General features: G+C 33.3%; 318 protein-coding genes, 1 other RNA gene and 2 pseudogenes (1 of these 321 only partly in view). 162 read left to right on the top strand and 159 right to left on the bottom strand.

Features of this window, described 5'->3' with window-relative positions; translation table 11 throughout:
• The 4 genes from VOI54_RS12680 to VOI54_RS12695 form a co-directional block, all read left to right on the top strand.
• On the top strand, nucleotides 1-2,043 hold the 3' portion of the coding sequence (locus VOI54_RS12680; RefSeq protein ID WP_326283204.1) for a VCBS repeat-containing protein. It extends 1,326 nt beyond the left edge of the window; only the last 2,043 of its 3,369 coding nucleotides appear in the window; its start codon lies beyond the left edge, outside the window; its stop codon occupies nucleotides 2,041-2,043.
• Nucleotides 2,044-2,188: 145 nt separating this feature from the next.
• The gene (locus VOI54_RS12685; protein ID WP_326283205.1) at nucleotides 2,189-4,684 is read left to right on the top strand and encodes a glycoside hydrolase family 95 protein; all 2,496 of its coding nucleotides are present in this window, start codon (nucleotides 2,189-2,191) and stop codon (nucleotides 4,682-4,684) included.
• A gap of 140 nt (nucleotides 4,685-4,824) precedes the next feature.
• Nucleotides 4,825-6,906: an alpha-L-fucosidase gene (locus tag VOI54_RS12690; RefSeq protein ID WP_326283206.1), complete on the top strand. Its 2,082-nt coding sequence runs from the start codon at nucleotides 4,825-4,827 to the stop codon at nucleotides 6,904-6,906.
• Between the two features lie 285 nt (nucleotides 6,907-7,191).
• On the top strand, nucleotides 7,192-8,661 hold the full coding sequence (locus VOI54_RS12695) for a sialate O-acetylesterase (RefSeq protein WP_326283207.1): 1,470 nt from the start codon (nucleotides 7,192-7,194) through the stop codon (nucleotides 8,659-8,661).
• A gap of 182 nt (nucleotides 8,662-8,843) precedes the next feature.
• Here VOI54_RS12695 and VOI54_RS12700 read toward each other — a convergent pair whose 3' ends face one another.
• The 6 genes from VOI54_RS12700 to VOI54_RS12725 are packed head-to-tail and all read right to left on the bottom strand — an operon-like array spanning nucleotide 8,844 to nucleotide 16,245.
• Nucleotides 8,844-9,710, bottom strand: coding sequence for an AraC family transcriptional regulator (locus VOI54_RS12700; protein WP_326283208.1), 867 nt, complete (start codon nucleotides 9,708-9,710; stop codon nucleotides 8,844-8,846).
• Nucleotides 9,711-9,747: 37 nt separating this feature from the next.
• Nucleotides 9,748-10,614, bottom strand: a complete 867-nt coding sequence (locus VOI54_RS12705) for an SMP-30/gluconolactonase/LRE family protein (protein ID WP_326283209.1) — start codon at nucleotides 10,612-10,614, stop codon at nucleotides 9,748-9,750.
• Between the two features lie 27 nt (nucleotides 10,615-10,641).
• Nucleotides 10,642-11,427 carry an SDR family NAD(P)-dependent oxidoreductase gene (locus VOI54_RS12710; RefSeq protein WP_326283210.1) on the bottom strand — a complete coding sequence of 262 codons (786 nt, stop codon included), beginning with the start codon at nucleotides 11,425-11,427 and terminating at the stop codon, nucleotides 10,642-10,644.
• A gap of 16 nt (nucleotides 11,428-11,443) precedes the next feature.
• Nucleotides 11,444-12,604 (bottom strand): mandelate racemase/muconate lactonizing enzyme family protein, encoded by a 1,161-nt coding sequence (locus VOI54_RS12715; protein WP_326283211.1) that lies wholly within the window; start codon nucleotides 12,602-12,604, stop codon nucleotides 11,444-11,446.
• Nucleotides 12,605-12,619: 15 nt separating this feature from the next.
• A complete protein-coding gene (locus tag VOI54_RS12720) occupies nucleotides 12,620-15,538 on the bottom strand; it encodes a glycoside hydrolase family 2 protein (RefSeq protein ID WP_326283212.1) in 2,919 nt (972 codons plus the stop codon).
• Between the two features lie 11 nt (nucleotides 15,539-15,549).
• On the bottom strand, nucleotides 15,550-16,245 hold the full coding sequence (locus tag VOI54_RS12725; protein ID WP_326283213.1) for an RraA family protein: 696 nt from the start codon (nucleotides 16,243-16,245) through the stop codon (nucleotides 15,550-15,552).
• 859 nt (nucleotides 16,246-17,104) lie between these two features.
• On the opposite strand from VOI54_RS12725, the gene VOI54_RS12730 reads away from it, so the two are divergent.
• From VOI54_RS12730 to VOI54_RS12755, 6 genes are all read left to right on the top strand, one after another.
• A complete protein-coding gene (locus VOI54_RS12730; RefSeq protein WP_326283214.1) occupies nucleotides 17,105-21,061 on the top strand; it encodes a DUF1592 domain-containing protein in 3,957 nt (1,318 codons plus the stop codon).
• 19 nt (nucleotides 21,062-21,080) lie between these two features.
• The gene (locus VOI54_RS12735; RefSeq protein WP_326283215.1) at nucleotides 21,081-22,427 is read left to right on the top strand and encodes a DUF1552 domain-containing protein; all 1,347 of its coding nucleotides are present in this window, start codon (nucleotides 21,081-21,083) and stop codon (nucleotides 22,425-22,427) included.
• 34 nt (nucleotides 22,428-22,461) lie between these two features.
• A complete protein-coding gene (fucP, locus tag VOI54_RS12740; RefSeq protein ID WP_326283216.1) occupies nucleotides 22,462-23,781 on the top strand; it encodes an L-fucose:H+ symporter permease in 1,320 nt (439 codons plus the stop codon).
• Between the two features lie 10 nt (nucleotides 23,782-23,791).
• Nucleotides 23,792-24,790, top strand: coding sequence for a cytochrome-c peroxidase (locus tag VOI54_RS12745; protein ID WP_326283217.1), 999 nt, complete (start codon nucleotides 23,792-23,794; stop codon nucleotides 24,788-24,790).
• Between the two features lie 5 nt (nucleotides 24,791-24,795).
• Nucleotides 24,796-26,700: an outer membrane protein assembly factor BamB family protein gene (locus VOI54_RS12750; protein ID WP_326283218.1), complete on the top strand. Its 1,905-nt coding sequence runs from the start codon at nucleotides 24,796-24,798 to the stop codon at nucleotides 26,698-26,700.
• A 252-nt stretch (nucleotides 26,701-26,952) separates the two neighbouring features.
• The gene (locus tag VOI54_RS12755) at nucleotides 26,953-28,065 is read left to right on the top strand and encodes a hypothetical protein (RefSeq protein WP_326283219.1); all 1,113 of its coding nucleotides are present in this window, start codon (nucleotides 26,953-26,955) and stop codon (nucleotides 28,063-28,065) included.
• Between the two features lie 80 nt (nucleotides 28,066-28,145).
• Here the strand turns inward: VOI54_RS12755 and VOI54_RS12760 are convergent, their stop codons facing one another.
• The 7 genes from VOI54_RS12760 to tsaD all read right to left on the bottom strand — a co-directional run bounded on the left by VOI54_RS12760 (nucleotide 28,146) and on the right by tsaD (nucleotide 33,663).
• Entirely contained in the window at nucleotides 28,146-29,324 is a 1,179-nt protein-coding gene (locus VOI54_RS12760) for a THUMP-like domain-containing protein (protein WP_326283220.1), read from the bottom strand.
• A 7-nt stretch (nucleotides 29,325-29,331) separates the two neighbouring features.
• Nucleotides 29,332-30,420, bottom strand: coding sequence for an AI-2E family transporter (locus VOI54_RS12765; protein WP_326283221.1), 1,089 nt, complete (start codon nucleotides 30,418-30,420; stop codon nucleotides 29,332-29,334).
• A gap of 82 nt (nucleotides 30,421-30,502) precedes the next feature.
• Entirely contained in the window at nucleotides 30,503-31,003 is a 501-nt protein-coding gene (locus VOI54_RS12770; RefSeq protein ID WP_326283222.1) for a TrmH family RNA methyltransferase, read from the bottom strand.
• Nucleotides 31,004-31,032: 29 nt separating this feature from the next.
• Nucleotides 31,033-31,224, bottom strand: a complete 192-nt coding sequence (locus VOI54_RS12775) for a hypothetical protein (RefSeq protein WP_326283223.1) — start codon at nucleotides 31,222-31,224, stop codon at nucleotides 31,033-31,035.
• Between the two features lie 35 nt (nucleotides 31,225-31,259).
• Entirely contained in the window at nucleotides 31,260-31,904 is a 645-nt protein-coding gene (locus tag VOI54_RS12780) for a DUF4159 domain-containing protein (protein ID WP_326283224.1), read from the bottom strand.
• Between the two features lie 6 nt (nucleotides 31,905-31,910).
• A complete protein-coding gene (locus VOI54_RS12785; RefSeq protein ID WP_326283225.1) occupies nucleotides 31,911-32,618 on the bottom strand; it encodes a 16S rRNA (uracil(1498)-N(3))-methyltransferase in 708 nt (235 codons plus the stop codon).
• Nucleotides 32,619-32,640: 22 nt separating this feature from the next.
• Nucleotides 32,641-33,663, bottom strand: a complete 1,023-nt coding sequence (gene tsaD, locus VOI54_RS12790) for a tRNA (adenosine(37)-N6)-threonylcarbamoyltransferase complex transferase subunit TsaD (RefSeq protein WP_326283226.1) — start codon at nucleotides 33,661-33,663, stop codon at nucleotides 32,641-32,643.
• A gap of 337 nt (nucleotides 33,664-34,000) precedes the next feature.
• Between tsaD and VOI54_RS12795 the strand changes: the two genes are divergently transcribed.
• The 5 genes from VOI54_RS12795 (at nucleotide 34,001) to VOI54_RS12815 (ending at nucleotide 42,665) form a co-directional block, all read left to right on the top strand.
• Nucleotides 34,001-38,320, top strand: a complete 4,320-nt coding sequence (locus tag VOI54_RS12795; RefSeq protein WP_326283227.1) for a translocation/assembly module TamB domain-containing protein — start codon at nucleotides 34,001-34,003, stop codon at nucleotides 38,318-38,320.
• A 146-nt stretch (nucleotides 38,321-38,466) separates the two neighbouring features.
• Nucleotides 38,467-39,453: a 6-phosphofructokinase gene (pfkA, locus tag VOI54_RS12800; RefSeq protein ID WP_326283228.1), complete on the top strand. Its 987-nt coding sequence runs from the start codon at nucleotides 38,467-38,469 to the stop codon at nucleotides 39,451-39,453.
• 17 nt (nucleotides 39,454-39,470) lie between these two features.
• The gene (gap, locus tag VOI54_RS12805; protein WP_326283229.1) at nucleotides 39,471-40,472 is read left to right on the top strand and encodes a type I glyceraldehyde-3-phosphate dehydrogenase; all 1,002 of its coding nucleotides are present in this window, start codon (nucleotides 39,471-39,473) and stop codon (nucleotides 40,470-40,472) included.
• 87 nt (nucleotides 40,473-40,559) lie between these two features.
• Nucleotides 40,560-41,420 (top strand): N-acetylglucosamine kinase, encoded by an 861-nt coding sequence (locus VOI54_RS12810; RefSeq protein ID WP_326283230.1) that lies wholly within the window; start codon nucleotides 40,560-40,562, stop codon nucleotides 41,418-41,420.
• Nucleotides 41,421-41,648: 228 nt separating this feature from the next.
• On the top strand, nucleotides 41,649-42,665 hold the full coding sequence (locus tag VOI54_RS12815) for an ATP-binding cassette domain-containing protein (protein WP_326283231.1): 1,017 nt from the start codon (nucleotides 41,649-41,651) through the stop codon (nucleotides 42,663-42,665).
• 9 nt (nucleotides 42,666-42,674) lie between these two features.
• Here VOI54_RS12815 and VOI54_RS12820 read toward each other — a convergent pair whose 3' ends face one another.
• A complete protein-coding gene (locus tag VOI54_RS12820; protein ID WP_326283232.1) occupies nucleotides 42,675-43,715 on the bottom strand; it encodes a GMP reductase in 1,041 nt (346 codons plus the stop codon).
• A gap of 162 nt (nucleotides 43,716-43,877) precedes the next feature.
• Here VOI54_RS12820 and VOI54_RS12825 point away from each other — a divergent pair, with 162 nt between their 5' ends.
• Nucleotides 43,878-45,254 carry a response regulator gene (locus tag VOI54_RS12825; RefSeq protein ID WP_326283233.1) on the top strand — a complete coding sequence of 459 codons (1,377 nt, stop codon included), beginning with the start codon at nucleotides 43,878-43,880 and terminating at the stop codon, nucleotides 45,252-45,254.
• Between the two features lie 10 nt (nucleotides 45,255-45,264).
• Here the strand turns inward: VOI54_RS12825 and VOI54_RS12830 are convergent, their stop codons facing one another.
• Nucleotides 45,265-45,645, bottom strand: a complete 381-nt coding sequence (locus VOI54_RS12830) for a RidA family protein (RefSeq protein ID WP_326283234.1) — start codon at nucleotides 45,643-45,645, stop codon at nucleotides 45,265-45,267.
• Nucleotides 45,646-45,693: 48 nt separating this feature from the next.
• Nucleotides 45,694-48,471 carry a putative LPS assembly protein LptD gene (locus tag VOI54_RS12835; RefSeq protein WP_326283235.1) on the bottom strand — a complete coding sequence of 926 codons (2,778 nt, stop codon included), beginning with the start codon at nucleotides 48,469-48,471 and terminating at the stop codon, nucleotides 45,694-45,696.
• Between the two features lie 164 nt (nucleotides 48,472-48,635).
• Between VOI54_RS12835 and VOI54_RS12840 the strand changes: the two genes are divergently transcribed.
• The 9 genes from VOI54_RS12840 to VOI54_RS12880 all read left to right on the top strand — a co-directional run bounded on the left by VOI54_RS12840 (nucleotide 48,636) and on the right by VOI54_RS12880 (nucleotide 59,960).
• Nucleotides 48,636-49,745, top strand: a complete 1,110-nt coding sequence (locus tag VOI54_RS12840; protein ID WP_326283236.1) for an N-acetylmuramoyl-L-alanine amidase family protein — start codon at nucleotides 48,636-48,638, stop codon at nucleotides 49,743-49,745.
• Between the two features lie 50 nt (nucleotides 49,746-49,795).
• A complete protein-coding gene (locus VOI54_RS12845) occupies nucleotides 49,796-50,737 on the top strand; it encodes an MlaD family protein (RefSeq protein ID WP_326283237.1) in 942 nt (313 codons plus the stop codon).
• A gap of 2 nt (nucleotides 50,738-50,739) precedes the next feature.
• Nucleotides 50,740-52,077 (top strand): 4Fe-4S dicluster domain-containing protein, encoded by a 1,338-nt coding sequence (locus VOI54_RS12850; protein WP_326283238.1) that lies wholly within the window; start codon nucleotides 50,740-50,742, stop codon nucleotides 52,075-52,077.
• Nucleotides 52,078-52,087: 10 nt separating this feature from the next.
• Nucleotides 52,088-52,879 carry a (Fe-S)-binding protein gene (locus tag VOI54_RS12855; protein ID WP_326283239.1) on the top strand — a complete coding sequence of 264 codons (792 nt, stop codon included), beginning with the start codon at nucleotides 52,088-52,090 and terminating at the stop codon, nucleotides 52,877-52,879.
• Nucleotides 52,879-53,385 (top strand): hypothetical protein, encoded by a 507-nt coding sequence (locus VOI54_RS12860; protein ID WP_326283240.1) that lies wholly within the window; start codon nucleotides 52,879-52,881, stop codon nucleotides 53,383-53,385. The genes VOI54_RS12855 and VOI54_RS12860 overlap by 1 nt, the downstream gene beginning before the upstream one ends.
• Before the next feature lie 2 nt (nucleotides 53,386-53,387).
• The gene (locus VOI54_RS12865) at nucleotides 53,388-53,873 is read left to right on the top strand and encodes an ABC transporter ATPase (protein WP_326283241.1); all 486 of its coding nucleotides are present in this window, start codon (nucleotides 53,388-53,390) and stop codon (nucleotides 53,871-53,873) included.
• A 126-nt stretch (nucleotides 53,874-53,999) separates the two neighbouring features.
• Entirely contained in the window at nucleotides 54,000-56,921 is a 2,922-nt protein-coding gene (locus VOI54_RS12870) for a serine hydrolase domain-containing protein (RefSeq protein ID WP_326283242.1), read from the top strand.
• A 2-nt stretch (nucleotides 56,922-56,923) separates the two neighbouring features.
• Nucleotides 56,924-58,063 (top strand): N-acetyl-alpha-D-glucosaminyl L-malate synthase BshA, encoded by a 1,140-nt coding sequence (bshA, locus tag VOI54_RS12875; RefSeq protein WP_326283243.1) that lies wholly within the window; start codon nucleotides 56,924-56,926, stop codon nucleotides 58,061-58,063.
• A gap of 184 nt (nucleotides 58,064-58,247) precedes the next feature.
• Entirely contained in the window at nucleotides 58,248-59,960 is a 1,713-nt protein-coding gene (locus tag VOI54_RS12880) for an amidohydrolase (RefSeq protein WP_326283244.1), read from the top strand.
• Nucleotides 59,961-60,017: 57 nt separating this feature from the next.
• On the opposite strand, the gene VOI54_RS12885 is transcribed toward VOI54_RS12880, so the two are convergent.
• From VOI54_RS12885 to VOI54_RS12895, 3 genes are all read right to left on the bottom strand, one after another.
• Nucleotides 60,018-60,389: a VOC family protein gene (locus tag VOI54_RS12885; protein ID WP_326283245.1), complete on the bottom strand. Its 372-nt coding sequence runs from the start codon at nucleotides 60,387-60,389 to the stop codon at nucleotides 60,018-60,020.
• Nucleotides 60,390-60,499: 110 nt separating this feature from the next.
• Nucleotides 60,500-60,991, bottom strand: a complete 492-nt coding sequence (locus tag VOI54_RS12890; RefSeq protein WP_326283246.1) for a hypothetical protein — start codon at nucleotides 60,989-60,991, stop codon at nucleotides 60,500-60,502.
• A 252-nt stretch (nucleotides 60,992-61,243) separates the two neighbouring features.
• A complete protein-coding gene (locus tag VOI54_RS12895) occupies nucleotides 61,244-61,666 on the bottom strand; it encodes a hypothetical protein (protein ID WP_326283247.1) in 423 nt (140 codons plus the stop codon).
• Nucleotides 61,667-61,797: 131 nt separating this feature from the next.
• Between VOI54_RS12895 and VOI54_RS12900 the strand changes: the two genes are divergently transcribed.
• Nucleotides 61,798-64,707 (top strand): FAD-binding and (Fe-S)-binding domain-containing protein, encoded by a 2,910-nt coding sequence (locus VOI54_RS12900; protein WP_326283248.1) that lies wholly within the window; start codon nucleotides 61,798-61,800, stop codon nucleotides 64,705-64,707.
• Here VOI54_RS12900 and VOI54_RS12905 read toward each other — a convergent pair.
• Complete coding sequence (locus VOI54_RS12905; protein WP_326283249.1) at nucleotides 64,704-65,570, bottom strand: UDP-2,3-diacylglucosamine diphosphatase; 867 nt, start codon at nucleotides 65,568-65,570, stop codon at nucleotides 64,704-64,706. The two genes, VOI54_RS12900 and VOI54_RS12905, sit on opposite strands and share 4 nt — an antisense overlap.
• A 187-nt stretch (nucleotides 65,571-65,757) precedes the next feature.
• Here VOI54_RS12905 and aroC point away from each other — a divergent pair, with 187 nt between their 5' ends.
• From aroC to VOI54_RS12940, 7 genes are all read left to right on the top strand, one after another.
• The gene (gene aroC / locus VOI54_RS12910) at nucleotides 65,758-66,819 is read left to right on the top strand and encodes a chorismate synthase (RefSeq protein WP_326283250.1); all 1,062 of its coding nucleotides are present in this window, start codon (nucleotides 65,758-65,760) and stop codon (nucleotides 66,817-66,819) included.
• Nucleotides 66,820-67,030: 211 nt separating this feature from the next.
• Nucleotides 67,031-67,501 (top strand): acyl-CoA thioesterase, encoded by a 471-nt coding sequence (locus VOI54_RS12915; RefSeq protein ID WP_326283552.1) that lies wholly within the window; start codon nucleotides 67,031-67,033, stop codon nucleotides 67,499-67,501.
• Between the two features lie 220 nt (nucleotides 67,502-67,721).
• Nucleotides 67,722-69,047: a dicarboxylate/amino acid:cation symporter gene (locus VOI54_RS12920; protein WP_326283251.1), complete on the top strand. Its 1,326-nt coding sequence runs from the start codon at nucleotides 67,722-67,724 to the stop codon at nucleotides 69,045-69,047.
• A gap of 47 nt (nucleotides 69,048-69,094) precedes the next feature.
• The gene (gshB, locus tag VOI54_RS12925) at nucleotides 69,095-70,132 is read left to right on the top strand and encodes a glutathione synthase (RefSeq protein WP_326283252.1); all 1,038 of its coding nucleotides are present in this window, start codon (nucleotides 69,095-69,097) and stop codon (nucleotides 70,130-70,132) included.
• A 54-nt stretch (nucleotides 70,133-70,186) separates the two neighbouring features.
• Nucleotides 70,187-71,341, top strand: coding sequence for a sulfurtransferase (locus tag VOI54_RS12930; RefSeq protein WP_326283253.1), 1,155 nt, complete (start codon nucleotides 70,187-70,189; stop codon nucleotides 71,339-71,341).
• A complete protein-coding gene (locus VOI54_RS12935) occupies nucleotides 71,334-72,173 on the top strand; it encodes an N-formylglutamate amidohydrolase (protein ID WP_326283254.1) in 840 nt (279 codons plus the stop codon). Before VOI54_RS12930 ends, VOI54_RS12935 begins: the two co-directional genes overlap by 8 nt.
• The gene (locus VOI54_RS12940) at nucleotides 72,170-73,330 is read left to right on the top strand and encodes a peptidase MATCAP family protein (RefSeq protein ID WP_326283255.1); all 1,161 of its coding nucleotides are present in this window, start codon (nucleotides 72,170-72,172) and stop codon (nucleotides 73,328-73,330) included. The genes VOI54_RS12935 and VOI54_RS12940 overlap by 4 nt, the downstream gene beginning before the upstream one ends.
• A 165-nt stretch (nucleotides 73,331-73,495) precedes the next feature.
• Here the strand turns inward: VOI54_RS12940 and VOI54_RS12945 are convergent, their stop codons facing one another.
• From VOI54_RS12945 to VOI54_RS12955, 3 genes are all read right to left on the bottom strand, one after another.
• Nucleotides 73,496-73,972: a hypothetical protein gene (locus VOI54_RS12945; protein ID WP_326283256.1), complete on the bottom strand. Its 477-nt coding sequence runs from the start codon at nucleotides 73,970-73,972 to the stop codon at nucleotides 73,496-73,498.
• A 149-nt stretch (nucleotides 73,973-74,121) separates the two neighbouring features.
• A complete protein-coding gene (locus tag VOI54_RS12950) occupies nucleotides 74,122-74,541 on the bottom strand; it encodes a thiol-disulfide oxidoreductase DCC family protein (RefSeq protein WP_326283257.1) in 420 nt (139 codons plus the stop codon).
• 241 nt (nucleotides 74,542-74,782) lie between these two features.
• Nucleotides 74,783-76,954 carry an endonuclease MutS2 gene (locus VOI54_RS12955; protein WP_326283258.1) on the bottom strand — a complete coding sequence of 724 codons (2,172 nt, stop codon included), beginning with the start codon at nucleotides 76,952-76,954 and terminating at the stop codon, nucleotides 74,783-74,785.
• Between the two features lie 188 nt (nucleotides 76,955-77,142).
• Here VOI54_RS12955 and VOI54_RS12960 point away from each other — a divergent pair, with 188 nt between their 5' ends.
• Nucleotides 77,143-78,243 carry a DUF2911 domain-containing protein gene (locus tag VOI54_RS12960; protein WP_326283259.1) on the top strand — a complete coding sequence of 367 codons (1,101 nt, stop codon included), beginning with the start codon at nucleotides 77,143-77,145 and terminating at the stop codon, nucleotides 78,241-78,243.
• 63 nt (nucleotides 78,244-78,306) lie between these two features.
• Here VOI54_RS12960 and recG read toward each other — a convergent pair whose 3' ends face one another.
• A complete protein-coding gene (gene recG, locus VOI54_RS12965; RefSeq protein WP_326283260.1) occupies nucleotides 78,307-80,409 on the bottom strand; it encodes an ATP-dependent DNA helicase RecG in 2,103 nt (700 codons plus the stop codon).
• A 195-nt stretch (nucleotides 80,410-80,604) separates the two neighbouring features.
• Between recG and VOI54_RS12970 the strand changes: the two genes are divergently transcribed.
• Nucleotides 80,605-82,293: a histidinol-phosphatase HisJ family protein gene (locus VOI54_RS12970; protein ID WP_326283261.1), complete on the top strand. Its 1,689-nt coding sequence runs from the start codon at nucleotides 80,605-80,607 to the stop codon at nucleotides 82,291-82,293.
• A 111-nt stretch (nucleotides 82,294-82,404) separates the two neighbouring features.
• Complete coding sequence (locus VOI54_RS12975) at nucleotides 82,405-84,363, top strand: M1 family aminopeptidase (RefSeq protein ID WP_326283262.1); 1,959 nt, start codon at nucleotides 82,405-82,407, stop codon at nucleotides 84,361-84,363.
• 62 nt (nucleotides 84,364-84,425) lie between these two features.
• Here VOI54_RS12975 and VOI54_RS12980 read toward each other — a convergent pair whose 3' ends face one another.
• Both VOI54_RS12980 and VOI54_RS12985 read right to left on the bottom strand, forming a co-directional pair.
• Nucleotides 84,426-85,424: a PorP/SprF family type IX secretion system membrane protein gene (locus VOI54_RS12980; RefSeq protein WP_326283263.1), complete on the bottom strand. Its 999-nt coding sequence runs from the start codon at nucleotides 85,422-85,424 to the stop codon at nucleotides 84,426-84,428.
• A gap of 9 nt (nucleotides 85,425-85,433) precedes the next feature.
• On the bottom strand, nucleotides 85,434-89,810 hold the full coding sequence (locus VOI54_RS12985; protein ID WP_326283264.1) for a PKD domain-containing protein: 4,377 nt from the start codon (nucleotides 89,808-89,810) through the stop codon (nucleotides 85,434-85,436).
• A 208-nt stretch (nucleotides 89,811-90,018) separates the two neighbouring features.
• Between VOI54_RS12985 and VOI54_RS12990 the strand changes: the two genes are divergently transcribed.
• Complete coding sequence (locus tag VOI54_RS12990; RefSeq protein ID WP_326283265.1) at nucleotides 90,019-90,945, top strand: patatin-like phospholipase family protein; 927 nt, start codon at nucleotides 90,019-90,021, stop codon at nucleotides 90,943-90,945.
• Here the strand turns inward: VOI54_RS12990 and VOI54_RS12995 are convergent.
• The 3 genes from VOI54_RS12995 to VOI54_RS13005 are packed head-to-tail and all read right to left on the bottom strand — an operon-like array spanning nucleotide 90,931 to nucleotide 94,309.
• Complete coding sequence (locus VOI54_RS12995; protein WP_326283266.1) at nucleotides 90,931-91,452, bottom strand: DUF7935 family protein; 522 nt, start codon at nucleotides 91,450-91,452, stop codon at nucleotides 90,931-90,933. The two genes, VOI54_RS12990 and VOI54_RS12995, sit on opposite strands and share 15 nt — an antisense overlap.
• 6 nt (nucleotides 91,453-91,458) lie before the next feature.
• Nucleotides 91,459-93,036 carry an FMN-binding glutamate synthase family protein gene (locus VOI54_RS13000; protein ID WP_326283267.1) on the bottom strand — a complete coding sequence of 526 codons (1,578 nt, stop codon included), beginning with the start codon at nucleotides 93,034-93,036 and terminating at the stop codon, nucleotides 91,459-91,461.
• Nucleotide 93,037: 1 nt separating this feature from the next.
• On the bottom strand, nucleotides 93,038-94,309 hold the full coding sequence (locus VOI54_RS13005; RefSeq protein WP_326283268.1) for an amidohydrolase: 1,272 nt from the start codon (nucleotides 94,307-94,309) through the stop codon (nucleotides 93,038-93,040).
• Between the two features lie 144 nt (nucleotides 94,310-94,453).
• Here VOI54_RS13005 and VOI54_RS13010 point away from each other — a divergent pair, with 144 nt between their 5' ends.
• Nucleotides 94,454-96,787, top strand: coding sequence for an ATP-dependent helicase (locus tag VOI54_RS13010; RefSeq protein ID WP_326283269.1), 2,334 nt, complete (start codon nucleotides 94,454-94,456; stop codon nucleotides 96,785-96,787).
• A gap of 4 nt (nucleotides 96,788-96,791) precedes the next feature.
• Here the strand turns inward: VOI54_RS13010 and VOI54_RS13015 are convergent, their stop codons facing one another.
• Genes VOI54_RS13015 through VOI54_RS13025 form a run of 3 tightly spaced genes read right to left on the bottom strand, consistent with a single transcriptional unit; the run spans nucleotide 96,792 to nucleotide 99,633 of the window.
• Nucleotides 96,792-97,760, bottom strand: coding sequence for an early set domain-containing protein (locus VOI54_RS13015; RefSeq protein ID WP_326283270.1), 969 nt, complete (start codon nucleotides 97,758-97,760; stop codon nucleotides 96,792-96,794).
• Nucleotides 97,757-98,722: a pepsin/retropepsin-like aspartic protease family protein gene (locus VOI54_RS13020; RefSeq protein WP_326283271.1), complete on the bottom strand. Its 966-nt coding sequence runs from the start codon at nucleotides 98,720-98,722 to the stop codon at nucleotides 97,757-97,759. Before VOI54_RS13020 ends, VOI54_RS13015 begins: the two co-directional genes overlap by 4 nt.
• A 47-nt stretch (nucleotides 98,723-98,769) precedes the next feature.
• Nucleotides 98,770-99,633, bottom strand: coding sequence for an alpha/beta hydrolase fold domain-containing protein (locus tag VOI54_RS13025; protein WP_326283272.1), 864 nt, complete (start codon nucleotides 99,631-99,633; stop codon nucleotides 98,770-98,772).
• Between the two features lie 47 nt (nucleotides 99,634-99,680).
• Here VOI54_RS13025 and VOI54_RS13030 point away from each other — a divergent pair, with 47 nt between their 5' ends.
• Entirely contained in the window at nucleotides 99,681-100,301 is a 621-nt protein-coding gene (locus VOI54_RS13030) for an L-threonylcarbamoyladenylate synthase (protein ID WP_326283273.1), read from the top strand.
• Between the two features lie 152 nt (nucleotides 100,302-100,453).
• Here VOI54_RS13030 and VOI54_RS13035 read toward each other — a convergent pair whose 3' ends face one another.
• The 3 genes from VOI54_RS13035 to VOI54_RS13045 all read right to left on the bottom strand — a co-directional run bounded on the left by VOI54_RS13035 (nucleotide 100,454) and on the right by VOI54_RS13045 (nucleotide 102,817).
• The gene (locus tag VOI54_RS13035) at nucleotides 100,454-101,290 is read right to left on the bottom strand and encodes an OmpA/MotB family protein (protein WP_326283274.1); all 837 of its coding nucleotides are present in this window, start codon (nucleotides 101,288-101,290) and stop codon (nucleotides 100,454-100,456) included.
• A 94-nt stretch (nucleotides 101,291-101,384) separates the two neighbouring features.
• Nucleotides 101,385-102,374, bottom strand: coding sequence for a glycosyltransferase family 2 protein (locus VOI54_RS13040; protein ID WP_326283275.1), 990 nt, complete (start codon nucleotides 102,372-102,374; stop codon nucleotides 101,385-101,387).
• Nucleotides 102,371-102,817, bottom strand: coding sequence for a type I restriction enzyme HsdR N-terminal domain-containing protein (locus VOI54_RS13045; protein ID WP_326283276.1), 447 nt, complete (start codon nucleotides 102,815-102,817; stop codon nucleotides 102,371-102,373). The genes VOI54_RS13040 and VOI54_RS13045 overlap by 4 nt, the downstream gene beginning before the upstream one ends.
• Before the next feature lie 102 nt (nucleotides 102,818-102,919).
• Between VOI54_RS13045 and holA the strand changes: the two genes are divergently transcribed.
• Nucleotides 102,920-103,924, top strand: a complete 1,005-nt coding sequence (holA, locus tag VOI54_RS13050) for a DNA polymerase III subunit delta (RefSeq protein WP_326283277.1) — start codon at nucleotides 102,920-102,922, stop codon at nucleotides 103,922-103,924.
• A 7-nt stretch (nucleotides 103,925-103,931) separates the two neighbouring features.
• On the top strand, nucleotides 103,932-104,597 hold the full coding sequence (locus VOI54_RS13055; RefSeq protein ID WP_326283278.1) for a uracil-DNA glycosylase: 666 nt from the start codon (nucleotides 103,932-103,934) through the stop codon (nucleotides 104,595-104,597).
• A gap of 74 nt (nucleotides 104,598-104,671) precedes the next feature.
• Here VOI54_RS13055 and VOI54_RS13060 read toward each other — a convergent pair whose 3' ends face one another.
• A complete protein-coding gene (locus VOI54_RS13060; RefSeq protein ID WP_326283279.1) occupies nucleotides 104,672-104,848 on the bottom strand; it encodes a hypothetical protein in 177 nt (58 codons plus the stop codon).
• Between the two features lie 179 nt (nucleotides 104,849-105,027).
• The gene (locus VOI54_RS13065) at nucleotides 105,028-106,149 is read right to left on the bottom strand and encodes a C1 family peptidase (protein WP_326283280.1); all 1,122 of its coding nucleotides are present in this window, start codon (nucleotides 106,147-106,149) and stop codon (nucleotides 105,028-105,030) included.
• Between the two features lie 55 nt (nucleotides 106,150-106,204).
• On the opposite strand from VOI54_RS13065, the gene VOI54_RS13070 reads away from it, so the two are divergent.
• Genes VOI54_RS13070 through sppA form a run of 7 tightly spaced genes read left to right on the top strand, consistent with a single transcriptional unit; the run spans nucleotide 106,205 to nucleotide 113,545 of the window.
• Nucleotides 106,205-107,044, top strand: coding sequence for a 1,4-dihydroxy-2-naphthoyl-CoA synthase (locus VOI54_RS13070; protein WP_326283281.1), 840 nt, complete (start codon nucleotides 106,205-106,207; stop codon nucleotides 107,042-107,044).
• Complete coding sequence (gene menA, locus VOI54_RS13075; RefSeq protein ID WP_326283282.1) at nucleotides 107,032-107,946, top strand: 1,4-dihydroxy-2-naphthoate octaprenyltransferase; 915 nt, start codon at nucleotides 107,032-107,034, stop codon at nucleotides 107,944-107,946. Before VOI54_RS13070 ends, menA begins: the two co-directional genes overlap by 13 nt.
• Nucleotides 107,947-107,980: 34 nt before the next feature.
• Entirely contained in the window at nucleotides 107,981-108,658 is a 678-nt protein-coding gene (locus VOI54_RS13080) for a metal-dependent hydrolase (protein WP_326283283.1), read from the top strand.
• Complete coding sequence (locus VOI54_RS13085; RefSeq protein ID WP_326283284.1) at nucleotides 108,659-109,696, top strand: o-succinylbenzoate synthase; 1,038 nt, start codon at nucleotides 108,659-108,661, stop codon at nucleotides 109,694-109,696.
• Between the two features lie 2 nt (nucleotides 109,697-109,698).
• The gene (locus VOI54_RS13090) at nucleotides 109,699-110,661 is read left to right on the top strand and encodes a CPBP family intramembrane glutamic endopeptidase (protein WP_326283285.1); all 963 of its coding nucleotides are present in this window, start codon (nucleotides 109,699-109,701) and stop codon (nucleotides 110,659-110,661) included.
• A 3-nt stretch (nucleotides 110,662-110,664) separates the two neighbouring features.
• Nucleotides 110,665-111,735 (top strand): AMP-binding protein, encoded by a 1,071-nt coding sequence (locus VOI54_RS13095; RefSeq protein ID WP_326283286.1) that lies wholly within the window; start codon nucleotides 110,665-110,667, stop codon nucleotides 111,733-111,735.
• A 46-nt stretch (nucleotides 111,736-111,781) separates the two neighbouring features.
• Nucleotides 111,782-113,545, top strand: coding sequence for a signal peptide peptidase SppA (gene sppA / locus VOI54_RS13100; protein WP_326283287.1), 1,764 nt, complete (start codon nucleotides 111,782-111,784; stop codon nucleotides 113,543-113,545).
• Nucleotides 113,546-113,698: 153 nt separating this feature from the next.
• On the opposite strand, the gene VOI54_RS13105 is transcribed toward sppA, so the two are convergent.
• Together VOI54_RS13105 and VOI54_RS13110 are read right to left on the bottom strand one after the other, a co-directional pair.
• On the bottom strand, nucleotides 113,699-114,121 hold the full coding sequence (locus VOI54_RS13105; protein ID WP_326283288.1) for a DoxX family protein: 423 nt from the start codon (nucleotides 114,119-114,121) through the stop codon (nucleotides 113,699-113,701).
• A gap of 57 nt (nucleotides 114,122-114,178) precedes the next feature.
• Entirely contained in the window at nucleotides 114,179-115,807 is a 1,629-nt protein-coding gene (locus VOI54_RS13110; RefSeq protein ID WP_326283289.1) for an acyl-CoA carboxylase subunit beta, read from the bottom strand.
• A gap of 153 nt (nucleotides 115,808-115,960) precedes the next feature.
• Between VOI54_RS13110 and VOI54_RS13115 the strand changes: the two genes are divergently transcribed.
• From VOI54_RS13115 to ettA, 7 genes are all read left to right on the top strand, one after another.
• Nucleotides 115,961-116,317 (top strand): DoxX family protein, encoded by a 357-nt coding sequence (locus VOI54_RS13115; RefSeq protein WP_326283290.1) that lies wholly within the window; start codon nucleotides 115,961-115,963, stop codon nucleotides 116,315-116,317.
• Entirely contained in the window at nucleotides 116,317-116,847 is a 531-nt protein-coding gene (locus VOI54_RS13120) for an NADPH-dependent FMN reductase (protein WP_326283291.1), read from the top strand. Before VOI54_RS13115 ends, VOI54_RS13120 begins: the two co-directional genes overlap by 1 nt.
• Before the next feature lie 16 nt (nucleotides 116,848-116,863).
• Entirely contained in the window at nucleotides 116,864-117,301 is a 438-nt protein-coding gene (locus tag VOI54_RS13125; RefSeq protein ID WP_326283292.1) for a MarR family winged helix-turn-helix transcriptional regulator, read from the top strand.
• A gap of 51 nt (nucleotides 117,302-117,352) precedes the next feature.
• On the top strand, nucleotides 117,353-118,228 hold the full coding sequence (locus VOI54_RS13130; RefSeq protein WP_326283293.1) for a pirin family protein: 876 nt from the start codon (nucleotides 117,353-117,355) through the stop codon (nucleotides 118,226-118,228).
• A gap of 12 nt (nucleotides 118,229-118,240) precedes the next feature.
• Nucleotides 118,241-118,957: a pirin family protein gene (locus VOI54_RS13135; RefSeq protein WP_326283294.1), complete on the top strand. Its 717-nt coding sequence runs from the start codon at nucleotides 118,241-118,243 to the stop codon at nucleotides 118,955-118,957.
• A 107-nt stretch (nucleotides 118,958-119,064) separates the two neighbouring features.
• Entirely contained in the window at nucleotides 119,065-119,247 is a 183-nt protein-coding gene (locus tag VOI54_RS13140; protein WP_099566061.1) for a CAL67264 family membrane protein, read from the top strand.
• A gap of 28 nt (nucleotides 119,248-119,275) precedes the next feature.
• On the top strand, nucleotides 119,276-120,967 hold the full coding sequence (gene ettA, locus VOI54_RS13145) for an energy-dependent translational throttle protein EttA (RefSeq protein ID WP_326283295.1): 1,692 nt from the start codon (nucleotides 119,276-119,278) through the stop codon (nucleotides 120,965-120,967).
• A 49-nt stretch (nucleotides 120,968-121,016) separates the two neighbouring features.
• Here the strand turns inward: ettA and VOI54_RS13150 are convergent, their stop codons facing one another.
• On the bottom strand, nucleotides 121,017-121,223 hold the full coding sequence (locus VOI54_RS13150; protein WP_326283296.1) for a hypothetical protein: 207 nt from the start codon (nucleotides 121,221-121,223) through the stop codon (nucleotides 121,017-121,019).
• Nucleotides 121,224-121,497: 274 nt separating this feature from the next.
• Between VOI54_RS13150 and nudK the strand changes: the two genes are divergently transcribed.
• On the top strand, nucleotides 121,498-122,085 hold the full coding sequence (gene nudK / locus VOI54_RS13155; RefSeq protein ID WP_326283297.1) for a GDP-mannose pyrophosphatase NudK: 588 nt from the start codon (nucleotides 121,498-121,500) through the stop codon (nucleotides 122,083-122,085).
• On the opposite strand, the gene VOI54_RS13160 is transcribed toward nudK, so the two are convergent.
• Both VOI54_RS13160 and VOI54_RS13165 read right to left on the bottom strand, forming a co-directional pair.
• Nucleotides 122,074-123,024, bottom strand: a complete 951-nt coding sequence (locus VOI54_RS13160; protein ID WP_326283298.1) for a bifunctional helix-turn-helix transcriptional regulator/GNAT family N-acetyltransferase — start codon at nucleotides 123,022-123,024, stop codon at nucleotides 122,074-122,076. The two genes, nudK and VOI54_RS13160, sit on opposite strands and share 12 nt — an antisense overlap.
• A gap of 64 nt (nucleotides 123,025-123,088) precedes the next feature.
• Entirely contained in the window at nucleotides 123,089-124,099 is a 1,011-nt protein-coding gene (locus tag VOI54_RS13165) for a formimidoylglutamase (protein ID WP_326283299.1), read from the bottom strand.
• Between the two features lie 123 nt (nucleotides 124,100-124,222).
• On the opposite strand from VOI54_RS13165, the gene VOI54_RS13170 reads away from it, so the two are divergent.
• Entirely contained in the window at nucleotides 124,223-125,107 is an 885-nt protein-coding gene (locus VOI54_RS13170) for a DUF8428 domain-containing protein (protein WP_326283300.1), read from the top strand.
• 184 nt (nucleotides 125,108-125,291) lie between these two features.
• Nucleotides 125,292-125,870: a Crp/Fnr family transcriptional regulator gene (locus tag VOI54_RS13175; protein ID WP_326283301.1), complete on the top strand. Its 579-nt coding sequence runs from the start codon at nucleotides 125,292-125,294 to the stop codon at nucleotides 125,868-125,870.
• A gap of 216 nt (nucleotides 125,871-126,086) precedes the next feature.
• On the opposite strand, the gene fumC is transcribed toward VOI54_RS13175, so the two are convergent.
• Nucleotides 126,087-127,484, bottom strand: coding sequence for a class II fumarate hydratase (gene fumC, locus VOI54_RS13180; protein WP_326283302.1), 1,398 nt, complete (start codon nucleotides 127,482-127,484; stop codon nucleotides 126,087-126,089).
• A 187-nt stretch (nucleotides 127,485-127,671) separates the two neighbouring features.
• Here fumC and VOI54_RS13185 point away from each other — a divergent pair, with 187 nt between their 5' ends.
• Nucleotides 127,672-128,313 (top strand): peroxiredoxin, encoded by a 642-nt coding sequence (locus VOI54_RS13185; RefSeq protein WP_326283303.1) that lies wholly within the window; start codon nucleotides 127,672-127,674, stop codon nucleotides 128,311-128,313.
• A gap of 94 nt (nucleotides 128,314-128,407) precedes the next feature.
• On the top strand, nucleotides 128,408-128,581 hold the full coding sequence (locus VOI54_RS13190; protein ID WP_326283304.1) for a hypothetical protein: 174 nt from the start codon (nucleotides 128,408-128,410) through the stop codon (nucleotides 128,579-128,581).
• Nucleotides 128,582-128,671: 90 nt separating this feature from the next.
• Here VOI54_RS13190 and arsC read toward each other — a convergent pair whose 3' ends face one another.
• The 3 genes from arsC to prfB all read right to left on the bottom strand — a co-directional run bounded on the left by arsC (nucleotide 128,672) and on the right by prfB (nucleotide 130,737).
• Nucleotides 128,672-129,013 (bottom strand): arsenate reductase (glutaredoxin), encoded by a 342-nt coding sequence (gene arsC, locus VOI54_RS13195; protein ID WP_326283305.1) that lies wholly within the window; start codon nucleotides 129,011-129,013, stop codon nucleotides 128,672-128,674.
• A complete protein-coding gene (locus VOI54_RS13200) occupies nucleotides 129,013-129,630 on the bottom strand; it encodes an HAD family hydrolase (RefSeq protein ID WP_326283306.1) in 618 nt (205 codons plus the stop codon). The genes arsC and VOI54_RS13200 overlap by 1 nt, the downstream gene beginning before the upstream one ends.
• Nucleotides 129,627-130,737, bottom strand: a protein-coding gene (prfB, locus tag VOI54_RS13205) for a peptide chain release factor 2 (RefSeq protein WP_326283307.1) whose coding sequence is annotated in 2 segments (ribosomal slippage) — nucleotides 129,627-130,673 and nucleotides 130,675-130,737 — 1,110 coding nt in all. Because the reading frame shifts where the segments join, the coding sequence is not laid out codon by codon here. Before prfB ends, VOI54_RS13200 begins: the two co-directional genes overlap by 4 nt.
• Nucleotides 130,738-131,184: 447 nt before the next feature.
• Here prfB and VOI54_RS13210 point away from each other — a divergent pair.
• A complete protein-coding gene (locus VOI54_RS13210; RefSeq protein ID WP_326283308.1) occupies nucleotides 131,185-132,231 on the top strand; it encodes a sugar-transfer associated ATP-grasp domain-containing protein in 1,047 nt (348 codons plus the stop codon).
• A 317-nt stretch (nucleotides 132,232-132,548) separates the two neighbouring features.
• Here VOI54_RS13210 and VOI54_RS18030 read toward each other — a convergent pair whose 3' ends face one another.
• Nucleotides 132,549-132,872 (bottom strand): DUF8692 domain-containing protein, encoded by a 324-nt coding sequence (locus VOI54_RS18030; protein ID WP_503619838.1) that lies wholly within the window; start codon nucleotides 132,870-132,872, stop codon nucleotides 132,549-132,551.
• 3 nt (nucleotides 132,873-132,875) lie between these two features.
• Nucleotides 132,876-134,186, bottom strand: a complete 1,311-nt coding sequence (locus tag VOI54_RS13220) for a CoF synthetase (RefSeq protein ID WP_326283310.1) — start codon at nucleotides 134,184-134,186, stop codon at nucleotides 132,876-132,878.
• 105 nt (nucleotides 134,187-134,291) lie between these two features.
• On the opposite strand from VOI54_RS13220, the gene VOI54_RS13225 reads away from it, so the two are divergent.
• On the top strand, nucleotides 134,292-135,323 hold the full coding sequence (locus VOI54_RS13225; RefSeq protein ID WP_326283311.1) for a threonine aldolase family protein: 1,032 nt from the start codon (nucleotides 134,292-134,294) through the stop codon (nucleotides 135,321-135,323).
• Between the two features lie 52 nt (nucleotides 135,324-135,375).
• On the opposite strand, the gene VOI54_RS13230 is transcribed toward VOI54_RS13225, so the two are convergent.
• On the bottom strand, nucleotides 135,376-135,699 hold the full coding sequence (locus VOI54_RS13230) for a YbaB/EbfC family nucleoid-associated protein (RefSeq protein WP_326283312.1): 324 nt from the start codon (nucleotides 135,697-135,699) through the stop codon (nucleotides 135,376-135,378).
• Between the two features lie 139 nt (nucleotides 135,700-135,838).
• On the opposite strand from VOI54_RS13230, the gene VOI54_RS13235 reads away from it, so the two are divergent.
• The 3 genes from VOI54_RS13235 (at nucleotide 135,839) to capB (ending at nucleotide 140,533) form a co-directional block, all read left to right on the top strand.
• Complete coding sequence (locus tag VOI54_RS13235; RefSeq protein ID WP_326283313.1) at nucleotides 135,839-137,908, top strand: S9 family peptidase; 2,070 nt, start codon at nucleotides 135,839-135,841, stop codon at nucleotides 137,906-137,908.
• Between the two features lie 81 nt (nucleotides 137,909-137,989).
• Complete coding sequence (capA, locus tag VOI54_RS13240; protein ID WP_326283314.1) at nucleotides 137,990-139,030, top strand: cysteate synthase; 1,041 nt, start codon at nucleotides 137,990-137,992, stop codon at nucleotides 139,028-139,030.
• A gap of 243 nt (nucleotides 139,031-139,273) precedes the next feature.
• Nucleotides 139,274-140,533, top strand: a complete 1,260-nt coding sequence (capB, locus tag VOI54_RS13245; protein ID WP_326283315.1) for a cysteate-C-fatty acyltransferase — start codon at nucleotides 139,274-139,276, stop codon at nucleotides 140,531-140,533.
• 57 nt (nucleotides 140,534-140,590) lie between these two features.
• Here the strand turns inward: capB and VOI54_RS13250 are convergent, their stop codons facing one another.
• A complete protein-coding gene (locus tag VOI54_RS13250) occupies nucleotides 140,591-141,712 on the bottom strand; it encodes a GTP cyclohydrolase (protein WP_326283316.1) in 1,122 nt (373 codons plus the stop codon).
• Nucleotides 141,713-141,736: 24 nt separating this feature from the next.
• Nucleotides 141,737-142,762, bottom strand: a complete 1,026-nt coding sequence (locus tag VOI54_RS13255) for a transporter (RefSeq protein ID WP_326283317.1) — start codon at nucleotides 142,760-142,762, stop codon at nucleotides 141,737-141,739.
• A gap of 136 nt (nucleotides 142,763-142,898) precedes the next feature.
• On the opposite strand from VOI54_RS13255, the gene VOI54_RS13260 reads away from it, so the two are divergent.
• From VOI54_RS13260 to VOI54_RS13275, 4 genes are read left to right on the top strand one after another with little or no spacing between them, the layout of a single operon-like run.
• On the top strand, nucleotides 142,899-143,183 hold the full coding sequence (locus VOI54_RS13260; RefSeq protein WP_326283318.1) for a DUF4834 family protein: 285 nt from the start codon (nucleotides 142,899-142,901) through the stop codon (nucleotides 143,181-143,183).
• Nucleotides 143,184-143,211: 28 nt separating this feature from the next.
• Nucleotides 143,212-145,650 carry a YfhO family protein gene (locus tag VOI54_RS13265; protein WP_326283319.1) on the top strand — a complete coding sequence of 813 codons (2,439 nt, stop codon included), beginning with the start codon at nucleotides 143,212-143,214 and terminating at the stop codon, nucleotides 145,648-145,650.
• A 52-nt stretch (nucleotides 145,651-145,702) separates the two neighbouring features.
• The gene (locus VOI54_RS13270; RefSeq protein WP_326283320.1) at nucleotides 145,703-146,980 is read left to right on the top strand and encodes a glycosyltransferase; all 1,278 of its coding nucleotides are present in this window, start codon (nucleotides 145,703-145,705) and stop codon (nucleotides 146,978-146,980) included.
• The gene (locus VOI54_RS13275; protein ID WP_326283321.1) at nucleotides 146,981-148,444 is read left to right on the top strand and encodes a lipopolysaccharide biosynthesis protein; all 1,464 of its coding nucleotides are present in this window, start codon (nucleotides 146,981-146,983) and stop codon (nucleotides 148,442-148,444) included.
• 104 nt (nucleotides 148,445-148,548) lie between these two features.
• Here VOI54_RS13275 and VOI54_RS13280 read toward each other — a convergent pair whose 3' ends face one another.
• The 4 genes from VOI54_RS13280 to VOI54_RS13295 form a co-directional block, all read right to left on the bottom strand.
• Nucleotides 148,549-149,103, bottom strand: a complete 555-nt coding sequence (locus VOI54_RS13280) for a hypothetical protein (RefSeq protein WP_326283322.1) — start codon at nucleotides 149,101-149,103, stop codon at nucleotides 148,549-148,551.
• Between the two features lie 139 nt (nucleotides 149,104-149,242).
• Nucleotides 149,243-149,947, bottom strand: a complete 705-nt coding sequence (locus tag VOI54_RS13285) for a hypothetical protein (protein ID WP_326283323.1) — start codon at nucleotides 149,945-149,947, stop codon at nucleotides 149,243-149,245.
• An 11-nt stretch (nucleotides 149,948-149,958) separates the two neighbouring features.
• Complete coding sequence (locus tag VOI54_RS13290) at nucleotides 149,959-150,810, bottom strand: phage tail-like protein (protein ID WP_326283324.1); 852 nt, start codon at nucleotides 150,808-150,810, stop codon at nucleotides 149,959-149,961.
• Between the two features lie 287 nt (nucleotides 150,811-151,097).
• Nucleotides 151,098-152,351, bottom strand: coding sequence for a hypothetical protein (locus VOI54_RS13295; protein WP_326283325.1), 1,254 nt, complete (start codon nucleotides 152,349-152,351; stop codon nucleotides 151,098-151,100).
• Nucleotides 152,352-152,585: 234 nt separating this feature from the next.
• Here VOI54_RS13295 and VOI54_RS13300 point away from each other — a divergent pair, with 234 nt between their 5' ends.
• Together VOI54_RS13300 and VOI54_RS13305 are read left to right on the top strand one after the other, a co-directional pair.
• Nucleotides 152,586-153,686 (top strand): DUF3667 domain-containing protein, encoded by a 1,101-nt coding sequence (locus VOI54_RS13300; protein ID WP_326283326.1) that lies wholly within the window; start codon nucleotides 152,586-152,588, stop codon nucleotides 153,684-153,686.
• 120 nt (nucleotides 153,687-153,806) lie between these two features.
• Complete coding sequence (locus VOI54_RS13305) at nucleotides 153,807-154,382, top strand: outer membrane beta-barrel protein (RefSeq protein WP_326283327.1); 576 nt, start codon at nucleotides 153,807-153,809, stop codon at nucleotides 154,380-154,382.
• 62 nt (nucleotides 154,383-154,444) lie between these two features.
• On the opposite strand, the gene uvrA is transcribed toward VOI54_RS13305, so the two are convergent.
• Nucleotides 154,445-157,231, bottom strand: coding sequence for an excinuclease ABC subunit UvrA (gene uvrA, locus VOI54_RS13310; protein WP_326283328.1), 2,787 nt, complete (start codon nucleotides 157,229-157,231; stop codon nucleotides 154,445-154,447).
• Nucleotides 157,232-157,471: 240 nt separating this feature from the next.
• Between uvrA and VOI54_RS13315 the strand changes: the two genes are divergently transcribed.
• Nucleotides 157,472-158,056: an RNA polymerase sigma factor gene (locus VOI54_RS13315; protein ID WP_326283329.1), complete on the top strand. Its 585-nt coding sequence runs from the start codon at nucleotides 157,472-157,474 to the stop codon at nucleotides 158,054-158,056.
• A 229-nt stretch (nucleotides 158,057-158,285) separates the two neighbouring features.
• On the opposite strand, the gene VOI54_RS13320 is transcribed toward VOI54_RS13315, so the two are convergent.
• Nucleotides 158,286-158,945 carry an endonuclease III domain-containing protein gene (locus VOI54_RS13320; RefSeq protein ID WP_326283330.1) on the bottom strand — a complete coding sequence of 220 codons (660 nt, stop codon included), beginning with the start codon at nucleotides 158,943-158,945 and terminating at the stop codon, nucleotides 158,286-158,288.
• Between the two features lie 121 nt (nucleotides 158,946-159,066).
• Between VOI54_RS13320 and bcp the strand changes: the two genes are divergently transcribed.
• Complete coding sequence (gene bcp / locus VOI54_RS13325) at nucleotides 159,067-159,519, top strand: thioredoxin-dependent thiol peroxidase (protein WP_326283331.1); 453 nt, start codon at nucleotides 159,067-159,069, stop codon at nucleotides 159,517-159,519.
• Nucleotides 159,520-159,570: 51 nt separating this feature from the next.
• On the opposite strand, the gene VOI54_RS13330 is transcribed toward bcp, so the two are convergent.
• A complete protein-coding gene (locus VOI54_RS13330; protein ID WP_326283332.1) occupies nucleotides 159,571-161,037 on the bottom strand; it encodes a TonB-dependent receptor in 1,467 nt (488 codons plus the stop codon).
• A 94-nt stretch (nucleotides 161,038-161,131) separates the two neighbouring features.
• On the opposite strand from VOI54_RS13330, the gene VOI54_RS13335 reads away from it, so the two are divergent.
• Together VOI54_RS13335 and VOI54_RS13340 are read left to right on the top strand one after the other, a co-directional pair.
• On the top strand, nucleotides 161,132-161,893 hold the full coding sequence (locus VOI54_RS13335; protein ID WP_326283333.1) for an MBL fold metallo-hydrolase: 762 nt from the start codon (nucleotides 161,132-161,134) through the stop codon (nucleotides 161,891-161,893).
• 11 nt (nucleotides 161,894-161,904) lie between these two features.
• The gene (locus VOI54_RS13340) at nucleotides 161,905-162,405 is read left to right on the top strand and encodes a hydrolase (protein ID WP_326283334.1); all 501 of its coding nucleotides are present in this window, start codon (nucleotides 161,905-161,907) and stop codon (nucleotides 162,403-162,405) included.
• Between the two features lies 1 nt (nucleotide 162,406).
• Here the strand turns inward: VOI54_RS13340 and VOI54_RS13345 are convergent, their stop codons facing one another.
• Together VOI54_RS13345 and VOI54_RS13350 are read right to left on the bottom strand one after the other, a co-directional pair.
• A complete protein-coding gene (locus VOI54_RS13345; protein ID WP_326283335.1) occupies nucleotides 162,407-162,775 on the bottom strand; it encodes a DNA topoisomerase IV in 369 nt (122 codons plus the stop codon).
• A 38-nt stretch (nucleotides 162,776-162,813) separates the two neighbouring features.
• Nucleotides 162,814-163,197: a helix-turn-helix domain-containing protein gene (locus tag VOI54_RS13350; protein WP_326283336.1), complete on the bottom strand. Its 384-nt coding sequence runs from the start codon at nucleotides 163,195-163,197 to the stop codon at nucleotides 162,814-162,816.
• 291 nt (nucleotides 163,198-163,488) lie between these two features.
• Here VOI54_RS13350 and VOI54_RS13355 point away from each other — a divergent pair, with 291 nt between their 5' ends.
• Complete coding sequence (locus VOI54_RS13355; protein ID WP_326283337.1) at nucleotides 163,489-164,625, top strand: M14 family zinc carboxypeptidase; 1,137 nt, start codon at nucleotides 163,489-163,491, stop codon at nucleotides 164,623-164,625.
• A gap of 79 nt (nucleotides 164,626-164,704) precedes the next feature.
• A complete protein-coding gene (locus tag VOI54_RS13360) occupies nucleotides 164,705-165,184 on the top strand; it encodes an Lrp/AsnC family transcriptional regulator (RefSeq protein ID WP_139694853.1) in 480 nt (159 codons plus the stop codon).
• 68 nt (nucleotides 165,185-165,252) lie between these two features.
• Here the strand turns inward: VOI54_RS13360 and VOI54_RS13365 are convergent, their stop codons facing one another.
• Nucleotides 165,253-166,095 (bottom strand): cupin-like domain-containing protein, encoded by an 843-nt coding sequence (locus VOI54_RS13365; protein WP_326283338.1) that lies wholly within the window; start codon nucleotides 166,093-166,095, stop codon nucleotides 165,253-165,255.
• Nucleotides 166,096-166,375: 280 nt separating this feature from the next.
• On the opposite strand from VOI54_RS13365, the gene VOI54_RS13370 reads away from it, so the two are divergent.
• A complete protein-coding gene (locus VOI54_RS13370) occupies nucleotides 166,376-167,827 on the top strand; it encodes an MBOAT family O-acyltransferase (RefSeq protein WP_326283339.1) in 1,452 nt (483 codons plus the stop codon).
• Nucleotides 167,828-167,832: 5 nt separating this feature from the next.
• Nucleotides 167,833-168,783 carry a hypothetical protein gene (locus VOI54_RS13375; protein WP_326283340.1) on the top strand — a complete coding sequence of 317 codons (951 nt, stop codon included), beginning with the start codon at nucleotides 167,833-167,835 and terminating at the stop codon, nucleotides 168,781-168,783.
• A gap of 11 nt (nucleotides 168,784-168,794) precedes the next feature.
• Here VOI54_RS13375 and VOI54_RS13380 read toward each other — a convergent pair whose 3' ends face one another.
• The 4 genes from VOI54_RS13380 to VOI54_RS13395 all read right to left on the bottom strand — a co-directional run bounded on the left by VOI54_RS13380 (nucleotide 168,795) and on the right by VOI54_RS13395 (nucleotide 173,986).
• The gene (locus VOI54_RS13380; RefSeq protein WP_326283341.1) at nucleotides 168,795-171,587 is read right to left on the bottom strand and encodes a NeuD/PglB/VioB family sugar acetyltransferase; all 2,793 of its coding nucleotides are present in this window, start codon (nucleotides 171,585-171,587) and stop codon (nucleotides 168,795-168,797) included.
• The gene (locus VOI54_RS13385; RefSeq protein ID WP_326283342.1) at nucleotides 171,580-172,179 is read right to left on the bottom strand and encodes a sugar transferase; all 600 of its coding nucleotides are present in this window, start codon (nucleotides 172,177-172,179) and stop codon (nucleotides 171,580-171,582) included. Before VOI54_RS13385 ends, VOI54_RS13380 begins: the two co-directional genes overlap by 8 nt.
• Nucleotides 172,172-172,795 carry a sugar transferase gene (locus tag VOI54_RS13390; protein ID WP_326283343.1) on the bottom strand — a complete coding sequence of 208 codons (624 nt, stop codon included), beginning with the start codon at nucleotides 172,793-172,795 and terminating at the stop codon, nucleotides 172,172-172,174. Before VOI54_RS13390 ends, VOI54_RS13385 begins: the two co-directional genes overlap by 8 nt.
• A gap of 123 nt (nucleotides 172,796-172,918) precedes the next feature.
• The gene (locus tag VOI54_RS13395) at nucleotides 172,919-173,986 is read right to left on the bottom strand and encodes a hypothetical protein (protein WP_326283344.1); all 1,068 of its coding nucleotides are present in this window, start codon (nucleotides 173,984-173,986) and stop codon (nucleotides 172,919-172,921) included.
• A gap of 237 nt (nucleotides 173,987-174,223) precedes the next feature.
• On the opposite strand from VOI54_RS13395, the gene VOI54_RS13400 reads away from it, so the two are divergent.
• A complete protein-coding gene (locus VOI54_RS13400) occupies nucleotides 174,224-174,913 on the top strand; it encodes a formyltransferase family protein (RefSeq protein WP_326283345.1) in 690 nt (229 codons plus the stop codon).
• A 3-nt stretch (nucleotides 174,914-174,916) separates the two neighbouring features.
• Here the strand turns inward: VOI54_RS13400 and VOI54_RS13405 are convergent, their stop codons facing one another.
• The 13 genes from VOI54_RS13405 to VOI54_RS13465 form a co-directional block, all read right to left on the bottom strand.
• Nucleotides 174,917-175,156 (bottom strand): acyl carrier protein, encoded by a 240-nt coding sequence (locus tag VOI54_RS13405; protein ID WP_326283346.1) that lies wholly within the window; start codon nucleotides 175,154-175,156, stop codon nucleotides 174,917-174,919.
• Between the two features lie 4 nt (nucleotides 175,157-175,160).
• The gene (locus VOI54_RS13410; protein WP_326283347.1) at nucleotides 175,161-176,675 is read right to left on the bottom strand and encodes an AMP-binding protein; all 1,515 of its coding nucleotides are present in this window, start codon (nucleotides 176,673-176,675) and stop codon (nucleotides 175,161-175,163) included.
• 10 nt (nucleotides 176,676-176,685) lie between these two features.
• Entirely contained in the window at nucleotides 176,686-177,768 is a 1,083-nt protein-coding gene (locus VOI54_RS13415) for a hypothetical protein (RefSeq protein WP_326283348.1), read from the bottom strand.
• A gap of 390 nt (nucleotides 177,769-178,158) precedes the next feature.
• Nucleotides 178,159-179,403 (bottom strand): GNAT family N-acetyltransferase, encoded by a 1,245-nt coding sequence (locus VOI54_RS13420; protein ID WP_326283349.1) that lies wholly within the window; start codon nucleotides 179,401-179,403, stop codon nucleotides 178,159-178,161.
• Nucleotides 179,404-179,442: 39 nt separating this feature from the next.
• Complete coding sequence (locus VOI54_RS13425; RefSeq protein ID WP_326283350.1) at nucleotides 179,443-180,591, bottom strand: glycosyltransferase family 4 protein; 1,149 nt, start codon at nucleotides 180,589-180,591, stop codon at nucleotides 179,443-179,445.
• Between the two features lie 156 nt (nucleotides 180,592-180,747).
• Nucleotides 180,748-181,893, bottom strand: a complete 1,146-nt coding sequence (locus VOI54_RS13430) for a GNAT family N-acetyltransferase (RefSeq protein WP_326283351.1) — start codon at nucleotides 181,891-181,893, stop codon at nucleotides 180,748-180,750.
• An 11-nt stretch (nucleotides 181,894-181,904) separates the two neighbouring features.
• Nucleotides 181,905-183,107 (bottom strand): GNAT family N-acetyltransferase, encoded by a 1,203-nt coding sequence (locus VOI54_RS13435; protein WP_326283352.1) that lies wholly within the window; start codon nucleotides 183,105-183,107, stop codon nucleotides 181,905-181,907.
• Nucleotides 183,107-184,303, bottom strand: a complete 1,197-nt coding sequence (locus VOI54_RS13440; RefSeq protein WP_326283353.1) for a GNAT family N-acetyltransferase — start codon at nucleotides 184,301-184,303, stop codon at nucleotides 183,107-183,109. Before VOI54_RS13440 ends, VOI54_RS13435 begins: the two co-directional genes overlap by 1 nt.
• Nucleotides 184,304-184,306: 3 nt before the next feature.
• A complete protein-coding gene (locus tag VOI54_RS13445) occupies nucleotides 184,307-185,497 on the bottom strand; it encodes a GNAT family N-acetyltransferase (protein WP_326283354.1) in 1,191 nt (396 codons plus the stop codon).
• Nucleotides 185,491-186,369: a GNAT family N-acetyltransferase gene (locus tag VOI54_RS13450; RefSeq protein WP_326283355.1), complete on the bottom strand. Its 879-nt coding sequence runs from the start codon at nucleotides 186,367-186,369 to the stop codon at nucleotides 185,491-185,493. The genes VOI54_RS13445 and VOI54_RS13450 overlap by 7 nt, the downstream gene beginning before the upstream one ends.
• A 98-nt stretch (nucleotides 186,370-186,467) precedes the next feature.
• Nucleotides 186,468-187,475, bottom strand: a complete 1,008-nt coding sequence (locus VOI54_RS13455) for a GNAT family N-acetyltransferase (RefSeq protein WP_326283356.1) — start codon at nucleotides 187,473-187,475, stop codon at nucleotides 186,468-186,470.
• A gap of 1 nt (nucleotide 187,476) precedes the next feature.
• Complete coding sequence (locus VOI54_RS13460; RefSeq protein ID WP_326283357.1) at nucleotides 187,477-188,427, bottom strand: hypothetical protein; 951 nt, start codon at nucleotides 188,425-188,427, stop codon at nucleotides 187,477-187,479.
• A 4-nt stretch (nucleotides 188,428-188,431) separates the two neighbouring features.
• Nucleotides 188,432-189,880 (bottom strand): MBOAT family O-acyltransferase, encoded by a 1,449-nt coding sequence (locus VOI54_RS13465; protein ID WP_326283358.1) that lies wholly within the window; start codon nucleotides 189,878-189,880, stop codon nucleotides 188,432-188,434.
• 608 nt (nucleotides 189,881-190,488) lie between these two features.
• Between VOI54_RS13465 and VOI54_RS13470 the strand changes: the two genes are divergently transcribed.
• The gene (locus tag VOI54_RS13470) at nucleotides 190,489-192,324 is read left to right on the top strand and encodes a NosD domain-containing protein (protein WP_326283359.1); all 1,836 of its coding nucleotides are present in this window, start codon (nucleotides 190,489-190,491) and stop codon (nucleotides 192,322-192,324) included.
• Nucleotides 192,325-192,723: 399 nt separating this feature from the next.
• Complete coding sequence (locus VOI54_RS13475) at nucleotides 192,724-194,541, top strand: right-handed parallel beta-helix repeat-containing protein (protein ID WP_326283360.1); 1,818 nt, start codon at nucleotides 192,724-192,726, stop codon at nucleotides 194,539-194,541.
• A gap of 66 nt (nucleotides 194,542-194,607) precedes the next feature.
• Here VOI54_RS13475 and VOI54_RS13480 read toward each other — a convergent pair whose 3' ends face one another.
• The 12 genes from VOI54_RS13480 to VOI54_RS13535 form a co-directional block, all read right to left on the bottom strand.
• Nucleotides 194,608-196,056, bottom strand: a complete 1,449-nt coding sequence (locus tag VOI54_RS13480; RefSeq protein ID WP_326283361.1) for a hypothetical protein — start codon at nucleotides 196,054-196,056, stop codon at nucleotides 194,608-194,610.
• Between the two features lie 80 nt (nucleotides 196,057-196,136).
• Nucleotides 196,137-197,093 carry a glycosyltransferase family 2 protein gene (locus tag VOI54_RS13485; RefSeq protein ID WP_326283362.1) on the bottom strand — a complete coding sequence of 319 codons (957 nt, stop codon included), beginning with the start codon at nucleotides 197,091-197,093 and terminating at the stop codon, nucleotides 196,137-196,139.
• Between the two features lie 57 nt (nucleotides 197,094-197,150).
• The gene (locus VOI54_RS13490; protein ID WP_326283363.1) at nucleotides 197,151-198,215 is read right to left on the bottom strand and encodes a glycosyltransferase; all 1,065 of its coding nucleotides are present in this window, start codon (nucleotides 198,213-198,215) and stop codon (nucleotides 197,151-197,153) included.
• A gap of 12 nt (nucleotides 198,216-198,227) precedes the next feature.
• Nucleotides 198,228-199,754, bottom strand: coding sequence for a lipopolysaccharide biosynthesis protein (locus tag VOI54_RS13495; RefSeq protein ID WP_326283364.1), 1,527 nt, complete (start codon nucleotides 199,752-199,754; stop codon nucleotides 198,228-198,230).
• A 67-nt stretch (nucleotides 199,755-199,821) separates the two neighbouring features.
• Nucleotides 199,822-200,937, bottom strand: coding sequence for an EpsG family protein (locus VOI54_RS13500; RefSeq protein WP_326283365.1), 1,116 nt, complete (start codon nucleotides 200,935-200,937; stop codon nucleotides 199,822-199,824).
• Between the two features lie 25 nt (nucleotides 200,938-200,962).
• The gene (locus tag VOI54_RS13505; RefSeq protein WP_326283366.1) at nucleotides 200,963-201,838 is read right to left on the bottom strand and encodes a glycosyltransferase family 2 protein; all 876 of its coding nucleotides are present in this window, start codon (nucleotides 201,836-201,838) and stop codon (nucleotides 200,963-200,965) included.
• Nucleotides 201,831-202,928 carry a glycosyltransferase gene (locus VOI54_RS13510; protein ID WP_326283367.1) on the bottom strand — a complete coding sequence of 366 codons (1,098 nt, stop codon included), beginning with the start codon at nucleotides 202,926-202,928 and terminating at the stop codon, nucleotides 201,831-201,833. Before VOI54_RS13510 ends, VOI54_RS13505 begins: the two co-directional genes overlap by 8 nt.
• A gap of 129 nt (nucleotides 202,929-203,057) precedes the next feature.
• Nucleotides 203,058-204,059: a glycosyltransferase family 8 protein gene (locus VOI54_RS13515; RefSeq protein WP_326283368.1), complete on the bottom strand. Its 1,002-nt coding sequence runs from the start codon at nucleotides 204,057-204,059 to the stop codon at nucleotides 203,058-203,060.
• A 56-nt stretch (nucleotides 204,060-204,115) separates the two neighbouring features.
• Entirely contained in the window at nucleotides 204,116-205,396 is a 1,281-nt protein-coding gene (locus tag VOI54_RS13520) for a nucleotide sugar dehydrogenase (protein ID WP_326283369.1), read from the bottom strand.
• 7 nt (nucleotides 205,397-205,403) lie between these two features.
• Nucleotides 205,404-206,786, bottom strand: a complete 1,383-nt coding sequence (locus VOI54_RS13525; protein WP_326283370.1) for a nucleotide sugar dehydrogenase — start codon at nucleotides 206,784-206,786, stop codon at nucleotides 205,404-205,406.
• Between the two features lie 4 nt (nucleotides 206,787-206,790).
• Nucleotides 206,791-207,777 (bottom strand): SDR family oxidoreductase, encoded by a 987-nt coding sequence (locus tag VOI54_RS13530; protein WP_326283371.1) that lies wholly within the window; start codon nucleotides 207,775-207,777, stop codon nucleotides 206,791-206,793.
• Between the two features lie 146 nt (nucleotides 207,778-207,923).
• Nucleotides 207,924-208,946, bottom strand: coding sequence for an NAD-dependent epimerase (locus VOI54_RS13535; protein ID WP_326283372.1), 1,023 nt, complete (start codon nucleotides 208,944-208,946; stop codon nucleotides 207,924-207,926).
• Nucleotides 208,947-209,445: 499 nt separating this feature from the next.
• Between VOI54_RS13535 and VOI54_RS13540 the strand changes: the two genes are divergently transcribed.
• From VOI54_RS13540 to VOI54_RS13555, 4 genes are read left to right on the top strand one after another with little or no spacing between them, the layout of a single operon-like run.
• Nucleotides 209,446-210,576, top strand: coding sequence for a DegT/DnrJ/EryC1/StrS family aminotransferase (locus tag VOI54_RS13540; protein ID WP_326283373.1), 1,131 nt, complete (start codon nucleotides 209,446-209,448; stop codon nucleotides 210,574-210,576).
• Entirely contained in the window at nucleotides 210,573-212,525 is a 1,953-nt protein-coding gene (locus VOI54_RS13545) for a polysaccharide biosynthesis protein (protein ID WP_326283374.1), read from the top strand. The genes VOI54_RS13540 and VOI54_RS13545 overlap by 4 nt, the downstream gene beginning before the upstream one ends.
• A 48-nt stretch (nucleotides 212,526-212,573) precedes the next feature.
• Entirely contained in the window at nucleotides 212,574-213,347 is a 774-nt protein-coding gene (locus tag VOI54_RS13550) for a polysaccharide biosynthesis/export family protein (protein WP_326283375.1), read from the top strand.
• A gap of 10 nt (nucleotides 213,348-213,357) precedes the next feature.
• The gene (locus tag VOI54_RS13555) at nucleotides 213,358-215,748 is read left to right on the top strand and encodes a GumC family protein (protein ID WP_326283376.1); all 2,391 of its coding nucleotides are present in this window, start codon (nucleotides 213,358-213,360) and stop codon (nucleotides 215,746-215,748) included.
• Here the strand turns inward: VOI54_RS13555 and VOI54_RS13560 are convergent.
• Complete coding sequence (locus VOI54_RS13560) at nucleotides 215,745-216,491, bottom strand: tyrosine-protein phosphatase (RefSeq protein ID WP_326283377.1); 747 nt, start codon at nucleotides 216,489-216,491, stop codon at nucleotides 215,745-215,747. The two genes, VOI54_RS13555 and VOI54_RS13560, sit on opposite strands and share 4 nt — an antisense overlap.
• A gap of 33 nt (nucleotides 216,492-216,524) precedes the next feature.
• Complete coding sequence (gene aroB, locus VOI54_RS13565) at nucleotides 216,525-217,592, bottom strand: 3-dehydroquinate synthase (protein WP_326283378.1); 1,068 nt, start codon at nucleotides 217,590-217,592, stop codon at nucleotides 216,525-216,527.
• 96 nt (nucleotides 217,593-217,688) lie between these two features.
• On the opposite strand from aroB, the gene VOI54_RS13570 reads away from it, so the two are divergent.
• Complete coding sequence (locus tag VOI54_RS13570) at nucleotides 217,689-218,867, top strand: proline dehydrogenase family protein (protein WP_326283379.1); 1,179 nt, start codon at nucleotides 217,689-217,691, stop codon at nucleotides 218,865-218,867.
• Nucleotides 218,868-218,869: 2 nt separating this feature from the next.
• Here VOI54_RS13570 and VOI54_RS13575 read toward each other — a convergent pair whose 3' ends face one another.
• From VOI54_RS13575 to VOI54_RS13590, 4 genes are all read right to left on the bottom strand, one after another.
• Nucleotides 218,870-219,940, bottom strand: coding sequence for a polysaccharide biosynthesis protein (locus tag VOI54_RS13575; RefSeq protein ID WP_326283381.1), 1,071 nt, complete (start codon nucleotides 219,938-219,940; stop codon nucleotides 218,870-218,872).
• Between the two features lie 86 nt (nucleotides 219,941-220,026).
• On the bottom strand, nucleotides 220,027-220,620 hold the full coding sequence (locus tag VOI54_RS13580; RefSeq protein ID WP_326283383.1) for a sugar transferase: 594 nt from the start codon (nucleotides 220,618-220,620) through the stop codon (nucleotides 220,027-220,029).
• Nucleotides 220,621-220,623: 3 nt separating this feature from the next.
• A complete protein-coding gene (locus VOI54_RS13585; protein ID WP_326283384.1) occupies nucleotides 220,624-220,995 on the bottom strand; it encodes a hypothetical protein in 372 nt (123 codons plus the stop codon).
• 37 nt (nucleotides 220,996-221,032) lie between these two features.
• Nucleotides 221,033-222,232, bottom strand: coding sequence for an alanine dehydrogenase (locus VOI54_RS13590; RefSeq protein ID WP_326283385.1), 1,200 nt, complete (start codon nucleotides 222,230-222,232; stop codon nucleotides 221,033-221,035).
• Nucleotides 222,233-222,419: 187 nt separating this feature from the next.
• Between VOI54_RS13590 and VOI54_RS13595 the strand changes: the two genes are divergently transcribed.
• Nucleotides 222,420-224,846 (top strand): outer membrane beta-barrel protein, encoded by a 2,427-nt coding sequence (locus tag VOI54_RS13595; protein ID WP_326283386.1) that lies wholly within the window; start codon nucleotides 222,420-222,422, stop codon nucleotides 224,844-224,846.
• A 4-nt stretch (nucleotides 224,847-224,850) separates the two neighbouring features.
• Here VOI54_RS13595 and VOI54_RS13600 read toward each other — a convergent pair whose 3' ends face one another.
• From VOI54_RS13600 to porX, 4 genes are all read right to left on the bottom strand, one after another.
• Nucleotides 224,851-225,339: a hypothetical protein gene (locus VOI54_RS13600; RefSeq protein ID WP_326283387.1), complete on the bottom strand. Its 489-nt coding sequence runs from the start codon at nucleotides 225,337-225,339 to the stop codon at nucleotides 224,851-224,853.
• Nucleotides 225,340-225,349: 10 nt separating this feature from the next.
• A complete protein-coding gene (locus tag VOI54_RS13605) occupies nucleotides 225,350-225,565 on the bottom strand; it encodes a hypothetical protein (RefSeq protein WP_326283388.1) in 216 nt (71 codons plus the stop codon).
• 196 nt (nucleotides 225,566-225,761) lie between these two features.
• On the bottom strand, nucleotides 225,762-226,166 hold the full coding sequence (gene tsaE, locus VOI54_RS13610; RefSeq protein WP_326283389.1) for a tRNA (adenosine(37)-N6)-threonylcarbamoyltransferase complex ATPase subunit type 1 TsaE: 405 nt from the start codon (nucleotides 226,164-226,166) through the stop codon (nucleotides 225,762-225,764).
• A gap of 92 nt (nucleotides 226,167-226,258) precedes the next feature.
• Entirely contained in the window at nucleotides 226,259-227,812 is a 1,554-nt protein-coding gene (porX, locus tag VOI54_RS13615) for a T9SS response regulator signal transducer PorX (protein WP_326283390.1), read from the bottom strand.
• A gap of 39 nt (nucleotides 227,813-227,851) precedes the next feature.
• Between porX and VOI54_RS13620 the strand changes: the two genes are divergently transcribed.
• From VOI54_RS13620 to hisIE, 21 genes are all read left to right on the top strand, one after another.
• Nucleotides 227,852-229,072: an HD domain-containing protein gene (locus VOI54_RS13620; protein ID WP_326283391.1), complete on the top strand. Its 1,221-nt coding sequence runs from the start codon at nucleotides 227,852-227,854 to the stop codon at nucleotides 229,070-229,072.
• A 50-nt stretch (nucleotides 229,073-229,122) separates the two neighbouring features.
• On the top strand, nucleotides 229,123-230,145 hold the full coding sequence (lpxD, locus tag VOI54_RS13625; protein ID WP_326283392.1) for a UDP-3-O-(3-hydroxymyristoyl)glucosamine N-acyltransferase: 1,023 nt from the start codon (nucleotides 229,123-229,125) through the stop codon (nucleotides 230,143-230,145).
• Nucleotides 230,136-231,542 carry a bifunctional UDP-3-O-[3-hydroxymyristoyl] N-acetylglucosamine deacetylase/3-hydroxyacyl-ACP dehydratase gene (locus tag VOI54_RS13630; RefSeq protein WP_326283393.1) on the top strand — a complete coding sequence of 469 codons (1,407 nt, stop codon included), beginning with the start codon at nucleotides 230,136-230,138 and terminating at the stop codon, nucleotides 231,540-231,542. Before lpxD (VOI54_RS13625) ends, VOI54_RS13630 begins: the two co-directional genes overlap by 10 nt.
• Before the next feature lies 1 nt (nucleotide 231,543).
• Nucleotides 231,544-232,329 carry an acyl-ACP--UDP-N-acetylglucosamine O-acyltransferase gene (gene lpxA / locus VOI54_RS13635; protein WP_326283394.1) on the top strand — a complete coding sequence of 262 codons (786 nt, stop codon included), beginning with the start codon at nucleotides 231,544-231,546 and terminating at the stop codon, nucleotides 232,327-232,329.
• 4 nt (nucleotides 232,330-232,333) lie between these two features.
• Complete coding sequence (gene efp, locus VOI54_RS13640; protein WP_326283395.1) at nucleotides 232,334-232,900, top strand: elongation factor P; 567 nt, start codon at nucleotides 232,334-232,336, stop codon at nucleotides 232,898-232,900.
• Nucleotides 232,901-232,906: 6 nt separating this feature from the next.
• Complete coding sequence (gene lpxD, locus VOI54_RS13645; RefSeq protein WP_326283396.1) at nucleotides 232,907-233,851, top strand: UDP-3-O-(3-hydroxymyristoyl)glucosamine N-acyltransferase; 945 nt, start codon at nucleotides 232,907-232,909, stop codon at nucleotides 233,849-233,851.
• A 100-nt stretch (nucleotides 233,852-233,951) separates the two neighbouring features.
• Nucleotides 233,952-234,824: a succinate--CoA ligase subunit alpha gene (gene sucD / locus VOI54_RS13650; protein WP_326283397.1), complete on the top strand. Its 873-nt coding sequence runs from the start codon at nucleotides 233,952-233,954 to the stop codon at nucleotides 234,822-234,824.
• 136 nt (nucleotides 234,825-234,960) lie between these two features.
• Nucleotides 234,961-235,527: a DUF4082 domain-containing protein gene (locus VOI54_RS13655; RefSeq protein WP_326283398.1), complete on the top strand. Its 567-nt coding sequence runs from the start codon at nucleotides 234,961-234,963 to the stop codon at nucleotides 235,525-235,527.
• 122 nt (nucleotides 235,528-235,649) lie between these two features.
• Nucleotides 235,650-236,396: a 3-oxoacyl-[acyl-carrier-protein] reductase gene (fabG, locus tag VOI54_RS13660; protein WP_326283399.1), complete on the top strand. Its 747-nt coding sequence runs from the start codon at nucleotides 235,650-235,652 to the stop codon at nucleotides 236,394-236,396.
• 153 nt (nucleotides 236,397-236,549) lie between these two features.
• A complete protein-coding gene (locus VOI54_RS13665) occupies nucleotides 236,550-238,493 on the top strand; it encodes a vWA domain-containing protein (protein WP_326283400.1) in 1,944 nt (647 codons plus the stop codon).
• An 11-nt stretch (nucleotides 238,494-238,504) separates the two neighbouring features.
• Nucleotides 238,505-239,320: a prohibitin family protein gene (locus VOI54_RS13670; RefSeq protein ID WP_326283401.1), complete on the top strand. Its 816-nt coding sequence runs from the start codon at nucleotides 238,505-238,507 to the stop codon at nucleotides 239,318-239,320.
• A gap of 29 nt (nucleotides 239,321-239,349) precedes the next feature.
• Nucleotides 239,350-240,165: a LytR/AlgR family response regulator transcription factor gene (locus VOI54_RS13675; protein WP_326283402.1), complete on the top strand. Its 816-nt coding sequence runs from the start codon at nucleotides 239,350-239,352 to the stop codon at nucleotides 240,163-240,165.
• Between the two features lie 115 nt (nucleotides 240,166-240,280).
• Complete coding sequence (locus VOI54_RS13680; RefSeq protein ID WP_326283403.1) at nucleotides 240,281-240,652, top strand: hypothetical protein; 372 nt, start codon at nucleotides 240,281-240,283, stop codon at nucleotides 240,650-240,652.
• A gap of 320 nt (nucleotides 240,653-240,972) precedes the next feature.
• A complete protein-coding gene (gene hisG, locus VOI54_RS13685; RefSeq protein WP_326283404.1) occupies nucleotides 240,973-241,830 on the top strand; it encodes an ATP phosphoribosyltransferase in 858 nt (285 codons plus the stop codon).
• Nucleotides 241,831-241,870: 40 nt separating this feature from the next.
• Entirely contained in the window at nucleotides 241,871-243,154 is a 1,284-nt protein-coding gene (hisD, locus tag VOI54_RS13690; RefSeq protein WP_326283405.1) for a histidinol dehydrogenase, read from the top strand.
• 61 nt (nucleotides 243,155-243,215) lie between these two features.
• The gene (hisC, locus tag VOI54_RS13695; RefSeq protein WP_326283406.1) at nucleotides 243,216-244,250 is read left to right on the top strand and encodes a histidinol-phosphate transaminase; all 1,035 of its coding nucleotides are present in this window, start codon (nucleotides 243,216-243,218) and stop codon (nucleotides 244,248-244,250) included.
• Nucleotides 244,251-244,313: 63 nt separating this feature from the next.
• On the top strand, nucleotides 244,314-245,450 hold the full coding sequence (hisB, locus tag VOI54_RS13700; RefSeq protein WP_326283407.1) for a bifunctional histidinol-phosphatase/imidazoleglycerol-phosphate dehydratase HisB: 1,137 nt from the start codon (nucleotides 244,314-244,316) through the stop codon (nucleotides 245,448-245,450).
• Nucleotides 245,451-245,486: 36 nt separating this feature from the next.
• A complete protein-coding gene (gene hisH, locus VOI54_RS13705) occupies nucleotides 245,487-246,068 on the top strand; it encodes an imidazole glycerol phosphate synthase subunit HisH (RefSeq protein ID WP_326283408.1) in 582 nt (193 codons plus the stop codon).
• 75 nt (nucleotides 246,069-246,143) lie between these two features.
• Complete coding sequence (gene hisA / locus VOI54_RS13710) at nucleotides 246,144-246,872, top strand: 1-(5-phosphoribosyl)-5-[(5-phosphoribosylamino)methylideneamino]imidazole-4-carboxamide isomerase (protein ID WP_326283409.1); 729 nt, start codon at nucleotides 246,144-246,146, stop codon at nucleotides 246,870-246,872.
• Nucleotides 246,873-246,955: 83 nt separating this feature from the next.
• Nucleotides 246,956-247,711, top strand: a complete 756-nt coding sequence (gene hisF / locus VOI54_RS13715; protein WP_326283410.1) for an imidazole glycerol phosphate synthase subunit HisF — start codon at nucleotides 246,956-246,958, stop codon at nucleotides 247,709-247,711.
• 49 nt (nucleotides 247,712-247,760) lie between these two features.
• Nucleotides 247,761-248,354 carry a bifunctional phosphoribosyl-AMP cyclohydrolase/phosphoribosyl-ATP diphosphatase HisIE gene (hisIE, locus tag VOI54_RS13720; RefSeq protein ID WP_326283411.1) on the top strand — a complete coding sequence of 198 codons (594 nt, stop codon included), beginning with the start codon at nucleotides 247,761-247,763 and terminating at the stop codon, nucleotides 248,352-248,354.
• 56 nt (nucleotides 248,355-248,410) lie between these two features.
• Here the strand turns inward: hisIE and VOI54_RS13725 are convergent, their stop codons facing one another.
• A complete protein-coding gene (locus tag VOI54_RS13725) occupies nucleotides 248,411-248,830 on the bottom strand; it encodes a hypothetical protein (RefSeq protein ID WP_326283412.1) in 420 nt (139 codons plus the stop codon).
• 97 nt (nucleotides 248,831-248,927) lie between these two features.
• On the opposite strand from VOI54_RS13725, the gene VOI54_RS13730 reads away from it, so the two are divergent.
• Entirely contained in the window at nucleotides 248,928-249,704 is a 777-nt protein-coding gene (locus VOI54_RS13730; protein ID WP_326283413.1) for a tRNA pseudouridine synthase A, read from the top strand.
• A gap of 70 nt (nucleotides 249,705-249,774) precedes the next feature.
• Entirely contained in the window at nucleotides 249,775-250,458 is a 684-nt protein-coding gene (locus VOI54_RS13735; RefSeq protein WP_326283414.1) for a DUF2461 domain-containing protein, read from the top strand.
• 83 nt (nucleotides 250,459-250,541) lie between these two features.
• On the opposite strand, the gene VOI54_RS13740 is transcribed toward VOI54_RS13735, so the two are convergent.
• From VOI54_RS13740 to VOI54_RS13750, 3 genes are all read right to left on the bottom strand, one after another.
• Nucleotides 250,542-250,958 carry a glyoxalase gene (locus VOI54_RS13740; protein ID WP_326283415.1) on the bottom strand — a complete coding sequence of 139 codons (417 nt, stop codon included), beginning with the start codon at nucleotides 250,956-250,958 and terminating at the stop codon, nucleotides 250,542-250,544.
• 129 nt (nucleotides 250,959-251,087) lie between these two features.
• Entirely contained in the window at nucleotides 251,088-251,837 is a 750-nt protein-coding gene (locus tag VOI54_RS13745) for an SDR family NAD(P)-dependent oxidoreductase (protein WP_326283416.1), read from the bottom strand.
• A 51-nt stretch (nucleotides 251,838-251,888) separates the two neighbouring features.
• On the bottom strand, nucleotides 251,889-252,494 hold the full coding sequence (locus VOI54_RS13750) for a TetR/AcrR family transcriptional regulator (RefSeq protein WP_326283417.1): 606 nt from the start codon (nucleotides 252,492-252,494) through the stop codon (nucleotides 251,889-251,891).
• A 64-nt stretch (nucleotides 252,495-252,558) separates the two neighbouring features.
• Here VOI54_RS13750 and VOI54_RS13755 point away from each other — a divergent pair, with 64 nt between their 5' ends.
• From VOI54_RS13755 to leuD, 3 genes are all read left to right on the top strand, one after another.
• Complete coding sequence (locus tag VOI54_RS13755; protein ID WP_326283418.1) at nucleotides 252,559-253,446, top strand: DUF72 domain-containing protein; 888 nt, start codon at nucleotides 252,559-252,561, stop codon at nucleotides 253,444-253,446.
• Between the two features lie 202 nt (nucleotides 253,447-253,648).
• Nucleotides 253,649-255,043: a 3-isopropylmalate dehydratase large subunit gene (gene leuC, locus VOI54_RS13760; protein WP_326283420.1), complete on the top strand. Its 1,395-nt coding sequence runs from the start codon at nucleotides 253,649-253,651 to the stop codon at nucleotides 255,041-255,043.
• A 76-nt stretch (nucleotides 255,044-255,119) separates the two neighbouring features.
• Entirely contained in the window at nucleotides 255,120-255,716 is a 597-nt protein-coding gene (gene leuD, locus VOI54_RS13765) for a 3-isopropylmalate dehydratase small subunit (RefSeq protein WP_326283421.1), read from the top strand.
• Nucleotides 255,717-255,787: 71 nt separating this feature from the next.
• Here leuD and VOI54_RS13770 read toward each other — a convergent pair whose 3' ends face one another.
• The gene (locus VOI54_RS13770) at nucleotides 255,788-256,603 is read right to left on the bottom strand and encodes a hypothetical protein (RefSeq protein WP_326283422.1); all 816 of its coding nucleotides are present in this window, start codon (nucleotides 256,601-256,603) and stop codon (nucleotides 255,788-255,790) included.
• A gap of 141 nt (nucleotides 256,604-256,744) precedes the next feature.
• Between VOI54_RS13770 and VOI54_RS13775 the strand changes: the two genes are divergently transcribed.
• Nucleotides 256,745-258,265 carry a hydroxymethylglutaryl-CoA lyase-like TIM-barrel protein gene (locus VOI54_RS13775; RefSeq protein ID WP_326283424.1) on the top strand — a complete coding sequence of 507 codons (1,521 nt, stop codon included), beginning with the start codon at nucleotides 256,745-256,747 and terminating at the stop codon, nucleotides 258,263-258,265.
• Between the two features lie 96 nt (nucleotides 258,266-258,361).
• A complete protein-coding gene (gene leuB / locus VOI54_RS13780) occupies nucleotides 258,362-259,420 on the top strand; it encodes a 3-isopropylmalate dehydrogenase (RefSeq protein ID WP_326283425.1) in 1,059 nt (352 codons plus the stop codon).
• Nucleotides 259,421-259,604: 184 nt separating this feature from the next.
• Here leuB and VOI54_RS13785 read toward each other — a convergent pair whose 3' ends face one another.
• The 6 genes from VOI54_RS13785 to VOI54_RS13810 form a co-directional block, all read right to left on the bottom strand.
• On the bottom strand, nucleotides 259,605-260,840 hold the full coding sequence (locus VOI54_RS13785; protein ID WP_326283426.1) for a mechanosensitive ion channel family protein: 1,236 nt from the start codon (nucleotides 260,838-260,840) through the stop codon (nucleotides 259,605-259,607).
• Nucleotides 260,833-261,132 (bottom strand): DUF3817 domain-containing protein, encoded by a 300-nt coding sequence (locus VOI54_RS13790; RefSeq protein WP_326283427.1) that lies wholly within the window; start codon nucleotides 261,130-261,132, stop codon nucleotides 260,833-260,835. The genes VOI54_RS13785 and VOI54_RS13790 overlap by 8 nt, the downstream gene beginning before the upstream one ends.
• A 64-nt stretch (nucleotides 261,133-261,196) precedes the next feature.
• Nucleotides 261,197-261,814, bottom strand: coding sequence for a YqaA family protein (locus VOI54_RS13795; protein ID WP_326283428.1), 618 nt, complete (start codon nucleotides 261,812-261,814; stop codon nucleotides 261,197-261,199).
• Nucleotides 261,815-262,536: 722 nt separating this feature from the next.
• Complete coding sequence (locus VOI54_RS13800) at nucleotides 262,537-262,878, bottom strand: hypothetical protein (protein ID WP_326283429.1); 342 nt, start codon at nucleotides 262,876-262,878, stop codon at nucleotides 262,537-262,539.
• Nucleotides 262,879-264,936, bottom strand: a complete 2,058-nt coding sequence (locus VOI54_RS13805) for a UvrD-helicase domain-containing protein (RefSeq protein WP_326283430.1) — start codon at nucleotides 264,934-264,936, stop codon at nucleotides 262,879-262,881.
• Nucleotides 264,921-267,047 (bottom strand): ATP-dependent nuclease, encoded by a 2,127-nt coding sequence (locus VOI54_RS13810; protein ID WP_326283431.1) that lies wholly within the window; start codon nucleotides 267,045-267,047, stop codon nucleotides 264,921-264,923. Before VOI54_RS13810 ends, VOI54_RS13805 begins: the two co-directional genes overlap by 16 nt.
• 485 nt (nucleotides 267,048-267,532) lie before the next feature.
• On the opposite strand from VOI54_RS13810, the pseudogene VOI54_RS13815 reads away from it, so the two are divergent.
• From VOI54_RS13815 to VOI54_RS13830, 4 genes and pseudogenes are all read left to right on the top strand, one after another.
• A pseudogene (locus VOI54_RS13815) lies at nucleotides 267,533-267,748 on the top strand (acyl-CoA dehydrogenase family protein); the annotation flags it as partial.
• Nucleotides 267,749-267,877: 129 nt separating this feature from the next.
• Nucleotides 267,878-270,829, top strand: a complete 2,952-nt coding sequence (locus VOI54_RS13820) for a tetratricopeptide repeat protein (protein ID WP_326283432.1) — start codon at nucleotides 267,878-267,880, stop codon at nucleotides 270,827-270,829.
• Nucleotides 270,830-270,956: 127 nt separating this feature from the next.
• A complete protein-coding gene (locus VOI54_RS13825; protein WP_326283433.1) occupies nucleotides 270,957-272,654 on the top strand; it encodes a hypothetical protein in 1,698 nt (565 codons plus the stop codon).
• 83 nt (nucleotides 272,655-272,737) lie between these two features.
• A pseudogene (locus tag VOI54_RS13830) lies at nucleotides 272,738-272,853 on the top strand (acyl-CoA dehydrogenase family protein); the annotation flags it as partial.
• A gap of 381 nt (nucleotides 272,854-273,234) precedes the next feature.
• Here VOI54_RS13830 and VOI54_RS13835 read toward each other — a convergent pair.
• The 6 genes from VOI54_RS13835 to VOI54_RS13860 form a co-directional block, all read right to left on the bottom strand.
• A complete protein-coding gene (locus tag VOI54_RS13835; RefSeq protein ID WP_326283434.1) occupies nucleotides 273,235-274,176 on the bottom strand; it encodes a TolB-like translocation protein in 942 nt (313 codons plus the stop codon).
• Between the two features lie 448 nt (nucleotides 274,177-274,624).
• Nucleotides 274,625-274,828: a type II toxin-antitoxin system RelE/ParE family toxin gene (locus VOI54_RS13840; RefSeq protein WP_326283435.1), complete on the bottom strand. Its 204-nt coding sequence runs from the start codon at nucleotides 274,826-274,828 to the stop codon at nucleotides 274,625-274,627.
• Nucleotides 274,815-275,072, bottom strand: coding sequence for a type II toxin-antitoxin system ParD family antitoxin (locus tag VOI54_RS13845; RefSeq protein WP_326283437.1), 258 nt, complete (start codon nucleotides 275,070-275,072; stop codon nucleotides 274,815-274,817). The genes VOI54_RS13840 and VOI54_RS13845 overlap by 14 nt, the downstream gene beginning before the upstream one ends.
• Before the next feature lie 421 nt (nucleotides 275,073-275,493).
• Nucleotides 275,494-275,913 carry a hypothetical protein gene (locus tag VOI54_RS13850; protein WP_326283438.1) on the bottom strand — a complete coding sequence of 140 codons (420 nt, stop codon included), beginning with the start codon at nucleotides 275,911-275,913 and terminating at the stop codon, nucleotides 275,494-275,496.
• A gap of 86 nt (nucleotides 275,914-275,999) precedes the next feature.
• Complete coding sequence (locus VOI54_RS13855; RefSeq protein ID WP_326283439.1) at nucleotides 276,000-276,917, bottom strand: phospholipase A; 918 nt, start codon at nucleotides 276,915-276,917, stop codon at nucleotides 276,000-276,002.
• Between the two features lie 309 nt (nucleotides 276,918-277,226).
• Nucleotides 277,227-277,793: a hypothetical protein gene (locus tag VOI54_RS13860; protein ID WP_326283441.1), complete on the bottom strand. Its 567-nt coding sequence runs from the start codon at nucleotides 277,791-277,793 to the stop codon at nucleotides 277,227-277,229.
• A 298-nt stretch (nucleotides 277,794-278,091) separates the two neighbouring features.
• On the opposite strand from VOI54_RS13860, the gene VOI54_RS13865 reads away from it, so the two are divergent.
• A complete protein-coding gene (locus VOI54_RS13865; RefSeq protein ID WP_326283443.1) occupies nucleotides 278,092-279,021 on the top strand; it encodes a DNRLRE domain-containing protein in 930 nt (309 codons plus the stop codon).
• Nucleotides 279,022-279,151: 130 nt separating this feature from the next.
• Here the strand turns inward: VOI54_RS13865 and VOI54_RS13870 are convergent, their stop codons facing one another.
• The 6 genes from VOI54_RS13870 to VOI54_RS13895 all read right to left on the bottom strand — a co-directional run bounded on the left by VOI54_RS13870 (nucleotide 279,152) and on the right by VOI54_RS13895 (nucleotide 284,921).
• Nucleotides 279,152-280,060 (bottom strand): helix-turn-helix domain-containing protein, encoded by a 909-nt coding sequence (locus tag VOI54_RS13870; protein WP_326283445.1) that lies wholly within the window; start codon nucleotides 280,058-280,060, stop codon nucleotides 279,152-279,154.
• 4 nt (nucleotides 280,061-280,064) lie between these two features.
• On the bottom strand, nucleotides 280,065-280,562 hold the full coding sequence (locus tag VOI54_RS13875; RefSeq protein WP_326283446.1) for a hypothetical protein: 498 nt from the start codon (nucleotides 280,560-280,562) through the stop codon (nucleotides 280,065-280,067).
• Nucleotides 280,563-280,579: 17 nt separating this feature from the next.
• The gene (locus tag VOI54_RS13880) at nucleotides 280,580-282,013 is read right to left on the bottom strand and encodes an aldehyde dehydrogenase family protein (protein ID WP_326283447.1); all 1,434 of its coding nucleotides are present in this window, start codon (nucleotides 282,011-282,013) and stop codon (nucleotides 280,580-280,582) included.
• A gap of 17 nt (nucleotides 282,014-282,030) precedes the next feature.
• Nucleotides 282,031-282,486 (bottom strand): DUF2147 domain-containing protein, encoded by a 456-nt coding sequence (locus VOI54_RS13885; protein WP_326283449.1) that lies wholly within the window; start codon nucleotides 282,484-282,486, stop codon nucleotides 282,031-282,033.
• Nucleotides 282,487-282,673: 187 nt separating this feature from the next.
• Nucleotides 282,674-283,723 carry a helix-turn-helix domain-containing protein gene (locus tag VOI54_RS13890; protein WP_326283451.1) on the bottom strand — a complete coding sequence of 350 codons (1,050 nt, stop codon included), beginning with the start codon at nucleotides 283,721-283,723 and terminating at the stop codon, nucleotides 282,674-282,676.
• A gap of 103 nt (nucleotides 283,724-283,826) precedes the next feature.
• Complete coding sequence (locus VOI54_RS13895; RefSeq protein ID WP_326283452.1) at nucleotides 283,827-284,921, bottom strand: type 1 glutamine amidotransferase domain-containing protein; 1,095 nt, start codon at nucleotides 284,919-284,921, stop codon at nucleotides 283,827-283,829.
• Between the two features lie 231 nt (nucleotides 284,922-285,152).
• On the opposite strand from VOI54_RS13895, the gene VOI54_RS13900 reads away from it, so the two are divergent.
• The 5 genes from VOI54_RS13900 (at nucleotide 285,153) to VOI54_RS13920 (ending at nucleotide 289,203) form a co-directional block, all read left to right on the top strand.
• Entirely contained in the window at nucleotides 285,153-286,202 is a 1,050-nt protein-coding gene (locus VOI54_RS13900; RefSeq protein ID WP_326283454.1) for a helix-turn-helix domain-containing protein, read from the top strand.
• 128 nt (nucleotides 286,203-286,330) lie between these two features.
• Nucleotides 286,331-287,119: an SDR family NAD(P)-dependent oxidoreductase gene (locus VOI54_RS13905; protein WP_326283455.1), complete on the top strand. Its 789-nt coding sequence runs from the start codon at nucleotides 286,331-286,333 to the stop codon at nucleotides 287,117-287,119.
• Nucleotides 287,116-288,078: an NAD-dependent epimerase/dehydratase family protein gene (locus VOI54_RS13910; protein WP_326283456.1), complete on the top strand. Its 963-nt coding sequence runs from the start codon at nucleotides 287,116-287,118 to the stop codon at nucleotides 288,076-288,078. The genes VOI54_RS13905 and VOI54_RS13910 overlap by 4 nt, the downstream gene beginning before the upstream one ends.
• Before the next feature lie 11 nt (nucleotides 288,079-288,089).
• Nucleotides 288,090-288,752, top strand: a complete 663-nt coding sequence (locus VOI54_RS13915) for an SRPBCC family protein (RefSeq protein ID WP_326283458.1) — start codon at nucleotides 288,090-288,092, stop codon at nucleotides 288,750-288,752.
• 1 nt (nucleotide 288,753) lies between these two features.
• Entirely contained in the window at nucleotides 288,754-289,203 is a 450-nt protein-coding gene (locus VOI54_RS13920; protein ID WP_326283459.1) for a DUF2062 domain-containing protein, read from the top strand.
• Between the two features lie 49 nt (nucleotides 289,204-289,252).
• Here VOI54_RS13920 and VOI54_RS13925 read toward each other — a convergent pair whose 3' ends face one another.
• The 17 genes from VOI54_RS13925 to VOI54_RS14005 form a co-directional block, all read right to left on the bottom strand.
• Nucleotides 289,253-290,050 carry a cation efflux transmembrane domain-containing protein gene (locus VOI54_RS13925; RefSeq protein ID WP_326283460.1) on the bottom strand — a complete coding sequence of 266 codons (798 nt, stop codon included), beginning with the start codon at nucleotides 290,048-290,050 and terminating at the stop codon, nucleotides 289,253-289,255.
• A gap of 115 nt (nucleotides 290,051-290,165) precedes the next feature.
• On the bottom strand, nucleotides 290,166-291,647 hold the full coding sequence (locus VOI54_RS13930) for a T9SS type A sorting domain-containing protein (RefSeq protein ID WP_326283461.1): 1,482 nt from the start codon (nucleotides 291,645-291,647) through the stop codon (nucleotides 290,166-290,168).
• Nucleotides 291,648-291,653: 6 nt separating this feature from the next.
• Nucleotides 291,654-293,831 (bottom strand): LamG-like jellyroll fold domain-containing protein, encoded by a 2,178-nt coding sequence (locus VOI54_RS13935; RefSeq protein WP_326283462.1) that lies wholly within the window; start codon nucleotides 293,829-293,831, stop codon nucleotides 291,654-291,656.
• A gap of 89 nt (nucleotides 293,832-293,920) precedes the next feature.
• Nucleotides 293,921-294,442 (bottom strand): hypothetical protein, encoded by a 522-nt coding sequence (locus VOI54_RS13940; protein WP_326283463.1) that lies wholly within the window; start codon nucleotides 294,440-294,442, stop codon nucleotides 293,921-293,923.
• Nucleotides 294,443-294,550: 108 nt separating this feature from the next.
• Complete coding sequence (locus VOI54_RS13945; protein WP_326283464.1) at nucleotides 294,551-295,327, bottom strand: response regulator transcription factor; 777 nt, start codon at nucleotides 295,325-295,327, stop codon at nucleotides 294,551-294,553.
• A 255-nt stretch (nucleotides 295,328-295,582) separates the two neighbouring features.
• On the bottom strand, nucleotides 295,583-295,930 hold the full coding sequence (locus VOI54_RS13950) for an alpha/beta hydrolase family protein (RefSeq protein ID WP_326283465.1): 348 nt from the start codon (nucleotides 295,928-295,930) through the stop codon (nucleotides 295,583-295,585).
• 402 nt (nucleotides 295,931-296,332) lie between these two features.
• Entirely contained in the window at nucleotides 296,333-296,605 is a 273-nt protein-coding gene (locus VOI54_RS13955; RefSeq protein WP_326283466.1) for a hypothetical protein, read from the bottom strand.
• A 74-nt stretch (nucleotides 296,606-296,679) separates the two neighbouring features.
• Entirely contained in the window at nucleotides 296,680-297,786 is a 1,107-nt protein-coding gene (locus VOI54_RS13960) for an MBL fold metallo-hydrolase (RefSeq protein ID WP_326283468.1), read from the bottom strand.
• Nucleotides 297,787-297,826: 40 nt separating this feature from the next.
• The gene (locus VOI54_RS13965) at nucleotides 297,827-298,441 is read right to left on the bottom strand and encodes a Rossmann-fold NAD(P)-binding domain-containing protein (protein WP_326283469.1); all 615 of its coding nucleotides are present in this window, start codon (nucleotides 298,439-298,441) and stop codon (nucleotides 297,827-297,829) included.
• 66 nt (nucleotides 298,442-298,507) lie between these two features.
• On the bottom strand, nucleotides 298,508-299,416 hold the full coding sequence (locus tag VOI54_RS13970) for a helix-turn-helix domain-containing protein (RefSeq protein ID WP_326283470.1): 909 nt from the start codon (nucleotides 299,414-299,416) through the stop codon (nucleotides 298,508-298,510).
• Between the two features lie 78 nt (nucleotides 299,417-299,494).
• Complete coding sequence (locus VOI54_RS13975; RefSeq protein ID WP_326283471.1) at nucleotides 299,495-300,316, bottom strand: oxidoreductase; 822 nt, start codon at nucleotides 300,314-300,316, stop codon at nucleotides 299,495-299,497.
• Between the two features lie 355 nt (nucleotides 300,317-300,671).
• Nucleotides 300,672-301,283 carry a hypothetical protein gene (locus VOI54_RS13980; protein ID WP_326283472.1) on the bottom strand — a complete coding sequence of 204 codons (612 nt, stop codon included), beginning with the start codon at nucleotides 301,281-301,283 and terminating at the stop codon, nucleotides 300,672-300,674.
• A 172-nt stretch (nucleotides 301,284-301,455) separates the two neighbouring features.
• Nucleotides 301,456-302,004 (bottom strand): DUF4251 domain-containing protein, encoded by a 549-nt coding sequence (locus tag VOI54_RS13985; RefSeq protein WP_326283473.1) that lies wholly within the window; start codon nucleotides 302,002-302,004, stop codon nucleotides 301,456-301,458.
• 90 nt (nucleotides 302,005-302,094) lie between these two features.
• Nucleotides 302,095-303,144 (bottom strand): glycosyltransferase family 9 protein, encoded by a 1,050-nt coding sequence (locus VOI54_RS13990; RefSeq protein WP_326283474.1) that lies wholly within the window; start codon nucleotides 303,142-303,144, stop codon nucleotides 302,095-302,097.
• A 90-nt stretch (nucleotides 303,145-303,234) separates the two neighbouring features.
• Nucleotides 303,235-304,614: an NAD(P)(+) transhydrogenase (Re/Si-specific) subunit beta gene (locus VOI54_RS13995; protein ID WP_326283475.1), complete on the bottom strand. Its 1,380-nt coding sequence runs from the start codon at nucleotides 304,612-304,614 to the stop codon at nucleotides 303,235-303,237.
• Nucleotides 304,614-304,922 carry an NAD(P) transhydrogenase subunit alpha part 2 gene (locus VOI54_RS14000; protein ID WP_326283477.1) on the bottom strand — a complete coding sequence of 103 codons (309 nt, stop codon included), beginning with the start codon at nucleotides 304,920-304,922 and terminating at the stop codon, nucleotides 304,614-304,616. The genes VOI54_RS13995 and VOI54_RS14000 overlap by 1 nt, the downstream gene beginning before the upstream one ends.
• A 10-nt stretch (nucleotides 304,923-304,932) precedes the next feature.
• Nucleotides 304,933-306,033, bottom strand: coding sequence for a Re/Si-specific NAD(P)(+) transhydrogenase subunit alpha (locus tag VOI54_RS14005; protein ID WP_326283479.1), 1,101 nt, complete (start codon nucleotides 306,031-306,033; stop codon nucleotides 304,933-304,935).
• Between the two features lie 460 nt (nucleotides 306,034-306,493).
• Between VOI54_RS14005 and VOI54_RS14010 the strand changes: the two genes are divergently transcribed.
• From VOI54_RS14010 to VOI54_RS14030, 5 genes are all read left to right on the top strand, one after another.
• The gene (locus tag VOI54_RS14010; protein WP_326283480.1) at nucleotides 306,494-307,036 is read left to right on the top strand and encodes an RNA polymerase sigma factor; all 543 of its coding nucleotides are present in this window, start codon (nucleotides 306,494-306,496) and stop codon (nucleotides 307,034-307,036) included.
• Nucleotides 307,033-307,581 (top strand): hypothetical protein, encoded by a 549-nt coding sequence (locus tag VOI54_RS14015; protein ID WP_326283481.1) that lies wholly within the window; start codon nucleotides 307,033-307,035, stop codon nucleotides 307,579-307,581. The genes VOI54_RS14010 and VOI54_RS14015 overlap by 4 nt, the downstream gene beginning before the upstream one ends.
• Nucleotides 307,565-308,647, top strand: coding sequence for a hypothetical protein (locus VOI54_RS14020; RefSeq protein ID WP_326283482.1), 1,083 nt, complete (start codon nucleotides 307,565-307,567; stop codon nucleotides 308,645-308,647). Before VOI54_RS14015 ends, VOI54_RS14020 begins: the two co-directional genes overlap by 17 nt.
• A 142-nt stretch (nucleotides 308,648-308,789) precedes the next feature.
• Complete coding sequence (locus VOI54_RS14025; protein ID WP_326283483.1) at nucleotides 308,790-309,449, top strand: hypothetical protein; 660 nt, start codon at nucleotides 308,790-308,792, stop codon at nucleotides 309,447-309,449.
• Nucleotides 309,430-309,588 (top strand): hypothetical protein, encoded by a 159-nt coding sequence (locus tag VOI54_RS14030; protein ID WP_326283485.1) that lies wholly within the window; start codon nucleotides 309,430-309,432, stop codon nucleotides 309,586-309,588. The genes VOI54_RS14025 and VOI54_RS14030 overlap by 20 nt, the downstream gene beginning before the upstream one ends.
• A 46-nt stretch (nucleotides 309,589-309,634) precedes the next feature.
• Here the strand turns inward: VOI54_RS14030 and VOI54_RS14035 are convergent, their stop codons facing one another.
• Both VOI54_RS14035 and VOI54_RS14040 read right to left on the bottom strand, forming a co-directional pair.
• Nucleotides 309,635-310,549 (bottom strand): EamA family transporter, encoded by a 915-nt coding sequence (locus tag VOI54_RS14035; RefSeq protein ID WP_326283486.1) that lies wholly within the window; start codon nucleotides 310,547-310,549, stop codon nucleotides 309,635-309,637.
• A 122-nt stretch (nucleotides 310,550-310,671) separates the two neighbouring features.
• Nucleotides 310,672-312,231 carry a DEAD/DEAH box helicase gene (locus tag VOI54_RS14040; protein ID WP_326283488.1) on the bottom strand — a complete coding sequence of 520 codons (1,560 nt, stop codon included), beginning with the start codon at nucleotides 312,229-312,231 and terminating at the stop codon, nucleotides 310,672-310,674.
• A gap of 169 nt (nucleotides 312,232-312,400) precedes the next feature.
• On the opposite strand from VOI54_RS14040, the gene VOI54_RS14045 reads away from it, so the two are divergent.
• Both VOI54_RS14045 and mgrA read left to right on the top strand, forming a co-directional pair.
• Nucleotides 312,401-313,711: a sulfatase-like hydrolase/transferase gene (locus VOI54_RS14045; protein ID WP_326283490.1), complete on the top strand. Its 1,311-nt coding sequence runs from the start codon at nucleotides 312,401-312,403 to the stop codon at nucleotides 313,709-313,711.
• Between the two features lie 75 nt (nucleotides 313,712-313,786).
• Entirely contained in the window at nucleotides 313,787-314,800 is a 1,014-nt protein-coding gene (gene mgrA, locus VOI54_RS14050; protein WP_326283491.1) for an L-glyceraldehyde 3-phosphate reductase, read from the top strand.
• A 7-nt stretch (nucleotides 314,801-314,807) separates the two neighbouring features.
• Here mgrA and VOI54_RS14055 read toward each other — a convergent pair whose 3' ends face one another.
• On the bottom strand, nucleotides 314,808-315,476 hold the full coding sequence (locus tag VOI54_RS14055) for a hypothetical protein (protein ID WP_326283492.1): 669 nt from the start codon (nucleotides 315,474-315,476) through the stop codon (nucleotides 314,808-314,810).
• A 933-nt stretch (nucleotides 315,477-316,409) separates the two neighbouring features.
• On the opposite strand from VOI54_RS14055, the gene VOI54_RS14060 reads away from it, so the two are divergent.
• Nucleotides 316,410-316,967, top strand: coding sequence for an ExbD/TolR family protein (locus tag VOI54_RS14060; protein WP_326283493.1), 558 nt, complete (start codon nucleotides 316,410-316,412; stop codon nucleotides 316,965-316,967).
• 1 nt (nucleotide 316,968) lies between these two features.
• Here VOI54_RS14060 and VOI54_RS14065 read toward each other — a convergent pair whose 3' ends face one another.
• On the bottom strand, nucleotides 316,969-317,373 hold the full coding sequence (locus VOI54_RS14065) for a 3D domain-containing protein (protein WP_326283494.1): 405 nt from the start codon (nucleotides 317,371-317,373) through the stop codon (nucleotides 316,969-316,971).
• 31 nt (nucleotides 317,374-317,404) lie between these two features.
• On the bottom strand, nucleotides 317,405-319,381 hold the full coding sequence (locus tag VOI54_RS14070) for an alpha-ketoacid dehydrogenase subunit alpha/beta (RefSeq protein WP_326283496.1): 1,977 nt from the start codon (nucleotides 319,379-319,381) through the stop codon (nucleotides 317,405-317,407).
• A 160-nt stretch (nucleotides 319,382-319,541) separates the two neighbouring features.
• Between VOI54_RS14070 and VOI54_RS14075 the strand changes: the two genes are divergently transcribed.
• From VOI54_RS14075 to VOI54_RS14100, 6 genes are all read left to right on the top strand, one after another.
• Nucleotides 319,542-320,492, top strand: coding sequence for an isopenicillin N synthase family dioxygenase (locus VOI54_RS14075; protein WP_326283498.1), 951 nt, complete (start codon nucleotides 319,542-319,544; stop codon nucleotides 320,490-320,492).
• A gap of 7 nt (nucleotides 320,493-320,499) precedes the next feature.
• On the top strand, nucleotides 320,500-320,826 hold the full coding sequence (locus VOI54_RS14080; RefSeq protein ID WP_326283499.1) for a translation initiation factor: 327 nt from the start codon (nucleotides 320,500-320,502) through the stop codon (nucleotides 320,824-320,826).
• A 3-nt stretch (nucleotides 320,827-320,829) separates the two neighbouring features.
• Nucleotides 320,830-321,774: a DUF1835 domain-containing protein gene (locus tag VOI54_RS14085; RefSeq protein WP_326283500.1), complete on the top strand. Its 945-nt coding sequence runs from the start codon at nucleotides 320,830-320,832 to the stop codon at nucleotides 321,772-321,774.
• Nucleotides 321,764-322,633 (top strand): nucleoside phosphorylase, encoded by an 870-nt coding sequence (locus tag VOI54_RS14090; protein ID WP_326283502.1) that lies wholly within the window; start codon nucleotides 321,764-321,766, stop codon nucleotides 322,631-322,633. The genes VOI54_RS14085 and VOI54_RS14090 overlap by 11 nt, the downstream gene beginning before the upstream one ends.
• Nucleotides 322,634-322,643: 10 nt before the next feature.
• Nucleotides 322,644-323,498: a substrate-binding domain-containing protein gene (locus tag VOI54_RS14095; protein ID WP_326283504.1), complete on the top strand. Its 855-nt coding sequence runs from the start codon at nucleotides 322,644-322,646 to the stop codon at nucleotides 323,496-323,498.
• A gap of 96 nt (nucleotides 323,499-323,594) precedes the next feature.
• Nucleotides 323,595-324,968, top strand: a complete 1,374-nt coding sequence (locus VOI54_RS14100; protein WP_326283505.1) for a TlpA family protein disulfide reductase — start codon at nucleotides 323,595-323,597, stop codon at nucleotides 324,966-324,968.
• 44 nt (nucleotides 324,969-325,012) lie between these two features.
• Here VOI54_RS14100 and VOI54_RS14105 read toward each other — a convergent pair whose 3' ends face one another.
• Entirely contained in the window at nucleotides 325,013-326,572 is a 1,560-nt protein-coding gene (locus VOI54_RS14105) for an NAD(P)H-hydrate dehydratase (protein WP_326283506.1), read from the bottom strand.
• 342 nt (nucleotides 326,573-326,914) lie between these two features.
• On the opposite strand from VOI54_RS14105, the gene thrA reads away from it, so the two are divergent.
• From thrA to VOI54_RS14165, 12 genes are all read left to right on the top strand, one after another.
• Nucleotides 326,915-329,359 carry a bifunctional aspartate kinase/homoserine dehydrogenase I gene (thrA, locus tag VOI54_RS14110; RefSeq protein ID WP_326283507.1) on the top strand — a complete coding sequence of 815 codons (2,445 nt, stop codon included), beginning with the start codon at nucleotides 326,915-326,917 and terminating at the stop codon, nucleotides 329,357-329,359.
• 87 nt (nucleotides 329,360-329,446) lie between these two features.
• Nucleotides 329,447-330,370 (top strand): homoserine kinase, encoded by a 924-nt coding sequence (locus tag VOI54_RS14115; RefSeq protein ID WP_326283554.1) that lies wholly within the window; start codon nucleotides 329,447-329,449, stop codon nucleotides 330,368-330,370.
• A gap of 109 nt (nucleotides 330,371-330,479) precedes the next feature.
• Nucleotides 330,480-331,778, top strand: coding sequence for a threonine synthase (gene thrC / locus VOI54_RS14120; protein ID WP_326283556.1), 1,299 nt, complete (start codon nucleotides 330,480-330,482; stop codon nucleotides 331,776-331,778).
• A 507-nt stretch (nucleotides 331,779-332,285) separates the two neighbouring features.
• A complete protein-coding gene (locus tag VOI54_RS14125; RefSeq protein ID WP_326283509.1) occupies nucleotides 332,286-333,431 on the top strand; it encodes a putative porin in 1,146 nt (381 codons plus the stop codon).
• A 355-nt stretch (nucleotides 333,432-333,786) separates the two neighbouring features.
• Complete coding sequence (gcvT, locus tag VOI54_RS14130) at nucleotides 333,787-334,869, top strand: glycine cleavage system aminomethyltransferase GcvT (RefSeq protein ID WP_326283511.1); 1,083 nt, start codon at nucleotides 333,787-333,789, stop codon at nucleotides 334,867-334,869.
• 22 nt (nucleotides 334,870-334,891) lie between these two features.
• The gene (locus VOI54_RS14135; protein ID WP_326283512.1) at nucleotides 334,892-335,731 is read left to right on the top strand and encodes a sugar nucleotide-binding protein; all 840 of its coding nucleotides are present in this window, start codon (nucleotides 334,892-334,894) and stop codon (nucleotides 335,729-335,731) included.
• A gap of 55 nt (nucleotides 335,732-335,786) precedes the next feature.
• Nucleotides 335,787-336,077 carry a 4a-hydroxytetrahydrobiopterin dehydratase gene (locus VOI54_RS14140; protein ID WP_326283513.1) on the top strand — a complete coding sequence of 97 codons (291 nt, stop codon included), beginning with the start codon at nucleotides 335,787-335,789 and terminating at the stop codon, nucleotides 336,075-336,077.
• A 118-nt stretch (nucleotides 336,078-336,195) separates the two neighbouring features.
• Nucleotides 336,196-336,915 carry a YebC/PmpR family DNA-binding transcriptional regulator gene (locus tag VOI54_RS14145; RefSeq protein ID WP_326283514.1) on the top strand — a complete coding sequence of 240 codons (720 nt, stop codon included), beginning with the start codon at nucleotides 336,196-336,198 and terminating at the stop codon, nucleotides 336,913-336,915.
• A 47-nt stretch (nucleotides 336,916-336,962) separates the two neighbouring features.
• Nucleotides 336,963-337,736 carry a hypothetical protein gene (locus VOI54_RS14150; protein WP_326283516.1) on the top strand — a complete coding sequence of 258 codons (774 nt, stop codon included), beginning with the start codon at nucleotides 336,963-336,965 and terminating at the stop codon, nucleotides 337,734-337,736.
• A gap of 68 nt (nucleotides 337,737-337,804) precedes the next feature.
• Nucleotides 337,805-338,809, top strand: a complete 1,005-nt coding sequence (locus VOI54_RS14155) for a DUF3500 domain-containing protein (protein ID WP_326283518.1) — start codon at nucleotides 337,805-337,807, stop codon at nucleotides 338,807-338,809.
• A gap of 8 nt (nucleotides 338,810-338,817) precedes the next feature.
• The gene (locus VOI54_RS14160; RefSeq protein ID WP_326283519.1) at nucleotides 338,818-339,804 is read left to right on the top strand and encodes a Gfo/Idh/MocA family protein; all 987 of its coding nucleotides are present in this window, start codon (nucleotides 338,818-338,820) and stop codon (nucleotides 339,802-339,804) included.
• 158 nt (nucleotides 339,805-339,962) lie between these two features.
• The gene (locus tag VOI54_RS14165) at nucleotides 339,963-340,934 is read left to right on the top strand and encodes a ThuA domain-containing protein (RefSeq protein WP_326283521.1); all 972 of its coding nucleotides are present in this window, start codon (nucleotides 339,963-339,965) and stop codon (nucleotides 340,932-340,934) included.
• A 5-nt stretch (nucleotides 340,935-340,939) separates the two neighbouring features.
• On the opposite strand, the gene VOI54_RS14170 is transcribed toward VOI54_RS14165, so the two are convergent.
• The 8 genes from VOI54_RS14170 to VOI54_RS14205 form a co-directional block, all read right to left on the bottom strand.
• A complete protein-coding gene (locus VOI54_RS14170; protein ID WP_326283522.1) occupies nucleotides 340,940-341,668 on the bottom strand; it encodes an NYN domain-containing protein in 729 nt (242 codons plus the stop codon).
• 248 nt (nucleotides 341,669-341,916) lie between these two features.
• The gene (locus VOI54_RS14175; protein WP_326283523.1) at nucleotides 341,917-342,465 is read right to left on the bottom strand and encodes a 1-acyl-sn-glycerol-3-phosphate acyltransferase; all 549 of its coding nucleotides are present in this window, start codon (nucleotides 342,463-342,465) and stop codon (nucleotides 341,917-341,919) included.
• Between the two features lies 1 nt (nucleotide 342,466).
• Nucleotides 342,467-343,549 carry an iron-containing alcohol dehydrogenase family protein gene (locus VOI54_RS14180; protein ID WP_326283525.1) on the bottom strand — a complete coding sequence of 361 codons (1,083 nt, stop codon included), beginning with the start codon at nucleotides 343,547-343,549 and terminating at the stop codon, nucleotides 342,467-342,469.
• Nucleotides 343,550-343,599: 50 nt separating this feature from the next.
• A complete protein-coding gene (locus VOI54_RS14185; RefSeq protein WP_326283526.1) occupies nucleotides 343,600-344,217 on the bottom strand; it encodes a CatA-like O-acetyltransferase in 618 nt (205 codons plus the stop codon).
• Between the two features lies 1 nt (nucleotide 344,218).
• Nucleotides 344,219-344,923, bottom strand: coding sequence for an HAD family hydrolase (locus VOI54_RS14190; RefSeq protein WP_326283528.1), 705 nt, complete (start codon nucleotides 344,921-344,923; stop codon nucleotides 344,219-344,221).
• Entirely contained in the window at nucleotides 344,914-345,627 is a 714-nt protein-coding gene (gene kdsB / locus VOI54_RS14195; protein WP_326283557.1) for a 3-deoxy-manno-octulosonate cytidylyltransferase, read from the bottom strand. The genes VOI54_RS14190 and kdsB overlap by 10 nt, the downstream gene beginning before the upstream one ends.
• Nucleotides 345,628-345,696: 69 nt before the next feature.
• A complete protein-coding gene (locus tag VOI54_RS14200; protein WP_326283530.1) occupies nucleotides 345,697-346,263 on the bottom strand; it encodes a DUF4126 domain-containing protein in 567 nt (188 codons plus the stop codon).
• A 20-nt stretch (nucleotides 346,264-346,283) separates the two neighbouring features.
• Complete coding sequence (locus VOI54_RS14205; protein ID WP_326283531.1) at nucleotides 346,284-347,708, bottom strand: ATP-dependent DNA helicase; 1,425 nt, start codon at nucleotides 347,706-347,708, stop codon at nucleotides 346,284-346,286.
• A gap of 127 nt (nucleotides 347,709-347,835) precedes the next feature.
• On the opposite strand from VOI54_RS14205, the gene VOI54_RS14210 reads away from it, so the two are divergent.
• From VOI54_RS14210 to VOI54_RS14230, 5 genes are all read left to right on the top strand, one after another.
• Nucleotides 347,836-348,573 carry a hypothetical protein gene (locus tag VOI54_RS14210; protein WP_326283533.1) on the top strand — a complete coding sequence of 246 codons (738 nt, stop codon included), beginning with the start codon at nucleotides 347,836-347,838 and terminating at the stop codon, nucleotides 348,571-348,573.
• On the top strand, nucleotides 348,521-349,381 hold the full coding sequence (locus VOI54_RS14215; protein ID WP_326283534.1) for a DUF3822 family protein: 861 nt from the start codon (nucleotides 348,521-348,523) through the stop codon (nucleotides 349,379-349,381). Before VOI54_RS14210 ends, VOI54_RS14215 begins: the two co-directional genes overlap by 53 nt.
• Entirely contained in the window at nucleotides 349,381-349,920 is a 540-nt protein-coding gene (locus VOI54_RS14220; RefSeq protein WP_326283536.1) for an RsmD family RNA methyltransferase, read from the top strand. Before VOI54_RS14215 ends, VOI54_RS14220 begins: the two co-directional genes overlap by 1 nt.
• 159 nt (nucleotides 349,921-350,079) lie before the next feature.
• Nucleotides 350,080-350,592 carry a nuclear transport factor 2 family protein gene (locus VOI54_RS14225; RefSeq protein WP_326283537.1) on the top strand — a complete coding sequence of 171 codons (513 nt, stop codon included), beginning with the start codon at nucleotides 350,080-350,082 and terminating at the stop codon, nucleotides 350,590-350,592.
• 147 nt (nucleotides 350,593-350,739) lie between these two features.
• Nucleotides 350,740-351,375, top strand: coding sequence for a hypothetical protein (locus tag VOI54_RS14230; protein ID WP_326283539.1), 636 nt, complete (start codon nucleotides 350,740-350,742; stop codon nucleotides 351,373-351,375).
• 66 nt (nucleotides 351,376-351,441) lie between these two features.
• Here VOI54_RS14230 and rnpB read toward each other — a convergent pair.
• Nucleotides 351,442-351,782, bottom strand: an RNA gene (gene rnpB / locus VOI54_RS14235) — RNase P RNA component class A.
• 132 nt (nucleotides 351,783-351,914) lie between these two features.
• Here rnpB and dnaX point away from each other — a divergent pair.
• The 3 genes from dnaX to VOI54_RS14250 are packed head-to-tail and all read left to right on the top strand — an operon-like array spanning nucleotide 351,915 to nucleotide 354,804.
• Nucleotides 351,915-353,642, top strand: coding sequence for a DNA polymerase III subunit gamma/tau (dnaX, locus tag VOI54_RS14240; RefSeq protein ID WP_326283540.1), 1,728 nt, complete (start codon nucleotides 351,915-351,917; stop codon nucleotides 353,640-353,642).
• A gap of 16 nt (nucleotides 353,643-353,658) precedes the next feature.
• Nucleotides 353,659-354,219: a hypothetical protein gene (locus VOI54_RS14245; RefSeq protein WP_326283541.1), complete on the top strand. Its 561-nt coding sequence runs from the start codon at nucleotides 353,659-353,661 to the stop codon at nucleotides 354,217-354,219.
• A 3-nt stretch (nucleotides 354,220-354,222) separates the two neighbouring features.
• Nucleotides 354,223-354,804 carry a MiaE family protein gene (locus tag VOI54_RS14250; protein ID WP_326283543.1) on the top strand — a complete coding sequence of 194 codons (582 nt, stop codon included), beginning with the start codon at nucleotides 354,223-354,225 and terminating at the stop codon, nucleotides 354,802-354,804.
• Here VOI54_RS14250 and VOI54_RS14255 read toward each other — a convergent pair.
• The 4 genes from VOI54_RS14255 to VOI54_RS14270 form a co-directional block, all read right to left on the bottom strand.
• Complete coding sequence (locus VOI54_RS14255; protein ID WP_326283545.1) at nucleotides 354,801-355,391, bottom strand: porin family protein; 591 nt, start codon at nucleotides 355,389-355,391, stop codon at nucleotides 354,801-354,803. The two genes, VOI54_RS14250 and VOI54_RS14255, sit on opposite strands and share 4 nt — an antisense overlap.
• Before the next feature lie 169 nt (nucleotides 355,392-355,560).
• Entirely contained in the window at nucleotides 355,561-356,466 is a 906-nt protein-coding gene (locus VOI54_RS14260) for a Ppx/GppA phosphatase family protein (protein ID WP_326283546.1), read from the bottom strand.
• Between the two features lie 3 nt (nucleotides 356,467-356,469).
• A complete protein-coding gene (ppk1, locus tag VOI54_RS14265) occupies nucleotides 356,470-358,542 on the bottom strand; it encodes a polyphosphate kinase 1 (protein ID WP_326283547.1) in 2,073 nt (690 codons plus the stop codon).
• Between the two features lie 195 nt (nucleotides 358,543-358,737).
• Nucleotides 358,738-359,223 carry a SixA phosphatase family protein gene (locus VOI54_RS14270; protein ID WP_326283548.1) on the bottom strand — a complete coding sequence of 162 codons (486 nt, stop codon included), beginning with the start codon at nucleotides 359,221-359,223 and terminating at the stop codon, nucleotides 358,738-358,740.
• Between the two features lie 574 nt (nucleotides 359,224-359,797).
• Between VOI54_RS14270 and VOI54_RS14275 the strand changes: the two genes are divergently transcribed.
• Together VOI54_RS14275 and VOI54_RS14280 are read left to right on the top strand one after the other, a co-directional pair.
• Entirely contained in the window at nucleotides 359,798-360,232 is a 435-nt protein-coding gene (locus VOI54_RS14275; RefSeq protein WP_326283550.1) for a hypothetical protein, read from the top strand.
• Nucleotides 360,233-360,279: 47 nt separating this feature from the next.
• Nucleotides 360,280-362,285, top strand: a 2,006-nt coding sequence (locus tag VOI54_RS14280; protein WP_503619839.1) for a COG1361 family protein, incomplete at its 3' end; no start/stop codon positions are given.

The following is a 362,285-nucleotide window of genomic DNA, read 5'->3' on the forward strand; positions in this document are numbered from 1 at the left end:
GCTAGAAAAGCTGGCGTGCTAAATAAAGATAAGTACATAGCCGATCTTTTAGAAAAATCACCTACAAGACGAAAAAATAATTATTTCTTTTTAAACCAAGGTGATTTGACCTTTTCTCCGTTAGACCTAGAACAACCTATGACCTTTTCAAACGGGGCGGCCTATGCTGATTTTGATAATGATGGTGATCTGGATGTGGTGGTGAATAATTCAGATGATCCTTCATTTATCTATAGGAATAACTCCAATGCTCATCATGGATATCTTAAGGTTAAGCTTATAGGTCAATCAGAAAATAAAGATGCGCTGGGAGCCAAAGTAGAGCTGATAACAGCCACATCAAAACAGACCAGAGAAAACTATTTTACTCGGGGCTTTCAATCTTCAATGGCAAATAATTTACATTTTGGGTTGGGGCAAAAGAACATTGTAGATACCCTTCGTATTCACTGGCCGGATGGAAAGATTGAAGAAAAATATAAAGTTTCCTCAAACCAGGTTTTAACCGTTAGATATGGCCAGGGTTTAGGAATTGAAAAAGTGTCACAAAAAGAAAACTATATTTTCAAGGATCGTAGCGCTCAGCTAAGGATACCATTCACACATCAGGAAAATGACTATGATGACTTTAAAGAAGAAGCCCTAATGCCTCATAAAATGTCAGAATCCGGTCCGGCATTGGCAAAAGCAGATGTCAATAATGATGGGCTGGAAGATTTCTATGTTGGAGGAGCCCAAGGACAGTCAGGAGTTCTGTATGTTCAATCTGAAACAGGCATTTTTTATGAGCAAAATATTGAGGCATTCCTTAGAGATAGGAAACATGAGGATACCGGAGCATTATTTTTGGATGCAGATAAGGATGGAGATATGGACTTATATGTAGTGAGTGGAGGAAATGAGATGGATCCAAATTCAGATTATTATACCGATAGGTTTTATGAAAACAATGGCATTGGGAATTTCACCAGAAATTTAAAGGCCATTCCAACAATTACCCAAAGCGGTCAAAGTATAGCCTCGGGTGACTTTGATAATGACGGTGATTTAGACCTATTTGTTGGTACCAGAGTGATGCCTAAAAACTATGGGAAACCCGTTAAGAGTTTTTTACTGGAAAACAAAAGTGATAAAGGCAAAATTCAATTTATAGATGTCACAGATACTGCCATACCGGATTTAAACAGCTTTTCAATGATTACCAATGTGTATTGGCAAGATATGGATGGTGATAACAAACAGGATCTATTGATTACCAGCGAATGGGGGGCAATAAGTCTGTTTAAAAATATGGGACATGAATTTAGGAATATTTCCTCTTCAGTTGGCTTAACCGACTATGTAGGTTGGTGGTATTGCTTAAAAGTAATGGATGTTGATGGTGATGGAGACCAAGACTTGATTGCCGGTAATTTAGGCCTGAATTACAAGTATAAAGCAAGCCCCAAGGAACCATTTTATATGTTCATCAATGATTTTGATGATAATCATAGTACAGATATTGTTTTGGGGTATCACGAAGGCGAGACCGTTTACCCGCTTCGTGGCAGGGAATGTTCATCTAACCAAATGCCTTTTATCAAGGAAAAATTTGAATCTTACCATGCTTTTGGAAAGGCAAACCTTCACCAGGTTTACGGCAACAAGCTGAAAAGTTCCTTAAAATATACAGCAACCACATTTGCCTCAGGGGTATTTGAGAATAGAGGGAGTAAAGGGTTTCATTTCAAACCTTTTCCAAATGAGGCGCAAATATCTTCAATTAACAAAATTTTGAGCAATGATTTTGATAAGGACGGTTCTATGGATTTACTCCTGTTGGGAAATCTATATGGTTCAGAGGTAGAAACACCAAGAAATGATGCCAGCTATGGCCATGTATTAAAAAAAGATGCATATGGCAATTTTTTTGAGATACCATCAACCCGTTCAGGATTATATATAAAAGGAGAAGTGAAAAATGCTGTGGAGATAGCCACATTAAATGGCAATTTAATAATTATTGCAAAAAACAATGAACCCTTGACTGTTTTAGAGTACTAAGAAAGTGATTATGTCCAATCAAAAACTAAAATAATCTATAGTGAACACGCTATGAGCTCAAAAGTCAAAGTATCAGATATAAAGTAACCCAACAATAAATGAGTTATTATGCAGACATTTAAAAAAAAAAATAACTATTGTGCATATGTTGTTTAGTTTACTATGCTTCAAATTAAATGCGATTGCAGGTAATTGTTTTCAAAACATAATACTTGGGATTGGGTTTCTAATGGTGGCTTCCTGTTCCAACAATAAAACGCATAGCTCTATTCCCCTTAAGATTTGGTTTGATACGCCAACAACAGAATGGAATGAGGGCTTACCATTAGGGAATGGTAGAATTGGCGCTATGGTTCTGGGACATCCAAATAAGGAAAGAATAGCCCTTAATGAAGAAACACTTTGGAGTGGTTTTCCCAAGGATGGTAATAATCCCAAAGCTAAAGATTTAATTCCTGAAATAAGAGAAGCATTGGCTAAAGGAGATTTTGGTCTGGCCAATACGTTAACCATCCAAACCCAAGGGCCATATACCCAATCCTATGCTCCTATGGGTGATCTTTATTTGGATTTTGAGGACAAGAGTGACGTTACCAACTATTATCGAGACCTTGATCTATCCAATGCCATTACAACCTCAACCTATAAACGAAATGGAGTGAACTTTCGCCATGAATTGTTTGTTAGTGCACCCGATCAGGTCATGGTAATGCGGATCTCATCAAACAAGAAGGCAAAAGTGTCCTTTACAGCATCACTAAGTAGTAAACTCCAATTTAATACTGTTTTAGAGGATAACAATACATTGGTTATGAAAGGTAAGGCTCCAATGCATGCAGATCCAAATTATTTGGGCGATCTGGGCAAAGTGAGATATACAAACGATGAGGGCATGACTTTTGAATGTAGGCTGCTCCTTAAAAACCAAGGAGGAGAAGTGATTGCTGAAGATAATAAACTTAAAGTTGTTGATGCAGATAAAGTTCTATTATTAGTATCTCCTTCAACAAGTTTTAATGGGTATAACAAGTCGCCGGGAAACGCCGGTAAAAACCCGGAACTGGAATCTAAACACAATTTGGTTGAAGCGTATAAAAAAAGTTATATGGAGTTAAAGGAAAATCATGTTCGTGATTATACTTCGTTTTTTAATAGGGTGCAATTTGCTGTTTCTAATATTGAGAAAGATACTATCCCAACATACAGACGCTTAAAAGCATATGACAAGACAAATCCTGATTTGCATTTGGATGAATTAATATTCCATTATGGACGGTACTTACTTATATCAAGTTCAAGACCGGGAGGTATTCCCGCAAACTTGCAAGGCATTTGGAATCAAGATGTGAGGCCGCCATGGAGTTCAAATTTTACAGCCAATATAAATGTACAGATGAACTATTGGATTGCTGAGCCCCTCAACTTGCCAGAAATGCATAAACCATTATTGGATTTTGTATCAAATCTATCTGTTAATGGGGCAAAAACAGCTAAGATAAATTACGGGATGCGGGGCTGGTGTTCCCATCATAATACTGATATTTGGGCATCCACCAATCCAGTAGGAAATATATCTACATCAGATAAAAGAAGCCCTAGTTGGGCCAATTTCCCTATGTCTGGTGCCTGGTTCAGTAAACATGTATATGAACATTATACTTATAATAGAGATACCACCTATTTAAGAAATCATGCCTATCCCATAATGAAGGGCGCAGCAAGGTTTGTCTTAGATTGGCTTTGGGAAGGTCCTGATGGGTATTTAGTAACAGGGCCATCGGTTTCACCGGAAAATTTCTTTATGACCAACATGGATGTGTACGGATGTGTAGATATTGCCTCAACATCAGATATTGGACTGATAAGGGACTTGTTTACCAATACCATAGCAGCAACAAATATTTTGAAAACGGATGTATATTTTAAAAAAGAGATTGAAATGGCATTGAAACAATTGCCGCCATTCAAAATTGGACAGTATGGACAATTGCAGGAATGGTACAACGATTGGGATAATCCCGAGGATACGCATCGCCATATTGCTCATCTTTTTGCGCTACATCCGGGGAATCAAATATCTCCACATACAACTCCTGAACTTGCCGAAGCTTGTAAAAGAACACTTAATATGCGGGGAGATGCCGGTACAGGATGGAGTTTGGCATGGAAAATTAATTTTTGGGCTAGACTATTTGATGGGGATAAAGCTCATAATTTGTTAACCCAATTGTACAACCCGGTAGCACCTACCAATTATACTATGGGAAACCTTGGTGGCGGTTGTTATCCTAATTTATTAGATGCTTGTCCACCCTTTCAGATAGACGGAAATTTTGGGGCACCTGCCGGTATATTGGAAATGTTAATGCAAAGTCACTTAGGAGAAATACACCTCTTGCCAGCACTTCCGTCAGTTTGGAAATCTGGTTATATTAAGGGAATAAAGGCAAATGGCGCATACCAATTGGATATTGAATGGAATGAAGGCAAATTGAAAAGTTTACATATAAGATCAAAAGCTACAGATACCCTTAGGTTGAGGTATTTAGATTTAACCAGAGAAATTGTAATAAAGGCCGGTGAGGAGCTTCAATTTGATAAGTATTTAAATAAGATAAAAAGCAGTAAAAGCTCGGTTTAATATAAAGTGTATTTTTTAATAATCAGAAGGATAGGGGATGGTGTTAAGTGAAGCATACAATAGGAGTTAAAAGTTAAATAAGATACAAGTAAAGTAATATGGATAAAGGTGTGAAAAGTATATTGAAAAGTGTAAAAAGCTTGGCATATCTATGTTTATTGAGTATTACCCTGTCAGGGTGCAAAAATGATATAGTACCTCCAGAACCATTTGGTCCATTGCCTAATACACAACAAATGCAGTGGCATGATACCGAATTCTATGCATTCATTCACTTTACGATCAATACTTTTACTGATAAAGAATGGGGATTTGGAGATGAGTCGCCCAAGTGGTTTGATCCTACTGCATTTAATGCTGAGCAGATCGTATTGGCATGCAAAAATGCAGGGATGAAGGGATTGGTGTTGACTACCAAGCATCATGACGGATTCTGCCTATGGCCAACAAAAACCACAGAGCATAATATTTCTAAATCACCATATAAAAATGGTAATGGGGATATTGTTGGAGAAATTGTAAAGGCTTGCCGAAAGCATGGATTGAAAGTTGGGATGTATCTGTCGCCTTGGGACCGTAACCATAAAGGTTATGGAAGCCCTGAGTACATAAAGGTTTTTAGAGAGCAATTAAAAGAATTGCTAAGCAACTACGGAGAGATTTTTGAGGTATGGTTTGATGGTGCAAATGGAGGAACGGGCTATTACGGAGGTGCTAATGAGAACCGTACGATAGACCGGGCTACATATTATGATTGGGACGGCACCTTTAAAATGATTAGGGCATTGCAACCTACGGCAGCCATATTCTCTGATATTGGCTTAGATGTTAGGTGGATTGGAACCGAGGAGGGGTTTTCCGGTGATCCGTGTTGGCACAGGTACACCCCAAAGGGAAGGGAAGAAGGTCAACCACCGGCAAACGGACAAACAAGATATTGGGAGGCAATTAACGGTCACAGGGAAGGAAAGTTTTGGATGCCGGCAGAAACCAATACCTCAATTAGGCCGGGCTGGTTCTATCATGAAAGCGAAGACAGTCGCGTCAAATCTCCGGAGACATTGGTGAAATTGTATTATGAAAGTTTAGGACATGGAACAACATTAATTTTAAACCTACCTCCTGACAGAAGAGGACTTATTCATGAAAATGACATGGCATCCCTAACCAAGTTCAAAGAAATTATTGATGCAACATTTGCCAAAGACCTGTCTAAAGAAGCCATTTTTAAAGCTTCTAATACCAGAGGGAATAGTAAAGTCTATGGTGTGTCTAATTTGCGTGATGACAATCAGCAAACCTATTGGGCTTCGGATGACAAAGAATTAACACCAGAAATTGTAGTGGAGTTCCCGGTTCAGACGGAGTTTAACGTGGTGAATATTAGAGAGTTCATTCCATTAGGGCAACGTATTTGGGGGTGGGCACTTGATAAATGGACCGGTAATGAGTGGGAAGAGTTTGCAAAAGCCGAATCTATAGGACACAGACGCTTATGGAAGGGTAGTCTTCAAACAACAAATAAGATTAGGTTGAGGATAACTAAGGCTGTTGCTTGCCCTGTTATTACCCAACTTTCGGTGCATTTACAACCCATTAGCTTGGAGTCTCCACTAATTTCAAGAGACAAATCCGGGTATGTTACAATTGCAGGTTCAGGTGAAATCCATTATACCATTGATGGGACTGAGCCAAATCCAAAATCACCTATTTATAGAAAGCCTTTAGAACTAAAACAGGGAGGCATTGTAAAATCTAAAATTTTCTATCATCATGAGAGTAGTCCTACTACAACTGTGATTTATAATCAAACAAAAAAGAAATGGGAAGTGCTTTATGCCAGTTCCCAAGAAGGACACAATGTTTCATGGAAAGTAATAGACGAAAATAATACCACAGATTGGCATACCTTAGAAGACGATAGGGATAGAGAAATTATTGTTAATCTGGGTGAAGAACTTGACGTAGAAGGCTTTGTAATGACTCCCCGCCAGGATGGAATTAAAGATGGCATTGTAACGCATTACGAGTTTTATACAAGTCTTGATGGAAAGGTCTGGGATTTAAAGGGGAATGGGGAATTCTCAAATATTTATAACAACCCTATTGAGCAACAGGTATCTATAGAGCCAACAAAGGCCAAATACATCATGTTTAAAGCAGTAGAGGTTGTAGGAAAGAAATATGCGGCGCTGACAGAACTAGGTGTAATAACCAAATAAAGAAAAGGAACTCATGATTAAATGCTCACTTTTTAGCATAACAGAAGTTGGTTTTTGCATTTTGATGTGCTTAATCTCTACCTGTACTTCCCATGTTGTAATGTCAGGTTATTTTAATCAACTCGGGCACTATAGCGGATTTTACACTAAGGATGAGATTTAATTGATTATGATAGGCGTGAAAGAGGAAGCAATAATTTTAAAAGAGATGCTAACATTGACATGGGAGAACAGCATCCAATGCTCAACCCATTGACTATAAAAGAATTATTAAAATAGATACAAATGAAATTTACGAAACAAATTTTTAGAATCAAGAAAATAAAACACATGCTTTTAGGGGGTATCATCATGTTTTGCGCACCTATGGCTCTTTCAGCTAAGATTATGCTACCATCTGTAATTTCTGATAATATGGTACTTCAACAGGAATCTGAAGTAGAAATTTGGGGGTGGAGCACGAAGTCAGCTGAACAGATTTTAGTTTGGGGCAGTTGGGGTTCAGACACTTTATCAACTAAGGTTTATCAGGGAAGATGGTCGTTAAAGTTACCAACTCCCAAATCAGGAGGACCATATACCTTACATATTATGGGCCATGAAACTATAAAAATCAAAAATGTATTGGTTGGTGAGGTGTGGATGTGTTCAGGTCAGTCCAATATGGAAATGCCTATGGATTCACTTTCTCCTGGTTTTGCCGGTGTCATTGACTATAAAAGGAAAATTAAGGAAGCTCATTATCCATCCGTTCGTTTTTTTCAGGTTTCCCGCAGAACATCAAATCATCCTCAAGACAGTTGTGAGGGGAGATGGATTGTATGTACTCCAGAAGAGGCCAAAGGTTTTTCAGCAGTAGCCTACAATTTTGGAAAAACAATACATGAAGACCTAAAAGTACCCGTTGGACTTTTGCATGCCAGTTGGGGTGGGACAAATATAGAGCCATGGATTCCCGAAGAACTGATAAATGAAAATCCGATATATAAAGAAGAGTTAGACAGCTTGGAAGCTTATGCATGGTGGCCAAAGGATGCCGGTTTAACCTATAATGCGATGATAAATCCGATAACACGATTTACTATTGCCGGTGTTATTTGGTATCAAGGGGAAAGCAATAGGTTTTTCCCTAAAACATACGCCAGTCTTATGCCACTAATGATTGATGCCTGGAGAAAAAAATGGGATATTGATTTCCCTTTTTACTATGTGCAGATTGCGCCTTTTGATTATAATAATGAACATATGGCTCCATTGGTTAGGGAATCCCAGTCGCGTTCTGTTACGCACCATAAAACAGGTATGATAGTTATTCATGATCTGGTTGACGATATAAAGAACATCCATCCAAGACAAAAGACAGAAGTGGGAAAAAGATTAGCGGCAATGGCACTTGTAAAGACTTATAATAAAACCGGATACAATATAGATTATCCCTCTTTTTCTTCTATGACATTAGTGGGGAATAAGGCTGAAATCAGGTTTAATCATGCATATAATGGGCTAATGTCGAAAGGAGAAATAACAGAATTTCAAATTGCCGGAGCAGACCGGATATTTTACCCTGCTAAGGCCAAAATAAATAAAGACGGTGTGGTTGTTTGGTCTAAAAAAGTTAAGCGGCCAATTGCCGTAAGATATGGGTTTTCTAATACTTCCATACCTAAACTTTACGGAAAAAACGGGTTGCCAGTAGATATTTTTAGAACAGACGATTGGGAAGTCCCTATGCATAAGATTAAACGAGTAGAGTGATCATAGAAGCAGGGTTGATCAAAATTCTGTAAGCCATGTCTTTTAATATTTTAAACACTTTTAACTATATGGGGTCACCTGATTGTATACCAAATCCATAAAGAACTATTTATAGTTACACGCTTTTGTTATATCCCTGTTTATTGGCTATACAAAAAACGAATTTTTATAAAACAGCAATTTTAATTTGTAAGGTTTGATTGATATTCCGTTGGAGAAATTCCTTTTATCAATTTAAAATTTTTATAAAAATAAGAAGGACTGCTATAGCCGCTTCCGTAGAGTGCTTCAACAATGGTTAAATTGTCTTCTCTAATTAATTTACAGGCATACCCAATTCTTATTTCATTTAAAAAATTAGAAAAAGTCTTTTTTGTTTTGTTTTTAAAAAATCTACAAAAAGCTGTTTTATTCATCCCCGCATTAGCTGCTACATCAGATAACTTTAGCTCTTCTTTAAAATGCTCCATAATATATTCAAAAGCTTTGTTTATTTTTAAATCGTTGCTATATATGGTATTTATAAAATGTGGACTTGCCAACAAATCGTATTTTTCAAACAATGCTAAAGTGTAAAGCATTTCAAGAAACTTAATCAGCCGTTCCATGCCCTTATACGTTAACAAAGCCGTTATTTGTTTGGTCAATATTTTTTTTCCATTTCCTTTAAAAGCAATACCTCTTTCTGCTCGTTTTATCAGTTGTTTTATCTCGATAGATTCTGACAACTCCGAAAAATGATTTCCGAAAAAATCTATGGGAAATTGAATGACTATTGCTACGGCTCGTTTTTTGGGGTGATTAGCTTTATTCTTAGCTATGTTACTTCTCCAAACATGAGGTAATTTACTACCGACTAAAATAATATCCCCTTTTTTAAAAGCCTCTATGGAGTCTCCTATATATCGTTCTCCCTTACCTTGCTCTATATAAACTAGCTCGAGCATATCATGATAGTGCCATGCATCATCAAAAACTTCTCTGGTATCTTTTCTAATATGAAAAGCATCTTCAATAGGTCTTTTTAGTTTTCTGAAATTTGCTTTCATTGGAATAATTATAGAGTAAAAGCAAATATAGAGATTGTCATTTTAAAAAATATCCCTTGACGCCTTTTTCCTTTAGCTTGATATAAAAAAGACTTCCACTTAAAGGATATGCTTCTAAATCTTTTTCGGAAAGCCCTTCCCTTGCTGTAGTTATGAAAAGTGTATCCATATCTTTCCCTCCAAAAACGCATGAGGTTACATGAGGCGCCTCCACTTCAATTTTATAGAGTATTTGTCCTGATTTAGGATTCCAACAAATAACAGCTGAACCTCCCCACATCGCAACCCATAAATTGCCTTTATTATCAATAGTCATTCCATCCGGTGCGCCTATATTTTTTGGAACATTAATGGCAATCCGTTGGTTTGAAATCTCACTTTTATCATTGAAATCAAAAGCATAAACTACATTTTCAAATGTATCTATGTAATACATGGTTTTTCCATCTAATGCCCATGCTAATCCATTTGATATGCTAACACCTTGTAATACTTCTGAGACATTCTTTTTTGAATCGATTCGATATAGGCTTCCCTTATTTGGAGTTGCATCCATATCCATAGTGCCAATCCAAATAGTTCCATTCGGATCTATTTTTCCATCATTGAAACGAACATTGGAGTCTTTAAAATCAATTTCCAAATAAAGGCTATATGCGCTGGTCTTCTTATTATACTTTATAAGTTTATTAGTATCAGCTATTAAATACACATTTTTAGAAAGGGGTAAAACACAAGCTGTTTTATCTCCATGATAAACTATGGCATCTTGATTGCTTTTTAATTTAAGGTTGTGTACTTTTCCCTTGTTAATATCAACCCACATTAATTCATTTGCATAAGGCAACCATAATGGCCCTTCTCCTAAACTAGCGTTGGATTTTAATAGTACCTCTGCTTTCATGTTTTTAAAACCCCATTGACTTTAATATTAATCTTGCATCAATGCCGAACGGCCACCGTCTATTAGATACGTGGTTCCTGAGATAAACGCTGCTGCATCAGAGGCTAAAAAAGCACATAAAGCGCCTATCTCTTCTGAGGTTCCTATCCGTTTAACGGGATGTGCATCTATAGTGCGTTGACGTTCTTTTGCTGCATCGGGAAAACTATCAAACCATTTTTGATTGCCTTTGGTATCTATAAACCCAGGGGCAATACCTATTGCTCTAATTTTGGGTCCCCATTCTATGGCCAATGATTGCACCAAACCTTTTATAGCTGTTTTAGCTACATTGTACGGAAAACAGCCTGGTATTGTATAATTTGAGTGGTTTGAAGTCATTATTAATATAACGCCTTTTCCACTTTTTTCTAAGTAGGGCTTGCAAAGTTTGCTCAATTGCCAGTGTGATTTTAAATTCAATTCCATGTTAAATTGCCACTGTTCTTCGGAACACTTTTCTGCGCCTTCAAATACGTTAACTCCGGCATTGGATACCAAAATATCAATACTGCCGAATGTTGCTATGGTTTTTTGGATGAGTTTTTCTTGGGCTTTTATGGATGTTATATCATGAGCTGTATATATTGCCTGAGTGCCTTCTTTTTCTATATTATCGATAAAAGCTTTTGCTCCTTCAGAATTTTCAGCAGAACGCCCGCAACCAGATATATTACAACCTGCCTTTGCCAGTATTTTGGCAACGCCTTGTCCTACGCCATTACTAACTCCTGTTACCAGGGCGGTTTTTCCTTTTAAATCAATAGTTAACATGTACTTGTTTTAATTGTTAGATATAAAATCCGTCTCTGTGTTCTCTAATTCCTGGATACTTTTCCATTTCTTCTTCAACTAAATCTACCCCCAAACCAGGTCTTTTACTGAGTATCAATTGTCCATTTTGAATATCTAAAGGATAATTGATTACAGTGTCCCTCCAAGGTACGTCTTTAAAAATAAATTCTTGTCTAAAAAAGTTTGGAATGGATGCACAAACATGTGCTGATGCTAAGGTTGATAGGGGGCCATTAGGGTTGTGCGGTGCTACCATAACATTATAAGCTTCTGCCATGGTTGCCATACGTTTCATTTCGGAGGGACCTCCACAACGGGTAATATCAGGCATAATGACATCGCAAATGTGTTTTTCTAATATGGGACGGATGCCGTGTCTTGTATAATGCCGTTCTCCTACACAAATAGAAACTTCAGGGGCTATACGCTCTCTAAAAGCTCTTAACGTATCTGCGCTTTCTGGGCCTGCTGGTTCTTCATACCAAGTAATATCTAGGGCTGCCAAACGTTTTGCCATGGCAATTGCTACTTTAAAATTAAGCATGGCATGGGTTTCTATCATAATATCCATGTCCTCTCCAACAGCTTCTCTTACAGCTTTACTCACTTCAAAAGCTCTATTTTGTTGCGATTTAGACAGGGATAAATTGGTATCTAAATCCTCTCCATAAAAATAATTGGTATGGGCAAAAGGGTCAAACTTCAAACCTGTAAAACCTGCTGCTTTTACTTCTTTGGCTTGTTTTGCATAATCGACTTCGTTATGTTCGCCTCCTGTAAACCAATAATTGGCATATAACTGTATTTTGGTTCTAAACGAGCCTCCTAACAAATCATATACTGGTACTCCCAATGTTTTTCCTTTGAGGTCTAACAATGCCATATCTATTCCTGAAATGGCACACATACTGGCTCCATAGGGGCCTACCCAATTTAAATCTCTGTACAATTTGGTCCAGATAAAATCTATTTGCATAGGGTCCAGACCAATTATTCTTTTTCCTAATTCTTTGGCTGCTGCTTCTACTATCTGGCTCCCTGGCCAGTTGGTAGCTTCACCAATACCTGTTACACCTTTATTGGTGTAAATTTTTAAAAATGTCCAGTTATACTTAACGCCTTCAACTAACCATACTTTTACATCTGTTATTTTCATTTATGGTATTGTTTTTCATTCAATGCTTAAAATTAATGTTCCTTTTAGGACCTTATCTTTTGTTGTAATTCTTCCATTACTATGGGGCGTGTCATAAAATGGTTCTGACCCATTATTTGAATAGTCAGAAATAAGCCAATTGATGTGTTCTTCTTGTAACCAAGTTCTGGAACCTTGTTTTGTGTTTGAAAGAACTGTTATTTTTGTTCCATTATCAGCAGTTAACGAAGCTTGATAAATATTTCTTTTGGTCGATTTAAAGTCATTACTTCCCAACTCATTGGCATCATCCTTCCAAGCATGATTGGGTTGTTCTCTCCACGGTTCAACTCCAGTTGTTACTTTTGCATTTAATTTAGCCGTTCCTTGATTTCTACCAATATGGTCTTGAGGATAACTACTGAAATCTCCCTTTCTTTTCCATGAAAGATTCTCAAATGTTTTAGGTAGTTGTAACATTAAGCCGTATTGATAGGGAGAATCTTCTCCTGTGGTCTGTTCAATTTCATATTTGGTTACAAATTGCCCGTTAGGTTTAAAAATGTACCACAGTTTTCCTTTGCCTTTTTTAAAGGTTAGTTCTATAGTCATTTGGATATCATCTGCTGTTTTTTCTATAGTTATATTTGATGCATATTTCACAGGCCAGGGAAAACTTTGAATGGGTTCTATGTGTCTTTGGTAAGTTTCTCCAGCAATACTGCCTTTACCTCCATCTTCACTGTTCATAGCTACTACCGTGAATCTTGGCCCTTGGGTTAATACAGATTTGTTCTCCTTTTTAACGGAAACTATGGTACCATTAATTTTACTAACTCGGTAAGTAACATTCCCTTGTTTGATAAGATAAGATGCTTTGTTCTCTGAATAGGACAATTGTTTATTGTTTTCCAATCCCGGAACAACTTTTTCGGTAAAATCAAAACATTCTTGTTCTACAATTAAACCATTTGCATTATAAAAAGTTAGTTTTAAATGATCTACTTTCTTCTTACTGGGTATTGTAATGTACCCTTCTTGTCTCGGTAGAATCTTACTGTGTATTTTTCGTATTTCCCCATTTATTTCAGCTTTAATTTTTATAGCTGATAAAGCTGTGAAATCATAACGGTTTTCTACTTTTATTCTTAATTTTCCTTTAAGTTGCTTAGCTTCTTTTATTTTTATAGGGGAGAATGCTTTTTTCATACCAAAATATTCTGGTTTTGGTCTTCTCCAGCCATCAATAGGCCCCCAAGGTCCATAGCCAGCTATTTTACCATTGGGTAAATGAAAGGTATCATCAATACCACTCCAAATAGCCCCGCCTAAATTGTTGGGGTGTTTATAAATAGAATCGTAAAAGGCTACTAATGGTGCATTATAGGCATCTCGAATACCTGGGTCTGTGAGCAATTCTCTTCTGTTATAAGTTGATAAATGTGCAAATTCTCCAAACAGAACAGGCTTATTTATAGTATCTGTTCTAGCAGGTCCATTTATATCTGGATAATGAAAATTGGCTATATCTGAGGTGCTACCGTTATTATTAAACTCACCCCAAATTTGGTCGTGAAATGCTAAAGGTCTTGTTGTATCAATATGTTTCACTACAGACTTTACTTTATTCCAAAGTGGACTCCATAAAGATTCGTTACCTAAAGACCAAATAATTACCGATGGATGGTTTTTATTGGCTTCTATATTTTCAATATTGGCTTTGAGCATATAGGGTAATAAACGTTCGTTTTTATAATCCCATTTTCCCCAAATGGCTGCTGCTGGATGTCCAATCCATGCCAAAGCTGCTTCACTTTCTATAAATAGCCCTAAGGAATCGGCTGCTTTTAAAAATTCTTCGGATGGCGGATAGTGTGAGGTTCTTATGAAATTACAGTTGGCTTTTTTAAATAATTCGGCATCCAATCGTTCTAATGTCGGACTTAAAGAACGCCCGGTTAATGGGTGAATACTATGGCGATTTACTCCACGCAGCTTAATTGCTTTTCCGTTTACATACACTTGGCTACCTTTTATTGCGACCTGCCTAAAGCCTATTTTTTGCTTATTTGTTTGGATGGCCTTGCCGTTTTTTATCAATTCGGTACTCAACTCATACAAATAAGGGCTTTCTGGATTCCACTGATAAGGTTTTTTAACTGCAATGGATACTTTTGATAAACTGGAGTTTACAGAAACTGTTTTTTGTTGTAGTTGTTTTTTTCCTGAAAACAATGAATATCTCAATTGTATTCCTTGAGAATCATTGTTAGAAGATTCAATTTTTGTTTCTATATTTAAATTTGCATTCCTGAACTTTTTATCAAATACGGTGTTAATGGTAATATCAGAAATATTTGTTTTAGGTAAAACAAAAAGTGTGACTTTACGTAAAATTCCTGCTACTGTATGGGCTGCATATTGTGAAGTAGAGGCAAGGATATCACTTATTGTATTTGCTTGCACGTCAACTTGGAGTTGATTGTCATTTTGTTTCAAAGCTTCTGTGATTTCGGTTTCAAAAGGAACGAAACTACCTTCATGTTCCACAACTGTACTATTATTTACTTTTACCAAAGCATGAGAACTCACCGCATCAAATCGAATAAATATGCGTTTATTTGTCCAATCTTTTGGAATCTCAACTTTTGTTTTATAATGGGCCGTTTCTCCTATGTTTAAATCAAACCCTTGCATAACCAGTTCTCCTGGTACTTGAATCGACTTTTCTACGCCTTGGCCAATAGCAACTTTCCAAGTTCCATTAAGAGATATTACGGGATTTTTTATACCCTCTACTTCTTGTGGAATTGGTGAAATCCTAGGTGTTTCGACCTTAGTCTCAGTTAGAACCGTATTTAAACTCAGTTGAGCTTGTATACAATTACATCCTAAAAATAATAGGTAAAAAGGGATGAGATTTTTAACAAGTGTCTTCATTTTATCTTGATTCATTTCTATATTTTTTACATGATTTGGTATTTGTTCCATGCATCTACGGCACTCATGCCATTTTGAATGGCTTTTAATACGGTTTTTTCGCCTCTGGCTTTTTCAAATGCTCTTAAAAACACTTCTTCTTCATGTTCTTGTGGTACAATACAAACACCGTCTATATCACCTACAACAATATCACCTGGATTAATTCGTACACCATCCATTTCAATGGGTACCCTAAAATCGATTACTTTTCCACGAGGGCCTTGGTCTTGTGCATAATTTCCATATGAAAAAACTGGAAGCCCCAATTCCAACATACCAAAGGTATCTCTTGAATATCCGTTTACTACGGCTCCCGCAGCTCCTAAAATTTTTGCTCTTGTCATCATTAACTCGCCCACCAACGCATAGCTTGGAGAGGCTCCTGAACAGATATAAACTTCGTTCTTTTTTAAATCGTCCAAAGCTTCCAGCATTAAACCAAAGGGCTTTGCCATTAATGGGTTTTGGCTTCCAACACTTAGTTCTTCGAAAGTATCAGCTTCCAATACAGGCATGGCCCTGCCTATTAAAAACATATCGCTTTTTAAGGGGTGTATTTTTTGTGGCAAAAACTGATGTAGTAAGTTCATTTTGTCCATGGCATCGCCTACTACTGCAGTAAACAATTCTTTTTTTGCTGCTACAAATAGTGCTTCGTCATTTTTCCAAAACTTGTGCATTTTATTGTGTGTTTTACTTCTTTGTAATTTTATATGTTTGCTATTTTCACCAAAATATATAGTATAACACACCTAAAAAGGTACTTATCAATATATTTGCTACATTGAACAGCGTACTTGTTTTATACTTGCCTTCCTCTATTTTAATGAGGTTACTTTCTTTTTCTCCTTTTTAAAAATTGAAATCAGTACCAAAACAGCAGAGCGTGTTAAAAGGCAATTCCCATTCTATCTAAAAAAAGGCTCCAAACCCAACTATTAATATAAAACAAAATAGGATATAAAAACAATGGTATCGGCTGTAGATAATGTCATGTTATTAAAATGAGTTTATATAACACAAAATTAGTCTTGAACAGAGGTGTCAATATATTCTTGATTTGCAAACTTATCCTTTATGTTTGCTGAAAAATACAATTAAATTGATTTAGCGTTAATATTAAGAACTTAATTAAATGTTTTTTAATAAGCATTGAGTTTTTCCAGTAGAAAATCACTAATTACAAGTACTTATTATTACAAAAAGCCTCTATGTAAATGACATTGCACATCTAAGGGAAAAGCAAGAGTAATACGCTGTGAGATGTTAGATTTCTTATTTGAAGAAGTAGATAAAGAAGAACCTGTATGCATTGAAAGAACTCTTGAGTAACATATTAATTGAAAGGTATCAGAGTATAAATATTGAAGATTTTCATGTATTGATTATTTCTTATATATTTAACACTTATTTTAAATTAAAATCATTTGTTATGTTTATTCATTGATATGTAATAAATATTGAATCATTAAATATTAGATTTGTACAAACCTGCAAAACATACACTAAACATACCAAGATTTATAGCGCAATACTTTTATGAAATTAACTTTGGCCGTAGCATCAGTTATAACACTAATCCTGTTTGGATTAATTCTTATACCTATAAATATTGATGAAGGCAATGAAGTAGTCTTATATTTTGGAAATTTTCACCCGTTATTACTTCATATTCCAATAGGGGCTTTATTAGGTGTTTTGGTTATGGAGGTTGTAAACCTGATTAAGCCAAAGCTTAAACTTGAAAACTCCGGTAAAGTTCTATTATGGTTTACTGTACTAAGTATAATTCCCACAGTTTTATTCGGCTTTTTTCTGGCTTCCAGCGGTGGTTATAAAGAGGAGGTGTTATCATTTCATAAATGGTTGGGGTGGGCAACAGCTTTATTAAGTGTTTGGCTATTGGTATATCGTACATGGGCATATACTACATCAAAACGCTATGTTAGGATATATCAATTACTATTATTGATAAATGTGGGACTGCTAACATTTGCAGGGCATTACGGAGGTTCCTTAACCCACGGATCAAATTATCTAACCAAGGATATGCCAGATAGTTTAAAAGAGCTTTTTGGTGTAGAAAAAACAAAAGCAGAATCTATATTATCTTCCATTAAGGAATTGGCAGAAGATAAAGACTCAAACCAAGACGTAAACAGGGCATTTACTTTTGCAGATACTATTCACCCTATTTTAGATAATAATTGTTTCAAGTGTCATAATGAGAATAAACAAAAAGGGGATTTGCGACTTGATACTGTAGGTTGGGAAATGCTAAATGCAGAAGACGTTTTAACATGGAAAACAGTCTATAAAGAGATAAGTGAGGGCAATATGCCTCCAGAAGAAGAAGAGCCACTAACTGAAGTTGAACGTAATAATCTTTTAAGTTGGATTACACAATCATTAGAAGATGTGTCGCCTGAAATGAAACAGGAAGTAGCACTTGAAGAAAAGATTAAAGAAGAGGCAAAAGCTAAGAAGGAGCAGGAAGAATTGTCACTTTTCCTAAGTCAGGAACAGAATAACTTATCAAAAGAAGGACTGGAATATACTAACGCAGTTAAGCCGGTTTTTGCAAAGTATTGTTATAGCTGTCATGGAGCAGATAAGCAAAAGGGAGGTGTACGATTGGATCGATTGAATTGGGATATGGTTAATGGGCCGGATGCCGAAAGTTGGCATTCAGCTTTAGATATGATTAATTCTGGGGAAATGCCTCCAAAGAAAAAACCTCAATTAAAGCCTGACGAATTACAGTTGGTTGTAGATTGGATGACCTCATCATTGGCCAAAGCAGCAATTTCCAAGCAAAATGCCAGTAAAGGGGTGATGCGCAGATTAACTAAAGAGCAATATACTAACACGCTTAAGGAGCTGTTAGATATACCATTAAACTTTGGGGCTGTTTTACCTGATGATGGAAAATCAAAAATGGGCTTTAGCAATAATGGTGAGGTCTTGCAGATTTCACCATTGCATATAGATTATTACCAAAAAATAGCCCGAGAAGCGCTAGACGAAGCTATTGTATTTGGAGATAAGCCTGAAACTATAAAGTATAAGGTAGACATATCAAGAGGTATAACAAAGGATAAGCACGGTGCTGAATTTAGAGGTTTTCAGACAATTGCTATTAGCTCCAATAATTTTTCAATTGATGTCTATAAAAAAGATGCTAGTCCGGACTTACTAAATAAGATCAAGGGTAGTATAGGTTTGGGGATGCGTGGTTCAGCAAATGACCGTTTTAGCGTGGTTAAAGAAGGTATGCTACTTAATTCTGCGCTACCACATCAGGAATTACCACCACGGTCTTGGCAAGGGCCTTCTCCCAATTTAAAAATGATTATTAAGGATTATTTCCCACGAAAGGGAGATTTTGTTCTTAGGGTCGAAGCATCAAAAGGGTATGTTTATAAAGGAGGTGAGCGCCTTATCGGGTTACGGGAAAAGGTACCAGCTCCTAAATCATCAGAAGCCATACTAATCAAGCCTGAAGATTTTAAGGATCTTAAGAACCTCAAAATAATAGACAATAAGTGGTTGGTATCAACTAACGTCACAGATGATGTTAATGCCAGCTTTAAATATAACGTACCAAAAGAAGGATATTATCAGATAGATTTGGTACATCCTTACGTTGCAGATGACGCTATGCCTTCAATCAGATTAGGCCTATTAAAAAAGGGAGTGATCCAGGAAAGGTTTCATATGGAAAAGGAACAAGAAGGGCTTGATAGTATTGTAACACCTTTAAGACTTATTTACTTAAATAAAGGCATACACACAGGAACATTGGATAGGAAATTTTTTGTTGGGCTCAGTTCTATAATAATGACACCAGTTTCAGAAGATAGTCCTTACTTAAATGAACTAGAGGAAGAGGTTACTAGAAATGAAGCTAAGTATCAATTTGATAAACCATCTGTTAGGGTTTTTGCAGGATCAAGAACAGATGACGGGATGGATTATAAGAATTTTGATCATACAAAACAAGTCACGGCTAGTTTTGGAGATTCCCAAATATTAGAGTTTAAAGGACGTTTAGAGAATTTACCAGTTCCTGCTGCCGGTTCAAATGTAAGTGGAGATCTTGCTAATATGATGGTTTTGGGGCTATGGAACGATTTTTTAGTTAAAAATGTTGAGGATACCGGTCCACCGCTTTTAGTTAAGTCCATTGAATTTGAAGCACCATATTATCCAACCTGGCCACCAAAAAGTCATCATAATATTTTATTTGATTCACCCAATAAATCAAATAAGGATTTATATACCGAAGAGGTTATTACCCGATTTATGGAACGTGCCTTTAGAAGACCTGTTACAGAATCAGAGGTTAATAGGTATATGAATTTCTGGCAAAGTATAAAAGAAGATTATACGCGTTATGAAGACGGTGTTAAAGAGGTTTTAATTGCGATTTTATGTTCGCCAAGCTTCTTATATATCTTTGAACCCGAAAACCCGGAAATTAAAGTTAAAGAGCAGGAATTTTACCTGGCTTCTAACTTGTCATATTTTTTATGGAATTCTCCTCCGGATACAGAGTTGATGAATTTGGCTTCAGACCATAAATTAAGAAATGAGCTTCAGGGGCAAATTAAGCGTATGGTTGACGATTCTAAAATATGGAGAATGATTCGCTCCTTTACTTATGAGTGGTTACGTATTGACAGGCATAAGAGTATGAATACTAATATGAAGATGTACAAGGATTATAGCCGTTTTGTTAAGGAAGATATGAGTGAAGAGACCTACCAGTTTATGCACCATGTATTGAAAGAAAACATGAGTATAATGAATTTGATAGATTCCGATTTTGCTATGTTAAACCAAAATTTAGCTGAATTTTATGGCATTAATGGTATTTCCGGAAATGAATTTAGACCGGTAGAGCTTGATAAAAGCTTTAATAGAGGCGGATTATTATCTCAAGGCGCATTTTTAAATGGTCACTCAGACGGAGAACAGGCACATCCTATAAAACGTGCGGTTTGGTTAAAAGAAAAAATATTAGGAGATCCAGCACCACCACCGCCACCTAATGTTCCCGAAATTGATCCTGACACGCCCGGTTTTGAAAAATTAACGCTTAAAGAGCAGTTAGAGTTACATAGAAATAAGGCATCTTGCATTAGTTGCCATTTAAAAATAGATCCATATGGTGTTGTTTTTGAGAATTATGATGCTGTTGGCAGGTTTAAGAGAATGGCTAAAGGAAAGCCTATTGATGTGACTTCAGTATTACCGGATGGTACAGAAGTAGAAGGTATTAAGGGTATAAAAGAATATATTTTATATCAAAAAACTGAAGAATTCACAAAATCACTGGTAGAGCATTTGTTTACTTATGCATTAGGGAGAACAATTACGTTTGCAGATGAAGCAGAGATAAGTGATATTGTAAAAAAGGTAAAAACAAAAAATTTTAAGTTTCAATCTGTAATTGAGGAAATTGTATTGAGTCCTTCATTTTCAAAAGGGTAGAGAATAAATACGTATTATTATGGCAAAAAAATCTTGGCATTTAGACAGACGAACATTTATAAAAGGGCTGGGAGTAGCCTGTATGATTCCGTATATGGAAAGTATGGGGATGAACTCCTTATCTTCATTTGCAGAGAAAAGAGACATTCCAAAACGCTTATGTTATTTGTATTTTCCTAATGGAGTGGCCATGCCGCCAAAGGAGAGCCCGGAGCATAGCAAGTGGAATTGGTTTCCCTTAAAGGATGGAACCGATTATGAATTAACTCAGTCCCTGTCATCACTAGCGCCGTTTAGAAAGGACATGTCAATTTTAGGAGGGTTAAGCCATCCGTTTAGCAGGAGTGTTTTAGGACATATAGCAGGAGATACCTGGTTGACCGCAGGCGATTTGAGAGGAGAATATAAAAACAGTATCTCGGTAGATCAGGTGGCAGCAAAATATACGGCAGAGAAAACACGGTTCCCTTCGCTATCGCTATCTACTGATGGAGGAGTAGGTTATAAATCCAGAGCTTCTACATTATCCTTTGACTCTGTAGGAAGAGCAATTCCTTCAGAACACAGGCAACGTGAAATCTTTGAACGCTATTTTTCACCTAACGGAGGAGCTTCAAGTATGCAAAGACGAAAATCCTTAAATCAGGGAAAGAAAATAGTGGATCTGGTTTTAGAGGATAGCAAAAATTTACAGCGTAAACTAGGTAAGAATGATAAGGTTAAAATGGACGAATATTTGGCCTCATTAAACCGTGTAGAAGAACAGGTGAAACGTAATGAAAAATGGCTGGATATTCCCTTAAAAGATTTTGATGCAAGCTTGTTAAACCTGGATGTAAGCCCCAGTGACCCTGAAGCCTATCTGCGTTCAACGTTAGATTTAATGATCTTAGGTTTTGAAACTGATGCTACCAGGGTAATTACATATATGATGGCAAGAGAGGACGGTATGGGATTTGGTGATAGCTTTCCTAAAATAGCTTTAGGAACCAAAGGACATCATAGTATATCACATGATAAGACCAAAGGGCATTGGGTAGAATGGGGGGAGTATGACCAGTGGTTAGCCAAGCAATTTGCTTACTTTTTGGACAGAATGAAGAATACCAGCGATGAACATGGCTCCCTATTGGATAACACAATAATCTTATATGGAAGTGCTTGTAGCTCTACACATAACGCGAATAATTGTCCTCTGGTTCTGGCAGGTGGTTCTAAATTAGGTCTTAAGCACGGCAGTTATACTAAATTTGATGCAAAACATGTGCACCTTTCTAACCTTTTTGTAAGTATGTTGAATGCCATAGGTATACCTACTGAGACATTTGCAGATAGTACAGGGCCATTACCGGCTATTTTTTCATAACCAAACTTAAAATTTACAAACCAAATAAACACTAATGAATAGAAAACAAAGAGTACCCGTAGTAAATAAAGAATTATTAATCCCATTTATTGTAATAACTTCATTATTTGCGCTTTGGGGCTTTGCTAATGATGTCACTAATCCTATGGTTACGGCCTTTAAAAAAGTCATGCCGGAGTTAAGTTATTTTCAGGCCTATTTAGTACAATTTGCTTTTTATTTTGGCTATGGTTTTATGGCTATACCGGCAGCGTTATTTATCAGAAAGTATAGTTATAAATCAGGTATTTTATTCGGTCTGGTGTTGTTTGCTATAGGGGCATTTTTATTTTATCCGGCCTCGGCATTAGAAAATTATACTTTTTTCCTGTTCTCGTTGTATGTTATAACATGTGGCCTATCATTATTGGAAACCACTGCCAATCCGTTAATATTATCTTTAGGACATAAAGAAACTGCCACGCAAAGATTGAATTTAGCTCAGGCATTTAATCCCATAGGCTCTTTAACCGGAATGTTGGTTGCTCAGTTTGTAGTTTTAAGCCAAATTCAATCAAAAAACTATGATGAAGAAACTTATGCTGCTTTAGATAAGGCTACTCAAAGTGCTATTAGAACATCCGATTTAGAAACCATCTCATTGCCTTATTTGGGAATAGGAGTAGTGGTTTTAATTGTTCTGGTTATTGTAAGTCTTACAAAAATACCTAAAGTACAGGAAGAAATAGCTATGACCTTTAGAGAAGCTCTGTCTAAAGTTTTTGCCAAAAAAGCCTTTCTGCCGGGAGTTCTTACCCAAATGACTTATGTAGGGGCACAAATAATGTGCTGGACTGCCATTTTTCAATATGTAGAGTTTTTAAATCAATCCAGACCGGTAGATGATCAATTGAATGCGACCTATTGGAATATGTTTGCAATGTCAATTTTCTTAGCTGGCCGATTTATAGCCACAGGTCTGATGAGTAAGTTCAAACCAGCAAAACTATTGTTCATATACGGTTTTATGTCCGTTTTATGCTGTATGGGAGCTATATTGATTCCTGGGGTGCCTGGGTTGATTTGTCTGGTTTTTATCTCACTGTTTATGTCTATTAATTTCCCAACTATTTACGGTATTGCCCTAAAAGATATGGGAGCCGAAGCAAAAGTAGGATCAGCTTTTCTGGTAATGGCTATTGTAGGAGGTGCCATTTTTCCTCCAATTCAAGGCCTTATTATTGATATAGGTGGATCTGGTTTAGCCGATACTTCTATTATGGGAATTCCAGAAGTAAAGTTTTCTTTTATTATGCCAATGATTTGTTTAATACCTGTTATATACTATGGGTATAGAAATTCCAGATCGGTTTAATATACACGTTGTGAATTTTTTTAAAACAATTTGGGTAATCTTTATTTTATTAGGTCAATCATTACAAGTGTTTAGCCAATCTAATTTAAAAGAAGATACCCATAAGTTAAGGGAAATTCTGAAACCCTATTTTGTGCCTATAGAAAAGGATGATGAGTTTTTAAGTATAGAAAAGGAGAAGATAGATTTGGGAAGACGTTTGTTCTATGATAAAACCCTTTCAGCACAAGCAAATATATCTTGTAACAGTTGCCATGATTTAAAAAAATATGGAACCAATGGGCAATATTATCAGGAATTGAAGAAGAAAACATTCTATCGAGATGTACCGTCAATCTATAATGTAGCAACGCTCCCAATGTATAATGCAGATGGAGGAATGACTACCTTGAAAGAAAAACTTGGTCATTCAGTTTTAAGCCCATATGAAATGGGAATGCCAGGCAAATCTGAAATGGTTGACAGGCTTAAGAAAAAAATAGATTACCAAATATTATTTGAAAAAGCCTTCCCCAATGAATCTGATCCTATCTCGTTTAATAATATGATTAATGCGTTATACTTTTTTATTCAAGGACTTGTTACACCAGCACCGGTAGATAAATTCATTAAGGGAGACGACAATGCATTTACTAAAGAACAAATTGAGGGTGGATTAGTATTTAATTCCAAAAGCTGTTATACATGCCATACAGGTTCTAATATTGGAGGGCAAATGCTTCAAAAGCTTGGAATCACGGAAGAATGGCATAATCAAAAAGATTTGGGGTACTATGATGTAGCAAAACAATCTGTATATAAAATGTTTTTTAGGGTGGCACCATTAAGAAATGTAGAATATACGGCTCCATATTTTCATGATGCCTCATCAGGGAAGCTGAATACAGCCATAAAAACTATGGGGAGATATGAATTAGGTACAACACTTAGTGAACAGGAAACTTTAAAGATCGAACAATTTCTGATTGCCTTATCTGGCGACATACCATATGATTATATTAAAAATTAGTTTTTATGAAAATTCAATTTAAAATAGTGTTCCATAGTTTATTGGTTTTAATGATGTTAGTGTCATGTAATACGATACAGGAAACCAGGACATTTATACCGGGAAGTAAAAACCAATGGCCTATGTCTGGTGGCCCGGACGGGAGTTGGAAAGTGAAAACGGATTTACAGGTTCCAACAGAATGGTCAGTCAGAACAGGAAAAAATATTAAATGGAAAAAAACCTTACCGGAAGGCGGACAAAGTGGTATTGCTATTTGGAAAGATAAACTGTTTATAACCATAAACCCGCCTAATGATAACCCAAAGCATGCTGAAATCTTAAATCGATTTAAAATTACCAAAGCGAAGTATGATACACTTTTTGATATTGAGGTTAAAAGGTTACAAAATGATAACAAGTTAAGAAAACTTAAAAAAGCTCTAGAGGCTCCAGAACAGGAATGGAACAATTTTTTGGCTAAGCATAAACATTATCAGAGTGCTACTAGCCTGGAGAGAGTTGGGATAGAGGAAAACCTTATGAGAAGGAATGATATTGGTAAGGCTTATGAAAAAGTATTAAAAGATTATAAAGCTTATGTTCATGGGAAATCTGATGCATTAAATAATGCCTATGATGAGTTGAACAGGCTAAAAAAGGCCAGAAAGGGAGGGGCAAAAAGTAAGAATATAGTGTTGCTATGTATAAATTCAGAAACCGGAGAAACACTTTGGGAGAGAACGGTAAAAGGTACAATTGAGAGTCAGTACAATTATGGTTTTAGTGATGCTACTACACCTTGCCCAATTACCGATGGTAAAAATGTATGGGCTATAAATGCCAGTGGAGGCATGGCATGCTATACTTTAGAAGGGCAACTGATCTGGGAGCGTACTTGGGTTCCAAGTACAGGAGGAAAACCATTCAATAAACAATTTGATTCCATTTTGTTTGAAGATTTGATATTAAATGCAGAACCCCCTGAAGATAATGATGCCACCAGAAATAAGAGCTGGAATTATTTACACGCATTTAATAAGGATACAGGAGAACGTGTTTGGGTCACAGAAGAGGCTTTAACCCATTATAATACTCCGGTTTTAGGAGAAACCAGTGATGGAAATGTAGCAGTGCTAATAGGTCGTGGAGGCCCCCATGAAGTACCGGAGCGACCGGTAGGTCTAAGTTTAATAAGCTTAGATAAGAGTAGTCAGGGGCAAGCTTTATGGCATTGGGAGCCTGAAGAAGAAAATGCGGTTTCCGGTTGGGGCGCACTAAGCACCCAACATTGGGATACCGATAAGGCTTCCTGGTTCTTTAAAGGCGATAGTCACTTAACCATAGACACAAAAACAGGTAAACTAATTGCTAAAAAAAGATTGAATGTCGTAGATCAGTACCATTTTGATATTAAAAAAGGGAATTACATCATTAAAAAAGATGTTGCGTTGGAACATCATCAAAACCAACGCCACTGTAATATGTCTTCTGATGATTATTTGTTTTATATGGTTAGGTATCAACCTTATATTGCTAGGCATAATGTTAAAAGCGGAAAGAATGAGCATTTGGAAGTTCCAACGGAAGTTGATGAAAACGGAGACTTACTTTGGGGGTCTAAAGAAAAAAATGACGGCTTGAATTCCAAAGGTCAATTAAATGCATTCGATGCCAGAACCAGAGGAGATGGTTTTCAGAAGTGCTTTCTAGGATCGCCCACTATGATAAATAACTTCATCTATTTTACCAATGCATTAGGAGTGGTTTATGTTATTGATGCCAATGCCGAAACGTTTGATCAATCTGCTTTGGTAGCTGTTAATGACTTAGGCCCTCGAGGCAAAACCTGGTCAGTAAATTCATTAAGTTTTGCAAATGGGAAAATTTATCACAGAACTATGAAAGAACTAATTTGCATTGGTAAATAGCTTAGTACTGTAAAGGGTAGTATGGAGAATTAGATTCCTAATTATAAGACATAAGCAATGGGGAAAAATTCCTTTTTAAAACAGTATTTATTCGTGTGAAAAAAACATATGAAATAAAATTCAAAATCGACAAAATGCAAAAAAAGACATGTGAAATGCTTTTATTGTTGATGTTTAGTCGATTTTTTGAACAACAGTTTCATAAGTTGTTGTTTTAAATGTTAATTTGCTTAACCCCAAAAATCTATAAAGATGAAACTTAAAAGCGTATTAGCACTTTCTTTAATCTCTCTATTTTTTTTAATTACGAATTGTAGCAACGAGGAGTCCCTTGAAGATTTAAATGATAAAGAAACTATTGATGATAACGATAATAACAATGATGATTCAGATATAGAACCGTTTACCATAACAATGCATGAGAGTAAAAATAGCATTCATATGGTTTTACCGGATAATTTGAGTGTTGATGATCCCAATGAATTTGATGATGATGCAAGGTTTGATATTACCGAAAAACTCTATGAAACCTTTAAAGATGAATTTGATTGGGTAATTCTGGTTACTAATACAGAAGAGAATCCGGGTTTTAGTTACTCAGGAATAAGTACTAATGGGTATTTTGGCTTTGCATCTAAATTGAACGGAATCATACATTTAACGCACAAAAGATCGGTTAAGCATGGACCAACAATGCATGAATTAGGACATAGATGGACGCCGCATAAAGGGCTTTATTTATACTCTAGTGCCGCTAATGCTCCCGGATTACATCCCGATTCGGATGGACGAGACCCTTTAGGTGGGGGTAATGGAGAAAAATTAAAAGAAGTTACCGTAGAGGCCTATGATTCTGAAACATCTACAACAGTGGCTACAACCTTAGGGGATGGCGGAATTTTTGAAACAGATAAATTTGGCAGAGTAGCCAACGGCGGAAATACCATTCCTTATAATGGGCAATCCATGTTTGAAATGGGGTTTATTTCATGGGACCAGGCTGGTTATGTGTGGATGCCAACTAATGCGGAGCATTTGTATTCTGAATATACGCCATCAACAGGGGAAGGGTTTACTCGTTTTTCAGCCGATAAAATTGAAAAAATGTCTATTAAAGATTTTGAAATAAATGTTAGAGGTATTACCGAAGATAACCCGGTTAATAATACACAATCATTTAAAATTTTAGTGGTATTATTGGATAATAAAAAACCGGTTAAAGCTGATTTTGATTTGTTTAATGAGCATGTAGAGTGGCTTACATTGGCTGGAGATGATGGAGATGATGAATTTTTTAATTTCTGGGAAGCTACTAATCAACTGGGAACTTTAATTAGTGGACCTTTAGATGCTGCTTTAAAATAAGAAGGAAAGATATATAGAATATTAAAAGCACTATTTATAAGAATTTAAATAGAGCTTTTTTATACCCCTGGAATTATACTTTATACTTTAGTTGTACATATAACAACTCTATTATTTTCCATATCGGTTGTGAAGAATAAATAATCTTCGCCACCATCCTTAATTTTATGCTTCTTTCTGATTTGCTGCACCGTTTCAGGGAAATTTCTTGTAGTAATGTTAGCTTTTGTAATAGCCAATTTCTTTAAGTCTTTTTTATTGTAAGGACATATACCTTCAATTTTAAAGCGTCTGCCCGGGAATTCAACTAAAGCCTTATGTGTGTATAAGTGAGAGTGTTTATGAAGTTTATAAACGTTTAGTTTTTTTGAAATTGAGTTAAAAGCTCCGGCTTTTAACACCGCTGAGTTTGGCTCATACAGATAAGAGAGTGGTTTGTGATATTCAGAATCAGAGGCTTTTTCGTAGCTTATAGACGTGGTAAAGTGCTCTGCTTTTTCATTTTTAATATTAACCGTTTTAATAGTGATGTCATCTTCAAATTTGTTTTCTAGAATCCAAAGTAGCTCTTTTACTTCATTATTAATGGCCACTACATAAATAGTTTTTACATGGGTTAGTTCCTTAACTCCATTAGATATATCCAGTAATGGCGAAGTTTTAACCATGATGTTTTTTGACCGTTTAAATAGCAGGTCAAGATGCTTGGGTATATTAGGCTGACAATCGTTTAGTAAAAAAACCTTTCCTTTAGTGTCATGCCGCCTGGAAGGATCTATATAAATCCAATCATAATGTTTATTCGAAGTTTTAAGGTTCTCAATACCATTCAATGAAGTGGTTTCTACATGGTTAATTTTAAATTGTTTAAAATTATGTTTTGCAATGTCTGAAAGCTTTTTATTTATCTCACAATGTTCAACTATTTTAAATCGTCTTGAAAAATAATAGCAATCTACCCCAAATCCTCCTGTTAAATCTATTATTGAATCGCCGGTTATTAATTCGGATTTAAATTTTGCGGTGAGTTCAGAAGAAGTTTGCTCAATGTTTAATTTGTTTGGATAATAGATGTTTTTACAATTAAACCATGAAGGTAATTTCTTCTCACTACGCTTTTTAGCTTCTATTTGCTCTATAATTTCTTTTGTTTCTACTCCAGAAAATGAAATGCCCTTTAATAATAAAGATGAAATATCTGACTTTAAATGTTCATTTATAAATTCCTGAATTTTAGTATTTAAAATAACTGAATTCAAAATAAAATCAGAGGTCTTTAGTCAGTTTTTTGACGATCTTATTTTCAGATAAAAAGGCTTTTAGAATGACCTTAATAGATGTATAAGCGGGCACAGCAATAATCAATCCTATGACACCAAATAGAATTCCGGTGATTAATATGACCAAAAATATTTCTAAAGGATGTGATTTTACACTTTTAGAAAATATAATAGGCTGACTCCCAAAATTATCAACCAACTGACCAATTATAAACACAATAAGTACCCAAAATGTTTTTGGTAAAATAACCTGGCTAAATGAAGTGCCTAAATTACTGGTCATGGTAAGTGTGAGCATTAAAAAAGCACCAATTAAAGGGCCTACGTATGGAATTAGGTTAAGTAATGCACATAAAAAGGCTATTACTATTGGGTTTTCAACACCAATAATTAACAGGCCTATCGTATAAATTATGAATAGTATGAGAATTTGAAAAATTAATCCGACAAAATATCTTGATAGCAAATCTTTGATCTTTTCAAAAGAACTCTTCCATCGGGATTCTTTGTTATCAGGAATAAATGTTAAAAGTCCGTTTTCAAATAATCTACTGTCCTTTAAAAAGAAAAAAGATATAAAAAGAACAGAAAATAGTCCAATACTAAAACTCCCTAAGCCACTAATTATTGAATTTAAAAAATTTGGAATAAGAGAAAAATCGATTTTTGAAAACCAATTAGAGGTATTTAAAGATTCCTCAACATTAATATGGCGCAAATCAAAATAGTTTATAATTTCCCTATATAAATTTTCAATGTTTACCTGTAATTCATTGATGTTTAACAATGATAAGTTTTTTCCCTGCTTTATAATCAATGGAATAAATAAACCAACCAATCCAATAAAAATTCCCAATAAGAGAAGCATGGTTACAATAACTGCCAAGGTATTTTTAAATTTTAACTTATGTTCTAAGAATAATACTATTGGTCTTCCTATCAGGGAAATAACTGCAGCAATGGCAATATAGCCAATAACAGACTGAATCTGATTTAAAAAATATAATAGTAAAGCTATACCTAATATAATAGCTACAGCTCTTAAAATACCGTTAGAAATGGTGTTGGAATTCAATTTTTTAACTTTTATGAAGTAAATCTAGTCATTTAGATTTAAAGAGCGAAATAAGAAAAAAAGAATATAGGTTTACAATTAGTCAGAGCAATTGTTTAGTCATTTCATAAAGTGCAATATTAGTAGCTTGAACCACATTCATACTACTGTTTTGACCAAACATATCAACATGAATTACATCATCCGAAAGTGATAATATATGCTCTGAAACACCAAAATTCTCATCACCAATAACTAATGCAATCGGTCTTTTATTTAAAAATTTAAAGTTGTGAATGGGTTTACTATTACTGGTAATCTCAAGTGAAATGATTTGATAATTGAGTTTTTTTAGATCCTCTGCCACTGCTGCTGCAGACTCACTAATCTGATAATCCACAACTTTTTCGGTTGCACGTGATGTTTTTGCCATTTTTCTACCTAGGCAAATATCGCTTCCGCAAAGTATGAGTTTTTCAACTCCAAACGCATCAGAAACCCTAAATAAGCTTCCAATATTAGGTGCGTTGGTTACGTTATCGCAAACCAAAATGATTGGAAAAGTTCTTTTTTTAAAGCTAGTATTATAGTGATTGAGCTGCATTTATTTGGTTTAAAATAAAAATGAAATAGTTAATAGCAACCTGTTATACTACACTTTACGGCTAAATGTGAAGGGTAACTTCCAAAACAACCATATTTATAATGATAACTGTCAATACCAACTTTATAAGTATGTGAATTGATGGATTCCATTTTTATAAAGAGAAATGCCATGGTTAATACTAGCGCAGTAATTTTAAAGCTAAGTGGGAATTTTTTCATGATGCTTATAAAGCTTGATTTTTTGTTTCTATTTCTTAACTCTCAAAGGCATATTTAATAATATTGGCACCCATTCTTAGAGCTTTTTCTCTAATATCTTCAGGGTCATTATGTACTTCCGGATCTTCCCAACCATCTCCCAGGTCACTTTCATAGGTTAACAACAGGATTAATCGGTCTTCATAAAAAATACCCAGTGCTTGTGGGCGTTTACCATCATGTTCATGAATTTTTGGCAAGCCATTAGGAAACTTATAAACACTATTAAAAATCTGATGTTGACTTGAGATTTCAACTAAGTCTATATTTGGAAATACTTTTTTAAGTTCTTTTGTAATATATGGATACATCCCATAGTTATCATCAATATGTAAAAACCCGCCGGATATCAGGTAATTACGTAAATTTTCAGCATCATGATCACTAAAAAAAACATTTCCGTGACCTGTCATATGCAGTAGCGGAAATTGAAAAATATCAGGACTGCCAACTTCAACGGTTTGAGGCTTAGTATTTATTTTAGTATCTATATGATCATTACAAAACTTAATAAGGTTAGGTAAGGCCGTAGGGTTGCTATACCAGTCACCTCCGCCTTTGTATTTTAGAACAGCTAATTCTTGTGCAGATAAAGCTAAAAGTAGAAAGTTAAAAGTTAAAAGCAGGATTACTTTTTTCATAATTCTTTAAGATTCATTTATAAAAACTACTGAGTGACAGGCCACAATAGCTGCTGTTTCTGTTCTTAATCTGGTTTCTCCCAAAGTTACAGGAATAAATTTTTTTTGAAGTGCTAAATCAATTTCTTTTGTGCTAAAGTCGCCTTCGGGGCCAATCAGGATGGTGATGTCTGTGTTGGGGTTTAATAACTCTTTTAAAGATTTTCTGTTTGTATCTTCACAATGTGCAATAAACAGGTCACCAGAAAAATCCTTAGCTATAAAATCCTTAAAACTAATTGCCGAATTAAGTTTAGGAAGGTAGCAACTTAATGATTGTTTCATAGCAGACTGCAATATGCGTTCAAAACGTTCTGGTTTGATCACTTTACGTTCGCTATGGTCACAAATAATAGGAGTGATGCTATCAACTCCAATTTCCGTAGCCTTTTCTATAAACCATTCGTAACGATCATTCATTTTAGTAGGAGCAACAGCCAGATGTAAATAATTTTTAGGCTTAGGTTTTAGTTGTTTAGAAACCACAACCGCTATACATTTATTTATAGCAGGTATGGTAATTTCTGCGGTAAATAACCAGCCTTTTCCATTTGTGATATGAAGTTGGTCACCGGATGTTTTACGCAGAACTTTTACAATATGCCTGCTTTCATCTTTTTGAAAGGAAAACTGAGTACTGGTTTCGGTTAGGTCCGGGTTATAAAAAAGTTGCATAGGGCTAAAATAGGAACATTTTTTAAATCTTTAATCGTGCGGAAGCTATAACATCTTGTTTGGCAAAATCACTTTCTAGATATTTTAAATATCCCACAATAGCAATCATGGCTGCGTTATCTGTTGTGAATTCAAATTTTGGAATGTAAGTAGTCCATCCAAATTTTTGTTCCCCATCCTTTAAAGCCTGACGTATACCAGAGTTTGCCGAAACTCCGCCACCAATAGCAATATGCTTTATACCTGTTTCTTTAGATGCTATTTTTAATTTGTCTATTAAAATCCCAATTATGGTATGTTGAATGGAAGCACAAATATCATTTAAGTTGTCTTCAATAAATTTAGGATTAGCTTTTACTTCTCTTTGTATAAAGTATAGAATGGCCGTTTTTAAACCGGAAAAACTAAAATTCAAACCGTCTACTTTGGGCTTGGTAAATTTAAATGCCTTAGGATTTCCCAGTTTAGCACGTTTATCAATTTCCGGACCTGCAGGATAACCTAAGCCCAGTATTTTTCCACTTTTATCAAAAGCTTCACCAACGGCATCATCTATGGTTTCACCAATAACGGTCATCTTAAAATAGTGGTCAACCCTTACAATTTGGGTATGCCCTCCGGAAATGGTCATCGCTAAAAACGGAAAAGGCGGCTTATCAAACCCATCTTCATCAATAAAATGAGCTAAAATATGCCCTTGCATATGATTGACATCTATTAAAGGGATATTCAACCCAAAAGCCAATGATTTTGCAAATGAGGTTCCTACCAATAAACTCCCCATTAGGCCTGGTCCCCTGGTAAATGCTATGGCATGAAGTTGGTCTTTAGTAATGTTTGCTTTTTTCAGTGCTTGAGATACCACAGGAACAATGTTTTGCTGGTGTGCTCTTGAAGCTAATTCCGGCACCACACCACCATATTCTTCGTGTATTTTTTGGTTGGCTACAACATTACTTAAAATCCGTCCGTTATGTATTACAGATGCGGCGGTATCATCACAAGATGATTCAATTCCTAGGATATAAATATTTTCTGAAAACATTAATAAAAATTAGGCATAATAATTGTTAATTTTGAAAACGAATAAACCCTTCAAATATTGGTTTTAAACGTCAATGCAAAACTACTCATTTATTTTTTTAATGAGAATTATAGAGGCTAGGATAATAAGGATTACTAAGACTCTGACCTGCAATTGATATTAACTAAAGAAGTGTAGTTTATTCTTATTTAAAATTATAATTTTAACAACTATCAAGAAATTTCTAAAAATACTATCAAAAGTAGCAGGTATTCTTCTACTGTTATTCATCATATTAGTGTTGGTGTTGTCTATTCCTTTTGTGCAAACAAGATTGGGTAATTATGTTACTAAAAGGTTGAATGACGATTTTAAAACAAATATCAACATCAATAGAGTTAGTTTACAGTTTAATGGAGATATTGAGTTAAAGGAAATTTTTATTGAGGATTATAGAAAAGACACGCTAATAGCCATAGAAGAGCTTAACACCTCAATATTAAACTTTAAAAATCTATCAAGCGGTGATTTAGTTTTTGGAGATATTGATATTGAAGGTCTGGTTTTTAATATAAAGACGTATAAGGGTGAAAATGATACTAACCTTGATGTTTTTGTAAATAGGTTTGAGACTGATAATCCTAAACAAGAAAAAAGCGACTTTTTATTATCGTCAAGTGATGTATCCATTTATAATGGGGTTTTTAGTTTGTCCAATGAAAATAGAGAAACTGTAAAACAGCTTCATTTTAAAAATTTAAATATAAATGCCACTAATTTTTTAATACATGGCAGTGATGTTAGTGCAAGAATAAACACATTGAATTTTGAAGAATGGAGGGGCCTGCAAATGAAAAATCTTATGACGGACTTTGCATATACTTTAAAGGACATGACATTTGCAAATCTCCAAATAAAAACACCAAATTCAGTTTTAAAAGGCGATTTGAAGTTCTCCTATAACAGGGAAGATCTACAGTATTTCACTGATAAGGTTTTAGTGTCAGCAAGTTTCAAGGAGTCTGATGTTTTATTGGATGAACTCAATACGTTTTATAATGAGTTTGGAACTAATCAAAAAGTTAGATTTAGTGTTGATCTTTCAGGGACTTTAAACGATTTGAAGGCTACCGATTTCAGGCTAAATACGAGTACTAACACCAGAGGCTATGGTAACGTAAGTTTCAAGAATTTATTCAACTCAGAACCTAATAATTTTTATATGAAAGGAGACTTTAAAAGCTTATCTTCAACATATAGGGATTTAAAAGGGCTGTTACCAAATGTTTTAGGGAAATCTATTCCCACATCCTTTGAAACTCTCGGGAAATTTACTATTACTGGAAACACACAAATTACCGCATCAAAAGTAATTGCCAATATAAAAATAAAAACCGAGTTGGGGTTAGTTGACTCAAATCTAGAAGTAGATAAGATCAATGATATTGATAATAGCGCCTATAAAGGAAATGTGATTTTTGAGGAATTTGATTTTGGTACATTTTTAAATGCACCTAAAGTAGGATTTGGGTCATTGAATTTTGATGTTAATGGTCAAGGATTTACTGCAGAAAATATAGATACCAAAGTTAAGGGTGATATTTTTCAAATGGAATATAATGATTACAGTTATTCAGGAATAAAGGTTGCCGGAAATGTTATGAATAAAATATTTGATGGTAATCTTATAGTAAATGACAGAAATTTGAAAATGATATTTAACGGATTAGTAGATTTTTCTGAATATACCAAAAAGTATGATTTTGAAGCTGTTGTAGATTATGCAAATTTAAATACCCTGAACTTTGTTAAAAAGGATAGTATATCGGTCTTTTCAAGTAGGGTCCAAATGAACATGAATGCCGGTAGTTTTGATGATGCTTATGGAAGAATATCTTTTAAAAACACAGTTTATAGAAATGTGAACGATACGTATAGGTTTGATAAGTTTGATATAACCTCAAGATTTGAAGATAAAATACGTTACGTCTCGTTTAATTCTCCGGATATCATTCAGGGTGACTTGAGAGGACGGTTCTTTTTAAAGGATTTGAAAAAGTTATTTGAGAATTCAATTGGCTATGTATATTCAAACTATATTCCTCATGAAGTAGAAATAGACCAGGGCATAGATTTTAATTTTAAGGTTTATAACAAAATAGTTGAAGTTATTTATCCGGAAGTAGAACTTGGAAAAAATACCTTTATTAGAGGTAGAGTAGAAAGTGATGAAAGACAGTTTAAATTAACATTTAAATCGCCAAAGATTAAACTATTTGATTATTTAGCCAACAATATAGAATTACAGGTAGATAATAGTAACCCGGTATTTGACACTTATGTAGAGATTGATAGGTTAAATACCAAGTACTATAACGTGTCAGATTTTAATCTGATAAATATTACGGTAAATGACACTTTATTTATGCGTTCAGAGTTTAAGGGAGGGAAACGCAATAATGACAGGTTTAATTTAAGTTTTTACCATACAATAAATGAAGACAGTGAGTCTGTTGTAGGATTTAAAAAATCAGATTTTACCATAAAAAACAATAAATGGTTAATAAATGAAAATGATGATGAACACCATAAGGTTTCATTTGATAAAAAACTAAGTAAGTTTGATATTGATAAGTTTAAGGTAAATCATAACAACGAAGAAATACATCTTTCGGGCTTTATTAAAGATTCCACGCAAAAAGATATCAATCTGGATTTTACAAATGTAGATCTGGCCAAAATTACTCCTGATATTGATAGTTTGAGTTTAGCCGGTAATGTAAATGGTAAATTGGATATACTTCAGCAAAATGGGAGCTATCTTCCTAATTCAAGCATAGTTATTGATGGCTTTAAGGTTAATGATTTTTTGTTAGGCTCATTTGACGCTAATATTTCAGGAAATGAAACATTGTCTAATTATGGAGTAAATGCCACTATAAAAGATGATACCTCAAAGTCCTTTAGTGCAAAAGGAAAGATTAATGTGTTAGAAAACCGCTCTGAAATTGATGTAGATCTTGATTTTAATGCGTTTAAATTGTACCCGCTAAATCCACTTTTGGCCGGTATTTTATCAAATATCAGAGGAGAGGTTACAGGCAAGGTTAAAGTTGATGGTAATTTAAAACGTCCGGATTTTAATGGCGATTTAGTATTAACCAATGCAGGTTTAGCAATTCCTTATTTAAATGTAGACTATGACTTTAACAATAAGGCGTCGCTTACTCTAAAGAATCAAACCTTCGAGTTTAATAATATAGGCCTTACCGATGTGAAATATAAGTCAAAAGGGAGACTTAACGGTACTATAAGCCATGTTAATTTTTCAAAATGGGGCTTAGGTTTAGATATCAGCACATCTCGGTTACTTATTTTAGATACTCAGGAAACCGAGGAAGCATTGTATTATGGAACCGGGTTTATAGGCGGAAGAGCAAGCATTTATGGGCCTACAGAACAATTAGTGATTGATGTTACAGGAACAACAGAAGCAGGAACAGTATTTAAAATACCGTTAAGTGATGCGGCATCCTTTGGAGATAACACCTATATCCATTTTATAACTAAAGAAGAAAAAAGAGCTCAAAAAGAAGGTATGGATCTGGTTTTTAATGAGATAGATGGGCTGGAGTTAGATTTTGATTTAGATGTCACTGAAGATGCTGAGGTAGAGTTAATCATAGATAAAAGCACAGGACATTCATTAAAAGGCCGGGGAAGAGGTGGGCTTTTAGTATCTATAAATACGAATGGTAAATTTGATATGTGGGGAGATTTTGCAGTATTTGAAGGGGTATACAATTTTGCTTATGGCGGTTTGGTTCAAAAACAATTTGAAGTACAACCCGGAGGAACCATTGCATGGAATGGAAACCCTTTGAGGAATACAACTATAGATATGTTAGCCGTTTATAAAACCCGAGCAAACCCTTCGCCACTATTAGATACACCTATTAACAGAACCATACCGGTTGAACTTCAAATAACACTGGTTGGTGAACTGGAACAGCCTGAGCCGGAATTTGATTTTGACTTTCCAAATGTAAATTCTACGGTAAAGTCAGAGTTGAATTACAGATTACAGTCCAAAGAAGATAAGCAAAATCAGGCTTTGTATTTATTATCTACAGCGTCTTTTTCCAGTGGATTAAACGATCTTAGCTTTTCAGGAACCATTGCAGAGAGGCTCAACGGTATAGTAAATGGTATTTTCTCAGGAGGTGATAGTAAGTTTAATATAGGCTTAAATTATGAAGCAGGGCAAAACAGGCCGGATTATCAGACGGATGATAGAGTTGGGGTTACACTACAAACACAAATAAGCGATCGTGTTTCAATTAATGGCAAGGTTGGAGTACCGGTTGGAGGGGGAGGAGCGTCTCAAACTGTAGTAGCCGGAGATGTGGAAATTTCGTTTTTATTGAATGATGAAGGCTCATTAACTGCCAACGTATTTAATAGAGAGAACAGTATTAGAAATTTTGGTGAAGATATTGGTTATACTCAAGGCGTTGGAATTGCTTATAATGTAGATTTTGATACCTTTAAAGAACTCCTTCAAAAGCTTTTTAAAAAATCTGAAAAAGAGGAAGAAATTGTTAATGAGAATTCTGAAAATGAAGAAGAGAATGTGCTTCCAAATTATATTTCAGTTAAGCCATCTTCAGAGAAATAGAGCCTGTTTTCGCGGTCATTTTTAGTTAATTATGTTTTTTTTATCAACTAAAACGTTGTAGTTTTTAAACTCTTCTTAAAATATGATATATGTTATAGAAAAGTGGTTTTTGTTTAGTAGTTTTACACAACAAAAATTAAAAATTAATGCCAGAAACAATAAAAAAATTAGCAGTTTTAACATCGGGAGGTGACTCTCCGGGTATGAATGCTGCTGTTCGTTCAGTTGTTAGAACTTGTGCTTATCATGGAGTTGAATGTTATGGTGTTTATAAAGGATATGAAGGCTTAATAGAAGGTGATTTTAACCTGTTGGGAGCACGAAGTGTAAAAGGAATTATAAATAAAGGTGGAACCATACTTAAATCAGCACGTTCAAAAGAATTTAGAACTAAGGAAGGAAGGCAAAAGGCTTTTCAAAACCTAAAAAGTGAAGGAGTTGATGGTTTGGTAGTCATAGGAGGTGACGGATCATTTACCGGAGCACTTATTTTTAACCAGGAATTTGGTTTTCCGGTAATGGGTATTCCGGGAACAATTGACAATGATATTTTTGGTACCACACATACCTTAGGCTTTGATACAGCACTTAACACCGTAGTTGATGCTATAGATAAGATAAGAGATACTGCAAGTTCACATAACAGGTTATTCTTTATAGAAGTTATGGGGCGCGACGTTGGTCATATTGCTTTAAATGCGGGGATTGCCGGAGGAGCTGAAGAGATTTTAATTCCCGAAGAAGACTTAGGTCTAGACAGACTGGTAGAATCCCTAAACAAGAGTAGAAAATCTGGAAAAACCTCAAGTATTGTTATTGTAGCTGAGGGGGATAAAATAGGAAAAAATATTTTTGAACTTAAAGACTATGTAGATGAGAATATGGAAGGTTATGATGTAAGGGTATCAGTACTAGGTCATATGCAACGTGGTGGAGCTCCATCATGCTTTGATAGGGTTTTAGCCAGTAGAATGGGGGTAAAAGCGGTTGAATCTATTTTAGATGGGGAAAGTAATTACATGGTAGGTTTGCAAAACGGTAAAATGGAATTAACCCCTTTAGATAATGCCATTAAAGGAAAAACAAAAATAAATTTAGAATTATTGCGTGTCTCAGATATCATGAGCACTTAACATTTATAAACACGATTATGTCAAAATTAAAAATTGGAATTAACGGATTTGGTAGAATAGGTAGAATTGCATTTAGAGTTGCAGTTTCAAGACCTGATATTGAAGTAGTAGGAATCAACGATTTATTAGATGTTGATCACTTAGCTTATTTATTAAAATACGATTCTGTACACGGAAGATTTAACGGTACAGTTGATATAAACAATGGTAACTTAGTAGTAAACGGTAACGAAATCAGAATTACAGCTGAGCGTAACCCGGAAGATTTAAAATGGGATGCAGTAGGAGCAGAGGTTGTTTTAGACTGTACAGGTATCTTTACAACTTTAGATAAGGCCCAAGCACACATTACAGCTGGAGCTAAAAAAGTTGCAATTTCAGCACCATCTGCAGATGCCCCAATGTTTGTTATGGGAGTAAATCATGACAAAATTACTGCTAATGATACTATTGTATCTAATGCATCATGTACAACTAACTGTTTAGCACCGTTAGCTAAAGTTATTGATGATAACTTTGGAATTGTAGAAGGGTTAATGACTACTGTTCATGCTACAACAGCTACTCAAATGACTGTTGATGGTCCTTCTAGAAAAGATTGGAGAGGAGGAAGAAGTGCTTTAGCTAATATCATTCCTTCATCAACCGGTGCTGCAAAAGCGGTAGGGAAAGTTATTCCAGAATTAAACGGAAAGTTAACAGGTATGGCATTTAGAGTACCAACTCAAGATGTATCTGTTGTTGATTTAACAGTAAGAACTGAGAAATCTGCCTCATGGGATGAAGTAAAAGCGGCTTTAAAATCAGCTTCAGAAGGTGCGCTAGATGGTGTTTTAGGATATACTGAAGAGTTAGTAGTATCTCAGGATTTTGTATCAGAAGCTCAAACTAGTGTATTTGATGCCGGTGCAAGTATTGCTTTAAACGATAATTTCTTTAAATTAGTATCTTGGTATGACAATGAGTTTGGTTACTCAACTAAATTAGTTGATTTAGCTCAACATATTGCATCTGTATAGTATATTAATTAATAAATAATAATAACTCCATAGAGTTATTGTGTTAATAACACAGTATTCTGTGGAGTTTTTTTATATCTAAATATTATGATTTTAATTGTTGATAGTGGTTCTACCAAATCAGACTGGATTGCAGTAGATAATAAAGGAAACAAGTTGATGGAAAAGGTTCGGACTAAAGGACTTAATCCTGCTATTTTACCTGAAAAAAAGCTGAAAAAAATAATTAAGAAAAGCAATGAGCTAAAGAGTAACAGACAAAAAGTTACTCATGTGTTTTTTTATGGAGCTGGTTGTGGTACTGAAAAGCCAAGTGAGTTATTAAAAGGCGTGTTAGAAGGTATTTTTGTAAATGCACATGTTGAGGTGAATGAAGATACTTTGGCTGCAGTTTATTCAACTATAAACCATCCCAAAGAAGCTGCTGTTGTTTGTATAATGGGTACAGGGTCTAATTGTAGCTATTATGATGGAGAGGTATTACACCAACGTGTAAAATCATTAGGTTATACACTTATGGATGATGCTGCTGGTAACTACTATGGCAAGCAGTTAATTAGAGATTATTATTATAATCATATGCCTGAAAATGTGAAAGTAGCGTTTGGGGCGAAGTTTAATTTAGATTCTGATTATATTAAATACAATTTGTATAAACAGCCAAACCCCAATGCATATTTGGCTAATTTCGCAGAGTTTATGTTTTTACACAAAGATTCAGAATACACAATTAATCTTATTAAAGATGGTATTAGGCTATTTGCAAAAAATATGATTATGCAATATAAGGAGGAATTAAAAACTGCTCCTGTGCACTTTGCAGGTTCTATTGCATATTTTTCTCAAAAGGAAATAAAAGAAGTTGCAGAAGAAATGGGCTTTAAAGTTGGTAATTTTGAAAGACGCCCCATTGACGGGTTGATTCCATTTCATACAAAAGATTTATAAATTATTTCAAAGAGCGATACATCCATATTAATTAAACATATAGCGCTTTATATTTCAAACAAAGAAGATAAAAAAGCACTTATTAAGCGTATTATATCTGGAGATGTTCTTGAAGGTTTTTCCAACTTAAAAGGCGCACTTTTTTCTGAAATAACTTTAAATAAATTAATTCGGGAAGAAATTCTGCACGATGATTTTAGTATTCAGACCAGCGTAAAAAATAGCTTATTGCATTCTTCCCAAGGTGAAAGAAAGCGAGCACTCATAAATCATATAATTTTACAAAACCCGGAATATATTATAGTTGATAATGTATTTGATAGTTTAGACATTGACTTTCAGGAAGAGGTAAAAAAGATATTAACCGATCTGGGTAAACGTATACCCATAATTCAAATAGCAACCAGAAGAAAGGATATTTTAACCTTTGTGAAGGAGATATACCAATTTAGCGACGAACAACTTATAGAAGTAGATCAAAATGTTGATAACCTTCCAGGTAAAAAATTTATTGAAGCATTACCAAAGCCTGAAAAAATAAATGATAGCTTAAAAAACCCCTTAGTAAAGTTCGCAAATGTCACAGTCTCATATGGAGAAAGAGCCATTCTAAAGAACATAAACTGGGAGATTAAAACAGGTGATTTTTGGCAATTGATAGGACCTAATGGATCAGGAAAAAGTACTATATTATCTTTAATTACCGGCGATAACCCTAAAGCTTATGGACAGGATATAGAACTGTTCGGAATGAAAAAAGGAACAGGGGAGAGCGTATGGGATATTAAAAATAATATTGGCTATTATACCTCCGAAGTTTTAAGGGGATTTAGACGATTGGATTCTATTGAAAAAATGATGCTGTCCGGATTTTATGATTCTATCGGGCTTTACAAGTATCCAACAGAACGCCAAATATTTATTGTGCATGATTGGCTGCGTTTGTTAGGGCTTTATAAATTGAAAGATAAAGACTTTTTATCGTTATCTATTGGACATCAACGTTTGGTTTTGATTGCCAGAGCTATGGTTAAACATCCGCCTTTGCTTATTCTGGATGAGCCTACCAACGGACTTGATGATTCTGATGCGATAATATTTTCAGAATTGGTTAATAAGATTGCTTTGGAAAGTAATACAGCTATATTATACGTATCCCATAGGAAAGAACCGGGATTAAATCCGGTAAGTGTTTATGAGTTAGTACCCCAAAAGGAAGGCTCTATTGGTAAAATAATCTTATAAATAATTTACCTATTCATCGTAAACTCTATTTTCCTGCTCATTAACTCTAATGAAAGTAGTTCGTTTAGTCAATTCTTTTAATCGGGCGGCACCAACATAAGTGCAGGTGCTTCTCAATCCACCTAAAATATCCTGAACTGTAGTTTCAACCTGGCCTTTATACGGAACTTCAACAGACTTACCTTCACTAGCCCTGTATTCAGCTACACCACCTATATGCTTTTCCATAGCTATTGATGAACTCATTCCGTAAAATCTCCTATATGGTAAACCATTCTTTTCTATAATATCTCCGCCGCTTTCATCATGACCGGCAAATATACCGCCAAGCATTACAAAATCTGCACCAGCACCAAAGGCTTTAGCTATATCACCGGGAGTAGCACAACCACCATCGCTAACTATTTGTCCGCCAAGCCCATGAGCAGCATCTGCACATTCAATAATAGCAGAAAGCTGCGGGTAACCTACGCCGGTTTTAACCCTTGTTGTACAAACGGAACCAGGGCCAATACCAACTTTAACAATGTCAGCTCCGGAAAGTAACAGTTCTTCAACCATTTCTCCGGTAACTACATTTCCGGCAATAATTACTTTATCAGGATATTGTTCTCTGGTACGTTTAACAAAATCTGCAAAATACTCTGAGTAACCATTGGCCACGTCAATACAAATAAATTTTAAGTTGGGGTTGCTCCTGAAAATATGCAAAAGTTTTTCAGAATCACTCTCACTGATTCCTGTGCTAACAGCAATATTATTTTCAAAGCCTTTGGGTGAATTGGAAGAAAATGTATTCCAATCGTTGATGGAGTAATGTTTATGAATTGCTGTAAATAACCCCTTTTCAGATAAGGCTTTAGCCATCTCAAATGTGCCTACGGTATCCATATTTGCTGCCATAATTGGAATCCCGGTCCAGATATAAGAGCTATGCATGAATTTAAAACTACGCTCTAAACTTACTTCAGACCTACTTCTTAAGGTTGAACGTTTAGGACGTATCATTACATCTTTAAACCCTAACTTGATATCGTATTCAATTCTCATATGATAATCAATGAAATTTTTATTTTTAAAATTAGTAAAAATTAAAACATGTTTCAGGCTTATTGGTTATAATAGTTTTGTTTATTAGTTTATTATAAATAAGTTTGTTGAAAGCAGTTAAAATACATGAATTTAATTCCAAAATTTATTAAATCCATAAAAATGAAAAAGAAGCTGTCCTTTTTTATTTTTACTTCTATTGCTGCTATTCTGATTATAGGATATTCTTTTCTTGAAAAAGAGATATATACCGAAACAGCTGCAGTTTTTCTTTTTATACTGGCGGTAATTCAGGTCTTTGGATTACAATATTTTTTAAAAAATCAACTAAAGAATGAAGTCATAATAACCAACTCAAAGTTAAGAATAAAAGAGTTGTTGCAAAGTTTGAATGAAGTAGAGCAACTGACTGATCAAAAGTCCATTTACTTAACAAACATGAGTTATGAGATTAGAACGCCCTTAAGCACCGTTTTGGGGATGTTAAATATGTTAAAGCAAACAGACCTGGATATTGACCAAAAGGCACAGTTAGAAATAGCTGAATATTCTTCAAGGCATTTATTGCAATTGGTGAAAATGATAACTGATAATGCAGAAGTTGAAAATGACAATTTAGAGCTAAATCTAGTAACCACAGATTTAAAATCTGATTTATCAAAACTTTTTAAAGTATTTGAGTATCAGGCTTTTGAAAAAGGACTAAAATTTGAATATACATTTTTATCGGAGGAGAAAGATAAATTTTTGGTTTTAGCTGACTCAACTAGGATTCAACAGGTCTTAATTAATTTGATTAATAATGCTATTAAATTTACAAACTCCGGGAAGATTTCAATCATAGTCGATCAGTCTATAGGTATTGATAATGAGCAGATAGTAACGTTTTATATTAAAGATACAGGTGTAGGTATGCGCCCGGATGAAGTGAAACGGGTTTTTAGTAATTCTATATATAGTACTGATATATTGAGAGATTATAGAGGAAGTGGTATGGGAGTATATATATCATATAAATTAATAGAGTTAATGGGAGGCGAATTGAAATTAGAAAGTAAAGAAAATGAAGGTTCAACATTTTATTTCAGTTTGCAATTAAAGAAAACACTTAATTTAAGAGTAAATGAAATAGAAAATAAACCTATTTTGCCGGATAAGTTTAATGTGTTGATTGCAGAGGATAATAGGATGAATCAAAAAGTAATTAAATTTTTGCTTGAGCGCCAGGGAGCAGATTGCACATTTGTAAAAAATGGATTGGAAGCCTTGGAGCTGTATAAAATATTAGATTTTGATATGATTTTTATGGATATATATATGCCGGACATGGATGGCTATGAAGCTACAAAATTTATTAAAGAAACCAAGAAATATAAAACTAAGCATACCCCTATAGTTGCGGTATCTGCCAGTGCTTTTGAAGATGATATTCACAATGCAAAACTTGCCGGAATAGACGACTTTTTAGCAAAACCCATTGAAGTTACTAAATTGAAAGCACTTATTAAAAAGTATTCTAAAACTAATAACACAGCATAGAGCAGTGAAATTATTTCACAGCAATTATACTAATCTCTACATTAACATCTTTAGGTAACCTTGCTACTTGTACCGTTTCTCGGGCTGGAGCGTTTTCATTATCAAAAAAGCTACCATAAACCTCATTGATTATGGCAAAATCATCCATATTACTTATAAAAATCGATGACTTTATCACATTTTCAAAAGTCATATTAGCAGCTTCCAAAACAGCAGCAATATTTTGCATAACTTGTAATGTTTCAGCCTTTATATCATCCAAAACAAGCTCACCTGTTTTTGGGTTAATGGCAATTTGACCGGAAGAATAAAGAGTATTTCCCGTTAATACAGCCTGACTATATGGGCCAATAGGTGCCGGGGCATGCTTAGTAGTTATAATTGTTTTCATATGTTTTGGATTTAGAGGTATAAAATAATAAAGAAATTTTAAGCTTGCTTATAGCTGAATATCTTGTTGCCTACGTTTTTCGTATTTAAGATCTTGTAAGATACTGGATCTAATTCCTATAAAGAAATTCCAGGATTTATAAGGGCCAAATGGTGTCCAGCTAAAATTCATGCGCCAACTTAAAAGATCACGCTCAAAACGAAGTTGTGTAGATGTAAAACCTAAATTTTTAAAATCATATCCAGAAGACGCTCCAATTGACCATTTATCTGTTAATTCTATATCGCCGGAAAACATAAGTGAATGTGAAGATATTTCATTTTGCCTTCGGGCATTTGAATAATTTACAGCATAAGCTAATCTTAAGCTCCATGGAATTTTATGTTTATAAAATTCACTGGGTTCTTTTTCTTCCTCATCTTCTTCTTCACCTCTTCTTTGCTGCATTGCAAAATCTTCAGATACACCAAATAGGTCATCTGCACGTCCACCACCACGAAGGTTTTCCTCAACATTCTTATCCTTATTATCGTCTTTTTTATTTTTGTTGGAAAGTGACCAACCGGCATTAATATTTGCTGCAGTTAGCCTAAAAAGACTACCTCCATTATCAATATTAAATTTGTCAATTTTTCTGTTATTATTATCTAAGGCATAAGGGTCTAAAGTAGCACTAAAATTGATACTTAAATTATTATCAAAAAGCTGTGTGCCTCCTGTCATTCTTAAAGGACTCCACTGCAAAGAATCTCCAGCAATGTTATAAGCTGTTGAAAAGTTAAGGTTGTTTAATAGAATAATCTTCTTAGCTTCAGTTGCCGTACTATCTTTATCCCTAACTTTTGCCTCAAAATTATTAGAAAGTGATAAACCTACTGAACTTGAAAACGTTTTATTGGGTTGACCAAAAATACTTTCTTCAAATCTGGTATATTCAACCAGTTCTCGTGTAGTGGTTCCATCAGCATCAACAATATCATCGCCTTCATAAGTGTCATAATACTTACTAAAGGACGGGTTTATATTATAACTTATAGAGGGCCTCATAACGTGCCTTATAGCTTTAAATTTGACATCCTTGCCTTCCTTTTCAAAATTGAACATACCATATAGCGTAGTTCCTAAGCTGGTACTAAAATTATACGTTCTAAATGAATCAAAACCATTTACTGTTTCTGTAACTTCTTTCTCTTCATCACGATCAAAATATTTATTTACCGTTTTAAAGGTCCAAACCTCATTAAAATTCGAGCTGGCACTTAAACTAAAATGTTTAAAGACTTTAAAATTTGTAGTTAAGGGAATGGTGTGTTGAAAACCAGCTTTGGCATCATCAAACATTTCTTTTTTAAAGAATAAAGAATCAGTAGTTTGAATTCTATTCTCTCCCCTTATATTATATTGTAAATTTACATTTTGAATAATTCCTTTTTTAGAACCAGATTTAGATGCAAAAGGATACATTCTACTTATGCTTCCTTGAAATGTTGGAAGCGTCATGTTTATGATTTGTGTTTGTGTGTTTTGAGAATGTGTTGCTGTGATACTGTAATTTACCTGAGGTTCTCCGGAAAAAGTTTTAGAGTATGATATAGATGAAGATAGTGTGTTATTCAACCTGTTTCCCACATTTATCTGATTGTTAGAGAGCTGGTAATATCTACTACTACCTAAATTTACAGAGGCAGAAAACCTTGAGCTAGGGTTTGCTTTAGAATCTTGACTGTGTGACCACCGTAAATTATAAACCGTACTATTAGCGTAATCAGGAAACCCCCGCTCGCTCACTATCAAATTTTCATATCTAAAACTAAAATTCCCTCTAAATTTATAGCGTTTAGTATAAGTACTTTCTAAACGTAAACCATAGCTTCCATTGGTATAATAATCACCCAATGCCGTTAAATCAATATAATCACTAATCGCAAAATAATACCCTCCGTTTTGCAAGGAGTAACCCCGATCATTTTGCTCGGCAAAAGTAGGTAGAATAACTCCGGATGTTTGTTTTTCACTTTGAGGAAAAAAACCAAAAGGAAGCCCTACCGGAGTGGGGACATCATAAATAAAAATATTAGCTAAACCAGTTACAATTTTTTTACCGGGTACAACTTTAGCTTTTCGTAATTTTATATAATAATCAGGATCCTCTAAGTCTTTAGCCGTAGTGTATTTAGCATTTTTTATAAAGTATACAGAATCATTTTCCTTTTTGGTTATCGTAGCTATTACGGTACCTTCACCTTGTTCTGTTTTAGAATTGAAAATAAGCGCTTTTTTTGTATCAGTATTAAAAACTATAGAGTCAGGTTCAACAACATTACTGCCCTGTGTAAAAACAGGTTTTTGGGTGTAGCCTTCAGTAGAATCGATAATTCCTTTGGCATATACCGTATTTTTATTATAATCTATAGTAATACTACCAGCAGTAATATTCATATCACCATAGTCAATCTTTGCCATATTGTATAAATACAACTTATGCTGCTTATGATTAAATTTGCTATAGTCTTGGGCTTGATAAGTCACTATATGTTCCAGAAAATCCTTATTGGGTTTAATAGAGTCGGTAAGTGTAGAGTCCTGAACTATTTCGGAAGTTTCATCTTTAGCAATACTATCCATGATAACTGTTGCAGCATCTTGTTCAGTACGATCGATTACGGCACGATCAATTTTTTTTTCCTTTTTAGGAATGTCCTGAGCAAAGCTTAACGTGTTAATAAACACTGTAAAACTTAGAGCAAAAAGTATTTTAAAGTTGTTTGTATGCAACGCTTTTAAATGTATTTTTGTAAAAGTATGGCTCGGTTTTTGAAAAGCCAAAATTACATATATTTTTCTGGGATTGATTTAATATTCAATTAAAAATTTAAAAATATAATTAAGCTCAATTAGATTGAGCAATTAACCGAGTTGTTGTTAAATTCATATAGTGTTGTTTTTAAAGGTAATTTGGGTTTAACAATTGAAATAATAGTATTTACCACATGAAAACGTATAAAACATCCTTTTTCGTATTAATAATAGTATTAACTTTTTCTTTTAAGAGCCTTGTTTATGGGCAATCACCTTCAAAGGAGTTTGTTGTTATGATTGACCCTGGTCATGGAGGAAAAGATTCCGGAACACCTGGAACCGGAAGATATAAGGCTACAGAGAAGGATATTGCTTTAGATGTATCGTTGGCTTTAGGCAAAATGATAGAGCAAAAATTGTCTAATGTTAAGGTGGTTTATACCAGAAAAAATGATATCTATCCAACTTTAAACGGAAGAACGGTAACAGCTAATAAAAAAGATGTGGATCTGTTTATTTCTATTCATTGTAATGCACAACCGGGTAAGAAGGGAACAGCATATGGGTCAGAAACTTACGTGTTGGGGACTACAAGAAATAAACAGAATTTAGAGGTTGCAAAACGAGAGAATAGTGTGATTGCCTTGGAAGATGATATTGAAGTTTATAAAGATTTTAACCCGGGTTCTCCCGAAGCTATTTTAGGCCTTATGATGGCACAGGAAGAATATTTAGATCATAGTATTAAGCTTGCCAGATATATAGAAGACGAATTTCAAACTACCGCAAAACGTAAAAGTAGGGGAGTAAAGCAAAACATTTTTTACGTTTTGGCATACACGTATATGCCCAGTGTTTTGGTAGAACTTGGTTTTTTAACTCATAAAAAAGAGGAAGATTTTTTAAACTCTAAACGCGGAAAGGGTTTAATGACTAAATCTTTGTTTAATGCCGTCAATAAATATCTTGATTACTTAAGTGTTAATGCAGACAGTCCAACCTTTGTGGAAGAGGTGAAAACTAAACAATCAGCAGAAAATATCACGTTTAAAGTACAAATTGAAGCAAGTAAGAAATCCCTGGAAACTAAACCCTATAATTTTAAAGGCTTAAAAGGGATCTCTAAATTAAAGCAAGGTGATTTATATAAGTATTTCTACGGAAATACCTCGAATTACAATACGATTAAAGATTTAGAGCATGATGCTAAACAAAAGGGCTATACATCTTGTTTTATTGTTGCTTTTAAAGAAGGAAAAAAAATAGCTTTAACAGATGCGCTAAAATCAATTGCTAATTAAACAGTGTTCTTTTTAAATTTATATTAAATTTGTTTTCAAATTGATTTACTTTGAAAATATCTAGAGAAGTTAAAACAGGCGTACTCGCCATATTAGGAATTACCCTTTTTATTTTTGGATTTAATTATTTAAAGGGTAAAAATTTACTCGATTCCTCACGTACTTTTTATACGGAATTTGAAAATGTTGAAGGTTTAGTGCCATCTACACCGGTGACCATTAGTGGTTTATCGGTAGGGAAAGTGGTTGATATTAGTTTTAAACCTGACGGTTCAAGTAAACTGGTGGTAAAACTTTTAGTAGACAGTAGCTTTGATTTTTCAAAAAACAGTAAAGCAGAGTTGTATGAAACCGGACTTATAGGAGGCAAGGCCATAGCTATAGTTCCGGCTTTTGATGGTGCTGAAAAAGCCCAAAGCGGTTCTTACCTGGAAAGCGGTAAAAAGGCAGGGTTAACAGATTTGGTTAACCAAAGATTAACGCCCTTACAGGAAAAGATTGAAAAAATGATGGTAAGCGCAGATGTTTTATTGAATAACCTCAATGACGTTTTTGATGAAAAAACAAAAGCAAATCTTAAAAAAAGTATGTCTGAGTTAAGTACTACTATAGCATCTTTTAAGAGTACTTCTGTGTCTTTAAATCAGGTAATAAAAAACAACCAAAGTCATATTGATAGTGTCTTAACAAATGCTAATAAATTGTCCGGGAATTTAGCAAATATAACTAAGAAGATTTCTGATTCTAATTTAGGTGATGCCATAAATAAATTAGAATCTACACTTAAGAATTTCGACAGTATTTTAGCGGGAATGGAGAAAGGGGAAGGTTCAATGGGAAAATTGCTAAAGGATGATTCGCTTTATAATAACCTAAAAGGCGCAACAGGAGAGTTGGAAGACCTTTTAAGAGATATTAAACTTCACCCCAAGCGCTATTTCAGAATATTATCAAAAAAAGAAATTCCTTATCAGGAAGAAGAAACTAAATAACCATGCAATATTTGCCTAACATTCTATTTGCTATACTATTTTCTTTAGGGATTGGCTATTTTATTAAAAATATAAAAAAGCTAAAACGTAATATAAAACTTGGTAAAGCTGTTGGTGTTAGTGATAATAAATCACAACGATTAAGAAACATGGTAATGATTGCCTTTGGGCAAAGTAAAATGGTACGCCGCCCAATTGCCGGGGTATTACATGCTATTGTTTATGTTGGATTTATAGTTATTAATATTGAAGTTTTAGAAATTATTATTGATGGACTGTTTGGTACACATAGAGTGTTTGCCTTTTTAGGTCCATTTTACGACATTTTAATAGGTGCTTTTGAGGTTTCAGCACTTTTGGTGTTAATAACAGTTATTGTATTTTGGATTCGTAGAAATATTACTAAACTGAAACGTTTTTGGAAAAAGGAAATGACTAGCTGGCCTAAAAATGATGCCAACTATATTTTGTATTTCGAAATGATTTTAATGTGTTTGTTCTTAATAATGAATGCGGTCGATCAAACGATTCAAATGATGCCCGGAGCCCCGGATAATCATTATGTAGAAGCTGGAAGTTATCCTGTTAGTCAGTTTTTAGTTCCCTTATTTCAAGGTTTTAATTATGGAAGTGCAGTCATTGTAGAACGTAGTGCATGGTGGTTACATATCATAGGGATTTTAATCTTTCTAAATTACCTCTATTATTCAAAGCATTTACATATTTTATTGGCGTTCCCAAACACCTATTACGGAAATTTAAAGCCCAAAGGACAAATGAATAACCTGGCTGCCGTAACCAATGAGGTAAAAATGATGATGGATCCTAATGTGGATCCGTTTGCGGCACCGGAAGAAGGTACAGAAGAAGAAGTTCCTGAAAAATTTGGAGCCAGTGATGTACTGGATTTAAATTGGGTGCAATTGCTTAATGCCTATACTTGTACAGAATGTGGACGTTGTACCAGTGAATGCCCTGCTAATCAAACGGGCAAAGAACTATCCCCCCGTAAAATTATGATGGATACCAGAGATCGTTTGGAAGAAGTCGGTAAAAATATCGATGCCAATCAGGGTACATTTAAAGAAGATGGGAAACAGCTTCTTGATGATTATATTTCAAGAGAAGAGCTTTGGGCGTGTACATCATGCAATGCCTGTACGGAAGCATGCCCGGTGAGTATAGATCCATTGTCCATTATATTGGAAATGCGTCGTTATTTAGTTATGGAACAATCTGCCGCACCAACGGAACTAAATACTATGATGACCAATATTGAAAACAACGGCGCACCCTGGCCATACAACCAGATGGATAGATTAAACTGGAAAAACGAATAAACGCAATATCATGAGTGAATTACTCAAAGTACCAACAATGGCAGAAATGATGGCACAAGGAAAACAACCGGAAGTCTTGTTTTGGGTAGGTTGTGCAGGAAGTTTTGATGACAGAGCCAAAAAAATTACAAAAGCTTTTGTAAAGCTTTTGAATAAGGCCAATGTTGAATTTGCTGTTTTAGGTACTGAAGAAAGTTGTACCGGTGATCCGGCCAAACGTGCAGGAAATGAGTTTTTATTTCAAATGCAGGCAGTAACAAATATAGAAGTGCTTAATGCCTACGAGATAAAAAAGATAGTAACTGCATGTCCACATTGTTTTAATACTATAAAAAATGAATATCCGGAGTTAGGAGGTGCTTATGAGGTGATGCACCACACCCAGTTTTTAAAAACTTTATTGGATGAAGGACGACTAACTATTGAAGGTGGTAAGTTTAAAGGTAAACGCATTACGTTTCATGACCCTTGTTATTTAGGACGAGCCAATAGTATTTATGAAGCACCACGGGATTTAATTCAAAAGCTGGAAGCAGAGTTGGTTGAAATGAAAAACTGCAGACGTAACGGATTATGCTGTGGAGCAGGAGGAGCACAAATGTTTAAGGACGCAGAAAAAGGTGATAAAGAAGTTAATGTGGAAAGAACAGAACAGGCATTAGATGCTAAACCAGAAATTATTGCAGCAGGATGTCCGTTTTGTAATACCATGATGACCGATGGCGTGAAAGCTAAAGAAAAAGAAAATGATGTAGATGTTATGGATGTGGCAGAGTTAATTGCAAATGCCGAAGAATTGTAATGGGTGATAAAATTTGTCCTGCATGTAAAAATGAAAGTAACTCTATTACAAATACTTGTGAGAAATGCAAATTTCCATTTGAAGGTTCTGAGAAAGATAAATCAATTCATATAGGAAGGTTTATTAGCGATAAAGGAATAATTGCAGATTCCGAAGATTATATAAACAAGAGCCAAAAGTTTGTTGGTTTTGCAGCAGCAATATATTTATTAAGAGCCATTATTGGTTTTTCTACTTTACTTAGTAGCCCAATAGATTTTTTTATTAATATTTTTGTAATTACAATACTAATTATAAGTGCCGTATTTATAAAAAAGTTACCATTTGTCTTTTTATTAATCCCAACGCTGACTTTAACCACTATTTATGTGATAGAGTATTTAGTTGATTTTGATATTTTCATAAATGGAATAATTTTTAAACTATTAATTTTTGGGTGTTTAATTTATAGTATTTACATCAATTTAGAATCTAATAAGTTTAAGAAAAAGTTTAATATTAAATAAAAATGCTAGTAGATTTCAATATATTACCGGAAGAATCAAGGGTTTGGATATACCAGGCTAACCGCTCATTTACCGAACAGGAACTCAAAGACATTCAATCAAAACTAGAAACGTTTATTGAAAACTGGACTGCTCATGGCAGTGATTTACAAGCAGGGTATACTATTAAATATAAGCGATTCATTATCATTGGATTAAATCAGAATTCGAATGCCGCAACGGGATGCTCAATTGATGCCTCAGTACACTTTATTCAACAGTTGGAAAAAGACTATAGTGTGGATTTAATGGATAAAATGAATGTGTCATATAAACAGGGAGAATATGTGGCCTATAAGGCACTTTCAGACTTCAGAAAAATGGCTAAAGATAAGGCTGTTTCAAAAAACACCATTGTTTTTAACAACTTGGTGGCTAATATAGGTGAGTTTAAAGAGAACTGGGAAGTTCCAGCCAGTGAGAGTTGGCATAGTAGGTTTTTAAAGTAATTATTTGGTTAACTTTTTCTTTATAAATCTATCTTAAAGTCTTTTTAACTTCTTTCTAAAAGTATTATTTTGGCATGGTTATTAGTATTCTAATACTATTTCTATCCCAATAATTAAATACTTTCTATGCTACGAGTCTATATATTAAGTTTCTTTTTTACTATATCACTGTTGGGTTTTAGCCAAAACACATCAAGTCCATTATTGTCTAAAGACAAAGTATCTCAGCAAAAATGGGTGGATAGTGTATACAATACTATGACTTTGGCAGAAAAGGTGGGGCAATTATACATGATTCAAATTATGTCTAATCAGGATGAAGCGACAAAAAACAAAGTAATTAAAATTATAAAAGACCATCATGTTGGAGGTGTAATATATTCTAAAGGAGGGCCATACAGACAAGCCAGATTAAATAATGAATTACAGACACTGGCAAAGGTGCCGTTGTTAATTGGAATGGATGCAGAATGGGGCCTAAACATGCGTTTGGATTCAACTTATGCATTTCCGTGGAATATGACTTTGGGAGCTATTAAGGATAATAAATTAGTTGAGCAAACTGGGAAGCAAATAGGAGAACACTGTAAACGATTAGGTGTGCATTTTAATTTTGCACCTGTGGCTGATATAAACACTAACCCTCAAAACCCCATTATAGGCAATCGTTCATTTGGGGAAGACAGAGATAAGGTAACAGCAAAAGCATTAGCATTTATGAAGGGAATGCAAAGTGCTGGTGTTTTGGCAAATGCAAAACATTTCCCCGGACATGGCGATACGGACCAGGATTCTCATGAAACCTTACCAACAATACGGTTTAGTGAAAAGCGAATTGATACCGTGGAGATGTATCCATATAAAAAACTCATTAAAGAAGGGCTTTCCAGTGTTATGGTAGCCCATTTAAATGTACCTGGTTTAGAATCTAGAGAAGGTTACCCTTCATCCTTATCAAAACATATAATTACTGATATTTTAAAAGATTCGTTAGGTTTTAAAGGTCTTATTTTTACAGATGCCTTAACCATGAAAGGAGCAGCTGACTTTAGTGAAACGGGAGCTATTGACCTGGCGGCCTTTAAAGCTGGAAATGATGTGATGTTAATGTCTGAAGATGTGGGAGTTGGAGTTTCAAAAATTATAGAAGCTTATAATAACGGCGATATAAGTGAATCGCGTTTAGAACATTCTGTCAAAAAAATTCTGCAGGCAAAATATAAAGTAGGTTTACATGATTACAGACCCGTAGCACTATCTCATTTAAATAAAGACCTAAATAGGTTGGAAGATGATATACTCTATGAAGAACTTTTTGAAAATGCCATTACCGTTTTAAAAAATAATGATGATTTATTACCGCTTAGAGACCTTGAAACTAAAAGTATAGCTTATGTAACATTGGGAGACGATTCCGGATCTGTCTTCTTCAGAGAATTAAAAAAATATGCTAAAGTTCATGCTATAACAGCTACTAAACTAAGTGACTTAGAAGGGAAGTTACAACCCTATAATACCGTAATTATTGGGTTTCACCGTTCAAATGACAGCCCATGGAAAGCCTATGAATTTTCAGAAGAGGAGATAGAATGGTTAGAACAAATATCAGCTAAATATACTGTTATTCTTGGTGCTTTTGTAAAACCTTATGCATTATCTGCTTTGAAGAGCATTGAAAATATTGAAAGCATCGTATTAAGTTATCAAAACAGTAAAATAGCACAACAAAAATCTGCCCAGGTAATTTTTGGTGCTATACCATCCAAAGGGAGTTTACCGGTTTCAATAGGTAACTATTTTAAAGTAGATACAGGCATTCAAAATAATGCTATAAAAAGATTGGGGTATACCATTCCTGAGCGGGTAGGTATGAGCTCAGAGAAGCTTAAAAAATTAGATTCCGTAGCAAAATATGCGATAAAGCATAAAATGACTCCAGGCATCCAAATATTGGTAGCCAGAAAAGGTAAGGTGATTTATAATAAGAATTTTGGAAAGCATACCTATAAAGGGAAAGAAAAAGTTCAGTTTGATAATATGTACGATGTGGCATCACTCACAAAGATATTATCTACCTTACCATTGCTTATGGAGCTGGAAGAACAGGGTATTGTAGCATTAGATACTAAATTATCAGAAATATTACCGGAATATAAAGGGTCAAATAAAGAAAATATTACTTTAAAAAAGATGCTGTCTCATTATGCCCGGTTAAGACCTTGGGAGCCTTTTTATTACCACACTTTAGATTCCATAACAAAGCGTCCAAGTAAAAAATATTATAGATCCGAGCGTAGTGACGCATTTAATGTTGAAGTCTCTAAAAACTTATTTTTACGTTCTGATTATCAGGATTCTATTCCGGAGATTATAAAGAACTCTGAATTGTTGGATCGACTAAAATACCGTTATAGCGACTTCCCTTTTTATATATTAAAGAAATTTATTGAATATCATTACGACAGAACATTAGATCAGTTGACACAGTCGCATTTTTATGAGCCATTAGGTGCTAATTATACTATGTATAACCCATATTATAAAATAAGCAGTAAGAAAATTGTACCTACCGAAATTGACGATTATTACAGGTATCAAAAAGTGCATGGTTATGTTCATGATATGGGAGCAGCAATGCAGAACGGAATTGGAGGACACGCAGGACTTTTTAGTAATGCCAATGATGTAGCTAAAATTATGCAGATGTATTTGCAAAAAGGATATTATGGAGGGAAACGTTATTTAAAACCAGAAACTATAGACAAATTTAATACCTGTTATTATTGTGATAATGATAATAGAAGGGGGGTAGGCTTTGATAAACCGCAATTGGGAGAAGAAGGCCCTACCTGTGGTTGTTTGTCAATGACAAGTTTTGGGCATTCTGGTTTTACAGGAACTTACACATGGGCAGATCCGGAAGAAGACATTGTTTATGTGTTTATGGGGAACAGGACATACCCGAATGCCGGTAATAATTTATTATTAAAAGAAAGTATTAGAACAGAGATTCAACGCTTAATTTACGAAGCGATAGAAGATAAATAGATATGAGAATTGGAATTGTATGCTACCCAACGTTTGGAGGTAGCGGTGTTGTTGCAACAGAACTGGGTTTGGAGTTATCTAAACGAGGTCATGAAATACATTTTATTACCTATAATCAACCAGTACGTTTAGAACTGATAAGTCATAATGTGCATTATCATGAAGTAAATGTACCTGAATACCCCTTGTTTCACTATCAACCCTATGAACTGGCTTTGTCCAGTAAATTGGTTGATATGGTAAAATTGCATAAGATAGAAATCTTACATGTACATTACGCCATACCACATGCATATGCGGCATATATGGCCAAAAAGATGTTGCAGGAGGAAGGTGTTTATGTGCCTATTGTAACCACTTTACATGGTACAGATATAACTTTAGTAGGTAGCCATCCATTCTATAAACCAGCAGTAACCTTTAGTATCAATAAGTCAGATGCTGTAACTGCAGTGTCTCAAAGCTTAAAGGATGACACTCTACGTTTATTTAATATTAAGAATGATATTCATGTAGTACCCAATTTTATAGATCTAGAAAAGCATAACCTTCAAGGCTTTACGGATTGCCAAAGAGGTATGATGGCTAAAGATGATGAAAAAATAATTACCCATATCAGTAATTTACGCCCGGTAAAACGAGTTCAGGATGTTATTAGTGTTTTTTATAACATACAAAAAGAAATGCCGGCCAGGTTGATGTTTATAGGTGAAGGCCCTGAAAAAGAAAAAGTAGAGTTACGCTGCCAAGAATTAGGGATTTTAGACCAGGTGGTATTTTTTGGAAGAAGCAATGAAATTGATAAGATTTTATGTTTCAGTGACCTGTTTTTATTGCCTTCAAAAACCGAAAGTTTCGGTTTGGCGGCCTTAGAAGCCATGGCATCGGGAGTACCAGTTATTTCAAGCAATACAGGAGGAATTCCGGAAGTAAATGTTCACGGTAAATCAGGTTTTTTAAGTAATGTGGGAGATGTTGAGGATATGACAAGAAACGCATTGTATATCTTAAGCGATGAAGCACGTTTAAAAACGTTTAAGGATAATGCCAGAGAGCAATCTTTACAATTTGACCTACACGCTATTGTTCCACAGTACGAAGCTATTTATGAAGATACTTTAACTAAATGCTTGGTGCTGTAAAATAAAATACTTTTTTAAAAATAGCTATTTGAGAGTAACGCCTTTATGATATTTGGGGATTTTGACCTTTATTTCAAAATCAAAATATTGTATCTTAGATACCCGATAAACATGGGTGTATCAAAGTGTACGATGTATTATTGGCGGTAACAATAGAATTAAAATATTATAAATCAATCAAAATATGAAAACAGCTAAAATTTTCAACAGGTTAGGAATATGTGTAATGATAACATTATTGTTTGCATGCAATACACAAAATAAAGCCGAACCAACAAGTACCCTCTATCATAATGGGGATATAATTACCATGAATGGTGACCAACCATCATACGTAGAAGCCGTGGTAGAAGAAGCTGGTGAGATTATTTTTGCTGGAGCTCTGGATGAAGCCAAAACAAAATTCAAGAATAGTAAAACTAAGGACCTTAACGGAAAAACCATGCTTCCCGGGTTTATTGATTCACATAGCCATTTTAGTATTGCTTTGGGATTGGTCAATCAGGTGAACCTTACCAGTCCCCCTATGGGCAACATTAGAAATTTTAATGATATCCTTGATGCATTATTGGATTTTAAAAATAAAAACAATATTGCCGAAGGTGAATGGGTAATTGGATGGGGGTATGACCCAAACCAGTTGGAAGAGAAAAAAGATATAACTAAGGTAGAACTGGATTCTATACTGTCAGAGCATAAGGTCATGTTGGTACATATTTCCAATCATGGAGCTGTTCTTAATTCTAAGGCTTTGGAATGGGCAGGGATAACGGCCGAAACCGAACAGCCCGCTGGAGGAATCATAGCCAGAATGGAAGGGAGCAAAGAGCCAGCCGGAATGATATTCGAGACAGCATGGCTCCCAGTCAAGTCTAATAAACCTACGGCAACTGAAGAAGAAATGATGAAGAACATTGAAAAGGTAGTGGAACTCTATGCAGCAAACGGTTATACCCATGCACAAGATGGAGCATCCTTTACCAAAGAAGCCTTGTTTTTGAAAAAGGCCGCTTCACAGGGAAAACTTAAAATTGATGTGGCAGCATTAATGATTTTTGCTGAAATTGATCAATGGATGGATCATCCCGAGATTTCTTTTGACGGAAAATATACTGATGGCTTAAAGATTCAGGGAGTGAAAATTATACAAGATGGATCCCCTCAAGGTAAAACGTCCTATATGAGCAAAGAATACCTTACGGGTGGTCCGGCAGGGGAAACCAATTGGTTTGGAGAACCTACACTTACGCGGGAACAATTTACCCAGTTATTTCAAAAAACCTGGAATGCGGGGCTTCAACCATTTACCCATGTTAATGGAGATGCCGCAATTGATGATCTGATCTATGCTCTGGAATCTGTGGGAGCTACTGCTGATCAGGATCGTAGAACAGTAACCATTCATACCCAATTTCAAAGACCGGATCAGATAGAAAAGTTTGTCCAGTACGGGATAAGCCCCAGTTACTTTACAAACCATTGTTTTTACTGGGGAGATGAGCACTTAGCTAACCAGGGACAAGAGCGAGGAGGCTTTATTAGTCCTATGAAATCTGCAGTAAATGCCGGACTGGTTGTATCCAATCACTCAGATTATAATGTAAACCCTTTAGATCCTTTTTTCATTCTTTGGACTTCAATGACCAGGGTAACCAGGGGAGGAGTTAAATTAGACCAAAATGAGGTTTTAACGGCCTATGAAGGACTTCAATCACTGACTGTAGGAGGAGCGTACCAGATGTTTGAAGAGAATCGAAAAGGAATGATAAAAGAAGGGTTGTTGGCTGATTTTGTCATTTTAGACAAAAACCCGTTAAAGGTCAACACTGATGCTATCAAGAATATCAATGTCATGGAAACTATTAAAGAAGGCGTAACAGTTTATAAGAAGGACTAAGCCCTGCAATTAGAAAAAATAAAAAGCATTCCCTAAAGTTTGGGGAATGCTTTTTATTTAAACATGCTGGTCAATTAAAATAGTGTTCCCGTCTGGGTCTAGAACCACCATACTAGCCGGACCGGAAGTATCAGTGTCAGCTTCACTTTCCAGTTTTATACCTTTACTTTTCAAATGATTTTGAATGCTTCTAACATCGTCAAAATCCTCAAGAGTATTGGCGCTTTCATCCCAACCGGGATTAAAGGTTAAGATATTATTTTCAAACATGCCCTGAAATAGACCAATAAGCGCATTGCCATTTTTCATAATAAGATAATTTTTTTCCAAGTCACCGGCAAACACCGAAAACCCTAAGCTTTCATAAAATGATTTGGAAACCTTAATATCTTTTACACTAAGACTAATTGAAAATGCACCTAATTTCATAATGATACTGTTTAGATTATAATATAAATATAGCTATAATATAGTAAGCTTGGTTTACACCATAAAAAAAGCGCCTATTTAGGCGCTTTAAGTTTATGATTTTAAATGAATTAAAACTGATAGCGAATACCAAGAGCAATATCAAAGTCTAAATCATTATTATCGTAAGTACTGTTTCCAAAACCAATTTCAGGTCTAAAGTCTAATGATATTAATAAAGGAATTTCAAAATTATATTCTATACCAATATCACCAGCAGCAAAAAGAAAGGTATCAGAAATATCATTACCGTTAGGATTCTCAAAATTAAAGGATCCTAAGCCTCCACCTGCACCGGCATACCAGTTAAAGTTTCCATCCAGTTTCCATACCCATTGGTATAATCCGGCAAGTTTAAACCCGTTGTAGTCTTTGCCGTCTCTCCAACCTAAATCAACTTCAAGTCTGTTATTACTACCCAGCGCATGCTGATATGAGATTTCAGCACCTAAACCATCACTGTCTCCCAATCGAAGACCAATGGCATTTTCAGATATTTCTTGGGCAACAGATGCCAATGAGAAACCAAATAGGGCTAATGATAAAATAAATAATTTCTTCATGTTTTTAACGTTTTTATTAGTTTAACCATATACGATCTTAGTAAAGAAAAAGACCATGAATGCTTAGCAAAAGTAACATCTTAATTCTATTTTTATTTTATTAATTCTAATTTTTATTTAGACTAGCAAATAAAAACAGCAAACAAAAATTTATACCGGTTGATTGTCAAATTGTTGGGTCGAAATAATTGTATAAATAAAAAAACACCTGAAGAAGGTGCTTTTTTCATAATATATAAAACGCATTAGTTTTTAAAACCTAAACCTGACATTTAGCCCAAAACCACCCCATTCAAAATCTGTATCCTCAATGATCCAAAATGTTGGACGATAGTCAATACCTATAACAATAGGAACATCATTAAACACATATTCTGCTCCAATTTCACCACTACCGCCAAGAAGAAATTTATCATCAATATGAGCCGAAGGCCCTACACCGGCATACCAATGAAATCCATCATCACCAATAGGCTCATAAACAAAATCCCAAAGTGCATCCAGTCCAACGCTGTCTCCAAAAGATACATTGGCGTGAATTCTACTGCCATTAAGGTCAAAAACACCATCAACAGCAACATCATTACCAGAGACCTGGCCAAAGCGTATACCAATTTCTTGAGCATTCAAAGCTACAGATAACATTGTAAAAATGCCTAGAAGTAAATTTTTCATAAGATAAATGATTTTAGTGTTAGTTATTAAATATACATTTTTTTTAAAGTATATTTCGGGATTAATTATCGCTATTAAAAATAATATAAATTTCACATATACATTAACACAGTTTATATAATCTTTAGGAAATGTCATTAAATGTTTTAAAGTCTGAGCTCTCCGGAGAATTTTTTTATGATGATTTAATAAAATCCATATATGCTACTGATGCATCCGTGTATAGAAAATTACCGTTGGCCGTGGCTTATCCAAAAGATGCCCAAGATATTAAACGCCTGATCCGTTATGCAAAAGATAATAATACATCACTAATACCAAGGACAGCAGGGACCTCACTGGCTGGTCAATGTGTTGGCGACGGGATTATTGTTGATGTCTCAAAATATTTTACCAAAATCATTGAGCTTAATGAAAAAGAGCAAACGGTAACCTTACAGCCAGGGGTAGTACGCGATGCTTTAAATAATTATTTAAAGCCTTATGGATTGTTTTTTGGACCCAATACCTCTACATCAAATAGGTGTATGTTAGGCGGTATGGTGGGGAATAATTCTTCAGGAACCACCTCTATACAATACGGTGTAACCCGGGATAAGGTTTTAGAAATGCATACTGTTTTAAGTGATGAGAGTGAAGTGGTTTTTAAAGCCTTATCTTCAAAAGAATTTAAAACAAAAACAACTTTAAAAACACAGGAAGGCACCATTTATAAAACGGTTTATGAAGCTTTAAAACCTGAAACTGTTCAGAAACAAATTATTAAAGACTTTCCAAAGCCTGAGATTCACAGGAGAAATACAGGTTATGCTATTGATGAGCTTATAAAGTCAGAAGTGTTTTCTGATTCAGAGCGTCCTTTTAATATGTGTAAGTTATTATCGGGTAGTGAAGGCACTCTGGCGTTTACCACTCAAATGACTTTGAAGTTGGATAAGTTACCGCCACAGGAAAGTATTATGGTAGCAGCGCATTTTGATAGTATAGAGAAGTGTTTACAAGCCGTTGAGCCTGCTATGAAGTATAATTTGTACACCTGTGAAATGATGGATAAAACCATTTTAGATTGCACAAAACATAACAAAACACAGCAGGCTAATCGATATTTTATTGAAGGGGATCCTATGGCTATTTTAATGTGTGAAGTAAAAGCAGATACTTTAAGCGAAGCTGAAGCCTTGGCAGAGAGACTTTTAGAAGAGATAAAAGCATCAGGACTAAGTTATGCTTATCCGGTTCTGAAAGGAAAAGATATAAATAAGGCTTTGGATTTGCGCAGTGCAGGTTTAGGACTTTTGGGGAATATAGTTGGTGATAAAAAGGGAGTTGCCTGCATTGAAGATACTGCAGTAGCATTACCGGATTTAGCGCCATTTATAGCTGAATTTACAGCATTGATGGCAAAATATAAGCAAGATGCTGTTTACTATGCACATGCCGGAGCAGGAGAGATACACTTAAGGCCAATTCTAGATTTAAAGCAGAGTACAGATGTAGGTTTATTCAGGAAGATAACTACTGATGTAGCGCATTTAGTTAAGAAGTATAAGGGTTCTATGAGTGGAGAACACGGAGATGGTATAGTGCGGGCTGAATTTATTCCATTGATGATTGGAGAAGCTAACTACAGTATTTTAAAGGAAATTAAACAGGCGTTTGATGCTAATAATATTTTCAATCCGGGAAAGATAGTAGATGCCTGGCCTATGGATAAATCTTTGCGCTATATACCAGATAGAGTAGAGCCGCAAATAGAAACGGTATTGGATTTTTCGAAATCCCAGGGCATACTACGGGAAGCAGAAAAGTGCAATGGCTCTGGTGATTGTAGAAAATTAACGGAGTTTGGAGGCACTATGTGTCCTAGTTATAGGGCCACCAGAAATGAAAAAGATACGACCAGAGCCAGAGCAAATGCGCTCCGTGAGTTTTTAACACATTCAGATCAGTCAAATAGATTCAACCATAAAGCATTAAAAGATGTTTTTGATTTATGCTTAAGTTGCAAAGCATGTTCAAGTGAATGCCCCAGTAGTGTAAATGTAGCAGCATTAAAAGCAGAATTCCAATACCAATATCAGAAGGCAAATGGCGTGTCTTTAAGAACCAAACTTTTTGCCTATAATAACAAATTGAACCGTTTAGGAAGCATAGTACCAAGTTTATCTAATTTTATTTTTTCTAATGATTTAACAGCATCATTACTAAAAAAAACCTTTGGAGTAGCTAAAAAGCGATCATTGCCATTATTGTCAATGAAAAGTTTAAATAAATCGTTTAAATTAATTGATAACCAACATATTGAAAAAAAATCAATTAAATCTGTTTATTTATTTAATGATGAATTTACCAACTATTTGGATACTCCAACAGGCATAGACGCCATTCATCTTTTACAAGGATTAAATTATGAGGTCAAGCTTATAAAACATGAAGAATCGGGCAGGGCCTTTTTATCAAAAGGCTTATTGGAACAAGCCAAACGCTGTGCTAATAAAAATGTCTCAGTTTTTAAAGATAAGATTTCTACAGAGGCTCCTTTAATTGGTATAGAGCCCTCAGCGATTTTAACCTTTAAAGATGAATATTTAAAATTGGCAGATGATAAAATTTCGGCGGAAGCCATATCCCGAAATACCTTTTTAATAGAAGAGTTTATACAACAGGAAATAGAATTAGGACACATAACATCGAAACAGTTCACTTTAAAACCTAAAACCATTAAATTTCACGGACATTGTCACCAAAAAGCTATGTGTGATCAACTATCAAGTTTTGCAATATTGAATTTACCCAAGAACTACAAAGTTACTATCATTCCAAGTGGTTGTTGTGGTATGGCAGGTAGCTTTGGCTATGAAAAAGAACATTATGAGGTAAGTATGCAAATAGGGGAACAAACCTTATTTCCAGCCGTTAGAAAAGCATCAAAAGAGGTTATAATATCAGCAAACGGAACCAGTTGCAGGCACCAAATAAAGGATGGTACGCAGCGTAAAGCAAAACACCCGGTTACCATACTAAGAGAAGCTTTGCTTTAGCTTTTTTTCTCCACTTCTTTTTTTTCCGGTTCAACTATAGTTATTGCGGCAATTAGGTCTTTAGCTTCAACAATGTCAATATCATCAACGTCTTCGTCAATAACAAAAGGCGTTAGTTTGTCTTTATTAAAATTGTAAATTTTCCAACGTTTAAATTGATATTCCAAGGCTGTAAAGTTTTCCACCCAATCGCCGGAATTAAGATATACTGTTTTCCCGTGCTTATTTTTAAAATACTCTTTTTTAGGTTGATGTATGTGTCCACAGACAACAAAATCATAACCTTTTTCAATCGCAATTTCAGAAATTACTCTTTCAAAGTCGTTTATATACTTTATAGCGCCTTTAACACCGTTCTTAACTTTTTTAGATAAAGAATAACGCTCTTTACCACGCTTTTCCAGATACCAGTTTACCAACCTATTCAATAGGGTTAATAAATCATATCCATAACCGCCCAGTTTGGCTAGCCATTTTGCATTCTGTATAGAAATATCAAAAACATCACCGTGAAAAAACCATGCTTTTTTACCATCTAGTTCTAAAACAGCCTTATCAACTATAGAGATATTGCCAATAATGGTACCACTAAACCGTCTCAATACCTCATCATGGTTTCCTGTAATATAGATTATTTCGACACCATTGGAAGCCATGGTCATTATTTTCTTAATAACTTTTAAATGCGATTTTGGAAAGTAACGTTTGTTAAATTGCCAAATATCAATAATATCACCGTTTAGTATCAATTTTTTAGGTTCAATACTATTTAAATAGGTGAGCAAATGTTTTGCATGGCAACCGTAAGTCCCTAAATGAACATCACTTATTACGGCTATCTCTAGTTTTCTTTTAATTTTCAATTTAGACAGGCTTTAATAATACAAATTACATGGTTTAGTATTAATTAATTATTATGACATAATTATATATATATCAGGGCATTGTTAATAAAATGTTATGCGATCTTACAGGTAGAATTGAGGAGCAAGGTGTAATTTCATTTCCTATTTTCTCGGAATAGCGCTATTTTAGCCGAAAATTCAGATTATGGCCGGAAATTCCTTTGGAAAACAATTTAGCTTAACAACATATGGAGAATCTCATGGACCTGCTTTAGGAGGCATTATAGATGGGTGCCCTTCAGGAATTACATTGGATTTGGAAGCCATTCAGAATGAACTTAACCGACGTAAACCTGGGCAATCAGCTATTGTTACACAACGTAAAGAACCGGACACCGTTAAGTTTCATTCCGGAATTTTTGAAGGCGTTACCACAGGAACCTCTATAGGGTTTGTTATTGAGAACACCAATCAAAAGTCACATGACTATTCACATATAAAAGATAGTTACAGGCCAAGTCACGCTGATTATACTTATGATAAAAAGTATGGTATTAGGGATTACCGCGGAGGCGGACGCAGCTCGGCACGTGAAACAGCATGTAGGGTTGTAGCAGGAGCTGTAGCAAAACAAATATTAAAAGGCATTGAAATTCAGGCTTATGTTTCTGGAGTAGGAACTATGAAGCTGGATAAACCGTATACGGATCTGGACCTTAGTAAAATAGAATCCAATATAGTGCGTTGCCCGGATCAGGAGATGGCAGCAAACATGGAAGCATACATCAAAGAAGTACGTAGTAAAGGGGATACCGTAGGTGGGGTTGTAAGTTGTGTGATCAAGAATGTACCTGTTGGATTGGGGGAACCGGTATTTGATAAATTACATGCCGAATTGGGTAAAGCCATGCTGTCCATAAATGCAGTAAAGGGCTTTGAGTATGGTAGCGGGTTTCATGGTAGCACCATGTATGGTTCAGATCATAATGATGCCTTCAATAATGATGGCACTACAAAAACTAATTACTCCGGTGGTATTCAGGGAGGGATAAGCAATGGTATGGACATTTATTTTAATGTGGCCTTCAAGCCGGTAGCAACCCTTATTCAGAAATATGAAACTATAGATAAGCACGGTAATACTGTTGAGATGCAGGGTAAAGGACGTCATGATCCATGTGTGGTGCCGCGCGCCGTACCTATCGTAGAAGCTATGGCAGCTTTAGTTTTAGCTGATTTTTATTTAATAAATAAGCTCTATAGTTAATTTTATTAGGAGCTGTTTCCCGCTTTCCGCTATATCTTTTTTATAATATAAAAAAGGATGCCGCATCAATCGGGGCTACCATATACAAATAGGTTAGATCATTTTATTTTTTTATCTTGGTTAAATCCAAGTAATATGTTATACACCAGTGATTTACTATTGGCTACATCTCATTTATATTTTTATTGGTTCCAGATTTTTTTGGAAACGGGTGCCCTTGGAAGCCAATTTAACAAGAACACGGAGAGTCAGTATTTTAGACTGTGAGGCTTTTAGGTTTATGGCCAACTCAAAGTATTTTTATTATATGGATCTTATTCGGTTTGAAATTCTGTTTCGGTCAGATTTATATAAAAATTCCATAAAAAAGGGCATGTTTCCGGTTTTGGGGTCTCAAAAGATCATTTATAAAAAACCATTAAAGCGCTGGACAAAGTTTAGTGTGACTCTTATATTGGAAGGTTGGGAAGATAATTGGGTGTACCACAAACAGGTGTTTAGACAAAATAACCAGATATATGCCATAGGGATCACTAAAGTAGGTTTTTGGAAAAATCGTAAAACACAAAGTATAAGACAAATACTTGCCAATAGTGGCGTTACAACTAAAGAAAAGCCTGTGCCTAAAGAAACTCTGGAGCTTTTTAAAGCAGATTATGATATTATAAAATCTTCAGAATAGTTGTGTCGTTAATTTTATTGCTAATAATTTAAACATATTCTTTCATTAATCATCTTACAGATAATCGAGTAATTTCAATATTATATTGAAGATTTTATTGAAATAAATTCGGTTTGCTAGTTTATACTTAAAATAGCTATCTTGTGCGGAGTAAAAAACGTTCCTAAAAAGGTTTAAAAGAATCGGAAATTTAGGGTACCAAAAGGCATATAAATAGCATATGAAAAAACTTGCATTACATTGGAAGATTATAATAGGAATGATTCTTGGAATCATTTTTGGTTTTATTATGAATACCGTTGATGGTGGTAAAGGGTTTGTGTCAGATTGGATAGCCCCTTTTGGGGCCATTTTTATCAACCTGCTTAAACTTATAGCCGTACCTTTAATTTTAGCATCGCTAATAAAAGGAATTTCAGATTTAAAAGATATTTCAAAAATAAAGTCTATGGGATTACGTACTATAGGCATTTATATCAGCACCACTTTAGTCGCTATAGTTATTGGTTTAAGTATTGTAAATACTTTAAATCCGGGAAAAGGCATGCCTCAGGAGACTATAGAAAAGATCAAGTTAAAGTATGAAAATGATGCCGGTGTTGTTGATAAGTTAGAAAAGGCCTCAGCTCAAAAAGATGCCGGCCCGTTACAGGCCCTGGTTGATATTTTTCCTAGTAATATTTTTAAATCGTTTGTAGAGGCATCCATGCTTCAGGTTATTTTCTTTGCTTTATTTGTGGGTATTTGTTTATTGTTGATAGGAGAGAAGAAGGCTAAACCTCTTATAGATTTCTTTGACTCACTAAATGAGGTGGTCATGAAAATGGTTGATCTCATCATGCTTTTTGCTCCATACGCCGTGTTTGCTTTATTGGCAAACGTTATAATAGCCTTTGATGATACGGAAATCTTAGTTAAATTACTGTGGTATGCATTATGTGTTGTAGGAGGTCTTATATTAATGATAGGATTCTATTTGTTATTGGTAAGTATATATACCAAAAAATCACCTATGTGGTTCTTACAACAAATTAGCCCGGCGCAGTTACTGGCCTTTTCAACCAGTAGTAGTGCAGCAACCTTACCGGTTACAATGGAGCGTGTGGAAGAGCATTTGGGGGTAGATAAAGAAGTTTCCGGTTTTGTATTACCAGTTGGAGCAACGGTTAATATGGATGGTACGAGTTTATATCAGGGCATAGCTGCTGTGTTTATCATGCAGGTTATATGGCCGGAAGGTCTGACCTTTACCAACCAGCTGGTCATTGTGCTTACGGCCTTATTAGCGTCTATAGGTAGTGCAGCCGTTCCAAGTGCAGGTATGGTAATGCTGGTTATTGTATTAGAATCCATAGGTTTTCCCGCAGAATTGTTACCCATTGGCTTAGCCCTTATTTTTGCTGTAGACCGGCCCTTAGATATGTGCAGAACCGTTGTTAATGTTACCGGTGATGCAACCGTATCTATGATGGTGGCTAAATCATTAGATAAATTACATGAGCCACAACCTAAAGAATGGGACGATCATTATGATGAAGTGAAATAAAATTTATAAATTTAAATTCATAAAACTATCTAATAAAACCAGTAAACATGAATGTTTGTTTTATTATGTATCCCTGGGATGAAATTGACCCGGATAATGATACTTCTTTAGCCTTAATTAAAGAATGTGTTAAAAGAAAGCACGGTGTAGCTATGTGTACACCTGCCAATTTAACTATAAGAAATAGTGTGACTACCGCTAATTGTATAGTAATAGGTAGGATGGATAAGACACCAAGTTCATTAAAATCGTTTTATAAAAAAGCAGTGTTGCGTGAAGAAATGCTGCCTCTGGCGGGATTTGATGTTATTTTCTTTAGAGCTAATCCACCTTTAGACCCTATTATGCTTAACTTTTTGGATTCTGTGAAAGACGATGTGTTTATAATGAATTCCCTGGAAGGAATGCGAGAAGCCAATAATAAACTCTATACTGCAGCATTTGGCGATGCGCATAGTAACATTATTCCGGCTACTCATGTGTCTAAAAGTAAAAACTATTTAATCAGGCAGATCAAAGAGTCTTCAGCAGATAAAATGATATTAAAACCCTTGAATGGATTTGGAGGATCGGGGGTAATTTTAATTGAAAAATCAGCGATGAGTAATATTAATTCATTGCTTGATTTTTATATCACTAACCGCGATGGGTCTTTAAATTATGTGATCCTTCAGGATTATATTGAAGGAGCAGATAAAGGGGATGTCCGTATTCTAATTTTAAACGGTGAACCTGTTGGTGCTATGAAACGAGTTCCGGGAAATGAAGACCATCGGTCTAATGTGTCGGCAGGAGGGAGTGTGCAACGACATAGCCTGACAAAAGAGGAAAAAGCACTTTGCAAACAAATAGGGCCTAAATTGGTAAATGATGGCCTTTATTTTGTAGGGATTGACGTTATTGGGGGTAAGTTGGTTGAAGTGAATGTCATGTCTCCGGGGGGGATTACTTATATCAATAAAGTGTATAAACTAAAAACTAAAATAGAAGAAAAAGTAATAGACTTTTTAGAGATGAAGGTTTTAGATAAACTTCAGGCATTTGACAGACGAACCCGGTTGAGAAAGACCGTACAAGACGCGTGATTATAACAGAAGTGTTATTATTCGGTTGAATCAAGACTTTTAATTAATTTTATTGTGAATATTTCAATAGCAACTCCAGTCGTATCAATAGCATGGCTTTATGAGCATTTAAATGCTGAAAATTTGGTTGTTCTGGATGGTACCATTAATAAAGTATTTGATGTATCACAAAACCAAATACTCCATACCAGGTTTTTTGATATTAAAAAGAAATTTAGTGATGCGTCCAATCCATTTCCAAATGCGTTTCCATCTAAAGAACAGTTTGAAAAAGAAGCCAGGGCTTTAGGTATTAGCGGTAGTCATGCTATAGTGGTTTATGATGATAAGGGTATGTATTCCAGTGCACGTGTTTGGTGGCTTTTTAAAGCTTTTGGATATGATAATATAGCTGTATTGAATGGCGGATTCCCAGCCTGGGAAGAAGCATCTTACCCCATAGAGTCCATGCGTGAATACCAAGGGCCGGAAGGAGATTTTAGGGCAAGTCTTCAGTCAGAACACATGATGTTCTTTGAAGATGTTAAATCGGCTTCAAAAAGCAACACCCATACCATTATTGACGCGCGCTCAGCAGATCGGTTCAATTGTGAAACTCCGGAGCCCAGGGCAGGATTGCGGATGGGAACCATTCCCGGTTCTTTAAATTTGCCTTTTACAGATTTGTTGGAAGGGGGACTGCTCAAACCAAAAACAGAATTAGAGAAAGCTTTTCAGGAATTATCTACAAAAGAAGATGCTGTTATATTTTCATGCGGATCAGGTATTACAGCTTGTATTTTGGCATTGGGAGCTGAGATTTCAGGATATAAAAACATTTCGGTGTATGATGGCTCCTGGACAGAATATGGCTCATTGACAACAGGCGATATGGAAAATCCCAAAACCTGGACCAAGGATGAATTATTGGCTTACATTTTAATATATGTTTCAAACTTAGACCTAAACGAATCCGGAAAAGAGACTGCATATATTTTAAGTCGTGTAGATAAGGAGGTTTATGAACGGGTAAGACGTCAATTTAAAAAAGACAGTGATTATCAAAATATTCAAAAGATTATTCAGGCAGTAAAGGCTCATAACTATTATAGAAATGATTTAGCCGATCTATTTGCTGATATAAAATTGATAGCTTTTGCGGACGGTGATTATGATCTGATGGAGCGGATGCTTTATAGGCATCTAAAAAAGATCCTTAAAGATGGATAAGCTAAGTGTTTCTCAAATTGTATCTAAGATAGAGGCTGGAGAAACGTTTGAAGCAGTATCTCCAGATTATGCTTTTACTATAAAGATTGAGGAGTATGTGCCTTATGCCTGTGCAGCTATACATGACGGGCATCAATTCAGGAAAGAACTTTGGGATAATTGTATTCATACCGAATACGAGCGTTGGTATGAGGAAGACCCGGAAACCAAAACCATGATAAAAACACATCCTATAGTTATTGCCGGTTGTGATTCGCGTTTTGAATATGATTTAAACAGAGCTCCTGAGGAGGCTGTTTTTGAAACCGCATGGGGAAAACAATTATGGTACAAGCCTCTTTCTGAAACCATGAAAACAAAAAGCCTGCAAAAGCATACCAATTTTTATAGAGTGATGCATGCCTTAATTGAGGTATTAGAAACTAAGTTTGGTTTTTGTACGGTCTATGATATGCATAGTTATAACTGGAAACGTTGGGACAGGGAAGTGCCTACCTGGAATTTAGGGACTGTAAATGTTGATAATAAACGTTTTGGAGGTGCTATTGAAGCCTGGAGACAAAGTCTATCAGAGATAGAGCTTCCTAATGCTATTGCATCTACTTCAAAAATCAATGATACCTTTCAGGGTAATGGTTATTTTTTAAAATATATTACCAGGAACTTTAAAAATACCTTAGTTTTGGCTACCGAAATAGCTAAAGTATACTGTGATGAATATGAGCAGATTATATTCCCTGAAGTAGTTGCTACAGTAGAGAAGGCATTAATTGAACGTATTCCGAAGCATGCGCTAAAAGTTTATAATGCGTTTAAAAGTCAGGTATTATGAAGATTGAAAACAATGTTGCTACCAAAGCACTTTTAGATATAGATAAAAATATAGACGAACTGGTTAAACAAATTGAATTGCTTAGCTATGTAAATCCGGTCAATATTGAAGAACAAAAAGAGCGTTTCTTTTCATCAAAATATTTAAAAGCTCCCGTTTTTAGATATCCCGATATCAATTTTGATAAGTTCAAACTTCACAGAAAGTTGTTTACTCAGTCCATTGAGCTTATTGAAGATAGGGAGATAAAGAATTTATATGAAGATATTATTTATGCCTATTCTGGTTTAATACAATGTATAGAGACTATAGGGGACGGAAAAAAATTCTATTACAATTGTTTGCATTGCTTTGGTACACCTACGGAAAAAGATGTTGAAAATGCTAAATTCATTTTACATTTTGAAGACGAAAATAAAGATATACCGGCATTCCAACCCAAATACTCAGCTACAGCATCTGAAGCTCTTTTTAAAGCGTTTTCTAAAAAGTATGATTTTAGTTATAGTATAAAACAATCTGATAAAATATCGGCTATAGCTATGGTATTGAATAATATTAAAACCCTGGTTTTAAATTCAAATCATACATTTTCTGAAAATGAAATTGCGGTTTTAACCAACCATGAAATAGGGGTGCATATGGTCACTACTATGAATGGGATGTTACATCCTTTAAAAATATTTTCCCATGGTTTTCCTAATAATGAAGAAACTCAGGAAGGACTGGCGGTATTTTCAGAATATATGAGTAATAATTTAACCGTTACCCGTTTAAAAGAATTGGCATACCGTGTAATGGCGGTAGATAGTTTAGCTAAAGGCTATTCTTTTTCAAGAACATTCAGGATGCTGAATAATCAGTATGAACTGGATAGGGAAGCGGCGTTTTATATTACGGTAAGAGCTCATAGGGGTGGTGGGTTTACTAAAGATTACCTGTATTTAACCGGGCTTAAAAAAGTGTATGATTATTACCATGCCGGTAAAGATTTAAGCTTATTGTTAACGGGCAAAGTAACCCTGGAGTATGCTAATGAAATTGAGTCGCTTATCAATAAAGGCCTGGCGGTTCCTGCAAAGCATATTACCGATGCCTATATTGAAAATAATAACACCAATACAACCGTAGATTTTATTTTAAGGAGTTTAAAATAGGAGGTACAGAAAATGGATTGTGCGCTTATCGGTTACGTATATGAAATGTTGCTTATTTGTGTGCGAGGATTTTCCGAAGGAAAATCAGAAGCTAGCAAACAAAGCAACTCCCATTGGTTAAGCATAAAATAGCAATTTTTTATATACAATGTTGTAAGTAGTTTTTTAATCATAATCTTTATTAGATTCAGTCGTAAGAATATAAATCAAAACATAATTTAAATAGTTTTTATATTCATCTTTAATTGAAAGGTCATAGTTCAATTCAGAGCTTATTTTTTTATTATTCAATATTCCAATTTCTATATCATTATGAAATATTCTAAGATAAGGATTAGTAATTAAAGAAGTTCTACTTTTTTTAAATTCAAAAACTTCACCATTGGTTAATTCAATCGTTCTTTTTTTAAGAGTCTGAATAATATTTTTAATGTCAGATGTTTGGTCAATTATTTTGAATTCAGTTTTGAAAATCTGACTAATGTGTTTAATTGAAATTATTAAATATTTTTGTCCGTCATAAATATTAATCAAGTCAGGTTTAAACCATTTTTTATTTACATCCGAAAATAATATTATGTTGTTTTCAGAATAGACTTTTAGTCCATCGTTAAATCCACCATTAATTTTTAATTGTATCAAATTCTGTGTTGGTTTTAAATTACTTACAACGTTTAGGATATAAATCCGTTTCAATGATTTATATCTACTGATAAGCGAAGTTAAATTTTAAAAATTTAAAAGTCAATAATTACAACTTGATCTGAAAGGAAAGTTGTTAACAAAAAGAGTTATTCCAAAAACTTGCTCTTTAATTCTGGTGTAGGAATCATGCAAGCTTCTTTTTTACCATACCATTTGTAACGATTTTTGGCAATAAAATCATAGACCCAATTGCGAATAACTGCAGGTACAATTAAAAAGACAGACAGCAGGTTGGTTGGAAACCCTAGTTTTGAAGCTATTTTTAATGCGGCAGTCGATTTATAATAAATACCCTTTTCAGGGTTGTAAAGTATAATAGAATCGATTTGATTCGTGTCTATACCAAATTTTCTAATGATTTGCTTTCCAGTATCACTTTGCAGTGGTGCAAACAAATATACGTTCGCTTTATCGCGTTTTATAACGTATAAAACCGAATGGTTACACAGATTACAAACCCCGTCAAAAAGAATGAGGTTTTTCCCTTTTCCAATAGCAATAGACATAGGACAAAGATACTACTTTAAAAGCTGTTAAGGAACTGGTTTAAATCAATCTCTTTATTCAAATTTAATTTCTTTTTAAGCTTGTATTTGGCGTATCAGTCCAAATCAGGGTTTCAAATAAATAAACCGACATCCCTAAATAGTTTTTATAATGCAGTCGGCTCCAAAAGTTGTAGATTCAACAACTTGGTGTTGGCTGTTTTGTAGTGATATAGATAGAAATTTAGGTTAGAGATACATTTTAATGCTTAACCGCTTCTACCAATTCTAATTGTTCCAGGCTAACATTGGTTGTAAATATACCGTAATTTACAACCGCTTTATTTTTTTCAATTTTATCAATACTACCAATGGCCCGGCCATCTTCCATTCTAACACGATCACCTACCTTTAGAGCAGGTTTTGGTTTAGAAGGCGCTTCGGCAGCCTTTTTCTTTTCGGCTTTTTTCTTTTTTCGTATAAGGTCTACTTTCTTTTCAGCGTCTTGCTTTACCTTGTTTTCTTTTGCTTTTATGGCTTTCTTTTGTTTGGCCGATACCTTTTTTCGTTTAGAATTTTCTATTTGAACAAGCTTAAAGAGGTCTGCCATCAATTGACGTTTTTGCTTGTTTTCAAAATATTTCTCCGAAATATCATTGACTTTTTGCCCCAGATAAATCAACCGTTGATTGCTGTCATATAACTCCTGGTAATCCTCAAGCTTCTTTTGGATTTTCACGTTTATTTCTTCAAGTTTATCGGCTTCTTCTATCTTCTTTTTTTCATTGAGCTTTAATGATTGTCCGGTTTTTTCTAAGCGAGAGCGTTCTTTTTGAAGTTTGGCAATAGTAGCATCAAACCGTACTTTACTACGTTCAATTTTCTTTTTAGCTCGATTTATTAAGCTATAGGGGATTCCATTTTTTTGAGCAACTTCAAACGTAAAACTGCTTCCGGCCTGACCCACTACCAATTTAAACAGGGGCTCCAAAGTACGTTCGTTAAACAACATATTGGCATTAAGCATATGTGGTAACTCATTGGCTAAAATCTTTAAATTGGAGTAGTGTGTAGTTATAATACCAAATGCTTCACGATGATAGAACTCCTCTAAAAACGTTTCTGCCAGTGCACCACCTAATTCGGGATCTGAACCTGTACCAAATTCATCAATTAAAAAGAGTGTGTTTTTATTGCACTTCTTTAAGAAATAATTCATTTGTTTTAATCTGTAGCTATATGTGCTTAAATGGTTTTCAATAGATTGGTTGTCGCCAATATCGCTTAAAATCCTATCAAATAAACAGGCCTTACTGCGCTCATGTACCGGAATCAACATACCACTTTGTAACATAACCTGAAGTAAGCCAATGGTTTTTAACATAATACTTTTTCCGCCGGCATTGGGACCTGAAATAACAATAATTCTACTGTTTTGTTTAAGTTCAATAGTCTGTGGAAAGGTTTTTTTGTTTATTTCCAGGTTGGTTAAATATAATAAAGGGTGATAGGCATCACGTAAAAACATGCTTTTGTCCTCTGAAAATTCAGGAAGAATAGCATTCATGGATTTGGCATATTTCGCTTTGGCAGAAATAACATCCATATTAATTAAAAACGTTTGATAGTTTGTCAGTAAGGGGGAAAACGGGCGAATATAATCAGTAACCTCTTTTAAAATACGAATAATTTCTTCATGTTCTTCATATTCTAAATTATTGAGTTCTCTGGTGTGTTGTAATGTGGTTTCCGGTTCAATATAAACAATACTACCGGTTTTGCTACCTCCCATTATTGCGCCCTTAACTTTTCGCCTATACATAGCTTTTACAGCCAGTACACGCTTATTATCCACCACAGATTCCCTGATGTCATCTAGGTAATCCAGATTGTGGTACATGTTAAGTGCAGTACTAAAACTGGCATTGATTTTGCCTTTTATCTTGTTAATGGACTGTCTTAAGTCGAAAAGGAGAGGAGAAGCATTGTCTTTAATATCTCCAAACCGGTCAACTATAGCATCAACTTTTTCAATTAAAACTTTTGTAACCTCAATATGTGATGCAAACTGGTTTAAGTTGGGATAGTATTCCTCAAACTTTTTTAAAAAAACAACTATAGTATTAACGGTAAGAGACATGGCAACTATTTTTTTTAGCCCATGAACTTCTAAAAAAGTGTTTTCTATATTTAAAAGCTTGATTTCCTTAGTAATAGTGTCAAAACTATGGTTTGGAATTCTATTATCATTATCAAAGGAAGAGCTATATTCATTAGTGAGGTCTAATGAAAAAAGTAGTTCCTCTTTAACTTTAAAAGGAACTATCTTTAGTGTCTCAGCATGACCTAATGGGGTAATGCAAAGCTCACTTACCTGCTGCAACACGGTTTGAAATTCTAAATCTTGTAATGTTTTTTTATGAATATTAATCATGCTCTACTATCACTGCTTGGATTCAAGAAGCGCAAAGTTAATCAATAAGATTGAGATGATTTGCTATGTTAAAATCTTCTTAAGAATTAGTTAATTAACAGTTTATGGGATTTGTTTAACAAAATCATAACACCAGCGGGATTGATTTCTCTATAACTTGAAAACATAATCAACAAACCACTATTAATATGAAAACTAACGTGATCTCCTTTTTTATGTGTTTAATGCTTTTACTTAGTTTAAACACAAATGCACAATTAAAAACCCCTCAAGGCAGTCAGAAAGCAAAAGTATCTCAAGTAGTAGGTATTTCGCATGTTACCATTAAGTATTCCAGACCTAGTGTTAATGACCGGGAAATCTGGGGTAAATTAGTGCCTTATGGTATGAATAACCTGGGGTTTGGTACAGCTAAAGAATCGCCCTGGAGGGCAGGAGCAAATGAAAACACAACTATTGAGTTTTCAGACAATGCCAAAGTTGAAGGGCAGCCTATAAAAGCCGGTAAGTATGGATTTCATATAGTTGTTAATGAAGATGACTCGGCTACTTTAATTTTTTCAAAGAATAATTCAGCCTGGGGGAGCTATTTTTATGATCCGGCTGAAGATGCTTTGCGTGTTGATATTAAAACCAGGCAAATTGCCCATACAGAGTTGTTAACTTTTGATTTTATTAAGGTGGATGCAAACTCGGCAGTTGCTGCTTTGAATTGGGAAAAAAAACAGTTTCCTTTTAAAGTAGAATTTGCGGTTTCTGATATTGTGTTGGCAAGTTTTAGAGAACAGTTTACAGGACAAGCTGGTTTTACAAGGCAAAATTGGGAACAGGCGGCCAATTACTCACTTAATAATGGTGGGGATTTAAAAGAAGCTCTTGGTTGGATAGACGGAGCTATAGCCGGTCAGTTTTTCAGTCAGAAAACATTTAATAACCTTCAGGTAAAATCGCAAATATTAGAAAAACTAAATAAAAGTGCTGAAGCCGAAAAAATCATGGAAGAGGCTTTAGGGTATGCTACTATTTTTCAAGTTCATCAATATGGGAGAGCTTTGATTAATAAAGGGAAAAAAGATAAAGCTTTAGGTGTTTTTAAAATGAATGCCAAAAACAACAAAAACACCTGGCCTGTTCACTATGGTTTAGCTAGAGGATATTCTGCTTTAGGCGATTATAAAAAGGCGTTATCTCATCTAAAATTAGCCTTAAACAATGCCCCAAATGATGCTTCCAAAGGACGGGTACAAACCAATATTGAAAAACTGGAAAATAATCAGGATATAAATTAAAAATCACATCAATCAATCTACAATCAGTTTTTAAAGCTCAGCCTCAGTATCAGGCTGAGCTTTTTAACTTATATAATTCCAGATATTTCTGTATTTGCTAAGTTGTTTGTACGTGTTTAAGATGATCTTATGCTCTGAAAGGCTGAGAGTAGGGTCTATCTTTAAAATATTTTTGGCATGATACCTGGCGTGTTGTAGGATGTCATTATCCTTGATAATATCTGCAATCTTCAAATTTAATACCCCGCTTTGTTGAGTCCCCATAATATCTCCCGGTCCACGTAAGCGAAGGTCAACTTCAGCAATCTCAAAGCCATCATTGGTTTTTACCATGGTTTCTAGACGTGTTTTACTGTCGTTGCTAAGTTTATGTCCGGTCATTAAAATACAATAGCTCTGTTCTGCTCCTCTGCCCACACGTCCGCGTAACTGATGTAATTGTGATAAACCAAAACGCTCTGCACTTTCAATAATCATTACAGAGGCATTTGGAACATTTACGCCAACTTCAATGACTGTGGTGGCGACCATAATTTGTGTTTCTCCTTTTATAAATCGCTGCATTTCATAATCCTTGTCCTCCGGTTTCATTTTACCGTGAACAATAGAAATTTGATAATCAGGCATGGGGAAATCTCTGGAAATACTTTCATAACCATCCATCAAATCTTTATAATCCATTTTTTCGCTTTCCTGGATTAATGGGTAAACCACATAAATTTGTCTGCCCTTTGAAATTTCATCTCTTATAAAACGAAATACATTTAACCTGTTTTTATCGTAACGATGTACTGTTTTTATAGACTTCCTTCCCGGAGGTAACTCGTCAATAATAGAAATATCAAGATCGCCATAAACAGACATCGCTAAGGTTCTTGGAATAGGAGTGGCGGTCATTACTAATATATGAGGTGGAGATGTATTTTTATGCCACAATTTACTTCTTTGTGCTACTCCAAATCGGTGCTGTTCATCAATAATGGCTAACCCTAAATTTTTAAATTTTACTTTATCTTCCAGTAATGCATGAGTACCAATTAACACCTGTAGCTCGCCATTTTCTAAAGATTCGTGGATTTTTTTTCTATTTGAAGTTTTAGTTGATCCAGTGAGTATTTTAATACTGATATTCAATGTTTTACACCATTCTGTTAAACCGTTATAATGTTGAACTGACAAAATTTCAGTCGGAGCCATTAAACAGGCTTGAAAACCGTTGTCAAGTGCCATGAGTATTGACATGAAGGCTACTATGGTCTTTCCGGAACCTACATCACCTTGCAATAACCGATTCATTTGAGCATGGCTTCCTAAATCTGCCCTGATTTCTTTTAAAACCCGTTTTTGAGCATGGGTTAAATTAAAGGGTAAATGGTCTTTGAAAAAGGTGTTAAAATACATGCCAACATGTTCAAAAGGAAAACCTTTAATTTTAGATTTATGCATCAAATTTTTGATAACCAGTTGAAGTTGTATATAAAATAATTCTTCAAACTTTAACCTGAACTGTGCTCTGGAAAGTAATTCAGGGCTTTTAGGAAAATGTATATTAAACAGAGCCGATTGTTTACTTATTAACTTTAACTCTGAACGTAAATTATCGGATAGGGTTTCTGTAAATTTTCCACCAGACTCCATAAACAGCTGTTGCATGATCTTGCTTATGGTACGATTGGTAATTCCTTTATTTGTCAATTTCTCTGTAGAAGGATATACAGGTTGCATGGCAGATCGTAAATTCTTTTCATGCTCTTCAAGTAATTCCAGTTCAGGGTGGGCTATATTATATTTACCGTTAAACCAATTGGCTTTACCAAAGGCTACGTAGGTTTTATTCAATTTAAGACTGTCGCGAATCCATTTTTGACCTCTAAACCAAACTAGCTCCATAGTTCCGGTTTCATCCTGAAAAGTACCAACCAGGCGTTTGCCCCGTTTTTGAGCAACTTCTTTAAAACCGATTATTTTGCCAATAACCTGTACATCAGCATTATTCCGCTGTAACTGGGTGATTTTATAATAGCGTGTTCTGTCAATATATCGGTTTGGAAATAAATTAATCAAATCTTGATAGGTGTGAATACCCAGTTCCTTACGAAGTAAATCCGCTCTATTAGGTCCAACGCCTTTTAAATAATCTATTGGTGTTTGTAGGTTAACAGACATAAAAGCGAATTTAAACAAATCTGTTAAAAGTCTAAGGGCTTATTTTATTCTTAATATTTAGTACGATTACAAATATTATTATTGGTTTTTTAGTTTTCTTTTTAGAAAATATTTAAATCCATTAAAAATTAGCAAATAATTCTATTTCAATAGTTAAATTTGACATTCTTAAAAGATCATAAAGCAAATTTATTGATGAGAAAACTTAACGAATTTATTTGGGAAACACATGGTATTCATGCAGGAACAGAACAAGATCATGTTAAGCATGGTATTGACAAGTTGGAAGATATTATAGATAAAGCCATTGAAGCCGGTAACCCAAGTATTACGTTTATTATTCATTCGCCACGTTTAACAAACTTTAGGTATACTGCTGAAAGGGAGACCAATGTGAAGTTTATTCGCGGAAACAAGTCTTATCTTAACTACCCTAAGCGTATTGCCAATCTTCGCAAAAAGTATACAGGCCAGATAAATATAAAATATGGTGTGGAATTGGAATGGATGGGCCCCGGTTTAGGGTTACAGTGGAGTAGATCTAAGATTTTTCAGGCTGAAGATGCTGATTATGTTATTGGGTCTGTGCATTTTGCTCCTGAAGGATTACCTTATGATGGATCAAAAGAAGAAGCCGAAGCCTTATTGAAATTAAGAGGAAGTCTAGAGGCTTATTGGGATGGGTACTTCAATGAAATGATCCAGATGATTGAATGTTTTGGAGATATGATTCAAATTATTGGTCATATTGATCTACCAAAACTTAATGTTGATATGCCTGAAGCCTTGACAAACTTTGAGACAAGTTCCCATCCTTTGGCCAATAAATTCAGAACCCTTCTGGAATTGATTGCTGATCGTAATCTGTCTCTGGATGTTAATATGGCCGGAAAATTTAAAGGTGTAGGCGTGTATCCTGTGCAAAGTATTTTAAGACGAGCTAATGAACTTCAAATACCGGTATGTGTGGGTACAGATACCCATCATGTGCGTTATTACGGATTAAATTACAGAGAAAGCTTAGAATATATTCAGGAGGCTGGTTATGAGAGTTATGTAAGCTATTCTAAGCTGATTCCTGAGAACCGTACCATTTATGATGATCATGAACTAAAAGTAAAATATACCGTATTAAATAAAGGTATAGAGTTGTTGAATCAACGATTGAATGAATCAGAAAGACGAATTATACCGGATTTTTCGTTTGGAGGATCATTCTTAGAGTTTGTTGATTTGTATAAGAACTCAACAGGAATGGGAGATTATGACGCCATAAGAATCCGTAAATGGGGTAAATCTATAACCGTAACCAATGAAGTTCCAAAGATATCTAAGAATATTGTTAACGGACTATTTTCAGAGCATTTGGATAAACCCGGAGTGATATCTTCACTTTTCAACACTTTGGCATCAGAAGGCATTAATGTAGAAACAGCGCGTTTAAAATCTAATAAAGATGGGACGGCAACTGCGTTTTTGTCAATTGATAGGGATAATGGGAATGTTAAAAATGCCATCGATTTTATTAATGGAACAGATGCCGGTCTTTTTACTAATTTGATCTATAAAGAAAATGCCGTTTTGCCTAACTATAATAGGGAAGGCGTTTATTTATTGGAAATGGACGGTGTGCGTTTAAACTTGGCATTAAGCGAAAAAGTAATTTTGACCAAACATCATAATGCGCCTGGGGTGCTCTTGATCTTGTTATCTGCGTTGGCATCTAAAAATATCAATATTATTGACCTGAGATTAGGGAAACTCAATGATATAGGGTATTCTGCAATTGCAATACATGGAGATTCCAATATTATTAAAAACCTGTTAACTAAGTTAGGAGATCAGTATTATGAAGCTAACCTGATAGAGTTTCACAGTTTTTAATTACTCCAATTCCTAAAAAATATAACGCGCTTTTTTATTTATAAGACGGTATTTTTTCTTTTGTGATAAAGAATTTCTTTATTTTGGATTGATCTTTGAAGCTAACAAGGCATGAACTATTTATTTTTTTCTATTTTCCTTCTTTTTATACAATATGCTTCATCACAACAGCTTGAATATGTCGATTTTATATCTGCTAAAGCAAAGGTTGCTTTTGGAAATGAAAAACATAAAGAAGTGTCTGGAGAGGTGATTTATAACCTTGAAATTTTAAAAGATACAGATTCAATATTTATTGACGCTAAGAATTTTAATAACATTCAATCTGTCCTGAATAAAGGAAGCATTGATGAAATTTATAATGGCAAACAGCTTATTATTAAATATCCTTTTAAAGCAAATACATCACATGTTTTAGAAATTTCCTGGGAAACCAACCCCTCAAAAGCCATGTATTTCATTGACTGGGAATTTGAAGAAGGGAATAAACAAATATGGACACAAGGTCAGGGAAAATATACCAGTAATTGGTTGCCTAGTATTGATGATATGAATGAAAAAATTGAGTTTGATTTGTCTGTAACCTTCAATAAGGACTATAAAGTTATTGCCAACGGAAAATTAGTTGATAAACAGCTCAATCAATCTACAGTAACCTGGCATTACAACATGGAAAAACCCATGTCCAGTTATTTAGTTGCTTTGGCTATAGGCAAATATCATAAAAAAGTAGCGTATTCAAAAAGAGGAATCCCTCTTGAAATGTACTATTACCCTGAAGATTCACTAAAAGTTGAGCCTACATACCGTTATACCAAACACATGTTTGATTTTTTAGAAGAAGAAATTGGGGTTCCTTATCCATGGCAGAATTATAAACAAGCCCCGGTTAAGGACTTTTTATATGCCGGTATGGAAAATACTAGCCTTACTATTTTTTCGGATGCTTTTGTAGTGGATTCTATCGATTTTACTGATAAAAACTATGTGAATGTCAATGCACATGAATTGGCGCATCAATGGTTTGGTAATTTAGTGACCGAAACATCAGGAGTACACCATTGGTTACAAGAAGGTTTTGCTACCTACTATGCCTTATTGGCCGAACGAGATATTTTTGGTGAAGATTATTACTACTGGAGATTATATGAATATGCTCAGGAATTAATAGATCAGGATAAAGCTGGAGGAAGCACATCATTACTAGATCCAAAATCCAGTAGTGTAACGTTTTACAAAAAAGGGGCTTGGGCATTGCATATGCTTAGAGAAAAGGTAGGAGGAGAGGCTTTTAAAGAAGCTGTGAAGAATTACTTAAAAGCACATCGGTTTAAAAATGTGGAAACCCAATATTTTATAAAAGAAGTAGAGAAAATAAGTAAGCAAAGTTTAAGTGATTTTGTGAAGGTTTGGTTGGAAGATGATAAATTTAACTATGATATAGCCTTAAGGTCCTTAAAAAAGTCAGTGTTTATTCAAGAGTATCTTATGGTGGATTGTGAGGTCTATACCTCAAAATGTTCGGGATTTTTAGAATCATCAATTTCTGATGAGGCAAAATCAAAGGTCATTTCTCAAATACCTGATCAAATAAAAAAAGAGAACTTTAAAAGTAGCATAAAAATACGCCAGGCCATAGCAAAGGCCCTGGCCAAAATACCACCAAAACTAAAGCCTGAATATGAAACCCTTTTAAAAGACGCTTCATATCTAACAATTGAGGCTGCTTTGTTTAACTTATGGAGAAACTTCCCTGAAGACCGGTATCAATACCTAGATCAAACTAAAACAGTTCAAGGGTTTAATGATAAAAATGTTCGTATGCTTTGGTTAACCCTTGCCCTTATAACTGAAGATTATGATCTCGAAAATAAAAGGCAATACTTTAGAGAGTTAGTAGATTATACAAATCCCAAATACGGATTTGAAATACGGCAAAACGCATTTCAATATTTAAATCAAATACAGGCCTGTAATGATGAATGCAAAGCGAATTTAAAACAGGCAGCAGAGCATCATAATTGGCGATTTAAAAAGTTTTCAGAAGAGCTATTGGAGCTTATGAAATAGAACTTTTGTTATTCTAAGCACAGTAAACTGAAGCATGAGATCTTTGAACTTACCGTATTAAGTTACTTTCTGCGTTCTAATTTTGCGGGGTCTCTACAAATTAAACAGCCTGTTAAGTATGTAATGGATAACTCGTAAACACCATCTGTTCTTCCTATTTTTGAAGTGTTAAAGTCATAAGATAAACCAAACCTTAATTTTTCTAATTCTAACCCAATAAAGCTATTTATAGAGGTTAATAAGTGATTATTTATACCGTTTTTAGCAGGATTGGTTACAGCTGTAAGGCCTAAGAGTAATTTATTTATTTGTACTGTAGAACTTAGATCTAATCTGTTGTATTCACCTTGTTGCATATAATTGGCAGACAGAAGCATTTTGTAATAATCAAAATAAGGAAATCTATAACCGGCATGTACAGAATAAAAAATATCTAATGGAAGATTATTGCCCTCAAATAATGAAATATTTGGTCTGTTAAGATGTTTTATAACCGTACCTATCCACATATCTGTATCATTTCTAGTATTTCTTTTGTCAAAAACGAAACCAGCAGAGAAATCTAAAAAGTTCATACCTCTGTTTCCATTTATTGCAAATGGATCTCCAGAAAATGGATTTATGCTTTCAGAATTAATATTTATCTGATCTGCTAAAACCAGGTTTTTAAAGTTAAAGGATTTTCTGCCAAAACCAGCTTCAATGGCAGGTCTAAAAAACCAATCATTTGAAAGCCTTACTACATATGCAAAATTTCCATTGAACTGAAAATGATTATAGTTGGTAATATTTTCACGTTGATTAATAAAACTAAAACCAATACCGCTATTCATGGTCTCAATCCATGTATTAACATAAGCGTATTCTGTATCAACTTTTAAATTTAAATTGGGCCATTGGGTTCTATGCATAATACCCATATAGGTAGCTTCTTCAAATCCGGAAAACCCAGGGTTGATAGTTTCTGGCACTAAAAAATACTGAGAAAATATAGGGTCTTGAGCCTTAACTTTTGAGTAAAAACAAATAATAATAAGTACAGTTGCTATTTTAAGTTTCATCAATGGTGTTTATTTTATTAATACTAAGGCGCCTTCTGCTGTAACTGTATCTCCGTAAAATGTTTGCGCAGAAAATTTATAATAGTAATTGCCATTTTCTGCCTCAGAGCCATTTATTTTTCCATTCCAACCTTCAATATCATCTCCTAATTCGGTATAAATAACATTTCCCCAAGTGTTGTAAATATTAAGCTCCATATTGCTTAGTCCTATAAATTCTGGCGCAAAGAAACTATTCCAGGTATCTTGATTTGGGGTAAATGCATTGGGCATTATTAAGCTATAGCCTTTTTCTATTACTAGCGTGATAGTTTTTGTATAAACACAGCCTAACTCATAGGTTACTGTTTGTGTAATTGTATAGGGGCCAGGTGTTATGTAACTATGTGACGGATTTTCTTCCCCAGAGAAATTACCATCTCCAAAGTCCCACATAACACTTTCAATACTTCCAGTAGCTTCATTAGTAAATAGAATAGGATCTTTTATGGAGTAAATACCATATGTTGTATTGCCAAATGAGCTTGTTGAAAAACGGGCATCATCTAAAACAGGCTTATCAACTTGAATGGAGAATTCTTTTTCACAGCCTAGCCCATCAACAACGGTTAAAATAACCAAACCATCTTCATTTGTTCTCATAATTTCATCATTCACACCACTAATGGTTACAAAAGGCGATGCTGCATTAGACCATGATAGACTATAAGGAGGTACTCCTCCTTCAACTTTAGATATGAAAGTTTGATCTACTTCTCTGGTATCACAATTAAAATTAGTAATAACTTCAAAAGGGGCTTCTAATGGCTCAAAGCGCTTAACTTCAAAAGCTTCTTCTATAGTACAGCCATTGGCATCTGTAATGGTTGCTACATAGAGATCTGGAGGAATATTATTTAAATCTTCTGAACGTGAACCGTTATTCCAATTAATTGAAATAGGAGGTGTACCTCCTTGAATTTCTAAGTCTATAGCTCCACTATTTATATTATCACAATCTAGGGCATCTGTTACAATACCAACTAAATTTAATTCAAGAGGCTCTCTAATTGTAAATGAATCTTGGATGATACACCCTTTATTGTCTGTAATAGTTACGCCATAAGTACCTGGCCCAATATTGTTTCTTTCGTCTCCGGCAGAGGCGCCATCATCCCATGCAATAGTAACCGGAGATTCACCACCATTTAAATTAAGTTTGATATAACCATCACTATCACCATAGCAGGATACATCGTTTACATCTGGATTAACCTCGAAAACAGGGGCATTATTAACTGTAATTGGAATTATACGAGAACACCCAATGGCATCTGTAACCGTAATATAATAGGTTCTTGCAGATAGATTATCTTGAAACATACCAGTGCCTAGATTGCTCCATACTAATGGTTCATAAGGAGGGATACCGCCAGTTATATTGTTTATAGTAATGGCCCCGCTATCATCATTGTAGCAGATTAGGTGCTTTACGCTATAATCAAGATTGAGCTGGGGATTCTGGTCAACAAAAACACTTAAGCTAGCAGCACAGCCAGAATTATCGGTAACGGTTAAATTATAGGTTCCTGATTCTATTCCCGTTAAATTTTGTTGAAAACTTCTAAAACCATTAGGGCCATTCCATGACCACCTATAATCTGTTCCTCCAATTGGTCTACCTCCCTGAGCCATTACTTCTATTTCGCCAGTAAAATCACCATAACATAATATAATATCTGGAGTTCTTACTAAATCCACTTCTAGTAGTGTCGGTTCTTCAATAGTAAATGAATCTGTTAAGGGATTTGGATCACAATTATTGGCATCGGTAACAGTTACTGCATAATCTCCAGGTTCAAGATTTCTGGGATCTTCTCCTGTAAATGCAAAAGGGGTTCCATCTTTTGTCCATGTATATGTATAGGGCTGATTTCCTCCTGAAATATTAAGATTTATTAGTCCATCATTTGCACCAAAACATGTGATGTCTCTAGAGGTGTTTCCGGTAAACCTAAACGCTCCAGGTTCCCTAACAAAATAGTTGTTTGTGTATGGGCAAAAACCATTGTCGTCACCTATTATTTTTAAAGAGTAAGTTCCAGGCTCTAAATTGGATATATCTTCGTTTGAACTTGTAAACCCGTTTGGTCCTGTCCATGTTATGGAATAGGGGACTCCGGAAGGAAAAGGAATACCTCCTGAAATTGTAATATCTATAGAGCCGTCATCTGTTTCAAAACAGGTACTATTATTAATGGTTGAAGTTACATTTATTGTAGGATATACAGTAATAGTTACTGTGAAATCTGGTCCGGGGCATGAACCAGCTATAGGAGTCACGGTGTAGGTGGCTGTTGCAGCTGCTCCTGTAGTGTTGGTTAACCTTTGACTAATATTAGTTCTTGGTGAAGACTGAGCTGTTGCGCCTCCAATGGCTCCGGCAGGGGAAATTACAGGAGTGCTCCAAGTGTATGTTGTGCCTCTAGGTACATTATCGGTTGCATTTGTAAATGGTCTTATATTAAATGTGTCTCCACTGCAAATCTCTTGTGTTTTTGGTTCAATAATAGGAGATAGTACTAAATCTACTGTAAAGTTTCTTGTGACCGTGGTGGTACCGCAACTATTTGTGACACTAAAGGTTGCGGAATAATTCCCGCTAGTAGAATAATCAATAGAGCCTGGATTTAATGACGTTGAAGATGATGGTGTTCCGCCAGGAAAGCTCCATTCATATGTGATTTCTGAAGCAGGGGAACAAGTTTCTAAAACCCTTCCTACAGGGTTAATAGTGGCAGACTCACAAAAGTCAGAGATGGCATCTAATTCTATTCTTGGTTTTTCCTTTACATCAATTCTCTTGGTAATATTTCTGTAAATACCACAGGAATTTCTAGTGGTTAACCTTAAATAATAAATGCCAGGAGTGCTAAAATTTATAACAGGGTCTTTGGAATAGCTTCTGGTACCATTGGTGAAATTCCATCTTTCCGGCTCTTCACCACAATATGCTTCTGAGTAGGAAATCATTTCCCATGAATAGGTTTCGGTGCCACAGCTTTGGCTAACATTAGTTGTGTTGGTTATCTGTAGCGGCGTGTTAATACAGGCATTGTCAAAGGTGAAGTTTGGTTGTAAAACGGGTTCTACACAAATTGTTTTTGTAAAAGTACTACCAATACCGCAGGGTGTTTCAGCGTCTAAAGTTATAGTATAAGTTCCTGGAGCTGAATAAGAATGCCTGGGGCTTACTTGCCTTGAAACTGGTGAGCCATCACCAAAATCCCAGGTATACACATTAAAGGTACTACAATCATTGGTGTATCCGGCAATAGTGGTATTACTAAATGAAACTGATGAATTAACACAGGCAATACTGGGCGCATTAAAACTTATGGTAGGAGCATCTAAAATAATGATGGGACCTGCCGTTAAAAGGGTGCTTCCGCAAGATGTTGTAATGGTCAAGCTTACAGTATTTCCTCCAGGGCAATTAAACCTGGAAAACGTGTGAGGAATTGGAAAATCTTCAGATGCAGGAGGGTTAGTGGTATTGTAGTATATAGAATTCTCTAATTGAGTTTGTGAGTAGGTCAAAACGGTACCATCGCCATAATTAACTTTGTAATTAGTGTCTGAAGGGTTCAGAGCCCAGTCTCCAATTGCAAAATACATAGGATCTACGGGAACACATAAGTTGGTCGTATTTCCAGGAGCAATTAAGGAGCCTATAGGGTTGTTTGAATTTTTAACTACATAGGTTATGTTATTGTTACAACCGTTAGCGCCTATACCAGTTATGGTCATATTAAAAGACCCTAGTTGTGTGTAAGTATGTGTTAAAGGGAATGTTACATTGGTTTCTGTATGGCTATCTCCCCAATCAATATTGTATGATGTAATACAAGCTGTAGATGTTGAATTGTTGCCTACATTAATAGTGTATTCAGTATCAGTGTTATTATCACCACATTTTTCAAAAGGATCAACCGAGTTATTTAAATCTATAAATGAGAGGGCTGGTTTTTCCTGTACGGAAACAGATTTTGTTATGCTGTTTGAAATATTTCCATTATCAGTAACGGTAAGTTTTGCATTAAAGGTTTTAAAGCCGCATCCAAGGGCTGTATATATATGTGTTGGATTGGGATTGTTTGAGGTGTTTCCGTCTCCAAAATCCCAGGCATAGGTAAAAGGGCCATTTCCAGATACTATAGGAGAAAAAGTAATTGTTGTACCAGAGCATGTAGCATCATTATTAAAAGTAAAGTTGACAGTAGGAGTTGTAACCTGTATTTTGTGATTATCTTTGGTGTAACTTGTTTTTTTTATGGTATTTAGCCCAAAAATTGAAAGACTAACTATTATACTAAATAGAAGTACAAGAAATGGATTCTTTGTCATAAATAGGGTTTAAGTAATAAGGTTGGGTTTTGAGCAGCTAAAAATAATTTTTTTTACAAAACAGCAGTGTTAAAATAAAGGGTTTATTCTTTTTTTTCGTTCACGTGCATAATATTTGGTTTAAAAAACGTATAATTTGTTGTAATTATACATTTAAAGTATTTATTTACATTTTTTTAAGGTACTGTATTAATAATAAGGTCTTTTAATGAGAGCATTAGTCATTTCTGGTGGAGGTAGTAAAGGTGCATATGCAGGAGGTGTGGCACAATATTTAATTGAAGAAGAAGAGCGGAATTATGATATGTATTTGGGTACCTCAACCGGTAGTTTGTTAATTCCACATTTGGCAGCAGGTAAAATTGATAAGATTCATAAAGTGTTTACTAATGTTAATCAAGGTAATATATTTAGTGTGAATCCCTTTGTTGCCCGCAAAAAAGGTAATAGAGAATTTGTATCAATTGACTTTTTAAATTCCCTTTGGCAATTTATTAAAATGAAACGGACTTTTGGCGAAAGCAAGGCTTTAAGGCGGTACTTAAAGAAACATTTCACTTATGAAGAATATAAATTGATAAAGGAGACCAAAGAAGATGTTGTTGTTACTGTTTCCAATTTATCTAAAAATATGGTAGAGTATAAATCTATTAAAGATTTTAGCTATGATGAATTTTGTGATTGGATCTGGATTTCTTGTAATTACATACCATTTATGTCTTTAGTTAAGAAGAATGGTTTTGAGTATGCCGACGGGGCTTTTGGTTGTGTGGTTCCCATAAGAGAAGCTATATTAAGAGGAGCCACAGAAGTTGATGCTATAATATTAGAATCAGAAAACATGCAGTACAACAAAATATTGGGGAAAAACCCTTTTTCTTTGATGATAAACTTATTTGGGCATTTATTGGATCAGGTTGAAAGAAGTGATGTTACTATTGGTAAACTGGCAGCAAAAAATAATGATGTACAACTCAATTTATATTATACGCCTTCCAAGCTTACTGAAAACTCGTTAATATTCAGTAAAAAACTAATGACCTCATGGTGGCAGCAAGGTTATTTTTATGCTAAGGAAAAGTGCCAGGAGGCCCGTTCTAATGAGTTGCGTATAGATGATTTACCACAATTCTGAAACTTCCTCTTTTATAAAAGATAAAGCCGCGTCACTGGGAGAACGACGTTCCATCATTTCGGTTAAAACCACCTCTCTTAATTTATCGGCAGTATCAGTTTTTTCCAACATATTTGCTTTTCTAATCAGTTGAATTGTTGCATTTTTAGCAGTAGTCACTATGCTCCAACATTTATCACTGATATAAATTTGTTGGGATAAATTATGCTCAAATTCCTGTTCTATATTTTGTATAAGTAAGGATTCGTAATCGTTTTTATCTGAGGTGTTAGGTGTAATTCTAATTAATAATTTAGAAGGCGAGATACGCTCTAAAAAAAGAGCCATACGCTCATAAGCTTGAAGACGCAAGGGCATAGCATTAACCTGCATATCTTTTTTAAGTAAAAAACGCCGCCTGCCATCTTCGTTTTTAGTATGCTCCTTGAAAAAGTAATAGGCTACAAATCCGGTTATAAGTGAAGGAATAGTAAATAAAAAGATGTCAATAATTCTTGAGATTTCCATACGGGGCTAGTTGTTAAGTTTGGTTTTGGCCGGCTGGCCGCCCAAATATAAACAATCTTTTAAATCTTGCATACTATTAAAAGGTACAACCGTTTTATTATACATATAAGTTCTGTTCAGTTCTTTTGATAAATTATGATCATCTACATTCATTTCTATATCGTTCATAGTAAACTGGCAGGGGTGCTCATATCCTGCTGCATGTGTAATCTCAATCAGTTCTTTTTTAAAGGTTTTAAAGTATTGTGCTAACCGTTCAGATTTTAATGTGGGATCTATACCATTTTGGAGCCACTTACTTTGTGTTGCTACTCCACTTGGACACCGGTTTGTATGACATACTTGAGCTTGGATACAACCTATGCTCATCATAGCTTCTCTGGCCACGTTTATACAATCAACACCCATGGCAAAGGCCATAGCTGCTTTTGCAGGAAAGCCTAGTTTACCACTTCCTATAAAAACAATACGTTCGGTAAGCTCTTTTTCTTTAAAGAGTTTGTATAAGTCACTAAAACCGTAAACCCATGGTAATGATACGTGATCAGCAAAACTTGGCGGAGCTGCACCAGTACCACCTTCACCGCCATCTACGGTAATGAAATCAGGGCCTTTCCCTGTTCTAAGCATTATATCTGCAAGTTCTTCCCACTGTTCCAATTTCCCAATAGCCGCTTTAATACCGACCGGTAATCCGGTGGCGTTGGCAATCTCTTCTATAAAATCCACCATTTCAGGAACATTTGAAAAAGCTTTGTGATTAGGAGGGGAAAGCACGTCTTTTCCTATTTCAACACCTCTTATCTTGGCAATTTCTTTGGTGATTTTAGCACCGGGGAGAACTCCACCTTTTCCGGGTTTAGCGCCTTGTGATAGTTTAACCTCAATAGCTTTAATAAAAGGGTTGCTTTCAACAAGCTCGATCATCTTTTCCATTGAAAATCCACCATCTTCAGATCTTACTCCAAAATAACCGGTTCCAAAATGAAAAATAACATCACCACCATAGCTGTGATATGGAGATAAGCCACCTTCTCCGGTATTGTGATAAGCATCGGCAATTTTAACACCTTTATTTAATGATTCCACAGCTTTTGCAGAAAGGGAACCATAACTCATTGCAGATACGTTTATAACAGAAGCGGGCCTGTAAGGTCTTTTTCTTTTGTGAAATTCACCAATAACCTTAGCACAAGGTAAAAAGGTTTTATCAGTTTTATTAGGGTGACTTTCTGATAGTTTATAAGGCATCATGGCATTATTGATAAAAATGTGCTGGTGCTCATAAATATTTCTATCGGTTCCAAAACCTTCGTAATTGTTCTCTTTTTTTGCCGAAGCATAAATCCAGCCCCGTTCAATTCTGTTAAATGGTAATTCTTCTCTGTTATTAGCTACAAAATATTGACGCATTTCAGGGCCAATGCTTTCCAGCCAATACCTCAAATGCCCTACTATAGGGTAGTTATGACTTATAGTATGTGCTTTTTGAAAAAAAACATCACGAATAGCAACCAGGGCTAGGCCAATTAAAACCCATAACCACCATGGTATGTTAGATAAAAAATCAAGTATAGAATTCATTTTAATTATTTAAAAAATCAAAAGTTATTTGAGTTAATGCTTTTATGCCAAGAAGTAATCCACTTTCATCAATCATAAAATCAGGGGTATGGTGTAAAGGCGACTTTAGTGCATTTTTAGGTTTTCCCCCTAAATAAAAATAAAAGCCAGGTACTTTTTCCTGATAGTATGAAAAATCTTCACCAATGGTTTCTGCTTTAATTTGGGTAACGTTTTGCGCACCAGCCACAAGTTTTAATGAAGGCAACATTTTAGAAACCAATTCATGATCGTTATAGGTTACAGCTGTAAAATTCTCGAATTTTATACTGGCCTCACCACCATAGGCCTTAGCTATAGTTTGGGTCATAGCTTTCATACGCTCAATGATATGAATTTTCATATCAGGATCCAAAGTTCTTACCGTACCAATTAATTCGGCACTTTCAGGAATAATATTAAACCTAACGCCACTGGTTATTTTTCCAACGCTAATTACCGCAGCTTCATTAATAAGTTCAGATTCACGACTAATAATAGTTTGTAACCCATCAATAATTTTTGCCGAAATAAGAATAGGGTCTATGCCTAACCAAGGTTCAGAGCCGTGCGTTTGTTTTCCTTTTACATTGATGGTAAAACGTTCTACAGCGGCCATGGCACCTCCCGGTTTATAATGAATATGACCTATATCCACTCCCGATCTAATATGCAGGCCAAAAATAGCATCAACTTTTGGGTGTTCTAAAACCCCTTCTTTGATCATCAATTTTGAACCACCCTCTTCACCTGGAGGAGGACCTTCTTCAGCGGGTTGAAAAATGAATTTTACAGTACCATTAACTTTATCTCTGTTTTTTGATAAGATTTCCGCAACCCCCATTAATATTGCTGTATGAGCATCATGTCCACAAGCATGGGCAACACCGGTTTTTGTACCTAAAAATTCGGTTTGAACGGTTGATTTATATGGGAGTTCATTACGTTCGGTAACCGGAAGCGCATCAATATCTGCACGTAGTGCAATAACTTTGCCTTTAGAATGTCCATTTAAAATAGCAACAACTCCTGTGTGAGCTACATTTGTTTTAACCTCTAACCCCAGTGATTTTAAATGTTTGGCTATTTTTTCTGCAGTTTTAAATTCCCGGTTTGATAATTCAGGGTTTTTGTGAAAATGCCGTCGCCATTCAATAACTTTTGGTTCTATATTGATAAATTGGGCTTTTAAATCGGTTTGCCCGTAGAAATTAAAGGTAATCATTAAAACGAGTAAAACTATAAGTTGCTTCATGCAGTAAATATGATAATTATAAGCTTAAAGATATCTAAAATTTACTAAATAAGTTTAGGAGTTAGATTGTTTATAATTATTAATAATTACATTCAAATATAAGTCAGACAATAGTTAATTTCACGTCATTAAATTGATGATGATTTGGAAAAGTATTTAAGCCAGTTAAATGAGGCCCAATTAGAACCTACCATACAAATTGAGGGGCCAATGATTGTAATAGCAGGTGCTGGTTCAGGAAAAACAAGAGTACTCACTTATCGTATTGCTTATATGATGAGCAAGGGGATTGACCCTTTTAATATTTTATCACTGACATTTACTAATAAGGCGGCGCGCGAAATGAAAGAGCGTATTGCTACTATAGTAGGGGCTAGTGAAGCAAAGAACTTGTGGATGGGAACTTTCCATTCCGTATTTGCAAAAATTTTACGTATTGAAGCTGACAAATTAGGGTACCCCAGCAATTTTACCATATATGATACTCAAGATTCGGATAGATTGATTGCCTCTATTATAAAGGAAATGCAGCTTGATAAAGATATTTATAAGTATAAACAGGTGCGCTCCAGAATTTCATCATATAAAAATAGTTTGATTACGGTTAGAGCGTATTTTCAAAACCCTGAGCTTAAAGAAGCTGATGCTATGGCAAGGCGGCCACGAATGGGGGATATCTATAAAGAATATGTAGACCGTTGTTTTAAGGCAGGCGCAATGGATTTTGATGATTTATTGTTAAAAACCAATGAGTTGTTAACGCGTTTTCCGGAAGTGCTGGCTAAATACCAAAATAGATTTAAATACATTTTGGTTGATGAGTATCAGGATACTAACCATTCTCAATATTTGATTGTAAGGGCATTGTCTGATAAATTTCAAAATATTTGCGTAGTTGGAGATGACGCGCAAAGTATATATGCGTTTCGCGGCGCCAATATCAATAACATTTTGAATTTCCAGAAAGATTATGATGATGTGAAAGTGTTTAGGCTGGAACAAAATTACCGTTCTACGAAGAATATTGTAAATGCAGCAAACTCTGTAATTGATAAAAACCAAACCAAGTTGGATAAGGTGGTTTGGACTGCTAATGATGAAGGTGGTAAGATCAAGGTGCATCGTTCTTTAACTGATGGAGATGAAGGACGCTATGTGTCAAGTTCAATTTTTGAAAATAAAATGAACCACCAGTTAAACAATAGTGATTTTGCTATTTTATATAGAACAAACTCACAGTCCAGAGCTATGGAACAAGCTTTGCGCGATAAAGATATACCTTATCGTATTTATGGTGGATTGTCATTTTATCAGAGGAAAGAGATCAAAGATGTATTGTCTTATTTACGATTAATTATAAACCCTGCCGATGAAGAGGCCTTAAAACGAGTTATTAATTTCCCTCCTCGTGGTATAGGTCAAACTACAATGGATAAGTTGATTGTCTCAGCTAATGGTTATAAACGCACCATTTTTGAGGTAATGAAGAATATTGATAAAGCAGATGGTAAAATTAATTCTGGTACCAAAACGAAACTTCAAAATTTTGTCACATTAATTGAAAGTTATCAGGTGATGAATCAAACGGCAGATGCTTTTGAATTGGCAGAATACGTTACCAGAACCAGTGGATTGATAAAAGAATTTAATAAAGATGGAACTCCTGAAGGTGTTACCAGAATGGAGAATATAGAAGAGCTCTTGAATGGTATAAAGGACTTTGTGGAAAATCAAAAAGAAATTGCTGATACTACAGGTTCTCTTGCAGAATTTTTAGAGGATGCCGCTTTAGATACAGACTTGGATGCTGATAAAGGAGATCCTAATCATGTGGCATTAATGACCATACACTTGGCTAAAGGCTTAGAGTTTCCTTATGTATACATTGTAGGTCTGGAAGAGGATTTGTTTCCTAGTGCTATGAGTATGAATACACGAAGTGAGCTGGAGGAGGAGCGTCGTTTGTTTTATGTGGCTTTGACCCGTGCTGAAAAGCAAGCGTATTTGACCTATGCACTGTCACGTTATCGTTGGGGAAAATTAGTGGATTCTGAACCCAGCCGTTTTATTGAAGAAATTGATGAGCAGTATCTGGAGGTGTTAACCCCAATGGAAGAGCGACGAATTAACCCTATGCTGTCTGCTGATATTTTTGGAGATGTAGAACCCAATAAAATAAGATATAAACCGGCAAAACAACCAAGCTTCAAAAAAGGTAAGACAGTTAAAAAAGAACCGGAAAAATATCAGGCTCCTACACCTAAAAACTTAAAACCGGTATCAAAAACTAACGGAAATACTAATTTATTTGATAATAAGTTAGTTGTAGGTAATACTGTTAAGCATATAAGGTTTGGGACTGGAGAGGTACTGAAAATAGAAGGGGCAGGGGCTGATGTAAAGGCTGAAATTAAGTTTCAACACGGCGGTATAAAAAAATTATTGCTTCGTTTTGCAAAGTTGGAAATTATAGGGTAGCGCATTATTTGATCATACGGACTGAATTGATATATCCGTTGTTATCATATTCTTTTACACTATTACCAGGGTCGACAATCCATTTGCCATCAACAATAAACTTATAGTGATGCTTACCTCCAGATAATGGAATAACATATTTCCAGCCATAATCCATTTTTCGCATGACCAGTTCATGTTCATTCCAATCATTGAATGAACCGGCAAGAATTACTTTTTTAGCATTCATGTGACCTTTTAGTTTGAAAGCTGTATAGACCTTGATATCAATAACCGAATTATATTCTCCAAATTCGTTTTCAGTTTTATGGATATTATCAGGGTCTTCCATCCAATGGCCATCAACAATAAATCTATACTGGTAAACATCGGGTTTCATTTTTAGATTTAACTCCCAGCCATACGAGGTTCTATTCATTTTAAACAGATTTTCATCCCATTTATTAAAAGAACCGGCAAGAATTACTTTTTTGGCATTTTTGTATCCCTTTAATTTAAAACTTACATTTCCGTTTTCATCAGGATAGGCTGTATACATTTTTAAATTGTATATACCACGTAATTTATATCCGTTTTTGATAGCTTTAGAAATGTTAGGTGTCTTTTTTGAGGGTTCAGCCCAATATGAATTATTTACGATAAATTTGAATTCCCATGAAAATTCATCAGTGAAATCAGAGAGACTCTTTTTTAGCTCATAAGTATATTCATCTACCCGGTTCATTTTCCAATGGTCTCTGGACCAAAGGTTAAATTCACCTGAAACCACAACATTCTCTATATCAAAATCATCAAAATCTAAGGTTTGTCCCGTATGTTCTTTGGTGTATTTAGAATAGTCTCTTGCATCAAAAGTAAATACTACGGAGTCGTTTTCAATTTTATAGCCTTTATTTTTTTGCTTTTGTGCAAATATATTCGGACTCGTAAAAGTGAAGATAATAAGTGTAATATGTAGAATTATGTCTTTCAAAATTGTTTTAAAGGATAATCTATAAAATACAATTTTTCCTTTTGATAATTAATTATTGTTCTTTTTTGAGCAAAAAATTCATAGCCTAATATACCATCTAAATCTGTTCCAAAGGCCTCATTCATTTTATTCAAATTGGTTAAAACGGTTAGCATTGGTCCAAAGTATGTAGACGCACTCAATTTTACGCGATGCAATTTCCCTGCCAAAACTTCTATTTTTTTATTGCTAACTCCAGTTAAGCGCAACCGTTTCTTAGGAATAAAATATTTTAATGCTTTTTTATTTATACGTTTATTTATTTGATTAAATTCTGCTGCAGAATCAATTCCTAATTTTACTTCCTGATTGTTTATGGTGCCATTTACTACTATGGTGTGCCTTTTTAATTTAAAACGGATACTATCAACTATTTTTTCTAAATATACATGTTTATCTAACTTATTGCCATGATTGTCAACCTTTGTTAATGTAATTTGATTTAAATGCATATCAATAAAAAGCTCATAATCCTTTAAAATACTATAGCCAATAACGCCAAGAAGCTTTATTTTTTTACTCTTTTCTATATGAGATAAATCTATAACATCTGAATGTGTATTCTCTAATTTAAAATTTTGAAGCTTAAATTGTTTAATATGTTTTTCATATGAATTTTCTATATTCTGTAATATTCCGGAAGACCTATTAGAAGATCTTTGATGTGAATAGTTATTAGGGAAATGCACTTTATTGAGTATCATGGTTTCTGAACCGGTGTCAATTATAAAATTGCCTTCAATATTTAAAATTTGCGCTTTTACAACAATAAGATGGTCAATTAATTTAAAGGGAATTCTAGTAGTATATTGATTTAAAATTTCGGCCTGAGAAAATTGAATAGACGGATTAATAATATCTTTTGCCAGGGCAAAAGGGATATTAATTAAAAAAATGAATATAAAAAAAAGAGGTCTTAGCATATACTAGATAAGACTTCTGTTTTTTTATAATGTTACAGCTAAATATGTTAAAGCTGATTACTGATAAACGTTTTAAGCTTGTTCCAGGCGTCAATAATTTCTAAGACACCTAAACTATGTCCTACATTAGGGTATAATGTGAATTCATGAATAATGTCTAAATCTGATAATTTGTCTCTCATATCAGTGCCTTGGGTGGTTGGAATCAATTCGTCCTGACCGGCATAAAATAATATGGTTGGAGGCGAAGAAGTTGTAACCTGATGGTACGGACTTATTTCCTCAAGAAAATCAAGGTTAGGGTTAAGACCATACAGATTTAGTAAGTTTTGTAATTCTGGATTTGCATTCTCTAAATATGCGGGATCAGTAAAATTAGTTGGTCCTACTATACTGCATACCATATTGACATTATTGTTTGTGTCAAATGCATAACTCCATAGTAAAGACAAGTGGGCTCCTGCACTGGTACCAATAAATCCCAGTTTTTCAGAAACATTATAATTTGTTTTGTTAGCCTTTAAAAAATCAACAACCGAGGTAATATCATTTATTTGCATGGGGTATGGAGAGTTATTGCTATCGGCTAACCTGTAGTTAATATTGGCAATAGCCACATCAGGAAAATCTTGACGGATCAAATCCCTTATGGCATTCATGCTACTTTTATCACCAGAGGTCCAGCCACCTCCATGTACTAAGATTAAGATTTTTGTATTAGCATTTCTATTGGCTGGTAGGAATAAATCAAATACTTGATTATTGTCATTACCATAAGAAATATTTAATTCCTCATAATATTTTGAAGGTTCCAAAGGGCTGCCGGTTTCAGTATCGGCAGTTTCATTAGAGCACCCAAAAACTACAAAAGCTATAATTATTTTTAAGAAAAAAAAATTAACAGACTGCATAATAAAAATAATATTTACTTTGGTAACTGAAATGCAATATAATTATTATGGCTGAATTTATTAGAATCTATAAAGAGAATCCTAATCCTAGAGAAGTTGATAAGGTTGTAGAGGTTTTAAAACGGGGTGGTCTAATTATTTACCCAACAGATACTGTTTATGGTTTAGGCTGTGATATTAATAATATAAAAGCGTTAGAACGTGTTGCCAGGATTAAAGGCGTTAAGCTTGAAAAATCCAACTTTTCATTTGTGTGTCATGATCTCAGTAATTTGAGTGATTATGTTAAACAAATTGAAACTTCGGTTTTTAAGATTTTAAAGCGTGCTCTTCCTGGTCCTTATACATTTATTCTTTCAGGCTCTAAGTCGTTACCAAATCCATTTAAAAAGCGAAAAACAGTCGGTATTAGGGTTCCAGATAATACTATTGCGCTAGATATTGTAAGGCAACTAGGAAACCCTATTATTTCAACATCTATACGTGATGATGATGAGGTTTTGGAATATACTACTGACCCGGAACTTATTTTTGAAAAGTGGAATAATTTGGTTGATTTGGTTATTGATGGAGGCTATGGTAGTAACGAAGCCTCAACGGTCATTGATTTGTCTGGTGATGAACCGGTTATTGTTAGAGAAGGCAAGGGGAGTTTGGAAATTTTTTAGCTTGTTAGTTTTACGTTACGGATTGAATGACTTTCTTGAGCGTTCCCAATTATTGGAAAGCGAATGGTGAAAACTATGTCTTGGGACAGCCATAATTAAAAAAGCCCAACCGGAAAGGTTGTGCTTTTTTAATATATTTCAAAATCTATCTATTAGTTTCCTTCAGCTAGATTTTTCATTTCTTTTTCAATCATATCATAAAACTGATCAATTTTTGGAAGTACTACAATACGTGTACGTCTGTTTTTTGCTCTGTTTTCAGCGGTGTCATTATCTACAAGTGGCACATGTGAACTACGTCCTGCAGCAATTAACTGACTTGAGTTAACATCTAAACTTTCTAATACTCTAATGATAGATGTTGAACGCTTAACACTTAAATCCCAGTTGTCTAATAAAGGTTCTTTTCTGTAAGGTACATTATCTGTATGTCCTTCAACCATACACTCAAAATCAGGCTTGCTGTTAACCACTTTAGCAACTTTGGCCAATACTTCTTTAGCTCTTGAGGTTACGTTGTAGCTACCACTTTTAAATAATAACTTATCAGCAATTGAAATAAATACAACTCCTTTTTCAACATTTACTTCAATGTCCGGGTCATTTATTCCAACTTCACGCTTTAAGCTTGTTACTAAGGCTAATGTTACACTGTCCTTTTGAGTAAGGGCATCTTGTAAGCGTGTAATTTTAAGTTCTTTCTCTTTAATGCTTTCCAATGTTTTTTCAACATTACTGGCTCCTTTTGCTGAAAGAATTGTTAAATTTTCATTACTCTTACGCAAACTTTCTACCTGATCTTCTAAAGTATTAGCTCTTGCCGTTGCAGAAGCTTTGTCCTCTAAACACGAGTTTAATTTCACGGTTGCAGAGTTAAGCAAATCTTGAGTTTCTTTTTGTTTTGCTTGGAGATCTGTAAATTGTTTTTTTGATACACATGAACTTAATAATACCATGACAGATACACTAAGTAATAAAATTTTCTTCATAATTATTTAAGGATTTATTTTTTGAAAAAACGTTTCACAAAAATAGATAAAAATCAATGGTTTTTAACATTTTAACAAAACTTTTACTAACTGCTCATAAACTTTTGTAATTCTTTTTTTTATTTACGAAATATTCAAGTACTATGGACGTTTTTTCATAATACTTTATTTTATTTTTTGTTGATTTTCTTTGTTTTAATAATCTGCCTATGTGATAGTAATAATTAAAATGTGCTTTTAAGACCGCTAAAGTATGCATTGGTTTAAATTCAAAAAGAAATTTTAAGCCGGCAAGCCCATCAAGAAGTAAACGAAGAAATAAGGTAACCAATAAAAAGCCATTAGCATTTTTGGTTAAGGTAAATAAGCTGTTTCTAAAGTTTAAAAAGGTTTTTTTGGGGTTTATATTGCTTAATGTAGCACCACCAACATGGTAGACTTTAGAGTGCCCAACATATTTTATAGTATATCCCAGATTTTTTGCACGCCAACATAAGTCTATTTCCTCCATATGGGCAAAGAAGTGTTCATCAAACCCATTTAGCTTATTAAATACAAGGCTTCTGATGAATAAGCATGCTCCGGATGCCCAGAAAATTTCCGAAATATCATCATATTGTCCCTCATCCTTTTCAAGCGTATCAAATATACGGCCTCTACAGTATGGATAACCGTATTTATCAATAAAGCCGCCTGCGGCACCAGCATACTCAAAGTAGTCTCGTTTTTTGAAATCCAATAATTTTGGTTGAATAATAGCGGTATTTGGTTCAGACTCAAAGGTTGTAATGATTGGTGTTAACCAATTTTTTGTGACCTCTACATCGCTGTTTAAAAGGCAGAATAGGTCTGCATCCAGATTACTTAAAGCATCATTGTATCCTTTCGCGTATCCATCATTTTCTTTATTTTGAATAATTTCAACAGAAGGAAAATGTTGTTTTATAAATGAAATAGAATGATCTGTAGAAGCATTATCTGCAACGTAAACTTTAGCTTCTTTAGAATATTTTATTACTGATGGTAAAAACTGTTCTAAAAGTTTTTGTCCATTCCAATTGAGTATGACGATAGCAAATTTCATGGATTGTAATGAGGAATATCTTTTAAAAAATTGTAACGTTCATTTTTAAAATCCATTTGACAGTAATAATGGTTGACCCCATTAGTGACCATTAAATAGGTGGCTTTTAACTCTAAATTGTAACGCGCAATCTGATCGAATGTGTTTTGATTTATAGTAATTTTTGGAGCCTTGCATTCTACAATTAAATGAATACTTCTGTCAGAATTAAAAATCACAATATCATAGCGTTTTCTTAATGAATTTATAATCAGCTCTTTTTCAATGTTTATTAAGGATTTTGGATAGCCTTTTTCTTCTATTAAGAATTTAATACAATGTTGACGCACCCATTCTTCTGGTTGTAAGATCACAAATTTTTTGCGAATAGGATCAAAAATAGAAACTTTATTTTCGCTATTTTTGAATCGAAAAGTATATTTTGGAAAATGGAGAACCTGCAAGTGTACTGTATTTATTTTTCAAAGTTAAACTACAATTATCAATTAGCAAATATCCAATGTAAAATGTTGGATATTAGTTTTTAATTTCTAAATATTTTTGAGTTGGAAGACGTCAAGCAGTTGGTTACAGATATAAAAAATGGCAAGTTAAAACCTATATATTTTTTAATGGGAGAAGAGCCGTACTATATTGATAAGATTTCTGACTTTATTGAATCTACTGTTTTAACCGAAGCAGAAAAAGGTTTTAATCAGATGCTGCTTTATGGACGTGATATTACCGTTGAAGATATTGTAAGTAATGCAAAGCGTTATCCTATGATGGCAGAACACCAAGTGGTTATTGTTAAGGAGGCTCAAGACTTATCACGTACCATTGAAAAACTTGCAAAATATGCAGAAAACCCTCAGCCTACTACAGTTTTGGTAATAAATTATAAGTATAAAAAGATTGATAAAAGAAAGGCTTTATATAAAACCATTAAAAAAAATGGTGTGGTCTATGAAAGTAAAAAACTTTATGAAAACCAGGTTGCAGATTGGATTCGTAGAGTGCTTTCACCAAAACAATATAGTATAACTCCAAAGGCCGCTCAAATGCTTGTTGAGTTTTTAGGTACCGACTTAAGTAAAATTAATAACGAATTAGAAAAGTTACAAATTATCTTACCTCAGGGCACTCAAATATCTCCGGAGCATATAGAGGAAAACATTGGTATAAGTAAGGATTATAATAATTTTGAGCTTAGGAAAGCCATAGGAGAACGCAATACTGTAAAAGCACATAAAATAGTTAACTATTTTGCAGAGAACCCTAAAGATAATCCTATGGTGGTTACAGTATCTTTATTGTTTAATTTTTTTTCACAATTGCTGCATTTTCATGGTTTAAAAGATAAATCGCCCAGAAGTGTTGCGTCAGCACTAAAAGTAAACCCTTATTTTGTTAATGAATATATTGTTGCAGCAAAAAACTTTCCAATGCGAAAAGTAAGCCTAATCGTTTCAGCATTAAGAGAGTTTGATGTTAAGAGTAAAGGGGTAGGAGCAAATGCTGTGCCTCAAGGTGATTTATTGAAAGAATTACTTATTAGAATTTTAAACTGATTAAAGGATGGATGTTGATATTCATGAAAGCTGGAAAACGCATTTAAAGATAGAATTTGAAAAGCCTTATTTTAAAGATTTGGTTGATTTTGTGAAAACAGAATATAGTAATCATAGCTGTTTTCCTCCAGGTAAACAAGTTTTTAACGCATTCAATTGCTGTCCTTTTGAGGATGTAAAGGTGGTAATAATTGGCCAGGATCCTTATCATGGCTATGGACAGGCCAATGGTTTATGTTTTTCTGTTAATGATGGAATTAACCACCCGCCTTCATTGATAAATATCTTTAAAGAGATTGAAATGGAATTGGGGGTACCGTATCCTAAAAGTGGAAACTTAATGCGTTGGGCAAATCAAGGGGTGTTACTTTTAAATGCGACACTTACAGTGAGAGCACATCAAGCCGGAAGTCACCAAAATAAAGGTTGGGAGCAGTTTACAGACGCTGTAATACAAATTTTGAGCCAACAAAAAAAGAATATAGTATTTCTACTTTGGGGTGGTTATGCTAAAAAGAAGGTAAAATTGATAGATGGCCAAAAGCATAAAATACTTATGTCCGGACACCCATCGCCTTTAAGTGCTAATAGGGGATACTGGTTTGGAAACGATAATTTTAAGAACACCAATCTTTGGTTGAATAATAATAATAAAACACCAATTAATTGGTAAACAACTAACGGTGAGCATCTCCTAAACAATGAATATTATCATATAAATATTCATTAATCAAAGCTATGATTTAATTAACTTCCTGTAGCAGCTAGTACCTTTGGTAAAGTCTTAACAGGAATTTCCGGTTTTAAAACTACAGGTTTTTCATTTTGCTTTTCAGTTCTATTAATTTTGTTAGAACTGAACTTCAAAAGCAATAAGTTAATAATAACCAGCGATGAAATAATTAAAGTAATTGTTAATAGCATAATTTGGGTATTTTCGACAAAATACGTATTTATTCGTTAAAATACAAATTTAAAGTAGGAATTATAACGTGTAAACACTTATTCAGTAAGACAAAATTAATAAATAAAATACTACATGCAATATATAACTTCGTCTATTTTGCTAATTTTTATGTATACATAACTTTTTATGTGAATCATTAATTAATACTCAAAAAATTAACTAATTTTTTAGGGATTGCATCTTTGTGAATAGTAATAGAAATAGCTTTTAATTTAAAATATGCTTCGCTCATGTAAATATACCCTCCGTATTTAACTCTGTTGGAATCAGAGCCCCACGAATTTTTCATCTTAAAATAGGGCGCTTTATTTTGATCTTGAACAATTCCGATGATATGCATTAAATGATCATCAGTGGTGTTTTGATTTTCAAACTCTTTTTGCCTGAACTCTTGTGATATCGATTTTTCCGGAACAATAGATTTTAGTGATTCTTGATATTCCTCTGTTTTTTCAGGAACTACAGCAATACCGTGTTTTGAAGAAAATGTTTTTTCACTCACATCACAATCTAGTTCAACTGTAAATCCTTTTTTTAATGCATGATTTACAATAGCAAACAGTTCATCAACAGGAAGATTATAGAAACTGCCATTAGAAAAATTATCAGGGATGTTTAAAATGAAATTAGAATAGAACGGCTGATGATTAAAGGAAGTGAAACTTATATAGTTTTCAGGAATGATTTTGGTATATTCCAGAAAAGACTTAGGTGTATAGCTCGTACCTTCGTATACAAAAGAATCTATTTTTTCCCCTAAATAAATATCTAGTATATGCGCTGTTACCTGTTTCCATTTTGGTGATACTATTTTATCAGGTTTACTTATATAAGTATCTAAAGTGCTTTTTAAGATTGAAATTAGCTCTGCATGGTTATGGCCAACAGCTTGATTATTCAATCCGGTATACGCTTCATTAGGTACTAGACCATATTTTTTAACACTGTTTAAAACGTCATGGGCTAAGCCCCCTTCACTAAATTGTGTTTTACCTTGCCTCATAATGTAATTCCATGCTTTGTCATAATAAGTATTTCTTACGGTATACATCTCAGATAGATCAATACGCTTACCTGTTAATCTAATAATCTCACTTTCCAGGAAAGATGTGGTTGAAAAGCTCCAACATGTTCCGGTACGACCTTGACTTTTCACATTGTTGGCCTCAATGTCAATAGTCGTAGTAAATTGATACGATTGAGAAATGACAATATTTGAGGTGATAAACAGAATACATAAGAAAATGATTTTTTTCATAACTGAATGAAGTGATTTAATGAAATAAAATTTATTTTTGGCTAAAATTAATAAAATGGAAGAACCTAATTGGGTTATAGCCAAAGAATATCAGGATATCACTTATAAAAAGTGTAATGGTGTGGCTAGAATAGCATTTAACAGACCAAATGTTAGAAATGCATTTAGACCTAAAACAACCAGTGAATTATATGATGCTTTTTATGATGCCAATGAAGATGTAAATATTGGGGTTGTTTTATTGTCAGCAGAAGGACCATCTACTAAAGATGGGGTATATTCTTTTTGTAGTGGAGGGGACCAGAAGGCCAGAGGACACCAGGGATATGTAGGAGAAGATGGTTATCACAGACTTAATATTTTAGAAGTTCAGCGTTTAATACGTTTTATGCCAAAAGCAGTAATAGCAGTTGTTCCCGGTTGGGCCGTTGGTGGAGGTCATAGCTTACATGTGGTTTGTGATTTAACATTAGCAAGTAAGGAACATGCTATTTTTAAACAAACTGATGCGGATGTAACCAGTTTTGACGGTGGCTATGGCTCTGCATATTTGGCTAAAATGGTTGGGCAGAAAAAAGCACGTGAAATTTTCTTTTTGGGAAGAGACTATTCTGCTCAGGAAGCTTATGAGATGGGAATGGTAAATGCTGTTATACCTCATGATGAACTTGAAACAACAGCATACGAATGGGCTCAGGAAATTTTGGCTAAGTCTCCAACCTCAATAAAGATGTTGAAATTTGCTATGAATTTAACAGACGACGGTATGGTGGGGCAGCAAGTATTTGCTGGTGAAGCTACACGTTTGGCTTACATGACCGATGAAGCAAAAGAAGGGCGTAACGCATTTTTAGAAAAGCGTAAGCCTAATTTTGATAAAAAATGGATCCCGTAATGCAAAACATTTCTATCTGGATTTCAGCAATGCGCCTGAGAACATTGCCATTATCTATTTCCGGAATAATTTTAGCCTCTTGTTTAGCACATTACAATGGTGTTTTTCAATGGGATATTTTTGTTTTAGCCATATTTACAACCTTAAGTTTTCAAATACTATCCAATTTGGCAAATGATTATGGAGATGGGGTAAAAGGAACTGATAATGATGAGAGAGTTGGCCCTGAACGCGCTATCCAGTCTGGTAAGATCTCTCCTGAAGAGTTATTTAATGCTATAAAAATTAATGTTTTAATTTCAATAGGGTTAGCATGTTTGTTAATTTTTAAAGCCTTTGGAGTTAAATATTTCTTTTTGACATTAATTTTTTTCGGTTTGGGTATCATATCCATAGTTGCCGCAATTAGATATACAGTAGGAGGAAAAGCATATGGCTATAAAGGCTTGGGAGATATATTTGTTTTTATATTTTTTGGTTTAGTTAGTGTTATAGGTTGTTATGTCCTCTATGCAAAAACAATTGATCATGTTACGCTTCTACCGGCTATTACCATTGGCTTATTGAGTACGGCAGTGTTGAATTTAAACAATATGCGCGACCGGATACCTGATGAAAAATCAAATAAAATAACATTGGCCGTAAAGCTGGGAGAAAAAAAAGGGATTATCTATCATAATGCATTAGTTATAATAGCTATAGTTTTATCTGGTCTGTTTGGCATTTTATACTATACATCACCCTTTAATTTAATTTTTGTTCTGGCTTATATTCCTTTAATAATTCATTTAAGAAAAGTGAATACTGTTAAAGACCCTAAGTTATTGGACCCGGAATTAAAAAAGTTGGCCTTAACAACAGTACTATTAGCTGTTTTAATGGGAGTAGGACATTTGTTATAGTTTTTTTGTATTTTAATCTTTTAAATGTTTTAGGATGAAAATTACGTTTTACGGCCATGCCAGCTTAGGCATTCAAATTAATAACATTAACCTTCTTGTAGATCCGTTTATTTCGGCAAATCCAAAAGCAGAAGCTGTTAATGTCAATGAATTAAAGGCTGACTACATTTTGGTAACACATGCACATCAAGATCATATTGTTGATGTAGAAACTATTGCAAAACGAACAGGAGCAGTCGTGATTTCAAACTTTGAAATTGTATCTCATTATGAAAAATTGGGAGTAGAAGGACACCCTATGAACCTTGGAGGTAAATGGGGTTTTGAATTTGGCACAGTAAAATATGTGAATGCCATTCATACATCGTCATTTCCAGATGGCAGCTATGGAGGGCAGCCAGGAGGGTTCATTATTGAAGGAGAACATAAAAATATATATATAGCCGGAGATACCGCTTTAACTTATGATATGAAGCTCATTCCACTCCAAACAAAATTAGATCTGGCTATTTTGCCTATAGGAGACAATTTTACCATGGGTATTGATGATGCTATAATTGCCAGTGATTTTGTAGAGTGTGATAAGGTCTTAGGATATCATTATGATACTTTTGGCTATATTGAAATTGATCATGAATTGGCAAAACGAAAATTTTTTGAAAAGGATAAAGACTTAATGCTACTTGAAATAGGAGCTTTTATTGAATTATAGATGCTAAAAGCTTATTATAAAAAGTACATCTTAAATTTCAAACAGGCCAGTGGTACATCACGAGGCATATTAAAAACTAAAGAAACTTGGTTTTTAATTTTAAACTCCAATAATAAGCAGGGAATAGGTGAGTGTGGATTGTTTAAAGGACTATCTGCAGATGACAGAAATGACTATGAAGAAAAGCTTAATTGGGTTTGTAATAACATTGATCAGGGGGTAGATATTTTATTACCTCAGTTAATAGATTTTCCCAGTATTCAATTTGGCTTAGAAACAGCTTTCAAGTCTTTAGAGAGTTCGGATCCATTTGAATTATTTCCTTCAAAATTCACTAGAAATGAAGCGTCTATTTCAATAAATGGTTTGGTATGGATGGGGAATGAAAATTTTATGAAACAACAGGTTAAAGATAAAATTGAGGCTGGTTTCACCTGTATCAAGATGAAAATTGGAGCCTTGGATTTTGAAACAGAAATTAATCTTATAAAGTCCATACGAAAAGAGTTCTCGTCAAAAGACATAGAATTACGAGTTGATGCTAATGGAGCATTTCAACCATCAAATGCTTTAGAAAAATTGAAAGTGTTATCAGATTTTGATTTACATTCCATTGAACAACCAATAAAACAAGGCCAATTAACGGAAATGGCTGAATTATGTAAACAAACTCCATTAGCAATTGCATTAGATGAAGAATTAATAGGCGTGTTTTCTGTAACAAAAAAGCAGGAGTTAATACAAACTATAAATCCACAATATATTATTTTAAAACCCAGTCTAGTAGGAGGGTTTAATGGTTGTGATGAATGGATTGCTATAGCAGAACATGAAAAAATAGGTTGGTGGATTACCAGTGCTTTAGAAAGTAATATAGGATTAAATGCCATAGCACAGTATACCTATGTTAAGGATAACAATATGCCTCAAGGGCTTGGAACAGGTGGTTTATTTAGTAACAATTTTGATAGTCCGTTAAGTGTAAAAAGCGGACATTTGTTTTATGATAAAAATGAATACTGGAATTTTAATTTGTAATTATGTATATAGCACAAGCTTTTAAAGGATTATATGATTCATGGCGCTACCTGGTGGGGACAGTAATTATATTTTTGGCATGGCAGCTTATAGGAGCCATACCTTTAGGAATAGCCATTATTGCTAAAATAGCTATTGGAGGGGTAGAAAATATGCCAACAGATATTCCTCAAATGATAGAACTATTAGGAAGTAACTTATTTTTGTTTTTAATGTTATTATCTTTTGTGTTTGGTTTGCTGGGGGTTTTATTGACATCCAAAGTTCTACACAAACAATCTTTTATCAGTTTAACTACAGTGAGAAAGAAAATAGACTGGAAGCGCTTTTGGTTTATATTTATTTTATGGGGTATAATATCCAGTAGTTTTGTTCTTATTGATTATTTCTTTTTTACCCCTGAAGATTATGTGATTAATTTTAATTTGAAACCATTTTTGATACTTTGTGTCATAGCCATTCTACTTATTCCGTTGCAAACCAGTTTTGAGGAATATTTTTTTAGAGGGTATTTAATGCAAGGGCTTGGTGTGCTATTTAAGAATAAATGGGCGCCGCTTTTAATCACTTCTATTGGTTTTGGGCTGATGCATATTTTTAACCCTGAAGTTGATAAATTGGGCTATATGATTATGGTGTACTATATTGGTACGGGGCTATTCTTAGGGATACTGACTTTAATGGATGATGGATTGGAATTAGCCTTGGGGTTTCATGCAGCAAATAACCTGTTTACAGCGCTTTTAGTAACTGCAGATTGGACGGCTTTTCAAACACATTCCATTTTAAAGGACCTATCAGATCCTTCAGAAATAGGAATAATGGAAATATTTGTACCCGTATTTGTGATATTTCCAATATTACTTTTTATTCTTGCCAAAAAGTATAGATGGACCAATTGGAAAGATCGGCTTTTTGGACAGGTAGTTGAACCTATAAAAACAGATAATAAAATATCAGAGTAGCATATGACACCAAATTATACCAACGTACACTTAAAATTTAAATTGGACAGTATAAATTATAAGCATCAGGATCTTATGGAGGTTGCTTATAGTTATGTAAAAGAAGGGTTGCCATATCAGCAAGAATTGGGTAACTTTTTATTGGATTGGCTGGACGAGAAGGATTATGTAATAGTTAAAACATCTGGTTCAACAGGTAAACCCAAAAAAATAAGAATAAAAAAACAAGCTATGGTTAATTCAGCCATAACTACCGGAGATTTTTTTAATCTAGAACCTGGAGATAAAGTATTACACTGTTTACCATCTAATTTCATTGCAGGTAAAATGATGATAGTGAGAGCTATTGTTTTAGGTTTAGAAGTAGATATGGTGGAGCCCTCAGCCATACCATTTATTGATTATGAAAAGGATTATAGCTTTTGTGCGTTTACACCAATGCAGCTTAAAAACTTTGCCAAGTACCTAAAGAATATTAAAACCGTTATAGTAGGAGGCGGACGTGTTTCTAAAACTATTGTAGAGTCCATTAAAGATAAGAAACCACACGTATATGAAACGTATGGTATGACTGAAACCGTATCTCATGTTGCGGTGAAAAAGCTAAATAATTTTAATGAGGCCAATACTAATAGGCACTTTAAGACATTACCGGGCATTACAATTTCAAAAGATGACAGAGGTTGTTTGATAATTGATGCCCCTCATCTAACCGAAAATAAAGTGGTAACCAATGATTTGGTGGAAGTATATTCAGATACCAGTTTTGAATGGTTGGGTAGAATAGATAATGTTATAAACTCAGGTGGAATAAAATTATATCCTGAAGACATAGAAATGAAGCTTCAGGATAAAATAGAAAGCAGGTTTTTTGTAACAGCAGTACCGGATGATACTTTAGGAGAAAAACTGGTTTTAGTTGTTGAAGGCAATAATGATACCATTGATAAATCTGTTTTTGATGGCTTGGATAAATATGAAAAGCCAAAATCAGTGTTCTCACTTGGTACTTTTATTGAAACTACTTCGGGAAAAATTCACAGGAAAAAAACATTAGAAAAGATAAAGTTTTAATTGTAACATTACGAGCTTTTTTACTATCAAATAGAAAATTAAAATTATGAGTTTTTTTAAACGTGTATTGTCAACTGTTACAGGGATTATTGTATTCTGTGTACTTAGTTTTTTTGGATTAGTTTTTTTAATAGCTGTATTGGGTTCCGGTTCAGAAGACATGGCACAGGTAAAACCTAATTCAGTATTGGAATTGAAATTAGATTTCCCAATTAAAGACTATGCCGGAAAAACAGTGTTTAAGCAATATGCGTTTTTGAATGAGGATAAAAAAAACGGACTTTTCAATATTATAGACGCTATAAATTATGCAGCTATTGATGATAAAATTAAAGGAATTTCAATAGACAATAATTTTATTAGAGCAGGAATTTCTCAAATTAAAGAATTAAGAAGAGCGCTTTCAAAATTTAAAGAATCAGGGAAGTTTGTTGTGGCTTATGCCGATATATTTACTCAAAAAGACTATTATTTAAGCTCTGTTGCAGATACTATTTACCTGAACCCTGCCGGTATGATGGAATTTAAAGGGTTGTATTCTGAGCGTTTATATTTCAAAGATTTTCAGGAAAAAACCGGACTTAAAATGGAAGTCGTCAGGTTGGGAAAATATAAAAGTGCTGTAGAGCCATTTTTAACCAATGAAATGAGTGATAATAATCGTGAGCAAATTTCAGTGTATTTAAATGCTTTATGGACAGAAATGAAAAAAGATATTTCTGATAGCAGGAATATTTCTTCTGAAAGATTGAATATGATTGCAGATAGTCTGTTGGGCAGAACCCCTGATTTAGCCAAAGGATCAAAACTTATTGATAGGGTAGCGTACCATGATGAATATATTGATGCTTTAAAACAAGCTGTTGGAGTTGATACAAATAAAGATTTAAAATCTATTACCATTGAAGAGTATTCAAAATATGCAGCAAGTAGAGTTGCTAATTATACCAGTAAGGATAAAATAGCAGTAATATATGCCGAAGGCGAAATAATTTATGGTGAAGGTGATCAAAATAAAGTGGGGCAGGGGGCAATGAATAAATCATTGCGAAAAGTCAGAAAAGATAAGAATGTTAAGGCGGTTGTACTGCGAATTAATTCACCTGGGGGAAGTGCTCTGGCCAGCGAACTGATTTGGAGAGAAATAGAACTGACTAAAAAAGAGAAACCAGTAATAGTTTCTATGGGTAATTTAGCAGCTTCAGGAGGGTATTATATTGCAAGTAATGCTGACAAAATAATAGCAGAACCAACCACAATAACCGGAAGTATAGGGGTCTTTGGAATGTTACCAAATGGAAAAGGCCTGTCTGAGCGTATGGGAATAAATGCAGAGCAGGTTGTTACCAATAAAAATGCAGTCACTTATAGTTTTTTTGAACCATTGAGTGATGAACAACGTGCGTTTATAAAAGAGGGGATTTTAGACATCTATGATTTGTTTACTTCTAGGGTTGCTCAAGGAAGAAACCTAACAAGGGAACAGGTTGAAGACATTGCTCAAGGCAGGGTGTGGACAGGTACTGATGCTTTAAAAAATGGTTTGGTAGATGAACTGGGAGGCTTAGACTTAGCATTAGAGCGTGCCGCTGAGGTGGCTGAAATTAAAGATTATAAAATTAGAGAATTCCCTGTTTTTGAAAAGGATCTGGATAAAATGCTGCGCGAATTTGGTTTGATAAAAGCTAAAGAAACCATTTTAAAAGAAGAACTAGGAGAGGAAAGCTATAATATGCTTAAAGAAATAAAGTCGCTTTCAGAGAAAAAAGGCACACAATTATTGTTTCCGTTTAGTACAGAGATTAAATAGGATTATAAACAGAGTGTTTAGAAAGTGTCATTCTGAATGAAATGAAGAATCTCTTTTAAAATCACTATATATTAGTCTTTATCTGTCTAAGATTCCTCGATTTGCTCTGAATGACAAAACAAATAACTTTTTTAAACACCCTGTTTTTTTAGGTTATTGCTGCATTTTAAAGTAATAATCAGCCGAATGTTTTCCAGAACCATAAAGCAGAAAGAAAGCACAAACAAAAAGAGTGATTAGTGCTAAGATCAGGTTGTTTGAGTTCATTTCGCCTGCAAAATTAATGGCAATTGCCCCTATAAGTATTGGAAATTGAGCTATAATTGCCCAACGCGTCAATAAACCAAAGGCTATTAATAGACCTCCGATAAAATGAGCAGGAGCCACATAATGCACCACTATCATTCCTCCGGCCATGTTTTGTATGGGTTCAAAAAGTTGCATGAGCATTTCTGTATTGGCCATAAAATTTATACCCTTAATAAACAGAAAAACACCTAACGCTACCCGTAACAAATCAAGAGGTATGTACGTATGTGCATTGGCCCATTTGTTCAATGTTTTTATAGTATCCATGATTAAAGTTGTTGGTTTTCAACTAATAAGATACAAAAAACTGGTAAACTATAAAAATTAAACCTGCAGTACGCCTAAGTTAAATGGTTTTTCTACAGGAGCATGATTGGCAGCTTCAATACCCATAGAGATCCAGGTTCTGGTGTCAAGTGGATTGATAATGGCATCTGTCCAAATTCTTGCTGCAGCGTAGTATGGAGACACCTGGTTATCGTAACGCGCCTTTATTTTATCATAAAGTTCGGCTTCCTTTTCTTTGGTTATTTTTTCTCCTTGCTTTTCAAGAGAGGCTTTTTCTATTTGCAATAAAACTTTAGCTGCTGAGTTACCACTCATTACTGCAAGCTCTGCGCTTGGCCAGGCTACAATTAACCTTGGGTCATAGGCTTTTCCACACATAGCATAATTTCCGGCACCATAGCTGTTTCCAATAACTACAGTGAATTTTGGCACAACGGAATTACTAACGGCATTTACCATTTTTGCACCGTCTTTTATAATGCCACTGTGTTCGCTTTTACTTCCAACCATAAACCCGGTAACATCTTGCAAAAAGACCAAAGGTATTTTCTTTTGGTTACAATTGGCAATAAAACGAGTGGCTTTATCAGCACTGTCGTTATAAATAACCCCACCAAATTGCATTTCACCTTTTTTAGTCTTGACAAGTTTTCGTTGGTTAGCAACAATACCTACAGCCCAACCGTCAATTCTGGCATAACAGGTTATTAAGGTTTGACCATAACCTGCTTTGTATTCATCAAACTCAGAGTGGTCTACTAAGCGTTTAATAATCTCATACATATCGTATTGATCAGCTCTTGATTTTGGTATAATGCCATAAATATCTTTAGGATTTTCTTTGGGTTTTTTAGAATCGATTCTATTAAACCCAGCTTTGTCATAATCTCCAATCTTATCAACAATATTCTTAATGGTATCTAAAGCATCTTTGTCGTCTTTAGCTTTATAATCAGTAACCCCCGAAATTTCGCAGTGCGTAGTAGCACCGCCTAGAGTCTCATTATCAATAGTCTCACCAATAGCAGCTTTAACAAGATAGCTGCCGGCTAAAAAAATACTTCCGGTTTTGTCAACAATAAGGGCTTCATCGCTCATAATAGGTAGATAGGCACCACCGGCAACACAACTTCCCATAACTGCAGCTATTTGTGTAATTCCCATACTACTCATTATGGCATTGTTTCTAAAAATACGCCCAAAATGTTCTTTATCAGGGAAAATTTCATCTTGCATTGGTAAATAAACACCAGCTGAATCTACCAGATAAATGATGGGTAATTTATTTTCAATGGCAATTTCCTGTGCTCTAAGGTTCTTTTTGCCCGTTATAGGGAACCAGGCTCCGGCTTTTACAGTGGCATCATTAGCAACAACAATACATTGTTTCTTTTGGATATACCCGATTTTAATAACTACACCTCCAGAAGGGCAACCTCCATGCTCTTTATACATATCCTCACCAGCAAACGCTGCAACCTCAATAGATTTTGAGTTTTTGTCCAGCAAATAATCAATGCGTTCTCTGGCAGTCATTTTGCCTTTAGAATGTAATTTTTCAATTCGGTTTTTGCCACCTCCTAAACTAACTTTTGCGAGTCGTTTGTTAAGGTCTGAAAGTAAGAGTTTATTATGATCTTCGTTTTTGTTGAAGTTGATATCCATCAAATGTTTAGTTTTATGCTAAAGTACAAAAGTTTAAAAATTTTTAATTTAATTTTTTAATGAAACTATAAAATAAATTACATGGAAATATATTCCTTGGAAAATAAATATTTTAGTTATATATTTGCATCATATTTTAAAAAAACAATTTACATGAAAACACAAAAAATAGTTTATTATATCGCTACCGGTATACTAACGGTTATGGTCTTATTCTCAGCAAGCATGTACTTTTTTAAGCATGATGATATAGCTGGTGCATTTACTGGTTTTGGATATCCAACCTATATAATATATCCTTATGCTATTGCAAAACTATTAGGTTTGGTAGGTGTATGGAACCCAAAATTTAAAATCATTAAGGAATGGGCATATGCGGGATATTTTTATGCTTTTATATTGGCCTTTTTTGCACACTATATGATTGGTGATGGGCAACAGGGAGGAGCTGTACTGGCGTTGGTAGCATTAATAGTTTCTTATATTTTTAATAAAAAAATTAATAACTAATGAAGAACATTATAGTTTTTGCAGGCAGTAATAGCAAAGCATCAATTAACAAGCAATTGGCTGTTTATGCATCAGGTTTAATTGAAAACGTTAGTATTGAAGTTTTAGATTTGAACGATTTTGAACTTCCCGTTTATGGTATTGATTTTGAAACCCAGTATGGTATACCTGACAATGCCCATAAATTTTTAGATCGTATAAAGGAAACAGATGGTATTGTATTGTCTTTAGCTGAACATAATGGTGCCTATGCAACGGTATTTAAAAATATTTTTGATTGGATGTCCCGGATAGATGGAAAATTATGGAGCAATAAACCCATGTTGCTTATGGCAACGTCTCCGGGAGGTAGAGGAGGCGCATCAGTTCTTGAAATAGCTAAAAACAGGTTCCCTTATATGGGAGGTAATATAGTTTCAGAGTTTAGCTTACCTGCGTTTGGTACTAACTTTTCAGAAGAGAAAATAATAGATGAGGCGCTAAATTCAGAATTAATTAAAAGTGTAAAGACATTTCAAATGGCACTTTAATAAATAGACAAAAGGCATGGGAGATATTTCAAAAGATATAAATTCAAAATTTGACAATAATAAAGTAAAAGCCATAATCAATATTATTTATACGGCTAACTGGATTAATAGTATTCAAAACGAATTTTTTAAACCCTATGGAATATCTCCTCAACAGTTTAATATTTTAAGAATTCTTAGAGGCGCCGGAAAAGCCATTAAAGTTCAAACTATTAAAGAACGTATGATTGAACGGGCGCCAAATGCTACAAGGCTTATGGATAAGCTTTGTGATAAGACTTTAATAAACAGATTGTCTTGCCCGGATGATAGGCGTGTTGTACATATAGAGATTACTCAAAAAGGACTGGATTTATTAAATGAAATTGATAAAGAATTTAAAGATGATTTATTGGAAAATTTAACGGATGCTGAAGCCAGCCAATTAAGTAATCTCTTAGATAAAATCAGATAAAAAATTTATTAAATTATTTTCCATGGAAAATAAATAAAACGGATTTGTATTATGAAATTAAATTCAATAAAAACATTAGGAAGAAGTGATTATGTTAATATGGGGCCAATTAGATTACGTCAACCCATACCAACACAATCAATAGATAGAGTAGACCCATTTATATTATTGCATCACTATGGGCCTTATGAGGTTTCAGAACAAAATAACCCGTTTGACCTAGGTCCACATCCACATCGGGGGTTTGAACCAGTAACATTTTTAATACAGGGCGAGCAATTGCATAGGGATTCATTAGGCAATGAAAGTATTATTAAAGCTGGAGATGTTCAATGGACTACTGCAGGACGTGGCATTATTCATGCAGAAGCACCCACAAAGGAATTTGTAAAAAAAGGTGGGGTTTTAGAAGGCATTCAATTGTGGCTAAATTTACCGGCAGAGAAAAAAATGATTCCGGCAAATTATCAACACGGAAAAAATGAAGATTTCAGATTGGTTTCTTCTGATGATAACAAAGTAAACATTCAAATTATTGCAGGAGAACTAAATGGAGTTTACGGAAGAATTAAAACCCAAACTTCAGTAAACGCGTTTATGATTGATATTGAAGCTTCGGGGAACTATAACATCCCGATTCCTAAAAATCATCAATCCATGATTTATTTATTAAAAGGAGAGGTTACTGTTAATGCGTCTAAAAACTTAAGGCTTGACGACAACCAAATAATTGAGTTTAATCAGGATGGAGAAGGAATTTCTATAAGCGGCAATCAGCAACCTGCCAAACTACTTTTTCTTTCGGGAAAACCATTTAATGAAAGTGTAGTTACTTACGGGCCGTACGTAATGAATACACAAACTGAAATCATGGAAGCCATGCGGGATTATCAAATGGGTAAAATGGGGTTTCTTCCTGCAAACTAAAAACTTATAAGAATGAAAACAATAGTTCATAAAGCAGATTCCAGAGGTTATGCTGATCATGGCTGGCTAAAGTCTTATCATACTTTTAGTTTTGCTGGTTACCAAAACCCGGAACGGATGAATTTTGGGGTGCTTCGGGTACTTAATGATGATATTGTACAACCTAAAATGGGATTTGGAACACACCCTCATCAAAATATGGAGATCATCTCAATTCCACTAAAAGGCGCGCTCTCCCATAAAGATAGTATGGGGAATAAGCAGGCTATAGAGGTAGGCGAGGTACAGGTTATGAGTGCCGGAACAGGTTTAACGCATTCTGAATTTAACGATAGTAAGACCGATGAGGTTAATTTTTTACAATTGTGGATTTTTCCTGAAAGAGCTGGAGTGATTCCAAACTATGAGCAAAGAAAATTTGATTCAAAGTATCAAAAAAATAAATTGCTAACTATAGTAGCTCCAAAAGATAAACAAGTAAATGATGCATTACCAATAAATCAACAGGCTTACATACATCGATCTGATATAGATTCTGGAAAATCTGTATTTCAACAGGTCAAAAATGCCGGTAATGGCTTCTATATTTTTGTCATTGACGGTTGTATTGAAGTAGATGGTAATATTTTAGATAATAGAGATGCTGTAGGAGTTTGGGAAACTGAAAACCTTAAAATACATGCAATCAAAGATTCAAAGGTGATAGTTATTGAAGTTCCTATGGATTAAATACCTTAGATTTGATTAATAGTGAAAAGCATCCAAAGATGGATGCTTTTTTGTTTAAAAATGCGATATTTGCGTTTAGACTAACCATCAAAAATAAGATAAAGATTATGGCAATGAATAAGAATACGGTATTAGCGTGGGCTACTACCATAATGATAATTGTAGGACTTGCACTTATAGCGCTAGGCGCATTTAGATATGACGACGTTGCAGGCTGGGGCTTTGCAGCTGTGGGAATAGGCTTTTTTGCAAATGCTTGGGTGTTTAATGCACTTAAAGGACGTGTGTAATTAATTAACAAATACAAAAAGAACATTAATGAGTGACGATAAGAAAATAATATTTTCAATGTCTGGTGTAACCAAGACATTTCAAAGTGCAAATACGCCGGTTTTAAAAAATATTTATTTAAGTTTTTTTTATGGTGCTAAAATTGGAATATTAGGGCTTAACGGTTCAGGAAAATCAACATTGTTAAAAATTATTGCAGGAGTTGACAAAAACTATCAGGGTGATGTGGTATTTTCTCAGGACTATTCTGTTGGATATTTGGAGCAGGAGCCAAAGCTGGATGATGAAAAGACAGTAATGGAGGTGGTCAGAGAGGGAGCAGCCGAAACTGTTGCTATTCTTGACGAATACAATAAGATCAATGACATGTTTGGTTTGGAAGAAGTGTATTCTGATCCGGATAAGATGGAAAAATTGATGAATCGCCAGGCAGAGCTACAAGATCAAATTGATGCGGCTAATGCCTGGGAATTGGATACGAAACTAGAAATAGCAATGGATGCTTTACGAACGCCTGATGGTGATAAGAAAATTGGTGTTCTATCGGGTGGAGAGCGTCGTCGGGTTGCACTTTGCAGGTTACTTTTGCAAGAACCGGATGTCCTGTTATTGGATGAGCCTACCAACCATTTAGATGCAGAATCTGTACATTGGTTGGAGCATCATTTAGCACAGTATAAGGGAACAGTAATAGCAGTGACCCATGATAGATATTTTCTTGATAATGTTGCAGGTTGGATTTTAGAACTGGATAGAGGAGAAGGTATCCCTTGGAAAGGAAACTATTCTTCCTGGTTAGATCAAAAATCCAAACGTATGGCTCAGGAAGGGAAAGCGGCTTCAAAACGTCAAAAAACTTTAGAACGAGAGTTAGAATGGGTACGCCAGGGTGCTAAAGGGCGTCAAACCAAGCAAAAAGCACGTTTGAAAAATTATGACAAGTTAATGAGTCAGGATCAAAAACAACTTGATGAAAAGCTTGAGATATATATTCCCAATGGCCCTAGACTGGGGACAAATGTTATTGAGGCTAAAAGTGTTGCTAAAGGTTATGATGATAAATTATTATATGATGATTTAAATTTTAATTTACCGCAAGCTGGAATAGTAGGTATTATTGGTCCCAACGGAGCCGGTAAAACTACTATTTTTAGAATGATCATGGGGGATGAAACTCCTGATAAAGGCGCATTTTCAGTAGGTGATACAGCTAAAATTGCTTATGTAGACCAAAGCCATTCTAATATAGATCCGGAAAAAACCATTTGGCAAAACTTTAGTGATGAACAGGAGTTAGTGCTAATGGGAGGTAAACAGGTAAATTCAAGAGCTTATTTGAGCCGTTTTAATTTTTCGGGAAGTGAGCAAAATAAAAAAGTAAAATTACTATCCGGTGGTGAGCGCAACCGCTTACATTTGGCTATGACATTGAAAGAGGAAGGGAATGTATTATTATTGGACGAGCCAACAAACGACTTGGATGTTAACACTTTAAGAGCTTTAGAAGAAGGTTTGGAAAACTTTGCTGGGTGTGCCGTAGTCATATCTCATGATAGATGGTTTTTAGATAGAATATGTACACATATTTTAGCCTTTGAAGGAGATTCTCAAGTTTATTTCTTTGAAGGAGGTTTTTCCGACTACGAAGATAACAAGAAGAAACGATTGGGAGGAGATTTAATGCCTAAACGAATCAAATACAAGAAGTTAATCAGATAAAGAATAAAAAAATATAAAAGGAACGCTCTCTTTAATTAAGTGAGCGTTTTTAGTTATCACCATACATGTGGCCTTCAGTAAAATCCTTGTACTCTTCCTCATCAGGCATTTTGGTATTCATACTGTTCAAACGCTCATTTTCCTTCTTTAATTTGTAAGATTTTCTTATCCCCAAAATCAATAGGATAGCAAAGAAAACAACAACTATAATCAGTACATTAACAATGACAGATTGGTTTATTAAAGGTACAGTCAAAAATTGAGAAAGTAGTTGGTCTTGGAACATGTAACATGCACATTTGGGTTAATAGCTAATCAAATATAGTATATTTATTCATTAGATGGTGAAATACAGAGATATAGTTGTTAACATTACATGCCATAATTGTATAAATTATCTGATAAAATTACATGAAAATATCGATGAAAGAAGTAGTTTTAGCTTTTAAAGCAATGTTTAAAACTTATATGCTTAATAATAACAAGAAACGTTCTTTGTATTGTTCTAATAAGAGCATAAATGATTAAAAATGAAAAATAACAGGATAAAAAACATAAAAAGCACCTTACTTTCTGATAATTATTATACCCTCAGAAAGTTAAATTTTGATTATCTAATGAAGCGCGGTAATTGGGTTAATCAAATGAGAGAGGTTTATGATAGAGGAGATGGTGCAGGGATATTATTATACAACAAAAAAAAGAAGACTGTTGTTTTAACAAAGCAATTCAGGATGCCAACTTATATGAATGATAATGAAGATGGGTTTTTGGTTGAAATCTGTGCAGGAATGTTAGATAAAGATAATCCAGAAGCTTGTATTATTAGAGAAACAGAAGAAGAAGTAGGCTATAGACTCAAAGAGGTTAAAAAGGTTTATGAGGCGTATTCATCACCGGGAGTTATGACTGAAAAAATGTATTTTTTTGTTGGTGAATATACTGATGATATGAAAGTTAATGATGGTGGGGGATTAGATAGTGAACATGAGGATATTGAAGTTTTAGAACTCCCTTTTATCCAAGCAATTAAGATGCTGGAGAATGGAGAAATTCATGATACCAGAACTATTGTACTTCTTCAATATGCACAGATTCATAACCTGTTAGAAAACTAATTCCATTTTAATATCACTTCTTGCATAAGGACTGTTTTGCTCATTAGAGATTTCAATAAAACCATATTTTCTATAAATATATATGGCATTTTCTAGTTTTGTATTGGAGTAAAGTATCAATTTGGGGAACCTCATGTCTTTAGCAAAATTTATACAATATTGTAAAAGATACTGACCTATTTTGCGCCCTCTTTTATTAGGAGAGACTGCCATTTTAGTGAGCTCAAAAACACCTTCATTTCCTAATGGCATTAGCGCTACGGTACCAACCACTTCCTGATTAATAAGAGCAAAAAAAATGTATCCCCCTTTGTTAATTATGTATTGCTCTGGATTGCTTAAAACGTCTTCATCAAAAGGCTCAACATAAAAATGTGTTTTTAACCATTCTACATTTAGATCGTAAAAATGTTTAGCATATTCATTTTTATATGTAGCAATCTCTACATTATGAGTTGCTTCAATTTTAATATCATCAATTATAGTTTGACTGAAGCTTTTTGCGTTTAGTTTATTTTCCAAAATATTTAAGTGTTCTATTAATGACGATGAGCTTTCAAGCGTAAACTCTTTAATGATTTTTTCAATGCTTGTCCAGATCGGTTTTAAAGTTTCCAAAGTTTTTTTCCCTTTTTCGGAAAGCTTTACTATTTTTTTTCGTTTATCTAATTCGTCAGGAACTATAGCAATTAGCTCCTTTTTTAAAAGTTTGTTAAGGGCTTGAGTAATGGCAGGTTGTGTAAATTTAAGTGCATATTGAATTTCAGAATTAGTGACTCCGTTTTTATTAACTATGATCTTAAATATAGGAAAAAGATAAGGGTCAAAATCTACATTATAATAGTCATAAACAGCTTGTGTTTCTTTCATTACATATTCGCTAATGCGTTTTAATCTGGATCCCAGTCCTAATTCACCATAACCTCTTAAAGCATCCATAACATTTATATTTATATAAGCACTTATGTAAATATATAAAATTATTCTTTAAATTGAAAAATAACTAGGCTTTTATAAAATCAGTAATCAAATAGGAGATAAGCTTTCCTACTTGTTGAGGGCTTTTTTTAGAAGGAATGGCTTCACAAATATGTAAATACAGCGTATTATTATGCTTTGCAAAAAAACTCAAAAAACTTCTGGCTTTGGTTGCACTAAAGCCACTTGGAGACATAGCACTACTGGATACTCCTTCTATAGCATCACAATCAATCTCAATGCCAAATTTGCTTTTCGATACAAATTCTAAAGCTAAGTTTAATTCTTTTTTAAATTTCAATTCATTGCGAATCTCCAATGCTTCAAAAGTGTTGTATTTGATACATTCCAGTTTGTCTAAGGCTTTAAAGATTTTATCAGACGTATAATTTTCATGTAAACCAAAAATGAAATAATCTTGTAAAAAGCCTTCAGTTAAAGCATAACTAAATCCATTGCCACTATGACGTCCTTCTTCAGTCCTAAAATCAGAATGTGCATCCAGATTTATAACATTAATAGGGGTGCCTGTAGCCAGACTTGACCCTTTTATGTTTCCGTAGCTGTTATTGTGTCCACCACCAATTATAATTGGTTTTTTACCAGCTAAAACTATTTGATAAATAATGTGTGTAACATATTTATCAATGCTATCAACTATAGTTCTGGATTTAACGATATCCTTTTTTCTTTCTGGATTTAATTTTTTTATCGCTATTAATTCATCAGAAAAATCAAGATGCCCTAATATTAAAACACTTTCTGCCTTTGTAAATTTGTTACTTTGTATATTTAACAAAACTTTGAGTGTTGCCTCCCAGGCCTTTGATGTTCCTGTTTTTCCATAATTGGCAAAAACGCCAATGTCTTCTGGCAAACCTAAAATAACATAGGTGACATCCAAATTTTTGAGTTGTTCGTATATATTGGAAATGCTGGTTAATATTTTAACGTGTTGACCAAATTTGGACTCGCCAGAGCGCTTATTTAATAGTTTATTTCGAGTAGCATTGTTAAATAATACTAGTTTGTCCATAAGAATAAACGAATTTTGGAATCTAAAAATACATCATTATTTGTTTATAGCATTAAAAAACTAAACAATTAAAATTGGTACACATTTAAATTACCTTTAACAAAATTTAAAATCAAATTAATTATGGAAAACAGTAAAAGTAATACAGGTCTTAAAGTTGCACTAGGAATTGCTATAGTTCTTTTTTTAGGAACAGGTTTTTATACTATGAATTTATACAGTAATAGTAAGAAAACAGAAAATGATTTAACAGAACAAAAGCAATTAGTCATGAATGATTTAAATGCTATGGCTAAACAATATGATGAGGCCATCAGCGAAAATGAGGTTGCAAATAACGACTTAATTGAAGCCAGAGGCCGCATTCAAGGGTTAATTGATTCATTAAAAATGTCTGAAACAAATGTGAAAAGCTTGTGGAGGTATAAGCAAAAATATGCATCCTTACAAAAAGAAATGGATGCTTTATTAGCACAAAATGACTCATTGAGAGTTGAGAATTCTTACTTGGCAACATCGTTGGATAGCACGCGTGTTCGTTTAGAAGAGCGAACTATTTTTACTGATTCATTGTTGGTACAAAATAGTGCATTAGCAGAGGTCGTGGAAAATGCTTCAATTTTAAATACTGTTGACTTAAAAGGTTCTGGTGTAATTGAAAGAACTTCAGGTAAAGTTATACCAACAGAAAGAGCCAGAAGAGCAGATAAAATAAGAGTTTGTTTTACAGTTTCCAAAAATGCTTTAGTACAGGCCGGAGATCAGGAGTTGTACGTTCAGGTTATAGATCCGAAAAATAATACATTGGGGTTAAACGAACAAGTATCCTTTGAAGATAAAACACTGAACTATAGTATAATTAGTAAATTTAACTATGAAAATGCAAATTTGAACGTATGCGAATTTATTGCTCAAAATGGAGATAATGATTTTGAAAAAGGACGCTACATTGTAAATGTTTTTAATGAAAAAGATTTAGTTTCTACCTCAGAGTTTACTTTAAAGTAAAATAAAAAATAACACTTAAGTAAAAGCCTCAAGCATACATGTTTGAGGTTTTTTTTATTAAAAAAATTAATTTTACACTTAAACAAGTTTATATGTAAATTATAGATTTGTTACTACCTGATAAGTTAGAAACAGTAACTTTGAATGTGTAGGAGGTAGGAGGCTTTAACCAAACATAATAATTATGAATCCTAATCTAAATTTCTTAAATTCATTTTTTGATGTTTCTGAAGAAACCTTTTCAAAACTATCCCGGATAGCAATTTTTAAAAAATTTGACACCGGTACACAAATAGCCAAAACCGGTGAAGTGCCAAGTAAAATATATATGTTGATATCTGGTATGATGCGGGCTTATTTGGAAGATGAAAGTGGTAGAGAATTTAATAAAAGTTTTTTTATGCCGTTTAGTTTTGTGGGGTCTTTTACGGGGTTAATTAAAAAGCAACCTTCAAAACTTGTTTATGAATCATTAACAGCGTGTAAAGTTTATGAAATAAACTTTGAGGAATTTATGAAGCTATGTAAAGAAGATATAAATGTTAGCAATTTATATAATAAGGTTTTAGAGCATATATTCATTAAATACGAGGAAAGGCAGTTAGAGTTGATTTCAATGGATGCTACTCAGAGATATCTAGAATTATGTAAAAAAATGCCAGATATAGAACATTTGGTTCCCCAATACCATATAGCCTCTTATTTAAGCATAACACCTGTTCAGCTAAGTAGAATAAGGAAGAAATTAAAAGAAGAAGATTAAAGTGTTAATAGTCATTGAGTTATAAGTCGTAAAGCCTGTGAGTTTAAATTTTTTAGTTTAGGTATTAACATTTGTTAATATTTAAAAGATTTCTTAGTTATATATTTGGGTATATCCTGGGTATTGTAAAATTAAAGGATTAATAGCTAACCAACCAAAAAAAAACAGGTAAACTCATTACCTGTTTTTTTAATTTATTATGTGTTTTAAAAGATGTTATTTTAAACTTCCCACCATATCTTCCGGTTTAACCCAAGCATCGTAATCTTCTTCTGAAACATAGCCCAATCTAATGGCCTCTTCTTTTAAAGTAGTACCATTTTCATGAGCTGTATTAGCAATTTCGGCAGCTTTGTAATACCCTATTTTAGTGTTTAAAGCTGTAACGAGCATTAGCGAATTGTTCAATAACTTGGTAATAACCTCATGATTTGGTTTAATACCCATAGCACAATTAATATCAAAACTAACACAGGCATCACCAATTAATTCGGCAGACTGAAGTACATTAGCGGCCATAATAGGTTTAAATACATTTAATTCATAGTGCCCTTGTAATCCCCCAACGGAAACTGCAACGTCATTGCCAATTACTTGAGCGCAAACCATGGTTAAAGCTTCACATTGTGTAGGGTTTACTTTTCCAGGCATAATAGAACTACCTGGCTCATTTGCAGGAATAATAATTTCACCAATGCCTGAGCGTGGCCCTGAAGCCATCATTCTAATATCATTAGCAATTTTATTCAAAGAAACAGCCAGTTGTTTTAGTGCTCCATGAGTTTCAACCAGTGCGTCATGAGCCGCTAAGGCTTCAAATTTGTTTGGAGCTGTGATAAATGGTAAGCCTGTAAATTCAGCAATATATTCAGCTACTTTATTGCTATAACCCTTAGGCGTATTTAAGCCCGTTCCTACAGCTGTACCACCCAAAGCTAATTCACTTAAATGGGATAAAGTATACTCTAATGCTTTTAAGCCATGATCTAATTGTGCTACATATCCTGAAAGTTCCTGACCTAAAGTTAACGGTGTGGCGTCCATTAGGTGTGTGCGTCCAATTTTTACAACATCATTAAAAGCTTTTGCTTTTTTATCTAAAGTATTTCTAAGCTGTGTTACGCCAGGAATAGTAGTTTCTACTATTTTCTTATAAGCAGCAATATGCATACCCGTAGGAAAGGTGTCATTTGAAGACTGAGACTTATTAACATCATCATTGGGCTGAATGGTTTTATCACCTTCACCAATAACTTTTCCGGCCAGCTGATGTGCTCTGTTGGCTATGACTTCATTAACATTCATATTACTTTGAGTACCTGAACCGGTTTGCCAAATCACTAAAGGAAACTGGTTGTCATGCTTTCCTTCCAAGATCTCATCACATACTTTAGAAATTAAATCACGTTTTTCTTTCGGTAAAACCCCTAATTCACAATTTGTATATGCAGCTGCTTTTTTTAAGTAAGCAAAACCATAAACAATTTCCAAGGGCATGGATGCTGAAGGACCAATTTTAAAGTTGTTTCTGGACCGTTCGGTTTGGGCTCCCCAAAGTTTATCAGCAGGAACCTTAACCTCTCCCATAGTATCTTTTTCTATTCTGTAACTCATCTTTATAAAGATTAAATTTTAAGTCGCTAAGTTAAGGTTTTTGATAGGTTTTTAATCATGATTTTTGTTAGTTTTAAGAACTTCTTTTTAACATTTATATAACTATTATTATACCCCGATAACTTTAAAATCTATTAATTTAGTAGAATTAGTTTTTATTCCATTTAATAATTAAAAAATATAAGATATGGCAGCTATTAGATTAGGAGATGAAGCCCCAAACTTTACAGCAGATTCTACTGAAGGAAAAATAAATTTTCACGATTGGTTAGGGGGTAGTTGGGGAGTTTTGTTCTCACACCCGGCAGATTATACTCCGGTATGTACTACCGAGTTAGGTACTGTTGCAAAATATAAAGCAGAGTTTGATAAGCGTAATGTTAAAGTTGTAGCATTGAGTGTTGATGGCTTAGAGTCCCACAACGGATGGATTAATGATATTAATGAAACACAAAATACAACAGTAAATTTTCCAATTATTGCAGATGAAGACCGAAAAGTGTCTGAACTTTATGATATGATTCACCCTAATGCAGATAGCAACCTAACGGTGCGTTCTGTATTTGTGATTGGCTCAGATAAAAAGGTTAAATTAATGATTACTTATCCGGCATCAACCGGTAGGAATTTTGATGAATTATTACGTGTTATAGATTCGTTGCAATTAACAGCTTATCATAAAGTGGCCACACCGGCCAACTGGAACAACGGAGAAGATTGCGTGGTTGTTCCGGCTGTGGCAACAGAAGATATTCCGGCTATATTTCCAAAAGGCTATAAGGAGATAAAACCGTATCTAAGAATGACACCACAACCTAATTTGAACTAGTTTATAACTCTGTTGATAATTTTCAATTTGATATTGTATAAGCCACTCCTTTGCATTATCTTTGCGAAAGATTTTTAAAAGACACTTATAAATTATGTTTGATTTTGATCAGTATTTAGGATTTTTAGCATTCTTAACCATTTTAACAATTGGGTTTTGGTTAATGATTTTTTTATTAACCTTTGTAATTCCTTACTGGATAGGAGGTTCTTTAATTGAAAGGTTAAAAGAGATCAGAGAAGAAAAGAAAGCTAAGCGTCAAGCTTAAATATAATTACATAATATAAAAAAGGGAGTCTAAAAGACTCCCTTTTTGTTTGCTATAAAGTTTGGGATTGGAATGATGATAGACCTGAGCCTATAGTATTTCTGAAATAGCTTCAGGAGGTCTGCCAATAACGGCTTTATCTCCATGAATTATAATAGGGCGTTCTATAAGTTTAGGGTTTTCAACCATAGCCTTAATAATCTGAGAGTCTGTTAAATCCTTATTTTTAAATTCACTTTTCCAGACCGCCTCATTTTTTCTCACCAAATCAATGGGTTTAATACCTAATAAACCAATGATCTCCTTTAATTCCTGGTGAGAAGGTACATTTTCAAGGTATTTAATGATTTGAAATTCTTTTCCCGATTCTTCTAAAATTTGTAATCCGCAACGAGACTTACTACATCTATTATTGTGATATATTTTAATCATTATAATTGAATATTAAATGTTTTTAATACTTCTGCCAACTGTTCAGGGGATTTAAAATGAATACCATGAATTCCCAAATTATTAGCCGCTTCAATATTTCTTAGGTTGTCATCAATAAAAATAGCATTTTCGGCTTTAATATTAAACCGGTTTAAAGTTAGGTTGTATATCTCATCAAAAGGTTTCCTGGTATGTTCTTCTCCTGAAACTATAATACCTTCAAACCAATGTAAAAAATCAAACTTCTCTAAGGCTATAGGAAATGTTTCGGCACTCCAATTGGTAAGGGCAACTACCTTATAGTCTTTAGAATGTATCAGTTTTTTGAGAATAGCAACGGTACCGTTAATAGCATCACCCAGCATCTCAACCCATCTGCCATAAAACATTCTTATCTCTTTTTCATATTCAGGAAAGAGTGCAATGCGCTCTTCTGTGGCTTTTGCCATAGGATAACCGGCATCCTGATTTTCATTCCAGTCTTGTGTGCATATATTATCAAAAAACCATTGCATCTTTTCACGGTCTCCATTGAAAACCTCTAAAAAGACATATTCCGGGTTCCAGTCTATTAAAACCCCTCCAAGGTCAAATATTACACTATCTATTTTGTTCATAATTGATTATTATCTTCCGTTTGCTGTCCCATCATCATTAAATATGATTTAAGAAACTCATTAATATTACCATCCATAACAGCATCAACATTCCCTGTTTCATGAGCCGTTCTAACATCTTTAACTAATTTATAGGGATGCATGACATAGTTACGGATTTGACTTCCCCATTCTATTTTCATTTTTCCGGCTTCAATATCATCACGTTGTGCTAATTGTTTTTGAAGTTCAATTTCATACAATTGAGATTTTAACATTTGCATAGCCCTGGCTCTATTATCATGCTGAGAGCGTGTTTCTGAACATGAAATTTGAATACCAGTAGGTTTATGTGTTAGCTGGACTTTGGTTTCAACTTTATTCACATTTTGTCCTCCGGCACCACTGGAACGTGCTGTAGTAATTTCAATATCTGCCGGATTAATTTCAATTTCTATGGTATCATCTACTAAGGGATATACATATACAGAAGCAAAACTGGTATGTCGCTTGGCATTGCTATCAAAAGGAGAAATTCTTACCAAGCGGTGTACGCCGTTTTCTCCTTTTAACCAACCAAAAGCAAAATCGCCTTCAATTTCTAAGGTTACTGTTTTAATACCAGCCACATCGCCTTCCTGAAAGTTGAGTTCTTTAACTTTAAAACCACTTTTCTCAGCATACATTAAATACATACGCATAAGCATACTGGCCCAATCACAACTCTCTGTACCTCCGGCACCTGCTGTAATTTGGAGCACAGCGCTTAAGTTATCACCTTCATCTGAAAGCATGTTTTTAAATTCAATATCTTCTAACAAATTAGAAGATTTATCAAATTGTTCCTGGACTTCTTCAGCCGAATATTCACCTTCTTTATGGAACTCATATAGAATATCAAGTTCTTCAATAAATGTCTTTGCTGTCCTGTAATCTTCAACCCATTTTTTTTTCGCACGTAACGATTTCATAATTGATTCTGCAGATTTTGGGTCATTCCAGAAATTGGGATCAAAGGTTTGCTCTTCTTCGTTTTGAATTTCTATAAGTTTGACGTCTATGTCAAAGATAGTGCCTAAGTTTATCTAGGCGGGTATTAAGATCTTTTATTTGATCAGAGGTTATCATGGTATAATTATTTTAAACAAAAATATACTTTCTAGTCTAAGTTTAAAATATTTGTATGGATAATTTAATCATATAATGAACAAAATATTCATGATAGTTCATTAGGTTTTTACCTTTATAAGGTTTGTGCTTTTTGTTTGTGTCAACATTATTTTTAAAACATCTTTAGAAAAATACAGTTTACTTTAAGTTTTCATTTTATTACCGTTTTGATGTATGTAAGCCTAATAATGAAGGATTTTATCGAAATTTTACATTTTGTATAAACTTACTCTCAAAATTTGAATAAATTACGCGTTAATCATTTCGTTGAGTTCAGATATTTTAAGGATTGTTTTATTTAGAGAACATATAGATTCTCTCATTTTATAGTAGTAATCAATGGGTATATATCATTTTTTTAAAAAAAAATTATTGCATTCTATAATTAAGCTGAAGAAAAAGCTTATGAGGTTTAATCTTGTTATGAATTACAGGAGGAAAATTTTAATAAAAACTAAAAGATTTAAGCCTCCAAGGCTTAGTAAAAATGAAAAAAAAGCGATAAAGGAATATTATAGAAAAAAAGGATACAAAAATATAAAAACGCAGTGGCATCAATATTTTAGTGGATTTAATAAGCACTTCTCTGTCAAATACATTCCTGAGGATATATTTCATCCTATAATAGCTCCAATACTTAATAATCACCTACAATGGCCTGCTTTACTAGATAAAAACTTATTATATAGGTTATTCAATGATGTTAAGCAACCCTCTTGTATAATATCTAACATAAATGGGTTCTATTATAATCAGAAAGAATTGATAAGTTTATCAGAGGCGGTTGAGTTATGTTCAACTAACAATTTTCTTGTAATTAAACCCTCTATTGAATCTGGGGGTGGTAATGGAGTAATTGGGTTTTCGGTTAACAAAGGAAGAACCAGTTATAAATCTTTAAGTATTAAAGAGTTATTTTTAACGTATTCTAAAGATTTTATTGTTCAGGAAGTAGTAAAGCAACACCCAGATATGAAGAAGCTTAACCCTTCATCTTTAAACACAATAAGGGTTTTAAGTTATTTAAAAAATGACAGTGTGTATTTATTGTCTTCAATTGTAAGAATAGGCAAGCTTAATTCATTTACGGATAATAGTTCTTCTGGTGGAATTTCATGTGGTATAAATCCTGATGGAAGTTTGAAACAATATGGTTTTAATCAGGCCGGAGAGCAACGTTTTGAGTCTGACTCAGGAATAAGGCTTGCAACTTTTAAAGTACCTGAATACAAAAAGGTTAAAGAATTAGTGAAAAAAGTGCATATACAAGTTCCATATTTTAAATTAATAGCATGGGATATTGCTATAGATTATGAAGAGGCCCCAGTTTTAATTGAATATAATACTTATAAAATGGGTATAAGCAGTTTACAATTGGCTAATGGGCCTTTATTTGGAGAGTTTACTGATGAACTTTTGGAAATAGGTGAAAATTATAAACCTTTAACTTAAGATATTTATAAAATTATGAAAACAACAGGGTATTATTGGGAGTTGCCTTTTTGGTTATTCAGGTTATATCTATTATTTATTCCTTGTTTATTCGTGAGCGTTTTTTTGTTGGACTCCTTATGATCAACATACTTATATTAAAGTAAATGTGGAAACAAATAACAAACAACTAACCAAAAGAGAGGTAGAATAAAGATACCGTTATAAATCAAAAGGTTGGGGAATCCAGAAGTATAGATAATGTTTTTAATATCATTACACAGTATGAGAATACTTATGGAAAAAGGATCATACTTCTGTTCAGGAAAAGTTCTTAACTAATGGAAATAAAGAACGCATATGGAGCTTAAAACAATAAAGGATAAAACTCCAGAACTTATTAAAAAAACAGCTTTCTTACGTTTTTTAAGTTTGAATAAAACAATACCTGAAAACAAACATATTGCAGATGTTGTACACCATGCCAATACTCCAATATTTGATATTATACCGGTAAACGGGTGTACATTTGAGGTTAATACCGGGTCTCCAACAATTTGTATGAAAGGTATATCAAATTTAATACCTGTTAAGTAAGCTATAGTTAGCAGGAATATACAAATAGCAAATGAGATAGTAGCAAAAGGGTATCTTTTTAGCATAAGTTAAGTGTTGTTGTAGTTATTGACAACTTTCTTTCGCTTCCCTGAAGATAAAAGCGGAATTTCGTCCACAAATGAAATGGTAACTTTAGCGTCATTACCAAAATCTTTTTTAATACTATCAATTAGAGCTTGTTCGTGTGGGAAGGTATCAATAATATTAAGTACAATTTCATATTCCTTCTCTCCTTGTTGAATAAATTGGTATTGTTTTAATAAGTTGTAATAGTTATAGAATTTAGTATATACTACAAAAGAAGATACGATATTACCTTTTGTGTCATAAATTAAATCCATTTTCCGGCCTTCAATTTTTTCAAATTTTGTTTGACCATTTTCTAATTGAAGGAGTTTAGCAATGTCACCCGTATCATATCTAATTAGCGGCATGCTATAATTAAATAAGTCGGTAACAACAATTCTACCAAATTCTCCTGGTTTTACAGGTTTATCATCATTCAAATCTAATAATTCAACATAATAGCTGGCATGATTAATAATAAAATGCTCTGTAGAATGATTTGTCTGTTGTGCTATAACTCCAACTTCTTCGCTAGAATATCTTGATAAGACCGGCGTATTAAAATGTTTGCCTAATGTAGTTTTTGTGTAATAGTTCAGGTATTCAGAGTTAGCAATCACAGAATTTAAATTCAAATCCTTTAAATCCACATAGTTCCTGTCTAAATATTGACTTATTTGCTCTAGTGAGGATGCGAAACCAAGAATATTTTTCTCTCCTTTGTAGTTTCTAAGGATGCTTATAAATTCTGAAATTCTTGAATCGGTTAGTCTCGAAACATCAAATTGTGTAATATTTTGCATCCAAGAGGCTAGTCTACCTTTTTTATTATGAGATCTCCAAACTTCTAATTCGAATAGTCTGTTCCCAAGCTTGAAATTAGATTGACCTGAAAAATATAAGACGTCGGCCCTGTTTCTGTTTCTTTTGTTTGTGTCCTGAAAAAGGAAAAAAGGAATACCTGTGGATCCGCTAGTGGATACTTTATAGTTTTGTTTTTTAATATAAGGCGCTGATTGAAAACTTTTAAAATCTCCCTGAACGACCGTTTTTCTAATAACGGGAAATTCATTTATGTTTTTAGTTCCTTTATAATCAAAATAAAACGGTGTTGTTTCCGAAGCATGTTTTAATAAGTTTTCTAAGTGCTGCTGTCTTATTTTTAGGGATTCAGTGCTTTGAGGGTTATTGAGAACAAAGGAAATTTCATCTAAGTGGGTTTTAACATTTCCTCCTTTCAGGGTATCTATTAGCCAAAAGGATGTATTTCTCATATAATTTAATAAATTCATAAAGTAATCTTAGGAATATTGTCTGGTTTTTGAGTGGGTCAAATATAATATTCCGAATTTTTAATTATAAATTTATAGGTTATAAAACCAATTTTGTATGATATTATGACAATAGACCTTAGAAGTGACACCGTTACAAAACCAACTCAAGCCATGTTGGATGCCATGATGCAGGCACAAGTTGGAGATGATGTTTTTAGAGAAGATGATACTGTAAACAGGTTAGAAACACGTATTGCGGAAATGTTTGGCAAAGAGAATGCTTTGTTTTTCCCAAGTGGTACTATGGCTAATCAAACAGCTATTAAGCTTCATACACAACCCGGAGAACAGGTGATTTGTGATAAATATGCTCATATTTATAATTATGAATCGGGCGGGGCTTCATTCAATAGTGGTGTGTCATGCAGATTGATAGATGGAGATAGAGGTATGTTTAATGCTAAACAAGTTTTGCATGCTATTAATCCCAATGATTATTATTACAGTAGAACAAGTTTAGTAGCCATTGAGAATACTACAAATAAAGGAGGAGGGGCGTGTTGGGATTTTAATGAGATATTAGAGATCAGAAAAGTATGTAATGCTAATAAGCTGGGTTTTCATCTTGATGGTGCCCGTTTGTGGCATGCTTTGGTTGCCAAAAGCGAAACTACACGGCAATATGGGGAGGTTTTTGATACCATATCAATTTGTTTGAGTAAGGGTTTGGGATGCCCAGTTGGTTCAGTTTTGGTTGGAGATTCTAAAATTATGCAAGATGCTATTAGAATCAGAAAATTGTTTGGAGGTAATATGAGACAAGCTGGATACCTGGCAGCAGCAGGGCTATATGCTTTAGATAATCATATTGATAGATTAAGTGATGACCATAAAAAAGCAAAAGACATTGGAGCGACACTTTCTGGTTTATCTATGGTTAAAACGGTTGAACCCGTTGAGACAAATATTGTTATTTTTGAAATGAATGATGATATAAACACAGTGGCTTTTATTGAAAAGCTTTATCAAAACGATATCAAAATTATTTCAATGGGAGGAGGCAAACTAAGAATAGTCACTCATTTAGACTATACAAATGACATGCATAAATTTGTTTTACAACAACTAAAAAAACTTAATATTACTAACAGCTAACAGCTAACAGCTAACAGCTAACAGCTAACAGCTAACAGCTAACAGCTAACAGCTATTTAAACATATCCATCCCCGGAATATTGGGCATGCCTTCTTTGGCTACTGCAGCTAATTCCGTTTCATTAACCTGTGTTGCTTTTTCTATAGCTTTGTTTAATGTAAGGATTAAATAATCCTCTAGCTGTTCTTTGTCTTGTAATAGCTCGTTATCAATTTCAATAGATTTTATAGTTCTATTGGCGGTTAAAGTAACTTTGAGCTTATTGTCATTACTGGTTTCATCAATCAATACTGTATCTAAACGCTTTTTAGTATCCTCAACTTTTTGTTGGGTTTCTTTAAGTTTACCCATCATGTTCATCATATCTCCAAACATAATCTATTAAATTTTATTGGTGCAAAAATATCAATTATTAAAATAAAAATAGTTCCGGTGGTTTATTAAAAATTCAAAAACACTGAATTATTATTTCTTTAAACATTATTTTTGCGCACCCCTTTCTAAGAAAAAAAGAATGCAAAAACAATCGATTACATATCCTGCTGTAAAAGCAAAGAAAATTCCTGAAAAACTTGCTATACATAATGATACCAGAATAGATAATTATTATTGGCTTAATGACAGGGACAACCCTGAAGTTCTTGATTATTTAAATTCTGAAAATGCATTTACCAAACAAATAATGAAACATACAGAAAAGTTTCAAGATCATTTGTTTGAAGAAATGAAAGGAAGGATCAAGGAAGATGATACCACCGTTCCTTACAAGTTGAACGGCTATTGGTATATAACTAAATATGTAACCGGCATGGATTACCCAATTTATGTTAGAAAGAAAGAGACACTTGATGCACAGGAAGAGATTTTGTTTGATTGCAATGAAATGGCAAAAGGGCATGCGTATTTCAATCTTGGCGGGATATCAATAAGTCCAGATAATAAACTGGCAGCATTTTCAATAGATATTGTAAGTAGAAGACAGTATACCATACAAATTAAAAACTTAGAAACAGGAAAAGTTTACCCCGATAAAATAATAAATACTACAGGGAGTATTACCTGGGCTAATGATAACATGACCCTATTTTATGCTATGAAAGATGAGATTACTTTGAGATCTCATAAAATATTTAAGCATAAACTGCATACAAAAAGTGATACAGATATTGAGGTTTTTCATGAGGAAGACGAGACGTTCAATGCATTTGTTTACAAAACAAAATCAAAAAAGTATATTGTAATAGGTTCTTCAAGCACATTGTCTTCAGAATATCGTATACTGAATGCGGATACACCAGATAATGTATTTAGAATTTTTCAGGAACGGACTAAAGATTTAGAGTATAATATTGCACACTACAATGATAGTTTTTATATCATATCTAACATTGGTAGTGCTACAAATTTTAAAGTTTCAAAGACTAACGAAAATACTACAGAGAAAGAACATTGGCAAGATATTATTCCTCATAGAAAATCAGTTTTAATTGAAGATATAGAAATCTTTAAAGAGTATTTGGTGGTTAATGAACGGGAAAATGGTCTTAATAATTTACGAATTATAAGCTGGAATGGTAAAGAAGATTATTATTTACCATTTAATTCAGAAACGTACACCGTATATATTGGCAATAATCCTGATTTTAACAGTGACAATTTAAGATATGGGTTTAATGCCTTAACGTCTCCAAGTTCAGTAAGAGATTATAATTTTAAGACAAAAAAGAACGAAATAAAAAAGGAACAGGAAGTTCTGGGAGGGCAGTTCAAAAAAGAAAATTACGAATCAAAGCGGATATGGGCAACTGCAAGAGATGGCGTAAAAGTTCCCATTTCATTAGTATATAAAAAAGGAATTAAAATGAATGGGGCTAATCCATTATTGCAATATGCTTATGGATCTTACGGCTCTACTATTGATCCTTCATTTTCTATCATTCGATTGAGTTTATTGGATAGAGGGTTTGTTTATGCTATTACTCATGTACGAGGTGGTGAGTATTTAGGTAGGAATTGGTACGAAAAAGGAAAATTATTAAGCAAAAGAAATACGTTTACAGATTTTATTGATTGTTCCAAATATTTAATAGAGCAAAAGTATACCTCAAGCAATCATTTGTATGCTTATGGCGGGTCAGCAGGAGGCTTATTAATGGGAGTGGTAATCAACATGAACCCTGAATTGTACAATGGAGTACTTGCAGCTGTTCCCTTTGTTGATGTAGTAACTACAATGTTGGATGATACCATTCCATTAACAACAGGCGAATATGATGAATGGGGAAATCCAAATGATAAGGCGTATTATGATTATATGAAATCATATTCACCGTATGATAATGTAGAAGCGAAAGCATACCCTAACATGCTTGTAACTACAGGGTTGCATGATTCTCAGGTGCAATATTGGGAGCCTGCTAAATGGGTGGCAAAATTAAGGGAATTAAAAACAGATACTAACAAATTGTTATTACATATCGATATGGATTCTGGTCATGGTGGTGCATCCGGGCGTTTTGAGAGCTTAAAAGAAGTAGCTTTAGAATATGCCTTTTTATTAGATTTAGAGGGAATTCATGGTTAATAAAAAAAAATGTTCTATTTTTGTCAGGTTTTAAACTATCATTATGTTTTATATGTAAATAATGGTTTTTAAAAAGCTTATATGACACACAGAAATCAAGTATTTGATAATGTATTAGATTTGATAGGCAAGACTCCGCTTGTTAAACTTAATAAAATAGCATCTAAGTTCAAAGGTAACTTTTACGCTAAAGTCGAATCCTTCAACCCAGGACACTCGTCAAAAGACAGAATAGCATTATACATTATAGAAGAAGCTGAGAAAAAAGGTATACTTACTCCCGGTGATACTATTATAGAAACAACATCAGGAAATACTGGTTTTAGTTTAGCAATGGTAAGTATTGTTAAAGGCTATGATTGTGTGCTGGCAGTTAGCTCAAAATCATCCCCCGATAAGATAGATATGCTTAAAACTATGGGGGCAAAGGTTTATGTTTGCCCTGCACATGTTAGTGCAGATGATCCAAGGTCTTATTATGAAGTAGCAAAGCGTTTACATAGTGAAATTAAGGGCTCTGTTTATATCAATCAATATTTCAACCAATTAAATATTGATGCACATTATAAATCTACAGGTCCTGAAATATGGGAGCAAACAGAAGGTAAAATTACACACCTTGTTGCATGCAGTGGAACAGGAGGGACTATCTCGGGTACAGCTAAGTATTTAAAAGAACAAAATCCTGATATTAATATTATTGGTGTTGACGCTTTTGGTTCTGTAATTAAGAAATATCATGAAACCAGAGAGTTTGATGAAAAGGAAATTTATCCATATAGAATTGAAGGTTTAGGAAAAAACCTAATTCCATCAGCAACTGATTTTGACACTATAGATGAATTTATAAAAGTAACAGACGAAGATAGCGCACATACAGCAAGAGAAATTGCTAAGACTGAAGGGATGTTTGTAGGATACACTTCGGGAGCTGTAACTCAAGCGTTATTACAATTAGGTAAGGAAGGGCGCTTTAAAGAGGGTGACTATGTTGTGGTTATATATCCGGATCACGGAGCACGATATATGAGTAAAGTATATAGTGATACCTGGATGGAAGAGCAAGGTTTCTTTGATAGTATCAATGAAGCTGCTGCTGAAAGTATTCAGTATATAAAGTAATTTATAAACGAACTATAAATAAAGAACTATACTTTTTGCTTTAAAGGCAGAATATTAGTTCTTTTTTTATGTAATTGATAATTGAGCATTAAAAATTATGCTCAATTCAGATAAATATTTAATTTTGCACGAGCTAACTAAAAGCGAATGCTTCTTGAAAACCCTAATTAATTTGTGTTTCTTAAAAAGCACTTGTACAGTTTAGTTTGTCTAAACTTTAAATAGCAATAAGATATTATATAAATGAAGGATTTATTTGATAAAATTTATAAGGACAAAGGGCCGTTAGGAAAATGGGCGTCTCAGGCAGAAGGGTACTTTGTGTTTCCTAAATTAGAAGGAGAAATTTCAAATAGGATGAAATTTCAGGGAAAAGATGTAATTACCTGGAGTATTAATGACTATTTAGGGCTGGCAAATCACCCGGAGGTGCGTAAGGTAGATGCTGAAGCAGCAGCTCAATACGGATCTGCTTACCCAATGGGAGCAAGAATGATGTCTGGTCATACTGATCTTCATGAAAAACTTCAAGATGAATTGGCATCATTTGTTAAAAAGGAAGCAGCTTATCTTTTAAATTTTGGTTATCAGGGTATGGTGTCAACCATTGACGCACTGGTGGCTAAAGATGATATTATAGTTTATGATGTAGATGCTCATGCCTGTATAATTGATGGTGTGCGCTTACACATGGGTAAACGTTTTACATATAAACATAATGATGTTGAAAGTTTAGAGAAAAACTTAGAGCGTGCTACAAAAATGGCAGAACAAACCGGAGGTGGCATTTTAGTTATATCTGAAGGAGTGTTTGGAATGCGCGGAGAGCAAGGACGTTTAAAGGAAATAGTTGAACTTAAAAAGAAATTTAAATTTAGGCTATTTGTTGATGATGCTCACGGTTTTGGTACTTTGGGTGCTACCGGAGCTGGTGCAGGAGAGGAGCAAGGTGTTCAGGGTGATATAGATGTGTATTTTGCAACATTTGCTAAATCTTTAGCAAGTACGGGAGCATTTATTGCAGGTGATCAGGAAATTATTGATTACTTAAAGTATAATTTACGTTCTCAAATGTTTGCAAAATCATTGCAAATGCAATTGGTTGTTGGTGCACTTAAGCGTTTGGAAATGCTTAAAACTATGCCTGAATTAAAGAACAAATTATGGGAGAATGTTAATGCTTTACAGTCAGGCCTAAAAGATCGTGGGTTTGATATTGGGACTACACAAAGTTGTGTGACACCAGTATACTTGAAAGGTAGTATTCCAGAAGCTATGGCACTGGTAAAGGATTTACGGGAAAATTATGGAATCTTCTGTTCTATAGTTGTTTATCCGGTTATACCTAAAGGATTAATTTTATTAAGATTAATACCTACGGCAACACATACTTTAGAAGATGTTAAAGCTACATTAGATGCATTTGATGCCATTAGAGATAGATTACGAAACGGAACTTACAAACGTCTGTCTGCAGCTGTTATGGCAGCCATGGGTGAGTAGTGATTGTTGAAAAATATATACTATAAAAAAATCCGATTCAAAATGAATCGGATTTTTTTATACAATACTTTTCCTAAATGTTTTCCTCCGTTTGTATACTACAGGATTAAAATGTCTCCATATTTTATGAATGGCTTCATTGTCTTCTAATTCAGGTGTCCTATAACAATACTCTATATCTTTTTCATTAAATACTTTATAATATTCATTGAAAATAACAGCGTTTACACCTTTATTTTGGTATTCAGGGTGAATACCAATTAAATAGAAAACTACATCTTTACTATGTTTTTTGGCATGCAAAATATGTTTAAATCCTAAAGGAAATAATTTACCTTTTGCTTTGTGAAGTGCTTTTGCAAAAGCAGGCATAACAATAGCAAAGGCAACTAAGGCGTCATTTTCATCAACAACAAATTTTATATACTCAGGGTTTATAAAACTGATAAATTTCTTTTTAAAATAAGCTTTTTGTATATCATTTATAGCCACAAATGAAGAAAGCGAAGCATAACTGTCATTAAACAAATCAAACATTTTATCAGCATAGGGCATAACTTCTTCTGTTTTTGTAAAACACAATGCCTTTAACTTATAACGTTTTTTAATGAGTTCATTTGCTTTTGTAAAGAGTTCTGGTTTAACATTACTGAACGGAAACTTACTCTCAGAATATGATTTTTCAATATTATAATTGGCTGCTTCATAATGCTTAGCATAGTACGAATGATTATACCAGGTAACCATTGGAGCAATAGAGTCAAACCCTTCTGTCATTACTCCAACTTTATCTAAATTTGAAAACCCAACAGGTCCTTCTGTATATTCTAAATTATACTCTTTTCCTATTTCTTCAACCTTGTCTAAAAGAGTTTTAGATACTTTTTGATCATCAACAAAGTCAAACCATCCAAACCGCATCTTCTTTTGATTTTGCTCTTTTATTTCTAGCCAGTTTACTATGGCTGCAACACGACCAACAATTTCATTGTTTTTATAAGCTAAAAACAATCTGGCCTCTGCATCATTAAAAACGGGATTTTCCTTTTTGTTAAAAGTTTTGATTTCCTGACTAATTATTGGTGGTGTCCAATATTTTGAATCTTTGTAAAGTTTAAAAGGGAATTTTACAAATGATTTTAGGTCTTTTTTAGTTTTTACTTCTTTTAATGTTACCATATGTTATGATATCTTTTTGATAAGCTAATTGTCATCAAAATCTATATTGTCTTTTTTTCTTTTCTTAATTATGCTTTCAGGATCTTCACCTTTTTTCCGTTTCTTTTTTCTGTTTCTACCCTTTCGGTTGGATTGTCTTTCAGCTTCATCTAAGGCAGATGTACCATTATCAACTTCTTTATCTTTATGAAAATCTAATCGATATGAAGCTCCAAAATTTACACTAAACACTGAAGGTGTATCTTTTGTGTTAAAGGTAATAGCTGTATCTAGCTGAAAATCTTTACCCCATAAATAAGCACCTCCAAATCTAAAAAGATTATCAGCATAAAAATCGCTCTTTATACCCTGAGTTTCGCCAAAAATAACCCATTTTGGACTGAAAGCATGTGTAAGTGTTAAAATATATTGAAAATCTGATTGATCAGTACCAACTCTATCTTTAATCAAATTCATAACAAAAACCCATCCGCCTGAAAAATTGTTTTGCGTAGCAATCATAACTTTGGGGCTAAAACCTTCAATACCCGGTGCTGTATATGGGTTGGTTTTAGTGTCGTAATTAGCTCCTAAATATATTGAAATAGCTGGTATTAGACTTTTCCATTTAAACTGCCTGTTTGCTTTCCAGCTATATAGATTTGGTTTATCCTCTTCAGCATTTTTGTAAGGGTCAAAAACAAGATATTTGGCGCCAACAGCTAAAAACTTAAAATTAGCCCTGTCTTCTTCAGCAGAAATATTAGACGTAAATGTTTTTGTGTCATTTTGATAGCTACCTTCTATGTTTAACTCTAATTCTTCCCATAATAAACCATAGCGCACAGCAAAATCAATTCCGAAACCTGAAACCTCATAAGAGGCAGCTGGTGTTCGTTCTTCTTTTAATAGATAAGGACCTATTTCAAGCTGGGCAACATTGGTTCCAACGGAAAAGGCACTTCTTGAAACTCCAGGGCGGTTAGAATTGATCACATCGGTATATTGACAAAATCCTTGAATACCTATTAAGCAAAATAAGAAACATAAGGCAGATTTGTATGGGGTCATAGTAATATCATTTAATTATTTCTGTAATAGTATTTTTATTATAGGCTCTTCAAATATAGATATTTTATAGTTTTTTTATCATTCTTGAACGTTTTTTAAGGATATAGAATTGTATTTTTGTTCTAAAATCACAGTTATGTTACAATATGCATCTGCAACAGGTCTTGTTAAGATGATACTTATTATTCTTTTGGTTTATTTTGGAATCAAAATTCTGGCACGTTTATTCACACCTTTTCTTGTAAAATACATTACAAAAAAAACAGAGCAAAAATTCGGGCAACAGTTTAAAGGGTTTCAAGGTAGAACCAGACAAGACCCTATTAGAAAAGAAGGAGAAGTGACTATTGATAAAATTCCCAAAACCAAAACTTCAAATAAAAATGTAGGAGATTATGTGGATTACGAAGAAATTGATTAATTTCCGAATTCATTTTTAAAACCAATTCATGCAATTTTCTATAAAAAAACTATTACCTCATATACTAGTTTTACTAGGTTTTATAATAATTTCTCTAGCCTATTTTAGTCCCGTTTTAAAAGGAAAGGTCATATATCAAAACGATATTGTACAATATATAGGTATGAGCAAGCAGCAAAAAGATTTTAAGGCTGATACCGGGGAGGAGACCTATTGGACCAATAGTGCTTTTGGAGGTATGCCTACGTATCAGTTAGGAGCAAGATATCCACATAATTATATTAAGAAATTAGATTTAACACTTAGGTTTTTGCCTCGGCCGGCAGATTATTTGTTTTTGTATTTATTAAGCTTTTATGTATTGTTGCTGGTATTAAAGGTTGACTTTAAATTGGCGGCTCTTGGTGCTTTGGCTTTTGGGTTTTCAACCTATTTGATTATTATTCTTGGTGTTGGCCATAATAGTAAAGCACATGCTATTGCATATATGCCCTTGGTTTTAAGTGGAATTATTCTTGTATTCAGGAAAAAATATATAGCAGGTTTTTTGCTTACAGTCATAGCAATGGGGCTGGAGTTGGTAGCTAATCATTTTCAAATGACCTATTATTTAATGCTATTGGTTATTGTTTTAGGGGTTGCTTATTTAATAGATGCTTACAAAAAACAAAAGCTTTCTCATTATTTTAAATCAATTGGAGTTTTAGTAGCAGCCGTAATACTATCAATTGCATTGAATGCCACTAATATCTTAGCTACTAATGAGTATGTAAAAGAAAGTAAAAGGGGAAAGAGCGAACTTACCATAAACCCTGACGGAACTCCAAAGAAAGTTACTTCTGGTTTAGATAGGGATTATATTACGCAATTTAGTTATGGTATTGTAGAAACATTCAACTTATTTATTCCTCGTTTTATGGGAGGCGGTAATAGTGAAAATGTAGGTAAGGACTCAGCAGTATATATGGCATACAGGAATTTAGGAGCTACTCCGGCACAGGCGCTCGAAGCTTCAAAGCAAGCGCCAATGTACTGGGGGAAGCAACCTATTGTAGAAGCTCCGGCTTATGTAGGGGCGGTTATATTGTTTTTGTTTGTATTTGCTTTGTTTTTAGTTAAAGGGAGACTTAAATGGTGGCTTATTGGCGGAACTTTATTGTCTTTATTGCTGTCTTATGGGAAAAATCTAGGCTTTTTGACTAATTTTTTTATTGATTATGTACCGCTATATAACAAATTTAGAGCGGTTAGTTCAATTCAAGTTATTTTAGAATTATGTATCCCGGTATTAGGAATATTTGGATTAACCCGACTTTTTAACGATTTTGAAAGTAGAGAAGAAAAATTAAAGGCTCTTAAATACAGTACTATCATTACTGGAGGTATAGCACTCCTTTTTTTAGTATTCAAGTCAAGTTTATTTGATTTTGTTGGTAATAATGATGGTATTTATAGACAGAATTACGGTCCTGATTTTGTTGGAGCATTAAAAACCGACAGAAAGGACCTTTTTACCCAGGATACTTTTAGAACACTGGTTTTAGTAATATTATCGGCAGTAACTATCTTGATGTTTTTGAAAGAGAAGCTAAAAGAAAAATGGGTAATTGTTCTGTTTGGAGCACTGATACTTTTTGATTTGGTTGGGGTTGGCAAGCGCTATGTGAACACTGATGATTTTGTTTCTGGTATTAAAATGAGTAAGCCTTATCAAGCCAATGAAGCAGATAAATTTATATTAAACGACACAACACACTATAGAGTTTATGATCTGGTTTCAGGGCCTTCAAAACCTTCGTATTTTCATAATTCATTAAACGGATATAATGCAGCTGAACTAAGACGTTATAGAGATGTTTTTGACTTTCATATTGCAAAGAATAATATTAATGTGCTTAGTATGTTAAATACCAAATACATAGTAGGCCAAAATGAAGAAGGCGGTGTTTTTCCTTATGTAAATGATAAAGCTAACGGGAATGCTTGGTTTATAAAATCTTTAAAACAAGTTAATTCAGCTAATGAAGAAATAATGCTATTAGATAGCTTAGATGTTAAGAATATAGCAATTTATTCGCCACATAAGGCTTTAAAAGGTGTGAGTAATCTTGAATCGAGTTATGAGACGGATTCTTTAGCTGTAATAAGTTTGGATAAGGTGGAGCCAAATTATTTAAAGTATATATCAAAAAATTCAAATAATGGTTTTGCCGTTTTTTCTGAAATATACTACGGTAACGGTTGGAAAACATTTATAGATGGAGAGGAAGTAAATCACATACGTGTGAACTATATTTTACGAGGTATGTCAATTCCATCTGGAAACCATACTATTGAGTTTAAATTTGATCCGAATGTAGTAAAAACAGGAAGCAAGATTACTTTAGCAAGTTCAATACTGTTTTTATTCTTATTAATATCAGGTCTTTTTCAAGAGTTTAAAAGGAATAAAAAAACTAAAATATAATCTTTAAGTAGCAGTTAGGTCTTGGTATTTCCTATTTATAAGGAATGATAAAATGAAAAAAAAAGTACTGATCATCACTTATTATTGGCCACCGGCGGGAGGCCCGGGTGTTCAGCGTTGGTTAAAATTTGTAAAGTATTTGCCAGAGTTTAATATTGAGCCAGTAGTATATATTCCGGAAAACCCTAACTACCCTTTAGTTGACCAAAGTTTAGCCTCTGACATACCAAGCAATATTACTATTTTAAAGCAATCAATAAGTGAGCCTTATAAATGGGCTGGGGTATTGTCAAAATCTTCATCAAAGACTATTAGTAAAGGAATTATTCCGGAAGCTAAAAAACAATCCATTGCTGAAAAACTAATGCTTTTTGTACGTGGAAATTTTTTCATTCCTGACGCCAGAGTAGCCTGGGTTAAACCATCAGTAAAATATCTTTTAAATATTTTAGAGGAAGAAGATATACATACTATTATAACTACCGGGCCTCCACATAGTTTGCATCTTATTGGTTTAAGGTTAAAAGAATGTTTAGGAGTAAGGTGGTTAGCAGACTTTAGAGACCCATGGACAACTATAGGTTATCATAAACAATTAAAACTTACTAGAGCATCAAAAGCAAAGCATAAGGCTTTAGAAGCACAAATTTTAAACTCAACAGACCAAATTATTGTAACAAGTTTTAAAACCAAAGAAGAATTTCAACTCATTACTCAGAAACCAATTGAGGTTATTACAAACGGTTATGATAAACAACAAGATGTGGATGTTGAACTAGATAAAAAGTTTACATTATCTCATATAGGATCTTTATTATCAGAACGTAACCCGGAAGTGTTATGGCGTGTTTTAAATGATTTGGTGAATGAAAATGACAGTTTTAAAAATGATTTTCAACTCTGTTTTGTTGGTGCAGTTAGCGAAAACGTATTGGGATCTTTAAGAAAAAACGATTTAATTGATTACATTAATAATGTTGGGTATGTTTCACATAAAGAGGCTATTAAACATCAAAAAAGCACGCAGGTTTTATTGTTGATTGAAATAGACTCTGATGATACTAAGTGTATTATTCCGGGGAAACTTTTTGAATATATGGTTTCCGGTAGGCCCATTATTTCGATAGGACCAGAGGGGTCTGATGTTGAGAAAATCATTAAAGAAACTAATACCGGTAACTATTTTAATTATGATAGTTACGACTCATTAAAAAGCATTATTTTAAAACATTATAATGCATTTCAAAATAACACATTGCAATCCCATCCTATTGGTTTACAAAAATACCACAGAAGGGCATTGACACAATCTTTATCTAAAATATTGTAAATGGGAATAGTTGCTACTCAATCATTTAAAAATATAATCTCAACTTATTTGGGGTTTTTAGTAGGGGCTATTAACACGTTGTTTTTGTATACTGAATTTCTTAGCGATGAGTATTATGGAATGGTTGGCTTTATGTTGTCTGCAGCTTATGTAATGATGCCGTTAATGGCATTTGGAGTGCACAATACGCTAGTGAAGTTTTATTCATCATTTAAAACAAGGGTATCAATAAACAGTTTTTTAACCTTGATGTTGCTTTTGCCTTTAGCTATAATTATTCCATTGAGTATTATTGGATACATTGGTTATGAAACTATAGGAGGCTTTCTATCTTCAAAAAATGCCATTATAAAAGATTATTTATGGCATACTATAATTATAGCTATTGCTTTGGCTTATTTTGAAGTATTCTTTGCCTGGGCAAAAGTGCAAATGAAAACCGTTTTTGGGAACTTTATGAAAGAGGTCTTTCATAGGGTAGCGACTATGATTTTATTGTTTTTACTTTATTTTGATACAATTGATGTAGAGCAATTTATGGTTGGATTAGTGGTGATTTATCTGTTGAGAATGTTGGTTATGAAATTATACGCCCTTAGCGTAAAACTTCCGGTAATAACTTTTAAACGCGTGAGCGGTTTAACGTCTATTTTGAAATACAGTTCTTTGATTGTTATTGCAGGCCTTGTTGCTACTAATTTATTAGATATAGACAAGGTAATGTTGGGTAAATTGCTCCAAAACACAAATAATATAGCCTATTATAACGTAGCTATTTTTATTACTGCTGTAATAGCGGTTCCGCAAAGATCTATGCATCAAATTTTACTGCCACTATCTGCTAAATATTTAAATGAAAGCGATTTTGATGCTTTAGGGGATTTATACAAAAAAAGTTCTCTTAACTTGTTTATTGTTGGCGGTTTAATCTTTTTATTAATCATTTTGAACATTAATCAGATGTATCGCCTAATTGATGGAGCTTATAGTGTTGGTCTGTATGTAGTGCTGTTAATTAGTGTTGCCAAATTGTATGATTCCATATTAGGGAGTAATAATGCTATTTTGTTTAATAGCGATTATTATAGGTTTGTACTAATTTCAGGAATAGTAATAGTGGTTTTAATGATAATTTTAAATATTATTTTCATACCCATTTATGGAATAAACGGAGCTGCATTAGCTACTTTTATTGCTATTTTTTTCTATAATACTGTTAAGTTATATTTTGTTTACAAGTATTTTAAGATGCTTCCTTTTACCATAAATAGCTTAAAAACGGGTATCTTAATTTTTTTAGGGGGACTAGTATTCTATTTTTGGGATTTTTCGTTTCACCCTATAGTAAATGTAGTACTTAAATCGATTCTCATTAGCATTAGCTATGTCTTTATTGTTTATAAATTTAATCTCTCAAATGATATTACTGACATTATAAATAAAACTGTTAAAAAGATACTATAATTAAAGGAGAAACCCCCGTGGTATTGCACTTAGGCAAATACTAGGGGCTTTCCATCCAATCAATCAAATTTTTATGACACTTTATATTTGATTTGGCTGAACATTTAATAATCTATAACCGTAAACATAAATTCAAAATCTCTTGGCCTTCTATTACTAACACCGTTATCATTATCACCAACTTTAACCATAAAACTATTTACAGTTTGAGAATGGTAGCTAATGTCATAATCATCATTCCCCGCTCCATTTGTGTCCCTTAGGGTTAGTTGAATTACGTAATTTGCATCAGGCCTTGGTGTGCTAAAAGTTATAAGGTATTGACCACGCGAAGCTCTCGTACTAGTAGCATTAAAAAGTGTTTTTGCTGCAGTTCCATCTGCATTTATTTTTCCTGCTGCTACAATGATAGTAGTTGCTGTATTTATTTCAAACCATGTTGTTCCATCATATATTTTGCTAACAATAGGAGCTCCGCTATTATCCCTCCATACATCTCCCTCAACTGCATTAGAAGGCGCTGTTGGAGAGGTAGTAACCATATTTCTTGTAACATTATTCTTTGTTCCTTTTTGGTCTATAACTGTAACTTCCTGAGCGTTTGCCAATGAGATGTAAAACAGCAATAATAACAAATAATATTTTTTTTTCTTTTCCAATTCATTAAATAATAACGTACTGATGCTATTGTATACTACAATTATTACCTTTTAAAATGATGGTGAATGAACTCAATTCAAAAACTCTAAAGAAAATTGTTAATTTGTTTAGTCAAGAATTAAATTATATTCCCCTGTTTTATTTCACCCAATGAACTTCATATACATCACCAGTAAATGACACCCAGTTTGCGTTGCCACTACCAGGGTTTACATTAATTGTAACGGTATCTGCTGCTGCTGTGTAATCTGTTCCTGAAATAAGTTTTGCACCATTTCTATATACCCAAACTCTGGATGCATCTGCTGGCATACCTGCTGTTGTAATTGTAAAGCTTCCTGTTAGTGTATCAGAAGCAGCAGTATCAGTTGTATGACCACTTTGCAATAAATCAGTAGCTAGCATTTTTCTTGTTTTTCCTGTGGCTTCATCTCTTACCAAAAGAGTCCAACCTGTAGCACCCGAGCCAGCAGCTGTTTGATCAGCCGCATCTGTAGAAGCCACTCCCGTTTCTAACTCTATACCATCAATAACAAATGCATTGCCATCAACATCTATAATAGTGTCATCTGTAAGAGTTCCACCTAATTGCCAGGTAGTAGTAGTAATATCGTTTGTTGTATTTGTGAGTAATGTTAACCCGTTTTTAACCTGTAGAAACTTAATTGTTCCCTTATTGTCTATTACACGAATAGAACCATCAAGCGAAGTAACACCAGGTTCAATATTTGCTTTCTTAGCAACATCTCCTGTTGTTTGCTGAGCACTTAAAATCCCAGCTGTTAGCATAATAGATATGCCTAATACAAATTTAATTTTTGTTGTTAATAATTTAGTTTTCATAAATATTTGATTTAATAATATTGAACAATTCTTATTTCATCATCTTTAAAGCAAACCACTCCCGTTTCTAACTCTATAGTATTAGCACTAAGTGGCACAAAACTTATTTTTATCCCATTCCTATAAATGTCTATTTTTTTAGAGTCCGAAATTGGTAGTGGCGTTATAAATTGTGTTTGCATGTTATTTGCCACAATTAGTATATCTTCCCTTTTAAGAAGTGATGAGACATTTGTTTTTTTTAAAACCCCCGTATTTTTGTCAATAGCCATTATATTCAGAGGGTTATTATCTTCTTCAAGACCAGTGATTGCCAGTGTATTGCTATTGTTTGTTTGTATTACAGTAGGCGAGACTAAAGTGCCTCCTAATTGAGCACCATTGGTATTAGTATAAGTAAGCCCATTACTTGCCTTTGTAATATTTACCCATAGGGAGCCGTTAAATATGAAAATATTTCCTGTGTCTTTGTCAATATATATATTCCCTGTATTTGAATTTATCAGGCCGTTTTCAATAGGGGTCCCAGTGTTGGTGATAACGTTTGATTGAGATTGAGTTAAAGAGTCGTCATCTTCGGTTAATAGTTTTGTCCATTTACTACCATTCCAATAATAATATCCAGGAGTTACATCATTTATATTAGTTGTATTGTATATAAGTAAGCTTACTACATTCCCATTGATAATAGTGGTTGCATCTGTACTACTTTGTAAATTTATACGGGGTATTAAAAGGCCTTTGTCATTTGCAACTATATCTAGTTGAGCTGAATTATCAGGCAATGGTGTTCCAATCCCTACCTGTGCATATAGCCCTCCGTATATACATGTAAATAATATGTAAAATATTGGTTTTATCAAGACACTGATTGAGATTTCATAGCGCTGCAAATTTATGCTTCATAATAAAATTATAATTTACCATATGGTAAGTAATGATGAAACACTATGAATATTCAATAAAAGGTTTTTAAAGGCTACGTGTTTATAGATATAAAGTAATTATGAATAAGATATAGAATAATGATTAGATTAAATAAACTATAAGAATCATGGATAGCTGAAAATAAACATAAAATAGGAAAACCCCACGATGTTGCTTTGAGGCAAACATATCGCAGGGCTTTCCAGCTAACCAACTAAAATTTTTATGATCGTCTTCTATTTGTTGATCTTATATTTTTGCCAGATGTACTTCGACTTTGTCTAACTTTTGACTTGTTATTTTCGTTAGACCTTGAAACATTACGCTGTGGAGTGGTTCTTTGAGAGCTCACTGTCCGTTTCGGTATCTGAGTACTTCGGGTTGTATTATTCTTTTTATTATATGTACGTGGTTTTGATGTGTTTGGTTTTTGAGTGCTTTTAGTATTTGCATTGTTATTTCTTCTTGTAATATCTTGTGCTTTTTTGGTACTATAAGATTGAGAACTACTCCTGGAAGGTGTTTTTCTGTAGTTACTTTCTCGTTTTATCACAGTTCTATTTCTAGTAGGAGAGGTGGATCTTGAATTTCTGTGGATAGAAGAACCAGTTTCCCTTTTGTTTATAGCTGATGTACCGGATCGTGAACTTCTATTTATATTGGCAGGAGTTCTTGCTATTTGATTTTTTGATTTTGAAGTTCTACCAATAGTATTGTAACCCCGTCTATAATCATTATTTTGGGCAATACTTCTTCTGGAGGTTACATTTCTATTAACGGAAGTTATATTTCGTTTACTTCTATTAACAGTAGCGTAGCTTTTATTTCTATATACATTATATCCACGTCTGTTGGCAACCGAGGTTCTGGGCCTATAGTTATTATAAAAAGGCCTTCTATAAGTATATCGAACCGGGTAATAATGCGCTCTGTATGGTCTGTTATAAACGACACAATATTGGTAAGCTGGCAGACAGTATGAACGATGCCATGGTCTGTAAATATAACTACGATTGTATATATTTATATATCCAGTATAGTGAGAAAAACGATTATAGCTATTATAATGAACATACAGGCTTCCAACTCGAGAAACATAACCGAAATTATTATAATAAACATTTACATTTCCTGCCTGAATGATTCTACCGAAATTATCATAATAGATAGGAATATTCTCAATTTGAATAATAGCACCAAACTCATCATATTGTACATAGTTATTGTAGTTATAACCAGAATTAAAGCTAATGCTTACTCCAGGGGAATATACAGATACATTAAAATTTGAATTATTTCTTAAAACATTAAAATCAAATTGACCATCAGGAAATACTGAAAACTCAATACCATTCTCAACGAAAATAAAAGAGTTTCCATAACCTTTATAATAGTTTAAAGTTTTATTTGCAGCAGCTGATCTACTACTAAATCCTATTAAAATAAGACTTGCCAGGAAGAATGCTAATTTTTTCATAATTGTAGATGTTTTGGTGACGTTTTGATAATTACAAACAACGTGCCAAAACTGTAAGTGTTTGTGTTTTAGTGATTTAACTGTTTGTCTATGAAAAGGGAAGTGAAGAGATAATGATGTTAAGATGATTATTTAAATGCCCAAAGTGTCATTTTAGGAACTTTACAGCTGGTTACTTGTAAATATATTTATTTGAATCTCATAAAAATATTTATTTTTATATAAACCAATTTGATGAAAACTAAAAAGTCGACTTGCAAAAACTGCGAAAAACAGTTTAAAGAAAGTTTCAAATTTTGCCCGTATTGCGGACAACAGGCCAAAGATGAACTGACGGTCAAGGTATTATTTTATAATACAATAAGTAATTATTTTTCGTTTGATGCACGTTTTTTTAAAAGCTTTTTTCCTTTAGTGTTAAAACCTGGGTATTTAGCAAGTAAATTTATTCAGGGGAAACGATTATTATATTTGCACCCGGCACAGATGTACCTGTTTATAGCTGTGGTTTTTTTCTTTATGTTTTCATTTATTCAAAGAGACCAGGTGCAGACTTTAGATAATCAATTAGCAAAAACCTTAGGACCACAAGAAGTTTCAGATATTATTTATGACAAGAAGAGGAATGATTCTATTGCTTCTGTAAAATCAAACAAACAAAAAGTAGAGGATTCAATTGAACGTGCTAACTTGAAAAAAGCTTTAAAAACATACCAGGTTATAGAAGGGGTTTCTGAAAAAGAAATAGATTCATTGTTAGGGCCTGAAAATATAAAAAATAAAAGTATTTGGGGCATTGGTAAAGGAACAAAAGCTTTAGACTCTTTAATTAAAGCGGAAGCTCCACCTGAAATTATTTACAAGCATATGGGAATGAGTAAGGATGCAGGGGCTCTAGAAAGACGCTTATACAGACAAGCTTTTAAGTTTTACAAATCCAGAAAAGGCGGAAGTATGCTTCAAACATTTTATGATGCAATTCCTATTGCAATGTTTTTCTTATTACCAATTTTTGCCTTGATATTAAAGATATTATACTTTAACAGAGGTTTGTATGCACACCATTTGGTATTTAGCTTTTATTATTTTTCGTTTCTCTTTACTGTTTTTAGTATTATACTTGGAATTAATTTTATTTGGGATATGCCGGATTGGATAGATTTGTTGGTTGTGTTGTCTACCTTTTTCTATTTGCTTATGGCAATGAAGCGTTTTTACCAGCAAGGTTGGTTCAGAAGTTTTATAAAAACTTCTGTAACCGCATTTTTGTTTTTGTTATTTGTAGCGCCTTTAACCGTTACAATTCTAGGGATATTTGCATTTTTGTTTTATTGAATCACTAAGAAATATAAGGGTGTTAAGCTTAAATAAAAATATATTGAGAAGTGTTTTTTTTGTTTATAACAGTTTGATATTTAGTGTATTAGATATTTATTAATCCAGAAACATTCAATTATGAAGACTTTTACCAATCTAATTACTTTCTGTTTGATTGTAATCCTTTTAGGGTCATGTGCAGCCAGAGCTGCTTACATTTCTCGATCAGAAAGGTTCTCTGTATCATCGTCTCCTTTTGGAGAATCGTTAACACCTAGCACTTCTAAGCTCTTAAACTCTAGTAAAGAGTCTGCGGTTAATTCAATTTCTAATACAACAACAAAATCGGGCTTTTTGCTTGGTATATATTTTACAGATATTGAGTTAGGCGATAAGTTTGAAATTCAACCGGAAGTTGATTTTCTATTAGTTAAAGATTTAAATGAAATTCAGGCTCCTATCTTGGTAAAATATGATATAGTCGAAAAACTTAGTGTTTTGGCAGGACCAAACTTGGGTTACCTTTTAGACGCTCCTGATGGTTTTAAATCATTTAATTTTGGCATTGATCTTGGAGCTGCTTATGATATTACAGACAAAATCAATGTTAATACCAGGTACGGTTTTGGTTTAACAAACTTACTGGAAAATACAAGTGGTGATGCCTCATCAAAGCTAAGTGGGTTTCAAATAGGCCTGGGGTATAAATTCTAAGAAAAAGATAGAAAACTAACCTAGAAAATATCATACTATATTTTAGGTTAGTTTTTTGATGTTTAAAGGAGTTTATCCTTTAAAAACTTTCCGATTTCTGAAGTTTTTTCATTTAATATCTCTTCAGGAGTTCCGGTAGCAACAAGATTACCTCCGGTTTCTCCACCATAAGGCCCTAAATCAATAATATAATCAGCACACTTAATTAGTTCTAAATTGTGTTCAACAACAATTATAGAGTGCCCTTTGCCTATTAATGCGTTAAAGGATTTTAAAAGTTTTTGAATATCATGAAAATGAAGACCGGTAGTGGGTTCATCAAATATAAATAAAGCCTTTTCTTTAGTATTCCCTTTACCAAGAAATGAAGCCAGTTTTATACGCTGAGCTTCACCACCGGAAAGGGTAGAGGAACTTTGCCCTAATGTTACATAGCCTAAACCAACATCTTGTAAGGGCTGGAGTTTGTTTTTTATTTTGGTTTGATTGTTCGCCTCAAAAAAAGCAACAGCATCATCAATAGTTAAATTTAATATATCATCAATATTCTTATTCTCAAAAGTAACCTCTAAAATCTCTTTTTTAAAGCGTTTTCCTTTACAGGTTTCACATTCTAAATGGACATCTGCCATAAATTGCATTTCAATGGTTACTTGGCCTTCTCCTTTACAGGTTTCACAGCGTCCGCCATCAACATTAAATGAAAAATGTTTGGCTTGATAATTTCTGATGTTACTTATTTTTTGTTTGGAGTATAACGCACGAATATCATCATATGCCTTAATATAGGTTACAGGGTTAGAACGTGAGGATCTGCCTATTGGGTTTTGATCAACAAATTCAATGTGGTTAATATTGCTAAAATTACCATCCAGAGCTGTAAACTGCCCGGGTTTGTCCCCAAAATCCGTGAGCTTTTTTTGGAGTGCAGGGTATAAAATCTTTTTAACCAAAGTACTTTTTCCGCTGCCTGAAACTCCGGTGACCACTGTTAGCATTCCTAAAGGAAAACTAACATTTATATTTTTTAAATTGTTTTCTCGGGCACCAATAACATCTACATGGTATTTTGATGTTCTTCTGGTTTTCGGAACCTCAATTTTTAAGTCTTCATTTAAATATTTTGCCGTTAACGATTCTGATAGTAAAATATCATTATAAGTACCGTTAGCAACCACATGACCTCCAAAAGTCCCTGCCTCAGGGCCTATATCAATAATACAATCTGCAGCTTTCATAATATCTTCATCATGTTCAACAACAATAACGGTATTACCCAGATCTCTTAATGATTTTAAGACAGAGATCAAGCGCTCGGTATCCTTAGGGTGTAGACCAATACTGGGTTCATCCAAAATATACATAGATCCAACCAGGCTACTGCCTAATGATGTTGCTAAATTAATGCGCTGGCTTTCACCGCCTGATAGTGTGTTTGATTTTCTGTTTAGCGTTAAGTAATCTAGCCCTACATTAGAAAGAAATGATAACCTATTGTTAATTTCTTTTAAAAGCCTGTTTGCAATTTGAGTGTCGTAATCATTCAATTCTAATTGTTTGAAAAAGTTAGAAAGCTTATCTAAGGGCATTTCAACTAAATCTGTGATGGTAGCTCCATTAATTTTAACATAACCAGCTTCACTTCTTAAGCGCTTACCTTTACAGGTCTTGCATTTAGTTTTTCCGCGGTAACGGGATAGCATAACACGGTTTTGAATTTTATAGGCTTTAGACTCAAGCTCTTCAAAAAAAGAAGTTATGCCTTCAAAATATTCATTTCCAGTCCAGACAAGTTGTTTTTGGGCTTTGGTGAGTTCAAAGTATGGTTTATGGATAGGAAAATCAAACTTATGTGAATTATTAACCAGTTGATTTTTATACCAGCTCATGCTTTCTCCACGCCAGGGGAAGATAGCGCTTTCATAAATGGATAATCCTGTATTTGGAATGACTAAATCTTCATCTATTCCAATAACATCACCATAACCTTCACATTCAGGACATGCTCCATAAGGATTATTAAAACTAAACAGGTGTACATTAGGCTCAAGAAAACTAATGCCATCCAACTCAAATTTATTACTAAAGTTTTGTTGTTTATCAGTACTTAAAGTTTCAATGATACATTCACCTTTCCCTTCAAAAAAAGCAGTTTGAATGGCATCTGCTAATCTATTATAGAAATCCTCTTCGTTTTTGGTTATAATTCTATCTACAACTAATGATATCGTTTCTTTTTCGGAAATATTTTCTATTTCATCTATCCTTAAAACATTGTTGTTTACTTTAATTCTTGCATACCCTTGCTGATGCAATGCTTTAAGTTTATCTTTCATAGAGCGTCCTTCTTCCAGATAAATTGGAGCTAGAAGTAATAGTTTTTCTCCTTGAGTAAACTCTTTTATATGGTTTATAACATCTGTAACGGTGTCTTTTTTAACCTCTAATCCGGAAACCGGCGAATATGTTTTACCAATTCTTGCATATAGCAATTTTAGGTAATCATAAATTTCGGTTGTGGTACCTACAGTTGAACGCGGATTGGTTGAGTTTACTTTTTGCTCAATGGCAATTGCCGGAGCTATGCCTTTTATATAATCTACTTTTGGTTTATTTAATCTGCCTAAAAATTGACGTGCATAGCTTGATAAGCTTTCAACATAGCGCCTTTGCCCTTCAGCATAAAGCGTATCAAATGCTAAACTGGATTTACCGGATCCTGATAACCCGGTGATAACCACTAACTTGTTTCTTGGTATAATAACATCAATATTTTTAAGGTTGTGTAATTTAGCTCCCTTAATAATGATGTTTTCTTTTGGATTTACTTTGGAAATAGTAGTATTCATAAGCGTTTAAAAGGCATAATTTTGCAAAGATACTATAAGTATTTGAGCCTGAAAAACACAATGTAATTGAATGAAATAATAAAAAAAACGTCAACTTTTTTTCTTTTTAGGAATGATTGTTACTATATTTGAAATAATAATTAGCAATTAAATCAACTATACGCCTATAGCATAACATTACTTTTAAACATGTAACCCCAAGCAAAGAAGCCCTCTCTTCTTGCGCTAAAAGTAATTATTATGCAACACGAAACTATTTCAGACGCTATTTTAGTTAGCAACTACATTAAAGGAGATGAAGACGCCTTAGAAACACTTATTATTAGGCACAAACAAAAAATTTATAGTTTTATTTATTCTAAAGTATATGATAGAGATGTTGCGGAAGACATTTTTCAAGATGCTTTTATAAAAGTAATCAGAACGTTGAAACGAGGAGCGTATAATGAGGAAGGTAAGTTTTTACCCTGGGTGATGCGTATTTCACATAATTTGGTTATTGATTACTTTAGAAAGAATAGTAGAATGCCAAAGTTTGACAACACAGGAGAGTTTAGCATCTTTTCGGTTTTAAGCGATACAAATTTAAATGCAGAAAAAGCTATAATAAAAGAACAGGTTGAAAATGATGTTAGGCGTTTGGTAGATGAGCTTCCTGAAGACCAGAAAGAAGTTTTGTTAATGCGTATTTATAATGATATGAGTTTTAAAGAAATATCAGATAGAACAGGTGTAAGTATTAATACTGCATTAGGCAGAATGCGGTATGCGTTAATTAATCTACGTAAGATTATTGATAAACATAATATAGTTTTAACAAATTGATGCAATAATTTAAATTTTGCTACGTTATTCTATTTAAGTAACCCTTAAATAAAAACAATGGCAAAAATTTACTCTGAAGATTCTGTTGAAAAAATAGATGATCTTGTACCGAAAGAAGAAACGGTTAAATTTCTTCTCAATTACTCTAAGGCTTTAAGTGTTATAAATTGTAATAAATTGAAGTTTGAAGCACTTCTTAACTAGATTTAAAAGTCCTGATATAGATGTATCAGGACTTTTTTAATTTTTTATATGCATTAATTACAGACTGCCTTCCCACGGTTTTTGTAATAATATCTTTATCTAAATCCCAGCCTCTGGCAGGAGAATACTCTCTTCCGTACCATATAATCTGTAAATGTAAATCATTCCAGAGTTCTTTTGGGAACAACCTTTTAGCGTCTTTTTCAGTTTGAACTACATTTTTACCATTACTCAGATTCCATCTATACATTAGACGATGAATATGAGTATCTACGGGAAATGCAGGAACGCCAAAAGCCTGAGACATAACTACACTGGCCGTTTTATGACCAACAGCAGGTAGCGCTTCTAAATCTTCAAAATTTTGGGGTACCTGCCCATTATGCTTTTTAATTAAGATTTCTGATAACCCATGAATGCCTTTACTTTTCATTGGAGATAACCCAACCGGTTTTATGATTTCTCTTATTTCTTCTATGGTAAGTTTCACCATATCATACGGGTTATCTGCTTCTTCAAACAATAAAGGAGTAATTTGATTAACCCTAACATCCGTACTTTGAGCAGACATTAATACAGCAATTAATAATGTATAAGAATCTTTGTGGTCTAAAGGAATTGGTATTTCAGGGTATAGTTTATTTAAAGTATTAATAATAAACTCAATCTTCTCTTTTTTTGTCATAAGTTGTACTTTTGTCGGGAAATCAAAGTTAAGATTATGATATGAACATATCTAATATTCTTTGGATATAAATTTTTTATGAGTATTGTATTTTAAACTTAAAAGAATAAATAATATATATATGAAAACATTAAAAAAAGGAGACATTGTACCTGAGTTTACATCAAAAGATGAAAAAGGCAATATAGTTTCTTTAAGTGATTATAAAGGAAAAAAACTAGTCGTATTTTTTTATCCTAAAGCCAATACTCCAGGATGTACTGTTGAAGCGTGTAATTTAAGAGATAATTATAAAGAACTTCAGTCTAAAAGTTATGAATTGTTAGGAGTTAGTGCAGATTCACAAAGACGGCAGTCAAATTTTAAAAATAAATTTAAATTCCCATTTCCTTTATTAGCAGATGAGGATAAAGTTGTCATTAACACTTTTGGAGTTTGGGGACCTAAGAAGTTTATGGGTAGAGAATATGATGGTATTCATCGTATGACTTTTTTAATTGATGAAAATGGTATTGTTGAACGGGTCATAGAAAAAGTTAAAACAAAAGATCACGCTGCTCAAATATTAGCATAAAAAAAGGCGGTTATTATATAGTAACCGCCTTTTAAGTTATATAACTTCTTGCTATTTGTTTTTTCTTCCTAATAAGGTGAGTGGTTTTCTGGAATAACCAAATAGCCTGTAATCCTTTATTAATTCTGCTGTACCATCAGGAATCATATCTTCCCAGCCACTTTCTCCGTCAGCAATCATTTTTAATATTTGTCGTGAGAAAATATTCATGATCTTTTCGTCATAATCTTGAATATCAACTACTTTGCCGTTGTATTTAAAGAATTTATACAACTCTTTCATTCTAGGGTATACTTTTAAATTTTCACTGGTGATCAATTCCCCGGTTTCCAGATCAAGCATTGGGTAGAGGTATACCTTTAGATCTTTAAAGAACAATTTACCAAAGGCTTCAAGAATACCACCACTAATATGCCTGTAATACTTTTCGTCAAAAATATCAACAAGGTTACTAACTCCCATAGCTAATCCCATTCTGGCTTTGGTGTAGTTAGAAAAATATTCAACAACTCTAAAATATTCCTGGAAATTAGAGATCATTACAGATTGACCCAAAGAGCACAATAAATCTGCTCTGTCAATAAAGTCTTGCTCATCTATTTCTCCTTCAGCTCTTAAGTTAGATAAAGTAATTTCAAATACCACTACGGTTTTGTTTACATCAACTTTATTTTCTTTTATGAACATGTCATACGATTTCTCATACATAGCCATGTTTACCTTGGTTACAGGTCTAAAACTACCACGTAAAGCTAGAATATTTTTTTTATAGAATACTTTAGCCGGCAGTACATTGGTGCCGTCCGGGCCAAACATTACAGCATCGGTCATTCCGTTTTTAACTAGCTGTAAACTCATCAAACGGTTGTCAACATTTTTAAATACAGGTCCTGAAAAATTGATAGTATCTATTTCTAATCTGTCTTTGTCCAAATGGTCATATAAATACCGCAATAACTTTTTAGGTTCATTATACTTGTAAAAGGCACCGTAGATTAAATTTGTACCTAAAACACCTAAGGTTTCCTGTTGCAGACGAGCATCAGTTTCTTTAAAACGCAAGTGTAAGATAATTTCATTATAATCACCGTCAGCTTCAACCTGGTATTTAATACCAACCCATCCATGTCCTTTAAATTGTTTTGCAAAATCAATAGTGGCGACAGTATTGGCGTATGTAAAGAAAATTTTGTTAGGGTTTTTTTCACGTGTTAACCTATTTTCCATAAGACTCATCTCATGTGCTAACATTTTTCTTAACCTAGCCTCAGTAACATAACGCCCATCATCTTCAGCTCCATAAATGGCGTCACTAAAATCTTTATCATAAGCAGACATAGCTTTGGCAATAGTTCCTGATGCTCCACCTGCTCTAAAGAAGTGACGGCAAGTTTCTTGCCCCGCACCAATTTCCGCAAATGACCCATAAATATTTTCGTTTAGGTTTATACGTAGTGCTTTTGACTTTAATGAAGGAATATCGTCAAACTCTTTATCGCCTTTAATGGTAATTTCCATATAAATAATTAGGTTATATCTTGTGTATACAAAGGTATCAAATATGTATAGCATACAAAAAAATAAACCTATTTTTGTGTAAAACTTAACGTCTTTGAAAATTACATTTTTAGGAACAGGTACATCACAGGGAATCCCAATAATTGGGAGTGATCACCCTGTTTGTAAGAGTAAAAATCCTAAAGATAAACGTTTACGTGTATCTGTTTTGGTTGAGTGGGACGGTAACACCTATGTTGTAGATTGCGGCCCCGATTTTAGATACCAAATGCTAAGAGCTGGTTGTACTAATATTGATGGTATTATATATACTCATGAACACGCAGACCATGTTATGGGGTTAGATGATATTCGTCCATTTTACTTTAAACAAGGGAATATTTCTATTTATGCACATAAAAGAGTATTAAAATCGCTAAAAAAGCGTTTTGATTATATCCTTAAAGTTAAAAATAAATATCCGGGAGCACCATCAGTAAATATTAATAGAATTAAAAACAAACCTTTTAAATTAAGTGATTTAGAGGTCATTCCAATTAATGGATTACATGATAAACTTCAGGTGTTCGGGTTTAGGTTTAAGAATTTTGCTTACCTAACCGATATGAAAACCATCAAAGAAGAAGAGATTGATAAAATAAAAAACGTAGAGGTTTTGGTTGTAAATGCCTTAAGAATTGAGCCTCATCGATCTCATTTTAATTTAAAGGAAGCGTTACAATTTATTGATAAGGTTAAACCCAAAAAAGCCTATTTGACTCATATAAGTCATTTGTTAGGATTTCATGATGATGTTGAAAAAATGTTACCTGAACAAGTTTTCTTAGCTTATGATGAGTTACAAATAACCATTTAAAAGAATAAATAATGAAGCAAAGAATTTTTATGTACCTGTTTGTCTTTTCAATACTGCTTGTTTTATTTCAGTATGTAAACTCCAAACGCGTTTTTGAAGATATGGATAACAAGTTAACCGGGTATAAATCTCAATTAAAAAAGTATAAAGATTCTGTTTCTGTGTTGCAAAATGATATTTTAGAAGTATCACATTTCAATTTAGATAGAAATGAAGATGCTATTAGTTATTTTGAAGATGCCGGATATAACATAGAGGAGCTTATTCCTTTTATTAAAGATGAGCTTTATAAATTAAATGAAGTAAAAGGAGAACATCCAATTGTACCATATGCAGCTAGCGAAGGAAGGAAAATGTTAATAAACACTGTGAAAATGCTAAATCATAAATGGATAATAGCTGATTTTTCAGATGGCGAATATTGGGGTGAAATATTTTTAACTTATGAAATTACAGAAAACAAAGCATTGAAGTTTAATTTAGTTGAATACTTTCTGTATCCGTTTGATTAAGTTAATCCATCTTATAAGCAATACCCTTTTGTTTTTTGGTTTCTCCAACATAAGAGTATTCATAGGTATATGAAGAATCTGTTGTTGTTAGAATTTTTAAGTGAATATCTTTTTGCTCTGCCATATTTTTAGGGTTTATAGTCTTAAATATAACTTCACAATTGTTTATCCACCTTAATTGAGATGAATCAACTTTGTTATTATAATTCTCAATTTGTAAATGGCTGCTTCTTATAAATGTAGATTTAAATAGTTTGTCGCCAATAACAACTTCACTATAAAATTGTCCGGTTTTGTAATCGTTACAGTTCCTGCTTGGTTCATAGCAGCTGCTAAGACATAGTAAAAGTAAAATAAGAAAACATCTCATATTTAGATATTAGACTGCAAACATACTAAAGAATACTATTAATTCTGAAAGTTTTTGAATGTTCCATCTGAATAAAATATAACAATACGTTCAATGGTCTTGTCTTGATTTGATTTTTCTGATATAACGCTTTCTAATTGTTGAGTTGAAGAAGGAGGTAGGTCTTGGCTTGTTTGAGTATTTTCATTTTTAAGTTTAGAAGGGAATTCTCCTTTACCATTAAATAACCAATACAAATCAACTTCAGGAAAGGAGGAAAGTAATTTTAAAATAAAATCTAAGCTGGGTTTATTTCTACCCGATAAAATGTGTGAGATGCTCGAGCGCTGAACACCTATTTTTTCAGCAAATGAAGAGGCAGATTCACCATAATAATCAATTACTTTTTGAAGCCTTTTAATAAAATCTTCGGTGTTTACCATTGTAAATGTTTTGCTGACTTAAATAATGTTACAAATGTAACATTTTAATTTTAAATCAACTATTCTTCTTTGATATTGCACGATTTTATTTAACTTAAAACTTTATATTATTGATTGTAATTTATTGAATTACAAATATATAATAATGAAATATATTTCAAAAGACCTCTTCTCTTAAATTAAAGCTTCTGACAAGGCTAGAAGTGTATACAAATGTATACATTCTTTTGAATTTACTTGTTTACATTTGTGAAATGATAATTGTTTACATTTGTGACATAATTAAATACTATGCAATTAAAGGATATTAAAGACTTATTTTTAAAGTACAAGGAAGATGGTTTATTTAACCGCTACATTACCAATTTACATATAGAACCTATTTTAGGAAATTTTGATGACCAAGTAGTTGTAGAGATTATTGGAAACTCAGTTTTAAACAACCCGATTTATGGACTTAAAATTGGTAATGGAGGAAAAAAAATACTGATGTGGTCACAGATGCACGGTAATGAATCAACAACAACCAAGGCTTTATTTGACCTTTTAAATACTTTTATAGGTAATGAATCTACAACAAATGAGATTTTAGAAGCCTGTTCATTATATATTATTCCTATTTTAAATCCTGATGGAGCTTTAGCTTATACCCGGGTTAATGCAAACAAAGTTGATCTGAATAGGGATGCTCAAAATCTAACCCAGCCTGAGAGTAGGGTTTTAAGACAGGTTTTTGAATCGTTTAAACCCGATTTTTGTTATAATTTGCATGGACAGCGTACCATTTTTAGTGCAGGGAATATTTCCAGATCAGCAACGGTATCTTTTTTAGCTCCGGCTCAGGATGAAGCTTGTACAATTACACCAAATAGAAAGGTGGCTATGGAGGTTATCGGGATTATGAATAAGGCTTTACAAGAGGCTATTCCTAATCAGGTTGGGGTGTATGATGATGCGTTTAATCTAAATTGTGTAGGGGATACGTTTCAAAGTGAAGATGTTCCTACTATATTATTTGAAGCCGGACATTTCCACAATGACTATGAGCGCGAAAAAACACGAGAACTTATATACATAGCTTATATAAAATCATTAGAGTATATATCTAAAGTTGAAGTTTCAGGTGATAACTATGAGCCCTATTTAAGTATCCCGGAGAATGAGAAGTGTTTTTTAGATATTATTATTAGAAACACCAAAACAGAGAAAGGCATTGTTGATATTGGAATCCAATATGTGGAAAAGCTAAGCGACAATATTATTGAGTTTATACCAGAAGTTGTGAAAATTGAAAAGCTTGATAATTTTTTTGGACATAGAGAGATTGAGGCTCAAGGGTATGAGGTGTATAATGGAGAAGGAGGGGTGTTGGTAGAAGGCAGCGAAAACGTTTTCGTAATGTTGAATAATGAAAAAATCTTATTATAATCGAAATAAAACATATCAATTATAAGTTATTTTTAATAAAAATGTATTAAATTCGCGTTTTATTTAAGAATAGTTAATTATGGGGAAAATTAAATTAGACGAAATCGATCATCAAATTCTTGATATGTTAATTGATAACACAAGGATTCCTTTTACTGATATAGCGAAGAAATTATTGATATCTGCGGGAACGGTACATGTACGTGTAAAAAAAATGGAAGAGTCAGGAATTATAAAAGGATCTTCCTTGATGTTGGATTATAAGAAGTTGGGGTATTCATTTATTGCGTATGTTGGTGTATATTTAAATAATACATCTCAAACTAAATTTGTTTTAGAGCGTATAAATGAGATTGCTTATGTAACAGTAGCGCATATAACTACCGGTAAGTTTAATATTTTCTGCAAGATTAGAGCAAGAAGCACAGAGCATGCAAAAGAAGTCATCTTTTTATTAGACGATATAGAAGGTGTTTACAGAACTGAAACCATGATTTCATTAGAGGAGAGTATTAACGATAAAAAACGTTTGATGCACTCTATATTTAACGATATGTAAATTTTAAACTGATTCAGATCGGATTAGTATATAGTATAAAAAAAGCCTTTTTAAAGGCTTTTTTTATACTAATGTTTTTCGCAACAGAAACAGTTTTTGGCTTTATAATACCCTCTTTTATGTAGAGATTGAATGATTCTTTCTTTTAATTTTAAACTATAAACTTCAAATTTAGTATAACCAAAATTACTAATGCTTATTGAAGGATCAAGAGACTGTACATAATGCCACCAATTTTGAGGAACAAATAATACATCTCCAGGTTCCAGAATAACACTCACAAAGGTGTTATTCATAAATTCTGGAAATTTTTCTTTATCTAAATTATTGATATTCACTTTACTGGCTACAGCACCATAGATATGTTTGCTACTTGGATACATGGTTTTATTAAATTTGGTTGAGCAAAGTATAAACATTTTTCGTCCCTTTATTTGTGCATATACATTATTGGCTGTGTCTGCATGAAAGCCTGATATAGTATTTGCAGGCCCTATCCAGGCTGTTATATCATTAACTTTTGTGTGTGCTTCAAAAAAAGAAAAATCAATATCATTTTTAAGTTCAGGGTAGTATTCAAAAATATCCAGTGTTGTCAAATAATCCTTAAAGGCTTTATTGTTATCTTCAGAGTCTTTTAATTGTTTTATATAATTTTTAAAAGAGGCTTTTTTGTACCTGTTATCATTCTGAATAAAATTATCAGATAGCAGGTAAATATCTTTATCTTCTTTTAGATTTAGAAAAAAATCTAAGTTCCATCGTTTCGCCGCTTCCCATTCTTTTGCCAAGCCCTTAATGATGACAGGACGTTTCTTGTTAAAATATTTTCGCTTAAAAGATATGGCGTCTATAGATAATATTTCTTCTATCGGCTGGCTTTGATCTAGGATTTTAGATACTATATTCATTGTTATAGAATTTTATGATTCAAGAATAGCACATTTTTGTGCCAGATAAAAGTATCAATCATATTTGATGTTATACGGTTTACTTGGATATTATTAGATTAATGGATTGATTATTTCGATATATCTGCCTTAATGATATCATATTTATTGGTAAAGTGTATGTTAACTTTTGCTATTAGCATAGTAATCGTGTAATTCAAAGAATAATTTTGACATTCCAGTTGGGTTATAAGATATTTACCTAATATTTAAACAGTAGATATATTATAATTGACTAGCCATGGTATTTAATTCCTTAGAGTTTTTTCTTTTTCTTTTTATAGTTTTTATACTCTATTGGTTTCCTTTTAGAAAGAACGTAAAAATTCAGAACATATTTTTGCTTATTGCCAGCTATATGTTTTATGGTTGGTGGGATTATAGGTTTCTATCGCTTATATTAGTAAGCACTACGGTTGATTATTTTGTTGGAATTAAAATTGATACTAGAACCAATGCGTTACAGAGAAAGTTATGGCTATGGGTCAGTGTTATATTTAATGTAGGACTTTTAGGTTTTTTTAAGTACTATAACTTCTTTGTTGATTCTTGGGTAGATATGGTTTCTTTGTTAGGTTATGATATTAAGAGCACCTGGACTTTAAAGGTTATTCTCCCGGTTGGAATTTCGTTTTATACCTTTCAAACCATGTCATATTCTTTTGACATTTACTATAAAAAACTTAAACCCACCAAGGACTACCTATCATTTGCGGCTTTTGTGAGCTTCTTTCCTCAACTAGTTGCAGGGCCAATTGAACGGGCTTCCAATTTGCTTTCACAAATAATTAATAAAAGAGAGTTTAGCTATAAACAATCTGTTGGTGGTTTGAAGCTTATATTATGGGGGTTGTTTAAAAAAGTAGTGATAGCAGATGCTCTGGCTCCAATTGTTGATGATATTTTTGCTAATTATACCACATACCCGGCTTCAACTCTTGTTTTAGGGGTTACCTTATTTAGTTTTCAGGTATATGGTGATTTTAGTGGTTATTCTGATATTGCCATTGGTACCGCCAAATTATTTGGGATTGAACTAAAGTCTAATTTTAAATTCCCTAGCTTTTCCAGAAATGTTGCTGAATACTGGCAGCGTTGGCATGTTTCGTTATCTACTTGGTTTAGGCACTATGTTTATATACCGCTTGGAGGCTCTAGGGTAAGCAAGCTTAAATCTGTTAGGAACATCATTATAATTTTTTTGATAAGTGGCTTTTGGCACGGGGCCAATTGGACTTTTATATTTTGGGGTGCTTTTCATGCTTTGGCTTATATTCCGGTTTTTTTGATGGGACGAAATACTATCTATAAAAACAGTGTGGTAGGGGAGAACTCATTGTTCCCTTCTCTCATTGAAATTGGGCAGGTGTTACTCACTTTCTCTATTATTACTTTTTCCAGAATATTTTTTAGATCAGAGTCCATTACAGATGCATTTGCGTTTATAAAACGAATATGTTTTCATTTTACCTATGAAACATACAATCACCCTATGGGGTACAGGATGATTGATTATTATATACTTATTACTCTGTTTGTTTTGTATGAGTATCGGATCAGAAAAGATGAGCGTTCACCGTTTAAATTTAAATCTAAAATAATCAGATTTATTGCTTATACTATAGTTGTTTTGGGAATGCTATTGTTTTATGATAGCAATGTTGACAGATCATTTATTTACTTTCAATTTTAGCCGGTATGAAAAGATTATTTTTAAAAACCTCTTTATACGTTATTTTAATCTTAATCTCATTAGAGGTTATTGTTCGTATTTTACATTTGGCCAAAGATAGTCCAACTCGGTATATAGATGAACATAAGGTGGAAAAATGGGTTCCTAATCAGGAAGGGTATTCAGTGACCGGAAATCGGCGCCAAAACTTCTCTAAGTTTTACATAAATAACTCAGGATATAATTCATACAGAGAGTTTACGCCTTTAAAAGAAAAGGTAGAAATTGCGTTGGTTGGTGATTCTTTTATAGAAGGGTTTCATCAAAATTATTATAACTCTATTGGTAAAAAGATAGAAAACAGATTAGAAGGGGTCGAAGTTTACGAGTACGGCTACGCAGGGTATGATTTGGCAGATCAGCTACATTTAATATATGCTTATAAAAATCAATTTGACTTGATAGACCATGTGATTCTAGGATTTAAATTTGAAAATGACTTGACTAGAGGGGAATATCATGTCATGCAAGATAGAATGCATCTGGAATCACCTTTATATAGGAACGCCCGCAAGATTAAGTTATTAGTTTATATACAAAATATTGGGGTTTTAGATCCGGTTAGGCAGTTAGTATCACAATTAATGTCTTTTGGTAAACCCAAAACAATAATCTCTGAAGAAATTGTTATCAAAGAAAGTATTAAAGCAAAACATCTTAGCTATATTGAAAACTTTAAAAGCTTGATAGAAATTTATGGGTTTGACAAAAAGCGGTTTGTATTTTTATTGGATACAAATACCACTCCTCAGATTTTCTTGAACTATTTAGAGAATAACGATTTTAAGTATATAGATACTTTTAGGGTGTTAAGTAAGTCAAGCAAACCAACCACATTGATTTATGACAGGCATTGGAATAATCATGGGAGGAGTATTATAGCCACACTCATAGTAGATTATTTAACATCACTGTAAAAGCGTTAAATTTATTCTTGATATCTGTAAAGGGGAAAGAAATCCACTTCCTCTTGCTTAACATTGATGGATAACTCATTGTAAACATCATAATTAGTAATGTATTTCCACACTTTAAATGATTTAAAATCTTTAGAAAAAGAAGATTTGAACCTAAAAAGTTCATCTTCTTCATTGCCTAAACCACCACCTAAGTTAAAGAATGTATATTCTTCTTTTGTAGCTCTGATGCGCATTTCATCTATTAATAAGCGTATTGGAGAAATTGCTAAAAAATCATTTCTTGTGCCTGATATATGATATTGTATTATATTATTGGTTTTAACCATCATGGCTGCAGAAACAATAGCGTTTGTTTCTAAATTAATTGCAAAAAGCACATCCACTTTAAAGTCATTACTGTTAATGAATTTTTTAAAATATTCTTCAGAGAAATAGTAATTGCTTTTTGCATTTACCCGATCCATGTTCTCATAATATAATTTAATAAATGCTTTAATGTCACGTTCTTTATGAGAGCAAATAACTTTTAAGGACCTTCTTCCTTTGTTTAAATAACGCTTTGTTGTTTTAGAGAATATAGTGCGCTGCTCATCAAGGGGTAGTGTGAGGTCTATATTAACCACGTTACCTAACTCTACAACATGCCCCATGTTTTTAAGGATTTCTGACTGCCTTTTAATAAAAGGGTTTAATCTTGAAAAAACAGAAATAATATTCTCATCTTTAAAATATTGATTTAGAGCTTTAACTAATCCGCTATTATCAAATGATTGAGGCACATTCTTTTGAAGCGGTCCAGAATACCCATAAACCGATGTGGCATCAAAATAACCCGTACCACCAATTTTTCTTATGATCAACGGAAGCCCTATTAAGATATCTCCTTCAGTGTATTTAATTAGAACCGCTTTTTCGTCTTTTTCTTTTGATAACTCATGGTAATCAAAGGTGTGATAAAAATCATAATTATTGACCTGATTAAGTATATTTTGCCATGCGCTTTTGGAGGTTATAACATTTAGACCATTTTCTTTAACTTTTTGGTTACTTATTTGCTTGTAAATTGGAAAATAGGTATTTGAATTACTTACTAATGCATGGGCGTCTGTATAGCTTACTTTTATTTCTTTGATTAACCTGTTATATATTTTTTCATTAATTACTTTTCTTCCTGTATAAAAAACAACATCGTTATCTTTTGGAAAAAATGATTTTTTATATTGGTACAATCCATCAAAATCTTTTCTACCTCCACCGAGAATGTAATATTTTTTATCATTTTCTATGGCCCATTTTGTAACTTCAATTTTTAAGAAATCGTTAGGCCTGGTGTCAAAATATTCTGCAAGCGTCCCTCCTAAATATGAGTATAAGGTGTCTCCATCAATGATAATTAATTCTGTAGAAATTGGTGTGCTTTCTTTGTGTACAACAGCTATTAAAATTTTGCCTTGATTGTTCTCTATTAGATCCTTAAAATAACTTAGAGGATAAAAATAGTTTTTAGCAGCAGCATTTCTTTGCATGGTTTTAATGTAAATAGAGTAAAATGTATTTATAACTTCTGTTGTAATATCTTCTGAATAGATTTTTGTTTTTAAATTGTTTTTTTCTGCTCTTCTATAGTTATTTCTTACTTTTTGTTTGAAATTATTCCAAATACTTTCAAAGGAATGGATTTTCCCTTTTACATTGTTTAAGCTCGGAATTAGGTGACCAGAATAATATATATGGTTGTTATTTAAATTAAACCGGATAAATTCTGTAACAACATTATTCTTTTTGTACCATTTATCAACTTTTTTCCAAAACGCTTTTATATCATCATTACTAGCCCCATTAAGCAGAGGTCCACTATACCCATAGGGTGATGTGGAGTCAAAAAATTGGATATCAGTTACTCCTTCATTTTTTAACACATTTAAATATACCGGCATTAAAACCTTTGCTCTACTAGTTTTTCTTAAGACAAAATAACTTAATTTGCTGTCACCCCTATAGTTACAATATTGTAAAGAGTAAAATGTGCTAAAAGTTTCAAATTCCTTTAAAACAGTATAATACTCTTTTATATCAGCTTCCTTAGAAATGGTATGAAATTCAAGTTTATAAGTGGATGCTTTTGTGGTACTAAGCACTCCTAAATATTTATCATCTTTCTTTCGGTCTTTAATATTTTTGACAGGAACTCCATATGCTGTTTTAAAGTCTTCAATATTTTTATTGACTAAAGCACCTGCTCCAATAACCGTGTGCTTTCCAATTTTAATACACTCTATAATGTTAGACCCCAGTGAAATAGCTGTGCATTTGTTTATTTTTACTTCACCACCAATCGTAACGCCAGGTGCGATACTACAAAAATCTTTTAGTATTACATCGTGTCCAATTGAACTTTTGGTGTTGATAATACACTGTTTTCCTATTGTTACACTGCTATTAATAACTACCCCGGCCATTATAGCTGTACCATGACCAATTACTATATTTTCTGCAATAACCGCATCAGGATGAATTACTGTAATAAATCTGAAGTTTTCAGATGAGGAAACTATCTCTTTATATAATTTTTTTCTTGTCCAATTATCGCCTATAGCAATAATACCCCCATAAATATCGTTAGTTGCAATAATTTCCGGTAATTCCTTTTCAGTTCCTAAAACCTCATAATCGCTAATTCTGGTACCTTTAGATTTGTAAGAATCTATTAAGCCAAAGATTTCATATTTAGCTTGTTTTCTTATTATATCAATTATGACCTTGGCATGCCCTGAAGAGCCAATAATTAAAACTTTATTCATTTTTTGTTCCTGTAAATTCCGGCATATTCATTCTTTCGCTACTGTTTATGCCTTCCGGTTTAATTATGCGTTTAATTGTTAAGAGTATTATTTTTAGGTCTAAGAGAAAGGATTGATGCTCAACATACCAGACATCTAAATCAAATTTCTTTTCCCATGATATGGAATTCCTTCCTTTTACTTGTGCCCAACCGGTAATTCCAGGCCTAACATAATGCCTTTGCTTTTGAAAATCGTTATATAAAGGTAAATAGTGCACAAGCAGAGGCCTGGGGCCTACAATAGCCATATCGCCTTTAATAACATTGATCAACTGCGGAATTTCGTCTAAAGAATATTTTCTAATAAAATGTCCTATTTTGGTAACTCTGTTAAGATTATGCACATCTTTTTTTGCATAAGCATCCAAATCTCTCATGGTCTTAAACTTGACTATTTTGAATAATTCCCCATATCTACCTGGTCGTTCTTGAAAAAAGAAAGGTTTTCCTTTATTAACAAAAAGTAAGCATAGCAAAATAATAAAGAAAATAGGAGATAGAATTAAAAGTGCAATTATTGCAGATATTAAATCAAAAAGTCTTTTATACATTTTGTTGTTTTATATTTCTATAAATATCTAAATCAATTATATTCTCACTTAAATTTGCGTCAGACCCATTAATGACTTTTAATACAGTCTTAAGAATAATCTTAATATCAAGATATAAGCTCATTTTTTTTACATATATAACATCAAGGGCTAGTTTATCATCCCAGTTTAAAGAGTTTCTACCAGAAATTTGGGCTAATCCGGTAATTCCTGGCTTAACCAAATGTCTTGTTCTTTCTGTCTCGGTGTAAAATGATAAATATCTCACTCTTAAAGGCCTTGGACCAACTAAACTCATATCGCCAATTAATACATTAATGAGTTGTGGTATTTCATCTAAAGAGTATTTTCTAATAAAGTTGCCAAACAAAGTGATTCTTTGATCGTCTGGAAGTAACTTATTATTGATGTCCCTTTCGTCAGACATAGACTTAAACTTTATTATCTTAAATATTTTTTCATTTTTACCAGGGCGATTTTGAAAAAAAAACGGGCTGCTGCCTTTATTGGTAAATAAGAGGATTAAAGCAACTAAAAAAAATAGGGGAGACAATATTAATAAACCTACAAAGGCTAAAAGTACATCAATTATTCTTTTAAACAGATTTTTGTACATGTTTCTTAATTAATTTCAAAAGTATAATATTTATTGTACATCAATAAAGAAAATACGTTGATAACACTATTTTATCGATAATTCGTTTTTTGAAAAATTGAAGTTGAAATAAAACCTGTTTTATTATAAATTTATATAGCTATTGATTATACTGGATATATACTGAATGTCTTCGCTTATGTATCTATAATCTATGTGAATATTGATAAAATAACCATAATTTGATTTATTTCCGGGCCATAATAAAGAAGGATATACATCCTTTGAAATTAAATAACTTTTAAAATGATTTAATTTATCTATATTTTTAAAATGTAATGTTAATCCAAAAGGGATTGAATCAGAACCAACTAATGCAAAATCATCAGTATCCTCTAGTAAATTTATTATAGTTTTATAGTTGATTTCTTTAAAATGGAGGTAATTATTCTTTAAATATAATTTTATTAGCGCTTCATGATTTGTGTTTATTTTAACTAAATCATAATTATAGTGCATCATATTTTCAGCATTATACACCAGCTCTAAAAAAGCGTTTTTTCCATTTTCGTCAATTGAAACATTTTCTTCAAACTCTAATTTTTTTTCCATTCCCAGGAGAATATTATCCCAAATTTCATTAAAAGAAATAGCTTCTTCAAGCTTTATGTCTGCTAATTTTTCACCATTTGGTTTCCAGGCAATTCCGGCAAGAGGCACTGGTACAGATTTTCTTAATGATGCAAAACAAAAATCTGCATTACTTTCTATGCAAGGCTTACTGAGCCAGCCATGAGAATGATCTTCAATAATAAAAATGTTCTTTTTACTAGTCTCTAAAGAACAGTGCGAAATACCCCAAAAATTATTAACTAAAACAATAACCTTGCCCTCTTCAGTAACAAAACTATCAGCTTTTACTATGTGTAATTTATCTAAGGGGTTTACTTGATAGGTTTTTATATTTTTATAATTTTCTTTTAACCAAGATGTGACATGTTGACAATAATATTCCGGAACCCAAATCGTATTTATTGTGTTGTTTGATTTAATGGTTTCTATAATGTATTTAATTGCATGTCTTCCCGAATAAAATATTTTTCCATTAATGGGATTAAAACTATTCTTAGAATTTCTAAAAATATTTGAATTATAACTTATATGAGAAAAAAAGGAACCATACCCTTTCTTCTTTAACAATTTATTATGCATGACACTTAGTTTATTCAAAAATCAATATAATTGAATAGCTTTGCAAGTATTAATATTTAAATTTTTGTTTAACAAATGATAAATAATAAGAAGATTGTATTTTTAGGCTCCAGAATTCATGTCATTGATGAGTTATTAAAAGATACTATAAGTGATAATATTACTATTTACGCGCTTGAAAATAGTTTTTTAGTTAATTATTTGAATGAGCGAAAAATAGTTTATAACACTTTTTCGATGGAAAATAAAGAAAAGTGCTTAGATGAATTACTGACAATAAGTTTTGATATTTTAATCTCTAACGGATGCCCCATTATTTTCCCTGTTAAAAAATTTAAAACCCACCAAATATTAATAAATATCCACCCTACTTATTTACCTCATTTACAAGGCAAAACTCCAATGAATGGTGTGTTTTATCTTAAGTATAGTTTTTATGGAGCTACAATGCATTATATTGATAAAGGTATAGATACCGGAGATATTATTCATCAAAAGAAGGTAAAACTAACTAACGATGTTGATTTGGGGTTGTTGTATCATTTAGCAATGAAATTAGAAGGTTCTGTATTTAAAAAAGGATGGAGAAAATTAAAAAAGGCAAATTTTAAACATATTGGGGTTAAGCAGTGCATAGAATCGACTTATTTTAATAGAAACTATGAAATGCAACATTTAAGCTTTAAGGATAACACAAATACTTTATTATTAAAAATTAAAAGTTTTGGAATAAAAAGTCAAGGGTGCATAGCCATAATAAATGACACAAAATATATAATATTTGAGGCTGAAAGTATTATCCATAAACCTTTACTCAAAAGCTATAAAAAATCTAAGCCAGGTGAAATTGTTTTATCGTATGACGAAAAGTTTTTAATTAAAACAATTGATGGCATAATAAAAGTAAAGAAGTATGAAATATTATAAGTTTCATAGTGCTTTATGAATAGATTCTATCAAGTCGCCTACATTATTCATATTCATTAAATCCATTAACTTAAATTTAATATTAAATATCTGTTCAATATCTGTTATAATCATCATATGTGTTACAGATTCCCAACCGTCTACATCATTAGCTGTAGTTTCATTATTTAGTTGAAAGTTGTTGTGTCCGAGTATTTTAATGAATGATTCTTTTGCTTTTTCAAGAATAGCTTCTTTAGTCATATATCTAATTTTTTGTAATTAATTTTCTTAGCTGGTTTCTATCTAGTTTTCCATTATTATTATATGGGAGTTGATCTAAAAAATGAGTTTGTGTAGGTACCATATAATTTGGCAGTTTAGTCTGTAAATAATTAAAGAGAGTCGAAGTAGTAGAGGCGTCAAGTTTATTTCCTTCAATAACTAAGGCTATCTCATTATTCCCACTAGTATTATTAATATCTATGACTACTAAGTTGTTTTTAGTAATCATAGATTTTATGTGATATTCAATTTCTCCTAGTTCTACTCTATAGCCCCTTACTTTAACTTGAAAATCTTTTCTTTCAACGTACATTAAATATCCATCGTTGTCCATAAAGCAGATGTCTCCGGTTTTATAAAAACGTTTAACTTCACCATTATCTAACTGTACATTAAAAAATAGCGTGCTATTGAGTTTTTCATTTTTCCAATAGCCTTTTGTCAATTGTTTACCGGAAAGGCATAACTCTCCTTCTTCTTTGTTTTTTAGTATTTGTTTATCATTGTTAATAATGATATAATCAATACCTGCTAAAGGCTTTCCTATAGATAAAATTCCGTTATGAGATTTATCCCTGTGGCTAGGACTATAGCTATAATAAGAACTACAAACTGTACATTCTGTAGGGCCGTAATGATTATAAATCTTACTATTGGGAACACAGGTGGCCCATTCATCTACAACATCCTTAAATAATTTTCCTCCCCCAAATATGCAATACCGTACATTTGGCCTGTTTATTTCTGAAAAATATGGCCTTAGATAATATATTATTGAAGGTACCATTTTAAGTACTGTAAGATCATACTTTTGCATTAGCTTAAAAATGTAAAAATACTTTATGCTATCGGACGGTACCGTATAGCTACAAGCCCCTGCTAAAAACGTCGGCATGAATGCGGTAAGAGAAGCGTCAAAAGTAAGATCATACATTTGCAGGCACTTGTCTGTACTATTCAGTGTATATTCAGAATCATTGTCAAATGTTGATAGCAATGCATTCAGGTTCTCAAAACTTATTGGAATACCTTTTGGTTTGCCTGTGCTTCCACTGGTAAATAAAATATAAGCCATATTATATTTTACATAGGGTGTATGGCTTAAAATATGGTCTTTAGATGTTTTATAATGCGAGGGGGTGCTAAATACTTTAAAATCACCAGAATACAAAGAATTCATTGTAGAATCAAAAACACAGGTACTTTCTGTGAGCTTAAAAATTTCAGAATTTCTTTCTTTAGGGGCTAAGGGGTTAATAGGAACGTACGCTTTACCTTCTAGCCAAAGTGCAAAAATAGTGGCATAGGTTTCTAAATCATTGTTTGCAACCAAACCGATAAGCTTTTCATAGGAGTTTATATGAGTTTGAATTATTTTCCTAATTTTTAAAACGCAGTTTGACAGGTCTTTGTAAGTAAAAAAGGTATCATTAATGCATAATGCATTTTTTGTTGCATTGATACTAAATGACTCCTGAAGTGTGTTTAAAAAATTCATAACTCTGTTTTTAAGCAAAATGTCCGTCTTGTTGATATACTTTCTTATTGCTAAAGTCAATGTCTATATCATGATGAGCCAAAGAAACCAGTTTCCGTTTATTTTTATAAATACTGAAAAACGTTTTGTCAATGTGACTTCCTAACACTTCGTCTTCGGTTAAAAGAAATGTGCATTTGCTTGTTGTAAAATGCTCCATAAGAGCATCTAAGCAGTATTTATAATATTCATTATCACATAAAAAATATCTGGTAACAAACTCATTTTCTCTAATCAGTACAGAAATAAAACCTACTGTTTCTCCATCTAGTTTTATAAAAAAACTAGTATTGTATATTGCATTAGAAATACTGCTTATCAGACACTTATGCTTTATGTTATTTGTTTTTAAAGTGTATTGACTGTTATCTATTTGCCAATTAATATAGTCTTTAGACTTAAGAACCAGATCATTTGCCACGTGCTTTTCAATAAAGAGCCATGTAGTTTCATTTATACTGGATACATAATCATAACTAAGGCTTGCTGTTTGAAACTTAATTTTGTTTAGAAGAGCAATTAAATAATGAGAAAAGTTTGAAACGCCTTTTATTAAAGGGGAGGCAACTTTAAAGAAAGGGAATTTATTAATAAATAAGTGATGGTCTAAATTAAATACAAATATATACCTGTTTCTTTTGGAAAACGCTGTATAAGGCTGTTTTTTATAATAATCAAGTGTATCTGTTCCTAGGTGTTTTATAATTACCTGATTTTTTGTTTCTTCTAAAGAGACTCTTTTTGTATATACTGAGAGGATACTCTCTTTATATTTTTCAGCAACCCACCACCGACTGCTCCAATAAATTTTTAATGGCCCCTTTTCTGTTTCTATCAAATCTGGAATTAAATAAATAAAAGAAACCAGAGCATTGTTTTCCATACCCAAAATGGCGCAAATATCATCATCTGCAATGCGATTATTTTTTAACAACCATAGAGCCTTGCTTTTACTAAACGGGACAAATTCAGTTCCGTTTTGCCAATACAAATCTTGCTCTAGGGCATTTTTAAGCTTGCTGCGGGTTAATGATACTATTTGAAGGTCTTTCATTTACTCTTAATGATTTATTTACGGTAGCTTTTTCTTTTTCCAGAGGATAATAAGGGAATCTCATCAACATAGCTTATCTTAATCGGGCATCGAAAACTAAAAAGCCTCTAAACTGTTCTATAATTTCACCTTCTTCATTAAATTCATGGGTTGTATTTAACTTTAAAACATATACCTTTTCCTTCTCCTGAATGAGTTGCCCTTGAGAACCCCTTTATATTCCACTACGTTGGTAATAATAAACGAAGAGCCTTTAACAGACCAATTACCAATGTACCTTAAGCTTTGCAATAAAATTAAAAGAGGTCTCATAATTAATTCTTTATTTATTCAACCGTACGTACCTTAAAGTAAATCAGTTTTATTGATATTTGAGTGATTTACAAAATGTTATAATTGCTTATTTCTCTGGATAATTTTTTGAATATGTTTTTTCCCTTCGATTAAATATGATTGTTTTTCATTATTTATTTTATAGATATTTATGGAATCAAGTGATTCGGAATGTTTAAACAAAAAATCAAGAACATTTCTTTTTAAAAATGAATATTGCTCATCATAAAACTCAATTTTAGTTAAATCGTATTCATTTCCCATACTTTTTATATAAGGAGTTTCAAAACCATCATTTGTTTTAAGGTTTTTTTGTTTAAAAAAGAACAAAAATTTATGAAAGAGAATATTGTATTCTTTTTCTCTGAAATACTGTTTTATATAAAAATAAAGAATGATTAATTTAGCTAATATTACAGATCTAAGAGATTTTGAATCGTAAAGGACGTGATACTCAAATTTATATTCTTTGTTTGCAAGTCTCTTTTTATATTTGTAATCCCCTTTTGAAAAATCGAAAATATCTTTATTATTTTCAAAGCACCATTCTACATGTTTTAAGTTATCTACATACCCTACATTAAATTTAGAGTAATCATTATCAAAAACAGGGAAGGCTGAAAATAAGACGTTATCTGAAATGTAATTTAAATAAATAGAGATGGGGATATTATCATTGTAAATAACAAATAATGCTGCTTTTTTTTCCAATATTAGAGGATAAACAAGGTCATATAAGTAATTCCATTTTTTAGTAGATAAATTATGATTATTTACTTTTTTTTCGGCTTCTCTTTTTTTTAAAAGCTTATTAAAATAATCAAAGACCATATCATATTGTTGTTTAGAAGTATCCGGTCCATATAAAACATCATATTTGATATTTAGACAAGATTCCAACCTTTTCTTAGCTCTTTTAATTTTCCATCTGCTCTTTGAACTAAATTTTTTTTTAAAATAATCTTCGGTATCTAGGTATTCCTTGATGTTTAATAAATAGCCATTATATTGTTTAATGCTCTTTATTTTCAGAAAAGAGCTAGGTTGTTTTTGTATTTTAAAATACTCAGGAATATCATACAGAAAAAAAACCTTCTTTTTATAATCAGTTTCATCATTTTCTAGTTTGTAAAAAATGCCATTTGTTAAATTTTTTCCAACATTAACATAAAGTGGTAAATATTTGCTTTTTATAAAACTAACATTGTTTATAAAACGGAATTTTATAGGAAGTTTAGAATTATTAAAATGGGCTGACCAAGTTTCAATAAATTTTGGATTAGAAAAAGGACTGTTTATCATATTTTTAAATGTTATATAGAGCCTAAAAGTTAAATTTTATTATAATTTGTTATATTCTTCCAATAAACAATTCCATACATGAGATTGCTGATACCTGGAAGTAATGAGACATCTACACTTGTCATTACTATATTTTGACTTATTTGTTAAAAACTCAACCATTTTTTTATATAGAACTATATCATTTTTAACAGGTATAATAGTTCCGTTTTCTCCTTCAATTATGATTTCATTACATCCATTTATATCAGTTACAATAGCAGGTAATCCCATGGCTCCAGCCTGCATAACTATATTTGGGAACCCCTCACGGTAACTAGGGAATACTAAAGCATTTGAAATTTTAAGATAAGGACGTATATCGTTAACCCAACCTGTATGTATAATATTTGAATTCGTATTAATCTCTTCGACTGTTTTAGGAAGTAAAGGGTCTAATTCATTTTCATAAAACCCAAGCATTAGTAATTTAGTATTTGGAAATTTGTCATTTATTTTTTTGAATGCACTGACCAATTCATTAATACCTTTATCTTTTACTAATCGGCCTGCGAAAACAAAAACAAAGTCTGTGTTTGTAATATTTAGCTCTTTTTTGAGTATTTCTATCTTGTATTTGTCCTCAAAAAGAGCAGGATCAAAATAGCTGATATCAATGCCGTTTGAACTTCCATTAGCTATAACCTTTATCTTTCTTTGAGAAGTAAATTTGCTTTCCAAGATGAAATCAGCTAAGCTATAAGAATTAGGGTAAATTTTTGTAGCACACCAATATGTTATTTTTTCAACTAGATTCAATACCATCCGTTTAAAACCTTTGGCTTCGACCAGGGGTAAGCCGGCAATGGTATGTAGCCGATTAGGAACTTTAGCTAATTTAGCAGCCAACATAGATAAAGTGCCTGCTTTAGGCGTATGAGAATGCACAATAAACGGTTTTTCTTTTTTGAACAATTTATATAATTTCCATACAGCAATGATATCTTTTATTGGAGTAATTTTCCTAGTCATTTCTATGGGAAAAACTGAAATACCTTCATCTTTTGATAAATTTTCAATTTCATTATTTTCCCCTCTCGATCCCACACCTAAAATATCGTAATAATTAGACATAAAACGTAATTGACCACGTAACAAACCACGCATTGATACTGAAAGGGTGGTTACTCTAATTATTTTCTTTTTCATAATAATGTAATGGTAAAAACTCAATAAAAATGATCGACGACAAATATATAAAAGTAATTCATTGGGAATTTATTTACTCTTTCTAATACTCAGTTTTGCGGTGAACTGTCATTTTTAAATTAAACGTTATGAATCATTATTAAAATGTGATTCTTATTAATACAACACGATGCTTTGATATTTCTCTTTACCTTTAATCACATATTCTTTATCACTAATTTTATAGACTTTTATGGTCTTATTATGGTATACGGTAGCATATAAAAAATTGAATACATGCTTTCTTAGAAACCTGTTGGGTTTATCATTAAAATCAATTACCTTGGCATTAGACATTTTAGAATTTAAGTTTGTATCTGTATTTGTTGTCTCTTTATGTGTAATTAACACCTCTGGTATCTTTCTATGTCTTTTTTTGATATTGCTTAGTTTTTGGCTAATTTTTTCAGGTGTTTTGGATTTTAGATACTCCTTTAAAGAATATTTTAGTGTGTTGTAAGTACCACTCAGTATAGCTTTGTTGGAATACACAATATAGTGGTAATATCTATAGATATGATTACTCCATCTGCGCTTGTAATCTGTTCCGCCAACTCCCATCTCAAATAGTATGTAATCATTTTTCAAGCACCATTCTATTTGCTTAAAAATTTCAACATGACCCAAACCAAACTTTGAATAATCTATATTGTAGGATGATACATAACTGAAAAGAATTTTATGGTAATGATAGTTTAAAGAAATCTCAATAGGTTCTTCTCTATTATAAATAACAAATAATGATGCTGTTTTATTTATAATTTTATCATAAGTACTACTTAGTAAGAAATCCCACTCTCTTAAATTTTTATGTGTGTCATTTAGCTCTTTAAATCGAACAGCAATCATATTTTTAAGTGACTCCATAATAGAGTGGTAGTCTGCTTTGGATAGATCACCATAATACAGTTTATAATGTATGTCAAAGCAGGATTCAAGACGGTTTATATAGCGTTTTACGATACTTCTTTTCTTACTGTTGAATTGTAATTGTAAATAATGATCCACAGACCGGGCTTTATTTAAAAGGATGGCATACCCCCAATTATGTTGCGGAATTTTTTTTGTTTTATACTCTGAGTTTCTTTGGTTTAATTTGAAGTATTCCGGAATCAATTTAAACGAATAGAAGTCTTCATACGCTGTGTTTAAGCCTTCATTAATTATTTCTTCATTAAAATATTCAAATGAGCTATATAGTTTTTTTACTCTTTCTTCCAGAAAAAGTTTAGGAAATACCGTTATATTTTTGTGTAATGCCATATTTATGAAAACTATATACTTAAGTCTAATTTTATCATTTTCCTTTTACCAACAAGATATAAGGTTTTGTCATATGAATTATCTTGATAGACTTTTATATTGTTCACAGGTTCTTTATGGTTATAAAGGAAGTCATTTAAAGGTTGTATTAAAGCTGGGGCAATTTCATCTATATCTACAGCTTTTAAATGTATTGAATCGGGTAGATTGCTTATAACGGTTTCAACCACAATATCCTTTTGCGTTTTTTTGGTGTTTTTGTAATTTCTGATTTGATATTTGACTTTAGCATATCTGCTGTATAATACCTGAGCATTTATTTTTTTTAGAATCTTAATAAGTGTAAACCTTAATTTAAGAACAAGAACTCTATAGTGTGCAAATAATGTAATTACAGTGCTTTTTGAATGGTAAGTAATATGTTCCTGATAGATATAACTATCTGTAATATATTTTCTTTTATGCAAAAAGTCGCCTCTTCCCATATCAAAAATTTTAATACCATGGTCAAAGCACCATTGAAGATGGTTGACCATATTAATATGTCCCAGATTAAACATGTAATAGTCTATATCAAAACAGCTGTTCCAATGCAATAATAGCTGACCTTCAATAAAGTTTAAGCTTATGTTTACTGGTTTTTGCTTATCATAAATAACAAAAATACAGGCCTTCTTTTGATGAATTAACGGAAACATCATTTCGTGGTATTTATCCAGGTATGATAATTCGAAGTTTGTTTCTTCTTTTTGCTCGAATCTTCTAATTGTAATATTTTTAAGGCTATCGAATATATAATCATATTCGTTTTTCTGGATACCTCCAAAATAGACTTTATAAATGGGGGTCAGGCATAGATCAAGCCGTTTTCGGTACCGCTTAAGTTGCGATTTTCTTGCTCTCCCTAACTTATTGTTCATATAATCATTTAAATCACAATACTTTCCTAAATCTATGTAGAACCCATTATAGAGGGGGGCTCTAAGGGTTCTCAATTTGCTAAGTTCTTCAGAGGTTTCTAATGAGAAATAATCCGGTATATCAGAAATAGAATATACCTTTTTGGAAGTGTTTTTTTTGAACACAGTTTCATTATTGAGTAAAACACCATCTGAAATTTTACTGAAAACTTTATTGTAAAAGCCAGGAAATGACTTCTCTTTAAATAAGAAATCTATAAAAAAACTTAGTTTTATATGTCTTATTCCAAACATTATCCTGGTGTGGTATCTATAATTAATAGCTGATTATTGAGCTTTCCCTGTATTACAAAATGACTGGGTTGACTTACAATACTATATACACTTATACTATCAAGGTTTTCCTTGTTTAAAAAAAGAAAATTGTATACATGTCTTTTTAGAAATTGATAGTTGTTGTCTTTTTGAAAGTTTATTTCAGTACCTCTGTTTTCTATAGGTACATTGTTTTTTATAGCAACCTTAGCTTCTGTAATTGGTTCAATTGTATTTGTATACCTGTAAATAAACTTTTTTAACTTTTTATAAGTATTCTGAAAGTTTTTGGGCACTATCTTTTCTAGAAAACGATATTTTGCACTTTCTTTTAATATCAAAGTGACTGCTTTAAAATGGTTATAAATTGAACTGGAATCATAAACTATATGTAAGTAGTTAAGATACGTGTCTGTAGTCCATTTTTTTTTATAATAATCATAGCCCTTTAAAAGATCATATATTTTAAAGCTGTTATTGAAACACCACTCAATATTCTTATACATATCAATCGCACCTATATGAAACTTACTGTAATCAATGTCATAACCGCTTATTATATAATAGGCCAGATGGTTTGTAAACATATTTATGCGTATACTTATGGGGGTGTCATTGTTATATATTACAAATAGATTTGCTTTTTTATGCATGATCATGTTGTAACACAAAGTATGAAATTCCGGTAAATATTGTAATTCGTAGTTCTTTTCTTTTTTTTCGTGAAATCTCCGTTCTAAAAATTTCCTTAAAAAAGAAAATAGGCGGTCATATTCACTTTTATCCATTTCCCCATAATAAGAAACATATTTAATATTAAAGCAGGTCTCTAACCTGTTTTTATATCGATTAAGATTTGATCTCCGTTTCGTACTCACTTTTCTAGTTAAGTATTCTGTGAAATTTTTAAATGATTCTAGATTGATCATATGCCCATTTAAATTTTTCACAGTGTTTAACTTGACGGTTTTAATGTTGTTTGAGGGAGAGATACTTAATTTAAAATAATCAGGTATGTCCTTTATGGTTAATAGTTTGACAGAACAATCTCCATACTCTGATGTTGTGTTTTTATATAACTCAATATTATTATAGGTAATAGTTTTGTAAATGGGAGGGAAGGCTCTATCTGTTAAAAGTGCTTTTAAAAATGTTATGTTATGTGCTGTTCCCATATACTATTTATGAAATTGAAAACTTATTTTTTGTATATGCTCAATGCCTTTTATATAGAAAGTGTCTATTTCAGTTGTTGATTTGAATATTTCAACCTTGTCTATTGGTTTTGAGTGTTTATATAAAAGATTATAAATAGGTCTTTTCAGGAAAGCATATTGTTCATCGTTTAACCTCACCTTAACACCTATAGATTCAAAATTATGAATATTAGCTATAGTCAATGTATGATTTATTGGGGAGGGTTTAGAATTATCTCGATATCTGTAATTTAAAAAGGCATGATATAATTTATCAACATGATATTTTTTTAGGACATTGACTAATTTATAGAATACTTTTATTCTTAAACTCATTAGTTGTCCACAAACTATGGACATAAAATTACCTGTATTATATATAACATGTTTTTGAAAATAATAGGATCCATCTGCTAACTGTGCTTTATAGGGATAGTTTCCTTTTAATAGATCAAAAACATATATATTGTTTTTATAACACCAGTGTAATTGTTTGATAAAATCAATAAATCCCAGGTGAAATTTTGAGTAATCTATATCGTAGGCTCTTATATAACCATAAATAACCTGGCCTCTTATTAGGTTAAGACAAACACTTATAGGCTGATTATTATGGTAAATCACAAATAAGGCTGCTTCTTTTTTTTGTATTAAAGGGTAGGCTATTTTGTAGTAAACATCCCAGCGTGTCAGATCATAATTTTTAACCCCCTTTTCAGCAAAGCGGCTTTCAATTAGAGAGCGAAAGACCTTAAAAAGTGATTTGTATTCTTCAAGTTCAATATGCCCATAATAGGTTTTATATGTTATATTAAAGACTGATTCCAATCTTTTTTGATAGGTTCTAAATTTTGATCTTCTTTTAGAGCTAAAATTGCATTTCAAATAATCCTCAACTCCGCTGTAGTTTTTTAAAAGGATCATAGAGCCTTTAAAGCTATTAATCGTATTTACCTTCCACTTGGGGTCTTTAACGGCTCCTTGCAAATAATCTGGAAAATCATATACACAGGCCACTTCTAAATTACTATTGTTTAATTGTCTATCTTCATTTTTATAAATCGCTTTGTCTGATATAGTATTAAATAGTGTATTATAGAACGGTAAGGCATTTCTGTTTTCCAAAAAAATGCTCAGCATATCCAGTTTCTTTGTCTTTAGATGTTTTAGCATTTTTTGATTTTATAAAGTAATTTGTCGAAATTAACCATATTCCCCACAATATTCTTCTCTCTTAGAAACTTTAATATTTTAAATTCAAAATAAATGGTTTTAGCTATAAATTTTGAAACCAGTGATTTATTGTTGTAATGAATCTGATAAGAGAAGTCATACTCATAATTGCACCACTTATCTTTATAATCTGATTTCCCTATAGCTAAATCAAAAATGAGAATATTATTGGCAAAGCACCACTTTAAGTGATTTAACATACTAATATCTCCCATATTGTAAACCGAGTAATCTGTGTCGTATGCCTGAATATGACTTAAAACACTATTGGGCTGATGAAAATTAAGGGTGATGGTAATGGGCTTATGATCATCATAAATTACATGCAAAGAAGCTTTTTGTTCTAGGATCTTTTTATAAGAAAGGGACTTTATAGCTTCCCAGTCAGCTAGGTGCCTGTTATATATTCTCTTCTCTTGAAATCGCTTTTGCAGCAAACTATAGAATGTGTCAAATATGGAATCAAAAAGCAGTTTGTCAATACTTCCAAAATATACTTTATTGCTTATTTTATGGTTCTGCTCCAATTTCCTTTGTTTTGAAAACAGGTTTTTACGGTTTCTTTTGCTGAGCTTTTCTTTAATATAATCTTCGGTAGAATTATAATTAATTAAATTAATTAAATACCCTTTGTATTGGTTAATTGTTGTTGTTTGCAACAATGAAGTGTTCATATTTAGCTGAATATTTAAATAAGAAGGAATGTCTTTTACAATATATACGTACTTTAATGGTAAAACTTTAAAATGATTAATATTGTTTACAATAGTGCCAGTTAAAGTATTGGTAATATTTGAGGTGTATAATTGCACAGTTTTGCTCTCCAAAAATAAATTGAACACAAATTGACTAGACCTAAAAAACTTATTTATAAACATGCACCAATATCTTTAGAACACTTTTCAGGGTATTATATCTTCTTCTTATTTTTTATGAATGACAGCTTGTGAGCAAAATTTATTAAATCATGCCGTCTTAAAAAAAGCTTGAGGTCGTAAAATTTACTATAAATCAAGGCCAGAGTACAAGAAAGAAAGGATTTTTTATCATAATAAATATGGTACTCAAGCCAATAAATTTGATTTGCCCATCTTTTTTTATATTCAAAATACCCCTTGGCAAAATCCAAAGCCCTTAATTTGTGTTCTATGCACCATTCCAACTGTTTCATGATCCCGATGGTTCCAGGCCTGTACCTAGCGTAATCAATGTCAAATACCCTTATAACATCATACATAATGTTTTCAGAGAAATTTGTTAAAGTAATAGCAATAGGCTTTCCTTTGTCATACATAACAAAAAGAGCCGCTTCTTTCTTTCTGATCATCGGCAAGGTAACCTCCTTATAAAACTCCCATTCTTTAAAAGTTAGATTGTTATTTACAGTCTTTTTTTTAAAAAAACGCTTTTTTAGAAGGGTTTTAAAATAAGAAAAAATAAACTTGTAATCTTCATTGCTAATTTCACCAAAATAAACTTTATAACGTGCCCCGAAAGCATTTTCTATTTTTTTTCTGTATGATCTGAATTTATATCTGCTTTTTCTACTAAGGGCGTCAGACATATATGCGTCAAGGGAATTATATTTGTTAAGCATACAGCGGAATCCGGGATACTGTACAATTTTACGAGACTTGAGATTAGCTTGATTGGATATTGTATTCATTTTGGTGTGATTAGCAACATCATAAATGATAAATACTCTTCCTTTACAATCCTTGTCATCCACAGCTTCTGACAGATCATAGCTTATGCCTTTGGTATTGGTTTTGCCTATATTATAAAAAACAGGTAAGTATTTATTTTTTACAAACTCCAGTTTAGGAATTATGCCAAAAATAAAATACGCCTTATTACAATTGAAATGATTCAACCAAATTGTTTTAAAAGTTTCTGATAAGAATGGATTTCCTTTCATTTTATTTAGAGTGACTTCCTTTTAAATATACCTTAATATCTTTTGATAATTGCTTTGTAAATCTTTTAGCGCTTTTCGATTCTAAATGTGATCCATCGTATGTTTTATAAGAATTAAATTGTTTTGAGTAATTAAAATATGGGATATGGTATCTGTTTGCGATACTATCTATCTCAAAATCAAAATTTCCCCAATACGTGTTTTCAAAATTCAGAAAGTCTTTGTCTGAGGGCATCCTGGTCAATATCACTTCTCCTTTGGTTTTTAGGTACTTAATAGTTTTAACAAAATAATTATATCTGTAGGTAGATAGTTGCTCTGTTTTAATCTTAAGATTATAGAATTTGAAAGTCAATGATTTCCAATATTCTATATCCTTATCTGTTATTATGTTACGTCCGTTTTTTAACCTAACTTCATTCCAGCCATTCTGATGAGAAATTCGATGTTGCCATTGATCTAAATCATGTAAACTGTTATATAATGGTGCTCCATATGTATTAATAATATAGTTATAATTAGGAGAACTGGTAAAATCATCTATTTTACCCAAGGTTAAACTTTCATCATATTTCAGTATTTTTTCGTCATCCAGCCCTAAAGGAGCAGTAAAATTTCCGGGGCTAACGGATAGAATAAAAAGACCAGGCTTTCCAATAATCTTTTCTTTAATGGCATCATAATACACCTTTCCAAAGTGCGCTTCATTTAGAGCAAAGTTTACCAGTGGTTTACCAAAAAAGTCATAGTCTTTTAGTTCTTCTTCAATAACATATGGAGAGATTCCCTCATTTGCCCGAGATAATCCTAAAACCAAACTTCCGGCTTCTTGGGTGAATTTATTATAATTAGTATCTACAAAGCCTTTTGCAAGCTTATCTACAAAGAACAGATAACTCAAAATAAAAAGTATTGTTATGGTACATAATTTTATTACAAAACGTTTTAGCATGGTTTTAAAACTGAAAATAGATAAAAGAATTTTGTCTATTAATGGCAAATAAGACTATGGTTAATATATAGACCAGACACATACTGTATTTAACCAATTTAGGGCGCTCTGTAAACAGCTCATAAACATGGCTATTGCCCTTATAATAGTATATGGTTTGTACTATTAAAATGAGAATAAAACTCAAGAACAGTTCAAAATAATTATCCAAAATATTGATGTGCAAGCTATTTTTAAAAGTAAACATATTTTTTAAGTATAGTGTGGCATGTGACAGGTTTGGAGATCTAAAAAAAACAAGCGTCATTGTTATTAGACTTAGGCCGGTACACCATCCTAATAATTCTCTAACCCGTTTAGGAAGTCTTAATATGTTAAAAATTGAATAACGAACAGATTTTGTTGAGATTTCAAGAACTAACAAAAAGGCGTTCAATAAACTCCATACCACAAAAGTCCAATTAGCACCATGCCATAAGCCATTAATAAAGAATACAATAAATACGGCAAAAAGCCTAGAGATTCTCCCGTTTTTAACCAATGGCTTGTATATAAAATCTTTAAGCCACTGTGTAAAGGAAATATGCCATCGTTTCCAAAACTCAGTAAAAGAGGTAGCAAAAATAGGCTGATTAAAGTTTTGAATTAATTCATACCCCATGGTTTTAGCAGCGCCAATAGCAATAGATGTATATGCCGAAAAATCATAATAGATTTGAAAGCAAAAGAAAAAGCTTCCTAAAATCAAGGATAAATTATGTGGTGAATCTGGGGTTCTAAAGGCTTCGTCAACATAAATACCCAGCCGATCTGCTACTACAAGTTTCAAGAAAAACCCCCAGGCCATCATAATAATGCCTTGTTTTAGATTATTGACTTCAATTTTAATGTCGGATTTTAGTTGGGGAAGGAGTCTAGAGGCTCTTTCTACAGGACCCGCCACCAATTGAGGGAAAAATGACACGTATAGTGCAAACTTTCCAATATGCCGTTCCGGTTTAATTAAGCCTCTATAAATTTCTATAGAATAGCTCATGGTCTGGAATGTGTAAAAACTGATACCAATAGGTAATAGGATATTATTAAAATTATATGAATTAACATCCTGTTCTTTAATTAATTCAACTCCAAAGAAGTCAAAAAACCATTGAATATTTGTTGAGAAGAAAAACAAATATTTGAATACAATTAAAAGCCCCACATTGGTTACTATGCTTAAAATTAAGTATCCTTTTTTTGCAGATTTCCTTTTTGCTTCATACATCCTGATACCACAATAATAGTCAACCAAGGTGGATATTATTAAAAGTATTATTAATTCAGGTTCATGAGCCATATAGAAGTAATAACTTCCAAGTAAGAGCCATAGCCATCGGTATTTGTAGTTTAGAATATAAAACCCAATAACCATAATTGGGAAAAAAAGAAGAAATTCAAATGAATTGAACAGCATAAATAGGGTTTTATATCGTAAGCAATACTTTATTGTAATAAGGTCAGTAGGTGTCTTATGAAAAAATCTTTAAATGTTTTAAAACATAAGCTATTCCATTACTTAAAAGATAAATGAATTATTCTACAAAGCATTAATATAAATAGTGAAAAGCATAAAGCTAACTTAAGATAATATAAATTTAAAATGATCTTTATTCTACCAAGTAATTAAAATTTTCGTTCAAAATTCGCCGTTTTATTATGTTGTTTACATTTTTTTATATAATTAAGTTTTTTTTTATAAGAAAAATAAGTTACTAATAATACAGAAATCACTTGTTAATCTGCTTAAAATGAAATTATTACAAGTTATCAACATTGTGTTGGTAGTTTAGACAAGGATATTACATTTGCATTTCTGAAATTAATACGTGATCTAAATTGTAAAGTTGATCGTATATGTTTTCAATTAATAAAATAGTGAAATAACATTTTGTCGTTTAAATATGTTTTTTATCGATAATAATTTATTTACATAGACTTTTCATCGAAAAAATTAAATGTTTTGACGATTTATTTTTACTATTGATAGAATTATTTTAATAGCACCCCAAATTTTAAAGTATTATGAAGAAGATTTTTAAGACTATGATGTTAAGCCTATTGTTTATGATATCAATGATATCTTGTAATAATGAAGAACTTTTTGTAGAACCTGTAGAAGAGGTTGTAGACGAGGTACCTACAGACCCGGAAGATGAAAATAATGAAGGAGGTGAAGTTGATGCCACTTTGCCATGTGACTTTACATTAGATAATGTGGAACCAAATTCAACAATTATTATAAATTGTATCTTGGATTTAGGAGGAGGTACAGTTAGTTTACCTGAAAATGTTACTATTGTATATGAAGGTGGTGACATTATTAATGGTACACTTAATTTTGAAAAAGGAAGTGTGATAGCAGGAGAGCTTTTGAACACTACATTAACTATTAATGGGGCTATTCCGCAATTAAAAGACCCAACGTTTCATTTTGATGCAAAGAGGTGGGGGATTGTTGAAGGTGTTGTTTCTGATGAAATAGCCGCCGCAAACAGAGATATTATTAATGAAATCATTAATTTAGTAATAGATTTAGGAGGCTCAACTGTTAATCTTGATAATATAGACGCTTATTTTAATGTAAGCGGTGAAGATATTGATGATGTTTCAATTATTATCCCATCAAATTTTCATTTTAAAATGGGAGATAATTGTAACTTAAGAGTGCAACCAAATGGTTATAATGGATCAGCTTTAATACGAAGCAGGTCAACTGATAATGTGATGATTTCTGGCGGTAAGTTATGGGGTGATCGTTATACTCATGATTATAACGCAACTTCTGGTACTCATGAATGGGGGCATGTAATGTCGTTAAAAGGTGTTCAGAATAGTGTAGTTGATGGTGTAGAAATGCATGAAGGAGCTGGTGATGGGCTTAAAATTGCGGGAGATCAGCACAGATATAATGATGGATCCATAAAACCAAATGGAAGAGAGTCTAGAAATCTTACTATTAAAAATTGTTTAATAAACGATAATCGCAGAAATAATATAAGTCTAACTGATGGTACAGAAATTTATATTGAATATAATACCATTACAAACTCTGGCAGCGGAGATGATAGCCCTGGAACAAGTTCTAATGGTACATCCCCAAGAGCTGGTATAGATGTTGAGGCGTTCAAAAATAATGCTCCAGATGATAATTCGGTTTATGACTGGGAGAAAACGGAAGATATACATATTAGAAATAATATTTTTGAAGACAATTATGCAGTTGATATAGCACTATATAATGGTGAAAAAACCTATGTTTATGAAAATACATTTAGAAGCCAAAGAGGTGTGGGTACTTCATACGGTTTCAATAATAAAATTTATAATAATACTTTTGAAAGACCAGAAGGATTAATGTCTGGCTCCAGTGCGATAACCTTAGAACCAAAATATTGGGCAAATGGGAATCATAGAATTATTGATTTTCAGATATATGACAATTATTTTAAGGGATATCAATTTGCTATTGTCGCAGGAGGACAAGGACATACATTTAAAAATAATACAATGACGAATTGTCAAAGAGGAATCATATTAATAACTTCTGAAGACCTTGAGTTTGATAATAATATAATTTCAAGTAGCATTGAAGATTCATATGGTTATTACACCTTTTCCGGAGAAAATTCAGTTAAAAACTGCTTGATCAAAAATGGAGAAATCAGCGTGCAAAAAAGAGATCTGTTTTTTGCCAATGTTAACAATGATAGCGCCGGAGGCATTACAATTGACAACATAGACTTTAATGCTGGAGGGGTATTTTTAAATTCTGCACAATATATAACAATTAGTAACAGTACATTTACCGATTTAAAGATTGTAGACTGTAACCCAACACTTGTTAACAATAACAATTAAAGCTTATTATTTTTGTGATATCTTAGCAAAATTAATAAATTTAAGGTTTAAGGTAGTGATTTTAGTTAGGTTGCTACCTTTTTTCTTTTTAGTTTATTTTATTTTATGCATGCGATTAATTGTTAGCAATATAATTGAAAAATACTGTCTAAAATTATTGTAAGCTTCAATAGCACTTTTAACTATTTTTTCTTTACAGTATTTTATATACCATTCTATACAATTTCCTTAAAGTTATTAACAGTTTTCGGCAGTTATTAACAATTGTATTAGCCTGTTAATCAGATATATTACTTTTGCATTTCAAAAAAATATTCGTTAAACGTATAAAAAATACTTTTCATCGTATATAAAATTTGGATTAAAATTTTAGACAGTAAAAATAAAAAATTGTATAAAATGGAGAAAGCAATTAATTGCTGCCTTATGGTAGCACTCTTATTATATCTGTTTCAATCTTGTAGAAATGAAGAATTATTTATTAATGAACAAGAAACTTTAACTCAGCATTTTAATGAAGATAAAGATGAAACCTCTGTTGATCTTACTCAACCTTGTGATTTTACTTTAAGTAATTTAAAGCCTAATACCACAGTGGTTATTAATTGTGTTTTAGACTTACAAAGAGAAGTAGTTAATTTGCCTCCTGATGTTTCATTAGTTTATGAAGGTGGAAAAATTGTTAATGGAATTTTAAATTTCTCAGGTAGAGGAGTGATTGATGGCGACTTATTAAATTCTACACTGATACTTACAGGAAGTACTCCCCAACTAAAAGACCCTATATTTAATTTTAATCCTAAACGATGGGGAATTATTGAAGGTAAGGTTTCTGACAAAGTAGCTAAAAATAATACGATGATTCTAAATACGATGATTCTAAAAATTAAGGAATTAGGGATTACTATGTTCGAAATTAATGAAATGGATGCCTATTTTGATGTGAGTGATGGAGATATAGATGAAGTTTCAATAATTATTCCGTCAAATTTTCATTTTAAAATGGGAGATAATTGTAATATAAGAGTTCAACCAAATAGTGATAACGGATTTGCATTAATACGCAGTAGATCAACTGTTAATGTTGTTATTTCTGGGGGTAAGTTATGGGGTGATCGCTATTCCCATGATTATAATACAATGAGTAGTTCTCATGAATGGGGGCATGTCATGTCGTTAAAAGGTGTTCATAATTGTATCATAGATGGTGTTGAAATGTATAACGGAACAGGTGATGGGATTAACATAGATGCTGACCAACATAGATACAATGATGGTACTATAAAACCAAACGGGAGAGAACCAAAAAATGTCATCATAAAGAATTGTTTAATAAATGATAACCGTAGAAACAATATAAGTGTCACCGATGGTACCGATATATATATCGAATATAATATCATAAAAAATGCAGGAAGTGGAGATCACAGCTCAGGAATAAGTGCAAATGGTACATCACCACGCGTTGGAGTTCAGATTGAATCACATAAGCAAAATGCTCCGGACAACAATTCTGTCTACGATTGGGAAAAAACGGAGAATGTACATATTAGGAATAATGTTTTTGAAGATAATTTTGCAGTAGATGTCGGGTTGTATAATGGAGAAGCCGCTTTTGTCTATGAAAATACCTTTAGAAGTCAAAGAGCCGTTGGTGCCGCTTACAGTTACAATAGTAAAATTTACAATAATATTTTTGAAAGGCCAGAAGGATTTATGTCTGGTTCTTCTGGTATTACATTAGAACCTCGATATTGGGCAAATGGAAATCATCGTATTACAGATTATGAAATATATGATAATAAGTTTATTGGATACCAATTCGCTATTGTAGCAGGAGGTCAAGGACATAAATTCAGAAACAATACGATTACTGATTGTCAAAGAGGTATTATCTTATTAGATTCAAAAAATCTTATATTTGAGAATAACAACATAACGAGTAACGCGAGCAGGTCATATGGTTTTTATACATTTTCAGGAGAAACTTCTGTGAAAAATTGTCTAATTAGAAATGGAGAAATCGATGTGCAAACTCGGGATTTGTTTTTTTCCGATGTCAACAATGTTGAAGTCGGAGACATCATAGTTGATAATTTAAATTTTAATGGAGGAGGTGTTTTTCTTAATACTGCTCAAAATATCACTATAAAGAACAGTACTTTTGAGAATATCAAACTTATAGATTCCAGTCCAATACTAATTAATAATAATTAATCCTAATTATGTATCAGGACCTTATTCAGGTTTTATTTTGATATTAATATGCTAAAAATTGCTGAATTATCGCTTTTCAACTTTGTAAAGGAAATAAGAGTTGTTGTTAAATTCTAGCTTTAAAAACTCTGTTTTAAATGACCTCTTGCTTAAAACATAATCTATTTTGTAGTCATCCAGAGCATCAGTCAATAAATTGATATTTTTGGCTATGTCGTTACGTATTTTTACTCTTTTATACCATTCATGAATTTTGTTTAAATCAGCTGGAACAAATTTGTAAACAACGAACATGTCGCGTTCCATTTTTCGTGTTAGTGATAACTTCAAATCATTATCAAAACCGGCGGCAGGATTTGCTAAACCTAGAATATTTGATTCTTTATCGGTTTTTGACTTAATGAATTCACAAACCTCATTAAGTGAAGTGTCAGAATAAGTGATATTTTTATATTGACGAAATGAAACAGTAGCTAATTGTATTAAACCAAGCATTGCTACTCCTGCATAAACTATAGTCTTATATTCTTCTTTTGTGATTTTATAAAGCCAGTTTGTAAGAGTTAGTGTGAAAATAAAAGTTGAAAAAGCATTAATCCGAAATAGATAAAACTTTAAAAATGTTCCATTTTTGTCTATAAATATAAGAGGGACTAACAAAAGAGTACCTGCATATGTAACAATTCCAATTAGGTATAAAACTTTCATTTTACTATCATTGTTTTCTTTTCTATACATATATATCAGAAATAACATAGCCATAACAGAATAAAGAATACCCTTCAATTGAGTACTAAATTCGGCATTAATAAGCGTCGTATGGTGTGGATTCCTAAAGTAGGTATAAATCCAGTCTGAACTTGGCTTCAAATTCGCTGTTACATTTGTATTTATATTGCTATATAATACAAAAACAAATGGCAGAATAGCTAAAACATAAACAAATAATTTTAAGATTAATTTATAATTACTTCGAAAATCCCATTTTTCAATAATTAATATTGATATTGCCATGTAGCCAAAAGCATAAAAACCTACTAGTATATGGAAATATGTTGCTACAATAAGAAACAAAACTGTTAAATTATACTTTTTTTGAATAATGAAATTTAAAGCTAAGAAGACGAATAAATATGCAAATGTTTTTGCCTCTACACTAATGAAAATCCTTGAACCAGCAAAGTAAGATTGATTGTCTAGGTAAATCAAAAATAGGTGCGCAAAAACTATTATATTATTTATTTTCAAAGATTTATAAATTTTATGGAGGACTAATGAAAAAGCGATAATGAACAGCCCTCTGAAAATAAAAACAACTAGCTCAAATGAAAACAGATTTAGAAAAAAACCAATTATGTATTGATATAGTAAACGTGTCCCCGCTGATTCTGTAAGAACAAAAGAATTCACAATCCAATCAGGCTCATAAAATGCCTTTGCTAGTTGTAAATAATTTTCTTCATTATCGTTGAGGGTAAAATGAAGGTAATACATTGACAATATTAATAATAACATTAACAACGTATTAAAATTTTCGAAGCTTCTAACAATGTTGAATTGTATTCGTTTTATCATTTTTAACACTTTTAGTAATTTTAATTATCTCTAGTTTCCTCAATTATGTATCTAGGTCTTTTTTTTGTTTCTTTATATAATTTACCAATGTATTCACCTAATATCCCCATGCACAATAATTGAACTCCACTAATAAAATATATTGGGAGTGTAATCGAAGTCCAACCAGGTACAGTTTCTAAAAACAAATAAGAATATAAAGAATATAGCGCAAGAATTATGCTAATTATAAAAGTCAGTAATCCCAGTTGAGTGACAACTCTAAGAGGCTTAATACTAAATGACGTTATGCCTTCAAGAGCAAAGGCTATCATTTTATTTAAAGGGTATTTCGTTTCTCCAGCAGTTCTTTCTAATCTATTATAATAAACACTTTTTTGCTTAAACCCTATTAAAGGGAAAATACCTCTTAAAAAAAGATTCACTTCCTCAAATCGAAACAAATGTTTTATAACCTCACTACTAGCTAGTCTATAATCAGCATGATTATAGATTATTTCAACGCCTAACATTTTCATTACTTTGTAAAAGTATTGGGCTGTCTGTTTTTTAAAGAATTTATCTGTTTTTCTTTCTTTGCGCACTCCATATACAATATGGTTTCCTTGGTTAAAAGCATTAACCATATCCTCAATTACATGAATATCATCCTGTAAATCGGCATCTATGGTAATCGAACAATCACTTTTAGTAGAGGAATATTTTAAACCTGCCAATAAGGCATTTTGGTGTCCAAAATTTCTTGAAAGTTTAATACCAATGATATGTTTATTTATTTCGCTTAACTTACTTATTATATCCCAGGTTTTATCTTTGCTTCCATCATTTACCAAAACAATAAAGCTAGAGAGACAAATTACACCTCTATCCTTTAAATCTTGCATTAGTATCGATAGTTGTTTTGAGGTTGTTTCGAGAATCTCCTGTTCATTGTAACATGGTAGGATAATACCGAGAATAGGTTTTTTTATGCTCATGGTTTTAATTATTTAGATTTAACTTATCTATTTATTCATATTCATATCGAATCATATTTAACTTAAGACTTCACACCATTTGTCATAAAAAGTACTTCTGTTGAATCTTACCGAATTTTGCTTAGCTCTTAGAGACAATTCTTCATACAGAGACTTGGATTCTATTAACTTTTTCAAAGCAGCCGAATAATTGCTAATATTTTCATATTCAATAACTAGACCAGAATCATCTATTAATTCCAATGGTCCCTCGCAATTATCAAAAACTATGGCAGGTAATCCAATATACTGACTTTCAATTAAAACTAAAGGTGTAGCTTCCATTCTTGAACATAAGCAATATATAGAAGAATTTAAATATTTTTCTTTGATGTTAGAAATTCGACCTTTAACAATAATGTCATTTTCAATATCGTATTGATCTATAATTTTATTAAGCTTTATTTGTTCCTTTTCTGATAACCCAACAATTTCCAAGGTCCAACCATTTTTATCTAGCAAACTCCAAGCTTTAACCAAATAATCAAATCCTTTTACATGAACATTATTTCCTATGGCTAAAACCTTTTTATTATTGTATAAGTGAACATCCAAATCATTCAATTCCTCCTTAATTGTAATTGGATTATATGTTAAGGATATCTTCTTTAAAGGAATATTATATAAATTACTCCAATCTGTTACTTCTTGCTTCGATAACAAAACAAACTTATGAGCTCTCTTGGAGGCATAATATCTGGAGAATCTGTACAAAACGTTATTGAAGTTTTTTGAAAGTGAAAAATGTTCCCAAACGATTAATTTGGTCTTTCTTGGCATAAAAAGACTCTGCATTAAAACAGAATTAGAATCTAAACTAATGTAATAATCGCATGAATTGTTCTTTAGCTCATTATATATCTGCTTATTTAAGTCAAATAACCTAAAAGATTTTAGAGCTCCATTAGCCACTATTTGTTTAATTTTAATCTCTGGTTTTATGCTGAAAAAAGGCTTTTTATCATCTAATACAATGATAGCAATGCTATACTTTTCTATAAGAAGATTAACTAAGGTGGTTAATACTCTTTGAGTTCCGCCTGCGGCGGACAATGTATTTATAAAGAAAGTGATATTTTTCATAGATATAACTATCTATTTTTTAATATTTAATATGCTTAAAACTTTTAATACTAGTGAGTTAATCAATCCTTTTTCGTACTTATTCATCGCTACAAAATAAATAAAACTTGTTGACACGACAATAAAACAAGAGACTTTAAAAGCCAAATTAAACCAACTTCCCGAATCAAAAGTAATTAAGTTTAGTAGATAAGCCGTGATTACTATTAGAGGAATAGAAATAATGTTTCCTTTCAACATAGATAAAGCATATGTTTTTAAGTTCAACCCAAGCTTCTTTTTAAAATAATAATTATTATAGACTACTTGTCCTGTTACGACTGAAGCAGCAATAGCGATGGCAATTCCAATACTATCATAAACATCAACCAGAAAAACAGCAACAATAACACTGACAATAGCTAAAGCTGTATTCACCTGAATTTTACGTGCATGTAGATTGTAGGCTTCCAAGATAGAATTTCCAACGTTTTGTAATGAAGGTATAGTTAGTACAAACATTATAATAATGGCTATAATCCAGGAATCTCCATAACCATCACCAATCCATAATTGAATAAATTGTTGACCGAAAAACATAAACCCAAACAACATGTTGGATATTACAAACCATTGAATTCGACCTACCCGAATCATCAAAGCGGTTAATTCAACGTTAGTGGCCTTATTTACATACATTTTAGTTGCCTTAGGTAAAAACAACCCTGATATGGCAGAAGACATTGTCATATAATAGCTTATAAACAGCATGCCTATAGCAAATACAGCAACTTCTTCGGTTGTAGATTTAATTCCTAATATTGTTTGACCAGATCTCCAGTATAGTTGATCCATTAAAAGACCTAAGAAAATCCAAATTGAATATGAAAAAATCTTATTAATAAACTTTTTGTTGAACTTAGAAAATTTAAACTTTATTGAAAGTTTAAAGCGTATATACCCATAATATATAAGTAAGATTAATAAATTATAAACAGTATCAATTATAACTATTCCTAATGCTTTTCCTCCAGATTTAAGCACTATTATAATAGTGATCGCTCTTAATATAATTCTAAGATAATTTAAAATTTTGGGAAAATTAAATTGCTCATATGCTATTATAATACCCACTAAGGCGCCTCTAGTAATTCCCCAAAATAAATTTAGAAGCATCAGTAAGTACATTATTTTAAATAAATGCAATTCATCTACTGATAGATTATCGAAATAGTAGTCAATTGTAGAATAAATAATAAGACCAACTATAACAATTGTGACGGCTAGGGCGGCATATATTCCTAGATTCGTCGCAATAAAAGATTCCTCTTTTTCCTTATTATTCTCATGTCTATACTTTGAAACGAATCTTACCGTAGTTGGTGTTAAACCAAAGTCTAATAAGGCTAAATATCCAATTAATGACCCGACCAGCATGTACAATCCATATTCAGACTTTCCTAAACTTTCAAGTATAAATGGTGTTAAACCAATACCAACAATAATATTCGTGATAATTGTTAAATAGGATACGGCAGATGCTGTTTTGATTTGACTCATACTTGTTTACTTATAAATATAACTTTATTCTGTATTACCTTGTTTTTTAATAGGTTATTAGTGAAAATCAAGACAAAAACATATAAAGGATAACATGATTGATAACAAAAAGGCCTATTAGAACAATTGTTGAAATAAATATTTTCTTAGCTGGAAATCTTTCATTAATTGTATTAAATAACAGTATTGGAATTATAATCCAGCTATAAACTCCAAATCGATCAGAAAAGGGTATATAAAAGTTTAAAAAGAAAACTGTTGAACTTAAAATATAATATTTAATTAGGAACGAATCCCAGGGATTCCAGTTAGTAAATTTTAAAAATAAGGCAAGGAAAAAGGTATTATATAAGACGAAATCATATCTAAATCCAATTCTATATGTTGTTTCACCTGAATAACTTAAGTTTTTCAAATCTTGGACCCCTAACTCTGATAAAAATGGAATTATATGAAAACCAAATCCAGCCAACGAAAGTAGTATGGTAAGTAAATAAAACCCTATATAAAATTTTATTTTAACTTTATTTGTAAGAGCAACTACTGTTATAAGAACTATTGGAATAATTGCTGTTCTATGAAATAGATATGCTATAACTATGTAAATAATAAAGTTTCTAACACTCCTTTCCAGAATTGAGTAAAGACCTAATAAAATAAAACAAATAGAAAGCCCATTTCTTATAATGTTTATTTCAAGTGATAGAAAAGAAAAACTACTTGCAATGCTTAAAAATAAAATCAAACTACTCCCTTTTTTACTGTAGTTTGTGAATCTTCGAACAAAGACATACAACGCAACATTCGTTACAATTGCTACCATTAATAGAAATACTGTGAAGTTACGATGCCAAAATGAAAGAGATACTAAAAACTCAAATAAAAGATCTGATTTTAATCGGGCAAAAACATCAAAATAATTACTCACTTGTGTAGTCGTGGGAATAAAGTAAAAATTAAAATAATTTCCTGTATCCGTGCCTATATCGGCTTTACGCGTGCCAACTAATAAAATTAAAAGACATACAAAAATTATTAACAACCATTTATCATTCCTGACAAAACGATCTTTTCGAGACATCAATAATTTTAAGACAAACGTGCCAAATAATATATAAAATGCTAAAACATTTTTATACAAACTTATAAATTCTTCAACACTGTAATCCCCAAAAATTCCCATATCTCAATACGAATTGAAAATTAATTTATGAAAGAGCTTGATTTAAAATATCAATATAATTGTTTTTTTCGTTTCCTGTTATCTTGACAGACCTTTTTTCAATGAGAGTATTCGTGGATCCAATTAGAAAATAAAACGAGTATATTAATAGCTTGCTTAGCTTTTTTAAAATATTAAAGACCATAAATAGAACACCTGTTTTATTTTTGTTCTTCCAAAAAGTTCTTATTGAATATTTAGTCGATTTGATATATTTTTTAATTGAAGACGTACTTGCTTCTCTATAATATAATAAAGGTTCTGCTATCCTTACAAAATTACTTTTCTCAACGGTTCTAATCCATAATTCAAAATCTTGTGACCTTCTTAAGGTTTCATCATAGTGATTATTTTTAAACCAATCTGCTTGACCGGTAATTGATGGATGTGCAGTCCAGGATCCTTGTAGTGCCATTTTAAGTGTTATTTGGCTTGAAGCGCTACCCCTTCTTAGACCAATAATCTCATTATTATTATCGATTGCCACTAGACCGGTACCCAATAAATCAACTTTAGAATTATTTATCAAATATTCCACTTGAGTTTTAATTCTATCCGGGAACATGATATCGTCTGCATCCATCCGAGCATAATATTTTCCTTGAGCAAGATTAGAAAGTTGATTTAATCTTTTGGGAAGTCCAGCATTTTTTCCGTCACTAATTACTCTTATGCGATTATCGTTTTTTTCAAACTCAAAAGCAATATTTAATGATGAATCGGTACTCCCATCATCCATCAAAATAATTTCAAGATTGGTATATGTTTGATTTAATGTTGATTTAACAGCATCAGATAGGTATTTTTCAGAGTTATAAAATGGAATACCAACAGTAACTAAAGGCGTATTTAAATTATCCATATATACTTTCTAGTTTTCTTACACTCTTGTTTATATTGAACCCCTTGTCTGATAAAACGTCTAACCTTTTAACAGAACTAATATCTTTTCGCTTCAATATATCCACTAATTTTATTTCCCATTTAGAAAAATCTTCATCTAACCCAGCAAAATCAACTAATTGTAACCCCATATCCACTTCTAGAGATATATTATCTGAAATTAACGATGGCACACCTGTAGCTTGAGATTCTACCAATACCACGGGGAAACCTTCATGAAATGAGGGCATTATCATTAAATCTGTGCCTGCCAAAATATTTGGTATGTCTGAACGAATTCCTAAAAATTCAATAAAATTGTTAAGCTTTCTTTCTTTAACCATTTCCAATAATTCATTTTTCAACGGTCCGCTACCAACAATGGCAATAATAAATTTATGCCCTTTTTTCATCAAATATTCTGCGAAATCTATTGAGAATTTATGATTCTTTACCGGGGAAATTCTGCCAATTTGAGTAATTACAAAGGTCTCATCATCAAGATTAAATTCATCTCTTAAAAATCTTCGGTTTACAATTCTGTTGTTGGAAAAATTTTCTACATCAATGGCATTAAGCAAATATTCAACCTTATTGCTATTTGGAAATAAAAAATCACCTGCTGCTTCTCCGCATGCAATGAAATGCGTTGAAAACATTCGTATTATTCTTCTTGAAGCATTCTGGTAAAACCTACCATAAAATGTTTTACTGTTCACATCGCTTGTATTATGCGAATGAGAAATTCTCATTTCTATTCCAGCGAAATACCCCGCTAAAACATGAAAGGCATTACTAAAAAGCATGTGACAGTGCAAAGCGTGAAAAGGCTTTTCTTGTTTTATCAGTTTTGATAACTTTAAAGTTCGTGTTATGGGATTTGGATTACTAATTCTAAATATTCTACCTCCAAGTTCCAATATTTCATCGTCATAATCGCATTTAGAATCTCTAAAATATACAAAATCGAACTGATATTTAGACTTATCCAATTTTCTGTATAAATTCATCAACATGGTCTCAGCTCCAGCTCTATCCATTCCTCCAACAATATGTAAAACCCTTTTCATTATATTATTTTAACTTAAAAAATTTAAACTCACTTTTTGACTAAATACTAAAGAATTTATTTTGATGGTTTTACAGAAATCCTTTAAATATTTTTATCGACTATTAAATAAAATTTCTACGAGCTTTAATTAAGCTACATTTGTTTCAATTTTCTTATTAGAAAAATAGTTTTTTGTGCTTAGCATTTTTAAAATTGCATAAAAAATATCAAAAGGAAATACCTTAAATAAAAATGCTACAAATTTTATTTTAAATTTTCTATTATCTTTTTTAAGTTCAAAGTCCTTCCAAGGGGTTTTTCTAAGATACATTAAATACTTGTCCGTTAATGGATGCTCAGACCCTTTCACCCATGGACGTGTAATAAATGAAGGAGTAAGATGTACAAAAATAGGGTTAACTATTGCTTCCTGTAACTCTTCATTACTATAATATGTTTTTAATCCATATAATTTTTTTAACTGTTCGCTTTTCATTAAATAAAAAGGGGTGATACAATTGTAACTGGGCGGCAAAGTATAAAAATCATCATAAAATAATGCATTTATAACTGCTTGGTCATTGCCATACTTTACTTTGCGTTTAACATAAGTCTTCATAAACTCCTCTACAATTACTATACTGTTATTATCTCTGAACTTCTTTAAATTCATAAGTAACATTCCCGAATTAAAATATTTACAATCTAATGGAATATTGATTGATAATTTATGATTAACCGTTATGACATCAACAACACCGGCAAAAGAGTATTTTTCGATATCGATCTCCCACAACCCCTTAAAAGACCCTAAAACTAGAGCATCACAATCTAAATAAATAACCTTCTCAATAGTTTTAGGTAACAATTTTGAAAGATAGAGTCTGGCATATTTATTGATTTTAGCAACTTCAAAAACAAAATCTCCAACTATTTCTTTTGATCTTTCGAAATCATAAATAGTACACTTTGCATTATTCGCTACTATCATTTCTTTAATTTTATCCTGACTGCTTGGAGAAATTCCAACAGAAATAATGTGAAATCTAAGCTTTAATTCATTTGCATTATTTTCAATTGCAGAAATAATTGCAGTCGCTAAAAATGGAACATAGTTTTCATCACTTGATAACGCAATATGTATCTCCATAACTATTCTTCTTTATAAACTTTAAAAACGTCTCTTAATTCCTAAAAATGATATGTTTACAGCCTACCATTGGCACTTTCTTTTAATATTCCTTTTACGTCATATAAAATCCCATTAGAATTTAAAAATGATTTAAAGTCTTCTTTTATAAATTCGTTGTGAGCAACAGTTAAAACAATACCATCGTATTTCTTATCAGGCAAATTAGTTATTGTTTGCAAGTTGTATTCATGTTCCACTTCTTCGGGGTTTGCCCAGGGATCATATATAGTAACATCAGTTCCATAACTTTTTAGTTGATTGATAACATCTACAACTTTTGTATTTCTTACATCGGGACAATTCTCTTTGAAGGTAATTCCAAGCACTAGAATATTAGCATCCTTTATTTGTATATCGTTTTGAATCATCAATTTTATAACTTCAGAGGCAATATATTCTCCCATACCGTCATTAACCCGCCTTCCTGCTAGAATTATTTCCGGATGATATCCAACTTCCTGCGCTTTTTGAGCCAAATAATAAGGGTCTACTCCAATGCAGTGGCCACCAACCAAACCAGGTTTAAAAGGTAAAAAATTCCATTTAGTTCCGGCCGCTTCTAGAACATCAAGTGTATCGATATCCATTCGGTTAAAAATTTTAGCTAGCTCGTTAACAAAAGCAATGTTTATATCCCTTTGAGAGTTTTCTATGACTTTAGCCGCTTCCGCGACTTTAATTGTTGGTGCCAAATGTGTTCCTGCAGTAATAACTGATGCATAAAGATTGTCCACCATTTTACCAACTTCTGGAGTGGAACCAGCTGTAACTTTTAATATTTTCTCTACAGTATGCTCTTTATCTCCTGGATTAATACGTTCAGGAGAATATCCGGCAAAGAAATCTTTATTAAACTTTAATCCACTTATTTTTTCTAATACAGGTACACATTCATCTTCAGTTACACCGGGATAAACAGTAGATTCATATATAACTATATTTCCCTTCTTTAATACCTTTGCAACTGTTTCACTAGATTTATATAAGGGCTTTAAATTTGGTCTATTATTTTTATCGATAGGTGTTGGAACCGTAATTATATAATAGTTACAATCTTTTATATCTTCAACATTTGAAGAGCAAAACAGGCCTGTTTTATCATTATTAGAAGCTTTTAAAACTTTTTTTAAAACGGTTGATTCAACTTCTAGGGTAGAATCAATGCCTTCCGATAATTCTTTGATACGATTTTCGTTAATATCAAAACCAACAACATAGTATTTTGTAGCAAATAACCTAGCCAATGGAAGCCCCACATAGCCTAAACCTATGATTGCAATTTTATCCTTATTCATAAATTAATCATTTTCCTATTGAATAATATTCAAACCCGATCTTATTCATTTCAGATTTGTCTAATAAGTTTCTGCCATCAAAAATAAAGGCGGGTTTTTTCATGTTCTTATAAATTTTCTTCCAATCATATGATTTAAACTCATCCCATTCCGTCATGATGGCAACAGCATGGGCATCATTTAGGGCCTCATATGGAGAATCGACACAAGTAGTAAGGCCTTTATGATTTTCTTCTTCTGTCCTGTTGCCTAAATAATTTAAATCTGACTGCATTTTGGAACAAGACACCTTTGGATCATAAACTGAAATCATTGCTTGTTCGTTTAATAAATGGTCTGCAACATAGATTGCCGCGGACTCTCTGGTGTCATTTGTATCTTTTTTAAATGCCCAGCCTAACATGCCTATTTTTTTTCCTGAAACGGTATTATAGAGCGTTTTTATTAAACGATCTGAAAAGCGACGTTTCTGGTGATTGTTCATAATTATTACTTGCTCCCAATAGTCTGCAACCTCATTTAAGTTATAACTTCTTGCGATATATACGAGATTTAAAATATCTTTTTGAAAACAAGAGCCTCCAAATCCCACAGAAGATTTTAAAAACTTAGCACCAATTCTAGAATCCATTCCTATAGCTTTAGAAACTTCTTCAATATTAGCCCCGGTAAGTTCACACAATTCCGACATAGCATTAATTGAAGATATTCGTTGTGCTAAAAACGCATTTGCTGTTAATTTTGATAGTTCTGAAGACCAAACATTTGTTTTTAAAATTTTATTTTGAGGTACCCAACTAGAATATATACCAGCCAAACAATTTATAGCTTTTTCTGAATCACCACCAATAAGCACCCTGTCTGGGTTTAATAAATCTTCAATAGCGGTACCCTCAGCTAAAAACTCAGGGTTTGATAAAATATCAAAATTAACATCATTCCCTGTGTTGTGCAAAATACTTTTAATAGCTCCAGCTGTTCTAACCGGTAAGGTAGATTTTTCTACAACAATTTTATTGGTTGTGGCTATTTCAGCTATATTTCTTGCGCAAAGCTCTACATATTTAAGATCTGCAGCCATGCCTTTCCCTTTTCCATAGGTCTTAGTTGGCGTGTTTACCGATATAAAAATCATTTCAGATTCCTGTATAGCTTTATTTATTTCTGTAGAAAAAAACAGATTTTTATTCCTGGTATCTTTCACTATTTCTGCAAGCCCGGGTTCATAAATTGGTAACTTTGATAAATCATTATCATTCCATGCTGCTATACGTAATTCGTTAATATCGACAATAGTGACCTTTATATTAGGGTTCTTTTTGGCAATAACTGCCATTGTAGGCCCTCCAACATAGCCAGCACCAATGCAGCATATATTATTGATTTTCATTTGCTTATATATTTTTATAATACCAGCTAACAGCTTCTTTTAGCCCACTACTGATATCAAATTGAGGTTGATAGTTTAATAATTTTTTTGCTTTGTTAATAGATGCAAGAGAGTGAGGAATATCTCCAATTCTGTTATCTCGGTGTTTTATCTCTAGATTTTTTATTGCAGAGTCAAATTCAGATAGATAGGTCTTTAATAAAACCGCTAACTCTAACAATGTAGTTCGCTCACCATAGGCCACATTATAGATTGTGTTTAAAGCCAACTCATTTTTGGTTGTTAAAGCTCTAATATTCATTTGTACTACATTGTCAATGTAAGTGAAATCTCTTGAATAACTTCCATCTCCATTAATAATTGGAGATTCATGGTTCATTAATTGTTGAACAAATTTAGGGATTACTGCTGCATAGGCGCCATTAGGATCTTGCCTTTTTCCAAATACATTGAAATACCTAAGCCCAATAGTATCAAGTCCGTAAGTTTTATTAAAAATATCGGCGTATAATTCGTTTACATATTTTGTAATCGCATATGGGGATAATGGTTTCCCAATGGTACCTTCAACTTTGGGTAAGGCTTCATGATCTCCGTATGTCGACGAGCTAGCAGCATAAACAAATCTTTTGACTTTGGCGTCTCTAGCTGCAACTAACATGTTTAAAAAACCGGATACATTTACATCGTTAGTAGTAATAGGATCATTAATAGAACGAGGAACCGATCCTAAAGCAGCTTGATGCAGGATGTAATCTATGCCGTCACAAGCATTTTGACAATCATTTAAGTTTCTTATATCTCCCTCTATTAATTTAAAGTTCTTGTCCTCTGTAAAAGGAATTATGTTTTTTCGCTTTCCAGTTGCAAAATTATCTAAACATATGGTTTTAATGTTATTACTTAAGAGGGTTTCACAGAGATTTGAGCCAATAAATCCGGCTCCACCAGTAACTAGAACAGTTTTATTTTTTAGTAGTTCTATATTCATCAAATTTGGGTTTTAATTTAGGTGCGCTAATATGTGAAAAATAATTTAAAGACTTATTATTATTATATTAACTAAATGTTTTTGACGACAAACGTCCAGTATTTAAATAAAAATGCAAAAAAAACCGATAAAATTAATTGTATTGACTATTTATAATAATCAACAAACCAATCTATAAAAGATTTCACCCCTTTTTTTATACTCGTATTAGGACTATAATTGTAGTCATTAATTAACGCATCAACATTGGCCCACGTGCGTTCTACATCACCAGGTTGAATTGGGAGCATCTCTTTTTTAGATTTCTTTTTTAAATTTAATTCTATCTCTTTTATGAAATCAAGCAGTTTTACCGAACTATTATTACCTATATTATATAGTTTATACAAATCACCATTTAGAACTCTATTATCTATTGATTTATCAATAATAAGGACAATGCCTTCTACTATATCATCTATATATGTAAAATCGCGTTCCATTTTACCATAGTTAAAAACTTTTATTGGCTTATTTTTTATGATAGCATTTGTAAATAAAAACATAGCCATATCTGGGCGACCCCATGGGCCATATACAGTGAAGAAACGTAATCCAGTTGTTGGGATTTTGAATAAATGACCATACGTATGTGCCATTAACTCATTACTTTTCTTTGTTGCAGCGTAAAGGCTTATAGGGTGGTCCACGTTGTCTTCTGTAGAGAAAGGAATTTTCTTATTAAGACCATATACGCTTGAGCTACTTGCATAAACCAAGTGCTTAATGTTATTACTTCTACAACATTCAAGTATATTAAGAAAGCCAACCATATTAGAATCTACATAAGATTCTGGGTTTTCCAAGCTGTATCTAACTCCTGCTTGAGCAGCCAGGTTACAGACTATATCAAATTTTTCTTTTTGGAATACCTCTGGAAGTCTGTCACGGTCTTCAATATTCATTCTAACAAATGAAAAATTTTGGTCTTTTTTACTAGAGCAAGTTTTGTTAAAAGTAACAGCTTCGTTTTTGTTTATTCCTAGTTGTTCTAGCCTGGAAAGTTTTAAGTTAATGTCATAATAATCATTTATATTATCCAATCCAAAAACTTTGTGCCCTTTATTTAATAACGTTTTGGAGACATGGTAACCTATAAAGCCGGCAGCCCCCGTAACTAGTATTTTCATTTAGTATATTTTAAATATTATATCAAAGATTAAAAAAATGAATTAATTAACGGTAATTTTTCTTATTAATTTGCCATTAAATTAATTGTCAATTTTGACCTATTGTCGACAACATGCATACTTTTACTTTTAATTATATCAATAGATGTATTTAACCGATTTTAATAACGCTTTTAGCGAAATAACTAAAATCTAATCTTATTGCTTTAAAACAATTACTAAATTTACATCGTAAAATGCAAAATTGAATTGATTAATAGCATATTAATTTAATTGTGTTAAGTGATAATAAAGGTGTGTAAAGCTCTCATAACAAACTAATTTAGATTACTTTTTATAATCATTAAATACAAGCTTGAAAATTATATTGACTAATTATTGAAATTAATTTTGTTTATGTATGAGAGGGGATTTTCAGAGAATTTTTTATAAATGATATGTAACATAGTAAGAAACTGTGGCTGGAAATCTATACTTAAAATTTAACTAAATCAAACTGATGCTGACAAAGACAAAGATATATTTATCATCACCTCATATGGGAGGAGCAGAGTTGGATTTTGTCAATGATGCCTTCTCAACTAATTGGATAGCGCCATTAGGACCCAATGTAGATGGATTTGAGGAAGATTTAAAGTATTATTTAGGTGATGAAAGACATGTTGCAGCGTTAAGTTCTGGTACAGCATCCATACATTTGGCTTTACAATTGCTGGACGTATCAGCAGGAGATGAAGTATTATGCCAAAGTTTTACGTTTTCGGCTTCGGCAAATCCTATTATATATCAAGGCGCTACACCAATTTTTATAGATAGTGAGGCCGAGACCTGGAATATGTGTCCGGAATTGCTTGAAATAGCGATTAAAGATAGAATTGAAAAGAATAAAAAGCCTAAGGCTATTATTGCTGTTCATTTATATGGTATGCCATACAAGGCTAATGAGATTAACGAGGTAGCAAAAAGATATGAAATCCCCGTTATTGAAGATAGTGCAGAAGCCTTAGGGAGTACTTACTTTGGAAAAGCATGCGGAACATTGGCTGATATAGGCATTTTATCATTTAACGGAAACAAAATAATAACAACATCCGGAGGAGGAGCTTTGATAGTCAAAACCAAAGCCATGAAAGATAAGGCTGTTTTTTTGTCAACCCAAGCCAGAGATCATGCACCACATTATGAGCATTCTTTTGTAGGTTTTAACTATAGAATGAGTAATGTTCTGGCTGGCATAGGTAGAGGACAAATGCAGGTTATTGATGACAGGGTTCAGGCCAGAAGGAAGAATTTTAATTTTTATAAATCAAACTTAGATAAGTTTGATTCCATTGAACTATTACAGGAACCCAAAGGATTTTGTTCAAATAGATGGATTACCTGTATCAAAACAGATTCTTATGCAAAAAGAGAAGCAATAAGATTGGCGCTTCAAAATGATGATATTGAATCAAGGCCATTGTGGAAGCCAATGCATATGCAACCTGTTTTTAAGGAATGTTTACATTTTACAAATGGTATTTCAGAAGATTTATTTGAAAAAGGACTTTGTTTGCCTAGCGGTTCTAATTTAAGTGAGGATGACTTAAATAGAATTGTTGAAATAATTATAGAAACTCCAAACTTATGATAAAAAAATACTTTACTTATCTCTCACAAAAGTATGCGTCAAAATGGCTGGTATTTAGTATAGACTTAACTATTGTTTTGCTAACGTTTTTTGCTGCATATTTAATCAGGTTTAATTTTACTTTAAATTTTGATATTAAGCAGTTTATAGTTCAATTACCGTTCTTGATAATAGTATCGGCTTTCAGTTTCCTTTTAATGGGGTCTTTTAAAAGTGTTATCCGGCATACGGGGTTTACAGATGTTGTTAACTTATTCAAATCTATCAGTTTAATGTCTGGGATATGTGTTGGCGTTGTGCTATTAAATAGACTATTTGGACTTGTACCCGGTTTTACAATACCACTCTCTATAATAATATTGCATGCGTTGTTAAGTTTTGTGATTTTGGCAGCAAGTAGGTTGGTTTTTAAAATGGGATACAGGTACTTAAAATGCAAACTGGAATCATCAAAGCGTGTTTTAATTTATGGAGCGGCAGATTCAGGTATTGTTACCTATAATGCCTTGGTGAGTAACTCCAGTACCACATTTCAGGTTCTTGCCTTTATTGATGATAACCCAAAAAAGCGTGGAAAAAAAATTAACGGTATTTCAATTTTGAATAATGAACAGGTTACGAATAACTATGTAAGGGTTAATAATATAAATGAAATAATTGTTGCTTCTCAGTCTATTAAATCTGAGAAGTTAATAAGCTTATTGGATGCGTTGGTTGATTCTGATGTAAAAGTCACAAAAGTTCCGCCAATTGAGCAATGGATAAATGGAGAATTAAGTGCCAAGCAAATTAAGCAGGTACAAATAGAAGACTTATTGGGACGACCACCAATAGAAATAGATAATCCTAATCTTTTAAATGAGTTTAGAGGAGAAACTGTAGTTATTACAGGTGCAGCCGGATCTATAGGGAGTGAATTGGTTAAACAGCTTTCAAATTTTAATGTAAAAGAATTAATTTTAATTGATCAGGCTGAATCGCCGCTATATGATGTTCAGCAAGATTTAAAGCGTGATGGGAAACATAACTTTACAGCTATTGTAGCCGATATTAGAGATGGGTTAAGAATAGATGCTATTTTCCAAAAACATAAACCTACTATGGTATTTCATGCTGCAGCATACAAGCATGTGCCATTAATGGAACAAACCCCTTATGAAGCTATTAAAATTAACGTTAACGGGACTAAGTTGTTAGCTGATACTGCCTCAAGATATAATGTTAAAAAGTTTGTCTTTGTGTCTACAGATAAGGCAGTAAATCCAACCAGTGTCATGGGGGCAACCAAAAGAATGGCAGAAATGTATATTAGCTGTCTTCAAAAAGAAAGTAAAACTAAGTTTATCACTACCAGGTTTGGTAATGTTCTGGGGTCAAATGGATCTGTAATTCCATTATTCAAGAAGCAAATAGAACGAGGAGGACCATTAACACTTACCCATCAGGAAATCACCAGATATTTTATGACTATACCTGAAGCTTCTCGGTTGGTTTTAGAGGCTGGAACAATGGGTAAAGGAGGAGAGATATTTATTTTTGATATGGGAGAATCTGTGAAGATATTTGACCTTGCCAAAAATATGATCAAGCTTTCTGGACTGAGGTATCCTGAAGATATAGATATAAAGATTACCGGTTTGCGTCCGGGGGAAAAGCTTTATGAGGAATTATTGGCAAACGGAGAAAACACCTTATCAACATACCATAAGAAAATATTAATAAGTAAGACCAGAGAATTAGATCATAATAAAGTGAAGTCACAGATAGAAGAACTTTGTATTACTAACCGTTTCCAAAATAACAACATTGTTATGAAAATGAAGCAATTAATACCGGAGTATAAATCTAATAATTCAGACTACGAAAGGTTTGACAAAAGAGTTCAAATTTATAAAAAGGCCAAAGGTGTATCAGAAAGCAGAACTGATAAAAATTACGGTAACCTATAATTAATCACTTTAATTTTATTATTCCCCCCCCCAATTATTATGTTAAAAATGAACATAGCTCTTATAAAAACTAAGCAGGTATTTACCGGTTTGGTAATTAGTTTGTTTTTGTCTTCATGTGCCACAAGGGAAGATGTAGTTTACTTTCAAAATGCCAAAAATTTTGAAACTGTGGTAGATACCGATACTTTTAAGGCTAAGTTAAAAGTAGGGGATATAGTGAGTATTTATGTTTCTACACTGGACCAAACGGTTACACAACCTTATAATTTAATTAGAACTACTGGAGCTCAGGGAGAGTTAGTTGATTATTTAATTGATGTAGAAGGAAATATAGATTACCCTGTTTTAGGCAAAATAAAACTACTAGGACTTACGGTTGAAGAAGCAAAAGCACTTTTCAAGAAAAAATTTGCTGAGGGTAAGTTATTAAAAGACCCTGTGATTATTTTTCGAGTACTTAATTTTAGAGTAACTATAGCAGGGGAAGTACGTAGCCCTGGTGTTTACCCTGTTTCAGGAGAAAGAATCTCTGTTTTAGAAGCACTAGGTATGGCTGGAGACTTAACAATAAAGGGGAGAAGGGATAATGTTTTGATAGTTAGAGATTTTAATGGCACAAAAACATACACCAGAATTGACTTAACCAATAAAGAAGTTTTCAACTCTCCTGTTTATTATTTGACGCAAAATGACTATGTTTATGTTGAGCCAAATAGATCTGCTATAAGTAGTGCTTCTGGAAATTCAAGCCTTGGAACTTTAATTTCAATTACAACATTTCTTATAACCACAACACTCTTATTAATTACTAGAAATTAGAAATATAATTATGGATTTAGGTGATAATAAAAACTTATCTAATAATAACATTTCTGAGGATTTTAATCTAAAGAAAACACTTCTCATGTATTTTAAGCAATGGAGGTGGTTTGTTTTGAGTTGTATTTTATGTGTTGGAATTGCTTTCTTAAGTTTAAGATATACAACACCTCAATATTTGGCTGTTGCTAAGATTATGCTCTTAGATAACAAAGATGCGTCTTCAGCAAGTGCATTGAAAGATTTGTCACTTTTCTCTGAAAAGGAAGATGCTATGGTCGAAGATGAAGTACAGGTTATTAAATCCAGAAGTTTTTTTAGAAATGTTGTTAAAAAATTAAATTTAAATGTTGCATATTTTGTTAAGGGGCGTATTCATGAATCCGAACTTTATAAAAATTCTCCGATAGTTATAAATTTTATTGAATCAGATTCAGTTATTAATAAAACAGATTTTAATTTTCACACAGAGATTCTTTCTACCACTAATTTTAATTTTCGAATCAACGAAGATGATATTCCTAAAAAATATACTTTTGGAGAAACAATTCCTACGTTTTTTGGAGGTATTATAATTACTCCAAAAAATAAAAATTTAGAAAGTTTTATTGGGGATGACATTAGAGTAAAAATAACCCCAATGAAGTTTTTAGCAGAATCTCTAAAAGGTAGAATTAATATATCTCCTACAGGTAAATCATCAAAAGTTGTTGAAGTTAGTATAACCGACCCTGTTATACAAAAAGCTAAAGATATCATAAACACTCTAATTGATGAGTATAATATTTCTACTATTCAAAAGAAAAATGAAATATCAAGAAATACAGCAGAGTTTATAGATCAACGTGTTGAATTAATTGCTTCTGACCTGATAAATGTAGATGATAGTATAGTAAAATTTAAAACAGGAAATAAGATTACAGATGTGACCTCCGAGGCCGGTCAGTTTTTAAATTCAAGTGTTTTAAATCAGCAACAGGTAGATGCCACCAGAACGCAGTTGAGTTTGATGAACTCCATGAAGGAGTCATTGGGTGATGAAACTACTAGGTATACGTCCATACCCTCTAATTTAGGAATGGGAGACGCAACAATCAGTGGGCTTTCTTTAAGATATAACGAGTTACTAGAACGACGAAAAATACTTTTAAAAAGCGCAGGAGAGCAAAACCCAGTAGTTATAGAATTAGACCAAACCTTAAATGGAATAAGGCAAAACTTACAAAACAGTATAAATAATGCAAGTAAGTCCCTTAGGATTCAGTTGGGGAGTTTAGAGAATCAATCTAATAGAATAAATTCAAAAATATTCTCTGTACCAAGCCAAGAGCGAAAGCTAAGATCTATTGAGCGAAAACAGGGTATTAAAGAATCATTATACCTGTATTTATTAGAAAAAAGGGAGGAAGCCACCATCTCTTTAACGGCAACTTCTCCAAGCGCTAAAATCATTGATGAAGCTTATAATAGCAAGGGAGGACCTGTGTCTCCTAATAAACGGTTAATATATATAAGTGCAGTATTTATTGGATTATTGATACCTTTTATGGTTTTTTATGTAAAAGATATATTAGATACAAAAATTCATAATAAGGAAGACCTACAAAAAGCTATTAAAAATGTTACCATATTGGGAGAAATTCCTAGAGTGAAAAGAGGTGATAAAAATTTGGTTGAACGCAATGATCGATCAATTTTGTCAGAATCGTTTAGGATAATAAGAACGAATTTTGATTTTGTTCAAAAAGGAAGGTCTGATAAAAATTATAAAAATATAATTTTTGTAACCTCAACCATAAATGGAGAAGGAAAATCGTTTGTTAGTTTAAATATGGCTCTTACTTTTGCTAATACTAATAAAAGGGTTTTGTTGCTAGGAGCTGACATTAGAAATCCACAAATCTATTCTGCAATTAAGGGCAAAAGGGATAAGCAACCTTCAAAAATTGGATTGACCGAATACCTATCTGATGATTCAATACTCTCCGGAGAAGTAATTGAATCCTATTCCATCAATGATGTTAACATAGATATTTTATTATCAGGAAAGATTCCACCCAACCCGGCGGAGTTATTAATGACAGGCAGGGTAAAGGAATTGTTTGATTCTGTATCTAATCAATATGATTATGTAATTGTTGATACAGCACCTGCTATGTTGGTCACAGATACACTTTTAATTAGTGAATATGCCGGGCACACTATTTATTTAACAAGAGCAGGATATACAGAAAAAAACATGCTTAATTTTGTTGAAGAATTGCATGTTGAAAATAAATTAAATGGGATGATGTTGGTTGTAAATGATGTTATGCAATCCAATTTTGGCTATGGTGCCAGATATGGTTATTACGGTGCGCCTGAAAAGAAAAGTTTTTTTAAAAGGAAGAAAAACGCTTAAATAACTGAGAATGTCTGATTGGTGTTGTTAATTATTTCAATCAAATGCATTTTTGATTTTTTATTAAGCTTCAAATTCGACAGCTTTTCTATATGCTTTTCATGATGAATATCGGTACCAACAAAATCAATTAATTTGTTTTCCATGAGATAATTCCCGGTCTTATTAACACTTACTCCATAATGATTACTTAAAGACAGTAAATTAAGTTGGAAGTAACAGCCTAATTGTTTGAGTTTTTCATAATATCCCAAATTATTATGATAGTATGAATATCTCTCCGGGTGTGCTAAAATAGGGATGTATCCTTTAGTCTTAATCTTAAAAATGATCTCTTCAAGGTTTATTGATGGCTGAAAATAGGAGAGCTCAACCAAAATATGTTTGGCTTTTAGTGTAAAAAGATAATTAGTTTTAAGAAATTTTTCAAAATGAATATCCAGCATATATTCGGCAGCCGGATTTATAGTTATTTTACTTTGCGTTTTAGAATCTAAGGCTTCTAATAAATTCTGATAAGCATTTCCAATGGTTTCATCAGTGTTTGGATAAAAATCATGCATGACGTGTGGCGTAGGTATAAATTGTTTGATACCCAGCTCTTGCATTTTTCGTATCAAGTTTAAAGAATCCTCAATATTTTTTGCACCATCATCTATCCCCGGAAGTATGTGATTATGAATATCAACAAAATCTTCGAGTAAATCTTTTAAAAAGAACTTTTTAGAAAAAAAAGAAAACATTGTATTAGGTACAATATTTTGGGTTAATTACTATTAGGTTGCATAAAAATTAAATGCATCTATTATTATCTCATCATCAACCAAACAATCAATTACTGGTTTTCCTATAGATTCAAGCAATACAAAATTAATATTTCCATGATTATTTTTCTTGTCATACTTTAATAATTCTATAATAGCACTGTGTTCAGATTTATCAATATCAACCTTCCCGTAGTAGCTTATAAATAATTGTTTAATATCTAATGTTGTTTGTTTAGGAAAACCTGTTAATTCAGTAGAAATATAACTGGCCAAAATCATACCTACAATAATGGCTTCTCCATGTAACAAGGTGGTTTTGTTTGGGTTGCTAAGGAAATAAGATTCTATGGCATGTCCAAGTGTATGACCAAAGTTTAAGGTTTTTCGTAGGCCATCTTCAAAAGGATCTTCTTCAACAACCTCTTTTTTAATGATAACAGATTCGTGAATTAACGTATCCAAATCATGTAAAGACAGTTTAGATAAGTCTAGAAATTTATTCCAGTAATGCTCACCTGTAATAAGCCCGTGTTTAAGCATTTCGGCAAGCCCGGAACGCATTTGGTTTTGAGCTAAAGTATTTAAAAAATGCGTATCAATAAGCACCAGATCCGGGTTACTGATTACGCCAATTTGATTTTTTAAATGCCCTAAGTCAACACCAGTTTTACCACCTACAGAAGCATCAACCATTGAAAGTAGGGTAGTGGGGACATTTATATAGGCAATACCGCGCTTAAACGTGCAGGCTACAAAGCCTCCTAAATCTGTTATTACGCCACCCCCAATATTTATCATTAAACTTTTTCTATCAGCATTCAGTTCAGAAAGAGTATTCCAGACACCAACGCAGGTGTCAATGTTTTTGTTTTCTTCGCCTGATTCTATTTCAATAATTTCAATAGCAGTATCGGTACTTAATTTTTCTAAAAAAATAGGTAAGCAATACTGATGAGTGTTTTCATCCACTAAAATAAAGATCTTCGAGAAATTGTTTTCTTTAAGATGTTTGTTTACAGAAACATAACAAGTATCATTAAAATGAATTGTACAGTCTTTATAGGTAATAGAATCCATGAAATAAATCTCATTTTTTAAAGCTGTGAAATTAAGGAGATTTTATATAAAATGATAACTTATGGTTAATTATATTTGCAGTAAATTTTATGAATAATGCAAAAAAAGAAACGAATTTTTGATAATACCGAAATCGCTTTTTCGCTTAAAAACGATTCAGAATTAGAGCGCGCGTACTTTTTATTTAAAATGATTTCTATAGAACCTTTGGTTCGTATTGGTACAGCAGCTACAAACTTTGCTATAAAAGCACATTTGCCAATTGAAGGGCTGATACGTTCAACTGTATTTGACCATTTTTGCGGCGGTGTAAATGAAGAAGATTGTCTTTCAGTAATTGATAAAATGTATCATAAGGGTGTTAGTTCTGTTTTGGATTACTCGGTAGAAGGGAAGGAAAACGAAAAAGAGTTTGATGCTGCAAGAGACAAGATTTTAAAGATCATTGAGTTTGCAGAAGGTAAGAAAGCTATGCCAATAGCCGTCTTTAAACCTACAGGGTTTGGACGCTTTGAACTGTATGAAAAAATGGGTAGAGGAGATAACCTGTCAAAAGCTGAAACCGAAGAATGGCATAGAGTCGTTAATCGATTTGATGTAATATGTAAACAAGCTAAAGCCAGTGATGTGGCTATTTTAATTGATGCAGAAGAAAGCTGGATGCAAGACGCTGCTGATGACTTGGTAACTCAAATGATGGAAAAATATAATACAGAAAAACCAATTGTATTTAACACCTTGCAAATGTACAGGCATGATAGGTTTGATTATTTGGTAGAAGCGCATAAAAAAGCCAGATCGGGCAACTATTTTTTAGGGTTCAAACTAGTTAGAGGGGCTTATATGGAGAAAGAAAATGAAAGGGCTAAAGAAAATGGATATAGGTCGCCTATTTGTGTAAGTAAAGCCGCTACAGATGAAAACTTTAATAGGGGCTTAGCCTATATGATTGAAAATATAGATAGTATGTCCATATTTGCAGGGACACATAATGAGGATAGTTCTTATTTATTAATGCAATTGATGGCAGAAAAAGGAATACTTAATAACGACCCACGTATTTGGTTTGGTCAATTGTATGGTATGAGTGACCATATTAGCTTTAACTTGGCTAGTCAGGGGTACAACGTAGCCAAATATATTCCGTTTGGCCCTGTGAAAGATGTGATGCCTTATTTAATTAGAAGAGCAGAAGAGAATACTTCAGTTGCTGGACAAACCGGGAGAGAACTGGCTTTATTGACTAAAGAGAAAGCACGTAGAAAAACACTTTAATCTTAAAAGTAATTTGCTAAAATTGATTGTATCTTAGAATGAGATGTAAAAGGTGTAATTGTATTTAACTGGGCAAAATCAATAGTTTTTTGAATTTTTGGTTCAACTTGGTGTTTGATTAAAAAGATATCATTATCTAATGGAACTAAAGTTTCGTCGCCAGCAACTATATCTTCATGTGATTTTTCCCCTGAGCGTAAACTTGTAAACTTAATATCAGGCTTTTTTATTAAACCGTCATATAATAGAATCAAGCGTTTTGCAATATCTGCTATTTTGATAGGTGCTCCCATATTAAATGTATAAAAGTTGTCTTTGGCTCTGCTGTTCTTCGCTATTTTTAAAATCAATAGACAAGCTTTTTGTTTATTGATAAAATATCTTGAGGCAGATGGATCGGTAATCGTTATTGGGTTTCCAGATTCTATCTGTGATTTGAATAATGGCACAACAGATCCGTTAGACCCTAAAATATTACCAAATCGGGTGATTAAAAATTGAGTGTTTGATTTGACATTTAATTGGTTTAAATACCTTTCTCCAATTAATTTAGATGTTCCCATTATATTAATTGGATTAACAGCCTTATCTGTAGAAATAAATACAAACGTTTTAACGTGGTACTTAATAGACAGATCAGCAAGTAGTTTAGTTCCAAAAACATTTGTTTTTACAGCTTCATAAGGATTTTGCTCCATCATGGGCACATGTTTATAAGCTGCGGTATGAAACACTATAGTGGGACGATAGGTCTCAAAAAGGAATGTCATGGATGCCTCATTCCGAAGGTTTAGAAGTTTAAAATCAACATGCTCAGTGTCTTCAAATTCTAAATCTTTAATGAGACTATATAAGGGAGATTCAGCCATATCTAAAAGAATAAGTCTTTTAAACCTGGAAGAAACCAATTGTTTAGAAATTTCACTACCAACAGTTCCTGCGGCACCGGTGACTAAAATGGTTTCATTAGAAAAATCAAAGGATTCAGGTTTAGTTTTGACTTGCGTTTTAAATGGAAATAAGCCGGAGTTCAATAATAACTCGTCAATACGATTTGCTGTTGATCTGTCCATTGAGGCAATAATTTGTTACAGTATATTTTGGAGGGAATACGGCACAAAGTATAAATAAATATAGATAGCTCCAAAAAGGAGGAGAATTACTTTGTTATGACTTTAATTATGGTCAGGCCGATAAGTTTTAGATCAAAAAAGAAATTTCTACGTTTTATATAGTCTTTATTGAATTTTAATTTATCAGGAATAATGGTTTTAATAAAGAATTCTTCAGGGTTTTTCGCTGCTTTTAGCAGCTCAACTTCATTTCTGTATTTTAGGGAAGCAAGCCCAGTAATACCAGGTCTTACCTTAAATATTCCCATATCATCTTCACTGTAATAATTGACATAATGGCGAAGCTCAGGTCTCGGACCTACAAAACTCATATCACCTTTAATAATATTTAATAATTGCGGAAATTCATCAATCTTATAGCGCCTTAAAAAATAGCCTACTTTAGTTACCCTGGAATCATTGTTGCCTAAAGTTAATAACCCTTGTTTGTCAGATTGAACGCGCATGGTTCTAAATTTATAGATATTGAAATCTATATTGCTTTTGCCAACACGTCCTTGGATAAAAAAAACCGGGCCTTTAGAATCCAATTTTATGAGTACGGCTATGGCTATTAAAAAAGGAAGTAAAACAATTAATCCTATGGCAGAAAAAACCAGGTCAAAACTGCGTTTAAGCATGGCCTAATTCAGTTTAAGGTTAGTTATGGTAGCAATACTATCGCAATTTTCAACATATATTGAAACCTCAGTATCATTAATGCTTCCCTCTACCAGGTACACCCCACATGGTTCTTGTCTGGGAGAGCTCTTTGAAAAATCAATAGCGCCACTTTTTAAGACATTATGAATTTGAACGGAATCCAGATTTTCCTTTTTTATGGTTTCTTTAACCTTATGACTAAAAGCTGTTTTTTTGGTGTTTATATTTTTTAAAACACGGGCTTCGGGACCATAACTACAAGACGTTTTTTTACCATTTAAAAAGAATGCTAAAATGATTAAGCCTATAGAAAATCCACCAAGATAATAGCCAATACGTTGTATAAGTTTCATGTAACAAAATTAAGGGAGCAATCCAGAGATTTCTGTTTTAAAATATAAGCAAATTGATATCACTATAGTTTAAATCGAACCATTCTCCAACGGATTTGCTAGTTAAAATTCCGTGGTAAAAGTACAATCCATTTTTTAAACCCCTATCAAATCTTAAAGAATTTTCAATACCACCGTCTTCGGCTATTTTTAATAAGTAAGGCGTAAAGATATTGCTTATTGAAACGGAGGCGGTACGTGGATATCGGGCAGGAATATTTGGAACACAATAATGTACAACGTTATGTTTTGTAAACGTAGGTTGTTTATGAGTAGTAACTTCACTGGTGTCAAAACAACCTCCCATATCTATACTCACATCAATAATTATAGCCCCCTTTTTCATATGTTGTACCATAGCTTCTGTTACAACAATAGGCGACCTGTTAGTGCCTCTTACCGCTCCAATAACAACATCGCAACGCTTTAAAGCTTTTAATAAATTTTTAGGCTGAATGGTTGATGTAAACAAGTGTCTCCCTAAATGCGTTTGGATTTGCCGTAGTTTAGTAATTGAATTATCAAATACCTTAATACCTGCTCCTAAACCAATAGCACTTCTTGCCGCATATTCACCTACGGTTCCAGCGCCAAGAATAACCACTTCTATTGGAGGAACCCCACTTATATTTCCAAACATGAGCCCGTTTCCATTTTGAGTTTCCGATAATAACTCGGCAGCTATTAAAATGGAAGCCGTTCCGGCAATTTCACTTAAGGATTTCACGGCAGGATAACTGCCATCAGTATCTCTAATAAATTCAAAGGCCAATGCCGTAATACGTTTGGATGCTAAAGCTTCAAAATATTTTTTTGACTGCGTTTTTATCTGAAGTGCAGATATTAAAATGGTTTGTGGGTTAAGCAACTTGATCTGGTCAAGGGTAGGGGGCTCTACTTTCAAAACCATGGGGCATGAAAACACCTTGGCTGTATCCTTTGTGATTTCAGCTCCGGCTTCACTATAATCTTTATCACTAAAATTAGCTCCGGTCCCGGCTCCGGATTCCATAAGTACCCTATGCCCGTTATTAACCAAAGCATATACAGCATCCGGTGTCAAGCAAATCCGCTTTTCCTGGAAAGCCGTTTCTTTGGGTAAGCCAATAAACAATTCACCCTTTTTTTTGAGTATTTCCAGGGTCTCTTCCTGAGGTAAAAGCTGTTGTTTGGTGAACGGTGATAGTTTTTTAGACATGATAGTTAGATTATTAAAAACAAATTACAAATAAATTTTTTATTGCCCCTAAAAAATACATGTTTACTGTATTTTTCTTATAACAAAAAACACCTTCTTAATTGTAAGAAAAACATAAAAAAGTATTATGGGTTTACCTCAGAATAGATTCAATTAATTGTACTACATTTGCTTTACAGACTACTATATGAGCAAAAAAATCATTACTTATTTTATTTGTTTATTGCCGTTAATAGGCTTCTCTCAAGAATTCAGTATAAGTGGTATGGTTAAAGATAATACTAATACCCCAATAGCCTATGCTAACATAACGTTAACCAGTCTTGGTGCTTCAGAAGCTATGAAAGGAACTACTACGGATGATAACGGTAATTTTTTAATAGAAAATCTTAAAACGGGAGACTATATTTTAAGCATCAGGTTTTTGGGGTTTAAAAGCTATAACACTAGGGTTGAATTGGAACGGGATATTCATTTTGAAAACATCGTTCTTGAGGAAAACCTGGAAGAACTAGACGGGGTGACAGTTGTGGCCCAAAGACCTACGGTAAAACGCCTTGTGGACCGGTTGGTGTTTAATGTAGAAAACTCAACGCTGTCAAATAATAATGTTTTAGATGTTTTAAAACATACCCCGGGCGTGATGGTTCATGACGGCTCCATTTCTGTTAAACAATCCACACCAATAGTTTATATTAATGACCGACGAGTTCATTTATCTGAAAGCGAGGTGTTGCAGTTATTGGAAGGGACTTCGGCTAATGATATTAAATCCATAGAAGTGATCACCAACCCGCCGGCAAAATATGATGCCGAAGGCGGCGCGGTACTGAATATTGTTTCCGGTAAAAATATTATTGCCGGGTATCATGGCAGTGTGTTTGGTAACTACAAACAGGGGTCTCAGTTTCCTAAGTATGCTTTGGGAACCAGTCATTTTTTTAAGGCTAAAAAGCTCAATACCTATGTGAATTATAGTATCAGCCCGAGAAAAGATTACAGCTATAAAGATGAATTTATCAATTTTATGACTGACAATCAAATCACATCTAGCTGGGAAACTGATTTTAAAAGAACCCGTAGAACGGCTAATCAAAACATTAATGCTAATATTGATTATGATTTTGATGATCGTAACAGCTTAGGGCTTTCCTCCAGTATGCTTATAGCACCCCGGGACAACACAAAAACCAGGGCTAATTCTGTTACTGATGTATTTGGATATAATAAAGTACTGGATTCTGTATTTAAAACAGAAAGCCTTAAGGTGGACGAAACCTTTAATTTAGCTTTTACGCTTGATTATAACCATAACTTTAAAAAAGAAGGAGAGAAACTATCGATTAGCACCCACCATACTAATTATGATTTCTCAAGTTTTCAAAATGTAGATACCGATTATTTTTTTCCGGATGAGACCATGATTAGGAATAACCGGTTTCAAACCTTTTCCAGCCAGGAAATCAAACTGTATACCGGGCAAATAGATTATGAGTTACCTTTAAAGGGTTCCGGGCAGTTTGAAGCCGGAGCAAAGGTGTCTCATATTAATTCCAAAAATATATTAGATCAGTTTAGTTTTGAAAATGACCTTAAACAAGAAGACCTGGAAAACTCAGACATCTTTTTATATGATGAAACCAATTATGCGGCTTATGCTAGTTACGCTAAGGATTGGGAATTCTGGAGTTTAAAATTAGGATTAAGAACAGAGTATACAGATCTAAAAGGAAACTCCTTGTCCACGAATCAAGTTAATGATACCGATTACATAAAGTTCTTTCCAACATTTTATTTATCAAACAGTGTTAATGATAATAACGAGATCTATTTTAATTATAGTAGGCGTATCCATCGCCCTCGTTATAGTGAATTAAACCCTTTTAAATATTTTTTAAATGATAACACCTATAGTACAGGGGATCCTAATTTAAAGCCTCAAATTGATGATCAATTTATTTTAGGCTATATTTTAAATAAAGATTATACTTTTGAAGTATACTATAGAAATGAAAAAAATCCAACATTAGAGTTTATATTCCAAGATAATGACAACAATCAATTAGTGTATAAAAATACTAATACAAAGTTATCTTTTTCTTATGGATTAGATTTTACAACATATAAACAAATATTGCCACGTTGGAATTTGTACATTTTAACTTCTACTTTCTACTATAGAAATAAGTTTTTTGAACCAGGTGGAGTTGATAATAATTTGTTCTTTACGGACAAGTGGTCCATTTATGCAGAAATCATTAATTATTTTACATTTTTGGAAAACAAAAGTTTAATAGCTGATGTGTCATATACGCATATGTCTCCAACAGCAGAAGGGCCTACGTATGCCAGTACGATAGCTGGGTTAAATATAAATTTAAGAAAAACACTTTGGAATAATAAAGCTTCTTTCAATATTGGGGTAACTGATATTTTTAATACACAAAACTTTACAGTTAAAACAAAATACGCCAGTCAGGATAGTTTTGTAATTTCTAAAAGAGAAAATAGAATGTTTGTTTTTGGATTTAATTATAAATTTGGAAACATAAAGTTACAAAATAATCAAAATAAAATTGATTTAGAAGAACGGAATAGGTTAGGTAATAATTAATAATTTAAAAATACTGTTTCATCTTGCCCCAAAAGTTTTTTGGCGATATTTTAAACTCGTCCTCCAATTCTTGCATACTTTTTGTTGCCACATTCAGTCTATTAAACATTCTAGCTCTTATTAAATAAATTGTAGGGATTACAAGCGCCATTATTGGTAATAGATATATTAGTTGAAACTCATCTATAAACTTGGAATCTGCATTAAACACTGTTAAGATTTGAAAAATATACATAATTATTGGTACTAATAAGGCATGATACCACCAATGACGACAGGTAAAGAACCATAAAAATAATAGATATAACGGTATTAATTTGCCAGTTATTACCCACATAGCGTAATTAGCATCCCCCCATAAAGCGCTGTCATATGTAAATAAAAAAGTGTCCCAAATTTGTGTTTTAGGGACACTCTCATATAAGGTAAATAAATAAGGTGTAATAGCTATAATTGTAGCTATTACACTACCTACAACCAACTTTCTACTCACATGCTTATCTTTAAGCAGCGATTGGTCTAGATTTTTTTTCGATTCTTGCTTCGGCAACAATTGGTCTAGATTTTTTTTCGATTTTTGAGTCTGCGACGATAGGTCTAGATTTTTTTTCGATTCTTGTTGATTGCTGTTCATCTTGGCTTAACGTTTCAGTTGAATTAGCCGTAAACAACAAACCTCCAAAAATTGCGATTGCAATTACAAATGTTTTAGTTTTCATTTTTTAAGGGATTTAATTAATTAATTACCCAAATGTAACTAAAGGCTATTCTGGAGTTTGAGCTTAAATGTTAAAAAAATGTTAAAAACAATAATTCTTAAAATTTCTGCTGTGGGTTTCCCGTAAAACCCCAAAATAGGTGGTGGAATTTGTTGTTTATGCTTATATGTACTACAGTTTATTGGTTATTATATATTTAATTTAGAGCTAAAATTCTGGTACTGTTTGTATCTAATTCTAGCTCGATTTTATCAAAATCATGAAATAAAATGTCTTCTATTTTTTCTGGCCACTCAACCAATTTCCAATGATCTGAATCTAAATAATCTTCAATGCCGAAATTGTAAGCCTCTTCCAGATCCTTAATTCTATACAAATCAAAATGATAAATTTTATCATTATCTAATTGATACTCATTAACTATTGAAAAGGTGGGGCTACTTACCTCATCCTGGCTACCCAATAGTTTTACAATGGTGCTAATAAGTGTGGTCTTGCCAACCCCCATATCACCATAAAATAACAAGGTCTTACTTGTTGCCTGCGTAATGAGTTGTTTTGCAACCTGCTCAACCTCATTTAGTTTGTAACTGATTTTCAATTTTAGCCAGTTTTAGTAGCAATATTAATAATAAATTCTGATAAAACCTAAATAAAAACGTATTTCATCGGATATTTGTGTATTTCATAGATTTATTTTGGTGTAAAAACCACATAGGGAATGATCATTTCTTCTAAAGATACACCACCATGCTGATACGTATTTCTGTAATAGCTTACATAATGATTGTAGTTATTAGGATAGGCAAAGAACAGGTCGCTTTTAGCAAAAATATATGAGCTACTCATGTTTATAGAGGGTAAATGCAAATCTTTAGGTTTCTTAGCAACCAATACATCTTTTTGGTCATAAGTCAAACTACGGCCGGTTTTATAACGCAAGTTAAGGCTAGTATCTCTATCTCCAATAACCTTAGACGGGTTTTTAACATTTATAGTACCATGATCAGTAGTCAAGATGAGCTTAAATCCTAATTGCTGAGCCTGTTGTATCATTTCTAAAAGCGGTGAATTTTTAAACCAACTTAAAGTTAGTGATCTATAGGCCTTATCGTTAGAAGCCAGCTCTTTAACCACTTCCATTTCCGTTTTAGAATGTGAAAGCATATCCACAAAATTATATACCACTACCGTGAGATCATTATTTTTTAAAGTCTTGAAATTCCCAGCTAATTTTTTACCGGTCCTCAAATTGGTTATCTTATGATACTCATAGCTAATATGATTTAACCCTAATCGTTTCATTTGGGTCTCTAAAAAATCGGCCTCGTGCATATTTTTGCCACCTTCATCTGTGTCATTTTTCCAATACTGAGGGAATAGTTTTTCCATGTCACCGGGCATTAACCCAGAAAATATAGCGTTACGGGCATATTGTGTTGCTGTAGGTAAAATGCTAAAAAAAGCGTCTTCTTTATCCTTTTTGTAATAATTATTGATAACAGGTTCAAAAACTTTCCATTGGTCATACCTCAAATTATCAATGACTACTAAAAGCGTAGGTTGCTCATTGCTGATTTCCGGAACAATTTTTTCCTTAAATAAAGTATGAGACATAATTGGAGAATCTGTGTTGGGTTTGAACCATTTCGCATAATTCTTATCTATAAACTTTCCAAATTGAATATTAGCTTCATTTTTTTGCGATTCCAGAATCTCAAACATACCAACATCTTCTATGTCTTCCAATTGAATTTCCCAATAAATCAATTTTTGGTATAAATGTACCCATTCTTCATAACTGTTTACCATAGCCAGATCCATAGCTATTTTCCTGAATTCCTGTTGGTAATTAGAAGTTGTTTTCTCTGAAATTAACCTGGAATGGTCTAGGTTCTTTTTTAAACTTAAAAGGATTTGATTGGGGTTTACCGGTTTAATTAAATAGTCAGCTATTTTATTGCCAATAGCTTCCTCCATAATATATTCTTCCTCACTTTTAGTAATCATAACCACAGGAAGGTTATCTTCCTTTTCTTTTATTTCATTCAAGGTTTCTAGACCTGTAAGCCCAGGCATATTTTCATCAAGAAACACAATGTCAAAATTTTCATCATCCAATATATCTACTGCTTCAGTACCACTTTTACACGTAGTGACCTTATAATGCTTCTTTTCCAAAAATAAAATGTGAGGTTTTAACAAATCAATTTCGTCATCAACCCAAAGTATTTTTATTATGCTCATATAGTTATATTTGTAATGTTAAATGCTAAAAGTTAAAGTTTGAACAAACTTAAAATATTAAACGACCCAATTTACGGATTTATTACTATTCCAAATTCCCTGATATTTGATTTAATACAACACAAATACTTTCAAAGATTAAGACGGATTACCCAAATGGGAATGACCTATCTGGTATATCCAGGCGCACATCACACCAGATTTCACCATGCCATAGGTTGTGTGCATTTAATGCAACAAGCAGTTAATGTCCTTCGTTTTAAGGGAGTTACAATTTCTGAAGAAGAGGAGACAGGACTTTATGTTGCTATTTTGCTACACGATATTGGTCATGGGCCATTTTCTCATGCTATGGAACATAGTATTGTAAATAATGTGTCTCATGAGGAAATTTCCTTGCTTTTTATGGAGCAATTGAATGAAGAATTTAACGGAAGTTTAACGCTAGCTATTCAAATATTCAAAGGCGAATACCCAAGAAAATTTATGTATCAACTCATTTCTGGGCAAATGGACATGGATAGAGCTGATTATTTAAAGCGTGACAGCTTTTATACCGGGGTAGCTGAAGGCAATATAAATAGTGAACGTTTAATAACTATGCTTAATGTGGTAGATGATGCTTTAGTTATTGAAGAAAAGGGGATTTATAGTGTTGAAAAATTTATTATTGCCAGGCGTTTGATGTATTGGCAGGTTTATCTTCATAAAACCGGATTAGCTGCCGAACAGTTGCTGATCAGAGTTTTAAAACGTGCTAAAGAATTACATGATTTGGGACATCAATTACAAGCCAGTAAAGCGTTGATGTATTTTTTAAATAATAAAATATCTACAGATAATTTTAATGGAGAGACACTGAATGTTTTTTCACAATTAGATGATTATGATATTGTAACGGCCATGAAACAATGGCAGTATTATGACGATTTTGTCTTGAGTAAATTGTGTGAAATGATAATTAACAGAAATTTGCTTAAGATCAAACTAAAGGACAAAAGTATAAAGGCCAAAACTTTAGATAAGCACATAGCATCTTTAATCCGGGATTATAATATTACCAAACATGAAGCAGAATACTTTGTGTTTTCAGGGAGTATTTCAAATCAGGCCTATCAATTAAAAACCACACGTATTAATATATTACATAAATCGGGGAAAATTGAAGATATTATAAGGGCTTCAGATCAGTTAAATCTAAAAGCCTTATCAAAACCCGTTACTAAATATTATATCTGTCATCCTAAGGGCAAACTTTAGTACATTTTTCCTATTTTTGCGTCAATCAAAAAACAAAAATATCTTACAGTGTGAAATTTACAGCACAACAAATTGCAGGAATACTGGAAGGTGATGTAGTTGGGAATCCTGAAGTTGAAGTTTCCAGACTTTCTAAAATAGAAGAAGGTTTTGAAGGGTCTTTAACATTTTTAGCAAATCCTAAATACACCCCCCATATTTATACAACCAAGGCTACAATAACTATTGTAAACAAGACTTTTGAGCCTGAAAACGCATTGGAAACCACTTTGATCAAGGTTGATGATGCCTATAAATCCTTTTCTAAACTATTGGAGTATTATAATCAGGTAAAAAACAATAAAGAAGGCGTTGAATCTCCTGTTTTTGTTGCTGATTCGGCAAATTACGGTGAGCAGGTCTATATAGGTGCGTTCTCGTATTTAGGCGACAATGCAGTTATAGGAAATAATGTTAAGATTTACCCTAATGTATATATAGGAGATAATGTAGAGATAGGAGATAATTCCATAGTTTTTTCCGGAGCTAAAATTTATTCTGAATCTGTAATCGGACAAAATTGTGTTATTAATTCCGGAGTGATTATTGGTGCTGACGGATTTGGGTTCGCGCCCAATGAAAACGGTGAGTACAAAAAGGTTCCACAAATAGGAAATGTCATTTTAGAAGATTGTGTAGATGTTGGAGCTGGAACTACTATAGATAGAGCTACTTTGGGATCTACCGTTATAAGGCAAGGGGTTAAATTGGATAATCAAATCCAAATAGCCCATAATGTTGAAATTGGAAAAAACACAGTAATTGCAGCCCAAACAGGAATAGCAGGATCTACAAAGATTGGCGAAAATTGCCAAATAGGAGGGCAGGTTGGTATTGTTGGACATATATCTATAGGTAATAATGTTAAAATACAGGCGCAGTCTGGTATAGGTAGAAATGTAAAAGATAATGAGGTGCTTCAGGGATCTCCTGCGTTGCCGTATTCGGACTATAACAAATCCTATGTGCATTTTAAAAATTTACCAAGCATAGTTAAAAATATTAATGATTTAGAAAAAAATAAATGGGAATAGTCAATACTGAAATCAAACAAAAAACTATTAAAGACGAGGTTTCTTTAAAAGGTGTTGGTTTACATACAGGTAAAAATGTTTGCTTGACATTTAAGCCGGCTCCTGCAAATTCAGGATTAGCATTTAAGCGAACCGATTTGGAAGGTGCACCAGTAATTGAAGCAGATGCTAACTATGTAACAAATACGCAACGTGGTACCTGCTTAGAGAAAAATGGCGTTACTATTCAAACATCCGAACATGTTTTAGCAGCTTTAGTAGGACTTGATATAGACAATGTTATTATTGAACTTGATGCCTCAGAACCACCAATTATGGATGGGTCTTCAAAGTTTTTTGTAGAGGCTATTGAAAAAGCAGGTATTGTTGAGCTGGAGGCTTTTAGAGAAGAATATGTGATCACAGATATTGTGTCTTATATGGACGAAGAGTCTGGTAGTGAAATATTAGTAATGCCTTCTAAAGAATATCAAATTACTACCATGGTAGATTTTGGCACAAAAGTTTTAGGAACTCAAAACGCCACATTAAACCGCATCTCTGATTTCAAAAAAGATATTTCAAACTCGCGAACGTTTAGTTTTTTACATGAAATTGAAATGCTGTTAGAGCATGGATTAATTAAAGGGGGGGATTTAAATAATGCGATTGTATATGTAGACAAAGAACTTTCACCGGAAACCATGGAAAAGCTTAGAGTAGCTTTTAAGAAAGATAATATAGCTGTAAAGCCAAACGGGATTTTAGATAACCTGACATTGCATCACCCAAATGAAGCGGCGAGGCATAAGTTACTGGATGTTTTAGGTGATTTAGCCTTAATTGGTACCAGAATTCGCGGAAAAGTTATTGCTAACAAACCGGGACATTTTATTAACACACAATTTGCAAAGAAGCTTTCTAAGATTATTAAAAACGAGCGCAGGAATAATGTGCCTAATATAGATTTGAATCAACCGCCTTTAATGGATGTTAATCAAATTATGGCTATGTTGCCGCACAGGCAGCCTTTTTTATTGTTAGATAAAGTTTTTGAGTTATCAGAAAATCATGTGGTTGGAATGAAAAATGTAACCATGAATGAAGAATTCTTCAAAGGTCATTTTCCGGGTGCTCCAGTAATGCCAGGCGTTTTAATTTGTGAAGCTATGGCGCAAACAGGCGGTATTTTAGTTTTAAATACTGTTCCTGACCCTGAAAATTATCTGACATTTTTCATGAAAATGGATAATGTAAAGTTTAAGCAAAAAGTTGTTCCCGGAGATACGCTAATATTTAAATGTACACTAATAACACCTATACGTCGTGGTATTTGTCATATGCAGGGTTATGCCTATTCTAATGGAAAATTATGTGCAGAAGCCGAACTAATGGCTCAAATTACTAAAGTAAAATAATATGAACCAACCGTTAGCTTATGTGCACCCCGGTGCAAAAATTGCAAAAAATGTTGTTATTGAGCCTTTTGCAACTATTCATAACAATGTTAAAATAGGAGAGGGCACTTGGATAGGTAGCAATGTTACCATTATGGAAGGTGCCAGAATTGGTAAAAATTGCAATATTTTTCCTGGTTCGGTGATTTCTGCTGTACCCCAGGATTTAAAATATAATGATGAGGAAACTACCGTTGAAATTGGAGATAATGTAACCATCAGAGAATGTGTAACCATAAATAGAGGTACTGCCGACAGAATGAAAACTGTTATAGGTAACAACTGTTTAATTATGGCCTACTGTCATATTGCTCATGACTGTATTGTTGGGAATAATTGCATTTTTTCTAATAACAGTACTCTGGCAGGACATATTACTATAGGAGATTATGTTGTATTGGCAGGAATGACAGCTGTTCATCAATTTGTTTCGGTAGGAAATCATGCTTTTGTAACCGGAGGGTCTTTAGTTAGAAAAGATGTGCCTCCATATGTTAAAGCAGCCAGAGAGCCTTTATCTTATGTAGGTATTAACTCAGTAGGATTAAGAAGACGAGGGTATACTACAGAAAAGATCAGAGAAATTCAGGATATATTCAGAATTCTTTATCAAAAAAATTATAACAATACACAAGCGGCTGGAATTATTGAAGCTGAAATGCAAGCAACTTCAGAGCGTGATGAAATTCTTCAGTTTATAAGAAATTCACACCGAGGCATCATGAAAGGATATTTTAAATCAAATTAAATAAATGGCAACAACATCAGATATTAGAAACGGATTATGTATTAAATACAATCATGATATTTATAAAATTATAGAGTTTTTACATGTAAAACCCGGAAAAGGGCCGGCATTTGTAAGAACAAAATTAAAAAGTGTTACAACAGGCAAAGTTGTAGATAATACTTTTTCTGCGGGACATAAGCTTGATGACGTACGTGTGGAAACCCATAAATTTCAGTATTTATATAATGAAGGAGATACGTATCATTTTATGAATACCGAAGATTATTCTCAAATTGAATTACAGAAAAGTACTTTAGATAATCCGGGATTGATGAAAGAAGGCGAAGTAGTAACCGTAATTATCAATTCTGAAGATAGCATGCCGCTTTCTGTTGAAATGCCTGCAAGTGTTATCTTAGAGGTCACACATACAGAACCGGGAGTTAAAGGTAATACGGCTACAAACGCTACCAAACCGGCAACAGTTGAGACCGGTGCAACCGTAAATGTGCCTTTATTCATTAATGAAGGTGATAAAATTAAGGTTGAAACAGAAAAAGGAACGTATAAAGAACGTATAAAAGAATAGCTTCTTTTGAAATTTCCTAAACCATATAGCTTAAAACAAATTGCAGACTTAATTGATTGTCAATTTGTTGGAGATGATAATTATCCGGTTTTAGGCATGAATGAAATTCATGTTGTTGAACCGGGAGATATAGTTTTTGTTGATCATCCCAAGTATTATGATAAGGCACTACATTCAGCTGCAACTATTGTTTTAATTAATAAAGAAGTTGAATGTCCAAAGGGAAAAGCGCTTTTGGTAAGCGATGATCCTTTTAGGGATTTTAATAAGCTAACAGATTATTTCAAACCCTTTGTGGCTTCTGAGGCTTCAATTGCTTCATCTGCTAAAATTGGAAGACACACCATTATCCAGCCTAATTGTTTTATAGGAAACAATGTGGTTATTGGTGATAATTGTGTAATTCACGCTAATGTTAGTATTTATGATGACACGGTTATAGGTGATAATGTAACTATTCATTCCGGGTGTATATTAGGTGCTAATGCGTTTTATTATAAGAAAAGAACGGAAGGTTATGATAGACTAAAATCTGGTGGTCGTGTGGTGCTTGAGGATAATGTAGACTTAGGCGCTTCTTGTACCATAGATAGAGGTGTTACGGCAGATACCAGAATTAAGGCAGGGAGTAAAATTGATAATCAGGTTCAGATTGGCCACGATACTATTATAGGAGAAAAGTGTTTAATAGCATCACAAGTTGGAATTGCAGGCTGTGTAATCATTGAAGATGAAGTTACTATTTGGGGACAAGTAGGTGTTACAAGTGGAATTACTATTGGGGCTAAGGCGGTGATTTCTGCAAAAGCAGGAGTTAGTAAATCTTTAGAAGGTGGAAAAAGTTATTTTGGTATTCCGGCAGATGATTTTCGTTCAAAGTATAAAGAAATAGCCTCTATCAGAAAAATTCCTGAAATACTTGAAAAACTAAATAATCAGGATAAAACATAATATCAATCACGCTTAAAAATAAAAGTAGTGTTTTGTTTTAAAATTTTAATTCAAAAAATTACTTTTGCTCTAGGAAATTAATAACGAAAAATAATCACTTATGAGTGTTTTAGTAAATAAAGATTCAAAAATAATTGTTCAAGGTTTTACAGGCAGTGAAGGTACTTTTCATGCCAGTCAAATGATTGAATACGGAACCAATGTAGTTGGAGGTGTAACTCCGGGTAAAGGCGGTCAGACTCACTTAGACAAACCTGTTTTTAACACGGTATTGGAAGCTGTTGAGAAAGTTGATGCAGATACCACCATTATTTTTGTTCCTCCTGCATTTGCTGCTGATGCCATTATGGAAGCTGCTGATGCCGGAATAAAAGTGATTATTACAATTACAGAAGGTATTCCTGTAGCTGATATGATTACGGCTTCAAATTATATAAAAGGAAAAGAGTGCCGTTTAATTGGTCCAAATTGCCCAGGCGTTATTACACCGGGGGAAGCTAAAGTAGGGATTATGCCAGGTTTTGTTTTTAAACAAGGAAAAGTTGGAATTGTTTCTAAATCAGGAACACTAACCTATGAAGCGGCAGATCAGGTTGTAAAGCAAGGCCTAGGGATTACTACAGCTATAGGTATTGGGGGAGATCCCATCATTGGAACTACAACAAAAGAAGCTGTGGAGCTGTTAATAAATGACCCGGAAACTGAAGCGGTAGTTATGATTGGAGAAATTGGAGGGCAATTAGAAGCCGATGCAGCTAACTGGTATAAAGAAAGTGGTAGTAAAAAACCTATTGTAGGGTTTATTGCAGGAGAAACAGCACCTGCCGGACGTACTATGGGACACGCCGGTGCTATTGTTGGTGGTAGTGATGATACAGCTCAGGCTAAAAAGAAAATTATGAGAGCCAGTGGAATTCACGTAGTGGATTCTCCTGCTGAAATTGGAAAGAAAGTAGCTGAAGTTTTAGCATAAAGTTTCAGATCATAGAATTATAAAAACCGTTAACTTATAAGTTAGCGGTTTTTTTTTGTGAAAAAATTTAAAATTTTGAGGTAACAATTTTAGAGGGTAGTTGATATACTAGTGTAATCCATAAAAACTAGAAATCATGAAAATTCAAAAGTTAATATTTGCTCTGATAATTTTAAGTGTCTTAAGTTGTTCTAAAGATGATGACACAGTCATTGTAGAGGCCGCTCCTGAATATCCAATGAAATCATTAATGGAAGCAGGTGTTATGGAGCTAAAGTCTACAAAAGTTAACGGTATAAACACACATGAAATCGGATATAGATTCAAGGCTTTTAAAAATGGAAAAATCACAGCTTTAGGTATTAGAGTCCCTGAAAATGATACTTATAGGGTTACACTTTGGAATGCAGATACCCAAGAAATCCTAAAAACAGCTTACATTGATTCAACTTCTGGATTGTTGTCTTTTGAAGATATAGAGCCAATTAATATTTCATCAGGCACAGAATATTATGTTGCAGTAAACACTAATGATTATTATGTGTTTAATGATAATGGAAACCCTATGTTTCCAGTTGAAAGCCATAATATATTGATTGTTGGTTACAGTGCGCAATTTGGTGCTAATCAGGCCTTGCCAGTAAATGTAATAAAAACCGCTTATTTGGGAATGGTAGATGTTAAATTTGTTCCCAACAACTAATTTTATAAAGCTAAATAAAGTATTGACCTCACATGATTTTGTGAGGTTTTTTTATATGATACAAGTTTGTAATTACTATATTTGAATATCAAGTATTTTAAGAAATTAGATATAAATAACACATGAAATTATTAGAAGGAAAAACCGCAATAGTAACAGGCGCTAGCCGTGGAATTGGGAAAGGAATAGCTCAAGTTTTTGCACAACAGGGGGCTAATGTTGCTTTTACTTATAGTTCTTCTGTAGATGCAGCAAATGCGTTAGAGGAAGAACTTAACACTTTGGGAGTTAAAGCTAAAGGGTATAAAAGTAATGCCGCAAGTTTTGATGAAGCACAAAAATTAGCCAATGAAGTTGTTGCTGAGTTTGGGAGTATTGATATTTTAGTTAATAATGCCGGAATCACTAAAGATAATTTATTAATGCGGATATCTGAGGAAGATTTTGATACTGTAATTGAAGTTAACCTGAAATCAGTATTTAACATGACTAAAGCGGTTCAAAGAACAATGCTAAAGCAACGCAAAGGATCTATTATCAATATGAGTTCGGTTGTTGGAGTTAAAGGTAATGCAGGACAGACTAACTATGCGGCTTCAAAAGCCGGTATTATTGGGTTTTCAAAATCAGTAGCACTAGAATTAGGATCAAGGAATATTAGGAGCAATGTCGTGGCGCCTGGCTTTATTGAAACGGAAATGACTGCAAAATTAGATGAAGAAGTTGTAAAAGGCTGGAGAGCAGGTATTCCGTTAAAAAGAGGAGGGACTCCGGAAGATATAGCTAATGTTTGTGTTTTTCTTGGAAGTGACATGAGTGCTTATGTTACGGGGCAAACCTTGAACGTTGATGGAGGCATGTTAACTTAGTATAAATTTACGAGTTACGGTTTTAGAGTTTTAAAATCGTTAATAAAAAATCGTCAATCGTAAATGCAAACAGACACTTTACTATACATTATAATCGCTGGAATTGTAGCGCTATTTTTAGCGTTATTTCAGTATTTAGTTAAAAAGAAAAGCATGTCAAAACTAAACATGCTTTTTTCTTTTTTACGCTTTTTGAGTTACTTCGCAATATTATTATTGCTGATTAATCCTAGCTTTGATCAAATCAAATTAACTGTAGAGAAACCAAATCTGGTAATAGCTATTGATAATTCCAGTTCTATAAAGCACTTAAAACAAGACCAGAAAACCAATGTGTTGATCAATACACTTAAAAGCAATAAAGATCTTCAGGAAAAATTTAATGTAGAATGGTATACTTTTGGAGAAACTTTTAAACCGTCAGACTCCGTTTCCTTTTCTGAGAAACAAACTAATATTTCCAATGCGTTCAATCAATTGTCGCAAATTTACAAGCAATCAACATCTCCAACACTTTTAATAACGGATGGAAATCAAACTTATGGACAGGATTATGAGTTTGTAACTAATACATATCCGCAAGCTATCTATCCCATAATTTTAGGAGATACCATTAGTCATATGGATTTAAAAATTCAGCAGCTAAATGTAAATAAATATGCATATTTAAAGAATAACTTCCCTGTAGAGGTTATTTTGGTTTATAGTGGAAATGATCAAGTTGAATCTAAATTTGAAGTAACTGACGGTGATCGTACTGTATATTCAAAACCAATACGTTTTTCTAAAGCTAACAATTCTGAACTTATCAATTTTACTTTGTCGGCCAATAGCGTTGGGGTAATGAATTATAAGGCATCAATTACACCTCTGGAAAATGAAAAAAATAAAGTAAATAATACTAAAAACTTTGCAGTAGAAGTTATCAATCAGAAAACCAAAATAGCCATAGTTAGTGATTTTTCACACCCGGATATAGGTGCATTAAAGAAAAGTATTGAAAGTAATGAACAACGTTTTGTTTCTATAGTTAATCCAAAAGACATTTTGAATCAAATTGATGATTTTCAATTGGTTATTATCTACCAACCCAACAACAGCTTTAAGGATTTGTATGCTAAAATGGCAATAGAAAATAAGAATACCTTTGTGATTGTTGGTGCTAAAACAGACTTAGGCTTTGTAAACAGGTCTGCGAAAGCGTATTCAATGAATATTACAAATCAATACGAAAGTTATCAAGCAAAACTAAATGATGGTTATATGCCATTTTTAATAGACGATATAGATTTTGAATCATTTCCTCCTTTATATTCAAATTATGGAGCAGTAAAGTTTAGTGCGCCCTTTGAAACTATTCTTTATAAAAAAGTAAACGAAGTAACTGTTAATGAGCCACTGTTGGCTACTATTGAAACTGGAACACAACGAAGTGCCATTTTATTTGGAGAAAATGTATGGCAATGGCGAGCCCAAAGTTATTTGAACAATAATTCTTTTATCGAATTTGATAATTTTATTGGCAAATTAATCCAGTATTTGGCATCAGACAAGAAAAAAAGTAGGTTAAATCTTGATTATCAATCGTTTTATAATGGAAATACCAGTGTTGTTATTAAAGCAGAAATTTTTGATAATAACTATGTGTTTGATACACGCGAAACACTTAATATAACAGTTGTTGACAAGGTTACAAATGAAAACAAAACCTTTCCGCTTATTTTAAAGAACAATTATTATCAGGTAGATTTGAGTAGTTTGGAAGCTTCTAAATATAGTTTTACAATTAGAGCAACTAATGAAAATATTGCAAAATCCGGAAGCTTTCAGATTGTAGAATATGATGTAGAGCAGCAATTTTTGAATGCTGATGTAACAAAGCTGGAACAGTTAGCTACTAATAGTTCAGGTGTTAGTTATTTTGTAGATGATGCGTCTGGGTTGATCTCCGACTTATTGAATGATGAGCGTTATGTGTCTGTGCAAAAAAGCAATAAAAATACCATACCTTTGATAGATTGGAAATACCTGTTGGCTATTATTGCTATTAGCCTTGGATTAGAATGGTTTTTAAGAAAATATAACGGATTAATTTAAATAAATAAAATATGGAAAAATTACCTAAAGTCGCATTCCCAGTAATCGTTGCAATAATCATTTTAGTTATTGTATTAGCAAAATCAGCAGTAACCATAGGTTCAGGTGAAGCAGGAGTGCTTTACAGAACATTTGGAGGTGGTGTAGTAACGGAAAAGGCTCCAATGGGAGAGGGTTTTCATATAGTAGCTCCCTGGAATAAAGTGTTTATCTATGAGGTACGTCAGCAAGAACTAACAGAACGGATGAAAGTATTGTCATCTAATGGTTTGGATATTCAACTGGAAGCAACGGCATGGTATTTACCGGAAATCCAGAATTTAGGAAAATTACACCAGGAAAAAGGTGCAAATTATTTAGAAAGAGTTCTTAAACCAGCCATAAGGTCAGCAACAAGAAGTGTGGTAGGAAGGTATACTCCAGAGCAGATCTATTCCTCAAAAAGAGATGCTATACAACAGGAAATATACGATGAAACAAAAAAAATTGTTGACGATCAATTCATAGATCTGGTTGAAGTATTAGTTCGTGATGTGACCTTACCTACAGCAATTAAAGATGCTATTGAACGTAAGCTAGGTCAGGAACAACAATCTTTAGAGTATGAATTTAGATTAATTACAGCCCAGAAAGAAGCTGAAAAACAACGTATAGAAGCTCAAGGAAAAGCAGACGCCAATAAAATTTTAAGTGCGTCGTTGACTGATAAGATATTACAGGATAAAGGTATTGAGGCTACAATTAAATTATCGGAATCACCAAACAGCAAAGTTATAGTGATTGGTTCTGGTGATAGTGGTATGCCTATCATCTTAGGAAATCAATAGAGTTATAACATAAAGGGTAAGTGTGCAATATGAAGTTAACTTCATTCTTTTTACAACCATTTACTTTAATAAACAGCCCAAAGCAAAAACTTATACTTATAGGGATATGCTTTGGGTTTGGTATTATATTTACCAATATATTCATTCCGTTCAATGTTGATGAATGGGAGAGTGATACCGGGCTGGAGCAATTTTTACGTTTAACAAATTACTCATTAATTGCGGCTTTATCACTGCTGTTTATGCAATTTGTAATTCGCAAAGTATTTAAAGTACTTACGTTTACAGCTGTGTGGCGTTATATGCTATGGTTTCTGGGGGAAGTATGCTTGATTTCAATAATTTATCTATTGGTATATAATGATAATCTCACTTCCGTTTGGGAGCAGTTTAAGTTTACATTTAAACACACCTTACTAGGTATTTCAATACCTTACTTTATAGCTTTAGTGATTTTAGCACTTATTCAGTCCAGAAATGAAAAAACTGTTACTAAGGAAAAGGTTGATTTAATTGGAATCCCTGATGAAAATGGGGTTATTAAGATATCACTTCAATTGCCTAGTATTTTATATTTGGAATCTGCTGATAATTACGTGGTCATTTTTTATTTAGATCAAGAGGAAGTAAAACGTATATTGATACGTAATTCGCTAAAAAAATTAGAAGCTTTATTTGCCAGTTCAATTTTAAAAAGATGTCATCGGTCTTATATTGTTAATGTGAAAAACATAAAATTGATTGAAAAAGCATCCAGAAAATATTTGGTTCATATTAAAAATACAGATACAATAATTCCAATTTCTAAAAATTACATCCCGGAATTTAGTCAAATGATATTTTAATATTCCTATTCATACCACTATAGCTATATTCACCCCATATTTTTTATAAGAGGTTGATTCTGATATACATTTGCTTGAGAACAATTGTGTATTAATAAATTTAAAAAACAATCTTATGAAAAAAAATCTTATCGTGTTAACTGTTTTAATTTCAGTATTTAGTTTTACTGCCCAGGCTCAAGGCGCTGCTTCAAAGTATTATGGTACGTGGGAGTATGAATGTAAAGAAGCTCCTTACGGCTTTACTACAGGAGAAATTGTGATTGCTAAAAAAGAAAATAAATCTACAGCAACCATTATTTTTGAAGATGGAAACACAAATGAGGCTAGCTCAGTTAAAATAAAAAATGACAGCTTGGTAATCAAAACATATATTGAGGGTAGTTATGTGGAAATTGAGTTAAAAGAAAAAGATTCCAAACTGGTGGGCTTTTCTCATTCAGACAATGGCACCTTAAATATAACTGCTAAAAAAAAGAAGGAGTGATTCAAGCCGAATTTTAGATTATAATATCCGTAATTATATCTAGAACCTATTACGGCATAATTATTTAAAGAAGTGTAATTTTGAATTTTTTTCAATTATTTAAATATATTTGTGTAATAAGAAAATAAATTATAAAATTGCATAGATAAAATAAGACATGACTTTTATTCAATTACATCATCATTTTCATATTTGCACTCAAGCGAAGTGAAAATGTATTGAATAAAATCAACATATATTTTAAACCCGTTTGAGACAATCAAGCGGGTTTTTTAATTCTAAAATCAACTAGATTGTTTCAAACTCATAACAAAAACAAAATGAGTAAACTAAGAATTGCAGTACAAAAATCGGGTCGATTGAATGAAGACTCTATGAAAATTTTAAAAGATATTGGGATTTCCATTGATAATGGAAAAGATCAATTAAAGGCTTCAGCAAGAAATTTTCCGGTAGAAGTTTTTTATTTGAGAAATGGAGATATCCCGCAATATTTAAAAGACGGTGTTGTAGATGCCGCTATTATTGGAGAAAATGTTTTAGTAGAAAAAGGACAGGACATCAAGGTTATTGAGAAGCTTGGGTTTTCAACCTGTCGTGTCTGCATAGCTGTTCCTAAAGCAAATGATTATAGTAGTGTTAAAGATCTAGAAGGGAAACGTATTGCAACATCGTATCCAAATACAGTACAAATGTATTTAGATAAACATGGCGTTAGTGCTAACCTTCATATCATTAATGGTTCAGTAGAAATAGCACCTAATATAGGTTTAGCTGATGCTATTTGCGATATTGTTTCCAGTGGAAGCACCTTATTTAAGAATAATTTAAAGGAAGTAGATACCATCCTTAAATCTGAAGCTGTATTGGCTGTTTCGCCTAAATTAAGTGATGACAAACAAGCCATTTTAGATAAGATTCAGTTTAGAATTCAGGCTGCCCTAAAAGGCAGAAAATCTAAGTATGTATTACTTAATGCGCCTAACGATAAGATACAGGATATAATTAATGTATTACCAGGTATGAAGAGCCCAACAGTTTTACCCTTAGCCCAGGAAGGTTGGAGTTCTGTTCATTCCGTAATAAGCAAAAATCAGTTTTGGGATGTTATTGATGAACTTAAAGCTAAAGGGGCCCAGGGTATTTTAGTATGTCCAATTGAAAAAATGGTGCTTTAGTCAAACGGAACTTGTTTCAGTACCCGTAAATTGAAAAGATATGCAAATTATAAGTAATCCAAATAGAGAAAACTGGCCAGAGGTATTAAGGCGCCCTACACAAACTGTCGGGGATATTGAAGATACCGTAAATCAAATATTTAATGAGGTAGCAGAAAAAGGTGATCCGGCTATAAAGAAATTTACAGCTAAATTTGACGGTGTAGATATAGTAACAAATGTGGTTAGTGCCGAAGAAATAAACAAGGCTGTATCACAGGTGCCTGAAGCACTCAAAAGCGCTATTACATTAGCTAAACAGAATATAGAAGCTTTTCATAAAGCTCAAAAAACCAAAAAAATAGAACTTGAAACAGTTGAAGGCGTTAGATGCTGGCAGGAAAAGCGGCCTATTCAAAAGGTAGGTTTATACATTCCGGGAGGAACAGCACCCTTATTTTCTACGGTATTAATGTTGGCTGTTCCAGCGCAAATAGCAGGTTGTAAAGACATTGTGTTGTGTTCCCCACCAAATAAGCAAGGGGAATTAGCACCAGAGATTCTATTTGCAGCTCAACTTTGTGGCGTTACTAAAATTATAAAAGTAGGAGGGATCCAGGCCATTGCCGGACTAACTTTTGGAACAGAGACAATACCACAGGTCTATAAGATTTTTGGCCCCGGAAATCAATTTGTTACTGTCGCCAAACAATTGGCAACTAAACATGGTGTGGCAATAGATATGCCGGCCGGCCCAAGCGAACTGTTGATTGTTGCTGATGCATCTGCCAATGCCGCATATATAGCTTCTGATTTACTCAGTCAGGCTGAACATGGTGCAGATAGCCAGGTTATTTTGGTGTCCACTTCAAATGCGCTTATTAAAGTCGTTTCTGATGAAATAGAGCGTCAATTGAGCGTTTTACCCAGAAAAGCTATTGCGGAAAAAGCCATAACAAACTCTAAATTGATCTATATGGAGAATGATCAATTAGCTTTAGAGCTCATCAATGAATATGGCCCTGAACACTTTATAATTTGTTCAAAAAATGAAGATCTCTATGTAGACGGTATAAGTAATGCCGGCTCGGTATTTATAGGAGATTTTACACCTGAAAGTGCTGGAGATTATGCTTCCGGAACTAATCATACTTTACCAACTAATGGATTTTCAAAAGCCTATTCTGGTGTTAATTTGGATAGTTTTACCAAGAGTATGACGTTTCAGAAAATATCTAAAACTGGACTTATGAATATAGGGGAAAGTATAGAGCTAATGGCTGAAGCTGAAGGGTTACAGGCACACAAAAATGCAGTAACCTTGAGATTAAAAGATTTAAGATAATAATCGTATTACCTGAAAAGGGTATGGAAATAAGACCTGTCAGGTCTAAGTTAAAAAACAAATGAATATTTTAGATTTAGTAAGACCAACCATAAAAACATTAAAACCCTATTCATCTGCAAGAGATGAATTTCAGGGAAATAGTGATGATATGGTGTTTCTTGATGCCAATGAAAATCCATTTGAAAATGGAGTGAATCGTTATCCGGACCCACAACAACGAACAGTTAAGTCGTTGCTTTCGGAAATCAAAGGGATACGAGAAAAAAATATCCTTTTAGGAAATGGAAGTGATGAAGTTTTAGATCTGATTTTCAGAGCATTTTGTGAACCTAATCAGGATAACATTATTACATTACCGCCAACATATGGTATGTATAGTGTTTTGGCAAATATTAATGCCATAGCTATTAAACGTGTTCAGCTTGATGACAATTTCCAGCCCAGAGTTAATGCTATTTTAGAGGCTCAGGATGAGAATTCTAAATTACTCTTTTTATGCTCTCCTAATAATCCAACAGGAAATAGTTTTGAAGCTAAAGCAATTGAAAGCCTGATACGAACGTTTCAAGGCATTGTTGTTATTGATGAAGCTTATATTGATTTTGCAAATGAAGAAAGCTGGATAAGCCGATTAGAAGAATTTCCTAATTTAATTGTGACACAGACCCTTTCAAAAGCCTATGGAATGGCAGGTATCCGATTGGGGATATGTTATGCTTCAGAAGCTATCATTGCAATTTTAAATCGTATAAAGCCACCGTATAACGTTAATGAATTAACACAGCAAAAAGCCATAGCCCAATTAAGGCAAAATGAGCTAACTCAGCAACAAGTTGATGTTATTCTGAAAGAACGCAAAGCTTTAGTTGATCAATTGGAAGGGATATCATATGTTTCAAAAATATATCCTTCAGACGCTAATTTTGTTTTGGCCAGGGTTGATGATGCCACAAAACGTTATAATCAATTGATCCAAAAGGGTATTGTAATAAGAAACAGAACTACACAGCCGGGTTGCGAAAATTGTTTACGGTTTACAGTAGGAACTAAAGAAGAGAATGAGAAGTTGATAAAAATAATGACACAAATATAGTTATGAGCTTCAAGCCTTTAGCTTTTGCTAATTGCTAAAAGTTTATAGTTTAAAGTTATAAAAATGAAAAAAGTACTATTCATAGATAGAGACGGCACTTTGGTTTTAGAGCCACCGGTTGATTATCAATTAGATAGTTTAAAAAAACTGGAGTTTTACCCAAAGGTATTTCAGTATATGGCCAAAATAGCCAATGAACTGGATTATGAATTGGTTATGGTAACCAATCAGGATGGACTGGGTACTGATAGTTTCCCGGAAAACACATTTTGGCCGGCACAGCATAAGATTATTGAGGCCTTTGAAAAAGAAGGTGTTGTATTTTCGGCAATTCATATAGATAAAACATTTCCACATGAGAATGCCTCAACACGAAAGCCTAGGACGGGATTGTTGACTCAGTATTTTTCAGAGGAATATGATTTAGAGAACTCATTTGTATTGGGTGATAGAATCACCGATATGGAGCTGGCTAAAAATTTAGGCGCTAAAGGTATTTTCTTATCAGAAAACCAGGAATTAGGAGCAGATGAAATTGAAACGTCTAAGCAGGAGATTTTAGACTGCATAGCTTTAACAAGTACTGATTGGGCGACAATTTATGAGTTTTTAAAACTTAAAGACCGTGTTGCGGAAATTACACGTAACACCAATGAAACTCAAATATATATCAAGCTAAATTTAGATGGTTCCGGTAAAAATAACATTGATACAGGACTGTCATTTTTTGATCATATGTTAGATCAAATAGGACGTCATGGGGCTATGGATTTGACCATAAAAGTTGAAGGAGATCTGGAGGTTGATGAGCACCACACCATAGAAGATACCATGATTGCTTTAGGAGAATTATTCAATAAGGCTTTAGGAAATAAGTTAGGTATAGAACGTTATGGATTCTGTTTACCTATGGATGATTGTCTGGCACAGGTTGCTGTAGATTTTGGAGGGCGTAATTGGTTAGAATGGGATGCGGAGTTTAAACGGGAGAAAATAGGAGATATGCCTACGGAAATGTTCTATCATTTGTTTAAATCATTTACTGACGGTGCAAAATGTAACTTGAATGTAAAGGCAGAAGGTGTCAATGAGCATCATAAAATTGAAGGGATATTTAAAGCCTTTGCAAAAGCTATGAAAATGGCGGTAAAGCGGGACGCTAACAAGATGTTTTTACCTTCAACAAAAGGAATGTTATAAAATAGTCTATGATATCATAGACTAAAAGCTTTTTTAATGAAATTAGTTATAATAAATTACGGAGCAGGAAATATTAAAAGTATTCAATTTGCTTTTAAGCGTTTAGGACATGAAGCCATCTTATCCAATAATCCGGAAGAAATAAAATCAGCAGATAAAATTATATTTCCAGGCGTAGGAGAAGCCAGTAGTGCTATGAGTATGTTAAGAGAAAGTGGCTTAGATACATTAATACCAAAACTTAAACAACCGGTTTTAGGCATTTGTTTAGGTATGCAACTATTGTGTAAATCTACTCAAGAAGGTAATACAAAAGGCCTGGGCATTTTTCAAACCGAGGTGAAGCGCTTTTCTAACGCTATGAAGGTGCCACAAATGGGGTGGAATGTGATTAAAGACTTAAAGTCTGATTTGTTTAAAGGTATCAGTGACAATGAGTATATGTACCTGGTACATAGTTATTACGCTGAGCACTGTAATGAAACTATTGCCAAAACAGATTACGGCATAAACTATGCTTCAGCATTACAGCATGAAAATTTTTATGGGGTACAGTTTCACCCGGAAAAGAGTGGTCAGGAAGGTGCTAAAATATTAGAGAATTTTTTGAATTTATAAATTAAAGTATTAGGTCTGATGAGGCTGGGGTATTAGTCATTTGGTTAATAGCCCCTAAAACAAATAGCTAAAAAAATGAGAATAATACCCGCAATAGATATTATAGAAGGTAAGTGTGTACGGCTTTCAAAAGGAGATTATAGTACAAAGAAAGTCTATAATGAAAATCCTTTGGAAATGGCTAAACAGTATGAAGACCATGGTATTGAATATTTACATTTAGTGGATTTAGATGGAGCCAAAGCAAGTCATATTGTAAATCACAAAGTATTAGAGACCATAGCAACAAAAACAAACCTAAAGATTGATTTTGGTGGTGGTTTAAAAACAGATGAGGATTTACGTATAGCGTTTGAGTCAGGAGCGGGCCAGATCACCGGAGGCAGTATTGCTGTTAAAAAACCTGATGTTTTTAAAAGCTGGCTGTCTAAATTTGGAGCCGATAAAATTATCTTAGGAGCTGATGCTAACAATGAAAAGATAGCCATTAGCGGTTGGATGGAAGAGTCTGATGAAGAACTGATTCCCTTTGTTCAAAATTATATGAAAGAAGGTGTGTCCTATGTGATTTGTACAGACATTGCCAAAGATGGTATGCTGGAAGGCCCATCTTTTGATTTATATGCAAAAATGTTGAATCAACTTCCAAATGTAAAGCTGATAGCCAGTGGTGGGATATCAAAATTTGATGAGCTTCCTAAATTAGCAGAACTGGGTTGTGAAGGTACTATTATAGGCAAAGCTATTTATGAGCATAAAATAAGTTTGAAACAACTAGAAACATATATAATTAATAATAACTAACATTATTACAAGATGTGAAGCAACGAAGTAAGCTTTTAAATGACACAGATTGCTTCATTACATTCGCCATGACAAATTAGATTATGCTAACAAAAAGAATCATACCTTGCCTGGATATTAAGAACGGACGTACCGTAAAGGGCGTAAACTTTGTAGACTTACGCGATGCAGGAGATCCTGTTGAATTGGCCAAGCAATATGCGGATTATGGTGCCGATGAATTGGTGTTTTTAGACATATCGGCTACTTTGGAGGGGAGAGCTACCGTTTTAGATATGGTATTACATGTGGCTGAGCAGGTAAATATTCCATTTACCGTTGGAGGAGGTATTTCAAGTGTGGAGCATGTAGATGCCTTGTTGCAGTGTGGCGCAGATAAAGTATCCATTAATTCTTCGGCAGTTAAAAGGCCAGAACTGATCAATGAATTGGCCAATAAATTTGGAAGCCAATGTGTTGTGGTGGCTATAGATGCCAAACAGATTGACGGGCAGTGGAAAGTACATTTGGCAGGAGGGAGTATACCAACAGAAATAGATCTGTTTGAATGGGCTAAAGAAGTAGAAGAAAGAGGTGCCGGAGAGATTTTATTTACGTCTATGGACCATGACGGCACTAAAAATGGCTTTGCTAATAAGGCTTTGGCAAAATTATCGTCCATATTGAATATCCCAATAATAGCCTCTGGAGGAGCCGGTAACGTCCAGCATTTTATAGATACCTTTAAAGAAGGAAAATCAGATGCCGCATTAGCAGCAAGTGTTTTTCATTTTGGAGAGATCCCCATTCCAGAATTAAAAAAAGAATTAAAAACAAATCATATAGAAGTGCGTTTGTAAAACATGCGTCATGCTGAATGCATTACAGCACCGCATTAAAATAGAAGTTATGACTATAAAATACGATTCAAACGGATTAGTTCCGGCTATCATTCAAGATGCTACCACAAAAAATGTTTTGATGTTAGGGTATATGAATGAAGAAGCTTATCAAAAAACCACAGAGACAAAAAAAGTAACATTTTTTAGCAGAAGCAAACAGCGTTTATGGACTAAAGGCGAGGAAAGCGGTAATTTTTTAAACCTTGTTAATATTAAAAATGATTGTGATAATGATTCTCTTTTAATACAGGTCAATCCAGTTGGCCCAACCTGTCACACCGGAACGGACACGTGTTGGAAAGAAGAAAACAAAGCTTCTTATGGGTTCTTTTCAACGTTAGAAGATGTCATTCAAGAACGTGTGGCTAATAAAGACACTAAGAAATCGTATGTAGCCAGTTTGTTTTCTAAAGGCATCAATAAAGTAGCTCAAAAAGTAGGAGAGGAGGCTGTAGAGACTGTTATTGAAGCTATGGACAATAACGATGAACTCTTCTTATATGAATCTGCAGATTTATTATTTCACTATTTAATGCTGTTGCAAGCCAAAGGGTTCACTTTGAAGGATATTGAAAAAGAATTAAAAGACAGACATAAATAAAAGGCATTAAGAATAAAACCTAATGCCTTTTGATATATATAATTGGTGGTTGTATATTATTTAAGCCATCCTTTTGAGGCTGATAACCTTGAAAACCAAACAAAAACAAATGCAAAAACAATAATTAGTATGGTCATGGTCATGTCAGACTGATATCCATTTATAAGCACATAGGCCGTCTGTGCAATAACTGCAATTAATGATAATATCCATAATGTAGTTGCCCATTTTTTTCTAAGCAATAGTCCAATAGAAGCCAAAGCTCCTGCAAAAACAGCAATAGCAAATGCAGCGGTTACCCATGCCGGAAAATTAGCCGCAATTTCTTGTTGTTCAGCAGTGTACATTTCCTGATACCCTTCTGTATTAAAAGCTTGCTGTAAATAAGCATTGACTCCCATGCCATTCCAAATAAGCGCTATTGCACTCGCAATCCAAAACCAAACCGGTGGCTTGTTTATTGATGATTCTGTCATAATCTATAGTTTTTAGTTAGTAATTCTGACATACAATTTATAAAATTTTTGTTACAATATATAAATAGACTAATTTCCACCCTGATAATAGTACATAATGAAAAAATATTTCTACGTTTTAGATATCCAGTATTTAGGATATCGTTTTCACGGTTGGCAAAAGCAACCTGATGTCAAAACTTTACATTTAATGGTTGACAGAACATTGAATTATATTCTGGAAGGCAAACCTTTTAAAAGTTTAAGTTCAGGTAGAACAGATGCCATGGTATCTGCAGAACATGCTGCATTTGAATTATTTTTACAGGAGCCTATACAAGATGAAACTGTGTTTTTAGAACTATTCAATTACAATTTACCACAGGACATACGGGCATTGAGTATTAGAGCTGTTGATGCAAAATTTAATATTATTAATCATTCTAAAATAAAAGAATACCTCTATCTATTCACTTTTGGTGAAAAATGCCATCCGTTTTGCGCGCCTATTATGACTACTATACTTGACGAACTGGATATAGAACTTATGAAACAGGGGGCTAAATTATTTGAAGGCGAGCATTATGTGCGCTCCTATTGTTATAAACCAACAGACAATGGAATTTATACAAGAACCATTTTAACCTGTGAATTAATTGAAAACACTATATACACAGCGAGTTATTTCCCCAAAAAGAGCTATTTATTGAGAGTTAGGGGGAAAGGCTTTATGAGAAACCAAATTAGACTGATGATGGGGACACTTATTGATTTTGGAAAAGGAAAATTAAGCCTGGACCATATTAAAGAAAGCTTAAAAGATGGCAGTACTATTAAAATGGATTATATAGCACCGGCTTCAGGATTAATTCTAAATAAAATAGAATTTGAATAATCATCTATCTTTTGTAATTTACATCTTAAAATAAAGACATAGTTTTAATAGTCTATCAATCAAATATATTATGAGCAATACCGTATCAAAAGACATTTTTTCATTTTTTAAAAAACTGGAGAAGAATAACAACCGCGACTGGTTTAATGAGCATAAACCCGAATTTAAGGCTATTGAAAAAGATGTAAAGGCGTTTTATAATACTATTTTAGAAAACCTGAACACACATGACGAGATAGATAAATTAAAGATTTTTAGAATTTATCGTGACGTGAGGTTTTCTAAGAACAAACTACCATATAAAACACATTTTGGAGGATCTTTCCATAGAACAAAGCCAAAACTTAGAGGCGGATACTACCTTCATATCCAACCAAATAATGAGAGTTTTATAGCTACAGGGTTTTGGGAACCGGCACCGGCTGATCTTTTACGAATAAGAAAAGAATTTGAAATGGATGATAGCGAGATCAGAGCCATATTAGCTGATGAAGCTTTTAACCGTATTTGGGGAGATAGCTTTATAGGTGATGAAGTAAAAACAGCGCCAAAAGGGTTTAGCAAAGAACATAAAGCCATAGACTTAATTAAAAAGAAACAGTATATTTTTACAAAAAAATATACGGATAAAGAAGTGCTGGATACCAACTTTATAAACGATATAAATCAAGCGTTTAAGGCCATACGACCTTATTTTGATTATATGAGTGATGTATTAACAACCGATTTGAACGGAGTTTCTTTGATTGATTAAGAAACGTTTACAAAAGGTTCTTCGCTATGCTCTGAATGACATTCACACCCAAAAAACAGAGGCGTAAATTAATCTTGTAACTATTAAACAGCCGTTAATAGTTCCGGTCTTTCAAATAATTGAACATTACTAAGTAAACGTTCTTTTACAATAGACATCATACGTTTGTTTAGCGCTGATGAGTTTTTTACATAAGTTTTATATTCTTCAATAGTAAATAGGCCTATAACCATACCTTTTAAAGAATTTCTAAACTTCATATCCTTATGTATGGCATTTTCAATGTAGTCCATGCGCTTTTCCAGTGATAAGTCGTAAAATACAGATTTGTGTTTGGCTATATAGTTTTTAAAAACTTCGATTAACAAATCGTTTTGTAATTGTATAATAGGCCTCAAAACTAAGTTTTGAAACCTTTCATCACTACTCATATGATCGTTAATTGTTGTTGAAGAAACTTCCGGACGGATACGTTTTAGGTTAATTTGTCTTTTGTTCATGACTTAAGGTTTGACTAAAAGTATAGATTATTAAAACTTAATTTTTGTCATGAAGCTTATAGTTGTTAACTGGTTTATTAACAAAAAGGCCGAAAAATGATGTTTTTTCAGCCTTTTTAACATTCAAATTTAGATTTGACTTAAACCACCATCAACTTCCAATTCAATACCATTAATGTATGAAGCATCTTCAGACGCTAAAAATAATGCGGTATTTGCTACTTCTTCAGAAGTTCCAAATCGGCCTAAAGGGACAGCTGAAGCAAAACCTTTGCCCATTTCTTCTACGACGTCATTTGGTAAATCCATTTTACCATAAATAGGAGTGGCAATTGGTCCGGGAGCAATAGAGTTCACTCTTATACCTCTGGATTTCACTTCATTTGTTAATACCCTGGCATAAGCCCTTAAAGCGCCTTTGCTAGCAGAATAAATGCTTAAACCTTCAAAACCTTTTTGGTGAACAATAGAATTAGTAAATAATATGCTACCGCCATCGTTTATCTTGGATAAAGCGGCTTTTATAGCTAAAATAGGCCCTTTAACATTGGTATTAATAGTTTCTTCAAAATGTTCTACCGAGATATCAGTAGTAGGTAAGGGTTTTGCTATTCCGGCATTTAGAAATAAGATGTCAATATTCCCGTAAGTACTCACGGCTTTTTCAATTAAATTACTGTTATCCTCAGGTTTTGAGACATCAGCTAAAACGGTTATATAGTCACCATTCAATTCGTTTGAAATTGAATCTAAGGCTTCCTGACGTCTTCCCGAAAGCACCACTTTAGCCCCTTCTTTTAAAAATAACTTTGCTGTTGCCAAGCCAATTCCACTATTTGCTCCTGTAATTACTGCGACTTTGTTTTCTAGTTTTTTCATGATTAAAATATTTTATTTGAAACAATCGTTTCAAAATGAATTAAAAAAAATTTATGTTAATGTTTGGATAATTGTTTTTATAATACTCTGTAATTGGGCTTTATCTGAAATCAATATTCCTGTCATTCTAAAACCTTGTATGCTAGAGTATAGGTACAAAGCATATTCTTTATAAGTCTTAATGTTATTGATTAAATTTTCTTTTTGCCCCTTTTTGACCAAGTCTTCCAATAAGTATACCGTTTGATCCTGATTTTTATTTAAAAAATTAGTGATAGCCTTGTCATGATTCGCCATTTCAGACTTACAGTTAACAAGCATACAACCTCTTTTGTCCTTATCAATAGCAATCTCATTGAGATATAAATCAAATATGAAATGTATAGCTTCCAAAGGATTATTAGCTTTTAATAATGTATTGGAAATTTTTACCTGATATCTGTTTTGATAGGCCGCCATACATTCTAAAAATAAATTATGCTTACTTTCAAAAGAATTATATATACTGGACCGGTTTAATCCGGTTGCATCAACCAAATCCTGCATAGATGTGGCATTGTACCCTTTGTCATGAAATACATTAGTGGCTTGTTGAATGACTAATGACTTATCAAATGTTTCTACTTTTGGCATTTCTATATGGAATGATCGTTCCAAAATTAATAATTTAATTAAAAGAACAATGTTAAAATTTAGTTATTTTTGGAAAAAAGAAAATTTCATGAAGTTCGGAAGTGTAGAAAACCCTCAGAATATAGATTTTACGTTACCTCTGGATCACCCTAAAACAAAAATAGTTTTAAATAAGGTGAAAGATGATAATGTACCCGAAATTTATGTTGGTTGTGCGAAATGGAATAGAGCAGACCTTAAAGGGTTTTACCCAAGAGGAACAAAAGATGAACTGGTTTACTATGCCTCTCAATTCAATGCCATAGAATTAAATGCTACTTTTTACCGTATTTTTCCGGCAGAACAGTTTTCAACATGGTATGATAAAACACCAAACGGTTTTAAGTTCTTTCCAAAACTTAATCAGGAAATAAGTCATTGGAAACGTTTAAATGACACTAAAGAAGTTGTTGAACATTATTTATACAATGCGGCAAACTTAAAAGAGAAGCTGGGTACAATATTTTTACAAATGCACTCTAATTTTGCGCCTAAAAATTTTGATAAGGTAGTTAGCTTTGTAGAAGCATGGCCGGGAGAAATCCCTTTAGCTATGGAATTTAGGCATACCAATTGGTATAATGACACAAACGTTGCCCAAGACTTGTATCAATTATTAGAATCTAATAATATATCTAATGTTATTGTAGATACTGCAGGAAGAAGAGATTTAATGCACATGCGTTTAACTAATGCTACAGCTTTTGTGCGTTATGTTGGAGCTAACCATGCTTCAGATTATACCCGGTTAGATGACTGGGTAAAGCGATTAAAATTATGGAAAGATCAGGGGGTTAAGGAAATAGATTTTTTTATACACCAAAATATAGAAAAGGAGTCCCCGCTATTGTCTGCTTATTTTACAAAAAAGTTGAATTCAGAATTAGGTTATTCGCTCAAAATCCCCAATGATAACAATCAACAAAGTCTTTTTTAAAGCCGCAATTCGGGCTTTTGAAAATTATAATCAATTTTGTTATTCTGTTGAATATAATTCAATTTATAACCTATCTATTGGCAATTTTATAAAAATTCAATAACAAACAGTTTGAAAGTTTTAAATAACTGTAATATAATATAAATTTGTGCTTCTTTATAACTTCCTATGTGTAGTTTAACATAATAATTAAAGATATTTTATGAGTAAATCATTGTTTGATAAAGTATGGGATTCGCATGTTGTGCGAAACATTGAAGATGGGCCAGATGTATTATATATAGACCGCCACTTAATTCATGAAGTTACAAGTCCTGTAGCTTTTGTAGGATTAGAAAGTAGAGGCTTAAATGTACTGTATCCGAAGCGTACATTTGCTGTGGCAGATCATAATACACCAACAATTAATCAGCATTTACCGGTTAAAGATCCGTTATCTGCTAATCAATTAAAAACTTTAGAAAATAACGCTAATAAATATGGTATTAGTCACTGGGGATTAGGACATCAAAATAATGGTATTGTCCATGTTGTAGGGCCGGAAAATGGTATTACACTTCCCGGAGCTACTATTGTTTGTGGTGACTCCCATACATCAACTCATGGTGCTTTTGGAGCCATTGCATTTGGTATTGGAACCTCAGAGGTTGAAATGGTATTAACATCACAATGTATCATGCAACCTAAGCCTAAAAAAATGCGTATTAGTGTTAATGGGACTTTAAATAAAGGGGTTACACCTAAAGATGTAGGTTTATATATTATAGCACAGTTAACAACTTCTGGTGCTACAGGGTATTTTGTAGAATATGCCGGTGATGTTTTTGAAAATATGACCATGGAAGGCCGTATGACGGTGTGTAACCTATCTATTGAAATGGGAGCCCGTGGAGGCATGGTTGCTCCTGATGAGAAGACTTTTGATTATATTAAAGGCAGAGCAAAAACACCTAAAGGCGCTGATTGGGATAAAGCCATGGCGTATTGGAAAACATTAAAGACCGATGACGATGCTGTTTTTGACAAAGAATTATCTTTTGATGCCGGCAATATTGAACCTATGATCACTTATGGAACAAATCCGGGAATGGGAATAGGGATCTCTAATACCATTCCTTCTGCCGATGTTGTTGAAGGTGGAAAAGCAACTTATGATAAGTCTTTAGCTTATATGGGATATGCTGAGAATGACCAAATGATAGGAAAGAAAATTGATTATGTGTTTATTGGTAGTTGTACTAACGGACGTATTGAAGATTTTCGTGCCTTTGCATCCATAGTTAAAGGTAGGCAAAAAGCTGACAATGTTACAGCCTGGTTAGTTCCGGGATCACATGTTGTTGAAGCAAAAATAAAAGAAGAAGGATTACTGGATATTTTTGAAGAAGCCGGATTTGTATTAAGAGAACCGGGATGTTCAGCTTGTCTGGCCATGAATGATGATAAAGTACCGGCAGGAAAATATGCGGTAAGCACATCAAACAGAAACTTTGAAGGTCGTCAGGGCCCAGGGTCAAGAACATTATTAGCAAGTCCTTTGGTAGCTGCAGCAGCGGCAGTAACCGGAGAGGTAACAGACCCAAGAGATTTACTATAAAATAGCTGTTAGCTAAAAATTTAAATAATAAAAAAATACGCCAATAGTTAAAACTAAAGGCTAAAAGGAAAATAAAATGGCTTACGATAAATTCACAAAATTAACAAGTACAGTAGTTCCGTTACCCATTGAGAATGTAGATACAGATCAGATTATACCGGCTCGTTTTTTAAAAGCGACTAAACGCGAAGGTTTTGGAGATAATTTATTCCGTGACTGGAGATATAATGGTGATGATACCCCTAAGGAGGATTTTGTTTTAAACAACCCTATATACTCAGGGAAGATATTGGTAGGAGGAAAGAATTTTGGTTCCGGATCTTCAAGGGAGCATGCGGCATGGGCTGTATATGACTATGGTTTTAGATGTGTTGTATCAAGTTTTTTTGCTGATATATTTAAGAACAACTGTTTAAATATAGGCGTTTTACCGGTACAGATCAGCCCTGAATTTTTAAACGAAATTTTTGAAGCTGTTTATGCTGATCCTAAAACAGAGTTGGTTATTGATTTAGAAGCACAAACTATAACATTGCCATCATCAGGTGCTCAGGAATCTTTTGATATTAACGGGTACAAAAAAGGAAATATGTTGAATGGTTTTGATGATATAGACTATTTACAAAATATGAAAGGAGAGATTGAAGTATTTACAGAATCTCGTCCTTTCTAATTAGGATTTATTATAAAAGAATTGAAAGGTTAAAAAAGCGTTTTATTAATGAATATAAAACGCTTTTTTGCTTAATAAAAATTTATCATTTCTATTTGTTTTCCTTTGTAATCACTTACATCTGTAGATTTAAAGAAAAAAGAAAAATTAGTGGTTTTATCGTTATTAAAACCTATGTAATCATATGATATGGTTGAGTTTTTGGGATTAAACATTCTTTTTATGTTTGGTTCGCCTAATGAATTTATTACATTATTCATGTTGAATATCTCATTTTCAGAAGAAAAATCACCAATATTATAAATTTGATATGGGTAAGCCTTACCATTTGAGTCTTTAACATTATCGATATTCCATGAAGTGCAATATGCTCTAATTGCTCCTATAGTTTTTGAATCGTTTTCTGTATATATAGCCAGTCCTTTAGAATAATAAAACCAACTTTCTTTTTTTGTTTTTTTATTTTTATAAATCCACTCAGGTGAGCCTAAAAGAGTCAAAGCCTTTTCAGTAGTGTCATAATCGATTTTAAGTCCTTCAACTGTTGCAAAATCTTTAGTGCCATGTTCATAAAAATTAACAACAGATGTTTTTGATATGCTATTGTTCTTTTTTCTATTGAATGTGATAGAAATTTCCCCTGTGGATTCTTTTAAAGATGAGACATAATAATAGCAGTTTGATTTTTTTAACACTCTTATATCTGGATTATCAGATGTAATACTAATTTTTGAGCACCTGCCTTTTTTAGTTTTTATCACTATTCCATCATCAACAAAGACATGTTCCTTGTCAATATTTAATTCCTCAAAAGTTTTCATACTTCCACAAGAATTAAACAAAAGAAGTAAAAAGAATGGTTTTAATAAATATTTTATAATTTTCATATAAGGCTTGTGTTTATTGCATAAATATAGGTATTTATAAGTAGTATTTCCCTGTTAATTTAATCTCTTTTTTTATATTTGTTTACTTATATTTTTAGAGTTTAAAAGCAATAAAAGATGCTTTATAGATCGGTTTAAAATATGAAAAAAAAGAACATAGAAATAATGGATACGACATTACGCGATGGTGAACAAACCTCGAGTGTGTCGTTTTCTGCTTCTGAAAAGTTAACCATTGCTAAACTCTTACTTGAAGAATTAAAAGTAGACCGAATAGAAATTGCATCAGCAAGAGTATCAGAAGGGGAGTTTCAGGCGGTTAAAGATATTACAGAATGGGCTTCTGAACATGGTTATTTAGATCAGGTTGAAGTTTTAAGCTTTGTAGATAAAGGTGTGTCTATTGAATGGATGATTGAGGCCGGCGCCAAAGTTCAAAACTTACTAACTAAAGGCTCATTAAACCATTTAACTCATCAGCTTAAAAAAACTGCTAACCAGCACTTTAAAGAAATTTCAGAAGTTGTTGAGCTGGCCACTGAAAAAGGTATTGACACCAATGTGTATTTGGAAGATTGGAGTAATGGTATGCGAAACTCTAAGGACTATGTCCATGAATTTTTAGAGTTTCTTTCTACACAGCCAATTAAGCGTATTATGTTACCGGATACTTTGGGGGTTTTAACGCCTAAAGAATCTTTTGATTTTGTAAAAGAGATTAAGGATACGTATCCGGATTTGCATTTTGATTTTCATGCACATAATGATTATGATCTGGGCGTAGCTAATGTGATGGAAGGGCTAAAAGCCGGAGCTGATGGTTTACACCTTACTGTTAACGGTATGGGAGAACGTGCCGGAAATGCACCCATGTCCAGTACTATTGCTGTTATAAATGATTTTATGCCAGGTATTCAAATGGGTGTTAATGAAAAGGTATTGTACACGGTCAGTAAATTGGTAGAGAATTTCTCCGGTGTTATGATACCGGCAAACAAGCCTATTATTGGCGCCAATGTATTTACACAAACGGCCGGAATTCATGCTGATGGTGATAATAAAAAGAATCTTTATTTTAGTGATTTAATGCCTGAAAGGTTTGGGAGAACCAGACAGTATGCATTAGGAAAAGCTTCAGGAAAGGCAAATATACAAAAGAATTTACAGCAATTAGGGCTTCAATTAAATGATGAAGACCTAAAAAAAGTGACACAACGTATCATTGAGTTAGGTGATAAAAAGCAGGTGGTAACCAAAGAAGATCTACCATATATCATTTCGGATGTTTTAGACTATAACTACGAAGAAAAAATCAAGGTTAATTCCTATGTGCTGACACATTCTAAAGGCTTAAAACCATCCACTACGGTTTCAATTACCATAGAAGATGAAGTTTTTGAAGAACATGCACAGGGAGACGGACAGTTTGATGCGTTTATGAATGCCATAAGACATGTTTTCAAAAGAAAGAAGATGGTGTTGCCGGATTTAATTGATTATGCGGTTAGGATTCCTCCGGGCAGTCATTCTGACGCTTTATGTGAAACCATTATTACCTGGAAAAATTCAGAAAAAGAATTTAAAACCCGTGGTTTGGATTCTGATCAAACCGTATCTGCAATCAAGGCTACAGAGAAAATGCTAAACATTATTATTAATTAGTAAAGAGATTAGTAAGTCCCGTTGTCCTAAGTTTGTGAAAAGGATAGGGAACACCCAAATAATTTAAAATAGAATTAAAAATTAAAATATAAAACAATGAAATTTAATATAGCGCTTTTAGCCGGAGACGGAATAGGACCGGAAGTTATAGATCAGGCCGTAAAGGTTAGTGATGCCGTTGCTAAAAAATTCGGACATGAAATTACATGGAAACCAGCCTTAACAGGTGCTGCAGCCATTGATGCTGTTGGAGAGCCTTATCCGGATGAAACCCATGAGATCTGTGCTAGTTCTGATGCTGTTCTTTTTGGAGCTATAGGGCACCCACGTTTTGATAATGACCCATCTGCAAAGGTGCGTCCGGAGCAGGGGCTTTTAAAAATGCGTAAAAAATTAGGTTTATTTGCCAATGTACGTCCAACGTTTACATTTCCTTCTCTTATAGATAAATCGCCATTAAAGCAAGAACGTATTGAAGGTACTGATTTAGTGTTTTTACGTGAGCTGACCGGTGGTATTTATTTTGGTGAAAAGGGAAGAAGAGATGAAGGCGAAACGGCTTATGATAACTGTGTTTATACCAGAAAAGAAGTACAACGCTTAGCTAAAAAGGGATTTGAATTGGCTATGGCACGCTCTAAGAAATTATGTTGTGTGGATAAAGCTAACGTATTGGAAACATCACGTTTATGGAGAGAAACGGTTCAGGCTATGGAAAAAGATTATCCTGAGGTTGAAGTGAGTTATGAATTTGTTGATGCCGTGGCTATGCGTTTGGTACAATGGCCAAATAGTTATGATGTATTGATCACTGAAAACTTATTTGGTGATATTTTAACCGATGAGGCTTCAGTAATTTCAGGATCTATGGGATTAATGCCGTCGGCTTCAATGGGGGCAGAAGTGTCATTATTTGAACCGATACACGGATCTTACCCGCAAGCTACAGGATTGAATATAGCAAATCCTATGGCTACTATTTTATCTGCTGCCATGATGTTTGAAACCGCTTTCAATTTACAGGAAGAAGGAAAAGCTATCAGAGATGCCGTTAATAAGGCTTTAGCTGAAGGTATTGTCACAGAAGATTTAGCTGATGGTGGAAAAGCCTACGGAACCAGTGAAGTAGGGGATTGGCTAGCTGCTAATATCTAAAACATGAATAGATAAGGAATTAACCTTATAATAATACCAACTTTAAAATGGATTTAGTAACTTTATGCTAAATCCATTTTTTTTGGTTCTTTCCCTAAGTCAGTGTAAATTTAAAAATTGTACAGGACACAGTACAGTGAAGCGAAGAATCTTAGGAATCTAATTTATCAAACAGCTCCGTTATTTATTGTAATACTGTCGGCAGTTCAAAAATCTCCAGGTCAAAATAGGGAACTGCTGCAATAACATGATCAAAAATATCGGCCATAATATACTCGTAGTTCTCCCAGCGTTTATCACTACTAAACGCATAGATCTCTAACGGAATACCTTGGGTTGTTGGAGCCAGTTGGCGTGCCATGATCATCATATCTTTATTGACGGCGGAATGACTGTTTAGGTAAGCATCTATATATTTTCTAAACACTCCTAAATTAGTAAGATTCCTACCGTTCAACAATAGCGTCTTATTGACATCATTTGCGGTATTATAAGCCGTGATATCCTTTTGCCTAGTTTCCAAATACCCGGTTAAAAGTTCAATATCTTTAAGCTTTTCAATGGTTTCAGGCGTTAAGTATTTTACAGTATTTTGTTTGATAAATAAAGCTCGCTTTATACGCCTGCCATCAGAATTGGCCATACCACGCCAGTTCTTAAAAGAATCAGATATTAATGCATAAGTAGGAATGGTAGTAATGGTTTTATCAAAGTTCTGAACTTTTACGGTAGCTAAATTGATCTCAATAACATCACCATCAGCACCATATTTTTCAAAGGTTATCCAATCGCCTATATGAACCATGTCATTTATAGCTACCTGAATACTGGCCACAAAGCCTAAAATAGTATCCTTAAAGACTAAAAGTACCACTGCAGAAATAGCACCCATTCCGGTAATAAACTTGACGTACGAGATGCCGGTCACAATGGCTATGGCAGATAAAAACCCAACAATCCAGGCAAATATCATAAAGACCTGTATATAGCTGTCTATAGGTTTGTCTTTAAACCTAGGCAAGGTTTTTAAATAGTCTTTTATGGTATTGAGAATGCTTCTGACCACCCATAGGGTCAATAAAATAGCAAAGACCTGTAAGCCTTTTTCAACAATGATCTCAAAATCATAAAAATCTTCGAAAATATCGGGAATAAATTCCAAGGCGACTAAAAAAGGTACGATATGCGCAATATTTCTGGGGACTTTATTGGAGACCAGTAAATTATCAAAATCGGTTTTTGTACGCTGAGAGAACTGTGTAAATGCCTGTATCAGCAGCTTCCTGATTACAAAATCAATGATAAAAATGAGCAGTAACAAGGCAATGAGCAACAGCAATACATTTAAGTATTTGGCTGTGGTTTCTGGAATGCCCGCTGAAACCAAAAACTCATAAATTAAATGTTTTAATCTATTCATTTGGCTTTAAGTTTTTAAGATAAACCCTATCAACATAAAACGTTCCAAATGGGATTATAGAGGCTACCAGTACGATCAGAAACTGTTTTTGAGTCCAGGCAAATTCTTTTTTTAACAGAAAAGCCAATGCTACATAGGCTACAAATAATAGGCCATGAGGCATCCCCAGTAACTTTACATATTGTGGGTCATCGGCTAAGTATTTTAGAGGCGTTGCTATAAACAGTAATAAGATATATGATACTCCTTCTAAAAGTGCGACTAGCCTAAAAATATTAATGAATGAAAACATATGATTTATTTTTTGTGCAAAAGTAAATCACATCGAGCTAATAAGCGTTGTTTTTAAGACTTTTTTATATGGCGTTGAAAATGATGAGTCCATAAATAGCAAAGCGCAATAAACGCAAAGACCCGTATATCACAACATTTTTAAAAGGAAATTTAATAATACCGGCCGCTATACAGGAAATGGAAAAGGGTAGTGGTAACAGGGCACCAACCACAATGAGAAAACCACCCCATTTTTTGGAGTTTTTAAGCTGTTTTTCCATTTTAACCTCTAAATAATTATGTACCGAAGGAAGCTTAGTTATATAACGTCCCATCCAGTAGGCTAACAAGCCACCGCCATAAGACAGTATAGCTAGAACACCTAAGAACAACCAGGAATGGACCATTTTATCTGCCCAGGCAATAAAAATCTCCGGTGGCACCAGTCCTAAAAACGTTTCAGAAACAAAAAAGAAGCCTAAAACACCGTAAACCGGAAGGATTTCAGTTAACTGAACCAGCGCCTGATTTATATTAAAAAAATAATTAACCGTATAAAGCGCTATAATAATAGCAATAATATAGGGCAATGCTTTTTTAACGGCCTGCCAAACAAAAGTATAAAAACCGGTATAACAATAATACTGATGCAGTAAATGTATACGTGATTTTGATGATTTTGTTTTTACTCTAGGTTTCATGATAGTTGTTAAACGGGCCTGCAAATATAGGTGTAATCGATGTAATACAGTAATTTATTTATGTTTTTTGAATAGTTTTAACATTATAAAAGGAGGGTGTTAGTTTAGTTTTAAAATATTCTATTTTACATAATATAAATTATAGTACATTTTACAACAATTAGCGAAATAGCGCTTTTTAGCGATATTTGACATAATTACAGATATAACGGCTTTAGACTTATATCGATAGTAATTATGACAAGCTAATTGTGGCTTCGTAGTTATATTTATTAATGTGTAACGTACTATAATTTGTCGTTATGTAAAATTGCCGCGCCCAACCGCTTTATTGTTTTTAAAAAATTAAATGCTTTATGGCATTTAATTTTAAACTCAATTTGCCAACGCTTGGCCACACCAAAAAAAGCTATAACTTTTACTATTAATTATAATTCTCGTATTCGATAATAATCCTGCAATATTTTTTTCTACGGCATTCTCGTAAAGCGTTCCGCAAGAGTACAAAATTACTCTGCGAGATAATTTCTGTACACTTGCTCAAATTCTACAATTATTCAACATTTTTAAAAGATTGCTTAGAACTAACTTGAAACCTTTTAATTATTAAGAATATGTATTGCTAGTCCTCTAAAATACGTACGCTCATTCACCTATTGTTTTGACCAAAGTTTTCTGAGGCCGTTTTGCCAACGCTTCATCTGGGTAAAAACGCATTAGTTCTATTTTACATAATGTTGAGTACTATTTAACTTGAAGTTATAACCATTACCTCTATGTTTTTCCTTGGTCATAGAATATCCCAATTCAAATGCATAAAGTTTAGATTCTGACTCTATTGATGCGCTCTTAAATATTCTATTTTTATATCCAGTATCGGGAATCTTAATTGAAGAAACACAAGCTAATTCTTTATCTACATACCCAAAAGCAAGTAATTTAGCACTTTTGACCCTGTTCATTAAAGTCTTTAAATTTACTTGTCCTCCATCTTCTACTAGCTTAAAAAAACTAGTTAATTCCTCTTCAGTGCAATCATTTGGGGCTAATACTCTTATTTCCATTTATAAAATTTTATCCAAATCAATCATATTCGATGAACCAAATAATTTTTCAGCATACTTAACAGATGCATCAGAAGGTTTATGAAATAAAACTATAAGATTTTTCTTTGCTCTTGTACAACAAACATAAAATATTTTCCTAGTTCTCTCTAAAACAGATTCTCTATCGGTTCTGTTTTCAAATAAGTATTCAAAATTATATTGAGACCAATTCCCATTATCTAGAACTAAAAAAACATTATCAAATTCAGCTCCCTTAATATTGTGTTGAGTTGAAAATAAAGTATATCCCTCAACATATTCAAATAAGTTTATTATCTCTTGATATTTAAGTTTCTTAACCCTATTGTAGATATAAGCTTTGTTTGTAATAAAATCAATATAATCATCATCATTGCTTTTAATAATATTATTATCGTTAGAAAATTTGATTACATCTTCAATAGAAGAATTATTCATACTACTTAAATTCTCAATAGCTTCCTTTAATATTCTTTTGTGGCTTGCTTTAGTAATCCTATAATCAGTTTTTTTTATGAAAGTATTAAATTCTTTTGTTTGATATAGCTTAATACATTCCTGAATTTTCATTAGGTGAGAAATTAATGGGTCAATTTTGTAACCCTTCTTTTTGGCATCTTCACTATTTATCTTTTTACTACTAATTAGCTGTTCTTTGTCTAAATATATTTTTCGTACTTGCTCATATGGATAATCAAGTGCTTCCTTAAATAAGTCTGGGTTCTCTAAAATGAAATTAAATTGACCTTGAGTAGGTATCAATTTCTTCAAAACATTTCCATAAGGTTTAACAATTAAATTTAAAATCTTCGTATAAGTTTTATCTGGGTCAGAAATATCGACATCATTTTCTAACTTTTCTAAAATCTTAGTAAAGGTTAATTTTGCTTTGGTTATTGTATTAATTAATTCATTAATCACTTCCTCAAAGCTTAATTCCGTGAAATCAGTAGTAATGTCATTATCCTTAATATATTTAGTTATACGGCGTTTAAATTCATCACCTGAAAATATTTTATCCTTATTATATATTTTCATAAGTTCTGGAAACCCAGCTTTAGGTGCAATAAGTGGATTTGTTAAATAGAGTTCTTTATTTTCTTTAGGTTCATTGAAATCAAATTCTTTAAAGTATTTAAGTGCCATTATTTTATCAAAATCCAATTCATCTTTTAATGAGTACAAAAATTTAATATTTCCTTCAATAACATCTCCATTAGCATTGCGATTCGGAGGTTTCTCCTCTTTGTCAGCAGGTATTTGTATTAAACCGTCATTTCTAATTTCATTTGCTAAATCAATTACTAACTGAGGATTTCTCCTATTTGCAGTTTTTTCAACTTCCTTAACAGCTTTATCATCTCCGACGTATTCATCTATATCTCCAACTGCTCCCAAGCTTTCATAAATTGATTGAATTTTATCGCCAAAAAAACCTAAAATGTTTTTTTTCTTTGATTTGGGTAAATATTCTAAAAGAATATTTATTACACTTTTATTGGTATCCTGATATTCATCAATCAACAAGTATTCATATTTGTCTTTTAATATGTCTTGTAGCAATGAATATTTTGAAAACATATATTCAGCAATAATTATTACTTCATCGTGAGAAATAACTCCTTTCTCAAGTTTTTTGATTTCACGATATTGAATTCTATCTATTTTTTCAAAATAGTCAAAATCCAATTTCAAACTTCCACTATATCTAATTCCAGTTTTCTCTTCTGCTTGTTCTTTTTCTATTAATTCTATAAGGCACTTTTTTAGATCTTCTTGGTAAGTTTTAATAATATCCCAAAGAAAGTCATGAATTGTAGAAACTCTTAAGTTTTCATATGGTGCACGTTCCTTGATTTCTGCGACAGCAACATTTGTATAGGTTATACAAGCTATTTTTGCCATTGGTTCTTTTTCATAAATGGATTTTATAACTTCAATTAATGAATACGTTTTTCCACTTCCTGCACCACCACTTAAAAGAAAATTATTACCCTCTTTAATATGATTAAGAATTTGCTCTAGTTCTGTAGCCATAATAATCCTTCTTTAATATATTCTGGAATAAACCAATCTTCAAATTTGTCATCACTATAATAAAGAATGTCTAGTGCAAAAAGCGTTTTACCTTTTAAGCATTTTTCAGCTATTTTATAAAAATCATTTCCATTAAGTTTTTTCTTATTCTGCAAACTTTTAAAAACCTTCTTATTATTTTTAAGGAAATATAAATTCAAATTAATAAACGCATCTTCAAAGCTTCTGGCATTATAACCATACTCATCAATTTGATAAATTACTAAAAGATTACCTTCTTTATCTTCGACCCATTCTTTATCATCACCTTTTTTAAGAATGGTTTTCTTGAAGGTTTTATTTGTGATTAGTTTTTTTTGTAAATCTGATATTGAAGGTTTTTTATAAAACAGATTCAAAGTAGGATTTTTTGTTTCTGTACCATCAACGACAGGACATTTTTGTAATTGCTCTTTATCTTTACCTTTTTTGGTTTGTTGAACTTTACCTTCTTTTACAACTTTTATTTTTTCACAAGAGTCTATGTCTGTTATGATTAAGCTTTTAATACCAAGAAAATCAATGAATTTTTCAAAAATGTTTGCATAGGCTCCTCCAACTTCAATAACAGAAATGTTTTGAGATAATAAAGGAACAATACCATTTGTTTTATTCAAACTCTCTCTTTCTATATCAAGCTTTTTCATCATAGCAGGAAGTAACAATCTTTCCGTATCTCCTTCGATAAAAACAGCTTTTTCAGAAAAAAATAGTTCTGCTCTATTAAGTGTAAGATACTTTTTTAGAAAATTAAAATTCTCAATTTCTCCATTGTTTTTATATTCCTTTTCAAGCTCCTTTAAACTTCTAATTTTAGCTTCATAAGGATTATGTTTAAATAGATATTTAATATCATTAAAATCACTTTCAGCAACAATGTGTGAAGAATGTGTACTGATAACTGTTTGTAAATTAATTTTAGCTTCACCTTTTAGTATTGCTCCTTCTTTTAGGACATCTTTTATATTCTTAATAAATATATACTGCATTTGAGGGTGCGTATGAGCTTCAGGCTCCTCGATAAATAACAAATTAATGTCAGCTGGAATTTCTTGTATTTTATTAGTTTGCTTTTCCTTTTTAAAATCGTATAAAATAACTTCTATTTCGAAAATCATTGCAATAAGGTTCATATACCCTAGACCATTATAATCTTCTGGTAAAAGCTGTATACCATTGTGCCTATACATAACAGATGTGTTCTCTTTTAGAATATTTTTTTCTTCTAAAGTAGATTTAACTTCTATTATAGAATCTCCTTTAACTAGTCCTCCAAATCTGCCAACTTTATCTACTATTCTTTTAAAAACTTTTTCATAAACAATATTTAATCTTTCGTCAGTTTCATTAAGCTTTTTCTTTAATTCTTTGGTGTTGTCTTCGTCATCTTCTGAATTTGAAATTTTATCATAATACCTAGATGACATCTTCGAAAGTGTTCTATCTGATTTACTGGTTTCCCCTCCTTCATTTTTAACATCTCTTTTCGCACCTATACGTTGAAAGTTAATGATTCTCCTAATTAAGTTTTTGTCAGTTATTAATTCCGTATTATCCTTATTATCAAAATCAACAGCTTTCTTCTGTATTTGAAAGTAACCGTTTTTGTGATTCTTCATTAAGAAATATGTTATGTCATCTCTTCCTCCTTCTTTTACAAAAAAATTAAAGTCTTTTTTAAGTCTTACAAATCCTTCATATTCCATTGCATAATGAAAAGCTAAAAGAACAATATTGGTATCGGGCTCAAGGTTAAGCATTATAGAAGAAATGTTGGTAAGGTCATCTATCTCATCATAGTGTATTTCAAGAGTCATACTTAAACCAAAATAAAAATCTTCAGATGTATCGGGTTCTTTTACTAAAGTCTTTAATTCTTGTTGATATTCTATATTAAAATCATCAAATGAAAAACTATTTTCATCCTTAATTAAAAATCTTTCCAATATTGAAAGAAATGATGTTTTACCGCAATTATTTTTACCAATTACCAAAGAAAGTTCATCTTCCAAATCGATTGTAAAATCCTTTAGTAATCTGTAATTCTTAATTTCTATTTGTTTAATTTTCATACATAAATAATTTAGCCTTATAGTATACACACCTATAAAACAATATTAGTTTGAGATAGCACTTAGGGAAAATTATAACTCAAAAGATAGTCTCTCAAATATAGAAAATTTTAACAAGTAACTTTCTACGGAATCCCGTAATTAATTGAAAATTAGTAGAGAATATTCCCATTCCATACACATTCCCACTTCACTCCTATCGTCGCTTCGGGCAAAGCGTATTCCATTACATTTTTAAAGAAACATTTGAGAAGAAAAAAATTAAAGAAACATTTGTCTTTGGGAAAGCTTTTAACCAAAGCTCAAGTTACATAACGCGGTACATTATAGTACACTTTTAATATTGGATTATCCAGCGGATGATTCAATATTAAAACAACATTTAGTTACAGGCTTGAATGTTAGTTACTATGTAGCTATAATTAGCCATTATGTAAAATTGCCGCTGCCAAACGCTTGATTGTTTTATAAAATCAAATTGTTATCACAATTACGATATGTCTAGTGCCATGGCAAAATTATATGCCTCAAAAGTGGCTATGGAACACACCGTTGAAGCAGTGCAAATTCATGATGGTAATGGTTTTGTTAAAGAATACCATGTGGAGCGTTTAATACGTGATGCAAAAATTACACAGATTTATGAAGGAACTTCTGAAATCCAGAAAATTGTGATTTATAGGAGTATTATTAAGGATTAAGTAAAGCTTTTCTGTTAAAAATAATTTTAAAACCAGCATGTATGCTGGTTTTTTTGTAATTTGTATTGTGTTATAATTATATTATTTAGTACAATAAACTTCATGCGCAATTTGTTTATAGTTTTTACTATGCTATTTAATGGCTTTCTTCTTTTAGTACAAAACCAGCAAGATATCTCTTTAGCAGCGCAAACATCAATATCCCAAAAACAAGTCTCATCCAAAAAACTTCTTGATCTTTCTCTCAAATATGCTAACAATGAACCCGAAAAAGCGAAGAAATATGTTTCACAGGCTATTACAGTTGCAAGAGAAGAAGGTGACAAAGAAACAGAAACCAAGAGTCTTTATCAATTAGGGGCAATCTATATACGGCAGGGTAATTATGATAAAGCGATGGTTTTTTTTGAAAAAGGCATAGAAAAATCCAAAGAAATTATTAACCAATTCCTTACCGCTCAAGGCTTTTACAACTTGAGTCGTTTTTATGAGTCGAAAAATGATTTTGCAAAAGCACTAACATATCTTGAGCAAGCTAGAGAGATATATGAAAAATTAGGAAAGAAAAAAAACATAGCATACTGCCATATCTCATTCGGAAGGATTAGACAAGAACAAGGAAACTATGAGGCCGCATTAAGCAGCTTTTTTATATCGCTACGGATTAATGAAGAATTGGATAATCAAAGTGGGATATCCGTTATTAAATCTAACATTGGCCATACGTATATGTTAATATCCAAATTTGATGATGCTATTAGGTATTTTAAAGAAGCCTTGATTATAGATTATGCAAATAATGATCAAGAGGGTATTCTCATCAATATGATAAACTTGGGAGCAACCTACCAAAAAATTGATTCCTATAAGGAAGCCTTGAACAACTATAAAGAGGCATTAATTATTGCAAGACAACTAAACTATAAGGAAGATGAGGGAATTCTGTTAGGCAATATTGGATCAACCTTAAAAAGCCTAGGCCATTTTGAAGAGAGCTTGACTAGTTTATTTTCTGCCTTAAAGCTTGAAGAAGAAAACAACTACAATAAAGCCCATACCCTAAACGATATAGCTGAGACCTATCTTGCCTTTAAAAAACCTAAAGAAGCATCAAAATATGCACAACTAGCTATTGATACTTCCTTAAAAATAAATGATCCAAGCCAATTGAGATATGCATATCACAACCTCGCCAAATCTTTTAAAGAGCAAGGAAATTATAAAAAAGCTTATCCCTTGTTAGTCAAATCTTATGCAATTAAGGACAGTTTGTTCAGTCTCAGCAAAGAAAAGCAAATGGGGCAATTGCAATTAGCTTATGAAACAGAAAAAAAAGAGCAAGAAATAGCAGCCTTACAACAACAAAAGCAAACCGCTGATTTTAGACGAAACACCTATTTAGTTTCTGGATTATTAATAACGGCTATATTATTCCTTTTATACAACCAACAACGCCAAAAAAGTAAAAAGAACCGTCTTTTATTTGAAAAGGAGCATCAACTTGCCAAAATGAAAACCAATTTTTTTTCTAACATTTCTCATGAATTCAGAACACCACTTACTCTTATACTAGGACCTATTAAAATTTTAAAATCTGGGGTTAAAAATGCTAAAATGAGTTATCATTTAGATGCAATGGAAAGAAATGCTAGTAGGCTATTGTCATTGATAAACCAATTGCTTGACCTGTCTAAGATAGAATCAGGAAGTTCTATATTAGAGCTGACTGAAAGCGATATTGTTTCTGTAATAAAAGGAGTTTCTATGTCATTTCAATCCAAAGTTGAAGCAAAAAAAATCGAATTAATGGTTACATCAGATGTTGAGCATTTACAGGTCTATTTTGACCGTGAAAAAGTAGAAACAATTCTAATAAACCTAATAACAAACTCTTTTAATTTTACACCTAATAAGGGTAAAATTAGCGTAAGTCTCGAAGTCATTGAAGACACACAACATAAACAGCATTGTAAAATTGCTGTTAAAGACAATGGCAAAGGAATACCTAATGAGGATATCGATACCATTTTTAATCGATTTTACCAAAGTAGTAATCAACAAGATAGTCAATATGATGGTAGCGGTATTGGCTTAGCGCTCACTAAAGAATTAGTAGAATTACACAAAGGGTCTATAAGCGCTTATAGTAAAGAAGGAGAAGGAACCGAAATTAACGTAATGCTTCCGCTTGGAAAAGCCCATTTTAGCGAACAAGAATTTACACAGGTGCTTAAAAAAGAAACACCCAAAACAAGCAATGTTTTAATCAAATCGATTGAACAACCAGATTTTGCTTCAACCAATAGATCAGAAGCTTCTTCTCCAATTTTATTGTTGATAGAAGATAATGCCGATGTGATGCAATATATAAAAGAAATTCTTGGCGACACTTATCAAATTTTAGAAGCCAAAAATGGTGAAGCAGGTATTGAAATTGCCAAAGAACATATTCCTGATTTAATTATTAGTGACGTAATGATGCCTAAAAAAAATGGGTATGAAGTTTGCAAAACTTTAAAACAGGATGAAAAAACCAGTCATATTCCAATAATTTTACTAACAGCTAAAGCATCGTTAGATGATAAAATGCAAGGATTATTGAGTAAAGCAGATACATACCTAACCAAACCCTTTGTACCAAAAGAATTGTTAGTACGGATACAAAATTTAATAGAGTCTAGAGAAAAATTAAGAATAAAATATAAAAAAGAAGGGGTTTTAAAACCAAAAGACATTACCGTAAATTCTATAGATGAAAAGTTTTTAAATAGGCTTATTGAATTAGTAGAATTTAATATGTCAAACGAAAATTTTGGAGTAACACAATTAAGTATAGAAATTGGCATGAGCCGATCTCAATTACATCGAAAATTAATAGGATTGCTAGATCAAGGCCCAAGCAAATTTATGCAATCATTTAGATTGCAACGAGCACATGACCTATTAAAACAAAAAGCAGCTACTACTTCCGAAATTGCTTATCAAGTTGGTTTTGGTAGCCCATCTTATTTTACAAAATGCTTTCGTAAACATTTTGGATACACCCCAACAGAAATTCAAAATCAAACAAGTAAAAGCTAAACTTCTTCCGTTCATATAGCACAACCCTTTATTTGCGACAAAAATTACAGCATTTGCTACAATTCTCATAGGTGTGGCGCTAACGCAGACACTTACTTTGTGCTATTAACTAAAACGAGAAGAAATCATGAAAAAAGAAAATAGCAATTTTAATGAATTTTCACTATTACTATTTGTGGTATTAAGTATTACTTTAGGTAGTTGTACTTACGTTGAAATAATAACTCCAGAAAATGAAATATTAGCAGCCATTGAAGAAGAAATAGATACTACAAACACTAAAATTCATGTAGATCAAGGAAGTGTTGGTTTAGTTATAGACACACGAAAAATATTCAAAAAAGGGTATGTTGCTACCAAAGCTAAAATTTCCTTTCAAGATTATGGAAAATTCAATACAGAACTAGATATTGATGAATATACAAACCTTGCTATATTTTCCGTTTTGAATGATTCACTTAGTGCTGAGGAAAAAACAAGTTTCGCAAACGGAACACCATTAGAAATTATAATAACAGATACAGATGGTACATTAACAACATATAATAGCAATAATCAAGTATTAGATAGCTCAAATCTTCCATTAAAACTTCAAACAGATAAAGAATATATAAAAACACCTTTAACCTTAAATGAAGAAATACCCTATCTTATTATGGTTGAAAACATTTCAGGAGTTCTATCTACTGATGATTTTATTCAAGGCAATAAAGTTGTACATTTCAAAGTTAGTGCCTATGATTTGTATAACAGTAGTACAACATTATATCAACAATTTTATTTCCAGCCTGTTTACGATAATAATAATCAAATAATCGACAATAAATTTAAAATTCGCCTAAAAACGTTAGGTCTGGATGATGGATTTGGTTGGATGGGGTTATACAATGAATGTGGCGAAACTGTTGATGATATTGATTTTAATTGTACAAGCTTTGAAGTAACAGACACTAATGAAGAAAATGCAGCAATTTTTGAGCTTGTAACCTACCCTGATGGATGGAGTAAAATACGTTTAGCAGGCTCTGAGACTGCTACAGAAATGTATGGTCGTTTATTTGATAACACTTCTGGTTTCATACAATTTAATTCTACAAATACGCCTGATAGATTTAGATTAATTGCTGATAATATTGAATGGCATATAGAAGACTTGGGAACAACATACAACCAACCAATTATTAAACCTGCAAAATTAGATTTTGCGTATAAGGCAACATTAAAAAATTGCTCATCTGCAGAATTAACTGAAGAAATAGGAAGGACAGAATCTAAAAGCAGAACAACAACTTTTAGTACTACAGAAAGCTTACAACTGTTTTCAAGTGAATCATACAGTTATGGGTTAACATTAGGTGTTGAAGTAGCTGCTAAAGTTGGTGGTGAGGTTTGGGGAGGTACCCTTGAAGTAACAACTAGCGCAGAACAATCACAAGAATTCACCTATACATCATCAGAAACAACAACTAGTGAAAACACCGTAGAAACATCTACTACAACTACTACTGAAGTCTCTCGCGTTAGAACATTAAATATACCAGCATATACATGGATAGAAGCCTATGATGCTGTTAAATCTGTTGATAATGTAATTACGCCATTTGTACAAAAGGCAAAAATTTCTGGCAAATACAAAATAGGTAGTAATGCCGTATTAACAGGTCCTGAAATACTTACTCAAATACAATTCAATTTTTTTGAAGGAGTAATCCACAAAGTTGAAGACGACAATATAGAAATTACAATAAAAGGGAAAGCTATAATGGATGAATTGTTCTCTTCATCAACTGGAGTAAATGATGTTCCTGGAGGTTGTAGTAATTAAGAAAATAACATTCTTGATTATTACCCCGCTTCCAAATTACATCAGTATACGCTGAGGAATTGAGTAACTAAAATGATAACTGATTTTTAAAAAAGCATCATGTAAACTTTTAATGCGTGATGCGAAAATTACTCAGATTTACGAAGGTACTTCTGAAATCCAAAAAATTGTGATTTCTAGGAGTTTGATAAAAGAATAAAACTCCTAATTATATTTGTTTTTTGAGGATTACTTTTCTTTATTTAACATAATAACTACTTAACTAATCTAAAAAATAATATTTATAATCATTCCACACACATTCCACTACGCTCCTATCATCGCTTCGTAAAAAGAGTGTTCCATTAACAAAGTCGTATAGAAGCATTTGCCAAAAAAAATAAAGAATAATATGTAATGTACTTTCGCTTTTATCCAAAGCTCAAGTTACATAACGCAGAACATTATAGTACACTTTAATATTGGATTATCCTGTGGATGATTCCATATTAAAACAACATTTAGTTACAGAACAGATTAGATATGTGCGACTGTGTATCCATAAATGTACAAGCTAATTCTGGCTTCTTCAGATCATACATTATTGTTCCGTCTTAAAATAAGCCGTTTTTAACTTATTGATAATTTCTGTACTCACCCAATAAAAGTTTGATAATCCCCCTTCTTCGTTATATCTACCAAAAAATAAATATTTACCATCTGGAGTAATACTCGGGCATGTTTCAGCAAAATTAGTATTTACTTCATTTCCAAGGTTAATTGGTTTTGACCATGTGCTGTCCTTTTTCTTAAAATAAACATAAATATCGCTTTTTCTTTGATCATCTTCTTTGTTTCGAGCATTTACTACTAAATAATCTTGAGATGGAGAGATAAAGCCGTGAAAACCATATTCAAGACCAACTTCGTGTACTTCGGGAAATTTGCCATTTTTGTTAGGGGCATAATACATTTTTCGTTTTGACACATTAGTATAATAAAGATCGCCGTTTTTCGCTTCATTAGAATAAAAAACAAAATCATCATTTATAGGTGAATCAAGCTGTATTGCATTGCTCCATGAATTCTCTAAACGTTTTACATACCAAGATTTAACGGATTCTTTATGGTGGGGTGATGTAAATGAATCATGGGCTGTAAAATGAATTGTTTTACCATTTGGACTTACAAACGGATGCATTTCTCCAACTTTTTTGCCTTTAGTGAAATTTGTTTTTTTAGGACTGGCCCATTTTTCACCCTCGAGTTTTGAGAAATAGATATCCGGATCTTCTCCTTTTATATTAGCCGAAAAATAGACTTCATCTAAATCTGGAGAAAACGAAATACCATGCTCGTACCTTCCATTTATCGAAATAATTCCGGGAGCGAAAATTTCAGGAATTAAACCTGGTGGCTTTTGTCCTAAATAGGAGCTTTCTATAGTTGGGGACTCACGATTTTTTGAGTTCTGTTTTTTAGTATTGCAGGCATTTAAGAATAGTACCAATACAAGTATCAAAATAGCATACGTTTTTTTCATTGTTTTTATTTTTTTTCTGTCCATAAGTGAGCATGGTAAGATGTAAATAGACAATAAATATCTCAATTTACGAGATGGCTCTTAATAATTTAGGAAGATTTTAACTAGCGGTTTTTATCCATTTCACATAGATTCCCACTTCGCTCCTATCGTCGCTTCAGGCAAAGCGTATTTGCTCGCCACGCCTTATTTGATAAATAAGTACTCAAGAACCTTCCAGGTTTCATTACTGTTGTCAAAGAAACTTTTGGAAAGAAAAAAATAAAAAAGATTAGTAGCTGTAAAAGCTTTTTGTTCCATAATCAACCACTTATGTAAAATGGTTTTATAACTATTATTAATCGTGTTTTATGGTACTGAATTATATATTGTTTTCAAAATCCATACTTTGATGTAATACACGAATTATTAGAATATCAATATCTGTAGTCAGATAAAAAATGGTATGCTATTTATATGAAAACCTTTTTAATAATAACACAAATTCTGATGCATCGCGTCCAAGACTAGTATTATCAGCTAGAATTTGAAAATGTGTGTGTATTCCTAATAAGTACGTCTGGGCTTGTTTTAACCCAAATGTTTCAATACCATACTCATACATTTTGGCAAGATCAGTTTCGGCTTTACCAGATACTCTATAAACGCCCATCAGCTCGCATGCCTTCTTCAACTTCCTTCATAATATCAAGAACAGATTTAGTACTAACACCACTATCCATACCGTCTGTTATAGCGGCTTTAAGTGCTGAGAATTTAGCGTTTTTTGCCTGATCACGTCTTACTAAATCACGAATGTATTCACTGTCATTAGTAAATTCTCCCATTGTAATTCGTGACTTTATCCATTTATCTTGCTTTTCCGTAAGCGTTATTGTTTTTCTAATTGTTGACATAATACACGTGCTTAAATAATCATACTATTGGTGTAATATAGCGCATTTCATTGAATATTACAAAAATTGGAGCCTGTAAATTTATGCATTGATAATCATTACCATTTCATACCCATTTTGTCTCACTCCTCTGCCCTTTCAACAAAAAGAGTATTTACTCACACTCGTTATTCTAATAAATTGGTACTCGTGAACCCATCGGGTTTCATTACATTTTAAAGAAACTTTTAGAAAGAAAAAAATCAAAGAAAGTAGTAGCATATGCCTCGCTTTTACCAAAGTTCAAGTTACATAATGCGGTACATTAAAATTCATTTTCAATATTATAATCTGACATTATATAAAATTGCTTTATAAAACTTTTCAACTTGGAATTTTATTGTAATCGATCTTATGAAAAATATATATTTTCATAATTAAATCATTTTGCAATATTATTATTTATTTTTTTTAAATATCTAGTTATGGGCACAATTGATATAAGAATAATAAATCCTAATACGATCAATAATATTCCAAACCCTAATAGTGAAGATTCAAGAACTTCGGTATGCGGTTTAAGTACTAAATTCAATTTAGAATGTAAGCTATCAATAGCTACACTTAGCTCTTTTGCTTTTTTTAAACTTAAAAGAAAGCCCCCACCCATGCCCAAACATAAAATTGATGGAACGAATAAACCGTAAGCCGATAAATGGGTCTTTGCTTCTTTTAATAAATATGCTATAACAGCACCCGCAACTCCTAAAACAAAGGTTACAGATTTTAAAACTATATCTAAATAGAATTTATAGAGTTCTGTTAAAACACCAAACTCTTGAAATAAACTTGAATTTTCCATTGATCTTATTTAATAAAATGTAAGTTATAATTCTATATTATGCCAAATACCCAAAAAAACGTAGCAATTCCTTTTAATACTCAGTACTAACGCCATCGAATCAAAGAAAACCCAAGGCCAAAAGTAGTTTGTTTATGGTTATAGTCTATGAGATTTTCGCCATACCCATGAAAAACTTGTAAATGCAGATGCAAATTGTCCACAATCTGGAATCCATAATGGAGACGTAGGCTCCCTCTATTGTTATTGCCAGTATTTAAAGAATGTCTAAATGCAAGGCTAACATTATGTTTGTTTTTAGAAAAAGCGGTCAATAATTCGGCACGGCCTATATAATTCTCAATATCCGGATTATTATCTTCAATAGAATCTTCCTGAATACGTATCCATGGATTCAAAACTATACTCCAATTTTTGGCTTGCCAACCGGCTTGGAACATAATACGGTTCCAACTTCGTGAATACGGATTGGACCGACCATTGCTTTGATGATTATATCCACCTGCAAGATAAACTCCTTCCAATCCAAAAATTTTGTAGTCTACGGGAAAGACAATAAGAGCTTCAGGTTCATAATTTGTTTCCCTAAATGGTCTTGAAATTAAACCATTATAAAGCTGCCATTTGGATAATTGAGTATAGGCAACCCACAGATCTATTTTTTGTTTCTTGTTTTTATTAATACGAAGCACCCTGGTTTTAAAACTTAATTGAAAAGTAAACTCTGCATTGTTAAACTCTGTGGGCGTAGTGACCGTATTTAAAGGATTACCGCTTTGTGGGCTATTGTTAATATCATCAATATAGTTCAGAACCAAAAGATAGACGGGTTTATACGGTAATATTTTAAAGGTTTTAGCGGTATCATTTTTAATCAACCACCGCTCACTTAAACTTGAATTATTAAGGTTTACTAATTGTTGTTTCCCTTGGCCATTCACAGGTGCAATCCATAACAGCCCCAATAACACTGTTACAATTTTGTATTTCTGATATTGATTCATCAACCCTAATGTTTTAAAAAATTGTATTGCCAATGCGTTTCAATTGAAGCCTCTAAATTGGATATTCTAGTAAGTCGTCAAAAACGCATACAATATTTTACGAATTCTATTAATAAATTTTAAAGGGAGAATGAGATATAATCACGTTAAAATAAAGCGATTAACTCAAATATATTAAAAAATACCTAAATAGGTTCACTACATACACATTACTTTATGGCCTAAATGATTGGATACACATTCCCAACCTCTGGTTCATTTTATTCCATAGGTTCCCTCTATTTTCTTCATAAGAGTGTTTTAAGCCCATTATGTTTTACGCTCCTTGGCGAGCTGTGCTTCAATCTGGGGGGCTATAATCGTTTTTATTTCTGTGGCTTTGGTCATGATATCATCTATTAATCCTAAAACCTTAGAATCCCCCTGAATTTTTGTCTTTTCAAATTCTGATTTAATACCTGCTAATTTTCTTTCCGAAGACTCAAGCCGATGCTTTAAATCCTGTAACCTGTTCACTCTTTTTGGACTAATGAAACCAAACGTATAGAGCAAATAGAAGAGTAAGAAGAGTGGAATGCATGATAAAACAATCAAAATGTTGAGAATGAAATAAATCCACGCATAGCCCCCTGGTTCAAACTTTTCGCCTGCATCATTATAATAAGCTTGCAAGCAGTGATTTTCTCCATCTAAGGGCCAAAACGTGGTATTAATAACTTTTTCCAACATTTTCCAGTACCAACGGTACTTTTTAACACCAAAATTGGCAAAATAACCCACTCTTGCAGATATGGTATTGTCTGGGTTGCCACCGGCGAGTACATTTCCTAATTGATCAATTGCAACAAATAATCTACCTAAAATACGCATTATCATTTGAATTAATTTTTAAAATTTAAAGACTATGGTCTAACTGTATAATACCCACCAACGACATGTTTAGGGAAAGTAAAGCGTAAGAAAATGGCTTTTCGAGGAATTTAAATATATGAAAATTAACAAGAAATAAGTTACGGATTTCCGTAACACATGACGTTTTGTAGTAAAATACTATTTACTCGTTCCTTTCCTATTTTGATAAAATAGGTATTCGTGTCCCCTAAAGAGAGTCCTTACATTATTTAACATATGGTAAAGTTTTAAAACAATTATATGCTTCTCTTTGTAAGAAACTATGAAACGGACAATTACTTTTATACTTTCTCTGAGCGTGTTTTGGCTATATGCACAAAGCACTACAATTTCATTAAATAAATACAATACCATTTATGAAGCGGGTAATTTAAGCAATGGCATGGGAGATCACCTTTTTGCAGGAAGAACAAATCAGAGTGCCGGAATGAACCTTAGACGAGCGTTGTTGCAGTTTGATTTAAGTACAATACCGGCCGGAGCAACCATTACAGGTGTGACACTAAACCTAGATTTGAACCAAACCATATCCGGAGCAATTGGTGTTAGTCTACATAAGCTTACTCAAGATTGGGGACAAGGAATATCAGACGCTGCTGGGCAAGAAGGAGCTGGTGCAACTTCTACAGTTAATGATGCCAGCTGGAATTGTAGTTTTCATGATGGCGCAAGTGGGTGTACAACAAGTTGGACTACTGCCGGAGGGGATTTTAATACCACAGCCAGTGCCACTACATCTGTGGATGGAAATGGAGCTTATACCTGGACCTCAGCTACCATGTTAACGGATGTTCAGGGGTGGTTTGCTAATTCAGCAACTAATTTTGGATGGATGCTTATAGGAGATGAAACTACCGATGGCACAGCAAAACGCTTTAGTGCAAATACCACTAATCCACCAACTTTAGAGCTTACCTATAACACATTAAGTAGTTCAGAAAGTGATTTTACTAAGGTTATTGTGACTCCTAACCCTACAACAGGTGATACAAATATTCAATTAGGAAGCCCTCATAATACTATTACAGTCACCATTACCAATAGTCTTGGACAAACGGTTTCAACGTTTACAGAACAAACAGAAACAAAGGCATTAACTATACCACTTACAGGACAGCCAACGGGACTTTATTTTGTTACGTTGATTTCTAGTAAAGGAGAAAAGGTAGTTGTAAAAATTATAAAAGCATAGAAAAGACAATTCATAAAAATATACAAAGTCTTATACCTCCCCCCAGCCGGTTCCTTTGTCATTAAATAGGTCAGGTAATGTATAATTGCTGTACCAGAAGTAATACGGTACAGTGTAATTTCTTGTTGTGTTAATTTATTTTCCTAAATGCATTGGGGCTTATCCCTTCCTTTTTTTTAAATAGTTTGCTAAAGGATTTTGGTTGCTCAAATCCTAAGTCATAAGCTATTTCATTTATGGTTAAAGAGGTACTTAAAAGCATTTTTTTAGCTTTATTAACAAGATAATAATCAATATGCTCTTTGGTATTCTTACCTGTTTCTTTTTTTAGTAAATCACTTAAGTAATTTGGTGATAAATTAACTTGTTGAGCGCAATATTTTACTGAAGGTAAGCCTAAAACTGCCGGCTTTTCTGAATCGAAATAGGCGGTTAATAATTTTTCTATTTGCGTAACTACACCCTTGTTCTGTTTAGTACGTGTGAGAAACTGACGCTTATAAAAGCGCTTGCAATAATTTAATAAAAGCTCCAGATTTGAAACTATTAGCTCCCGGGAATGCCCGTCAAGATTTTGGCTATACTCTTCAACGATATTGGAAATACAATCGTTTATCTTTTGCTGTTCGGATTCAGAAAGATGTAAGGCTTCATGAACTTCGTATGAGAAATAATGATACTGATGTATTTTATTACCTAAATCTGTTCCGAACAATAAGTCAGGATGAAAAATTAAACTCCACCCCGCTTCATCCTGAAAATCATTGAGTAAATGATCGGGATATAAGACTTGATTTGGCGAAGAAAAAAGTAATGTTCCGGCTTCAAAATCATAATAATGACGTCCGTAACGCATCTTACCTTTAGCTGATTTTAAAGAAATGATATAAAAATTAACATTGGCTCTTTCAAATACAGCATCTTCAGGAATATTCATTTCAGAAAACCTTAAAAACGTTATGGATGGGTGCTTAGGAGGTTCACAACCTAGCATGCTATGAACCTGGCTAATAGAATCTATTGTGAATATATTGCTCATAATACTATCCTATAATTTTTAAAAGTTCCTGATAATAAATAGCAGCGCGCTCTTTTGAAAAATAGTCAATGGTCAGACCGGAGGCCCCTATAAGAATAAGTGCAATGGCTATAGCCTGCCAGTGCCTGTGTTCTGTTATAAAAAATATAAGTATGGCCATAGCAAAACATATTGCTACTCCAATTTTAGTATAGGTATATAATGCCTGAAAATCTTCTACGCGTTGCTTTTCTGCCTGTACAAACTCCTGATTGTTTTCTATTGTAGTTTCTGACAGCACTTTTATTTTGTTAGAATTACTATAGGCCATATACGCGCCTGTAAAACCTAGTAACAGTCCTACAATTAATAGCGGAATGACCATGGCCTGGGTATTTGGTGTTTTTCCTAATCTCCAAAAAGCAAGGGCTATTAGAATGAATAAAGTACCAAAAACCCCAATGATAGTCGCTTCAAAAATTTCACCTTTATACCAGGTGGTTGTGTGTTCCAATACATTCATAGTATAAAATTACGATTTTATTTAACCCTAACTTGTGCACGTAGCAGGTTTCTTGCGCTTTCAGATTTGAATGGCGGAAAAAACTTTTCGGTAAATTTCCCCATCAATCCTTGTTTAAAAACTGTTTTGGGATTGGTAAATGCATAAAAACCAACTTTACCGCCTTTATAGCGCCCCATACCACTATACCCCACACCTCCAAAGCCCATATCTTTTGCATTGGCGTGCATGAACAGATCATTAATAGTCACACCGCCGCTTGATGTATGGTTAACCACCTTGTCTATGTGCTTTTGATTCTTACCAAATACATATAATGCCAATGGTTTCTCGTTAGCATTAATATGGGCAATAACCTCATCCAAATGTGTATAACTAAAAACCGTTAAAACAGGGCCGAATACCTCATACCTGGCAACCTTTAAATCTTTAGGTGGATTAATAACCAGTGTTAATGGGATTTTTCGAGTAGCTAAATCAGGAACTGCTTCGTTACCCGGATTGACTTCAATGACCTTACACCCAGCTTGTTTGGCTTCATCTATATAATGGACTATTCTATGGAATTCTTTGTTGTTAATAATAGACGTAAAATGCCGGTTCTCAATAATATTAGGATAAGTTTCTTCACTGGTTTTAACTATTATATCTACAAAACTATCCAGATCATTTTTAGGAACAAAGGCATAATCACCTGAAATGCATATCTGACCGGCATTAAGCTGACGCACCATTCCAATTCGTTTTGCAGCAAACTCCATATTGGCATCGTCCAAAACAACACAAGGTGATTTGCCTCCCAGTTCCAATATTGCAGGGGTTAAGTTTTTAGCATTGGCTTCAAGAATTTTTTTACCTGTTTCTGAGCCTCCGGTAAAAAAGAATTTATCCCAGGGTTTAGATGCAAAAGCCACAGAGACGTCTATCTCTCCTGTAATAACGGCTAGCTCTTCTTCTTTGAAATATTGAGCTACCAAACGTTGCATTAAATCTGCTGTTTTAGGCACCTGTTCTGAAATTTTAATAATGACAGTATTTCCTGCGCCTAAAGCTTCAATTGCAGGGTCTAAGGCCAGACTAACAGGAGCGTTAAAAGGCGACATGATACCCACTACTCCCAAAGGTTCATTTATCTGGTATGTACGTTGTCCCGTTAAGGCTAAAAGCCCCGAGGATCTTTTCTCAGGTGCCATCCATTTTTTCAGATTCCGCTTTACCTTCTTTATTAAATCCAAAGGGGAATATACATCTGCTGTAAATGCCCAATCCGCGCTGCGTGTACCAAAATCTTCCTGTATGGTTAAGGATAGCTCTTTAAAATGTGTACGTATCAGTTTGTCTAATCTGTTTAACCGGTCTATTCTGGTGGAATACGACGGACTGTTTGCTGGGGAATAATTTGATTTTTGTAAATCAAATATTCTGTTGAGTTCTGTAATTTGATGATCCATAGTCTGTCTTTTGAGTATTATTTAACTCGGTTCCATTTGGTAGTTTGCCCCAACATGGGTAATCCTAAATAGCCTCTTAAATGCAAGCGATCTTTTTTAATCCATACATAGCATTTGTACCACTTTCCGTTAGCGTTATTATACACGTGCCCATTCTCCCATTCTTCATCGTCATAGCTTAAACCGGTAATGTAAGTCATACCTATCAGGTCACGATTTTTAAGTTTAGCATCCGGGTTATTATTATCGGTTTTTGAAGTCCCGTCAGGGTTTGTAATATCCTTTCCCCAAAGGAGCTTAGCCTGATATTCGTCTCCAGACCTAAACACTTCCATCTTAGCGGATTGGTCATTCATTTCCCAAATCCCAATAATAGTATCTGCCTTATCCTGTGCCTGTACATTTGTAGTACTAACAAGCATAAAAAAGAATAGAGCTAAAGGGCTTAATTTTACATAAATAGATTTTGTCATGTTGATATGTTCTAAAATTCTATTGCAAAATTGAGCGTATATTAAGGCTTATAAGGGGTGCTGATTACGGATTATGGTATCCGTTTTACAGAAATAGCATACAATTCTCCTGCACCGGTTTTTGCAATTAACAACTTTTAAATAACCCTAAGTATGATTTGATATAAAAATCATCTACAGGAAATACCTATTTCATTTTTTTTCTATAAGCAGACGGTGTTGTCCCTTCAAACTTTTTAAACGCAGTGTTAAATGAAGATAAGCTGCTAAAACCCATATCAAAAGCTATGGATGAAATGGTGTATTTCTCATTTTCAGGATCTGAAAGTAAGGCTTTGGCATCCTGGATACGGTAATAATTGATATAGTCATTAAAATTTCTTTGGGCACACTGGTTAATAACCAAAGATATTTGCTGGGTGCTCTTCCCCAGCATTTTACTAAGTTTTGTCAATGACAGATCAGGTTCCAGATACAGTTTGTTGTCAACCATCAATTTTGAAAGGGCTTCAAATAGCTGATGGTCATTATTGGGTTTAAAGACATGACCGTCCATATCTGTGGCTTTAAGCTGAAAGGCTTTATAACTCAGATAATAGATCACCAGGGAATACATAATGGGCCCGATAACATAGGGAACAGCCTCATCCAGGATGTTTAAAACATAAGACCACCAAATAACAACAAAACCAATAAGTAAGGGTTTTAACCAGTTAAATACAGCTTTTTGGGATTTGGTCATCGGGGCTTTTTGGTGTTTCTTTTTGGCAAGCCTAAAAATCCTCCAAGCCATAGCAATATAAGTTGCAAAATGGAGGTATATAAAAATAAGTCCGCTTGAAAATATAATAATGACCCATTTGCTGTTGCTGTACCAGTCTTTTGTCACAAAAAGGCTGGCCATAAAAAAGAGGATAAAAGGTGCTAATTCTAACAGGTAGTACCTGGGAAGTTTAAAATCCGGGCGTGTCATGCTTAGCACATACCAGCGTAAAAGTGGCCCGATGATTAGGAGAAATGCCAGGCCAATAAATATAAAGACCGGCTCTAAACCGTCACCAAAATTGAGCATTACGGACTTACCAATCCTGAAGGCCATAAAAATTAAGATGAGTCCTAAGAGCAGGCTGGATAATCCTTTTTTCTTTTTAAAAACAATGAGATAAAGAGCAAACAGTACTCCGTGCAAAAGCCCGGCACTACTAATAATGATCAATACGATATCTAAAAATCTCAACAGTCTGTTTTTGTCAAAAATAACACTATTTACTACAGCAAAAAAGCACAGGCCTTTTATTGCCTATGCCTTTTAAAATGGTATCTATAGATATAAACCCTAATTAGTCATTAGCTATTTTTTTTGCATAGGAGGTTAAGCCCATCAGGCTAAAACATTGCCCCAACTCCCTTTTCATAACGGATACTATACTATGTGAGGCAAAGAGCATACGTGCAACGTCTTTGTGCTCTTTAGTGATCATTTGTTCTATACGTGCTTTTGCCTTATCTGAACCTTTGGTGTAGTAGACCTTAAGTACTTCTACGGCATTTTCTTCGGCAGTGATGGTTCTGGGTTTTGGGGTGTATCCCAATTGGGCCACCATAGTTTCTGCCAGTTTCCAGGTAGACCACGGATTTTGACCGGTCACCAAATTTTGGTCATGGCTGATTTGCTCCAAGTACATGGCGCCTTCATTAAAACGGGCACCCTGTGCCATAAGCTCATCCTGCAATAAAAAAGGAAATATAGTTTCGGCATCCGGAATAAGTAATAACTCTTCTTTATTGGTAAATCCACTCACCTGTTTGTTTTTTAACAGATGCTGGCCATTGTTTAAAGTAACATTAATTAAAGCTGCCGGGCCATGGCATACGGCTCCTACTACTTTATCAGATTCATACAAGGTTCTGACAATAGATTGGATGGCTGTATTCTCCGGAAAATCAAACATGGTCCCTTTACCCCCAACAAAGAATACCGCTTCGTAATCTGTAGCCTCTATTTGGTTTACCGGGATGGTGTGCTTCACTTTATATTGGGCTGTGCTATCATTTAAAAACGCATAGTCAAAAGCCCCCATGTCCTCATCATCAATAACAACCTGTGGTGCGCCTCCTAAGGGACTGGCAACATCTACTTCAAAGCCATTGGCCTGAAATACATAATAGGCACGTGATAGCTCAGTAAGCTCATAACCGGTACTTTTATCGGTGTCTCCCATGGTTGTGACACTGGTCACCACTGCTAAGATCTTTCCTCGTTTTGCCGAGATATTTTCAGTTAGATAAGGCAAATCTTGGACTTGTGTTTCGGCCATACCTTTATCTAAGGACGGTATCAAACTTATAAACCACCAGCCAAATGCAAACAGCAATATAAGCAAGGTGGTAAACGCAACTAGACTCCATTTAAGGATTGGATATTTTTTAAGCATAATGTTTTTGTTTGGAATTATGCTACTAAATAAAGCCATTGCAGTGATAAACCCTGTTGGAATGATAATTCCGTCAGAGTAAAAGATGATTTTGGGATGAGACCATATTATATTTTAATGAAATAACCTCAACCATTTTATCTACGATTGAAAAGCATTAATGTATATTTGAAGAAAAGAACTTAAGTGCTAATTCATTTAATTCAAATACTTGTTTTTTCATCTTTAATCATGCTGTCGTTTATTATGCTTTCTAATCCTTTGAAAGTAAATAAAAAAGCAAATTTATGGTTTGGTATTGCTTTGTTTTTATGGTCAACATTTTGGTTAGACGAAATTTTAATGCTTATAAAGGCCGAACCATTAAGTGAGCTAATAAGGCCAATTATTTCCTTTATACAATTTTTTACACCTATACTATTCTATTTAAGTATAGTGTTTTTCACTAATCCTAATCATAAATTTAAGGCTAAAGATACTACCCTTTTTGTTCTTCCCATTATTTACTTGGTACTGGTAATTTTAAATAAAACCGCTCATAATAATTTACAGACCTACATCATTATATTAGTACTTACCAATACAATTATATATATAATAAAGTCCTATTTAAAACTTCGTACACATCGGCGAAAAATAACATTATTTTCTTCTAATACTGATGATATTGATTTGAAATGGTTAGAAAATATCATACTTGTTATTGTCGTAATGGTTGTTGTTATTAGTGCCTTTAACCTTATTTATATAGGGCTCCCTCTAAATTTATACCTAAATATTATAATGCTGGGCACCAGTCTCTTTATAGCTTATAACGCATTAAAACAAAAAGAAATATTTCCAATAAATGAAAAACACCGGGAAGAAGTTATAGCTATTGAAAATGATGAAGTAACCAACAATACTATTAAACGTAAAATATTAAAAGATGAAGAACTTGTTGAGTTGAAATCTAAATTAAATCTACTTATGAAAGAAAAACATTTGTATTTAGATCAAGATATAAATTTAGCTTCTTTATCTGAAGACATGCAAATTACACCACATCAGCTTTCCTATATTATTAATAATGGGTTTAATCAGAATTTCTTTAAATTTATTAATAGCTATCGTATTGATAAAGCCAAAATATTATTATTAGATAAATCTTTAGATAAGTTAACAATTTTAGGAATTGCGTATGAATCTGGTTTCAGTTCTAAAACAGCTTTTAATACCACTTTCAAGAAACTTACAAATCAAACGCCTTCTGAATTTAAAAAGCAAAGTTCTAAGTTATAATTCAGAACATGTTTCAACTTTAACTATCTGGTAATCAAAACAATGAATTTGTGTTCGTATTTATAAACATGAGTATTTAAAAGAGGTGCTGTGTCTACTTTTGTTTCATAATTTTTAAACAAATAACAATGAAAGTATACTCAGAACATAAATATACTGTAGTTACCGGTGCCAGCCAGGGTTTAGGAAAAGCATTTGCACTTTCACTTGCCAAAAGACAACATAATCTCATTTTAATTAGTCTTCCAAATCAAAATTTAAAAGAACTGGCTCAACATATAACAACACAATATAATGTCAATGTGGCTTGTTTTGAAACAGATTTTTCTTCTGATGAAAATATTATTGCATTGACAACGCATTTAAATACAAATTATACTATTGATATTTTAATAAATAATGCAGGCACCGGTGGTACAAAAAAACTGGAAGATGCATCGCTTAATTACCTTAATACCATTATTCAGGTAAATGTTAAGGCTACAACAGTATTTACACACCAGTTGCTTCCTAATTTAAAACAGCAACCACGTTCATATATACTCAATGTATCAAGTATTGCTGCATTTTCTCCTGTAGGTTACAAAACGGTGTATCCTGCGTCAAAGGCGTTTGTACATTCATTTTCATTGGGACTTTCTGAAGAATTAAAACAAAGCAATGTTTCTGTGAGTGTTATAAATCCCGGTGCTATGAAAACCAACCCGGAAATTACTGCGCGCATTGAAAAACAAGGTTTTATAGGAAAATTAACTTTATTGGAACCTCAAAAAGTTGCTGAATATTCAATAAAAAAAATGTTTCGGGGCACAACTTTTATACTAATAAACCCTATGAGTTGGATGCTCTCTTCACTCCTGCCAAATTGGATAAAAGTTCCTATGATGACCAAAATTGTTAAAAGAGAAGCATCATGAAACGCATTTTTGTTACCGGAGTCAGTGGTTTACTGGGCACCAATTTATGTCATGATCTCTTAAATCAAGGCTATCTGGTTACCGGACTTGTTAGAAATAAGCACAGTTTTAAAGGGAAACAGCATGATAACCTAAAATTACTGGAAGGCAGTTTGTTTGATGATTTTTCATCGTTATTAAGACGTATCGATATTGTTATTCATGCCGCAGCTGCAACAGACCAAGGCTTAGTTGATTATTCGGCGTATTGGAAAATTAATTGTAATGCTACTATACAGTTATACAATACAGCTATAATGGCTAATGTAAAACGATTCATCTTTGTTAGTACAGCCAATACACTAGGCTTTGGTTCACTTAAAGCCCCTGGTTCTGAATATAAAAAAATGAACCCTTTATTTAAACAATCATACTATGCCAAAAGCAAGTTAGAAGCTGAAAACTACCTGTTAAAAAATAAGCACAATATAGAACCTATTATAGTGAACCCAACATTTATGTTGGGGGCGTATGACTCAAAGCCAAGTTCAGGAAAAATAGTATTGATGGGTTGGAAGAAACAAATTATATTTTACCCTCCCGGAGGCAAGAATTTTGTGCATGTAAAGGATGTTTCTTTAGGTATAATCAGTGCTATTAGCCAAGGCATTTCAGGAGAAAAATACCTGTTAGCTAATAAAAATTTAAGCTATAAAAAATTCTTTAAAACACTCAATACAATAACAGGTCAAAGCCCAATAATGATAAGGATTCCAAAATCACTTTTAATAGCTACAGGCTATTTTGGAAATATATTAAGAAGGCTTCATATAAAATCAAGCTTGAGTTTAACAAACATGAAAATTTTATGCATTGAAAACTACTTTTCTAATACTAAATCTATGACGCAATTAAACATTAGCTATCAGCCTGTTGAAAATGCTATAACTGATGCCATAGACTATTTTTCAAATACATAAAACAAATTATTATGACCAGAACAATAATTTTATTAGCAACGCTATGTACTCTATCACTTGAAGTACAAGCTCAAAATGAATCATTAAACGATATTAATACCCTTCAGGAATTTGTATCTATTGCAAGAAAGGGACAATGGAAAGAGGTAAAATACAAAAAAGGCGTCAGCCTTAATTATCGGAATTTAGTGGTTTCTGACACAATTGAAACTCGTGAATTATCAGCAAAATTTAAATTACAATTCAGTAATATTGATTCTATAGTATCTCATATAAAACAACCAAAACATGTAAGGCTTTGGAATGATGGTGTTAGAGACGTGAATCTTCTAAAAAATGGTGTTACTAATTGGATTTCGCATACAACCTATGATATACCATTTCCGTTTAAACAGCAAGACTTGGTTACACATTCTACTATAACTCAAAAGCACAATACAATTATACTCTCTTCTAAGTCTTTACCTGATTTTATAGAACCACAGAAAGGCGTTACCCGTGAAGGCTATAACTTATCCGAATGGCGCTTAACTACATCTGAGAATGGAACTATTGAAGTTGAGTTTTATGCAGTTTCACTAACAAAATCCAATATACCAAGGTTTGTAAGGGACCCTATTATACAACGGAAACTAATAAACTCATTCATTAATTTAAAAGAAAGGCTTTTGTAAAATGAAAAATCCAATTAATTTATTTAAGGGGCTTTTTAAGCTTGAAGATAGTCCGAAAGTAATAGCAAAAGGGTTTGCTTTAGGCTCATTTATAGGTATGATTCCTATTCCTGGCTTTCAAATTTTTGTTGCATTTGGTATATCTAAATTTTTAAAAGTAAATACCAAAGCTGCTTGTATAGCTGTGTTTAATACAAACCTTTTTACGGGGGCGTTTATATTTGCTTTTAACTACTGGTTAGGAAAAAAGGTGCTTGGGATTTCATCGTCTTTTGAAATGCCAAAAACAATTAATATGCAGTTTGCTAATACGATTTTAAAAGCAGGAACCGATGTATATATTTCTCTAGTTGTTGGTGGAGTCATCACAGGAATTCTTTTTGCATTTGCTTCTTATTATATTTTAAAGCAATTTATAGAAAATAGACAGCTAAAAACAAAGGAGGTGTGAGTAAATTTTATTCCATATATATCCTATATAATCTGAGAAATAACCTGTATTATTTAGACAGTCTTAAAATTCTAAAGGCACCTTGAATAACTAAAGCAAAGACTATTATACCAATTATTAAATCGGGCATATTACTATTTAACCATAAAACCAGAATACCGGCAATGATGACCCCAAGGTTTATAATAACATCATTAGATGTGAATATCATACTTGCCTGCATATGGGCTTCTTTACTTTTACTTCTTTGCAGTAAGAACAAACAAACACTGTTTGCAATTAATGCCAGGATAGAAACAATTATCATGGTCTTAAAATTTGGAACCTGTTCAATTCCGGTAAACCGCCTTACAACTTCTATCAGTCCAATTACAGCCAATAGAATTTGAAAATAACCTGCCAGTTTAGCAATCTTTTTCTTTTGCTTTGCGGCTTTGCCAACAACTAACAGACTTAAACCATACACAAAAGTATCTGCAAGCATATCAAGGCTGTCTGCAATAAGCCCCATGGATTTGGAGAGGAGTCCGGTAGTCATTTCAATTAGGAAGAAAGCCAAGTTTATACCTAAAACAATCCAAAGTAGTTTAGCTTGGGTTTTGCTTTCGTTGTCAAATTCCAAATTCAGATCAGCGTCTTCTGAATGTATTAATTTTTCACCTAAATCTAAAGTTCCTAGATCATATGTAATTTTGTCTAAACCGTTGTTATGATAGATTAGCAGCTCTCTGTTTTCAAGATCAAAACTCAAATGTTTGACATTGGTATTTTCCGTAAGCTTTAAACGAATGAGATTCTCCTCTGAAGGGCAATCCATTCTTGATATTTTAAACAAGGTTTTTTTCACTAAATAAATATAGGGTTTTAAAACTTATATGACACAGGTTGCTATCGGATCATCCAGAATCACCCGATATCAAAACTGCATAATAAGCTTTTTGTACTATACTAAACTCATTACCTTATTTTACAACAATTTTCTTTGTAGATATCCCCTTATTGGTTTCTACTTCAAAAAAGTAAATGCCATTTTTTAAACTAGTTGTATCAATTTTTAATGCTTTAGTGGAAAATAGATATTGGCTTAACATATTATAAACTGTGATTTTTTTAAGTTCTAAACCTTTTGCCATACTAAGAGTTAGCTCATCTTTTACCGGATTAGGATAAAATGAAACAGAATGTTGATAAAAACTTGTGGCTGACAGTACAGCAGATAAGTCATAAATTTTGACATGCCCAGAATCTACACCATTATCATCGCTATCACCCGATACGGCTAATATCATACCGTTTGATGACAGGCTTGTACTAAACCCCGAAAAATTATCGGCAGCTTCCCCGTCAATGTCAACTCCTATCTGTACCCAGCTCCCACTTTGATTTTGATACACCCGTACATGGCCTGAGTCTGCTCCGTTCACACCATCGTTAAAATAGGCCCCAACGGCTAAAATACTTCCGTCGTCAGATAAGTTTACACTAACTCCCGACCCGTCGCCTGCAGCCTCTCCGTCAATATCAGCACCTACCTGAACCCAGCTCCCACTTTGGTTTTGATACACCCGTGCATGACCAGATCCGTTTCCATTAACACCATCGTTATCAATGGCCCCAATAGCTACTATGCTACCATCTGCAGACAGGCTAATGCTTTCTCCTGAAAAATCCTCAGTAGCTTCTCCATCAATATCTGAGCCTATCTGTACCCAGTTGCCACTTTGGTTTTCAAAAATCCGTACATGGCCTGAATCTGTTCCGTTACCATCATTTCCTAAAGCTCCAACAGCTAGTATGTTTCCATTATTTGATAGCTTTACACTAGTTCCAAAATAATCATCGGCAGCTTCCCCATCAATATCTACACCTACCTGTACCCAGCTGCCACTTTGGTTTTCATAAACCCGTACGTGCCCTGAATCTGTTCCATTGGCGCCATCATTACTTTCTGCACCAACAGCCACAATAGTACCATCACCGGACAAACTCACACTTAGGCCTGAAAAATCTTCGGCAGCTTCTCCGTCTATGTCTGCCCCTATCTGTACCCAGCTGCCACTTTGGTTTTCATAAACCCGTACATGGCCCGAGTCTGTTCCATTAGCACCGTCATTTTCTGTAGCTCCTATAGCCAGAATAGTTCCGTTTGAAGACAAGCAAACACTCTCTCCGGAAAAGTCATTGGCAGCTTCTCCGTCTATATCTGCACCTATCTGTACCCAACTGCCACCCTGGTTTTCATAAACTCGTACGTGGCCAGAGTCGGCTCCATTTATACCATCGTTATCAATAGCTCCAATGGCTACAATGTTTCCGTTAGAAGATAAACAAATGCTTTCTCCGGAAAAGTCTCCGGCAGCTTCCCCGTTAATATTAGCACCTATTTGTACTTGAGAAAAAGAAGCTAAAGGAATCAATAAGAAAAAAAGTAATTTTGATTTCATGATTATTTATGGTTTTAAGAATGTCTTTATGGTTTTATGCCCGGTAACTATACTTTCCAGTAATAAGAAATAAGTGCCGGAGGACAAGTGTTCTATATTCAATTGTTTTGAATGGCTTTTAGGGTAAATAATACGGCCAAATATGTCAAGTAGGCTTGTAGTAATTTTTTCGTTTGAAGGATAATCTATAATAATACGATTGGATGCCGGATTGGGGTATGCAGCTACGATTTGGTCTAATGAATGATTGGTATCACTTAAAGTAATGCCACAGTTTAAGCTACTTAAGTCCGGGATAATCATAGTGTTAACAAAATGATTTGAATCATAAGTGAATTCTATTGAACAACTGTTTGTTAGATCAAGTTTACTGATATAGCCATTAGAATTTCGTTCAATGCTATGATGGCTTAAGGTCAGGTTGGAATTGCTGTCAATGATATAAAACTGTGTACTGTTTGATTCGGAGGAAAGTGCATCTGCCATGAGCAGAAATTGATTTATAGGCTGCTTATAACCTTTATTGAATCGGTCTACAGCCAGTTCCAGGGATAATTTGGAATGGCTAAAATATATGTTAGCCAAGGAGGCAAAAAACTCAATGGGATGGACTTGAAAAAAATCATGACCTCCAGCATCTAAAACCTTGGTTCTAAGATATTCATTATAATTAGTGCCGGAAGCACTTAGCATAGCTTCTTTCCAGTCCTGAAGCCTTGTATTAAACCTGAGATAATCAAAGTCTATGGTGTGGCAAATCTCATGGCTTAATGCTATAGAAAACTGATCAGAAATAAAAGATTCAAAATCGCTGGGGAATCCATTATCTGTCCATGTACCAATAGGGTTACCAAATGAATTGATAAAGCTGACACTTTGGGTGGTTATCAAATTTTGAAAATCATCAGTATAAAACGCTCTAAACATGACTACTCCCAGATCTGTAATTGTATCCGGAATACTTTCCAGTAGGTTACTTACAATATCTAATTGTAAATTGCTCAAACTATAATTATCAATGATAAGCACATGATGGTCGTTCCAAATTTTCAGGTATTTGAAAGCGTTTGGATTTGATAAATCTAAAGCTGTAATAAACTGATTTTCTTTTTCCGGGTAATACCTCAGATAATCTCTTAGGTATATATGAACCTGTTCCCTTAAGGAACCCAAATACTTAAACTGTATATCATCTATGGTTTGATTGAGTTTAAAAAAACTGGGGAATTCAACACAAAGATCAGTCAGGAAATCATAATACGCGTCAACTATCTGATTTCTGTTTGCATAGTAATATTGAAGGTTTTGAATAGTCTCTGTAACCTGTAATACATCATTTAAAAAGCTATTGGCATTAGCTTCCTGTAAATTAAGTTTTACCGAATCAACAAATAATTGAAACTCTCCAAGAAATGTTATACAGTCATTAAAGGTTACTCCACACTCCACCTGTGTTAAACCAGGTTGATCTCCACTATATTCCGGAAAATTAGTATTGTCATTAATATCTATTCTGGTACCATGGTTTTCATTAGGGGTGCAATCTTCAATATCGCAGGTAGTTTCTATATCATCTAATTTATAATAGGCTAATAAATGGAGCTCTAATCCGGAAAGCCCGGTATTCATGGTACTCTGTATATCAGATTGTGTTCTGGCAGTATTCCAAATCCTTACGTCATCTATAAAACCATTAAAAAAGAAATTTGTTGTTGAAAAAATGGATCGCCCTATCCATAACTCATCAGTGTTTTCAGGCCCCAGCATAGTACTTAAGGGTATTTCATCTTTAAGGATGCCATCAATATAAAGTTTTAAATTATTGCTTGCTCCTACTACAGCAACATGCTGCCAAATCCCTGTTTGCAGGTTAGAATTTGCTCCTCTTCCATTCCAGCCACACTCCCCACCGGATACATAAGCTAAATTTCCATCTTTTATAAATAGTCCATAGTTTCCGCATTGGCCATTATTTCCTTTAATTAAAATGGTTTTCTCTCCACTAATGGCATTAGGTTTGATCCAGGCTTCTAAGGTAAAATTGCCTGTTAATGATAGAGATGGATCATGCGCAATGGCTATATAATCTGTAGTTCCATTTAAACGTATAGAAGTTTGTGCTAATATGTTCTGTAATGAAAATACAGTTAAAAATAAAACCAGATACTTAATAGTATGTTGCATGATTAGAGGATTATTTTTTTAATCCATAAATCAAAGTAGGCTATTTCACAGGGTTTGAGATATTTGTTTTTTAGAACAAAGCATCGTAATTATGGGCAAGCATTTCCTGTACATTCTACATTGTTATTCGCTTTTGTTGATTTAAGCACAAAATCTATTTCGTTAAACCCTGTAACAGATGACGACCTTTGATATGACTTTGTGAAATTTGCAATTTGGGATGTACTGGCCTTATCTCTTTTGTCATATTCGGTTTTGTGTATTACAACATTGATAGACATATTATAAGTTTCTGTACTTTCATATTCTGAAGTATAAAAACCAATAGACATACCATCTAAATTAGAGGCTTTAAAAGAATAGGTTGTTTCTGCATTCAAATCTCCTGTCTGAAAGAATGATCCGTTAGATTGCAGATCAAAAGGGTTGTATAACTGATTTATTTGTTCTCCATATCCATCTAAAGCAAGTGTCCAGGCAAATTCATCTATATCTCCTACTAAAATCACAGCTATATCATAATCAACTGCATATATATAATCATCTTTGGAACACCCTGATATAAAGCTACATGACAAGAAAATTAAACCGACACATATAAGAGCTTTCATTGTAATTGAATTTAAAGGATTAATAGCATCATTGTAAATTTCTGCAATTTATTGGTACAAAAAAATACCCTCTAGAGGGTATTTTTAGGTTAAAGACTCTATATAAATCTAAATCAATCCTTCTCTTATAAAATGTGCCGTAGCTTGAGAAAATGTTTTAAAGCCGGTCTTTTTTAAGATGTTTTTTCTGTGTGTGGCAACAGTGTCTACTGCTATGTTTAAATATTCTGCTATTTCCTGTGACACAAAACCTTCGGCAATCAGGCTTAAAACTTCAAGCTCTCTACCCGATACAACTTTTTTATTCAGGTTAACATTATGTAAGTCTTCTATTTTCCTGATGCCGTAATAGGATTGGCCTCCTGCAATATTTATAAACGACATCTTTTTATTGTTGATAGTGGTTATATGACTTATATCCGAATGATTAGCAAGTGATGAAGACATTTTATAATCATCTTCCCAGGATGAAGCTATGGCCTGATGTAAAAATAACTTATAATGCCCTGAGGCGTTTTTTAACCTGAATTGATAGGATACTTTATAATGAGGGAGCTCTTCTTTAGCTATAAAGGAAAATAAAAAATACTTGGCAATTTCCTCACAATGCAAAAAATACTTTATATCATCCGGATGCATATGCTCCATAAAATCATTTGCAGTAAAGCGGTGACTAACTTTGCCTAAAACATCTTTAACACCGGAACTTATATGTATAAATTCTCTTATGGAATAATCAAAGATATATTGAAAAGATGGCCCGGGAGAATACAGGTTAGATAGTAACTGATTGACTATACCGGTATCTATTTTCCCTCCAAGTGTTGATAAATGGTTAGAGGCTTCATCAAACAACTTAAAAATTTCCCTTGTTTTTTTTGACATACTTTTCCCTTTATAGTGATTTTAAAATTCCATGCATTGAATTTCTATAAAGAAACACAAGGAAAGCTTGATTTATGTATTATGTTTAATTTCAAAGTGATAGCGTTTCATTTATAAATATATTAATAATACCTTAATCTTAATCCATTTCATACAAATAATGTTTTTCTTTTCTCTATTTTCATGGATTTAGTGCCCTGAAATCAAAGCAGAAAGATGTAAATGGATATCCTCTCATTAGTATTCCTAATCCAATCACTGTAAATATTTTTTAAAGAATGCGCCGGTTTTTTTAACAGCCATTCCTACTTCCTGTTCCTGATCATAAAAAGAAAATTGATGCATGGGAGAAGGCAAATCAATGTCTCCCCATACCAGTTCTTTATGTCTTGAAGGCACCGATTCAAAATATTTCTTTGTGTAATCTGGCAATACACAGCCATTAGAATGTACCATAAGCAATGGCTTATTTAATTTTGAAGCTGATGGGAAAGGGTCTAAAGTCAGCCAATCTTCCCAGGTTGCAACGGCAAATTGATCTGCATTCCATTGTGGAATAGCGCCACGTTCCGGATTCAAATAATAATCAAACTCACCAAACATTGCAGCCGTGTTATCAGTAGTAGAAATGGCTTTGATATAGGTAAACTCACCGGTTTCAGCATAGGTCTTTTTAACAGTTTGTGCCGCTTTAATACGTCTTAAGTTTACAATCTATTAAATTAGATAGATTAATCAGAAAGAACAAAAGAGAGAAATAAGGTTATGTTATACAGTGAAGCTCAGACTTCGACAACATTGATAACCCTCTCTCTTTTCCTACTAAGATTTCGTTCAGTTCTGTGAGCCTCTAAGAGCTCGATTTCAAGTTGTTGAAACCTCATTGGGCTTCACTTCAAACGGAATGGATATATCTATTTTTAAAAAAGGGAACTCCGTTAATATACCTTCTAGATGCCTAGATTGGGTTATAAATTCTTTTGAAAACATTAAATAATAACCTTCCTAGTCCGGAAGGATATCCCAGGATAAAATTTGAAAAGGCGTATTAAAGAATACGGTTGCGCCTTCCGGAAAAGTGGGCTGGTGGCCTGTTATGGCTTTACCAGAGTCTTCCACTTTTATTGCAATAGCATAGAACTCGTGCTTAAACGGTGGCATTTTAGAGACCACAGTTGGCATATTTTCTTCAAAACGCCTGATATCAAAAAAAGGCTGTTTAGACCCCGGAATACCTATGGTACGACAATACTCTGCTATGGTCTTAAAATGTTTCACTTATTAAATCTACATTTTCTTTTTGATTTAATGTATAGTGAATGCCATAATTTCCACATCTTAATATATAATACCTATTCCCACCACATATTTACTGTGCCTTCCAGATCATTGATGTTAATAATCTTACCTATTTTTGGTGTTATAATAGGTATGTTTAATTCATTGGCCTTATTGAACACTCGCTTTACCGGGTCGTTCCAGTCATGCATGGCCAGTTTAAATGCGCCCCAGTGTATGGGCATAATGACTTTAGCTTTTACATCAATTCCCGCCTGTACGGTTTCTTCCGGCATCATATGTATTAATGGCCATAGCTTGTTATATTGTCCGCATTCCATCATAGCAAAATCAAATGGCCCGTACGTATTACCAATAGTTTTAAAGTGGGTATTGTAACCACTATCTCCACTAAAGAAAATGCTATTTTGGTTTGACTTTATAACCCAGGAACACCAAAGTGTACCGGCTCTATTATTGAGTTTTCTTCCTGAAAAGTGTTGTGCCGGAGTACAGGCTAATTTCAAGCCTTTAAAATTAGTTTCCTGCCACCAGTCAAGTTCTGTGATTTTGTTTTTACTTATTCCCCAGGCTTCTAAATGCACACCAACTCCAAGTGGAACAAGATAATGTCCTACTTTATGCTTTAACCGCTGTATGGATTTATGATCCAAATGATCATAATGATCATGAGAGATTAAAACAAGGTCTATATGTGGTAGCTGTTCTATTTCAATAGGCAAAGCTGTGTTAAAACGCTTTTGGCCATTGCTGGGAATAGGAGAAGGCATATCAGTAAGCATAGGGTCTATAAGTACATTCTTCCCATCTATTTGTAACAGAAAGGCCGAGTGTCCAAACCAAATCAGCTGTGTATCTGTTTTGTTTTGAGCTATTTCGGTGGAATCAGCTTTTATTATAGGTAATGCTTTTTCCGGCTTAACCTTGGGGTAGTTTTTAAAAAGCATCTTTTTAAGTATTTCAAAGGCCTTTCCAAATGATATGTCGTCATCAACACCATTTATATTAATAAACTTTCCATCTGTATAATTTGGTGATTTGGAAGCGTATTCATTTTGCAATGTTTTAGTGACATCGCCACCAAAGGCCGGGTTAAGCCTGACATATATAAAGTAACCTGTAATTAAAATTGTGATTATAGTCAATACTGTTAAGATCATACGTTTTAAAATTTTATATAATAATTTCATTGTAGGGTAATTATAACTGGGACATATGGTTGATATCCTTATTTTCAAGATACGTTATGTCTGAAATTTTAAACAGGGAATTAATCATAGCCAATCCAATTTTTGTTGTGGTTGTTACAGTATTGGAGCGTTTAAATAAGGGAAACAAAGGCCTGATCAAGGTATAAACCGCATTATACCAAGCTGTACCGGATTTTATGCCACGTTCCGGAATGATAAACCCTGGCCTGAAGGCATAAGCTGTTTTAAAGCCTTTGTTTAATACATAGTTTTCGGTTTTTCCTTTTACTCTGGCCCACATGGTTGTGCCCTGCTCACTACTGTCTGTTCCTGCTCCGGACACATAATTAAAGGTCATATGAGGGTTTAATCCGTATAATATATCTGCAAAAACCCTGGTGATTTCAAAAGTGATGTCCGTATACTTTTTTTCATTTAACCCTAAAGCAGAAACTCCCATACAATAAAAACAGGCATCATAACCTGTAAGCTGTTCTTTAATGGCCTCCAGATTTGAAAAATCACTTAGTAAAACTTCTTTTAATTTAGGGTGCTGTAGTTCTATGGACCTTCTGTTAATGACCAGAACCTCTTGAATACCGTTATGATCCAGACATTCCAGCATAACCCCCTAGCCTACCATTCCGGTAGCTCCCGTTATAATTATTTTTTTCATTTGATATGGTTTTATCTAATTCTGACTTCTGTATTTTGCCGGACTCATTCCGGTTTTGCTCTTAAAAAGTTTACTGAAGTGTTGCGGATATTCAAATCCGAGGTTATAGGCAATTTCACTAATTGAATCTGTAGTCCCCAACAGCTTATTTTTAGCCCTGTTAATGACAAAAGCACTGATATGGTCCTTTGCTGATTTTCCTGTCTCTTTCTTTAATAGGTCACTTAAATAATTAGGCGACATATTTAGGGCTTCTCCACAATATTTCACAGACGGCAAACCCATTTCTAGAGGCTTTTCAGAGTTGAAATAATTTTTTAAAAAAGACTCAAATTCCGTAACATGATCCTGGTTTAAATTGGTGCGTATGTAGAATTGCCTGTCATAATAGCGTGTGCAATAGTTTAACAGCAATTCAATGTTTGAAATGATAAGCTTTTGACTGTGCTTGTCTATATTTTGATTGTACTCGCGCTCAATTTTTAAAGCTAGATCTAAGATAATATCTTGTTCTTCTTGTGATAAATGAAGGGCTTCATGTACTTCATAATCAAAAAACGAGTAGCTTCCAATGCTTTTCCCAAGTTCTGATTTTCTGATTAAATCCGGATGAAAAAACAGCATCCAACCCTCTGAGTCATCATCTATTTTTTCATTTTCACCGTAGATCACCTGATTAGGTTTTGTAAATACCATGGTGCCTTCTGAATAGTCATAGGAATTACGTCCATACATAAACGAGCCTGAAATACCGTCCTTTAAAGAAATCATGTATAGATCTGACATAAATCTAACCCCTTCAAACCCTAACTGTTTTGGTAAATCTTTTAGATAAATTAAGGACACCAAGGGGTGTTTTGGCGCAGATTGCCCTAATAAATCATGTATTTGCGTAATGCTTTTTATTTCAAAAATATCCCCCATATTACCTTTAAATTAAACCGATATGCTTATTATGTCTATGAAAATACAATTAATTTCTATGACCTGTTGGGCATTGTATTATTTCATTTGACTCTTTAAAACTCTATCAAATAACCGACCACCTAAATAGATACGCATCCAAACCATAGGCTTTGCCCATTTACCCGCTCTATATCTTGTCTTTGGTTTTTTAGCATATATAGCTTTTACAACTTTATTAGTAATTACTGAAGCCGGAGATGAATTCTTAGGGTTAGAATAAAAGGCTTCTGTAGTATGAGCAATAGTATTGGCGGCTGCTTCATAGGGACCTCCTTTTGAACGCTCGAGCATAGGGCCATTCATGACATCTCCAAACTCTGTTCTTATAGCTCCCGGTTCAATAACTACTACGTCAATATTAAACGGTTTTAATTCTAAGCGTAAACAATCGCTCCAGCCTTCCAGAGCATGTTTTGTAGCATGATACCAGGACCCCAAAATAGTATACATTTTGCCTCCCATAGATGAGTTATTTATTATGGTTCCCTGTTTTTGTTTTCGCATATAAGGCAAAACAGCTTTGGTTATGGTAGCTAAGCCAAAGAGGTTAACATCAAACTGGCGTTTGGCATCTTCTATAGAAACATCTTCAACAGATCCGTAAACCGCATATCCTGCATTATTAAAGAGCACATCTATTTGGCCTTGCTCCTTAATAATTCTAGTGACCGCTTCTTTAACCTGGTCAGTATTGGTAATATCCAGCTTAATGGCATGGCCGCCTGCCTCTTCAAGGTCCTTCATGTGATTAAGGCGTCTGGCCACTCCATATACAATATGCCCTTCTTCAACTAATCGTAATGCGGCATCTTTTCCCATTCCGGATGACGCTCCGGTAATTATGATTACTTTTTTCACAATGCTATTTTTTAAATTAAATGACACTGCAAAATTATTGCGGATAACAGATTAAAAATTATACATTTTACTGAATGATGTATATATTCTACTTATTTAAATAAGTTTCAGAATATTCAGAGCTTTGCGTTTAAAAAGCTCTGGAGGCCTTGACAGTTAACTTTTAAGGCTCTATAATTACTGTACGTGGTTTGTCTGTAATTATTTTTAGGTGCTAGAAAACAACGCGTATTGCAAACATCTTTAAAAGCATTTTCAAAGACACCTGCAATCGCCATCTTTTTAACTTGATATGGTTTTATGTTTTTGAGAATATCAGGATAAGAAATATAAAGAGCAGCAATACTCAGCTTTACTATTGTACCTGTCTATAATCTTTATGTAGCCTAATATCTTTGGTTGCAACATATAGATTATCCTTTTTTTCAAGTCTAAGTAATCCACTAACAGCTTTAGCACGACATGCCAGAGTTAGTGACGGTAATAATGGATCATCGTTAAAAAAGAATGAATTGATCTTATATTCCGGCTTACCGGGTTCTTTAACCACACGGTGAATCTGCTTTAACTCTTTGCGAGTAAATTTACCGGGGATATAGGTATATAAGGTATAATGACCGTCTGAATCTGTTTTAACCCACCCTCTGTTATGAACATAACGCTTACGGTGTTCATCACGTCTCATATCATAATCTCCATTTTCATCCGGCTGATACACATAAAGTATAACATCTTTTGCAGGCGTTTTTCCATCGCTTTGATAGATAGTTCCGGAAATCTTAATCTTATTGAGTTTTGAATTAAAACCCGGAATGGTATCTACATTATTTAACTGTTTCTCGGTATAATCATAAAGGGCATTCCTTTTTTTATAATCAGAAGGAAAAACTTCAGCTTCTTGTGCATTTGTTATATGCACTGAGCCAATAAAACTAATTAAACAGAAGATAGAAATAAACGTTTTCATGGGGCTTGGGTTTTTAATTAACTCAAAATTAAGTAACAAGCCTTTTCCTTTACTAAAAAATCGTTTGAATTATAAAATTTAACGATGAATAGATGAAAAACATACTATTCCCGATGAGTTTTAATTGTATACACTAGAGTTAAAAGTTTCTTTTAAAAGGCACCCTAAATCTCTATTCCTTCTTTTCTATAGCCTTAGCAGTTCCTGAATAGCGTATTTGTGATCTTGCATTTCCTGCCAAAGAAATGTTGGATTTTAAATTTGTAAATAATCTGATATTAACATTGAAATTTTCGGAAAAGCTCCTCGCCTGAAATGAAATATCATAGCTCTTATCCTTGTTTTGGACTACCTTATAGTTTTGTAGCTCACCTTTAAATTGTATGGCACTATCCTCTCCGCCATAGGTACCACCACCCATTCTACGTTCTCCATAATAAGGTAAATAGGACGTAATACTGTCGCCTTTAATAGTTAAGTAATTATTATTTCCAATTAAGTTTATAGCATTAGGGTTATTTCCTGGTTGCAGAAGTACGGACACTCTCTGCATTGCTACTGTGGCCATAGGGTATGCCCACTCTGAATCAATGGTGAAGTTTTTGCTCTTAATAAGGGCATCTAGTTTATCAATTTCTGCTTGAGTGGCTATGGACTTAGAAGAATTACAAGAAAAAAAAGTTATTGTAATAATAGCGATGAAAAAAAATAATGTTCTCATTTTACACAAATTAATAATTATACTATAAAAATACGAAGCAACAGGGTATATTAGATACCTTGCAAATAAAATTTAAGACATTTTTATGAATTAGTCGAGGATCTGATGAATACTTTCAATCCAATTATCAATCGTGGTTTTGCCGGTATGAAGGGCTATACTACCATTACCATACGGTTGATATATATCTGGATTAGTTATGGAGAAGAATCCAACTGTAGGCGTTAATGTAGCACTAGCCAAATGCATAACACCATTATCTGCTGCAATAAATACACTTGTATTTTTTATAATTCCCCCCATTTCCCTGATATCCTTACTATAAAAATTAGGGGCCTTAAAATTGATCTTTGAAATATTCTCAATTGGCAACATTTCAATTATATTATATTCGGGAAATTCTTTTAATAACCTGGAATAAAAGGTATTCCACCATGTCTCTGAATAACATTTGTTTCCAGTAGCATTAGTATAAATGCAAATGGTTGGTTTTGAATTATTATTTAAATCGTCAAGTATAGCTTTCCCTTTTAAAATTTCTGTAGTATTCAGCTTTATATTTAAAACAGGAATCCCATCTGATTCAACAGTAGTTGTTCCTAAACGTTTTAAATAATGCCTTAAAACATAAACAGGGAATTTAGAAATATGCTTATAATCTTCATACCGTTGGAAACCTGCTTCATCTTCATTTCCAAACACCTTAAACTTTGCTTTAGAAATTTGAGTTAACAGCTTACCAGAAGACGAATTCCTATCGCCATTAATAACTAAATCATAAGTCTTTCTCTTAATAGAAACCCATGTTTTCACATATTGAAATATATTACTCCATGGCTTTTTAGGAAGCTTGATAATATCAGTAACTTCTTTGTAATTTTCAAATACAGGATGTGCTACCCCCCCTTTTACAAACAAATCTATTTCACAATTGGGAAAAGTATTTATAACTTCCTGAACCAAAGGCGTTAGTAATAACTGATTTCCAAGCCTATGGTTTGGTCTGATTATTAACACTTTTTTAATGTCCTCAGGGTTGAGGCTTCCATATTCAGGTTCTGTATAAGAATCACCAATACTTTTGGTAATACGATGCATCACCTTTCTTCTAATATGATTGATACGTAATTTGAAAGACATTAACAGATATTATCTAAATAAATGAAGGCAAAACTACAAATAATAAACACATCAATACTAATAGAAGTTATTTTTTATGAATAACTTCTATTACATGTTTTTCAGCTCACTTACCAAGTCAGTTAAAGCTGCTTTAGCATCACCAAATAACATAGACGTTTTTGAATTATAAAATAGCTCGTTTTCAATACCGGCATACCCGGCATTCATACTTCGTTTATTAACAACAATATGCTTGGCGTTTTCTACATCAAGAATCGGCATTCCATAAATCGGACTGGCAGGATCATTATGCGCTGCCGGATTTACAACATCATTAGCTCCCACAACAAGTACCACATCGGCATTATTGAATTGCGGGTTAATATCATCCATTTCTACCAGTACACTGTAATCTACATTTGATTCAGCCAAAAGCACATTCATATGTCCGGGCATACGTCCGGCTACCGGGTGAATAGCATACTTTACAGATACGCCTTTACCGGCCAGTATTTCCTCCAATTCATGGATGACATGTTGCGCCTGAGCTACCGCTAAACCATATCCGGGAACAATAATTACATTAGACGCATAATTCATCATGATGGCAGCATCACTTGCTGTAGTGCTTTTAATAGTTCCTAATGTTTTATTACCACTTTCAACGGTACCAGTAGCCGTAAATGAACCAAAGATAACCGACCCAAGCGTTCTATTCATAGCTTTACACATGGCTACTGTTAATATAATCCCTGCCGAACCAACTAAAATACCGCCAACCAGCATAACCATATTATTGTATAAAACACCAGTAATGGCCGCTGCAATACCTGTTAAAGAGTTCAATAACGAAATGACTACGGGCATATCTGCACCTCCAATAGGCAACACAAATAGGATTCCATAAACCAATCCGCCAACCAAAAGGCCATAAAGTAATAATGGGCTGCTTGTTCCAATGGCAATCATATAAATAGCAAGGGCAATAACAGCAATAAAAAACGCATTATTTACAAGGTTATATTGTGGTATTTTAACAACACTTCTTAGTGACCCGTTTAATTTTCCCCATGCTACGATACTTCCTGAAAAGGTAACAGCTCCTATTATAATACCAGAAACAATAGTTGTAGCTTGTACACTACTGTCTACATTTTTACTAAACTCAACCAAACCTATAAGTGTGGCACTTGCACCTCCAAAACCATTAAATAATGACACCAATTCAGGCATTTTAGTCATTTCTACCTTTATAGCAATTAGCCATCCAATAATTGAACCAACAGCAATGGCAGATCCAATTAAAACATATATAATGACAGGGACTTCTATATCGTGAATAAATATAGTTCCAACAATAGCCAGTCCCATACCAAAAGCAGCAATTAAATTTCCTTTTTTAGCTGTTTCAGGATGCCCCAATTTATTTAAACCTATTACAAACGTTACAGTAGCAATAAGATAGATAACACTTAATAAAACACTCATTATTTTTTCTTTTTAAACATTTGTAACATTCTGTGAGTTACGGCAAAACCACCCACAACATTCAATATCCCCAAAACAACGGCTAGAAAACCTAAAGACAGAGCCAGATAATCATTAGGGTCAGAGTGTAACATCACCAAAATGGCTCCGACTATAACCACACCACTTAAGGCATTAGCTCCAGACATTAATGGCGTGTGCAATACAGCCGGAATACTTTTTATAACCTCTACTCCAACAAAAATGGAAAGAATAAGGATGTATATAATTTGAATATTATCTCTAATAAACTCTATTAATAGATTCATAATGGATTATTTATTGTTTTCTTATTTCACCATCTTTAACAATAAGGGTTTCGTCGGTAATTTCTTCTTCCAAATCCCATTTAAAGCTACTGTCTTCAGTAAGATGAATTATATAATTGTATATGTTTTTGGCAAATAGTTCACTGGCATTGGTAGAGACACTTTCAGGCGCTATAGTAGTTCCAATAACCTTCACGCCGTTTTTAACAACAGTTTTATTAAGTTTACTAATTTCACAATTTCCGCCTTGGGCTGCCGCCAAATCAATAATAACAGCTCCATTCTTCATTTTAGACACTTGTTCTTCTGTAATTAAAACCGGAGCTTTTCTACCCGGAATATTAGCTGTTGTAACTACAAGATCGGCTTGAAACAAAGATTTATTTACCGCCTCTTTTTGCTTACGGGCATAGTCTTCAGAAGCCTCTTTAGCATAACCACCTTCAGTCTCCTCCCCTTCATTATCTACAGCTATAAACTTAGCTCCTAATGATTCTGCCTGTTCTTTAGTTTCCGTTCTAATATCAGTAGCTTCAACAACTGCCCCTAAACGCTTTGCCGTTGCAATAGCTTGTAAACCGGCCACTCCAACACCATAGATAAGCACTTTTGAAGGTGTTATAGTGCCTGCTGCAGTCATCATTAAGGGGAAAATTTTAGTCATCTCATAGGCTCCTAAAATAACCGCTTTATACCCTGCCAGGTTATTTTGGGAACTTAATACATCCATATCCTGTGCTCTGGAAATTCTGGGCATCGCATCTAAAGAAAACGCAGTAGCTCCCCTTTCAGCAATAGCCTTAATAAGTTCCGGGTTTGACCTGTGATATAATTGACTAATTAAAACATGTCCTTTATCCACTAACTTTAAATCATCTTCGTCAAAAGGGTTAATTTTTAAAAGAATAGTTGACTCTTTAAATACAACGCCTCTTTTTTCAATAGTTACACCTATATCCTTATAATCTGAATTCTTATAAGATGAACTTGAGCCCGCATCTTCTTCCACTACAACATCAAACCCACTGGATATGAATTGTTTAGCAATGATTGGTGATAATGAAACGCGCTTTTCTCCTTTTTGAGTCTCCTTAAGAATCCCTATTTTCATGTTGGTTGGTATGATTTAAAGGAGGCAAATATATCTAAAAGCGTTTCTAATAAATAGAAAGAGGTTTCATTTTTGTGAATAGTGAAGCAATCCATGAGAATTGTTGAAAAGACAATAATTATTTTTTAATGATTGAAAAAATACTTCAATTGTCCTATACGGCTCATAGCATAAATTTTTAAATAATATCAACCATATATTACTATATTTTTACCATATGTTACTTTATTTTATTGAAAACGACTTGACAATCAATATCAATTAGTGTAATGGATAAAAATTAATAGGTTATAAAAATCATTATTAAATACTCTGAATATTTCAATAGTAGTTTTATTAAACAACACTATATTTTGTTTTTTTGCAATGGTAATGCAACCTTGCAATAATTTAATTGTCTATAATAGTAACTTAAAAAATAAAACTATTTTTAAAGCGCATTAAATTCGACCGAATCTAATTGGAAACCAACATTTTACACACTCACAAAGATCTTGTTGAGAAAAGCAAATTAGGGGACAGAAGTTCCCAATACAAGCTTTATGAGCTATATGTTGATGCTATGTTTAATGTTAGTATGCGTATGATGCGGGTTAAAGAAGATGCCGAAGATGTTCTACAGGATAGTTTTGTTGAAGCTTTTAATAATATGGCTTCGTTTAGGTATGAAAGTACATTTGGTTCGTGGTTAAAGCGTATAGTAATAAATAAATGTATCAATCATTTAAAGAAAAAAAAGGTAGCGGTAACACCCATTGAAAATGAAGTGTATCATATAAAATCTGATGTTGAAGATACAGAGGTGCCAAAAATGGATATAAAAAAGGTTATCAGTGGTATAAAGCTATTACCAGCCGGTTATCAACAAATTATTAATCTGTACTTGATTGAAGGGTACGACCATTTAGAGATTTCTGAAATATTAGGAATTACAACGTCCACTTCCAAATCTCAGTATCACAGAGCAAAGAAAAAACTGGTTGAAATTATAAACACATTATGATGGATGATTTTGAAAAACATATAAGAGAAAACAAATCCGCATTTGAGGAATATAAGGCCGACAAGAGTAAACTTTGGGCCAATATTGAGTCGAAATTAGAGAAACCGGAGCCTGAGATTAAAGTAATAAAGCTCTGGAACCGTAAAATGCTTAAAGTAGTAGCTGTGATTATAATAGCGCTCGGCCTGTTTTCGGTTATACAGTTTATGAATTTTGAAGAGACACATCAAAAAAACAGTATAGCTACTCAAGAGCTGAATGATATTGATGCACATTATAAAGGCCTGATTGCTTATCAGGTAAAGTTGGTTAATAAAAGTTCACAATTAACAGACAAACAAAAAAAAGAATTTCTCTCTTTTATAGATGACCTGGATATAGAATATAAATCGTTAAAACTTGAATTGAACAAAAACCTAAATAACGAACGTGTTTTGGAAGCCATTGTGGTTAATTACAAAAAAAGAATTGAATTAATAGAGAATTTATTAAGGCAAATTAATACTTCTAAAAAAACAGATGATAAGGATGTGTACATTTTATAAATATATAGTAATACTCTCCATAATTTTTAGTGGATTTGCTATACATGGTCAGGAAACCTTAACCAAGCAAATAGATAAGACTTTTGATATGACCAATACCGGAGAATTATTGTTGGATAATAAATATGGTGACGTATCATTTACCGGGTGGGATAAAAATAAAATTGTTATTACTGCTAACATAAAAGTAACGCATAAGAAAAGAGATCATGCTAAAACGCTTTTAAACCGTATAGAGGTTGAATCTAAAAGCGCAGGAGACTTTTTAAGCATAACCTCAATAATTTCAGAAAAGAACAGTAACTTTTTTTCCAGATATTTTAACAAGGTAAATCCTTTTGAGTTTGATAAGAGTAATGTGGACATAAACTACACTGTATATTTACCCATCAATGCTGAAATTGAAATCATAAATAAATTTGGTAATGTGGTTATAGACAATTGGACAGGTAAATTAAAAGCAAATATTGAGCATGGAGACCTATGGGTTAATGACACTATAAGCAATGCAAAAATCACCATGAAGTTTGGGAAGTTACGGGGGAAATCTATGACCTATAGCACTGTTAATTTAAAAAACGGAGGTATTAATATCAAACAATCTAAAGTCTTATTATTAAATACAAGTGGCGTTAGCATAGATTTGGGTAAGGTGACCGATTTAGAAATCATATCCAGTAAAGATAACATTACAATTCAGGAGGTCGGTCGTATCAAAGGGCAGCTTGAATACTCTAATGCTAAAATTGAAGCTCTTGAAGATACTATTAATCTTAGTATGAGTGTTGCAGAGCTTTGGGTTTCAAAAATTTTAAATACCAATCCTGAAGTTAATATTGATCAGGAGTCATCAGATATTCATATTGATATTTCTGACTTATCGTTTAAGTTTGAAGCTACTCTGGAGCAGGGACTGTTGAGGCTACCAAAAACAGTATCTAACCTTGAAAATATTGTCATTGATAAAGGCAAAAGAATTAGAAAAATAAAAGGATTATACGGAGCTTCAACTTCCGGGATTTTCAACTTTCAAGGCAGGAAGGGCATTATAGTTTTGGATGATTAAATGTACGTTATGGAAAATCTATTACAAAACCTCTGTTTTCCCTTCCCTATGAAAAACAACATAAAAAGTCAAATAAAAATATATGCAACCTATTTAAAGTCAGGTTGTCTATACCAATAACAATGGTCTATAAATATTTAAGATGAAACATTTTAATTACATTTTACTATTCGTGTGTATTAGTGTGGTACATAGCTTAAACGCTCAAGATTATATTGAATTTAACGATAGAAAAAACACTGTCCATGGCGTTTACATGGGGCTTGCTTTTCACTATGGAAAAATAAGTAAAAAAGAGACTTTTAGTTCTAGTTTTAAGATAGCCTATGTGGCAAATCAGCAATTTGAAGTTGGATTTGTTGGTGTCGGTTTTTATTCTGATTTAAATGATCAAGGCTTTGGGTTTAACGATAAAGACCTAGGTGGAGGTTATGGTGGGTTACATTTAGAACCTATCTTTTTTAGTAAATCAAAAATTAACCTATCTGTCCCGGTACTTATTGGAGGTGGAGCTGTTGGTTTGGTTAGAGGTGATATTGATTCGGGTGAATGGGAAGATGATGACTGGCAGCCTGTCTTTGTTTTTGAACCCGGCATTAATGCCTTGTATAACATTTCCAGGTACATTCAATTTGAGGCCGGTTTTAAATACAGGTTTTCCAGTAGAATTAATATACAACCAGATTATAATTTAACCAGAATAAATGGCTTTTCTATTGGCCTGGGAATTAAAGTTGGGGTGTTTAACATGGGGAGAAACCGATATAAAAAACATTTAAAAAATGAAGAATCAAAAGAATAGTAAGAAACTAAATGCCATACGGGTTGTTTCAAAAAACAACCAGGTGTTTGTAAAATCAAATACTGAGCTAAATGAGTGGTACCCTATAAACTTTCAATGGATTCCAGTTATACAGCTAAACAAAAGTTTGAACCCTTAAACCACAAATTAAAGCAAACACATTACATATATGCTAAATGACTTATTTAACGTCCTTGTGCTCTGGGTCTGAATTTTCGTTTTGAATTTATAAAATAAACACCAGTTAATAGTATAATTGCAGCAACTATAGATTGTAAAGAAATATACTCGTTTAATACCCACCATCCCAAAATTAAAGCAATTATAGGATTTACATAGGTTGAAGTAGCTACCTGTTCTGGAGAAACCGTTTTTAAAAGATAGTTAAATGCGGTAAAAGCAATAATACTTCCAAAGAGGATTAAGCCTAACATAGACCATTGCACCGGATCAGACCATTGAGAAGGTAGAGACCATGGTTCGTTCAGAACCAAACTTATTATTCCCAACATGATACTGCCGGTAAACATCTGATAGCCGGTATTAACAAAATGATTTGATGGTAAGTCTGCTTTCCCAACAAAAATACTGGCATAAGCCCAGCTGATCATACAAGCAAAAATAGTAACCATTCCAACTACCTGCCCTTCCTGACTAATAATTTCTTTTTGGCTTGTCAACAAAAAGATCCCTACAAACCCTAATACCACTCCTATATATGACATCAGAGATATCTTTTTCCCATGAAGTATTCGCATTAAAATTAGGACTACTAATGGTTGTGCTGAAATTTCTAATGCAGCAAAACCACTATCAACATACTTTAAGGCCCAAACAACTACACCATTGCCAAAGGTTAAAAATAAAAATCCGGCTATTACAGTATTTTTTAATTGCTTTGAGGTAATACTAAGGTCTATTTTTAAAATTTTAGCAATTATAAAGATTAATATACTAGCTATAAAAAATCTAATAGACGCCAGAAAGAACGGAGGTAATTCTGTAACAGCAACCTTGTTTAATAAATAAGTAGAGCCCCAAATAACATATATAGCGAAGAATGCTAAAATGATAAGAAGTGTTTTTTTAGAAATGCTCATATATAACTTGTAATAAATACCACACTTGGGTAGCTAAATTTATATTTTCCTTACACTTATAAGATTCATTCCTCTTTGACCAAGTTCCAAACTACTACTTATTCAAGAGTTAAAACAGCGCTTTAATCTTCTGGTGGATAACCATGTATTTGCTCAAATACTTCATCAAAATTTGAACGCAAGTAAGAATTTAATTTTTTTCTGTAATCCCCTTTTAGCCATTCTACAAAATTGAAAGTACTTTTACTGATACATTTGGTGTAGCGCTGAATTCTAAAATCTATATCGTCACCAAGTTTTTTAGCCAAGCCCAGTGCGTCATAAACATCCTCACTATTTTCAATGCATATTTTACCATGATGTTCAATGGAACGTTCTAAAACTACTTTTGAAGATTCGCCATTTCTAATAGAATCGACATAAGTTTTCTGAACATCAAAATAAACATTATCAGATTTTCCAAATTCGGCACGTAATTCATCCGGCATTTCATACCTGAAGTTACTCTCTAAATCCTCATCACTTAAAATAGAATCTAAATAATAAGTAGGTGATTTAAATATACGTTGCCAATCTAAATCATCTCCCCACGGACCAAAACGATGAAAATTATTTCCCAGATCAATAACAGAAAATGTTTTTTTGTTTTTTAAAATACGCGAACCACGGCCAATCATCTGATAATACAGGGTTAACGATTTGGTTGCCCTATTTAAAATAATACTTTCTACTGTAGGCTCATCAAAACCTGTTGTTAAAATACTTACAGAGGTTAAAATGGCATCTGGTGTATTTTTAAACCATTTAAGAATTAAAGCTCTTTCTTTTTTTGTATTGGTGTTATCTAAATGTGCAATTTTATAACCGGCTCTTCTAAAGGTATCATATACATGCAACGAAGTATTAATACCATTATTAAAAATTAAGGTTTTCTTACCTTTAGAGCGTTCTTCATAAGCTTGTAAAAGCTTAGTTAACATGTCATTATCTGTATATAGGTCTTCAGATGATTTAACAGTATAATCACCATTAGCACCAACAACCAATGATGTTAAGCCTACATTGTAGGTAAACATTTCTGCACGTGCTAAAAAGCCGTTTTCAATTAATGATTCTATACTTTCGCCAACAATCAACTCATCATAATTGTCTGTCATTGGCAGCTCAATACTAGAACTTAATGGTGTTGCAGTAACCCCCAGAATAAACGACTGGCTAAAGAACTTAAACAGTTTTGTAAAAGAATTATAATGCGCCTCATCAATAATTACCAGGCCTATATCTGAAATATCAAGTTTGTCATCATTTAACCTATTGTTTAAGGTTTCAACCATAGCGACAAAACAACTGTATTCTGCCTGGTCACTTAAATCTGCTTTGCTATCAACAACCTTGTTGTGTACACCAAATTCTGTAAGCATATTTGATGTTTGCCTACATAGCTCAATTCGATGTGTCATCACTAATACCTTTTTTTTGTGATGTTTAAGGTATTGTCTCACTATTTCAGAAAAAATAACTGTTTTACCCCCTCCTGTAGGAAGTTGATATAAAAGGTGATAATCTGAAGGTGACTCTTCAAAAGCCTTAAATATTTTATTTATAGCACCTTTTTGATAACTGTATAAATCTTTACCTTCTTTTCTTTCCTCTAATTCTAACTCTGCTTTTGTTATAGACATACCTGTAAATTTGCAACGTGCAAAAATAACATCTTTAAAGGGTTTATCACGTATGATTTTGAAGAAAATTATGAAAGTAATATTAACAATTTTTATATTTAATATAAGGAGTTGCGCAAGTTATTTTTATATTCAGCATCTAAATGGTTACAGACAAATACTTAAATATATGAAACTTAGCTCCCTACTTATTTTCACGTTACTTTTTATAACGGCCTGTAGTAATGAATCTGAACCCATTTCTGATCCGGTTGATGATAATGAAGTTGTAGATGATACTCCCCAACAACCAAATATATTACTAATTATTGCAGACGACATGGGGCTAGATGCATGCCCCGGTTATCCTATTGGTTCAATTAAACCCAATATGCCTAACCTTAAGAAATTAATGGATACCGGTGTAAAGTTTACAAATGTATGGTCTAATCCAACCTGTTCACCTACAAGAGCCGGAATTTTAACCGGAAAGTACGGATTAAGAACAGGTGTTTTACAAGCTGGTAATAATTTATCAACTTCTGAAACCTCATTACAAAGTTATATTAACACAAAAACAAATAGCACGTATAGTCAGGCAATTATAGGTAAATGGCATTTGTCAAATAATGCCAGTCATCCCAATAATATGGGAATACCCCATTATGTCGGATTATTAGGTGGGTCTGTACAATCCTATTATAACTGGACCTTAACTGAAAACGGACAACAATCAAATTCAACAGCATACACAACTACCAAATTCACCGATTTGGCTATAGATTGGATAGGGCAACAGTCAAAACCCTGGTTTTTATGGTTAGCATATAACGCACCACATACTCCGTTTCATTTACCTCCGGCCAATTTACACTTTCAGGGTGCTTTGGCCTCAGACCAAGCTAGTATAGATGCTAACCCACTTCCCTATTATATGGCTGCACTTGAAGCTTTGGATACAGAAATGGGAAGATTAATAAATTCTATGACTGATGAAGAAAAGGAAAATACAATAGTCATTTTTATTGGTGATAACGGGACACCTAATCAAGTAGCACAGGAATACAACTCCAGACGTGTAAAAGGCACGGTTTATCAAGGTGGTGTTAATGTTCCTATGATAGTTTCCGGTAAGGATGTTATACGAATAAACGATACTGAAAATGCCTTGATTAATTCTACTGATTTATTTGCAACTATTGCAAATTTGGCAGGAGTTAATACTTTAGAGATTAATGATAGTCAAAGTTTTAAAGCCTTATTGAAAGATACAGATACTTCAAAGCGCAATTATATATATACTGAAAATAGTGATTATACCATCCGAAATGCTACACACAAATATATATTGTTTGATGACGGCACCGAGGCTCTGTTCAATCTAAGCAGTAACCCTTTTGAAAACCCTAACTTACTCAATGCTACGCAGCTCCCATTAAGCAGTGCAAATGCCTTAATAAAATCAGAACTAACAGCTAAGGCTTTAGAAATTAGAAATTGATATATTTCACAAAACACCCTTTAAATAATAAAGTAATTTCTATTTTTACTTCATAAAAATTCAATATTGGGTAATATGCAGATTAATGATAAATCCGAAGTACAAAGTTATTTAGCTGATTCTCAAAGATACGATTCCATGACCTATAACAGAACCGGTAAAAGTGGTGTGCTATTACCCGCAATGTCTATTGGATTATGGCATAATTTTGGTTTTGTTGATCCCATTCAAAATGGACGGGAGATTTTAAGAACAGCATTTGATTTAGGAATTACACATTTTGACCTTGCAAATAATTATGGGCCTCCATACGGTTCTGCTGAAGAAAATTTTGGGACTCTGTTAAAAAGAGACTTTAAGCCTTATAGAGATGAATTATTTATTGCCACAAAGGCTGGTTATGATATGTGGCCGGGGCCATATGGGAATTTAGGGTCCAGAAAATATTTAATTTCAAGTTTAGATCAAAGCTTGAAGCGTATGGGCTTAGATTATGTAGATATATTTTATCATCACAGGCCAGATCCGGATACGCCTCTAGAAGAGACCATGGGGGCATTGGCAGACATCGTTCGTCAAGGCAAAGCATTATATGTAGGTATTTCTAATTATGAACCAAAAGAAACACAAAAAGCCGCAGAGATCCTTAAAGAATTAAACGTTCCCTTTATTCTACACCAAGCCAGATATTCTATGCTAGACCGTTGGGTTGAAGATGCGCTTTTAGATACACTTGAGCAAAATGGTGTGGGGTGTATTGCTTTTTCGCCATTGGCACAGGGCATGCTAACCGATAAATATATAAACGGTATTCCTGAAAACTCAAGAGCAGCTAAAGATTTAACCTATTTAAATTCAGAAACCGTATCCAGTAATTTAGAAAAAATTCAAGCGCTGAATAAAATAGCTCAAGAACGCGGGCAAAAATTATCTCAAATGGCTATAGCCTGGATATTAAGACAACCACAAGTAGCATCTGTTTTAGTTGGAGCAAGTTCTTCCAATCAATTAAAAGAAAATGTAAAAGCTCTTGATAATTTAAATTTTACAGAGGACGAATTGAATATAATAGAAAAAATTATTTCTTAACCCGGAATTACTCTTTAACAACAATAACAGTAGCTTTTACCCCTGTAGAAAGATTCCATCTATTATGGGTAACAATAAGCCCGGCATCATCAACAACTTTAAACTCTGCGGTGTTAGGTCCGGATTCTCCCTGATTCAATGCCACAAAATCTATCTTGTTAAATCCGGGTTTTAAATCCAGTTTAAACCCTTTAAAACCACCTGATAAAAAAACTCTGGCATGTATTATGTCATCATTTACCCGTACTTGAATAATATCACCATCAACATAACCATGATCTCTGTAGACCACATTTACATATTCTGAATTACTTTTAAAATCACCAAAATATTGATCAGTTAAACTGCCATTTCTCATTTCAATTTCTTTCTTGCTTAGCTTGATATCCTCGAGCTCATCATTTAATTCTTTTTCATAAAGCTCTCCGGGGTTACCAAAACGTTCTTTAGGAAACATTGAAAATTCCTTTTTAGGAAATTCTAATGTTTCTAGAGTTTTAGGCATATTTAATCCTATATTATTATCTGAACGATTTATTGGTAATTTAGGCTTTGCTTCAGGGTCTTCTTTTGTAGTTACCGCAGGAATACTGATAGATTTATTTTTACTATCAACCTGTGAGAAAGCAGATAGCGAAAACAACGCTAAAAAACTATATAAAATAAAAGGTCTCATTAATCTTCTATTATTTATAACTAAGTTTTGAGGCATAATTAGTCACAAAGATATTTTTTTCTTTGGAAAACCACCCTTTAACTTTAAGGTTTTAATACCTGTTTAACAATAATCATTCCTAAATAGAGTATATCATCGGTTTTTTTGATAATACAGCTTCTCTCCTATTCTAAAAGTGTTAAAGTTTGTTAATTTACTACTATGTGATGCATAGTACTGTAACAAAATTCATTTACTGTCGTCTATCCAGTATAATCAATCAAAAACAACAGTTATAATTTAATCAATTAAAAAATAGAATTATGAGAACTTTAGACAACAATCAATTATCAGGAACTTTAAACAGAACTAAAAGTCATCAGTGGAACACTAAAAGGCGCTATAGATAAATAGTGTAAGTATAACAGAAATTAACCTTTCATCAATCAAAATCAAAATCAAAATCAAAAATTATGAGAACTTTAAACAACAATCAATTATCAGGAACTTTAAACGGAACTAAAAGTTACCAATGGAACACTAAAAGACGCTATAGATAAGTAGTGTAAGTATAACAGGAATTAACCTTTCATCAATCAAAATCAAAATCAAAAATTATGAGAACTTTAAACAGCAATCAATTATCAGGGACTTTAAACGGAACTAAAAGTTACCAATGGAACACTAAAAGACGTTACAGATAGTAGCGTCTTTTAAATCAATTATCTTTCATCAATCAATAGCTTTTAAAATGCAAACTATAGTAAAAATATCCAGGCATCTAAACCAGATTACTCAAGAAAACTTAACTGTTACTGGACGTGTCATAAATTTCCGAAGATCAAATAACGGTCTTTGGAAGGGCACAAAGCGTTATGCTCACTAACCTTATAGGCAACAGGTTATGGTATTGTTTTTGTGATTAATATTTCATTAACATCAAAAACTATAATCATGAGACACTCAAAATTAGTACCACAGGTCAATGTGGGCTCTATGGCCGACATTGCATTTTTATTACTCATTTTCTTTTTAGTTACTGCTACTATTTCTTCAGAGGAAGGGATCAACAGATTACTTCCAAAAGAATGTCCTCCTGGGATTAACTGCACAGACCCTATCAATGAACGTAATGTTTTAAGGATCCAAATTAATAATGATGATGAGATCATGTTAGGTAAGGACATCATCCTCATAGAAGATCTAAAAGATTTAACAATAGCGTTTTTAGATAATAATGGAGACAAATCCTGTACATACTGCAATGGAGAAAAAAGCCAAACCTCTTCTGATAACCCAAAAGAAGCAGTTGTTTCGTTACAAACCGGAAAGCAAACGACGTATAAAACGTTTATTGCTGTTCAAAATGAGTTAACCAAGGCTTATTATGAGTTAAGGCATATCTATAGTATGAACATACTTAATAAGCCTGTTGATAAGCTATCAAAATCGGATTTGAAGAAAGTGAAAGCCGCTTACCCTTTTATACTTTCGGAAGCTGTAACTAAATAAGTTATTCTTCTACAGGAAGGCCATAATCAATGCAAACCATTTTCTTGCCCCATTGTTTTGCAGCTTTGACATCAATCCCCATATAAATATCTATTCGGTTTTTCCAACGGGAATGCATTTTATCCTTAACCAAATATATCCCATCAAGACCTTCAATCTTGACTGGGATATTGTGCTTTAATCCCATTTTTAATAAATCCCTGGAAACCGCAATATATTTCAATCCAGGTTTTAAACTATCTCCAAAAGCAGTAATATGTGGATTTGAACTTGTTTGATATGCCAATGAATTATACGCCGTAGCTACGACTATTCTAGAATTCCAGCTATAAGGATCCTCTTTTTTATTAACTCCTTTTTTGCAACTGCAAAACAAAATTAGAACTATTATTAAATAAGACTTCATGAGTATGGTATTTATCGCATTAAAGGTATACTTAGTAATCTATAATTTCCTTTATGACTTTAACAAATCGTTCTTTGGGAAGGTATTGTTGTTCCAGCTGACCAGCAAATGGAATGGGGGTTTCTAAACTTCCCACTCTTTTCACCGGAGCATCTAAATACTCGAAACAATGTTCCATAATGAGTGCAGATATATCACTACCTATCCCTCCAAAAAGCGAGTCCTCCTGTAATATAATGGCTTTTCCGGTTTTTTTAACCGAACTATAAATGGTTTCGGTATCTAAAGGCTGTAGTGTTCGTAAATCTATCAAATCTGCGGAAATATCAGAGTTTTGATCTAAAACCTCCATAGCCCAATGTACAGCAGCACCATAGGTTATAACAGAAACACTTTCTCCTGTTTTTATGAGGTTTGCTTTTCCAAAAGGCAACGTAAAATAGTCTGTTGGAACATCTTGACGGATACTCCTATATAATCCCTTGTGTTCAAAAAACAAAACCGGATTAGGGTCATTAATTGCTGTAGCTAAAAGTCCTTTTGCATCATATGGAAATGCCGGATACACCACTTTCAATCCGGGAGTTTTAGTAAACCATGCTTCGTTAGTTTGCGAATGAAACGGGCCTGCTGCTACCCCACCACCACAAGGCATTCTTATAACTACATCGGCATTTTGCCCCCATCTGTAATGAGACTTGGCCAAGTAATTTACCACAGGATTGAACCCTGAACTCACAAAATCGGCAAACTGCATTTCTACAACGCTTTTCATTCCAGCAATAGCTAAGCCCATAGCAGATTCTATTATAGCCGATTCGCATATGGGCGTATTACGCACTCTATCTTTCCCAAACTTACTGATAAAGCCTTCTGTTATTTTAAAGGCGCCTCCATATTCTGCTATATCCTGCCCCATTAAAATAAGATCATCGTGCTTTTCCATACTTTGCATCAGGGACTCAGAAACAGCATCAATATATCGTATTTGTTTTTTGTTTGAATTTTCATTAAACAACTTATAATCAAACTCTTGAAACACATCATTTAATTCTATACTTAAATCTGGTGTAATATCTTTTTCAGAAAATGAAACTTCCAAATGCTCATTAATCTCATTGGTAAATTCAGCTTTTAATTGTTCTATTTTAGCATTGGTCAAAAAACCATGCTCTTTTAAAAATGATTCGTAATTGTCAACCGGATCTTTTTTACTCCAGGATTCAAGTAGCTCTCGCGGAACGTATTTAGTTCCGCTGGCTTCTTCATGACCACGTATTCTAAACGTTTTAAATTCTACTAAAACAGGCCTTGGATTTGCTCTTATACTTTTAGTTATTTCTGTCATTTTTGTATACACCTCTATAATATTGTTGCCGTCAATAATATGAGATTCCATTCCATATCCCGCTCCTCTATCAGCTATATGTTCGCAATTGTATTGTTCGCTGGTTGGTGTTGATAGGCCGTAACCGTTATTCTCAATACAGAATACCACGGGTAATTGCCAAACTGAAGCCACATTTAAAGCTTCGTGAAAATCACCTTCACTGGTACCACCTTCACCAGTAAAAACACAGGTAACCTCTTTTTTTTCTTTTAATTTTGATGCTAAAGCTATTCCATCAGCAACTCCCAATTGCGGCCCCAAATGAGAGATCATACCTATAATTTTATATTGTTGGGTTCCAAAATGAAAAGACCTGTCTCTACCCTTAGTAAACCCGGAAGCTTTTCCTTGCCATTGTGCAAACAAACGGTATAATGGAATTTTACGGGTTGTAAAGACCCCTAAATTGCGGTGCATAGGCAAAATATACTCCTCTTTTTGCATGGCCATAGTAACACCAACAGCAATAGCCTCCTGCCCAATGCCGGAAAACCATTTACTAATTTTCCCCTGCCTTAATAATACTAACATCTTCTCCTCTATCATTCTAGGCTTTAAAAGGTTTTTATAAAGATCAATTAAGATAATCTCATCTAGATTATTAGCATTGTATTTCATAATAATTCAATCTAAGTTTGCCTGTGCAATTAAAGATATTTGTTGTATCAAATATACCATAAAAAGTAGACTGGCAGGTAAAAGTTATAGTATACATCGTGCTTAAATCTTTATAATGTTTTTGTACATTTGTGTTACTCACATGTAAAAATATTTCCAAATGAACAGCATACCAAGTGTCAATTTAAAAGACTTCATTTCAAATGACCCAAATAAAAAACAAGATTTTGTAAAAGCTATTGGAAAAGCTTATGAAGACATTGGCTTTGTGGCCTTAAAAGGGCATTTTTTAGATGACCAATTAGTTGAAAATTTATATGAAGAAATCAAAAACTTTTTTGATTTACCTCTTGATGTGAAACAAAAATATGAAATCCCCGGAATTGGTGGTCAACGCGGTTATGTATCTTTTGGAAAAGAAAGCGCAAAAGGTAAAAAAGAAGGCGATTTAAAGGAGTTTTGGCATTTTGGCCAGTATGTTGAAAACAATGCGGTTTTAAAAGCAGAATATCCCGAAAATGTGAATGTTAAGGAATTACCTGAATTCAATGAAGTTGGAAAAGAAGCTTATAAAATGCTTGAAAAAACAGCAAAGTACGTATTGAGAGCTTTAGCATTGCACTTAAATCTGGAGGAGACCTATTTTGATGCTTATATTTATAACGGAAATTCTATTTTAAGGCCAATACATTACCCGCCAATTACCGAAGAACCAAAAGAAGCGGTTAGAGCTGCTGCACACGGAGATATAAACTTAATTACTTTATTAATGGGAGCCCAGGGAAAGGGTTTACAGGTTCAAAATCACAAGGGAGAATGGATTGACGCTATTGCCCAACCAGATGAACTTATGATTAATGTAGGCGATATGCTTTCAAGGCACACTAATAACAAATTAAAATCTACGATACATAGAGTTGTAAACCCTCCAAAGGAATTTTGGGGCACTTCACGTTATTCAATACCTTTTTTCATGCATCCGGTAAGTGATATGAAGCTCAATGTTTTGGAAGGATGTGTTGATGATCAAAACCCAAAACAGTTTGATGATATAACTGCCGGCCAGTTTTTAAAAGAACGTTTAATAGAGTTAGGTCTTATTAAAAAATAAACGAAATATGGATTTACAAGACCAATTGAAAAACTTGTTCCCGGATCATGCTCATAAAGAAGATACAAATGCTGAGCAATCTGATGATATTTGGATGCAAGACGACCCCATTATCTGTAAATATGAAAAACGTAAAGGTAAACCCATAACTATTCTTGAAGGTTACACTGGTGCTACCAGTGACTTTAAAGCCCTTTCAAAAGAGATTAAAACAAGCCTGAGTGTGGGCGGGAGTTTCAAGGATGATAAAATTATCATTCAGGGCGATTATCGAGATAAGATTATGCAAATATTAAAGCGTAAAGGTTTTAAAGTAAAACGAGTGGGTGGATAAATCATGATAAAACAACCGCTTCATATCACCAATGGTGGTCACTTAACAGCTTATTTGACCGAGTTAAAAGTGGCAGGAGAAAAATTAACTTGGCAAGAAATATTGTGCGAGGGCCCCACTCAGGACATTATTCATACCGATCAATTTATTAAACAAAGAAGTCATTTTCTAAATGATTTTTATGATGTTGAGCTGGATTTAGAAAAAGTTGAGTTTGCCTTAGAACAATTGAGCAACCCAACAGAACGCTATTCTGAAATTATTTTATGGTTTGAGTATGATTTGTTTTGCCACATTAATTTAATTGCGGTTATAAATTTACTCCAGCAGAAAAAAATAAACCTTCCCCTGTATTTGGTTTGCAGTGGCAGAGTGCCCGGAAGTAAAACATTAAAGGGGTTATCAGAGCTAACACCAGATCAATTATTAAATCATTATAACAATAAGATTAAGTTAAATCAGGATGATATTGATTTGGCTATTACAATTTGGGGGATTTACTGTGGTAAAGATCATAATCTGTTAAAACCCTTTATTGTAAAAAGCTCTTCTTTTAAATACTTAAACAGCTGCTTAAAAGCCCATTTAGAACGGTTTCCCGATTCTAAAAGTGGCTTAAATGTTTTAGAAACAAATATTCTTTCCATTATTAAAGATAACCAAATTAAATCCAGACATCATTTACTGGGGTATGCTTTAAACTATCAAGGATATTATGGGTTTGGAGATATGCAAATGGATAGGATTATAGATAAGCTCAGTTGTTTTTTTATTGAAGAAAAAAATAGCTTAACCCTTAACAGAAAAGGATTTGAGGCCATATTAAAACAACGCAATTTTTTTAATGAAATTAATGATTGTATGGATTATGGTGGGGTAAATACTCAAGATTTTTGTTTTAATAAAGATCTTAATAAACTTGTCAAAATTGTAGCCAATGTCTATTAAAGAATCTGAACTCATACTAAATCCAAACGGTAGTATTTACCATTTGAATTTAAGACCGGAAAACATTTCTAATAGTATTATATTGGTTGGAGATCAGGATCGTGTTGAAAAAGTATCCAGATATTTTGATTCCATTGAATTTAAAACCCAGAAACGAGAGTTTAAAACGCATACGGGGTATTATAAAGACAAACGTATTTCGGTAGTTTCCACGGGTATAGGGCCTGATAATATTGATATTGTACTTAATGAATTAGATGCTTTAGTTAACATTGACTTTAAAACCCGACACATTAAGGACAAATTAACAAGTCTTAATATTATTAGAATAGGCACTTCCGGGTCTTTACAAAAAGATATCCCGGTAGATGCTTTTGTTATAAGTACACATGGATTAGATCTTAATGGGATGCTTCATGCGTATAACACTAATGGTATAGGAAATGCAGAGATTGAAAATGCTTTTATTGAACAAACAAATTGGTGTGAAGACAAAGCCAAACCACTAATTATTAAAGGGAGTTCTCTTTTGGAAAAAAAATTAGAAAGTGATAAAACCCACAAAGGGTTAACAGCAACTGCAGGAGGGTTTTATGGTCCTCAGGGGCGTGTTTTAAGATTAGGGCTTCAGGATTCAGACCTTAACGCTAAAATAGATGCCTTCAATTTCAATGGAACAAGAATTACAAACTTTGAAATGGAAACTTCTGCAATATTCGGGCTTTCAAAATTAATGGGACACGAAGCACTGTCCTTAAACGCTATAATTGCTAATAGAGCCTCGGGGACATTTAGTAAAAACCCTGCAAAAACTATAGATGAGTTAATCAAATATACACTTGATAAAATAGTAGAGTAACATTTTTTTAATGAAAAAAGTAAACATAGGTGGTGTACCTGAGCATTTTAACTTAGCCTGGTATTTAACACTTAAAAATGGTGAATATAAAGAGAAGAACATTAACTTAAGGTGGCATGATTACTTTGGGGGTACTGGAGCTATGTGTAAAGCCCTTCGTTCTGGCGATATTGATATTGCCATTATTCTTACAGAAGGTATTATTAAAGACATTATTGCCGGTAACCCAAGTAAAATTGTTCAAACTTATGTTCAAACCCCTTTAATATGGGGTATTCATGTGGCACATGACTCGCCTTATAAAACGGTTGAAGATTTAAAGGGAACCAAAGCCGCTATAAGCAGATATGGCTCAGGGTCTCACCTTATGGCTTATATTAATGCCGAAAACCATAATTGGAATTTAAAAAAAGATTTGGACTTTGAGGTTATTAAAAACTTAGATGGTGCAGTGAAAGGGTTAACAGATGGAGTTGCCGACTATTTTTTATGGGAAAAATTCACAACAAAACCTTTAGTTGATAATCATACGTTTAGACGAATTGGCAACTGCCCTTCACCATGGCCCTGTTTTGTTATAGCTGTTAGAGAAGAATTTATCAATACCAACAAAGCGGACTTAAAAACTATATTGGATATTATAAATAATACCTCTAGGGAATTTAAAAGTATTCCCAGTATTGATAAGACTATAGCTAATCGGTATGAGCAGCAATTAGATGATGTGCGGGAATGGCTGAGCATTACCGAGTGGTCTCAAAAGCTTATTGATGAACAAACCGTAATGCATGTTCAAAAAGAGTTATTTGCACTTAAGATTATCCCTGAAATAGTAGACTATAACGAATTAATATATAAATTATAAATACGTCATTAGTGCCGCTAAATGTTAATAATTTATAAAATTAAGCAAGGCACATTGAACTAATGCCTATTTTTGATTGAATTATAAAAAAACAAAATGAAAAAATTACTTTTAATAGCTTTTACTATAGCAATAGTAGCTTGTAAAGAAGAACCAAAAGTTGACTATGCTATTGTTTCCGGAAAAATCACCAATAAGCCTGCCGGAGATATTTCAATTAATACTTTTGATAGATCCTTTACCGAAAAATTAGAAATAGCTCCAGATGGAACGTTTAAAGATACCATTATCCCTGAACAACATGCATATGTACTCTATGACGGAAAAAACCCTGTTTTTTTACATTTAGAACCAGGATATAATTTAAACATTTCTTATGATAGTCAGGATTTTGAAAAATCATTGATTATTTCCGGTAATGGTTCTCAGACCAGCAATTATATAATTGCCAAAAGAAAAAACGAAAGAGAACTTATTGGAAATAATGCCGAAACCTATGTTTTAAATGAAGAAGAATTTAAAGCAAAATTTCAAGACATAAAAAAGTCTAATGAAAATCTATTGAATAGTTTCAATGATCTTTCGGCAGACTTTAAAACTAGAGAAAAACGAGATTTGCATTATTCTTATTTAGCAAAATTGAGTGAATATGAAATGGCTTATAGATATTTTACAAAAGACCAGCAATTTAAAGTGTCTGATGATTTTTTAAATGAATTTGATGGTTTTGACTTCACTAACGAAGAGGATTTCAAACTCTTAAACAATTACAAGAGCCTGGTGACCAACCATTATACAAAAGCAGCTAATCAACTGGCAACAGAGGAATCTCTTGAAAGAGGTATAGCGTTTATAAAAACGGTGAGTGATGTTAAAAGTGAAAGTATTAAAAATGCCTTATTATATAATTTTGCTGCTAACAGTATGGGCTATTCAAAAGATATTGATGCCTTTTACAAATCATTCTTAGAAAATTCAACAAATGATAAAAACAATGAGTTAATTACTGAAAAGTATAATAAGTTAACTGCTATTGCAAAGGGGAAACCTTCGCCTAAATTTGTTAATTATGAAAATTATAAAGGAGGCACAACCTCATTAGATGATTTAAAAGGCAAGTATGTATATGTTGATGTGTGGGCCACATGGTGTGGACCATGCAAGCGTGAAATTCCGTTTTTAAAAGAAGTAGAGCAGAAATATCACGGTAAAAACATTGAATTTGTAAGCGTCTCTATTGATAGAGTCTCAGATCATGAAAAATGGAAAACCATGGTTAAAGATAAAGAGTTAGGGGGCATACAATTATTTGCTGATAATGATTGGAATTCTAAGTTTGTTAAAGACTACCAAATTCAAGGTATTCCAAGATTTATTCTAATTGATGACCAGGGCAATATTGTTGATCCTAATGCTCCCAGGCCTTCTAGCCCAGAGTTAGAACAATTACTGAATACCGAAAAAATTTAAGACCTATATAAATCAATAAAAAAAGCCGCAATTAGCGGCTTTTTTTATTGGCCTTCTTTATTCTCCTTCTCCTGAGGTGTTTGTTCCGGCTGTTTAAACAGATCTAGATAAGCTTCCCCAAGATAATCAATAACATGACTAGCTATTAGACTTTGGTAGCCAAAATCCTCTACTGCAATATCAGCAGATTTCCCATGTAGGTACACACCAAAAATAGCAGCAACCAATGGATGGTATCCCTGGGCAATCAAACCAGTAATAATACCAGTTAGTACATCGCCACTTCCGGCAGTAGCTAATCCGGGGTTGCCTGTGGTATTTATATAAAGTTTATCCTCATAGACCGTAATAGAATTTGCGCCTTTCACAACAACAATAACATTATACTTTTTTGAAAATGCCTTTACTTTTTCCAGCTTTTCAAAATCATTATTCCATTCCCCTATTAAACGTTCCAATTCTTTTGGATGTGGTGTTAAAATAGCAGGAGCGTCAGGCGATAATAGTTTTAATAGTGACTCATGTTTTGAAAGTATGTTTAAGCCATCAGCATCAATGACCAGTGGTAACTTATTCTGCTTTAAAAAAGTTTCGAAAGCCTCTATAGTTTCTGAGCTGGTTCCTACCCCTATTCCAAACGCTATGACATTGGGTACGATATCAAAGTCAATAGACGTGATTTTTTCTTCGCTTGGGTCTGTAATAACCATAACTTCCGGAAATGAAGCTTGTAATACCGTATAACCACATTTAGGAACATATGCTGATACTAAACCTGCTCCTGCAGAAAGTACAGCCCTGCTTGCAAGTGTAACAGCTCCAATCTTACCATAGCTTCCTCCTATTATTAGTGCATGGCCAAACTGACCTTTATGAGAGAACTTCGCTCTGGGAATATAATTAGGTAATACCTCATGTTTTCCAATCAGTTCAACTTCGGTTTGGGTCTTAGATAAAAAATCCTGATCTAAACCAATATCCAAAACCTCCCATTGTACTGTATATTTATCTGTTTCTGGTAAGAAAAACACTAACTTTGGAGAAGCAAAGCTAAGTGTAAATCCAGCCCAAACCACTGCATTTTCATCTTCCACCGGTTTGTCAGAATACAGGCCTGATGGAATGTCGATCGATAAAGTAAAGGCTTTACAGGCTTTAAAATGCATAAATAACTCTTTTACCCAAGAATTCACGGGCCTATTTAAACCTATTCCAAATACAGCATCTACAATAATATCATCAGGATGGATTTCAGGAAAATCCTCAGCACAATTTAAAAGTTCCGGCCAGTCTTTAGTTACATTTTTTATCCGGTCATAATTCACTAAAAAATCCTTTGATCGTTTATCACTATAATTAACAATATAGGTATGAACATTATAACCATGAGTAATCAAATGACGAGATAATACCAAACCATCGCCTCCATTATTTCCTATTCCACAAAACACATGAATGGGAACCTGGGCGCCCTGCATTCTCATATGTATCCAGTTAAAAATTTGAGTACCAGCTCGCTCCATCAAATCAGTAGAAGAAATTTGCTGTCTTTCGGCTGTTAACCGATCCCCTTCATAAATTTGTTCTTTTGAGAAAATTTTCATGTATGATCCTATTGTGAATTTTTCAGTTCTTATTATTGTTTGTCGTTTTTTTTCAATCAAAAACTACTCAATATAAGAATACTGCAAAAAAAATAATTTAGTTTTTTTATTAGGCTAAAAGTAATACTTTTGGAGAGTATTATATAGCAATAATGAATCATTTCAGCCAAAATACTTTAACGTCTATTTCTTTTCAGGTAAAAGGAACAGCTTCTATTTTTGCTGCCACTACAAATATTACAACCCTTTGGGGTTGTTAACTATATATATCTCAGGCCATATTTGTGATTTAAAAATCACAGCATTTCAAGTATTATTTTTAATTATTCAATGCATTAAAACATGAAAGTTTTAAAATTTGGAGGAACTTCTGTAGGTTCTTCAAAAAATATAAATAGCGTTATAAGTATTTTAGAAAACTATAGTAAAAAAGGCAGTATAGCTTGTGTAGTTTCAGCTGTTGGTGGTATAACCGATAAATTACTTTTGGCAGGGAAACAAGCTCAAAATAAAGACCATGCTTTTTTGGAAACTTTTGAGATTATTAAAGAAAGGCACTTTTCAATTATAAAGGAGCTCAACCCAACAAGTCATGACGTCATCTTAAGCTATGTTGAAGATAAGCTAAATAGCTTAAAGAGTTTATTAGAAGGTATTTATTTAATTAATGAACTATCACCAAAAACATCAGATAAACTGGTGAGTTTTGGAGAATTATTGTCATCTTTTATCATAGCCGAAACTATGAAAAACAGAGAGCTTTCTGCAGGAAGAAAAAACTCTCAGGAACTTGTGGTGACTAATTCTAATTTTACAAAAGCCGAAGTTGATTATAGTGTTACAGATAAAAACATCCGAGACTATTTTAAATCAGCTGCTCATAATATTACTATACTGCCCGGATTTATTTCAAAATCTAAAACAGGAGAGCAAACCACTTTAGGCAGAGGAGGCTCAGACTTTACAGCTGCCATAATTGCAGCAGCATTAAAGGTAGAACAGCTTGAAATTTGGACAGATGTTAGCGGTATGTTTACCACTAACCCAAAACTGGTTAAACAGGCCTACCCCATTCAAAAGATATCATATGAAGAAGCTATGGAACTGTCTCATTTTGGTGCCAAGGTATTGTATCCACCAACAGTGCAACCAGTTCTTAACTTAGATATTCCTATTCATATAAAAAATACTTTAGAGCCTGAAGCTTTAGGTACTATAATTTCTAATGAAGAGTCCAAGTCAAACGGGCCGGTAAAAGGCATTAGTAATATCAGTAATATTGCTCTACTCACATTAGAAGGTAGCGGCATGGTTGGTATTCCCGGGTTTTCAAAACGTTTATTTGAAACCTTATCTCAGGAAAAGATCAATATTATAATGATTACACAAGCGTCTTCTGAGCATTCTATATGTTTAGGTATTGAGGAAAAGGATGCTGAAAATGCCAAGTTGGTTATTGATGCCGTTTTTGAAAATGAAATAGCACTCAATAAAATTGACCCTATTATAGTTGAAATGGGACTATCTATTATTGCTCTTGTAGGTGATAATATGAAAAACCACCAGGGAATTAGTGGAAAAATGTTTAGCAGCCTAGGTAAAAACAATGTTAATGTTAGAGCCATAGCTCAAGGTGCTTCAGAAAAGAACATTACGGCCGTAATAGCAGAGAAAGATGTGAAAAAAGCTTTAAATACATTACATGAACAGTTTTTTGAATCCAAAACTAAACAACTTAATGTATTTATAACCGGTGTTGGTAATGTTGGAGAACGATTAGTAGAGCAAATAAAACAGCAAAAAAAATATTTAAAGGAGAACTTAAAAATAAAGTTGCGCGTTATTGGTTTGTCAAATTCCAGACACATGATTTTTGATGAAAACGGCATAAATCTATCCGATTGGAAATCACAGCTAGAACAAGGTGAAAAGGCAACCTTACAAGGGTTCTTTGAAAAAACAAAAGCACTTAATTTACGCAACAGCATATTTGTAGATGTTACAGCAAACAAAGATATAGCAGATTTATATGCACAATATTTAAGACAAAGTATAGGTATTGTAGCCTGCAATAAAATAGCCTGTTCCAGTGATTTTGAAAACTATAAGTTGCTTAAGCGCTTATCACTAAAATATAATGCGCCCTTCCTTTTTGAAACCAATGTAGGTGCTGGTTTACCTGTAATAGACACATTAAACAATCTTGTGGCTTCAGGAGATAAGATAAAATCCATACAAGCCGTATTGTCTGGTAGTTTAAACTTTGTGTTTAATAATTTTAGTGATTCCACTAAATTTTACGATGTGGTTAAACAAGCGGCATCTGAAGGCTATACAGAACCAGACCCAAGAATAGACCTAAGTGGTGTGGATGTGGCCAGAAAGATTTTAATTTTAGCCAGAGAAAGTGGTGTTGAAATGAACCTGGAAGATATTGAAAATACGCCCTTCCTATCAGAGTCAGGTTTAAAAAGTGATACTATTGATGATTTTTATAACACTTTGATCACAGATGAGGCACACTATCAAAGCTTATACGCTTCAGCAAAATCAAAAAACTGCCAGTTAAAATATGTCGCAAAATTTGATGAAGGAAAAGCAAGTGTTGGTTTACAGGAAATTCCGGAAGGTCACCCGTTCTATAATTTAGAAGGAAAAGACAATATAGTGATGTTCTATACACAACGCTATCCGGAACAGCCCATGATTATTAAAGGAGCCGGTGCTGGTGCTGATGTTACGGCTTCTGGCTTATTTGCTGATATCATTAGATTAGGAAGCGATTAATTGTTTATCTAATAATTAAAAATGGAATTATATAAAGAAAGTTCTATTTCCTGCTCGAGTGCAGCTGAAAACTATTTAATTGATAAAATGAACGAAATAAGAATATTTTCTCCGGCAACAGTAGCCAATGTAGCATGTGGATTTGATGTTTTAGGCTTTTGTCTGGATAGCATTGGAGATGAGATGGTAATCAGAAAAACCGATAAAAAAGGCATTCACATGGTTCATGTTGAAGGCTTTGATTTACCTAATGAAACCGAATTGAACGTTGCCGGGGTATCTGCTCTAGCTATGTATGAAGTATTAAATGTAGATTTTGGTTTTGAAATTGAAATCTATAAAAACATTAAGCCCGGTAGTGGTATTGGTAGTAGTGCTGCCAGTGCAGTAGGTAGTGTTTTTGGAATGAATGAATTATTGGGAAGGCCTTTTAATAAAACTCAACTTACTGAGTTTGCCATTAAAGGTGAAGCTTTAGCAAGTAAATGTGAACATGCTGATAACCTGGCTCCTGCCCTTTTTGGAGGGTTCACTCTGGTAAAAAGTGTTTCGCCTTTACAGATATTGGAAATCCCTACGCCAGCTGACCTATATGCTACTATAATTCATCCGCAAATAGAAATTAAAACTTCAGAATCCAGGGCCATCTTACCAAAAGAGGTTGCTTTGTCTGATGCAATTACGCAATGGGCCAATGTAGGAAGCTTAGTTCACGCTTTGCATACTTGTAATTATGATTTGATAAAAAACGCACTTCATGATGTTATAATAGAACCCCATAGAAGTAAGCTGATTCCTTATTTTAACAGTAGTAAAGCGGCTGCTTTAAATGCGGGCGCTTTGGGCTGTGGAATTTCAGGTTCAGGACCATCAATTTTTTCATTATGTAAAGGGTTAGAAACTGCAAAAAGAGTAAAAGAAGCCTTGAGTGAGGTATATTCAAAAACAGAAATTGACTTTGAGATTTACGTTTCAAAAATTAACACTGAAGGGGTAAAAATATTAAACTAATGAACAACATGTTATTTTGAGGAGTGAAACAACGTAATAATCTCTTTAAATTAAAAAGTATTATTACAATAAAAAAAATTGCTTCACAATGACCTATGAACTAAAAACAATGAATTATTACTCATTAAATAAAAAAGCGCCAAACACAACATTTAAAAATGCGGTTATTAAAGGATTGGCTCCAGACAAAGGCTTATACTTTCCGGAAACTATCACACCACTGTCTAAATCATTTTTTGATAATATCGATAACTTATCAAATACCGAAATTGCATTTCAAGCGATCAAACAATTTGTATCTCCTGAAATTCCGGAAACTGTTTTAAGAACAATCGTAGAAGAAACATTAGCCTTTGATTTTCCAGTTGTAAAGCTAAATGACCATATCTCAACATTAGAACTATTTCATGGTCCCACTATGGCATTTAAAGATGTGGGAGCACGTTTTATGGCACGTTGTTTAGGATATTTTAATCAGGATAATAACGAAGAGGTTACCGTTTTGGTGGCCACCTCGGGAGATACCGGAGGAGCTGTTGCTAATGGGTTTTTAGGAGTTAAAGGTGTAAACGTGGTCATACTCTACCCTAGTGGAAAGGTAAGTGATATCCAGGAAAAGCAATTAACCACATTAGGGCAAAACATTAAAGCACTGGAGGTCAACGGTACGTTTGATGATTGTCAGGCTATGGTCAAAACAGCATTTTTAGACGAAAGCTTAACAAATAAAATGCAATTGACTTCTGCCAATTCTATAAATGTAGCACGCTGGTTACCGCAATTGTTCTACTTTATGTTTGCATACAAACAATTACATGATAAATATGAGGATATTGTATTTTCTGTACCTAGTGGGAATTTTGGGAATATTTGTGCAGGAATGATGGCTCAGCAATTAGGTTTACCAATAAAAAACTTTGTGGCTTCCAATAATGCGAATAATGTAGTTACTAGATATTTGATTTCTCAATTATATGAACCAAAGCCTTCTGTTCAAACCATTTCAAATGCTATGGACGTTGGGGCTCCCAGTAATTTCATTAGAATTCAGGAAATCTATAAAAACTCATTTGAAACTTTAAAGCATAATTTATCGTCTTATAGTTTTTCTGATGATGAAACCAGAGCTGCAATGCTTGAAATTTATAGTAAGTATAATTATGTTGCAGACCCGCATGGCGCAGTGGGATACTTAGGATGTAAATCCTACCTTAATGAAAAACCAAATTCACATTGTGTGTTTTTAGAAACAGCTCACCCTGCCAAGTTTTTAGATGTAGTAGAAGATGTTATAAAAGAAGAGCAACCATTACCGGAACAAATTCAATCTGTAATGGGTAAAGAAAAAGAATCCACAGTCATTTCAACCTATGATGATTTGAAAGCCTTTTTGTTAAAGTTTGAATAGACAGATCAATAACCAAAAAAACCAGCCCCTTAAGTACCTCCAGATATTAAGGGGTTTGTTTATCCCTTTAATAAAAGGCTCCTGCGCTCTACATTCAACCTTTATTATAGCCATATAGAAGTAGTAGATATCATCAGGATTCAAAATCCGAGCTTAAAATTGGCCATACTACGCCATACCTCATATCTGAATACGGCGCACAGATGCATGATTATTCAAAGTAACAATGGAGCCCTTACAGAGATTGGTCGCACTTAAAGGTACAGAATTCGCAATTCATGTCGTTTTAGAAAGACCCGACAAATAATCCTATCATAATAAAATAGATAGTAGATGATCTGAAACAGATTGATATTCCCGTTCAGAGCGTAGCGAAGAGTTCAGCATGCTCAAGAACAATCTGCATCAGGCAGCATTTTTCCATTTTAACCCGTTTTATGACCAATGTCATCTGTTTAAAGAAAAAGAGTCTATAAATTTGTTGGGTTAACCACCAATCTAACTTCTATGAATTTTAAGAAAAGTGTACACTATTTCTTAATTAGTACCTTACTCATTCCATCCCTATCAATTAGTCAAGAAAACCCTGAAAAAAAACTCTCTTTTAATGCCGATTTTAGATTTAGAATAGAAGAAGATTGGAATTCAAAGAAACCGGATGGATCGCTTCGGGACAATAGAACACGCTTACGTTACAGGTTAAGAGCAGGCTTTGATTATCAATTAAATGATTGGTCATCATTTGGTGCTAGGCTCAGAACAGGATTTCCCAATAAGCAACAAGACCCACAATTAACCTTAGGTGATGGGTTTGGAGAGTTCAACACCTTGCCCATTGGGTTTGAAAAAGTGTATTTTGAAGCAGAACAAAAAGGCTATGTCTTTTGGTTGGGTAAAAACACATTTCCTTTTTTTAAGCAGCATGAATTGTTTTGGAGTGATAATGTGTACCCCGAGGGTATCTTCTTCAGAAAAAAGTTTGCGTTTAACTCAAATACTGTAGATAAACTTGATTTAAATGGTGGACATTTTATAGTAAGAGCTTCAGGAACTTCATTAGATAAAGACAGTTATTTTCAAGGGTTACAGGCATCAGCATCTCTAATGGATGGTATAATAAAATGTTTTTCTTCGCTTTATCTATTCAGAAATATGCCTGATATACCGGATGGTGCAGAAACTTTTGTCTTTGATTATTCAATTTTTAACGTTGGTACTACCCTCCTGCTTTCAAAGAAGCAAAACATAAATTTTGAAATTGACTATTATAACAACTTGGAGGATTATAGTAACAACAACAATATTGAAGCTCCTTTTAAAGATCAAAAGAGTGGGTTTGTAACAGCCATTGGATTTGGTAAATTCAAAGAAAAGTCAGATTGGAAATTCAAGGCTACATACACTTATCTGGAGCGTTATGCCGCCGTAGATTTTCTAGCACAAAATGATTGGGCCAGATGGGATTATTCGTCCTTTGAATCCCCGGACGGGCGATTAACAAATTTAAGAGGTATAGAACTAGTGGCTAGCTATTTACTTCAAAAAAACATGAAGCTCACCCTAAAGTATTACAAAGTAAAACAACTCATCCCCTTTGGAGTAGTTAAGGAAACCGGAGATAGGGTTCGGCTAGATTTGGATGTTAGTTTTTAATTTATTAGTGGCACACATACTATTCATATCAAAGAAACAGAAATCATAAAAGAAGGGTTTTCTTTTGAGTTTGATAAAAAGGCTATTTTAAAGATTAAAGGTCCAACTCCCGGCCTAACATATGCCATAAGTTGGATGCCTCCAGACATAGGCTGAACAATGTAAAATCATTAATCAATCTAAATGTTTTTTAATCTTATATTACCAGCCCTGTCTTATCCGTTAATTTTTGTTAAGCTTTTCTCCAGTGAAAGTGATATCTATATTTTTTCAATACATTTGTTTTCATTTAAAATTTAAGAAATATACTAAATAAGAATTGCTCCTTTAGGAGAGAAAACAAAATATATTTTCAATGAAAAACACAGCCTTAACATCAACTCACGAAGCTCTTGGAGCTAAAATAGTGCCTTTTGCAGGCTATAATATGCCTGTACAGTATGAAGGTGTTAATATTGAACATGAAACTGTTAGGAACGCAGTAGGCGTTTTTGATGTCTCTCATATGGGTGAGTTCTTAATTGAAGGGGAACAGGCTTTAGAATTAATTCAAAAAGTTTCCAGTAATGACGCTTCTAAATTAACCATAGGCAAAGCCCAATACAGTTGTTTACCTAATGACCATGGAGGCATTGTTGATGATTTAATTATTTACAAGGTAAAAGAAAACACCTATTTGCTAGTGGTTAATGCCAGTAATATTGAAAAAGATTGGAATTGGATTCAATCCAAGAATGATATGGGTGCTGAAATGCGAGACTTAAGTGAGGATTACTCGCTTTTGGCTATTCAGGGGCCTAAGGCTATTGAAGCCATGCAAAGCATTACAAGTCAGGATCTATCAGCTATTAAGTTCTATAATTTTGTAGTTGGTGATTTTGCTGGTATTGAACATGTTATTATATCTGCAACCGGATATACCGGAAGTGGTGGATTTGAAATTTATTGTAAAAACAGTGAAGTGAAGCAAATCTGGGATAAGGTTCTTGAAGCTGGGGTTGATTTTGGTATTAAGCCTATTGGCCTTGCTGCTCGTGATACCCTTCGATTAGAAATGGGCTATTGTTTATATGGAAATGACATTAGCGACACAACCTCCCCTATTGAAGCCGGCTTAGGGTGGATAACTAAATTTACCAAAGAATTCACTAACGCTGCGGCATTAAAGGCTGAAAAAGAACGTGGCCCAGAACGTAAACTCATTGCTTTTGAGTTAGAAGAACGCGGAATACCACGTCAAGGCTATGATATTGTTGATGGTAATGGCAATAAAATTGGTGAAGTGACCTCTGGAACTATGTCTCCATCCTTGGGCAAAGGTATAGGTTTAGGATATGTGCCTACTATTTTTGCAGAGATCAATAGTAAAATCAATATTCAAATTAGAAAAAAAGCAATTCCTGCAACAATAGTTAAATTACCATTTTATAAAGGGTAAATAATAGGGATTAATTCATTTAATGAAAGAGAAGGCGAAAGAAAGTAAACATAAAATATTAATATTAGGAGCCAGTGGCTTTTTAGGAAGTGCTATTTACAAAGAACTATGCCCCTATTTTAAAACTTTTGGAACTTATAATATAAGTAACAAAGCCCTTGAAAAGAATAAGCATTTTTTTCAATATAATATTGAAGAGGATGATGTTTATGAAATTCTGGACATAGTAAGGCCTAGCATTATTATTTCTGCTCTACGCGGAAATTTTTCTAAACAAGTTTTGGTACATCAACATTTGGCAGAATATGTTTTTTATCACAAAGTAAAAATCATATTTCTATCTTCAGCTAATGTTTTTGATGCCTATAGTAAATATCCAAGTTATGAAATGGATAAAACCTATAGCAATAGTGTTTACGGACATTTCAAAATTAAAATAGAGAACATGCTATTAAGATTACCTAAAAAGCAAGTGGCTATTTTAAGGTTACCTATGGTTTTTGGTTCACAATCTCCAAGAACCCTTGAAATTCTTGAGGCTTCTAAAGATAAAGAACCTATTGAAGTGTTTCCTAATTTAATTATGAATGTCACTAATGATACTAAGCTAACTCAACAGATACACTATATTATAAATAGAAATAAATTTGGAGTCTTTCATTTGGGAAGCCAGGATTTAGTTCACCATAATGACTTTATAAAAGAGATAGTAAGATCCTATGAATTGGAACATAAAATAGTCTATAAGCAGGTTTACACAACTAATGATGATAGGTACCTGGCTGTGTTACCTAAATATAACTTACTTCCAAAACATCTTCAGCTAATAAGTCAGGATATTATTTCTGAAATTAAAATATAGTTGATTTTAAAACCACAAATTGTTACATTGTAGAACAATTTTTTTATCAAATAATATGAGTAAACTTTCAGAACAAGACATTGAAAAAAAACTGCTCCGTTTTCCCGATTGGGAGTATTTTGACAACGCACTACATGCCGAGTTTGAGTTTGAGAATTTTAAAGATTGTTTTAGTGCTATGAGTCGCATTGCATTTGAATGTGAAGCATTAAACCATCATCCAAACTGGACCAATGTATATAACGTATTGACCATTTCATTATCTACACATGATGCTAATGGTGTAACAGAAAAAGATTTCAAATTGGCCAAAGCCATTGAATATATTGTAGAGCCGGAGGAATAGTTTGTAAATAACTCTTAGGTTTTTAACTTTGTGTGATAAAAATTCCTTTCACTTTTATAAAAATTAATGAATAAAAAACACCTGTATTCACAGGAACAATAAACAAAAAATAATAATTATGGGAAGAGCTTTTGAATTTAGGAAAGCAAGAAAAATGAAACGTTGGTCAGCTATGAGTAAAGCCTTTACACGTATTGGAAAAGATATTGTAATGGCAGTAAAAGAAGGTGGCCCGGACCCAGATAGTAATTCCCGATTAAGAGCAGTGATACAGAATGCGAAATCTGTAAACATGCCTAAGGACAATATAGAAAGGGCCATTAAACGTGCTAGTGATAAAAATCAAGGCAATTATAAAGAAGTAATTTTTGAAGGTTATGCGCCTCACGGTATTGCTGTTTTGGTAGAAACAGCTACAGATAATAACACCCGAACAGTAGCTAATGTAAGAAGCTATTTTAACAAATGTGACGGTAGTTTAGGAACGTCAGGATCTGTAGTTTTTATGTTTGATCATACCTGTAATTTTAGAATTAATAGTGAGGGCTTAGACCCTGAAGAATTGGAGTTAGAGTTTATTGACTTTGGTGCAGAAGAAGTATTTGTTGATGATGATGGCATTTTAATCTATGCGCCTTTTGAAAACTTTGGAGCCATACAATCCGAATTAGAATCCAGAGATATTGAAATTTTATCATCTGGTTTTGAACGTATTCCCCAAGTTACCAAACAACTCTCCCCTGAACAAGTTGAAGACGTTGAGAAGCTCTTGGAAAAACTTGAAGAAGATGACGACGTACAGAATGTGTATCATACTATGGAAGAGAGTGCAGAATAAAAGGACACTAAAGAGAGCTTAATAAGCTCTCTTTTTATTTTAATAAAATGGGAAGAATACACTTTTTTGAATTTGAAGACCAGCAGTGGTTTCCAAGTGCTATAAGAAATTATGGAACCGATTTTTTGCAATATTTATCCAATAAAACCAAACTATACAAGCCTGCTGTTCCCATAATTGAAAAGGCATTAGAAGAAGCTAAAACACACACTATTATAGATTTAGCCTCCGGTGGCGGTGGCGGTTTGCTATGGTTGAATTCAGAATTAAAGAAAACTATTCCGGAATTAAAAATTGTATTGACTGATTATTTTCCAAATATACCAGCCTTTAAACACATCTCTAAAAAATCTGATAATTTCACTTTTGTTAGTGAGTCTGTTGATGCGAGAAATGTACCAAAGGAATTAGAAGGATTAAGAACCCAGTTTTTATCGCTTCATCATTTTAACCCTAAAGATGCCAAAGCTATATTGCAAAATGCAATAAATTCAAGATCAGCTATTGCTGTTTTTGAAGCTCAGGAGCGAAGTTTTAAAAGTATTTTGGCTATGATATTTTCTCCACTAAGTGTTCTTTTAACCACGCCTTTTATCCGACCATTTAAATTGGGAAGAATTATATTCACTTATTTAATCCCTATTGTGCCTTTGTTTGTTCTTTGGGATGGTATAGTGTCGTGCCTTAGAACATATTCGGTAGATGAAATGAATGGCTTAATTGAAAGTTTAGAAAATAAAAATAATTTTAACTGGGAGGTCAGCAAGCTTAAATCTGGCCCGGGAGTTATTCTATATCTAGTAGGAATTCCTAAACCATAATAAGAATAGAAAAATTATGGTTGCTTTTTTGTATTTTCAAGCCTAAATCTTTTTAAACCACATTGACTATGAATAAGTTTTCTTTGCTAGCAATATGTTTTTTGTTTTTTCAGGTTTTCACCTCTGCTCAAACTCCGGTATTGGAATTTATAAATTCATTAAATAAAATTCAACAAGAAAAGACCCTATTGCCATTAAAAGATTCCAGTAGAGAAACCTGGCACTTTTTACCCGCAACAATGTATCAAAGACCAGGAATAGCTTTATTTGAATTAAATAAGACACAAAAGGAACTGGCCTTTAAGTTTCTAAAAAATCAATTGAGTGAGAGTGGCTATCTCAAAGCAAAAAAAATAATTGGTTTAGAACGTGTATTAGCAGAGATTAGCGGAGATACTATTTTTAGAGACCCTGAAAAATATTATATAGCCATCTATGGTAACCCAAAAAAAGATAAGCTATGGACTTGGTCTTTTGAAGGGCATCATATGTCTTTAAATTTTACTGTTCTTAATGGAAAAGCCTCAATTGCCCCAAGATTTTTGGGAACTAACCCTGCAAGAATTGAACACGGAGACCGAAAAGGTGAGCGTGTACTGGCCAATGAAGAAGATTTGGCTTTTGAGTTAATACACTCCATGAATACAAAACAAAGAAAACAAGCTATATTTCAAGAAGATGCTTTTAAAGAAATTGTTACAAAAAACGACTCTAAAGTCAGTCCGTTAAAGGCTACAGGCATTAAAGCTGAATTGTTGAATAAAAAGCAACAAGAGCTTTTATCTGCAATAATAAAAGAATATTTATCCACAATCCCAGAGCATTTAGCAAAAGAAAGATTTGAAATAATAAAGGATTCTGAATTTAATGAAATTTATTTTGGTTGGGCAGGATCTACAACCTTAACAAAACCACACTATTACAGAATTCAGGGCAGTTCTTTCTTAATAGAATTTGATAATACTCAAAATGAAGCCAATCACATACATACCGTTTGGCGTGATTTTGATGGTGATTTTGGAAGAGATTTGATAAAAGAACATTATAAACATAGTCATCACCATAATAATTAGCTTATAACATGATAAAAAAAGAAGTTATCCGTTGGGGATTTATTGGATGTGGCAGTGTAACTGAAATAAAAAGTGGCCCTGCTTATAAATTAACTAAAGGTTTTGAAATACATGCTGTTATGCGACGTGATTTTGAAAAACTCAAAGATTATGCAGTGCGACATCAAATTTCTAAGTACTCTACTGATGCGAATGCATTAATCCAGGACCCCGATATTGATGCCATATACATAGCTACACCTCCCGATAGTCATAAATATTACGCTTTGAAAGTTGCTACAGCCGGAAAACCATGTTGTATTGAAAAACCTTTATCTCCTAGTTATAGTGAGAGCTTGGAGATATGTAACGCTTTTCAGAAAAATAACACCCCTTTGTTTGTGGCCTATTATAGGCGGTCATTGCCTCGATTTTTAAAAGTTAAAGAGTGGCTAGATGCTAATTATATTGGTGAAATCAGACATATTAGTGCACATTTGAGTAAACCGGCAAATGAAAAGGATTTATCTAAAACATACAATTGGAGAACGGATTCTAAAATTGCACCAGCAGGGTATTTTGATGATTTAGCTAGCCATGGCTTAGACTTATTTACTTTTCTATTAGGTGATATTACAGAAGCTCATGGTATAAGTTTAAATCAACAAAACCTGTATTCAGCAAAAGATGCTGTTTCTGCTGTTTGGAAACATGATTCAGGCATAACCGGGTCTGGGGTTTGGAACTTTGGCTGTAATGAACACTTAGATCATGTAACTATTTACGGGAATAAAGGTCATATTGAGTTTTCTGTATTCCATGAAAAACCGATCCTATTGAAAAGTGAATCAAAAAATGAAACATTATTCATAGAAAACCCGAAGCATATACAAACATACCATGTAGAGAATATGCGTGATGTTTTACTAAAAAATAAAACAGCGCATCCCTCAACAGGATCAACAGCATTACACACAAGTTGGGTAATGGATAAAATTCTTAAAACTATTACTTAAACTTTAAGTAAAAAGAATTAAAAAAAGGTTTTCCTCTAATAGCATTCTTATACATTTTTATATCTTTCATACTTTAATAAATATATCACAATATGAGATTGGCTTTTATTCCCGGTTACATTTTTATTTTTACTTTATTTTTTGGATGCAAGAACAAAATGGACACAATAGCAATAGCTACAGACGTTATAAAAACTGAAAAATTAAAAGTTTTAATTATTGATGGAGAAAATAATCATGGTATTTGGCCAAAAACCACTTTTATGATGAAGGATTATCTGGAACAGACCGGATTATTTGAAGTGGATATAAACCGGAAAGCTTATACCTGGATAGGACCGCACTATAACAAGGTGGAAGGAGTTTCCGATATAAATGAGTTACTCAATTTGTATCCCTTAAAAGATAAGGTAACCAGAACCGCGGTAGATTCTACCAAATACGATCCTGATTTCAGCCCAGATTTTAAAGCCTATGATGTAGTGGTTTCCAATTTAGGTTGGAAATCATCAGAGTGGCCTGAAAAGACTAAGGTAAATTTTGAAAAGTATATTAAAGAAGGAGGCGGTTTTGTACTTGTTCACGCTGCTAATAATGCTTGGGGAGACTGGGATGAATACAATAAGATAATTGGCCTTGGGGGCTGGGGAGGCCGTGATATCAATACCGGGCCTTATATATATTATAATGATGATGATGAACTGGTCAGGGACTCCTCGGATGGCAAATGTGCTTCACATGGGCCACAGCACAATTATGTTTTAAAAACCCGTGCTTCAAACCATCCGATTATGAAAGGTTTGCCTGATTCTTGGTTACATGCTAAAGATGAGTTATATGCTGAGATGCGTGGCCAGGGAGAGAATATGACCATTCTGGCTACGGCATATTCTGCAAAGGATAAAAAAGGAACAGAAAGACATGAGCCTTTACTCATGGCCATCAATTATGGGAATGGAAGAATATTTCATTCTGCCATGGGACATATGGATTATTCCTTTGAATGTGTGGGCTTTATAACAACTTTTCAACGAGGTGTTGAATGGGCTGCATCAAATAAAGTTACTCAAAAGGTTCCTAAAGACTTTCCTTCGGCAGATCAGGTAAGTATACGCAAGTGGAACAAATAAGAATTCTATTTGTTCCTTACATAGATTAATTTGAATCTGGTATTATTCTGATCTCTTTGCTCTACTTCAAACTGATCTAAAGATTTAAACAGAGGCATTAGCTTTTCGTACCCAAAATTTCTGGAGTCAAAATTAGGTTGTTTTTTTAGTATTAAAGACCCCACATCACCTAAAAAAGCCCATCCATCATCATCAGCGGCATCATCTACAGAATTTTGTAATAGTCTTATAATCTTTGGAGTAATATTATACAGGTTTTTCTTCTTAGGCTTAGTACCGTTGAGCTGTTTTATAGTGTCTTTCTTTAAAATCTCTAAATAAATAAACTTGTCACAAGCTACAATAAAGGGGTCTGGCGTTTTTTTCTCTCCCATTCCATAAACCAACATCCCAGCTTCTCGCAAACGTGTTGCCAGTTTAGTAAAATCACTATCAGAAGATATCAAGCAAAATCCGTTAACTTTTTCAGAATATAAAATATCCATAGCATCAATAATCATAGCTGAATCCGTGGCATTTTTGCCAGTAGTGTAACTATATTGCTGTATAGGTGTTATAGCGTTTTCAAGTAAAACACTTTTCCATTTTGACAGATGAGGTTTGGTCCAATCACCATAAATTCTTTTTAGTGTCGGTGTGCCATATTTGGCAATCTCTTCCATCATTTCTGAAATGTATTTGGACGGAATATTATCTCCATCAATTAAAACGGCTATTTTTGTATCTTTCATCATATCCAAATAAAGATACAGAAAATACAAAGACGATTGTAAATATCAGGTACTAAACAAACTAAATTATCTTCAAATACTTTGAATATAGTATTTAAAGAACTTTTCAAAAAAAAAAGCTACTTCAATCTGAGTAGCTTTTGTTTTGGGGAAGCTCATGTTTCTTTTTAGGAACAAATTAATTGTTTACTTTATGTTTCATGAACTCAATGTATTGATTACAATATCTGTGCCAGAATTTAACCTTTGTATTAAGAATACTTTGGTATTTTCCCTTTTACATCTTTATAAAAGTTATACATATACTTAAAATCAGCTTCAAAGTTATCTGTAGGATAAAAAGGTTCAGAAACCATGTTTTGCTTATTCTCAAAATCTAGAGTAAACATAATAATAGGTACATTGGCCTTTTTTGCCATATAATAAAATCCTGTACGCCATGAGGTTACTTTTTTTCTGGTACCCTCAGGAGCTAATGTAATTCTGAATTCATCATGCTTATCAAACAATTTTGCAATAGCATCTACTTTGTTTTCACTGGACTGTCTGTTTATTGGAGATCCGCCTAATCTTTTAAAAAAATACCCTAAAGGAAATACGAAGAGTTCTTTCTTTCCTATAAAATTGGTTTTTAGTCCTACTACAGCACGCAGGAGTATCCCAATATAAAAGTCATGCCAGCTAGTGTGAGGTACAGCTATGATTACCGCCTTTTTTATATGTTCTTTTGAAAAAGATGTATTTCCAACAATTTGCCAACCTAGGAGTTTAAAATAAATAAGTTTAGCTAACCATTGCATACTACATTTTTTGGTATAATTCTTTTAATCTTTCTCTGGTAATCGTTTTTTTCCAATCTTTACCTAAGGCATTTTCCCAAAGTGGTTCAAGGCTTAATGCTACATTAATCATAGTATCATATTCTTCATCACTTAAATTAACACAAATACCTTCTGGAAGCTCAATATTATGCAAGGTTTTCATCTCTTTAAAGAGTTGAACGCCCTTAGGATAAAACTCTTCTAAATGATTAAAAACAATACAATTACCAATACCGTGTTTGATACCTAACAAATAGGATAAACCATAACTCATTGCATGGGCTATTCCTACCTGAGAATAGACAATACTCATACCTCCATGCCATGAAGCCATCATAAGTTTTTCCTGTGCTTCTATTTTAGAAAGTTTATTTTCCAAGAATATTTCTTTACACAAATCTAAGGCCATTTCTCCATAGGTTTTGCTAAACGTATTCAGATAAGTACCTGTTAATGATTCTATACAATGAATATAACAATCCATCCCGGTATAAAACCACTGATCTTTTGGCACATCCTTAGTCAGCTCTGAATCTAAAATAACCTGATCAAAAGGTGTGTAATCTGAATTTATCCCCAATTTTTTATCAGGTCCGGTAAGTACAGTCGTTCTGGAAACTTCGGCTCCGGTACCAGAAATTGTTGGAATACCAACATGGTAAACAGCAGGATATTTTACTAAATCCCAGCCTTGATAATCTTTAGATTCTCCTTTGTTTGTAAGCATTATAGATACTGCCTTGGCTAAATCTAAAACACTCCCTCCTCCAATGCCAATCACACCGGACGGACGCGCTTTGGATTTTAAAATAATATCTTCTACAAGCACATCAACTTGTGATGTTTTTGGTTCTTCTTTTGTTGGAACGAAAATAATTCTGTCATCATAGGCTAATGATATTCTTGAAGTTAACCATGTATTTCCTTTGAATACATCATCAACTAAAAAAATAAAAGGCGCATTAACACCTAAACGTTTTGGGGCCAAAACTTCATTTAACTGATTAAAACTACCTCTGCCAAAAATAACTTTTGACACCATTGGAAAGTTCTTATAATTCATTTAACTAGTTTTCTTTTTAGAAACAGTAAAAATACTATTTATTTTAAATTCTATTGGTTTAAATGTTTTTGGAATTTTTCTGAAAAGAGCCCAATGTGATATCCATCAACCAGGGCATGATTTACATTAATAGAAACATTCATTAATAATTCATTCCCATTATCCACAGCCTTACTAAAAGCTAATTTTGGTACAGACTCCAATACTCCGGAAACTGGTTCCTTTTGTCCTGAAAAATTTACCCAGGGCAATGCAGAACAATGAATACAGTCCAATCCATTTTTAGGTGGATATAGATCTTTTGTATTATTTATTCTTTCTTTTTCAATATTTAAATTATTTATAAATTCATTTAGAGCTTTATTATATTCTATAAATGAAAAACCAAATGTTTTATCTTCTCTCATTATAGTTGCTGACGCATGAATAACATCATACTCTACAACGGATTTATTTACAATACGGTATTTAAAATTTTCTAAATCATTTATGGCACGCATACAATCATGCAAATATTTTGCAAAAAAGCTGATCTTATTTTGTTTTGAAAACTGATACGCTTTTGAAACATCAAAAGGTATGGTTACTGCAAAATATGGATCTTTTAGACCCAAAAAATGTTCAAAATGTTGTTTTCTACACCAGGTATTTATATCTATAACTTTCAAATTAATGCAATATGTTTAATATTTCGATTAACGAGTTTATAGTTTTATAGGATTTCCCATTGGTTTCCTGTTCTTCAACCTGTTCATGCGCCCAGGTAGTATGAAACGGCACATGAACTGCATGTGCTCCAATATTAACTAATGGTAATACGTCAGATTTCAGTGAATTTCCTATCATCAAAAACTCTGAAGGTTTAATACTTAAATGGTTAAGTAGTTTAGAATAATTAGCCTCTTTTTTGTCGCTTAAAATTTCTATATGTTGGAAATAACCTGTTAACCCTGACTTCTCCAGTTTGCGCTCCTGATCTAATAAATCGCCTTTTGTTGCCAGTATTAATTTATAGTTCTTTGATAATTTTTTTAAAACTTCTTCAACACCATCAAGTAATTCAACCGGTTTATTTAGCATATCCTTTCCTATATTTAGTATAGCTTCAATGGTTTTAACCGAAACGTTTTTATTAGAAAGCTCGATAGCTGATTCCACCATTGATAAAACAAATGCTTTTACGCCATAACCATAAAGCGGGAGATTATTCATTTCCATCTTAAATAATTCCTGATCAATCTTATTTGGGGTTTCATAATTACTAAGATGCTTTGCAAATTCTAATTCAGCATCTCTAAAATAGGTTTCATTGACCCATAAGGTATCATCAGCATCAAAACCAATAACCTTAATACCATTATAATCTATTTCCATAATTTCTTTGCACGTTCTAAATCTTCAGGTGTATCAATTTCAACGCCTTGTACATCTGTTTCAACCATTTTAATACGTTTTCCATATTCTAGATATCGAATGCATTCAATTTTTTCTGAAGCCTCCAACGGTAACATCGGTAGCTTATAAAAATCTAACACTGCTTCCTTTCTAAAGGCATAGACTCCCTTGTGCTTATAATACTTTACACCTGCATCCATTTCGCGCGGATATGGGATCGGGCTTCTGGAAAAATATAAGGCAAAATTGGATTGGTCTACAATAACCTTTACTGTATTAGGGTTATTTATTTCATCAATATCAGTAATATGAACCATTAATGAAGCCAAATCAATACGCTTCTCATGGTCCGCTTTAAAAACCTCAATTAATTTCCTTAATGATTCCTTATCAGTAAACGGTTCATCACCCTGTACATTAATAACAATATCTATATCCATAAACTCAACAGCTTCTGCTATTCTGTCACTTCCACAGTCATGTTCCTTTTTACTCATCATAGCCTTCCCTCCATTACTTACAATTTCATTGTATATCACCTCACTATCGGTAACTACAAATACATCATCAAAAAGATGTGTAGCCACAGTAGCCTCATAGGTTCTTAGAATTACTGTTTTACCTCCAAGGTCTTGCATAAGTTTACCTGGAAAACGTGACGCCGCATAGCGAGCAGGAATCATTGAAATTATTTTCACCCGTTTAAATTTTGATTAAAACCTAGTTCAAAAATACTACAAATAATGTAGGTTTTAAGTTTTGGAAGGCTTAAACTTTTTATAGAGTTTGAAAATTATTAGCAAAATAATGATAACGGCAATTCCTGCCAATATGGGAAGAAATATAGAAAGTATCGACATGACTAACGCTGATCCGGTTTCAAAAACTGAAACTATTGGATTTCCTAAACCACCTGTAGTTGCTGTTGATGCCAATCGAGTTGTACCTGAAGTTCCTGATATCGCTGCTGCCGTACCACCTCCTGCAATTATAGCTAAAGCCCATGTTATAACTGGGCTTAAATCTGCAACCGTAGACAGCATTATAGCTGTTCCTGCTAATGCAGCTAGTGGAACTGCCATACTATCCAACAAATTATCTATGTAAGGAATAAAATAAGCAAATATTTCTACCAAAGTAGCAACTCCCAGAGTAACTAACGCCGCTGTGCTACCTATCCATTGCCAGGATTCATTAAGTTCCCAAACGCCTAAATATGAAGCTGCACTTAAAGCAAATAAAGGTAAAAAAACTCTAAAGCCTACAGATGCTGATAATCCAACACCAAGACAAATACTAATTATGGTTTCTGTTGTCATAATTAAAAGGTTATCAAAAACTATTCCTCAAAAAAATCATCTTTAAAACCAATAAGATACAATTTTTCTTTTGCTCTGGTCACAGCAGTATATAACCATCTTAAATAATCTTTATCTATACCATTTGGCAAGTATGGTTGTTCTACAAATACAGTGTGCCACTGTCCCCCCTGCGATTTATGACAGGTAATGGCATAGGAGAATTTTACCTGTAAAGCATTAAAATGTTTATTCCCTTTAACTTTTAAAAACTTCTTATAGTTACTGGATTCATTTTCAAAATCCTTCATAACTTCCTGATACAATCTATTAGAATCATTGTAGGACAATGAAGGAGTTTCGGTTTCAATGGTGTCTAAAAGCAAAACAGATTCAAAAGGCCGCATTCTGGGATAATCTACCATACGAATTTTAACTTCCGCAAAACGAAATCCATAAAGCTCCTCTATTTTGAATATTTCCAAGACTTCAATAATATCTCCATTGGCAATAAAACCGGCTTCTGCTGTTGGCTTAATCCAGAAATAGTTATTCTTTACCACCATTAAATAATCCCCCGCAGATAATTCGTTTTCATTAAAGAGAATCCGGTTTCTAATCTGCTGGTTATACAAATTTGCCCGTTTATTACTTCTTACTATTATAGCTGTATCCTCTTTTCCTAAATCACTGTATGCCTCATTAATAGCATCCATGATTTCATAACCATCTACAAGTCTTATAATATCCTTATAATCTGCTAAATCAAACTTAAATACATCAAAAACCGTATTTGATAAAGCGTCACGTAGTACTGTAGCGTTTTCAAGAATACCCGAATCTTGTCCCTGACGCATTACTTCATCCAATTCCATCCTACTAACTTCCTTGTTATAGTTTAAAGCTAAGGTGTTTTCATTTAAGGCAGGACTCAATTCTAATTTTACAGGTGGTAGCTGTGCTGTATCTCCTATTAATAATAACTTGCATTGATGTCCAGAATACACATATTGCATTAAATCATCCAATAAAGAACCGTTTTCAAAAAACTTTGAATCACCTGGTGTATCTGGAATCATAGAAGCTTCATCAACTATAAATATGGTGTTTTTATGTTTATTGGGCTGCAAAACAAATTTAACCCCTCCTCCTTTTTCTTTTTTAGGAAAATATATTTTTTTATGGATGGTAAAAGCCTCCTTTCCAGAATAATTTGATATTACTTTTGCGGCTCTACCGGTTGGGGCCATTAGAACGGCACTTTTTTTTGCTTTCCATAAATTAGTAACAATAGCTCCTATAATTGTTGTTTTACCGGTACCAGCATACCCTTTCAACAGGTAAAGAGCGTTAGGCGATTTGTTAAAAATAAATTCAGACAGTTGTTGTAAAACTATATTTTGCTTTAAAGTAGGTGTAAATGGAAACTGCTGTTTTATAAGGGAATAAAATTCGGATGTTGTCATCTGGATTTGGCTGGCTTTAGAAATTATTCAAAGATAGAAATGATTTTTACTCTCTTTGTTTTTACGATTAAAAAAAAATTGTAGATTTGCTAAATACCATTAATTAATTTAAATTAAATAACATACTATGTTGACATTTATTCTTATTGCAGTTGCAGTGATATTAGTTACAATTGGCTTGGTTAAGTTAGTTGACAAATTTATACCTTCAAAATTCAAACCTGTTTTAAACATAGTTCTTTGGTTGTTAATTGGTTACCTTGGTTACCAAACTTACATGTCAATTTATGAGCCTATTCAATTTAATAAAATAAAAAATAGACGTTATGCTCAAGTTATTGAAAGTTTAAAGGACATTAGAAACTCTCAATTAGCTCACAGACAAGTAACCGGAAAGTTTTCAAAAACTTTTGATGGTCTTGTTAAGTTTATCGATACTGCAGAATATACCATTACTCAACGTAAAGATTCTAGTGTTATAGACAAAGCATTAACAAAGCTATATGGTGTTGATACACCTAAAGACACAGTGATTATTGATACTTTAGGGTTTGTACCTGTTAAGGATTCTTTATTTAAAAATTCTAACAGATATAAAGAAATGATGAATGTACCTGTTGGTAAAGAAGGTGCTAAATTTGAAATGAACGCCGGATACATTGAGCAAAATAAATTGAATATCCCTGTTTTTGAAGTTTTAGTAAAAAAGAATGTGATATTGCATGACCAAAACAAGGACCTTTTAGCGCAAGAAAACCAGGTTATTTCTGTTGACGGAGTAAATGGAGATGCATTAAAAGTAGGATCTATGGATGAGGTTAAAACTATTGGAAACTGGCCAAAAACCTATGGCTCAAACGAATAATAATACAACTAACAAACTAACTAATCAAGAACTGTCCATTCAAATAAGTTTGAGTGGACTTTCTTTTTGTATACTAAACAGACAGTCAAACAGTATAGTATATTTAAAAGAGTCATATTTTGATAAAAAATGTAATCCTTTAGAAGTATTAGATTATTTAAAGCACCTTTTTAATACCGAAGACGTATTAAATTCTCATTTTGATAAAGTGTTCATTATTCATGATAATGAACTCTCTGTACAAGTACCAAAGCCATTGTTTAATGAAGAAGGTTTAGCAGATTATTTAAAGTTTAATTCTAAAATCCTCAAGTCTGATTATATAACCTATGATATCATATCAGAAAATGACATTGTTAATGTTTATGTACCATACATAAATATTAATAATTTCATATATGACAAATTTGGAGACTTCACCTTTAAACATGTATCTACGGTCTTAATTGAAGAAATATTAAGAATTGAAAAAAATGCAAAGCATTTAAAATTTTACGTAAATATTGACAAAGACCATTTTGAAGCTATTGTTGTAGATAACGGTAAATTACTCTTTTATAACACATTTAATTATGCTTCAAAAGAGGATTTTATATACTATATCCTTTTTGTCGCTGAACAATTAAGCCTAAACCCTGAAACGTTTAATCTTGTTTTGATAGGTGATATTAAAGCGCATGACTATCTATATAATATAGCTTATAAATACATTAGAAATGTTGACTTTGGACATAGAACCGATACGTTTAAATTTGAGAGTATGCCAGCCACTAATTATTCAAACTTCACCTTACTAAAGAGTATATAATGCGTATTATATCAGGTTTATATAAAAGCAGAAAGATTGTAGCTCCCAAAAATTTACCGGTACGCCCAACTACAGATATGGCTAAAGAGTCATTATTTAATATTATTAACAACCTGTATTATTTTGATGAGGTTTCTGTATTGGACTTGTTTGCTGGGACCGGTAATATCAGTTATGAATTTGCCTCAAGAGGCACTGAGCAAATTACTAGTGTTGATCAGGACTTTGGTTGTATTAGGTTTATAAACCAAATAGCTGAAAAATTTGAAATGCCTATCAATACAATTAAAAGCGATGTCTTTAAATTTTTAGAGAAGACCAGTATGCAAGTGGATATTATATTTGCAGATCCTCCTTATGGTTTAACTAATGAGCAATTTGCTCAAATTCCGGAATTGATTTTCAAAAACAACCTCTTACTCAATAACGGACTATTAGTTATTGAACACTCAAAACATACCAATCTATCCCATATAAATCATTACGCCTATTCTAAAAGTTATGGTGGCAATACGTTTAGCTTTTTTGAAGTTGACTAAGCAAACAATTTTTTTAATTCCTTTTTTTTCAGTAACTTAGAATTCTCCTTAAGGGCCCCAGGCTCTAGATATTCTTAACTCTCACCAATAAAAATTTATTTTGTTGTATATGTATGGTGGTTAATAGTTAAAAAACTAACCTTTAAAACCATATATAAAATGAAAAACTTTTTTTTACTTACAAGTGCAATAATTCTTTGTATTGCATGTCAAAATAAACCCCAACGCTATTTTTCCGAATCACCAGAAATTGAAACCGTCAAAGCAGGAATCAAAGCATATGAAACCGGTGATTGGAGCAAATGGAAAAGTAATTTTTCAGATACTGCTAAAATATATGTTAACTCACTTAAATCCTTAACAGTAAAGGATAGGCTGGAAGGGTTAAAGCAAATGACTTCAGCCATGTCATCTTATGGTTTTGACCATGATAAGGAATTCATTGAAATGGTTTTGGATAAAGAAGATGAAACATGGGTTTATTATTGGGCAACACATAAGGGAACTTTGGCTGCAAATAATAAAGAAATGTCTATCCCCGTACATTTAGCAATTCATTTTGAAAAAGGAAAAATAGTTGAAGAGCATATCTACTTTGACGGGACTGAGATGAATGCCGAATTTCAAAAACTTAATGATAAAGAAGAAGAAGAAGAGCTTCTTGAAAACTAAAAGCTACTATTAATCAACCAATTATAAATTATGAAAACAATTAAATCCATTTTTTTATCGGTACTATTTTTATGTTTTATATGTACTTCAGTTAAAGCTCAAAAGTTATACCAAGTACATCAAGACAATGTGAAACCATCAAAACTCATGGAATACGAAAAAGTTGCTAAAGACTTTCATCAAGCCTGTGTTGATCACAATGTTCAAGCCCAATGGTTAGCAGCAACAATGGATAATATGAGCTATTTATATGTAACACCAATTGAAAACTTTGCCGATTTAGACAAAAGACCTTTTGCCGATATGGCAAAGGCCATGGGAGATAAATTTGGTGAGATGTTTGACAGGTTTGATAAGTGCTATGATTCACATGGAACTTATGTCATCATTTTAGATGAGGAACTAACTTATATGCCAGATGGGTTTTCTCAAACCCAGGAAGGCATGGATTACCGTGACTATTACTTTATTCATTACGTACCTAAAAATGGTAAAAAACTCAGAGAAGGTATGAAAGCAGTTAAAGAAATGTTTGCTGCAAAAGGCTCTAAGTCTTATTACCGTATATACAGAACAGGATTTGGATCTATGAATAATTATTATATGGTAGCTATGTCAAGTAAAGATGCTATAGATTCTGCAACAAAACAAAAAGCAAACGAGGAATTATTAGGACCGGAACGCTATGAAACTTTTAATAAAGTTTTAAAATATGCCTCTAAAATGGAAGAAGTTACTGGAGAAATAAGACGGGATTTATCGTATTCCCCAAAAAAAGAATAGTTTAGTAGTTAGTCAACCATTTTTAATTGTAAACCCTTCTTTATTAAATAAAGAAGGGTTTACTTATATTAAAGCAAATCTATAAGCCGAATTCTGTATGTTCTGAACGCGTTTCAGTAAATTCTGAAACAATCCAAAACATCCTTATCATTTATCTGAATGTATTATTACTAATACACTTTAGCTGTCTACCCTCCAATATCAGGCGTGCAACCTTCTAACACTGGTTTACATGACATTGCACCATATAGAGTTTACCTGATTTCACTACAGCACTACCTGTACATACTTTCTGTTGCACTTTTCCTAGTTTCTCAACTGGTGGCCATTAACCACTATATTGCACTATGGTGTTCGGACTTTCCTCCTCCCGACAAAAACAGGGAAGCGATAAGGCAATTTACTTAACGCAAAAGTACACAAATTGTTAATAACTCGTTTCAAATTCCAGTATCTAAATTCTAAATTCTAGATTGAATTTTTAACTTTGTTATATATTCAATTAACATCAGAAAGATGTTAAAATAAATTCAATAACATTGGAGCATTTTATAGTATCGGCCAGGAAGTACAGACCACAAACATTTAAAGATGTTGTTGGTCAACAGGCTATTACTAATACACTTTTAAATGCTATTGAAAATAACCACTTAGCTCAAGCTTTATTATTTACAGGACCTCGTGGTGTGGGTAAAACTACTTGTGCCCGCATTTTAGCAAAAATGATTAATAGTGATGGTTCTGAATCTGCTAATGAAGACTTTGCTTTTAATATTTTTGAGCTGGATGCAGCTTCAAATAATTCTGTAGATGACATTAGAAGCTTAACAGACCAGGTTAGAATACCTCCACAGGTTGGAAAATATAAAGTATATATTATTGACGAGGTACATATGTTATCCCAGGCGGCTTTTAATGCGTTTTTAAAAACCCTGGAAGAACCTCCAAAGCACTGTATTTTTATACTTGCTACTACCGAGAAACATAAAATTATACCTACCATCTTATCGCGTTGTCAAATTTTTGATTTCAAACGGATTACTGTAAAAGATGCCAAAGACTATTTAAAATATATAGCTGACGAACAAGATATAATTGCTGAAGATGATGCCTTGCACATCATTGCTCAAAAAGCGGATGGCGCTATGCGTGATGCCCTTTCAATTTTTGATAGAGTAGTCAGTTTTTCCGGAAAAAACCTAACCAGGCAAGCTGTAACAGAGAATTTGAATGTTCTGGATTACGAAACCTATTTTATCAGTACAGACCTTATTTTGAATAATAAAATTCCGGAATTATTATTACAATTTAACAACACACTATCTAAAGGTTTTGATGGTCATCATTATATTGCAGGTTTAGCATCTCATTTTAGAGATTTATTAGTAAGTAAAACACAAGAAACTATAGAACTCTTAGAAGTTGGAGACCAAACTAAAGCTAAGTATTTGGAACAAGCTCAAAAAGCTTCACAAGAATTTCTTATGCAAGGTATAAACCTTGCAAACGACTGTGATCTCAAATACAAAACCAGTAAAAATCAACGCTTACTTGTTGAACTATGCCTCATGCAACTTGCCTCTATCACTTTTGATGGAGAAAAAAAAAATAGCAAACATTACATAATACCTGCTTCTTATTTCAAAAAGAAAGGGATTACTCCTATTCCTGTTAATATTCCTAATGAGTTAGATAAAAGCCCCGTAACCAAAGCAAAAGAAAGTGCTGAAGCTTCAGTGTTGGTTTCAAAAACAGTTGAGAAATTTCAGGTAAAAGAACCTTCAAAAATTATTTTAAAACAGGAAAGTAAGCGTACTTCAGGATTATCATTAAGCAGCATTAGAGCAAAAAAAGAACATCAAATACGGCAAATGGATGTTGTTATTAATGAAGAAGACTTACCAAAGGAGGCTTTTACAGAACAGGAATTTATAGTAGTTTGGAATAAATATATAGAAAAACTAATAAGTGATGGGAAGCATAATTTGGCCTCCATTCTATCCATTGACATTCCAAAAGTAAAAGGCTCGGTAGCATATGTTGAATATCCAAATGCAACTAATAAGGTAGAGGTTGAACGCCAACAATATGAATTGTTAGGCTTTATAAGGAAAGCGCTTAATAACTTTGATATCAATCTAAACATTACCATAAATGAGGTTATGGAAAAGCAATATGCTTATACAACGTTAGAAAAATTTGAAAAACTTAAAGAGAAAAACCCTAATATTGACATTTTAAGAAAAACTTTCGATCTAGATGTTTAAAACATACAATATCAATATGTTATACGCTTCACTATTACTAGTGGTAGTTACCTTTATGGCTTGTGACGGTAGATATAGAAAGTTTAAAACCAGTGCTGAAATATTAAAGGCTTCTGACCTCTTAAATTCGTTTAGTAAGCAGATAAATTTTATTCCGGAACAGCCGGTTAAAATTGAAACAGACACTGTTTTAAGTAACGGCTTTCAAGTAAAATTAAATTATTATTCTAAAGCTGATTTTATTGATACAAATGTTTCTCAAGCAAAAAATAGCCTTGTACAAACACAATATTCTAATTTTGAAGCCAAGGTAGAGATTCTAAAAAATAATGTTACAATCAACAGGAGCATCATCAACAAATTCTTTTTTAAGGGCTTTGATTTATCATGGTTTATGGAAAAATCTGTTTTACAGTATGTATGGATAGATTATGAAACTTCTACCAATAAAAAGGTACAATTAAATACATCTTTTAAAATACCGGAAACAGAAAACTATTTGGATTTTTCTATTTCAATTGACGATAAAGGTCTTGTTCAAATCAAACAAAAAAACGTATTAGTTAAAACTATTTAATTTATGTTAGGATTAAAACTACCAACAGACCCAAGATGGGTTAACATTGTTGAGAAAAACATAGAAGAGATACTTACAGATCATGCTTTTTGCGAGCAAAAAGCAACTAGCACAGCAATATCTATTATTGTAAGCTTCCCTGAATATACTGAATTGATACAAGAAATGGTAGCTCTTGTCAAAGAAGAAATAAGCCATTTTAAAATGGTTCATGACAAAATCATAGAGCGCGGATGGACTCTGGGTAGAGATAGAAAGGATGATTATGTTATTCAACTTGTTAAATTCTTCCCTAAAGGTGGTAGTAGAAGAGATCAATTGGTTCACAGGTTATTATACGCTGCTCTAATTGAAGCCAGAAGTTGTGAACGTTTCAGGCTCTTGTCAGAAGAATTACAAGATAAAGAATTGGCTACATTTTACAGAAGCCTTATGGCTAGTGAAGCAAATCATTATACCATGTTTTTGGGTTTTGCCAGAAAATATGGAAATAAAAAAGAAGTTGATACAAAATGGCAGCAACTTCTTGAATATGAAGCTAAAATTATAAGTACTTTAGGAACTTCTGAAGCTATACACGGTTAGAATTTATAGCCTACCCCTATTTGTATAGTTCTATTTTTTGCTGCAATTCCTAAGTTTTCATTAAATACGTTTCTTAGCCCATAAGTGTATCGCGCATCAACAAAAATGGCATAATTAATCTTGTATTCAATTCCAGCAACTCCGGAATAAGCAAAGTTATTGACGCCATCATCTTCCTTATGTACTTTCAACCCAACTTGAGGACCTAGTCCCATGTGAACTTTTTCACTCAATCTAAACCTTAAAAAAATGGGCGTTTGAATATAATCTAAATGTAGTGGTTCAGCATTTGCGCCTTCAGCAGAAAACTGTATTTCTGGCATCAATGAAACCGTTTTAGATAGCCTTATATTGGCAAAAAAACCAATATATAAGCTATTTCTATGCTTGTTTACTATACCGGAAGTATCGTCAAAGTCTAAATTTGAAATATTATATCCTCCTCTAACACCGTATTTTACACCTTGAAACGTTGAGCCATTAGATGACTTCTCATTAGTTTTTTGTTCTTCATCAGGATTTTTATCTTGAGAAAACCCCAGAAGTGATAAACAAAGTAGAACTGTTAATAGTAGTGATCTTTTCATCTGTTTCCTATATTTATTAAACCTATCAGATGCAATTAGCCGAATCCTACAGGGAATATCGGACTCATTTCATTAATAGATTTGGGTTATAATAAATAACAATTATATACGTACGAATATATATTAATAATCTAAAAAGGTGCAATTATAAAAGGTGAAGTGCAAAATTCTACTGTGTATTGCTAGAAACCGTATCATAATAGATACTTTTAATGATACCATCAGCTAACCCAATTTTTGGTACATAAATATTTTTAGCCCCGCTCCATTTCATAGCAGAAAGATAGATCCGCATAGCCGGAATGATTACATCTGCCCTATCCTGGTTCAAATCCAATTCAGTAATACGTTCTTCATATGAATAACTTTGAAGTGTATTGTAATATGAGGTCATATAAAAATAAGACAGTGGTTTCCCCATAGACTTTCCTGATATCTTAAATATTTTATTAATATTCCCACCGGAACCAATTACAGATATTTTATCATACCCTTGTGCATTTTCTCCTATCCACTCACGTAACTCTTGCCAAGCCACTTTTTTTACCATATCATTAAGCAGTCTAACTGTTCCAATTTTAAAAGACTTAGAAACTACTTGATTTCCTCTATCTATAATTGTAAACTCTGTACTCCCCCCACCAACATCAACGTAAAGGTAAGTCTTGTTTTTATCTATGTATTTATTCAAATCGGTAGCAGCAATAATGGCTGCTTCTTCTTCTCCTCCAATAACATCAATACTCAATCCGGCGTGCTTTAATACTAAATCAACAACCTCTTTTCCGTTTTTTGATTCCCGCATTGCTGAAGTAGCACAAGCCTTGTACTTAACTACTTTGTGAGACTTCATTAGCAATTTAAAAGCCAACATGGTATCAAGTATACGCTCCGTATTCTCTTTTGAAATTTTATTCTTTATAAATACATCTGCACCCAACCGTATTGGCACCCTGACCAGTGAATTCTTTTTAAATTGTACAGGCCTTCCTTTTTGTTCAATAATATTGGAAATAAGAAGTCTTACAGCATTTGAACCAATATCTATGGCAGCATATTTTTTTATTGAAAGCATAAATTAATTTTCTAATTTTTTAAGGTAATAGTCATAAATGGCAAATTGAGACCGTACTCTCTCCTTATCTTTATCTTTTACCCGGTATTGATTTTCCTGAGAGTGATTTAATATTCTGGCCTTAACGTTATCATTCCAACAGATATTAAACGTATCAATGACTTCTCTTTTTATATCTTCATCATAAATAGGGCAACTGACTTCCACTCTGTTTTCAATATTTCTTGTCATCCAGTCTGCACTTGAAATATATAATTTTGCGTCCCCATTATTCCCAAAAATATAGATTCTGGAATGTTCTAAAAACTTATCTACAACACTTATTACCTCAATATTCTCACTCATACCTTTAACCCCAGGTATTAGGCAACATATCCCTCTCACAATCATTTGTATCTTTACTCCTGCTCTACTAGCTTCATACAATTTATCGATCATAGGATAGCTGGAAATACTGTTCATTTTTAATCTTATAATGCCTTCTTTACCTTGTTTTACACTTTCAATTTCATTATCAATTAGTCTAAAAACTACTCTTTGTGTGTAATGAGGCGAAACTATTAAATGCTTATAAGTGTTAATCTTATAATTAGTTTCAAAAAAACCAAAAATTTTATTGACATCTTTTAATATCTTTTGATTAGCCGTAAAAAGCGTATGGTCTGTATAAATTTTTGCAGTTGATTCATTAAAATTACCCGTACTAATAAATCCATAACGCTTTATTTTCTTCCCTTCATCTCTCTCAATAACACACATCTTGCTATGTACTTTTAAACCTGCAACCCCAAAAATTAAATTAACACCTTCATCTTCCATTTGTTGTGCATAATCAATATTTGCCTGCTCATCAAACCTGGCGCGTAGTTCTATAGAAACAGTAACAGATTTACCATTTACTGCTGCATTAATTAACGAACTGGCTATATGAGAAATCTCTGCAAGCCTGTAAATAGTAATCTTTATAGTTTTCACCTCTGGATCTAAAGCTGCTTCTCTAAGAAATTTCACTATATAAGAGAATGTTTGATACGGCGCATATAATAAGTAGTCCTTTTTGGTGATAGCCTTAAAGATACTATCTTGCAAACTCAAACCTTTTACAGGTAAAGCTTCAATCTTATCATACATAAGGTCTGTTCTCCCTAAACTGGGAAACCCCATATAATCTCTTCTATTGTGATAACGTCCTCCAGGTATAATACTATCTGTAGTATCTATACCCATTTTAGACATTAAATACTGTAAAGTGTCTTCATGAATAGTTTTATCATAAACAAACCTTACAGGCTCCCCTATTTGTCTATGTTTAACACTGTCTGATATTTTTTCAATAAAGCTTTTACTTAAATCGCTTTCAAAATCCAGTTCACCATCTCTTGTTATCTTTATCATATGGGCGGAAATGCTCGTGTAATCAAAAATATTGAAAATATCGCTTAGGCAATGACGTAGTAAATCATCAACCATTATAATAAAGCTCTTTTCACCTTGTTTTGGAAGTTCCACAAAACGATTAACAGATTTAGGAATTTCAATTAATGCAAACTGTTTTTTATCATCTGCCATTAACATCCTCACTGCAAGATAGGCCGCACTATCTTTTAAGTTAGGTAAGACAACGGATTCATTAAGAATAATAGTGACCAATGCCGGGCTAACAGTTCTTAAAAAATATTGCTTTATAAAATCATGCTGTTTATCATCAATTTGAGTTTCATCGATAATATATATATTTTCTTCTTTTAGTCTTTTGTCAATATTATTTAGTATTTCTACACTTTCACTCTGTTGTTTTATAACTATTTGGGTTATTATTTCAAGTAATTCCTTAGCCTTTATCCCTCCTAATTGATTTTTCCCCCCTTTACCGGCTTCTACAATACGTTTTACCGTAGCATATCTAACCTTAAAAAACTCATCTAAATTATTAGAAAATATTCCAAGAAACCTTAATCTTTCAATCAATGGAACTGACTCATCCTGAGCTTCCTGTAACACCCTGGCATTAAATTGCAACCAACTAATCTCTCTATTTATATAACTATTATTTTTTAGAGTTTCGGATTTAGTCATTTAATAATATTTAATTGTTATCAGCTGAACAAATATATTCTATTTAACTTAAATATTGACTTTTAAATCTATACGAAATTTTTAATATTTTTCAGCAGAGTACATACAAAAAATAGTATTAAAAACTTAACCTCCCTCTATATTAAAAAGAGCTTAAGCGTATAATATATACAAGCAAACAAAACTGAGCAATATTTATTTCAAGTCTTTGGGAAATAAAGTTCCTATAGTTTTTCCGGGTTTTAGACCACCCCAATCATTTAGAGGAAAAGCAATAGTGACTACGCCACAGGTTGGTACGTTATCAATATATAAATCTCCATAAGTATTAACAAAATTAGTTATAGCATGATTATGTCCAAAAAGCATAAGTTTATCAATATAAGGCTCTGATGATCTAATCACTTCGGTAAGCTTTGTTCCTGAAAAATCATATAGTTCATGATTAAATACCACCTTATGCTTTTCAATAGATAGGTTAGATATAAAAATCTCAGCGGTTGTTTTAGCACGTATGGCGTCACTAGACACAATTGCATCAATTTCTAAACCTTTTTTATGCAAGTATTTTGAAACTAAATTAGCATCACTAAAGCCTCTGCCATTAAGAGGCCTTTCATGGTCAATAACATTATGCTTCCATGATGATTTTGCATGCCTGACTAAGATTAACTCTTTCAAAACTATCGATTAAATGCATTTATTATCGACAAAAAGTTGTTTTTATCGATAAAATTCATGTTCTTTGCTTTATAAACTTTAATTAAAGATAAAAAATTAATAGTATTTGAGCATTAAACTCATAAAAAATATGAAACAACTGCTTGACGTCAAAGAACTTATTATTTACGATGAAATGTTTTTTAAGTACTTTTAATCGAATTTATTAGTGATTTGTCATTTATATTTGACCAACTTTTATCATATGCGTTTTTTTGCTATACCTACAAAACTTAAAATTATGAACCCAAATCTGACCAATCACCTAATTAATCCGTTACTCATCAGGAGTACTTCCCTTATTGTTTTTCCCTCAAAAACGTTTATTTATTTATTACTAATCGTTAAAATAAGCTTTTACTAATGCCTATTTCAAGGTCAATTAGTATACGTAATTAAGTTTTAAACAAAATAATCTTATTATACTATGAAGAATAAATCGCTTTTAACGTTTTATACTTTTCTTTTCATATGTTGTTTTTCAATGTTTATAAATGCTCAACAAAAGAAAAAAAATGTATCTAATACTTTTAACTTGGAAGTTGTTAAATACAGTGATAAGCCTAGTTCACAAAGCTATCATTATCATCTTTTGGAATTAAGTAATAAGAGTAAAAAGGTACAGAACTTTACTTTTACTAATACAGAAGTAAAATGTGAAACTGAAAGTAACACCGCAAATGATTTAAAAGCCGACAAACTTGTTGGCCTAGAAAAACAAGAAAAAACAACCTCTGATTTAGTAACAGAATTTTATAACGAAACTAAATCAAAAAAGCTTAATACTATTTCAGTATCACCAAATACTTCGTTCAAGTTTTATGTGAAAATCACAAAACAAATGTCCGTTGAAACAGGAACACTCAGGTGTTCAAAAATTGGTGTGAAATTATTAAATGGTAAAAAAGCCAAAATAAAATCAGTAATGATTAGAACTTTTATTCCTGATCTGAATGTTCAAGGGAGGTAATTTATATTTATTATAAAATATCATATTAATTAGTCAATTAAGAACTTATGAAAATCTCTACCAAACCCATAAACTACCATCAGCTAACATTGGTAGTTCTCATTTTAGTTACTGCATTGGCAAATGCACAACTTCAACAACCGTTTAGCCCTCGTTTTAATGAAGCTGTTAATGGTGACTTTACAATTATAGCTAATAATATGATATCTACCACCTCTACAGGTAACTATACTGGTGGAAGTGATAATCATGGTCTTTCAAATTTAGTTTATGTAGATATTGATAGTGATATTACAACATTTAACTCCAGTAACGCCAATTTTGTAAATCCTGAGCCTGGAGAGGGGTGTCTGATATTAAAAAAAGTATATTTATATTGGGCTGCTTCGGATGGAGAACCTGGTGATTTATCATCAGACAACCAACCTGCTTGGAATTTCAATGAAGTGAAGTTGATGTTACCAACCGAAACATCTTATAGCACTATAACAGCAACCGGAAGTGAAATTATATACAGAGGTAGAGATACCCACTTTAGTAATGAACCTTATATCTGTGTAAAAGATATTACGGCTAGTGTCAATGCACTAGCTAGTCCTTATGGCACTTATCAAGTAGCCAATGTAGAAGGAAAAGAAGGATTTCTAAGTGACCATGATGGTACTCCTGTTGGAGTTTCCGGTGGTTGGCAAATTGTATTTATTTACGAAAGCCCTGCATTACCAATGAAAAACATTACGCTTTTTGACGGATATGCACACGTTAACGGAAGTGGTGGTTACGATATTGAATTTAATGGTTTTCAAACGGTGCCTGCGCCGCAAAATGTAAATGCTAATGTTTTGATTGGAGCTCTGGAAGGTGATCAAGGCTTAGGTGGTGACCGATTACAAATTGAAAATACTTCAAATACATTTGTAGATCTATCAACGTCCCCTACTAGTCCTATTAGAACATCTAGTAACTTCTTTAACAGTAGAATAACCATAGATAATAGTGACTTCACAGATAGAAATCCTGCCAGTACCAATACCTTAGGTTTTGATGCTGCCATTTTTCAATTGTCAAACCCTGGCAATTCAATAATTGGAAATGATCAAACTTCTGCAACGGTTAGACTAACATCTAATCTGGAAATCTATGGATTGTATTTATTAGGGCTATCTGTTGATGTTTGGGAACCAAATCTGGGGCCTATTCATTTGACGCTTAATACCCCTCCTGGAAATAAAAACCCTGGTGACACTCTAGAGGCTAGTTTTAGTATTGAAAATAAAGGTAATGATAACGCAAAAAGCTTAGAAATAACTACAACTTTACCTCCTCAGGTAACTTTAGCCAACCCTGTTATCCCAGGACTTCCGGCTGGAATCACTAATGACTTTGGTGTCCTAGGCCCTAATGTTCTTAGGTTTTTTGTGCCTGATGGTGTTGCTGATGCTGGCGCAAGTGCTGTTGATGTAACTTTTGATATAGAAATTCAAGATGAGTGCTATTTTTTAGAGACCAGTTGTGATCTTGATTTTGAATTACAATTAGAAGCTACTTATACAGGAGATCAAAATCCTGTGGAACAATCTAATGTAAGCTCAGCAAATTTAGATGCTTGTGGTGTGGGGATATTAGATCCTGTTATTGTTAATGTTAACGAACCCACTGTAACAATAAATGCTCCTGATAGTCAATCAGAATCTTCTTGTACTTACGCAAACCAAGCAGAGTTAGATAATGTATTTACAGCATGGTTAAATCAATTTAATACAAGTGGAAATTGTACAAGTGGACAGTTTGATCAATCATATGTTGCTCCTAATCTATGTGGTGGATCGGTAAGTGTTACTTATGAAGTAACAAACTTATGTAACCCTACTTCTGAAACCAGGACTTTTACTGTGACTGCTCCTGCTGCCATTACTTATAACAATCCTGCGGATGAAGATGTGGAGTCTTGTGATTTTGTTGATCAGGATGCGGTTGATACAGCCTTTACTAACTGGGTTAATGCACAGTCAACTGCCATTGCTCAGGCTGGTGGATGTACTCCAAGCTTATC

Origin of the sequence: Alterotamlana spongicola (genome assembly GCF_035818475.1) — a bacterium.
Taxonomy (GTDB): Bacteria; Bacteroidota; Bacteroidia; order Flavobacteriales; family Flavobacteriaceae; genus Cognatitamlana.

Bases quoted from the DNA above. Each gene is read 5' to 3' on its own strand.
- VOI54_RS12685 (WP_326283205.1), top strand. From the start codon at position 2,189: ATGTTGTTTAGTTTACTATGCTTCAAATTAAATGCGATTGCAGGTAAT.
- VOI54_RS12695 (WP_326283207.1), top strand. From the start codon at position 7,192: ATGAAATTTACGAAACAAATTTTTAGAATCAAGAAAATAAAACACATG.
- VOI54_RS12700 (WP_326283208.1), bottom strand. From the start codon at position 9,710: ATGAAAGCAAATTTCAGAAAACTAAAAAGACCTATTGAAGATGCTTTT.
- VOI54_RS12705 (WP_326283209.1), bottom strand. From the start codon at position 10,614: ATGAAAGCAGAGGTACTATTAAAATCCAACGCTAGTTTAGGAGAAGGG.
- VOI54_RS12710 (WP_326283210.1), bottom strand. From the start codon at position 11,427: ATGTTAACTATTGATTTAAAAGGAAAAACCGCCCTGGTAACAGGAGTT.
- VOI54_RS12715 (WP_326283211.1), bottom strand. From the start codon at position 12,604: ATGAAAATAACAGATGTAAAAGTATGGTTAGTTGAAGGCGTTAAGTAT.
- VOI54_RS12720 (WP_326283212.1), bottom strand. From the start codon at position 15,538: ATGAATCAAGATAAAATGAAGACACTTGTTAAAAATCTCATCCCTTTT.
- VOI54_RS12725 (WP_326283213.1), bottom strand. From the start codon at position 16,245: ATGCACAAGTTTTGGAAAAATGACGAAGCACTATTTGTAGCAGCAAAA.
- VOI54_RS12730 (WP_326283214.1), top strand. From the start codon at position 17,105: ATGAAATTAACTTTGGCCGTAGCATCAGTTATAACACTAATCCTGTTT.
- VOI54_RS12735 (WP_326283215.1), top strand. From the start codon at position 21,081: ATGGCAAAAAAATCTTGGCATTTAGACAGACGAACATTTATAAAAGGG.
- fucP (WP_326283216.1), top strand. From the start codon at position 22,462: ATGAATAGAAAACAAAGAGTACCCGTAGTAAATAAAGAATTATTAATC.
- VOI54_RS12750 (WP_326283218.1), top strand. From the start codon at position 24,796: ATGAAAATTCAATTTAAAATAGTGTTCCATAGTTTATTGGTTTTAATG.
- VOI54_RS12755 (WP_326283219.1), top strand. From the start codon at position 26,953: ATGAAACTTAAAAGCGTATTAGCACTTTCTTTAATCTCTCTATTTTTT.
- VOI54_RS12770 (WP_326283222.1), bottom strand. From the start codon at position 31,003: ATGCAGCTCAATCACTATAATACTAGCTTTAAAAAAAGAACTTTTCCA.
- VOI54_RS12775 (WP_326283223.1), bottom strand. From the start codon at position 31,224: ATGAAAAAATTCCCACTTAGCTTTAAAATTACTGCGCTAGTATTAACC.
- VOI54_RS12780 (WP_326283224.1), bottom strand. From the start codon at position 31,904: ATGAAAAAAGTAATCCTGCTTTTAACTTTTAACTTTCTACTTTTAGCT.
- VOI54_RS12785 (WP_326283225.1), bottom strand. From the start codon at position 32,618: ATGCAACTTTTTTATAACCCGGACCTAACCGAAACCAGTACTCAGTTT.
- tsaD (WP_326283226.1), bottom strand. From the start codon at position 33,663: ATGTTTTCAGAAAATATTTATATCCTAGGAATTGAATCATCTTGTGAT.
- pfkA (WP_326283228.1), top strand. From the start codon at position 38,467: ATGCCAGAAACAATAAAAAAATTAGCAGTTTTAACATCGGGAGGTGAC.
- gap (WP_326283229.1), top strand. From the start codon at position 39,471: ATGTCAAAATTAAAAATTGGAATTAACGGATTTGGTAGAATAGGTAGA.
- VOI54_RS12810 (WP_326283230.1), top strand. From the start codon at position 40,560: ATGATTTTAATTGTTGATAGTGGTTCTACCAAATCAGACTGGATTGCA.
- VOI54_RS12820 (WP_326283232.1), bottom strand. From the start codon at position 43,715: ATGAGAATTGAATACGATATCAAGTTAGGGTTTAAAGATGTAATGATA.
- VOI54_RS12825 (WP_326283233.1), top strand. From the start codon at position 43,878: ATGAAAAAGAAGCTGTCCTTTTTTATTTTTACTTCTATTGCTGCTATT.
- VOI54_RS12830 (WP_326283234.1), bottom strand. From the start codon at position 45,645: ATGAAAACAATTATAACTACTAAGCATGCCCCGGCACCTATTGGCCCA.
- VOI54_RS12840 (WP_326283236.1), top strand. From the start codon at position 48,636: ATGAAAACGTATAAAACATCCTTTTTCGTATTAATAATAGTATTAACT.
- VOI54_RS12850 (WP_326283238.1), top strand. From the start codon at position 50,740: ATGCAATATTTGCCTAACATTCTATTTGCTATACTATTTTCTTTAGGG.
- VOI54_RS12855 (WP_326283239.1), top strand. From the start codon at position 52,088: ATGAGTGAATTACTCAAAGTACCAACAATGGCAGAAATGATGGCACAA.
- VOI54_RS12860 (WP_326283240.1), top strand. From the start codon at position 52,879: ATGGGTGATAAAATTTGTCCTGCATGTAAAAATGAAAGTAACTCTATT.
- VOI54_RS12865 (WP_326283241.1), top strand. From the start codon at position 53,388: ATGCTAGTAGATTTCAATATATTACCGGAAGAATCAAGGGTTTGGATA.
- VOI54_RS12870 (WP_326283242.1), top strand. From the start codon at position 54,000: ATGCTACGAGTCTATATATTAAGTTTCTTTTTTACTATATCACTGTTG.
- bshA (WP_326283243.1), top strand. From the start codon at position 56,924: ATGAGAATTGGAATTGTATGCTACCCAACGTTTGGAGGTAGCGGTGTT.
- VOI54_RS12880 (WP_326283244.1), top strand. From the start codon at position 58,248: ATGAAAACAGCTAAAATTTTCAACAGGTTAGGAATATGTGTAATGATA.
- VOI54_RS12885 (WP_326283245.1), bottom strand. From the start codon at position 60,389: ATGAAATTAGGTGCATTTTCAATTAGTCTTAGTGTAAAAGATATTAAG.
- VOI54_RS12890 (WP_326283246.1), bottom strand. From the start codon at position 60,991: ATGAAGAAATTATTTATTTTATCATTAGCCCTATTTGGTTTCTCATTG.
- VOI54_RS12895 (WP_326283247.1), bottom strand. From the start codon at position 61,666: ATGAAAAATTTACTTCTAGGCATTTTTACAATGTTATCTGTAGCTTTG.
- VOI54_RS12900 (WP_326283248.1), top strand. From the start codon at position 61,798: ATGTCATTAAATGTTTTAAAGTCTGAGCTCTCCGGAGAATTTTTTTAT.
- aroC (WP_326283250.1), top strand. From the start codon at position 65,758: ATGGCCGGAAATTCCTTTGGAAAACAATTTAGCTTAACAACATATGGA.
- VOI54_RS12920 (WP_326283251.1), top strand. From the start codon at position 67,722: ATGAAAAAACTTGCATTACATTGGAAGATTATAATAGGAATGATTCTT.
- gshB (WP_326283252.1), top strand. From the start codon at position 69,095: ATGAATGTTTGTTTTATTATGTATCCCTGGGATGAAATTGACCCGGAT.
- VOI54_RS12935 (WP_326283254.1), top strand. From the start codon at position 71,334: ATGGATAAGCTAAGTGTTTCTCAAATTGTATCTAAGATAGAGGCTGGA.
- VOI54_RS12940 (WP_326283255.1), top strand. From the start codon at position 72,170: ATGAAGATTGAAAACAATGTTGCTACCAAAGCACTTTTAGATATAGAT.
- VOI54_RS12950 (WP_326283257.1), bottom strand. From the start codon at position 74,541: ATGTCTATTGCTATTGGAAAAGGGAAAAACCTCATTCTTTTTGACGGG.
- VOI54_RS12955 (WP_326283258.1), bottom strand. From the start codon at position 76,954: ATGATTAATATTCATAAAAAAACATTACAAGATTTAGAATTTCAAACC.
- VOI54_RS12960 (WP_326283259.1), top strand. From the start codon at position 77,143: ATGAAAACTAACGTGATCTCCTTTTTTATGTGTTTAATGCTTTTACTT.
- recG (WP_326283260.1), bottom strand. From the start codon at position 80,409: ATGTCTGTTAACCTACAAACACCAATAGATTATTTAAAAGGCGTTGGA.
- VOI54_RS12970 (WP_326283261.1), top strand. From the start codon at position 80,605: ATGAGAAAACTTAACGAATTTATTTGGGAAACACATGGTATTCATGCA.
- VOI54_RS12975 (WP_326283262.1), top strand. From the start codon at position 82,405: ATGAACTATTTATTTTTTTCTATTTTCCTTCTTTTTATACAATATGCT.
- VOI54_RS12980 (WP_326283263.1), bottom strand. From the start codon at position 85,424: ATGAAACTTAAAATAGCAACTGTACTTATTATTATTTGTTTTTACTCA.
- VOI54_RS12985 (WP_326283264.1), bottom strand. From the start codon at position 89,810: ATGACAAAGAATCCATTTCTTGTACTTCTATTTAGTATAATAGTTAGT.
- VOI54_RS12990 (WP_326283265.1), top strand. From the start codon at position 90,019: ATGAGAGCATTAGTCATTTCTGGTGGAGGTAGTAAAGGTGCATATGCA.
- VOI54_RS12995 (WP_326283266.1), bottom strand. From the start codon at position 91,452: ATGGAAATCTCAAGAATTATTGACATCTTTTTATTTACTATTCCTTCA.
- VOI54_RS13000 (WP_326283267.1), bottom strand. From the start codon at position 93,036: ATGAATTCTATACTTGATTTTTTATCTAACATACCATGGTGGTTATGG.
- VOI54_RS13005 (WP_326283268.1), bottom strand. From the start codon at position 94,309: ATGAAGCAACTTATAGTTTTACTCGTTTTAATGATTACCTTTAATTTC.
- VOI54_RS13020 (WP_326283271.1), bottom strand. From the start codon at position 98,722: ATGCTAAGACCTCTTTTTTTTATATTCATTTTTTTAATTAATATCCCT.
- VOI54_RS13025 (WP_326283272.1), bottom strand. From the start codon at position 99,633: ATGCAGTCTGTTAATTTTTTTTTCTTAAAAATAATTATAGCTTTTGTA.
- VOI54_RS13030 (WP_326283273.1), top strand. From the start codon at position 99,681: ATGGCTGAATTTATTAGAATCTATAAAGAGAATCCTAATCCTAGAGAA.
- VOI54_RS13035 (WP_326283274.1), bottom strand. From the start codon at position 101,290: ATGAAGAAAATTTTATTACTTAGTGTATCTGTCATGGTATTATTAAGT.
- VOI54_RS13040 (WP_326283275.1), bottom strand. From the start codon at position 102,374: ATGAAATTTGCTATCGTCATACTCAATTGGAATGGACAAAAACTTTTA.
- VOI54_RS13055 (WP_326283278.1), top strand. From the start codon at position 103,932: ATGGATGTTGATATTCATGAAAGCTGGAAAACGCATTTAAAGATAGAA.
- VOI54_RS13060 (WP_326283279.1), bottom strand. From the start codon at position 104,848: ATGCTATTAACAATTACTTTAATTATTTCATCGCTGGTTATTATTAAC.
- VOI54_RS13065 (WP_326283280.1), bottom strand. From the start codon at position 106,149: ATGAAAAAAATCATTTTCTTATGTATTCTGTTTATCACCTCAAATATT.
- VOI54_RS13070 (WP_326283281.1), top strand. From the start codon at position 106,205: ATGGAAGAACCTAATTGGGTTATAGCCAAAGAATATCAGGATATCACT.
- menA (WP_326283282.1), top strand. From the start codon at position 107,032: ATGGATCCCGTAATGCAAAACATTTCTATCTGGATTTCAGCAATGCGC.
- VOI54_RS13080 (WP_326283283.1), top strand. From the start codon at position 107,981: ATGAAAATTACGTTTTACGGCCATGCCAGCTTAGGCATTCAAATTAAT.
- VOI54_RS13085 (WP_326283284.1), top strand. From the start codon at position 108,659: ATGCTAAAAGCTTATTATAAAAAGTACATCTTAAATTTCAAACAGGCC.
- VOI54_RS13090 (WP_326283285.1), top strand. From the start codon at position 109,699: ATGTATATAGCACAAGCTTTTAAAGGATTATATGATTCATGGCGCTAC.
- VOI54_RS13095 (WP_326283286.1), top strand. From the start codon at position 110,665: ATGACACCAAATTATACCAACGTACACTTAAAATTTAAATTGGACAGT.
- sppA (WP_326283287.1), top strand. From the start codon at position 111,782: ATGAGTTTTTTTAAACGTGTATTGTCAACTGTTACAGGGATTATTGTA.
- VOI54_RS13105 (WP_326283288.1), bottom strand. From the start codon at position 114,121: ATGGATACTATAAAAACATTGAACAAATGGGCCAATGCACATACGTAC.
- VOI54_RS13110 (WP_326283289.1), bottom strand. From the start codon at position 115,807: ATGGATATCAACTTCAACAAAAACGAAGATCATAATAAACTCTTACTT.
- VOI54_RS13115 (WP_326283290.1), top strand. From the start codon at position 115,961: ATGAAAACACAAAAAATAGTTTATTATATCGCTACCGGTATACTAACG.
- VOI54_RS13120 (WP_326283291.1), top strand. From the start codon at position 116,317: ATGAAGAACATTATAGTTTTTGCAGGCAGTAATAGCAAAGCATCAATT.
- VOI54_RS13125 (WP_326283292.1), top strand. From the start codon at position 116,864: ATGGGAGATATTTCAAAAGATATAAATTCAAAATTTGACAATAATAAA.
- VOI54_RS13130 (WP_326283293.1), top strand. From the start codon at position 117,353: ATGAAATTAAATTCAATAAAAACATTAGGAAGAAGTGATTATGTTAAT.
- VOI54_RS13135 (WP_326283294.1), top strand. From the start codon at position 118,241: ATGAAAACAATAGTTCATAAAGCAGATTCCAGAGGTTATGCTGATCAT.
- VOI54_RS13140 (WP_099566061.1), top strand. From the start codon at position 119,065: ATGGCAATGAATAAGAATACGGTATTAGCGTGGGCTACTACCATAATG.
- ettA (WP_326283295.1), top strand. From the start codon at position 119,276: ATGAGTGACGATAAGAAAATAATATTTTCAATGTCTGGTGTAACCAAG.
- nudK (WP_326283297.1), top strand. From the start codon at position 121,498: ATGAAAAATAACAGGATAAAAAACATAAAAAGCACCTTACTTTCTGAT.
- VOI54_RS13160 (WP_326283298.1), bottom strand. From the start codon at position 123,024: ATGGATGCTTTAAGAGGTTATGGTGAATTAGGACTGGGATCCAGATTA.
- VOI54_RS13165 (WP_326283299.1), bottom strand. From the start codon at position 124,099: ATGGACAAACTAGTATTATTTAACAATGCTACTCGAAATAAACTATTA.
- VOI54_RS13170 (WP_326283300.1), top strand. From the start codon at position 124,223: ATGGAAAACAGTAAAAGTAATACAGGTCTTAAAGTTGCACTAGGAATT.
- VOI54_RS13175 (WP_326283301.1), top strand. From the start codon at position 125,292: ATGAATCCTAATCTAAATTTCTTAAATTCATTTTTTGATGTTTCTGAA.
- fumC (WP_326283302.1), bottom strand. From the start codon at position 127,484: ATGAGTTACAGAATAGAAAAAGATACTATGGGAGAGGTTAAGGTTCCT.
- VOI54_RS13185 (WP_326283303.1), top strand. From the start codon at position 127,672: ATGGCAGCTATTAGATTAGGAGATGAAGCCCCAAACTTTACAGCAGAT.
- VOI54_RS13190 (WP_326283304.1), top strand. From the start codon at position 128,408: ATGTTTGATTTTGATCAGTATTTAGGATTTTTAGCATTCTTAACCATT.
- arsC (WP_326283305.1), bottom strand. From the start codon at position 129,013: ATGATTAAAATATATCACAATAATAGATGTAGTAAGTCTCGTTGCGGA.
- VOI54_RS13200 (WP_326283306.1), bottom strand. From the start codon at position 129,630: ATGAACAAAATAGATAGTGTAATATTTGACCTTGGAGGGGTTTTAATA.
- VOI54_RS13210 (WP_326283308.1), top strand. From the start codon at position 131,185: ATGAGGTTTAATCTTGTTATGAATTACAGGAGGAAAATTTTAATAAAA.
- VOI54_RS18030 (WP_503619838.1), bottom strand. From the start codon at position 132,872: ATGCTAAAAAGATACCCTTTTGCTACTATCTCATTTGCTATTTGTATA.
- VOI54_RS13220 (WP_326283310.1), bottom strand. From the start codon at position 134,186: ATGAATTTATTAAATTATATGAGAAATACATCCTTTTGGCTAATAGAT.
- VOI54_RS13225 (WP_326283311.1), top strand. From the start codon at position 134,292: ATGACAATAGACCTTAGAAGTGACACCGTTACAAAACCAACTCAAGCC.
- VOI54_RS13230 (WP_326283312.1), bottom strand. From the start codon at position 135,699: ATGTTTGGAGATATGATGAACATGATGGGTAAACTTAAAGAAACCCAA.
- VOI54_RS13235 (WP_326283313.1), top strand. From the start codon at position 135,839: ATGCAAAAACAATCGATTACATATCCTGCTGTAAAAGCAAAGAAAATT.
- capA (WP_326283314.1), top strand. From the start codon at position 137,990: ATGACACACAGAAATCAAGTATTTGATAATGTATTAGATTTGATAGGC.
- capB (WP_326283315.1), top strand. From the start codon at position 139,274: ATGAAGGATTTATTTGATAAAATTTATAAGGACAAAGGGCCGTTAGGA.
- VOI54_RS13250 (WP_326283316.1), bottom strand. From the start codon at position 141,712: ATGGTAACATTAAAAGAAGTAAAAACTAAAAAAGACCTAAAATCATTT.
- VOI54_RS13255 (WP_326283317.1), bottom strand. From the start codon at position 142,762: ATGACCCCATACAAATCTGCCTTATGTTTCTTATTTTGCTTAATAGGT.
- VOI54_RS13260 (WP_326283318.1), top strand. From the start codon at position 142,899: ATGTTACAATATGCATCTGCAACAGGTCTTGTTAAGATGATACTTATT.
- VOI54_RS13265 (WP_326283319.1), top strand. From the start codon at position 143,212: ATGCAATTTTCTATAAAAAAACTATTACCTCATATACTAGTTTTACTA.
- VOI54_RS13270 (WP_326283320.1), top strand. From the start codon at position 145,703: ATGAAAAAAAAAGTACTGATCATCACTTATTATTGGCCACCGGCGGGA.
- VOI54_RS13275 (WP_326283321.1), top strand. From the start codon at position 146,981: ATGGGAATAGTTGCTACTCAATCATTTAAAAATATAATCTCAACTTAT.
- VOI54_RS13285 (WP_326283323.1), bottom strand. From the start codon at position 149,947: ATGAAAACTAAATTATTAACAACAAAAATTAAATTTGTATTAGGCATA.
- VOI54_RS13295 (WP_326283325.1), bottom strand. From the start codon at position 152,351: ATGAAAAAATTAGCATTCTTCCTGGCAAGTCTTATTTTAATAGGATTT.
- VOI54_RS13300 (WP_326283326.1), top strand. From the start codon at position 152,586: ATGAAAACTAAAAAGTCGACTTGCAAAAACTGCGAAAAACAGTTTAAA.
- VOI54_RS13305 (WP_326283327.1), top strand. From the start codon at position 153,807: ATGAAGACTTTTACCAATCTAATTACTTTCTGTTTGATTGTAATCCTT.
- uvrA (WP_326283328.1), bottom strand. From the start codon at position 157,231: ATGAATACTACTATTTCCAAAGTAAATCCAAAAGAAAACATCATTATT.
- VOI54_RS13315 (WP_326283329.1), top strand. From the start codon at position 157,472: ATGCAACACGAAACTATTTCAGACGCTATTTTAGTTAGCAACTACATT.
- VOI54_RS13320 (WP_326283330.1), bottom strand. From the start codon at position 158,945: ATGACAAAAAAAGAGAAGATTGAGTTTATTATTAATACTTTAAATAAA.
- bcp (WP_326283331.1), top strand. From the start codon at position 159,067: ATGAAAACATTAAAAAAAGGAGACATTGTACCTGAGTTTACATCAAAA.
- VOI54_RS13330 (WP_326283332.1), bottom strand. From the start codon at position 161,037: ATGGAAATTACCATTAAAGGCGATAAAGAGTTTGACGATATTCCTTCA.
- VOI54_RS13340 (WP_326283334.1), top strand. From the start codon at position 161,905: ATGAAGCAAAGAATTTTTATGTACCTGTTTGTCTTTTCAATACTGCTT.
- VOI54_RS13345 (WP_326283335.1), bottom strand. From the start codon at position 162,775: ATGAGATGTTTTCTTATTTTACTTTTACTATGTCTTAGCAGCTGCTAT.
- VOI54_RS13350 (WP_326283336.1), bottom strand. From the start codon at position 163,197: ATGGTAAACACCGAAGATTTTATTAAAAGGCTTCAAAAAGTAATTGAT.
- VOI54_RS13355 (WP_326283337.1), top strand. From the start codon at position 163,489: ATGCAATTAAAGGATATTAAAGACTTATTTTTAAAGTACAAGGAAGAT.
- VOI54_RS13360 (WP_139694853.1), top strand. From the start codon at position 164,705: ATGGGGAAAATTAAATTAGACGAAATCGATCATCAAATTCTTGATATG.
- VOI54_RS13365 (WP_326283338.1), bottom strand. From the start codon at position 166,095: ATGAATATAGTATCTAAAATCCTAGATCAAAGCCAGCCGATAGAAGAA.
- VOI54_RS13370 (WP_326283339.1), top strand. From the start codon at position 166,376: ATGGTATTTAATTCCTTAGAGTTTTTTCTTTTTCTTTTTATAGTTTTT.
- VOI54_RS13375 (WP_326283340.1), top strand. From the start codon at position 167,833: ATGAAAAGATTATTTTTAAAAACCTCTTTATACGTTATTTTAATCTTA.
- VOI54_RS13380 (WP_326283341.1), bottom strand. From the start codon at position 171,587: ATGAATAAAGTTTTAATTATTGGCTCTTCAGGGCATGCCAAGGTCATA.
- VOI54_RS13385 (WP_326283342.1), bottom strand. From the start codon at position 172,179: ATGTATAAAAGACTTTTTGATTTAATATCTGCAATAATTGCACTTTTA.
- VOI54_RS13390 (WP_326283343.1), bottom strand. From the start codon at position 172,795: ATGTACAAAAATCTGTTTAAAAGAATAATTGATGTACTTTTAGCCTTT.
- VOI54_RS13395 (WP_326283344.1), bottom strand. From the start codon at position 173,986: ATGCATAATAAATTGTTAAAGAAGAAAGGGTATGGTTCCTTTTTTTCT.
- VOI54_RS13400 (WP_326283345.1), top strand. From the start codon at position 174,224: ATGGAAAATAAAGAAAAGTGCTTAGATGAATTACTGACAATAAGTTTT.
- VOI54_RS13405 (WP_326283346.1), bottom strand. From the start codon at position 175,156: ATGACTAAAGAAGCTATTCTTGAAAAAGCAAAAGAATCATTCATTAAA.
- VOI54_RS13410 (WP_326283347.1), bottom strand. From the start codon at position 176,675: ATGAATTTTTTAAACACACTTCAGGAGTCATTTAGTATCAATGCAACA.
- VOI54_RS13415 (WP_326283348.1), bottom strand. From the start codon at position 177,768: ATGAAAGACCTTCAAATAGTATCATTAACCCGCAGCAAGCTTAAAAAT.
- VOI54_RS13420 (WP_326283349.1), bottom strand. From the start codon at position 179,403: ATGATAAACAGTCCTTTTTCTAATCCAAAATTTATTGAAACTTGGTCA.
- VOI54_RS13425 (WP_326283350.1), bottom strand. From the start codon at position 180,591: ATGAAAAAGAAAATAATTAGAGTAACCACCCTTTCAGTATCAATGCGT.
- VOI54_RS13430 (WP_326283351.1), bottom strand. From the start codon at position 181,893: ATGGCATTACACAAAAATATAACGGTATTTCCTAAACTTTTTCTGGAA.
- VOI54_RS13435 (WP_326283352.1), bottom strand. From the start codon at position 183,107: ATGTTTGGAATAAGACATATAAAACTAAGTTTTTTTATAGATTTCTTA.
- VOI54_RS13440 (WP_326283353.1), bottom strand. From the start codon at position 184,303: ATGGGAACAGCACATAACATAACATTTTTAAAAGCACTTTTAACAGAT.
- VOI54_RS13445 (WP_326283354.1), bottom strand. From the start codon at position 185,497: ATGCTAAAACATCTAAAGACAAAGAAACTGGATATGCTGAGCATTTTT.
- VOI54_RS13455 (WP_326283356.1), bottom strand. From the start codon at position 187,475: ATGAAAGGAAATCCATTCTTATCAGAAACTTTTAAAACAATTTGGTTG.
- VOI54_RS13460 (WP_326283357.1), bottom strand. From the start codon at position 188,427: ATGCTAAAACGTTTTGTAATAAAATTATGTACCATAACAATACTTTTT.
- VOI54_RS13465 (WP_326283358.1), bottom strand. From the start codon at position 189,880: ATGCTGTTCAATTCATTTGAATTTCTTCTTTTTTTCCCAATTATGGTT.
- VOI54_RS13470 (WP_326283359.1), top strand. From the start codon at position 190,489: ATGAAGAAGATTTTTAAGACTATGATGTTAAGCCTATTGTTTATGATA.
- VOI54_RS13475 (WP_326283360.1), top strand. From the start codon at position 192,724: ATGGAGAAAGCAATTAATTGCTGCCTTATGGTAGCACTCTTATTATAT.
- VOI54_RS13480 (WP_326283361.1), bottom strand. From the start codon at position 196,056: ATGTTATTATTAATATTGTCAATGTATTACCTTCATTTTACCCTCAAC.
- VOI54_RS13485 (WP_326283362.1), bottom strand. From the start codon at position 197,093: ATGAGCATAAAAAAACCTATTCTCGGTATTATCCTACCATGTTACAAT.
- VOI54_RS13490 (WP_326283363.1), bottom strand. From the start codon at position 198,215: ATGAAAAATATCACTTTCTTTATAAATACATTGTCCGCCGCAGGCGGA.
- VOI54_RS13495 (WP_326283364.1), bottom strand. From the start codon at position 199,754: ATGAGTCAAATCAAAACAGCATCTGCCGTATCCTATTTAACAATTATC.
- VOI54_RS13500 (WP_326283365.1), bottom strand. From the start codon at position 200,937: ATGGGAATTTTTGGGGATTACAGTGTTGAAGAATTTATAAGTTTGTAT.
- VOI54_RS13505 (WP_326283366.1), bottom strand. From the start codon at position 201,838: ATGGATAATTTAAATACGCCTTTAGTTACTGTTGGTATTCCATTTTAT.
- VOI54_RS13510 (WP_326283367.1), bottom strand. From the start codon at position 202,928: ATGAAAAGGGTTTTACATATTGTTGGAGGAATGGATAGAGCTGGAGCT.
- VOI54_RS13515 (WP_326283368.1), bottom strand. From the start codon at position 204,059: ATGGAGATACATATTGCGTTATCAAGTGATGAAAACTATGTTCCATTT.
- VOI54_RS13520 (WP_326283369.1), bottom strand. From the start codon at position 205,396: ATGAATAAGGATAAAATTGCAATCATAGGTTTAGGCTATGTGGGGCTT.
- VOI54_RS13525 (WP_326283370.1), bottom strand. From the start codon at position 206,786: ATGAAAATCAATAATATATGCTGCATTGGTGCTGGCTATGTTGGAGGG.
- VOI54_RS13530 (WP_326283371.1), bottom strand. From the start codon at position 207,777: ATGAATATAGAACTACTAAAAAATAAAACTGTTCTAGTTACTGGTGGA.
- VOI54_RS13535 (WP_326283372.1), bottom strand. From the start codon at position 208,946: ATGAAAATACTAGTTACGGGGGCTGCCGGCTTTATAGGTTACCATGTC.
- VOI54_RS13540 (WP_326283373.1), top strand. From the start codon at position 209,446: ATGCTGACAAAGACAAAGATATATTTATCATCACCTCATATGGGAGGA.
- VOI54_RS13545 (WP_326283374.1), top strand. From the start codon at position 210,573: ATGATAAAAAAATACTTTACTTATCTCTCACAAAAGTATGCGTCAAAA.
- VOI54_RS13550 (WP_326283375.1), top strand. From the start codon at position 212,574: ATGAACATAGCTCTTATAAAAACTAAGCAGGTATTTACCGGTTTGGTA.
- VOI54_RS13555 (WP_326283376.1), top strand. From the start codon at position 213,358: ATGGATTTAGGTGATAATAAAAACTTATCTAATAATAACATTTCTGAG.
- VOI54_RS13560 (WP_326283377.1), bottom strand. From the start codon at position 216,491: ATGTTTTCTTTTTTTTCTAAAAAGTTCTTTTTAAAAGATTTACTCGAA.
- aroB (WP_326283378.1), bottom strand. From the start codon at position 217,592: ATGGATTCTATTACCTATAAAGACTGTACAATTCATTTTAATGATACT.
- VOI54_RS13570 (WP_326283379.1), top strand. From the start codon at position 217,689: ATGCAAAAAAAGAAACGAATTTTTGATAATACCGAAATCGCTTTTTCG.
- VOI54_RS13575 (WP_326283381.1), bottom strand. From the start codon at position 219,940: ATGGACAGATCAACAGCAAATCGTATTGACGAGTTATTATTGAACTCC.
- VOI54_RS13580 (WP_326283383.1), bottom strand. From the start codon at position 220,620: ATGCTTAAACGCAGTTTTGACCTGGTTTTTTCTGCCATAGGATTAATT.
- VOI54_RS13585 (WP_326283384.1), bottom strand. From the start codon at position 220,995: ATGAAACTTATACAACGTATTGGCTATTATCTTGGTGGATTTTCTATA.
- VOI54_RS13590 (WP_326283385.1), bottom strand. From the start codon at position 222,232: ATGTCTAAAAAACTATCACCGTTCACCAAACAACAGCTTTTACCTCAG.
- VOI54_RS13595 (WP_326283386.1), top strand. From the start codon at position 222,420: ATGAGCAAAAAAATCATTACTTATTTTATTTGTTTATTGCCGTTAATA.
- VOI54_RS13605 (WP_326283388.1), bottom strand. From the start codon at position 225,565: ATGAAAACTAAAACATTTGTAATTGCAATCGCAATTTTTGGAGGTTTG.
- porX (WP_326283390.1), bottom strand. From the start codon at position 227,812: ATGAGCATAATAAAAATACTTTGGGTTGATGACGAAATTGATTTGTTA.
- VOI54_RS13630 (WP_326283393.1), top strand. From the start codon at position 230,136: ATGGGAATAGTCAATACTGAAATCAAACAAAAAACTATTAAAGACGAG.
- lpxA (WP_326283394.1), top strand. From the start codon at position 231,544: ATGAACCAACCGTTAGCTTATGTGCACCCCGGTGCAAAAATTGCAAAA.
- efp (WP_326283395.1), top strand. From the start codon at position 232,334: ATGGCAACAACATCAGATATTAGAAACGGATTATGTATTAAATACAAT.
- sucD (WP_326283397.1), top strand. From the start codon at position 233,952: ATGAGTGTTTTAGTAAATAAAGATTCAAAAATAATTGTTCAAGGTTTT.
- VOI54_RS13655 (WP_326283398.1), top strand. From the start codon at position 234,961: ATGAAAATTCAAAAGTTAATATTTGCTCTGATAATTTTAAGTGTCTTA.
- fabG (WP_326283399.1), top strand. From the start codon at position 235,650: ATGAAATTATTAGAAGGAAAAACCGCAATAGTAACAGGCGCTAGCCGT.
- VOI54_RS13665 (WP_326283400.1), top strand. From the start codon at position 236,550: ATGTCAAAACTAAACATGCTTTTTTCTTTTTTACGCTTTTTGAGTTAC.
- VOI54_RS13670 (WP_326283401.1), top strand. From the start codon at position 238,505: ATGGAAAAATTACCTAAAGTCGCATTCCCAGTAATCGTTGCAATAATC.
- VOI54_RS13675 (WP_326283402.1), top strand. From the start codon at position 239,350: ATGAAGTTAACTTCATTCTTTTTACAACCATTTACTTTAATAAACAGC.
- VOI54_RS13680 (WP_326283403.1), top strand. From the start codon at position 240,281: ATGAAAAAAAATCTTATCGTGTTAACTGTTTTAATTTCAGTATTTAGT.
- hisG (WP_326283404.1), top strand. From the start codon at position 240,973: ATGAGTAAACTAAGAATTGCAGTACAAAAATCGGGTCGATTGAATGAA.
- hisD (WP_326283405.1), top strand. From the start codon at position 241,871: ATGCAAATTATAAGTAATCCAAATAGAGAAAACTGGCCAGAGGTATTA.
- hisC (WP_326283406.1), top strand. From the start codon at position 243,216: ATGAATATTTTAGATTTAGTAAGACCAACCATAAAAACATTAAAACCC.
- hisB (WP_326283407.1), top strand. From the start codon at position 244,314: ATGAAAAAAGTACTATTCATAGATAGAGACGGCACTTTGGTTTTAGAG.
- hisH (WP_326283408.1), top strand. From the start codon at position 245,487: ATGAAATTAGTTATAATAAATTACGGAGCAGGAAATATTAAAAGTATT.
- hisA (WP_326283409.1), top strand. From the start codon at position 246,144: ATGAGAATAATACCCGCAATAGATATTATAGAAGGTAAGTGTGTACGG.
- hisF (WP_326283410.1), top strand. From the start codon at position 246,956: ATGCTAACAAAAAGAATCATACCTTGCCTGGATATTAAGAACGGACGT.
- hisIE (WP_326283411.1), top strand. From the start codon at position 247,761: ATGACTATAAAATACGATTCAAACGGATTAGTTCCGGCTATCATTCAA.
- VOI54_RS13725 (WP_326283412.1), bottom strand. From the start codon at position 248,830: ATGACAGAATCATCAATAAACAAGCCACCGGTTTGGTTTTGGATTGCG.
- VOI54_RS13730 (WP_326283413.1), top strand. From the start codon at position 248,928: ATGAAAAAATATTTCTACGTTTTAGATATCCAGTATTTAGGATATCGT.
- VOI54_RS13735 (WP_326283414.1), top strand. From the start codon at position 249,775: ATGAGCAATACCGTATCAAAAGACATTTTTTCATTTTTTAAAAAACTG.
- VOI54_RS13740 (WP_326283415.1), bottom strand. From the start codon at position 250,958: ATGAACAAAAGACAAATTAACCTAAAACGTATCCGTCCGGAAGTTTCT.
- VOI54_RS13745 (WP_326283416.1), bottom strand. From the start codon at position 251,837: ATGAAAAAACTAGAAAACAAAGTCGCAGTAATTACAGGAGCAAATAGT.
- VOI54_RS13755 (WP_326283418.1), top strand. From the start codon at position 252,559: ATGAAGTTCGGAAGTGTAGAAAACCCTCAGAATATAGATTTTACGTTA.
- leuC (WP_326283420.1), top strand. From the start codon at position 253,649: ATGAGTAAATCATTGTTTGATAAAGTATGGGATTCGCATGTTGTGCGA.
- leuD (WP_326283421.1), top strand. From the start codon at position 255,120: ATGGCTTACGATAAATTCACAAAATTAACAAGTACAGTAGTTCCGTTA.
- VOI54_RS13770 (WP_326283422.1), bottom strand. From the start codon at position 256,603: ATGAAAATTATAAAATATTTATTAAAACCATTCTTTTTACTTCTTTTG.
- VOI54_RS13775 (WP_326283424.1), top strand. From the start codon at position 256,745: ATGAAAAAAAAGAACATAGAAATAATGGATACGACATTACGCGATGGT.
- leuB (WP_326283425.1), top strand. From the start codon at position 258,362: ATGAAATTTAATATAGCGCTTTTAGCCGGAGACGGAATAGGACCGGAA.
- VOI54_RS13785 (WP_326283426.1), bottom strand. From the start codon at position 260,840: ATGAATAGATTAAAACATTTAATTTATGAGTTTTTGGTTTCAGCGGGC.
- VOI54_RS13790 (WP_326283427.1), bottom strand. From the start codon at position 261,132: ATGTTTTCATTCATTAATATTTTTAGGCTAGTCGCACTTTTAGAAGGA.
- VOI54_RS13795 (WP_326283428.1), bottom strand. From the start codon at position 261,814: ATGAAACCTAGAGTAAAAACAAAATCATCAAAATCACGTATACATTTA.
- VOI54_RS13800 (WP_326283429.1), bottom strand. From the start codon at position 262,878: ATGGAAATAAGAGTATTAGCCCCAAATGATTGCACTGAAGAGGAATTA.
- VOI54_RS13805 (WP_326283430.1), bottom strand. From the start codon at position 264,936: ATGGCTACAGAACTAGAGCAAATTCTTAATCATATTAAAGAGGGTAAT.
- VOI54_RS13810 (WP_326283431.1), bottom strand. From the start codon at position 267,047: ATGAAAATTAAACAAATAGAAATTAAGAATTACAGATTACTAAAGGAT.
- VOI54_RS13820 (WP_326283432.1), top strand. From the start codon at position 267,878: ATGCTATTTAATGGCTTTCTTCTTTTAGTACAAAACCAGCAAGATATC.
- VOI54_RS13825 (WP_326283433.1), top strand. From the start codon at position 270,957: ATGAAAAAAGAAAATAGCAATTTTAATGAATTTTCACTATTACTATTT.
- VOI54_RS13835 (WP_326283434.1), bottom strand. From the start codon at position 274,176: ATGAAAAAAACGTATGCTATTTTGATACTTGTATTGGTACTATTCTTA.
- VOI54_RS13840 (WP_326283435.1), bottom strand. From the start codon at position 274,828: ATGGGCGTTTATAGAGTATCTGGTAAAGCCGAAACTGATCTTGCCAAA.
- VOI54_RS13845 (WP_326283437.1), bottom strand. From the start codon at position 275,072: ATGTCAACAATTAGAAAAACAATAACGCTTACGGAAAAGCAAGATAAA.
- VOI54_RS13850 (WP_326283438.1), bottom strand. From the start codon at position 275,913: ATGGAAAATTCAAGTTTATTTCAAGAGTTTGGTGTTTTAACAGAACTC.
- VOI54_RS13855 (WP_326283439.1), bottom strand. From the start codon at position 276,917: ATGAATCAATATCAGAAATACAAAATTGTAACAGTGTTATTGGGGCTG.
- VOI54_RS13860 (WP_326283441.1), bottom strand. From the start codon at position 277,793: ATGATAATGCGTATTTTAGGTAGATTATTTGTTGCAATTGATCAATTA.
- VOI54_RS13865 (WP_326283443.1), top strand. From the start codon at position 278,092: ATGAAACGGACAATTACTTTTATACTTTCTCTGAGCGTGTTTTGGCTA.
- VOI54_RS13870 (WP_326283445.1), bottom strand. From the start codon at position 280,060: ATGAGCAATATATTCACAATAGATTCTATTAGCCAGGTTCATAGCATG.
- VOI54_RS13875 (WP_326283446.1), bottom strand. From the start codon at position 280,562: ATGAATGTATTGGAACACACAACCACCTGGTATAAAGGTGAAATTTTT.
- VOI54_RS13880 (WP_326283447.1), bottom strand. From the start codon at position 282,013: ATGGATCATCAAATTACAGAACTCAACAGAATATTTGATTTACAAAAA.
- VOI54_RS13885 (WP_326283449.1), bottom strand. From the start codon at position 282,486: ATGACAAAATCTATTTATGTAAAATTAAGCCCTTTAGCTCTATTCTTT.
- VOI54_RS13895 (WP_326283452.1), bottom strand. From the start codon at position 284,921: ATGCTTAAAAAATATCCAATCCTTAAATGGAGTCTAGTTGCGTTTACC.
- VOI54_RS13900 (WP_326283454.1), top strand. From the start codon at position 285,153: ATGCTGTCGTTTATTATGCTTTCTAATCCTTTGAAAGTAAATAAAAAA.
- VOI54_RS13905 (WP_326283455.1), top strand. From the start codon at position 286,331: ATGAAAGTATACTCAGAACATAAATATACTGTAGTTACCGGTGCCAGC.
- VOI54_RS13910 (WP_326283456.1), top strand. From the start codon at position 287,116: ATGAAACGCATTTTTGTTACCGGAGTCAGTGGTTTACTGGGCACCAAT.
- VOI54_RS13915 (WP_326283458.1), top strand. From the start codon at position 288,090: ATGACCAGAACAATAATTTTATTAGCAACGCTATGTACTCTATCACTT.
- VOI54_RS13920 (WP_326283459.1), top strand. From the start codon at position 288,754: ATGAAAAATCCAATTAATTTATTTAAGGGGCTTTTTAAGCTTGAAGAT.
- VOI54_RS13930 (WP_326283461.1), bottom strand. From the start codon at position 291,647: ATGAAATCAAAATTACTTTTTTTCTTATTGATTCCTTTAGCTTCTTTT.
- VOI54_RS13935 (WP_326283462.1), bottom strand. From the start codon at position 293,831: ATGCAACATACTATTAAGTATCTGGTTTTATTTTTAACTGTATTTTCA.
- VOI54_RS13940 (WP_326283463.1), bottom strand. From the start codon at position 294,442: ATGAAAGCTCTTATATGTGTCGGTTTAATTTTCTTGTCATGTAGCTTT.
- VOI54_RS13945 (WP_326283464.1), bottom strand. From the start codon at position 295,327: ATGTCAAAAAAAACAAGGGAAATTTTTAAGTTGTTTGATGAAGCCTCT.
- VOI54_RS13950 (WP_326283465.1), bottom strand. From the start codon at position 295,930: ATGTTTGGTGAGTTTGATTATTATTTGAATCCGGAACGTGGCGCTATT.
- VOI54_RS13960 (WP_326283468.1), bottom strand. From the start codon at position 297,786: ATGATCTTAACAGTATTGACTATAATCACAATTTTAATTACAGGTTAC.
- VOI54_RS13965 (WP_326283469.1), bottom strand. From the start codon at position 298,441: ATGCTGGAATGTCTGGATCATAACGGTATTCAAGAGGTTCTGGTCATT.
- VOI54_RS13970 (WP_326283470.1), bottom strand. From the start codon at position 299,416: ATGGGGGATATTTTTGAAATAAAAAGCATTACGCAAATACATGATTTA.
- VOI54_RS13980 (WP_326283472.1), bottom strand. From the start codon at position 301,283: ATGAAAACGTTTATTTCTATCTTCTGTTTAATTAGTTTTATTGGCTCA.
- VOI54_RS13985 (WP_326283473.1), bottom strand. From the start codon at position 302,004: ATGAGAACATTATTTTTTTTCATCGCTATTATTACAATAACTTTTTTT.
- VOI54_RS13990 (WP_326283474.1), bottom strand. From the start codon at position 303,144: ATGTCTTTCAAATTACGTATCAATCATATTAGAAGAAAGGTGATGCAT.
- VOI54_RS13995 (WP_326283475.1), bottom strand. From the start codon at position 304,614: ATGAGTGTTTTATTAAGTGTTATCTATCTTATTGCTACTGTAACGTTT.
- VOI54_RS14000 (WP_326283477.1), bottom strand. From the start codon at position 304,922: ATGAATCTATTAATAGAGTTTATTAGAGATAATATTCAAATTATATAC.
- VOI54_RS14005 (WP_326283479.1), bottom strand. From the start codon at position 306,033: ATGAAAATAGGGATTCTTAAGGAGACTCAAAAAGGAGAAAAGCGCGTT.
- VOI54_RS14015 (WP_326283481.1), top strand. From the start codon at position 307,033: ATGATGGATGATTTTGAAAAACATATAAGAGAAAACAAATCCGCATTT.
- VOI54_RS14020 (WP_326283482.1), top strand. From the start codon at position 307,565: ATGTGTACATTTTATAAATATATAGTAATACTCTCCATAATTTTTAGT.
- VOI54_RS14025 (WP_326283483.1), top strand. From the start codon at position 308,790: ATGAAACATTTTAATTACATTTTACTATTCGTGTGTATTAGTGTGGTA.
- VOI54_RS14030 (WP_326283485.1), top strand. From the start codon at position 309,430: ATGAAGAATCAAAAGAATAGTAAGAAACTAAATGCCATACGGGTTGTT.
- VOI54_RS14035 (WP_326283486.1), bottom strand. From the start codon at position 310,549: ATGAGCATTTCTAAAAAAACACTTCTTATCATTTTAGCATTCTTCGCT.
- VOI54_RS14040 (WP_326283488.1), bottom strand. From the start codon at position 312,231: ATGTCTATAACAAAAGCAGAGTTAGAATTAGAGGAAAGAAAAGAAGGT.
- VOI54_RS14045 (WP_326283490.1), top strand. From the start codon at position 312,401: ATGAAACTTAGCTCCCTACTTATTTTCACGTTACTTTTTATAACGGCC.
- mgrA (WP_326283491.1), top strand. From the start codon at position 313,787: ATGCAGATTAATGATAAATCCGAAGTACAAAGTTATTTAGCTGATTCT.
- VOI54_RS14055 (WP_326283492.1), bottom strand. From the start codon at position 315,476: ATGAGACCTTTTATTTTATATAGTTTTTTAGCGTTGTTTTCGCTATCT.
- VOI54_RS14060 (WP_326283493.1), top strand. From the start codon at position 316,410: ATGAGACACTCAAAATTAGTACCACAGGTCAATGTGGGCTCTATGGCC.
- VOI54_RS14065 (WP_326283494.1), bottom strand. From the start codon at position 317,373: ATGAAGTCTTATTTAATAATAGTTCTAATTTTGTTTTGCAGTTGCAAA.
- VOI54_RS14070 (WP_326283496.1), bottom strand. From the start codon at position 319,381: ATGAAATACAATGCTAATAATCTAGATGAGATTATCTTAATTGATCTT.
- VOI54_RS14075 (WP_326283498.1), top strand. From the start codon at position 319,542: ATGAACAGCATACCAAGTGTCAATTTAAAAGACTTCATTTCAAATGAC.
- VOI54_RS14080 (WP_326283499.1), top strand. From the start codon at position 320,500: ATGGATTTACAAGACCAATTGAAAAACTTGTTCCCGGATCATGCTCAT.
- VOI54_RS14085 (WP_326283500.1), top strand. From the start codon at position 320,830: ATGATAAAACAACCGCTTCATATCACCAATGGTGGTCACTTAACAGCT.
- VOI54_RS14090 (WP_326283502.1), top strand. From the start codon at position 321,764: ATGTCTATTAAAGAATCTGAACTCATACTAAATCCAAACGGTAGTATT.
- VOI54_RS14095 (WP_326283504.1), top strand. From the start codon at position 322,644: ATGAAAAAAGTAAACATAGGTGGTGTACCTGAGCATTTTAACTTAGCC.
- VOI54_RS14100 (WP_326283505.1), top strand. From the start codon at position 323,595: ATGAAAAAATTACTTTTAATAGCTTTTACTATAGCAATAGTAGCTTGT.
- VOI54_RS14105 (WP_326283506.1), bottom strand. From the start codon at position 326,572: ATGAAAATTTTCTCAAAAGAACAAATTTATGAAGGGGATCGGTTAACA.
- thrA (WP_326283507.1), top strand. From the start codon at position 326,915: ATGAAAGTTTTAAAATTTGGAGGAACTTCTGTAGGTTCTTCAAAAAAT.
- VOI54_RS14115 (WP_326283554.1), top strand. From the start codon at position 329,447: ATGAACGAAATAAGAATATTTTCTCCGGCAACAGTAGCCAATGTAGCA.
- thrC (WP_326283556.1), top strand. From the start codon at position 330,480: ATGAATTATTACTCATTAAATAAAAAAGCGCCAAACACAACATTTAAA.
- VOI54_RS14125 (WP_326283509.1), top strand. From the start codon at position 332,286: ATGAATTTTAAGAAAAGTGTACACTATTTCTTAATTAGTACCTTACTC.
- gcvT (WP_326283511.1), top strand. From the start codon at position 333,787: ATGAAAAACACAGCCTTAACATCAACTCACGAAGCTCTTGGAGCTAAA.
- VOI54_RS14135 (WP_326283512.1), top strand. From the start codon at position 334,892: ATGAAAGAGAAGGCGAAAGAAAGTAAACATAAAATATTAATATTAGGA.
- VOI54_RS14140 (WP_326283513.1), top strand. From the start codon at position 335,787: ATGAGTAAACTTTCAGAACAAGACATTGAAAAAAAACTGCTCCGTTTT.
- VOI54_RS14145 (WP_326283514.1), top strand. From the start codon at position 336,196: ATGGGAAGAGCTTTTGAATTTAGGAAAGCAAGAAAAATGAAACGTTGG.
- VOI54_RS14150 (WP_326283516.1), top strand. From the start codon at position 336,963: ATGGGAAGAATACACTTTTTTGAATTTGAAGACCAGCAGTGGTTTCCA.
- VOI54_RS14155 (WP_326283518.1), top strand. From the start codon at position 337,805: ATGAATAAGTTTTCTTTGCTAGCAATATGTTTTTTGTTTTTTCAGGTT.
- VOI54_RS14160 (WP_326283519.1), top strand. From the start codon at position 338,818: ATGATAAAAAAAGAAGTTATCCGTTGGGGATTTATTGGATGTGGCAGT.
- VOI54_RS14165 (WP_326283521.1), top strand. From the start codon at position 339,963: ATGGACACAATAGCAATAGCTACAGACGTTATAAAAACTGAAAAATTA.
- VOI54_RS14170 (WP_326283522.1), bottom strand. From the start codon at position 341,668: ATGATGAAAGATACAAAAATAGCCGTTTTAATTGATGGAGATAATATT.
- VOI54_RS14175 (WP_326283523.1), bottom strand. From the start codon at position 342,465: ATGCAATGGTTAGCTAAACTTATTTATTTTAAACTCCTAGGTTGGCAA.
- VOI54_RS14180 (WP_326283525.1), bottom strand. From the start codon at position 343,549: ATGAATTATAAGAACTTTCCAATGGTGTCAAAAGTTATTTTTGGCAGA.
- VOI54_RS14190 (WP_326283528.1), bottom strand. From the start codon at position 344,923: ATGGAAATAGATTATAATGGTATTAAGGTTATTGGTTTTGATGCTGAT.
- kdsB (WP_326283557.1), bottom strand. From the start codon at position 345,627: ATGATTCCTGCTCGCTATGCGGCGTCACGTTTTCCAGGTAAACTTATG.
- VOI54_RS14200 (WP_326283530.1), bottom strand. From the start codon at position 346,263: ATGACAACAGAAACCATAATTAGTATTTGTCTTGGTGTTGGATTATCA.
- VOI54_RS14205 (WP_326283531.1), bottom strand. From the start codon at position 347,708: ATGACAACATCCGAATTTTATTCCCTTATAAAACAGCAGTTTCCATTT.
- VOI54_RS14210 (WP_326283533.1), top strand. From the start codon at position 347,836: ATGTTGACATTTATTCTTATTGCAGTTGCAGTGATATTAGTTACAATT.
- VOI54_RS14215 (WP_326283534.1), top strand. From the start codon at position 348,521: ATGAGGTTAAAACTATTGGAAACTGGCCAAAAACCTATGGCTCAAACG.
- VOI54_RS14220 (WP_326283536.1), top strand. From the start codon at position 349,381: ATGCGTATTATATCAGGTTTATATAAAAGCAGAAAGATTGTAGCTCCC.
- VOI54_RS14225 (WP_326283537.1), top strand. From the start codon at position 350,080: ATGAAAAACTTTTTTTTACTTACAAGTGCAATAATTCTTTGTATTGCA.
- VOI54_RS14230 (WP_326283539.1), top strand. From the start codon at position 350,740: ATGGAATACGAAAAAGTTGCTAAAGACTTTCATCAAGCCTGTGTTGAT.
- VOI54_RS14245 (WP_326283541.1), top strand. From the start codon at position 353,659: ATGTTATACGCTTCACTATTACTAGTGGTAGTTACCTTTATGGCTTGT.
- VOI54_RS14250 (WP_326283543.1), top strand. From the start codon at position 354,223: ATGTTAGGATTAAAACTACCAACAGACCCAAGATGGGTTAACATTGTT.
- VOI54_RS14255 (WP_326283545.1), bottom strand. From the start codon at position 355,391: ATGAAAAGATCACTACTATTAACAGTTCTACTTTGTTTATCACTTCTG.
- VOI54_RS14260 (WP_326283546.1), bottom strand. From the start codon at position 356,466: ATGCTTTCAATAAAAAAATATGCTGCCATAGATATTGGTTCAAATGCT.
- ppk1 (WP_326283547.1), bottom strand. From the start codon at position 358,542: ATGACTAAATCCGAAACTCTAAAAAATAATAGTTATATAAATAGAGAG.